This is a genomic window from Streptomyces sp. NPDC048392 (assembly GCF_043200575.1).
Lineage (GTDB): Bacteria > Actinomycetota > Actinomycetes > Streptomycetales > Streptomycetaceae > Streptomyces.
In genome coordinates this window covers 56,060-505,343 of sequence record NZ_JBICYB010000002.1, presented here as the reverse complement: position 1 = coordinate 505,343, position 449,284 = coordinate 56,060, and the positions used below count along the sequence as shown (strand labels likewise).

Sequence of the window (449,284 nt, the reverse complement as noted above, 5' to 3'; positions counted from 1 at the left end):
GGGCCGCAGGGGGTGGGGGGGGGTGGGTGTGGCCGGCCCCGGGCGGGGGCCACACGATGGTTGCCGCCGCCGCCGGGGGGGGGGCGGGGTGGGGGGGGGGGGGGCGGGGCGGCCCCCCCCCGCTTCACCGGGTTCTGTACCGTGCCGTCGCGGCTGGCGCGGTTACTCGGACCTGACCTTGATGGAGCCGTCGACGATGGCCGCCTTGGCCTTCTCCACGGCCTCCTTGGCGCCCGGGACCTCGGCGAACTTCGGGTTGCTGTCCGCCAGGCCCACCCCGTCGGACTTCAGGTCGAAGGTGTGGGTGCCGGTCAGCGGCTTGTCGTCCTCGACGGACTCGGCCAGGGCGAAGACCGCGCCGTTGATGTCCTTGAGGGCGGAGGTCAGGATGGAGTCCTTGTAGGCCGCGAGGGCCTCCTGCTTGTACTGGTCCGAGTCGACACCGATCGCCCAGACCTTCGCCTTGGCGGCGGCCTCGATGACGCCCTGACCGGAGAGACCGGCCGCCGCGTACACCACGTCGGCCTTCTTCTCGATCTGGCCCTCGGCGGCGGTCTTGCCCTTGTCGGGGCTGGAGAAGCCGCCCTCCTCCGCGGTCTGCGTGAGGTACTGCGAGATGACCTTGACCTTCGGGTCGGTGTCCTTGACGCCCTGCTGGAAACCGGCCTCGAACTTGTGGATCAGCGGGACGTCCACGCCGCCGACGAAACCGACGGTCCTGGTCTTGGTGGCCTTGGCGGCGGCGACACCGGCCAGGTAGGAGGCCTCGTTCTCGGCGAAGACGAGGGAGGCGACGTTCTTGCCCTCGACCACGGAGTCGACGATGCCGAAGGTGGTGTCCGGGTACTTGGCGGCGACGGCCTTCATCGCCGGGCCGTAGGCGAAGCCGACGCCGATGACGGGGTTGTAGCCCTGCTTGGCCAGGGAGGTCAGGCGCTGCTCCTTGTCGGCGTCCGTCTCCCCGTCGGTGGGCTCGATGTCGGCGGTCCGGTAGCCGAACTCCTTCTCGGCCCGCTGCAGACCGGCGTACGCGGCGTCGTTGAAGGACTGGTCGCCCTTGCCGCCCACGTCGTACGCGAGGGCGAGGCCCTTGTCGTCACCGCCGTCGCCGCCGTCGCCGCTTCCGCCGCTGGTGCCGCCACAGGCCGTGGCGGCGAGTGCGAGCGACGCGACCCCCACCGCGACGCGGGTCAGTCTCGATATCCGACGCATCTGAAGTTCCCCATTCTCCAAAGCCCCGCAGCGGGCGCTCGGTTCGGCGCACAGTAACGCGCGTAGAAACTCCTGGGAACGGGGTTCCGCGGGGCCGTTACCCATTCGTGCCGCCGGCCGGTTTCCGCCGTGTGAACGACTGGCCCGAACGGGGGTGAACGGGGTGCCCGCAAGCGGACCGGCCCTCGCGGCGCCGGCCCCGCGGTGTCACTACTGCACGGCGTCGATGAGCGCCGCCGCGGTGAACATCTCCACGCCGACCGTGATGGCGTGCTCGTCCACGTCGAAGTCGCCCTGGTGGAGGTCGCGGACCGTGTGTTCGCCCGGCGGGCGGACGCCGAGGCGGGCCATGGCGCCGGGCACGTGCTCCAGGTACCAGGAGAAGTCCTCGCCGCCGAGGCTCTGCTCGGTGCTTTCGACGGCGTCGGTGCCGCGCCGGGCGACCATGGCGGCCTGGAGGAGTTCGGTGCTGGTGACCTCGTTGACGACCGGGGGGACACCGCGGACGTAGGTGATCTCGGACTTGGCCCGGTACAGGTTGGCGATCTCGTCGATGGCGCCCATCACCAGGTCGGGCGCCTGCCGCCAGGCGTCGAGGTCGAGGCAGCGCACGGTGCCGGCGAGTTCGGCGTGCTGCGGGATGACGTTCGGGGCGTGGCCGGACTCGATCCGCCCCCAGGTCAGGGCGAGCCCGCTGCGGCTGTCCACGCGCCGGGCGACGAGCGAGGGCACGTCGGTGATCACACGGGCGGCGGCGGTGACCAGGTCGGTGGTGAGGTGCGGGCGGGCGGTGTGGCCCCCGGGGCCGTTCAGGGCGATTTCCATCCGGTCGCAGGCGGAGGTGATGGGACCGACCCTGAGTCCGATCTTCCCGGCGTCCACCCGGGGGTCGCAGTGCACGGCCAGGATGCGGCGCACCCCGTCGAGCGCGCCGCCCTCGATGGCGTCGGCGGCGCCGCCGGGCAGCACCTCCTCGGCCGGCTGGAAGACCAGCCGCACGGGCCGGGGCAGCAGGCCCTGCTCGTGCAGGGCGGCGAGCACGAGCCCGGTGCCGAGGACGACGGTGGTGTGCACGTCGTGCCCGCAGGCGTGCGCGCGGTCCGGCACCTGCGAACGGTACGCGCAGTCGGCCTTCGTGTCCGGGATGGGCAGGGCGTCGATGTCGGCCCGCAGGGCGAGCATGCGCGGCCCGCCGGACCACTGTCCCGCGTCGGTGCCGGTGCCGATGTCGCAGACGAGTCCGGTACCGATGGGCAGCACGCGCGGCCTGAGACCGGCCCGCTCCAGCCGTTCCTTGATCGCGGCGGTGGTGCGGAACTCCTGGTTTCCCAGCTCTGGGTGCATGTGCAGGTCGCGGCGGAAGGCCACGAGCTCCGCACGCAGCGCGTCCGGCAAGGTGCCCGGCAGCACGGATTCACCGGGAGTGCCGGCCTCGGACTCTGGGGACATCAACACGTTCACCCTTTGCAGCGTAGGGCGCCCGAGCGACCGGCGGACCCACGATCAACAAAAAATAGACCCGTTGGAGGGAAGAAAACTCGGCCGTCCTACGCATAGTCATCGTCTTGCTTGGGTAAAATCGGCCGCTTTTCCAGCAGGGCCGATCATGAGGGGTCCACCGGGAGGGGTACCGACCACCCCGTGGCGCCCGTTCGGGATACAGGTACCACGCGACGACTGCCCCACGCGCCCGCGCCGCCCTGCGCAGTGGACGGCCCGCGTTCCCGTGCGGGAGAAGTCGAGCGTGGCGGAGTCGAGCCACCGGCGACAACGCCGCCGGTGGCGCCTCCCACGCCCTTGGTGCCGAGGTTGTCAGGCCGCCCGCCATGAGCGCGAACCGCGTCATCGTGCGCCGCGAGCGGCCGCACCCCGAAATCGGGCCGGTGGTCCGGGCTCATGCGGTCGGCCGCAGCCGGGGAAGGGCGGCGGCGGCCTCGGCCGCCGCCAGGCTCGGGGCGGCGGCGTCCTTCGGGGACAGGACGTGGGGGACGTCCGTCGGCCAGGCGATGCCGAGATCCGGGTCGTAGGGATCGATGCCGTGTTCGTGCTCCGGAGCGTAGCCGCTCGAGCAGAGATATATCATGGTGGCGTCGTCGGTGAGCGCCAGGAACGCGTGGCCGAGTCCAGGGCCCGCGTACAGCGCGGTGTGCCGCTGCTCGCCGAGCCGGACCGCCTCCCAGCGACGGTAGGTGGGGGAGTCCACCCGCAGATCGACCAGCACGTCCAACACGGCGCCGCGCACGCAGGTCAGGTACTTCGCCTGGCCGGGCGGCACGTCCGAGTAATGGACGCCGCGGAGGGTCCCGCGTTGCGAGACCGAGCAGTTGGCCTGGCTCAGCGGCAGCGCCTCCCCGGTGGCCGCCGCGAACACGTCGGCGCGGAACCACTCGTGGAAGGAACCGCGGTGGTCGCGGTGCACGGTGGGCTCCAGAGCGAAGGCGCCGTCGATGCTCAGCGGACGCACGGGGCGCTCAACTCCTGCTGGCAGAACTCGGCGAGTGCTTCGGCCCAGGGCCGCAGGGGTGCGGCCCCCAACTCCCGCCACCGCTCGTGCCCCAGCACGCTGAACAGGGGCCGGGGAGCGGCCCCGCCCCGGGAGGCGGTGTCGACCGCCACCACCCGGTCCGGGTCGGCGCCGCTCAGCCGGAACACCTCACGGGCCAGGCCGTACCAGCTGGTGCTGCCGATACCGGTGGCGTGGAAGGCGCCGGTGGTGCGGGAGGGAGGAGCGGCGGCCAGGGTCAGCAGTGCCCGGACCACGTCGTCGGCCCGGGTGGGCTGCCCGTACTGATCGGCGACCACGGCGACCGGGCCGGTACCCGCCGCGCGGTCCAGCATGGTACGGACGAAGCTGCCCCCGCGCCGACCGTAGACCCAAGCGGTGCGGACCACGGTCCCCAGGTGTGGCAGCTCCTCCAGCACAGCCCGCTCGCCCGCCAGCTTGGTGCGACCGTAGGCGTTCAGCGCGGCCGGCGGGTCGCACTCGTGGTGCGGCCGGTGGGGGCCGGTGCCGACGGCAGAGGGCAGGGCCCCCGCCGGGGGGCGGCTGCCGGCCGCCGCGGAGAAGACGTAGTCGGTGGAGAGATGCAGCAACCGGCTGCCGACGGCGGCGCAGCCGCGGGCCAGGCGCCGGGGCGCGATGCCGTTCAGCAGCATCGCCTCCTCCTCGTGGTGCTCGGCCTCGTCGACGGCGGTCCAGGCGGCGCAGTTGGCCACGATTCCGGGGCGGTGCCGCCGCAGGAACCGGGTCACCGCGTCGTGGTCGGTCACGTCGAGCTCCCGGCGAGGTGGGGCCAGCAGCGGCCGGCCGGCCTCCCGCAGCGCCGAGCACAGCGCACCGCCGATCCGGCCTCCCGCCCCGAGGACGAGCCAACCGCCGTCGGCCGTCATACGCCGGCCTCGTTCCCGGCGCCGGAGCGGGCCCCGTCCAGGACGGGCGCCTCACCGTGCGGGCGCACCTCACCGTGCGGGCGCACCTCGCCGTGCGGGCGGTCGGGGCGGATCAGCGGCTCCCACCAGGCACGGTTCTCGCGGTACCAGGCCACCGTCTCGGCCAGCCCCTCGTCGAATCCGCGGCGCGGCCGCCAGCCCAGTTCGCTCCGGATTCGGGAGGCGTCGACCGCGTAGCGCCGGTCGTGCCCCTTGCGGTCGGCCACCGGGCGGATCCGGTCCGGCCCCGCCCCGCACTCCGCCAGCAGCCGCTCGGTGAGGGCGCGGTTGCTCAGCTCCGTACCCGCGCCGATGTTGTAGACCTCGCCGGCCCGGCCACGGGCCAGGACCAACAGCAGTGCGCGGCAGTGGTCCTCGACGTGCAGCCAGTCGCGGACGTTGCCGCCGTCTCCGTACAGCGGGACGGTCAGACCGTCCAGCAGCCGGGTGGTGAACAGCGGAATGATCTTTTCCGGGTACTGGTTCGGTCCGTAGTTGTTGGAGCAGCGGGTGACGCGGACGTCGAGGCCGTGGGTGCGGTGGTGGGCCAGTACGAGCAGGTCGGCCGCCGCCTTGGAGGCGGCATAGGGGGAACGGGGCTGCAGCGGGTGGTCCTCCGGCCAGCTGCCCTCCTCGATCGACCCGTAGACCTCGTCGGTGGAGACGTGCAGCATCGTGCGGTCCGCGCCGTCGCCGCTGTGGTGGAGCAGGGCGTCGAGCAGGGTCTGGGTGCCCTGGACGTTGGTGGAGACGAAGTCGGCCGCCCGGTCGAGGGAGTGGTCGACGTGGGACTCGGCGGCCTGGTGCACGACTGCGTCGTGCGTGCCGACCAGCTCCCGGACGGTCCCGCCGTCGCGGATGTCGCCGTGTACGAAGGCCAGTCGGGGGTCGTCCCGGCAGTCGGCCAGGTTGGCGGGATTGCCCGCGTAGGTCAGCGCGTCCAGGACGGTGACACGGGTCAGTCCGGGCGGGCCGTCCGGGCCCAGCAGCAGTCGGACGAAGTGGCTTCCGATGAAGCCGGCCCCTCCGGTGACGAGGATTCTCACGGCGTCGGCTCCCGGTCAGTCGGTGATGTGGACACTGCTGTGGTCGCCGAGTACCAGGCGGTGCGCCCGCGGTATGTGCTCCGCCCGGCGGACGCGCGCGTCGCGGCCGATCAGTGATGCCTCGATCCGGCCGACGCCCTCGATCCGCGAGCGGTTGAGCACGATGGAGAACTCCAGTTCGCTGCCGGTGATGCGGCAATCGTCGGCCACGGAGGTGGACGGCCCGATGTAGGAGTCGACCACGACCGTGCGCGCGCCGACCACGACCGGGCCGACGATCCGCGAGCGCTCCACCCGCGCACCGGCCTCGATCCGCACCCGGCCGACCAACTCGCTGGCCTCGTCCACGGTGCCGAGCACCTCGGGGACGAGGGTCTCCAGAAGCGAACGGTTGACCTCCAGCATGTCGGTGACGTTCCCGGTGTCCTTCCAGTAGCCGGTCACGACCGTCGGCCGGACGGCGTACCCGTGGTCCACCAGCCACTGGATCGCGTCGGTGATCTCCATCTCCCCTCGAGCGCTGGGCGCGACGGCCCGGACGGCCTCGTGGATCGCGGGAGTGAAGAGGTAGACGCCGACGAGCGCCAGGTCGCTCCGCGGGCGGGCGGGCTTCTCCTCCAGCCGCACCACCCGGCCCTCGGCATCCGTCTCGACCACGCCGAAGGCGGACGGGTCGGTCACCTTGGTCAGCAGGATGCCCGCGTCCGGCCGCTCCTCGCGGAACCCGCGGACGACGTCGGTGATCCCGCCGGTGAGGACGTTGTCCCCGAGGTACATCACGAAGTCGTCCTCGCCGAGGAACTCGCGGGAGATCAGTACCGCGTGGGCCAGGCCACGCGGCCGGTCCTGCGGAAGATAGGTGACCGTGGCCCCGAACCGGGAGCCGTCGCCGACGGCGTCTCGGATCTCGCGGTGCGTCTCACCGACGATCATGCCGATCTCGGTCGCGCCCGCGGCCACCAGCGACTCGATCGCGTAGAAGAGGATCGGCTTGTTGGCCACCGGGACCAGCTGCTTGGCGGCCGTGTGCGTGATGGGACGCATCCGGCTGCCGGTCCCGCCGGCGAGGATGAGCGCTTTCATGGAGTTCCCTATCGGTGCTCGTGAGAGACCGCGACGGGGCGGTCGCCGTCGCACCCTGCCGCGCGGCGGGGCCCGCCACCACGGACACGCGCGGGCCCGGCGGGGGTGCGGGCGTCGGACGGGCTGCCCGGAGATCGCCCTCGGCCCGACGGTCCCGCTACGTCCTGATCCGGACCTGCACTGCCCTGTCTCCGTTTCCTCACAAGTCTCACCAGAAACATACACGGTCCTGTGATCCAGGTCACATTTCTTTGATCTTGAAAAGTGGCGCGCCCCAGTGTTTGACTCCGGCTCACAGCAAAGCAAAACCAGGTCAAGAAATTTTGATCAAAATTCTGCAAGCTGAACGGGGGCTCAATGTCACGGGTACACGCATTTCAAGCTGCCACGAGCGGACGCCAGGGACCGCGCGGCCAAAAATGCTTCTTCAGTGGAACCCGCGTCGACTGAGCGGTGATTGCACCCGCTCCGTTCCTGCCCCATCCGCAGGTTCTCCGCCTGAAGAGCGGCACTCAGAAGAATCAGCTCCACGCTACCGGTAGAACGCTGCACCGGTTTCCTCACACACGGTGACGGGTTTCTTCTGTACGATTTCTCGCCGCACTCATCGGCCTGCACCAGTATTCATGCAAGAAATCGGGAGATGCATGTGGCTGCGCCGCAGAGGAAAGTAGTGCCCATCGACCTGGATGCCGTACCCGAAATAGACAAGCTCCTGTCCGAACTGAGTCTGGGCACCTTCGTGCGGGAGTCCGTCACCTCCCCCATCGGCCGCAACAGCGCCTGGGCCGGCGCCACCACCACGGGGCGGCAGGTCTTCGTCAAGCGTTTGACGGGTGGCGGCGGGGACACCACGGCCCGGATGGACCGGACCCTCGCCTTCGAGGCGTACGCGCGTACCGCCCATCTCCCCGAGGTCCGCAGTCCAGCACTTCTGGGCAGTGACCCCGAGCACCAGCTGGTCGTCTTCGAGCGCGTCACCGACGCGCAGACCGGGGGCGAGCTGATGGTCGAGGAGACCTTCACCGAAGAGCAGTCTCACCAGGTCGGACGCGCTATCGGTCAGCTGCACCGCACACCTCCGGTGGACGCGTCGGGGCTGGACTCCACCCCTCCGCCGTTCCCGCCACTCGGCTTTCTGCGTGGACTCCCGATGTCCACCTACGTCCAGGCCAGCGCCGGTGAGCTGGAGGCCTGGCGACTGCTCCAGGGCGACCAGGTGCTGATCGACGCGCTGCGGCGGCTCGGCGAGCTGGAGCGGACCGCGCCGCGCGGCCCCTCGCACTGCGACTTCCGGGTGGACCAGCTCCTGGTCCGCAAGGACACCCTTTTCATCACCGACTGGGAAGAATTCCGCCTCGCCGATCCGGCGCGCGACGTGGGCGCCTTCGCCGGTGAGTGGATTTTCCGGTCGGTGCTCGACCTGGTGACCGACCGGGGTGACGAGGTATTCACCGACCTGGAATTCACACACGAGCTGATCATGCAGCGGGGCGTAGAAAAAATGAAACGACTACTTCCCCTGGTGCGCCAATTCTGGTGCGGTTACCGCGAGGTCCGGGAAGAGGTCGACGAAGGAATGGCGGTCCGGGCGACGGCGTTTGCAGGCTGGCATCTCCTGGACCGGCTGATAGCCGGTGCGGTGTCTTCGACGCGGCTCTCGGGAATTCAGCGGGCTGCTGCGGGAGTCGGCCGGGCAGCGGTGGTGACCCCCGAAAAGTTCTCCCTCACACTCGGTTTCGGAGACGTGAAATGAGCACAGCAGCGACCACGGCGGACGATGTTCTCGCTCCTGTCATATGCGACATCATCCGAGAAATCCGAGTCTCTCCGGACGGGAAAAAAGCCGTTGCCGGCAATCGCGACATCACTGCGGACACTCCCCGCGAGATGCGCCGACTGCTCTCCGAATCGATCTACGACGTCCACCACGCCGGCCAGCCCGACGGGCAGGTCCCGTCCCGGCTGCGTGACCGGGAACTGGAGGCCCGGCTGGTCGAGGTGGTGCCCCACCGGGAGATCACCGTCCGGGCGGTACTCCGCTCCGGCCCGGAGCGGATGACGGACGACGGACCGGAGCGGTTCCTGGTGGAGCGCGAGGGCGTCCGCTTCTGGGCGCCGCGAAGCGCCCTGCCCGGCACCGTGGACGGCGGTCCGGGGGACCGCGTCGACCTGGTGATGCCCTCCGCACGGCCGGCTCTCTCGCCGGGCTTCTTCCTGGTGGACGGCTCCCGCCAGCGCCGGGGGGCGAAAGAGGTGCTCCGCGTCTACCTGCACGTGGCCGACGTCGAGCACGCCGTCGGCGTCTGGCAGGCGGCGCTGACCTTCCTCGAAGACCACGCGGTGCCCTACCGCGCCAAGATGCTGTCCGCGGCGGAGCTCTACCCGCGGCGCGACTCCATCGTGGTCTACCTCGACGGTGAACTGGCCGCGATCGCCCCCGAACTCGCCGAGGCCGTCGCGCAGGCACCCGGCCTGGAGCCGGCCGTCTCGTCGTTCGCGCAGGAGCTGCGCCCCGGGATAGCCACCGCCTGGGAGCCCGTGGACACCCAGCCCGGCATGCAGGGCCTGAGCTTCGGCCAGCACCGCGCCACGGTCCTCGCCGCCGCCCTCGTCGACAGCGCCGAGGACCCCTCGCAGACCGAGCGGAAGGTCGTCGAGCACTTCGTGGCCGCCGCGATCGACCCGGCGCGCCCGGCGCACAACCGAACCCCCTGAGCCCCTTACAGGGAGCGTCAGCGGCGCTCCCTGTACCGAGTTCAGTCGCTTGAAGAAGGAAGGGAAGAAACACCATGAGCCAGAACGACAACATCATGGAGCTCGTCGCGAGCTACGACACCTACATGGACGCGAGCGAACTCGACGTCAACGCGGTGACCGACGCCCCCGCCACCACCTGGTACTGCGCGGCCGTCAGCGTGAGCCTCCTCACCGGGGCCACCTACGAGGCCACCTGCTGACGAGGCACCCGCGCAGCACCTGCCCCGACCGCGAAAGCCATCCGCGCACCGGGGCCGGGCCGGGAGCACCATCCGCCGGCCACACCCGCACCACCCATCAGATCCCGATCGAGGAGGACCCATGGAGAAGGCCGATTCCATCATGGAGCTGCTGTCCGGCTACGAGGCCTACAGCAGTGTCGAGGAGATCAACCTGTCCGCCGCGTCGGACGCCCCGGCCACCACGGCGTACTGCGCCGCCGCCAGCCTCAGCTGGCTGACCGGCCAGGCGGTCTCCAAGACGATCGACGACGGCTGCTGAACACGGCGCCGCCGAAGGGCCGTTGAGCTGAGCGCACCGCCGCGCGGCCGACGATCCGCTGCAGCACCCAGGTGAGCCGTGGGGGGGGGGGGGGGGGCGGGCCCCCGCGCCCCGCCCCCCCCCCCCCACGGCCGCTTCCCACAGCGAGGGAAAGGCCCCGCGAGTGTCCTCGGGGCCCCTCGATGCGTATGCAATTGTCCCAGATCCCAGTAAGGCGTGAATCGGCGATGGTGAATCCCCGGCCCAGCGAGAAACTGCTCTCCCGGGCGGACCTGCTGACCCCTGCCGTCATCCGGGCTGCCGCCACCCTGTGCGTGGCGGACCACATCGCGGCCGGAGCCACCACCGCGGCCGCCGTCGCCGAGCGCGCCGGCGCGCGGTCCGACGTGATGGCCGCGCTGCTGCGCCGGATGGCGGAGCTGGAGCTGCTGACGGCCACGGACTCCGGGCCGGAGGGCGAGCCGCACGAACAGCACTTCGCGCTGACCGAGGCGGGCGACCCGCTGAGGTCCGACCACCCGATCAGTGTCCGGCAGGCGCTGCGCAACGACGGGATGGTGGGCAGCGGCGCTCTGTCCCTGCTGCGACTCGACCACACCGTCCGCACCGGTGAACCGGCGGTGGCCGCCGACGGCGGGAACTACTGGGAGCGGGTCAACGGTGAACCGGAGTACGTCGACGAGTGGGCCGAGCAGTCCCGGGCCCTCGACCAGGCCCAGGACCAGGCCCTGCACTGGGACGCCGACAGCATCGTCACCGCCTACGACTGGAGCCGCGTCGGCAGTGTCGTCGACGCCGGCGGGCACCTCGGCGTCATCCTGATGGCGCTGCTGCGCAAGCACCCGCACCTGCGTGGCACCCTCGTCGACCTCAAAAACGTCTCCGAGCAGGCGGGCAGGCGCTTCGCGGCCAGTGACGTCGCGGACCGCGCCGAGGCGGTCGTCGGCAGTTTCTTCGAACCGCTCCCGCGGGCCGACGTCTATCTGCTCTCGGCGATTCTCGCCGACTGGTCGGACGCGGACGCGGTGCGCATCCTCGCCAACTGCCGCTCCTCGGCGGGTGCGGACGGCCGCATCCTGCTCGCCGAGGTCGCGATGCCCACCGACAGCGCCGCCATGGAGCTGCGGATGCGCTCCATGATGCCCGCCCCCTCGCGCTCGCTGCCGGAGCTGGAGGCGCTCGGTGCCGCAGCCGGGCTGCGGGTCACCTGGCGGGGCCCCTCCACCGCCGTGCGGACCCTGCTGGAATTCGTCCCCGCGTGAGCTGCGCCTCTGCTGTGAAAGGAGTCCGACCTGTGACGGAGAAGGAGCCGAAGGGCGAGCTGAGCATTCTGCGGGAGCTCACGGCCGGCGACGGGAAGTGGCAACTGGCCGTTGTGGGCCTGCTGTCCCTTCTGGCCACCGCTTCGACGCTGGTGCTGCCGTGGCTTGTCGGCAAGCTGATCTCCTCGCTCGGCGACGGCGGGATGAACGGGTGGACCTGGCTGCTCGTTGCCCTGGGCATCGGGTCCGCGCTGGCGAACGCCGGTGCCACCTTCATGCTCTCCCGGCTCGGCCAGCAGATGATCTACCGCCTGCGGGTGCGCACCATGCGGCACTCGCTGGGGATGCGGCTGGCCGACATCCGCGGCGAGGGCGGCGGCAACCTGGTCGCCCGGATCACGTCGGACACCGCCAGGATCAAGCGGTTGATCGACGTCGGTCCGATCCAGCTCCCGATGGCCGCCGTCACCACCGCGGGCACCCTGGTGATCATGGGCTTCATCGACTGGGTCCTGCTGCTCGTCACCCTCGGCGCCTTCCTGGTGGCCGCAGCCCTGATCGTGCTCGTCGTCAAGGGCCTGCGCCGCAGCTACCTCGCCGTCCAGGAGACGACCAGCGGTCTCGCCCAGCGCTTCGTCTCCGCGGTGGAGGCCGTCAAGGTCATCAAGGCGTACCAGGCGGAGGAGCAGGTCGCGAAGGACCTCGCGGACAAGGCGCAGGACCTGGCGAAGCGGGAGATCGGCGCGGCCCGCATGGAAGCGCTGATGATGCCGTCCGTCAACCTCGGTCAGCAGATCGCCATGGTCGCCGTGATCGTCGGCGGCGGTGCCCGGATGATGGACGGCCGGATCGAACTGGCCGATTTCGTCGCCTTCCTCCTGTACCTGCTCCAGCTCACCGGCCCGCTGATGATGGCCTCGTCCGGTATCACCGCGCTGAAGATGGGCCTGGTCGCGAAGGACCGGTTCACCGGCCTGTTCGCCAAGGAACAGGAGGGTGAGGGGGACCCGGCACCGGCCGCGGTCACGGGTGGCGGCCCGGTGGCCGGCGCACCCGCGGTGCAGTTCGACAAGGTCGACTTCAGCTACGGAGCCAACCCCGTACTGCGCGCGGTGGACTTCCAGGTACCGGCCAAGGGCCTGACCGCGATGGTCGGGCTCTCCGGCTCCGGCAAGACCACCTCGCTGGAGCTGATCCAGCGGTTCTCCGACACGGCCGGCGGCAGCGTGCGCGTCTTCGGCCGCGAGGTCACCGAGTGGCCGCTGCGGCAGCTGCGCGCCCAGATGGCCTTCCTGGACCAGACGTCGACACTGGTGCAGGACTCGGTGCGGCGCAACCTCACCCTCGGCCGGGACCCCGACGCCCTCACCGACGAGCAGTTGATGCGGGCGCTGGAACGGGTCGGACTGGCCGAGGAGATCGGTCGTACCCCGGGCGGGCTCGACACCGTGCTGGCGGGGGAGACGGACCTGTCCGGTGGTCAGCGCCAACGCCTGGGCATTGCCCGGGCGATGCTCACCGAGGCGCCGCTGATCCTGCTGGACGAGCCCTCCTCGCAGCTGGACAGCGTCAACGAGCAGAAACTGCGCGACTCGGTGGACGCCCTGGCGGGGGACCGGGCCGTCCTGGTGGTCGCGCACCGAATCTCCACCGTGCAGCACGCCGACCACGTGGTCGTGTTCGAAGGAGGCGAGGTAGTCGGCAGAGGCACCCACGAGTCCCTCATGACGGACTGCCCGCAGTACGCGAAGCTGGTCGAGGGCCAGCGCCTGATCAGTGAGGCGGTGTCGGCGTGACCGACTACTCGTTCATGGTCCCCTTCGTGCCGCTCCGTCCGCAGCAGCTGCTGCCCTACGCGGCGCTCGCCCAGTGGAGCAGCACCCGCTGCATGTGGCAGGGCCAGGCCGCGGCCAGCGACCCGATGCAGACCTTCACCTACGCCGCTGCCCAGGGCTTCCAGACGCCGGTCGGCACCTCGGTGCAACTGATGCCGTTCTGCCACCCCTTCGACGCCACCCTGCGGGCCAGGAGCCTGGCCGCCGGCACCGGGCAACCGGTGGTCGCCGGGTTCGGACCGGGTGCGAAGGTGCTCCAGCGCAGCCTGCTCGGTGCTCCCTACCGCAGCCAGCTGGGCGCCGTCCGCGACTACCTCACCATCGTGCGCAGCCTGCTGGAGACGGGGAAGGCCGACTACGAGGGCGAGTTCTACTCGTGCCGCAACACGGTGCCGCCGATGCCGCTGCCGGCCATCGAGCTCGGCGTCGGCATCCTCCGGCCGCGGATGGCCGAACTGGCCGGTGAACTCTCCGACGTCGCCATCAGCTGGCTGACCCCGGCCGCGTATCTGCGCGACACCGTCATCCCGGCGCTGCGCCGCGGAGCCGAGAAGGCCGGCCGGCCGGCGCCCCGGGTGGCGGCGCTGGTACCCGTCGCCCTGAGCAAGCCCGAGCGTGACGTCATCCAGTTGGCGCTGACCAGCAACGCCGGCCATATGACCCTGCCGCACTACATCGACATGCTGCGCCGCTCCGGCATCGACGTGAACATGGAGGAGTCCCCGGAGAACAGCGCCAAGGCACTGCTGGCCGGTGGCGCCTTCCTCTACGGCGACCGGTCGGAACTCAAGGACAGACTGAAGGAGTTCGAGGATGCCGGGGTGGACGAGATCGTGCTGAACCTGACCGGCGTCGCCGGGCTGGAGGGCAAACAGGTCGCCCTGCGCGAGATCGAGACACTGCTGCGCGAGGTCGCCCCGTGACGGCCCCCGCACCGCAGCCCCAGCACGGTCCGCCGGGGCTCGGCGCGCCGGAGGTGCCCGTCTTCGGACTGTCCCGGCTGCTCGTCGTCGTGACCGGGTCCGCGGCTGCCGGCGCCATGCCGCAGTGGCTCACCTGGCTCCGGTCCGCCTATCCGGAGCTGGGCGTCAAGGTGGTGATGAGCCGGAGCGCCGAGCGGTTCGTCACCCCGATGTCCCTGCGGCTGAGGCTGGACGAGGACGTGCTCATCGACTCCTGGGACGACTGCGAGCGCGCCCGCCACGTGGAGCACGCCGAGTGGGCCGAGGCGGTCGTCGTCCATCCCGCCACTTTCCACTTCACCGCCCGGTTCGCACTCGGTCTCGCCGACACCCCGGCCCTGCTCACCCTCCAGTGCACCGACGCGCTGGTCGCCCTGGCCCCCGCGCTGCCGCCCGGCGGGCTGGAGAGCCGGGCCTTCCAACAGCACTGGGCGAGCCTCGCGGCCGATCCGCGCGTCGTGCTGGTTCCGCCGATCCAGGGCTACAGCCTGACGACCGGTCAGGAGGACAGCTGGGTGCCACCGCCGCTGCCCGAAGTGCTGCGGCGGATCGAGAACCGTCGGCTCGAACTCGGCAAGGAGACCGGACGTCCCGCACGCACCTCGGCGCGGGAGTACGCGGCGACACTCGCGGACGGAGCACGGTCGTGACCGCGGGAGGAGCCCGGACCGCGGACCGGGCGGAATCGCTCAGAAGGGAGTTCGGCACCGGGCTGCTCACCACGGTCGTCACGGGCCTGCCCGACGGCGGCTACCGGTGGCAGCGCCGCAACGGCCTCCAGTCCCCGGCCCCCTTCGCCCCCGTGCCGGACTCCCCCGCCGAAGCCGCCGGCGACGTCGGCGCTCTCGGGCCGGGGGACCCCGCGCCGCCCGAAGACGGTCCCGGGCCGAAGGCGGCCCGCACCGGCGACCGGATCCGGCAGCTGCGCCCGGACGGCGCGGTGCGCTGGGTGGTCGGCGAAGCCGAGGGCGCGGACCGCGTGTACCGGGTACGCGGCCCGGAGTCCGTCGCCGGTCGGCTGCTGCGCGAGGGCCCGGACGAGCAGCTGGCCACCACCCTGCACGGACTCGGCAGGGCCCTGCGCGCGCTGCACGCCCTGCCGGTACCGCAGGACGTCGGCTCCGGCGTCCGTCCGCGCGGCCTGGTCCGGCTCGACGACTGGCTGGCCGGCCGCTCGCCCAGCCCGCGGGCCGCCTACGCCGAGTCGTTCCTGCGGCCCCGGCTCGGGGACGCCCACCTGTCCGCGGTGCGGGAGCTGAGCGCGGAACTGACCGCGGGCCCCGGCAACGCGGACACCGTCCTGTGCCACGGGGCGCCCGGACTCGGCGCGCTGATCCCGGCCGCTGCCGGAACCGGCGCCCGGGGCGAGGCGGACATGCTGATCGGCGAGGACCTGTGCCCGGCCTCCTGGCAGTTCGACGTGGGCTGGACGCTCGGCGAACTCGTCGAGCTGAAGTGGTACCGCGGCGGCGACCGGCCCGAGCAGTGGTCGGCGTCGCTCCGGTCCTTCTTCCAGGGCTACGGTCGCGACCTCGGCGACGCCTGGGCCCGGCACGCCGCCCTGCGGGTGCTGCTGCACCTGCACGACTACACCTCCTACGTCGGCTGGGACCAGCACACCGTCGAGAAGTACACGGGCTTCGTGAAGTTCTTGCTGGACACCTGAGCTCGGAGAACCCACCGTGACCACCACCGCACCGCCCGCCGCACACCGCGCGGTCCCGGGCACGCCGCTCCGGCGCACGCTCGCCAACGGTCTGCGCGTCGTCCTCGCCCCGCACTGGCCGACACCGCGCACCGCGGTCAGTGTCCACGTCGGGGTCGGGTTCCGGTCGGAGCGCCCGGGGCAGGAGGGCCTGGCGCACCTCTTCGAGCACCTGATGTTCCGGGGCAGCGAGAGTCTGCCCCGCGGCACCTTCTTCGACGCCCTGCACGCGCAGGCCGGCACCGCGAACGGCACCACGCACCAGGACTACACGGACTACGTCCAGGTCGTGCCCGCCGCGGCGCTGGAGCAGGCCCTGTTCCGGGAGGCGGACCGGCTGCGTGCGCCGAGGTTCACCGAGGAGCAGCTGGCCGCCCAGCTCACCGGGGTCGGCCAGGAGATCGCCCACATGCGGGACGGCCGGCCGTTCGGCGGCTGCCCGTGGCCGCTGCTCCCCCGGCTGCTCTTCGACAACTTCGCCAACACCCACGACGGCTACGGCGGCATCGAGCAACTGCGGCGCACGGGGGTGGAGGACTGCGCACGCTTCTTCGACACCCACTACGCGCCGGGCAACACGGTGCTCACCGTGCTGGGCCCGCACTCGCCGGAAGAGGTGTGGCCGCTGGTGGAACGGCACTTCGGCGACATCCCGCCCCGACCGGTGCCCGCGCCGCCCGCGCTCGACGAGCCGCCGCTGACCGCGGACCGCTACGGGCACTGGCGGGAACCGGGCACCGAGCTGACCGCGGTCGCGGTGGGCCACCGGCTGCCCGACCCGGCCACGGCGCTCACCGACTACCTCGCGCACCAGGTACTCGTGGAGGTGCTCGGCCGGTCCGCCGCCGAGGGCGGCCTCCCCGGCGCCGCGCGGGTCAGCGCGTCCTGCGGCTTCTTCGGACCACTGGACACGGTGCGGCCGGACGCCCTCGTGCTCACCGCCCTGCTGCCGCCGGGCCGGACCGCCGAGGGCTTCACCGCAGGGCTCACCGAGTGGTGGCAGCGGCACGGGTCGCCGGCACACGTCGCCAAGGGCGCCCGTCGCGCGGCAGCGGCCCTGGCCGCCCGGCACGGCCGCGCCCACGGCGACCTTCAGGAGCGGTGCCGGGCCCTGGGGCGGCTCGAACTCCTCCAGGGCCGGCCGGAACTCGTCGACGAGATACCCCGATTGCTCGCGGACACCGCTCCCGAGCGGGTCGCGGCAGCGGCTGCGGGGCTCGCCCGTACCCCCCGGGCCGTACTGCTGCTGGAGCCGGGCCCGCGCCGCACCCGTCCCGCGCCCGTCGTGCCGCCCGCGGGCCGCGCAGACGGCACGGCCGACCCGTCCGGGCCCAGCGGCGCCGCGGGGCCGGTGCGCTCGGCCGCCGCACTGGGCAGCAGCCCGCTCGGCGTCCGGCCGCTGCCGCCGTTGGCCGAGCAGCCCGAAGCGGTCCTCGACCGCGCCCGGGAGACCCGGCTGCCCGGCGGACTGCGGCTGATAGCGGTGCGCGACCGGCGCTCGGCCCTCGTCGAGCTGCGGCTGCGCGTCTCGCTGGGTGCCGAGGGGTGGCGCGAGCCGCGCCGGGTGGCCCGGCTCCTGGGCACCGCGGACCTCACGGTGCGGGCCACGGCGCGCGCCGCGCTGCTGGGCGGCGGGCTGCGGCTGAGCACCGACGGCCAGTGGGCGGATCTCGCGGCCTGGTGCCCGGTGTCCGAGCGGACCGCCCTGCTGCGGATCCTGGCGGAGCTGCTCGACCCGGCCCGGCTGCCCGACGGCCTGCGGTCCGCCGGCGAGCGGTTGCTGGAGCAGTCACCGGAGCGGCGGATGGACGAGGTGCTCCGTCGGCACTGGGCCCCGGTCCGCGCGCCCGGCGGGGGCCTGCCGGATCCGGCGGAGCTGCACCGGAGGGTGCTGGGCCCGCACGGTGCGGTGCTGGTCTCGGTCGGCGACGTGGACCCGGAACGGACCGCGGCCGAGGTCGCCGAGGCGCTGTCGGGATGGACCGGGCGCGGTGCGCCGGCCGCCGCGGGGGCGGGGGGAGCGGGCGGCCCCGCGGGGGTGCTCGCGGTGGACGTCCCGGACGCGCCGGGCCTGCCCGCGGGCACCGGGGACTTCGTGCACGTGACCCTTTCCGGCGAGGAGCCCGGCGTCGGCGCCCACGACCCGGCCCGCTACCTGGTGACCGCGCTGTTCGGCGGCCACCCCGGCTCGCGGCTGTCGGCGTGGTGCCGGCGCGGAGGGCACACCGACCACCATCTCTCCGCCGGCCGCGACCGGCTCGCCGACCGGCCCCGGGCGCTCGTGCGCTTGACGGTGCCGCGCCACTCGCTGGCTCCCGCCGTGGCGGGGGTGACGGACGAGGTGCGCAGGCTCGCGGCCGTACCGGTGCCGGCGGCCGAGGTGGAGGAGGCCCGGCGGTACTGCGCCACGCAGTTGTTGTCCGCCTTCGACTCGCCGGGCCTGCTCGCGGACGCGCTGCGGTACACCTTCGCCGCCGGACGCGACCTGGACTGGGTGATCCGCCGCCCACGGCTGCTGGGCGCGGTCGGCCCGGAAGCGGTCTCGGCGGCGGCCGGGGCGCTCTACGGCTCGCTGACCGAATCCGCCGTGGTGCTCGGGCGTATCGACCGCCGGGAAGCCGTGCGCGAACTGGAGCGCGCGGGCGTACGGCGCGGGACACCGGCATGACACCCCGACCGCCTCTTGCCGTGATGGAAAGTCAACGTTACGCTTTCCGCAGTGGAAAGGAAGGGGAACATCATGGGGCCGATCAACCCGAAGGACGCCCGGGAGGCCATCTCCCGGGCCGAGGCAGCCCAGGCCGACGGCGCGGAGCGCGCCGTCCGGCCGACCTGGTACTACCCGGCGCTCGGCGGCGGCCTTCTCCTGGCCTTCGCCTCGTTCAGCCTCGACATGGCCACCTTCGGTGTGCCGATCGGGCTGGTGATCGTCCCGGTGGCCGTCGAGACACTGGCGAGGCAGGCCACCGGAGCATCGCCGTACCGCTCCTACACAGGTCCGGCCACCCGGGGGATCGCGGTCGCGTTCGTCCTGCTGACCGCGGCGCTGTTCGCCCTGGGACTCGCGCTGGAGAGCGCCGTCGGCCTCACCGGGGCCATGGCCGTCGCCGGACTGGCCGCCGCCGCGGTCACGGTCGTGACCGGTCGTCGGCTGGACCGGGCCCGCGCGGCGCAACTGGGCACGACCGGGGGGGAGGTGTGACCGCACCCGCCTTCGACGAGATCATCCATCCGTACAACCGGCTCCAGATCTGCGCGATGCTCTCCTCGGTCGAGTCGATGGCCTTCTCCGAGGTGCGCGACGCACTCGGGGTGAGCGACTCGGTGCTCAGCAAGCAGGTCAAGGTGCTCCAGGAGGCCGGCTACCTGCGGGTGGTCAAGGAGACGCAGAACTCCCGCCTCCGCGCCTGGCTCGAACTGGCCCCGGCGGGCCGCAGAGCCCTGGCCGGCCACCTCGCGCAACTGCGCAGCATCGCCGAGGCGGCCGGACCGCTCCCCGGCTGACTCCCTCATCCCGACCCCGTCCCGGAGCGGCGTCCGGGGCCGCCGCCGAAGACACCCCGAACGAGAGAGGCAGCCATGGCACACATAGCCCTGATGTCGGTGCCCCTGCACGGTCATGTCAATCCGCTGCTGGGGGTGGCCGCCGAACTCGTGGCCCACGGCCACCGTGTCACCTTCGCGACGGGCCGCGGCTTCACGACGCTGATCGAGGAGACCGGCGCCACCGCCGTCGGCTACGACTCGACCTTTCCCGTCCCGGGCGGCGAACGGCAGGACTGGCTCCCCGACGACGACGACGGAAGCCTCGCCGTCGAGGCGTTCACCCGCGAACGCGAGGCTGTGCTGCCGCAGGTCGCCGAGGCGTACGCGCGGGACCGGCCCGACCTCGTCGTCTACGACACCGTCACCGGACACGCGCCGGTGCTCGCCCGCTGGTGGGGCGTGCCCGAGGTGCAGTTCTCACCCAGCCACGTCTTCCCCGAGGGCACCGCAGGACCGGGTACCGGCTCCGGCCGGGGCGCCCTCACCGAGCTGGTGCCCTGCGTGGTGGCCCTGCCGAGGCCGCTGCAGTTCCAGGCGGAGAACACGGGGAGGAATCACGTGTTCGTCGGCCCGACCGGCTGGCGGCGTCCCGCGCACGGCGAGTGGACCCCGCCGGCCGACGACCGGCCGGTCGCGCTCGTTTCCCTGGGCACCACCTACAACACCAGGACCGAACTCTTCCGCTGGGCGGCCGAAGCGTTCGGCGCCCTCGACGGGCGGGACTGGCATGTGGTGGTGGCCATCGGACACAACACCGACCCCGGCGCACTCGGCGAGCTGCCGGCCGGCGTCGAGGTGCGCCCGTGGGTACCGCAGCAGGCCGTGCTGGCCCGTGCCGAGGTGTTCGTCACCGCGGGCGGCACCGGCAGCGTTCTCGAAGGTCTCTCCTGTGGGGTGCCGCTCGTCGTACTGCCCCAGGCGATCGAGCAGTTCGTCACCGCGAGCCGGGTGGCCGAGCTGGGCGTCGGCCGTACCGTGCTGCCGGCGGAGGCTTCCGCCGACTCCCTGCTGGCGGCGCTGCGCGCGGTGGTCTCCGACCCGGGGACCGCGCGCCGGCTCGCCGGGATGCGGGCCGAGATCGCGGCCTGCGGCGGAGCGCGGGAAGCGGCCGACGTCGTCTGCGCACGGCTTCCTGGGCGGACCCTCCCGGCAGCCGCGGGCACGGGGCCCGCGCGACGGAGTCCGGACCCGGGCCACGGCGCTCCGCCGGGCGGGCCGACCGCTCCGGCGGGCAGACCGAGCCGGACCGCAGCGAGAAGGGACCGCCCGTGACGGAGACGCGCACGGCCCAGGACGACGGGCTCGTCATCGAAGTCGGCGAGCTGCGGATGCGCTACGGCACGAAGGAAGTCCTGCGCGGCGTGGACTTCTCCGTGCGCAGAGGGGAGGTCGTCGCCCTGCTCGGTCCCAACGGAGCGGGCAAGAGCACCACGGTCGAGGTGCTGGAGGGCTTCCGGAACCGGTCCGCGGGCCGGGTGGAAGTGCTGGGTACGGACCCCGCCCACGGCGGCGAGCGCTGGCGGGCCCGGCTGGGCATCGTCCTCCAGTCCTGGCGGGACCACCAGAAGTGGCGGGTGAGGGAGCTGCTCGTGCATGTCGCTGCCCTCTACCGGCCCTACTCCACCCCCGAGGTGCCCCGCCCGTGGGACGTGGACGAGCTGCTCGCCGCCGTCGGCCTCACCGAGCAGGCGCGCCAGCGGGTCGGCAGCCTCTCCGGCGGCCAGCGCCGTCGGCTGGACATCGCCGTCGGCGTGGTCGGCCGCCCGGAACTGCTCTTCCTCGACGAGCCCACCACCGGCTTCGATCCGGAGGCCCGGCAGGAGTTCCACGCCCTCGTCCAGGCGCTCGCGGAGCAGCACCACACCATCCTGCTCACCACGCACGACCTCCAGGAGGCGGAACGGCTCGCCGACCGGGTGCTGATCCTCATCGACGGCCGGATCGTCGCCGGGGGCACGGTCGACGAACTCGCCCGGCAGACGGGTGCGAACGCCGAGGTGACCTGGACCGGCGACGGCGGACGGCACCGCGCCCAGACCCCCGACCCCACCGCGTTCGTCCGGCGGCTGCTCGCCGAGGACGGCGCCCGGGTGAGCGATCTGAACGTCCGCCGCGGCGGGCTGGAGGAGGTCTACCTGGCAGTCGTCCGGGAGGCCGAGGCGGGACGGGCCGACGAGGCGGCCCGCGCACTCGAGGAGGCTGTCCGATGAGCGCGACCCCCACCGGGACCCCGTCCGCGCGGACGGCCGTATCCGCCACGGCGGGTCCGCGGACGAACGCCGTACGGCAGGGCCTGCGCCGCGGCGGCACGGAGCTGTGGCAGATCGTCACCAACGGCCAGGACCTGCTGGGCAACGTCATCTGGCTGGCCGGCATGCTGGCACCGCTGTGGATACTCCGGGACAACGAGCTGGACCCGGGCGGCATGTCGGTGGCGAGCTTCATCCTGCCCAGCGTGATGAGCATGAGCCTGGCCTTCCACGGCCTGTTCAGCCTGGCCCAGCAGCTCGTCGTGGAACGGCAGGACGGCACCCTGCTGCGGCTCAAAGCGCTCCCGCACGGGATGCTCAGCTATCTGGTGGGGAAGATGCTGCTGGTCGCCGGGACGGTGATCACCGCCTGCACGGTGGTGACCGTCACCGGCGTGTTCATGCTGGACGAGGTCTCGGCCGCCGATGCCGGACTGTGGACCACCCTGGCCTGGCTGCTGCCGCTCAGCCTGCTGGCCGTGCTGCCGGTCGGAGCCGTCCTGGGGTCGCTGATAGAGACACCGCGGAACATGAGCCTGATCATGATCCCGCTCTTCGGCCTCGCCGCGCTCTCCGGACTCTTCTATCCGGCTTCCCGGCTGCCCGAAGCGCTCCAGCACTTCGCCGAAGTCTTCCCGCTGTACTGGATCGGGCTCGGCGCCCGCTCGGCACTGCTGCCGGACAGTGCGGCCGCTGCCGAGATCGGCCAGGCCTGGCGCCACTGGGAAACGGTGGGCGTGCTCGGCGCCTGGGCGCTGGTGGGCCTGCTGGCGGCACCGGCGGTGCTCCGTCGCACCGCCCGCCGGGAGTCCGGCTCGGCGGTGGCCTCGCGCCGGGAGCGCGCCCTGCGGAACCCGATGTGAGGAGCGACGCCGTGCACATCCCGAACCCGAGCCCCGACGGCGCCGCGACACCGGCTTCGGACGAGGGCCCCGGCCCGGCGGCAGCCGGCTCCGGCGCGCCGCCCGGAATCGTACTGATCGTCGACCACCAGTTGCCCACCCCCGACCAGGACTCCGGCTCGCTCCGCCTCAGCCGCCTCGTCGAGCAACTCGTCCGGCTCGGCCGGTCGGTCCTCTTCTTCCCGGTGAACGGCGAGGCCCCCGAGCACTACGCGGCCCGGCTCCGCGACCGGGGCGTCGCGATCGTCCGCCGGCCCGAGCAGCAGAGCCGCTTCCTGCGCGACCACGGGCACCGGATCGGTCTGGCCCTGCTGTGCCGCCCGCAGCCCGCCCTGCGGATGATCGGTGAGCTGCGGGACCTCGCCCCGCAGTGCGTCATCGCCTACGACACCGTGGACCTGCACTTCCGGCGGTTCGGCAGGCAGGCCGACCTCGCGGAGCGCGAGGGCCGCACGGACCGGTTCACGCTGCGGGCGCGGGCGGAGACCAGTCGTGCGCTGGAACTGCTGCTGCTTCGGGCCAGTGACGTCACACTGGTGGTCTCCGAGGAGGAGCGCGCCCTGCTCCGCGCGCTGGAGCCGGGGGCGGACGTACGGGTGCTGTCCAACGTGCACGCTCCGGGGCAGCCCGGCGGCGGGCGTCCGGCCGGGGCCCGGGTCCTCTTCATCGGCAACTACCTGCACGCCCCCAACGTCGACGCGGCCCACTGGCTCGCCCGGGAGATCATGCCGCGGGTGCGCCGGGAGGTCCCGGAAGCGGTGCTGGACCTGATCGGCCCGGCGGCGCCGGCGTCCGTCACCGCGCTCGCCGGTACGGGCGTGAGCGTGCACGGCTGGGTGGAGACCCCGGCGCCGCTCTACGCCTCCGCCCGGGCCGCCGTCGCTCCGCTGCGGTACGGCGCCGGTGTCAAGGGCAAGGTCGGCGAGGCGCTGGAGCACGGCGTGCCGGTCGTCGGGACCCGGATCGCCTTCGAGGGCATGGGGCTGCGCGACGGCCACCAGGTGCTGGTCGGGGAGACCGCCGGGGAGCTCGCGGCCCACCTCGTCCGCCTGCTGCGGGACGACGAACTGGGCGTCCGACTGGTACGCGCCGCGCAGCCCGCGCTCCTGGCGCGCTTCGGTCCGGACGCGGCGCTGTCGTCGCTGCGCGAACTGCTCGCCCTCCCGCCCCGACGGCGGGCGGGCACCACCGGGTCGGGGTGCGGCGCCCCGCCCTGAGTCCCGGCCCCATCACCGAGCCCGCCCGTCCTGCACCGTCTGCCGTTCCGTCCGGTGGCCGGCAGGCGGACCCCGAACCCGAGATCACCTTCCAGGAGTGCCCGTGTCGACATCGCCCACCGCGCCCGCCTGCCGCAGCTGCGGCGGAACCCTGCGGGAGTTCCTCGACCTCGGCGCCCAGCCGATGGCGAACGCCTACGTGCCGCCCGAGCAGGCGGACGAGGAGGCCTTCTCGTTCCGGCTTGCCATCGGCAGCTGCGTCGACTGCGCCATGGTGCAGCTGATCGACGAGGTGCCGCACGACCGGATGTTCCACGACGCCTACCCCTACCGGTCGTCCGGATCGACGGTGATGCAGAGCCACTTCGAGCAGCTGGCCAGTCGGTTCCTGGCCGGCGAACTGACCGGGGCCGACCCTTTCCTCGTGGAACTGGGCAGCAACGACGGCATCATGCTCCGGAAGATCGCCGAGGCCGGCGTGCGCCACCTCGGCGTGGAACCCTGCGGCGACGTCGCCGGGGCGGGGGAGGCCGGCGGCATCCGGGTATGCAGTGAGTTCTTCGAGGAGAAGCTCGCGGCCCGCATCAGGGCCGAGGACGGCCCCGCGGACGTGATCTTCGCCGCCAACACCTTCTCGCACATCTCCTTCATCGACTCGGTGTTCCGCGGCATCGACGAACTCCTCGCCCCCGAGGGCGTCTTCGTGTTCGAGGACCCGTACTTCGGCGACCTGGTCGCCAAGACCTCCTTCGACCAGATCTACGACGAGCACATCTTCTTCTTCACGGTGAGTTCGGTGCGCGCCATGGCCCGCCGGTACGGCTTCGAACTCGTCGACGTCGAACGGCTCCCCGTCCACGGCGGAGAGATCCGCTGCACTCTGGCCCGTCCGGGGACGCGCCCGGTCTCCCCGGCGGTGACCGGGCTGCTGGCCGAGGAGGAGGCGGCCGGACTCACCAGCCCCGAGGTGCTGGCCGGGTTCGCCGCCGGGGTCGACCGGGTGTGCCGGGAACTCGTGACCGTCCTGGAGGAGGCCAAGGCGCAAGGGCTGACCGTCGCCGGTTACGGAGCCACCGCCAAGAGCGCCACCCTGCTCAACCGCTGTGGCATCGGCCCCGGTCTGCTGCCGTACGTCTGCGACTCCACCCCGGCCAAGCAGGGCCGTCTGACGCCCGGTACGGGCATCCCGATCCGGACGCCCGAGGCCTTCCGCGCGGATCCGCCCGACCTCGCGCTGCTGCTGGCCTGGAACCACGCGGAGGAGATCAAGCGGAAGGAATCGGGGTTCACCGCGGGCGGCGGCCGCTGGATCGAGTACGTCCCGCGGGTGCGGATCCAAGGGACCTGAGACCGTCCCGGCCGCGCCCTCGCCGGGCCCCGGGAACCGGCTGGGGCCCGGGCCCCGGCCGGGGGCGGGACGGCACGCCGGGTCAGGGGCCGGCGGTTCCCGGCCCCGCCACCGCCGACAGCCGGTGCACGTTCCGTGCGGAGCCCGTGACGCCGCTCAGGAAACCGCGGGCCCGAGGGGAGGCCGACTCGGTGAGCCAGGCGGGGTCGATGTCGCAGACGGCGACGCGGACCTCGGTGCCGGCGAGGGCCGGCGGCAGGGTGTGGACGACGGTGGAGGGGAAGCTGAGGACGGTGCGGCCGATCGGTCCGCGGCGGGCGATCAGCTCCAGGGGGAGGTCGGGGCGGACGATCTCCAGGCCGGTCTCCACGGCCAGCCGGTGCAGCTTCTCGGCGCTCTCGCGGCGGTGGGCGAAGTAGCGGGCCGCCCCGTGGGTCTTCGCCAGAGCGCGTACGGCGGCCACGTAGCGGTCGGCGTCGACGACGCCGGTCTCCACCAGGGAGGTGCCGACCATGTCGGCGCCCTTGGTGATGCGGGGCGGGCCGAAGCGGGCCCGGGTCCAGGCGAAGTCGTTGGCGGCGACGGTGACGCCGTCCGGGATCTCCGCCATCGGCATGGCGGAGAAGACGGAGACGCGGCGGTCCGGGGCCGGGGTCAGGCGGTGGCGGGCGGATCTGGAGACGGGGGCGAAGAACAGGTCGCGCGGACCGGGGCGGCTGCCCTTGCGGTGCCAGCGCACCAGGCGCTCGCCGCGGGCGAGCTGGGTCACGAACTCCATCGTGGCCGTGCCGTCGTCGACGACGACGAGGTCGTGGGCGCGGGTGATGGTGAGGAGCAGTTGTACGTAGCGGGAGAACGGGTCGCCCATGACGATCCGTTCCGTCCGGCGCAGTTCGGCGGCCAGGCCGCCCACCGTGCGGAAGGGGGCCGCGGCACCGCCGCGCGCCTCCTCCCAGCGGATCTCGTGGCCCTCCTTGCGGGCCAGCTCCGCCATGCGGCGCAGCTGGCCGCGGGTCATCGGGTCGACGGGCGAGAGGACCACGAGGGTGAGCTCCGCGCCGGGGGCGCGGGTGTGCGCCCACTCCAGCACGTTCAGCAGTTGTACCGGGCTCTCGACGAAGGCGAGAGTGCGGGGGCCGGCGTTCCCGGCGCGGGGGCTCATCGGTGCGGACCGTCCCGTGGTGAGTGACTCGGTGGCCGGTGGTCAGACGCCGACGGGCTCGCCCGCGGCGGCGGCGATCTCCGCCTCGGCGACGACGCCGTTGACGCGGCGCAGCTTCTTCATGGGGCCCAGCTCGGAGTCGTAGACCTTCTTGACGCCGTCGCCGAGGGAGGCCTCGATGGTGCGGATGTCGCGCACCAGGCGGGTGAGGCCCTGCGGCTCGACGGAGGCGGCCTGGTCGGAGCCCCACATGGCGCGGTCGAGCGTGATGTGGCGTTCGACGAACGCCGCCCCCAGCGCCACGGCGGCGAGCGTGGTCTGCAGGCCCGTCTCGTGGCCGGAGTAACCGATCGGGACGTTCGGGTACTCCTGCTGGAGGGTGTTGATGACGCGGAGGTTGAGCTCCTCGGCCTGCGCCGGGTACGTCGACGTGGCGTGGCACATCAGGATGTTGTCGGAGCCGAGGACCTCGACCGCGTGGCGGATCTGGCGAGGGGTCGACATCCCGGTCGAGAGGATGACCGTGCGGCCCGTCGCGCGCAGGGCGCGCAGCAGCTCGTCGTCGGTCAGGGAGGCGGAGGCGACCTTGTGGGCCGGCACGTCGAACTTCTCCAGGAAGGCGACGGCCTCGGTGTCCCACGGGGAGGCGAACCAGGCGATGTCCCTGGTCCGGCAGTAGGCGTCGATCTGACGGTACTCGTCCTCGCCGAACTCCACGCGGTGGCGGTAGTCGATGTACGTCATCCGGCCCCAGGGGGTGTCCCGCTCGATGTCCCACTGGTCGCGCGGGGTGCAGATCTCGGGGGTGCGCTTCTGGAACTTGACGGCGTCGCAGCCGGCCTCGGCGGCGGCGTCGATCAGCTTGAAGGCGTTGTCCAGCTCGCCGTTGTGGTTGATGCCGATCTCGCCGGTGATGTAGACGGGGCGGCCGGGGCCGGCCTCGCGGGTGCCGAAGGCGCGGATGCGGGAGTTGGTGCTCATGACAGGGGTTCCTTACGTGGACTGGGTGAGCGTGGGGGAGCCGGGGGTGCCGGTGGGATGGAGGGAGTCGAGTGAGGGGCCCAGGAGCCAGGTGGCGATCTCCCGTACGGCGCCTTCGCCGCCGGGGACGGTGGTGACCGCGCGGGCCGCGCCGCGTACGGCGTCGTGGGCGCTCGCGACCGCCACGGGCCAGCCGACGAGGGCGAAGCACGGGAGGTCGTTGACGTCGTTGCCGACGTAGAGGACGCGTTCGGGCGCGATGCCCTGTTCCTCGCACCACTGTTCGAGGGCGAGGTCCTTGCGGTCGATGCCGTGCAGCACGGGGAGCTTGAGCTTGCGCGCGCGGGCGGCGACGACCGGGTTCACCTCCGTGGACAGGATCAGCATCGGCAGGCCGCTGCGGCGCAGGGCGGCGATGCCGAGTCCGTCGCCGCGGTGCACGGAGACGGACTCCCGTCCGTCGGAGTCGATCAGCACCCGGTCGTCGGTCTGGGTGCCGTCGAAGTCGAGGACGACCGCGTCGATGTCGTCGGCGGTCGGAAGCGCGCCGGGCCCGGCGGCGTCGAAGTGCGGTGCCAGGGCGCGGGCGCGGGCCAGGTCGTGCGGGTCGTCGATCTCCAGGACCCGGGCCGGGTCGGTGCGGACCAGTTCGGTGCGGCCGAAGAAGCGGTGCCGGTGCTTGCGGAAGCCGGGGGCGGCCATGGCGTAGGCGGCGCCGGTCTCCAGCAGGTCCTGGGGGCGGTCCTGGCGGCGGGGGCGGTAGGACTTGTCGTGGTTGACGCCGTGGCCGCCCTCCCCGCGGCCCGCTCCGTCGCGCCACACGAACCCGTGGAAGGGGGCCACGGTCACCGCGGTGTCGGCACCGTCGCCGGCGACCGCGCCGGCCACGCCGTCGACGTCCTCGCGGGCCAGGAAGGGGCTGGTGCACTGGACGAGCAGCACCACGTCGACGGCGGCGCCGTGCAGGGCCTCGTGGGTGTCCATCGCGTGCAGCACGGCGGCCTCGGAGGTGGCCGTGTCCCCGGCGATGGCGGCGGGCCGCAGCACGACCTCGGCGCCGGCCTCGCGGGCCGCGGCGGCGATGGCCTGGTCGTCGGTGGAGACGACGACGTCCGTCACCAGCCGGGCGGCCCGGCATTCGCGCACCGCGCGGACCACCAGGGGGACGCCGCCGACGGGGGCGAGGTTCTTCGCGGGCACGCCCTTGGAGCCGCCGCGCGCGGGGATCACCGCGAGCACCCGGCGCACCGAAGCACCCTGGCCCGCTTCCGGGTCGGACATGGGAACTGCTCCTTGCGCAGGGGTCCGCGAACACGCGGAGGTCTCGGGTATCGGGGCGGTCACAGCTCCCCCATCCGCCGGATCACCGGGGCGACCCGCTGGACGCCGTGCCGGTAGGCGCCGCGTGCCGCTCGGCGCACCACCTGCCGGACCGGGCCCGGGGACCTGTCGGCGGCCGGTGCGCCGGGCAGCGGGGTGCCGTCGGGGGCGAGGTGGTGGCGGGCGAGGATGCCGGGGAGGTATCCGGGGGCGGTGACGGGGGTGTAGTACGGGGCGAGCGGGGGCAGGCCGCCGGGCCCGCCGAGGAGACCGGCGATGCGTTCGCGGGCCTCGTCGAAGGCGGTCTCGTAGCCGCCGTCCGCCGCCACACCCTGCCGGGCGACCCACTCGGGGTCGGGCGCCGGCCGGTGCCCCGCGTCGAGCTGGTCCCAGGAGGCGAGGCAGCCGGAGCCCACGAAGTGGTGGTTGCCGAGCGCCTCGCGCACGCCCAGGTCGGTCAGGACGACCGTGGGGACGCGGCGGTGCAGGGATTCGAGGGCCGCCGTGGAGCTGACGGTGACCAGCAGGTCGGTGCGGTCGAGGACCTCGCCCATGTGGCCGTAGACCAGGCGGAAGTTGGGCGGCGGGTCGGCCCGCTGCACCAGCTTCTGGTAGGGCAGCTCCTCGATGTGCGTGGTGTGTTCGCCGGGCCTGGAGCGCAGCTTGAGCAGCACCTCGCGCCCGGGATGCAGGCGGGCGTGCCGGATCAGCCGTTCGAGGAGGTACGTACGGTCCTCGCGGCTGTCCGGCACGGAGGGCTGGGCGGCGAACACGACCGTGTGGGGGCGGTCCCCGTCGCCCGTCCCGTCGGGCTCACCGGCGTAGGCGGCTCCGCCGAGGAAGGGCAGGGCGACCTCGGTCACCGCGGCGGCGTCGGCGCCGACGCCCTCGTACACGGCTCGGAAACGGTCCGCGTCCTGGCGGGAGTTGGCGAGGACGAGGTCGGCGCCGTGGCGCAGCAGCAGGCCGTCGGCGAGCTTCTCGTAGACGACGCCGACGTAGCCGGTGACGACCACGGGCCGCTCGGCGCGGTCCCGCCAGACGCGGCCGAGGCCGTGCAGCATCGCCTGGACGCCGCCGCCGACCAGCGCGAGGACGAGGACGTCGTACGACTCCTCGCCCCTCGCCCCGTCCACGGCGCGCAGGAACTCGACGGCGGTCACCTCGCGGAGCGAGTCCGCGCTGACGCCGACTTCCCGCAGCTGGCGGGCGGTGGGGGTGGCTCGGCCGCGCAGGAGGTAGCCGTCGAGGTGGATCTCCGTGTCCTCGGGACAGACGCGGGTCGCGGTGAGCGCGCCCCATTTCCACCGGGTGTCGGAGTCCGCCAGGACGGCGACTCGCAGGGCCTTCGTTGCACTTGCTGGCACGCCGTAGACGCTAGGAAGCCATTTCTAGTAACCGCCCAACCGGAATCCAACAAATGGTGAACAGCACATCGCCGAATGGGGAATCGAGCCGCCCGAAGCCGGGGGAAATGCCCGCTTCACCGCTTCGCCACGCCGCGTTCATCCGGATTCAAGGAACCGGTAAAGCCGCGTGCCGGACCGCCGCATAACGTCGCTCGCATGCCCAAACTCTCCGTCATCGTGCCGTTCTACAACGTGCGGCAATACGCCCCGGACACTCTGCGGAGTCTGCGCGCCAACGCGCGGGACGACTTCGAGTTCATTCTCGTCGACGACTGCTCCACCGACGGGACCGTGGACCTCCTCGCGCGCGCCGAGCGCGAGCTGCCGGGGTCGGTGCTGGTCGTACACGAACGAAACGGTGGCCTGGCGACCGCCCGCAACACCGGCATCGACCGGGCGCGCGGCGAGTACGTCACCTTCCTGGACGGCGACGACTGGCTGGCGCCCGGCCACTTGGCCGCCCTGGTGGCCGCGATCGAGAAGCTGGACGTCGACTTCGTGCGCACCGACCACGTGCAGTGCGCGGGGCGCGACCGCACCCTGCACCGGGTCCCGCACGGCCGCCGCAACACGGCCCAGCGGCCGCGCGACGCGATCCTGCCCGCCCACCGCACCACCTCCGTCGACTACGCCTACGCGTGGGCGGGCGTCTACCACCGCCGGCTGGCCGAGCGCGGCCTGCTGCACTTCACCGACGGGCTGCGCACGGCCGAGGACCGGCCGTGGATCTGGAGACTGCACCGGGAGGCGGAGTCCTTCGCGGTGACCGGACTGCTCGGTGTCTTCTACCGGCGCGGGGTGGCGTCCTCGCTCACCCAGGTCGGTGACGTGCGCCAGCTCGACTTCGTCCGCGCCTTCGACGAGGTGCTCGCGGGGGCGGCCGGGGACGCGGACGCCGCGCGGCTGGTACCGAAGGCGGTCCGCACGTACTGCGCGGTCATCTCCCACCACCTCGGTTCCATCGAGCGGTTCGAGCCCGCCGTCGCGCGGACACTGAGGGCCGGGAGCGCGGCGGCGCTGCGGCGGATGCCGCAGGACGCCCTCGACGAGGCGCTCGACACGATGGACTCCGAGCGCGCCGTGCGGTTGCGCCGGCTGCGCCGGCGCGCGGCCTCGGGACAGCCGGACGAGGGGGCGGCCGCGTGACCGCGCAGATCTTCCTGGCGTCCACGCCGTACGGCACGGCCACGCTCGCGGCGGCCCTGGACAGCGGCTGCTTCGACGCGGCGGACCGGCGGATCCTGCTGGTCTCCAACAACGCGGCGACGCCCGAGACGACGCCGTCGCTGGAGTCGATGCCGGGATTCGAGCGGCTGCGGGCCCGGTTCGACGACGTGGTGTCGTGGAACGAGGCGGTCTTCCCCTTCCATCCCGGCGACTGGTCACCGCGCGCCGGGGACGTGCCGTTGTGGGAGCGGCACCTGCGGCTGGCCTGGGGACTCGGCGACGACGACGTGGCGCTGACCGTGGAGTCGGTCGACATACCGCCCGCCCTCGGCGTGGCGCAGATCTTCACCGACGCGCCCCTGACCGTCTACGCGGACGGCCTGATGAGCTACGGGCCCACCCGCGCCAAACTGGCCCCGCTGGTCGGCACCCGCGTGGAGCGGCTGCTCCACCTGGACCTGGTGCCGGGGCTCGCGCCGCTGCTGCTGACGGAGTTCGGCGTCGAGCCCGAGATCGTGCCGTCCGCGGCGTTCACCGAGGTGCTGGACGAACTGGCGGACACCGGCGCCGCCCTGCCGGACGGGGAGCGGCCCGTGGTGCTGCTCGGCCAGTACCTGTCGGCGCTGGGCGTCCTCTCCGCCGAGGAGGAGGAGACCCTGCACGTGCGGATGCTGACCGGCGCGGCCGGACTCGGGCACACACGCGTGGTGTTCAAGGCGCATCCCACGGCCCCCGCCCGCTTCACCCGCGGGCTGGAGCGGGAGGCCGCGAAGCTCGGGATCGACCTCACCGTGGTGGAGACGCCGGTCCTCGCCGAGGTGCTGTTCCGGCACACGCGTCCGGCGCTGGTCGTCGGCTGCTTCTCCACCGCCCTGCTCACCGCGTCCACGCTGTACGGCCTGCCGGTCGCCCGCGTGGGCACCGGGACGCTGCTGGACCGGCTGACGCCGTACGAGAACGGCAACCGCGTCCCCGCCACCCTCGTGGACGCGCTCCTGCCGGATCTGGCGGACGCGGCCGCCGTCGCCGAGGGCCGGCGGGGCATGTCCGCCGACGCCCTGTCCGCGCTGGTGCGGGCCGTCGGGTTCGCGATGCGGCCGAGGGTCCTGCCGGAGTTGCGGCCGGCGGCGGAGGAGTACCTGCGCACGCACCTGGACGCCCGCACCCGGCGGTACTTCAAGAAGCGCAGGCTCACCTCGCTCGGCCTGCCGGGCGGCATCCCGGCCCGGCTGGGATTCCTGCCGCACAGCTCCACGGCCCGCAGGGCCGTCCGCCGGGCACGGGCCGTCCGGCGGTCGATCGGGGGGTGAGGCGCCGCCCGGAGAGGGCTGTCCGTGCACGGCCGGGAGGGGGGATCCCGGCCGGCCGCGGTCGGCGCGGTGACGGCCGCGGTCGGCGCGGTGACGGCCGTGGTCGGCGCGGTCGTCATGCGGCACCGGGGGCGTCCGGGAATCCGCCCGGGACACCCAGGAATTCATCTCCCCTGCGAATGGAGTTCGCTTCTCCGTGCCTTTCAGGACACCGCCGAATCCGGCGGCGTCGTTAGCCTGTTCCCATCTCCAACCTTCGAGCGTGAGAGGCCCGCGTGCCGAAACTGTCCGTCGTCGTCCCCATGCACAATGTGGAAGGCTTCGCCGAGAGCACCCTGAGAAGTCTGGCCAACAACGCGGACCCCGACTTCGAGTTCCTGCTCGTCGACGACTGCTCCACGGATTCCACCCCATGGGCGATCGACCGCTGGGCCAAGCGGCGTACCGACACCCGGGTGATCCGGCACGAGGCGAACAGGGGCATAGCCCAGGCGCGCAACAGCGGTATCGACGCGGCCCGGGGCGAGTTCATCACGTTCCTCGACGGCGACGACTGGTACGGGCCGGGCCATCTCGCCGAACTGGTCTGCTTCGCGGAGGAGCTGGGCTGCGACTTCGCCCGCACCGACCACGTCCAGGCCACCGGTGCCGAACGGGTGATCAGGCGGCCCCCGGCCCGGCTGCGCAACACCGTCATGGACCCGCGCGACGGGATTGCGCCGCCCCACATGGAGACGATGGTCGACTACCCCTTCGTCTGGGCGGGGATCTACCGGCGGCACCTCTTCGAGGACGGCGGGATGCGCTTCGCGACCGAACTGCGCACGGCCGAGGACCGGCTGTGGATCTGGCGTCTGCACCTGAGGGCCGCGTCGTACGCGTCCGTCGGTCTGCACGGCGTGTTCTACCGGCGGGGCGTCGCCACCTCGCTCACCCAGATCAGGGACTCCCGCCAGCTGGACTTCATCCCGGCCTACGACATGCTCCTCGCGGACCTGTCGCGGGACCCGGAGGCCGAGCGCTTCCTCCCCAAGGCCGTACGGACGTACTGCGCCATGATCGCCTTCCACCTCGGCAAGGTGAACGAGTACGAGTCCTCGGCCGCCCAGCGGCTGCGGCGCGAGGCGCGGGACGCGCTGCACCGCATGCCCCAGCACGTGCTGGAGGAGACCCTCCGCACCATCGACAGCACCCGCGGCAGGCTGCTCGGCCGCCTGCGTGACGGGCGGAAGGCTGCCTGACCCATGCCTCACACGACCCAGCTCTTCCAGGTGTCCACCCTGTACGGAGCGGCCACCCTCGCCGCGGCGCTCGACGCCGGCCTGTTCGGCCCGCGTGACGGTGCCCGGCGCGTCCTGCTGGTCTCCAACAACGCGGCGATACCGGAGACCGCGCTGCGCCTGGACGAGATGCACGGGTACGAGCGCGTATCCGGCCGGTTCGACTCCGTCGTCTCCTGGAACGAGGCGATCCGCCCGCACCACCCCAGCGCCTGGGGTCCGCGGGGCAACGACGTGACCCTGTGGCAGAAGGCGTTCCGTCTCGCCTGGGGCATCGGGGAACGGGAACCGGTCGAGCTGGCCGTCGAGTCGATCCAGGTCAACCCGGCCCGCGCGCTGGCGGCGATCTTCTCCGAGAGCGCCCTGCACGTCTACGCCGACGGTCTGATGAGTTACGGCCCGACCCGCGAGAAACTGCCGCTGACCCTCGCGTGCCGCGTGCAACGGCTGCTCCACCTCGACCTGATACCGGGTCTGCGGCCGATGCTGCTGTCCGAGTACGGCGTCGAGCCCGTGATCGTGCCCGACGCGGCGTTCCGCGCGGTGCTCGACGAGGTCTCCCGGGACGCGGCCGGCGACCCCGGGCTGGCCCCCGTGCTGCGGGAGAAGCCGACGGCCGTGCTGCTCGGCCAGTACCTGGCGGCGATCAACATCCTGAGCGCCGGGGAGGAGGAGGACCTCCACGTCCGGATGCTCACCGGGGCCGCGCGGGCCGGGCACCGTTCCGTGGTCTTCAAGCCCCACCCGACGGCCCCGGCCGGGTACACGGCCGCGCTGAGCAAGGCCGCGGCGGACGCGGGCGTACGGCTGACCGTGCTGGACGCGCCCCTGCTGGCCGAGACGCTGTACCACCACTGCGCGCCGGACCTCGTCGTCGGCTGCTTCTCCACGGCGATGGTGACCGCCTCGGCCTACTACGACGTGCCCGTCGCCCGGGTGGGTACGGCGCTGGTGACGGAGCGGCTCAGGCCCTACCCGAACAGCAACCGCGTGCCCCTGACCGTCATCGACCACCTGGTCCCCGACCTGGAACGCGATCAGGCCCCGGCGCTCGTCGGCCCGGCTCCCGATTCGTTGTCACCGCTGGTGCGGGCGGTCGGTTTCTGCATGCAGCCCAAGACCTACGCGGAGCTGCGCGAGCCGACGGAGACCTGGCTGCGGGCCAACCTGGCCGCCGGTCCCGGCTACTACTTCCCCGAGCTGCGGCTGACCGAGCTGGGGCTGCCCGGCAGCCGCCCGCAGCTGCGCGCCAGGCTCCAGGTGCGGCGGGCCCGGCGGGTGGTGCGCAGGGCGGTGCGGCGCGGCACCGGGGGGAAGTGACCGGCCGGACCCGCGATGCCGTGTACCCCGGGGCCCTCGCCGAGCGGCGGGGCCCCGGCAGGCGCGCGCCGCCCGGCTCAGCCGAGCCAGCGGCCCAGCCGCAGCCGTGTCCACAGCAGCGCGGCGGCGAAGGACAGGACGACCGTGGCCAGGGTGAGCCCGAGGAGCCCGCCCACGGCGGCCGGCGGGCCCGCGTCCGCGGAGACCAGGCGCGGGGCGAGCGCCTCAAGGAAGAGCAGGTGGACCAGGTAGGCGCCGAAGGAGGCCCCGGCGAGCCTGCCGAGCAGCGGCCGGAACCGCTCGGGCACCCCGATCCGGTTGAGGCCCATCAGCAGGGTCCCGGCGAGCAGCGCCACCACGACCGACGCGTACGGGCTCGGGAAGTGCACCCGGTGCTCGTAGACGGCGACCGCGGCCCACGCGCAGAGCCCGCCGGCCAGCCACAGCAGGCGCCGTCGCCGTCCGGCGACCGCGGACCCCGGCAGCGACAGCAGGACGGCCCCGGCGACGGCGTACACGATCTGGTAGACGCCGGGCTGCCAGGCGAAGGGCGGAACGCGGACGCCGAGGAGTCGCCCGAGGTCGCCGAGGAGGGGCGGAGCGAGCGCGAGACCGAGCAGCGCGGCGCCCGCGCCCCAGGGCCGCTTGCCGTTCCGGACCAGGACGGCCACCGACAGCAGCAGGATCACGGGGACGTAGGCGTACAGGTACCAGAGGTGGAAGGCGGGCCGTACGGAGCCGAACAGGGCCTCCCACGCCAGCTTCCGGGTGGGGCCGGTACCGGCGTCGCGTGCCCGGTCCCACAGCAGGTAGACGGCGGTCCACACGGCCATGGGCACGACGATGCGGGTCAGCCGTCCGCGGAGCTGCCCGCCGTCCCGGGGCGGTGCCCCGCCGAGCACGACCCACCCGGCGATCGCGAAGAACAGCGGCACGGCGCACCGGCTCAGCGCGTCCCCGGCGAGCGCGGTCCAGTACACGGGACCGCCCTGCGAGGGGGTGCGGTCCACGGCCTTCATGAGTTCGCCCGCGGCGTGGCAGACGATGACCCCGACCGAGGCCAGGACGCGGACGAGGTCGATGTCGTACCGGTGCTCGCCCCGGGGGCGCGGGGCCGGTGCGCCCGTCCCGGTGGGGCCGGGCGTGGGCAGGGGCGTGGGGGCGGGCGTGCGCAGGGGCGTGGGGCCGGGCGTGCGCAGGGGCTCGGCGGTGGTCGAGGGTTCGGCGGCGATGGGGGGTCACTCCCGGACAGGACGCGCGGCCCGCCGGTGGTCCGGCCGGGCTCGGGGATCGGACGGCCCGCGCCCCGCGCACCCGCGGTGCCGCGCGGGCGGACATCGACGCAGGCTATGAGGGCGCCCCGCACGCCCGGAACCCGTTCCGGATGAACATCGGCGACAGTCGCGTGACCTTCCGGTGAACGCCGGGGGCCGCCGGTCGATCTTCACGGACAGGGCCGGGCCGGGCATATTGGGCGATCCGTGCGATTTTCCTCCCATCGGATCGCGCGCGCCGACGCCCTTTCGGGCGGCGAGGGGGCATCCTCCCCTCATGGCCACTGCGCAAGAGACGCACGAGTACCCCGGTGAGCTGAACGACGTCCCGGGCTGGTTCTGGCCGCTCGACCAGGTGCTGTTCTCCTGGTTCCTGGAGCGGCAGGAGCGGCTGGGCACCCGTGGCGACCTGCTCGAACTGGGCGCCTACCTGGGCAGGAGCGCGATCCTGCTCGGACACCGCCTGCGCGACGGCGAGACGCTCACCGTCTGCGACCTGTTCGGGGCGGAGCCGCCGGACGCGGCCAACCGGGCGGAGGCGGCGAAGTCCTACTCCTCCCTCACCCGGCAGGCCTTCGAACGCAACTACCTGTCCTTCCACGACACCCTGCCGACGATCATCCAGGCCCCCAGTTCCGCCATCCTCGACGAGGTCGCGCCCGGTACCTGCCGCTTCGTCCACATCGACGCCTCGCACCTGTACGAGCACGTGGAGGGCGACATCCGGGCGGCCCGGGAGCTGCTGGGGCCCGACGGCATCGTCGTCCTGGACGACTTCCGCAGCGAGCACACCCCGGGCGTCGCGGTCGCGGCCTGGGAGGCGGTGCTCAACCGCGGGCTGCGCCCGGTGTGCCTGAGCAGCCAGAAGCTGTACGGCACCTGGGGCGACCCGGAGCCCGTGCGGGAGGAGCTGATGGCGGCGCTGCGCGGGCGCGACGACATCGCCGTGACCGTCGAACGGGCCGCCGGGCACCGGCTGGTGCGGACCCGCGCCCGGAGCAAGCGGCTGCGGCCGCCCTCGCTGCCGTCCTCGCGGCACCCGGCGGCACCCGCCGCGGGCCGGCCGGATGCCGCGCCGGTGCCGGGGCAGACCGCGCAGACCCGTCCGGCGGACGGGGCGCCCCGTGCGGCCCGGCCGTCGGCGCCGCGCGACCGCACCCGGCGGCTCGCCCTCGACCTGCTGCCGCCGGTCGTCACGCGTGCGGTGCGCCGGTACCGGGCGGCGCGGCGGACGAAGGCGGACGGGGCGGCTCAGTCCAGGCCGTAGGCCGCCCCGATCCCCGTGATCACCAGGGCCAGCGACTCCTCGAAGTGGTCCTCGAAGTCCGTGAACATCTGCGCGCCCGCCGCCGCCGTCAGGGGGTGGCCGGCCATCATGCGGGCGCGCGCGTCCACGTCGAAGCCCTCCCGGCGCTCGCCCGGGAGGGGCTGGACGCCCTGCTCCTCGGTGACGAAGCCGAGGGTGAACAGGTACGCCGTCGTGGTGGCCCGCACCGCCTGGGCGAGGGTGAGGCCGGCACCGGTGAACAGGCGGAGGTTCTCCTCCATCTGCTCGGCGTGCTCCGCGCCGGTGAAGCGTGAGCCGCTGAACACCTTGGCGCCGTCGCGGTAACACAGCAGCGACGTCCGCAAGCCCCGGTTGACCTTGAGCAGCCGCTCCCGCCAGGTGTCGTCCGGGGCGAGCGGGGTCCCGGCGACCATGCGCCGGTACATCTCGGTGGCCATCTCGTCGAGCAGCGCCTGCTTGTCCTTGAAGTGCCAGTACAGGGCGGGCGCCTTGACGTCCAGCCGCCTGGCGACGGTGCGCAGGGTCAGGCCGTCGAGGCCGACGGCGGTCACGGAGGGTGCGCTGCGGGCCGGTGACCGCGCGCCCGACGGGACGGTGGACGGCGTACGGCTCTTCGACGCGTTCCGGGGGCCGCACTGGACGCTGCTGGCGCTGGGCACCGACGCGCCCGGCGGTGGAGCGGGGACGGCGGTGCGGGTGGTGCGCGGGGGTGCGCTCGGGGCGTACGGCGCGGGGCTGTTCCTGGTGCGGCCGGACGGGTACGTGGGGTGGGCCGGGGACACGCCGGACGGCCTCGGCGGCTACCTGGACCGGTTCGGGGTCATCGGCTGAGGCCCGAACCGGTGCCCGTCGGCCGTCGCCGCCGGGCAGCTCGTCCCGGAGACGGCCGGCGGCACCGGCAAGCGACGCCTCGTGCGTCACGACGGCCACGGCAAGCCGCCCGTTCGAGCCGTGGCCCGGCTCAGAAGGCGTCCGAGGGCACGTACGTCCCCCAGACCTCCCGCAGCGCGTTGCACACCTCGCCGACCGTGGCCCGGGCGCGCAGGGCGTCCTTCATCGGGTACAGGACGTTGTCCTCGCCCTCGGCCGCCTTCTTCAGGGCCGCCAGCGCCGAGTCCACCGCCCGCTGGTCGCGCTCCGCACGGAGCCGGGCCAGCCGTTCGGCCTGCTGGGCCTCGATGGCCGGGTCGACGCGCAGCGGCTCGTAGGGCTCCTCCGCGTCGAGCTGGAAGCGGTTGACGCCGACCACGACCCGCTCGCCGGAGTCGGTCTCCTGGGCGATGCGGTAGGCGGAGCGCTCGATCTCGCTCTTCTGGAAGCCGTGCTCGATGGCGTCGACCGCGCCGCCGAGGTCCTCGACCCTGCCCATCAGCTCCAGCGCCGCCGCCTCGACCTCGTCGGTCATCCGCTCGACGACGTAGGACCCGGCGAAGGGGTCGACGGTCGCCGTCACGTCCGTCTCGTAGGCGAGGACCTGCTGCGTGCGCAGCGCGAGGCGCGCGGACTTGTCGGTCGGCAGCGCGATGGCCTCGTCGAAGGAGTTGGTGTGCAGCGACTGCGTGCCGCCGAGGACCGCGCCCAGGCCCTGCACGGCGACGCGGACGAGGTTGACCTCGGGCTGCTGGGCGGTCAGCTGCACTCCGGCCGTCTGGGTGTGGAAGCGCAGCATCAGCGACTTGGGGTTCTCGGCGCCGAACTCCTCGCGCATCACCCGGGCCCAGATCCGGCGGGCGGCGCGGAACTTGGCGACCTCCTCCAGGATCGTCGTACGGGCCACGAAGAAGAAGGAGAGGCGGGGGGCGAAGTCGTCGACGTCCATACCGGCCGCGACCGCCGTGCGCACGTACTCGATGCCGTCCGCGAGCGTGAACGCGATCTCCTGCGCGGGAGACGCGCCCGCCTCGGCCATGTGGTAGCCGGAGATCGAGATGGTGTTCCACTTCGGGATCTCGGCCCGGCAGTACTTGAAGATGTCCGCGATCAGCCGCAGCGACGGCTTCGGCGGGAAGATGTACGTCCCGCGCGCGATGTACTCCTTCAGCACGTCGTTCTGGATCGTCCCGGTGAGCCGGTCTGCGCTCACGCCCTGCTCCTCGGCCACGAGTTGGTAGAGCAGGAGCAGCAGGGAGGCCGGGGCGTTGATCGTCATCGACGTGGAGACCTTGTCCAGCGGGATCCCGCCGAACAGCACCCGCATGTCGTCGATGGAGTCGATGGCGACGCCGACCTTGCCCACCTCGCCGCTCGCGATCGGGGCGTCGGAGTCGTGGCCCATCTGGGTGGGCAGGTCGAAGGCGACGGACAGGCCCATGGTGCCGTTGGCGATCAGCTGCTTGTAGCGGGCGTTGGACTCCGTCGCCGTGCCGAAACCGGCGTACTGGCGCATCGTCCAGGGCCGGCCGGTGTACATCGACGGGTACACGCCCCGGGTGAAGGGGTACTTCCCGGGCTCGCCCAGCCTCTCGGCCGGGTCCCAGTCCGCCAGGGCGTCGGGCCCGTAGACCGGTTCGATGGGCAGCCCGGACTCGGACTCGCGCGTCATGGTGTGATGCCTCCCGCTGAGCACATGTTCGAACTGCTCGAACTACCCGTCGCTTACTCGCCAGTACAGACCGACCTTTCGACGGACTGTATCCGCGTGCGTGCACCCGGTGGAGGGGCGCACGCTGGGACCTTCCTCACAACCTCGATGCGGTCCCGGTCACAACGATGCCGTGCCGTTCGCGGCGCGTCATCCGCGGGAACAACTCAGGAGACGTCGGTGCGAGGCCGTGAGACGACGGGGGGCCGTGATGCGTGGGGCGGGCAGGGGAAGGACGGGCCGGGCGGTCGCCGTCGCGCTGGGGGCCGTACTGGTGGCGGGCGGCTGCACCGTGCAGGGCACGGGGCCGGACGGCCGGAGGCACTCGCCGGTGCGCGTGGACGTCACCGGGGCGCCGCCGAAGGGCACGCCGAGGAGCGCTCCGTCCCGGGAGCGCCCGTCGAGTACGCCGCCGGCCGTCCGGACCGAGGCGGCCGAGGTGCTGTGGAAACGCGGCGACAGCGGCCGGGGCGTGCGCGAACTGCAGGCCCGGCTGCGCCAGGTCGAGTGGCTCGTGGACGGGCCGACCGGGACGTACGACGACCTGACCGAGCGCGCGGTCGGCGGCTTCCAGGGCAAGCGCGGGCTGCCGAGGACCGGCCGGACGGACACCGTGACCTGGCAGCGGCTGCTCGGAATGTCGCACGAGCCCGGCAAGTGGGAGCTGTACCTGATGGGCGGGCAGCCCGCTGCCGCGCCCGATCCGCGCTGCCGGACCGGCCGGGTGCTGTGCATCAGCAAGTCGAACCGGACGCTGCGCTGGATGGTCGACGGGCGGACCGTGTCGACGATGTCCGTGCGCTTCGGCTCGCGGCACACACCGACCCGGGAGGGCGTCTTCCAGGTCTACTGGAAGTCCCGCCACCACTGGTCGACGCTCTACGACTCGGCCATGCCCTACGCCATGTTCTTCAGCGGCGGCCAGGCCGTGCACTACTCGTACGACTTCGCGGCCCGCGGCTACACGGGCGCCTCGCACGGCTGCGTCAACGTGCGGGACGAGGCGGCGATCGCGGATCTGTACGCGCGGGTGAGGAACGGCGACAAGGTCGTCGTCCACCGGTGAGGCCGCGAGGCGGTGACACCGCGGTACGGCGAATGGGCGCGGGCGGGACCGGGGGAACGTGTCCCGCCCGCGCCGAGGTGCACGAGCCGTGGGTACGGGGGGAACCCCGGCTCGGTGCGAAAGCCGATGACCAGTCGGCTCACTCATTACTGCGCCACGGCGGCCGAAAGTGTCACACCCTCGCCGAGCGGATTCTCGGCGTCCGCGAAAGCGCAGGTCAGGCGGCGCTTGTGGCGTGGGTGGCGTGAGTGGCGTGAGTGGCGTGGGCGGGCGGCTGCTGCGGACGGGGGGCGAAGGCCGACGGAACGTGGGGGCGGTGGGGGCGGTGGGGGCGGTGGGGCCCGCGGGCGGGCGGGGCTATGTCGGCGTCGTCGTCAGCGCCGTCGTCACCGCCCTGGCTCCCCTGGCCGCTCCGGCCGTCGTCGCCCTCCTTTCCGTCCTCGCTCCTGTCGCTCTTGCCGTGGTTGCCCTTGTCGCCTTCGCCTTTGCCTTTGTCGCCGTTGTTGCCTTTGCCGTTGTTGCTGTTGCCGTTGTTGCTGTTGCTGTTGCTGTTGCCATTGCCCTTGTCGCCTTTGCCGTTCTTGTCGCCGCCCTGGCTGCCGGGCTCGCCCGCCCCGGCCGTCCCTCCCGAGTCGCCGGTGCGGTCCTGGGTGGCGGTGCCGCTGGTGGCGAGGAGGCCGCCGCAGTACGTGCCGACCCGGGACGCTCCCCCGGCCGCCTCCTTCAGCGCGTGCCTGTGGACGCCGTCGAGTCCCTTGCCGGCGCGCACCTTGCGGCAGGACGCGACGAGGTCCGACCGCCGACCGCCGGAGCCGCCGGTGTCCCCGCCCTCGGCGTCGCGGTCCCCTGCCTTGCCGCCCACCGTCGCGGTGCCCCCGCCGGGAGCCCCCGAGGTGGTGGCACCGGGGGCCGACCCGCCCCGCGTGCCGTCCAGCGGCGAGGGCGTCGGGAGCGAAGGGTCCGCGGACGTCGCGGGCGAGACGGTGGCGGCGGGTTCCGGTTCGCTGCCGTCGAAGGGCATCGGCAGCACTCCGCTTCCGGCCGCCACCGCCACGCCGCCGACCATGCCGACGGTCAGCACGGCGGCCAGCCCGAGACGCAGGGGACGGCTCCAGCGGGGACGCCGGGCGCCGTCGCCGCGCGGGCCGATGCGGATCAGTCCGGCGTCGCGGGGCCGCTGGGCGCCGCCGTGTCCGGGGGCGGCCGACGCCCCCGCCGACGCGTCCGCCCGTTCGGCGCGCACCTTGCGGAAGGCGGCCAACGCCGCTGCCTCGCCGGGGAGTTCCTCGCCGGCCGACGGGAGTGGGGCGGCGAGCGCGCCCAGGGCCACGACGAGTCGTGCGGCCCGGTCGCGGGCCGCCGGGTCGACACCCTCCAGCGACTCCCCACGCAGCAGGAGCTCCGCCGTTTCGCGGTCCAGCCACTTGTCCTGCTCGTCGGCCATCACATGTCCTTCTGCGTCCGCGCACGCGTATGCGTCACACTCGCGGACGTCACCGCACGACCGCGCGGTTCTCGCTGCGGCGGCAGGGCGCCGAGCCCGCCGCCGGATTCCGGATCGCCGCCGAGCAGTTCGGCCAGCCGCTTCAGGCCACGGTGTGCCGCCGTGCGCACGGCGCCGGGGCGCTTGCCCAGCGTCTCGGCGGCGCTCTTGGCGTCGAGGCCCACCACCACACGCAGGACGACCGCCTCGGCCTGGTCCTGGGGCAGCCGGGCGATGAGGGAGAGAGTGCCGTCGGTGGCCAGTGCCTCCATGGCCTCGCCCGCCGTGTCGGACTCCGCGGGCTTGCCGGTCAGCTCCGTCTCGTCGCCGCCGATCGCCGGCCGGCGGCCGCGCATGCGGATGTGGTCCAGCGCGCGGTTGCGGGCGATGCGGGCGGCCCATCCCCGGAACCGGTCGGCGTCGCCGTCGAACCGTTCCAGGTCGCGGGCGATCTGCAGCCAGGCCTCGGACGCCACGTCCTCGGCGTCGTGATCACCGACGAGTGTGCGCACGTATCCCAGCAGTCGCGGATGCACGGCGCGGTACACAGTCCGGAACGCGGTCTCGTCCCCGTCCTGTGCCGCACGCACCGCGGCGGTCAGCTCCGCGTCGTCCCCCAGCACCGAGCCTCTCTTTGCGCCTCAGCCGGCGCCGCTCTCGCGGGCCGGGTACTCGCCGTCGTGGTTCCTCAACCGGTGATCGCGGTGGCCTGTCGCGATCGTGACGCGGGGGAGGCCCCCGCTGGTCGGCGCGAATGGCACGTTACGTCTTGAAACAGCCGCTCGTCCATGTCCTCCTCACATTGCCGTACAAGATGCAACTAACCCGTGACGCGGTGAGGTGTGACAGAAATCGCAGTCGCGGCGCTGAAGTGAGTACGGGCCGCCGCGCGGCCCGTACCGCGCGACGGCCGGGGCCTCTCCTGTGGGGGGTGGCGGCCTCGGCCGTTGCCTGGGCCACCGCGATCGTCCCTGGTGACGGGGCTACCGATCCCGGCCGGGAGCCTGTCCCGCGGCGTTGCCGCCGGTGCCGTTCTCCCGGCCTGCGTTGCCCTTGGCGCTGTTCCCGTCGGAGCCGTTGCCGTCGCCGCTGCTCTCCTCGGCGCCGTTTCCTTGCGCGCCCGTCCCTTGGGCGCCGTTTCCTTGCGCGCCCGTCCCTTCGGCGCCGTTTCCTTCGGCGCCGTTCCCGGCGGCGTGCGACCGGCCGGGGGCGGGCCGCCCCGTGCCCTGCTCGGCGCAGTAGGCCGGGACGTTCTCCTCGCCGCCCGCCGCGGCGACCAGCCGCTGCCAGGCCGTGGCGTCCAGTGCCTTGCCGCGCCCCTCAAGCCGCTCGTAGGCGCGGCACCGGGCCTCGGCGTCCCGGGCGGTGGCCGGGCGGTCCGGCGGGGCGGAGGCGCCGGGTGGCGTGGTGACGGGGTCCGCGATGGCGGCGGGCGGGGTGGCGACCGGCCGGACCGAGGCGCCGTCGGTGGCGGCGGGCGGGCGCCTGCGGTCCTGCCCGCCGTCCTGCGCCGCGGTGCCGCCCCCGCCCATGGCCGCGTAGGCGACCCCGCCCAGGGTGAGGCTCGCCAGCAGTACGGACAGGGCGGTCTTCAGCGAGCGCCCGGCGTGTCGCCCGCCCCGCGGGCGCCAGTCGTCCCGGCGCCGGGTACGCGCGGCACGGCCCGGTTCCGCGGCCAGGGCGGCCCGGAACGCGGCCACGGCCCGCCGCTCGCCCTCGGGGTCGGCGCGCTCCCCGCGCAGCGCGGCGGCGAGCAGCGCCTCCGCGCCGGGGGCGTCGCCCCGGGCGGACCGGAAGCCGTCGTCGCGGCCGTCGCCCCTCCCGTGCCGTGCGCCCATCTCCGCTCCCGCCCGGTCCGCGGGGCCGCGGTCCTCGGGGCCCCTCATGTCGACTCCCCCAGCGTCCCCGGACCGTCATCCGTCACACCGTCGGCCCCCAGCTGCCGTGCCAGCCGCTTCAGTCCCCGGTACGTCGCCGTACGCACCGCGCCCGGCCGTTTGCCGAGCACGCGGGCGGCGGAGGGCCCGTCGAGACCGACGACGACCCGCAGCAGGACGGCCTCGGCCTGGTCGCGCGGCAGCTCCGCGACCAGGGTGAGGGCGGCTTCCGTGGAGAGCGCCTCCAGCGCCTGGCCGTCCGTGGAGTGCGGGCCGGGCAGGTCCAGGACGTCCTGCTCCAGCGCCGTGGACCGGGGCCGCACCTTCTGACGGCGCAGCAGGTCCAGGGCCCGGTGCCGGGCGATCGTCGCCGTCCAGCCCCGGAAACCGGCCCCGTCGCCCTTGAAGCGGCGCAGGTCACGGGCTATCTCCAGCCACGCGTCCGCCGCGACGTCCTCGGCGTCGTCCCCGACCAGCCCGCGCAGATAGCCCAGCAGGCCGGGCTGCACGAACCGGTAGGCGACCGCGAAGGCGGTCTCGTCACCTTCCTGGGCCCGCGCGACCGCCGCGCCCAGTTCCCCGTCGTACGCCTGTACGCGGCGGGGTTCCCCTCGCTGGCCCAAGAACCGTCCTCGTCCGTACCGAGTCCCGCGCGCGCTCGGGTGAGCCCGCCCCCAAGGTCATCAGCGTCGGCGCGCACAGAAGTGTCACAGGGGGCGTCCGATGCCGCGGCGGTCGCGTCCGGACGTCAGGGGGCCGCCGTCGCGTCCCGGCACAGCAGCCGGAGCGACCCGTTGCCCGCGAAGCAGCGACGGGCCTCGTCGACCGGGTCCCACAGCCGGCCGTCGGGGGTGCGGACCCAGTGGTCGCCACCGGCCGTCCACCACTCGCCGCCCGTCTGACGCGCGATCACCTCCCCGGCGTACGCGCCGAGTCCGCGCAGTGCCGTCTCCACCGCGGCGTACGGGGCTCCCTCGCGCCGGATTCCGTCGATCACCCGGTCGACGCGCCACAGGCTCTGGGCCGAGTAGTCCAGGCGCAGCCGGGCGCCCTCGCGCATCGTGGCCACCGCGTCCGCCGCCCACCGCACCGGCTTCGCGGCGGCCGACGGCCGGGTGTGCTGCTGGCTCGTCAATCCGCTGGTCACAGTAGTCACATGAGCTATAGCGCCGTGGGGCGGAGTCGCGTCACACCCGGACGCCGGTCGTTCCGCAACGGGCGCAGGACCGCCCCACCTCCCCCACGTCCACCGCACCGCCGTCGCGTGTTCCCCGCACGACGGTCACAGGCGGCCCGGCGGCGGGCCGGGCGGCTGCCCGGGGTTCAGCCGCGTCCGCGGGCCCGGCGGGAGACCACCGCGCGCAGCACCCGGCGCCCCTCCGTGGAGACCTCCAGGGCCGGACGCAGCCCGGCCGGACCGTGAGCGGCGAGCAGTTCCAGCACGGCGACCTGGCGGCGCAGTTCGGCGGCGACGAGCGGTGACAGCCCCTCCGTGCCGTCCTCGCGGGGGACGCCGGCCTCCGGGACCGCGTCCGCCGCGGGGTCGAGAAGCCGGTGGACGCGCAGCGAGGCGACGGAACAGCCGTCGGCCCACGTCCGCATCGCCGGGCCGGAGCACTCCTGCGGCGTGGCCGCGAGCATGCGGCGGGCCAGGACCGCGGCCTCGTCCTCTCCGGTGGCGTCGGGACCGGCGAGCTTGTCGCGCACCCGCGCCAGCCCGTGCGCCCAGTCGCCTCCGGCCTCGTCCCCGGTGCCGTCGGAGAGGGCCGTCCACAGGGGTCTGAGGGACGCGTCGTCACCGTCCAGCAGAGGGACGCAGCGATCCAAACAAGCCAGCCCGCTCGCGGCGAGTCCGCGCGTGTCGGCCTGCGCGATCAGTTCCACCAGGCTCATCGGGTGCCTCCCTGTTCCGGCCTCTTCGCCCCGCCCACCAGCACGGAGCCCGCACTGACCCGTACTGCGTGCGACGGCCCGGGAGTGTCACAGCGGCACGACGCCCAGCCGGTCGAGGAAGCGGAAGAAGAGTATTTCGGCCACCGGACGGGAGCCCACGTCCGCGGCCGGGGCGACGCCCCCGTCGGCACCCGGCTCGTCCGACAGCACCTCGGTCAGTCCACCGGCGCTCGCGGTGTGCCCCGCCTCGGCGGCCCAGGCGACGGCGCGCTCGGCGGCGTCGCGGGGTTCGAGGAAGTAGTCCTCCAGGGTGAGCCCGTCCCGCTCGGCGCCCAGGTACCCGGCCATGGCGGACCGCGCCAGACAGGTCGTCCACGCCCCGCTCAGGGGCGCCGCCGCCTCCACGGCCACGCAGTCGCTGTCCATCACGTATCCGAACAGCGCGGGCGCGCCGGTCTGCCCGGCCAGGTCGTTCATGTTCCCGACGTCTCCGTCGCCGCCCGGGAACTCCCACACCTGCCAGCCGGCCGGCGCGGCCAGGCGCAGGGTCATGTCCGCGGCGCCCGACAGCGCGTCCATCTCGGGAAGCGGCCGTTCGGCGCGGCCGACGACGAAGTACCCCCAGTAGCCCATGCCCCGGTTCCCCCCGGTGTGTCGGTTCGGCAGGCCCAAAGACCACCACAGCCGTGCGGGAGTTCGCAGCCGGATCAAGCAATCGGCGCGCCGGCACCGGGGGACGTCCCGGCGTCAGTCGAGGCGGTTCGCCAGCGACTTGAAGTCCGTCCAGGACAGCTCGGGTTTGTCCGGGTCCCACAGCTTCTGGACCGTCGCGGCAAGCGGCAGCCGGATGCCCTCGGCGACCTGCGCCTGGGTCTGCGCGTTGGGCAGGTCGCCCCAGACGGCGAAGCTGCCGCCGAGTATCCGGTCGTCGTACTTGGCGTCGACCGCCTGCGTGCCGCGCAGGACCCGCGGGGTCCACTGCTCGTAGATGCGCTCTCCGGTCGGGTAGACGAAGGTCTGCGGCTGGCCGAGCACGTAGTAGAGGAACTCGTCGTTGTAGTTGAGCACCTCGCGGCCCGCGCTCAGGTACTGCGTCGGCGGGCGGGCGCCGATCTCCTTGCCGGTCCAGTAGGCGGCCTTGATGTCCATGAGCGGCTCGACGGAGGTGTCCTTGAAGAAGCCGTCGTTCCAGGCGCGCGGGGTGCGGTCGTGGGCCATGACCGTCTTGGCGCGGCCGTTGAGCCAGCCGGTGGTGAGGTCGGCGACGGTGCCGCCGGAGCCGTAGGCCTCGCGGGCGGCGGCGGCCAGCGTCGGGTAGGACGCCTCGGGGTCCGGCACCGTCAGCGCCTGGTACTCGTCGGCGCCGAGGTGGAACTGGGAGCCGGGGAAGAGGTCGGCGTACTCGTTCAGCAGGTCGTCGACGATCTCGGCGGCCTCCGGCTTGGAGATGTCGATGGCGCCGCGGGTGGCCTCGCCCCGCGCGTTGCGCAGCCGCAGGTCGGGGTGCGCGGCGAGCACGGCGCCGAGGTGGCCGGGCGAGTCGATCTCGGGGACGACGGTGATGTGGCGCGAGGCGGCGAGATCGATGATCTCCTTCATCTGGGCCTTGGTCAGGTGCTGGTCCGAGACGATCTCGGGGTGCGAGTCGGACTCGACGCGGAAGGCCTGGTCGTCGGAGAAGTGCAGGCCCAGCTCGTTGAACTTCAGGTCGCCCAGCTCACGTATCCGGTCCTTGATCCAGTCGGCGTCGTAGTGCTTGCGGGCGATGTCGAGCGAGAAGCCGCGCTTCGGTTTGGCGGGCTCGTCCCGCACCACGCCCTCCGGCGCGGTGCCGCCGCCGTCCACGGTCTGCTTCAGGGTGCGGGTGCCGTAGTAGACACCGGCTTCGGCGGGCCCGGTGACGGTGACCCGGCCGTCGCGCACGGTCATGGTGTACGACTCCGGGTTCGCGCCCTCGTCGCCCTCGACGTCGAGCAGCAGGTCCCCGGCGCGCTCGTCGTCCTTCTCCCCCGCGTACGTCAGTCCCAGCTCGCCGGCGATCAGCTTCCCCTCGTCGGCGAGACCGGCGTCGGCGACGACGACGCGGTGCCCCTTCTCCGGCTGCCAGCCGGGGCCGCGGGCCGCGGTGTGCTCGCGTACGGCGGGTATGGTGCGCGGCTCCTTCGACAACGGATAGGAGCGGCTGGGGCTGGGCGCGGCCGCCTCGCCGGAGGACCGCGGAGCCGATCCTTGCGGCCGGCCTTCGCCGTCCCCGTCGGTGACCCACAGTCCGACACCCACGCCGAGCGCGGCGACCACCGCGCCGGCGATCACGGCCCGCTGTCTCACCTTGCGCGCCGGTATCCGGCTCCTGTGCTGGCTCACAGCGCCAACCTATGACCGCCGTCGCCGTCATGCGTCCACCACATGTTCTGAAACTCTCCCGTTCGGGTGAAATTCGGGCACTGGACGGACACGCGTTGCCGTCACTCGATACCGTGACGCCACATCTCCCGCACCATCCCCTGCCGACACACGTGACGCCCACGAGGACCCACGCTGCCTGCGCACCGTCTCCCAGACCTCCCCCGCCGAGTGGCCATACCGGTACCGGTGCAAACACGCGCCACGCCGGTCGCACCCACGCCGCTGGAGCGCTTCAACACGGCCCGCCCAGGCGATGCCGTCGAGACCCTCCTGGCCTGCCTGAACAGCCACGACTGGGCCCACCGCCTGACCGCCCACCGCCCCTACCCGGACCTCCCGGCCCTCCTGGCGGCGGCGGACGAGGCCGCGTACGACCTGGCCCCGGCCGACCTGATCCGGGCGCTGGCGACGGAGACCCTGCCCGATCTCCCCGAGGGCACGTACGCGGCGGCCCACACGGCGCTGAGCGCGGCCCACGCGGCATACCGGGCCCGCTTCGGGCACGTGTTCGTCATCTGCCTGGACGGCCTGAGCCCGGACGAGGCACTGGACCGCGTACTGGCGGCCATCCGGTCACGATTGGCGAACGATCCCGACGAGGAGCGCCTGGTGGCGGCGGAGGAGCTCCGCCGCCTGGCGGGAACACGGCTGACCAACGCCCTCCGAGGGACGCACTCCGGGGGGTGACCTCGGCGGCCGCGCCACGGGGTGCGACATGTCACCCACGGCCCGGCACCCGGCAATCAGGACAAAGCCCCACTCCGGCAGCCGGCTCACTGCTCCTTTGAGTGCAAGTTCGATCACAACGGCAGGCCCCCCGTAAGCGCCGCGGGCAACCGTCGCTACCATGCTGGGGGCCGGTGGACCGTACCCGGCCGGGCCCGACCGACAAGGAAAGCCGGCGCGGCCCCAATCCCCGCTCCCGGAGGAAATTTCCGTGCCGGCTGGAACGCTGTACCGCGGCCGGGAAGGAATGTGGTCCTGGGTGGCTCATCGAGTCACCGGCGTCCTCATCTTCTTCTTCCTGTTCGTTCACGTGCTGGACACCGCTCTCGTGCGCGTGTCCCCCGAGGCCTACGACACCGTCGTGGCCACGTACAAGACACCGATCGTCGCGCTGCTGGAGTACGGCCTCGTCGCCGCCATCCTCTTCCACGCGCTCAACGGCCTGCGTGTCATCGCCGTCGACTTCTGGGTCAAGGGCGCCCGCTACCAGAAGCAGATGCTCTGGACCGTCGTCGCCCTGTGGGTCGTGCTGATGCTCGGGGCGATCTACCCCGTCCTCGGCCACGCCGCTCGTGAACTGTTCGGGAGCTGACGCCAATGTCCACGACTGAATCCCCCGCTTCCGGGATCGGCCCCGTCGAGGGGGCCTCCCTGTACACGGTCGACAACCCGGCGCCGCTCATCGAAGCCCCCCGCGCGCGGACGAGGAAGACCCCGAAGTCCACCCGCGGCAACTTCGAGATGGCCGCCTGGCTCTTCATGCGCCTGTCGGGCGTGGTGCTGGTCGTCCTGGTCCTCGGACACCTGCTCATCCAGCTGGTGCTGGACGGCGGCGTGTCCAAGATCGGCTTCGCCTTCGTGGCGGGCCGCTGGGCCTCGCCGTTCTGGCAGGTCTGGGACCTTCTGATGCTCTGGCTCGCGATGCTGCACGGCGCGAACGGCCTGCGCACGATCATCAACGACTACGCGGAGCGCCCGAACACCCGCCTGTGGCTCAAGGGCCTGCTCTACACCGCCACGGTGTTCACCATCCTGCTGGGCACGCTGGTGATCTTCACCTTCGACCCGAACATCCGCTAGGCACGGGGCTGCGAAAATCATGAAGGTACACAAGTACGACACCGTCATCGTCGGCGCCGGTGGCGCCGGCATGCGCGCGGCCATCGAGTCGACCAAGCGCAGCCGCACCGCCGTGCTGACGAAGCTCTACCCCACCCGCTCCCACACGGGCGCCGCGCAGGGCGGCATGGCCGCCGCGCTCGCCAACGTGGAGGAGGACAACTGGGAGTGGCACACCTTCGACACGGTCAAGGGCGGTGACTACCTGGTCGACCAGGACGCCGCCGAGATCCTGGCGAAGGAGGCCATCGACTCGGTCCTCGACCTGGAGAAGATGGGCCTGCCGTTCAACCGGACGCCCGACGGGACGATCGACCAGCGCCGCTTCGGCGGTCACAGCCGCAACCACGGCGAGGCCCCGGTCCGCCGCTCCTGCTACGCGGCCGACCGCACCGGCCACATGATCCTCCAGACGCTGTACCAGAACTGCGTCAAGGAGGGCGTGGAGTTCTTCAACGAGTTCTACGTCCTGGACCAGCTGATCACCGAGGTCGACGGCGTCAAGCGCTCGGCCGGCGTGGTGGCGTACGAGCTGGCGACCGGCGAGATCCACGTCTTCCAGGCGAAGTCCGTGATCTACGCCTCCGGCGGTACCGGCAAGTTCTTCAAGGTGACGTCGAACGCGCACACGCTGACCGGTGACGGCCAGGCGGCCGTGTACCGGCGCGGGCTGCCGCTGGAGGACATGGAGTTCTTCCAGTTCCACCCGACCGGCATCTGGCGCATGGGCATCCTGCTGACGGAGGGCGCCCGCGGCGAGGGCGGCATCCTCCGCAACAAGGACGGCGAGCGCTTCATGGAGAAGTACGCGCCGGTCATGAAGGACCTGGCGTCCCGCGACGTCGTGTCCCGGTCCATCTACACGGAGATCCGCGAGGGCCGCGGCTGCGGTCCCGAGGGCGACCACGTCTACCTGGACCTGACCCACCTCCCGCCGGAGCAGCTGGACGCCAAGCTGCCCGACATCACCGAGTTCGCGCGCACCTACCTCGGCATCGAGCCGTACACGGACCCGATCCCGATCCAGCCGACCGCGCACTACGCCATGGGCGGCATCCCGACCAACGTCGAGGGTGAGGTCCTCAGGGACAACACCACCGTCGTCCCGGGCCTGTACGCGGCCGGCGAGGTCGCCTGCGTGTCGGTGCACGGCGCCAACCGCCTGGGCACCAACTCGCTGCTCGACATCAACGTCTTCGGCCGCCGCGCGGGCATCGCCGCCGCGGAGTACGCGCAGAAGGCGGACTTCGTCGAGCTGCCGGAGAACCCCGAGTCCCTGGTCGTCGAGCAGATCGAGCGGCTGCGCTCCTCCACCGGCACCGAGCGGGTGGCGACGCTCCGCCGCGAGCTGCAGGACTGCATGGACGCCAACGTCATGGTGTTCCGCACCGAGCAGACGATCAAGACGGCCGTCGAGAAGATCGCCGAACTGCGCGCCCGCTACAGGAACGTGGCGATCCAGGACAAGGGCCGGCGCTTCAACACCGACCTGCTGGAGGCCGTCGAGCTGGGCAACCTGCTGGACCTGGCCGAGGTGATGGCGGTGTCCGCCCTGGCCCGCAAGGAGTCGCGCGGCGGTCACTACCGCGAGGACTTCCCCAACCGCGACGACGTCAACTTCATGCGCCACACCATGGCGTACCGCGAGGTGGGCGACGACGGCGCCGAGTCCATCCGGCTCGACTACAAGCCGGTCGTCCAGACCCGCTACCAGCCGATGGAGCGTAAGTACTGATGGCTACCCCTGTCATGGAGAAGAACGACTCGACCCCCGAGCCGGGCTTCGCCGACTCCCCGTACATCACGGTCACCTTCCGCGTCCGGCGGTTCAACCCGGAGGTCGCGGCCGAGGCGGCCTGGGAAGACTTCCAGCTGGAGATCGACCCCAAGGAGCGTGTCCTCGACGCGCTGCACAAGATCAAGTGGGACCTGGACGGCAGCCTCACCTTCCGCCGGTCCTGCGCGCACGGCATCTGCGGGTCGGACGCCATGCGGATCAACGGCAAGAACCGCCTCGCCTGCAAGACGCTGATCAAGGACCTCAGCCCCGAGAAGCCGATCACGGTCGAGCCCATCAAGGGCCTGACGGTCCTCAAGGACCTGGTCGTCGACATGGAGCCGTTCTTCCAGGCGTACCGGGACGTGATGCCCTTCCTGATCACGAAGGACACCAACGAGCCGACGCGTGAGCGCTTCCAGACGGCCGAGGACCGCGAGCGCTTCGACGACACGACGAAGTGCATCCTGTGCGCCGCCTGCACGTCCTCGTGCCCGGTGTTCTGGAACGACGGGCAGTACTTCGGCCCGGCCGCGATCGTGAACGCCCACCGCTTCATCTTCGACTCGCGCGACGAGGCCGGCGAGCAGCGGCTGGAGATCCTCAACGACCGCGACGGCGTGTGGCGCTGCCGTACGACCTTCAACTGCACGGACGCCTGCCCGCGCGGCATCGAGGTCACCAAGGCCATCGCGGAGGTGAAGCGCGCGCTGATCACGCGCCGCTTCTGACGTCTTCCGGCGCCTTCTGACGCCTTCTGACGCCTTCTGGCGTCCGTCGGTGTACGCCGACCGCCGCAGGGCCCCGTTTCCCATGGAGACGGGGCCCTGCGGCGTTCCTGCGGCCGGACGGGGCAATCCCGCACCCGGACCGGGCCGGTAATCAGCCGTTCCGGGCGATGATCGCTCTAGCCTGACGCCATGTCAGATGACGAGTCGTACGAACTGCTCGGGTTCGACAACGTACTGCTGCCCGTCGGGGACCTCGCCGAGGCCGTCGGGTTCTACGAGCGGGCCGGCTTCCCGGTCGCCTACCGGCTCGACGAGGCCGGGATCGCACTGCTGAAGGTGGGCGTCGAGACGCCGGGGCTCCTGCTGCGGGTGGAGGAGGAGTTCGGGCGGCAGCCGCCGATGTGGCCCTCCGCGCGGGTGTGGCTGGAGGTGACCGACGCCCGGGTGGCGGCCCGTGCGCTGCGCGAGGCGGGCGTGCCGCCGCTCGACGAGCCGTTCCCCGTGGCCACCGGATGGACCGTCGAGTTCGCCGACCCGTGGGGCAACGTCATCGGCCTGACGGACTACTCCAAGCGCCCGGAGCTGGGCCGCCGCCCTTGAGCCGGAACCGGGCTTGAACGTGTTCAAAAACAGGTCTACAGTCAGTCCTGTCAGCGTTTTGAACGCGTTCAAGAAGGGGTGGGGCATGGACCGCACCGTCATCGCCTACGTCATCTACCTGGCCGTCAGCATCGGGCTGACCGTCTGGGTGGCCCGCACGCTCAGCCGCAACGGGCGGGTCTTCCTCGCCGACGTCCTGCACGGCAACGAGAAGCTCGCGGACGCCGTCAACCACCTCCTGGTGGTCGGCTTCTACCTCGTGAACCTCGGCTTCGTCGCCCTCTACCTGAGCGGCGACGACACCATCGCCGACACCCGCGGCATCTTCGAGGCGCTCTCGACCAAGCTCGGCGTCGTCCTGCTGGTGCTCGGCGTGATGCACCTGGGCAACGTGTACGTGCTCAACAGGATCCGGCGCCGCGGGATGATGGAACGGGAGCAGCTGCCGCCGGTCCCGCCGCAGGGCTGGGTGGCCCCGACGGCCGGGGCCTGAGCAGATGGGTCCCGCCACCGGGACGGCCGGCGCCCCCGTGCGCCGGCTCACCGTCCTCTACGACGCCGAGTGCCCCCTGTGCACCCACGTACGGGACTGGCTGCTGCGCCAGCCGCGACTGGTGCCGCTGGAGCTGGTCCCCGCCGCGTCGGACGACGCGCGCAGGCGCTTCCCCGGGCTCGACCACGCGGCCACCCTCGGCGAGGTCACCGTCGTCGGCGACGCAGGGCAGGTCTACCGGGGCGCCGCCGCCTGGGTCGTCGTCCTGTGGGCGCTGCGCGGGTACCGCCGGCTCGCCCACCGCCTCAGTACGCCCACCGGCGCCCTGCTGGCTCGCGGGGCCGTCCTGGCCGCCGCCAAGTGGCGCGCCTGGCAACGGCCGCCGGGCGGCGGCGCGCACCGCCGCGCCGACCTCGCCAGGGGCGGCGCGGAGCGCCTCGACGAGGGGCGGCGGTCGGGCGACGGCTGGGTGTACGAGCCGGGGCTCGGATGGATGTACACCGGACCCGGGTGCGACGACGGCACCTGCGGCACTGGATAGGCTCTGGACCCGTGCCTGCCACCAACGACGGCCCCGACGACGGTGCCCACCTCAGCAAGTCCGAGCAGACCCGCGCGCTGATCCTGGAGACGGCCATGCGGCTGTTCCAGGAACGCGGTTACGACCGGACCACGATGCGGGCCATCGCCCAGGAGGCCGGGGTCTCCGTCGGCAACGCGTACTACTACTTCGCCGGCAAGGAGCACCTGATCCAGGGCTTCTACGACCGGATCGCCGCCGAGCACCGGGCGGCGGTCCGGGAGGTCCTGGGCAAGGAGACCGACCTGGAGGCACGGCTGGCGGGCGTGCTGAAGGTCTGGCTGGACATCGCCACGCCCTACCACGAGTTCGCGGTGCAGTTCTTCAAGAACGCCGCCGACCCGGACAGCCCGCTCAGCCCCTTCTCCCCGGAGTCGGAGCACGCGCGCGTGGAGGCCATCGGCATCCACCGCGCGGTGCTGGCCGGGGCGAGGACCAAGGTGCCCGAGGATCTGCGGGACATCCTGCCCGAGCTGATGTGGCTCTCCCAGATGGGCCTCGTCCTGTACTGGATCTTCGACCGCACCCAGGGGCGCGAACGCAGCTACCGCCTCGCCGAGCGCGGCGCCCGGCTCACCGCGCGGGGCGTCGTGCTGGCCCGCTTCCGGGTGCTGCGCCCGCTGGTGCGCGAGGTGCACGAACTGTTCACGGACTTCCTGCCGGGGATGACGAAGGTGCTCGCGGACCCCGCGAAGAGGCCCGCCCCGAAAACCCGGCGGCCCACCGGTCAGGAGCCCCCCGGTCAGGAGCCCCCCGGTCAGGACTGACGGGACGCCAGCTCGATCACCGTGATGTCCGAGGGCGCCCCCACGCGCGTGGGCGGGCCCCAGGCGCCCGCGCCCCGGCTGACGTACAGCTGGGTGTCGCCGTAGCGCTCCAGGCCCGCCAGCGTCGGGTTGGCGGCGCCCGCGACGAGGTTGCCCGGCCAGAGCTGGCCGCCGTGCGTGTGGCCGGAGAGCTGGAGGTCGACGCCGTGGTCGACGGCGTGGTGGATCTGCACCGGCTGGTGGGCGAGCAGCACGCACGCGCGGGACCGGTCCCGGTCGCCCAGGGCCTTGGCGTAGTCGGGGCCCCGGCCCTCGTCCTCGCCCGCCACGTCGTTGACACCGGCGAGGTCGAAGTGGGGCAGCTCGGTGCGGGCGTTCTCCAGCGGGAGCAGTCCGAGCCGCCGTACCTCGGCGATCCACTGCTCGGCGCCGGAGAAGTACTCGTGGTTGCCGGTGACGAAGTACGCGCCGTGCCGCGCCTCGATCCGGGCCAGCGGGGCCGCCGCCGGCCCGAGGTCCTTCACGCTGCCGTCGACCAGGTCGCCCACGACGGCGACGAGGTCGGGCTGCGTGGAGTTGACGGTGTCGACGACCTTCTGCGCGAACCCCCGGCCGAGCACCGGGCCGAGGTGGATGTCGCTGACCACGGCGATGCGGAAACCGTGCGCCGCGCGCGGGAGCCTGGCCAGCGGCACGGTGACCCGCTTCACCCGCGGGCCCCTCAGCACGCCGTACGTGCCGTAGCCGACCGTTCCGACGGCCGCCGCGGTGGCGGCGCCGGCGACGACGCGGGAGACGAACAGGCGGCGGGAGGGAAGGGTGAGGGGGCTCGGGGGCGCGCCGCCGGAAGCCGCGGCGGTGGCGGGGGCCGGTACCCCGGGCGTCCCGGGTGCCTCGGTCGGAGCCGTTTGGGCCGGTACGCGCTCCGTGTCCCCGGCCCGGGACACGGACGGCTCCGCCTCCGTCCGCCGCGCGGCCGCCCCGCGCTCCAGGTACCGCCGCAGCAGCGGACGGACGATCTCGCCCGCCAGCACCGCGAGGAGCAGGTAGACCGTCAGGGCCAGCCACAGGAAGCCGGGCCAGGCCAGCACCCGCTGGAGCCAGAAGGGCGCGCCCGCGCGCTCGGCCACCAGCGCGCCGACCGCCAGCAGCCAGCCCCCGGCGATCACGGCCGCGCCGGTGCGGCGCACCGGACCGGGCCCCCGGGTCGTGTCACGGAACAGGCGCCGCCACAGGTACCGGCTGGACGCCACGAGGACGCCCACCACCAGCAGCGCGACCAGCACGAAGACGACCACCATGCCGCCGTATCCCCTCGGTTGTGACGTCCTCGACGCCTTATGACGTTCGGCGCAGCGCGCGCACCCCGCGCAACCCGATGACCCCGACGACCGTCCCCAATACGAAGGAGACGATCGCGAGCAGCAGGTGCACCCAGAAGTACGCCGTGGGGTCGCCGTCCTCGAAAGCGAGCCCGCTGCCGTCCTTGACCAGGTTCTTGACGAAAGTGATCCAGATGATCCAGCTCCACACCCCGAAAGCGAGCAGGAACCAGGAGACGGGGCGGCTGAGCTTCATGGTGTCAGTATCGCCGCACGCCGTCCGGATCCGTGCGCGGGGTGGGGAGGGGGGTGGGACGGGCCCGCTCGCGAGGGGTACGTTTCCGCTCGTGCCCGCACCCAAGAAGGCCCTCAGGCGATCCCTGACGGCCGCCTCCGCCGCCCTGACCGCTCTCGCCGTCCTCTCCCCCGCCGCGCTCGCCGCCCCGAGCCCGTCGGCGAGTCCGTCGGCGACTCCCCCGGCGTCGATGTCGACGGTGGGCGGCACCCGGCTCGGGAAGGCCGGGACGCAGGTGGATCTGGCGGGCGGGGCACCCGTTCTGCCGAAGGACCTCACCGCCCGTTCGTGGATCGTGGCGGACGCCGAGTCGGGCGACGTGCTGGCCGCCCACAACGCGCACTGGCGGCTGGCCCCGGCGAGCACCCTGAAGATGCTCTTCGCCGACACGCTGCTGCCGAAGTGGCCGAAGACCGCGAAGCACAGGGTGGAGATCTCCGATCTGGCGGGCATGGGGTCGGGATCCAGCCTGGTCGGCGTCAAGGAGGAGGAGACCTACACGGTCCACGATCTGTGGCTCGGGGTGTTCCTGCGTTCCGGCAACGACGCCGTGCACGTGCTGTCCGCGATGAACGGCGGCGTCAAGAAGACCGTCCAGGACATGAACGAGCACGCCGAGGAGCTGCAGGCCCTCGACACCACCGCCGTCAGCCCCGACGGGTACGACATGCCGGGGCAGGTCTCCTCCGCGTACGACCTGACGCTGTTCGCCCGTTCGGGGCTCCAGAAGGAGGACTTCCGCGAGTACGCCTCGACGGTCCGCGCGAAGTTCCCGGGCGAGACGAAGAAGGACAAGAAGGGGAAGACGGCCCGCAAGCCCTTCGAGATCCAGAACACCAACCGGCTCCTGGCCGGCGACACGGACGTGGAGGTCTACCCGGGCATCGCGGGCGTCAAGAACGGCTACACCACCAACGCGGGCAACACCTTCACGGGCGTCGCGGAGCAGGGCGGCAAGGTGCTGCTGGTCACGGTGATGAACCCGGCCAAGGACGAGCACAACGCGGTCTACAAGGAGGCCGCCCGGCTCTTCGACTGGGGCTTCGAGGCGGCCGGCGAGGTGCGGCCGGTGGGTGAGCTGGTGCGCCCGAAGAGCGCCGCCCAGGCGAGTCCCGCGCCCGAGGCCTCCGGTGAGGCGGGCGGTACCGGGAAGGGCGGCGCGGGCACGAAGCCGGTGGCGGGCGCCCAGGCCGTGGGCGGCTCCGGCGGGGTCGGGATCGCGGCCGGCATCACCGCGGGGGTGCTGGTGCTGCTCGCGGGGGGCGCGTTCCTGGTCAACCGGAAGTGGCCGCTGCCGGACCTGGTCCGCCGCCGGACCCGTCCGTGACACCCCGCCCGCCCCCGGAGCCCCCGGCACCGTCTTCCCCGGCGGCCTCGTCCCCGGCGGCCTCGTCCCCGGCCTCCTGCGCCTTGCTGCCCGTCGCCGTCCAGGAGGCGCAGAACAGCACCAGCTTCGAGGTGAAGTTGATCCACAGCAGCAGGGCGACGGGGACACCGAAGGCGCCGTACATGCTCTTCGCCGCGACGCCCTGCATATAGCCGCTGAGCAGCAGCTTGAGCAGTTCGAAGCCGACCGCTCCGATCAGCGCCGCCACCACCAGGCGGCGGCGCTCGGGCTGGACGCCGGGGAGCAGGGTCAGCACGTACAGCAACAGGAGGAAGTCGGCGAGCACGGCGACGGCGAAGGCCGCGATGTAGAGCAGGACGCCGCCGACACCGCCCTCGGCGAGGCCGATCGAGCGGATGATCCAGCCGACCAGGGCCGAGGCGACGGTGGAGATGCCGACGGTGACCAGCAGCGCGCCGCCGAGGCCGACGAGGACGCCCGCGTCCTTGGCCCGGTGCAGGATCGGGTTCTCCTCCTCGTCGGGCAGCTCCCAGACGGCCCGCAGACAGCCCCGGGTGGCCTCGGCCCAGCCCATGCCCGTGACCAGCAGCAGCAGACCGGCGATGATGCCGACGGTGCCGGCGTTGTCGACGAGCCCCTGGATGTTCAGCTGGTCGGAGATGCCGGGGATCTGCTCGGCGATCTTGTCCTGGAGCTGGTCCTGCTGCTTCTCGCTGAGCGTGGCGGCGGCGACGGCGGCGGCCAGGCTGAGCAGCGGGAAGAGCGCGACGAAGCTGGTGAAGGTCATGGCCGCGGCCAGCCGCGCCCACTTCACCCGGTCCAGCCGCTCGTACGAGCGCCACGCGTGCGTGATCATCAGGCGCGCGATCCAGGGCCCCACGACGGGGAGCTTCTTCAGCCAGTCCATGATCCGACCCTGCCCCCGCTCGTCCCGTTCCACGATCTCGTCCGGCCCCGGTGTCCCTCTCCGGATGCGTCGCCGATGCCGTCACCGGTTCCGTCGCCGGACCGGAAGACCAGTGTCCTTGTGCCCCAGAAGCGCAGGATCGTGCCCAGGAGCATGCCGATCCCCGCACCGGAGACCGTGTCGGCACGCTGTGAGGTGAGGCCGAGACCGTAGTGGCTGACGGCCAGGCAGAGGAGCTGCACGGCGGCGCCCGCGGCGTTCACGGCGAAGAACACGGCGCAGGGGCGCAGGCCTCGGGGGCGGGTGTGCCGGTAGGTGCCCAGCGCGTTGCCCGCGTAGGCGACCGAGCAGCCGGCGACGAAGGAGAGCGTCTTGGCGGTGAGCGGGCCGAGTCCGGCCGGACCGCGCAGGCAGGTGAAGAGGCCGAGGTCGACGGCGCAGGCGAGCAGGCCGACGGAGGCGAAGCCGAGCAGTTCGCGCCGGTCGGCTACCAATTGGCCACCGCCAGCCCGTACATCGCGATCCAGACCACGCCGATCAGCGCGAGGGCGCGGTCGCGCAGGACGACGTCCTCGGGTTCGCCGGCGGTGCCGCGGTCGGCGAAGACGGCGTAGCGCAGGACGGCCAGCACGAAGGCGACCATGGACAGCTGGCGCCAGGGCAGCACGCTGGTGTGCGGGACGCCGCCCTCCTCCATGGCCCACAGGCAGTAGCCGAGGACCGCGACACCGGCGGCGAGCTGCCAGACGAAGCGGAGGTAGCCGGTGGTGTACTCGGTGAGCAACGCGCGCGTGGCGCCCGCCTTCTCGGCCATCTGCACGGCTTCGGAGTAGCGCTTGGCGGCGACCATGAACAGCGCGCCGAAGCCGGTCGTGATGAGGAACCAGCGCGACAGGGGGATGCCGAGCGCGAGTCCGCCGATCATCGCCCGCATCAGGAAGCCGGTGGTGACGACGGCGAGGTCGACGACCAGGACGTGCTTGAGGCAGACGCAGTAGGCCAGTTGCATCACCAGGTAGGCGGTCAGCAGGGCCGCGACGGGCGGCGGGCACAGCCAGGCCGCGACGGCGGGCGCGAGGACGCCCAGAACGCCTCCGACGGCGTGGGCGAGCGGCACCGGAACCTGTCCGGCGGCGACCGGGCGGTGCCGTTTGACGGGGTGGGCGCGGTCGGCCTCGGCGTCGCGGGCGTCGTTGACGAGGTAGACGGCGGCGGCGCAGGCGGTGAACAGGACGAAGACCAGGGCGAGCCGGCCGAGGGCGTGCGCGGAGAACAGCTCACCGGCGGCGGCCGGGGCGGCGACGACCAGGACGTTCTTGACCCACTGGCGGGGGCGCGCGGTCCTGAGCAGGCCGCCCGGGATGTCCCTCTTGCGCGGCGGTGCGGGCTCCCGCTGCTGTTCCGGGGCGCGTTGGCGCAGGACGGCGGTGTCAGTCACGGGTGCCTCCGCGCATCCAGTCGGCGCCGAGGCGGGCCGTGAGCGCGCCCAGGGCGGCGCCCGCCGCGACGTCCGAGGGGTAGTGGACGCCTACGACCAGCCGGGAGGCGCACACCGCGGCGGCGAGCGGCCAGGCGGCACGCACGCCGAGGGCGCCGAAGACGACGGCGGCCGCCGTGGCCGAGGTGGCGTGGGAGCTGGGGAAGGAATGCCGGCCGGCGGTGTGGACCAGGGGCACGACGTGCGCGGGGCGGGGGCGGCGCACGACCCGCTTCACGCCCATGCTGACGAGGTGGGCGCCCGCGGTGAGCGCGGTGCCGCGCAGCCAGGCCGTGCGCCGGGGCGCGTCCGCGGCGGCTCCGGCGAGGCCGGCCGCGAGCCACAGCGCCCCGTGCTCCCCGGCCCAGGACAGGGCACGCGCGGCGCCGGCCACGCGCGGGTCCGTGCCGCAGGCTCTGAGCGCCGTGACGATCCGGTGGTCCATGTCGTCGAGGTCGTCCATGTGCACTCACTGTTCACGCCCGCGGCACGGGAAGTCGGGCACACCGGAGCGACATACCATTAATCACCCGTTTCAGGGACGGGCAGAATGTTCTGGAACCAATCATTCACTTAGGGGCGATACGGTCACCGCCATGTCTGCCGACACCGTTCCCGACACCGAGCGGGACCCCGACGCCGACTGGGGCACCGTCACCGGCTGGGGCCGCACCGCGCCCACCGCGGCGCTCCTCGTCCGTCCGCGGACGTACGAGGAGGCCGCCGTCGCCGTCCGGCAGTGCGGGGCCCGCGGCAGCATCGCGAGAGGGCTGGGGCGGGCGTACGGGGACGCCGCACAGAACGCGGGGGGTGCCGTGCTCGACATGACGGCCCTCGACCGGGTCCACGCCATCGACGTCGCAGGCGGCACCGTGCTCTGCGACGCGGGGGTCTCCCTGCACCGGCTGATGAAGGTACTGCTGCCGCTCGGCTGGTTCGTGCCGGTGACGCCAGGCACCCGTTACGTCACGGTCGGCGGGGCGATCGGCGCGGACATCCACGGCAAGAACCACCACGTGTCCGGGTCCTTCGCGCGGCACGTGGTCTCCCTGGAGCTGCTCACCGCCGACGGCCGGGTCCGCACCGTCACCCCGGGGACGCCCCTGTTCGACGCGACCGCGGGCGGCATGGGGCTGACGGGGGTGATCCTCACCGCGACCCTGCGGCTCCAGCCGGTCGAGACCGCGCTGATGTCGGTCGACACCGAGCGCGCCACCGACCTCGACGACCTGATGGACCGTCTGACGGCCACCGACCACCGCTACCGCTACTCGGTCGCCTGGATCGACCTCCTCGCGCGCGGCAGGGCGACCGGCCGCGCGGTGCTGACGCGCGGCGACCACGCGCCCCTCGACGCGCTGCCCGCCCGCTCACGCGCGCGGCGGGAGCCGCTGGCCTTCCGCACCTCCCGCCTGCCCGCCGCCCCCGACCTCCTCCCGGACGGGCTGCTCGGCCGGAGCACGGTCGGCCTGTTCAACGAACTCTGGTACCGCAAGGCCCCCCGCGCCTGCCGGGGCCGGATCCAGCGGATCTCCACCTTCTTCCACCCGCTGGACGGTGTCCCGCACTGGAACCGGGTCTACGGCCGCGGCGGCTTCGTGCAGTACCAGTTCGTCGTCGGACACGGCCGGGAGGAGGCCCTGCGCCGGATCGTGCGGCGCCTCTCCGCCCGCCGCTGCCCGTCCTTCCTGGCCGTCCTCAAACGCTTCGGCGAGGCCGACCCGGGCTGGCTCTCCTTCCCCCTGCCCGGCTGGACTCTCGCCCTGGACATCCCGGCGGGCCTGCCGGGCCTCGGCGCCTTCCTGGACGAGCTGGACGAGGAGGTCGCCGGGGCCGGCGGCCGGGTCTACCTCGCCAAGGACTCCCGGCTGCGGCCGGAACTGCTCGCCGCGATGTACCCGCGGCTGGACGACTTCCGCGCCCTGCGCGCGGAGCTGGACCCGCACGGGGTGTTCGTGTCCGACCTGGCCCGCCGCCTCGCCCTCTGAGCCCGCCCCGCCCCTCTCCCGCTGTCTCTGGAGCTGTCGTGAAGGACGCCTTCGGCCTCCCCCAGTCCCTCCTCGTCCTCGGCGGTACGTCCGAGATCGCGCTCGCCACCGTGCGCCGTCTGGTGGCCCGCCGCACCCGCACGGTGTGGCTGGCCGGACGCCCCTCCCCCGCCCTGGACGCCGCCGCCGAGGAGGTGCGCGGGCTCGGCGCCGAGGTGCGTACGGTCGCCTTCGACGCGCTGGACCCCGAGTCGCACGACGCGGTGCTCGGCAAGGTGTTCGCCGAGGGCGACATCGATCTGGTGCTGCTGGCCTTCGGCATCCTGGGCGACCAGGCGCACGACGAGCGTGAACCGCTGAACGCCGTGCGGGTCGCGCAGACCAACTACACCGGGGCGGTCTCGGCGGGCCTGGTCGCCGCGCGCGCCCTGCAGGCGCAGGGCCACGGCTCACTGGTGGTGCTCTCCTCCGTGGCCGGCGAGCGGGCCCGCCGCGCCAACTTCATCTACGGCTCAAGCAAGGCCGGCCTGGACGCCTTCGCGCAGGGCCTGGGTGACGCGCTGCATGGCACGGGCGTGCACGTCATGGTCGTGCGTCCCGGCTTCGTACGGTCGCGGATGACCGCGGGGATGGAGGAGGCGCCGCTCGCCACGACGCCCGAGGCGGTCGCCACGGCGATCGAGCTGGGGCTGCGGCGGCGCTCGGAGACGGTGTGGGTGCCGGGCGCGCTGCGGGCGGTGATGTCGGCGGTGCGGCACCTGCCGCGGGGGGTGTTCCGCCGACTGCCGGTGTAAGACGCCGGACCCGCCCCGGCCACCGGACGGACACGCCACCACTCCCGGTGCGGCACCTGCCGCGGGGGGTGTTCCGCCGACTGCCGGTGTAAGACGCCGGACCCGCCCCGGCCACCGGACGGACACGCCACCACTCCCGGTACGGCACCTGCCGCGAGAAGGTGTCCCGGCGACTACCGGTGCAAGACGCCGGACCCGCCCCGGCTACCGGGTGGGCAGGGTGCCGCTCTCCACGCGTCCCGCCTGCGGGGGCACCGTGGCGCTGCCGAAGGGGAACTCGCGCAGCTTGCGCCACACCCCGTCGGGACCCTGCTCGTACAGCGCGAAGCCGGTGCAGGGCCACTGGGCCTCGTAGTCGGACAGCTCCTCGTAGGCGCGGTCCATCGCCGCTTCCTCGATGCCGTGCGCCACGGTGACGTGCGGGTGGTACGGGAACTGCAGCTCGCGTGGAACGGGACCGGACGCGTCGCGCAACCGCTTCTGCAGCCAGGAGCAGGCCGCGGCGCCCTCGACCACCTGGACGAAGACGACCGGCGAGAGCGGGCGGAAGGTGCCGGTGCCGGACAGCCGCATCGGGAAGGGACGGCCGCGCGCCGCCACCTCCGCCAGGTGTGCCTCGATCGCGGGCAGCGCGGCGCCGTCGACCTCGGTCGGCGGCAGCAGGGTGACGTGCGTGGGGATGCCGTGAGCGGCGGCGTCGCCGAAGCCCGCGCGCAGCTGCTGGAGCTTGCTGCCGTGAGGCTCCGGGACCGCGATCGACACGCCGATCGTTACGGTCCCCACTTCGTCTCCTGTCGTTACGTGTCGTTCTGTCGGACACCCGGATACCGACTGTACGGCCACCACCGTGCCCCGGGCAGGCGCAAGCGGAGTGATGTGCGGCGCTACGGCGGCGTGCCGGGGCGCACGGGCGGTGCCGGGGTGCCTGTTCGCCGGCGGTGTCGCGGCCGTGCCGCCGGTCAGTGCTTGGCGGGGAGGAAGCCCACCATGTCGTACGCCCGGGCGAGGGTCTCCGCGGCGACGCTCCTGGCCTTCTCCGCGCCCTTGGCGAGGATCGCGTCGAGCGTCTCCGGGTCGTCGAGGTACTGCTGGGTGCGCTCCCGGAAGGGCGTGACGAACTCCACGACGACGTCGGCGAGGTCCGTCTTCAGCGCGCCGTAGCCCTTGCCCTCGTACTTCCGCTCCAGCTCCGGGATCTGCGCACCGGTGAGGGTGGAGTAGATCGTCAGCAGGTTGCTGACGCCCGGCTTGTGCTCGCGGTCGTAGCGGACCACGGTGTCGGTGTCCGTGACCGCGCTCCTGACCTTCTTGGCGGTGGCCTTCGGCTCGTCGAGCAGGCTGATCAGGCCCTTCGGGGTGGCCGCCGACTTGCTCATCTTGGCGGTCGGGTCCTGAAGGTCGTAGATCTTCGCCGTCTCCTTGAGGATGTGGGCGCTCGGGACGGTGAAGGCGTCGCCGTAGGTCTGGTTGAAGCGGTCCGCGAGGTCGCGGGTCAGCTCCAGGTGCTGGCGCTGGTCCTCGCCGACGGGGACCTGGTCGGCCCGGTAGAGCAGGATGTCGGCGACCATCAGCATCGGGTACGTGAAGAGGCCGACGGTGGTGCGGTCGTTGCCCTGCTTGGCGGACTTGTCCTTGAACTGGGTCATCCGGGAGGCCTCGCCGAACCCGGTGATGCAGTTCATCAGCCAGCCGAGCTGCGCGTGCTCGGGGACGTGGCTCTGCACGAACAGGGTGCAGCGGTCCGGGTCCAGGCCGGCGGCGAGGAGCTGGGCGGCGGCGACGCGGGTGTTCTCGCGCAGCTCCTTCGGGTCCTGCGGAACCGTGATCGCGTGCAGGTCGACGACCGTGTAGAACGCGTCATGGGTGTTCTGCATGTCGACCCACTGGCGGACGGCGCCGAGGTAGTTGCCGAGGTGGAACGAGCCGGAGGTCGGCTGGATACCGGAGAGCACGCGGGGGCGATCGTTGGCCATGTTCACCATTCTCTCAGGCCGCGCGGGGCGGCCGGGCACTGGTTCGGTACCGGAGGGCTCCCTTACGTCCGCAGGGGTGTAACAAGGGCGGGAAAGGGAGGGGTGCGGTGTGCGGTGGTGGGCGGGAGCGGCGATCGCCGCGGTGCTGTGGGCGGGGGTGCCGCAGCCCGCGGTGGCGGACGGTACGGCGCCCCTGGAGGAGCCGGACATGGCCGTGATCGTGTGGAACGGGACAGGGCGCACCGCGTCCTGGCACGCGGGTGAGCGGGACTTCGACCGGTTGCGGAGCCTGCTCGACCCGACGCGTTCGCGGACCGGGCCGGTTCCGGAGGACTCGACGCGGGACCACCGTCCCCCGGTGCGGTTCACGGTGCTGTGGGGGTTGACCGGCGTCGGGGGGTGGCCGCGGACGCGGCGGGCGCCGGGCGGGGACGTGGCGATGCTGCGTCAGGACCAGCTGTTTCTGGCCGAGGACGGCACGCCGTGGGTGCGCACCGATCCGGCGCCGGACGTGGCGGACGACGACATCCGCTGGCACCGGGTGCCGCGGGACACCTACGCGCGGCTGACCGAGGAGGGCTTCCCGGCGGCGGACGGGACCGGCGCCGGAGGGGACGAGGGCGGGCGGGACGGGGGGTGGTGGGCCGCCGCCGGGCTCGGGGCGGGCGTCACGGGGACGCTGCTGATACGCCGCGCGGCGGACCGGTACCGTGCCGGACCGCCGCGCGGGGAGCCGCGTCAGGAGCTGATCGACCTCTGGTAGGGCCCTGGCCGGCCTCAGCCGAGGTCGATCTCCGGGTACAGCGGGAAGCCGGCCACCAGGTCGGTCGCGCGGTGCGAGATCTCGTCGGCGATCTTGGCGTCGAGGACGTGGGAGGCCTTGGACCGGGCGCCGGACTTGGTGGTGCCGGGCTCCGCCGAGGTCAGGACGCGGTCGATCAGGCCCGCGACCTCGTCCATCTCCGCGGTGCCGAGGCCGCGCGTGGTCAGCGCCGGGGTGCCGATGCGGATGCCGGAGGTGTACCAGGCGCCGTTCGGGTCGGCCGGGATGGCGTTGCGGTTGGTGACGATGCCGGAGTCGAGGAGGGCGGCCTCGGCCTGGCGGCCGGTGAGGCCGTAGGAGGACGCCACGTCGATCAGGTTGAGGTGGTTGTCCGTGCCGCCGGTCACCAGGGTGGCGCCGCGCCGCACCAGGCCCTCGGCGAGGGCGCGGGCGTTGTCGACGATGCGCCGGGCGTAGTCCTGGAACGCGGGCTGCCTGGCCTCGGCGAGGGCGACGGCCTTGGCGGCCATGACGTGCGGGAGCGGACCGCCGAGGACCATCGGGCAGCCGCGGTCGACCTGGTCCTTGAGGGAGTCGTCGCACAGGACCATGCCGCCGCGCGGGCCGCGCAGCGACTTGTGCGTGGTCGTCGTGACGATCTGGGCGTGCGGGACCGGGTCGAAGTCGCCGGTGAGCACCTTGCCCGCGACGAGACCGGCGAAGTGCGCCATGTCGACCATGAGGGTCGCGCCGACCTCGTCGGCGATCTCGCGCATGATCCGGAAGTTCACCAGCCGGGGGTACGCGGAGTAGCCGGCGACGAGGATCAGCGGCTTGAACTCGCGGGCGGAGGCGCGCAGGGCCTCGTAGTCGATGAGGCCGGTGGCCGGGTCGGTGCCGTAGGAGCGCTGGTCGAACATCTTGCCGGAGATGTTCGGGCGGAAACCGTGGGTGAGGTGGCCGCCGGCGTCCAGGGACATGCCGAGCATCCGCTGGTTGCCGAAGGCCCGGCGCAGCTCGGCCCAGTCGGCGTCGGTGAGGTCGTTGACCTGGCGGACGCCGGTCTTCTCCAGGAAGGGCGCCTCGACGCGGGCGCCGAGCACCGCCCAGAAGGCGACCAGGTTGGCGTCGATGCCGGAGTGCGGCTGGACGTAGGCGTGGCGGGCGCCGAACAGCTCGCGCGCGTGCTCGGCGGCCAGGGACTCGACGGTGTCGACGTTGCGGCAGCCGGCGTAGAAGCGGCGGCCGATGGTGCCCTCGGCGTACTTGTCGCTGAACCAGTTGCCCATCGCCAGGAGGGTGGCCGGGGAGGCGTAGTTCTCCGACGCGATCAGTTTGAGCATCTCGCGCTGGTCGGCGACCTCCTGGCCGATGGCGTCCGCGACGCGGGGTTCGACGGCGCGGATGACGTCGAGGGCGGCGCGGTAGGCGGTGGACTCGGGGGTGGCTTCTGCGGACATGAGGGCCTCCGGACGTCGGAAATCAGCGTTCAGGTCGGCCCAGGCGCTCGGCACTCGTCGCTCGGACCGCTTCCCGATGGTTCGTCCCATCCTCGCGCGCCAGTCACGGCCCGGTGCCAGGCTACCGGGTGGGTTGCGGCGGTGCTGTCGGTGTCCGCGATGCGGGAGCGCCCGCGCGGTCGTCGTTCGTCGCGGGGCCGCGGGTCCCTCGTGGCCGGTCCCGCCCGCGCGGCCAAGCCGCACCCGGCGCGCCGCGCACCCTCTGCCGCGCACCCGCTACGGGGCGCTCACAGGATGACGTGGGGCAGGAAGCGGGCGTACTCGTCCGTCACCAGGCCCGAGGACTCCCGGATGCCCAGGCCCGCCGACTCGTCCTCCACGACCCAGGCGCCCAGGACGACGTGGTTGCCGTCGAAGGCGGGCAGGGGGGCCAGCTCCTGGTAGCAGCAGGGTTCGTCGCGGTGGGCGGTCGGTGTGCCGCGCTCGTGGATCGTCACGCCCGCTCCCTCGCGGCCCAGCAGGGGCTTGGCGGCCCAGCCCGTCGTGGCGGCCAGCTCACGCGGGCCGTCCAGGTAGGCCGGGAGGAGGTTGGGGTGGCCGGGGTACAGCTCCCAGAGGACCGCCAGCAGGGCCTTGTTGCTGAGCAGCATCTTCCAGGCGGGCTCGATCCACAGGGTGGTGCCGGTGCCGCCGCCGTTGTCGAGGGTGTCCAGGACGTGGCCGGCGAAGCGGTCGGTGGTGAGCCACTCCCACGGGTAGAGCTTGAAGAGGCTGCGGATGAAGCGGAGCCCGTTGTCGACGAAGCGGCCGGAGAGGCGGTCCCAGCCGATCTCCTCCATGGAGATCCAGCCGGTCTCCAGGCCGGCCTGCTCGGCGGTCTCCTTGAGGTAGGCGACCGTCATGAGGTCCTCGCCGAGTTCGTCGTCCGAGGAGTGCGCGAAGTACAGGGGGTTGCCGGGCGGGAGGAGGGCGGCCTGCTTCCTCCAGGCGTCGACGAGGCGCTCGTGGAGGCTGTTCCACTGGTCGGCGCCGGGGAAGCGGTCCTCCATCCAGAACCACTGCGCAGACGCGGCCTCGACGAGGGACGTCGGGGTGTCCGCGTTGTACTCCAGGAGCTTGGCGGGCCCCGTGCCGTCGTAGCGCAGGTCGAAGCGGGCGTACACGGAGGGGAGTTCGGCGCGGCGGTGCCAGGCCTCGGTGACCGCGCGGACGACGCGCGGGTCGGTGATGCCGAGATCGGTGAAGCGGTCCTCGGTGACGATGTGCCCGGCGGCCGCCAGGCACATGCGGTGGAGTTCCTCGACGACCTCCTCCAGAGCCTCGACCTCCGGCAGCGAGAAGACGTAGCAGGCGCTCTCGTCCCAGTAGGGGCGCAGGGAGTCGTCGGGGTAGCGGGTCAGCGGGTAGATCAGCCCCTGTTCCTCGACGGTCCGCTGCCAGTCGGGGCGCGGGGCGAGCGTGCGGCGTTCCACGGGCGGGCTCAGCCGCCGCCGCTGCCGGAGCCCGAGCAGCCGAAGCCGCCCCGGTCGACGGCCTCGGACCGGCTGAAGGTGCCGGAGTCGGCCCAGCCGTCGCCGACGTCGCCGTCGTAGTACCAGTCGGCGTCGCCCGCGGACTTCGACGCGCCCTTCTGCTTTCCGCCCTTGCCGTAGGAACCTCCGTACGAACCTCCGGACGGACCCGGCTTGCAGTTCTTGTCGGCGACGACCTTGTAGCCGTTGGGATACTCGTAGCTGTCACGGTCCACACAGCGGCGGTCGGGGTCCGAACCGCATGCGCTCAGGGCCGCCGCGAGCACGCCCATGCCGCCGAGCACCACGGTGCTCGACCTCAGCCGTCGCCGGGTCTCCGCCATGTCACTGTCTCCCCGTTGTCCGTCCGTTGCCCGTGCGGATGTACGGCAGTTGGGCCGGTCGAGTGCACGGCCCGCCGTCGCGGGTGGACTTTACGGCAGTGCCCGGCACAGGGCGTCCAGTGCCCCCGCCCAGGCATGGTCGGGCGGGGTGCCGTAGCCGACGACGAGGGCGTCCCGTGGGGCGACGGCCGTGTCCGGGTGCCGGAACATGGACAGGCCGTGGACCGCGAGTCCGTGCCAGGCGGCGGCCCGTACGGCCTGCTGCTCGGTGCCGGGCGGCAGTTGGAGCACGGCGTGCAGCCCGGCGGCGATGCCGGTGACGCGGACCCCGGGGGCACGCTCGGCGAGGGCGGCTACCAGGGCGTCGCGGCGGCGCCGGTAGCGCAGGCGGGCGGACCGGACGTGCCGGTCGTAGTCGCCGGAGTCGAGGAACCGCGCGAGGGTCAGCTGGTCGAGGACGCCCGGGGTACGGCTCGCCAGGCTGTCCGCGACGTCGCCGACGAAGGACGGCGGCAGCGCCATCCAGCCCAGGCGGAGGCCGGGTGCGAGGGACTTGCTGGCGGTGCCCAGGAAAACGACGTGCTCGGGGCCGAGGTCCTGGAGGGCGCCGACCGGCTGACGGTCGTAGCGGAACTCGCCGTCGTAGTCGTCCTCCAGGATCAGCCCGCCGGTGCGGTGCGCCCAGTCCAGGAGGGCCGCCCTGCGGTCGGGGTGCAGCGGGACGCCCGTCGGGAACTGGTGGGCGGGCGTCAGGAGCACCGCACCCACGCCGCCGAGCGTGCCCGGAACCGCTCCCCGGTCGTCGAGGGGCAGCGGTACGGTCCGCAGGCCGGCCGTCCTGAGCAGGTCGCGGTGGACGTGGAGACCGTACGACTCGACGGCCACGGTGTGCACGCCGCGCGCCCGCAGTACGCCGGCCAGCAGCGCGAGGCCGTGCGCGACCCCGCCGCAGACCAGCAGGGTCTCGGGGTCGGCGCGCACGCCGCGGGCCCGGGCGAGGTAGCCGGCCAGTGCGGTGCGCAGCTCGGGCCGGCCGCGGGGGTCGCCGTAGCCGAAGACTTCGTGGGGAGCGGCGGTGACCGCGCGGCGGGCGGCCCTGAGCCACTGGGCGCGGGGGAAGGAGGCGAGGTCGGGGGTGCCCGGGCGCAGGTCGTAGGCGGGGCGGGCGTGCTCCCGGGAGCGCCGGGCCGAGGCACCGGCCGGCGGGGCGACGACGCGCTCGGCGACGCGGGTGCCCGATCCCTGTCGCGCGGTGAGCCAGCCCTCGGCGACGAGGCCGGCGTAGGCGTCGGCGACGGTGTTGCGGGCGATGCCGAGGTCGGCGGCGAGCGTGCGGGACGAGGGCAGCCGGGTGCCGGGGGCCAGGCGGCCGGTGCGGACGGCCTCGCGCAGGGCGTCGGACAGGCCGCGGCGAATACCCGGTCCGGTGGGTTCCAGGTGCAGGTCGACGCCGAGAGTGGCCCATGATTCCGCCATGGAAGTGGACCATACCCCTGGGCTGCTTCGTTCCTAGTCTCAAGGCATGACCACGCACACCGATGACACCGACGCCGCCGGCACGAACACCACGGGCCACGCCTCCGAGCTGCCCGTCCGGCTGAACTGGCCCCAGCACGCGCCCGAGGTCTACAAGGCGATGATCCGGCTCGACACCGTCGCCAGTCGGGGGCTGGACCCCGCGCTGTACGAACTGGTGAAGATCCGCGCCTCGCAGATCAACCACTGCGCCTTCTGCCTGGACATGCACACCAAGGACGCCCTCGCGGCCGGTGAGAGCGTCGAGCGGATCGTGCAGCTGGCCGCCTGGGAGGAGTCGCGGCACTTCTACACGGAGAAGGAACTGGCGGCGTTCGAGCTGACCGAGGCGGTCACCGTACTGACCGACGGCTTCGTGCCGGACGAGGTGTACGAGAGGGCCGCCGGGCACTTCGACGAGCCGGAGCTGGCGCAGCTGATCGCGGCGATCACGGTGATCAACGCCTGGAACCGGTTCGGCGTGACCTGCCGGCTGACGCCGGGCCACTACACGCCCGGTCAGCACGCGTGACGGCACGTACCCGGCTGCTGGACCGGGAGGTCGGGCAGGCGCTGTCCGCGCTGAGCGCGGCGGCCAGAAAGGGGCTCGGCGACCCCGTGCTCGCCGAGCTGGTGATGGTCCGGGCCTCGCAGCTCAACCACTGCGCCTTCTGCCTGGACATGCACCACGCCCTGGCCCGCGGGAACGGGGAGGGCGAGCAGCGGCTCGGTCTGCTCGCCGCCTGGGAGGAGGCCGGGGACCTGTACGACGCGCGGGAGCGGGCCGCGCTCGCGCTGACCGAGGCGGTGACGGTCCTGACCGGGGGGTTCGTGCCCGACACGGTGTACGAGCGGGCCGCCGCACACTTCGGCGACGGCGAACTGGCCCACCTCGTAGGGCTGATCACCGTCATCAACAGCTGGAACCGGCTGATGGTCGGCCGCCGTGTCCCGCCGGGGGGTTGCACACCGTGAGTGATGCCGCAGCGTTTCGCGCCCTGCACCACTGCCGGGTTCCGGACGATCCCCTCGTCCTGCCGGGTCCCTGGGACGCGGCGAGCGCCCGGGTGTTCGCGGAGGCAGGGTTCCCCGCGCTCGCCACACCGAGCGCGGGGGTGGCGGCCTCGCTCGGGTACGAGGACGGGGCGACCCCGGCCGACGAGATGTTCGCGGCGGTCGCGCGGATCGTGCGCGCCGTGGACGTACCCGTGTCGGCGGACGTGGAGGCCGGGTACGGGCTGGCGCCCAAGGAGCTGGTGGAGCGGCTGCTGGAGGCGGGCGCCGTGGGCTGCAACCTGGAGGACTCCGCCGACGGGGTGCTCAAGGACCCGGCGGAGCACGCCGAGTGGCTGGCCGAGGTGCGGGCCGCGGCCGGTGACCGGCTCTTCCTGAACGCCCGGATCGACACGTTCATCAGGGGCGTGGACGACCCTGGGGCGGCGATCGAGCGGGCCGCGCTCTACGTCGCCGCCGGTGCCGACTGCGTGTACCCGATCAGTGCCCCCACCGGCGCGCTGCCGCTGCTGCGGGCCGGGACCCAGGGGCCCGTCAACGTGTTCGCCCCGTGGAACGGCGAGGGCCCCTCGCTCACCGCGCTCGGTGAACTCGGGGCCACTCGGATCACGTTCGGGCCGTGGCTGCAACGCCGCGCGACGGCCGCGCTGGGGGAGATCGCCGCGGCACTCAGGACGTGAGCCCGCCGTTTCGCGGCGAGGCTCGCTTCGGCCGAGGACCTACTTCGGCAGCCACGCCTTCCAGACGTCAGGGTTGGCCTTGACCCAGGCCGCGGCGGCCTTGTCCGAGCTCATCTTCTTGTCGGCGATCATCGCGGCGACCTCGTTCTGCTGGTCGGCCGACCAGTTGAAGTTCTTCAGGAACTGGGCCGCCTTCTCGTTGTTCTCGACGAAGTCGGCGCTGAAGTACTTCTTCAGCGGTGTCTTGGCGTAACCGCAGGCGATCTTGGCAGGGTCGGAGTCGCAGCCCTCCTTGTACTCGGGCAGCTTCACCTCGACGAGGTCGACCTGCGCGTTGAGCCACTGCGGCGTCCACCAGTAGCTGATGAACGGCTTCTTCGCCTTGTAGTCCTCCTTGATCTGGGTGATCTGCGCGGCCTCGGAACCGGCGTAGACCGTCTTGAAGTCCAGGTCGAGGTTCTTGATGAGCGCGTCGTCGTTGGTGGTGTACGACGGCGAGCCCTCCAACAGCTGCCCCTTGTCGCCGCTCTCCGCGGTCTTGAACAGGTTCTTGTTCTTGTTGAGGCCTTCCCAGGTCTTCAGCTCCGGGTGCTCGTCCACGAGGTACTTCGGCACGAACCAGCCGATGTGACCGACCACGCCGAGGTCGCCGCCCTCGACGACGGACTTCTTGCTGTCGACGTACAGCTTCACCTTCTTCGGCGCGCCGCCCCAGTCCTCCAGGATGGCGTCGGACTTGCCGCTGTTGAGCGCGTCGAACGCGACCGACTCGTCGAGCTGCGTCAGCTCGACCTTCGTGTCGAGTTCGTTCTCGAGGAGGTACTTGGCGACGGCCGCGTTGGCCTCGGCGCCGACCCAGGACGGTACGGCGATGTTGACCGTTTCGGAGCCGCCGCCCGACGAGGAGGACGAGGAGTCCGTCTTGGCGGCGCCGCAGGCGCTCAGGCCGGTGACGCCCAGGACGACGGCGGTCGCGGTGGCGGCACGCAGGAGGTGCTTTCTGTTCTTCATGGCGTTCATCACGGGGTTCTTCATGTGAGCGTGTCTCTCGTTTCGGACAGGCAGGATGTTCCTGCGGGAGGCTGGGCCGGGTTGGGGACGGGCGTGCGGGCAGGCCTAGCGGGTGCCGGTCTTCCCGCCCGGCCGCTGTGTCGTGCGGTCCAGGACGAGCCCCAGCAGCACGATCGCGACACCGGCGGAGAGGCCGACGCCGAGCTGGCTCTTCTGCAGGCCGTAGACGACGTCGTAACCGAGCGCGCCGGAGCCGACGAAGCCGCCGACGATGACCATGGCGAGCACCAGCACGACGCCCTGGTTGAGCGCGAGCATCAGCGCGGGCCGGGCCAGCGGCACCTGCACCTGGCGGATCTGCTGGAAGGCGGACGCGCCCATGGAGCGGGCCGCCTCCAGCGTCGCGGCGTCGACCTGCTTCAGGCCCTGCACGGTGATCCGGACGACGGCGGGCAGCGCGTACAGCACGGCCGCGGCGACGGCGGCGGAACGGCCCACGTTGAACAGGGCCACCACCGGGATCAGGTAGATGAACTGCGGCAGGGTCTGCATGGTGTCCAGGACGGGCCGCAGCATGCGTTCAAGGAGCGGTAGGCGGGCCGCCGCCACGCCGATCAGGAATCCGAGCACCAGCGTGACGACCACGCCCGCGATCGCCTGCGACAGGGTGTCCAGGGAGTTGGTCCATACGCCGATCACGCCGACACCGGCCATCGCCAGGGCCGCGGTCGTCATCGCGCCCCAGCCGCCGGCGAGCAGGGCGAGGACGGCGGCCAGCAGGACCAGCAGCCACCACGGCACGCCGGTCAGGCCGTCCCGGAGCGGGTCGAGGACCCAGATGGTGAAGTTGTCCGCCCAGGTCCGGGTGCCGCCCAGCACGGGCACACCCTCGGCCAGGTGGCCGGTGAACCAGCCGACCGCGTCGTTGACGGGCGGGGCGATGTTCACCTCCCAGGCCTCGGGCCATCTGGCGATCAGAAGCCGCCAGCCGACCACGCCCAGCACGGCGCCGGAGCCTGCCGCCACGGCCCAGGCGCGCCGGCCGTGCAGCCAGGAGGATCCGGCCGGGGCGGCTCCCTCGCTGAGCCGCTCACCGGCGACGGCGGTGCTGCGGTCCAGCCAGACGGCCAGCAGCACGATCGGGATGCCCGCGGCGAGCGCCCCGCCCACGTCGACGGTGGACAGCGCGCGGAACACCTCCTCGCCGAGGCCGCCCGCGCCGATCACGGCGGCGATGGTGACCATCGACAGCGCCATCATGATCGTCTGGTTCAGGCCCAGCAGGATCTCCTTGCGGGCCAGCGGCAGCCGCGCGGTCAGCAGCCGCTGCACCGGGCTGGTGCCCAGCGACTTGGCCGCCTCCATGACCGACGGGTCGGCGCCGCGCAGGCCGAGCGAGGTCAGGCGGGCCATCGGCGGCGCCGCGTAGATGATCGTCGCGATCAGCGCGGACGGTACGCCGATGCCGAACAGCAGCACCAGCGGCAGCAGGTACGCGAACGCCGGCATGATCTGCATGGTGTCAAGGACCGGCCGCAGGATCCGCCCGAAGCGGTCCGACAGGCCGCCGCCGAGTCCCAGCAGGGCGCCCAGCACGGCCGAGACGGCGACCGCGACCGCCATGAGGGCGAGGGTCTCCATGGTGGCTTCCCACATGCCGAGCAGGCCGCACACCGCGAACGCGGCGAACGTGACGCCCGCGAGCTTCAGCCCGCGCCGGTCGCGCAGACCGCCGATCCGCCAGGACAGCAGCACGGCGGCCGCGATCACCGGGAACCAGCCGGCGGTCTCCAGCAGGTCGGTCATCCAGGTGACCGAGCTGTCGGACCAGTTGCTCAGGTGCAGCAGGAAGTAGAGGAACACCGGGTTGGTCTCCCGGTTGGTCACGACCCAGGTGTAGGCGTGGTCCAGCGGCGTCCTGACGTCGACGGTCAGCTCGGACGGCCAGGTCCCGCTGCCCCACAGGACGGCCGCCAGCGGTATGAGGACGGCGGCGGCGATGCCCAGCGGCAGCAGCCGGCGCACCCAGGGTCGGTGCAGCACCGAACCCGGCTCGGCGGCATCGGGTTCCTTCGCCGGTTCCACCGGCGCCGGCGGCGGGGCGGGGGTGAGGACGGTACTCATGCGGCCCACCCCCGGCCTCGGGGGGCGGGCCCGCGTATGTGGCGTATCACGCGGCCACCTCCTCGCGGTCCAGTCCGGCCACGACCCGCAGCAGGGCCACGTGGTCGACCTGGCCCAGGCATTCGCCGTCCTGCACGACGCAGGCGGGCCGGCTGGTGCGGGCGACGGTTTCGATGGCGTCGACGACGACCGTGTCGGGTGTGAGGGCGCCGGGGTGGTCGGGGCTGCCGCAGCCGCCGGGGCGCATGGCCGTACGGACGGTGATGACCTGCTCGCGCGGCACGTCGCGCACGAAGTCGCGGACGTAGTCGTCGGCGGGCGAGCCGACGATCTCCTCGGGGGTGCCGAGCTGCACGATCTCGCCGTCCCGCATCAGGGCGATGCGGTCGCCGACCCGCAGGGCCTCGCTGAGGTCGTGGGTGATGAAGACCATGGTGCGGCCCTCCTCGTCGTGCAGGCGGATGACCTCCTCCTGCATGTCCCGCCGGATCAGCGGGTCGAGCGCGCTGAACGGCTCGTCGAAGAGCATCACCTCGGGGTCGGAGGCGAGCGCCCGGGCCAGGCCCACGCGCTGCTGCTGACCGCCGGAGAGCTGGACCGGCCGGCGCTGTTCCAGACCGTCCAGGCCGACCTTGGCGACCATCTCCATGGCCCGGGCGCGCCGCTGCTCCTTGGACATGCCCTGGATCTCCAGGCCGTAGGCGACGTTGTCCAGGACGGAGCGGTGCGGCAGCAGGCCGAAGTGCTGGAACACCATGGCGGCACGGTGCCGCCGCAGCTCGCGCAGCCGGCTCTTGTCCATGGCGACGACGTCCTCGCCGTCGATCTCCAGCGTGCCGGAGGTCGGCTCGATGAGCCGCGTCAGACAGCGTACGAGGGTGGACTTGCCCGAGCCGGACAGGCCCATGACGACGAAGACCTCGCCCTTGCGCACGTCGAAGGAGACGTCCCGGACGGCCGCGGTACAGCCGGTGCGGGTGCGCAGCTCGGTCTGGGAGAGCCCGGCGAACTCCGGGTTGCCGGGGACGCGCTCGGCCTTCGGGCCGAAGACCTTCCACAGGTTGCGCACGCCGAAGACGGGCGGCTGCCCCGCCGGGTCCACGGGCCCGGTGTCCGTCCCGGGTCCGGTCCCGGGTTCGGGCTCGGTCCCGGTCCCGGGTTTCTTGGTTGTGGGTGTGCCGCTCATCGGGTCTGGTTCCCTTCACTGGTGTCGGCCAGCAGTTCAGCTGCTTTCTCGCCGACCATCAGCACGCCGATCATCGGGTTCACGGAGGGCAGGGTCGGGAAGACGGACGCGTCGACGACTCGTACGCCCTCCAGGCCACGGACCCTGAGTTCGGGGTCCACGACGGCGAGCCGGTCGTCGGCGGCGCCCATCCGGCAGGTGCCCGCCGGGTGATAGACGGTGTGGTGCGCCTTGCGCAGCAGCTCGCTGAGCCGTTCGTCGTCGGTCACATCGGGCCCCGGGAACACTTCCCGCTTCAGCCAGCTCGCGAACGGTTCGGTCCCGGCGATCTCCCGGGCGATCCTCACACCGTCGACGAGCGTCCGGGCATCGTAGCCGTCCTCGTCGGTGAAGTAGCGGAAGTCGAGGGCGGGCTTCTCGTTCGGGTCGGCGCTCTTCAGGTACAGGCGGCCGCGGGCGCGGGACTTGGGGATGTTCGGCGTCATCGACACACCGTGCGGGGGCCGTTGGTAGCCGAGCCGCTCGGGGTTGTCGGTGAACGGGATCTGGTAGAAGTGGAACATCAGGTCGGGCAGGTCCTGCGCGGCGTCCCGGCGCACGAACAGCGCGGCGTCGGAGTCCATCGCGGAGTTCTCCGGCAACGGACGCTCCGTCTCCCACACGATGACCGACTCGGGATGGTCCTGGAGGTTCTCGCCGACGCCCGGCAGGTCGTGCACGACCGGGATGCCCAGCGCTTCGAGATCCTGGCGCGGCCCGATCCCGGACAGCATCAGCAGCCGCGGCGAGTCGACCGCGCCCGCGCAGACGACGACCTCGCGGCGGGCGGTGATCAGCTGCTCCCCGCCGTCCTCGGTGCGCACGCGGACTCCGGTGGCGCGCTTGCCGTCCAGCTCCAGCCGGTACGCCCAGGTCTCCAGCAGCAGCGTCAGGTTCGGCCGGTCGCCGGCCTCGATGTGGGGGTGGAGGTAGGCGACGGAGGCCGAGGAGCGCTTGTTGTCCTCCGGGTGGTAGGCGAGGTCGAGGAAGCCGACGCCCTCGTGGAAGGGCTTGTCGTTGAAGCCGACCACCTCGGGGACGTCGAGGGCGGTCCTGGCCGCCTCGATCCAGTCCTTGGCGATGGCGTTCTGGTCCTTGTCGGCGACCCGCACGATGTTGTTGCGCAGCCGCGCCCAGTAGGCCTCCATCTGCACCGTGCCCCAGCCGGTGGCGCCCGCGGCCTCCCACTCGTCCCAGTCGGAGGGGAGCGGCTTGAAGGCGATGAGCGTGTTGTGGGAGGAGCAGCCGCCCAGGACGCGGGCGCGGCTGTGCCGGATGTGGGAATTGCCGTGTGGCTGCTCGGTGGTGGGGTAGTCGTAGTCCAGCTCGCCGCCGAGCAGGCCCATCCAGCGGCGCAGGGTCAGCACGTCGTCACGGCCGACGTCGCTGGGACCGCCCTCGATGACGGCGACGGTGACGTCCGGGTTCTCGGTGAGGCGGGAGGCGATCACCGATCCCGCGGTGCCGCCGCCGATGACGACGTAGTCGTAGACGGAAGGGGTATCGGGCATGGAGGTACTCCAGGGGCGAGCGGATGGAAGCGGGGAGGGGGACCGGGTGGGTCAGCCGGCGAACCAGCGGACGGGCTTCGGCGCGAGGTTCTGGTAGACGTGCTTGCTCTCGCGGTACTCGGCCAGGCCCGCGGGGCCGAGTTCGCGGCCGACGCCGCTCTTGCCGAAGCCGCCCCACTCCGCCTGCGGCAGGTAGGGGTGGAAGTCGTTGATCCACACGGTGCCGTGCCGCAGCCGGCCCGCGACCCGGCGGGCCCGTCCCGCGTCGGCGGTCCAGACGGCACCGGCCAGACCGTACTCGGTGTCGTTGGCGAGGGCCACGGCCTCGTCCTCGGTGCGGAAGGTCTCGACGGTGAGGACCGGTCCGAAGACCTCCTCCCGTACGACCCTCATCTCCCGGTGGCAGTGGTCGAGGACGGTCGGCTCGTAGAAGAAGCCGCTCTCCGGGCGCTGGGGCGACGGCTCGGGGCGCTTGCCGCCGCAGCGCAGCTCGGCGCCCTCGGCCAGCGCGGAGGCGACGTAGTCCTCGGTCTTGGCGCGCTGCCGCTCGGAGACGAGCGGCCCGCACTCGACGCCCTCCTCGGTGCCGCGGCCGAGGCGGATCCTCGTCGCGCGGCGGGCGAGTTCGGCGACGAAGCGTTCGCGGACCGACTCCTCGACGATGAGGCGGCCGCCGGCGGAGCAGACCTGCCCGCTGTGGATGAAGGCGGCGTTGAGGGCCTGGTCGACCGCGGTGTCGAAGCCCTCCTCGGTCCCGCAGGCGTCGGCGAAGACGACGTTGGGGTTCTTGCCGCCGAGTTCGAGGGCCACCTTCTTGACGGTGACGGCGGCGGACTGGGCGACCTTGGTACCGCTGATCAGGCCGCCGGTGAAGGAGACCAGGTCGACGTCGGGGTGTTCGGCGAGCCGGGCGCCGACGGTGTGACCGGGACCGGTGACGATGTTCGCGACACCGGTGGGGAGCCCGGCCTCGGTCAGGAGGTCGATCAGGGCGATCGTGGTGAGCGGCGTGATCTCGCTGGGCTTGATCACGAAGGTGTCGCCGGCGGCGAGTGCCGGGGCGATCTTCCAGCTGGCCTGGAGGAGCGGGTAGTTCCAGGGCGTGATCATCGCGCAGACGCCGACCGGCTCGTGCACGACGACGCTGTGGACGTCGGGCGAGCCCGCGTCGACGACCCGGCCGGCCCCCTCGCCCGCGACCAGGTCGGCGAAGTAGCGGAAGGCGTCGGCGACGCAGTCGATGTCGACGCGGCCCTCCTCGACGGTCTTGCCCGCGTCGCGGCTCTCCAGCAGGCCGAGCTGCTCGCGGTCGCGCACGAGGAGGTCCGCGACGCGGCGCAGCAGGGCGGCTCGCTCGGCGACCGGGGTGTGCGGCCAGTCACCCGCGTCGAAGGCGCGGCGGGCGGCCGCCACCGCGAGATCGGTGTCCTTCTCGTCGCCCTCCGCGACCACGGCGAACGGCAGGGCGTCCGCGGGATCGAGGATCTCGCGCGTGGCGCCGGAGGACGCTTCCAGCCACTCGCCCCCCGCGTGAATGGTGCGGTGCGTCCGCTCTGCCGGTGTTTCCGTTCCGTTCGCCATGATCGATATTGCCTTCCGTTCCTGATCAACCCCCCTGTGTCACACACGTGTCACTCCTGGGGACCGTGGGCCCCTGCCCCACAGCGCCCCATGCATGCCAAATCGATGGCTGAAAGTGTGACGCATCACTGAGGAAAGGAAGAAAAGGGACGAAGTGCTTGTGGATCCGGCGAGAACCGGCCGCTCTCCGAGCTCGCGGACAGGGACGCCCCGCGGGCGCCGGAAGCGGAAACACGGAACGCGGGAACGCGGACGGGCCCCGTCCCGGCCTGAACCGGGGCGGGGCCCCTGCGAGGCCGTCGGCGGACGGCCCCGGAAGCGGGTGGGATCGGAGGTTCAGAGCAGGCCGAGACCGCGGACCGCCTCGCGCTCGTCCGACAGCTCCTTGACGGAGGCGTCGATGCGGGCGCGGGAGAACTCGTTGATGTCCAGGCCCTGGACGATCTCGTACGTGCCGTCCTTCGCGGTGACCGGGAAGGAGGAGATGATGCCCTCCGGGACGCCGTAGGAACCGTCCGACGGGATGCCCATGGAGGTCCAGTCGCCCTCGGCGGTGCCGTTGACCCACGTGTGCACGTGGTCGATGGCGGCGTTGGCGGCGGAGGCGGCCGACGAGGCACCGCGGGCCTCGATGATGGCGGCGCCGCGCTTGGCGACGGTCGGGATGAACTCGTCGGCCAGCCACTTCTCGTCGTTGACCGTCTCGGCGGCGTTCTTGCCGGCGACCGTGGCGTGGAAGATGTCCGGGTACTGGGTGGCGGAGTGGTTGCCCCAGATGGTCAGACGCTTGATGTCGGCGACCGTCGAGCCCGTCTTCTTCGCGAGCTGGGTCAGCGCGCGGTTGTGGTCCAGGCGCGTCATCGCGGTGAAGCGCTCGGCCGGTACGTCCGGAGCGGCGGCCTGGGCGATCAGGGCGTTGGTGTTGGCCGGGTTGCCGACGACGAGGACCTTGATGTCGTCCGCGGCGTGGTCGTTGATGGCCTTGCCCTGCGGCTTGAAGATGCCGCCGTTGGCCTCCAGGAGGTCACCGCGCTCCATGCCCTTGGTGCGGGGGCGGGCGCCGACGAGGAGGGCGACGTTGGCGCCGTCGAAGGCCACGTTCGGGTCGTCGGTGATCTCGATGCCCTGAAGGAGCGGGAACGCGCAGTCGTCCAGCTCCATCGCGGTGCCCTCGGCGGCCTTGAGTGCCGGAGTGATCTCCAGGAGGCGCAGCTTGACCGGCACGTCCGCGCCGAGCAGCTGGCCGGAGGCGATGCGGAAGAGCAGGGCGTAACCGATCTGGCCGGCCGCGCCGGTGACGGTGACGTTCACGGGAGTGCGGGTCATGGCGTTCTCCGTATGACAGCTGGCGGTGGGGCGTCCCTGCCCCGGGCGTTTGATCGATCTCTTGGCGTCAAGAGATCGATCCAGCGGTCAGGCTATCGCGCCCGTGGTGTCCGGCACGTCCGGGTCGGTGTGGCCCGGCCCACAGGACCGCCCCGGATCGCCCGCACGCCCGGCGGCGGGCACGTGCAAGCGGGACAGGCGAAAGAGGCGGCCGCCTGTCCGGGAGAGGGGGGACGAAGGCGACCGCCGTTCGGGGGTGCCGTTGCCGGACTCCCGTGGGGGGTACTTGTCGCGTTCCCGTGAGGCCGCGGGGCATGCCTGCCGCGGGCGGACTTTCCTCGTTCGCCCGCTCAGTCTCCGCGTCGGTCACCGCGTGCAGCCCTGGGCGCCCGCGGCCGGCGTCACGCAGGCCCTGGCGTCGGCCGCGGACTTCACCGCCACCATCGGGGTGTAGGCGCTGGTGTCGCCGGCCCCGGAGACCGTGCCCGTCTGCCGGTTCTCGCCGCCCGCGCGCACCTGGACCTCGTCGCCCTGGGCCGCCTGGGTGACCCGGGCCCACGCGGCGCCGCAGGTCTTGCTGTACCGGACCTCGACGGCGGCCGTGCCGACGGTGGCCGTCGCCGCGGTGGTCACCAGATCGCCGCCGCAGCCCATGACCTCCGGGTCCTTGCCGGTGCAGGCGTCGCCACTGCACTTCACGCCCGGCGGCAGCCGGGGCTTGCTGCTCACGGTGGGTGACGGGGAGGGTTTGGTGCCCTCGTCCTTCTTGTCACCGCCGTCGTTCAGGAGGAAGAAGGCGCCCGCGATCACCACGAGCACACCGACGGCACCCGCGACGAAGGTCGTCATCCGTTTGTCGCCGCCCCCGGAGGAGGGTCCGCCCCGACGGGAACCGCCGGGCGGGGGATCGCCGTAAGCGCCCGCGGGGACCGGGCCGTTCGGCGTGCCGAAACCGGGCATCGGCGCGGGTGCGGCCGGTCGCGCCGCCTCTCCGGGGCCGGCCGGGTTCCCGGAGCCCGCCGTGCGGTCGCCGGTCGGCGCGGGGCCCCGGTATCCGGCCAGGCCCCACGAGTTGCCGTCGGTCGCTCCGCCGGAGGAAGGGACGGACGGGGCGCCGGGGCCACCACCGCCCCGGACCGCGCCGAGCGCCGAGTCGGGGCTGTCGGCGGCCGTCGGCTGCGCCGGGACCGTCGGCGGCAGTGTGGGCGCCACACCGGCCGGCCCGGCGATCCCGGGCGCGACCGACGCACCGCCGCCGCGACGGCCGGTCCGGCTCCCCTTGCCGGTCCCGCCGCCGTCGCCCGTTCCGGTCCCGGAACCGCCCGACTTGGTGGCGGGCGTGCCCAGTTCGCCGAGCGCGGCGCGCGCCTGGGAGATCCGGATGGCCTCCATGGTCATGTCGTGGCGCATCTCCGAGCGGCTCCAGGCGCGCTCGGCCAGCTCCCACATGGTGGTCAGGTGGACGGGATTGGTCTCCGTCACCTCGGCCAGGGCCACGACGGCGCCCTTCGGCGCCAGCAGCCGGCCGTTCAGATAGCGCTCCCAGGACGTCTTGCTGTAGCCCGTGGCGTCGGCCACCGACGCGACGCTCAGGTCACTGCGGTCCACGAGTCGGCGCAGCTGACTGGCGAACTCCCTGATCTGCGGATCGAGTTCATCCGGCAAGGCCTTCCAACGAGGCACTGCTTCCCCCTCTTCCCCCCGGTGACGTGCTGGTCGTTCCCCCGCTGGTCCCCGCGTGCGGCGACCCGCGCGCGGTACCGGTTCTGGCTACCCACAGGGACGCGCCCGTTCTGGCTACCCACAGGGATGCGCCCGATCAATATCTCGGTTCCCGGGGTGAGGGCGCACAGGAGCACAGAGGCCGCGAGTGTGCACCGTCGCACGCCCACCGGCCCGTGGTCCAGTGTCCCACCGGCCTTCCCGGGCCCTGGACGGAACCCCCTACGCCGGCCGCGGTACCGGACGACCTGGCGGTGGGTCAGTGAACCAGCCGCCGCTTCCGCACACGGAACGCACCTGGCCGGTCGCGTACGGCACACCGGCGGACACCTGTCCCACGGCAGCGTAGCGGAGTAGCGGAACGGTCACTTCCGTGCCACAGCGCCCTGGCAGACGTTGAACAGGTCGTTCCACGTGCAGGAAGGTGGGGACCGGCGGCGGCCCGTCCTTCCACGGGGGTGAGGACGGGCCGTCGTTCGAGCGGTGCGACGGTCCTAGCCGCTTACGGTGAAGTGCAGCAGATCGTTCAGGAACGGGATCTTCAGTGGCGCGTCCGGCTGTGCCATCAGCGCCAGCATGGCGATCGCGGTGCCCAGCACGCCGTAGGTGACGATGTCCGTGAAGCGCGAACGCACCGCGAGCATGCCGACGTCCCGCACGAACCAGCGCAGCGCGGCGCCGAACAGCAGCGCGGCGCCGATGAGCACCAAGCCCCACCGGAAGACGCCGAGCCCGGTGATCAGCAGGCCGGTTCCGACCAGGACGACCACGGTGAGCACCGGCCACTGCCGGGCGGGCGCGGGGGCGTCACGGCCCGCGGCCCGGCCGCCGCCCTCGGGGCGGGCGGTGTCGCGGGTGAAGAGCGGGAACCGGCGCGTGACGCGCCGTGGCCGCCCCTGGGCGTCGGGCGCGCTGACGGGGTCGCGGACGGTGACGTCCTCCGGGTGCCCCGAATGTCCGGCGTGCGCCGAGACCCCCGGGTCCCTGACGCTCTCCGACGCGTCCGCGCCTCCCGGGGTCCGCGGGGTGTCCGAGGGCCCCGCCTCCCCCGCGGCGCCCGCCCGCTCGGCGTTGGTGCCCTCAGCCGGCACTGCGCTCCGCCGCCTCCACCACGTTGACGAGCAGCTGGGCCCGGGTCATGGGACCGACGCCGCCCGGGTTCGGGGAGATCCAGGCGGCCACCTCGGCGACGCCTGGATGGACGTCGCCCATGATCCTGCCCTCGGCGTTGCGGGAGACGCCGACGTCGAGGACGGCGGCGCCCGGCTTGACGTCCTCGGGGCGGACCAGGTGCGGGGAGCCGGCCGCGGCGATCACGATGTCCGCGCGCCGTAGGTGGGCGGCCAGGTCCCGGGTGCCGGTGTGGCACTGGGTCACGGTGGCGTTCTCGCTGCGCCGGGTGAGCAGCAGCGGCATCGGGCGGCCGATGGTGACACCGCGGCCGACGACCACGACCTCGGCGCCCTTGGTCTCGACGCCGTAGCGGCGCAGCAGGGTGAGGATGCCGTTGGGGGTGCAGGGCAGCGGTGCCGGCTCGTTCAGGACGAGGCGGCCCAGGTTCCTCGGGTGCAGGCCGTCCGCGTCCTTGTCCGGGTCCATCAGCTCCAGGACGCGGTTCTCGTCGATGCCCCTGGGCAGCGGGAGCTGGACGATGTACCCGGTGCAGGCGGGGTCCTCGTTCAGCTCGCGGACGACCGCCTCGATCTCCTCCTGCGTGGCCGTGGCCGGCAGCTCGCGCTGGATGGAGGCGATGCCGACCTGGGCGCAGTCGCGGTGCTTTCCGGCGACGTACTTCTGGCTGCCCGGATCGTCACCGACCAGGACGGTGCCGAGGCCGGGCGTGACACCCCTCTCCTTCAGCGCCGCCACACGGGCGGCCAGTTCGGACTTGATCGCGGCTGCGGTGGCCTTGCCATCGAGAATCTGGGCGGTCATACCCCCATCCTCGCGGATGACCGGCCCCCGGTTCCAATCAGGTCGGCACGCGGGCACCGCGCCGGAGGTTCCAGGGCGCCGCGGGACACGTCCCGCCGTATCCGTTCATGATCGACGTTGTTGCACTTGCGCAACGCCTCGCGGGCGGGCTGGACAAGTAAGAGTTCGGTCAAGAACGATTGGGTGACACAGTGCCGCGGGGCCGTACCGGGGGGACGAACCGCTACGAAGAACTCCTCCGAGTCGAGCCGCGCGTCGTCCCCGCACTTGACAGCGACGGAGGAACACCCGCCATGAGTTTCGGCGACCCGAACAACCCCTACGGCCCGCCCCAGGGCGGCCAGCAGCCGGACCACGGCTACCCCCAGCAGCAGCCCCAGGGCCAGCCCGGCTACGGCTACCCCCAGGCACCGCCCGTGCAGCAGCCGTACGGCGCCGCTCCCACGACCATGCCCGGCACGGTCAACACCGCCCGGGTGCTGCTCTGGGTGATGGTGGGCTTCCAGGTCATCGGCACGGTGCTGTTCGCCATCTCGGCCGCGGCCGTCGACCAGGCCAAGGACGACGCCGCGTTCGAGGAGTTCGCCGACTACCCGACCGGTGTCCTGTGGGGCTTCATGGTGCTGGCGCTGGTCTGGGGCGTCTGGGCGGCGTTCCTGGCCGCGAAGTTCAACTCCGGCGGCAACGGCCTGCGCGTGACCACCCTGGTCTTCGGCATCCTCACCGCGATCCTCGCCCTCTACCCGTTCACCATCGCGGGCATCGTCCACCTCGTGTTCGGCATTCTGATCGCCGTGTTCGTCGGCAACTCGAAGGGCTCGGCCTGGTTCAAGCGACCCCGCTACTGAGAAGCGCCGAGCGCTTTCTCGCCGATCACGTCCCAGGGCCGTGTCTCACCCGTACGAGGGGGGCACGGCCCTGACGCGTCGCCCTAGTCTGGTCCGGGTAGCCGTCAGGCACGGGGAGACGCACCTTGTACGGCATCATCGTGGTACCTCCGCCGCCCCCGGAGGCCGGACACACCCGCACCCAGCTCCGGCTCGCACCCGGCGAACGGCTCGTCTTCGGGCGGTCCGTGCCCGAGGGCGGCCTGCTGATCGGCCAAGCTGCACCGGGCTGGCTGGGTGCACGGCGACCTGAAACCGGCCAACGTGCTGCTGATGGCGGACGGTTCGGTACGGCTCGCCGACTTCAACATGGCCGCCGAGCTGGAGGGCACCCACGCCTGCACGCCCGCCTTCTCCACCCCGGACCACACCCCGCCCGAGCTGCTGTGGTCCGAGATCGGCGAACGGGGCCGCCGGACCCGCCCGTCCGCCGACGTGTGGGCTTTCGGCGTCCTGGCCCACCTGGTGCTCACCGGGTCCTTCCCGCTGCCCGGCGGCACCCCGGCGGCCCGCCGCGACGCCGCCGTGGCCTACGCCCGCGGCACCCACGAGCTGCGCCTGTCGCCCGAACCTCCCCCGCCCTGGCGGGAGATCGTGCGAGCGTGCCCGGCCCGTACGCACGCGGCCCGGATCGGCACCGACGCGCTGCTGCGGCGGGTGACGGGCGTGACGGAGAGCGCGAGCGGCCCGGCGAGGCTTTCGCTCCGGCCCCGCGCACGCCCCCGGCGGAGGGTCCTGGCCGCCTCGGCCGCGGGGCCGGCCGCCCTCGCCGCGCTCGGGTACGGCCTCGTCACCCGGACCGGCGACGGCCGGGAGTCCGCCGCGGGCCCGCACCACGGCGGCACCGCGAGCGTCTCCGCGGCCGCCTACGGCGCGGCCGAGCTGCGCACCGACCGGGACGTGCCGCCCGCCTACCGTCTGCTGATCGTGGAGACCGCGCACGACTGCGACCGCGAGGAGGTCAGCCCGGCGCTGGTCGCGGCCATGCTGAAGGTCGAGAGCGACTTCGATCCCGACCTGGCCGATCCGGCCAAGGACGAGTACGGCATCGCCCGCTGGACCCCGAGCGTGCTGCGCTGGTGGATGAACGAGGACGGCACACCGGGCGAGTCCGTCCCGGCCACCCCCGTTCCCGCCCGCCGAGTCCGTTCCGGCGATGGGCCGCTATCTGTGCTGGATCGCACCCCGCCTCGCCGCCGGGCTGCCGGGCGACCGCCGGGTACTGGTCGCCGTCGCCTACCGGACGTCGTACCGCAGGGTGAACGACGCGGGCGGGGTTCCCCCGAAGTACCACGACTACGCCGACCGCGTCGCTCACCACCTCAAGGAGTACACGCCAAGGCGGCGGAAGTGACCCTGTGACCTCCGAGGTGGACGGCGCCCCGCCGAGCGTCCCGGCGCCTGGGCCGCCCGCGAACGCCCGCCGTAGCCTGCCCGTCGTCGGACTGGGGGAGGTCGACCCCGAGCGATCGGGGGAGGGGACGAATCCGTGGGCAGTGGGACGAAGACGTGGGCAGTGTCATCGTCGAGCCCCGTCGTGCGGCGGCGTCACCGAACAGCTGAGGACCGGCACGGGTGATCGCGTCGGGTCCGGCAGGGCGGGATCCGGCGGCGGCCAACTCTCCATCGCGCACGAGGGGGTGCCGCGGGTCGCCGGGGAGATCGCGGCGCGGCCGGGCGCGATACGACGACAACGGCCCGCCGGTGGACCGGGGTGCAGCCGGGCGGGCCGCCCAACGCACCGGGGTGCAGCCGGGCGGGCCGCCCAACGCACCGGGGTGCAGCCGGGCGGGCCGCCCAACGCGTGCGGCTCAGTGGAAGAAGTGCCGCGTGCCCGTGAAGTACATCGTCACGCCGGCCTTCTTCGCGGCCTCGACGACCAGCTCGTCGCGGACCGAGCCGCCGGGCTGGACCACGGCCTTCACGCCCGCCCCGGTGAGGATCTCCAGGCCGTCCGGGAAGGGGAAGAAGGCGTCTGAGGCCGCGTACGCCCCCTGTGCGCGCTCGGTGCCGGCCCGCTCCACGGCGAGTTTCGCGGAGTCGACGCGGTTGACCTGGCCCATGCCGACGCCGACCGAGGCGCCGTCCTTGGCGAGGAGGATGGCGTTGGACTTGACGGCGCGGCAGGCCTTCCAGGCGAAGGACAGGTCGGCCAGCTCCGCCTCGGAGAGCGCCTCGCCGGTGGCGAGCGTCCAGGTGGCGGGGTCGTCGCCCTCGGCCTGGAGGCGGTCGGTGACCTGGAGGAGGGCGCCGCCGTCGATGGGCTTGACGTCGACGGGGTGCGCGGGGCTGTCGGGGCAGCGCAGGACGCGGATGTTCTTCTTCTTGGTGAGGGCTTCGAGGGCGCCGTCCTCGTAGTCCGGCGCGACGATGACCTCGGTGAAGATCTCGGCGACCTGCTCGGCCATCTCCTTGGACACCGGGCGGTTGACCGCGATCACGCCGCCGAACGCGGACAGCGGGTCGCAGGCGTGCGCCTTGCGGTGCGCCGCGGCGACGTCCGCGCCGACGGCGATGCCGCAGGGATTGGCGTGCTTGATGATCGCGACGCAGGGCTCGGCGTGGTCGTACGCGGCACGGCGGGCGGCGTCCGTGTCCGTGTAGTTGTTGTACGACATCTCCTTGCCGTGCAGCTGCTCGGCCGCCGCCAGGCCGCCCGTGCCGGCGGTGTAGAGGGCCGCGGGCTGGTGCGGGTTCTCGCCGTAGCGCAGGGTGTGGGAGCGCTCCAGGCTGGTGGCGAGGAACTCCGGGAACCGCGAGTCGTCGGCGGGCGCGTAGGACGAGGCGAACCAGGAGGAGACGGCGATGTCGTACTCCGCGGTGTGCCGGAAGGCCTCGGCGGCCAGGCGCTTGCGGGCGGCGAGGTCGAAGCCGCCGTCCTTGACGGCGGACAGCACGTCGGCGTACCGGGCGGGGCTGGTGACGACCGCGACGGAAGGGTGGTTCTTGGCGGCGGCGCGCACCATCGACGGTCCGCCGATGTCGATCTGCTCGACGCACTCGTCGTCGGTGGCGCCCGAGGCGACGGTCTCCCGGAACGGGTAGAGGTTGACCACGACCAGGTCGAACGGCGTCACGCCCAGCTCGTCGAGCTGCTGCCGGTGGCTCTCCAGGCGCAGGTCGGCGAGGATACCGGCGTGCACCTTGGGGTGCAGGGTCTTGACGCGCCCGTCCAGGCACTCGGGGAAGCCGGTCAGCTCCTCGACCTTGGTGACGGGGACGCCGGCGGCGGCGATCCGCCCGGCGGTGGACCCGGTCGAGACCAGTTCGACACCGGCCTCGTGCAGCCCGCGGGCGAGCTCCTCGAGACCTGTCTTGTCGTAGACGCTGACGAGCGCCCGTCGGATGGCCCGCTTGTTGCTCTCGGCGGTGGCGGTCACTGGATAACTACCTTTCGTCCCTCAATGCGATAGCCGTTGCGGGCGAGCCGCCCCACGACATCGACGAGCAGCCTTCGCTCGACTTCCTTGATGCGCTCGTGCAGAGCGGCACCTTCGTCCTCGTAGTCCTCGTCCCGGACCTCAACCACGCCCTGCGCGATGATCGGCCCGGTGTCGACACCGTCGTCGACGAAGTGGACGGTGCAGCCGGTGACCCTGGCCCCGTACGCGAGCGCGTCCCGCACACCGTGGGCTCCCGGGAAGCTGGGGAGGAGGGCCGGGTGGGTGTTGACGAACCGCCCGCCGAACCGCGCGAGGAACTCCTTCCCCACGATCTTCATGAACCCGGCCGAGACGACGAGGTCGGGCTCGTGGGCCGCGACGGCCTCGGCGAGCGCCGCGTCCCACTCCTCGCGGGTCCCGTGGTCCTTGACCTTTCGTACGAAGGTCGGCACCCCGGCACGCTCGGCGCGGGCGAGCCCCTCGATGCCGTCGCGGTCGGCGCCGACCGCCACGACCTCGGCCCCGTAGGCCTCGACGCCGGTGTCGGCGATCTCGTCGAGGAGCGCCTGGAGGTTGGTGCCGGATCCGGAGACCAGCACGACGAGGCGCCTGGCTCGCTGGGCCACGGGCTTGGCGGCCACGGTGGGGGCCTTTCTCGGGGAAGCGGGTTTTTTGTACGGTCGTACGAATGCATCGCGCCCCGGGATACGGGGAAGTCTACGAAGCGGCCGACCGTCAGCAACGATACCGGCACACCGGACGGCCCCCTCGGGACGGGGGCGTGGCCGGAAGGTAGCGTCTGCGTGGAGCCGGACGGGGAACGCCGCCCGTGTGTCACGCGTTCACCAGACGTAGCGACCGTTCGCCCGTACCACCGGTTCGCCCGCTCGACCAGCCGCCCGTTCATTGTCGCCAAGGGGAAGACGCTCACTTGATGCCGGACCGCAGCCTGCGACTGCTCACCCTCCCCCAGCAGTCGGCGCAGCCAGGGGAGCGCAGCACCGTGTTGCTGCGGGAGCGCCCCTCGTCACCGTCCGACAGGCCTTCGGACCGGAGGGACGACGGCGAGCGGGACGGCGCCACCGACAAGGACAATCCGTTCGCACCGCCCCCGGAGGGCACGCCGGACCGCCCCTGGCAGCCGCGGCATCCCTCGGGCGACGGTGACTCCCAGGGCTCCTCCGGCTCCCAGGACGGCGGCGGGCGTTCCCCGTGGGGCGGCCAGTGGAGCGACCGGCAGCCCGGCCGGTCCCCCGACGGCTTCGGCGAGCGGCCCGGCGGATCCGAATCCGGATCCGGATCCGAGGGATCGGGCAGCGGCCAGGGCCCGCGCTGGGACCCGACGGACCCCGCCCAGCGGCGCGCCCGCTACGCCCTGCTGAGCGGCATGTGGGCCCTCTTCTTCGCCCTCTTCACCTGGCCGTACGTGGCCCTGCTGCTCGGCGCCCTCGCCCTGTACTGGGGCATCAGCGCGCTGCGGGCCAAGCCCCGCGCCGCCTCCGACCCGGACACCCCGGCCCCGCCCGCCGAGCAGACGGGCCGCCCGCAGCGCACCGCCGCGATCAGCGGCCTGGTCACGTCGTCCCTGGCCGTCGTCCTGGTCGCGGTGTCCTTCGGCGCCCAGCTGGCCTACAGCGACTACTACACCTGCCGCGACGACGCCCTGACCAACGTGGCGAAGCAGTCCTGCGAAAGCCACCTGCCGGAGCAGCTGCGCCCCCTGCTGGGCTCGGAGGACTGACCCCCCGCTTCTCGACGCCGGACGGAGCCTCCCGGCCCGACCGGCGTTCGAGGACCGCACGGGAACGACGCCGCCCCGGGCCGAAGCGGTCCGGGCGGCAGTTCCCGCGGGCGGGAACGGGAAGGGAGGCGGGGGGCGAGACACTCCCGCGGGCCCCCCGGACGCCCCGCCCTCATCCCCCACGGGGCGGCTCCACAGGCGCGTCGACCGGCAGGAAGTCGTACACCGCACCGTCGCCCGCGCCACCCCCGGGGTCGTCGTACAACCCGAACGGCACCGCGTCCTCATCCCCCTCCCGCTCACCCGCCTCGCCTCCGCCCTTCGCGTCCCGCTTCCACCACCGCCCCACGGGGGGCAACGAAACCCGCGTCCACCGGCGCCCGCCTGCGTCGTCCGCCTCACCGGCCCCCGCCGCCGCGACGGTCTCCGCACCGGTCCCCGCCGGCACCCCCGCCGCCGCCTCCCGGGCGGCAGCCCCGCGGCACCGCCACGTCCGCGCCACCACCGCCACCGGCACCGCCACCGTCCCGATCCAGGCCAGCGTCGCGCTCCCGGCCTGCCACCACACCGGCCCGAACCGGGCGAGTGCGGCACTCCCGAGCGGCCCGCCCGCGAACGCGGCCAGCAGGCCGACGAGGAGCGCACACAGGAAGGCGGCCACGGCGGCGGCGGCAGCGGTCCGCCGCCACGACCACACCCCGGTGTCGTCAGCACGGCCCGGGGTCGCGCCCGAGGACGCGCGCGGGGTGCCGTCCGAGTCCGCCCCCGGCGCACCCGCCGTGGCCGTCCGCGCCGTGAACCACCCCACCACGGCCCCCGCCGCCAGCGGCACCGCTCCGGACGCCCAGTGCAGCGGCGTACCGGGCCCCGCGTCCGGCACCGCCGCCAGCAGCGGGAACGGCGGCAGCAGCGGTGCGGGCGCGGAGGAGTAGGGGGCCACGACATGCCCGGCGCCGAGCACGAAGCCGGGACCGAGGGCGTACACCGCCGCCCACACCGCCGCGTTCGGCACCAGCGCCAGGCAGAGCAGCAGCACGGCGAACCTGCCCGACCAGCCCTCGGTCAGCCGCAGGAACGCCTCGCCGGCGGCGGCTCCGTGCCACACCAGCGACACCGCGAGCAGCAGCGCCCCGCCCCCGGCGAGCACCGCCGCGCCGGCGCCCGCGGCGCGCGTCGCGGCGCCCAGGCGCGCGTCCGGCTCCACCAGCAGCTCCCTCAGCTTGCGGGGCAGCACGCGCAGTGCCCGCCCCACCGGCCCGCCCGGCCGGCCGAACGCCGTCCACACACCGGCGCCCGCGGCGCCCATGGTGACCAACGGCAGACACACCGCCGCCCACCCCCACGAGGGCCGCAGCGCGCCGCCCTGCGCGTACAGCACGACGGGCGCGGCGACGGCGAGGTAGCCGATGACGACCCCCGTCCAGGCCACGCGGGCCGAGACGGGCGGCGGCCCGGCATCCGGGACGCCCTCCATCCACGCCGGGCGCACCCCGGCCCCCGCCCTCGCTCCCGCCCCCACGGCCACGCCCACGCCGTCCCCGGGGTCCGTGGCGTCCCGGGCGGCGCGATGCAGCAGCCACACGGGCAGGAGGAGGAACAGCAACGGGGTGACGCCGACGGGCGCGGGGATGCCGGAGAGCGTGTCGAGACGCGTCAGTTCGGCCCCGTGCGCCAGCACCCACAGCGCCGCGGCGACGTGGAGGGTGCCGCCGGGTCCGCTGTCGGGGTACGGCGAACTGATCCACAGCAGTGTCACGAGCGCGGCGCACGCCGACATGCCCAGCACCGCCGCGACCACGCCGCCCAGCAGGCCGGCGGCCAGCCCGGGCGACCGGTCGCGCCACCGGGCGTGCAGCAGGGAGAGCGGGGCGGGACGAGCGGTCGTCTGGATCACGCCCGCCATGCTCCCAACGACACGCGCTTTCCGGGTGTAACGGGCTAAGTCCCGTTGTGTCGCTCAATATATGTTTATGTACTTTTTCGTACGAAGGGGCATCCTGTGACGCCCAGCCCCGCAACCCCGCTCCCACCCCCCAAGGCACGCCGACGCCTGCGTGAGTCCGCCGCGCTGACCCAGACTCAGCTCGCGACCCGAGTGGGTGTCGCCCGACAGACGGTCCGTGCGTGGGAGAGCGGCCGCACGACTCCGCGAGGCCGGAAACGGGAGGTGTACGCGAGGTTGCTGAAAACGCTGGCCGAGGAAGACGCGGCACGTCGGGCGGGGCGGACACCGGAACGGGAACGGGAACGGGAACGGGAAAAGAAGCGGGGGCTCCAACGGACGCCGGTACCGGTGGCCGTGACCGCCACCGCGGCCGCCACGGCCACCGACAGCCCGGCACCGGACGCCCGTACGAAGCCGGACCGGACCGAGGAGACGGGGCCGCAGCGGGAGCCTGAGTCGCAGCCGGACCCGGAACCGGCGACCAAGTCACCGCCCGAGCCCGCGCCCGCGCCCGTGTCCACGCCTACGCCCACGCCCGTGCCCGCGCCCGTCGCGCTGACGCCCGCTCAGGCGTTCGACGCGCTGTACGAGTTCAGCGCGCCCGCCCTCGTACGGCAGACCTTCCTGCTGACCGGCCGTCGCGAGCAGGCGCGCGAGTCGGTGGAGCGGGCCTTCCAGACCGCCTGGGAGCGCTGGCCCGAGGTGGCCCGCGACCGGGACCCGGTGGGCTGGGTACGGGCGACGGCGTACGAGTACGCGCTCTCGCCCTGGCAGCGCTTCCGTCCGCGGCACCGGAACCAGGAGCCGCCGCCCGCCGACCCCGGCGACCGCACCCTGCTGAACACTCTGCTCAGGCTCCCCCCGCGGCACCGCCGCACGCTCGTGCTGTACGACGGCGTGGGCCTGGACCTGCCCGAGACCGCGGCGGAGACGGAGGCGAGCACCCCGACGACGGCGAACCGGCTGCTGCGCGCCCGCGAGACCGTCGCCGGCCGGCTGCCCGCGCTGGCCGACCCGCAGGTGCTGCACCGGCGGCTCGCCGAGCTGGCGTCGAACGAGCGGCTGCGGGCGGCGCGACCGCCGACGGTGCGGCGGGCCGGCGAGCGCCGGACGCGGTTCTGGACCCGGGCCGCGATCGCCTTCACGGCCGCCCTCATCGGGACCACGGCCCTGACCGTGCGCACCGCGCCCACGCACTACGAGCCGCCCGTGTCCCGCGGCGAGGCGGTGCGGGGGGTGCCGCCCCGGGTGGCGCCGGGTGCCCTGTCGGACGAGGAACTCGAGCTGCGGCAGAAGCTGCGTGACCAGTTGCAGGACGGGCCCGAACGGCTGAGCCCGAAGCTCGAATGACGGGGTGCCGCGGCCCCCGGAACGCCGAGTGGCCCGCCCCCCTGTGGACAGGGGGCGGGCCACTCGGCGTGACAACGGCGCGCGACGCGCGGCGGTGCGGTGTCAGCCGGCCAGGATGGTGCGGGCGAGCTTCGCCGTCTCGGTCGGCGTCTTGCCGACCTTGACGCCGGCGGCCTCCAGGGCCTCCTTCTTCGCCTGGGCGGTGCCGGACGAACCGGAGACGATGGCGCCGGCGTGGCCCATGGTCTTGCCCTCGGGCGCGGTGAAGCCCGCGACGTAGCCGACGACCGGCTTGGTCACGTTCTTCGAGATGTACTCCGCCGCACGCTCCTCGGCGTCGCCGCCGATCTCGCCGATCATGACGATGAGGTCGGTGTCGGGGTCGGCCTCGAACGCGGCGAGCGCGTCGATGTGCGTGGTGCCGATGATCGGGTCGCCACCGATGCCGACGGCGGTCGAGAAGCCGATGTCACGCAGCTCGTACATCATCTGGTACGTCAGCGTGCCGGACTTCGAGACCAGGCCGATGCGGCCCGGCTTCGTGATGTCGCCCGGGATGATGCCGACGTTGGACTGGCCCGGCGTGATGATGCCGGGGCAGTTCGGGCCGATGATCCGGGTCTTGTCGCCCTTCTTGCCGGCGTACGACCAGAAGGAGGCCGAGTCGTGCACGGCGATGCCCTCGGTGATGACGACGGCCAGCGGGATCTCGGCGTCGATGGCCTCGACGACCGCGTCCTTGGTGAACTTCTCCGGCACGAAGATGACTGAGACGTTGGCGCCGGTCTTCTCGATGGCCTCCTTGACGGTGCCGAAGACCGGTACCTCGTTGCCGTCGAAGTCCACGGAGGTGCCCGCCTTGCGCGGGTTCACGCCGCCCACGACCTCGGTGCCGTCACCCAGCATGAGCTTGGTGTGCTTCATGCCGGTGGCGCCGGTCATGCCCTGGACGATGACCTTGCTGTCCTTGTTGAGCCAGATAGCCATGGTGTGTTGGTGTCCTCGTCCTGAGTGCTTACTTGGCAGCGGCGTGAGCCAGCTCGGCGGCCTTGTCGGCCGCGCCGTCCATGGTGTCGACGCGCTGCACCAGCGGGTGGTCGGCGTCGGTGAGGATCTTGCGGCCCAGCTCGGCGTTGTTGCCGTCGAGGCGGACGACGAGCGGCTTCTCGACCTTCTCGCCGCGGTCCTCCAGGAGCTTCAGCGCCTGGACGATGCCGTTGGCGACCTCGTCGCAGGCGGTGATGCCGCCGAAGACGTTGACGAACACGGAGCGGACGTCCGGGTCGCCCAGGATGATCTCCAGGCCGTTCGCCATGACCTGGGCGGAGGCACCGCCACCGATGTCCAGGAAGTTGGCGGGCTTCACGTTGCCGTGCTTCTCACCGGCGTACGCGACGACGTCCAGGGTGCTCATGACGAGACCCGCGCCGTTGCCGATGATGCCGACCTCGCCGTCGAGCTTGACGTAGTTGAGGTTCTTCTCCTTGGCGGCGGCCTCGAGCGGGTTGGCCGCGGCCTTGTCGTGGAGGGCCTCGAAGTCGGGGTGCCGGAACTCGGCGTTGTCGTCCAGCGACACCTTGCCGTCGAGGGCGATGACCTCCCCGGAGACGACCTTGGCCAGCGGGTTGACCTCGACCAGGAGGGCGTCCTCCTTGATGAAGGTGTCCCACAGCTTGACCAGGATGTCGGCGACCTTGTCGGCGACCTCGGCCGGGAACTTCGCGGCTTCGACGATCTCGCGCGCCTTCTCGGGCGTCACGCCGTCGATCGCGTCGATCGGGGTCTTGGCGACGGCCTCCGGACGGGTGGCCGCCACCTCCTCGATCTCCACGCCGCCCTCGACGGAGGCGATGGAGAGGAAGGTGCGGTTGGCACGGTCGAGGAGGAAGGAGACGTAGTACTCCTCGACGATCTCGGGCGCGGTCTCGGCGATCATCACCTTGTGGACCGTGTGGCCCTTGATGTCCATGCCGAGGATGTCCGTCGCGCGGGCGACGGCCTCGTCCGCGGAGGCGGCGAGCTTGACGCCACCGGCCTTGCCGCGGCCACCGACCTTCACCTGAGCCTTGACGACGGACTTGCCGCCCAGACGCTCGGTGATCGCGCGCGCCGCCTCAGGCGTGTCGATGACTTCACCGGCCAGCACCGGTACATCGTGCTTGGCGAAGAGGTCCCTCGCCTGGTACTCGAACAGGTCCACGCGCTTCCGTCCCTATCAGTGATCTCGCGGTTCGTTGGATGCGTGGGCGTGCCGCGAAGGGCAACGTGACGTCCGCTGTGAGTCACAAGGGGGGCGCACACGGTGTCCGAGCGCGCGGCATGTCCGTCTCGCAGGTTATCGCCGCATGCGGAGGGTCTCTAAATCGTGGGTCACACCTGAGCGGTGATGCCTGTCACATGATGCCGCGCTCACTGGCACGCGGTGCCGGTTGTGAGGGGCGGGCGGGACGCGAGGAGGGCGCCGGGCGCACCGGCGAAGGGCCTCACCGGGCTGGGGTTGACCCGGTGAGGCCCGGGCGCCCCCGGCGGGCCGCACGGGTGCGGTCCACCGGGGCGCGGGCCGACTGGTCCCCACCCCAATGGGGACCAGTCGGCCCGGACCGCGGGGTTTCGGCCGGACGGAGGCCGACGGCTTTCGGCCGTCCGGGGCCTGCCGCCCCGCGGAGTCCGTGTCTGCCGCAGTGCTCGCCGCGCGGCGCCGGGGCCCGGGGCGCCCGGGTCACGAGGCCCGGGTCACGAAGCCCGGGGCCCGGGGCGTCCGGGTCACGAGTCCCGGCCCACGAAGCCCGGGGCCCGGGGCCACGAGGCGGCGTGCGCCGGATGTCGGCTGGGGGCGTCCGGTACGCCGGGCGGGGCGTCCGGTACGCCGGAGCCCGGATGACCGGCGCGGGTCCCGTTGTCCGGATGCCGGGCGCGCGAGGCGGCCGGGCGCGGGAGGGCGGGCGCGGGGCGTCCGGACGGTGAGCCGGTCTCTCTGCCCGTGCGGCGAGTGTGCGGCGGGTGTGCGGCGGCGGCCGTCTAGGCGGGTGAGACGGGGATGTCCCGGTACGGCTCCCCGGCCCCGGCCGCGTCGGCGTGCTCCGGGGCGTCAGGCACGAGCCGGAACGGGATCCGGTGGTCCGGGGTGACCGCGCGCGCGTCGCCGTGGCGCGTCGCCCCCTGGTCGGCGCCGGACGCGGTACCGAGCTCCCCGTCGGGATCGCCTGAGGGCGCCCGGTGGGCGGGGGCGTACTCGGCGGGCACGGCTCGGCGGGTGTCGACGTGCGCGGCGGGCTCCGCGTCCCCGCCGGGCTCCGGGCCGTACCCGACGCGTGCCGGGCTTGCGGCCCCGTCGCGGACCCGGGAGCCGACGGCATCGGGCGGGCCGCCGGAACGGGAGACGTCCGGCACCACCGAGGAAGGATCGGGCCGCGACTCGGGGACGGCCGACCGCGAACGACCGGAAAGGTCGTCGGTCGAGTCGGTGGAACCGTTCGGATCGGACGAGTCGGCCAGGTCGGACGAGACGCTCCGGTCGGAAGAGTCGCTCCGGTCGGACGGGTCGGCCGGGTCCGGGAGCACCGGCAGCGGGGGCGCGGAAGGGAGCGGAAGCGTCGGCAGCGCCTCCAGCGGCGGCACCTCGGCCCGCGCGACCGCCCCGAGCTCCTCGGTCAGCGTCTCCACCGTGTCACCGACCGGCCGCACGACCCGGTCCTCCACGGCCCGGACGACGTCCCCGGAGACGGGACGGAGGTCCGTGAGAACCGCGCCGGGGCCCGAACCCGTGATGCTTCCGGCGTCCCCGGCCGATCCGACGCCCCGCGGGCTCTGCGCAGGGGTCGCGAGGACCCGGCCGACCGTCTCCGTCGGGGACGGCGCTCCGCCGGCCGCGTCCGCCCGCTGTCCGCAGACCACCCCGAGCACGAACAATCCGCCCACCAGCAGGCCCACGCGCAGCGCACGCCGCCCGGCCGCCGTACGCATGACGCGCAGAGCGGCACCGGGCAGGACTGCTGACCAGACCAAGAGGGGAGGTTCCTCCCGTACGACGGAACGGGCCGCGCGTCGAACAACGCGTCGACACGCCGCGCGATACTCGCACGGGGATCCGGAGGTTGCGCAACCCCGGCGTCACCGATCGTCGGTCATATCCGTTTTACCCGTTGGGGAACGGGCCGCCCCGGATCGACAAATCGTCACCCGGCATCCGGTATCGGCAGGGGCCGCTTCTCGATCGCCGCCGCCATCACCTCCGGGAAGAGATCGGGCGTGCAGGCGAAGGCCGGTGCGCCGAGCGCGGCGAGCGCCACCGCGTGTTCCCGGTCGTACGCGGGCGCCCCCTCGTCGGACAGGGCCAGCAGTGTCACGAACCGCACCCCCGCCGCCTTCATCGCCGCCACCCGCTTGAGCATCTCGTTCCGTATGCCTCCCTCGTACAGGTCGCTGATCAGTACGACCACCGTCTCCGCGGGCCGGGTGATCTGCGACTGGCAGTACGCCAGCGCGCGGTTGATGTCCGTACCGCCGCCGAGTCGCGTGCCGAAGAGCACGTCGACCGGGTCGTCGAGCCGGCCGGTGAGGTCGACGACCGCGGTGTCGAAGACGACGAGCCGGGTGTCGATCGAGCGCATGGACGCCAGCACCGCGCCGAACACGGACGCGTACACGACGGACGCCGCCATCGACCCGGACTGGTCGACGCAGAGGACGACCTCCTTCTTCACCGAGCGGGACGCCCGCCCGTGACCGACGAGCCGCTCCGGCACGATCGTGCGGTGCTCCGGCAGGTAGTGCTTGAGATTGGCCGCGATCGTGCGGTTCCAGTCGATGTCGTGGTGGCGGGGCCGGCTGGTGCGGGCGCCGCGGTCCAGCGCGCCGGTCAGGGCGGCACGGGTGCGGGTGGCGAGCCGCTTCTCCAGATCCTCGACGACCTTGCGCACGACTGCCCGCGCCGTCTCCTTCGTCGTCTCCGGCATCGCCTTGTTCAGGGACAGCAGGGTGCCGACGAGGTGCACGTCGGCCTCCACGGCCTGGAGCATCTCCGGCTCCAGCAGGAGTGTGGCGAGCCCGAGCCGGTCGATCGCGTCCCGCTGCATGACCTGCACGACCGAGGAGGGGAAGTAGGTCCGGATGTCCCCCAGCCAGCGCGCCACGGCGGGCGCGGACGCGCCGAGCCCCGCCGCGCGGTCCCGCCCCGCTCGTGGTGTGTCCCCCTTCCCGTAGAGCGCGGTGAGCGCGCCGTCCATCGCGGCGTCCCGTCCGGCAAGCGCGCGTCCGGTGCCGTCGGCCGGGTCACCGCCGAGTACGAGACGCCACCGCCGCAGCCGTTCCTGCGCCGCGCCGGCCTCCGGCTGGGTCGTCATGCGTCCACCCCCACCAGGTCGTTGTCACCGTCTCCCACCAGGTCCTTGTGGCCGGCTCTCGTCAGGTGGCCGGCGTCGGCCCCCGCCAGGTCCTTGTGGCCTGCCCCCGCCGGGTGGCCTGCGTCGGCCCCCGGCGGCCGGCCGCCCCTGCCGGGCCCGGTCCTCTCGTGGCCGGCGTCCGTCGTGTCCGCTCCGTGCGCGGTGTCCCGGCCCAGCAGCAGCCGGACCACCGGCAGCACCGCGTCGGCCCGCCCGGTGTCGAGGCCGGCCGCGAAGCCCGGGATGCCGGAACCGGCCGTCGTCACACTCCCCCGCGCCTCCGGTCCGAGCCTGACCAGCTCACCGAGGCTGCGGCGCACCCCCGGCTCGAAGACCGAGAAGGTGCGGCGCAGCAGGGGGAGCACGTCCGTGAACGCGTCCGCCGGCACACCGGTCAGCCAGGCGTCGATCAGGGCGAGCAGCCGCTCGTCGTGCAGGAGGAGCATGCCGCCGCCCGAGCCACCGCCGACGAAGCCCTCGATCCAGGCCGCCGCGTCCGCCGGTGGCGTCCCCGGGGACAGCACCAGGCCCATGAGCCGTGCCGCCGCGTCCGGCGCCAGCCCGCCGTCGTCCAGGAGGAGCCGTACGGCACGCCCTCGGACGACGCCGGGCACGGTGTCCCGCGCGGAGAGGGTCCGCAGCACGGACTGCCACCGGGACCGCAGGTCGCCGCGGGCCGGCGAGGGGGCCTCGCCCAGCAGGCCCACCGCCGCGTGCACGGCGTCCACGTGCCGGCGCATCTGCTCGGCCGCGTCCGCGTCCAGTGCGGCACAGGCCGCGGGCAGGCCGACGAAGACGCGCTCGGCGAGACCCGCGGCGACCTCGGCCAACGCGCCGGTGTCCGTGCCGCGCACGTCGCCGTAGCGCAGCGAGCGGACGAGGGCCGGCAGGGCCCGGGCGAGGTGGCCGACGTCCGTGTCGAGCGCCGCCCGGTCGGCGAGTGTCCGCATCACCGGCGAGAGCGCGTCCGGCAGTTCGGCCAGCAGGCAGCGCTCGGCGAGCGCGGTGACGTCGGCGAGGTCCCGGGCGGTGACGGCGTCCGCCTCGGCCCTGGCGGTCGCGGCGGAGAGCACGGTCGTGCCCCATACCCCGGCCTCGGCGATGCGCACCGACAGCTCCGGCTCCCACCGCAGCCGCCACGTCTCCCGGAACGTGCCCGTGCTGCCCCGGGAGGCGGCCGGCGCGCCCCAGTCGACGCCCAGCAGCCGCAGCCGGTGCAGCAGTCTGCTGCGCCCGGCGTCGGTCTCCTTGCGCAGGTCGAGCTCCAGCTCCCGCTCCGGTGCCTCGGGCCTGAGCCGCAGCCGCCGCTGGCTCCGGGCCAGGTCCCGCTGCAACGGCACCGCGGGCGCCCCCGCGGGGACCTCACCCAGCACGTCCCCCACCACCAGGCGGTCGTGGACCAACGCCAGCGGCACGTCCGAGCCGTCGCACATCACCGCCCGCACGGCGTCCGTCGTCTCGCTCAGCCCGGGCAACGGGCGCCCGCGCATCACCGCGAGCGTCCCGGCCAGCCGCACCGCCTCGATCACGTGCGCCGGGGAGACGGCCCGGTCCTCGTCCCGCAGCAGCCCGGCCACCTTCGTCAGCCATCGCTCGACGGGCCGGTCGACCGCGGCGAACAGATGCCCGTACCAGCCCGGTGACTCGATGCCCGCCCCGTACCCGCCGGCCCGGGACAGTCTGCGATGGGTCCAGGGCACCCAGGTCATGTCGACCTTGGTCCTGGGCAGCCCCTTCAACAGGGCCCGGTCGGCGGCGACGGTGGCCTTCCGCCGCAGCGCGGGCACGTGCCACGCCCCGCAGACCACGGCCACACCCTCACCGAACTCCCGCCGCGCCCCCCGGACCTGGAGCCGCATGTACGCCTCCCGCACGAGGTCCCGGTCCTGCCCGCCGCCGTCCTCCGTCTCCCGCAGCGCCCCCATCGCCTCCTCCAGCGCCGTGAACGGCGCGAGCGCGTCCCCGCCCCCCGCTCCCCGGTGCTCGACGGCGTCCTCCCACCAGCGCTCGGGGTCGTCGTGACCGGCGGCCTCGGCGAGGGCGGCGAGCGGATCGCCCCGGACACCGGCGGAGGCCGCACCGGACTCCGCCCCCGCGTCCCGGTCGTCCGCCTGATCGTCCGCCGCCCGCCACGCCAGCGTGTGTGTGGCCGGGAGGTCGATGAAGCGTGCCGGGACGCCGTGCTCCAGGGCCCAGCGGACGGCCACCCACTCGGGGGAGAACTCGGCCAGCGGCCAGAACGCCGAGCGGCCGGGCTCGTCCACGGCGTGGGCGAGGAGCGCGACCGGCGGTCGCATGTCCTCGTCGGCGGCCAGCGGGATCAGCGCGTCGGCCTCCGGCGGGCCCTCGATCAGCACGATGTCCGGCCTGGCCGCCTCCAGCGCGGCCCGCACCGCCCGGGCCGACCCCGGCCCGTGGTGGCGTACGCCCAGCAGCAGCGGCCCGCCACCGGGCTCCCCGGGACGGCCGGCCTGCCAGCCGGATCCGTCGCTCGCGGCCCGGTCAGTGCCCGGCACTCCGTCCCCCTCCCCCACGGCTCCAGCCGGAGTCCTCGCCGTCCCCCGCCGGGCCGGCCACCACTGCCGCCGCCCCCGCTCCGTGTCGCGCCCGCATCGCCGTACCGTTCACACGGTCACCTCCCGGCAGGCCCGGTAGAAGTCCTGCCAGCCGTCGCGCTCGCGCACGACGGTCTCGAGGTACTCCTGCCAGACGACGCGGTCGGTGCCCGGGTCGCGGACGACCGCGCCTAGGACGCCCGCGGCGACGTCGGCGGCACGCAGCACTCCGTCGCCGAAGTGGGCGGACAGCGCGAGGCCGCCGGTCACGACGGAGATGGCCTCGGCCGTGGACAGCGTGCCGCTGGGCGACTTGACCTTCGTACGTCCGTCGCTCGTCAGGCCGTCGCGCAGCTCGCGGAAGACGGTGACGACACGGCGGATCTCGTCGGTGCCGTCGGGCGCCGACGGCAGGTCGAGGGAGCGGCCGATCTGGCCGACGCGGCGCGTGACGATGTCGACCTCGGCCTCGGCACTCTCCGGCAAGGGCAGCACCACGGTGTTGAAACGGCGGCGCAGGGCGCTGGACAGTTCGTTGACCCCGCGGTCGCGGTCGTTGGCGGTGGCGATCAGGTTGAAGCCGCGGACCGCCTGCACCTCCTGGCCCAGCTCCGGTATCGGCAGGGTCTTCTCGGACAGGATCGTGATCAGCGAGTCCTGCACGTCGGCCGGGATCCGGGTCAGCTCCTCCACCCGGGCGGTCGTGCCCTCCGCCATGGCCCGCATGACGGGGCTGGGGACGAGCGCCTCCCGGCTGGGGCCGTGGGCGAGCAGCCGGGCGTAGTTCCAGCCGTAGCGGACCGCTTCCTCGGGAGTGCCGGCCGTACCCTGCACCAGCAGGGTCGAGTCGCCGCTGACGGCTGCGGCGAGGTGCTCGGACACCCAGGTCTTCGCGGTGCCGGGCACGCCGAGCAGAAGCAGGGCGCGGTCGGTGGCGAGCGTGGTCACGGCGACCTCGACGATGCGGCGCGGGCCCACGTACTTCGGGGTGATCACCGTGCCGTCGGGCAGGGCGCCGCCGAGCAGGTAGGTGGCGACGGCCCACGGCGACAGCTTCCAGCGGGCCGGACGCGGGCGGTCGTCCCGCGCGGCCAGCGCGGCCAGTTCGGCCCCGAACGCGTGCTCGGCGTGCGGCCGCAGGACCTCCGCCTCGGACGTCCGTTCCGGCAATGCGGGCATGGCTGCCTCCCCCTCCAGCTAGGCCGGTCCGATCTGTCATCCACGGTGCACCACACCACTGACAATCGCTCCGACCTGCACAAATACCTTCATTCGGGCCGTTGTTCCGCCCGGCCGGAGCCATGAGAACAGGCGCCGCGTGGCCGGACGGACCGACGGGGAGACAGCCCGGCAGGACGTCAGTCGGTGGGAGAACCACGACCACCGGAACCCGCCCAGCGATATCAATGTCAGTGGGGGGACCTACCTTCGATGGCATGACTCAGCAGGGGGTGCGCTGGACCGCGGACCGGGTGCTCGCACTGGCGCCTGACGCCGCGTCACGCGAGGCGGGCGGCAGGCTCGGTTCGGCCGGGCCGTGGTCCGAGGTGGGGAGCAGCGAGGAGGGGGCGGTATGGGGACTGTGCAAGGGCAGCGGCAGCCAGCCGTATCGGACGGTCGTCGACGTCACGGACGTGTCCGGGCCCGCGTACGAATGCGGTTGCCCGAGCCGCAAGTCCCCGTGCAAGCACGCGTTGGGCCTGTTGCTGCTCTGGGCGGGCGGAGACGGTGTGGTGCCGGGGGCCCGGGCGCCGGACTGGGCGGAGCGGTGGATCGCCGGACGGTGCGAACGCAAGGCGGAGCGGGCAGCCGGTCCGCCCGCCCCCGCGGCCGCGTCCGGTGACCCGGAGGCGGCGCGGCGTCGGGCGGAGCGGCGGGCCGAGCGGATCACCGCGGGTGCGACGGAGCTGGAGCAGCGGCTCGCGGACCTCCTGCGCGGCGGTCTGGCAGGCGTCGGACAGGCGGGATACGGGCTGTGGGAGGAGACGGCGGCCCGCATGGTCGACGCCCAGGCACCGGGGCTGGCCTCGCGCGTAAGGGAGCTGGGTGCCACACCGTCGTCGGGCCCCGGCTGGCCGGTGCGGCTGCTCGAGGCGTGTGCCCTCCTCCACCTGCTCGACCAGGGCTGGTTGCGCCGCGAGCGACTGCCGGAGGACCTGGCGGCGACGGTCCGTTCGCGCGTAGGTCTGCCCGCGTCCGCGGACGGTCCGCCCCTGCGGGACCACTGGCTGGTCCTCGCCCAGTACGACACCGCGGACGCCCGGCTGACGACCCGTCGCATCTGGTTGTACGGCGCGGAGTCGGACCGCACCGCGCTGCTCCTCTCCTACGGTGCCGCGGGCCGGGCACCGGAGCAGGCACTGCCCGTGGGCCTGACCCTGGACGCGGAGGTCTCGGCGTATCCGGGCGCGGGTCGGCAGCGAGCGGCCCTGGGCCGGCGGTTCGCGCCGCCCGAGCCCGCACGCATACGTCCGAGGGGGGTGACGACGTCCCGGGCGGCCGACCGTTACGGCGAGGCCCTCCGCGGCGACCCGTGGCTGGACTCGGTGCCGGTGGCCCTGGAGCACGTCGTGCCCGTCCCGGACGGGGACGGCTGGCAGCTGGCGGACGCCGACGGGGACACGGCGCTGCCGCTCGCCGGGGACACGGGAAACCGTCCGGGCCTGTGGCGCCTGGTCGCCCTGTCGGGCGGCGCACCCGTCACGGTCTTCGGCGAGTGCGGCCACCGGGGCTTCACGCCGCTGACGGCCTGGCCGGCCGGACCGGGCCCGGCGGTGCCGCTGGCCTGACCCGTACCGATCCGTCCAGGCAATGGAAAGAGGGGAACCACATGACCAGGACGCCCGCCCCCACGGACACGTCCGCACCGGCGTCGACCGCCGTGCCGGCGTCGTCCGCCGAACCCGCGGTCCGCACACCGGCGGTCCCGACCGCGGCCGCGACGGTGCCCGAGGCAGACACCGGCCCTCGGACCGGCACCGTCCCCAAGGCCTGCGCCGAGTCCGAGGGTGACACGGTGCCCAGGCCTGTCGTCCGGGCAAAGGCAACCAACGGTCCCGGACGCGATGTGACACCCGCCCCGACGACTGCCGCCGCGGCTGCGGCCTTCGCCGGGGCCGGGGTCGGGGCTGCCGTCCCGGCCCCGGCCGCCGGCCCTCCCCACCCCGCTGCCGCGCGGGGCACCGGCTCACTGCCAGGGGCTCACTCGGGGCCGGGGGCCGACTCCGTACCGGGGGCCGACTCCGTACCGGGGGCCGACTCCGTACCGGGGGCTTCGGCCTGCCCACCAGCGGCCTCCACCGCGTCGGCGGCGGCTTCCGGGCCGGGTGTCTGGGAGGAGCTGGTCACCTCGGCACTGCTGGGCACGGACCGGCGTACCCCGCCGGGCGGCGAGCCGGGGCCGGGGGCGGCGGCCGCGTTGCTGGACGCGGCGGCCGCGGAGACCGTGCGCCGCCGCGCCGGACTGCGCCCGGCCCGCGCGGCACGGCGCCCCGGCCCGGCCCCCGAGGACCCCCGCCCGCCGCTGCCGGCCGCGGCCGCACACCGGCTCACCATGCTGCTCGCCGACCGCCCCGGCACGGCGGGCGGCGGCCGCAGAGGCGGTGCGCCCGATCTCATGGAGTTGCTGCCCCAGTGGCTGGCGACGGCGAACGCCCGCGGTTTCGCGGCCCCGCCCCAGGTGCTTCCGGCGCTGCTGGACGCGGCGCGGGGGCGTACGGATCTGCGGCCGGCGGCGTTGACGTTCGCCGGACCCCGTGCCCTGTGGCTGGCCCGGCTGAATCCGGACTGGCGGTTCGCCCTGCGTGCGGCGCCCGGTGGAGGGACCGCGCCGCCCGGCCCCGATGCCACGGAGCGGGTGCGACGGCTCTGGGACGAGGGCCTCTTCGCCGAGCGGGTCACTCTCCTCGCTTCCCTGCGCGCCCACGACCCCGTCGGCGCACGCGAACTGCTGGCCTCGACCTGGGCGACGGAGCGGGCCGAGGACCGGCTGATGTTCCTCGACTCGCTGCGGACGGGGCTGGAACCGGCGGACGAGCCGTTCCTGGAACAGGCACTCGCCGACCGCAGCCGCAACGTACGGGCCACGGCGGCGGAGTTGCTGTCGGCGCTGCCGGACTCGGCACTGGCCGCGCGCATGGCGGCGCGAGCCGCGACGTGCGTGTCCCTCGACCGCGCCCTCGCGCCGCCGGCGATCGTCGTCGAGGCGCCCCACGAGTGCGACGCGGGCATGGAGCGGGACGGCGTGGTGGCCAAACCGCCCGCGGGACGGGGGGAACGCTCCTGGTGGTTCGGCCAGTTGGCGGAGGCGGCCCCGCTCGGGGTCTGGCCGGCCCGGTTCGCGGGACGTACGGCCGAGGAGATCGTCGCTCTGCCGGTGTCGGACGGCTGGCGGAGCGAGCTGCACGCCGCGTGGTGCCGGGCGGCCGTACGGCAGCGCGACGGGGTGTGGGCGAGGGCGCTGCTGGGAGCACCCACGGCACCCGAGGCCGGCGGTCCGGGCGGGGTGTCGCTGGCCGAGCGGGCCAAGCTGCTCGGCACGCTGGGCGCCGGCGAACGCGCCGATTGGGTTGCCGGGTTCATCGCGACGCACGGGCTCTCCGAGGCATTCCAGCTGCTCGGCATGTGCGGGGTGCCGTGGGCCACGCCGCTCGGCAGGGCAGTGGTCGACGCGCTCAACATCGCCCGGGACGCCGGGAGCTACCCGTGGAGCTTCAGCGGCGTCATGGGCCTGGCCGAACGCTGCCTCGACCCGGCGGAGGCGAGCCGCCTCGACGGCCTGCTGGCGATACCGGACGAGCCGGAGGACGCGTCGCCGGGAGCCGGGGGGTACTGGGCGGAGGCGTTCCAACGGCTCGTCACGACGTTGCGTCTGCGGGCGGCGATGGCCGAGGAACTCGGGGCGGGGACGGCGTAGACGGAGCGCCACGTCGACACGGAGCGGACCGCGACGCACACGGCCCGACGAGCACGGCCCAACGCACACGGGCCCGGACGCACACGGCCCGGAGGCAGACGACTCAACGGACAAGGCCCAACGCACACGGCCCGACGAGCACGGCCCCACCAGCACGGTCTGACGCACACGGCCCGGACGTACACGGTGCGACGCACACGGCCCGGACGCCCATCGCGGCGCGTGCCATGCCCGGGCCCCGGCCCCGGACCCCGCACCAGAGGGACGCCGCCCGCGGCCACGACTACCCACGACTACCCCCGGGTGCCGCGTCAGCACCAAGGCGCGCCCGCCTCGGCGCCGCCGCGCGACCCGCACCGGCAGAGCGGGCGGACGGCGGTTATGCCCCGGCCGGCTCCCGCACGTTGGTCCGGACCCAGTCCACGATCGACGCCGTGGTCGCGCCGGGGGTGAAGATCTCCGCGACGCCCTTCTCCTTCAGCGGGGCGATGTCCGCCTCGGGGATGATCCCGCCGCCGAAGACCAGGATGTCCGCCGAGTCCCGCTCCCGGAGCAGCTCGATCACGGCGGCGAAGAGCGTGTTGTGCGCACCGGAGAGGATGGACAGTCCGATCGCGTCGGCGTCCTCCTGGATCGCGGTGTCCACGATCTGCTCGGGAGTCTGGTGGAGCCCGGTGTAGATGACCTCCATACCGGCGTCGCGCAGGGCCCGCGCGATCACCTTGGCCCCGCGATCGTGGCCGTCGAGCCCCGGCTTGGCCACCACCACGCGGATCGGACCGGCTGCCACACCCATCACTGCCTCCATGAAGCGACTACATCCATCCGTACCGACAAGTACCGCACACTTCACCGATGCCGTACACAGGAGCACGGCACTCGAAGCCGCGCCTCATGCACGAAGCGCGCGAAGTGCGCACCCTCATGCACGAAGCGCGCGAAGTGCGCACCCTCGCGGCGCGGAGACCCCGCACCACAGCGTCCGGGAAGTGAACGAACGTTATCCCCAGCATCCCGCACCCGGCAGTTTCGCGGTGGATACAGAGGGGGAAATCACACGGTGGGACACGTTCGCCGCGCACCGCTCCAGGGCGCGGCGGCGACACGCGCACGGAGAGCCGCAGCGAGGGCAGGACAGGGCAGCAGCGGGGCCCGTCACCGTTTGGCCGTATCACCGGCACCACAGACCACCTGTGACCCGCATGACCCATCGGGCCCACAAGGCTCTGACACGGTACCGCGACACACACGCAGGAATAAACCTCGCGAACACCACCAATCACTGGTGTCACGGCGCTCCACGAGGGCACACGGGGGACAGAGGCGTCCCTGCGCGTGCCGACAGGAGGTCGGCCCATGAAGGTCACCACGGCAGCACTGCCCCTTCTCCCGCTCTTCCAGCGTCTTCTGCCCGGTTTGCCGGGACTGCCCGGCCTCCCGGGGGTACCGGACCTGGTGAGCCTTCCGGGCCGGCTGACCGGGCTTTCCCTGACCCTCCTGAAGGCAAGCGCCCTGGAGGCCGCGATCCTGGCCGGGCATCTCCTGCTCTATCCCTCGGGGATCATCCAGGAGCGCCATCCGGTCCGGGTCCTCCCGCCGACGGACTCCCCCGACCCCCTGCCCTCCCCTCCGGTCCCCCGGCTCCCGGCCCCCGTCAGCCCCCCGGTCGTCCTGCTGCACGGCTTCATCGACAACCGCTCGGTGTTCCTGCTGCTGCGCCGCAGCCTGGTCCAGCACGGCAGGCACGACATCGAGTCACTGAACTACTCCCCCCTGACCTGCGACATCCGTACCGCGGCCGAGCTGCTGGGCCGGCACATCGAGGGGATCTGCGAGCGGACGGGCAGTGAGCGCGTCGACGTCGTCGGGCACAGCCTCGGTGGTCTGATCGCGCGGTACTACGTGCAGCGCCTCGGCGGAGAGCGCCGCGTCAGGACACTCGTGACGCTCGGCACCCCGCACGCCGGCACCAGGGTGGTCCCGCTGGCGAACGCGCACCCGATCGTGCGCCAGATGCGCCCCGGGTCGGCGGTGCTCGACGAGCTGAGCCTGCCGACGCCCGGCTGCCGTACGCGGTTCGTCAGCTTCTGGAGCGACCTCGACCGCGTGATGGACCCGCTGGAGACGGCCTGCCTCGACCACCCGGACCTGACCGTGCGGAACGTACGCGTCAGCGGCATCGGCCATCTCGCGCTGCCCGTCCATCCCGCCGTGGCCACGGGGATTCGGGAGGCACTCGACACCATCGCACTCGAAACGGGCGCGGAGACAGACGCGCAAGCGGGTATGGGGACGGGCAAACGGGCGGGCGGACTGACGGTGGCCTGAGTCGGACACATCCGTTCAGCGTCGAACAAGCGTCGAACACAAAGCCAAGCTCGTGCACGCCGACCCCCAAAACACGGCCGATTGCCCGTTTCCCGCGCGCGCGAAACCTGGCGAAGATTGTCGTGCCCGCATACCGCCGGGTACAGTCACCGCACTGCTCTGGCAGCCCCTGTTGTCGAGGCGAAAGAGAAGTTGGTGAACGACCGTCACCCGTCGGGGACCGTACCCACCCCGGCTTCGGCTTCCGACGCCGCTTCGGCGCCATACGCGTCGTACGGCGCAGGGGAGGCCCCTTACGACGACCTCACCACGTACGGCGGCGGCTACGACACCACCGGTTTCTCCACCGGCGGTACCGTCTCCCCGACCTTCGACACGGACCCCCTCTTCGGCAGCCTGCCGGGCCACTACACCGGTGCCCACGAGGTCACGGGTTCCTACGACACCACCCAGTGGCCCTCGGGCGACGGGCAGGTTCCGCACTACGACGGGTACGCGGCCCAGCACCACGCCGCCTACGACACCGGCGCCTACGACACGACGACGTGGACGGCCGGTTACCAGCAGCCCGGCTCCGTGCCGCCGCAGGCCGAGAGCGCCGAGGCCACCGGCCAGTGGGACACCGGCGCCTGGAGCCGGCCGGACCAGTCCGGCGAGCCGGCCGACCCGACCCAGCAGTGGGACTGGGGCACGCAGACCTTCGAAACCGGCACCTTCGAAACCGGCACCTTCGAAACCGGCACCTTCGAAACCGGCACCTTCGAAACCGGCACCTTCGAGACCGGCACCTTCGACGCCACGCAGTGGAACCACGACGGGACGGCGACGGACGCGGCCCCGCCGGGAGCCGCCGGGCACCCCGCGCCGGACGACGCCGCGCCGGACATGCCGCCCGCCCCCGAGAGCGCTGAACCCTCTTCCTACGAGGGCGAGCCGGCCGCCACCGGCGAACTCCCCACGGTGACCGCCCTGCTGGACGACGAGGAAGAACTCACACCGGCCGCGCTGATCCCGTCCGCACGCACCGCCTCCCGCGGAGGGACGCGGTCCCGCCGCCGCCGGCCCGCCAAGCGCTCCGCACTGCTGACCGTCGCCGTGCCGTCGGCCTGCGTGATGAGCGTCGCCGGTATCGCGGCCGCCTCCGTCGGCGGCCTGACCGGCGACGAGGGGGCGGAGACCACGGCGTCCGCGCCGGACCCGGGCAACGCGAAGGCCGCGCCGGTGAAACCGTCCGCCGCCAACAACAAGCTGGACACCCAGCTCACGAGCCTCGCCGCCGGAGCCGACGACTTCGCCGACCGGGCCAGCCGGACGCAGGAGCGCATCGACCTCAAGGCCGAGCAGGCCGCCGAGAAGAGGCGGGCGGCTGAGGAAGCGGCCCGCAAGGAGCGGCTGCGCCCCAAGTTCGCGCTCCCGGTGGCGCAGCACGGCCTCAGCGCGTATTACGGCCAGGCCGGCATCAACTGGATGTCCGTGCACACGGGCATCGACTTCCCCGTGTCGTACGGGACGTCCGTGATGGCCGCGACCGACGGGACGGTCCGTACGCAATACAACAGCGCGTACGGCAACATGATGATCGTGACCGCCAAGGACGGCACGGAGACGTGGTACTGCCACCTCTCCAGTTACCAGGTTCCCTCCGGTACGACCGTCAAAGCCGGCGACGCGATCGCGTTCTCCGGGAATTCCGGCAACTCGACCGGTCCCCACCTGCACTTCGAGGTGCGTCCCGCCGGCGGCTCGTCGATCGACCCGCTCCCGTGGCTGCGCAGCCACGGCATCAACCCGACGTGACCCCGTAACGTCTCAGCAGACCGCACCTCCCGGGTCCGGACCGGGCCGCCGCCCGGGACCGCACCGCCCTCGTCACACCCTCAGAGCTTCTCCACCGGCGCGTACCGCAGCAGCAGCCGCTTCGGCTTGGGGTCCCCGAAGTCGATTGTCGCCTCTGCGTTCGACCCGGTGCCCTTGACCCCGACCACCGTCCCGAGCCCGAACTGGTCGTGCGTGACACGGTCGCCGACCGCGAGCGAGACCGTCGGCTGCTCGGCGGAGGCGGACCGTCGCGTGGCGAAGCCGGACGCGCCCGACGCCGAGGAGCGTGAGCGGGACGACGACAGCGAGGCCGCCACGCCCGAGACGGGCGCGGAGGGCGCAGGACCGTTCGCCCCGGTCCGCTTCCACTCCAGGTGGGGGGCCGGGATCTCCTCCAGGAACCGCGAGGGCGGGTTGTACGACGGCTGACCCCAGGCGCTGCGCAGCGTCGACCGGGTCAGGTACAGCCGCTCGCGGGCGCGTGTGATGCCGACGTAGGCCAGGCGCCGCTCCTCCTCCAGCTCCTTGGCCTGGCCGAGGGCGCGCAGGTGCGGGAACACGCCGTCCTCCATGCCGGTGAGGAAGACGACCGGGAACTCCAGGCCCTTCGCGGTGTGCAGGGTCATCAGGGTGACGACGCCGTCACCGTCCTCCTCGTCGGGGATCTGGTCGGAGTCCGCGACGAGTGCGACCTTCTCCAGGAACTCGGCGAGGGTGCCGGCCTCCTCGCTCTCGGCCCGCTCCTGCTCGAACTCCAGGGCGACGGCCGCGAGTTCCTGGAGGTTCTCGATGCGGGTCTCGTCCTGCGGGTCGGTGGAGGCCTGCAACTCGGCGAGGTAGCCGGTGCGTTCGAGGATCGCCTCAAGGACGGTCGCCGGTCCGGCGCCGGACTCGACGATCGTACGGAGGTCCTCCATGAGCGTGTTGAACCGCTTGACGGCGTTCGCGGAGCGCGCGGCCATACCGTACGCCTCGTCGACGCGCCGGAGCGCCTGCGGGAAGCCGATCTTCTCGCGCTGGGCCAGGGCGTCGATCATCGCCTCGGCGCGGTCGCCGATGCCCCGCTTGGGGACGTTGAGGATGCGGCGCAGCGGCACCGAGTCCTCCGGGTTGGCCAGCACCCGCAGGTAGGCCAGGACGTCCCGGACCTCCTTGCGCTCGTAGAAGCGGACGCCGCCGACGACCTTGTAGGGCAGGCCGGTGCGGATGAAGACCTCTTCGAAGACACGGGACTGTGCGTTGGTCCGGTAGAAGACGGCGACGTCGCCGGCCTTCGCCTCGCCCGCGTCGGTGAGGCGGTCTATCTCGTCGGCGACGAACTGGGCCTCGTCGTGCTCGGTGTCGGCGACGTAGCCGGTGATCTGCGCGCCGCTGCCCTGGTTGGTCCAGAGGTTCTTGGGGCGGCGGGACTCGTTGCGCTCGATGACCGCGTTGGCGGCGCTGAGGATGGTCTGCGTGGAGCGGTAGTTCTGCTCCAGCAGGATCGTCGTCGCGTCCGGGTAGTCCTCCTCGAACTGGAGGATGTTGCGAATGGTGGCGCCGCGGAAGGCGTAGATCGACTGGTCGGCGTCGCCCACCACGCACAGCTCGGCGGGCGGGACCTCGGCCTCGGGCGGCACGTCGAAGGGGTGGTCCGAGGGAGCGCCGACCAGTTCACGGACCAGGGCGTACTGGGCGTGGTTGGTGTCCTGGTACTCGTCGACCAGGACGTGCCGGAAGCGGCGGCGGTAGTGCTCGGCGACGTCCGGGAAGGCGCGCAGCAGGTTGACCGTCGTCATGATCAGGTCGTCGAAGTCGAGCGCGTTCGCCTCGCGCAGCCGCGACTGGTAGAGGGCGTAGGCCTGGGCGACGGTCTTCTCGAAGCCGTCGGCGGCCTGTGCGGCGAAGTCCTCCTCGTCGATCAGCTCGTTCTTCAGGTTGCTGATCTTGGCGCTGAAGGACTTCGGCGGGAAGCGCTTCGGGTCCAGGTCGAGATCCCGGCACACCAGCGCCATCAAGCGCTTGGAGTCGGCCGCGTCGTAGATCGAGAAGGACGAGGTGAAGCCGAGCCTCTTGGACTCGCGGCGCAGGATGCGGACGCAGGCGCTGTGGAAGGTCATCACCCACATCGCGTTCGCGCGCGGGCCGACGAGCTGTTCCACGCGCTCCTTCATCTCGCCCGCGGCCTTGTTGGTGAAGGTGATCGCGAGGATCTGGCCCGGGTGGACGTTCCGATCGGCCAGCAGGTGGGCGATGCGGTGGGTGAGCATGCGGGTCTTGCCGGAGCCGGCACCGGCCACGATGAGCAGCGGGGAGCCGGAGTGGACGACGGCCGCCCGCTGGTTGTCGTTCAGCCCTTCCAGGAGCGCGGCGGCGTCCAGAGCGGGGCGCGGGGCACCGTCCCGGTAGTGGGTGTCCCGGTCCGGCGGCGCGTCGAACCTCCCGCCGAACAGATCGTGCGGAACCGGCTCCGTTCCGTGATCGTCCTCGGGTGGCGGCGGGTGTTCCTCCTCGTGGCCCCGGGGGGTCTGGAGGTTCGCCAGGAAGCTGTCGTCAAAGAGGCTGCTCATCGCTCTCCGAGTCTAGGGCGCCCCACCGACAACCCGGTGCCACCCCGGAAAACGGCCCGCATCCCGGCCGGGCACACCCTGCGACGCTACGGGCGACGATGAGTGACGCCCGCGGCCGGACGGGAGCGCCCGCACAGAAGGTAACGAAAATGTATCGGGCATATCACCCACCAACCTTCACAGCGGCCACACGAGTTGGCTACGGTGCGGGCAGGCCGCTCGACCCCCTCCGGCGAACCTCGCCGGGCCGTGCGGCCTCCGCCGAGTCCGGCGTGCCCGCACGGCGCCCGGAGCCGGGGACCCAACCGAGACTTTGGGGTGAATCGGCCGACCGCCCTCGACGAGGGGGGCCGCCGTAGGGCAAACCTTCCGAACCGCCGCCCGAACCCGACAGCTAACCCGGTAGGCGGAGCACTGGAAGGAGTCGCCTCCCTTGGCGTCGCACCGCAAGTCGCGTCCCACCGGTACGCGCGTCGCAGGCATACGGACCCCGGCCCTCGCCACGGCCGCCCTCACCTCCGTCGCCCTGCTGTCCCAGACGGCCAACGCCGCGCCGTCGGACGACCGGCCGAGCCTCGAAGAGGTCGAGAAGAAGGTCGACGACCTGTACCGCCAGGCCGGGTCGGCGACCGAGAAGTACAACGCGGCCAAGGAGAAGACCTCCAAGCAGCGCAAACGCGCCGACACCCTCCTCGACGACGTCGCCGAGCGCACCCAGAAGCTCAACGACGCGCGCGAGGAGCTGGGCTCCTTCGCCTCCGCCCAGTACCGCACGGGGGCGTCGGTCCCCGAGACCGCGACGCTGCTGCTCGCGGACTCGCCGCAGGACTACTTCGACCAGAACCAGCTGATGAGCCGGCTCACCGGCCGCCAGAAGAGCGCCGTCGACGACTACGTCACCCAGCAGTCCGAGACCATGCGGAAGCGTCGGGAGGCCACCGCGAGCCTCGAAACGCTCACGGACTCGCAGGACGACCTGAGGACGGCCAAGTCGACCGTCCAGAAGAAGCTCGCCACGGCGCGCGAGCTGCTGTCGGAGCTGACCGCCGAGGAGAAGGCCCGGCTCGCGGCGATCGAGAAGAAGAAGCGGCAGGAGGCCGCCCGCAAGGCCGCCGAGCTGGCGAAGCAGCAGGCCGAGGAGCGCAGGCGGCAGGAGGAGGCCGCCCAGCGGCAGGAGGACGACGCCCGCTCCGGTGCGTCCGGCACCCCGGAGCCCTCCGGCGGCACCGGTGCTTCGGGACCGACGACGCCGGACTCCCCGACCGGGACCAAGGCCGACAAGGCGCTCGCCTTCGCCCGCGCCCAGATCGGCAAGCCGTACGTCTGGGGCGCCACGGGCCCCGGCTCCTACGACTGCTCCGGCCTCACCCAGGCCGCCTGGAAGGCCGCGGGCGTGACGCTGCCGCGCACCACCTACGACCAGGTCGAGGCCGGCACGACCGTCTCCGTCTCCCAGGCGCAACCCGGTGACCTGGTGTTCTTCTACGACGACATCAGCCACGTCGGCCTCTACATCGGCAACGGCATGATGATCCACGCCCCGAAGCCGGGCGCGTACGTCCGCGAGGAGTCGGTCTTCTACGACGGCGAGTCCGCGATCCACAGCGTGGTGCGCCCGGCCTGACCGGCGCGGCTCTCTAGCATCGGGGCATGTCGTCCGGCACTCCTCGCTCTCCCTTGCGCGCCTGGTGGGCGCAGCGCCCACCGGCGGCCGGGGCCGCGGTGATGGCGACCGGCATCGTGTCGGTCGCCCTGCATCTGACGGGCCGCGAGGCCCTGTCCCGGATCAGCCTGGTGCTGGCCTGTGCCGCCTGGCTGCCGCTGGCGGCGAACTTCGGCTACCTGCTGCTGGCCGAGCGCGCGCGGTGGATGAAGCGGGCGGGGACGCCGGGCGCGCTCACCGCCGTCGCCGCGACGACCGTGCTCGGCACCCGTTTCTCCCTGCTGGGCTGGTCGCTCCTGGCGGCGGTGCTGCTGGCGCTGGCGGCCCTGCTGTGGCCGTGGCTGCTGGTCCTGGTGGTGCGGCGCTGGGGACGGAGGATGCCGGGGACGGTGTTCCTGGGCTGCGTGGCCACGGAGGGGCTCGCCGTCCTGGGCGCCACGCTGGCCGCGGCCACCTCGACGGCCTGGCTGGCACACGCGGCCCTGGTGCCGTTCTGGCTGGGGATCGTGCTCTATCTGATCGCGCTGTTCCGCTTCGATCTGCGGCAGGTGGCCAGGGGCGCCGGGGACCACTGGGTGGCGGGCGGCGCGCTCGCCATCTCGGCCCTCGCCGGCGCCAAGCTGCTGGCGGCGGCCGGGACGGGCATGTACCTGTGGAACGCCGACGACAACGCCGTTCTGCACGACCTGACCGTCTTCCTGCTCGCCCTCGACCTCGCCTGGTACGCCGTACTCGTGGCCGCCGAGATCGTCTGGCCCCGCGTCCGCTACGACGCGCGCCGCTGGTCGACCGCCTTCCCGCTCGGCATGACGGCGGCGGCGACGCTGTCCGTGGCCGCCGTCGTCGGCGTCCCGTGGCTGGACGGGCCCGGCCGGGCGCTGCTGTGGATCGCGGTGGCCGGGTGGCTGGCGGTCGCGGCGGGGGCGGTCGTCCGGGCCCGGGCCACGCTGCGGTCCGCGGGGGCGGGCACCGGGGCGGTCAGGTCCACAGCACCGCGATGAAGACGTTCACCAGGGTCAGCGCGCCCACCAGACCGAACAGCGTCTTGTCCGCCTTCTCCTCGTCGCGCTTCACGTAGACCAGGCCGAGGATCACGATCAGTACGGCGAGCTTCACGCCCATCTTGACGTTGTCGACGGAGTGGTCCTGGGCCTGGTTGAGGCCGATCAGGACGGCGCCGGTGACCAGCATCGTCAGCGCGCCGTGCAGCATCGCGGGGGTGAAGCGGGCCGTGCCCCGGCCCATCGCCTTCAGCTGGGTCAGGAAGCCGCCGAGGAGCGCGGCGATGCCGATGATGTGCAGACCGACGAAGATGTGGAGGAGTACGTCCATGGAGCCGGAGCCTAATGAGGGGCCGGACGCGCCCGGACACCGGCCCGTCGCGTGTCCCATAACAGCTCACGTCCCCCACCCGCCCCCTGACCGGCAGATCGGTCATCACCCTGTGTGAAGACAACGCCCGCCGGGCGGCGTTGCGGTCACATACGGTCTCCGTCCGATCCACTGGCGCCACTTCCGCACATCCCGTCACCGGGCCGTTACCGGCACGCCTAGCGTCCTTCCTCAGGCAGCCGGAGCGGACCGGAGCCGACCCGGCGCGGGCCGGAGTCGAGTCGTACGGAAGGACGTGGATCGCAGGTGGGAGCGCACCGCAGGCCGCGACAGCGCGCGACGGGCGGCGGCAGAGCCCGTACGGCGGCCACGATCACCCTCGCGGGGGCGGCCACCGCGGCGGGCCTGGGCGGGACCGGACACGCCGATCCGCAGCCGACGGCGGCACAGGTCAGGGCCAGGGTGGACAAGCTCTACCAGGAGGCGGAGGTCGCCACCGAGAAGTACAACGGCGCGAAGGAGAAGGCGGACGCCGCCGAACACCGCCTGGAGGAACTGCGGGACGAGGCCGCCCGCAAGGAGGACCGGCTGAACTCGGCACGGGAGGCGCTGGGTTCGGCCGCGGCGGCGCAGTACCGCAGCGGCGGCCTCGACCCCGCCCTGCAACTCGTGCTCTCCGCCGACCCCGACCGCTACCTCGACGGCGCCGCGTTCGTCGAGCGCGCGGGCAGCCGGCAGACGGCCACCCTGGGCCGCGTGCGCGAGGAACTCCGCGACATCGGGCAACTGCGCGGCGCCGCCCGCGTCGAGGTGACCTCGCTGAAGTCACGCCGGGCCGAGCTGAAACGCCACCGCGAGACCGTCACCGGCAAGCTGGCGGCGGCCCGCCGCCTGCTGTCCAGGCTGACCGCCGAGGAACGCGGCCGCCCGGGCCGGGGCACCGGCGACCGCGTCTCCCGCTCCGCACCGGGCCCCCGGGACGGCCTGACCGCCTCCGCCCAGGCGCCCAACTCCCGTGCCGCGGCGGCCGTCGCCTACGCCTACCAGAAGCTCGGCAGCCCCTACGTATGGGGCGCGACCGGCCCGAACGCCTTCGACTGCTCCGGCCTCACCCAGGCCGCCTACCGCGCCGCCGGCGTCTCCCTCCCCCGTACGACCTACGCCCAGATCGACGCGGGCCGCCGTGTCCCACGGTCCGGACTCCTCCCCGGAGACCTGGTCTTCTTCTACTCGGGCATCAGCCACGTCGGCATCTACGTCGGCAACGGGCAGATGATCCACGCCCCGAACCCGTCGGCACCGGTGCGGGTCGCCCCCGTCGACGCGATGCCGTTCGCGGGGGCGGCGCGGGTCGTGTGACCGTGGGGCGGCAGGTGGCCTGTTGTCAACGGCTACGGCTACGGGCGGCGAGCGCGGCCTCGCGTGCGAGGGCGCCGGGATTCGGTAGGGCCGCCTCGCGTGGGGGGGGCCTTGCCCGCTGGGGCTCGATCCGGCGGTACGGCAGCCTCGGCACAGGCCGCCAACGAAGGCAGCGGGGCGGCCCGGGACGCCGCACTCGGTGCACTCCGGCATAAGGCGGCCGAGGAGGCGGGGTTCGCGGGCGTCGGCTCGCGCGTCCGGGACCGCGAAGGGCGATGGGGCATGGGCGTGGGCATGGACGGCAGCTTGTCCCGCAGTCGACGGGCGACGAACCCACGGGGAGCGTGGACGGCGTCGGGCAGGCCGGCTGTGAGGGCCTGCGTCAGGTGCGTGACGGGCAGGTGGTGAATCGTCCGGTCTACGTGGCCTTGTTCGTGCTCCCGAGCGTGATCGAGAACGCGGGCTGAACCTCACAGGTCAGTCAGGGCTGCTGGTAGGGAGGGGGTGGCTCGTTGGGAGTGTGCTGGGCGGGCGGGCAGCCAGTATGCGGCGGCTGCGGCAGTGAGGAAGGTGACCAGTCCGGCGAGGAGGGCGGTGTGTGTGAGTCCTTCGGTGAAGGACTCACGGGCTGTAGTGAGGAGGTGCTCGCGTGCGGGACTCGCCAGGTGGGGTGCGAGGGTCAGCGGGGCGAGGACGTTTTCGGTGGCGGCTTGGGCGAGGTGCGCGGGCACATCAGTACCGGTGAGCCGGTTACTCAGCCGGTCGCTGTAGAGGGTGGCCAGGAGGGATCCCTGTACGGCCACACCGAGGGCGGAGCCGACTTGGCGTGTGGCGTCGTTGATGGCTGAGCCGAGGCCGGCCTTTTCGCCGGGGGTGGCGCCCATGACCGTTTCCGTTGCCGCTGCGACGGTCAGTCCGGCTCCTGCGCCGGCGACGGCCTGGAAGACGATCAGGTGATCGTAGCCGGAGGTGGCGTTTGTGGTCGCCAGAACGGCGAACGAGGCTGTGGTGACGAGTAGGCCCGTGACGATCGGGAGGCGGTTTCCCCATCGGGTCGCGAGCGGCAGGGCGGCAGCCGCTCCCAGCACGAGCCCGGCGGGGAGCGGCAGCGTCCGTACCCCGGCCTGCCAGGGGGTGTAGCCCAGTACGCCCTGGAGGTAGAGGGTGACGACGAACAGCGCTCCGAAGCAGGCGAAGGACATCAGTGCCAGTGCTGCGGCGCCCATGCTGATCGATGGGATACGCAGCAGGGAGATGGGAAGCATCGGGAACCGGGCGTGGTGCTGGCGTGCGATGAATCCTGTGAGCAGGAGGGCCGCCGTGCCGAAGGCGGTCAGGACGGGCGTGCTGGTCCAGCCGTGCGTGGGGCTTTCGATGAACGCCCAGACGAGTGCGAGGAGGCCGGCGGCGGACAAGACGATGCTGGGCCAGTCGACGGGGGTGTGCGGTGCGCGCGACTCCGGGACGAGGATCAGGGCGAGCGTGATGGCGATGGCCGCGACGGGCAGGTTGATCCAGAACGCGGCGCGCCACGAGAAGTGTTCGACGAGCCAGCCGCCGAGTACCGGTCCGGTCAGTCCCCCGACGCCGATCACTGCCGTCCACAGGGCGATCGCACGGCGCCGTAGTTCGGGCTCGGGGAAGAGCTGGTGGATGATGGACAGCGTGGCGGGCATCAGCAGGGCGGCACCGGCGCCCATGGCTCCGCGGGCCGCGATGACTTGCTCCGGTTCCTGTGCGAGGGCTCCGAGGAGTGAGGCCGTGGCGCACAGCAGGAGGCCGGTGGTGAAGGCCCGGCGGCGTCCGATGCGGTCGGTCAGGGACCCGCTTGCCAGCACACTGCCGCCAAGGACGAGGGCGTAGCCGTCGATGATCCATTGGATCTGCGACATCGAGGGCCGGAGATCGGTGTGGAGGTCGGGGACGGCGACGTTCAGGACTGTCAGGTCGATGGCGAGGAGGAACAGGCCCAGGCACACGGTGAGCGTCGCGGACCAGCGGCGAGACTCGTTCGTGCGTGTCACTTGATCGTTCACGGTGCCGTCAGCGGGTAGCGGGTGGCGGCGTGGAGGTCCTTGCACAGCCGGCCGGTCAGGGCGCTGATCTGTCGGTCGGGGTAGTTGTGCGTGCCTGGGAAGACCCGTGGGGATACGGGCTGGGTGGTGAGGTCGCCCCAGGTGCGCAGTCGTTCCATGGGGGCGATCGGGTCGTCCTGGCCGCCGTATACGGCGACGGGGAGGTCCAGCAGTGGTTCGGGCTGGTGTCGGTACTGCAGGGCGAGGAGCAGGTCCGCGAGGATCGGGGTGTAGGCGGCGGCGAGGATCCGGGGGTCGTCCAGGAGTTCGTCGGGGATGGGGCCGAGGAGCCTGGCGGCGCCTTGTCTTCCGTCCAGCAGGACTGCGGACAGTGCGGTGACGAAGGCGTCCAGGTGGGGTGCGGGCAGGGCGGAGAGTGCGAGCAGCACGGGCGGGCGGTGGCGGGCGCGGACCAGGGCACGTGTGGTCTCGTAGGCGAGCAGGGAGCCGAGACTGTGGCCGAACAGTGCGTACGGCCGGTCGTCGTCGCTCTGGTGGATCAGGTTTGCCAGGGCCGTGGTGGTGTAGTGGGGGTCCGTGAGAGAGGCATGGTCGGCGAGAGCGCCGCGGCCGGGCAGCCGGACGGCCCACAGGTCTACGGATTCGGGCAGATGCTCTGCCCAGGGACGGTAGAAGCTGGGGCCGCCGCCTGCGGGCGGCAGGCACAGTAGTCGCAGTTCAGCGGCGGGCCGGTCGGTGAGCGAGGCCAGGGAAGGCTCCCCGGTATGGGGAAGGCGCGGTGTCACGGTTCTGTGTCCGTTCGGAAGGCGAGGGGCCCGGGGCCGCGCCGGCTTGGCACAGCCCGGGGGAGTTCAGTTGCCGGTGCGGGCGGGGTTGCCCAGGCGGGCCAGGACACGGAGTGCGAGGTCGGTCAGATGGGCGGCCCCGGTCAGCTCCACCACGGGCAGGTCGCACCCGATGCTCTTGCCGATTGCGCCGGAAAGCTCGACGGCCATCAGGGAGTCGACGCCGAGCAGGTCCAGTCGACGGGAGCGGTCGATGCGCTCGGGGGTCGTCTGCAGGATGGCGGCCAGGAGTTGGGCGAGCTTGTCTTCGACCACCCGTACGGTCCCGGCGGCGCTGGTGGCGGCCAGCGTGTCCCGCCACTGATCCGCGGTGTCACTGTCACGGCGGCCTTGGAGGAGAGGGGCCGTGCGGGGGGCGGTCAGGGTGGGCATCACGTGTTGCTGGAGCCTGTCCCAGTCGAAGAAGCCGACGGCCGCAGTGGCGGCGGGGTGGCTCAGCAACTCGTCCAGGCGGGTGAGGGCGTCGGCGGCGGTGAGGTGGCCGAGGCCGATTGCCGTCATCTCCTCGGAGCGGCCGTTGCGGTGTACGTATCCGCTGTCGGTGATGGCTCCCCACTGGACGGCAAAGGCCGGAAGACCCGCGTTTCGGCGGTCCCGGACCAGTCCTTCCAGGACGAGGTTGCCCGCGACGTAGGCCGCCTGCCCGATGTTGCCTGCCAGGGCGGCCGCCGAGCTGTAGACGACGAAGAAGTCCAGTGAGCGCTCGCGGGTGAGGGTGTCCAGGAGCAGGCCGCCGGTCATCTTGGGGGCGAGGACGGCGCGCAGGCGGTCGTCGTTCAGCTCGGCCAGGGGTGCGTCATCGAGGACCATGGCGGCGTGGATGACGCCCGCCAGCCGTCGCCCGGAGGTGTCGATGTCGTCCAGGACGCGGCGCAGCGCGGCTTCGTCACTGATGTCCGCCGCATGGACGGCGGTGTGGGTGCCGCAGCCGCGCAGGTGGGCCAGGAGCTGGGCGGCTTCCGGTGCGTTCTCGCCGCGGCGGCTGATCAGGGTGAGGTGGCGTGCCCCGCGGGCGGCCAGGTGGCGTGCGGTCGCGGCGCCGAAGCCGCCGAGGCCGCCGCTGACGAGATAGGTGGCGTCAGGGTCCAGTACCGGCCGGTCGGCTGGGTGGTGTAGGGGTACGTCCCCGTCGAAGGTGACCACGATCTTGCCGGTGTGCCGGGAGTGCTGGAGGTTGGTGAACGCCTCGTCGATGCGGTGGGCGGGGTAGCTGCGGTAGGGCAGCGCCGTGTAGTCGCCGGCGTGAACGGCCTTGGTGAGGGTGCTCAGGTGCTGGTCCATCAGGGGCGAGGGCCCGCTCATCATGGGGGAGAGATCAACCCCGAAGAAGGTCAGGTTGTGCAGGAAGGGGGCCAGTGGCAGCGAACTGTCCAGGAGGAAGTCCCGCTTGCCGAGTTCGAGGAACCTGCCGTGGGGCTTGAGCAGGCCCACACTGCGCACCAGGGCTTCCCCGGCGAGCGAGTTGAGGACCACATCGACTCCCGCTCCGCCGGTGAGGTCTTTGACCTGCTCGGCGAAGTCGAGCCGACGCGAGTCCAGCACGTGTTCGACGCCCAGCAGACGCAGCAGGTCTCGTTTGGCCGGTGTGCCGGCGGTCGCGATGACCTGGGCTCCGATGCGGCGCGCGTACTGCAGGGCGGCCAGCCCCACTCCGCCGGCAGCTCCATGGATCAGCAGCGTCTCGCCGGGCGTCAGGCGGGCCAAGTGGTTCAGACTGTGGTGCACCGTGGCGAATGCCACGGGCAGTGTGCTGGCGGCTGCGAAGCTCATCTCCGTCGGCAGCGCCATGACGCGGTCGGCACGTGCGAGCGCGTGGGTACCGAAGCAGCCTTGCGCCAGCCCCGCCACGCGGTCGCCGACGGCGACGTGGGTAACGCCGGGCCCCACGGAACTGACCACTCCGGCGCATTCGAGGCCGACGTCCGCGGTGTGCGGCATCCGGCTGGACGCGACGGCCGGGACACGGCCTGTGGCGATCATGATGTCGCGATAGTTCAGGGCAGCCGCAGCGACAGCGATCACGATCTCGCCGGCCTGGGGTGTGGGCACTTCGGCGAGCCGCCAGGTCAGCCGGTAATGGAGGCCGGGGTCGTCCAGGGTGAGGGTGTAGCTGCTGGAACCGCTCCCGGTCACCGGCGGGGACAGGGGGCGCACGACCGTGGCGAACCGGCCGGCGGGGGTGAGCAGTACCTCGTCTTCTTCCGGCCGGGCCAGCAACTCCTCCACCACACGGTCAGCGAGCTCCTTGTGCTGCCCCTCTCTGCGCGCTCCCGTGAGGGCGATCCTGCGGACCTTCAGTTCCGGGTGCTCGTTCGCCAGCGTGCGCGCGCCTCCCCATGCACCGCCGTACTCCGCCGCAGGCGGCGCGGATACGGCGGCCCGGGAGCTGGTGGCGATCAGCCACACGTTCAGGTCGCGGGCAGGGGTGTGCTGTTTGCAGGCGGCGCTCAGAGCCCGGAAGACCGCTAGGTGGCGTACCGCTGCGTCGGTCGCTTCGGCCGGTGACGCGGCATTGCCTTCCTCAGAGAACAGAACCAGGTCGGTCGGTGGCTGCTCCGAGCACAGCAGACCCTGCCACGACGCGGTGGTGTCGTCGACAGACGTCGCCTGGACGGCCTCGGCGGCCGCGCGGCCGCGCAGGGCGGTCACCACCGAGCTCTGTGCCGGGCCCGGGCCCTGCCGGTAACCCGGCAGGGCGCCCACGAGCCACCGGCGGGCGGGGAGCGCTTCGATGCGGGGAGCTGGGGCAGGGGGGTGGGAGCGGGGCCGTCGGGCGGTGAGGAGGACGGAGTGGTCGCTCAGCGCGAACGACGCGGGGTCTCCCGTCTGGGCGGTGCCGGTGAACCCGGACGCGTGCAGGATGTCCTTCCAGCGGTCGTGTGCCAGCAGCGGCCCGTCGGGCCGCAGGTCACGGTCGGTCGCTGACCAGAACGTGTCCAGCAGCCCGAAGACCGGTGCGAGAGCCTCGTGACTGTGGCTCTCAACTGCCAGCAGGTGTCCGCCGTCGGCCAGCAGGTTCGCGACTCGGCGCAGCGTGGCAGCGAGGTCGGTCGTGGCGTGCAGGACGTTGGAGGCCACCACGATGTCGAAGGAGGAAGGGGCGAAACCCTGTTCAACGGGCTCTGATTCGAGGTCCAGGACCCGGTAGTCGACGAAGTCGTACGCGGCGAAGCGGCTCTTGGGCTGAGGGAAGAAGGCGGAGGAGACGTCGGTGAAGGTGTAGTGGGCGCGCTCGCGCGGCAGGTGAGGCAGCAGGGCGGCTGTGGTGGCGCCGGTGCCCGCGCCGACTTCCAGGATGCGCAGGGGGCGGTCCTGCGGCCAGCGGGCGATGGCGCTCGCCATCAGCGTCGCTGCGAGCCGACCGTGGTAGGCGAGAATGGGCGCGCCGTCGTAGAAGCGGTCCGCCATGGAATCCGTCTCGGAGAAAAGCAGTTCGAGAGGGTCGCTCTGCCCCCGCAGGACGCGCGCGAGATGCTGTCCGCATGCCCCGTAGGCCAGCGCCGTTGCGGCCTCACCCGGGAAATCACCGAGCAGCGCGGCGAACAGCGGCTCCGGGGCGGGCTCCTTCGCCAGACGCCAGCGGCCCGGTCCCTCACGTCGCAGCACCCCGTGCTCGGCGGCCGTGTCGAGAAGCGTGCGCAGGAGCAGGGTGTACTTGGCGTCCGCGCCAGAGGCGATGAGTGCTTCGACCGTTACTGCCCGGGCGCCGGGGAGCAATTCGCGTACTGCGGCGCCGGTGAAGTGCCCGGCCACCTCCATGACCCTCGTGCGGAACTGGTCGTAGGGACTCGCCGTCCACGCCGCGGTGAGCGTGGCCATCTCCTGCACGCAGGCGGCGAAGACATCCGCCGGCGCGGGCAGAGGCGCCGGCCGCGCGGCCTCTCCCGGCAGGGGGGCGGCGCGCAGGACTTCGGTCAGTTGCTGGGGCTGGCGCCTGCCGCCCGCCTCGAAGCGGCGCAGATGACAGCCCAGCAGTTCCAGGGCGACCGTTCCGTCGAGGTTGCTGACGGTGATGTCCCAGACGGCTTCCTGCCTGCTGCCCGACCGGGCCCGCACATGAATGAGCCCCTGTGCAGGCATCGGGCGCCAGCAGCGCACCGTCTCGATTCCGGAGGGCAGGTAGGGGCAGGAGTCGTCGTTGACGGCGGCGAGCAGGGGCATACCCGCCTGCAAGGCACCGTCGAGAACAGTCGGGTGGGCTTGGTGGCCGGGGGCCGCCTCCATCGTGGCCGCGTACTCCGCGAGAATCTCCCCCTCTCCGGTGTGCAAGGCGGTAAGCGGTCGGAAGGCGGGGCCGTAGGGCAGACCGGCGCGGGCACAGGCGCCGTAGTGCTCCGCCGGGGACAGCAGCCTCGTCAAGCGGGAACGGATGTCGCCGACGGCAAGGGCTTGCGGCTGGTCGCGCAGCAGACGCCGCACGCGTCCGCGTGCGTGTTCGCTCCAGTCCTGGTGCTCGCCACTGCGGCTGCTCACCGCGAAGGCACCATCAGAGCCCAGGCTTGTCGAAAGGTGAACGTCCATGTCCGGGTCGTCGAACGGCAGCACCAGGGCTCTGTCGAAGGTCAGGCCGGTGATCTCGGCGGGTGCTTCAAACACCTCGAAGCCGGCGGCCAGTGCCATGTCGGTGTAGGCCGCCGCCGGCCACACGACAGTTCCTTGGACGGTATGGTCGGCCATCCACGCCAAGGCATCCGGATCGACCTGCTGGCGCCACGCGGGGTTCGCGACCGATTGGCGAGTGCCCAGGAGCGGCTGTCGCACCGGGGTGGACGGCTGCTGCCCGGACTCTTCGAGCCACCAGTCCGGATGGCCGTTCCAGTGCCGTTCGCGCTGCCACGGGTAGACTGGCAGGTCGACCACCGCGCCCCGCTGCGGGAAGAAGACCTTCCAGTCGACCTGCGCGCCGACCGCCAGCAGACGAGTGAGCGCCGCGTCGAGGGCTGCCGGGCCGGGCTGGACGCGAGACATCGTCGAGGCGACGGCGACGTCTTGCGCGTTGTTCGCCGCCACACGACGCAGGTATCCGCTGAGTACAGGGTGCGGGCCGACCTCCACCAGGACGTCGCACCGCAGTTCTTGGTCGACCAGCACACCGACGGCTTCGGCGAAGCGGACCGGCTCGCGCACATTGCGCCACCAGTACGCCGCATTCAGCTCCGTACCCTTCACCGAGCGCCCCGTCACGGTGGAGATGAGCGGAATACGGCACTTCGCCGGACGCAGGTCGGCCAGTGCCTCGGCCAGCGGCTCCTGGATCCTGTCCATCGCGGGGGTGTGGAAGGCGTAGTCCAGGCCCAGGTCACGGAAGAAGACGCCCTCGGCATCCAACTGGGCACCGAGCGCTTCCAACGCTGCCGCCTCGCCCGCGATCGTCACATCCTGATCCGAGTTGACGGCGGCGACCACCAAGCGCGCGGCGTACCCCTCGTCAGCAAGCAGCTTCCGCGCCGCCTCCCCGCCGAGACCCACCGCTGCCATCCGGCCCGCGCCCACCGTCGCCGCCTGGGCGCGGCAGCGTTCGGCAACCACCCGGCACGCCTGCGATCGGGTCAGTGCCCCCGCGCAATAGGCTGCCGCGACCTCGCCCACGCTGTGCCCCATGACCGCTACAGGCTCGATTCCGCGCGCGGCGAGCGCTGCCACCACACCAGCCTGCACGGCGAACAGCAACGGCTGCGTCACCTCGGTCCGCTCCCAGCGTCCCGGATCCGCCGACGTCGCGAGCTCCGCCTCCACCGACCAACCCAGCAAAGGCGCCAACTCGCGATCCACAGCCGCCACCTCGGCGGCGAACGCCGCGTCCCCGCTCAGCAACTCGGCTCCCATGCCCACCCACTGGGCACCGTTGCCGTTGAAGACGAACGCCACGCGACCGCGCACGACCGCCTCTTCCACGGCGACTGCCGCAGCCGGCCTGCCCGAAGCGACCGAGCGCAACGCGGCCGCCGCCCCGATGGGGTCCTCGGCGAGGACGGCGATGCGTTGCTCCCGCCCAGCCCTACGGCGGCCGGCGGTGAACGCGGCATCGTAGAAGCGCTGACCGGTGCTCTCGGGGTGTTGCCGCGCCTGGTCGTCGAAGTGAGCGGCCCAGTCCTGCGCGGCGTCCCGAAGCGCCTGCGCGGTGCGGGCGGAGACCACCACCGGCAGACGGGTGCCCTGCGCGACGGACTTCCGGCCCGACGGCCGCGCGGGTGCGGGGGGCGCGGCCAGGACGACATGGGCGTTGGCGCCGCCGAAGCCGAAGGAGTTGACGCCCACCACCCCCATACCGGTCCTGGGCAGCGACCGCGCTTCCACGACGGGTTCCAGCCCCAGAGCGGCGAAGTCGATCGCGGGGTTCTGCGGCACACCGTGCAGCGTCGGCGGGATCCTGCCCTCCCGCAGCACCAGCAACCCCTTGAGCAGGCCCGCGACACCTGCGGCGGATTCCATGTGTCCGATGTTGGATTTCACAGATCCCACCAGCAGCGGACCGCCGGTCCGACCAGCGCCCAGTGCCCGCCCCAGGGCATCACACTCGACCGGGTCACCCGCTTGAGTCCCCGTGCCGTGAGCCTCCACATACGCCACATCACTGGGTTTGATGCCCGCGCCTGCGTACACCCGCTGCAGCAACGCCGTTTGTGAACGGGCGCTGGGCAATGCCAGACCAGCAGTCCGTCCATCGGCGTTGATGCCGCTCGCGAGGATCAGCGCATGCACCCGGTCCCCGTCCGCGAGCGCCGCGGACAACGGCTTCAGGAGCAGCACCCCCGCGCCTTCCGAGCGCACGTACCCGTCCGCCGACGCCGAGAACGGCCGGCACCGGCCTGTCGGCGACAGCATCGAGGCGCCTGAGAAACCCGCGAAACCCGCAGGGCTCAACAACACGTTCACCCCACCGGCGATCGCCAGCGGGCTTCGACCCGTGCGCAGCGCCTCGCACGCATGGTGCACCGCGGTCAGAGCCGAAGAGCAGGCGGTGTCCACCGCGTTCGAGGGCCCCTGGAAGTCGAAGACGTACGAGAGACGGTTGGCGGTATTGCAGGCTGCCGAACCCCCCATGGTGTAGGGGTTGTACGTGCGCAGCCGCCGCGCCTGCAGATCGGAGTAGTCGTGGGAGGAGACCCCGATCACCACGGCTGTATCACTGCCGGCCAGCGCAGCGGGGTCGATCGCGGCGTCGTCGAACGCCTCGACCGCGCACTCCATCAGGAGCCGCTGCTGGGGGTCGATGCGGGCGGCCTCCTTGGGAGCGATACCGAAGTAGCCGGCGTCGAACGACGCCACATCGTCGAGAAACCCGCCCGCGGCTGTGTAGGACTTCCCCGCCCGCCCGGCGCCGGTCACGACGAAGGCTCCGGTGTCGAACCGGTCGGCGGGAACCTCCCCCACCAGATCCCGTTCCCCTTCAAGGGCCGCCCACAGACCGTTCAAGGACCGAATCCGGCCGGGAAGGCGTAGGCCGACGCCCACCACAGCCACCGCGTCTCCGGGCAGACCATCAGCCGCCGAGCAGGGAAGCGGCTCGGTAGCGTGAAGTTCCACAGTCATGGCAAAGCTCCAGAAGATACGCAACAGGGGATTCGCTACCAAACAGGCAGGCGGTCGTCCGTATAACGACCAAAAGCTGCACGAGTCGCGTTCGATCGGGAATCGCGTGTCATCGTCCGCCGTGAGCCAGCCACCAAGCGGAGGTCTTGACGCGCTGAGCGTCGACGATGCAGGCCGTCGGCTCGGTGCTGCGGCCTTCGAGGGGGCGGATCAACTTCCGCTTGCCGGCCACTGAGTCGTCCGAGAGTGTCCCGTCCTTCTGCCAGCGGGCGAAGTAGGCGCGACCCGTCTCCCAGGGCGATCTGCGGATCAAAGCCGTCAAGTCACACTCGGGGTCGTCATCGGTAGCTGTTGTCCCTCCGCTCCTGAGGGTTCTGCGTCGAACGGGAACCTCGATCGGGTGATCGCTACTGGCCGTGGACATGAAGGCAGGGCCTCTTGGTAGCTCGGGGTCGCGGAGCCAACCGAGATCCGGAGACCCTGTTGCCGCGGTTGTACGCACTCGCGCCGGTGGAGTTCAACTCGGCCGCACCGACGTGTGATGGTGGCGCTCACCGGTTCGGGAATGCGGCTGATCACCCGGAACGTGTTCGGCGGCATCCCTCGGACATGACAGAGGTGGAGTGGGCTGCTGTCTGATGACGAGCGCGTACCGCCACGCGAAGGCCCCGGCCGGCCGTGAGATCCGGACCGCTGCGTCCTCAGTGCCGATCGCCTCCGCAGCACGGTCACGGACGCCGATACCACCCTCCCGGAACGGCCACCGCTTGCCCGGGCGACGAGTCGGGCCGTGGTCTCGCGCTGGTGGCAGCGTTGGCGGCCGACCGGGGCGCACAGACGAGGGAACACGGCGTCGGCAAAGAGGTGTGGTCCGAGGCGGCACTCACGTCATAGCTCATCGTTCCGCCGTGAACCCTCCCATCTTGCGCGTGGAACCCGGCGGACAGGAACCTCGAAGACGACTTCGCGACCGTCCTCCTCGTCCCACTGCTCTCCGACCTCGACGAAGCCGAAGCCCGAGATCGTCGCTAGGGACGCCACGTTGTCGGGGCCTATCGTCGCCCGCACGGTCGTGACCGGGGTTTCGGCCGCTGCCCGGCGGAGCAACTCGATCAGCGCGGACCGGGCATATCCCCGGCGACGGAAGGCGGGAGCAATGGAGTAGCCGATCTCGACCATGCCGACCTCATCAGGTGGTCCGTGGAACCCGGCATGTCCGACGACGAGACCCTCGTCGCCGATGACCGCTTGTCGCACCATCCACCGCGCCTGGCCGGGATCGGCGGCCATCTGGGCGAGCCGGAACCGCCATAGCCACCGTGCTCTGTCGGTCACGAAGTACTCGGTCAGCGAAACCCCGGCAACCCTACCGGCTTCGGACAGGTCAGCATCGAGCAAAGCGGACATCGCCCCGCCGGATAGCTCGACAAAACGGACACGCTTCGGGCTCCGCGTGGACGGGCCCCGGTAGTCGAATTCATCTGTCACCTGCGGATGCTCGCCGACTCGCTCAAAGGGCGTCCACCGAATTCGAAGCAGCCTCGCACCCGCCCGGCGGCGTCATCCGGCACCTGTCCTCGCCGTCACACCAGTCGCCGTGCCGTCGCCCACCGCGTCAGCTCGTGCCGGTTGGACAGCTGGAGTTTGCGCAGGACCGCCGAGACGTGGGACTCGACCGTCTTCACCGAGATGTAGAGCTGCTTGGCGATCTCCTTGTACGCGTAGCCGCGCGCGATCAGGCGCAGCACCTCGCGCTCGCGCTGGGTGAGCCGGTCGAGGTCCTCGTCGACCGGCGGGGCGTCGGTGGAGGCGAAGGCGTCGAGGACGAAGCCCGCCAGGCGCGGGGAGAAGACTGCGTCGCCCTCCTGGACGCGGAAGACGGAGTTGACCAGGTCCGTGCCGGTGATGGTCTTGGTCACGTAACCCCGGGCGCCGCCGCGGATCACACCGATCACGTCCTCCGCCGCGTCCGAGACGGACAGGGCGAGGAAGCGTACGGGCCGTTCGGTGTCCCCCATCAGGGGCGCACAGCGGCGCAGCACCTCGACCCCGCCGCCACCGGGGAGGTGGACGTCGAGGAGCACCACTTCGGGGCGGGTCGCGGTGATGACCGTGACGGCCTGGTCGACGTCGGCGGCCTCGCCGACGACCTCGACCCCGGTCTCGGCGGTCTGGCCGATCTCGGCCTGCACTCCGGTGCGGAACATGCGGTGGTCGTCGACGAGCACCACCCGCACGTGGCGCTCCCCCGCGCCGCCGTTCGCCGGCTGCCGGGGCCGGGACCCCTCGCCCACTCCCGCCGTTCCGTTCGCCTCGGTCGGGTCGCTCATGACGTCTTCTCCGCCCTCTCCATTTCCAGTTCGACCTCCGTGCCGCCGTCCGGCACCGCGCGCAGCCGCGCCGTGCCGCCGTTGCGTTCCATGCGGCCGATGATCGATTCTCTGACGCCCATGCGGTCGGCGGGTATCGAGTCGAGGTCGAAGCCGGGGCCGCGGTCCCGGACGGACACGAAGACAGTCCTGCCCTCGACTTCGGCGAAGACCTGCACGGCGCCGCCCTCGCCACCGTACTTGGCCGCGTTGACCATCGCCTCGCGCGCGGCCTGCATCTGTGCGCTGGTCCTCTCGTCGAGCGGGCAGTCGCCGACGACGACCACCTCGATGGGAACGCCGTGCTTGTCCTCCACCTCCGCGGCATTGCGCTTCACGGCCTCGGCGAGGGTGGTGGGCTCGTCGTCCTCGTCCTTGCCGTTGCCCTCGGGTCTGTAGAGCCAGGAGCGCAGGTCGCGCTCCTGGGCCCGGGCCAGGCGGCGCACCTCGCCCGCGTTCTCCGCGTTGCGCTGGATCAGGGTCAGGGTGTGCAGCACGGAGTCGTGGACGTGGGCGGCGACCTCGGCACGCTCCTGCGCGCGGATGCGCATCAGCCGCTCCTCGGAGAGGTCCTGCGTCATCCGCACCAGGTAGGGGCCGGCGAGAAGCGTGATGCCGACGAGGACGGCGAGGGCCGCCTGGAGAACGGAGCCCAGGTGGGCGGCGGACCCCTGGAGGACGAAGATGCCGGTGACACCGGCCGTCACCAGCAGGACGCCGGCCACCGAGCGCAGCAGGGTGACCGTGCGCCGCTGGCGTCCCACCTCGGCCCAGCGGGCCCGGCGCGCGTTGTCCGCCTGGCGCCAGACGAGGGCGACGCCGGCGCCGACGAGCACGGTCGGCCAGAGGTAGGCCCTGGCGCCGCCGCCGAGGTCGACATTGCCCACGAAGACCAGGGCCACGACGACCATGAGGAGCAGGGCGACCATCTGCCCCTTGTCCGGTCTGCGGGCGACGAGTCTGCGGCGGCCGTCCGGCGAGGTCTCGGAGGTGACGAGGGACGGCGGTTTCTGCGCCTCGACGCCACCGACACCCAGCGGCACGAAGAACCAGAAGGCCGCGTACAGCAGCGCGCCCAGGCCGTCGGCCATGAACAGGCCGACGAAGGCGAACCGTACCCAGACGACGGGCAGCCCGAGGTGCCCGGCGAGCCCCCGCGCCACACCACCGAGCCAGCGTCCGTCGCTGCTTCGGTAGAGCTTGCGCGGCGGCCGCGGTTCGACGACGGGTGCTGCTGCGGCTTCCGGCATGACACCGATATTCACACGGGTCCGGAAGCCGGAGCATCAGGGTCGTTCCCCCAATCACCCCTGATCTTCGGGCCGCGGAGGTCTCGAACACTCCCCGGCCACGGGGTCAGGGCCGATATCAGGGTCCGACCAGGGTCGAACCGACTGCCGTCACGGCGCCGCGCCCGTCACCATGGACTCATGACAGATCACGAGCACGCCGCGACGGGCCCGCAGGACGCCGCGGGTGCCGCGGCGGGCTCGGGCGCGGCCGGTGGCACGGACGCCCCCGGGCCGCCGCACCGGTTCCGGCGCGACCGGCGGCACAAGTCGCTCGCCGGGGTGTGCGCCGGCCTCGGGCGGCAGTGCGACCTGGACCCGGTGATCTTCCGGATCACCCTCGCCGTGCTCTCCGCGACCGGCGGCATCGGCCTCATCTTCTACGGCTTCGCCTGGCTCCTCGTCCCCTACGAGGACGAGGAGGAGAACGAGGTGCGCAAGCTGCTGACCGGCCGGGTGGACGGCCAGGCACTGGCGGCCGTGCTCTTCGCCCTGGTCGGCTGCGGGATCTTCCTCACCATGCTGAACAACGGCGGCGTGCTGACCTTCGCCGTCGTCCTCTCCCTCCTCCTCGCGGGCGCCGGGTACTGGTCGCGGCAGCGCAGGACCCCCGAGCCCGACCCGCTCTCCGCGCAGGCCGCCGCCGACGCGCCGCCGGAGGCCCAGGCGCCCCCGATCATGTACACCTGGCCGTCCTGGTGGCGCGGTCCCATAGTCAAGGACGGCACCCACGACGGCGGGACGGGGTACATGTGGGGCCCGCCGGACTCCAGGGACCGTGACATCGCGGCGGCCGTCGCTATCGGCCGCGGGATACCGGGGCGCCGCGACCACACCGCTGCGGGCGACCGGCGCTCCCGGCCGCCGCAGACGCGCGGGCCCCGCGGCATCGGCGGCTGGGTGTTCCTCCTCGCCCTGCTCGCAGGCTTCCTCGGGACCCGGCTGACCTGGGACGAGCACCCGCTCGGCACCAGTCTGCAGACCGGTCTGGCGTGCGCGCTCGCCGTCTTCGGTCTCGGCATCGCGGTCAGCGCGTTCCTGGGGCACACGGGCGCCGGCTCGGTCTTCCTGGCGGTCGTCACGGCGGGCCTGCTGGCCGCAGCGGCCGCGCTTCCGGCGAACGTCGGCACCGAGTGGGTCCGGACCACCTGGGAGCCCGCGGTGGCTGCCGACGTGCGCGACCAGTACGACATCGGCGCGGGCAGCGGCACCCTGGACCTGTCCGGGCTGGACGTGGCCGAGGGGCGGACGGTGACGACCCGGGCCGATGTGGGCGTGGGCCGAATCCGGGTCGTCGTGCCGCGGGACGTGACCGTGCGGCTGAGCGTCGAGGTGGGTGTGGGCGACATCCAGCTGCCCGGCGACGACGGGAAGGACGTGGACGTGGCACCGGGCAGGCACGAGGAGATCACCCTGTCCCCCACGACGGGCGGCGAGGACGCAGGCACGCTCGACCTCGACCTCCAGGTCGGCGTCGGTCAGGCGGAGGTGGCCCGTGCTGCGTCATAGGTTCCAGCCCGGACGACTGGTGGCCGGTGTCTTCCTGATCCTGGCCGGCGTGATCCACGCGGGCGACGCGGGCGGGCTGTGGGAGGCACCGTGGTTCGTGGTGATCCCCGTCGTCGTGGGCGGGCTCTGCCTCGCGGGCGCGGTCGGGGGCGTGGCCCGGACCGTCCGCCGTCGCCGCGGAGCGCCCCGCTCGACGGCACCGGACGAGCCCCGGGCGGACCTCCCCCGCTGACGACGGTGCCCGGGGGCCCGGGGGCCGGCCCGCGCGCCAACAGCGCCCGCGCGGTACGGCCCGGCCCGGGTCTCCCGGGCTACCGGTACCCGCCCGTCCGTCGCCGGCGCCGGGAGCGCAGCGCGGCGTCCAGTGAGAGCAGCGGGGCGCCCGCGAGGACGAGGGGCAGCCAGGCCACGAGGTAGGCGAGATCGTTGCCGTAGTAGTAGGGGTCGGAGGCCCAGCTGACGGTCAGCCACAGGCTGAGCGAGATCAGCGCTCCGCCGAGCGCCGCGAGGCGGGCGAGCAGACCGAGCAGGGTGCCGATGCCGACGGCCAGCTCGCCCAGGGCGATGGCGTAGCCGAAGCCCGGCGGGTTCTTCAGTGCCAGGTCGACCAGGGCCGGGACGGCCGAGGAGTCGCGGACCGCGCGCATCATGTCGCCGACGGAACCGGCGCCCGCGTCCTTCATGAAGGCGCTGTCGGTCAGCTTGTCCAGGCCCGCGTAGACGAAGGTGACACCGAGGAAGATCCGTAGGGGAAGGAGGGCGTACCGGGTGGCGTTGTCCCGCCAGTCTCCGCCGCCCCGGGACGAGGTGTGGACATCCGTCCGCATACCGTGAGTCATCACTGCCAGCCGCCTCTCACCGCGCATGCCGAGACCCCACCAGACCATACGTACGGCACGGGGGCCCCGCTCAACCCTCCGGCGGCCGGTTTCTTGCTGTCGGTTCCGACAGGTCGCCGACCGTCGCGGGCGAGGAGCGGAAGGCAGACGCGCGGGCGGACCGGAGCCCTGTAGTGCCGGGGCGGACCGGAGACTTGTAGTCCCGGGGCGGAGGTGCCGGGGACGGACCGGAGCCCTGTAGTCCCGGGGCGGAGGTGCCGGGGGCGGACCGGAGCCCTGTAGTCCCGGGGGCGGACCGGGCCGGTGATGCCGGGCCGGTGTCAGTCCGTCACGTCGATCGCGTACCGGTTGGTCTCCGCACCCGCGCCGGTGACCACCTGGACGTCCACCCGGCCCGGTTCCACGTCCGCCGGTACCGGGACCGTCAGCAGGTCGTCCGCGGGGTTGCTGAAGCCGCCCGTCACCGGGACCAGGGGGACGTGGACGTTGACCGGTCCGATGCGGACGACCATCCGGGACAGGCGGTCCGCCCGCTGGGCGCCCGGCGGCACGAAGCCCGCGCCGCGGATCTCGATGTCGTCGCCCGTGCGGATCGGCGCGTCCAGGTCGCCGGCCTCCCGTGCCCGGACCACGGAGAGGATCACCGGCCGGCCGCCCTCCGCGTACTTCCCGGCCACGTAGGTCGCCGCCGACACCAGCACCACCACCGCGAGTCCCCACGGCAGGTCGGGCAGTTGTTCCGGGCGCCGGGCCAGCCGTACCGCCGCGAAGACCAGGGCGACGGCGCTGATCACGACGTACTGGATGTCGGCGAAGGTCCCGCGGCCCGCGTCGTCCGTCAGCAGGTCGGACGCGCGCGGCCGGTCGGCCCGCACCTTCTGCAGCCGCTGGCCCAGCACCCGCAGTCCGACCACCCGCCGTACCAGGACCGCGATCCCGCAGACCACCGCGAGCACGGTCACCGCACCGGTGCCGCGGCCGAGTTCGAGACCCGAGATCAGCGCGTCCCGCCGGTCGTGGCCCGAGGCCACCGCCAGCTGTCCGGCCAGCACGAGCACCGCGTAGGCGACGAAGAGGACCCAGGCGGCCGCCACGGCACGGGAGGTGGACAGGCGGTTGTCCTCGCCGATGACCGGCGCCAGCGCCCCGCCCCGGGTCCGGTGGAACCACGACGCCGCCGTCAGCGCGCCGGCCACCACCAGCGCCGCCGCGAGCCCGGCGGTGCGCGCCGCCGTCCAGCCCGCGCCGACCGCGGTGAGCGACTGCCCGAGCAGCAGCAGGACGACCGCCGCCCACACGGCGGCCGCCGTGCGACGGCCCAGCCCCGCGAGCCAGGCGCCGCCCTCGGCACGACCGCGTTCGGCGACGATCTCCGCGGACTGGGCCAGCTCCTCCGAGACCCACTGGCGGGAGGCGGAGGCCGAGTGGGCCACCGCGGCCGGCAGCCCCTGTCCGGCCGCGAACTCGTCGCGCCGCAACAGGAACGCGGCGACCGCCCTGCGGTGCCCCGCACGGGCACCGTGCGGGCAGTCCCCACAGGTGCAGCCCCCGCCGTGCGCCGCCTCGTACGCGCCCTTGTCCGAGCCGCTCCCGCGTCTCGCCTCCTGCACCGCCACGCCCGACGCCCGCCTTCCCGCATCCTGCGAAAGAAACCGTGAGACAAACCGAAAAGAAACTGTGGAAGATACTGTGGACAAGAAACCGTGAGAGCTTCTAAGTCCCATGGGACGACAGCGAATTGTGCCGTACCCGGACCCTTGCGCGCCCGGCGCCCCCGGTTACCTCTGCTCAGCGCGGGTGAGGCGCGGAGCGCGGTGTTGACCCGGCCGCGAGAGGCCCGGGACAACGCGCCACGACCGGCGTGGTCGCGGTGAGCGGAACGGTCAGTCGAGCAGGTCCGGTTCGCGGCGGCTGACCTCCTGCCACAGGGGCTGGTAGTTGATCCACGCCACCAGGTCGCCGCCGAGCTGCTCCCGGGTCGCCACGGCCTGCCGGTGGTCGATCAGCACCGGCCGGCCCGCCGCCTTCGCCGTCAACTGCACCTGGCAGGACCGCTCCAGCGACAGGAACCACCAGGCCGCCGCGTCGACCGAGTCGCCGACCGTCAGCAGCCCGTGGTTGCGCAGCACCAGTGCCTTGCCGGAGCCGAGCACCCGGGCGATGCGCCGGCCCTCCTCGGCGTCGACGGCGACGCCCGAGTAGGTGTCGTACAGGGCGTGGTCCTCGTAGAAGGCGCAGCTCTCCTGTGTGATCGGGTCGAGCAGGTCGCCGAGGGCCGAGAGCGCGCGCCCGTGCACCGAGTGGCAGTGGGCGACCGCGACGACGTCCGGGCGGGCGGCGTGGACCTGGGAGTGCACCGTGAAGGCGGCCTGGTTCACATGGTGGCCGCCCTCCACGACCTGCCCCTCGGAGTTGGCCAGCACGAGGTCGCTGACCTTGATGTGGGCGAAGGGCATGCCGAACGGATTGACCCAGAAGCAGTCGCTGTACTCGGGGTCGCGGGCCGTGATGTGCCCGGAGACCCCGTCCTCGAACCCGTACCGCCCGAAGACGCGCAGTGCGCCCGCGAGCCGTTCCTTGCGGTGCCGGCGTTCGTCCTCGACCGAGTCGTGCCTCGGCGGCATCGCGAACCGCAGCCGGTCGGTGGGCAGCGGCGGGGGCGGAGTGGCCCCGGGCGTCCCGTGCATGTGTCCTCTGTCCTGCCTGTGTCCTACGGGAACCGGTACTGCGTGTGTCTTACGGGCCGGAAGCTACCCGCGGTGCGGCCGGGAGGACAGTACCGGAGCCAATAGACGACAGAGGGTGTCGGTTTTCGGGTTCACACTCGGCGTATGACCTCAGGCACCCCTGTGAACTGGGCCGGTTTCGCCACCGCCGTACCCGCCCCGGCCGACACGGTCGGGGCGCGCTTCGGCGCGTACACGCACCACGTCCTCGCCACCCTCCGCAAGGACGGCTCGCCCCGCACCACCGGCCTGGAGGTGCGTTTCCTCGGCGGCGAGCTGTGGCTCGGCATGATGCCGGGTTCACTGAAGGCGCTCGACCTGCACCGCGACCCGCGCTTCGCCCTGCAGGCGAACCCGGGGGACGGCGCCGGCATGGGCGGCGGGGACGTACGGATCGGCGGCCGGGCGGTGGAGGTCGAGGACGCCGGGGCACGGGCCGGATACGCGGAGGAGGTGAAACCGCCGGAGCCGTTCCACCTCTTCCGTACCGAGCTGACGGAGGTCGTGCGGACCCGCGTCGAGGACGACAGGTACCTCGTCGTCGAGATCTGGCGACCCGGGGAGCCCCTGCGCACCGTCAGGCGCTAGGAGTCACTCCCACTCGATCGTCCCCGGCGGCTTCGAGGTCACGTCGAGGACGACCCGGTTGACGTCCTTGACCTCGTTGGTGATCCGGGTCGAGATCCTGGAGAGCACCTCGTAGGGCAGCCGGGACCAGTCGGCGGTCATGGCGTCCTCGGAGGAGACGGGCCGCAGCACGATCGGGTGGCCGTAGGTGCGGCCGTCGCCCTGGACGCCGACGGAGCGGACGTCCGCGAGCAGCACCACGGGGCACTGCCAGATGTCGCGGTCGAGACCGGCCGCGGTCAGCTCCTCGCGGGCGATGGCGTCGGCCTCGCGGAGCAGGTCGAGCCGCTCCTCGGTGACCTCGCCGACGATCCGGATGCCGAGGCCGGGGCCCGGGAAGGGCTGGCGCTGGACGATCTCCTCGGGCAGGCCCAGCTCGGCGCCGACCATCCGGACCTCGTCCTTGAACAGCTGACGCAACGGCTCGACCAGCTCGAACTCGATGTCGTCGGGGAGCCCGCCCACGTTGTGGTGGGACTTGATGTTGGCGGTGCCGGAGCCGCCGCCGGACTCGACGACGTCCGGGTAGAGCGTGCCCTGCACGAGGAAGGCGACCTCGGGGCCGTCCTCCTGGAGGATCTCCAGCTGCGCCTGCTCGAAGACGCGGATGAACTCACGCCCGATGATCTTCCGCTTCTCCTCGGGGTCGGAGACCCCGGCCAGAGCCTTCAGGAACCGCTCGCTGGCGTCCACGACCTTCAGCTGCACGCCGGTCGCGGCCACGAAGTCCTTCTCGACCTGCTCGGTCTCGCCCTTGCGCATCAGGCCGTGGTCGACGTAGACGCAGGTGAGCTGGGAGCCGACGGCCTTCTGGACCAGGGCGGCGGCGACGGCGGAGTCCACGCCGCCGGACAGGCCGCAGATGGCGCGCTTGTCGCCGACCTGCTCGCGGATGGCCGCGACCTGCTCCTCGATGACGTTGCCCGTGGTCCAGTCGGGGGCCAGGCCCGCGCCCCGGTACAGGAAGTGCTCCAGCACCTGCTGCCCGTGCGTGGAGTGCATGACCTCGGGGTGGTACTGGACGCCGTAGAGCTTCTTCTCGTCGTTCTCGAAGGCGGCGACCGGGACGACGTCCGTGGAACCGGTGACGGTGAAGCCCTCGGGGGCGGCGGAGCAGGCGTCGCCGTGCGACATCCACACGGCCTGCTCGGCCGGAGTGCCCTCGAAGAGGGTGGAGGACGGCTTGGAGACCGACAGGTCGGTACGGCCGTACTCGCGGGCGCCGGAGTTGTCGACCGTGCCGCCGAGGATCTGCGCCATCAGCTGGAAGCCGTAGCACATGCCGAAGACGGGGACGCCCGCCTCGAACAGCGAGCGGTCGAGGGTCGGGGCGCCCGGCTCGTACACCGACGAGGGGCCGCCCGAGAGGATGATGGCCGCCGGATTCCTGGCGAGGATCTCCTCGACCGGCATGGAGCTCGGCACGATCTCGCTGTAGACCCGCGCCTCGCGGACACGACGGGCGATGAGCTGGGCGTACTGCGCGCCGAAGTCGACGACCAGGACGGTGTCGGGGGCGGCGGCAGCGGGAGTCGCTGATGACACGGGGTGCCTTCCGGCGGTCGGGCGGGGAGCTTGTGCTCCCGATTCTACCGAGCTGGGCAGGTGACCCGGCCCCGCGCCCACCGTCCCGCTTACCGTCCCGCCCGCGGTTCCTCCCGTGGTCCGTCCTGCGGCCCTCCCGCGGCCCCTCCCGCGGCCCCTCCCGCGGCCCTCCCGCGCCCCTCCCGCGGCCCGTCCCGCGGCCCCTCCCGCGGCCCGTCCCGCGGCCCCTCCCGCGGGCCGTCCGCGGTGTCGCCGTCACCCGCCCACCCGGGCCCCCACGCGTCTCACCATGCGAACCCGCTTGGACACCGACCGTCGCCGGGGCATACTGGCCCCATGCTCAAGCACCAGGCGTTCCTGTTTACCTATGGCAACCGGCCCACCGGCTGCCATGGTCGTGCTGCTTGAGCAACTGACGAGCGACTTCCCAGGCGCCCCGGGCCGACAAGGTCCGGGGCGCCTGGCGTGTGCGGACCGTGCCGGTCCGAGGTGCCGCCACCCTTTCGGCGAGGAGCCACCGACATGACCGTCACCGCAGCAGACAAGACCGGCGCCCACACCACCGAGGCCGCCGACGTGATCACGGGCGCCCGGGAGCGCATCGACGCCCTGGACGACCGGATCATCGGGCTGATCCAGGAACGGGTGGCCGTCTCCGCCGTCATCCAGGAGGCACGGATCACCTCCGGCGGCCGGCGCGTGAACCTCTCCCGCGAGATGGAGGTGCTCGACCACTACCGGCAGGCGCTGGGCAAGCCGGGCACGGCGCTGGCGATGACGGTGCTGGAGCTGTGCCGGGGGCGCGTCTGAGGGCGGCCCCCACGCGGCCGCATGCTCGTATCCGAGTTCGGGCGTCTTCTCACCCGTACGGCGCGTGACCGGTGCGCGAGCGGCCTCGTTGGTCCCGGTGTCCGTGTCAGCCAGGGGCGGGCCCGAAAGAACCACGCGTGGCTCGCTGGAGCGATGAGACGTGCGGATCGTGCCGTACGTCGTGGGACCTCGCTCCAGGAAGTGACCGGACGGCAGGGGACAGCAGCCCGGTCACCCAAGAGAACGGCCGGCTCCGGGGACGCCCGGGGCCGGCCGACGGAACGGGTCCGCATCAGGACCGAACGGTTGCGAAGGCCCTCCCCGTCCAGCACGGTGCGGTACGGGCGGGACAAGGGCCTTGTCCTCTGCGCAGCCCACTCGACCGCACTGCCATTCGAGGCGAGCGACGCAACCCCCCGGCGTCGCTTGCGAGGCACCGGCGCCTCCCTGACGCCTGTGCCGGCCGAGGAAGGGCCCCGTGGCTCCGGCTCCGCGGGGCTCTTCGTCACGCCACCTCCGTGACGCAGGCCACATGAGGATTCCGTGAACACGGGGACAACCCCGCACGGGTTCCACTGATCAAACAGGCATGAAGCCTCGCCGCGCCCTGGCCGCGGCCGCCGCCACGGCAGCGATCGCCCCCGCCGCACTGCTCACGGCCCCGAGAGCCTGTGCCGGCGGCGGCACGACGCCGTCCCCGTCCGCCTCGTCGGACGGCTCCCCGAGCGGGACGGACCCGGCCCCGTCCGCAGGACAGCCGCCGTCCCGGGCCGAGTCGACGAGCGAGACCACGCCCGCTCCCAGCGGCTCGACGAGCACCTCCACCAGCTCGCCGGAGTCCCCGGAGCCCCCGGAGTCCCCGGGCGAAACGGACGACGCGGGCACCCCCGCTCCCGGCGTGACACAGGCTGGGTGAGAGGGGCCCGCACTCGGAGGGGGGTGCGGGCCCCTCTCACCTCTTCCACCGCTACTGCTGGTCCGCCTGCCGCTCCTTCTTCGGCGGCACAGCGGGCACGTCCAGGAACGGAAGCCGCAGCGCGCCGAAGGCCTTCTCCGGGACGGCCGGGAACCTGGGCGCGACGGCGGCCAGGCGTTCGTACGCGGTGCCCTGCGCGGGACGCGGGTCGCTCTCGCCCTTGTTCGGCCAGTACGACATCGCCCGCTCGGCCTGCGCCGTGATGGTCAGGGACGGATTGACCCCCAGGTTGGCCGAGACGGCGGCGCCGTCGACGACGGAGATGCCGGGGTGGCCGTAGAGCCGGTGGTACGGGTCGATGACGCCGGTCTCGCGGGAGGCGCCGATCGGGCAGCCGCCGAGGAAGTGGGCGGTGAGCGGTGTGCCCATCAGCTCGCCGACGTTGGAACCGGCGAAGCCGTTGATCTCCGCGGCGAGTGCGGAGGCGCCCTCGGTCGCGGCCTTGATCTGCCTGGGGTTGGGCGAGCCGTGGCCCTGGCGGGCGGTGAGCAGGCCCTTGCCGACGCCCGTCGGTTTCAGGTGCGTGGCCAGGGAGTTGTCCAGGGACTGCATGACCAGGCCGATGATGGTCCGCTCCGACCACTTGCGGTTGGACAGGGAACGCAGGACCAGCAGGGGATGCCTGGCGGCGTGGCCCAGGAAGCCCAGGACGCGCGACGCGCCCGAGGCGGCCTGCCCGGCGTAGGGGACCTGGAGGATCGACAGGCCGCCCATCGAGTTGGAACCCTTGCCGTAACGCACCGGCTCGATGTGGGTGTTGGCGTCCGGGTGGATCGAGGACGTGATGGCGACGCCGCGCGTGAAGTCGGCGCGTGGGGCGCCGGTGGCGTGGCGGTAGCGCCGGTCGTCGGTCTGGGCGCCGACCAGGGCCTCCGAGTTGGTGCGGGTCAGCTCGCCGAGCCTGTCGGACAGGTGGGGGAGCCGGCCGCCCGCCTTCATGCGGTGCAGCAGGGTCTGGGTGCCGTAGGTGCCGGCGGCGATGACGACCCGGCGGGCGGTGAACGTGCGGCCCGCGGCCTTCTTCCGCCGGTGCGTGGGGAGCGTGGCGATGGCGAAGCCGCCGCGCGAGTCGTCCGTGACGGAGACGACCGTCGTCATCGGGTGGACGACGGCACCGGCCTTCTCGGCGAGGTACAGGTAGTTCTCGTTGAGGGTGTTCTTCGCGCCGTGCCGGCAGCCCGTCATGCACTCCCCGCACTCGTTGCAGGCCTTGCGGTCGGGGCCGGCGCCGCCGAAGTAGGGGTCGGGCACCTGTCGGCCCGGCTCGGCCTTCGCCGTGCCGTCGGCGTCCTCGCCGTCGCCGAAGAAGACGCCGACCGGCGCCATGTGGAAGGTGTCGCCGCAGCCCATCCGCTCGGCGGCGGCCTTCAGGTGCACGTCGGAAGGGGTCATCGTCGGGTTGAGACGGACCCCGAGCATGCGCCGGGCCTGGTCGTAGTACGGAGAAAGTTCCTCCTGCCAGTCGGTGATGTCCCGCCACTGGGGATCGTCGAAGAAGGGCTTCGGCGGCACGTAGAGGGTGTTGGCGTAGTTGAGGGAGCCGCCGCCGACTCCGGCGCCTGCCAGGACCATGACATTGCCGAGCAGGTGGATGCGCTGGATGCCGAACATGCCGAGCCCGGGGGCCCAGAGGTAGTTCTTCAGGTCCCAGGAGTTCTTCGGCAGCGACTCGCGGGTGAAGCGGCGGCCGGCCTCCAGGACGCCGACGCGATAGCCCTTCTCGGTGAGGCGGAGGGCGGACACGGAGCCGCCGAAGCCGGAGCCGACTATGAGGACGTCGTAGTCGTACCCGTTCTCGTCCCGGGTCTTGACGGTCTTCTCCTGCGACACGTGCTCTCCTCGTCGAGAACGGGGTTTCGGGATCGGATCGGGCGGCGGCCGCTCAGCGGAAGCGGAACGCCTTCATCAGACGCAGGCTGCGACTCATGAAGGCCGCGTACTTCTCGTCGTCCATCCCCAGCGACGGCGCCATCGGCAGCAGCCGCTGGTGGGCGACCGTCTGGGCCTCGGTGTACTTGAGGATGCCCTCGGAGCCGTGCCTGCGGCCGAGCCCGGAGTCCTTCATGCCGCCCATCGGGGACTGGACGCTGCCGTAGGCGGAGGCGTAGCCCTCGTTGATGTTGACGGTGCCGGTGCGCAGCCGGGCGGCGAGGGCGCGGCCGCGCCGGGCGTCCTTCGTCCAGACGGAGGAGTTCAGGCCGTACGGCGTGGAGTTGGCGCGCTCGACCGCCTCGTCCTCGGTCCTGAAGCGGTAGACGGAGACGACCGGGCCGAAGGTCTCCTCGGCGCACACGGCCATGGGGGCCGCGACGCCGTCGAGGATGGTCGGCTCGTAGAAGTACGGGCCGATGTCGGGGCGGGCGACCCCGCCGGCGACGAGTTCGGCGCCGCGCTCGACGGCGTCCGCGACGTGCCGCTCGACGGTCTCCAGCTGCCGCTCACCCACCAGGGAGCCCATGTCGGCGCCGTAGGCGAGGGAGGTGCCGAGCCGCATGGCCCGGGTGCGGGCGGCGAAGCGCTCCAGGAAGGCGTCGGCGACGGACTCGTGGACGTAGAGCCGCTCGATGGAGATGCAGAGCTGGCCGGCCGAGGAGAAGCAGCCGCGCACGGCGCCCGCCGCGGCCTTGTCGATGTCGGCGTCCCGCAGGACCAGCATGGCGTTCTTGCCGCCGAGTTCGAGGGAGACGCCGACCAGGCGGTCGGCCGCGCCCCGGGCGACCTCGCGGCCGGTGCGGGTGGAGCCGGTGAAGGAGACGTAGTCGGCGTGCCTGACGACCTCGGGCCCGACGACCGGCCCTTCGCCGAGGACGACCTGGAAGACCTCGGCGGGCAGCCCGGCCTCGATCAGCAGGTCACGGGCCCACAGTGCGGTCAGGCAGGTCTCGGTGTCGGGCTTCATGACGACCGCGTTGCCCGCGACGAAGGCGGGGAGCGCGTCGCCGACGGACAGCTCCAGCGGGTAGTTCCAGGGGGCGATCTGGCCGACGACGCCGCGCGGGTGGCGCAGTTCGGTGACCTTCGTGAGGGTGGGCACGGCGCCGGTGTGCCGCTTGGGCCGCAGGTAGGCGGGCGCCTTGCGGCCGTAGTGCCGGGCGGCGACGGCCACGGCCTGGACCTCCTCGTGGGCGTGCAGCCGGGCCTTGCCGGTCTCCAGCTGGATGAGGTCGAGGATCTCGGCCTGGCGCTCGAGGACCAGGTCGTGGAAGCGCAGCAGGACGGCGGCGCGCTGCCGCACCGGTGTGCGCGCCCACACGGCCTGCGCGGCTCGGGCCCGCTCGAAGGCGCCCGCCACGTCCTCGGGCGTCGACTCGGGCAGGTCGGCCAGCTTCTCGCCGGTGAACGGGGTGTGGTTGGCGGTGCGGCCGGAGCCTGCCACGCCCTTGGTGAGCTGGGCCACCAGCTCGGGCGTGACCACGTCGGCAGCGGTGCGGGCGCCCTCCGGGCTGGGGGCGAGAGGGTTCGTGCCGGTGAGTTCCGGGGCCTGCGCGTCCGTCATGAGCCGCAGGGTATGACGCCGCGAGGGCTTTGTGTACCCGTCGGTAATGGGGATTCACGGTGATTCACCGAGTGCACACATGACGCCAGTGATCGCTGGCAACAAACCCGCTGATCAGGGCGTTACGCGGAAGGGTTTGGCCCAAGTACTTCTTTTCGGCCGGGAGCCGGCCGAAGGTCCCGCGCCTGCCCCTCCACCGCCTCCGGCTGCCCGGCGACCGCCTCCGGCTGCCCGGCGACCGCTTCCAGGTGCCGCGCGACCTCCTCCGCGTCCGGCCGCGCCCCGGCGTCCGGCGCCCGCAGCCGGTCGATCAGCGGGTCCAGCGGCCCGGCAGGCCCGGCCGCGACGGCGCCGTGCAGCAGGACGCCCAGAGACCGCAGGTCGGCCCCGGGCCCGGCGCCCCGGAGGGCCTGTTCGTCCGGCGGGCGGGCGGTGCCGAAGTCGGTGAGGACGACCCGGCCGTGCGGGCCGAGCAGCACGTTGGCGGGCCTGACCGCGCGGTGGACGATGCCGACGGCGTGCGCGGCCCGCAGGGCGCCGAGGACGGCGAGGCCGACGCGGGCGGCCTCGGGCGCGGCCACCGGACCGCGCAGGAGCACGTCGTGCAGGGACTCGCCGGGGACCCACTCCATGACGATCCAGGGCAGTCCGTCGAGTGCGGCCTCCTCGACGACCACGTCGTGGATGCGGACGGCGGCGGGGTGGTCGACGCGGGCGGCGGCCCGGGCCTCGCGGTAGAGGCGGTGGGCGGCCCGGCGGTGGGTCTCGTCCGCCGGGTCACCGGGCAGCCGCGGCCGCTTGACGGCGACTTCGCGCTCCCCGGTCTCGTCGAAACCGCGCCAGACGGTGCCCGACGCGCCCGACCCGACGCGCCGCAGCAGCCGGTAGCGCTCGCCGACCAGCCGGCCCCGGTCTCCCATCAGAGCTCGCCGACCTCCCAGTTGGAGACCACCGTCCGGGCGATCTCCCGTCCCTCGTCGGCGAAGTAGCCCTCGCGGGGGTAGTCGACCGACACCTTGTACATGTCACCGTTGCCGGCCCGGTAGTACAGGATGCGGAACTCACGGGCACGGGGGTTCCGCGGGTCCGCGGTCGTGTACTGGATGGTGTTCTCGGCGGCCTTCCTCCCCTTGTACGTGGTCTCGCCCGGCTCGCCCTCGGGGGCGGGCCTGTCGGCGAAGTTCCAGGAGTACTCGCCGTCCTTGAGCATCTCCCAGTCGGCCCAGGCGTTGGCGCCGGCGGTGTCCGGGATCTCGTTGCCCTTGTCGTCGGCCTTGATGTCCCGGTCCACGACGACGGTGACCGCCCCGCTCGGGTCGGCGAACGTCTCGCTGGTGCCGTCCCAGTCGTCCGGGTGCTTCGCCTTCACGAACTCCGCGGGCACACCCACGCTCATGCCGATCCCGGGGTCGAGCCTCTGCTGCTTCCAGCCCTCCGGCAGGGTGCCCGCGAAGGGGTCCGCGACGACCAGGTACGACGCCACCGCCGCCGCGACGACCACCGCGCCGAGGGTGATCCACGCGTTGCGGCCCAGCCGGACGCCCCAGCGGGACCCCGCACCGGACGGCGCGGAGGCCCCGCCCTGACGGTCCTGCCCGTCCGGCCCCGCGAAACGGACCACCTGGGTGGGCGGCGGCGCGGGCGGGTTCGCGGCGGCGTCCAGCAGGGAGCGGACCCGGGCGGCGTCCGGGCGGCGCGCCGGGTCCTTGTCCAGGAGGCCCGTGATCACCTCGGCCAGCGGGCCCTGCGCGGAGGCGGGCGGCGCGGGCACGGCGTTGAGCACCGACTGGAGGGTGGCGGGGGTGTTGCTGCGGCGGAACGGCGAGACGCCCTCCGTCGCCGCGTACAGCACCACGCCCAGCGACCACAGGTCGCTCGCCGGTCCGGGGCGCTGGCCCAGCACCCGCTCCGGGGCGATGTACTCGGGCGAGCCGACGAAGCCGCCGGTGTCCGTGAGGTTGGTCTCGCCCTCGATCTGCGCGATGCCGAAGTCGGTGAGGACGACCCGGTCGTGCCGGCCGAGCAGTACGTTGTCCGGCTTCACGTCCCGGTGCAGGATGCCGGCGGCGTGCGCGGCCTCCAGCGCGCCGAGCACCTCCAGGCCGATCCTGGCCGCCTCGCGCGCGCCGAGCGTGCCCTCCTGCAGGGCGTCGCCCAGCGAGCGCCCGCGCACGAGTTCCATCACGATCCACGGCTGCCCGTCCACGACCGCCACGTCGTGCACGCCGACCACCGCGGGGTGGTCGAGCCGGGCCGCGGCGCGCGCCTCGCGGCGCATCCGCTCGAACGCGTTGTCCCGTTCGCGTTCGGGAAGGTGATCGGGTAGGCGGGGCTCCTTTACGGCGACCTCGCGGTCCACGGTCTCGTCCTTCGCCCGCCACACCGTGCCCATGCCGCCGTGCCCGAGCCTGGCGAGCAGCCGGTAACGGCCTGCGACGAGCCGCCCGGCACCCGGGTCCGGCGCCGCCGCCGAGGGAGCGGACGACGGGGCGCCCGAAGGAGTCGACGGGGACGCGGGCGACCGCGGCGGCACGACCTGGGCGGGTGCCGCGTACGGGTGGCCCGGATGCGGCACCGCGGCGGGCTGACGCGGCGGTTGCAGCGCGAAACTCGTCGGCTCGTCCGCCTCGCTGAGTGGTCCCCCGTTGCTGCTCATGGCTCCATCAATATCGCGCCGGGCGCGTCCGTTTCCACCGCCGGTGCGCGGTGGTCACAGACCCGTGACGCGGGGTGCCGCTTATCTCCTGTTTGGGTCGCCCGCGGGGGACTGGGCGACGGGTGGCGAGGCCGTCCCGGAAGCGGACGCAGGCGCGGACGCGGACGCAGGCGCGGACGCGGACGGCGGCGTCCGCTCCGTCGTCGGCGTCGCGGGCACCGAGCTCGTCGGCGTACCGCCCCCGTCGCCGCCTCCGTCCGCCAGCAGTGCGGCCGCGGAGATGCCCGCGCCCGCCGCCACGACGACCAGCAGCACCGCCGTGAACACGCTCCGCTTCACGCTCCGTCTCGCGCGCCGTGGCCCGCCGGACCCGGGCGCCGTGGGCGTCGCGGGCGTACGGCCAGTGCCGAGGTACGCGCGCAGCATCCCCTCCGCGGACGCCGCGTCCAGCCGCCGTCGCGGATCGCGTTCCAGCAGCCCCCGTACGACCGGGAGGAGCGGCCCGGCCTGCGCGGGCGGGCGGATCTCCTCGGTGACCACGGCGTGCAGGACACCACCCAGCGAGTCGCGGTGGAAAGGGGACGCGCCGCTGAGGATCGCGCACAGCAGCACACCCAGCGACCACAGGTCGGACTCCGGCCCGGTCCCGGCACCGGACATCCGCTCCGGGGCGGTGTACTCGGGGGAACCGACGAAGGAGCCGCTCTCGGTGAGCGTGGTGGCGCCCGCGACCTGGGCGACGCCGAAGTCGGTGAGGACGACCCTGCCGTCCTCGGCGATCAGCACGTTCGACGGCTTGACGTCCCGGTGCAGGATGCCGGCCGTGTGGGCCGTGCGCAGGGCGTCGAGCAGGGCGATGCCGATGCGCGCGGCCTCGGCGGCGTCGACCGGGCCGCGGCTGAGGACCCGGTCGGCGAGCGAGCCGCCGTCGACCAGTTCCATGACCATGTACGCCCGTTCGTCGTCCTCGACGACGTCGTGCACGACGATGACGTGCGGGTGCCGCAACTGCGCGACCGCGCGGGCCTCGCGCAGGGTGCGCCCGCGGCGGCGCCGGGCCTCGGCCGCGGAGAGGCTCTCGTCGAGGGGGAGCGCCTTCACGGCCACTTCCCGGGCGAGCAGCTGGTCGGTGGCCCGCCACACGATGCCCATGCCGCCGTGGCCGATCCGCTCATGGAGCCGGTAACGGCCCGCGATGACGCGCCCGCCCGCCCCCTCGGTCACCATGCGCCCCATCATGCCCCACCGGACGCACCGGCTCCGGGCCGCTGTCACCCGGGTGGCCGACAACCGACGGGCGGGCGGGCGCCGTTGTGCAGGCCGCCGGCCGTCGTGCGGCACGGGTCAGCCGGTCTTCTCCCGCCAGCTCTGGAGCACCGCATTGAACTGCCGTTGCGTGGCCGGCCACTCACTCGCCGGTCCCGACATGTTGAGGGCGTACTCGACGCCGTCCCGGGACATGTACGTCTGCGACACGGCACGACGCGGGCCCGGGAAGGCGGTGTCCTTCGCCAGCGCGGTCCAGGTGTACGACCACCGGGAGCTGTCGCGGTCGCGGTAGCCGGCGCGTTCCAGGGTGACGCGCCTGTAGTCGACCAGCCGCTGGAGGAGCTGCGCGTCCAGGTCCCGCTGGTGCGCGTACGGGTCGTCGTAGTCGGGCGCGGTGTCGACGGATATGCGCAGGACGTGCTCGCCGCCGTCGGGGGTGTAGTCGATCTGCCGGAGTTCGCCGCTGTCGCCGTCGAAGTCCGTCCGCTGCCAGTCCTTGGGCAGGTAGAGGCTGAAACCCAACGGGTCTTCGCGGCGCACCCAGCCGGCCGGAACGGAGCCGCCCGGGCCCTCGCCGGTCGTGGCCGAGGCGGAGGCGGAGGCGGACGGCGAGCGGGTGGGGTCCGGGCCCGCCGACGAGCCGTCCCCGTCGCGTTGTTGCAGCACAACGGCGGTACCGGCACCGATGAGCGCGGCGAGGGCGACGACTGCGGCGAAGGTGCGCAGGCGGCCGCGCCGGGGGCGTCCGGCAACGCCCGCGTACGGCGGTCCGGCGGGCCCGTGCCCCGTCGCCGTGGGACCGGTCGGGAAGGGGCCGGCCCCGGTGTGCCCGGGCGCCGGGTGGCCCCCCGCCGCGTGACCCGTGGTGTGACCGGCGGCCGTCGGGCCGACCGCCGCCGGGCCGGTCACCGGCGGGTAGGGCGTCCCGCTGGCCGTGCCCGCCGGGCCGTGGTGGAGGGTGTCGCCCTGGCGCGGCGGGCCCGCGTGCCGGGTGGTCGGCACATATGCCTGGGCCGCGTCCGGGCGCCGTCCCTCGGCCGCCTGGGCGAGCAGGTGCTCGGCCTCGGTCGCATCCGGCCGCGCGGCCGGGTCCTTGCGCAGCAGGGCGCTGATGACGGGCGCGAGCGCACCGGCGTACCGGGCCTCGCCCGCCTCCTCCTCGACGACCGCCTGCATGGTGGTCAGCGGCGAGGTGCGGCGGAACGGCGACCTGCCCTCCACCGCCGTGTAAAGGGTCGCGCCGAGCGCCCACAGGTCGGACGCGGGGCCGGGATCGTGGCCGCGGACGCGCTCGGGCGCGAGGTAGTCGACGGAACCGACGACCTCTCCGGTCCGGGTGATGGTGGAGTCGCCCTCGATCTGCGCGATGCCGAAGTCGGTGAGCAGCACCCGGCCGTCGTCGGCGAGCAGCACGTTGCCGGGCTTGACGTCGCGGTGCAGGACACCGGCGGTGTGCGCGGCGCGCAGGGCCCGCAGCACCCACAGGCCGACACGGGCCGCCTCCCGCGGGTCGACCCGCTCCTCCGCCCCGACCGCGTCGGCCAGCGAGCGGCCCTCGACCAGCTCCATCACGATCCACGGCCGACCGTCGTGTTCGAGTACGTCGTGCACGGTGACGACGGCCGAGTGGTTGATCCGCGCCGCCGCGCGCGCCTCGCCCCGGGTGCGCGCCAGGAGTATCGCCTGGTCGCTCTCCGAGACGTAGAGCGCGGCGGTCAACTCCTTGATGGCGACGCTCCGGTGCAGCACCTCGTCGTGTGCGCGCCACACCCGGCCCATGCCGCCGCTGCCGATGGCTTCCCCGAGCCGGTAGCGTCCCGCGACGAGCCGGCCCTGCATCTGATTCACGTTGCCCCGCAATGGTCTTGTCAGGGTCAGACTAGGGACCGGCTCCCGTCCGGGGAACGGGTGGGGTGGTATGGAAACCCCTCTGTGACGGTTGTCGCTTTCCGTGACGGCAGGCAACCATCGGGCCGAACTGCCGTCAGCCTGTGTACTGGTAGGTGGCCGAGGCCTGTTCGAACAGCCGGGTCACCTCGTCACGCTCCGCCTCCGGGCCGCGTACCTGCACCACGTGGTAGCGGCCGTCGATCAGGATGGCGACGTTGCGCACGTACAACTCGCCGCCGTCGGCTCCGGTCCAGGTGAACTGCCCCTCCGCCATGGCCCGTCCGCCGACCTCGATGGTCTTCAGGCCGCTGGAGGTGGCCCAGCTGGAGGCACGGTACGACGCCAACTCCGGCTCGCTGTCGCGCTGGTAGGTCATCGGGTCGTCGCCGAACTCGGAGGCGCGGTCACGGCCCGGGACGACGACGAGCTCGAAGTCGCCCTTGCCGTAGACGACCTGGCCGCTGCCGTTGCGGGGCGTGCGCTTCCAGTTCTCGGCCACGGCGACGCCGAAGCCCTCCGGGTCCTTGCGCAGGGTGAACCCGTCGGCGACGTTGGACTGCGTCTCGGTGGAGCCGCCCGCCGTCCGCGAGGCGCCGGGGCCGGGCTCCGGCGACGTCCGGTCCGGCCGGGGCTCGCTGCCGGCGTCCGGTGACGTCGCGGGCGGTGCCTGGCTCGCCTCACCGGCCGCGCCGGTCCGGTCGGCGGTGCCCGAGCCGTTCGTGTCGCCCTTCGGCATGAAGAACATGGCGTACGCGACCGCGCCGGCCATCGCCAGCAGTATCAGCAGGAGCAGTGTCCGTCCGAGGCCGCGCGGGGAGCGGTCGGGCTCCGGCCTGCCCCGCTTGTGGCGTCCGTGGTGCGCGGGCAGCCCGGCTCGCCGCCTGCGCACCAGCTCGCCGCGGCGGCGCACGATGGGCAGGCGGCCGGTCTCGGCGGGCGGCGCGGCGATGACGTGCAGGCCCGCCTCCGGCTCGGGCGCGGAGCGCACCAGTGAGCGCAGCCAGCCACTCAGTTCCTCGAAGTCGATGCGCTCGGTGGGGTCCTGGCGCAGCAGCGACTCCACGACCGGCCGCAGCGGCCCGCACTCCTCCGCGAACGCCGGTGGCTCCGCGCACACGAGCTGCACCAGCTCGGCGGTCGACTCCTCCGGGTAGGGCGCGTGTCCCTGTACGGCGCGAAAGAGCAGCGCGCCCAGGGCCCACAGGTCGGTGGCGGGGCCGATGGGCGCGGCCAGCTGCCAGTTCTCGTGCACCGGACCGGCCTGTTCCGGCGCCCAGCGCTCGGTCACCGGCCCGACCACGGCCATCCGTGTCTGCCGGGCCCGCTCGGCGTCGAGCGCGGTGGCCGGACCGCGCGGCGCGGGGGCGCGGGCGACCAGGTCGTCCCAGCGCGCGGCGGTCCCGCGCTCCCGCGGCGGTCCCGCGGGGTCGGCCGCTTCCTCCTGCCACGCGCCGGGCCGGGCCCGCCCGGCCACCGGGCCCGTCGCGTCGGCCGCCGGACCACCGGCGAGGCGGGGGGTGGGAAGCGCCCGGTCGCCGAGGGCACGGGGCGTGGAAGACGCCGGATCGCCTGAGGTACGGGGCGTGGCGTCGTACCAGGAGGCCGTGCCCACGCCGTAGGGGTCGGTGATCTGCCCGGGTGGGAGGGCGGCGCCGGGCAGCGCGGCGTGACCGAGTCCGTCGCCGAACTCCGGGGCGCCGGACACGACGTCGGGCACGGCGTCCCGCGCGGTCCCTTCCGCCTCGACGCCGTGGCCGGGACGACGTGCCCCACCGGAGGCGGAGCCGTGCGGCGCCGGGCCGGGACCCTCACCGTACGGACCGTGCGATGCCGCACCGGAACCCCCACCGTACGCAGCGCCCGATGCCGCACCGGAACCCTCACCGTACGCAGCGCCGGCTGCCTCGCCGGGGTCACCGGCCCGTGACGCGTCGTCGGGGGCGGGGCGGGCGCCCGGCAGGGCCGCACGGCCGTTCTGGGCCTCCTGGATGCGGGCGGCGGCCCGGGAACCGGCACGGTACGCGGCGATCGCACCGGCACGGGCGGCGCGGGCGTCACCGCCGGCGTCCAGCGACGCGGGCGCGAGTCCGGCGGGGGCTCCGCCCGGCTCCCGGCCTCCGGGCCCCGGGAGCCCGCCGACGTCGCGCGCCTCGATGGCGGCCCGCCGGGCGGCCTCGGGGTCGGCGTCGCCGGGAGCGAAGACGCCGGTCCGGGCCCCACCACCGCCCGGCGCCCCGGCGCCGCCGCCGGGACCGCGCGTTTCGGTCCCGGCGCCGCCGCCGGGGCCGGAGGTTCGGTCCGGACCGGCCGCGGTGTCGGGTTCCTCGTCGGGCGGGGGCACCGGGTCGTACCCGCACAGCGCCTCCTCCGCCGCGCCGACCGCCAGGCCGGTCAGCATCACCCGTCCGTCGTCGCAGACGAGCACGGTGCGCGCGGTGATGTTGCGGTGCACCCACCCGTACATGTGCAGCACCCGCAGCGCCAGCAGGACGTCGGAGGCCACCTCGGCCGCCCGGTACGGCGTCAGGGCCTGCTCGGCGAGCAGCGCGGCCAGCGGCCTCGCGGCGACCAGCTCGCTGACGATCCACAGCGAACCGCCCTCGGCGAAGACGTCGAAGACCTGGTCGAGGCGCGGATGGTCGGGCACGGCCGCCGCGGCCTGCGCCGCCTCGACGGCACGCCGTACCACCGGATCGGCCGGCCGCCTGGGTCCACCGCCCGCCGCCGGTGACCGCCTGCCCGGGCGCCGGACGCCGCCCTCGCGGGCCGTGAAGCCGTCGGGCAGGCCGTCCGCGTCGAGCACCTCGGCCTCGACGACCTCCGGCAACGGCACCTGGCGGACCAGGACTTCCTGCCCGCTGTAGGTGTCGAAGGCCCGGGTCTCGGTGAGTTCGTACTCGTCGGAGGGCGGCAGGGGCAGGCGGTAGCGGTCGGCGAGTACCCGTCCCGCGTAGTCGTCCACGTCGCCACCCCCGGCAGCCGTCGGTCAATTCCGTTCGTCCGGCGGGCCGTTCCGGCTGCGTACGGTCCGCAACCACTCACGATACGTGCCGCGGGCAACCCGCAAAGAGCTGATGCCGGATATCGGGCGGCACAAACCCGGACCCCGCCCGCTCAGGACTTGGGTTCGAAGGTCTTCGACAGCGTCCGCCAGGTGTCCCGGCGCAGGTCGCTGCCCCAGTCGTCGGCCTTCGCGGTGTACATGAGCGCGTAACCCTGGTGGCCGTTGACGACGAACCCGCGGTCCACGGTGCGGTACTTGGTGCCGCCGTCGGTGTAGGTGAACTCCCAGTCGGCCGCGTTCCAGCCCCGGTAGCCCACCTTCTCTATGCGGATCTTCCGGTAGTTCGAGCGGACCATGTACCGCTCCTGGTTCTTCCAGTCGGCGACCGGGTCGCCCTTGGGCGTGGAGGTCCAGGCGACCAGCAGCTTCTGACCGCGGGGCCCGGTGAAGCGGTCGCCCGAGGAGCCCGTGGAGGCGTACTTCCAGCCCTCGGGCAGCCCGATGCGGTAGCCCTGGTCGCCCCGGTGGGTGGCGGCCACGTCCTCGTCGTCGGACTTCCCGGCGTCCTCCGACCCGCTCCCGGCCCCGCCGGACGCGCTCGCTCCGGCGTCCGGGGCGCCGGACGCGTCCCCGTCCGCCGCCGACTCGGAGGCGGAGCCGTCGGTACCGGTGCCGCCCCCCTCGTCCTGCCTGGTGTCGCCGCTGGGTCCGGCGGAGGCGACGGCCTTGCCGCCGCTGCCGCCCTCGGCGCCCTTGTCGTCGTCGCCACCGCCGAGCGTGAGGGCCAGTACGGTGCCGAGCACGGCGAGCGCCACGATCACCGCGATGATGATCAGCGTCCGGCGCGGCACCACGTCGGTGAGCGGCGCCCGGGGCGCGGACCGGGCCGGCAGGTCCGGCGGCGGTACGACGGGCCAGCCCGAACTCTGCGGACTGCCGGTGGTTTTCGGCCCACCGGCCCCAGGGACGGCACCAGTGGCTGCGCCGGCGCGCGTACCCGGTGGCGATCCCGCCCGTTGCTGCGGCGGCACGGGGGAGGCCGTCCCGGCGGCCCCGTGGACGGCGGTCGCACCCGCCGCTTCCGACGCCGCCCTGTCACCGTCGCCCGCCCGGGTCCGCGCGGCGTCTGCCGCACCGGCCCCGACGGCGGGCCTGCGCACGGAACGCAGCGCTCCGCGCAGCCGCTCGCCGACCTCCTCGGTCCGCTTGCCGCCGGTGCCCCGGGAGCCGTCGCGGCGCCTGCGCTCGTCCGGCTGCGGGGGCAGCGGCACGACCTTGGTGGCGTCGACCGGTTCGGTCCCGGCCTCCTTCTCCGGGGCGTGGACGACCTTGCTGAGCATCGCCCGGGCACCCGCGTCGTCGAGCCGCTGGGCGGGGTCCTTGGTGAGCAGGCCGTAGATGACGTCCCGCAGCGGGCCGGCGTTCTTCGGCTCCTCCAGGTTCTCCGTCATCACCGCGGTGAGCGTGGCGATCGCCGAGCCGCGGTCGTAGGGCGGGGTGCCCTCGACGGCGGCGTACAGCAGTCCGCCCAGCGACCACAGGTCGGCGGCCGGGCCCGGCTTGTGGCCGCGGGCGCGCTCCGGGGAGATGTAGGAGGGGGCGCCGACGAGCATGCCGGTGGAGGTGATCGAGGGGTCGCCCTCGACCTGGGCGATGCCGAAGTCGGTGAGCACGACCCGGCCGTCCTCGGCGATCAGTACGTTCGACGGCTTCACGTCGCGGTGCAGGATGCCCTGGCGGTGCGCGGAGCGCAGCACGTCCAGGACGGCGAGGCCGACCTCGGCGGCGCGCCTGGGCTCCAGCAGGCCGTCCTCACGGATGTGCTCGGCGAGCGACTTGCCCTCCACCAGCTCCATCACGATCCACGGCCGGTCGTCCTCCTCGACCACGTCGTAGACCGTGACGGCGCCGTTGTTGCGGATCCGCGCGATCGCCTTGGCCTCGCGCAGCGTGCGCGTGATCAGGCGCCGCTTCTCCTCCTCGTCGATGTTCCCCGGGAACCGCAGCTCCTTGACGGCGACCGTGCGTCCCAGGGTCTCGTCCTCGGCCCGCCACACCGTCCCCATGCCGCCGCGGCCGAGCACGTCTCCCAGCCGGTACCGCCCGGCGAGGAGACGTGCGCTCTTGTCCGTACGGGATGTCCCCGCCCGCTCCGCCTCCGACATGCGTCCCCTCATGCAACCCGCCCTGACAGAGCCTTCATTGTCCCTCACCCGACAAGTGCTCGACGCCCAGGGTGCCACGGGGGCCCACCGGACCCGGGTGCGGGCGGCGGGGCGGCCGGACCTCCCGTCACACCCGCCCCGAGGGCCCCTACCGCGCCGCGGTGTCCGGCGCTCCCAGCCGGGCCGCGTCGGCCGTCAGGTCGTCCGGCTGACGCTGCGACTCCCGCTCGGCCTCGACCCTCTTCTCGTAGTGCTCGACCTCCCGTTCGACCTGGCCCTTGTCCCAGCCGAGCACCGGCGCCATCAACTCGGCGGCCTCCCGGGCGCTGCGCGTTCCCCGGTCGAAGGTCTCGATGGAGATGCGGGTGCGCCGGGTCAGTACGTCGTCCAGGTGCCGCGCGCCCTCGTGCGAGGCGGCGTAGACGACCTCGGCGCGCAGGTAGTCGTCGGCGCCGCCGAGGGGATCGCCCAGCGAGGGGTCGGCGGCGACGAGTTCGAGCAGCTCCTCCGCGAGCGCGCCGTACCGGTTCAGCAGGTGCTCCACGCGCACCACGTGCAGTCCGGTGCGCGCGGCGATCCGCGCCCGCGCGTTCCACAGCGCGTGGTAGCCCTCGGCGCCGAGCAGCGGCGTCTCCTCGGTGACGCAGTCGGCGACCCGCAGGTCGAGCCCGTGCACCGCCTCGTCCACGGCGTCCTTGGCCATCACCCGGTACGTCGTGTACTTGCCGCCCGCCACGACGACGAGGCCGGGCACCGGGTGCGCGACGGTGTGCTCGCGCGACAGCTTGCTGGTGGCGTCCGACTCGCCGGCCAGCAGCGGGCGCAGGCCCGCGTACACGCCCTCGACGTCGTCGCGCGTGAGCGGCACCGACAGCACCGAGTTGACGTGCTCGAGCAGGTAGTCGATGTCGGCGCTGGAGGCGGCCGGGTGGGCCTTGTCGAGGTCCCAGTCGGTGTCCGTGGTGCCGATGATCCAGTGCCGGCCCCAGGGGATGACGAACAGCACCGACTTCTCGGTGCGCAGGATCAGACCGGTGCCGGAGTGGATGCGGTCCTTGGGCACGACCAGGTGGATGCCCTTGGACGCCCGGACGTGGAACTGGCCGCGCTCGCCCACCAGCGCCTGGGTGTCGTCGGTCCACACTCCGGTCGCGTTCACGACCTGCTTGGCGCGGACCTCGTACTCCCCGCCCGCCTCGACGTCCCGCACCCGCGCGCCGACCACTCGTTCACCCTCGCGCAGGAAGGAGGTGACCCGTGCGCGGTTGGCGGCCTGGGCGCCGTACGCCGCCGCGGTGCGCACCAGCGTCGCCACGAACCGGGCGTCGTCCATCTGGGCGTCGTAGTACTGCAGCGCGCCGACGAGCGCGTCCTTCTTGAGCGCGGGTGCGACGCGCAGGGCGTGACGGCGGCTCAGGTGCCGGTGCATGGGCAGGCCCCGGCCGTGGCCGCGGGCCATGGACATGGCGTCGTAGAGCGCGACGCCCGAGCCCGCGTACAGCCGCTCCCAGCCCTTGTGCTGCAGCGGGTACAGGAACGGCACCGGCTTCACGAGATGCGGTGCGAGCCGTTCCAGGAGCAGCCCGCGCTCCTTCAGCGCCTCCCGTACGAGCACGAAGTCGAGCATCTCCAGATAGCGCAGGCCGCCGTGGATCAGCTTGCTGGACCTGCTGGAAGTGCCCGACGCCCAGTCCCGTGCCTCGACCAGGCCGGTCGACAGGCCGCGCGTCACGGCGTCGAGCGCGGTGCCCGCGCCGACCACGCCGGCGCCCACCACCAGTACGTCGAGCTCGCGCTCGGCCATGGCCGCGAGCGACTCGGCGCGCTGCGCCGGCCCCAGGGTCGCTGTCCTCACTGCTGCCTCCCGCTGTCGGTAGCGTCGGCCGCACCCGTCGGGCGAGCCCGTCTCCTGGTACCCACCATGCCCAGATTCCGACCGGCCCGCCCGCCGTCGGCCGCCGCGCGGGCCGGCCTGTGAACCCCTTCTCCGCGACTTGCCCGCGGCCGCCCGGCAGCCGGCCGCCGGCATTCGACACTCACCGAGACTCGGCGGATCAATCCCGCATATCGGTCATATTTACTCCTAGTCTGACGTTGTGCTCGCCCATCCTGTCCACCGGGTTTGCACACCTGCCCCGCTTCGGTTACTGGGAAGGACGGCCCACGCCATGCCCGCAGATCTCGGCGTCATCGGACTCGGCCCGTACGGCCTGCCCCTGGCCCAGGCCGCCGTCGCCGCAGGCATCCCCACCCTCGGCTACCGCACCGGCCCGGAGGCCGATCCGCTCACCCCCGCCGAGGTGCGCCGGATGCTCGCGACGGGCTTCCGCACCCCGGCGGGACCGGCCGAGCTGGGGCGCGTGCGCACCGCCGTCATCTGCGCCCCGACCCCGCCGGGCGCGGACGGCGGCCTCGACCTCACCCAGGTGGAGGCGGCGGCCCGCACCCTGGCCGCCCACATGCGCCCGCACACCACCGTCATCCTGGAGTCGCCGGTGCGGCCCGGGACGACGGAGCGGTTCCTGTGCCCGATCCTGGAGCAGGGCTCCGGGCTGCGCGCCGGCCGCGACTTCCACCTCGCCTACTCCCCCAGTCGCGTCGACCCCGGCAACCGCGACCACACCCCGGCCAACACCCCCAAGGTCATCGGCGGCCTCACCCCGGCCTGCACCGAGTCGGCCGCCGCCTTCTACAGCCGCCTCACCGACAAGGTGGTCCGCGCGCGCGGCCCCCGCGAGGCGGAGACGGTGCAGCTCCTGGAGACCAACTTCCGGCACGTCAACATCGCCCTCGTCAACGAGATGGCCGTCCTCTGCGACGACCTCGGCGTCGACCTGTGGGACGTCCTGCGCTGTGCGGAGACCAAGCCGTTCGGCTTCCAGGCCTTCCGCCCGGGACCCGGCGTGGGCGGCCACTCCGTCCCCCAGGACCTGACCGGCCAGGCCCCGCACAGCCTGCGCATGGTGGAGCTGGCCCAGCAGGTCAACTCCCAGATGCCCCGTTACGTCGTCCAGCGCGCCGCCGCCCTCCTCAACGAGCACGGCAAGTCCGCGCGCGGCGCCCGCGTCCTCCTCCTCGGCGTCACCTACAAGGCCGACCTCGCCGACCAGCAGGCCAGCCCGGCCGAGGAGATCGCGACCCGCCTGATGTCGATGGGCGCCGCCGTCAGCTACCACGACCCCCACGTCCCGTCCTGGAACGTCGCCGACCGCCCCGTCCCCCGCGCCGACTCCCTCTACGAGACCGCCGCCGACGCCGACCTCACGATCCTCCTCCAGCAGCACCGCACGTACGACCTCCAGGGCCTGTCGGTCAAGGCCCAGCTGCTCCTGGACACGCGCGGGGCCACGCCCACGGGGGCGGCGCACCGGCTCTGAGCGGGACGGGGCCGGGCACGCGAAGGGCCCGGAGCGCAGTGGACGCTGTTGACCCACAGCGTCCGGAGTGCTCCGGGCCCTTCGGTACGCCGGCCGAGGGGTTACCGCCGGTGCTGCGAGTCCGCCACCGTCACCTCGACGCGCTGGAACTCCTTCAGCTCGCTGTACCCGGTCGTGGCCATCGCCCGGCGCAGCGCCCCGAAGAAGTTCATCGAGCCGTCGGGGATGCGGGCCGGGCCGGTCAGGACCTCCTCGATGGTGCCGACCGTGCCGAGGTCGACCTTCTTGCCGCGCGGCAGCTCCTCGTTGACGGCCTCCATGCCCCAGTGGTTGCCCTTGCCGGGCGCGTCGGTCGCGCGGGCCAGCGGGGAGCCCATCATCACGGAGTCCGCGCCGCAGGCGATCGCCTTGGGCAGGTCGCCGGACCAGCCGACGCCGCCGTCGGCGATGACGTGCACGTACCGGCCGCCGGACTCGTCCATGTAGTCCCGGCGGGCCGCCGCCACGTCGGCCACCGCCGTCGCCATGGGCACCTGGATGCCCAGCACGTTGCGCGTGGTGTGGGCGGCGCCGCCGCCGAAGCCGACGAGGACGCCCGCGGCGCCGGTCCGCATCAGGTGCAGGGCGGCGGTGTAGGTGGCACAGCCGCCGACGATCACCGGGACGTCGAGCTCGTAGATGAACTGCTTCAGGTTCAGCGGCTCGTGCGAGCCGGAGACGTGCTCCGCCGAGACCGTGGTGCCGCGGATGACGAAGATGTCGACGCCCGCGTCCACGACGGCCTTGGAGAACTGGGCGGTGCGCTGCGGGGAGAGCGCGGCGGCGGTGACCACGCCGGAGTCGCGCACCTCCTTGATGCGCTGCCCGATCAGCTCCTCCCTGACGGGGGCCGCGTAGATCTCCTGGAGGCGGCGGGTCGCGTTGTCCGTGTCCAGCCCGGCGATCTCGTCGAGCAGCGGCTGCGGGTCCTCGTGCCGGGTCCAGAGCCCTTCCAGGTTCAGGACGCCGAGGCCGCCCAGCTCGCCGATGCGGATCGCGGTGGCCGGGGAGACGACCGAGTCCATGGGAGCGGCCAGGAACGGCAGCTCGAAGCGGTAGGCGTCGATCTGCCAGGCGATCGAGACCTCCTTCGGGTCCCGCGTACGGCGGCTGGGGACGACGGCGATGTCGTCGAAGGCGTACGCCCGGCGGCCGCGCTTGCCGCGCCCGATCTCGATCTCAGTCACGTCTGTGGCCTTTCCCTGATGCGTTGCAGCGCCTTCCAGTATCCCCGACGGAGGGGCGGGGCACTGCTGAGGGCGGCCCCGGACGGTCCGGGGCCGCCCTCGGGAGGCTGCTGCCCGCTTGCTTACTTGCTGCGGCTGTAGTTCGGCGCCTCGACCGTCATCTGGATGTCGTGCGGGTGGCTCTCCTTGAGACCCGCGGAGGTGATCCGCACGAAGCGGCCCTTGGACTCCATCTCCTCGATGGTGGCGGCGCCCACGTACCCCATGGTCTGCCGCAGACCGCCGACGAGCTGGTGCAGGACGTTGGCCAGTGGGCCCCGGTAGGGGACCTGTCCCTCGATGCCCTCGGGCACGAGCTTGTCGTCGGAGGTGACCTCGGCCTGGAAGTAGCGGTCCTTGGAGTACGACCTGCCCTGGCCGCGGGACTGCATGGCGCCCAGCGAACCCATGCCGCGGTACGACTTGAACTGCTTGCCGTTGATGAACTGCAGCTCACCCGGCGACTCCTCGCAGCCCGCGAGCAGGCTGCCCAGCATCACGGTGTCGGCGCCGGCGGCCAGCGCCTTGCCGATGTCACCGGAGTACTGCAGTCCGCCGTCGCCGATCAGGGGCACACCGGCGGCCCGGGCGGCGAGGGAGGCCTCGTAGATCGCGGTGACCTGCGGGACGCCGATGCCGGCGACCACGCGGGTGGTGCAGATGGAGCCGGGGCCCACCCCCACCTTGATCCCGTCGACACCGGCGTCGACCAGGGCCTGGGCACCGTCACGGGTGGCGACGTTGCCGCCGACGACGTCGACGCCGACGCTGGACTTGATCTTCGACATCCAGCTGAGGGCGTTGCTGTTGTGGCCGTGCGAGGTGTCGACGACCAGGAAGTCCACTCCGGCCTCGGCGAGGGCCTGGGCGCGGTCGAGCGCCTCGGGGCTGGCCCCCACGGCGGCACCGACGAGCAGGCGGCCCCTCGCGTCCTTCGCGGCGTGGGGGTACTGCTCGGCCTTCACGAAGTCCTTGACCGTGATCAGGCCCTTGAGGACGCCGTCGCCGTCGACCAGCGGCAGCTTCTCGATCTTGTGGCGGCGCAGCAGCTCCATGGCCTCCACACCGGAGATGCCGACCTGGCCGGTGACCAGCGGCATCGGCGTCATGACCTCGCGCACCCGCCGGGAACGCTCGGTCTCGAAGGCCATGTCGCGGTTGGTGACGATGCCCAGCAGCCTGCCCGCGCCGTCGGTGACCGGGACACCGCTGATGCGGAACTTGGCGCACAGCGCGTCGGCGTCGGCGAGGGTGGCGTCCGGGTGGATGGTGATGGGGTTGGCCACCATGCCGGACTCGGAACGCTTCACCAGGTCGACCTGGTTGGCCTGGTCCTCGATGGACAGATTGCGGTGCAGGACGCCGACGCCGCCCTGCCGGGCCATGGAGATGGCCATCCGGGACTCGGTCACCTTGTCCATCGCCGCGGAGAGCAGCGGGATGTTGACCCGCACGTTGCGGGAGATGCGGGACGAGGTGTCGACCGCGTTCGGAAGCACCGCGGAGGCGCCCGGCAGCAGCAGCACGTCGTCGTAGGTCAGCCCGAGTGTCGCGAATTTCTCGGGCACTCCGTCGACGTTTGCAGTCATGACACCTTCCCCAAATGGCCTTGATCGGTGCGGATGTCCATGCTAACGGGAAGTGGACGTGGGTCATTCCACGATCAGGAGCGCGTGCGACGTTCGTAGTTTCGTACGAGGTATTGCGGAAAGCGGTCGCGCCGCCCGTCCACCGCGCGGACTACTGCTCCGCCAGCGCCCGCAGCCGGCTCAGCGCCCGGTGCTGTGCGACCCGCACGGCTCCTGGTGACATTCCCAACATCTGCCCGGTCTCCTCGGCCGTCAGCCCGACCGCGATACGCAGCAGGAGCAGCTCGCGCTGGTTCTCGGGCAGGTTGGCCAGCAGTTTCTTGGCCCAGGCTGCGTCGCTGTTGAGCAGCGCGCGCTCCTCCGGGCCCAGCGAGTCGTCGGGCCGCTCGGGCATCTCGTCGGACGGGACGGCCGTCGAACCGGGGTGCCGCATCGCCGAGCGCTGCAGGTCGGCGACCTTGTGGGCGGCGATGGCGAAGACGAACGCCTCGAAGGGACGCCCGGTGTCCTTGTAGCGGGGCAGCGCGAGCAGTACCGCGACGCAGACCTCCTGGGCGAGGTCCTCGACGAAGTGCCGGGCGTCGCCGGGCAGGCGGGACAGCCGCGTGCGGCAGTAGCGCAGCGCCAGAGGGTGGACATGGGCGAGCAGGTCGTGCGTGGCCTGCTCGTCCCCGTCGACGGCGCGGTGGACGAGCCCACCGACCGTCCCCTGGTTCGGGGGCGCCTCGTCGTCACGCATCGGTCCATGGTGCCTTGCGGCCGTCCGATCCGTGGCTCCGTGCCCCTTGTTGTGCACCGAAGCGTTATGAGCAGGTGCGCCGGAACTCATCCCCTGCGCCCTCCCCTTCCGCTCGACCGACTCGTCCCCGAGGAACTCCACACCTCAAGGATGCGTCATCCGCGGCGAAACGAGCAGCGGGCACCCGGCGGGTCGCCTTGTCACCCCCGCTCACCTCGCGATAAGCGGGGATCAGCGCGTCCCCGACGGGCCCTTCGGGCCTCCACCGCACGGGGTGCTCCTAGCGGACCAGGCCCCACCGGAAGCCGAGCGCCACCGCGTGCGCCCGGTCCGAGGCGCCGAGCTTCTTGAAGAGCCGACGGGCGTGGGTCTTGACGGTGTCCTCGGAGAGGAACAGCTCGCGGCCGATCTCCGCGTTGGAGCGGCCGTGGCTCATGCCTTCCAGGACCTGGATCTCCCGCGCGGTGAGCGTGGGCGCGGCGCCCATCTCGGCCGATCGCAGCCGGCGCGGGGCGAGCCGCCAGGTCGGGTCGGCGAGGGCCTGCGTCACGGTGGCGCGCAGCTCGGCGCGCGAGGCGTCCTTGTGCAGATAGCCACGGGCGCCGGCGGCGACCGCGAGGGCCACGCCGTCCAGGTCCTCGGCGACGGTGAGCATGATGATGCGCGCGCCGGGGTCGGCGGACAGCAGCCGCCGGACGGTCTCGACGCCGCCCAGACCGGGCATGCGCACGTCCATCAGAATCAGATCCGAGCGGTCGGCGCCCCAGCGGCGGAGGACTTCCTCGCCGTTGGCGGCCGTCGTCACGCGCTCGACGCCGGGCACGGTCGCGACGGCGCGGCGGAGCGCCTCTCGGGCAAGCGGGGAGTCGTCGCAGACGAGAACGGAAGTCATGGCCGTCCTCCGCAGCTGATGCGCGTCACGTTGAGCCTCCAGGCTGGTACGAAATCGTCACCTGTGCGGTCGACCGTCCCGGACGCCCGCCCGAGCACTTGTTCCTTCAACCGCCTCCGCACTCTCAACGATGGTCACTCGAAAGAGTTACGGGGCTGTGTGTCGTCTTCGGCACTCTACGTGAGGGGGCGGCCACGCAGCAGACATGCGCGTCGGACCCGCCCCGTTTCCTCACACGCGGTGCCCCATTCAGCCGCTTTTCTTCCACTTCGCTGGTGTCTGCGACTAGATTCGCAATGAGTCATATTTTCATCTCCTTAGATCGTAGTTGTACGGTCGGGGATGCTGGAGGTCCCCACATCTACCCATATCGGCATCAAGGGGTCACGCAATGGCAGATTTCTCCCGCCTTCCCGGACCGAACGCGGACCTGTGGGACTGGCAGCTCCTGGCTGCGTGCCGTGGGGTGGACAGCTCGCTCTTCTTCCATCCGGAGGGCGAACGCGGTGCGGCGCGGAGCGCTCGTGAGAACTCGGCCAAGGAGGTCTGCATGAGGTGCCCGGTCCGCGCCGAATGCGCGGCGCACGCACTGGCGGTGCGTGAGCCGTACGGCGTGTGGGGCGGGCTGACCGAGGACGAGCGCGAGGAGCTCATGGGACGGGCCCGCAACCGCCTGGTGGCGGCGACGGCATCGGCGCCGGTCGGCGGAGAGGCGGCGGCGCCTCACTGAAGGAACGTTTCTCTGGAGGACCTTGCCGGGTGGACCACCGCACACGGACGGCCGCTCACGCCGCCACGGTGTGCGCCCTCAGCGCGCCGCCGACTGTCGCCCGCCCGCCCGGGCCAGCTCGTTCAGGGTCGCCGTCACCGCAGGCACCTGGGCCAGGTCGGGCAGGGTGAGCGCGACGATCTCCCGCCGCACGGCCGGCTCCAGCGTGACCGTGCGCACGCCCCGGGGCCGTACGGAGTCGAGGGCGAGCTGGGGCAGGACGGCCACGCCCAGGCCGGCTCCGACCAGGCCGGCCACCGCCGGGTAGTCGTCGGTCGCGAAGTCGATGCGGGGCTTGAATCCGGCGCCCTCGCAGACCTCGACCAGCTGGCCGCGGCAGCGCGGGCAGCCCGCGATCCAGGACTCGCGGGCCAGCTCCCCGATGCCCACCGGACCGGCGGCCTCCGTGCGGGCGAGCCGGTGGCCCTCGGGGACCAGCGCCACGAGCCGGTCGGTCAGCAGCGGCCGTACGACCAGGTCGTCCCACTCCTCCGCGCCGGCCGCGCCCTCGTAGCGGAAGGCGAGCGCCACGTCGCAGTCGCCCTCGCGCAGCAGCTCCACGGATCTCGGCGGCTCCGCCTCCTCCAGGGAGACCCGGGTGCCGGGGTGCGCGGCGCGCAGCGCGGCCAGCGCGGTCGGTACGAGGGTGGAGCTGCCGCTGGGGAAGGAGACCAGCCGGACCCGCCCGGCGCGCAGCCCGGCGATCGCGGCGACCTCCTCCTCGGCCGCCGTGAGCCCGGCGATGATCCCGGCGGCGTGCCGCACCAGCGCCTCACCGGCCTGGGTCAGCCGCATCTCGCGTCCGGTGCGCACCAGCAGGGGTGTGCCGACGGAGGACTCCAGAGCTTTCATCTGCTGGCTGACGGCGGGCTGGGTGCAGCCCAGCTCGCGCCCCGCGGCGGAGAAGGAACCGGTCGATGCCACGGCGCGCAGCACGCGGAGATGACGAGCCTCGATCACACCGCCGAGGATAAGCGACTCTTTGGCCGGACGCCGAATACCGCGTCGACGCTTTGACAATCGGTGTCCTACGGTTCCTCCATGAACCTTTCCGCCATGAGGCTCCTGTCCGTCAACCTGGGCCGCGCGAAGGCGGTGCCTTACACGGACCAGCCCGAGGGCGTCACCGGCATCGACAAGCGGCCGGCCGACGGACCCGTGCGGGTGGCGGCGCCCGGGGCCAAGGGGTCCGGGGCGAGCGGACTGGCCGGCGACACCGTCTGCGACACCCGCCACCACGGCGGCGACGACCAGGCGGTGTACGCGATGGCGCGCGAGGACATGGACGACTGGGAACGCGAACTGGGCCGTCCGCTGCCGAACGGCTCGTTCGGCGAGAACCTCACCACCACGGGCCTGGACCTCTCCGGCGCCCTCATCGGCGAACGCTGGCGGGTCGGTCCCGGGCCGCTGCTCGAGGTGACGTCCGGGCGCATCCCCTGCCGCACCTTCCAGGGCCACCTGGGTGAGCAGCGCTGGATGAAGCGCTTCATGGAGAAGGGCGCGCCGGGCGCGTACTTCCGCGTGCTGGAGCCCGGGGAGATACGGGCGGGCGACGCGGTGCGGATCGTGCACCGGCCCGACCACGAGGTGACGGTGGCCCTGCAGTTCCGCGCGGTGACGACCCAGCGCGAGCTGCTCCCCCGGCTGCTCGCGGCGGGCGGGGCGCTGCACCCGGAGGCGTTGGCGTCCGCGCGGAAGTACGTGGCGCAGTACGGCGGCTGAGCCAAGCGGACCTACTTGCTCCGGACCCATAACCTTGCGCCATGACAACGGCATTGATTACGGGATCGACGGCGGGCCTCGGGGCCGCGTTCGCGCGCCGGCTGGCGGCCGACGGCCATGACCTGGTGCTGGTGGCCCGCGACACCGAGCGGCTGCGCGAACAGGCCACCGAACTGCACGACCGGCACGGCATCGAGGCGGAGGTGCTGACGGCGGACCTGTCGACGGACGCCGGCATCGACGCGGTGGCCGCCCGGCTGGGTGCGCGCAGGAACCCCGTCGACCTGCTGGTCAACAACGCCGGGTTCGGCAGCAAGGGCCGTTTCCTCGAGGTCCCCATGGCCGACGAGCTGACCATGCTCAAGGTGCACTGCGAGGCGGTGCTCCGGCTGACCTCGGCCGGGGTGGAGGCGATGCGGGAGCGGGGCCGCGGCGGCGTCGTCAACGTGGCCTCGGTCGCCGCCTTCGTCCCGCGCGGCACCTACGGCGCCTCCAAGGCGTGGGTCGTGCAGTTCACCCAGGGTGTGGCGAGGGATCTGGCGGGCAGCGGCGTACGCCTGATGGCCCTGGCCCCCGGCTTCGTGCGCACGGAGTTCCACGAGCGGGCCGGCATGGGCACGGACAGCATCCCGAACTGGATGTGGCTCGACGCGGACAACGTCGTCGCGGCGGCCCTCGCCGACCTGTCCCGGGGCAAGTCCCTGTCGATCCCCGACCCGCGCTACAAGACGCTGATGGGCGCGGCGAAGCTGGTGCCGCGGGGACTGCTGGGCGGGATCACTTCGCGGACGGGGCGGAAGTACGGGCCGCGGTAGGGGGGCACGCGCCGCATCCCTTCCCGCATCGCGGTGGCGGACTCGCTGCCGCGTCCGCTCCGGCTCCGGCTCCGGCTCCGGCTCCGGCTCCGGCTCCGGCCAAGGATCGTCACCCGAACGTGTGGTCTACCCCCGTCCGTGCCTCACGTCGTGTGCGGGGGCGACGTAGCGTCAGGTGGCTGCGCCCGCAGCGTTGCGGGAGGTCGCAGGTCGGCAAGGGAGAGGGCGGCATCGGGTGAGTGCGGGCACGGGTGACCGGGGCGAGCTGTTCGTCGACGGCACCGACCGGAGGAGGCGTACGGACAGGGTGACGGAGGACGGGACGCGGCACGCGGTTGCCGTCGGGGCGGACCGGAGGCCCGCGGGCGGCGGCGCGGCGCCGATGTTCTCCGACGGCGGCCCAACGCCCTCCCCCTGCCCCGCCCCCTCTTCTTCTCCCTCCGCCGCGTCCGGCACCCCGTCTCCCGGCACCGGTCCCACACGGTTGCCCCAGGCCCGCAGCGCCGCGCCGCGTGGAGCGTCGTCCCGGCGCGAGAAGAAGCCGTGGGGGAAGATCGCGCAGCGGATCGTGCCGTACGACCTGCGGCCCGATGTCCTGCGGCTGGAGCTCATCGACCTCGGAGACGCGTTCCGCGCGTATCAGCGGCGGCCCGAACCCGACCTCGCAGTCCTCGCCGAACTCCACGACCGCAAGGCCCGCGCCTTCGCCGTGTGGGCCACCGTCACCGGCGACGCGTCCCTGCGCGAGGAGGCGGAGCGGGCGGAGGCGGCCGCGCGGACCACCCGCGAGATGAACGCGAACCGTCTCGGCGTCGCGGTGGACGGAAGCGGGCCGGTGGTCCAGCGGTTGCTGACCCGGACTCAGGCCGCCCAGGCGCGTGGCGTGCTGGACCACGTCCGGGTCCACGCCCCGCTCCCCGGGGCCGAGGCGCGGCTGGCGGTGCTCATGCTCACCCTGCGGGCCGCGCGGGCCGGCACCGGGAACGTCACCGGGCAGGATCTCAACGGCTGGCTGCCGGGCGACGCCGAGCGGGTGCTTGAGCAACTCGTCGACGTCGGCTGGCTGCGGCTGCCGGAGACGGTCACCGTCGCGGAGGCGCTGGCCTCCCGGCCCGAGGAGCCCACCCAGGTCACCGTCCCCTCTCTGCTGGCCTTGGGGCCCCGCCCGTTCTCCTTCGGCAAGGTCACCCGTGCGAGGCTCTCGGGGTGGGCGCAGAAGGCGGTGGGCGACCGGAAGCTCCGCAAGAGGAAGTCGGCCGCCGCCACCCGGCTCCTCGCCGTGTACACCGCCGCCCACAGCCGTCCGGACGGCCGTCTCGCGAGCGCCTCGGACGACGGTCTCGACCTGGACGCGGCCGCATCGTTCTGCGCCCTGCGGCCCGAGGACGTGACCGGGCACGCCGGATCGCTGGTCACCGCCGACTGGCTCGCGGAGGGCGACACCGCCGGGGGAAGGCTGCGCGGGCGGCTCGCCGAGCGTGTCCTGCCGCTGAGCGGGCTGCTGTGACACCGGGTGCTGTGGCACCGGATGCTGTGACACCGGGTGCGCAGACGCGCACCGCAGGAGACGCGGGGCCGTAGCGACGGGCGGCTCCGCGAGCGGGCGCGGGCGCGGGCGGGCCTCCACAACGGTGCCGTACCCGGCAGTGGACCCGGCGGGGCGGACGCGGACCCGGTGCCCGGAGACGCCCGGTGCCCGGCACCCCCGAGGGGGTACCGGGCACCGTTCAGCTCAGCGCAGCGCTCAGTGGGAGTGGCCGTGGCTGTGGCCACCGGCGGCCGGCTCCTCCTCTTCCTTCTTCTCGACGACCAGGGTCTCGGTCGTCAGGAGGAGGGAGGCGATGGAGGCGGCGTTCTCCAGGGCGGAGCGGGTGACCTTCACCGGGTCGATGACGCCGGCCTTGACCAGGTCGCCGTACTCGCCGGTGGCGGCGTTGAAGCCCTGGCCCTTGTCCAGCTCGGCGACCTTGGAGGTGATGACGTAACCCTCCAGGCCGGCGTTCTCGGCGATCCAGCGCAGCGGCTCGACGGCGGCACGGCGGACGACCGCGACACCGGTGGCCTCGTCGCCGGTCTTGCCGAGGTTGCCCTCGAGGACCTTGACGGCGTGGACCAGCGCGGAGCCACCACCGGAGACGATGCCCTCCTCGACCGCGGCGCGGGTCGCGGAGATGGCGTCCTCCAGACGGTGCTTGCGCTCCTTCAGCTCCACCTCGGTGGCGGCGCCGACCTTGATCACGCACACGCCGCCGGCCAGCTTCGCGAGGCGCTCCTGGAGCTTCTCGCGGTCCCAGTCGGAGTCCGTGCTCTCGATCTCGGCCTTGATCTGGGCGATGCGGCCCTGGACCTCGTCACGCTTGCCGGCACCGTCGACGATCGTGGTGTCGTCCTTGGTGACGGTGATGCGGCGGGCGGTGCCGAGCACGTCGAGACCGACCTGGTCGAGCTTGAGGCCGACCTCCTCGGAGATGACCGTGGCGCCGGTGAGGACGGCCATGTCCTGCAGCATCGCCTTGCGGCGGTCGCCGAAGCCGGGGGCCTTGACGGCCACCGCGTTGAAGGTGCCGCGGATCTTGTTGACGACGAGGGTGGAGAGCGCCTCGCCCTCCAGGTCCTCGGCGATGATCAGCAGCGGCTTGGAGGCGTTGGCCTGGATGACCTTCTCCAGCAGCGGCAGCAGGTCCGCGATGGAGGAGATCTTGCCCTGGTTGATCAGGACGTACGGGTCGTCGAGGACGGCCTCCATGCGCTCCTGGTCCGTCACGAAGTACGGCGACAGGTAGCCCTTGTCGAAGGCCATGCCCTCGGTGAAGTCCAGCTCCAGACCGAAGGTGTTGGACTCCTCGACGGTGATGACACCGTCCTTGCCGACCTTGTCCATCGCCTCGGCGATCAGCTCGCCGACCTGCTGGTCCTGGGCGGACAGACCGGCGACGGCGGCGATGTCGGACTTCTCGTCGATCGGGCGGGCGGTGGCGAGGAGTTCCTCGGACACGGCCGCGACGGCCGCGTCGATGCCCTTCTTCAGCAGCGCCGGGGAGGCACCGGCGGCGACGTTCTTCAGGCCCTCGCGGACGAGTGCCTGGGCGAGCACGGTGGCGGTGGTGGTGCCGTCACCCGCGATGTCGTTGGTCTTGGTCGCCACCTCCTTCACCAGCTGGGCGCCGAGGTTCTCGTACGGGTCCTCGACCTCGACCTCGCGGGCGATGGTGACGCCGTCGTTGGTGATGGTGGGGGCGCCGAACTTCTTGTCGATGACGACGTTGCGGCCCTTGGGGCCGATCGTCACCTTCACGGTGTCTGCGAGCTTGTTGACGCCGCGCTCGAGGGCGCGACGGGCGTCCTCGTCGAACTTCAGGATCTTCGCCATGGGAGCGTGAGCCCTCTTCCGGAAATCTTGGGGTTATACGGCACTGCGCCCCCGGCGCCCGGCTTCTTGGTGGTAGCGGGAGTCAGGGGCGCAGCAGAAAAGCAAGGTGCTTCGGTGAAGTGAGGTGCTACTTCTACTTCTCGACGATCGCGAGCACGTCGCGGGCCGAGAGGACGAGGTACTCCTCGCCGTTGTACTTCACTTCGGTGCCGCCGTACTTGCTGTAGAGCACGACGTCGCCGACGCTGACGTCGAGCGGAAGACGGTTGCCGTCCTCGAACCGGCCCGGGCCCACGGCCAGGACGACGCCCTCCTGGGGCTTCTCCTTGGCGGTGTCCGGAATGACCAGGCCTGAGGCCGTGGTCTGCTCGGCGTCGAGCGGCTGGACCACGATGCGGTCCTCGAGCGGCTTGATGGCAACCTTGGAGCTGGTGGTCGTCACGATCCGACCTCCCCCTTCGGAGATCTCACGGGGTTAACTGTCTGAGGTGGCGACCAGGTCGATCCGTCGTCGCGGGTGCCGGACCTGCCCGTCGCGTTGTTGGCACTCTCCGGTGGGGAGTGCCAGAGCCGAGACTATGACTGCGATTAGCACTCGGTCAAGCTGAGTGCCAATGCCGACGGCGCGTCGGCGGGATTTCCCGTGCTCACGCCTCCTCGAAACGCACTCGCCGCGGGTGCGCGCGTCGCGGGAACCGCCGCCCCCGGGCCCCGCTTCCGGCCTGAGCGGCCTCGCCCTCAGACGCCGGGCGGCCGAGGTACCCGCCGACGCCGAGAGGTCAGACCCACCAGCGGCGTCACCGCGAGCATCATCGCTGTCAGAGGTAGTCCTCCAGGCGGGCCGCCCTCAGCCCCTGCTCCTCGATCGTCCTCAGCAAACGTTTTGTGCGGGACCGCAGGTGCGCGGCCGTCGGGTGGTCCGGGCCGACGGCCACGATGTCGCCGGGGTGGAGGCGGTGGTCGCCGCGGCTGAAGGTGAGGGTGCCGCCGGTGTCGAGGGTGGCGCGCCACAGGACGAGGGCGGTGATGCCGCAGTCGGCGGCGGCACGCAGGGTGGTGGTGTCGTACGTGCCGTGCGGCGGCCGGAAGAGGCGGGGGCGGACACCGAAGCGGGACCTGAGCTTGGCCTGCTGACCGCAGATCTCGGCGCGCTGGCCGGGGTAGGGCAGGCCGCGCAGGGTGCGGTGGTCGAGGGTGTGGTTCTGCAGGCTCGCGCCGACCGACCGCAGCCGGGCGAAGTCGCCGTACGCCGGTCCGGCGACGGTGTCGGTGAGGAACAGGGTGACCGGGAGCCGCCGTTCGCGGATCAGGTCGGCGAGGCCGGGGTCGCGCTCGGCGCTGTCGTCGTAGGTGAGGAAGACGACCCGGTCGGTGGTGCGGACGTGGTCCACGACGGGCGGCAGGGCCCTCCCCTGGTCGCTGCGCCCGTCGCCGCCCCGGGCGGGGTCCCCGGCGACCGCCGCGTGTTCGGCGGGGGCGGCGAACTCGGCGCAGCCGGCGAGCAGGAGGGCGGCCAGGGCGGCCAGGGCGGTGCCGGCCGGACGGAACCGCCCTCGCCTCACAGGTAGTCCTCCAGGCGGGCCACCGCGTACCCCTCGGCGGTGATCCGGTTCAGGAAGCGGCGGACCATGTCGGTCATCGTGCCGTCCCAGTCGTCCGTGCCCCGGAAGTGGGTGAGGACGATGTCGCCGGGGTGCAGGTCCTGGTCCCACTCGCGGTACTCCCAGTGGTCGACGTACACCTCCTCGCTCCAGATCGGCGCGTACTCGATACCGCAGGACTTCGCGGCGCGCAGGGTGTCGCGGTTGTAGTTGCCGAAGGGCGGGCGGAAGAGGACGGGGCGCTTGCCGTAGTGCTTCTCCATCACGTCCTGCATGCCGCAGATCTCCCGCTTCTGCTCCTCGTAGGAGAGCGCCGGGAGGTAGGGGTGGCTCAGGGTGTGGTTGTTGAGGGTGATCCCGCGGGCCTGCATCCTCTCGAAGTAGCCGTAGTCGTCCTTGATCTCCTTGTCGGTGAGGAAGACCGTGTAGGGGACCTTCAGCTCACTCATCATCCTCAGGAAGGCCGGGTCCTTCTCGGCGCCGTCGTCGATGGTGAGGAAGACGATCTTCTCCTTGGTGGGGACCGTGGTGAAGACCGGCGGGAGGCCCTCCTGCTCCTGGCCGTCCACCTCGAAGCCCTCGCGGGCCTTGATCTCCGGCTTCTTCGCGGGGGGCGCGGGCGCCGCCAGCGGGACCTTCCTGAGGTTCCAGCGCTTGGCGGCGGCGGCCCGGGCGGCCTGGGCTGCGCGCAGCTTGGACGCGTAGCCGTCGAGGGCGCGGGCCGGGGGCGCCTGGAGGGGCTGCCGGCCGGAGGCGCCCCGCGCTTCGCCGGCGTCGTCGTGCGCACAGCCGGCGGCGAGGCCGGCGACGGCGAGGACGGCGGTGGCGATCGCTCCGCGCCTGCGGAGAACGGGACGAGAGGCCCGGGACACGCGCGACGCCCGACTTTTGTCATTTTGTACGACTTCTCGCATGGTGCCGGATCCTCGCAGTCCCCGGCCGCCGGAACCGGCCCGACACCGCGCCGGAGGCACAGCGTCCACCGACTGGCCCACAATGAGGCGGTGAACGACCTGGACTCCCTCCTCGCCCTGCTCACCGACGAAGGCCGCGCGCTCCTCGACGAGGTGCGCGACACCGACCCGGAGCGGGAGTTGGCGGTCGCCACCCGGCTGCGGCGCACGCACCCCGTCGAGCTGGTGTCGGCGGCGCTCGGGCAGGCGCGGCTGCGGCAGCGGGCGGTGGCGAAGTTCGGGGCCGAGGACGCCGGGCGGATGTTCTTCACACCCGACGGGGTCGAGCAGTCGACGCGGGCGAGCGTGGCGGCGTACCGGGCCGGGCGGTTCGCGGCGCTGGGCGTCACCTCCGTCGCCGACCTGTGCTGCGGGATCGGGGGCGACGCGATCGCGCTGGCCCGCGCCGGGATCCGGGTGCTGGCCGTCGACCGCGACCCGGCGACGGCCGCGGCCGCCCGCGCCAACGCCGACGCGCTGGGGCTCGGTGACCTGGTCGAGGTGCGCGAGGCGGATGTCACGGAGGTGGACACGGACGGGTACGACGCCGTGTTCGTCGATCCCGCGCGGCGGGGCGGGCGCGGCAGGATCTTCGACCCCGAGGCGTACTCGCCGCCGCTGTCCTGGGCCGTCCGGGCGGCCCGTGCGGCGTCCCGCGCCGCCGCGCTGAAGGTCGCGCCGGGCATTCCGCACGAGGCGGTGCCCGAGGACGCCGGGGCCGAGTGGATCTCCGACGGCGGGGACGTGAAGGAGGCCGTGCTGTGGTTCGGCACCGGTGCCGCGCCGGGGGCGGTGCGGGCCACGCTGCTGCCCGGCCCCCGCACCCTGCCCGGCACCGGCCTGCCCGACCCGGAGGTCCGCACGCCCGGCCGGTACCTGTACGAGCCGGACGGCGCCGTCATCCGGGCCCACCTGGTCGCCGAGGTCGCCGGACAGGTCGGCGGCGGGCTGCTCGACGCGACCATCGCGTACGTCACCGCGGACGAGCTGCTGCCGACGCCGTACGCCACGGCGTACGAGATCACCGACCGGATGCCCTTCAACGTCAAGAAGCTGAGGGCGCTGCTGCGGGAGCGCGGGGTCGGCACGCTGACGGTGAAGAAGCGGGGCTCGGCGGTCGGGCCGGAGGAACTGCGCGGGAAGGTCAGGCCGCAGGGGCCGCACGCGGCCACCGTCTTCCTGACCCGGGTCGCGGGGGCGCCGACGATGCTGATCGGGCACCCGGCGCGTTAGGGGGTGCCGTCCGGATCAGGCCGGTTCCGGGCCACGGTGCCTCGCGGCCGGCCCGCGCGGGGTCCGCCGCGTGCCCGGCACCGCGGTCCCGGCGGCGTCCGGACGAGACCTCCTAACCGGCCGCCTCCTCGGCGCGGCGGGTCAGCAGGGCGCGTTCGCGTGCGTTGCGGGTCAGACACGCCGCCCGTTCGAACTCCGCGCGCGCCTCGGCCGTGCGGCCCAGGCGGAGCAGGAGGTCGCCGCGGACGCTGGGGAGCAGGTGGTAGCCGCGCAGGGCGGGTTCGGCGGCGAGGGCGTCGACGAGAACCAGGGCGGGGGCCGGTCCTTCGGCCATGGAGACGGCCACCGCGCGGTTGAGTTCGACGACCGGGGACGGAGTGCGCGCCGCGAGCAGGCCGTAGAGCGTGGCGATGCGCGGCCAGTCGGTGTCCTCGTAGGTCCCGGCCGTCGCGTGGCAGGCGGCGATCGCGGCCTGGAGGACGTACGGGCCCGGGGCGGCGGAGCCGGTGGTGGTGTGGGCGTGGTCGAGGGCGGTGATGCCGCGGGCGATGAGCATGCGGTTCCAGCGGTGGCGGTTCTGGTCCTTCAGGAGGACCGGCTCGCCGTCGGGCCCGGTGCGGGCGGCGGTGCGGGAGGCCTGGAACTCCAGCAGGGCGGCCAGGCCGTGGACCTCGGGTTCCTTCGGCATCAGGGCGCTGAGCACGCGGGCCAGGCGCAGGGCGTCCTCGCACAGGCCGGGGCGGAGCCAGTCGTCGCCCGCGGTGGCCGCGTAACCCTCGTTGAAGATCAGGTAGATGACCTCAAGGACCGAGCCGAGGCGGGCCGCGCGATCCGGGCCGTAGGGCACCTCGAAGGCGACGTTCTTCGTGGCCAGGGTGCGTTTGGCGCGCACGATGCGCTGCGCGACCGTGGCTTCGGGGACGAGTCGGGCGCGGGCGATCTCGGAGGTGGTCAGGCCGCCGAGCAGGCGAAGGGTGAGGGCGATGCGGGACTCGGCGGACAGCACCGGGTGGCAGGCGGTGAAGACCAGCCGCAGCAGGTCGTCGTCGATGTCCTCGGGGTCGGCGGGCTCCTCGGGCGCGGGCGCCGAGGCGGGCAGGTCCCGGCCGATCTCCGCCAGCTTGCGGGCGTAGTTCTCCCGGCGCCGGATCAGGTCGACGGCGCGGCGGCGGGCGGTGGCCATGAGCCAGGCGCCCGGGTTGTCGGGCACGCCGTCCCCGGGCCACTGCCGCACGGCGGCGACCAGGGCGTCCTGGGTGAGTTCCTCCGCGATGCCGACGTCCCCCACGAGCCGGGTGACGGCGGCGATGACGCGCGGCGACTCCAGCCGGAAGACGGTCTCGAGGGCCTCGGTGGGCTGCGGTTCCACAGCCCACCATGCAACACCCTCAGGGCCTCGTGGCCAAACGGGGCTCAGCCCTCCATCAGTTCCCGCACCTCGCAGGTCACCGTCCAGTGCTCCTCGTGCACCTTGAGGAACCGCTTGGTCCACTCGACCGCCTCGGCCCGGTCCTTGGCCTGGAGCAGGGCGTAGCCGCCGACGACCTCCTTGGACTCGGTGAAGGGCCCGTCGGTGACGGACAGCTGCCCGCCCTCGTAGTGGACGCGGGTGCCCTGGGCGGTCGGGGTCAGCCCGGCCGTGTCGAGCAGGACGCCGGCCTTGGTCATCTCCTCCATCAGCTTCTCCATGCGCTGCACCAGCTCGGGGCTGGGGCCGCCGGCGGGGGCGTCGTTCTCCTCGATGCGGATCAGGGACAGGTAGCGGGGCATGGTGGCTCCTCGGGTCCGGCGGCCGGGGCTCCTCCCCGGCCTCTCACCCCTTGCGTCGAACGAACCGCCGGTGGATCGACATCCGCCGCGGGATTTCCCGCTCGTCTTTTCCCTCTTCACCGCTTTCTCAGCGCAGTGTCTTCCACAGGTCAGTGGCGTCCGGCTCGTCGGCCACCACCCGGTTGGGGTCCGAGGGCGCCGGCAGCACGGGCATCGTCAGCGTGCGTACGTCCTGGGCCGTGAGGCCGCCGAGGCTGCGGCCCAGGCGGGTCAGCTCGCCCAGGGAGTCAAGTCCGGTGTCGGTGGTGAGGCTGCCGGTGAGCGCGTCGGCGACCTGGTACAGCCGCGCGGGGTCGGTGAGCAGGTCGGTGGCGGAGATCCGCTCCAGCAGGGCCTTGACCAGTTTCTGCTGGAGTTCTATCCGGGCGAGGTCGCTGCCGCTCTCCAGCCCGTACCGGGTGCGGGCCAGGCCGAGGGCCTGGGTGCCGTCGAGGTGATGGGTGCCGGCGTCCAGGTGCAGGTGGCTCCTGTCGTCGTCGATGTCCACATCCGTGGTGACCGTGACCCCGCCGAGCGCGTCGACCAGCTCGGCGAAGCCGGAGAAGTCGATCTCGATGTAGTGGTCCATGCGCACGCCGGTGAGCGACTCGACGGTCTTGACCGCGCAGACCGGTCCGCCCAGCTCGTAGGCGGTGTTGAACATCGCTCCGCTCGCCTCCCGGGTCGCACCGCCCGACGGCAGCGGGCAGGCGGGCCGGTGGACGAGCGTGTCGCGCGGGATGCTGACCACGGTGGCGGCGGTACGGCCCGCGTCCAGGTGGACGACCATCGCCGTGTCGGAGCGGGCGCCTCCGCTGTCGCCGCCGCCGAGTTCCCGGTTCTCCTCGCCGCTGCGCGAGTCCGAGCCGAGGACGAGGAGGTTCAGGGCGCCGGTGGGCACGGGGGACGTGGCGGGCGAGGCGGAGGGGGCGGTGACCGGGCGGGCGGGGCGGTCGTCACCGAGCGCGCTGTCGATGTCGACGCTCTTGATGTTGCCGGTCAGGTGCCAGTAGGCCCAGCCCGCCGCCGCGGCGCCGAGCAGCAGGGCGCCGACCAGTGCGAGACCGACGGCTTTCAGCCCCTTCGAACGGCCGCTCCGCTCCTCCTGCCCCTCCCGCGCCACCATGCGTCAGCCCCCGCCCGTGTCGTCCCGTTCGGTCCCCGTCCGAATGCCCCGCAGGAAGGAACATAAGTCCGAATTGTTTAATCAGGAACATGCGGGGCGGGCTTCTGCGGAAATTCTCAGAATTCGGAAACGGCCGCCGAACGTTTCGGGCGGGGAGCGGCGACAGTGGCGGTCTAAGCCTCCCGAAGCGCCCGGGGCGGCGCCGTGCTGCTGCGCACCTCCAGGCTGGTGGCCAGCTCCACCCGGGTCGCCGAGGCGGACCCGTCGTCCCGGGCGAGGTCCAGGACCAGTCGCGCCGCCGCCTCGGCCATCTCCATCAGCGGCTGGCGTACGGTCGTCAGCGGCGGCCCCACCCAGCGGGCCACCGGCAGGTCGTCGAACCCGACCACGCTCAGGTCCTCCGGAATCCGCAGACCCAGCTCCCGGGCGGCCTCGTACAGCCCGAGCGCCTGGAGGTCGTTGCCGGCGAAGACGGCGGTCGGCCGGTCCGGGCGGCGCAGCAGTTCCAGGCCCTGCCGGTAGCCGGCCTCGTGGTGGAAGTCACCAGTCGCGATCAGGTCGGGGTCGACCGGCAGCCCGGCCGTCTCCAGGGCGGCCCGGTAGCCGTCGACGCGGGCGCGGCTGCACATCATGCGGGTGGGCCCGCTGATCGCGCCGATGCGGGTGTGGCCGAGGTCGACCAGATGCCGGGTGGCGGCGAGTCCGCCCTGCCAGTTGGTGGCGCCGATGGACGGCACGTCGGCGCCCGGGTCGCCGGCCGGGTCCATCACCACGAACGGGATGGAACGGCTGGTGAGCAGCGCCCGCTGGGCCTCGTCGAGGCCGGACAGGACGAGGATCACGCCGTGCGGACGGCGGGCGGCGACCTGGTCGGCCCAGGTCCGGCCGGGCGTGAGGCGGCCCGCGCTCTCGGAGAGCACGACGCTGAGCCCGGCGTCCCGGGCCACGTTCTCCACCCCCCGGATGACCTCCATCGCCCAGGCGCTCTCCAGCTCGTGGAAGACCAGGTCGATCAGCGGCGAGCGGGTCGACTCGGCCCGCCTGCGCCGGTAGCCGTGGGCGCGCAGCAGCTCCTCCACACGGGCCCTGGTCGCCGGGGCGACGTCGGCGCGGCCGTTGAGCACCTTCGAAACAGTCGGTGCCGACACACCGGCCTCGCGCGCGATCTCGGCGAGGGTCGCGGTCTGCGCGGACCGCTTTTGCGTCCGGGTTTCAGCGGGCTGCGGGGATGTCATGGCGGCGATCGTATCCCCACCTGCCCGTCTGACGAAGGGTCCGGACACCCGCAGCCCTTCGGAACATTCGGTTCGAGTGTCGAACCATTCGCCCTGGCCTCTCCCGGCCGGAAGGCGACGCGTCAGCCGCGCCGGCCGCCGCCGTCGCTTCGGCCACTCCAGGTGTTCCGGGTCGCTCTCGTCGCTTCGGTCGCTCTCGTCGCTTCGGTCGCTTCCGTCGCTTCGGTCGCTCTCGTCGCTCCAGTTACTCCCGTCGCCTCAGTCGCTGCCGTCGCTCCTGTCACCCACGTCACGGCCGTCACTCCCGTCGCTCGGGTCGCTCCCGTCGCTCCCGGCCGACTCGAACCGCCACCGGTGCACCGCCCTGGTGACCAGGCCCCCGTCCGGTTCGGGCAGCTCCGGCAGCTCGGCGTCGTACGGCGCGTCCCACCAGGTGATGACCAGGACGCGGTCCTGCGGGGCCCGCAGGGTCTCCCGGCGCAGGGGCGGGACGGGGAGCTTCTGGCGACGGGCCCAGGCCAGCAGCTCCCCGCCCCCGCCGGGCACGGCCCGCGCCTCCCACATCAGGGCGACGGTCACGAGTACAGGTTCTCCTTGCTGACCTCGTGCACGTGGTCGTGGCCGCGACCGTGCGGGTGGCCGCGTCCCGGCACGTGCGGGTCGGTCACCGGGAGGGAGGAGTCGGCCGACAGGTCCCAGTCGGAGGCCGACCGGTTACGGGCGACCATCTCGGCGCCGAGCGCCGCCACCATCGCGCCGTTGTCCGTGCACAGCTTGGGGCGGGGCACGCGCAGCCGGATGCCGGCCGCCTCGCAGCGCTCCTGGGCCAGGGCCCGCAGCCGGGAGTTGGCGGCCACGCCGCCGCCGATCATCAGGTGGTCGACGCCCTCTTCCTTGCAGGCCCGCACCGCCTTGCGGGTCAGCACGTCCACGACCGCCTCCTGGAAGGAGGCCGACACGTCGCGCACCGGCACCTCCTCCCCCGCCGCCCGCTTCGCCTCGATCCAGCGGGCCACGGCCGTCTTCAGCCCGGAGAAGGAGAAGTCGTACGCCGCGTCGCGCGGACCGGTCAGCCCGCGTGGGAAGGCGATCGCGTCCGGGTCGCCCTCGCGCGCGTACCGGTCGATGACCGGGCCGCCGGGGAAGCCCAGGTTCAGCACGCGGGCGATCTTGTCGAAGGCCTCGCCGGCCGCGTCGTCGATGGTGGCGCCCAGCGGGCGGACGTCGGAGGTGATGTCCGAGGACAGCAGGAGGGAGGAGTGACCGCCGGAGACCAGCAGCGCCATCGTCGGCTCGGGCAGCGGGCCGTGCTCCAGCTGGTCGACGCAGATGTGCGAGGCGAGGTGGTTGACGCCGTACAGGGGCTTGCCCAGCGCGTAGGCGTACGCCTTCGCCGCCGAGACGCCGACCAGCAGGGCACCCGCGAGTCCGGGCCCGGCGGTGACGGCGATGCCGTCGAGGTCGCGGGCGCCGACGCCCGCCTCCTTCAGGGCGCGCTCGATGGTGGGGACCATCGCCTCCAGGTGGGCGCGGCTCGCCACCTCGGGCACGACCCCGCCGAAGCGCGCGTGCTCGTCGACGCTGGACGCGACGGCGTCGGCCAGCAGGGTGGTGCCGCGTACGACACCGACGCCGGTCTCGTCACAGGAGGTCTCGATCCCCAGCACGAGAGGCTCGTCGCGTGAGTCAGCCATGGTTGTCGGTTCCTCGTTCGGTTCCCGGTACGGGGGTGGAAGGGTCGGTCAGGCGCATCACCAGGGCGTCCACGTTGCCCGGCTGGTAGTAGCCGCGCCTGAAGCCGATGGGCTCGAAGCCGAAGCGCTCGTACAGCCGCTGGGCGCGGGTGTTGTCCACCCGGCACTCCAGCAGCACCTCGGTGCACTCGAAGGCGGTCGCCGCCCGCAGCAGCTCGGTCAGCAGCCGCGCGCCGAGGCCGGTGCCCCAGTGGTCGCGGGCGACGGCGATGGTCTGCACGTCGGCCTGCTCCCCCGAGGTGACCAGGCCCGCGTAGCCGACGACCCGGCCGTCCTCCTCGGCGACCAGGTACCGCCGGGTCGCCCCGGGCCCGCGCGCATGCGCCAGCTCGGCCCAGAACATGCCCCGCGACCAGGCGTCCTCCGGGAACAGCTCCCGCTCCAGCCGGAGCACGGGGCCGATGTCCCACCAGCGCATCTCGCGCAGCCCGGCGCGCGCGGGCGGGGTCACGGGCTCGGTCGCTCCGGTCACTTGGGGGTGACCACCTTGTAGTTCTTGGGGACCTGGGCGTCGGGCCGGCGCAGGTACAGCGGCCGGGGCGCGGGCAGCTCCTCCCCCGCCGCGAGCCGCTCGGCGGCCAGCCGGGCCAGGGCGGCGGCGGACACGTGCTCGGGCTCGTGCGCCCGGGGGAAGGTGTCCGGGTACAGCAGCGCGCCCGCACCGACGGCGGGGAGTCCGGCCACCTGCTCGGCGATGTCGGCGGGACGGTCGACGGCCGGGTCGGTGAGGCGGGTCCGGGAGTCGGCGTACCGCGCCCAGTAGACCTCCTTGCGGCGGGCGTCGGTCGCCACCACGAAGGGGCCCGCGAGGTCGGCGGCGCGGGCGAGGCCGTCCAGCGTGCACACGCCGTACACGGGCACGCCGAGGGCGAGTCCGAAGGCGTCAGCGGTCATCAGGCCGACGCGCAGCCCCGTGTACGGGCCGGGGCCGGTACCGGCGACGATGCCGGTGACGGCGTCGAGCCGCAGGCCGGCCTCGGTGAGCACCCGGTCGACGGCGGGCAGCAGCAGCTCGCCGTGCCGGCGTGCGTCCACCTGGCTCGACGAGGCGATGACGTCCGTACCGTCGTGCAGCGCGACGGTCACGGCGGGCGTGGCGGTATCCAGAGCGAGCAAGAGCACGCAAACAGCCTACGGCGCCGCGAGACCCGTGTCGGACGCCCTGTGGACGACCCCGGCGCGCTCGGCCCTTTCCGGTCCTGCCGCCCCGCCGCCACCCCGTGTCGCGCACCGCGTCCACCCGCTCACGTACTGCTACCGTCACCCGGAGCGGAAGCGCGAGGCTCCACGCCCGCACAGGACGCCGGGCGCGCGACACAGGACGCCGGGCGCGCGACACAGGACACAGGCACAGCACGCACCACGCAGAAGCAGCACGCAAGCACAGCACGCAGCACGCACCACGCAGCACGCAGAAGCAGCACGCAGCACGCAGCACGCACGAGTACGACGCACGAGGTGGTCGCCAGTGATCAGCAGCAGCGCCGGTCTCGTCACCGGTCTCACCACGGCGGCCCTCGTGACGATCGGCGTCCTCGCCCACCAGGCGTCCGTCGGCGCCCCGGCCGACCTCGACCGGACCGGCGCGAGCAGTTCCCCCGCCCCGGGCGCCCCGAAGGCACCGCGCGACCGGCGGCACCCCGGCGCCCTGCCCGCGGGGTCGGGAAGGGGTGAGCGGGTGGTGTACTCGGTGGACGACGACCGCGTGTGGCTGGTCGGCGCCGGTGACAGGGTGCGGCGCACCTTCGAGGTCACGCCCAGTACGGTCGACCCCTCACCGGGCGGCTATACGGTCACGTCCCGGTCCAACCGGATCACCGGGTCCGACGGCGTCCCGGTCGAGCACGTGGTGCGCTTCACCAGTACCGGGGGCGTGGTCATCGGGTTCAGCGCGGCGGTCGACGGCTCGACGGCGAAGCCCGACCCGGGCGAACGCACCGGCGGCATCCGCGAGTCGCGCGCGGACGGCGAAGCGATGTGGGAGTTCGCGACGATCGGACAGCAGATCGTCGTCGTCCGCTGACGGCCCCCGGCGGCGGGCGGGGTCAGGCGGCCTCGCGATGGTCCCGGACGGGCCGGCACGTCGCGGACCCGGGTGCGCGCGGCGGCGTCGAGACCGCCGTCGCGGCGGCGCAGGACGCGAGCAGATCACGCATCGGCACCCCGGTGGGCGCGGGTGACTGGGGCCTCGGGCCGGCCTGCGGCTGGAGCTGAGACATGGACGCCTCCTGAAGGTCGGGGGCGAGCGCAGTAAGGCATGCCTAACTACGGACCGGGTACCATGTGACCACGCACAAGACCCCCAGCGCAACATCTTGCCGACATCGTGTCGGAACATCCCCGGGGCCTCCCCCGGGGAAGGGCGCCACGGGGTCGTCAGACCGCGAGGACGCTCAGGCCGGTCGTGGCCCAGCGCGCGCCGAAGCCGGTCAGTGTCACGTGCCGCACCTCGTCGGTGGTGTCGCCGACGGCCCGGTGGATCCCGACCCGCAACCGGTCCTCGGTCAGTTCCTCGACCTTGCCCTCGCCCCACTCGACCACGATCACCGAGTCGGACAGGGAGACGTCGAGGTCGAGGTCCTCCATCTCGTCCAGCCCGCCGGACAGCCGGTAGGCGTCCACGTGGACGAGCGGCGGACCGTCACCGAGCGGGGGGTGCACGCGGGCGATCACGAAGGTCGGGGAGGTGACGGCGCCCCGCACGCCGAGGCCCTCGCCGAGCCCCCGGGTCAGCGTCGTCTTGCCCGCGCCCAGCTCCCCGTCGAGCATCACCAGGTCACCGGCGCGCAGCAGATCGGCGAGCCTGCGGCCCAGTTCCCGCATCTGCTCGGGGGAGGTGACGGTGATCTCGACGCCGGGGGCGCCCGCCGGGGACCCGGAGGGCTCAGCCGGGTCCTGCGCTGCTGCTGGTGCTTCCATAGCCCTCCACGGTAGCCGCTGCCGGCACGGCGCCCGCGCGGGCGAGCAGGTCGGCGAGGCGGTCCGTGACCAGCTCCGGGTGCTCCAGCATCACCAGGTGCCCCGCGTCGGGGACGAGCACCAGCTCGGCGTCCGGGAGCAGGTCGGCGATCGCCTCGCTGTGCTCGCTCGGGGTGACCAGGTCCCGCACCCCGGCCAGTACGAGCACCGGCAGACCCGCGAAGTGGGCGAGTGCCTCGGTCTTGTCGTGGTCGTTGAAGGCCGGGTAGTACTCGGCGACCACGTCGATCGGCGTCGACTCGATCATCCGCTCGGCGAACCGGGCCACGGCCGGGTCGATGTCCCGGGACGCGAACGAGTACCGCTTGATGACCCCGGCGAACAGGTCGGCCGTCGCCCGCCGTCCCTTTTCCACCAGTTCGGCCCGCTGCCCCAGCGCCTTCAGCACGCCCGGCAGCACCCGCCGGACCGCGTTGACACCGGCCACGGGGAGCCCGAAGTTGACCTCGCCGAGCTGCCCGGAGGACGTGCCGACCAGGGCTGCGCCGACGACGCGCTCGCGGATCAGGTCGGGGCAGGCGTCGGCCAGGGCCATCACGGTCATGCCGCCCATGGAGTGGCCGGCCAGCACGATCGGGCCGTCGGGCGCCGCCGCGTCGATGACGGCCTTCAGGTCGCGGCCCAGTTCCTCGATGGTGACCGGCCTGTCGTCCCGCGTCTGGGACACGCCCCGCCCGGACCTGCCGTGGCTGCGCTGGTCCCAGTACACGGTGCGGACGACGCCTCTGAGGGCCGCCCGCTGGAAGTGCCAGGAGTCCTGGTTGAGGCAGTAGCCGTGGCTGAAGACGACGGTGACGGGCGCGGGCGCCTTGCGGCCGAACAGCCGTCTGCGGCGCCGGGCGCCGGCGGGTTCGGCCTCCGGGTCGATGTCGTCGACCTCGTAGTACAGCTCGGTGCCGTCATCGGCGTACGCCTTGCCGGGAGTGCCGCGCAGTCCGCCGTATGGGCCCGCCGAGTCGAGGGCGAGCCGGGCCTTCTGGCGCATCCCGCGGCCGACGGTGAGCCGTTCTATCGCCACGCCGGCCGCGGCGCCCGCCGCGACCACGCCTACCGCGACCCCGGCGATGCCGGTCGCCCGGCGCCAGCCGCCGGCGGCGGCCTCGGTGGCGGAGGCGACGGCCGCCGCGACGGCCTCCCCGTTGCTCTCGCTCACGTACACCGCTCCTCTTCGCCGGGCCGCCGTGCGGATACCCGCCGGCCGCTGTTTCACCCGGACGCGCGTCACTGGCCCGACCGGCGCACGCACGTCACTTCTTCGCGTCACACGTTCGCGTCACACGTTCGCGTCACTCGCTCGCATCACACGCTGACGTCCCTCGCTCGCGTCACACGGTCGCGTCACTCGTTCACATAGACGCGCGGAACGCGGGTTCCGATGCGCGTGACGATCTCGTACGCGATGGTGCCCGCCGCCTGCGCCCAGTCCTCGGCGGTGGGTTCGCCGCGGTCGCCGGGCCCGAACAGCACCGCCTCGGCGCCCGGCTCGGGCCGGTCCCCTCCCAGGTCGACGACGAACTGGTCCATCGCGATCCGCCCCGCGACCGTGCGCCACTTGCCGTCGACGAGGACGGGGCCGGTGGAGGAGGCGTGGCGCGGGACGCCGTCGGCGTAGCCGAGCGGGACGAGGCCGAGGGTGGTGTCGCCGGGAGTGGTGTAGTGGTGCCCGTAGCTGACGCCGTGACCGCCGGGGACCTGCTTGACCAGGGCCAGCGAGGCCGCCAGCGTCATCACCGGGCGCAGTCCGAAGTCGGCCGGGGTGCCGATCTCGGGGCTGGGCGAGACGCCGTACATCGCGATGCCCGGCCGTACCAGGTCGAAGTGGGTCTCGGGGAGGGTGAGCGTGGCCGGCGAGTTGGCGATGTGCCGCACCTCGGGGCGCAGGCCCCGCTCCTCGGCGTACGCCGTCATCTCCAGGAAGCGGCTGAGCTGCGCGGCGATGGAGGGGTGGCCCGGCTCGTCGGCGCAGGCGAAGTGGGACCAGAGCCCGGTGACGCGCAGCAGTCCTTCGTCCTCGGCCCGCAGGGCGGCCGCGACCAGCTCCTCCCAGTCCGGGCCGGGCGGGCAGCCGCCTCGCCCGAGTCCGGTGTCGGCCTTGAGCTGCACCCGCGCGGGAAGCCCCGCCGCCCGTGCCGCCGCGACGGCCTCCTCAAGGGCCCACATGCCGCTGACGGACACGTCGAGACGGGCCTCGACCGCCTCCCTCCAGGGGCCGCCGGGCGTCCACAGCCAGCACATGATCCGCAGGTCGTCCGGCAGCCCGGCCTCCGCGCGCAGTGCGAGGGCCTCCTGCGGGGTGGCGGTGCCGAGCCAGGTCGCGCCCGCCTCGACGGCGGCGCGGGCGCAGGGGATCGCGCCGTGGCCGTAGGCGTCGGCCTTGACGACGGCCATGAGAGCCGCCCCGGGGGCCCGTTCGCGCAGCGCGCGTACGTTGTCCCGCAGGGCGGCCAGGTCGATCTCGGCCCGGGCCCGCAGCACCGCGGCCCGCCGAGCAGCTGTCTCACTCATCGTGCCCCCAGTCTCTCAGAGCCCCCGCCCGGCGCGGCGTGCCCGGACGTCACCCGTTCGACGCGGGGCGGGCAGTGGTTAGGGTGCCCGGCATGAGCATCATCGGGGTCGGGATCGACGTGGCCGAGGTCGAGCGGTTCGGGGCGTCGCTGGAACGCACACCGGCCCTGGCGGGGCGGCTCTTCCTGGAGAGCGAGTTGCTGCTGCCGAGCGGCGGGCGGCGGGGTGTCGCCTCGCTCGCCGCCCGCTTCGCGGCGAAGGAGGCGCTGGCCAAGGCGCTGGGCGCGCCGGCGGGGCTGCTGTGGACGGACGCCGAGGTGTACGTCGAGGACAGCGGGCGCCCGCGGCTCCGGGTCTCGGGGACGGTGGCGGCGCGGGCTGCGGAGCTGGGCGTGGCGTCGTGGCACGTGTCGCTGAGCCACGACGCGGGGATCGCGTCGGCGGTGGTGATCGCGGAGGGGTAGGGGGCGCCCGTCCGCTCACGTCCTGCGCTCAGTCCGCCGTCGGCCGGACCCGGATGTGCATGCGCTCGCCCTGCGCGCCGTACAGGGCGATCCACTCGACGGGCCGGTCCCCGGCGTTGGCGACGCCGTGCGGGACGCGGGTGTCGAACTCCGCCGTCTCACCGGCCGTCAGGACGAGGTCGTGCTCGCCCAGAGCGAGGAGCAGCCGGCCGGAGAGGACGTAGAGCCACTCGTGGCCCTCGTGCGATCCCTGTTCGGGGCGGGGCGTCCACGCGGTCCGCGGGGTGGCCGGCGCGGAGAGGATCTGCTTGTAGGCGTGCAGTCCGTCGTTGGGGTTCCGGGTGAGCGGGACCCAGGTCTGGCCGTGCCGGGTGAAGGGCCGCGGATGGATGCGGGGGTCGCCGGTCCGCGAGCCGACGAGTTCGTCCAGGGGCAGCCGGTGCGCCCGGGCCAGCGGCAGCAGGTGCCGCAGCCCCGGTTCCCGCTGCCCCGACTCCAGCCGGGAGAGCGTGCTCACGGAGATGCCGGTGGCGGCGGTGAGCTGGGCCAGGGTGAGCCCGCGGGCCTGCCGGATGGCGCGCAGGCGGGCTCCGAGCGAGGTCACCACCTGTGCCGTCTCGTCGTCGCCGCCGCTCATGGGACAACTGTCCCCCATCGCGTCATGGGACAACTGTCCCCCATCGCGGAGGACCGGCGGCCCCGGGCCGTGCGTGTTCCCGGCGTACGGGGAAGACTCGACGGCATGCGGACTGCGTACAGGGTGGAGACGGTCAGGAACGCCGAACGGGAGCTGATGGCGCGGCTCCCGGAGGGGGCGCTGATGCAACGGGCCGCGGCCGGGCTGGCCGCCGCCTGTGCGGAGGTGCTGGGGCGGGTGGCCGGGCGGGTCTACGGCAGCCGGGTGGTGCTGCTCGTCGGCAGCGGCGACAACGGCGGCGACGCCCTGTACGCGGGGGCGCGGCTGGCCCGGCGGGGCGCGGGCGTGACGGCGGTGCTGCTCGCGCCGGACCGGGCGCACGGGGGAGGGCTGGCGGCGCTGCGGCGTGCGGGCGGCCGGACGATGGGGGGTGACTCGTCCTCGGCGTCGGAACGGATCGCACGGGCCGATCTGGTCCTCGACGGCATCGTCGGGATCGGCGGCAGGGGCGGGCTGCGGCAGGAGGCGGTGCCGGCGGCGGACGCGGCCGCGCGGTCCCGGGCCGCCGTCGTCGCCGTCGATCTGCCGAGCGGGGTCGACGCGGACACGGGGCAGGTGCGCGGGGACGCGGTCCGCGCCGATCTGACGGTGACGTTCGGGACGCACAAGCCGGGGCTGCTGATCGATCCGGCGCGGGAGTACGCCGGGTCGGTACGGCTGGTGGACATCGGGCTGCCGCTGCCCGCCGAGGCGGCTGAACTGGAGGCGTTGCAGCACGCCGACGTGGCGCGGCTGCTGCCGGTGCCGGGGGCGGAGAGTGACAAGTACCGGCGCGGGGTCGTGGGCATCGCCGCCGGGTCGGCCCGCTATCCGGGCGCGGCCGTGCTCGCCGTCGCGGGCGCGCTGCGGGGCGGGGCGGGGGCGGTGCGGTACGCCGGTCCGGCGGGGGACGCGGTGGTCGCCCGTTTCCCGGAGACGCTCGTGTCCGGCCAGGGCCCGGAGCGGGCGGGGCGGGTGCAGGCGTGGGTCGTCGGACCGGGGGCCGGTGACGACGCCGGGACCGTGGCGGAGGTGCTGGCGGCGGAGGTGCCGGTACTGATCGACGCGGACGGGCTGCGGCTCGCCGACGTGGACGCCGTGCGGGCGCGTACGGCACCGACGCTGATGACCCCGCACGCCGGGGAGGCGGCGGCGCTGCTCGGGGCGAGCCGCGAGGAGGTCGAGGGTTCACGCCTGGCCTCGGCACGGGAGCTGGCGGCGCGGTACGGGGCGACGGTGCTGCTGAAGGGCTCGACGACGGTGGTGGCCGGCGCGGAGGGCGGGCCGGTGCGGGTCAACTCGACGGGGACGTCCTGGCTCGCCACGGCCGGAAGCGGGGATGTGCTGTCCGGCCTGGCGGGTTCCCTCCTCGCCGCGGGCCTGTCGACGGTGGACGCGGGGAGCGCGGGCGCGTATCTCCACGGCCTGGCGGGCCGGTTCGCGTCGGCGGGGGCACCGGCGGGCGCGCACGACGTGGCGGGGGCGATCCCCCTTGCGTGGCGGGACGTGCGGGGGCATTGAGCGGAGGGCGGAGTGTGCTCCTCGCCAGTAGCCTGATCGGATGGCCCCCGAACCGACCCCGGCCCCCACAGACCTCGACTCGCTGCCCAAGGCCGAGTTCGCCTTCCCCGGCCCCCTGCGCGACCGGCTCGTCGCGGCGGTCCTCGACGGTTCGAAGACCTCCACGACCGGCCTGGTCGCCGACTACGAGTACGAGGGAGAGCCGCTGCCGGAGGTCGGGAGCCGCTCAGTGGTCGTCGACTCCGGTGAACTCCCCGTCGCCGTCGTCGAGGTGACGGAGGTGCGCGTCGTCCCGCTGGCCGAGGTGGACCTCGCCCACGCGGTCGACGAGGGCGAGGGGTACACGAGCGTGGCCGGGTGGCGTGCGGGACATGAGCGGTTCTGGCACAGCGAGGAGATGCGCACGGCCCTGGGAGACCCGGAGTTCACGGTGGACGACTCGACGCCCGCGGTGCTGGAACGCTTCCGGCTCGTCACCGTGCTCCGGCCCACGGACCGCTGACTCACTCCGGGTCGAGCGGGTCGAGTTCCTTCCGCGTCGAGGGGGTCCAGGTCCGTGCACTCACTGATGCGGGTGCGTACGTCGTCGGAGACGGCGACGCCCCGCACTTCCAGAACGCGCAGGACGCCCTCGGCCTTGCCCGCAGCCAGACCCGCAGCCATGCCCGCAGCCTTGCCTTTGGCCTCCCCGTCGTAGTACGCCTCCTCGAAGACCGTCCCACGGCCCGGGAAGTAAGAGATAACCACCTTTTCCAGCTCCCTCCACGTGTCTCGGGCCGGAGTGTTCTCCAAGCCCACTTCCAGCATTTCCGACCAGCGCCGGGTGATCGGGATGCGTTCACCCTTTCGAGTGGCGGAGAAACGTTCACGCCACCGATCCCGCAGAACCTAGTTCGCACCAGATGTATTTGCCTCGGTTGCCCTCCCGGGCCAGCGGCTGCCAGCCCCATACGTCGGCGCAGGCCCGCACCAGGGCCAGACCCCGCCCCTCCTCCGCGTCCAGCCCCCGGTCGAACGGCAGCGGCGGTTCGGGCGGGGACGGGTCCGCGTCCCACGCCCCGATGCGCAGTACGCCGTTCCCCGCCCAGCGCACACGCAGGGCGGCCGGCCCCTTGGTGTGCCGTACGGCGTTCGACACCAGCTCCGTCGCGAGCAGTTCCGCCAGGTCGACCATGCCGATGAGGCCGTGCACCGTGAGGATGAGGCGGAGAGTGCGACGGCTGACGGTGACGGCGCGGACGTCGTTCGGAATGTAGAGGGAGTACTCCCACGGGTCGGTTTCAGGCATACGGCGACTCCCGGTCGGCGGTGAGTGGTTGGGTGCGGGGGCCGGTGGCAGTGCCGCGCCCGTCACGGCAGGACGGAGCGGTGCGCTTCCGGTGACCCGGCATTCCGCAGAGTGTGCGGCGCGTCACCGACGGTAGGTCTAACGAATTAAGTACCGCAAGCCACTCGCGTAATCTGACTCCGAACGAGTCGCGCTCATGGGGGCGTTGGAAGGAGCAGCACATGGCACTGCGTCGTCAGCCAACGGCACGGCAGATGCGGCTGGCGATCGAACTGCGCAGGCTCCGCGACGCCGCAGGGCTCGCGACCCGGGAGGCAGCAGCGCTGCTCGGCGTCAGTTCGGCACAGATCAGCCAGATCGAGATGGGCCTCGCAGGAGTCAGCGAGAAGCGGCTGCGCCGCCTTGCCGGTCACTACGCCTGCACGGACCAGGCACTCGTCGACGCCTTGGTCGCCATGGCGACCGATCGGACGCGCGGCTGGTGGGAGGAGTACCGGGGGTTGTTGCCCACAGCGTTCCTCGATCTCGCCGAACTGGAGCACCACGCCACGTCCCTCAAAGAGGTCCAGTTCCTGTACATCCCTGGCCCCCTTCAGACGGAGGACTACGCCCGCGCCATCTACGCCGACAGGATCCCTGAGCTTTCCAGTGAGGATCTGGAGTTGCGTGTACGGCATCGCATGCAACGCAAAGTGTTCCTTGACGGCGCCGAACCCACGCCGTACGAAGCGGTCATCCATGAGGCGGCGCTGCGCATCCGGGTCGGCGACAGCACCACGCTACGTGCTCAACTCGCCGACCTCCTCGAACGCTCCGAAGGGGAGCGCATCAGCGTGCGGGTCATCCCCTTCGACCTGGAGGGCTTCGGCGGCTCCTGGGCGCCCATGATGCTGGCGGGTGGCGCCGTGCCCAGGCTGGACACCGCCGTCGACGACGCACCTCACACCGCGGCCCTCATTGATTCCGAAGCCCAACTGCGGGTCCTCCGAACACTCCTACGTAAGCTGGAAGCCGCGTCTCTGGACCCCGCGCGTTCGCGTGACTTCATCCACCGCCTGGCCAAGGAAGCGTGAGCACCTCGTGATCACCCCTGACAACTGGCGCAAGTCCTCCTACTCGGGTGCCGGCGACGGCAACTCCTGCGTGGAGATAGCGCACTCACCCACGCGCGTCGCCGTCCGCGACTCCAAGACCCCGGCGACGGCGACGCTCACCTTCCCGTCCGCCGCCTTCGCCACCTTCGTCGACGCTCTGAAGCCCGCTCACTCCACCGTCACCGACTTCGCCAGGTTCCGCGGCTGATCCACCTCGTTGCCCCGGGCCGTCGCCAGTTCGCAGGCGAGGACCTGCAACGGCACCGTGGCCACCAGCGGTTGGAGGAGGGTCGGGGTGGCCGGGATGCGGACGAGGTGGTCGGCGTAGGGGACGACCGCCTCGTCGCCCTCCTCGGCGATGACGATGGTGCGGGCGCCGCGGGCGCGGATCTCCTGGATGTTGGACACGATCTTGTCGTGTAGGACCGACCGCCCGCGCGGGGACGGGACGACCACGACGACCGGCAGGCCCTCCTCGATGAGCGCGATCGGACCGTGCTTCAGCTCCCCCGCCGCGAAGCCCTCGGCGTGCATGTACGCCAGCTCCTTCAGCTTGAGGGCGCCTTCGAGGGCGACGGGGTGGCCGACGTGCCGGCCGAGGAACAGCACCGTGTCCGTGTGGGCGAGGGAGCGGGCCAGTTCCCGTACGGGCTCCATCGTCTCCAGGACCTGCCCGACCGCGCCGGAGATCCGGGAGAGGTCGCGGACGACCTCGCGGATCTCGTCGCCGTACTTCGTGCCGCGCACCTGGCCCAGGTACAGGGCGACCAGGTAGCAGGCCACGAGCTGGGTGAGGAAGGCCTTGGTGGAGGCGACGGCGACCTCGGGACCCGCGTGGGTGTAGAGCACGGCGTCGGACTCGCGGGGGATCGTCGAGCCGTTGGTGTTGCAGATGGCCAGGACCCTGGAGCCCTGTTCCCGGGCGTGGCGCAGGGCCATCAGGGTGTCCATGGTCTCGCCGGACTGGGAGATCGCGACGACCAGGGTCCGCTGGTCCAGGATCGGGTCGCGGTAGCGGAACTCGCTGGCCAGCTCCACCTCGCAGGGGATCCGCGTCCAGTGCTCGATGGCGTACTTGGCGATCAGCCCGGCGTGGAAGGCCGTACCGCAGGCGACGACGACGACCTTGTCGACCTCCCGGAGCACCCCGGGCGGGATGCGCACCTCGTCCAGGCTCAGCGTGCCGGAGCCGTCGATGCGGCCGAGGAGGGTGTCGGCGACGGCCTTCGGCTGCTCGGCGATCTCCTTGAGCATGAAGGAGGCGTAGCCCGCCTTCTCGGCGGCCGAGGCGTCCCAGTCGACGTGGTAGGCGCGCACGTCCGCCGGGGTGCCGTCGAATCCGGTGACGGTCACGCCGTCGCGGCGCAGTTCGACGACCTGGTCCTGGCCCAGCTCGACGGCGTCCCGGGTGTGGGCGATGAAGGCCGCGACGTCCGAGGCGAGGAAGTACTCGCCCTCCCCCACGCCCACCACGAGCGGCGAGTTGCGGCGCGCGCCCACGACCACGTCCGGTGCGTCCGCGTGCACCGCGACCAGCGTGAACGCGCCCTCCAGCCGCCGGCACACCAGCCGCATCGACTCGGCGAGGTCGGCACAGGCGGAGAACTCCTCGGCGAGCAGATGGGCGACGACCTCGGTGTCGGTCTCGGAGGGCAGTTCGTGGCCGCGTTCCGCCAGTTCGGCGCGCAGCAGGGCGAAGTTCTCGATGATGCCGTTGTGGACCACGGCCACCCGGCCCGCGTTGTCGAGGTGCGGGTGGGCGTTGGCGTCGGTGGGACCGCCGTGGGTGGCCCAGCGGGTGTGGCCGATGCCGGTCGCGGAGGACGGCAGCGGGTGTTCGGACAGTTCCTTGTCGAGGTTGACGAGCTTGCCCGCGCGCCTGGCGGTGGCGAGGCCGCCGTCCGCCAGCACGGCGACACCCGCCGAGTCGTAGCCCCGGTATTCGAGCCGCTTCAGTCCGGCCATCACGACGTCGAGCGCCGACTGAGACCCTACATATCCCACGATTCCGCACATAGGCGGCAGCCTACGAGCAGTCTCGGCCCGGAAGCGGTCACCAAGCGGGCTCTCCCTGCCCGAAATCGGAAATTCCCACCGGGGTACGAACGCCGTCCACGACTCCCGGCGTCAGCCCAGCTCGTCGAGCCGGGCGTCGCTCGTGCGACCGTGACGCCCATGTGATCTCCCCCACCGGCGCCGGGCGACGTGACACAGCCCACCTGCCGCACCGTACGAACTCCGTTAACAATGGACTGTGATCTCTCCGGTCCCCTCGATTCCCCGGAGCGCCCACCGGTCCCGGCCGGAGGCGACTCCCTACCTCGACCTCACCCGCCCCGAGTGGAGCGCGCTGCGCGAGAAGACGCCGCTGCCGCTGACCGCCGAGGAGGTGGAGAAGCTGCGCGGCCTCGGCGATGTCATCGACCTCGACGAGGTGCGGGACATCTACCTCCCGCTCTCCCGGCTCCTCAACCTCTACGTCGGCGCCACCGACGGCCTGCGCGGTGCCCTGAACACCTTCCTCGGCGAGCAGGGCTCCCAGTCCGGCACCCCCTTCGTCATAGGGGTCGCCGGCTCGGTCGCGGTCGGCAAGTCCACCGTCGCCCGCCTGCTCCAGGCCCTGCTGTCCCGCTGGCCCGAGCACCCGCGCGTCGAGCTGGTCACGACCGACGGCTTCCTGCTGCCGACGCGGGAGCTGGAGGCGCGTGGCCTGATGTCGCGGAAGGGTTTCCCCGAGTCGTACGACCGCCGGGCCCTGACCCGCTTCGTCGCCGACATCAAGGCGGGCAAGGCGGAGGTCACCGCGCCCGTCTACTCCCACCTCATCTACGACATCGTCCCGGACCGGCGGCTCGTCGTCCGCCGCCCCGACATCCTGATCGTCGAGGGCCTCAACGTGCTCCAGCCCGCGCTGCCAGGCAAGGACGGCCGTACCAGGGTCGGCCTCGCCGACTACTTCGACTTCAGCGTCTACGTCGACGCGCGCACCGAGGACATCGAGCGCTGGTACCTGAGCCGCTTCCGCAAGCTGCGCGAGACCGCCTTCCAGGACCCTTCCTCGTACTTCCGCAAGTACACCCAGGTCTCGGAGGAGGAGGCCCTGGACTACGCCCGCACCACCTGGCGGACCATCAACAAGCCCAACCTGGTGGAGAACGTGGCCCCCACCCGGGGCCGGGCCGCCCTGGTGCTGCGCAAGGGCCCCGACCACAAGGTGCAGCGGCTCAGCCTGCGCAAGCTGTGAGGCGGGCGGTGCGGTAGGAATGCCGGATGCTGCATCTGCGCCTGATCACTCCGGCCGACCGCACCGACGAGGTGGTCCGCCTGATCGACCGTACGGTCGGCACCACCCACCTCGTCGTCCTGCCCGGCGTCGCCCGCGAACCCGAGGGCGACGTCGTCATGTGCGACGTGGCCCGCGAGGCAGGCGACGAACTCATCAACCGCCTCAGGGCGTTGGGCATCGACAGCTGCGGCGCCATCACCGCCGAGAACATCGACCTGTCGCTGTCCGAGCGGGCCGACCAGGCGGAGAGGGAGGCGCCGGGCGAGCCCGCCGACGCGGTGCTGTGGGAGCAGCTGGAGGAGGCGACACACGAGGAGTCGACGCTCTCCGTCACCTACGTCGCCTTCATCACCCTCGCCACGATAATCGCGGCCTGCGGTGTGGTGCTCGACAACGCGATCCTGATCGTGGGCGCGATGGCGGTAGGACCGGAGTTCGGCCCGCTGGCCGGCGTGTGCACCGCGATCGTGCAGCGGGCGCCACGACTGGCGCTGCGCTCACTGATCGCCCTGCTGGTGGGGTTCGCGGTGGCGATGGCGGTGACGGTGGGCTTCAGCTGGGTCATGACCGCGTTCGGCCGGTTCAGTGAGGGCAGGCTGGAGGGCGACCGGCCCAACACCGGTTTCGTCTACGCCCCCGACGCCTTCTCCTTCGTGGTGGCGATCCTCGCCGGCATCGCGGGCACGCTGTCCCTCACCTCGGCGAAGTCCGGCGCCCTGGTGGGCGTCGCCATCTCCGTCACCACGGTCCCGGCCGCCGCCAACGCGGCCGTGGCCCTCAGCTTCGGCGACACGAGGCAGACGGTGGGCTCCACCGAACAACTCCTGCTCAACCTCGCGGGCATCGTCGTGGCCGGAACCCTGACCCTGCTGACCCAGAAGGCCCTGTGGTCGACTCAACGCTCACGACTGACGAAGCCGCAGAGCTCCTGACGAACGGCCGCCTCCGAACGCCGGGCTGGACCCGTGCCCCAAGAGGCGCGGGGAGCTGCGCGAACAAGCCGCGACGGCACCGCGGCCCGCCACGCACAGCACCCCCACCGCGAACCCGGCCCCGCAGAACTACCCCAGCGCCGACTTCACCGCGTCGGCCAACCGCCCCGCGACAGACCGGGCCTGCTCGATGTCCGCCGCCTCGACCATCACCCGAACGAGCGGCTCGGTCCCGGAGGGACGCAACAGCACCCGCCCGGTGCTCCCGAGTTCGCGCTCGGCCTCGGCGACCGCCGTACTCAACTCGGCGGAGGTGCTCACCCGCGACCTGTCCACGTCCGGCACATTGATCAGGACCTGCGGCAGCCGCTCCATCACTGACGCGAGGTCCCGCAGCGTGCGGCCGGTCTGCGCGACCCGGGCCGCCAGCATCAGGCCGGTCAGCGTGCCGTCGCCGGTGGTGGCGTGGTCGAGGATGATGACGTGGCCGGACTGCTCGCCGCCCAGGGCGTAGCCGTGCTCCTTCATCTCCTCCAGGACGTACCGGTCGCCGACGCCGGTCTGCGCGAACCGGATGCCCTCGCGCTCCATGGCGAGCTTGAAGCCCAGGTTGGACATGACGGTCGCGACGACGGTGTCCGAGCGGAGCGCCTCGCGCTCCCGCATCGCCAGGGCGAGTACGGCGAGGATCTGGTCGCCGTCCACCTCCGCGCCGGTGTGGTCCACGGCCAGACAGCGGTCGGCGTCGCCGTCGTGGGCGATGCCCAGATCGGCACCGTGCTCGACGACGGCGGCCTTGAGCGGGTCGAGGTGGGTGGAGCCGCAGCCGTCGTTGATGTTGAGGCCGTCGGGCACCGCGCCGATGGTGACCAGCTCGGCACCGGCCCGCGCGAACGCCTCGGGCGAGACCCGGGAGGCCGCGCCGTGCGCCTCGTCCAGGACGATCTTCAGTCCGTCGAGGCGGTTCGGAAGGACGCCGACGAGGTGGGCGACGTACTGGTCGAGCCCCTGGTCGTAGTCCCGGACGCGGCCGACACCGGCGCCGGTCGGGCGCTCCCAGGGGGCGTCGGCGCGGTGCTCGGCGTAGACGGACTCGATGCGGTCCTCCAGCTCGTCGGCGAGCTTGTGGCCGCCGCGGGCGAAGAACTTGATGCCGTTGTCGGGCATGGGGTTGTGGCTCGCCGACAGCATCACGCCGAGGTCGGCGCCGAGCGCGCCGGTGAGGTGGGCCACCGCGGGCGTCGGCAGCACGCCGACCCGCAGCACGTCCACGCCTGCGCTGGCCAGGCCCGCGACCACCGCGGCCTCCAGGAACTCCCCGGAGGCGCGCGGGTCCCGTCCGACCACCGCGGTCGCCCGGTGCCCGGCGAAGGTGCCCGCCTCGGCCAGTACGTGCGCCGCGGCGACGGAGAGGCCCAGCGCCAGCTCGGCCGTCAGATCCGCGTTGGCGACGCCGCGCACGCCGTCCGTGCCGAAGAGTCGTCCCACTTGTCCTCCTGAGGAAACGTCAATTCCGGAAGCGGCTGCCGGTGCGGCCCACGCAGTCGGCTCCCGTGGTCACGGACGCGCGTCGCAACGCAGCGCCCGGCCATCCGATCACACAAGCTTTCTAGCTTCTGAACCTCTGAGCTTCTTAACCACTGAACGTCTGAACGTCTTGTGCCGTTATACGCCCAACGGCGGGGATACACGAACGCCCCGGCAGCACAGTGGCGTGCCGCCGGGGCGTTCGGAGTACAGGCAGGCGCGGCTTAGCGCTTGCTGTACTGCGGAGCCTTGCGGGCCTTCTTCAGACCGGCCTTCTTCCGCTCGACCGCGCGGTCGTCGCGGCGCAGGAAGCCGGCCTTCTTGAGCGCGCCGCGGTTGTTGTCGACGTCGGCCTCGTTCAGGGCGCGGGCGACACCGAGACGGAGCGCGCCGGCCTGACCGGAGACACCGCCACCGGCGATGCGGGCGATGACGTCGTAACGGTCGTCGAGCTCGAGCACCTTGAAGGGCTCGTTGACTTCCTGCTGGTGCACCTTGTTCGGGAAGTAGTCCTCGAGGGTGCGGCCGTTGATCTTCCACTTGCCGGTGCCCGGGACGATCCGGACACGGGCGATGGCGTTCTTGCGACGGCCCAGGCCGGCGGCCGGCTGGGGCTCGCCGAACGCGGAGGCCATGGACTCCGAGGTGTACTCGCCCTCGACGGGGGCCTCGGACTCGGTGGTGTAGCTGTCGATGTCGATCTCTTCGAGCGGCTGCTCGGGAGTGGTCTCGGCCACGATGCTCCTCAGATTCTCTTCAGTCTTAAAGGGTGGCCGGAACTACTGCGCGACCTGGGTGATCTCGAACGGCTGCGGCTGCTGCGCGCCGTGCGGGTGCTGGTCACCCTTGTAGACCTTCAGCTTCGAGAGCATCTGACGGCCAAGGGAGTTCTTCGGGAGCATGCCCTTGATGGCCTTCTCGACGGCCTTCTCCGGGTTCTTGTCCAGCAGCTCGTCGTAGCGCACGGAGCGCAGGCCGCCCGGGTACCCGGAGTGGCGGTACGCCATCTTCTGGGTCCGCTTGTTGCCGGAGAGGTGCACCTTGTCGGCGTTGATGATGATGACGAAGTCACCGGTGTCGACGTGGGGCGCGTAGATCGGCTTGTGCTTGCCGCGCAGGATGGAGGCCGCAGTGGTGGCCAGACGACCCAGGACGACGTCCTGAGCGTCGATGACGTGCCACTGACGCGTCACATCGCCGGGCTTGGGGCTGTACGTACGCACGGTTCGTAGCCTTCGCTTCTTCAGTGAGTGGTCCTGACATTGGTCACCGAAGACGATCACGACAGCCCTGACCGCACTGCGGTGACGCATACCGCGTGCAGATCGCTGGTCATCGGTCCCGGTGGACCGGTGTAAGGGCCCCTCACGTGAGAATGAGCAAGCCAATACACATACGACTGTGCAGAATACCCGGGCCCCGGCTGCCGGGTCAAAACGGAGCCGCGGGGGCCCTCTCGGATTCCGGCGCGCGCTCCGAGGGCACCCGGCCACCGGCGCCGGTCGGACCGGTCAGGCCCTGCCGGGCGACCGCCACCGCCAGCACGCACAGCGTGAACGCGTCCCGGAAGGCCCGCCGCCGCTCCGACTCCAGCCAGGGCCAGGTCAGCCCCGGCACCTGGGGCACGAGGGCGATCCAGAACCACACCCCGCGGGCCACCGATCCGGCGTACGGCAGTCCGGCGAGCAGCAGTGGCAGGGCGACCAGGAGGTAGTGGTCGTAGGACGGCCGGGAGACGAGGAACGCGGAGAGCATCAGGCCCGCGCCGGTCTCCGCGAGACGCAGCGGGCCGGGGTCGGCTCGGCGCCAGCGCCGGTACGCGCAGAGCACCCCGGCGCAGGCCGCCGCCACCGCGAGCCCATGCGCCGGCGCCGACGGCACCCCGAGCCGGGGCAGTACGGCCGCCGGGGAGGCCTCGTAGAGCCGTACGAAGCCGTCGTCGCCGTGCAGCAGGAAGGGCAGGGTGCGGGTGAAGAAGCCGGCCGGGTCGGGCATCGCCAGCGCCGCCGCGCCGGAGGCCAGCGCGGGCACCAGGACGGCCACCGCCAGCCCCCGCCACCGCCCGGCGAAGAGGAGGAGCAGGACGACGGGCGCGAGCAGCGGCTTGAGCGCCACGGCCGCGCCGATGACCGCCCCCGCCCCCGTCCACCGCCCCCGGCTCGCCAGCAGCAGGGCCAGCGGGAGCGCCACCGTCGCCGTCACCGTCCAGTTGCCCAGGCGCACCAGGTGACCGAACGGCGCGAAGCCGACCGCGAGCCCGGTCAGCCCGAGGACCGCGAGCCGGCTGCCCAGCGCGACCCGGTGCAGACGCAGCGCGCAGGCCCAGGCCAGCGTCAGCAGGCCCGTCACCGCGCACGGCACCAGCACCCGCAGTACGGCCCCGGGCAGCAGCGCCTGCGGGACGGCGGCCAGGACGGCGCTCGGGAGGTAGAGGAAGTGCGGATCGTCGTACGGGGAGCCGCCGGCCAGCCAGGTGCGGGCGGCCCGCACGACGATCGCGTTGTCCATCCCGCCGTCCGGGGTCACCCGCGCCGCGTGCAGGGCACAGGCCGCCAGCACGGTCACGAGCACCGCCCACAGGTGCCCTCCCGCCGGCCGCACCAACCACCCGGAGATGTCGCTTTTGCCCATCCGCATGAACGGAACGCTAGGCCCTGAAGCCCTCAAGCAGGCGCACCAGCACGCCCCTCGGCCCGTCTAAGATGCCGCCCATGAGCTTTGGGCAGGGGGGACCTCAGTCGCAGTGGGATCCCTGGAAACCGCAATCACAGCAGCCACAGCCGCAGCCACAGCCGCAGCAGCCCTGGAACAGCGGCGACAGTGACAACACGCCGGACTGGGCCGCCCTCGCCGAGGCCTCCGAGGCCCGCGCCAAGCGGCGCCGGCTGTTCTTCATCGGCGGCGGCGCGCTGGCGACCGTGGCGATAGCCAGTGCCGTCGCCGTGGCCGTGGTCTCGGCGAACGGTTCCGGCCAGGCGTCCGGCGGCCCCTCCTCGCAGCTCCCCCCGACGGCGGACATTCCCAGCTCGACGGCGACCGAGCCGTCCTTCGCCCCGACCAGCGCCCCGCCCCCGCTCGACCCGAAGGACTTCGTCTCCAGCGCCAAGAAGGACAAGGCCCCGCTCAGCCCGGACCTGCTCTTCCCCGGGACCCAGCTGACCATGGGCGAGACGGTCTACAAGAAGGGCCCGACGGCCGACACCCGCACCTGCGGCTCCGCCGTCCAGGGCACCCTGCCGAAGGTCCTCGACGCCAATGACTGCACACGGCTGATCCGCGTCACCTATACCAAGGGCGACACCGCCGTGACGGTCGGCGTTGCCGTCTTCGACACCGAGGCGCAGGCCGCGAAGGCCAAGAAGCAGGCCGACAGGAAGAGCATCGTGCGCTCCCTGTCCGGCGGCGGCGTCACGTCCTTCTGCACCGGAGCCGTCTGCCGCTCCACCACCAACTCCTACGGCCGCTACGCCTACTTCACCGTGGCCGGATTCACCAACGGCAAGGACGTCAAGGAGAAGTCCACCGGGGTGTTCCGGGCCGGTGACGACCTGGCGGAGTTCGCCTTCCGGCAGATCCGCCGACGCGGCGAGGCCCAGGCATCGGCGGCGGCGGAGAGCTGATCGGCAACACCCCCGCCGCACGGCTGCCTCTGACACAGCGCAGCCTCTGCCGCAGCACACTCCCTCTGCCACAGCGCAGCCTCTGCCGCGGCGCTGCCCCCGCTCCCCCCGCTGTCCCCGCCCGTCGTCAGAGCCGCTTGGCGCTGCGCAGCGTCTTCGCGTAATAGCCGTTGCCGTCCAGGCGGGAGACGCCGCCCATGTCGCCGATGGTCGGTCCGTTGACCTCCTCCCGGCTGGAGACGAAGATCAGGTGCCCCTCGGTGTCGTAGCCGAGCACCATGCCCACGTGGTCCAGCCGCTCCTTGGTGCGCGTGTCGAGCTTGAAGAAGACGAGGTCGCCGGGCTGGAGCTGGTCGATGGCGGACGGCCGGTCGTCCGGCGACACCCCGGACAGCGGGAGCACGTCGACGCCCTCCTCGGAGCGGGCCATGCCGTTGGCGGTGCGCGGCAGGCCGTCGCCCGAGGTGTCGGAGGACATCAGCGGGTAGCGGGCGCGGTAGCCGAGCACCATACGGATGAAGCCGGAGCAGTCCAGGGCCTTGGCGCGCATGGCCTCCGGCGTACCGGTGGAGCCGTCGCGGAAGGGGTACGGCACACCGAGGTAGTCGTAGAAGTCGGACTGCTCCAGGCGGAGGTCGCCGCCCTCGGCGCCGGTGGTGTTCAGCGGGCCGAACTCCGCGTCACCGGCGTAGACGGTGCCCTGCTCGTCCTTCTTCTGCGGGGCGCCCGCCACGTACTGGAAGGCGAAGGCGAACACGTCGTCCTCCTTGCTGTCCTTGTACTCGGCGTACCACTCCTTGAACCACTTCTTCTTCTCGGCGCCCTTCTCCCAGGGCTCGGGCATGAGCCGGACCCAGTCCGTGGTGGAGACCTTGGAGGAGGTGGAGGCGGGCTCCTCGAAGGTGCGTGCCGGTCCGGTCAGGGTGGCGGAGCGCGCCCCGTCCGTGAGCACGGCCTTGATCCGGCCGTCCGCGGTACGCAGTACGGAACGCGCCGGGTTCTCCAGCCGGGACCAGCTCTCCCCGCCCTCGTCCTTCGAGGCGCCGCCACCGCCGGAGCCGCGGGCCCCGTCCAGGACGCCGACGTTCCTGACCTCCGTGACTCCCGTGTCCTCCTGCTTGCGCAGCTCCAGGGTGAGGTAGCCGGACGTGCCGACGAGCGCCAGCACCACCAGGCCCGAGACGACCGGACGCGACTTCTTCTTGGCTTTCGCTGCCATGGTTTGCTCCTCCTCGGTTTCTCAGACGGTGGGCATGACGCCGAGCAGCAGGCCGGCGGCGACGACGATGTAGGCCATCAGGGAGACCGTGCCGGTGGCCAGCAGGGTGGCGCCCTTGGGCTGGCGCACCATCTGGTAGGCGACGAGGCCGGGCACGATGAAGCCGAGGGTCTGGTTGCCGTACAGGAGCGGGAACTCGATCGAGAGCACGATCATCACCGTGGCCTGGAGCAGCACGCCCAGCAGCACCACCGCGGCGAACAGCCGCTTGCCGTAGAGGATCACCAGCCGCTGCATGATCTTGGTGCCCGCGTAGGTCAGCGCGGTGACGCCCACCATCATGGCCGCGCGCTGGAGGTCCTCGATGAGGGTCAGCGCGATCCAGCCCGGCGTGATCATGCCGCCGGGGGACAGATTGGTGGTCAGGTAGCACAGCAGCGAGAAGAACAGGCCTATGGCGATGCCGAGGGCGGCCATCTCGGGGGTGAGTGCGGCGGTGGTCAACGGGGTCTCCGGGCAGATGGGCGGGGGGTGTCGCCGTAGGGGTCGTCGTGTGCTTCGTCGTGGGGCGGCCAGTTCTGCGGAGCGGGGGCGTACTGCTCGTGCGGCTGCCGCTCGTGCGGCTGCCGCTCGTGCGGCTGCTGCTCGTACTGCTGCTGCTCGTGCGGCTGCGCCTCGTACTGCTGCCGCTCGTACCGCTGCTGCTCGTGCGGCTGCGCCTCGTACTGCTGCCGCTCGTGCGGCCGGCCGTACTGCTCCTGCCCGTACTCCTGGTCGTACCGCTGCTGCCCGTACGGTCCCGTCGGCTGGGCCGGGATGCGGACCACCGGGATCTCCTGGGTCTGCGAGGCCTGGTAACGCTCCTCGTACGCCGTCGGGTACGAGGCGAACGGGTCCATGCGCGGCACCTGGGCGGGGGCCTCGGCGGCCGGACCCGGCGCGGCGCCGGTGTCGCCGTCGTCCGCCGGGAGCTCGGCGAGGTACTCCAGAAGTTCCTCGCCCTGGCCGTGGATGTTGCCGATGGCGACCAGCGAGGAACCGTCGGACATGCGGCCGAGCAGGGCCGGCATGAACTCGTCGGCCGACCGCCGCTCACCGCCCAGGTCGACCGCCTTCTCGCGCCACGGGGCGGGGATGGCGTCGATGGCGCTCTTGGACGGGTGCCCGATCACGAAGACGTTGTCGGGCTGGAGGTCGGGGATGATCTCGCCCATCTGCCCGTTGCGCTCGACGCGGTCCGGACGGCAGTTGATCACCACGTTGAGCGGACGGCGTACGGCGCCGAGGTCGAGCAGCTGGTTGATGTTCATCAGCGTCGACTCGGGGTCGTTGGCCGCGAAGACGTTGGCGAAGGCGAGCCGCTTGTCCTCGGGTGCCACGTAGCGCTCCACGGAGAGCACGCCGGGGTCCGGCGGGGCGTCGTACATGCCCTGGAGGGCGACCTTCCGCTTCACGCCGACCAACTCGGCGACGACCAGGGCGATCGCGACGTTCTCCTTGAAGGTGAACCAGCTGAAGCCGCGCAGCTCCTCGTCGGTGACCATCTCCGGGTCCGCGTAGACCAACTGGCAGTTCCGGGCGTCCGCCTCCTCCTGGAGGATATGGAAGCGCTCCTTCTCGGCGGTGACGCAGATGCCGTTCTCGGGCATCGAGCGGCACAGCGAGCGGGCCACGTCGTCCAGAGTGGGGCCCATCTCCGCGAGGTGGTCCTCGCGGACGTTGCACAGCACGCCGATCGTGGAGCGGATCAGCTTGCTCTGGTTGACCTCCTGGAGCGCCGGCATGACGGCCATGCACTCGATGACCAGCGCGTCCGGGCGGTAGGTGGCGGCCCGGCGGACGATGCCGATCTGCTCGACGACGTTGGCGATGCCGAACTTGCGGTAGACCGGCTCCTCGGTGGCGTCCGGGTGGATGAAGCGCGCGGCCGTACCGGTCGTCTTGGCCACGGTGACCAGGTCACCGCCGCGCAGCGCGCCCGCGCACAGCCGGGTGATGGAGGACTTGCCGCGAATGCCGTTGACCAGGACGCGGGAGGGGATGGAGTGCAGGGCCGTGTAGTGCCGGCGCTGCTCCAGGATGCCGGCGGCGAGCAGGAACAGGCTGCCGGCCAGCAGGACGAAGTACAGATAGAGCACGTGGGGTCACCTTCCTCCGGCGCCGGGCCGGGACTCGGCGGGCCGACGTGTCTGGTTCTGGCGGCCGGCCTGCAACTGCTGGCGGAGCAGTTCGAGGCTGCGGACGACGGCCCCGACCTCGTCCTGGTAGCGGGGATAGTGCACGGTCTTGAGGTCTCCGTCGGCGAGCTTCTCGGCACTGGTCGCCAGGGCCCGCAGCGGTCGTGCGACGACCAGGTACACCCAGCCCAGGCAGACGACGATCGCGGCGAGGCCGAGCATCCCGGCGAGCACGCTGCGGTCCTCGCGCTCGTAGGCGGCGATCTCGAAGTGGTCGGCGTCCTGGCTGCTGACCACGCTCCAGCCGATGTCGGAGGCGATGCCGCCGCCGGAGAAGGGTGCCGCTGCGGCCACGGTGACGTCACCGCCGTCCCTCAGGAGCAGGCCGTTCTCGACGGGCCCGGCACCGACCGGCACGCTGCCCGCGCGGACCAGGTCGGTCAGTGCGTCGCCGGGCAGCCTCTCGAAGGCCTGGAAGCCGTCGCTGGCGGCGACGGTCCGCGCCTCGGCGTCCACCACCCGGACCTCGCCGAGGCCGGGCCGGTTCAGCAGCGAGTTGAGGAACTCCACCCGAACCTCGCCGACCAGGGTGGTGCCCTTGTGCTCCGGCACGGGGGCGCCGGCCTGGATCACCGGCTTCTTGTCCCCCCTGCCGGAGACGCGGACCAGCGACAGGTCCTCGTCGTCGCTCCAGTCGTGCGGGTCTCCCCCCGCGCGGGCGACGACCTCGCCGTCGGCGTCCACAACGTACAGGGCCTGGTAGCGGGTGTGCTCCTCCAGGGCGTCCGACAGCAGTTTCCCGGCGGCGCCGGGCTCCTCCGCGTCGATCAGCCGGGAGGTGGAGACGAGGTCGGCCTGGGCCTCGTTGAGCGCGCGGCGGACGCGGTCGGCGATCAGGTCGGTGCGGTCGCGCTGGTCGTTGACGATCGTGGCGGGCACGCTGACCGAGCCGTCGGTGCGGTTCAGCAGCAGGCCGACCGGTACACACCACAGCAGCAGGACGACGGCGGTCAACGCGAGCGGCACGCGCACGCCGAAGCGGACCTTGCCGCTCCCCGCGCCGGGTCCTTCGTCAGCGCCGCCGAGCTGTGCCCGCAGGCGTTCCAGCGCGGCACCGATCCGGGCCGTCTCGCCCCAGCGGGGCACCGTGACGGGCCGGGTCAGATCGCCGCGGGCGAGCCGGCGGGACTCCAGGAACATCCGCAGCAGCGGGCGCTGCACGGCCGCCCACAGAACGGCCGCCGCCAGCAGGCCGAGCACCACCAGCGCCCCGGCCGCGACCAGCCCGTACAGCTCCCGGCCCGTCTCGGCGGCGTCCTGCTGCTGGACCACGGGCAGCATGGCCACCACGGTGAGCCCGAGACCCGCGGCAACGCTGTCCTTCTCCTCCGGGTCGGAGGAGGCGAGGGAGGCGTAGCCGGCGGTGGTGACCCGGCCCGCGTAGTCGTCGCCCAGCAGGGTCCCGCTGACGCCGGGGTAGCCCCGGGAGCCGGGCTCCCTGGCGCTCACCGGGTGTTCCTCGGTCCGTTCGGCGGCCTGGTCGGAGAGGCGGGACATCTGTTTCTGGAGGAAGGCCAGTTCCTCGCGCTGCTTGTCCGAGTTGAGCGCCTCGGACTCCTCGAACCCGGCCGTGGCGAGGACTTCGCCGTCGCGGGCCACGACCGACATGGTGCGGAACGGGCCCATGTTGATGGCGGGCACGGACAGGCTGTTGGACGCGATCAGCAGTTGCTGCGGGCCGTCCTTCCAGTCGAGGAGCACCATCGTCATCAGGCGGACGTCGCCGGTCTCCAGCCGCACCATGCGCGGGGTGAGGGCGTGCTCGCCGGTGAGGACGTCCTCGTCGAGCCAGGCGAGAGGAATCCTTTCTCCTCGCGCGGCGAGGACCTCCCCGCTCTCCAGGCCCAGCACGGTGGTGCCGGTCCACTTCTGATAGGTCTTACCGAGGTCGGACAGCACGCGCTCCGGCTCGACCCGCGGCCCCGCGTTCAGCGCGGCGGCGGTGCGCTGAAGGTCGGTGACCCGCTCGTCGATCGAGGCGCGCAGCGCGATGGCGCCGTCCTCCGCGAAGTACTGCTGCGACGTCAGCACCGCCTTGGGTACCACCGCGGCGCCGCCGGGGCCGAGGACTTTGGCCGTGCCACCGGCCAGGGCCAGGATCAGCAGACACAGCACCGCGATGGGGGGACGGATACCGCCGAGGAGCGGCATGTCCGCACGCCTGCGGCTGCGTCGCCGCCCTTTCCGCCCGGGGTTCGCGGCAGGACTCGATGTCACCGGTTTACTTCCTTGGTTGCTACGGGGTGCCCAGCGCGCTGGACGCACCGCTGCCGCGGACGTGCGGCACCGTCACTCTGGAGACTCATAAGTGCTGACAGGGTTGTACTCCGGGCCACGAGGTGGACTGTGTGGCTCGTCACTTCTTCAGGGACAGCGCCTTCAGGCCGTCGCCACCCGGAGCACCGCGGTTGTAGAGGAAGCCGCTGGTGCGGTCGGCCGCGAGCCGGAACCGGGCGAGCCGCTCCTCGGAGAGGTCACCCGGCTCGTCCAGCACGCTCTGGACGTCCCTCACCCGGTGGTCCTCGACCGCCCCGTCCGGCAGCTCCTCACCGGGCTGCACCTCGGGCGGGATCTCCACGAGCGTGGTGCGGTAGCGGGCGGTGACGTCCCAACCCTGCGTCGTCTCCCGGAACTCGAACCAGCCGATGACCCCCTCCTCGGTGATCCCGCTGGGCGAGGAGTGCCGCGCGGCCTGGTTGCCGAGGCTGTAGGCGACCCAGGTTCCGCCGACCTTCTGGATCGGCTGCACCACATGGGAGTGGTGTCCGATCACGAGGTCGATCCCCGTCTCCTCACTGATCCACTGCGCCAGCCGGATCTGCGAGGTGCTGGGTTCGTTGTAGTACTCGGCACCCCAGTGCACGGACAGGATGACCACCTCGGCCCCCTTGGCGCGGGCCCGGCTCTCGGCCTTCTTGATCCCCGCCCAGTCCGTGCTGTTGAGCGCCCAGTCCTTGTCCTTGGGCGTGGGGTGGACGAAGGACTCCCAGGAGTAGGAGAGATGCGCGACCTTGACGCCGTTGACGTCCCGGATGTTGATCCGTTCTGCTTCCTCGGGCGTACGCGCCGAGCCCGTGTGGCCCAGTCCCACCTCGTCCATGGCGTCGAGCGTGTTCCGTACGCCCGTCATCCCGTGGTCGAAGGTGTGGTTGGAGCCCGTGGAGCAGGTGTCGTACCCCACATCCTTCAGGGTCGTCAGGATCTGTGGTGGCACCAGGAACTCGGGGTACCCCTGGAAGGGACCCTTGGGCTTCCCGACGGGCGTCTCCATGTGACAGATCGCCAGGTCCGCATCGCCGATGACCGGCTTCACCCCGGCGAGCAGCGGACCGAAGTCCAACCCGGCCTCGCCCTCGCCGGTCTCCTCGGCGTCCTTGGCCGCCTGCTCGACCAGTTCGGGGTGGATGAGTACGTCACCCGCGGCGGCCACGGTGAACGAGCGTCCACCCGGCTTCGCCTGCGGCTGCGCGGACTCGGAGCCGCACGCAGTGGCCGCGAAGGCGGCTGCCGCCAGGATGGCCACGGAACGACTCATACGGAGAGACTTACGGAATGTCACCGAAACATGTTCACATGGGCCTCACAACTCACCCTGTCATTAGCATTACAAGACAGTCACGCTTTGTGTGCGTTCTCGGTCTGATCGGCACCATCCTGGCGCTGACCGGGTGTCAGACGTCTTCCGAGCCCTCCGTGAAGGACTCGCAGCCCAAGGCCCGGGAGCTGGTCGACCTGCGCACCCGGATCCTGTCGTACACGCGGGACCTGGACCCCGACGGCCCCTACTCGCCGCCCGACGAGGAGCAGCGGGCCCGGCTGGCCCGCGGCGTCGGAAGCCTGCTGGACGGGGACGCACGCGAGGCCGAGCGGCTGCTCGCCCCGGTCGGTCTCGGCGTCACACGGATCACCGACACCGAGTCCGGCCGGCGCTACGACGAGGTCGCGGCCACCGGCTCGGGCGAGAGCACCCGGTGGGGCCGGCTGTACCTGAACGCCGACTCCCGCGTCCGCTGGAGCGCCCAGGTGCCGCACCCCGTCGCCGACCGGGACACCGAGGAGCTGGGCGTGCGTTTGCTGGAGGACACTCCGGGCGGCGCACTCGTCCTGGCCGGCGCCCACCGCCGGGCCGGCCGCGGCGACGCCGCTGACGTGGCCCACCGCGAGGACAGCGCCTTCCACGGCATGGTCATGGAGCTGCAGGAACGCGGCGTGCCCGGCATCCAGCTGCACGGTTTCGCCGAGTCCACCACGGACCGCCACGACGCAGTGCTGTCCACCGGCGCCACCGAGAGCGCACCCGGCGAGGTCTCCGCCCTGGCCGACCGGATGGAGGCGGAGGGGCTGCGGGTCTGCCGCGGCTGGTCGGCGCGCTGCCCGCTGGAGGGCACGACCAACGTCCAGGGCCAGGCTGCCCAGCGGCAGCACGCGACCTTCGTCCACCTGGAACTTGCCCCCGACGCCCGCGGCGACGGCCGGGACGCCGACGAGGCCGCGGACGCCCTGACCGGCCTGCTGAGCACCTGGGCGAACGACTGACCGGCGCCTGTGGGGGCGAGCCCGGTCAGCAGCAGCCGGCTCCCGGCAGTGACCGCTTGTTGCGGGCCTCCTTGTTCCGGGCCGCCAGCAGCTCGTCGGCCGGGTAGCCGACCTCCTCCAGCGTCAGCCCGTGCGGCCGTACGACGTGCACGGCCGAGTCCCGGACGCCCGCGGCCAGCACCTTCGCCGGCCAGTCGGGCGTACGGTGCCCGTCGCCGACGAACAGCAGCGCACCGATGAGGGAGCGCACCATGTTGTGGCAGAAGGCGTCGGCCCGCACGGTGGCGGTGACGATCCCGTCGTCGCCCCGCACCAGGCTCAGCTCCCGCAGCGTCCGGATGGTGGTGGCCCCCTCCCGCTTCTTGCAGTACGCCGCGAAGTCGTGCTCCCCCAGCAGCCCCCGGGCGGCCTCGTTCATGGCGTCCACGTCGAGCGGCCAGTCGTGCCACAGCACGTGTCCGCGCAGCAGCGGGTCGACGCCGCCGGGGTTGTCGGTGACCCGGTAGGCATAGCGCCGCCAGACGGCGGAGAACCGGGCGTTGAAGCCGCTGGGCGCCTCGCGCAGGGCCCAGACCCGCACGTCCCTCGGCAGCCGCCCGGCGAGCCGCTTGAGCAGCTTCACGTGGTGCTCGGCCCACACCTCACGCGGCAGATCGACGTGCGCGACCTGCCCCCGGGCGTGCACCCCGGCGTCGGTCCGCCCCGCCACCGTCAGCTCGTACGTCTCCCCCGACCGCGTGACCGTCCGCAGCGCGTCCTCGACCTCCCCCTGCACGGTCCGCCGCCCACCGGCCTGCTTGGCCCACCCGGAGAACCCGGCCCCGTCGTACGACAGGTCCAGCCGCACCCGCACGAACCCGGGCTCTGCTTCGTCACTCACCCAGCGATCCTCTCAGCAACACGAAAGCGGGCCCGCCCCTCGAAAGGAACGGGCCCGCAAGACGCCCTCAGGGGCGCGAAACCGTGCTCGGCACGGCGCCCTGCCGCGCGGACGCGACCGGCCACGACGAAGCCGCAGCCGCCGGCCCGCGGTCCCCGGCGGAACGCTTACGCGTCCTTGGACTCCTCGGACTCCTCGGCGCCCTCGGCCTTGGTCGTGTCGACCTTGGTCTCGGCGGCCTCGGTGGTCTCGGTGGCCTCGGTGTCCTTGGCGGCGCGCTTCGTCGCGGCCTCGGCCTCGCCGGTGGCCTGCTGGGCCACGGTCAGCGCCTCGACCAGCTCGATGACGGCCATGGGCGCGTTGTCGCCACGACGGTTACCGATCTTGGTGATGCGGGTGTAGCCACCGGGACGGTTCTCGTAGCGCGGGCCGATCTCGGTGAAGAGCGTGTGGACGATGCTCTTGTCCGTGATCACCTGGAGCACCTGACGGCGGTTGTGAAGGTCGCCCTTCTTCGCCTTGGTGACCAGACGCTCGGCGTACGGACGCAGCTTGCGCGCCTTCGCCTCGGTGGTGGTGATGCGACCGTGCTCGAACAGCGACTTCGCGAGGTTCGCGAGGAGCAGCTTCTCGTGCGCGGCGCTGCCGCCCATACGGGCACCCTTGGTGGGCTTCGGCATGGTGTTTCTCCTAGGTGTCTGCCCCGGCCGTATCAGGTACCGGAGTCAGTATCCGAGCAGACGGTTGTCCATCGGAGATCCAGGCCCCCGAAGGGGCCTGGAAGGGGCGCGGGGAACACCGCGGCCGGTCACGACCGGCCGCGGACGCAGTACGGCCTCCCCGCGGGGCACTCAGTACTGCTCGGTCTCCACGAACCCGGCGTCCGCGTCGTCGTCGGCGCCGAAGGCGTCGGCGGCGGCGGTCGGGTCGAAGCCGGGAGGCGAGTCCTTCAGCGCAAGCCCCATACCCGCGAGCTTGGCCTTGACCTCGTCGATCGACTTCGCACCGAAGTTGCGGATGTCGAGCAGGTCGGCCTCGGAACGAGCCACGAGCTCACCCACGGAGTGGATGCCCTCGCGCTTGAGGCAGTTGTACGACCGAACGGTGAGCTCCAGCTCCTCGATCGGCAGCGCCAGATCGGCGGCGAGCGCGGCGTCCGTCGGGGACGGACCCATGTCGATGCCCTCGGCGTCGATGTTCAGCTCGCGGGCGAGACCGAACAGCTCGACCAGGGTCTTGCCGGCCGACGCCATGGCGTCGCGCGGACGCATGGCCTGCTTGGTCTCGACGTCGACGATCAGCTTGTCGAAGTCGGTGCGCTGCTCGACACGCGTGGCCTCGACCTTGTACGTGACCTTGAGGACGGGCGAGTAGATCGAGTCGACCGGGATGCGGCCGATCTCCTGGCCCAGCTGCTTGTTCTGCACGGCGGAGACGTAGCCGCGACCGCGCTCGACGGTCAGCTCCATCTCCAGCTTGCCCTTGCCGTTGAGCGTGGCGAGGACGAGGTCGGGGTTGTGCACCTCCACACCGGCCGGGGGCGCGATGTCGGCGGCGGTGACCAGACCCGGGCCCTGCTTGCGCAGGTACATCACGACGGGCTCGTCGTGCTCCGAGGAGACGACCAGCTGCTTGATGTTGAGGATCAGGTCGGTGACGTCCTCCTTGACGCCCGGCACGGTGGTGAACTCGTGCAGGACACCGTCGATGCGGATGGACGTGACCGCCGCACCCGGGATCGAGGAGAGGAGCGTACGGCGCAGGGAGTTGCCGAGGGTGTATCCGAAGCCCGGCTCCAGCGGCTCGATGACGAACCGGGAGCGGAACTCGTCGACGACCTCTTCGGTCAACGAGGGACGCTGAGCGATCAGCATGTGGTGATCCTTCAGTCAGGGGCGCCCGCTATTTGACGCCCGACCAGTACTGCAAGGGTACGGGCGATACGACCCGAAGGAGCCGTACCGCCCGGAGACCCCGGTGGAGCGAGATCAGACGCGACGGCGCTTCGGCGGACGGCACCCGTTGTGCGGGGTGGGCGTGACGTCCTGGATGGAGCCGACCTCGAGGCCGGTCGCCTGCAGGGAGCGGATGGCGGTCTCACGACCGGAACCCGGGCCCTTGACGAAGACGTCGACCTTGCGCATGCCGTGCTCCTGGGCGCGGCGGGCAGCCGACTCGGCGGCCATCTGCGCGGCGAACGGCGTGGACTTCCGGGAGCCCTTGAAGCCGACGTGGCCGGCGGAGGCCCAGGAGATCACGTTGCCGGTCGGGTCCGTGATGGACACGATCGTGTTGTTGAACGTGCTCTTGATGTGCGCGTGGCCGTGAGCGACGTTCTTCTTTTCCTTGCGGCGCACCTTCTTGGCAGCGCCCTGACGTCCCTTGGGGGGCATGTCGTTCTCCTACGGGAGGTGGTCGGTCCTACAGCGAAGACCGCTGGACGGCGAAGTCCGCTGCGGACTACTTCTTGCCCGGCTTCTTCTTGCCGGCGATGGCGCGACGCGGGCCCTTGCGGGTGCGGGCGTTGGTGCTGGTGCGCTGACCGCGGACGGGCAGGCCACGACGGTGACGCAGACCCTGGTAGGCGCCGATCTCGACCTTGCGGCGGATGTCGGCCTGCACCTCGCGACGGAGGTCACCCTCGGTCTTGATGTTGTTGTCGACGTACTCGCGGATCGCGACGAGCTGCTCCTCGGAGAGGTCCCGAACACGGGTGTTCGGGTCCACGCCGGTGGCGGCGAGCGTCTGCTGCGAGGTAGTCCGGCCGATGCCGAACACGTAGGTGAGGGCGATCTCGACGCGCTTTTCACGCGGGATGTCAACACCGGAAACGCGTGCCATTCAATGGCTCCAGTTGATTGTCGGAGGTCTTCCACAGAACCGGTCCCCGGCCGCCGTATGAGGTACGGATCGGGTCCCCGGCCTCCGAACCGGGGGTGTCGGACGCCTGGGCGTCCGGGTCCTGCGTATGAACATGTTCAGCTCGCGTCGCGCGAAGTCCTGCGAATCGCGGAGGGAACGGTCGTGCTTCAGCCCTGGCGCTGCTTGTGGCGCGGGTTGTCGCAGATGACCATGACCCGACCGTGACGGCGGATCACCCTGCACTTGTCGCAGATCTTCTTGACGCTCGGCTTGACCTTCATGGGTGTGAGGTTCTCCGGGTCAGTTGCCGGCGGGCCCGCGTGGGACACACACGGGACGTGGGCAAGATCTACTTGTACCGGTAGACGATCCGGCCACGCGTCAGGTCGTACGGAGACAGCTCCACCACGACCCGGTCGTCAGGGAGGATGCGGATGTAGTGCATGCGCATCTTGCCGCTGATGTGTGCCAGGACCTGGTGGCCGTTCTGGAGCTCGACCTTGAACATGGCGTTCGGAAGAGACTCGACGACAGTGCCCTCGATCTCGATGGCACCTTGCTTCTTGGCCACGCTTCGCCCTTCGAATCGACTACCTTGATCGACACCTCGTGCGCCGTGGGTCGCATACCAGCTTTGCAAGCAGACATGCGGGTGCACGGGAGTCGACGAGTCAGTCTACGTCAGCAAACCCGGAAAGGCGAAACGAGGAAGCCTGCCCCGGATGCTAGATCGTTATGCGGTGAGGTCTGGAGCCGCCGTGGCACCCGGCCGGGCGTCACGCCGACGGGTCCGGCGCCGCCGTGATGCCCAGCTCCGCCAGCTTCGCCCTGCCGCCGTCCGGGGCGGTCAGGACCAGGGGGCCCTGCTCCGTCAGGGCCACCGAGTGCTCCCAGTGGGAGGACCAGGTGCCGTCCGTGGTGATGACGGTCCACTCGTCCGGCAGGACCTCCGTGCGCGGGGTGCCCAGGGAGACCATCGGCTCGATGGCGAGGCAGAAGCCGGGGACCAGCTTCGGGCCCTTGCCGCGGCGGCGGTCGACGTAGTTCAGCAGGTGCGGGTCCATGTGCATCTCGGTGCCGATGCCGTGGCCGCCGTAGTCCTCGATGATCCCGTACTTGCCGCCGCCGGGCTTGGGCTGGCGGCGGATGTAGGTCTCGATGGCGCGGGAGACGTCCACCAGGCGGTTGCCCTGCTTCATGGCCGCGATGCCCGCCCACATCGACTCCTCGGTCACCCGGGAGAGCTCCACCAGCTCCGGCGGGTGGCCGGAGCCGACGAAGGCCGTGTAGGCGGCGTCCCCGTGCCAGCCGTCGATGATCGCGCCGCAGTCGATGGAGATGACGTCGCCGTCCTTGAGGACCACGTCGTCGGACGGGATGCCGTGGACGACGACCTCGTTGACGGAGGTGCAGATGGTGGCGGGGAAGCCCCCGTACCCGAGGAAGTTCGGCTTGGCGTCGTGCTCCGCGAGGACCTTGCGGGCGACCTGGTCCAGGTCCCTGGTCGTGGCGCCGGGTACGGCGGCCTCGCGCGTGGCCGCGTGGATGGCGGCCACGACCAGCCCCGCCTCGCGCATCCTGGCGATCTGCTCGGGGCTCTTGATCTGCACCATGGGAACTGCGGCCTTTCTGGACTGGACGGAACCGGAGAGGAGGGGCCGGGAACGCCTCCCACGATACGGGGCGGAGCCACCCACCCCACAGCACAGCCGCGGCTCCCTGAGCGGGGAACCGCGGCTGCAGCCGGCGAAGAACTACTGGTCGCGCCTGAGCGCCTCCAGCGCGCGGCGGGTGACCTCGTCCACGGGGCCCATCGCCGAGATGGTGGCGACCAGGCCCTGCGACTTGTAGTAGTCGATGATCGGCTCGGTCTGCGTGTGGTAGACCTCCAGCCGCTTGCGGACCGTCTCCTCGGAGTCGTCGTCCCGCTGGTACAGCTCGCCGCCGCAGACGTCGCAGACGCCTTCCTTCTTCGACGGTGTGTACGTCACGTGGAAGACGTGGGCCGAGTCGTTGCGGCAGACGCGCCGGCCGGCGATCCGCTTGACGACCTCCTCCTCCGGGGCCTCCAGGTCCAGCACCGCGTCGAGCTTCATGTCCTCGGTCTCGAGCAGCTCGTCCAGCGCCTCGGCCTGGGAGACGTTGCGCGGGAAGCCGTCCAGCAGGAAGCCGCCCTCGGCGTCGGGCTGCTCCATGCGGTCCTTCGCCATGGCGATGGTGACCTCGTCCGGCACGAGGTTGCCGGCGTCCATGTAGGACCTCGCGAGCTTGCCCAGTTCGGTCTGCCGACTGATGTTCGCGCGGAACAGGTCGCCCGTGGAGATGTGCGGAATGTGCAGCGTCTCGGCAAGGCGGGTGGCCTGCGTTCCCTTTCCGGCACCCGGAGGCCCGACGAGGACGATTCGCATCAGCGGAGGAACCCTTCGTAATTGCGCTGCTGGAGCTGGCTCTCGATCTGCTTCACCGTCTCGAGACCGACACCCACGATGATCAGGATGCTGGTGCCACCGAACGGGAAGTTCTGGTTTGCCCCGAAACCAGCCAACGCCATTGTCGGGACGAGAGCGATCAGGCCCAGGTACAGCGAACCCGGCCAGGTGATCCGGTTGAGTACGTAGCTCAGATACTCAGCGGTCGGTCGGCCAGCCCGGATGCCCGGGATGAAGCCACCATACTTCTTCATGTTGTCCGCGACTTCCTCGGGGTTGAACGAGATGGCCACGTAGAAGAAGGCGAAGAAGACGATCAGGAAGAAGTACAGAATGATGTGCGGCGTCGCCGCGGTGTCCGCGAGGTTCTTCGTGATCCAGGTGGCCCAGCCCGCCGTCGAGTTCGAGAACTGGACGATCAGCGCCGGGATGTAGAGCAGCGACGAGGCGAAGATGACGGGGATGACACCCGCCTGGTTCACCTTGAGCGGGATGTACGTCGACGTACCACCGTAGGAACGACGGCCGATCATGCGCTTCGCGTACTGGACCGGGATGCGGCGCTGGGCCTGCTCCACGAAGACCACGAGACCGACCATGACCAGGCCGACGACGATGACGGTGCCGAACTCGATCCAGCCGCCCGCCAGGTCGCCCTGCTTCTTGATGGCCCACAGCGCCGACGGGAAGGTCGCGGCGATCGAGATGAACATCAGGATCGACATGCCGTTGCCGATGCCGCGGTCGGTGATCAGCTCGCCGAGCCACATGACGACGCACGTGCCGGCGGTCATGCAGACCACCATGACGACGGTGGTGAAGATCGCCTGGTCGGGGACGATCTGGCCGGCGACGGTGCAGCCGGAGAAGAGGGCGCCGCTGCGGGCGGTGGCCACCAGGCCGGTGCCCTGCAGGATGGCGAGCGCGACGGTCAGGTAGCGGGTGTACTGCGTGATCTTGGCCGTACCCGCCTGGCCCTCCTTCTTGAGGGCTTCCAGACGCGGGATCACGACGGTGAGCAGCTGCAGAATGATGCTCGCCGTGATGTACGGCATGATGCCGAGCGCGAAGACCGTGATCTGCAGCAGGGCGCCACCGCTGAACATGTTGACCAGGCCGAAGAGGCCCTGGTTACCGGACGCCTGGTCCACGCACTCCTGGACGTTCTTGTAGTTGACGCCTGGAATGGGAATGTGGGTACCGAGCCGGTACACCACGATGATGCCGAGCGTGAAGAGCAGCTTCTTGCGCAGGTCGGGCGTCTTGAACGCCCGGGCGAACGCGGTGAGCACGGTGCCTCCTGCGACCCCCGCGCTACCGCGTCAAGGGTGACGGTCTTGAGGTTCGACTGACGACTAAGTAAGTAACGGTGAACTGCCGCTCAGAGTGCCTCATGTGACGCACTCGGGAAAGAGGGCAGCGCAGGCCACCTTACCGGCGGGAGCACTTACCTTGGAACGACCAACCGGGGATACCCCTTTTGTGGGTATCCCCGGTCGGGATCGTTCAGGTCATCGAGACGCCTGAGGGGCTCAGACGAGCTCGGTGACGGTACCGCCGGCGGCGGTGATCTTCTCCTTGGCGGAGCCGGAGACGGCGTCGACCGTCACCTGCAGCGCCACGGAGATCTCGCCCTGGCCGAGGACCTTGACGAGGCTGTTCTTGCGAACGGCACCCTTGGCCACGAGGCCCTCGACGGTGACCTCGCCACCCTCGGGGTACAGCGCGGCCAGCTTGTCGAGGTTCACGACCTGGAACTCGGTCTTGAACGGGTTCTTGAAGCCCTTCAGCTTCGGAAGACGCATGTGGAGGGGCATCTGGCCACCCTCGAAGCGCTCCGGAACCTGGTAACGGGCCTTCGTGCCCTTGGTACCACGACCGGCCGTCTTACCCTTCGACGCCTCACCACGACCGACACGGGTCTTGGCGGTCTTGGCGCCCGGGGCGGGACGGAGGTTGTGGATCTTGAGCGGGTTGTTCTCCGCCATGATCAGTCGACCTCCTCGACCGACACGAGGTGGCGGACGGTGTGCACCATGCCGCGGAACTCGGGGCGGTCCTCCTTGACGACCTGCGTGTTGATCCCCTTGAGACCAAGGGAACGCAGGGTGTCACGGTGGTTCTGCTTGCTGCCGATGTAGGACTTGACCTGCGTAATCTTGAGCTGCGCCATGATTACGCACCCGCCCCGGCACGTGCGCGGAGAAGAGCCGCGGGGGCGACGTCCTCGAGCGGCAGACCGCGGCGGGCCGCGACCTCCTCGGGACGCTGCAGGCCCTTGAGGGCCGCCACGGTCGCGTGCACGATGTTGATCTGGTTGTCGGAGCCGAGCGACTTCGACAGGATGTCGTGGATGCCGGCGCACTCGAGCACGGCGCGCACCGGACCACCGGCGATAACACCGGTACCGGGGGACGCGGGCTTGAGCAGCACGACGCCGGCAGCCTTCTCACCCTGGATGGGGTGAGGGATGGTGCCCTGGATGCGGGGGACCTTGAAGAAGTGCTTCTTGGCCTCCTCAACACCCTTGGCGATGGCGGCCGGCACCTCCTTGGCCTTGCCGTATCCGACACCCACGGTGCCGTCACCGTCGCCCACCACGACCAGCGCGGTGAAGCTGAAGCGACGACCACCCTTCACAACCTTGGCGACGCGGTTGATCGCGACGACGCGCTCAACGTAAGCGGTCTTCTCGGCGGCACCTGCGCCACCGTCACGGCCCTTCCGGTCCCGCCGCTCGCCGCCACCGGCACCGCTACCGCGGCGCTGGGGTCCAGCCATTGGAATTACCTCTCTCTGTTTCCGCTAGCGATACGGAACCGGCTCAGAACTTCAGTCCGGCTTCGCGGGCGGCGTCCGCCAGAGCGGCGATGCGCCCGGCGTACTGGTTGCCGCCACGGTCGAACACGACGGCCTCGACACCGGCGGCCTTGGCGCGCTCGGCGACCAGGGCGCCGACCTGCTTGGCCTGCGCGGACTTGTCGGCCTCGCCGCCACGGATCGAGGTGTCCAGGGTGGACGCCGACACAAGGGTGTGGCCCTTGAGGTCGTCGATCACCTGGGCCACGATGTGGCGGTTCGAGCGGGTAACGACCAGACGGGGACGCTCCGCCGTACCGGCGATCCGCTTGCGGATCCGGATGTGACGGCGCTTGATCGCGGCGCGCTTGTAGGCGTCGCCCTTGAGGATCTTCTGTCCGTATGCCATGGCTTACTTACCAGCCTTTCCGACCTTGCGCCGGATGACTTCGCCCTCGTACCTGACGCCCTTGGCCTTGTACGGGTCGGGCTTGCGCAGCTTGCGGATGTTGGCCGCAACCTCGCCGACCTTCTGCTTGTCGATGCCCTCGACCGAGAAGCGGGTCGGGTTCTCCACCTTGAAGGTGATTCCCTCGGGGGCCTCGACCAGGATCGGGTGGCTGTAGCCGAGGGAGAACTCCAGGTTCGAACCCTTGGCGAGCACGCGGTAACCGACACCGCTGATCTCGAGCTTCTTCACGTAACCCTGGGTCACGCCGGTGATCATGTTCGCCACCAGCGTGCGGGACAGGCCGTGCAGGGCCTTGCTCTGACGCTCGTCGTTGGGGCGGGTGACGTTCAGAACGCCGTCCTCACCCTTGGCGATGTCGATCGGCGCCACGACGGTGTGGGTCAGCGAGCCCTTGGGGCCCTTGACCGAAACCGTACGGCCGTCGATGGTGACGTCCACGCCGGCGGGAACCGCGATGGGGAGCTTGCCGATGCGCGACATAGCTGTTTCCTCCGTTCCCTTCCGTTACCAGACGTAGGCGAGGACTTCTCCGCCTACGCCCTTCTTGCCGGCCTGCTTGTCGGTGAGGAGCCCGTGCGACGTGGAGATGATCGCCACGCCGAGGCCACCCAGCACCTTGGGCAGGTTGGTGGACTTCGCGTACACCCGGAGGCCGGGCTTGGAGATCCGCTTGATCCCCGCGATGGAGCGCTCACGGTTCGGGCCGAACTTCAGCTCGAGAACGAGGTTCTTGCCGACCTCGGCGTCCTCGGTCTTCCAGCCCGTGATGAAGCCCTCCTGCTGGAGGATCTCCGCGATGTGAGACTTGATCTTGGACGCCGGCATCGTCACGGAGTCGTGGTACGCCGAGTTCGCGTTCCGCAGACGCGTAAGCATGTCTGCGATCGGATCAGTCATGGTCATGAATTGGCCTTCGGCCTCTCTCGCCGGGGTTTCCTGGTGCGCCATCCCTCTCCCCGATCCGAGACGGGACGGGTGCGGCGCGGTGGACCTACGGCGTAGTAAGCAGTCATTTGCGGGCTGAGCCCGCGGGCGTACGGGTGGCAGACGCCCAACCCCACAAGCCTAAGGCATGCGGAGCCGGGCCTCTGCCGACCCAGATGCTTACCGAGAGCCTGAATAACCCGGAATTACCGGATTACCAGGAGCTCTTGGTCACGCCCGGCAGCTCGCCACGGTGAGCCATCTCACGAAGGCACACGCGGCACAGGCCGAACTTGCGGTAGACGGAGTGCGGGCGGCCGCAGCGCTGGCAGCGCGTGTAGCCACGTACACCGAACTTGGGCTTGCGAGCAGCCTTGGCAATCAGGGCCTTCTTCGCCATCTCGCTCACGCCTCCTTGAAGGGGAAGCCGAGGTGACGAAGGAGCGCGCGGCCCTCAGCGTCGTTGGTCGCCGTGGTCACCACGGTGATGTCCATACCCCGGGTGCGGTCGATCTTGTCCTGGTCGATCTCGTGGAACATGACCTGCTCGGTGAGACCGAAGGTGTAGTTGCCACGGCCGTCGAACTGCTTGGGAGACAGACCGCGGAAGTCGCGGATGCGCGGCAGCGCGAGCGACAGGGTGCGGTCCAGGAACTCCCACATGCGGTCGCCACGGAGCGTGACGTGGGCACCGATCGGCTGGCCCTCGCGCAGCTTGAACTGCGCGATGGACTTGCGGGCCTTGGTGACGGCCGGCTTCTGACCGGTGATGGTGGTCAGGTCGCGGATCGCGCCCTCGATCAGCTTCGAGTCACGGGCGGCGTCGCCGACACCCATGTTGACCACGATCTTCACGAGGCCGGGGATCTGCATGACGTTCTCGTAGGAGAACTCCTCACGCAGCTTGCCCGCGATCTCCTCGCGGTACTTCGTCTTGAGACGCGGAGTGGTGGTGGTAGTCATCAGATGTCCTCACCCGTCCGCTTGGCAACGCGAACCTTGTTGCCCTCGTCGTCGAAGCGGTAACCGACGCGCGTGACGACCTTGTTTCCGTCCTTCTCCACGACCAGCTGGACGTTGGAGACGTGGATCGGGGCCTCGGTGGTCACGATGCCGCCGGCCTGCGAACCGCGAGCGGTCGGCCCGGCCTTGGTGTGCTTCTTGACCCGGTTGACACCCTCGACCAGGACACGGTCCTCACGGGGGAAGGCCGCGATGACCTTGCCCTGCTTGCCCTTGTCCTTACCGGTGATGACCTGGACCAGGTCGCCCTTCTTGATCTTCATGCTCACAGCACCTCCGGCGCGAGGGAGATGATCTTCATGAACTTCTTCTCGCGCAGCTCACGGCCGACAGGGCCGAAGATACGGGTGCCACGAGGGTCGCCGTCGTTCTTCAGAATGACGGCGGCGTTCTCGTCGAAGCGGATGTACGAGCCGTCCGGACGGCGGCGCTCCTTGACGGTGCGAACGATGACCGCCTTGACGACGTCACCCTTCTTCACGTTGCCACCGGGGATCGCGTCCTTGACGGTGGCGACGATGACGTCACCGATACCCGCGTAGCGGCGGCCCGAGCCACCGAGCACACGGATGCAGAGGACTTCCTTAGCACCCGTGTTGTCGGCGACACGCAGCCGCGACTCCTGCTGGATCACGTCTATCTCCTGTTTGTCTGCCGGTTCCCCGGGGGCCGTTCAACCGCTTGGCCGAACGGCTCCCGGAGCCTGGCGGAACTGTCCTGCGAGGAATGCCTCGCAGAAGATTTACTTGGCCTTCTCGAGGACCTCTACGACGCGCCAGCGCTTCGTCGCGGACAGCGGCCGGGTCTCCATGAGGAGGACACGGTCGCCGACGCCCGCGGCGTTCTGCTCGTCGTGGGCCTTGAGCTTCTCGGTACGGCGGATGACCTTGCCGTACAGCGCGTGGGTCACGCGGTCCTCGACGGCGACGACGACGGTCTTGTCCATCTTGTCGCTGACGACCAGACCCTGACGGGTCTTGCGGAAGCCGCGCGCGGCCTTCGTCTCTTCAGTCACGTTGCTCTCGCTCATCAGGCGCTCTCCACCGTCTCGATGCCCAGCTCGCGCTCACGCATCAGGGTGTAGATCCGCGCGATGTCCTTACGGACGGCCTTGAGCCGACCGTGGTTCTCGAGCTGACCCGTCGCCGCCTGGAAGCGGAGGTTGAACAGCTCTTCCTTGGCTTCGCGGAGCTTCGCCAGAAGCTCCTCGTCACCCAGTTCGCGCAGCTCGGACGCCTTGGTACCGGCCGACATCACGCTTCACCTGCCTCGCGCTTGACGATCCGGCACTTCATCGGCAGCTTGTGGGCCGCACGAGTCAGCGCCTCACGGGCGATCTTCTCGTTGGGGTAGGACAGCTCGAACATGACCCGGCCCGGGTGCACGTTCGCGATCCACCACTCGGGGGAACCCTTACCGGAACCCATGCGGGTCTCGGCGGGCTTCTTCGTGAGCGGGCGGTCCGGGTAGATGTTGATCCAGACCTTGCCGCCACGCTTGATGTGGCGGGTCATCGCGATACGGGCCGCCTCGATCTGGCGGTTGGTCACGTACGCCGGCGTGAGGGCCTGGATGCCGTACTCGCCGAACGCAACCGTCGTACCACCCTTGGCCTGACCACGGCGCTTCGGGTGGTGCTGCTTGCGGTGCTTGACCCTGCGGGGGATCAGCATTTCGGTCAGGCCTCCGTTCCGGTGCTCTCAGCCGGAGCGGCAGCGGCGGGCGCGTCGGCCTTGGGAGCCTCGGCGGCCGGAGCCGACTGCTGCTGCGGCTTGCGCCCACGACGCTCGCCACCGCGGCCGCCACGGGCCGGGCGGTCGTTGCCACCACGGGCCGGGCGGTTGCCGGCACGGGCGGCGGCGTTCTCGGCGCGGACCTCGGCGATGTTCTTGACGTCGCCCTTGTAGATCCAGACCTTCACACCGATGCGGCCGAAGGTCGTCTTGGCCTCGAAGAAGCCGTAGTCCACGTTCGCGCGGAGCGTGTGCAGGGGCACACGGCCCTCGCGGTAGAACTCCGAGCGGGACATCTCGGCACCGCCGAGGCGGCCACCGCACTGGATCTTGATGCCCTTGGCGCCGGCCTTCATCGTGCCCTGCATGCTCTTGCGCATGGCACGACGGAAGGAGACGCGGGAGGACAGCTGCTCGGCGACGGCCTGGGCCACCAGCTGAGCGTCCGTCTCCGGGCTCTTGACCTCGAGGATGTTCAGCTGGACCTGCTTGCCGGTCAGCTTCTCCAGGTCGCCGCGGATACGGTCGGCCTCGGCGCCGCGGCGGCCGATGACGATGCCGGGACGGGCGGTGTGGATGTCCACACGCACGCGGTCACGGGTGCGCTCGATCTCCACCTTCGAGATGCCGGCGCGCTCCATGCCGGACGTCATCATCCGACGGATGGCGACGTCTTCCTTGACGTAGTCCTTGTACAGCTTGTCGGCGTACCAACGCGACTTGAAGTCGGTGGTGATGCCGAGCCGGAACCCGTGCGGGTTTACCTTCTGGCCCATTACCGGGTTCCTTCCTTGCTGCTGACGACCACGGTGATGTGGCTGGTCCGCTTGCGGATCCGGTAGGCACGGCCCTGGGCGCGCGGCCGGAACCGCTTCAGGGTCGGGCCCTCGTCGACGTACGCCTCGGAAATGACGAGGCTGCCGGCGTCGGTGTGGTCGTAGTTGTGCGCGGCGTTGGCGATGGCGCTGTCCAGCACCTTGCCGACCGGCACGCTCGCGGCCTGCGGGGCGAAACGCAGGACCGCCTGAGCCTCCGTGGCATCCATGCCACGGATGAGGTCCACCACGCGGCGGGCCTTCATGGGCGTGACGCGGATGTACCGCGCCTGGGCCCTGGCTTCCATGGTTGTCCCTTCAGTGTTTGTCATGATCATTCCACCCCGCTGTTAGCGGCGCTTCGACTTCCGGTCGTCCTTGACGTGACCCCGGAAGGTGCGCGTCGGCGAGAACTCGCCGAGCTTGTGGCCGACCATGGACTCGGTGACAAACACCGGGATGTGGGTCTTGCCGTTGTGCACCGCGATCGTGTGGCCGAGCATCGCCGGGACGATCATCGAGCGACGGGACCAGGTCTTGATGACGTTCTTGGAACCGGCTTCGTTCTGCGTGTCCACCTTCTTGATCAGGTGGTCGTCGACGAAGGGTCCCTTCTTCAAGCTACGAGGCATCTCAACCCGTCCTTAGCGCTTCTTGTTCGTCTTGCGGCGGCGGACGATGTACTTGTTCGACGCCTTCTTGGGCGAACGAGTACGGCCTTCCTTCTTGCCCCACGGGGACACGGGGTGGCGTCCACCGGAGGTCCGGCCCTCACCACCACCGTGCGGGTGGTCCACCGGGTTCATGACCACACCACGGACGGTCGGGCGAACGCCCAGCCACCGCTTGCGGCCCGCCTTGCCCCAGTTGATGTTGCTCTGCTCGGCGTTGCCGACCTCGCCGACCGTGGCGCGGCAGCGCTGGTCGACCAGGCGGATCTCTCCGGACGGCATGCGCAGGTGGGCCATCGAGCCCTCCTTCGCGAGCAGCTGCACGGAGGCACCGGCGGAGCGGGCGAACTTGGCGCCGCCACCGGGACGGAGCTCGATCGCGTGGATCGTGGTACCGACCGGGATGTTGCGGAGCGCCAGGTTGTTGCCCGGCTTGATGTCGGCCCCGGGACCGTTCTCGACGCGGTCGCCCTGCTGCAGGTTGCGCGGGGCGAGGATGTAGCGCTTCTCGCCGTCGGCGTAGTGCAGCAGCGCGATGCGCGCGGTGCGGTTGGGGTCGTACTCGATGTGCGCGACCTTCGCCGGCACGCCGTCCTTGTCGTGCCGACGGAAGTCGATGACACGGTAGGCGCGCTTGTGTCCGCCACCCTGGTGGCGAACGGTCACACGACCGGCGTTGTTACGGCCGCCCTTGCTGTGCAGCGGGCGGACCAGCGACTTCTCCGGCGTGGACCGCGTGACCTCGACGAAGTCGGCGACGCTGGAGCCACGACGGCCCGGCGTAGTCGGCTTGTACTTGCGGATTCCCATTTCTCAGTCCTCGTCCGATTCCGGACGATCCGGACCTCCGTCAGGAGGTCGGACCGCCGAAGATGTCGATACGGTCGCCCTCGGCGAGGGTCACGATCGCGCGCTTGCTGTCGGCACGCTTGCCGAAGCCCGTGCGGGTCCGCTTCCGCTTGCCCTGGCGGTTGATCGTGTTGACCCCGGTGACCTTGACCGAGAAGACCGCCTGGACGGCTTCCTTGATCTGGGTCTTGTTGGAGCCCGGCGCGACGACGAACGTGTACTTGTTCTCGTCGAGGAGCGCGTAGCTCTTCTCGGACACGACCGGCTTCAGCAGCACGTCACGGGGGTCCGTGAACGCCTTGCTGACCGGGGTGACGACGGTGTTCTTGCCCTCGGCCTCGTGGCGGCGCGCCTTGGCGACGCGCGCGGCCTTGGCGGCCTTGGCCGCCTTGGAGGCGATGCTCGGGTGACGCGTAGCCATCAGGCTTCGCTCCCTTCGGTGTCAGCGGCCTTGTTGGGGCCAGACACGAAGGACTCGAAAGCGGCCTGGGTGAAGACCACGTCGTCCGAGACGAGAACGTCGTACGTGTTCAGCTGGCCCGGCTCCAGGATGTGGATCTGGGGCAGGTTGCGGGCGGACAGCCACGCGGCCTCGTCGGCGCGGTCGACGACCAGGAGCAGGTTCTTGCGCTCCGAGATCTTGCCGAACAGCGTCCGGGCGGCCTTCGTGGACGGGTCGTCGCCCTCGATGACGCCGGTGACGACGTGGATGCGGTTGTGGCGGGCCCGGTCGGTGAGGGCGTGGCGCAGGGCCGCGGCCTTCATCTTCTTCGGGGTCCGCTGCGAGTAGTCACGCGGCTGCGGGCCGTGGACCACGCCACCGCCGGCGAACTGCGGCGCGCGGGTCGAACCCTGGCGGGCGCGGCCGGTGCCCTTCTGGCGGTACGGCTTCTTGCCGCCACCACGGACCTCGCCGCGACGCTTGGTCTTGTGCGTGCCCTGGCGGGCAGCCGCGTTCTGCGCGACGACGACCTGGTGGATCAGCGGAATGCTGATCTTCTCCACGCCGAAGATCTCCGCGGGGAGCTCGACGCTTCCGGTCTTCTCGCCGGCAGGCGAAAGGATGTCAACAGTGCTCATCGGTACCTCAGGCCCCCTTGGCCGCGGTGCGGACCAGGACGAGGCCGCCGTTCGGACCGGGAACCGCGCCCTTGATGAGCAGCAGACCCTTCTCCGCGTCAACGGCGTGGACGGTCAGGTTCTGGGTGGTGACCCGCTCGTTGCCCATGCGACCCGCCATACGGAGGCCCTTGAACACGCGGCCCGGGGTGGCGCAGCCACCGATGGAGCCCGGCGAGCGGTGCTTGCGCTGGGTGCCGTGTCCGGCGCCGAGGCCCTTGAAGTTGTGACGCTTCATGACACCGGCGAAGCCCTTGCCCTTGCTCTTGCCGGTGACGTCGACCTTCACGCCGGACTCGAAGACCTCGGCGGTGACTTCCTGACCGAGCGTGTACTCGGCGGCGTCGGCCGTGCGGATCTCGACGAGGTGGCGGCGGGGGGTGACGTCGGCCTTGGAGAAGTGGCCCTTGAGGGGCTTGTTCACCTTGCGCGGGTCGATCTCGCCGAACGCGATCTGGACGGACTCGTAGCCGTCGACGTCGTTCGTGCGGACCTGGGTGACGACATTGGGGCCGGCCTTGACGACGGTGACCGGAACAACACGGTTGTTCGCGTCCCACACCTGCGTCATGCCGAGCTTCTCGCCCAGGATGCCCTTGATCTGCTTAGCCATTCTCAGATCACCGGCCTTCAGAGCTTGATCTCGATGTCGACACCGGCCGGGAGGTCGAGTCGCATCAGAGAGTCAACGGTCTTGGGGGTCGGGTCGAGGATGTCGATCAGGCGCTTGTGCGTGCGCATCTCGAAGTGCTCGCGTGCGTCCTTGTACTTGTGCGGCGACTTGATGACGCAGTACACGTTCTTCTCAGTGGGCAGCGGCACCGGGCCCGCGACCGACGCACCAGTGCGAGTCACCGTCTCGACGATCTTCTTCGCCGAAGAGTCGATGACCTCGTGGTCGTAGGCCTTGAGCCGGATGCGGATCTTCTGTCCCGCCATGGCTACTCAGTAGTCCTGTCTCTCGTAACGCTCTGGACCCGGTGGTCCCTGTCCATTCCGCTCCCCCTCCGACCCACGCGGTCGGGCGTGTCGCACTCTCGCTGGCACGGATGTCCCTCTTCGGGACTTCCCTGCATGGGGAGTGCGGGCCCTTCCGGAACCGCGGACCGGGGGCGAGAGGCCCACCGGGTGCCTGGCCTGCACCCCGCTGACACTTCCCGGAAGATTCCCGTACGTCCGCCCCTGATCAGGGGCGACGAGTACTGTGGGACTCGCTTCCGGTCCCCCCGGCGGGAGGCGCGCAGCATCGGCACTCGACCGAGCAACCCCGCTAGTCTGCCATACGGGGCGCGGGGCTGGCCAATCGAAGCGGATGACTGTACCCCACGTCACCGGTCGGCACACGTGGGACAGCGCTCTGGGCAGCACCTCAGAGTCTCCCGCCCCTCTGCTCAGCCTCTCGGGACCAGGGCGGCGGCGTCACGAGTCACGCTCTTCTTCCCTCGCCTCGGTGTACGCCGGGCGTCCGGAACGGTGAGCCGTCCGCCGGGGCAGGTGTGACCGGCGGACGGGAGACGCCGCGTCGCCCGTCAACCGGTGAACCGGAACGTCGACGTGATCGCGTCGAAGATGTCGAGGAATGGAGTCGGCGAGGCCGAGGACCTGGCTGCTGCCCGCGACCAGGGCGACCTTGCCCTCCCGGCCGGGGACCGGGATGTAGGTCTGCATCAGGACCGCGCGGACCGTGCGGTCGAGGGCGTCGCCGGGGACCGGGATGTCCTCCACGCCCCGGGTGCGGGCCGCGGGGCCCACGCCGGGGATGTCGACCGTCGTCACCTTGCGCCAGGAGTCGCCGGGCTTCTTCGCCTCCTCGACGGCGAGCCGGCCGGCGATGGCGGCCGGGCCGGTGGGCAGGGGATCGCCGGAGGAGGTGCGGCCGCCGACCAGGGAGACCGTCACCGAGCCCGTGACCGGGGTGTCTCCGCCGAAGCTCTCCGCCGTGCAACCGCAGTACAGCGCGCCCGACTTCCACGCGTCGGACGCCGCCTTCCGCAGGAAGGTGACGTAGGCGGCCCCGGACGGCTCCAGCTCCGGGTACCGGCGATCCGGTCGTCGACCGTGCGGCGGATCGAGTCGTCACGCGACTCCGGGCGTACGTCGAACTCCCACCACGTCTCCGGCACCCTGATCCGGAACCCGCCCCGCTCGACGGTCAGTGCCTCGGTGCAACGGGCCATGACGTACCAGGCCTCCCCGTTCGTCACTCGATCAGTTGTGCCGACATCGTCCCACCGGTGGGACGGCCGGGTGCGGCCCGAACGCCCTCGGTACAGAAAACCGTTCACCCGTTCGGAGTGAAATCTGTTGTTGCCGATGTAGACATGCGGCTGTCGTTGTGGTTAGTCTTTTCCTGTAGCCAAGAAGTCAGTGAGGCGTGGCAGAGACGAACTGCCCGCATGCAGAAGAGCACGCAAGATCCGCAACACCGACAGGTACGACAGAGAAGGAGGAGGACGCCATCAGGATCGCCCGGGCGAGAGGGTTCTCACCGGGTACCGCAGGCCCCGGAACGGAAGGTGGTCCCACGGTCACGCATTCGCGATCCCTCAACTGCCCGCCCCCCGTCGGGGGCCGGCGCGGAAACAGAACGCCGGCAGTGCAGTAGGCCGGCAGATGGTGTTACAAATCCCTCGGGGCCTTGGTGCCGTACGGCACCAAGGCCCCTCGACGCATTCCGCAAGCAGAGGTGCAGATGACCGCAGACACACCGCTCGACCGAATCGACGACGACGACTACCCCGCGTACACCATGGGGCGGGCGGCCGAGATGCTGGGCACCACACCCGCGTTCCTGCGGGCCCTCGGTGAGGCCCGGCTGATCACGCCCCTGCGCTCGGAGGGCGGCCATCGTCGCTACTCCCGCTACCAGCTGCGTATCGCCGCTCGCGCCCGCGAGATGGTTGACCAGGGAACCTCCATCGAGGCGGCCTGCCGCATCATCATCCTGGAGGACCAGCTCGAAGAGGCCCAGCGCATCAACGAGGAGCTGCGCAGCGGCACTGCCGGGGTCTCCGGCGGCAGGACGGGGAGTGACCATCCTGCCCGGTAGTGCCACCGACCCGTCCGCCCGGGCGGACGGGTGGATAAAATCCGTTCTCATGCCGAAGCCTGACGAGCTGATCATTGACATCGCTGCCCTCGTGGAGTCCGGGCAGAGCAGTCGGATGCCCCTGACCGTGGTGACCGACGGTGCCGTCATCACCGGTCGCCTGGCTCCTGAAGCCGTGTGGCGGCGCAGGGTGTCCGAGGTGCTGACGGACTCCGCCGACCTGGGCGACTTCTCCGCCGTCTTCGACACCCCGCCGGAGAAGAACGGACCACCCACGCATCTGCACTTCCATGTCGCCCGGATCCTCCAGGGCACCATGGGGATCCCGGAGACGGGCGGGATGTACCGCGTGGCGATCGAGGACGTGAGCGCCTGGACCGTGGGCGACTTCAGCTACTCCGACCACTGACCAGGGCGCCCGCGGGGCCGCTCAGCGGGACAGGGCGAGGACACCCAGGGCGTTGCCGTGTTCGTCGACCACGGGCAGGGCCCCGAGCCGCCGGTCGCGCATCGCGTGCTCGGCTTCCGCCACCGTGGTCAGCGGCGAGGCGAAGGGCCCGTCGGCGTCGGCGATGTCGCGCAGGCGCACCCGGTCCGTGTACGCCGGGCCGTTCCGCACGGCGGCCAGCCGGGCCCGGGTGACCAGGTCGGTGTACTGGCCGTCCTGGTCGCAGACGACGAGGTGGCCCGTGCGCGCGGCGGCCATGACCGACAGCGCCACCTCGACGGTCATGTCGTCCCACACCTGCGGTCCCGCCGCCTCCATGGCGTCGGCGGCCGTCCTGTGCACGGGGCTGGTGTTCGTCGGACGGGGATGCGTCTGGAGCAGCGTCAAGGAGTGCCTCCTGCAGAGATGGGCCGACTTTCCGATCGGGACGGTTCCAGGTCCTGTCGTCAAAGTCGCGTCGTCGCCCGGAAGACGGCCCCGCGGCGTCGGGTGCGTGCTCTCGGCGTGCCGGGTCCCGGGTCTCGTACGGGATGCACCCGGGTCAGGGCCCGGTACGGCGAGAGCGCGTGCATGACCTCGCCGGGCAGACGGGAGTTCGACGACAGGGCCTAGGCGGCCGCGCCGGCGACGGGCCGCCGGGCGGGCGCGCGCCGGGCCGCCGTGGCCGGGCGGCGCCGGCCGCGCGAGGTGGCGCCGCGCTCGCGGCGTTCGGCGGCGGGTGCGGTGATGACGACCGGGATGCCGGAAGGCGCCTGGGCGCCGGTGATGCGGTGCAGGTCCTCCGCGCCCGCGCGGACCCGGGTGGTCTGCGGGACGATGCCGGCCGTCGCCATGAGGCGGGTCATGGCGCGGCGCTGGTTCGGGGTGACCAGGGTGACGACGCTGCCGGACTCCCCGGCCCGGGCGGTGCGGCCGCCGCGGTGGAGGTAGTCCTTGTGGTCGCTCGGCGGGTCGACGTTGACGACGAGGTCGAGGCTGTCGACGTGGATTCCGCGCGCCGCGACGTTGGTCGCCACCAGTACGGTGACGTGCCCGCTCTTGAACTGCGTCAGCGTACGGGTGCGCTGCGGCTGCGACTTGCCGCCGTGCAGGGCGGCGGCCCGAACCCCGCTGTTCAGCAGGTGCTCGGTGAGGCGGTCGACGGCGTGCTTGGTGTCCAGGAACATGAGCACCCGGCCCTCGCGTGCGGCGATCTCGGTGGTGGCCGCGTGCTTGTCGGCGCCGTGGACCTGGAGCACGTGGTGCTCCATCGTGGAGACCGCCCCGGCCGACGGGTCGACGGAGTGCACGACGGGGTCGCTCAGGTAGCGGCGTACGAGCAGATCGACGTTGCGGTCGAGAGTGGCCGAGAACAGCATGCGCTGGCCGTCGGGGCGCACCTGGTCGAGCAGCTCGGTGACCTGGGGCATGAAGCCCATGTCGGTCATCTGGTCGGCCTCGTCGAGGACGGTGACGGAGACCCGGTCCAGTCGGCAGTCGCCGCGCTCGACGAGGTCCTTGAGGCGTCCGGGGGTGGCGACGACGATCTCGACGCCACCGCGCAGCGCGCCGGCCTGCCTGCCGATCGGCATCCCACCCACCACCGTGGCCAGTCGCAGCCTCACCGACCTGGCGTACGGCGTGAGCGCCTCGGTGACCTGCTGCGCCAGTTCGCGCGTCGGGACGAGGACCAGCCCCAGCGGCTGCCGGGGCTCGGCACGCCGTCCGGCCGTGCGGGCCAGCAGGGCCAGCCCGAAGGCGAGGGTCTTGCCGGAACCGGTGCGGCCCCGGCCGAGTACGTCGCGGCCGGCCAGGGAGTTCGGCAGGGTCGCGGCCTGGATGGGGAACGGTACGGTCACGCCCTGCGTGCCGAGCGCGGCCAGCAGCTCCGCCGGCATGGCGAGATCGGCGAACCTCGCCGCGGCGGGCAGCGCCGGGGTGACCGTCTCCGGCGGGGCGAACTCGCCCTGGGGCGCGGAACCGTACCGGTTGCCGTTCCTGCCCGGGGCGCCGCCGTTGTTCCGGGCGCGGGGGAAACGGCTGTTGGTGCGGGTGCGGTTCATCGTGCCTGTGGGACTCATGGGTGCCTTCCTTGACGCGGTGCGGCACTTATCAAGGAATTCCCGTAGCGCAGGCGCATGGAGAATCGCAAGAACAGGCCGAATGGAACGGAAATCCGCATTCGTGAATCCGCGGATTCCTCGCGGTCGTGACGCAGGGGGAAATCCCTGCGGAAATACATGCAGCTGGGGCCCGCACCCCGAGGGATGCGGGCCCCAGCTACGAAGTGCGTGCCCGGAGGCGCGCAGGCGTCAGGCGAGGACGATGTTCTCGGCCGTCGGGCCCTTCTGGCCCTGCGCGATGTCGAAGTTCACCTTCTGGCCTTCGAGCAGCTCGCGGAAGCCCTGGGCGGCGATGTTCGAGTAGTGGGCGAACACGTCCGCGCCGCCACCGTCCTGCTCGATGAAGCCGAATCCCTTTTCCGCGTTGAACCACTTCACGGTGCCAGTAGTCATGTCTTGTTCTCCTTCGGGGGGGGGCAGTGCGTCGGCGCCCGAACTGTACGGACGCCGCGTCGCCGCGATGATCACCCCGATCGGAAAAGACCTGAATTCGGGAACCACAACTGCAACTGATCACGACAGTAGCACGTCGCGGCGGCCCGTGCGGGTTGAGCAATTCCGCTCTGTTCGCTGCGGCAAGGAAACTGCCCGCCCGTTCCGTGGAACCCTCATCCCGCGCATACAGATATAGGGGCGCCCATTTCGCAGGGATTAGATGACGCCCTGGGCCAGCATCGCGTCGGCCACCCGCTCGAAGCCGGCGATGTTCGCGCCGGTGACGTAGTCGCCGGGGGCGTCGTAGCGCTCGGCGGTTTCGTGGCAGGTGGTGTGGATGCCGTTCATGATGTGGGTCAGCTCCTCCTCGACCCGCGCCGAAGTCCACGACGTACGGGCGTGGTTCTGCGCCATCTCCAGGGCGCTGACCGCGACGCCGCCGGCGTTGGCCGCCTTGCCGGGGCCGAAGGCGACGCCCGCCCGCTGGAGCAGGTGCACGGCCTCGGGGGTCGTCGGCATGTTGGCGCCCTCGGAGACCGCCTTCACACCGTTGCGGACCAGGGAGGCGGCGTCGCTCTCGTCCAGCTCGTTCTGCGTGGCCGACGGGAGGGCGAGGTCGGCCGGGACCTCCCAGACGCGGCCGCCGGGCACGAAGCGGGCCGAGGAGCCGCGGCGCTCGGCGTACGTGTCGACGCGGCCGCGCTCGACCTCCTTGATCTGCTTCAGCAGGCCGAGGTCGATGCCCTTCTCGTCGACGACGTAGCCGGAGGAGTCCGAGCAGGTGACGGCGTTCGCGCCGAGCGCGGTCAGCTTCTCGATGGTGTAGATCGCCACGTTGCCGGAGCCCGAGACGACCGCGGTCTGGCCCTCCAGGTCCTCGCCGCGCTCGCGCAGCATCGCCGCCGCGAAGAGCACGTTGCCGTAGCCCGTCGCCTCCGGGCGGATCAGCGAGCCGCCCCAGCCCGCGCCCTTGCCGGTGAGGACGCCGGCCTCCCAGCGGTTGGTGATCCGGCGGTACTGGCCGAAGAGGTAGCCGATCTCCCGGCCGCCGACGCCGATGTCCCCGGCCGGGACGTCCGTGTGCTCGCCGATGTGCCGGTACAGCTCCGTCATGAAGGACTGGCAGAACCGCATGACCTCCGCGTCGCTGCGCCCGTGCGGGTCGAAGTCGCTGCCGCCCTTGCCGCCGCCGATGCCGAGGCCGGTCAGCGCGTTCTTGAAGATCTGTTCGAAGCCCAGGAACTTGATGACGCCCAGGTTGACGGAGGGGTGGAAGCGCAGGCCGCCCTTGTACGGGCCCAGCGCGCTGTTGAACTCGACGCGGAAGCCCCGGTTGACGTGGACGCGGCCCCGGTCGTCCTGCCACGGCACCCGGAAGAGGACCTGCCGCTCCGGCTCGACCAACCGCTCGACGAGGCCCGGCTCGGCGTACTCGGGGCGGGCCGCGAGGACCGGTGCGAGCGTTTCCAGGACCTCGCGGGCCGCCTGGTGGAACTCGGGCTGGGCCGGATTGCGGTGCTCGATCTCGGTGAGCAGGTGGTCGAGCGCGGTCCTGGTCTCGCTTCGCGTCGTCACGTGGGCCCTTTCTCGCACGGCGGGCACCGGTCGCTTGCACCGACCGGTGGGGAGCGCTCGGCGCCGTTGCCGCGCGCGGGACACCCAAGTGTTACGCGCGGGTAAACGGCGTGGCCAGCACCCGATCAATGGATGAGACGAAAGCCTCCCGGCGCAGGCTACGCGTCGCCGTTGAGCATCGCCGCCGTGAGGACGTTCCCCGCGACCCCCCAGCCGCCGTCGGGGACCTCGTCGACGAGGACGACGGTCGTGGGGCGGGCCCGTTCTCCGTAGATCTCCGCGTACAGGTCGGTGGTGCGCTCGACGATCTTCCTCTTGTCCTCGGCGGAGAGGGTGCCGGAGGGGACCTTGAAGTGGGCGAAGGGCATCAGACCAGACCTCCGTTGGCGCGCAGGATCTGGCCGTTCACCCAGTGCCCGGCGGGGCTGCCGAGGAAGGCGACCACGGCGGCGATGTCGTCCGGGGTGCCCAGCCGCTCCAGGGGCGGGGTCTTCGCGAGCCGCTCGATCTGCTCGGGGGTCTTGCCGTCGAGGAACAGGTCCGTCGCCGTCGGCCCGGGCGCGACCGTGTTCACGGTGATGTCCCGGCCGCGCAGCTCCCGCGCCAGGATCAGCGTCATCGCCTCCACCGCGCCCTTGCTCGCCGCGTACGCGCCGTACGTGGGGAACTGCGCGCCGACGACGGACGTCGAGAACCCCACGAACGAGCCCCCCGCGCGCAGTCGCCGAGCCGCCTGCCGGGCGACGACGAAGGTGCCGCGGATGTTGGTGCGGTGCATGGCGTCGAGCGCCGCCAGGTCCAGGTCGGCGATCGGCGCCAGGGTCATCCGCCCGGCGGCGTTGACGACCACGTCGACGCCGCCGAACTCCTCCTCCGCCCGGTCGAACAGCGCGGCGATCTCCTCCTCCTCCGCCACGTCCGCCCGTACGGCGACGGCCCGCCCGCCGGCCTCGGTGATCGCCGCCACCGTCTCGTCGGCGGCCGAGGCGTCGCGGGCGTAGTTCACGACGACGGCCAGGCCGTCCCCGGCGAGCCGCTGCGAGACCGCCCGGCCGATGCCGCGGGACCCGCCGGTGACGATGGCGACCCGGGGTCCGGCCGCCGGTGCGGGAGTCCGCTGGTCCATGTGGTGTGTGTGCGTGGTCATGTCTCCACGATGCGCCCGGTCGGCCGGCGCAGCCAGGGGATGCCATCCCCTGGGTCACCGTCCCCGCCGGGCGCAGAATGGACGGCATGAGCGCTGTGAAGTACGCCGAGCTGGGGACGTTCCTGCGTTCGCGGCGCGAGCGCGTCCGCCCCGCCGACGTCGGGCTCCCGGCCGGACCGCGCCGCCGGGTGCCGGGGCTGCGCCGCGAGGAGGTCGCCCAGCTCGCCGGGGCGTCGGTGGACTACTACAACGAGCTGGAGCGCGGCGCCGGGTCCCAGCCGTCCGAGCAGATGATCGCCGCGCTGGCCAGGGCGCTGCGGCTGTCCGGCGACGAGCGGGACTACCTCTACCGGCTCGCCGACCGGCCGGTGCCCGTGCAGGGCGGGGCGGCCTCGCACGTGCACCCCGGCATGCTGGACCTGCTCGGCCGGATGACGTCGACCCCGGCGCAGGTGATCACCGACCTGCACGTCACCCTCGTACAGAATCCGCTGGCGGTGGCGCTGCTCGGGGACCAGTCCGGCTACCGGGGGTACCGGGCCAGCTTCGTCCACCGGTGGTTCACCGAACCCGACGCCCGGCGCCTGTATCCGGAGGCCGATCACGCGGGCAGGTCCCGCTCCTTCGTCGCGGATCTGCGGGCCGCCGCCGCACGCAGGGACTCGAAGGACGCGGAAGTCGGCTCGATGATCCGTACGCTGCTGGAGGTCTCCCCCGAGTTCGCCGCGCTGTGGGCCCAACACGACGTGGCCTTCCGGCGGGAGGACCGCAAACGCCTCAACCATCCCGTGCTCGGCGTGATCGAGGTCAACTGCCTCAACCTCATCAGCGAGGACGGCCGTCAGCGGCTGCTCTGGTTCACCCCGGCCGTGGGGACGGACAGCGCGGGGCTGCTGGAGCTGCTGGCGGTGGTGGGGACGCAGGAGGTCGTGGAACCGGCCGCCGTCACCTCTCCGACGCGTACGGCAGGAAGGTCGCCCAAGCGGAAGGGGTGAGCGCCAGGCGGGGGCCGTCGGTGTGCTTCGAGTCCCGGACGTGGACGGTGCCGGGGGTGAGGGCCAGCTCAACACAGGACTCGCCGTTGGTACCGCCGCTGTAGCTGCTCTTGTACCACGCCAGTTCGGAGGCATCCCCGGCGGAGGCCTTGCGCATCATGTCTCTCCCAGCAGTTTCTCGATGAATGCCAGCGACTCCCGAGGTGGGAGAGCCTGAGCCCGGATGGTTCCGTACTGCAACTCCAGAATGCGAAGTTGCCTCGGGTCACAGATGGGCCGTCCGTTGAACAAGCCGTCGGCGCGCCCCACAGCCGTACCGTCCGGGAACTTCAGCAACTCGATCCTGCCATCCAAGCCTGGGTGAGCTTCTGTGTTCGTCGGCATGACCTGAAGTGTGACGCAGTTCAATCGCCCCACCTCCAACAGGCGTTCGAGCTGCTGCTGCCACACCATTGTGCCCCCAATCTGTCGGCGCAGTGGGGCCTCTTCCACCACGAAGTGGATGGACGGAGCGGGGTCGCGTTCGAACACCGACTGCCGGGCCAGCCGAGCGGCCGCCATACGTTCCACGTCATCCGGTGAGTACGGCGGTTGTGCTGCGCCGATCAAGATCCGCACGTGCTCTGACGTCTGCAACAGCCCCGGGATGATGTTGCACTCGTACAGGCCGATCTCGACCGCCTGCCCCTCCAGCTTCCCCAGCTGCCGCACCTTCTTCGGGTACCGGACCTTCTTCACGTCCTCCCAGGCCGCCGAGATGAGCCCACCGGCCTCCAACACCTCGTCCGCCCTGTCCAGGTACTCCTGCCGCGGAATCCGCTTGCCGCCCTCGACCTTGTAGACGAGGTCCTCCCCGTACCCGACCGCCACTCCGAAGTCGCCGGCCCGCATCCCCGCCGCCTCGCGCCGGAGCTTCAACTGCCGCCCCACCGTGGTGATGACCGCGACGCCCCACTCGTCGTCCGGATCGACCTCCCACCCCGGCTCGTCCTCCTCGCCCCTGAGCCGACCCGCCTCCGCCTCGACCGTCATCCCGCGCCCCTTCGTCGTACTCGCCGTATCGCTCCCAGCGCCCTACCCGCACACACCGCCCCGACAGCACCGACAGCACCGGACAACCACCGGACAGTGACCGTGTGTACCCGCTGGGTCACTTCTCACGGTACGCACATCCCGCCACGCTGAGTGACGTGAACCAGAATTCCGCCGAACTCACGACGTCCGTCCGCAACTTCAGCGTGCAGCTCTCCCCCACGCCGCGCGGCGCCCGTCTGGCCCGTCTGCTCGCAACCGAGCAGCTCCGCTCCTGGGGCCTGCCCCAGGACCCCGCACGTCACCTCGTCGCCGAGCTGGCCAACAACGCGGCGGACCACGGACGCGTACCCGGCCGCGACTTCCGGCTCACCCTCTACGTGGTCGGCGAAACCCTCCGCATCGAAGTCACCGACACCCGCGGCCAGGAGCTCCCCCGCCCCCGAACGCCCGCCCCCGACGCCGAATCCGGCCGTGGCCTGCTGCTCATCGAGGCGCTGGCGGACCGCCGGCGCGACGGAAAGTACCTGATGCCCACTCTCTCGCTCACCAAGGCCCACGGCTCCCGGAACGACATCTTCGTCGTCGACGGCGCCCCCCTCGATCACTTCGCCACGGCGGACGAGCTCACCCGGGCCGTCAGGCTGCTGTGCGACCGAAAGCGGGGGCTGGGCAGTGACGGCGCGTACTTCGTGGCCGATCACGGTGACGGTACGGCGCGCGCCTGGTTCTACAACCCGGACGGGTCCGAGGCACTGCTGTGCGGAAACGGTATGCGGTGCGCGGGCAGGATACTGCTGGACCGGCACCAGGCGGACTCGGTCGTCGTGGAGCAGGGGCCGTACACGTTCACCGTGCGCGACCGGGGCCGCACGTCCCATGGCGTACGGGAGGTCTCGGTGGAGCTGCCGGCCGTCGATTTCGCGCCGGGCGTGCCGATCGTGGCCGAGGCGGGACCGCACGGGGAGTACGTGGACCGGCTGCTGCCCGCCTTCCACCCGTCGCGCCACGTGACGGCGGTCGCCGTGCCGAACTCCCACCTGATCACCGTGGTCGACGCCTACGACGAGGCGGAACTGATCGAGACCGGGCAGCGCGTCGCCGGTTCGCCGGACGTCTTCCCGATCGGCGCCAACCTCTCCTTCGTGCGTCCGTTGTCGGACGACGAGGTGTTCGTACACACCTTCGAACGCGGGGCCGGGCTGACACCGTCGTGCGGTTCGGGCATCGCGGCCTCCCGCGCCACCCTGTCCCGCCTCGGCCGGGTGGACCCGGAGCGGCCGGTGACCGTCCGCAACCCCGGAGGTGTCGCCCGCAGCTTCCTCCAGTCCGTCGGTGACGTGTGGCAGCCCGTGCTGGAAGGCAACGCGACCCTCGTGTACGAGGCGGAACTCGACCCGGCCGTGCTGCTCGGTGACGGTCCGGTGGAGTACGCGAGTTCCGCGCACATGGCGGAAATCAGCGCGTTCGCGGAACTCAGCCGGGAAAACCTGAAGGTGTTGCACGAGGCCGGTATCCACCCCACCGAGGTCTGACGTCCGCCCCGGTCCCGGCAGCGGCTGCGGCCTGGTCGGGACTACGGGGAGGGACGGCGTTGGGGGCACTGTCGACGGGCCTGGCGGTCATCGCCGCGGGAATCGCGCTGCGGCAGGCGGACCGGTGGTGGTTCGGTCCGGCACGGGGACGACGCACGCCCGACTCGCTCCGGTCGGTCATGAGGCTTCAGCGTGAGCGGCTGAACGACGTCACGCCGGTACTTCTGCTGCTGGGCCACTGGATTGAGCTCGCCGGATGGTCCGCCCTGGCCGTGCACGGGGGCCCCTGGTGCTGTGCGGTCGCCGCGCTCGCGGGGGCGGTGAAGTTCCGCCATCTCCAGGAGGTCAGCCACTTCGCCGTACACGGCGTGCTGGCACGCGGCGGTCGGCTGAACACGCTGCTCGCCGAGGTGACCGTGCACATCCCGCTCGGTTTCGTCCCCGTCGCCGTGCGCCGCCGTCGGCACGTACGCGAGCACCATCCGAACGCCACGGTCGCCGGAGCCGACCCCAACCTCGCCGAGCTGGATCGCGCGGGGTTGCGTGCGGGGGCCACGACGACGCGGTGTGTGCTCGGCATGGTCCGTCCGCTGACACCGGCCGGTCTGTACGACACCGTGCGCGGCCTGTTTGTGCCGTGGCGGGAGCCGGGCGGCTGCGGGCGGCCGGTCCGGTGGTGGCCGCGCTCGCGGCGGCCACCGTCTTCGGCTGGGAAGCCGCCGTGTTCGTCTTCGCGTTGCCCCGGTTGCTGCTGTATCCGCAGCTTGCCTGGATGTCCCTGCTCGTCGAGCACCGCTGGTTCGACCCGGAACCGGTCACCGGGCCGCCGGCCGCCGTCGAGGCCGGCCGCTGCCTCCGGCTGTACCCGCACAACACCGTGCTCGCCCTGCTGGCACGCGGCACCTGGCTGCCCTACGGCGACCTCTACCACTTCGCGCACTCCGCCCACCCCGCCGTGCGCTGGAACTACCTCCCCGCGCTGGAGCGCTCGCTGGGCGGCCCCGCCTACCGGCCCCGCGCACTCCTGCTGGGCGAGTCCGCGGTGCTCCGACGCCACCGCCGGGCCCTGGCGCCGCCCCTCGGGGTCGCCACCGGTCCGACGTCTCCCGCGCGACTCCGAGGCGAGCCCCGGCGCACATGACCGGGCCCCCGGCACCTGCGTCCGCCTGCGTCTGCCCCGCGTCACCAGGACGCCCGGCGTGACGGCGTTGTCGGTGCCCTGCGGCACAATGGCCGCAGTTTCTCGCTACCACCGCGCGTCGCCGTCCCGCGCTCGCGGTCTCGTCAAGGGGGAGTGGATGACCACAGCGCCGCAGACCAGCCTGGAGAAGCTGGTGGCACGGCTCGTCGACCGCAAGCCCATGCGTTCGGAGGCGACCCTCCAGGCGGATGTCCGGCAGTTGCTGCTCGAAGGCGGCCTCAACCTCGACGAGAACGACCTGAGCGTCGACCTGGAGACGCAGGTCGGCGACGGCCGCCGCATCGACGTGGAGATCGGTTTCACCGCCATAGAGTGCAAGCGGGACCTGCGCAGCACGAAGATCCTCAAGGACGCCGAGAAGCAGCTCGAAGGGTACGTCCGCACCCGCGCCGAGCAGGTCGGCCAGCGTTACGTCGGCATCCTCACCGACGGCGCCGACTGGCGGGCGTACGCGCTCTCCGGCTCGGCGTTCGTCCAGGCGGGCCACTTCGAGGCCAAGCCGCGCACCACGCCGCTGGAGCTGCTGGTCTGGCTCGAAGGCGTCCTCGCCACCGCCGAGGGCATCAAGCCGACCCCCGACGTGATCAGGGGCCGGCTGGGCGCGGGCAGCGTCTCCCACGGCATCGACTACACCACCCTGTCCGCGCTCTACAGGGAGCACAAGGACCTGCCCACGGTTCAGCTCAAGCGGGAGCTGTGGGCCCGTCTGCTGCGCAGTGCGCTGGGCGCCCAGTTCGACGACAGCGACGAGTTGTTCATCGAGCACACCCTCCTGGTCAACACCGCGGGGATCATCGCACACTCGGTGCTCGGCTACGACGTCCGTCAGATTCCCCCGGCCACGCTCATCCTGGGCCAGCTGTTCGAGCAGGCGGGGATCCACGGTGTCGTCGAGTCCGACTTCTTCGGCTGGGTGATCGAGGTCGAGGGCGGCGAGGAGTTCGTCCGCACCACCGCCCGCCGCCTGTCCCGTTACGACTGGGCGAGCGTCGAACACGACGTGCTCAAGGTGCTCTACGAGTCGGTGATCGCGCCCGAGACACGCAAGAAGCAGGGCGAGTACTACACGCCCGACTGGCTCGCCGAGAAGATGGTCTCCGACGTCCTGACCGACCCGCTGGACCAGCGTGCCCTGGACCCGTCCTGCGGCTCCGGTACGTTCCTGTTCCACGCGGTACGCCGTTATCTGGCGGCCGCCGAGGCCGCAGGCCGTCCCATGGCGGAGGCTCTCGACGGGGTGAGCGACCACGTCGCCGGCATCGACCTCCACCCGGTCGCCGTCGCGCTGGCCCGCGTCACCTACCTGCTGGCCATCGGCCGCGAGCGTCTGACCTCCGACGAACGCGGCTCGATAAGGGTGCCCGTCTACCTCGGCGACAGTGTCCAGTGGCAGCAGCGGACCGACCTCATCGACCACGGCTACCTGGTGATCCGTACGGAGACCGGCGGGCTGCTCAACTACCAGAACGAGCTCCGGTTCTCCGAACACCTTCTTGAGGACGCCGGAGCTTTCGACCGGCTCGTCAACGAGCTTGCCGACCGGGCCGCCGCGCCCAGCCGCAAGAAGGGGACCAGGCCGTCCCTGACCAGTATGTTCAACGTCCTCGCCCTCCACGATCCGGACGATCAGGACGAGATCACCGCGGCGTTCCGGATCCTGTGCGAGCTGGTCGACGAGGAACGCAACCACATCTGGTCGTACTACGTGCGCAACCTCGCCCGGCCCATGTGGCTCTCCATGGCGGACAACCGCGTGGACGTGCTGATCGGCAACCCGCCCTGGCTGTCCTACCGGCACATGCCGAAGGACATGCAGAAGCGGTTCAAGGAGATGTGCCAGTCACGCGAGCTGTGGCGGGGCGACGAGGTCGCGACCCACCAGGATCTGTCCGGACTCTTCATCGCCAGGGCGGTGCAGCAGTACCTCGCGGACGACGGCGTCTTCGCGTTCGTGGTACCCAACCCGGTCCTCGACCGGCCGTACTGGTCCGGCTTCCGCGCGGGCGACTACCCGGACCCCAACGAGCCCGTACGCGTCGAGTTCACCGGCTCCTGGGACCTGCGCCGCCTGCGCCCGCACTTCTTCCCCCGCGGCAGCGCGGTGGTCTTCGGTCGCCGGAAGGCGGCGGGGGTGGGCGCGGCGGCTCAGGGCAACGACCCGGTGCCTCTGCCCAAGGCCACGGAGCGGTGGACCGGGAAGATCTCGACCGCGGCTCACGACTGGGCCCATGTCCAGGGGTGGGTCACGCGCGAACCGGCCGAGCTGAAGTACGTGGGCGAGGATCTGATCTCGTCGCCGTATCGTTCACGGTTCTGGCAGGGCGCGACCGTCGTGCCGCGCGTCCTGTTCTTCGTGGAGCAGCAGGAAGCCGGGCCGCTGGGCCTCGGAAGCGGACGGGTCCGGGTGCGGTCGGCTCGCAGCAGCGCGGAGAAGAAGCCCTGGAGGGACCTGCCCGACCAGGAGGGCGTGGTCGAGAAGCAGTTCGTCCGTCCGGTCCTGCTCGGAGAGAGTGTGCTGCCGTACCGGCTCGTCCCTCCGCGTAAGGCGGTCCTGCCCGTCGAGGGCAGCAACACGCTGATGGACGGCGGACACGACCACATCGACCGGTATCCGGACCTGGCGAAGTGGTGGCGCAACGCCGAGGAGTTGTGGCTGGAGCATAGGAGCAGTGAGCGGTTGACGCTGCTCGACCAGCTTGAGTTCCGGCGGAAGCTCTCCATGCAGCTTCCGGGGACGCCGTTGCGGGTGGTATACGGCAAGGCCGGAATGCACGTGTCGGCCGCTCTCGTGAGCGATCCAACCGCCGTCATCGACCACACCCTGTACTGGGGCACGGTGACGACTCGTGATGAGGGCATGTATCTCTGTGCCGTTCTCAACGCTCCCGCGCTGACAGAGATCGTCCGTCCTCTCATGTCCTACGGCAAGGATGAGCGGCATATCGACAAGGCTGTATGGCAGCTCCCCATCCCGGACTTCGCCCCGGCGAATCCCGGCCACCAACGGCTCGCTGCACTCGGTGCCGCTGAAGCGGCACGCATCGCGGCTCTGGAACTCGACGAGACCAAAAACTTCGTCAAGCTGCGTCAGGTGGTCCGCTCCGTCATCGCGACCTCCCCGGACGCCGAGGAGCTGGACGAGCTGGTCCGCCTGCTGCTGGAGTAGGCGGAGCGGACCAGGTCGCGCGATCAGGCCTCGGGCACGTACGGGACGAAGGCCGCCCACGTGTCCGGGGTGAAGGTGATGCAGGGGCCTTCTGTGCTCTTGGAGTCGCGGACGTGGACAGTGCTGGGGGTTACGGCAAGCTCAACGCAGGAGTTGCCGTCGTTTCCGCCGCTGTAGCTGCTCTTGAACCACGCCAGCTCGGAGGCGTCTCCGGCAGTGGTCTTGCGGATCATGTTTCTCCCAGCAGTTGCTCGATGAAGGCCAGCGACTCCCGCGGCGAGAGCGCCTGAGCCCGGATGGTGCCATACCGCAGCTCAAGGATGCGCAGGTGTTTGAGTTCGGCGGTAGGACGCCCGGTGAACGCGCCGTCGGAGCGACCCACCGCCGTACCGTCCGGGAACTTCAACAGCTCGATTCGGCCGTCCAGGCCGGAATGCGTGTCGCTGTCCATCGGCATCACCTGAAGCACGACGTTGTGCAATCGCCCCACCTCCAGCAGGCGTTCAAGCTGCTGTCGCCAGACCATTGTGCCCCCGATGGGACGACGGAGTACCCCCTCTTCCATGACGAAGCTGAGCGCCGGAACAGGTGAGCGCTCGAAGACCGACTGCCGGGCCAGACGAGCTGCCACCATGCGTTCCACGTCGTCCGGCGAGTACGGCGGCTGTGCTGCCGCGATCACAGCACGTGCGTGCTCCCGCGTCTGCAACAGCCCGGGGACGATGTGGCACTCGTACAGGCCGATCTCGACCGCCTGCCCCTCCAGCTTCCCCAGCTGCCGCACCTTCTTCGGGTACCGGACCTTCTTCACGTCCTCCCAGGCCGCCGAGAGCAGCCCGCCCGCGTCCAGCACCTCGTCCGCCCTGTCCAGGTACTCCTGCCGCGGAATCCGCTTGCCGCCCTCGACCTTGTAGACGAGGTCCTCCCCGTACCCGACCGCCACTCCGAAGTCACCGGCCCGCATCCCCGCCGCCTCGCGCCGGAGCTTCAACTGCCGCCCCACCGTGGTGATGACCGCGACGCCCCACTCGTCGTCCGGATCGACCTCCCACCCCGGCTCGTCCTCCTCGCCCCTGAGCCGACCCGCCTCCGCCTCGACCGTCATCCCGCGCCCCTTCGTCGTACTCGCCGTATCGCTCCCAGCGCCCTACCCGCACACACCGCCCCGACAGCACCGACAGCACCGGACAACCACCGGACAGTGACCGTGTGTACCCGCTGGGTCACTTCTCACGGTACGCACATCCCGCCACGCTGAGTGACGTGAACCAGAATTCCGCCGAACTCACGACGTCCGTCCGCAACTTCAGCGTGCAGCTCTCTCCCACGCCGCGCGGCGCCCGTCTGGCCCGTCTGCTCGCGACCGAGCAGCTCCGCTCCTGGGGCCTGCCCCAGGACCCCGCACGTCACCTCGTCGCAGAGCTGGCCAACAACGCGGCAGACCACGGACGCGTACCCGGCCGCGACTTCCAGCTCACCCTCTACGTGGTCGGCGAAACCCTCCGCATCGAAGTCACCGACACCCGCGGCCAGGAGCTTCCCCGCCCCCGAACGCCCGCCCCCGACGCCGAATCCGGTCGCGGCCTGCTGCTCATCGAGGCGCTGGCGGACCGCTGGGGAGTAGTCGAGGGCCGCTTCCCGCGCAAGACCGTCTGGGCGGAACTGAGCTTTGCGCCACCGCAACCCACGTTCTGAGGTTTCGGTGCCGTCGGTGCCTTACCAATAGCAAGAACTCGGGGAGAAGAACCCCACCAAGCCCCACCCCTCCCGCCCGAGGCACGTCGTCACTCGGGCGGGTGAACATCACCGGCTCAGCTGGATTTTCGGGCCCCCAACTCCCGCATGCCACTTGAACAGGAGAAACCTATGTCGATGTTCGCGCCCCGATACCCCAGCGGCCCCGGGCGACTAACCTGGCCAGTGCACTCCCGGGAGGACTTCATGAGCACACAGGCCGACCATGGACGTGAGCTGGTTCCCCGGCCGGAGCAGACGCCCGAGGCCCTGCGTTCCGCGCTCGCCGTCGTGGCCCCCGGGCGCCTGCCCGAGATGCAGCGCACGAAGGACGAGGCATTCGCCCAAAAGGCTTTGCGAGAGCTCAGCGCCGTCCTGGACGAGGCCATGCAGACGGTACGCACTTGAGCTGGGCCTGGGAGTACGCCTTCGCTGCCGAGGAGGCGTCCCGCGATGCTCCGCCCTCCTTCGTCGCTGAGGTGTAACACGGAGTCGCAGAGGTGGTCAGGGCCGCAGAAGCCTTGTACCTGCACGGTCGGGGCCACGAAGGACACGATCCCGGGGGAGGAGATGTCATCGTGCCCAGTGGCATGTTCACGTACCAAATCATCGTGCGCAGCGAACGCGTGTACATCATCCAGCTCGTCTGCCTGGACTCGTGAGCCCGCGGCTCACGCCACCGTAGACACGCAGAACGGATGCCCCGCCGGGTCCAGCAGCACGCGCCAGCGGTCCGGTGACGGCTGGAAGTCGGGCTTCGTGGCGCCCAGGGCGATCAGGCGGGCCTCCCCCGCGTCGAGGTCGTCGACGCCGATGTCGATGTGGGCCTGCTTCTCCTGGGTGGTGCCCGGCCAGGTGGGCGGGCGGTAGTCGGGCAGGCGGCAGAAGCCGAGGCCGGCCGCGCCGTCCTTGCCGCCGAGGAGGTAGAAGTCGTCGGTGCTGAAGGCGACGGGGAGGCCGAGTGCCTCGCCGTAGAAGCGGGCCGTCTCCGCGGGGTCGGCGCAGTCGAAGGTGACGGCCGAGTAGCGGAAGACGGGTGCTGGGGTGTTCTCCGGTGTCGTCATGGGGAGACCGTAGGACGTGACCAGGACAGGTCCGGTCCTGGTCGTGGGCCGGGTGCGTGGCAGACTCCCGATCGTGCTCAGTACATCCGCCCGGCTGCTGCGTCTGGTCTCCCTGCTCGCCGTCCGTCCCGCCTGGACCTGCGGTGAGCTGGCCGAGCGGATGGAGGTCACGGAGCGGACGGTGCGGCGGGACGTCGCCCGGCTGCGCGAGCTGGGGTACGCCGTCGACTCCGATCCGGGGCCCTGGGACGGGTACCGGCTGCGGCCGGGCACGCGCACGCCGCCGTTGATCCTGGACGACGAGGAGGCCCTCGCCGTGGCCGTAGGGCTGCGGGAGGCCGCGCTGAGCGGGGCACTCGGCGGGGACCAGGCCGCGCTGTCGGCGTTGCTGAAGCTGCGGCAGGTGCTGCCCCGGCGGGTCGGAGAGCGGCTCGGGGACATGGACGCCGCGTTCGTGCAGACGCCGAGGGCCGGGGAGCCGCAGGTCGCGGCGGGGATGCTGCTGGAGCTGGCGACCGGGTGCCGGCGGGGCGAGCGGGCGCGGATGGCGTACCGGGACTGGGAGGGGCGGGCCAGTGTGCGGGACGTGGATCCGTACCGGCTCGTACACACGGGGCGCCGTTGGTACTTCGTGGCGCGGGACGTCGAGCGGGGCGAGTGGCGGACCTTCCGGGCCGACCGCGTCGAGCGGCTGCGGCCGACCGGGCGGGCCGTCGAGTTCACCGATCCGCCGCCCGATCCGGCGCTCCTCGTGTCCCGCGCGAGCGCGACCGGACCGTACGCGCTGCTGGCCACCGTCCGCCTGCCGGTGCCCATGGAGCAGGCCCTGCGGCTGATTCCCGCCACGGTCGGGCTGCACCGGGCCGACGGACCGGATGCCACCGTCGTCGAGGTGGGCGGGCCGAACGCGGAGGGGCTGGCCGGGTATCTGCTGGGGCTCGGCACGCCGCTGCGCGTACTGGCGCCGGACTCCGTGCGGGAGGCGCTGCTGCGCCGGACGCGGGAGCTGCTCGCCGAGAACCTGGACGGGGCGGCGGAGCCGGAGCGGACCTGAGCCCCGCCGGGAGACGGTACTTGAACTTTCCTCCATAGGTCCGTACCAACCCCTTGCCCCCGTTCTCCCCGCGTCGCAAGCTCCCCTCATGGAGCTGGAGTTGCGGCATCTCAAGACGGTCCGGGCCATCGCCGACGCCGGCAGTCTCACCAGGGCGGCGACGGCTCTCGGGCTCGCCCAGCCCGCGCTGAGCGCACAGCTCAAGCGGATCGAACGGGCCCTGGGAGGCGCCCTGTTCGTCCGGGGACGGCACGGCGTGCGGGCCACCGCGCTGGGCGAACTGGTGCTGGAACGAAGCCGGATCGTGCTGCCCGCGGTGACCGAGTTGCAGCAGGAGGCGGCCCGCTTCGCCCGGGCGCCGCACACGACGGAGCGGCTGCGGATCGGCGGCACCCACGGGCCCTTGCTGGGCGCCCTCCTCGACCGGCTCGCCGGTGTGGCGCCAGACGCCCGGATGACGACCTGCACCTCCTGGTCCGAGCGGGAGCTGGCCGGTCAACTCGCCGAGGGACGCCTGGACTTCGCGCTCGCCGGGACCTGTGGCACCGCGTCGCCGCCCGAAGGCGAGGGGCTGGTGTGGCGGGAGGTCGCCGTGGACCCGGTGTTCGTCATGATGCCCGCAGGCCACCCGCTCGCCGACCGCGCCGAGGTGGACCTGACCGGGCTGGTGGCCGAGGAGTGGGCCTGCGTACCCGGCGACGGCTGCTTCGGCCTGGTACGTCGACGCGCGCACCAACACCGTCGTCGTCGAGGCGATACGCCCGGCCGCGGCGCGATCGCTGCTGGCGGCGGCCGGTGTCGACCGTTCCCTCGCCCGTGTCGGGTCCCGCACCGAACGGCCCCGCACCTTCTACGACCTGCGCGGCGGCGAGGCGTACTACATCAACAACAGCAGCCGCTGCTCGATCGGCTTCCCGATCACCAAGGGCGCCCAGCAGGGCTTCGCCACCGCGGGCCACTGCGGCCGGGCGGGTTCAAGCACCACGGGCTCCAACCAGGTGGCCCAGGGCACCTTCCAGGGCTCGGTCTTCCCCGGCCGCGACATGGCCTGGGTGGCCACCAACTCCAGCTGGACGGCGACCCCCTACGTCAACGGGGCCGGCGGGCAGAACGTCCAGGTCACCGGTTCCACGGCGGCTCCGGTCGGCGCGTCCGTGTGCCGCTCCGGCTCGACGACCGGCTGGCACTGCGGCACCATCACGCAGCTGAACACCAGCGTCACCTACCAGGAAGGCACCATCTCCCCGGTCACCAGGACCACGGTGTGCGCCGAGCCCGGCGACTCCGGCGGCTCCTACATCTCCGGCAGCCAGGCACAGGGGGTCACCTCGGGCGGCTCCGGCGACTGCCGGTCCGGCGGCGAGACCTTCTTCCAGCCGATCAACGCCCTGCTCCAGAACTACGGGCTCACCCTCAAGACGACCGGCGGGGACGACGGCGGTGGTGACGACGGCGGCGAGGAGCCCGGCGGCACGTGGGCGGCCGGCACCGTCTACCAGGCGGGCGACACCGTGACGTACGGCGGCGCCACCTACCGCTGTCTGCAGGGCCACCAGGCCCAGCCGGGCTGGCAGCCGCCGAACGTGCCCGCGTTGTGGCAGCGGCTGTGACGCCGCGCTGATCCCCACAGGGGACGACGGGGGCCGGGTCCGGGCGCGTGGGGGGAGCGCCCGGACCCGGCACGTCGTGGCGCGGGGCCCGAGGCGTCATCAGGGGGTCAGGTGCGGGTGGCCGTGCCGCACCCCGTCCCCGGCGCCGCCGCGATCCCTCGCTGCGGTCGTACGGGTCGGCGGCGGGTCCCGTGGGCCGCGTCCGGTCCTCGGGGAAGACGGGGTGCAGACAGCCGTCGTACGTCTCGCACGCGCTGTTGGGTGAGGGCGGCTCCTCGGGCGAGCGGCCTCCTCGGGACTGTCGATCACCGGCAGGCTGTCCGGCCCCAGGACGCGAGGACGCACCGCGAACGAGTGACACCGCACCGAAGGCGGTTGACGCCCCTCGCGTCCGCCCCGTGCGAAAGGGCCCGTACGACCGAAGTCGTACGGGCCCTTTCAGGCATCAGCCCATGTCGGGTCAGGTCGACCGACAAGCAAGCGGAGCTTACTTGTTGATCTTGGTGACCTGGCCGGCGCCCACGGTCCGGCCACCCTCGCGGATGGCGAACTTCAGGCCCTCTTCCATGGCGACGGGCTGGATGAGCTCCACCTTCATCTCGGTGTTGTCACCCGGCATGACCATCTCGGTGCCCTCGGGGAGGGTCACGACGCCGGTCACGTCCGTCGTACGGAAGTAGAACTGCGGACGGTAGTTGTTGAAGAAGGGGGTGTGACGGCCACCCTCGTCCTTCGACAGGATGTAGGCCTGGGCCTCGAACTCGGTGTGCGGGGTGACCGAGCCCGGCTTGATGATGACCTGGCCGCGCTCGACGTCCTCGCGCTTGATGCCGCGGAGCAGCAGACCGACGTTCTCACCGGCCTGGCCCTCGTCGAGCAGCTTGCGGAACATCTCGATGCCGGTGACCGTGGTGGTGGTCTTCTCGGTCTTGATGCCGATGATGTCGACGGTCTCGTTGACCTTGAGGATGCCGCGCTCGATACGACCGGTGACGACGGTGCCACGACCGGTGATCGTGAAGACGTCCTCGATCGGCATCAGGAACGGCTTGTCGACGTCGCGCTCGGGCTCCGGGATGGACTCGTCCACGGCCTTCATGAGCTCGAGGACCGAGTTGCCCCACTCCTTGTCGCCCTCGAGGGCCTTCAGAGCCGAGACCTTGACGACCGGAAGCTCGTCGCCCGGGAACTCGTACTCGGAGAGGAGCTCGCGCACCTCGAGCTCGACGAGCTCCAGGATCTCCTCGTCGTCCACCATGTCGGCCTTGTTCAGCGCGACGACGATGTACGGAACGCCGACCTGGCGGGCCAGGAGCACGTGCTCCTTGGTCTGCGGCATCGGGCCGTCGGTGGCCGCGACCACGAGGATGGCGCCGTCCATCTGCGCCGCACCCGTGATCATGTTCTTGATGTAGTCCGCGTGACCGGGGCAGTCGACGTGGGCGTAGTGACGGGTCTCCGTCTGGTACTCGACGTGCGCGATGGAGATGGTGATACCGCGCTGGCGCTCCTCGGGAGCCTTGTCGATCTGGTCGAAGGCCGAGGCCTCGTTCAGCTCGGGGTACGCGTCATGCAGCACCTTGGTAATGGCGGCCGTGAGGGTCGTCTTACCGTGGTCGATGTGACCGATGGTGCCGATGTTGACGTGCGGCTTAGTCCGCTCGAACTTCGCCTTCGCCACTGGGGTCCTCCTGTGGAGTGGTTCTGTACGCCTTACTCATCGGCGCCAGGTGATCTTTGCTGGAAAGCCCGGGGTGCCGGGGGCATTCCGCCGGGTTCGCGGCGGAATGCCCCTTGCAGGCTCCGGGGTCAAGCCTAAAGCGTGTGAACGGGGTCCGTTGAACGGAGTCCGCTACTCGCCCTTGGCCTTCGCGATGATCTCCTCGGCGACGTTCCGGGGAACCTCGGCGTAGGAGTCGAACTGCATCGAGTAGCTTGCGCGACCCGACGTCTTGCTGCGGAGGTCTCCGACGTAGCCGAACATCTCCGACAGGGGCACGAGGCCCTTGACGACGCGGGCACCCGCACGCTCCTCCATGGCCTGGATCTGGCCACGGCGGGAGTTGATGTCGCCGATGACCTCACCCATGTAGTCCTCGGGCGTGGTGACCTCGACGGCCATCATCGGCTCCAGGAGCACGGGCGAAGCCTTGCGCGCGGCCTCCTTGAAGGCCTGCGAACCGGCGATCTTGAAGGCGAGCTCGGAGGAGTCGACCTCGTGGTAGCCGCCGTCGATGAGCGTGACGCGGACGCCCGTCATCTCGTAGCCGGCCAGGATGCCGAACTGCATGGCCTCCTGCGCACCGGCGTCGACCGAAGGGATGTACTCCTTCGGGATGCGGCCACCGGTCACCTTGTTCACGAACTCGTACGAGGCGTCGCCGCCCTCGATCGGCTCGATCGCGATCTGCACCTTGGCGAACTGACCGGTACCACCGGTCTGCTTCTTGTGGGTGTAGTCCACGCGCTCGACGGTCTTGCGGATCGTCTCACGGTACGCGACCTGCGGCTTGCCGACGTTGGCCTCGACCTTGAACTCGCGCTTCATCCGGTCGACCAGCACCTCGAGGTGAAGCTCGCCCATACCGCCGATGACGGTCTGGCCGGTCTCCTCGTTGGTGTGCACCTGGAAGGAGGGGTCCTCCTCCGCGAGACGCTGGATGGCGACACCCAGCTTCTCCTGGTCGCCCTTGGACTTGGGCTCGATCGCGACCTCGATGACCGGCGCCGGGAAGTCCATGGACTCCAGGATCACCGGGTTCTTGTCGTCGGCCAGCGTCTCACCGGTGGTGGTCTGCTTCAGGCCCATGACGGCGACGATGTCGCCGGCGCCCACCGACTCGATCTCCTCACGCTTGTTGGCGTGCATGCGGTAGATCTTGCCGATGCGCTCCTTCTTGCCCTTGACGGAGTTCAGCACCGCGGTGCCGGACACCAGGCGGCCCGAGTAGACCCGGACGAAGGTGAGCTTGCCGAGGTGCGGGTCGCTCATGATCTTGAAGGCGAGCGCGGCGAGCGGCTCCTCCTCCGACGGCTTGCGCTTGACGACGACCTCGGGGTCCTTGACGTCGTGGCCCTCGATGGCCTCGACGTCGAGCGGGGTCGGCAGGTAGCGCACGACCGCGTCGAGCAGGGGCTGGACGCCCTTGTTCTTGAACGCGGTGCCGCAGAACACCGGGGTGACCGTGGTGTCCTCGGACTTGCCGGAGGCGATGGTGATGCGACGGATCGCGGCGTACAGCTGCTCCTCGGTGGGCTCCTGGCCCTCAAGGAACAGCTCCATGATCTCTTCGTCGTTCTCCGCGACGGCCTCGACCAGCTTGCCGCGCCACTCCTCGGCGGCCTCGGTGTGCGTGGCCGGGATGTCGACGGTGTCGTACATCTCGCCCTTGGCGGCCTCGGCGGACCACACGAGCGCCTTCATGCGGACCAGGTCCACGACGCCCTTGAAGTCGGCCTCGGCGCCGATCGGGAGCTGCATGACGAGCGGCTGGGCGCCCAGGCGGTCCGAGATCATCTCCACGCAGCGGTGGAACTCGGCGCCGGTACGGTCCAGCTTGTTCACGAAGCAGATGCGGGGCACGCCGTAACGGTCGGCCTGACGCCACACCGTCTCGGACTGCGGCTCGACACCGGCGACACCGTCGAACACGGTCACGGCACCGTCGAGCACACGCAGGGAACGCTCCACCTCGACGGTGAAGTCGACGTGCCCCGGGGTGTCGATGATGTTGATCGTGTAGTCGTTGTCCTCGAGCGGCCAGTGACAGGTGGTCGCAGCAGACGTGATCGTGATGCCACGCTCCTGCTCCTGCTCCATCCAGTCCATGGTGGCGGCGCCGTCGTGGACCTCACCGATCTTGTACGAAACGCCGGTGTAGAACAGGATCCGCTCGGTGGTGGTCGTCTTGCCCGCGTCGATGTGGGCCATGATCCCGATGTTGCGGACCTTGGCCAGGTCAAGTGAAGTGGTAGCCATAAGGCTTCAGTCTTCTCTCGGTCTCGATGTGGGTAGCGACTACCAGCGGTAGTGCGCGAAGGCCTTGTTGGACTCGGCCATCTTGTGCGTGTCCTCGCGCTTCTTCACAGCGGCACCCAGGCCGTTGGAGGCGTCGAGGAGCTCGTTGAGCAGACGCTCGGTCATGGTCTTCTCGCGACGGGCGCGGGAGTAACCGACGAGCCAGCGCAGCGCGAGGGTGTTGGCGCGACCGGGCTTGACCTCGATCGGCACCTGGTACGTCGCACCACCGACACGGCGGGACTTGACCTCGAGGGTCGGCTTGATGTTCTCGAGAGCGCGCTTGAGCGTGATGACCGGGTCGTTGCCGGTCTTCTCGCGCAGGCCCTCCATGGCGCCGTAGACGATGCGCTCGGCGGTGGAGCGCTTGCCGTTCAGCAGCACCTTGTTGATCAGGGAGGTCACCAGAGGAGAACCGTAGACCGGGTCGATGATGACCGGGCGCTTCGGGGCGGGGCCCTTACGAGGCATTCTTACTTCTCCTTCTTGGCGCCGTAGCGGCTGCGGGCCTGCTTGCGGTTCTTCACACCCTGGGTGTCAAGCGAACCGCGGATGATCTTGTAGCGAACACCCGGCAGGTCCTTCACACGGCCGCCGCGCACGAGCACGATGGAGTGCTCCTGCAGGTTGTGCCCCTCACCCGGAATGTAAGCAGTGACCTCGATCCCGCTGGTCAGACGCACACGCGCGACCTTACGCAGGGCCGAGTTCGGCTTCTTCGGGGTGGTCGTGAACACACGCGTGCAGACGCCACGGCGCTGAGGGGAACCCTCGAGTGCGGGCGTCTTGTTCTTCTCGACCTTGTCCTGCCGGCCCTTCCGGACCAGCTGCTGGATCGTAGGCACTACTTCTCCGGTTTCTGTGTGCCGAATGGTGAAGCTAACCTGGAACATCGCCGACCCACGCGGTCGGGTGTGTCGAAGCCGCGAACTCCCGCCGCGAGACGGGAGGAGACGCGAGTTGCGGTGGCCACTCACGGCCCCGGTGCGGTCGTAGGCACGCACGAGGGCCAGGGCACACCCCAGGCACAAGGTCTGAGCGTACCTACCGCATTCGCTGCGGTCAAAACAAATGGGCGACACCGCCGTCCGCACCCGTTTTATCCCGCCCTGTCCCGATCAGCAGAAGGCGTCTCAGGCCCGCGGCACCGGGACGCGCGGCTCCTCAGGGCCGGCGGCGCCCGTCCCGCTGCCGGGCGCGGTCGCCGCCGTGTCGTGGCGGACGAAGTAGGTGGGGCGGTTCTGCACGGCCGTGTAGATGCGGCCGACGTATTCGCCGAGCAGGCCGACGCAGATCAGCTGCACGCCGCCGATGAAGACGATGCCGGTGAAGAGTGAGGTCCAGCCGGGGACCGTACGGCCCAGGGCGAAGGCGGTCAGCGTGTAGACCAGCAGCCCCACGCAGACCACGAAGGCACCGGCGCCCAGCCAGGTGGCGATGCGCAGCGGTGCCGCGGAGAATCCGGTGACGCTGTCGACCGCCAGGCGGATCATGCGACCCAGCGGATACTTGGTGCGGCCCGCCGTGCGCGGCGCGCGCTCGTACGCCACCTGCCCGCTCGGGAAGCCCAGCCACGGCACCAGCAGGCGGTACACCCGCTGCTGGTCGGGCAGGGCCTTCAGGGCGTCCACGGCGGCCCGGCTGAGCAGCCGGAAGTCCCCCGCCTGCGCGGTGACCGAGGGCCCCGCCAGGCGCCGCATCAGCCGGTAGTACACGCCCGCCGACCACCGCTTGAACCCGGAGTCGCTGCTGCGGTCGGCGCGCACGCCGTAGACGATGTCGAGGCCCTCCGCGCGGGCCAGGGCCAGCATGTCGGGGATCTTCTCCGGCGGGTCCTGGAGGTCGGCGTCCAGGCTCACCACGTACGCGCCGCGCGACCGGTCGAGCCCCGCCGTGAGGGCCGCCTGATGGCCGGAGTTGCGCCGCAGCGCGACCACGCGCAGTTCCGGCCAGCCGAGCCGGAAGGCGGCGAGCAGCTCCGCCGTACGGTCGTCGCTGCCGTCGTCCACCGCGACGACCTCGTGCGGGACGCCCAGCTCCGTCAGGACCGGGCGCAGCCTGCTGACCAGCGCGGGCAGGACCTCCTCCTCGTTGAACATCGGAACGACGACCGACAGTACGACCGGTTCCCGCTGCTCCGCGTCCCTCTCCTCGGGCACCCGCGCCTCCCCTCCCCCTGACCTTGAGCACAGATGTGCGACTCTTGTGCGATCTTATGGCAGCAATGGACGGTTGAGGGTGGCCCGAGGGGGATGACAGCCATGGACACGGCTGCCGACGACACGATGACCGACGGGCCGGCCGGCGCGGCGGAGGAGGGGCCCGCCGACCGCCGCGCGCGCTCCTGGAGGACCTGGCCCCGGGCCCTGCCGTCCGGCGCCCGGCCCTACCTGGCCCCCCTGCTCCTCTACGGCGTCGCCAAGCTCGTCGGCCTCGGCGTCTTCGCCTCCCTGCTGACCTACGCCGGGGACTTCCGGGGGAAGAACCCGCGCTTCGGCGGCGGCGCCCACTGGTGGGACGTGCTGGCCACCTGGGACGGCTGGTGGTACCTCCAGGTCGCCGAGCACGGCTACCAGCCCGCGCTGGTACGGCTCGACTCGGACGGCCTGTTCACGGTCCAGCAGAACTCGGTCGCGTTCTTCCCGCTCTACCCGGCCCTGATCCGCATGGTCTCGGAGTCCACCGGCCTCGGCCTGTACGGCTCCGGCATCCTGGTCTCCGTCCTGTCGTCGTTCGTCGCCGCGGCCGGTGTCTACGCCGTGATCTCGCTGGCCGCGGGAGCGCGGGCGGGGACCATCGCGGCCGGCCTGTGGGCGGTCGCCCCCGGCGCCGGCGTCGAGTGGGCCGTCTACTCCGAGTCCCTGTTCGTCGCCATCGCCGCCTGGGCCTGCTACGCCGTGATGACCCGGCGCTGGGTGGCGGCCGGCCTGCTCGCGTTCACCGCCGGCCTGAACCGCCCCACGTCCGCCGTCCTCATCGGCGCCGTGGGACTCGCCGCGCTGGTGACCCTGGCCCGCCCCGCATCCCGGCGCGAGCACGGCGTACGCGGCCCGGTGTACGCCATGCTCGTCGCGCCGCTCGGCCTGCTCTCCTACATCGCCTGGGTCGGTTACAGCACCGGCGAGGCCACGGCGTACTTCACGCTCCAGCGCGAGGGCTGGGCACACTTCTTCGACTACGGCGCCTACACCTGGGACGTGCTGCGCAACCTCGCGGTGGGCCGCGGCGACTACCACTTCGCCTTCTCCACCCCGGACCTGCTCTCCCTCCAGCTGGTCCTGGCGCTGCCCTTCCTGATCGCGCTGATGCTGCGCAAGAGGCCCCCGCTGGTCCTCGTCGCCTACACCCTGGCGACGATCGTGACGGTCCTGGGCACCCAGCAGATGTTCGGCAACACCATGCGCTACCTGCTCCCCGCCTTCCCCCTCCTCCTCGCCCCGGCCGCGGCCCTGAGCCGCCTGAGGCTCCCGGGCCTGGCGGTCTTCTTCACCACGGCCGCGATCGCCTCCGGCTGGTACGCCCACTACGTCATCTTCGAACTGGGCGTGCCGTAACGGGCCGGTGGTCGGACCGGAGCAGGACCGCCGGGGCAGCCGGGCGCCGGGCGCCGGGCGCTCCCGCGACCGCCGCGGCGGTCCTGCTGCGGGAGTCGTCGGCGAGGAACACGGCGGGCCACAGGGACGTGGCGAAGCCGCTCGCCCCGCCCCGGATCAGCAGGTGCGCAACGAGTACGACGGCTCCGGTGACGAGCAGGTGGTCCGGCGCGGTCTCGTGGTCAGGCGCGTTCCCCCAGGTGCGCCGCACCCCGGCACCCGGGAGGCGGCACGCCGAAGGGCGGCCACCCACCCGGGGTGACCGCCCTTCGTTCAACCTGCCCGCTTACTGGTTGTACGGACCGTAGTCGTAGTCCTCCAGCGGAACGGCCTGGCCGGAGCCGGTGCCGAACGGCGAGTAGTCGATGTCGTCGTAACCGACGGCCGAGTACATCGCGGCCTTGGCCTCCTCGGTCGGCTCGACCCGGATGTTGCGGTAGCGGGACAGGCCCGTACCGGCCGGGATGAGCTTACCGATGATGACGTTCTCCTTGAGGCCGATGAGGCTGTCGGACTTGGCGTTGATCGCCGCGTCCGTCAGCACTCGGGTCGTCTCCTGGAAGGAGGCGGCCGACAGCCAGGACTCCGTCGCCAGCGAGGCCTTGGTGATACCCATCAGCTGCGGACGACCGGAGGCCGGGTGACCGCCCTCCTGGACCACACGACGGTTCTCGGTCTCGAACTTCGTGCGCTCGACCAGCTCGCCGGGCAGCAGCTCCGCGTCGCCGGACTCGATGATCGTCACACGGCGCAGCATCTGCCGGATGATGATCTCGATGTGCTTGTCGTGGATCGACACGCCCTGCGAGTTGTAGACCTTCTGGACCTCGCCGACCAGGTGGACCTGGACGGCACGCTGACCCAGGATGCGCAGCACGTCGTGCGGGTTGGTGGCACCCACGGTGAGCTTCTGGCCCACCTCGACGTGGTCGCCCTCGCCGACCAGGAGACGCGCACGCTTCGAGATCGGGAACGCCGTCTCCTCGCTGCCGTCGTCCGGGGTGACGACGAGCTTCTTCGTCTTCTCGGTCTCCTCGATCCGGACGCGGCCGGAGGCCTCGGAGATCGGGGCGACACCCTTCGGGGTACGGGCCTCGAAGAGCTCGACGACACGCGGCAGACCCTGGGTGATGTCGTCACCGGCCACACCACCGGTGTGGAAGGTACGCATCGTCAGCTGGGTACCGGGCTCACCGATGGACTGGGCGGCGATGATGCCGACCGCCTCACCGATGTCGACCAGCTTGCCGGTGGCCAGCGAGCGGCCGTAGCACATGGCGCAGGTGCCGACCTGGGACTCACAGGTCAGGATCGAGCGGGTCTTGACCTCCTCGACGCCGTGGGCGACCAGGGCGTCGATCAGGACGTCACCGAGGTCGACGTTGGCCGGCGCGATCACCTTGCCGTCGATGACGACGTCCTCGGCGAGCATGCGGGCGTACACGCTGGTCTCGACGTCCTCCGCCTTGCGCAGCGTCCCGTCCGCGTCACGCGTGGCGATCGGCAGCTTGAGACCGCGCTCGGTGCCGCAGTCCTCCTCGCGAATGATGACGTCCTGGGAGACGTCGACCAGACGACGCGTGAGGTAACCCGAGTCGGCGGTCCGCAGAGCGGTGTCCGCCAGACCCTTACGGGCACCGTGCGTGGAGATGAAGTACTCCAGCACGGACAGGCCCTCACGGAAGGAGGCCTTGATCGGACGCGGGATCGTCTCGTTCTTGGCGTTCGACACCAGACCACGCATACCCGCGATCTGACGCATCTGCATCATGTTTCCGCGAGCACCCGAGTTCACCATCATGGAGACCGGGTTGGTCTTCGGGAAGTTCGCGTTCATCGCCTCGGCGACCTCGTTGGTCGCCTTGGTCCAGATCGCGATGAGCTCCTGTGTGCGCTCTTCCTTGGTGATCAGACCGCGCTCGTACTGCTTCTGGACCTTCTCGTCCTGCGCCTCGTAACCCTTGACGATCTCCTTCTTCGCGTCGGGAACGACGATGTCGGAGATGGCGACGGTGACACCGGAACGGGTGGCCCAGAAGAAGCCGGCCGCCTTCAGGTTGTCGAGCGTCGCCGCCACGATGACCTTCGGGTAGCGCTCGGCGAGGTCGTTGACGATCTCGGAGAGCTGCTTCTTGCCGACCTCGTAGTCGACGAACGGGTAGTCCTCGGGCAGCAGCTCGTTGAAGAGCGCACGGCCCAGCGTGGTCTTCAGGGTGAAGGTGTCACCCTGCTGCCACTCCGGCTCACCCTCCTCGCGGGCCGGGGGTTCCCAGCCGCGGGGCGGGATGGTGCCCACCGGGAAGCGGATGTCGACCTTCGCCTGAAGCGTCAGGTCTCCGGCGTCGAACGCCATGATCGCCTCGGCGGCGGAGCCGAAGGCACGGCCCTCGCCCTTGGGGCCACGCCCCTCGGAGTCGGTGGTGAGGAAGAACAGACCGAGGACCATGTCCTGGGTCGGCATCGTCACCGGACGGCCGTCGGCCGGCTTGAGGATGTTGTTCGAGGACAGCATCAGGATGCGGGCCTCGGCCTGCGCCTCCGCGGACAGCGGCAGGTGCACGGCCATCTGGTCGCCGTCGAAGTCCGCGTTGAACGCGGTGCAGACGAGCGGGTGGATCTGGATGGCCTTGCCCTCGACCAGCTGCGGCTCGAAGGCCTGGATGCCGAGGCGGTGCAGGGTGGGAGCACGGTTCAGCAGAACCGGGTGCTCCGCGATGACCTCTTCGAGCACGTCGTACACGACCGTGCGGCCGCGCTCGACCATGCGCTTGGCGCTCTTGATGTTCTGCGCGTGGTTGAGGTCGACCAGGCGCTTCATCACGAACGGCTTGAAGAGCTCCAGCGCCATGGCCTTGGGCAGACCGCACTGGTGCAGCTTCAGCTGCGGGCCGACGACGATGACGGAACGCGCCGAGTAGTCGACTCGCTTGCCGAGCAGGTTCTGACGGAAGCGGCCCTGCTTGCCCTTGAGCATGTCGGACAGCGACTTCAGCGGACGGTTGCCGGGGCCCGTCACCGGGCGGCCGCGGCGGCCGTTGTCGAAGAGCGCGTCGACGGCCTCCTGGAGCATGCGCTTCTCGTTGTTCACGATGATCTCGGGCGCGCCGAGGTCGAGAAGCCGCTTCAGGCGGTTGTTGCGGTTGATCACGCGGCGGTACAGGTCGTTCAGGTCGGAGGTCGCGAAGCGGCCACCGTCCAGCTGCACCATCGGACGCAGGTCCGGCGGGATGACCGGCACGCAGTCCAGCACCATGCCCTTGGGGCTGTTGCTGGTCTGCAAAAACGCGGAGACGACCTTCAGGCGCTTGAGCGCGCGGGTCTTCTTCTGGCCCTTGCCGGTGCGGATGATCTCGCGGAGGCGCTCGGCCTCCTCGTTGAGGTCGAAGGACTCAAGGCGCTTCTGCAGCGCCGCGGCACCCATCGAACCGTCGAAGTAGGTGCCGAAGCGGTCGCGCAGCTCGCGGTAGAGCAGCTCGTCGCCCTCCAGGTCCTGGACCTTGAGGTTCTTGAACCGGCTCCACACCTCGTCGAGGCGGTCGATCTCGCGCTGCGCGCGGTCGCGCAGCTGCTTCATCTCACGCTCGGCACCCTCGCGCACCTTGCGGCGCACGTCCGCCTTGGCGCCCTCGGCCTCCAGCTCGGCCAGGTCGGTCTCGAGCTTCTTGGCGCGGGCCTCCAGGTCGGAGTCGCGGCGCTGCTCGATCTGCTGGCGCTCGACGGAGACGTGGGCCTCCAGCGAGGGCAGGTCGCGGGTGCGGCGGTCCTCGTCCACGAACGTGATCATGTACGCGGCGAAGTAGATGACCTTCTCGAGGTCCTTCGGCGCCAGGTCCAGCAGGTAGCCCAGGCGCGACGGGACGCCCTTGAAGTACCAGATGTGGGTGACGGGAGCGGCCAGCTCGATGTGGCCCATCCGCTCACGGCGCACCTTGGCGCGAGTGACCTCGACGCCGCAGCGCTCACAGATGATGCCCTTGAAGCGGACACGCTTGTACTTGCCGCAGTAGCACTCCCAGTCCCGGGTCGGACCGAAGATCTTCTCGCAGAAGAGTCCGTCCTTTTCGGGCTTGAGCGTGCGGTAGTTGATCGTCTCGGGCTTCTTGACCTCGCCGTGGCTCCACTGACGGATGTCGTCAGCGGTGGCCAGACCGATCCGGAGCTCGTCGAAGAAGTTGACGTCGAGCACTATGCGTCAATCCCTCTCAGGGTTGTAAGTCTGTGGTCTGAAACGGGGGTCGCGGGATCGGCGGGGCCTCTGCGTGAGAGGCCCCGCCTGACTCCCGTCAGACCTCTTCGACGCTGCTCGGCTCGCGCCGCGACAGGTCGATGCCGAGCTCCTCCGCTGCGCGGAAGACGTCCTCGTCGGTGTCACGCATCTCGATGGACATGCCGTCCGAGGACAGCACCTCCACGTTGAGGCACAGGGACTGCATCTCCTTGATGAGCACCTTGAAGGACTCGGGGATGCCGGGCTCAGGGATGTTCTCGCCCTTGACGATGGCCTCGTAGACCTTCACGCGGCCGGTCACGTCGTCGGACTTGATGGTCAGCAGCTCCTGGAGGGCGTACGCGGCGCCGTAAGCCTCCAGCGCCCACACCTCCATCTCACCGAAGCGCTGGCCACCGAACTGGGCCTTACCACCCAGCGGCTGCTGAGTAATCATCGAGTACGGGCCGGTCGAGCGGGCGTGCAGCTTGTCGTCGACCAGGTGGTGGAGCTTGAGGATGTACATGAAGCCGACCGAGATCGGCTCCGGGAACGGCTCGCCGGAGCGGCCGTCGAACAGCCTCGCCTTGCCGGACGGAAGCACCATGCGCTCGCCGTCGCGGTTCGGGATGGTGTGCTGGAGCAGACCGGCCAGCTCGTCCTCACGCGCACCGTCGAAGACCGGGGTGGCGACGTTGGTGCCGGGCTCGACCTTGTCGGCGCCGATGACCTGCAGACGCTGGGCCCACTCCTCCGCGAGGCCGGAGACGTCCCAGCCGCGGCTGGCGAGCCAGCCGAGGTGGATCTCCAGGACCTGCCCCGGGTTCATCCGGGACGGGACACCCAGCGGGTTCAGGATGATGTCGACCGGGGTGCCGTCCTCCAGGAACGGCATGTCCTCGATCGGGTTGATCTTGGAGATGACGCCCTTGTTGCCGTGGCGGCCGGCGAGCTTGTCACCGTCGGTGATCTTGCGCTTCTGCGCGACGTACACGCGCACCAGCTGGTTGACACCGGGGGGAAGCTCGTCGCCCTCCTCGCGGTCGAAGACGCGGACGCCGATGACCTTGCCGATCTCGCCGTGCGGCACCTTCAGGGAGGTGTCGCGCACCTCGCGCGCCTTCTCACCGAAGATCGCACGGAGCAGGCGCTCCTCCGGCGTCAGCTCGGTCTCGCCCTTGGGCGTGACCTTGCCGACGAGGATGTCGCCGGCGACGACCTCGGCACCGATGCGGATGATGCCGCGCTCGTCGAGGTCGGCGAGGACCTCCTCGGAGACGTTCGGGATGTCCCGGGTGATCTCCTCCGGGCCGAGCTTGGTGTCACGGGCGTCGACCTCGTGCTCCTCGATGTGGATCGAGGAGAGGACGTCGTCCTGCACGAGGCGCTGCGACAGGATGATCGCGTCCTCGTAGTTGTGACCCTCCCACGGCATGAACGCGACCAGCAGGTTCTTGCCGAGCGCCATCTCGCCGTTCTCGGTGGCCGGACCGTCGGCGAGGACCTGGCCCTCGATGACCCGGTCGCCCTCGGCGACGACGACCTTCTGGTTGACCGAGGTTCCCTGGTTGGACCGGGAGAACTTGGCCAGGCGGTACGTGATGTACGTGCCGTCGTCGTTGGTCGTGGTGATGTAGTCCGCGGAGACCTCCTGGACCACACCCGCCTTCTCGGCCTTGACCACGTCGCCGGCGTCGGCGGCGGAGCGGTACTCCATGCCGGTGCCGACCAGCGGGGACTCGCTCTTGATGAGCGGCACCGCCTGACGCATCATGTTCGCGCCCATGAGGGCACGGTTGGCGTCGTCGTGCTCGAGGAACGGGATCATGGCGGTCGCGACCGACACCATCTGGCGCGGCGAGACGTCCATGTAGTCGACGTCGTCACCGGGGACGTAGTCGACCTCGCCGCCACGGCGGCGGACCAGGACGCGGGCCTCGGCGAACCGCATGTCGTCGTTGAGCGTGGCGTTGGCCTGCGCGATGACGAAGCGGTCCTCCTCGTCGGCGGTCAGGTAGTCCACGTCGTCCGTGACCTGGCCGTCGACGACCTTGCGGTACGGCGTCTCGATGAAGCCGAACGGGTTGATCCGGCCGTACGAGGCGAGCGAGCCGATCAGGCCGATGTTCGGGCCTTCCGGCGTCTCGATCGGGCACATGCGGCCGTAGTGCGAGGGGTGAACGTCGCGCACCTCGAAGCCGGCCCGCTCACGGGAGAGACCACCCGGGCCGAGCGCGTTGAGACGACGCTTGTGCGTCAGACCCGACAGCGGGTTGTTCTGGTCCATGAACTGGGACAGCTGGCTGGTGCCGAAGAACTCCTTGATGGAGGCGACGACCGGCCGGATGTTGATCAGGGTCTGCGGCGTGATCGCCTCGACGTCCTGGGTGGTCATGCGCTCGCGCACGACGCGCTCCATACGGGCGAGACCCGTACGGACCTGGTTCTGGATCAGCTCGCCGACGTTGCGGATGCGGCGGTTGCCGAAGTGGTCGATGTCGTCGGTCTCGACGACGATCTCCCGGCCCGACTCGCCGGTCGTCTCGGTCTCACCGGCGTGCAGCTTCACCAGGTACTTGATCGTGGCGATGACGTCGTCGGTGGTGAGGACGCCTGCGTCCAGGGGCTCCTCGGCGCCGAGCTTCTTGTTCACCTTGTAGCGGCCGACCTTGGCGAGGTCGTAGCGCTTCGGGTTGAAGTAGAGGTTCTCCAGCAGCGTCTGCGCGGCCTCGCGCGTGGGGGGCTCGCCCGGACGCAGCTTGCGGTAGATGTCGAGCAGCGCGTCGTCCTGGCCCTGGGTGTGGTCCTTCTCCAGGGTGGCGCGCATGGACTCGTACTCGCCGAACTCCTCGAGGATCTGCTCGGTCGTCCAACCGAGAGCCTTGAGCAGGACGGTCACGGACTGCTTGCGCTTGCGGTCGATGCGCACACCGACCATGTCGCGCTTGTCGATCTCCATCTCCAGCCAGGCACCCCGGGACGGGATGATCTTGGCGGAGAAGATGTCCTTGTCGGACGTCTTGTCGATGGAGGAGTCGAAGTAGACACCCGGCGAACGGACCAGCTGCGACACCACGACACGCTCGGTGCCGTTGATGACGAAGGTGCCCTTGTTGGTCATGAGCGGGAAGTCGCCCATGAAGACCGTCTGGGACTTGATCTCGCCGGTCTCGTTGTTGGTGAACTCCGCGGTGACGAAGAGCGGGGCCGCGTAGGTGAAGTCGCGGTCCTTGCACTCGTCGATGCTGTTCTTCGGGGGCTCGAAACGGTGGTCGCGGAAGGTCAGCGACATCGACCCGGAGAAGTCCTCGATCGGGGAGATCTCCTCGAAGATCTCCTCCAGACCGGACTTGGTGGGGACGTCCCGACCGGACTCCAGAGCCGACTCGACGCGAGCCTTCCACGCGTCGTTGCCGAGCAGCCAGTCAAAGCTCTCGGTTTGCAGCGCGAGGAGGTTCGGAACCTCGAGGGGCTCCTTGATCTTTGCAAAGGAGATGCGCAGCGGGGCGGTGCTGGCAGCGTTGTTCGTATTCGCGGTCGAGGCATTGCGCGAGGCGGCCAAGAGGGGGTCCTTCCGAGGGCTCGGACTCACTACGCGCGTACCGGCCCCTCTTCCGTACACGAAGACAGGGGGTGCCTGATGTGGCTGAAGAGCCAGGTCAGGCATGCTCTGGTCATCGGTGCTCGGGCGAGGGCAGACCCCTGGTGACGGGCAGGGGGCAACTAACAGGCAGCGCAAAGGGTCAGTGTAGCCACATGGCACACTGATGTCCAGTGCGGGTCTCGATGACCGTGTTCGCTCCTCGTTGTTCTCACCACCTGCGGCAAGGCCTCGCCCTCAACGCACCGTGATACTGCCCTCTTCGCCGTCGATCCATGCCTCGGATTCGGATCCTTGTGACGACGCCCTGAGAATTGCGCGCTGCGTGCGGTTCGTCAAGGCCCCCCTTGCCCAAACCGGTTGTCGCCAGGGGGCTCTCAGGGCCCCGGCGACGGCACGACGAAGATCACCCTACTCTTCACCGTCACTCGTGCAAGGCAGCCGCCGCCGGACCCCGGATACGCCGAAGAGCGACCACCCGGATGGATGATCGCTCTTCGGTGCTACGGCGTTACAGACCCTGACGGATCCGTGGTGCCGGTGCGGTCCTACTTGACCTCGACGGAGGCGCCGGCGCCCTCGAGGGACTCCTTGGCCTTCTCGGCGGCGTCCTTGGCGACCTTCTCGAGGACGGGCTTCGGGGCGCCGTCCACGAGGTCCTTGGCCTCCTTCAGACCCAGGGAGGTCAGCTCACGCACGACCTTGATGACCTGGATCTTCTTGTCGCCGGCACCGGTGAGGACGACGTCGAACTCGTCCTTCTCCTCCTCGACCGGAGCGGCCGGGCCGCCCTGGGCCGGGCCCGCGACGGCGACCGCGGCGGCGGCGGTGACGTCGAACTTCTCCTCGAAGGCCTTCACGAACTCGGAGAGCTCGATGAGGGTCATCTCCTCGAACTGGGCGAGCAGGTCGTCCTGGCTGAGCTTCGCCATGATGGCGGTCCTTCCACTAAATCGGCAGGTGCCGGATGTACGGGGTGAGGCGGGCGTACGTCGGGCCCGCGTCGACCCTCACCTCGTGCGGTTCACGCGGCGAGGATCGGAAAGCGAGCCGAATTACTCGGCACCGCCCTGCTCGTCCTGCTTGGCACGGAGCGCGTCCACGGTGCGGACGAGCTTCGAGGGAAGCGCCTGGAAGAGCTGAGCAGTCTGGGACTGCTTGCCCTTGAAGGCACCCGCCAGCTTGGAGAGCAGAACCTCGCGGGACTCGAGGTCCGCAAGCTTCTTGATCTCGTCGGCGGACATCACCTTGCCGTCAAGGACGCCGCCCTTGATGACGAGATTCGGGTTGTCCTTGGAGAAGTCGCGCAGACCCTTCGCCGACTCCACCGGGTCACCGGTGACGAAGGCGACGGCCGTCGGACCAGCGAAGAGCTGGTCGTCGAGCGTGATCCCGGCCTCGTCGGCCGCAATCTTGGTCAGCGTGTTCTTCACCACGGCGTACTGGGCGTTCTCACCGAGCGACCGGCGCAGCGTCTTGAGCTGCGCCACGGTGAGACCGCGGTACTCGGTCAGCACAGCGGCGTTGGAGCTGCGGAACTTGTCCGTCAGCTCGGCAACCGCGGCAGCCTTTTCGGGCGTTGCCATAGAGCCTCGGCCTCCTTCCGGGTGATTCGGACCGCGCGGACCCGAAGGAGGACTGGGGAAAACGAAACGCCCCGGCGCAGGCGCACGGGGCGTGGCTCGACCGTTCCCCACGCACGAGGCGCGGACTCCGGGAGCTCATCCACAGTCACCTGCGCGGGTCGTCCGCAGTTCAGCGGATCCTTCGGCCACCGTGCCCTCTCGCGAGCACACGGCAACGACCAGCGGTCTTTGGCTTCTGTCGAAGCGTACGTGAACGGGGCAGTGTCAAGCAAATCCGCCCCTGCGGCGACCCGACGGGACGGGCCCGGCGGCCTCAGCCCTGCTGGGCCCCCTTCATCATCTCGGCCAGGTCGGCGGTCTCCGCGGCCGGCGGCGCGGTGACCTTCACGGGCTCGTTGACGCCGAGGAAGGTGATGGTCATGTCCAGCGGGCCCTTGTCGGCGTCGCCGCGCATCCGGAACTGCTTGGTCTGGTCGCCGCCGTCGACCCACATGTCCATCGTGAGCTTGTCGAGGCCCATCTTCTCGTACTGATCGATGCTCTTCTGGCGCTTGTCCCGGGTGGCCTTGTCCTCGTCCCCGATGGACTTCTCCAGGTCGGCGAGGGTGACCGTGCCCTTGTAGTGGGTGGTCTTCACGCCGTCGACGGTCTCGGTGCCGACCTTCTCGACGTCCTTGGCCCCGGTGAGGAAGGTGGACTCGGTCGCCGGGTTCTTGTCGGCCTGGGAGGCGCCGCCCAGCTGGTTCAGTTCCTCGTCGGCGCCCATCGCGGACAGGTCGAACTTGATCCAGCGCTTGCCGTCCATCTCCTTGGCGGCCTCGGGGCCGCCACCGATGTACATGGCCTTGTCGACGAGCCGGATCTCCGCGGTCCCTTCGGCGCCCTGGTCCAGCGCCGTCATCTTCATGCTCATCGCGAGCGTGGGCTTGATCCGCATCCGGGCCTCGGCCTTGACCCGCCCCTCCTCGGGGACCTCACCGGTCATGCGGTAGTGGAGTGAGTCGATCGTCTGCGTCTTCTTCGCCGCCTTGGCGACGGCGGCCGCCGGCGTCATCTCCGGGGACTCGCCCGCCGAGTCCTCCTTGGAACAGCCCACCGCCCCTGCGGCGAGCAGCAGCGCGGCCAGTCCGGCACCCACGGGCATACGTACGGAAGTTTTCATCGGATTCCCCCCACGGGACTCAAGGAACACAGGAGACGCACCGCTGCTCCACAGCAGTTCTCCAGACAAGGACACGAGCCTATCCGAATCGGTTCGCACGATCTTGTGATTTCTCTGCAGGGGCCGGTTCGACGACAGGGCCTAACGCTGGCCTAACGCCCTTGCGACGCCAGCAGTTCCTTGAAGTCCGCCGTGTCCGCGGCCGGCGGGCGTTCGGCGGAGACCGTGACGCCGTAGTCGCTGTAGTACGCGGTCTGGGTCAGCTCCCCGGTCTCCGTCCGCCCGCGCTCGACCTTCTTGACGAGCAGGTCCCGGTCGTCGACCCAGATGTCGACGCTCTGGGGGGTGGGCCCGTCCACCGTGCCGGACCAGTGCGCGGTGCGCCGGCCGCGCGTCGTCTCCTCGCCCACCTTGCGTACGTCCCCGGCCGTCAGCAGCAGCTTCACCGCCTGGTTGGGCGTGGTGCTGCGCATCTGGTCGGCGAATCCGGCGCCCGCGCCGCCGCCGAGGTCCTCCAGGTCGGCGTAGACGTACTTGATCCAGTGCCGGCCGCCCATCCGGTCGGCGAACTCGTCGCCCACCTCGGCGTAGTAGGCGTCGGGCAGGTACCGGGCCTCCATCGCGGTGGTGCCCAGGCGGCGCATGGTCTCGGCGGTCGTACCGCCCGTGTACGTGATCGTCAGGGTGCCGGTGAGGCCGTCGCGCCAGCCGAGGGCGCCCTCGGCCTCCAGGGACAGCTCACGGCCCATCACGGTCGTGGACTCCACCCGCGCCGAACCCGCCCGCCCGGTGGCCCGCTCGACGGCCCGCAGGCAGTCGGCCGAGGGGCCGGTGAGGGCGGGGGGACGGGAGGACGGCGCCGTCGGGCGTGGTGGGGCGGAGCCGGGCGGCGCGGTGGGGCCGCCCGAGCCGGCGGCATCGGTGGACTCCCCGGAGGCGGTGCACCCGGTGGCACACGCCAGCGCGGCCGACACCGCGATCGAGACGACCGTACGGCGTGCCGTCGTGCCCCTCATCCGCCCACCCCCCGCGCCCCGTACGGCCCCTGCGCCCCGTGCGCGAGTCCGCTGTTCGCACGCTAACCCAGGGCGGCGGGAAAAGGGACGGGCCCCGCACCTCGGAAGGTGCGGGGCCCGTGAGCCGGTGGGGCGAGCTGCTCGCTCAGACCGCGGCCGGGTCCTCCTCGACGAGGAGGTTGCGGGTGCGGTTGGAGTCGAGCGGAACGCCGGGGCCGATCGTGGTGCTGATGGCGGCCTTCCGGATGTAGCGGCCCTTGGCGGCGGACGGCTTCAGACGGAGGATCTCCTCCAGCGCCGCACCGTAGTTCTCCACCAGCTTGGTGTCGTCGAACGACGTCTTGCCGATGATGAAGTGCAGGTTCGAGTGCTTGTCGACGCGGAACTCGATCTTGCCGCCCTTGATCTCGGTGACGGCCTTGGTCACGTCCGGGGTCACGGTGCCGGTCTTGGGGTTCGGCATGAGACCACGGGGACCGAGCACGCGGCCGAGGCGGCCGACCTTGCCCATGAGGTCCGGGGTGGCGACGACGGCGTCGAAGTCCAGCCTGCCCTTCGCCACCTCGTCGATCAGCTCGTCGGAGCCGACGATGTCGGCGCCCGCGGCACGCGCGGCCTCGGCACGGTCACCGGTCGCGAAGACCAGGACCCGGGCGGTCTTACCGGTGCCGTGCGGGAGGTTCACGGTGCCACGGACCATCTGGTCGGCCTTGCGCGGGTCGACACCCAGACGGAAGGCGACCTCGACGGTGCCGTCGAACTTGGACGTGGAGGTCTCCTTGGCGAGACGGACGGCCTCGAGCGGGGCGTAGAGCTTCTCCCGGTCGATCTTGGCGTCCGCAGCGCGGAGAGACTTGCTGCGCTTGCTCACTACTGCTCCTGTGGTTTCTTAGGAGTCGTGGTCCGGGCCGAGCAGGCCCCGCCACTTCTGCTGCTGGAAGGTGGGGTTCAGCCCTCGACCGTGACGCCCATGGAACGGGCGGTACCGGCGATGATCTTCTCCGCCTGGTCCAGGTCGTTGGCGTTGAGGTCGGGCATCTTGGTGGTGGCGATCTCACGGACCTGGTCACGCGTGATCTTCGCGACCTTGGTCTTGTGCGGCTCGCCGGAGCCCTTCTCCACGCCCGCGGCCTTGAGGATCATCTTGGCGGCCGGCGGCGTCTTGGTGATGAAGGTGAAGGAGCGGTCCTCGTAGACCGTGATCTCCACCGGGATGACCCAACCGCGCTGCGACTCGGTCGCGGCGTTGTAGGCCTTGCAGAACTCCATGATGTTGACGCCGTGCTGACCCAGCGCGGGGCCGACCGGCGGGGCCGGGTTCGCGGCACCGGCCTGGATCTGGAGCTTGATGAGCCCCGTGACCTTCTTCTTCTTGGGAGGCATAGCTCTCCGGGTCCTTTCGATTCGGGTCCTGCCCGCGTTCGGGAGCTACCCGGACACAGGCATACCGCACAACGATAGCGGGTATGGATGTGCGGCCAAAAACCGAGCAGGTCAGACCGGCTGCGAGAGCCGGTCTGACCTGCTCGGAAGCAGTACGTCCAGAAGTGCTAGTTCTTCTGGATCTGGTCGAAGCTCAGCTCGACCGGGGTCTCGCGGCCGAAGATCTCGACGAGGCCCTTGACCTTCTTCGAGTCGGCGTTGATCTCGTTGATGGTCGCCTGCAGCGTCGCGAACGGTCCGTCGGTGACGGTGACCGAGTCGCCGACCTCGAAGTCCAGGACCTGGACCTCGACCTTGCGCTGCGGAGCCGGCTTGCCCTCGGCCTCGGCGGCCTCGCGGGCGGCCTTCTCCTCGGCCTCGGGGGCGAGCATCTTGACGATCTCGTCCAGCGTCAGCGGGTACGGGTCGTAGGCGTTGCCGACGAAGCCGGTGACGCCGGGGGTGTTGCGGACGACACCCCAGGACTCGTTGGTCAGGTCCATGCGGACCAGGACATAACCCGGCAGCTTGTTCTGGCGGATCGTCTTGCGGTCGCCGTTCTTGATCTGGACGACCTCTTCCTGCGGCACCTCGGCCTGGAAGATGTAGTCCTCGACGTTGAGCGAGACGGCGCGCTGCTCGAGGTTGGTCTTCACGCGGTTCTCGTAACCGGCGTAGGTGTGGATGACGTACCACTCGCCGGGGAGGACGCGCAGCTCCTGGCGGAGCTTCTCGATCGGGTCGAGCTCGGGCTCCTCGGCCTCGGGCTCCGCTGCCCCGGCTTCGGCCTCGTCGGCCTCCGCGTCGGCCGCCTCGGCGGTCTCGTCGACGTCGACGACGGCTTCCGCGTCGGCATCGGCTTCCGCGTCGGCTTCCGCGTTCGCTTCCACGACGACGGTGTCGTCGGCAGCCTCGGCCTCGGCGGAGGCCTCGGTGTCCTCGTTGTCGGCGCCCTCGACGGTGCCGGGTTCGTCCTCGACGGACTCGACCGGCTCGATGGCGTCGTTCACGTTCGGGTCAGACACTGTGGCTGCTTCTTCCTGGATACATAGGGGTGGAACACGCGAAAGGGGCGCCGGGTACCTCGGCGCCCTTCGCTCTCGACTCAGCCGAAGACGTACTTGGCGGCGTGAGAGAAGCCATAGTCAATCAGAGTCACCAGGCCGATCATGATGACCACGAAGATGATCACCACGGTGGTGTACGTCGACAGCTGGTTGCGGCTCGGCCAGACAACCTTGCGCAGTTCCGCGACGATCTGGCGGTAGAAGAGGGCGAGCCGCTTCAGCGGGCCCTTCTTGCCTCGCTTGCCGCCTTTGCGCGTCCTCTTGGAGTCCGGCGCCTCGTCCTGGGCATCAGGCATGTCGATGGAGCCCACGGCGTCCGTCACTCGTCCTCACCTGATTCCGGGTCGTGGCCGTGCCGCGCCCGGTTGGAGCCGCACGGCGGTGCATTGCTGTACGTACATGCGCACACATCCTGGCGAAGGTGTGTGTAGCAGGGCCGGAGGGACTTGAACCCCCAACCGCTGGTTTTGGAGACCAGTGCTCTACCAATTGAGCTACGACCCTTTGTGTGTCCCCCAACGTACCGCATCCGCCCGGATGCCTGGTGGGCACCGGGTGATCGCGGACCGCTGAAGGCCAACGAGGTGAGAGTGTACGTGTTCACGGGCCGGGCGTCGAACAGAAAGCACGTCCGGACTGATGTTCAGGGCGTGGTCCGGTCCTGTTCAGTCCGTGAAACCCCGATGCCCGGGAAGTTTCCGGTCTGGAACGATGGGGTCATGAGCGCTGCAACCCCTCCCACCGAGCGCCGGGTCTCCGCCCGAGTCGGCGCGATCTCCGAGTCCGCGACCCTCGCCGTGGATGCCAAGGCCAAGGCCCTCAAGGCCGCCGGACGTCCCGTGATCGGCTTCGGCGCGGGTGAGCCCGACTTCCCGACGCCGGACTACATCGTCGAGGCCGCCGTCGAGGCGTGCAAGAACCCGAAGTTCCACCGCTACACGCCCGCCGGCGGGCTGCCCGAGCTGAAGGCCGCCATCGCCGCGAAGACGCTGCGCGACTCCGGCTACGAGGTCGACCCGTCGCAGATCCTCGTCACCAACGGTGGCAAGCAGGCCATCTACGAGGCGTTCGCCGCGATCCTCGACGCGGGCGACGAGGTCATCGTCCCGGCTCCGTACTGGACGACGTACCCCGAGTCGATCCGGCTGGCCGGCGGTGTGCCCGTCGACGTCGTCGCCGACGAGACGACCGGCTACCGGGTGACGGTCGAGCAGCTGGAGGCCGCGCGCACCAAGAAGACCAAGGTCGTCCTCTTCGTGTCGCCGTCGAACCCGACGGGGGCCGTGTACAGCGAGGCCGAGACCGAGGCGATCGGCAAGTGGGCCGTCGAGCACGGCCTGTGGGTGATGACCGACGAGATCTACGAGCACCTCGTCTACGGCGACGCCTTCTCCGTCTCCATGCCGGCGCTGCTGCCCGAGCTGCGCGACAAGTGCATCGTGGTCAACGGCGTGGCGAAGACGTACGCGATGACCGGCTGGCGGGTCGGATGGGTCATCGGCCCGAAGGACGTCGTCAAGGCCGCGACGAACCTCCAGTCGCACGCCACGTCCAACGTGTCCAACGTGTCCCAGGCGGCGGCGCTGGCCGCGGTCTCCGGTGACCTCGACGCCGTGGCGAAGATGCGGGAGGCCTTCGACCGGCGCCGCCAGACCATCGTGCGGATGCTGAACGAGATCGACGGCGTGCTGTGCCCGGAGCCCAAGGGCGCGTTCTACGCCTACCCGTCGGTGAAGGCGCTGCTCGGCAAGGAGATCCGCGGGAAGCGCCCGCAGGACACGGTCGAGCTGGCCGCGCTGATCCTGGAGGAGGCCGAGGTCGCGGTGGTGCCCGGTGAGGCGTTCGGCACACCCGGGTACCTGCGCCTGTCGTACGCGCTCGGGGACGAGGACCTCGTCGAGGGCGTGAGCCGGATCCAGAAGCTGCTGGCGGAGGCCAGGGACTGACCGTCTCGCGCCCGGCAGGGGCCACACCTCGACGTCGAGGTGTGGCCCCTGTTTGTTTGTGCGAGCAAGACCACGTACGGGGAAAGTGCTGTCCGGCCGGGCGTGTCGTACGGCAGGATCACGGAATGGAGCGTGTACGTGATGTCTCTGAACTGCCCAAGGCCCATCTCCACCTGCACTTCACCGGGTCGATGCGGCCCACCACCCTGCTGGAACTGGCCGACAAGCACGGCGTGCGTCTGCCCGAGGCGCTGACCGAGGCGCTGGGCCGCGGGGAGTCGCCGAAGCTGCGGGCGACGGACGAGCGGGGCTGGTTCCGCTTCCAGCGGCTCTACGACGCGGCGCGGTCCTGCCTCCAGGAGCCGGAGGACATCCAGCGGCTGGTGCGTGAAGCCGCGGAGGAGGATCGGCGGGACGGCTCGGGATGGCTGGAGATCCAGGTCGATCCGACGTCGTACGCGCCGCGGCTGGGTGGACTGATCCCGGCCCTGGAGATCATCTTGGACGCGGTCGAGACGACCGTGCGGGACACCGGGATCGGGATGCGGGTGCTGGTGGCCGCCAACCGGATGAAGCATCCGCTGGACGCGCGGACGCTGGCGCGGCTGGCGGTGCGGTTCGCGGAGCGCGGCGTGGTCGGCTTCGGGCTGTCGAACGACGAGCGGCGAGGGATGGCCCGGGACTTCGACCGGGCGTTCGCGATCGCGCGGGACGGCGGCCTGCTGTCCGCGCCGCACGGGGGCGAGCTGACCGGTCCGTCGTCGGTGCGGGACTGTCTGGACGATCTCGATGCCGACCGGATCGGGCACGGGGTGCGGGCGGCGGAGGACCCCCGGCTGCTGAAGCGGCTGGCGGACCGGCAGGTGACGTGCGAGGTGTGTCCGGCCTCGAACGTCGCCCTGGGTGTGTACGAGAAGCCGGGGGACGTGCCGCTGCGGACGCTGTTCGAGGCGGGGGTGCCGATGGCGCTGGGCGCGGACGACCCGCTGCTGTTCGGGGCGCGGCTGGCCGCCCAGTACGAGATCGCCCGGGAGCATCACGGGTTCACCGACGCGGAGCTGGCGGAACTGGCGCGTCAGTCGGTGCGGGGGTCGGCGGCGCCGGAGGACGTGAAGGGCAGGCTGCTGGCCGGCGTGGACGACTGGCTGGCGGCCTAGCTGTGTTGCCCTGTGAGGTCGGGCGCCGACCGGGACCGCGTCCCGGTCGGCGGAGCCCCCGGGCAGCGCCCGGGACAGGCGCCGCGCGAACGCGTCGACCGGCGGGCGTGCCCGCCACGGCCGAGCAAGAGGGGGGCCGTGAAGCAGGGCGTGGGGGCGGCCTGTGACAGGACCTGGAGCCGGGGAAAGCGGCCCGGGTTGGCGGAGGCGGCCCGGGCCGCGGTCTCAGGTCTCAGGTCTCAGGTCACAGGTCACAGGTCACAGGCTCACGCCGACCGTCACCGGTTCGTTGACCAGCGTGACGCCGAAGGCCTCGTGGACCCCGGCGACGACCTCACGGGCCAGTGCGAGCAGGTCCTCCGTGGTCGCCTCGCCGCGGTTGGTGAGGGCGAGGGTGTGCTTCGTGGAGATGCGGGCGGGGCCGGTGCCGTAGCCCTTGGTGAAGCCGGCCTTGTCGATCAGCCAGGCCGCGGAGGTCTTGACGTGGCCCTCCCCGGCCGGGAAGGCGGGCGGTTCCACGGCATCGCCGAGACGTTCGGCGACGCGCGAGCGGAACGCGGCGAACTCCTCGTCCGAGAGGATCGGGTTGGTGAAGAACGACCCGGCCGACCAGGTGTCGTGGTCCTCGGGATCCAGCACCATGCCCTTCCCCGCACGCAGCTTCAGCACCGTCTCCCGGGCAGTCGTCAGCGGCACGCGATCGCCCGCCCCGACACCGAGGGCGCGGGCCGTCTCGGCGTAGCGCAGCGGCGCGGAGAGGCCGTCGGCGTCCTCCAGCTCGAAGCGGACACGCAGGACGACGTACCGCTCGGGCTCCGCCTTGAAGCGGCTGTGGCGGTAGGAGAAGGCGCAGTCGGCGTTGGCGAGGGTGACCGTCTCGCGGCTCCTGCGGTCGTACGCGGTGACCCCGGTGATCGTGGCGGACACTTCCTGGCCGTACGCGCCGACGTTCTGGATGGGCGTCGCGCCCGCCGAGCCGGGGATGCCGGCCAGGCATTCGACGCCCGCCAGTCCGGCCTCGACGGTGCGGGCGACGGCGTCGGTCCAGATCTCGCCGGCCGCGAGCTCCAGCGTGGTGCCGTCGAGACGGAGGCCGCGGGTGGCGATGTGCAGGGCGGTGCCGTCGAAGCCCTTGTCGCCGACGAGCAGGTTGGAGCCGCCGCCGATGACCAGCAGGGGGGTGCCGGCGTCGTCGGCCGCGCGGACGGCGGCGATCAGCTCGGCATCGGTCGTGGCCGTGACCAACCGGGTCGCGGGCCCTCCCAGTCGGAAGGTGGTCAGCGGGGCGAGGGGGGCGTCGTGGAGTTCCTGCACGCGCTCAAGACTACGAGACGGCACTGACAACCCCGGCCCTCGGGAAACGCCCCGGCCGGCCGGGGCGTTCTCGGTTGCGTCCTCGCGTCAGACGCCTGCGTACCTCCGCCCAGCTCACCGGGAGTTCGTCGCTGGACGCCGACCAGGAGGCGTACTTCGAGTCCCGCATCCGGACCGACAGCCCGCGTGAGGTCGGCGCGTGGGTGCCGGAGTGGGCGAAGTCCTTGAGGGCCTCGGGCGACTCCCAGGCGGAGAGCGTCCAGAAGGTCCGCTTCAAGGGCTCCGCCTTCAGGGAGGCGCCGTACGCTCCGGGCGCGCTCCCGACCTGCCGCCACACGCCCGGCGTGCGCGCCAGGAACTTCAGCGCTTCCCACAGGGTGCGGGTCTCGAAGCGGGAGGCGAAGACGTGCACCTCGGTGGCCCGAGGGGGCTGGTTCGGCACGGTCCAGGGCAAGGTGGGCATGTCGTGCTCCTTAGGTGTGCGTGCGTTCCGTGTGGGGGTGGTGCTCGCTCCTGCGTCTGCTGCGCTGCTGTGCTGCTGCCTCTGGGGCGTTGTTGCTTCTGGTGCGTTGTTGCTTCTGCTGCGCTGTTGCTTTTGTGGCTTCGTTACCTCTGGGGCTTCATGGCTTCTGCGGCTGCTGCGGCTTCTGTGGCTTCTGTTGCTTCCGCTGCTTCCGTGCGCGGTTCAGAGAGGGGTCGGCGGCGCCGTCGTGGCGAGCGCAGGTTCCGCGGCCGGTTCCGTCGCCGGTGCGGTCGAGGGGCCTCCGTCACCGGTCCGTCGGCGGGACGGGATCACCAGCGCGGCGACGCCGCCGAGGGCCACCACTCCGGCGCCCGCGGCGACCGCGGGCCGCAGTCCGTCGACGAAGGACTGCGCGGACTCGTAGCCGCCCTGCGCCGCGAAGATCGACGCCATGACGGCGATGCCGAGCGCACCGCCCACCTCGCGCAGGGCGTTGTTGGCGCCGGAGGCGATTCCCTGCTCCTTGGCGGCCACGCTGGACATCACCAGCGCGGAGGCGGGGGCGAAGTACAGAGCCATGCCGATCCCGCTGATGATCAGGCCGGGCAGCTGGATGCCGTAGGAGGCGTCGGCCGTGATCACGGCGGCGAGGTAGCCGAGGCCGGCCGCCTGGAGGAAGAGACCGGCCGCGACGACCGGCCGCCCTCCGATCCGGTCCGAGAGGATGCCGGCGACCGGTGCGACCAGCATCGGCATGCCGGTCCAGGGCAGCATGCGCAGGCCCGCCCCGGTGGGCGTGTAGCCGAGCACGCCCTGCATGTACTGGCTGAGCAGGAAGATCGAGCCGAACATCCCCAGGAACATCAGCAGGCTCGCCGCGTTGACGCCGGAGAAGGCACGGGAGCGGAACAGCCGCATGGGAAGCATGGGGTTCCTGGCGCGGGTGCTGTAGAGGACGAAGCCGACGAGCAGGGCGGTACCGGCGGACAGAGCCGCCAGCACCGCGGCGTCGGTCCAGCCGTCGGCGGGTCCGCGGACCAGGCCGTAGACGATGCCGAAGAGTCCGCCGCTGGCGAGCAGGGTGCCGGGTATGTCGAGCGGGGCACCGGTGCCGTGCGACTCCGCGAGGCGGAGGCGGGCGAGGGGTAGCAGGGCCACGCCCAGCGGAACGTTCAGCCAGAAGATCCACTGCCAGGAGATGTGCTCGGTGAGGCTGCCGCCGACCAGCGGCCCGGAGGCCACGGCGAGCCCGTTGACCGCGCCCCAGATGCCGTACGCCATCCCGCGGCGCTCGGCGGGCACGGCGGCCGTCAGCAGGGTGAGCGTCAGCGGCATCATGATCGCCGCACCCACGCCCTGCGCCGCGCGGGCGGCTATGAGCGAGTCGATACCGGGCGCCATGGCCGCGGCGGCCGATGCGCCGGTGAAGACGGTGATGCCGACGAGGAAGAGCCTGCGGCGTCCGAAGCGGTCACCCAGAGCCGCTCCGGTCATCAGGAGGACGGCGAAGGTGAGCGTGTAGGCGCTCACTGTCCACTCAAGGTCGTGCAGCCCCCCGCCCAGGTCCTCGCGGATGGAGGGCAGGGCCGTGGTGACGACGAGATTGTCCAGGGCCGCCATGAAACCGGCGACGCTGGTGATGACGAGGGCCCAGACTGTGCCCCCGCGACGTGCCTTCTGCTGTGACATCTCTCCCCCAGAGGGCGTGCAGTGCTTGCGATCAAGCGGTTAGTAATTGATGACTAACTTTCAGGGCCTTACGGCCACGCAAGCCCGGGCACGCACTGCGCGTCCGGGTCACCCCCACCTGCTCACGTGTCTTCCTCCGCGGACCGGACGGACCGGGCGTGCTTGATCCGCGCCGAGTCGTAGAGTCCGTCCCAGACCCGATGCTCGGGCGGGAACCCCATGCCGGCCAGGGTGTTGATGAGCATGCCGGACGCCATGAAGGCCGTCGTCCCGGCGACGTCGCCACCCAGGGGCAGATGTACGGCGTCCCAGAGTTCCAGCCAGCCCCTGCGGACCATCTCGCCGAACTCGTGTTCCCCCGCCGCCTCCGCCGCCGCGACCGCGACGTACACCTGCAACTGCATCTGGAGCTTCTCGGGCTGCTCGGAGATCAGTCGCGCATAGGCGTCGGCCATGGCGTGCAGGGCCTCTTCGCCGTGCAGACCCTCGGACGCCGCCTCGAACACCTTGCGCGTGTCCTGCAGGCAGCGCTCCGCCACCGCGAGGAAGATCGCTTTCTTGCCCGGGAAGAGCCGGAAGAGGTACGGCTGAGACACACCCACCCGCTTGGCGATGTCTTCCGTGGACGTGCCGTAGTAGCCGCCCCGGGCGAACTCGCTCGTCGCCGCCCGGATGACACTCTCGCGCCGCTCTTCCGCGCTCATCCTGACCATGAGGCAAAAGTTAGTACTCAATCACTTACTTCGTCAAGGTGTCTTCTGAAGTGCGGTGGCGAGACGGCGGCGGCGCAGCGGTAAGGGGTGTTCTCCAGGGAGGACGCCCCTTACCGCCATCTCTTTCCGAGAGGACCCCGCGCGGGCCGAATCGGTCAGTCCGGTCGGCGGGACGGGTCAGGCCAGTCGGCAGGACCGGTCAGTCCGGTCGCAGGACCGGTCAGGCCAGTCGGCAAGACCGGTCAGGCCAGTAGCAGGACCGGTCAGGCCAGTAGCAGGACCGGTCAGGCCAGTCGCACGACGGCCCGGGACATGCCGAGGACCTTCTGGCCTGCGCTGGTGGCCGTGAGGTCGACGCGGACGGTGCGGTCGTCGAGCTTGGCCGCCACCTTGCCCCTGACCTCGATCACGGCCCCCTGGTCGTCGTTCGGAACGACGACGGGCCTGGTGAAGCGGACTCCGTACTCCACGACCGCGCCCGGATCACCGACCCAGTCGGTGACCACGCGGATCGCCTCGGCCATGGTGAACATGCCGTGCGCGATGACGTCCGGCAGGCCCACCTCCTTGGCGAACTTCTCGTTCCAGTGGATCGGGTTGAAGTCACCGGAGGCGCCCGCGTACCGCACGAGCCGGGCCCGGTCCACCGGGAAGCTCCGCGCGGGCAGCTCGGTGCCCACCTCGACGTCGTCGTACGCGACCTTCGCCTTCACGGGCTGCGTCATGGAATGCTCACGCCTCCTCGGCCGCACGGGCCACAAGCTTGGTCCAGGCGGTCACGACGTGCTCGCCCGCCTCGTCATGGACCTCACCACGGATGTCCAGGATGTCGTTGCCCGCCATCGACTTGACCGCCTCGATCGTCGAGGTGACCGTGAGCCGGTCGCCGGCCCGCACCGGACGGACGTAGGCGAACTTCTGGTCGCCGTGCACCACCCGGCCGTAGTCCAGCCCGAGCTGCGGATCCTCGATGACCCGACCCGCCGCCCTGAAAGTGATCGAGAACACGAACGTCGGCGGCGCGATCACGTCCGGATGGCCGAGCGTCTTCGCCGCCTCCGCATCGGTGTACGCCGGGTTGGTGTCCCCCACCGCCTCCGCGAACTCACGGATCTTCTCCCGGCCCACCTCATAGGGCTCGGTGGGCGGATAGGTCCGCCCCACGAACGACTGGTCGAGCGCCATGGGCTCGCAACCTCCTGCTACTGCTCTTCGTGGCTGTGGCGACTAGCTCTTGTGACGACGAGTTCCTGCGACAACGAGGGCTTGCGCCGGCATGAGCCTGCGCCGGCAAGGGCCGGTGACGGCAAGGGCCGGTGACAACGACACGAGGCCGCCCCCAAGCTTCGGGGACGGCCTCGTGTACGAGCCTGTTCTATCGCGTCTCGCGGTGCGCGGTGTGCGCGTTGCAACGCGGGCAGTGCTTCTTCATCTCCATTCGGTCCGGGTTGTTACGCCGGTTCTTCTTGGTGATGTAGTTCCGCTCCTTGCACTCCACGCAGGCCAGCGTGATCTTCGGGCGGACGTCGGTGGCAGCCACGTGAGTGCTCCTTGACGAACGGATTGATGGTATTAACGCAGGAAGAGTAGCCGATCGAAGGACCGACCCCGCAATCGGCTACTGAAAGTAGCGGTGACCGGACTTGAACCGGTGACACAGCGATTATGAGCCGCTTGCTCTACCGACTGAGCTACACCGCTGTGATGCGATCGGCCCCGCCTCGCGACGGGAACCTCTCACACCAGAGCCCCAAAACGGAATCGAACCGTTGACCTTCTCCTTACCATGGAGACGCTCTGCCGACTGAGCTATTGGGGCGAGCGATGAAGACATTACACGGTCGCCCGCCGTTCGCCCAAATCCGTTTCGCCGCCCCTGTCCCGTACCGTCCCGACCGCTGTGGGAAGGGCGGACGGCACCGGTACGACTATTGCGCTCCTCCGCGCCACGGGCTGATCACCGTCCTAGGCTCGACTCACTCTGCGTGATCTTGCGTCCCCCACTGCGCAGCCCCGAGCCCAGAGGAGCGCGATGCCCGACAGTCAGCCGCAGCCGCCCCACTCGCCCTCCCCCTCGGACCCCGCCGGCCGCGGTTCGCTTCTGCTCTCCGGGGCGCGGCTCACCGACGGCCGGACCGTGGACGTACGGCTCTGCGGCGGGCGCATCGAGGCGGTCGGCACGGCCGGAAGCCTGACCCCGGGCCGCCCGCTCCGCAGCCTGACCCCGGGCCGGACACCCGACCCCGGTACCCGCCTGGACCTCGGCGGATACCTGCTCCTCCCCGCTCCCGCCGATCCTCACGTCCACGCCGACACGGCACTCACGGCCGACGTCCCGGGGCCCGTCTCCTACGACCCCGAGGACATCCGGCGACGGGCCACCGAGGCCGCCCTGCTCCAGTTGGGACACGGCGCCACCGCGCTGCGGGCGCACGTGCGGGTGGGTGACGTACCGGGACTGGGTGCGCTGACCGCCGTACTGCGGGCCCGGCGCTCGCTGCGCGGGCTCACCGAACTGACCGCGGTGGCGATGCCGAGGGTACTGACCGGGGTGGCCGGTGCCGACGGGCTGGCAATGCTGCGGGACGCGGTCAAGATGGGCGCGGACGTGGTGGGCGGGTGCCCGGACCTGGACCCCGATCCGACGGGCTACGTGGAGGCGGTCCTGGAGGTCGCCGCGGAGCACGGCTGCCCGGTCGACCTGCACACGGACGCCGCCGATCCGGCGCGGCTGGCCCGTCTGGCGGCGATGGCGGGCGGGCTGCGCCCCGGGGTGGCACTCGGTCCCTGCGACGGCCTGGCCCGGCTGCCCGCCGAGGTGGTCTCCCGGGCCGCGGACCAGCTCGCGGCGGCCGGAGTGACGGTGGTCTGCCTGCCACAGGGCGCCTGCGGGGCGGTGGACCACCCCGACGGCACGGTTCCGGTACGGCTGTTGCGGGCGGCCGGGGTGCGGGTCGCGGCTGGGAGCGGTGCGCTGCGGGACGTGTCCAACCCGGTGGGGCGCGGCGACCCCTTGGAGGCGGCGTATCTGCTGGCCTCGCGCCACGGGCTGCGTCCCGAGGACGCGTTCGACGCGGTGAGCGCGGCGGCACGGGCGGCCCTCGGCCTGCCCGAGGTACGGGTGGAGGCGGGCTTCCCGGCCGAGCTCGTCGCCGTACGCGGGGACCGGCTGGCGGGCGCGCTGTCGCTGGCGTACAGCCGGATCGTGGTGCACCGAGGGCGCGTGGTGGCACGGACCAGTGCGGTACGGGAGTACGGCGACTCGACCGCCGCGACGGACCTGGGGCTGCCCCGGCAGGGGCGCGGCGGGCGAGAACGCCGCGACGGGCGCGGCAGCTGCGGGGACATGGCCTGAGGCAGCGGCTGGCCTGGTCGGTCCGGGCCGTCCGGCCGGCCTGCCTGCTTCATCTGGTCCGGCCTGTCCGGCCCAGCTTGGTCTGGTCTGGTCTGGTTTCTTTGGGCAGCGTGGGCCGCCCGCAGCGGGGCGGGCTCGGGGCGGGCCGGGACGGCCCGGGACTTACGCAGCGTGCTCGCACGGACCGTCTCCCTGATCCGGGCCGGCGGCGAGCGGTGAAGCGGCGTGGTGCGGGCGGTCGAAGTCGGGCGGCGCGGGCGTCGAAGTCGTGCGGCGCGGGCCGCCGTCGGGGCGTACGGTCGAAGACATGCGCATTGTCATCGCTGGTGGTCATGGTCAGATCGCGCTGCGGCTGGAGCGGTTGCTCGCCGCGCGCGATGACGAGGTGGCGGGCATCATCCGCAAGGCCGAGCAGGCCGACGACCTGCGTGCGGCCGGCGCCGAACCGGTCGTGCTGGACCTGGAGTCGGCCTCGGTCGAGGAGGTGGCGGAGCGGCTGCGGGGCGCGGACGCGGCGGTCTTCGCGGCGGGGTCCGGCCCCGGGAGCGGGGCGGCCCGCAAGGACACGGTGGACAAGGCGGCCGCGGTCCTCTTCGCGGACGCGGCGGTCCGGGCCGGTGTACGGCGGTTCCTGATCGTGTCGTCCATGGGCGCCGACCCACGGCACCAGGGGGACGACGTCTTCGACGTCTACCTGCGCGCCAAGGGCGAGGCCGACGCCTACGTCAGCTCGCTGAACGCCCTCGCCTGGACGATCCTGCGCCCGGGCGCCCTGACGGACGACGCGGGCACGGGCCTCGTACGCCTGGAGGCGCACACCGGCCGTGGCCCCGTTCCGCGCGACGACGTCGCCGCCGTCCTGGCGGAACTGGTCGACACGCCGGCCGCGAGCGGCCTGGCGCTGGAGCTGATCAGCGGTTCGACGCCTGCCTCGGTGGCGGTGAAGTCGGTGGCCGGGAACTGAGGGCGGCGCGGGACGCGAACCGTCGGGGCAGACGGTCAGAACAAGGGCAGCTGTCCGGGGAAATCAGGGACCACGTATCCGTCCAGGGACGGCTGCGCCGCGCCGAGTTGCGCCGGCCGACGCGAACCCGGACAGGACACGAGCTCACCGCTCCCCCGTGCACCGGGCGGGTCATGGCGCGCGTACCGACCCGCGACGACGGCGATCTCGCGACGGCACTCGGGGCAGGTTCTGCGACGGGAGGACGAGGCCATGGCTCCAGTCTGCCGCCCTAGGCGCGACCCCGAAGCCGGGACCCACGGGGCGTCCTCTTCCGGGATGCCACATGCCGACATACGACGGCATAGGACGAAGACCCCCGTGGCCTGCTGTTTACGCAGGTCACGGGGGTCTTCGTTCCCGTGTGGCGGCGCCAGGATTCGAACCTGGGAAGGCTGAGCCGGCAGATTTACAGTCTGCTCCCTTTGGCCGCTCGGGCACACCGCCGGGGTTCGCTGCCCGTCGAACCGCTTTTCGGCGGCGCTCCGGGGCAACGACGTAAACAATACCTGATGTGGAGGGGTGCTTCGCCACCCGATTGATCGCCGCCCGGGGCTCGGCGGGTGGCTAGGCTTGTCCGGATGCGGCCGTGGACCCTGCCGGGCTCGGCGGCCGCCCATGTATGCCGGTACGGACCCGATACGCGGCCCGACACGCACCCAGATGCAAGGAGCCACAGGACATGGCCGACTCCAGTTTCGACATCGTCTCGAAGGTCGAGCGGCAGGAGGTCGACAACGCCCTCAACCAGGCCGCCAAGGAGATCTCGCAGCGCTACGACTTCAAGGGCGTGGGCGCCTCGATCTCGTGGTCCGGGGAGAAGATCCTCATGGAGGCCAACTCCGAGGACCGGGTGAGCGCAGTCCTCGACGTCTTCCAGTCCAAGCTGATCAAGCGTGGCATCTCGCTCAAGGCTCTGGACGCGGGCGAGCCCCAGCTCTCCGGCAAGGAGTACAAGATCTTCGCGTCGATCGAGGAGGGCATTTCCCAGGAGAACGCGAAGAAGGTGGCCAAGCTCATCCGCGACGAGGGCCCCAAGGGCGTGAAGGCGCAGGTACAGGGCGAGGAGCTGCGGGTCTCCTCGAAGAGCCGCGACGATCTGCAGACCGTGATCGCCCTGCTGAAGGGCCAGGACTTCGACTTCGCGCTGCAGTTCGTGAACTACCGGTGACCTGCTGAGCCGGCGGCGAAAGGGGGTGGGCACCCGACGGTGCCCGCCCTTCCTCGATCGTGGTCCGCGCGTGGTCAGTCGCGCGAGTTGCCGAACAGGAGCCGGTAGGCGACCAGGAGCACCAGGGAACCGCCGATCGCGGCCGCCCAGGTGGCGCCGTCGTAGAAATCCTTGCTGATCGGGTGGTCCAGCCAGCGGGCCGATATCCAGCCGCCGATGAACGCACCCGCGATGCCGATGAGGGTGGTTCCGATGAACCCTCCGGGGTCGCGGCCCGGCAGCAGGAACTTGGCGATGGCTCCGGCCAACAGTCCGAGGATGATCCAGCTGATGACGGTCATGCCGTGACCCTGCCCTTTCTCGCTGTGCCCGCACTGTCCCAGTGCTGTGGGCTCGTTCCTCGGCGGTGTTCATGTCCTCTTGGTGGAGAGGACGTTCCGACCACGCCCGATGGTTGCGGTGATCAGTATGGTGCGACCCATGACACCTGCGGAATCGGAGCTGCGGCGCACTTTGGGTCTGGGCGACGCCGTCGTCGTGGGACTCGGCTCCATGATCGGCGCCGGGGTCTTCGCCGCGCTGGCACCTGCGGCGCGTGCCGCAGGGTCGGGGCTGCTCCTCGCCCTCGCCGTGGCAGCCGCCGTCGCCTACTGCAACGCCATGTCGTCGGCCCGGCTGGCCGCCCGGTACCCGGCCTCGGGCGGTACGTACGTCTATGGACGTGAGCGGCTCGGGGAGTTCTGGGGATATCTCGCGGGCTGGTCGTTCGTCGTCGGGAAGACGGCCTCCTGTGCTGCCATGGCGCTCACCGTGGGCGCGTACGTCTGGCCGGAGCAGGCGCACGTCGTGGCGGTGGCGGCCGTGGTGGCACTGACCGCGGTGAACTACGGCGGGATACAGAAGTCGGCCTGGCTGACGCGGGTGATCGTGGCGGTGGTCCTCGCTGTCCTCGCTTCCGTGGTGGTGGTGTGTCTGGGGTCGGCACGGGCCGGCACCGAGCGGTTGGACGTCGGCCTGTCGGGCGGTCCCGGCGGGATTCTGCAGGCTGCCGGCCTGCTGTTCTTCGCGTTCGCGGGGTACGCGCGCGTGGCGACCCTCGGTGAGGAGGTGCGGGACCCGCGGCGCACGATTCCACGCGCTGTCCCGCTGGCTCTGGGCTTCACGCTGGCGGTGTACGGGTGTGTGGCGGTGGCTGTCCTTTCCGTGCTGGGCCCGAGCGGTCTGGGGCAGGCGACGGCGCCACTGGCCGACGCGGTGCGGGCGGCCGGTCTGCCGGGGCTGGCGCCGGTCGTGCGGGTGGGTGCCGCCGTGGCCGCGCTGGGCTCCCTGCTGGCGCTGATCCTGGGGGTTTCACGGACGACGCTGGCCATGGCCCGGGACCGTCATCTGCCCCGGGTGCTGGCGGCGGTGCATCCGCGTTCCCGGGTGCCGCACCGGGCGGAGCTGGCCGTGGGCGCGGTGGTCGCGGTCCTGGCGGCGACGGTGGACGTACGCGGGGCGATCGGTTTCTCCTCCTTCGGTGTGCTGGCGTACTACGCCGTGGCCAACGCCTCGGCCTGGACGCTCGATCCGTCGAGGGCATCGCTGGTCGTGCCGACGCTGGGGCTGGTCGGTTGTGTGGTGCTCGCGTTCTCGCTTCCGGCGGTCTCGGTCGTCGTGGGCGTGGGTGTCCTGGCGGTGGGTGTGGTGGCTTACGGGGTGCGGGGGCAGCAGGTCCCGCGGTAGGCGGCGGGGGGCCGCGCGGCGACGCCCGGCCGCTCGCCGGCGCCTCTCGTCCCCGGACGGGAGTGGTTCGGTCCGGTTTGCCTCAGGACGCCCGTGCGGACGGCGTATCCGTCTTACGGGGCCGTCTACCGGTGCGCGGGGGGAAGTCGGCCCACGCGGTCGGCTCCGGGCCCTCGTTGGCTTCCTCGTACCAGTCCGTGCCGTCGCCCCGGACGCGCAGCCAGTCGGGGAGGCTCGGGGCGTCGACGTACCAGACGTGGTCGGCGTCGCCGGCGTTGGGCTCGAAGAGGAGGACGGTGGCTTGCGGGGAGCGGCAGTCGACGCACGCGTACATCGCGCGCAGCCCCAGTGGGATATCGGCAGGACGCCCTCGGGCCAGGGCCGGTCGGAGGACTTCACGCCGCTCTCGCGGTTGGCGAGGTACTGGGTGACGGCGGCGGGCTCGCTGGACGGTGGGCTGTCGAGCAGGGACAACAGCCCGTACTCCGGACCGAGTCTGCCGTCTCCTCCGCGCAGGTACAGCTCGGCGAGCAGCGAGGGGAAGGAGAAGCCGAGGGCCTCCGCCTCCGCGCGGGCAGGCGTGGCCACGGGCTCGGGCTCGGGCTCGGGCTCGGGCTCGGGCTCGGGCTCGGGCTCGGGCTCGGGCTCGGGCTCGGGCTCGGGCTCGGGCTGGGAAGCCCAGCCCCATGGGCGGGTGTTCCGCGCTTTGACGGCCACCCGGTCCAGCAACTGCTCGATCTCGGACATGGCTTCATGATGCAGGCCCCCACTGACACCCGGCCGGGCCTGTGGACAACCTGGAAGTTGTGGACAACGAGAGTCCTTGAGGGCTCCTACCAGCCGGTGCGCTGCGTCGTTCCGGCCGTGAACGGCTGGTCCGTGCGCACGATCTCGCGCCCCAGGGGGAGCAGTGAGACGGGGATCAGCTTGAAGTTGGCGATGCCGAGCGGGATGCCGATGATCGTGACGCACAGCGCGATGCCGGTCACGATGTGGCCGAGGGCCAGCCACCAGCCCGCGAGGAGGAGCCACAGCACGTTTCCGATGCAGGAGGGGGCTCCGGCGTCGCGGCGCTCGACCGCCGTGTACCCGAAGGGCCACAGGGCGTAGACACCGATGCGGAAGGCCGCGATGCCGAACGGGATGCCGATAATCGTGATGCACAGCAGCGCGCCGGCGAACAGGTAGCCGAGGAACAGCCAGAAGCCGCTGAGCACGAGCCAAATGACGTTGAGGATGGTCTTCACTGCTGACGACCTGCCATCTTTTCGAGTCGGGCGATTCGCTCCGCCATCGGCGGGTGGGTGGAGAACATCTTCGAGAGCCCCCGCTCAGGACGGAAGGGATTGGCGATCATCATGTGGCTGGCGGTCTCGATCCTGGGCTCCTGGGGGAGCGGAAGCCGCTTGGTGCCCAGTTCCAGTTTGCGCAGAGCGCCGGCCAGCGCGAGCGGGTCACCGGTGAGCTGGGCGCCGGCAGCGTCGGCCTCGTACTCCCTGGAGCGGCTGATCGCCAGTTGGATGACCGTGGCCGCGAGCGGTCCGAGAAGCATGATGAGGAGCAGGCCCAGCAGACCGGGTCCGTCATCGTCGCTGGACCGTCCGAAGGGGATCAGCCAGGCGAAGTTGACCAGGAACATGATCACGGAGGCGAGGGCGCCGGCGACGGAGGAGATCAGGATGTCGCGGTTGTAGACGTGGCTGAGTTCGTGCCCGATGACCCCGCGCAGCTCGCGCTCGTCGAGCAGGCGCATGATGCCTTCGGTGCAGCACACGGCCGCGTTGCGCGGGTTGCGGCCGGTCGCGAAGGCGTTGGGCGCCTCCGTCGGTGAGATGTACAGGCGCGGCATCGGCTGGCGGGCCTGGGTGGAGAGCTCGCGGATCATGCGGTACAACGCCGGGGCCTCGAACTCGCTGACCGGGCGGGCGCGCATCGCACGCAGGGCGAGCTTGTCGCTGTTCCAGTACGCGTACGCGTTGGTGCCCAGGGCGACGAGGACGGCGACGACGAGCCCCGCTCGGCCGAAGAAGCTGCCGATGACGATGATGAGTGCGGACAGTCCCCCGAGGAGTACTGCGGTCCTGAGCCCGTTGTGCCGGCGGTGCACGGTACGCCCTCCAAGTGGTGCAGCAGGGGAACCCTTCGCTTGCTTGGTCTCGCTCGCTGTGGTTGCTTCCTGGTCTCCGGTGCCACCGGTGCCGTGGCGGCACGTCCAGTGGACCCTTCCCTACTGGTCAACGCCAGGCGAGGGCCGCCAGTTCCCCGACGCCCAGCAGGGCGCGCGTGGTCGGTACGGATGACGGCCGCAGCGGGTGGCACGCGCGCGGGGGGGCCGGGGGCCGCCCGCACGTGTGCCTGCGCGGGGTGCTTCAGAAGAGCCCGGTGTCGGTGAAGCGCAGGATCAGCTGGGGCGCTCCGGAGAGGGCGACGGCGAGGACGGCGGTCACGGCGAGCGCGGCCGTGAGGGGGGCGGGAACGCGGTGTCCGACGGCCGCGTCCTCGGGCGACCGGAACAGCAGAGCCGTCCATTGGAGGTAGTAGTAGAGCGCGATCACGACGTTGACGGTCATGACGACGGCCAGCCAGCCGAGTCCGGCGTCGACGGCCGCGGAGAACACCGTGACCTTGGCGAAGAGGCCGATGATGCCGGGCGGCAGCCCGGCGAGGCAGAGCAGGAAGAACGCCAGGAGGAGAGCGGTGAGGGGATTGGCGGCGTACAGGCCGCGGTAGTCGGCCACGCGGTTCAGGGACCGCCTGCGGCCCACGAGTGCGGCCACCGCGAAGGCGCCGAGGTTCACCGCGCCGTACATGAGCGCGTAGGCGACGGTGGAGCCGATCGAGCGTTCGGGGTCGTCGGAGTACGCTGCGGCGGCGATCGGCACCAGGAGGTAGCCCGCCTGGCCGACGGACGACCAGGCGAGCAGGCGTACCGCGCTGTACGCGCGCGTGGCCCGCTGCCGGAGGGCACCTACGTTGCCGACGGTCATGGTGAGCGCGGCCAGCACCGCGAGGGCGGGGCCCCAGACGTCGGCGTAGGACGGGAGCGCCACGACGGTGACGAGGATGAGGCCGGAGAAGCCGACCGCTTTGCCGACCACGGACAGATAGGCCGCGATCGGCAGGGGTGCGCCCACGTAGGTGTCGGGCACCCAGAAGTGGAAGGGCACGGCGGCCGTCTTGAAGGCGAAGCCGACGAGGGTGAGGACGACGCCGGTCTGGGCGAGGGTGGTGAGCTGCCCGTCGACGTACTGGATGCGGTCGGCCACCTGGGTGAGGTGGAGAGTGCCGGTGGTGGCGTACACGAAGCTGATGCCCATGAGACCGACTGCGGTCGCGGTGACCGAGGACAGGAAGAACTTGAGCGCCGCTTCCGAGGATCTGCGGTCGCCCTGCCGGAGGCCGACGAGGGCGAAGGCGGGCAGGGAAGCGACCTCCAGGGCGACGATGAGCGTGGCGAGGTCGCGGGAGGCGGGCAGGAGCGCTGCGCCGGCCGCGGAGGAGAGCAGCAGGAACCAGTACTCGCCCTCGGGCAGTCCCCGGTCGGCGTCCTTCACGGCGGTGACGGACAGGAGGGCGGTGAGGAGGGCGCCGCCGAGCACCAGGAACTGGATGGCAAGGGTGAAGGTGTCGGCGGTGTAGCTGCAGGTGCCGGGCTCGCCGGTCAGGCAGAACGTCGAGCGGCCGTCATTCACCAGGGGCAGCAGCATGAGGGCGGAGGCGGCGAGTCCGGCGACCGAGATCCAGCCGAGCAGGGACGTGCGGGCGTCCTTGACGAACAGGTCCGTGACGAGGACGACGAGTCCGACGACCGCCGTGATGGTGGGCGGCGCGATGGCGAGCCAGTCGACGGACTGGACGAGGTTCTGGGCCAGTGGCTGCACCGGGCTCTGGGCCAGTGGCTGAGACAGGGCCTCGGCGAGAGGCTGGGCCGGGAAGCTCATCGGGTGCCTCCTGAGAGGAGCTGCTGCACGGCCGGATCGGTCAGTCCGAGGAGGGTTCTGGGCCACAGCCCGGCGAGGACGGTGAGGGCGACGAGCGGGGTCCAGGCGGCGAACTCGTACGTGCGCACGTCGGCGAGTTTCGGCGCTTCGTGCGGTACGGCGCCCATGCAGACGCGGCGGACCACGATCAGCATGTACGCGGCGGTCAGCAGGGTGCCGAGGGCGGCGATCGCCATGAAGGTGAGGAACGCGGGGCGGCTGAGGTCGTCGTGCGGGTCGAAGGCGCCGAACAGGGCGAGCATCTCGCCCCAGAACCCGGCCAGGCCCGGCAGGCCCAGAGAGGCGACCGCGGCGAAGGCGAGCAGGCCCCCGAGGTGCGGCGCCTTGCCGTACAGGGCCGCTCCGGTCTCCCTGGCGAGGGTGTCGAGGTCGGTGGTTCCGGTGCGGTCCTTGAGCGCGCCGACCACGAAGAAGAGCAGACCGGTGATGAGGCCGTGGGCGATGTTGGCGAACAGGGCGCCGTTCACGCCGGTCGGGGTCATGGTCGCGACGCCGAGCAGGACGAAGCCCATGTGGCCGACGGAGGAGTAGGCGATGAGGCGCTTGAGGTCGCCCTTCGCGCCTCTTCTGGCGAGGGCCAGGCAGGCCAGCGAGCCGTAGATGATGCCGACCACGGCGAAGGCCGCGAGGTACGGCGCGAAGACGCGGAAGCCGTCCGGCGCGGCCGGAAGCAGAATGCGGACCATCCCGTACGTACCCATCTTCAGCAGGACGCCGGCCAGCAGGACCGAGCCGACGGTCGGCGCGGCGGTGTGGGCGTCGGGCAGCCAGCTGTGCAGCGGCCACATCGGAGTCTTGACCGCGAGCCCGATCCCGATCGCCAGAACTGCGGTGACCTGCACGGATGTGGTCAGCGACCGACCGTTGTCAGTGGCGAGTGCCACCATGTCGAATGTGCCCGCCGTGATTCCGATCAGGAGCAGGCCGAGCAGCATGACGACGGAGCCGAGGAGCGTGAAGAGGATGAACTTCCAGGCGGCCGCGGTCCGTTCCTCGCCGTCCCAGCGGGCGATGAGGAAGTACATCGGGATGAGGACCATCTCGAAGGCGAGGAAGAACAGGATCAGATCGAGGACGGCGAAGGTCGCGAGGGTGCCGGACTCCAGCACGAGCAGCAGCGCGACGAAGGCCTTCGGGCCGGCGCCCGTGGCCCGCGGCGTCGGTCGCTCGTGGTGCCGCTTGAAGTACGTGTAGAGCGCGCAGAGGAAGGTCAGCAGCGCGGTCAGGACCAGGAGGGGGAGGGAGATGCCGTCGATGCCGAGGTGGATGCGCACGTCGAGTGCCGGGATCCAGCTGATGTCCGTGCTGGCCTGCATCTTCGACGGATGGTCGTGGTCGAAGCCGAGCACGAGGACGACCGCCGCGACGAGGACGGCGCCGGTGACGGTGACGCCGTGCCGGAGTACGGCCTGCTCGGGGGAGTTTCCCTTCAGCCCGGGCGGGGCCGGCAGAAGAGCGGCGGCGGCGCCTACGAGCGGACCTACGACGAGGAACGCGAGAAGGAACTGCATCACGGACTCGTTGATATCGATCACGCCTGCTCACGCTCCCGTGGCGACGAGGACGGCGGCGACCGCGAGGACGACGGTGCCGGCGAGCAGCGCGCTCACATAGGTCTGCACATTGCCGGTCTGGGCACGACGCACGGCGGCCCCGAGCAAGCGGGGCAGGGCGCCCGCCCCGCGTACGTAGGTGTCGACGACCTCGCGGTCGAGGAACCGGACGAGACTCGCTCCGGCCTGGACCGGGCGGACGAAGAGGGTCGTGTACACCGCGTCCAGATGGAAACCGGCGGCCGCGTGCCGGTGCACCGGGCCCAGGAGAAGCCGTCCCGGGTCCGACGGGTCGGGCGCGGAGGCGATGTTTCCGTAGGCGGGCCGGTGACTGGCGATGGCCTCGGCCTCCACCAGGGCGGCGTCGCCCTCGGGGTGGGCCGCGACCGCGCCCAGCGGGGCGCGGGCCGGGATCGCCGTGGTGTGTCGCCAGGCGGCGTAGGTGACGATGCCGCCGACCAGGGCCACGCCCGTACCGAGCACCGAGGTGGTGGGGGTCGGGGCGAGGTCGTGGCCGTCGAACCAGTCGGGCAGCAGGCGGAAGGCGAGCCCGCCGAGGGCGAGGGAGGGGATGGCGAGCACCCAGAGCACGGCGTTCATGACCACCGGCTGCCTGCCGTGGTCGGGGGCTTGGGCGCCCCGTCCGCGGAAGGCCAGTAGCCACAGTCGCGTCGCGTAGGCGGCGGTGAGCAGGGCCGTGATCAGACCGGCGACGAGGACGGTCCAGCCGGCGGCGCCGGGTGCGTGCTCGGTGTGGCCGGTGGCGACGTGCTCCGCGACGCCGAGGACGGACTCCTTGGAGAAGAAGCCGCTGAAGGGCGGGATCGCGGCGAGTGCGAGCAGCGCCACGGTCGTCGTCCAGTAGGCGTCCGGGACGCGTTCGCGCAGGTCCCGCATGCGGGACATGGCGGCCAGCGAGTTGGTGCCGGCGGCGTGGATGACCACTCCGGCGGCGAGGAACAGCAGCGCCTTGAAGGCGCCGTGCGCAAGGAGGTGGAAGACGGCGGCACCGCGGTCGCCCGCGGCGAGGGCGCCGGTCATGTAGCCGAGCTGCCCGATCGTCGAGTAGGCGAGGACGCGCTTGATGTCGTCCTGGGCGAGGGCGGCGAGCGCGGAGCCGACCATCGTGACGGCGGCCATGACGGCGAGGACGACCATCGCGGCGCGTGAGGCCTCGAAGAGCGGAAGGAGCCGGGCGACGAAGTACACACCGGCGGCGACCATCGTCGCGGCGTGGATCAGCGCGGAGACGGGTGTCGGGCCCGCCATCGCGTCGGGGAGCCAGGTGTGCAGCGGGAACTGCGCCGACTTGCCCGCCACACCGGCCAGGAGCAGCAGGGCGATCAGCGTCGGGTGGCCGAGCGATCCGTCGGCCACCGCACCGAGGACCCGGGTGATGCGGAAGGAGCCGGCCTCGGTGGCCAGGGCCAGCAGACCGATCAGGAAGGGGACGTCACCGAGCTTGGTCACCAGGAATGCCTTGAGGGAGGCGGCGCGCGCCTCCGGGGTCTCCCAGTAGTGGCCGACCAGGAAGTACGAGCAGATGCCCATGATCTCCCAGCCGACCAGCAGCACCATCAGGTCGCCGGAGTAGACGACGAGGAACATGGCGGAGGTGAACAGGGAGACGAGGGCCGCGTACGAGGCGTAGCGCGGATCGTCGCGGAGGTAGCCCGTCGAGTAGATCTGCACGCAGGTGGCGACGCAGCCGACCAGGACGGCGACGAGGGCGGCGAAGCCGTCGATGTGCAGGGCGAGTTCGACGGGGACCGAGCCGGTGGGTGTCAGCTCCGTGACGGCGTCGACGGCGCGGTCACCGCCCTGGCGGGCCGCGACGAGGGCGGCGAGGACGAGGGCAGCCAGCGTCGGCAGTACGGCGAGGGGGCGGACGAATCCGGGCCCCGATCGGCCGAGCAGGAATCCGGCGGCTGCCCCGAGGAAGGGAAGGAGGGGGACGAGGACGGCGAGGTTGGTGGTGGTCACGCGGTGGCCTCAGCCTTCTCGGCGGCCGTCCCGGTCGCGGGGGTGTCGGTGTCGGGGCCGTCCGATTCGTGGCCCTCGGCGGTGTCGCGGAGTTGGTCGATGTCCGAGGTGCCGCGGTTGCGGTGGACGGCGAGGACGATCGCCAGGCCGATACCGATCTCGGCGGCCGCGATGGCGATCGTGAAGAGGGTCAGGGCCTGGCCGGAGTGCAGGGTCTCCTCGGCGGCCTTGCTGAGCCAGACGTCGAAGGCGACCAGGTTGAGGTTGACGGCGTTGAGCATCAGCTCGACCGACATCAGGACCAGGATCGCGTTGCGGCGGGCGAGGACGCCGTAGAGGCCCGTGCAGAAAAGCAGGGCGGCGAGGACGGCCGGATAGGCGAGGTGCATCAGCGGACACCATCCTTGCCGGGACCGTCAGGGGTGCTCGTGTCGGTCCGGGGCGGGCCGGTCCGTGGCGTGCCGGTCCGTGCGGCCTCGGGCTTGGGAGCCTCCGGCTGGGGGGCTTCGGGCTGGGGTGCCTCCGGCTGGGGTGCCGCGCTCGGGCGGTCGGCCTCGGCCTTGCGGGACAGGACGATGGCGCCGACCAGGGCGGCCAGGAGGAGGACGGAGAGGGCCTCGAAGGGGAGGACCCAGTGCTGGAAGAGGCTCGCTCCGGTGACGGCGGTGGAGCCGGCGGCCGGACCTTCCAGGTCGATCCACGTGGTGCGGAAGGCGTCGACGACCACCCACACCAGGGCCGCGGCGGAGGCCACGGCCACGGTGAGGGCGGCCCAGCGGTTGCCTGAGTCCGCGTCCGGAGACCGGCCGATCGGCGCCCTGGTGAGCATCAGGCCGAACAGGATGAGGACGACGACGGCGCCGACATAGATGAGGACTTGGACCCAGGCGATGAACTCGGCTGTGAGCAGGAGGTACTCGACGGCGAGACCACCGAGGGCCACCACCAGACACAGCGCGGCGTGCACGAGCTGGCGGGTGGTGACGGTGGCGACGGCGGCCCCCAGGGCGACCAGGCCGACGAGGAGGAAGGCGATCTCGACGCCGGTCGGGGAGAGGAAACCGTGGGTTCCGGCGGCGGTCGTCGTGGGGTGCGCGTACGCGGTGAGGTGGCCGGCGGTCGATGCGAAGGTCATTCCCGGCCCCCCTGCCCGGGCTGGTCCGTCTGCTGCTGCGCGGCCAGTTTGTCGGCGGCCTTACGGGCTGCGGCGAGCTCCTTGGGTTCCTCCGCGCCGGGGTCGAGGGCGGGCGGGGCCGGGACGGTCCACATCCACTCGCGGAGCTTGTCGCGCTCGTGGGTGAGGTCGCGGATGTCGGTCTCGGCGTACTCGAACTCGGGGGACCAGAACAGGGCGTCGAAAGGACAGACCTCGATGCAGATACCGCAGTACATGCACAGGGCGAAGTCGATGGCGAAACGGTCGAGGACGTTGCGGCTGCGGTCACGCCCGCCGGGGGTCGCCGCCGGGACCGTCTCCTTGTGGGAGTCGATGTAGATGCACCAGTCCGGGCACTCGCGGGCGCACAGCATGCAGACCGTGCAGTTCTCCTCGAACAGACCGATCACACCGCGGGTGCGGGGAGGGAGTTCGGGCTGGGCGTCCGGGTACTGCTCGGTGACGGTCTTCCTCGTCATCGTGCGCAGGGTGACGGCCAGGCCCTTGGCCAGACCCGAGCCGGGGATGGGGGGCATGGTTACTGGATCACCACCTTGACGATGCCGGTGAGGGCGATCTGGGCGAGGGAGAGGGGGACGAGAAGCGTCCAGGACAGTTTCTGGAGCTGGTCCTCGCGCAGGCGCGGGTAGGTCACGCGCAGCCAGATCACGACGAAGGCGAGAACGGCCGCCTTCAGCAGGGTCCAGACCCAGCCGAGGCCGTCGGCACCCCAGGGGCCGTGCCAGCCGCCCAGGAAGAGGACGGTGGTCAGACCGCACAGGACGACGATTCCGGCGTACTCGGCGAGGAGGAACAGAGCGAAGCGCAGGCCGGTGTACTCGGTGTAGGCACCGAAGATGATCTCCGAGTCGGCGACCGGCATGTCGAACGGGGGCCGCTGCAGTTCGGCCAGCCCGGCGACGAAGAAGACGATGGCGCCGACGATCTGCCAGGGCAGCCACCACCACTCGAAGGCGTCGAGGATGCCGACGAGGGAGACCGTGCCGGCCGCCATGGCCACGGAGGCGGCGGTCAGCAGCATCGGCAGTTCGTACGCGAGGAGCTGGGCGGCGGTGCGCAGGCCGCCGAGGAGGGAGAACTTGTTGGCGGAGGACCAGCCCGCCATGAGCGAGCCGAGAACGCCCACGCCCATGACGGCGAGGGCGAAGAAGACGCCCGCGTCGACGGCCTGACCCACCGCGCCCTCTCCCGGCCCGACGGGGATGACCAGGAGGACCAGGAGGTACGGCAGCAGGGCCACGGCGGGGGCGAGCTGGAAGATGCGGCGGTCCGCGTCGGCGGGGACCACGTCCTCCTTCTGCGCGAACTTCACGCCGTCCGCGACGAGCTGGGCCCAGCCGTGGAAGCCGCCCGCGTACATCGGGCCCAGGCGGCCCTGCATGTGCGCCATCACCTTGTGCTCGGTCTGGCCCACGATCAGAGGGAAGGCGAGGAAGACGACGAAGACGACCAGGAGGCGCAGGGTGACGTCGAGTACGTCGTTCACCGCGGGCCTCCGGGCGAGTTCGGGGGATGCGGGCGGTTGCGGGGAGTGTCGGTGTCGGTGTCGGTGTCGGTGTCGATGGGAGTGCCGGTGTCGGTGGGAGTGTCGGGCTTCTGGGGGGTGTCCCGCCCCTCGGGAGCATCCAGTTCCTCGGCAGCGTCCGGCTCCGCGGGCTCGGAGGTGCCGGGTCCGCTTCGGGGCGCGGCCTCGGCCGGCTCGTCGAACGCCGGGCGGGCGTGGTGCCACGGGGCGTCCTGGCCGTGCGGTGCCGAGGGCGCGGGCTTCGGGGCCGGTTCCTCGGTGGGCGAGGGGGCGGCGGTGTCGTCGCCGCCCCGGGGAGCGGGACCGGAGCCCGCAGCGTCCGGCCGGCGGCCGGTGTCGGAAGCATCCCGTCGGCTCGCGGAGCCCTGCGCCGCCCTCGGGGTACGCCGGAGGCCGACGGTGCCGTCCCGTCGCCCCTGCCGGTCAGGGCGGTCAGGGTGGTCAGAGCGGTCCCGCTGTGGGTCCGATCCGCCGTCGGTGCCGGGTGACTGTCCAGTCGCCGGGACACCGGGATCGGCGCCGTCCTGCGGTCCGGCGGCCGTCTCGGCGGTGGGCTCGTCCGCCGGACCGGCCGCTCGCTGGGACGCGGAGCCCTGGCTCGCGCTGCGCGACCGCCGCGGCGCCGGTGCGGCCGCGGGCTCCCCGGCCGGGGATGCCTGGCCGACCGAGCCCTCGGCCGCCGTACGGGAGCGGCGCGGAGTGACGGCCGGGGTTCCGGCGTCGGACGCCGTCCGGCCGACGGAGCCCTCGGAGGCCGTACGGGTCGGGCGGGCCGGGCGTTCGCCTGCCGTGCGGGCCGGGCGCTCCACCGCTCCGCCCCGCCCCGCACCGCGTGCCGGGCGGGCCGGAGCGGGGGGCAGCTGGCCCTTCAGCGGGCCCCACTCGTTGGGGTCGGGGACGCCCGGCGGCAGCATCTGGCGGCGACGCGGACCGCCGTGTTCGGACTCGCCGGGCTCCTTGGCTCCCGGCCAGGCCTTGGCGACGCGTGCGGCGAGGACGAAGTCCTTCCGCAGCGGGTGGCCCTCGAAGCCCTCCGGCAGGAGCAGGTGGTCCAGCGCGGGGTGGTCCTCGAACACGACGCCGAACATCTCGTGGGTCTCGCGCTCGTGCCAGGCCGCGCCCGCGTACACCGCGACGGCGGTGGGCAGGACCGGAGCCCCGTGCGGGACCGTCGTACGCAGCAGCAGCCGGCGTACCGGTCCCAGCGCCACGACATGCGCCGCGACGCGGAATCCGGCGCCCGGTTCGTCGACCGCGCTCAGCCAGTCGAAGTACGTGCAGCCCAGCCGATCACGCGCCGTCTCCAGGGCGGTGATCCAGGAAGTGGCCGGCACGTCCACGGTCAGGAGGCCGTAGGACTCCTCCGCCGTGGCCTCCGCGCCGAAGAGTTCGTCGGCGCCGGCGGGCAGCCAGCCGACCGCGGTCATCGGCCCTCCTCCGGATCCGAGCCCGCGTCCCGGTCCAAGCCCGCGTCCCCGTCCGAGCCCGCGTCGGAAGCCACAGCCGGGCCCGAACCCGAGGCCGAGGCCACAGCCGGGCCCGAACCCGAGGCCGGGGCCACAGCCGGGCCCGGACCCGAGGCCGAGGCCGGGACCGGGGGACGCACCAGGCCGCTCTGCAGCGCGGCCGTCGACGGCCGGGGCGAGGTGCCGTACCGCTCCCCCAGGGACTCCCGCGCGATCTTCTCCTGGAGCTTGAGGATTCCCTGGAGCAGCGCCTCGGGACGCGGCGGGCAGCCGGGCACGTAGACGTCGACGGGGATGATCTGGTCGACGCCCTTGGTCACGGAGTAGGAGTCCCAGTAGGGGCCGCCGCAGTTGGAGCAGGCGCCGAAGGAGATGACGTACTTCGGCTCGGGCATCTGCTCGTACAGGCGCTTCACGGCCGGCGCCATCTTGTCGGTCACCGTGCCCGAGACGACCATCAGGTCGGCCTGGCGGGGGCCCGGCGCGAACGGGATGACGCCGAGCCGGATGAAGTCGTGGCGGGCCATCGACGCGGCGATGAACTCGATCGCGCAGCAGGCGAGGCCGAAGTTGAAGACCCAGAGGGAGTAGCGGCGGCCCCAGTTCAGGACGACCTTCATCGGCTCCGGGGCGAGGCGTGCCAGCGTGCCCAGCCTCTTGGGCTCGGGGAGCGGCACGGGTCCGGAGGGGTTCACGTCCATGACAGGACGCCCTTCCTGTATGCGTACAACAGACCCACGGCGAGGAAGCCGAGGAAGATGAACATCTCCACGAGGGTCGTGGCTCCGTAACCAGGGTCGGCGAAGACGGTCGCCCAGGGGAAGAGGAAGATCGAGTCGACCGCGAAGACGACGTAGAGGAACGCGTAGACGTAGTAGCGGACCTGGGTGTGCGCCCAGCCCTCGCCGACGGGGTCGACGCCGCACTCGTACGTCAGCAGCTTCTCGGGCGTCGGGACCACCGGCCGCAGCAGGCGCCCGGCGCCGAAGGCCACGGCCACGAAGAGCACCCCCACGACGGCGAGCAGGCCGACGACCGAGTAGGACTGGAAGTAGTCCGCGGCGAGCCCGACGGGCGCATCGGCGGGGGTCACAGCACCGGCGGTCACATCGCCGACGGTCGTTTCCGGCACGTGCGTCCCTCGCTCCCTGTCGTCAGCGCTGCTGTTCGACGATCTGTACGCACGGGAGTCTAGAGCCTGATAAGGACACGGTAAGCGGCCCGTCGTCCCTTGAGGCGCGGGGGTGGGGTTTTCCTCAGTGGATCCCGGCGGTCCACCTCATGGCGCGGTGCCGCGCCGCACGGCACGCTGACGTGTATGACCGAACGCCTCTCGACATCGAGCCCCGCCGTGACCACCGGCGCAGCGGCCGGCGACCGCCTGCCGCCGGCCCGTGTCGCCTACGACCGGCACACCTGGAAGGAGATCGCCCACCTGCTGGCGAATCTCCCCGCGGCACTGCTCGGATTCACCTACGTCGTGACGATGCTGTCCGTCGGCGCCGGGTTGACGGTCACGGTGGTCGGGTTCCCGCTGCTGGCGGCCGGGCTGCTGGGCGCGCGGCAGTTGGGCAAGCTGGAGCGGGCGCGGGCCCGGGCGCTGCTCGGGGTGCGGGTGGACGAGCCGAGCCCGCTGCCGTTGCGGGGCAAGCGCGGCTTCTTCGCACAGTTGTGGATGTCCTTGAAGGACCCGGTGGGCTGGCGCACGGTCCTGTACGACGTGATCCGGTTCCCCTGGGGCGTTCTCACCTTCGTCGTCACGCTGGCGTCGTTGTTCGTGCTGTGGCCGGTGCTGCCGTTCATCGCGCGGGGTCTGACCAACGTCGACCGGGCCATGGTCCGCGGGCTGCTGTCCCCCTCCGACGAACTGGAGCGGCGGATCGCCGAGCTGGAGTCGGACCGGGGGGTCGTGGTCGACACGGCCGCCGCCGACCTGCGGCGCATCGAACGCGACCTGCACGACGGCGCGCAGGCCCGCCTGGTCAACCTCGCCATGGGCCTGGGCCTGGCGAAGGAGAAGCTTCTGGAGGACCCCGATGAGGCGGCGGCCATGGTCGACGAGGCGCACGGCGAGGTGAAGCTGGCCCTGCAGGAGTTGCGGGACCTGGCCCGCGGCATCCATCCGGCCGTTCTGACCGACCGCGGCCTGGACGCGGCGCTCTCCTCGGTCGCCTCCCGCTGCACCGTGCCGGTCAGCGTGGCCGTCGACCTGCCGGGGCGCCCCGCGGCCGCCATCGAGGGCATCGCGTACTTCACCGTCTCGGAGCTGCTCCAGAACGTCAGCAAGCACAGTGGGGCCAGGTCGGCCTCGGTGGAAGTGTGGCGCTCCTCCGACCGACTGCTCATTCAGGTGGGGGACGACGGCCGCGGGGGCGCGCGTCTCGACGGCGGTACGGGGATGAAGGGCCTCGCCGACCGGCTGTCCGCCGTCGACGGCCTCTTCGTCGTCGACTCGCCCGAGGGCGGCCCGACGACGATCACGGCCGAGCTGCCGTGGCGCGACCGCACCGAAACCGACGGGGCCTCGGGCGGCTCCCGCACCACCGCCGGCGCGCAGCAGCTGAAGTAACCGAAGTAGCCGAACCACCGGGTCGTCCCAACCACCTCGATCAGCCGAGTCAGCCCAGGCACCCGCCTCGGCCGGCTCGGCTGACACCGCTGACAGCTGACACCGCTGAGACACCGCTGACTCTGCTGACACGGCTGACTCCGCAGCCTCGGCTGCCGACGCAGCCGACGCAGCCGAGGCCGCGGCACCCGCGGCGCTCCCGGGGTGGGGAAAACCCCCCTCTCCGGACGCCGACGAGCTCCATTGGCCGTGACGGTGCGGTCGACGAGGGTGGAGTCACGACAGCACACAGCCGTACGACGAGGACAAGGACGGCACCGATGGCCACGGAATACGGACAGGGTTACGGGCTCGGGAGCGGGTCCGGCCTCCCCGGGAACACCGGTGCGCGACGCCACCGGCTGCCGGCGGGGCTGCGGGCACCGTTCGAGGCGCGCAGCTGGCGAGAGTTCGGCTATGTCCTGGTGGGACTGCCGGTCGGCGTCCTGCTCTTCACGTACGCCGTCACGATGCTGTCGCTGGGAGCCGGCCTGCTGGTGACGTTCCTTGGTGTGCCGGTGCTGGCGGCCGCGCTGGCCGGGTGCCGGGGCTTCGGGGCGATGGAGCGGGCGCGGGCCCGGGCCCTGCTGGGGCTCCGGGTGTCCGACCCGGAGCCGCTGCGGCTGAGGAAGCAGGGCGCGATGGGCTGGATGGGGGCCGTACTCAGGAGCGGCACCTCCTGGCGGAGCCTGCTGTACGCACTGCTGCAGTTCCCGTGGGCGGTGTTCTCGTTCGTCGTCGCCGTGAACGTCTGGGCGATCGGGTGGGCCATGCTGACGTACCCGCTGTGGTTCTGGGTGTTTCCGACGTACGCCGGCCAGGACGGGCTCCAGCTGTACGGCGACGAGACGCACCGCATCTACCTGGACAACCCCTTCGAGATCACCGTCACCGCGCTGGTCGGGCTGCTGTTCACGCTGGCGACGCCGTGGCTGGTGCGGGCGCTGACGACGGTGGACCGGGTCATGGTGCACGGGCTGCTCGGACCGTCACGGCTGGCGACGCGCGTCGTGGAGCTGGAGTCGGACCGGGGGGTCGTGGTCGACACGGCCGCCGCCGACCTGCGGCGCATCGAACGCGACCTGCACGACGGGGCGCAGGCCCGCCTGGTCAGCCTCGCCATGGATCTGGGTCTCGCCAAGGAGAAGCTGAGGGAGGACCCCCGGGCGGCGGCCGTCATGGTGGACGAGGCACACGGTGAGGTGAAGACGGCACTCCAGGAACTGCGGGACCTGGCCCGGGGCATCCACCCCGCGGTCCTGACCGACCGCGGTCTGGACGCGGCGCTGTCGGCGGTCGCCTCGCGCTGTGCCGTGCCGGTGCGGGTGGAGGTCGACCTGGCGGAGCGGCCGGCGTCGGCGATCGAGGGCATCGCCTACTTCACCGTCTCTGAGCTGCTCCAGAACATCAGCAAGCACGCGCGGGCCACGGCGGCCGCCGTGGAGGTGTGGCGGGTGGATAACCGGCTGCTGCTCCAGGTCGTGGACAACGGCGTGGGCGGCGCGAACGCGTCGGCCGGGTCCGGCCTGGCCGGACTGGCGGAGCGGCTCGACGCGGTGGACGGAATCCTCGTGGTGGACTCGCCGGCCGGAGGGCCGACGCGGGTCACGGCGGAGCTGCCGTGGCGGAACGAGCCGGCCACCAGGTAGGCCGGCCCGGACCCGGCGCACGCCCCGCCGATCGCACTCGGGCCGGGCGCACGCCCGCCGAACACACTCGGGTCCGGCACACACCCGCCGAACACACTCGGGTCCGGCACACACCCGCCGAACACACTCGGGTCCGGCACACACCCGCCGGGAACGCTCGGGCCGGGCTCTCACCGCCGGAGCCTGTGCCGGGCCCGGTCCGGCCATGGTGATCGAAAACCGGCCACCAGGCGGCCGGACCCGGCCTGTGGCCCCGGACTTCCCGTTCTCTTCCCGTCGACCGAAGGGGCATCCGGCCTCCGATGCTGGGATGCTGGCCCTGTCGCACGGACGGTTCGTGGACGCGGCGTGGGCCGCGCGGGCCGTGAGGTGCACGGGCTGTGGGGGGCCGAGGATCGTGGAGGACAGGGTGCGGGTGGTCATCGCCGAGGATTCAGTGCTGCTCAGAGAAGGGCTGACCCGGTTGCTGACCGACCGCGGGCACGAGGTCGTGGCCGGTGTCGGCGACGGCGAGGCACTGATCAGGACCATCACCGAGCTGGACGCGCGGGGCGAGCTGCCGGACGTCGTCGTGGCGGACGTACGGATGCCGCCGACGCACACCGACGAAGGGGTGCGGGCCTCGATCCGGCTGCGCAAGGCGCACCCCGGTCTCGGCGTGCTGGTGCTGTCCCAGTACGTGGAGGAGCGCTACGCCACGGAGCTGCTGGCCGGTTCCAGCAGGGGAGTCGGTTATCTGCTCAAGGACCGGGTGGCCGAGGTGCGGGAGTTCGTGGACGCGGTGGTGCGCGTGGCACAGGGCGGTACGGCGCTGGATCCGGAGGTGGTCGCGCAGTTGCTCGGGCGCAGCCGCAAGCAGGACGTGCTCGCGGGGCTCACCCCGCGCGAGCGGGAGGTGCTGGGGCTCATGGCCGAGGGCCGGACGAACTCGGCGGTCGCCCGGCAGCTCGTCGTGAGCGACGGTGCCGTCGAGAAGCACGTCAGCAACATCTTCATGAAGCTGGGGCTGTCCCCGAGCGACGGTGACCACCGGAGGGTGCTCGCCGTGCTCACGTATCTCAATTCCTGACACCGGCGGCCCACTCCTCTGAAGCCACAGCGGGGCCGGGCGGTGCGCACGCTCATCCGGACGAATGAGAACCCGAGGACGGGCGGGTGCGTCCCACCGGTGCCGGGGAGCGGGAAATCCGTGGGATTCAGGGGCCGCGGGCCGTTTCGATGTCGTGTCCATCATGCGAATGTCCACCGGAAGTCAGCACATGCGGACGTAGGGTTGATCCTGGGACGGTCGGTGGGAGACCAGTCCCCGGACAGCCGTCCCGAGGGAGGTCCAGTCAAGTGACCAGCCAGGTCAGCAGCCCAGCGGAGCAGGCCGACGGAACCGTCGTGGGAGAGCAGCGCAAACCGGTCGGGGCGAAGGACGTCCGCCGGCTGGACCGGGTGATCATCAGGTTCGCGGGGGACTCCGGCGACGGGATGCAGCTCACCGGCGACCGTTTCACCTCGGAGACGGCGTCGTTCGGCAACGACCTGTCGACGCTGCCGAACTTCCCGGCCGAGATCCGGGCGCCCGCCGGCACCCTGCCGGGTGTCTCGTCCTTCCAGCTGCACTTCGCCGACCACGACATCCTGACGCCGGGAGACGCCCCGAACGTGCTGGTGGCGATGAACCCGGCGGCGCTGAAGGCGAACGTCGGCGACCTGCCGCGCGGCGCGGAGATCATCGTCAACACGGACGAGTTCACCCGGCGGGCGATGCAGAAGGTCGGCTACGACACCTCTCCGCTGGAGGACGGCTCCCTCGACGGCTACCACCTGCATCCGGTGCCGTTGACCACGCTGACCGTCGAGGCGCTCAAGGAGTTCGACCTCAGCCGCAAGGAGGCCGAGCGCAGCAAGAACATGTTCGCGCTCGGGCTGCTCAGCTGGATGTACCACCGGCCCACCGAGGGCACGGAGAAGTTCCTGACGTCGAAGTTCGCGAAGAAGCCCGACATCGCCGCCGCCAACATCGCGGCCTACCGCGCGGGCTGGAACTTCGGTGAGACCACGGAGGACTTCGCGGTCTCCTACGAGGTGGCACCGGCGGCGACGGCCTTCCCGCCCGGCACCTACCGCAACATCTCCGGGAACCTGGCCCTGGCCTACGGCCTGATCGCCGCGTCCCGCCAGGCGGACCTGCCGCTCTTCCTGGGCTCGTACCCGATCACCCCGGCCTCGGACATCCTGCACGAGCTGAGCCGGCACAAGAACTTCGGGGTACGGACCTTCCAGGCCGAGGACGAGATCGCCGGTATCGGCGCGGCACTCGGCGCGGCCTTCGGCGGCTCGCTGGCGGTCACCACCACGTCGGGCCCGGGTGTGGCGCTCAAGAGCGAGACGATCGGCCTCGCGGTGAGCCTGGAGCTGCCGCTGCTGGTGGTGGACATCCAGCGCGGCGGGCCGTCCACCGGTCTGCCCACCAAGACGGAGCAGGCCGACCTGCTGCAGGCGATGTACGGGCGCAACGGCGAGGCGCCGGTCCCCGTCGTCGCCCCGCGCACCCCGGCGGACTGCTTCCACGCCGCGCTGGAGGCGGCACGGATCGCGCTGGTGTACCGGACGCCGGTCTTCCTGCTCTCCGACGGCTACCTGGCCAACGGCTCGGAACCGTGGCGGATCCCCGAGCCGGACGAGCTGCCGGATCTCACGGTGCGGTTCGCGCGGGGCCCCAACCACACCCTGGACGACGGCACCGAGGTGTTCTGGCCCTACAAGCGCGACCCGCACACCCTCGCCCGTCCGTGGGCGGTGCCGGGCACCCCGGGGCTGGAGCACCGGATCGGCGGCATCGAGAAGCAGGACGGCTCCGGCAACATCTCGTACGACCCGGCCAACCACGACTTCATGGTGCGCACCCGTCAGGCCAAGATCGACGGCATCGACGTCCCCGGCGTGGAGGTCGACGACCCGGACGGCGCGAGGACGCTGGTGCTGGGCTGGGGATCGACGTACGGCCCCATCACCGCCGCCGTGCGCCGGCTGCGCGCCGCCGGGGAGCCGGTCGCCCAGGCCCACCTGCGGCATCTCAACCCCTTCCCGCCCAATCTCGGTGCGGTGCTCGAGCAGTACGACAGGGTGGTGATCCCCGAGATGAACCTCGGACAGCTCGCCACTCTGATCCGGGCGGAGTACCTGGTCGACGCCCGGTCGTACAACCAGGTCAACGGCATGCCGTTCAAGGCGGAACAGCTCGCCACGGTCCTGAAGGAGGCCATCGATGGCTGAGACGTCCACGGATGCGAAGCCGACGGACACCGGCACCGGCACCGGCACGACGATCGAGGCGCTGTCCCTCGTGCCCAGGGCCGAGGGCAGGCAGTCGATGAAGGACTTCAAGTCCGACCAGGAGGTGCGCTGGTGCCCCGGCTGCGGCGACTACGCCATCCTGGCCGCCGTGCAGGGCTTCATGCCCCAGCTCGGCCTGGCGAAGGAGAACGTCGTCTTCGTCTCCGGAATCGGCTGCTCCTCCCGCTTCCCGTACTACATGAACACCTACGGGATGCACTCCATCCACGGCCGGGCCCCCGCCATCGCCACCGGACTCGCCGCCTCCCGCCGCGACCTGTCGGTCTGGGTCGTCACCGGTGACGGCGACGCGCTCTCCATCGGCGGCAACCACCTCATCCACGCCCTGCGCCGCAACGTCAACCTCAAGATCCTGCTGTTCAACAACCGGATCTACGGTCTGACGAAGGGCCAGTACTCCCCGACCTCCGAGGTCGGGAAGATCACCAAGTCGACCCCGATGGGGTCGCTGGACGCGCCCTTCAACCCGGTGTCGCTGGCCCTCGGCGCGGAGGCGTCCTTCGTCGCCCGGACCGTCGACTCCGACCGCAAGCACCTCACCGAGGTGCTGCGCCAGGCCGCCGAGCACCCGGGCACGGCCCTGATCGAGATCTACCAGAACTGCAACATCTTCAACGACGGCGCCTTCGACGCCCTCAAGGACAAGCAGCAGGCCGAGGAGGCCGTGATCCGCCTGGAGCACGGGCAGCCGGTCCGTTTCGGCGCCGACGGCGCCAAGGGCGTCGTACGGGACCCGCGGACCGGTGACCTCCAGGTCGTCGCCGTCACCGCGGACAACGAGGCGGACATCCTGGTCCACGACGCCCACGCCGCGTCCCCGACCACCGCCTTCGCCCTCTCCCGCCTCGCCGACCCGGACACCCTGCACCACACCCCGATCGGCGTCCTGCGCTCCGTCGACCGGCCCGTCTACGACACGCTCATGTCCGAGCAGCTCGACACCGCCGTCGAACAGAACGGCAAGGGCGACCTCGCCGCGCTGCTCGCCGGCCACGACACCTGGACGGTCGTCGGCTGAGACCGGCGGCACTTCGTCACTCGCGGAGGCCCGGACGGGAACGTCCGGGCCTCTCCGTATGCCGGCGGGCAGCGGTCTTCATCCGCGCTGCACTTACTGCTGCACTTACTTTGAAGTGCGTACCGCACTTCAAAGTAGGCACTGTCACCTAGTTAGCGCAGCGCCTACGGTTAGTGGCAACGCACACCCCACAAGGAGCACTGAAGCCATGAGCATCGTTGTCACCGGAGCCACCGGACACCTCGGCCGCCACGTCGTGCGGCAGTTGCTGGAGAAGGTGCCGGCCGACCAGGTCACCGCCGTCGTCCGGGACCGCGACAGGGCCGCCGGCCTCGCCGCCCGCGGTGTACGGCTCGCGGTCGCCGACTACAACTCCCCCGAGACCTTCGACGGCCTGTTCGCGGCCGGCGACCGGGTGCTGCTGATCTCCGGCAACGAGTTCGACAAGGGCCGCGTGCGGCAGCACACGATCGTGATCGACGCGGCGAAGAAGGCCGGAGTCGCCCTGCTCGCCTACACCAGCGCCCCCAGCAGCCTCAAGGCCACGCTCGCCGACGACCACCGCGCCACCGAGGAGGTGCTGGTCGGCTCGGGCGTGCCGTACGCGCTGCTGCGCAACGGCTGGTACCACGAGAACTACACCGAGCAGCTCGCCCCGGTCCTGGAGCACGGCGCCGTCGTGCAGGCGGCGGGCGAGGGCCGGGTCTCCTCCGCCTCCCGCGCCGACTACGCGGCCGCCGCCGTCGCCGTACTGACCGGCGAGGGCCACGAGAACACGGCGTACGAGCTGGGCGGCGACGAGGCGTGGAGCTTCGCCGAGTACGCCGCCGAACTGAGCCGGCAGACCGGCAGGGAGATCGTCTACAACCCCGTCTCCCCCGAGGTCTACACCGGCATCCTGACCGGCGCCGGGGTGCCCGGGCCGCTGGCGGACGTCTTCGCGGGCGTGGACGCCGCCATCGAGAAGGGTGAGCTGGTCGTCACCAGCGGCGACCTGTCCCGCCTGGCCGGCCGCCCGACCACGCCGCTCGCCGAGGCCGTCACGGCCGCGCTCAAGGGCTGACGGCCACGCCGGTCCGTACGGCACCCGGCCCCCTGTCATGACCGTATTCCGATACGGGCATGACAGGGGGCCGGGTGCGGCGTTACCTTCGTCCTGGCATGCATCCCCGTCCCGGCATGCCGTGTGCGAGAAGGAGGTGCCCGTGGCCGGGTCGTCCAGGAGTGAGCAGCGCATAGGCCTGCTGAACGGCTTCGCGGCGTACGGGATGTGGGGGCTCGTCCCACTGTTCTGGCCGCTGCTCAAGCCCGCGGGGGCCGGTGAGATCCTCGCCCACCGGATGGTGTGGTCCCTCGTCTTCGTCGCCGTCGCCCTGCTTTTCGTGCGGCGCTGGGCCTGGGCCCGTGAGCTGCTGCGGCAGCCGCGCAGACTCGCCCTGGTCACGGTGGCCGCCGCTGTCATCACCGTCAACTGGGGCGTCTACATCTGGGCCGTGAACAGCGGCCATGTCGTCGAGGCCTCGCTCGGGTACTTCATCAACCCGCTGGTCACCATCGCGATGGGCGTGCTGCTCCTCAAGGAGCGGTTGCGGGCCGCGCAGTGGGCGGCGGTGGGGACCGGCTTCGCCGCCGTGCTCGTCCTCACCATCGGCTACGGCCAGCCGCCGTGGATCTCGCTCTGCCTCGCCTTCTCCTTCGCCACGTACGGTCTGGTGAAGAAGAAGGTGAACCTGGGCGGCGTCGAGTCGCTGACCGCCGAGACGGCGATCCAGTTCCTGCCGGCGCTCGGCTATCTGCTGTGGCTGGGCTCGCGGGGCGAGTCGACCTTCACCACGGAGGGTCTCGACCACTCGGCCCTGCTCGCCGCGACCGGCGTCGTCACCGCGATCCCCCTCGTCTGCTTCGGCGCGGCGGCGATCCGCGTGCCGCTTTCCACGCTGGGACTGCTGCAGTACCTGGCACCGGTCTTCCAGTTCGTGCTCGGCGTCCTCTACTTCGGCGAGGCCATGCCGCCCGAGCGCTGGGCCGGATTCGCCCTGGTCTGGCTGGCGCTCACGATGCTCACCTGGGACGCGCTGCGCACGGCCCGCCGGACCGCGCGGGCACTGAGGGAGCAGCTGGAGCGGGCGGGCACGGGCGTACCACCGGTCAAGGGGGACGCCATCGCCCGGGAGCCGGGGGTCGTGGCCTCCGGGACGCCCGCGACCGGTCCCGCCGAGACGCCCCGGCAGCAGGACATCGGGGCGGCGAAGCCGTAGCCCCCTGCGGGTAGGCGGATCAGCGCTGCTCCGGCGTCCGCCGCGCGCGGTGCGCCCGGACCTTCTCCCGGTTGCCGCAGTGCTCCATCGAGCACCAGCGGCGGCGGCCGGGGCGCGAGGTGTCGACGAAGAGCAGACGGCAGTTGTGGGCACCGCACTCGCGGACTCGGCCCGCGTACGGGCCGGTGAACAGCTCGATCGCGTCGCGCGCCACCGTCGACAGCAGGCGGGGACCCGTGGCGCCCGGGGCCCAGCCGCGGGTGCCGTCCGGTTCGATACGGGTGACGAGCGGGGGCTGCGCGGCCGCGGCGTTGACGACGTCCAGGCGGGCGGGGAGCAGCGGGCGTCCGTGCGCTTGGTCGGCGGTGAGTGGGAAGAGGGCGTCGCGCAGGGCCCTGGCCCGTTCCACGTCCGTCCGGTCCACCGTCAGGGCCAGCCCGTCCGGCAGTCGGCTGCGGCCGGCCCAGGCCGTCAGGTCGGCGGGCTCGTGCAGCACCTCCCAGCGCGCGAACGCGCCCGGCCCGCCCGTCGTCAGCAGTTCGAGACAGAGCGCGCCCGGGTCGAAGCGGTACGGCCTGCCCTCGTGCGACACCAGCGTCAGTCCGGGGGGACGGCCCGGGGACGCCTTCGGCGATTCCATTGCCCGCTCGCTCATGAAACCAGTATGAGTGGTTACATGACCTCGACCTCAGGGCTCGCTCCCCTGCATTTCAAGATCGTCATCGATGCGGCCGCCCCGCACACGCAGGCGGACTTCTGGGCCGCGGCCCTCCACTACGAAGTGGAGGACAACAGCGCGCTCATCGAGAAGCTGCTGGGTTTCGGGGCGGTGACGGCCGAGTCGACCGTCGAGTCCCACGGCCGCCGCGCCTGGCGGGACCTGGCGGCCGTGCGGCACCCCGACGACCCCGTCCAGGAGGAGAGCGGCACCGGTCTGGGGCGGCGGCTGCAGTTCCAGCGTGTGCCGGACGGTAGATGCTCGGAATCAACAACCGACAAAGGGCGGCCCCGGTCGGAGCTACCACCCTCCGGCCGGGGCCTTGGCCCACTTCTGAGCAACCAGGAGCGGACCCATGCAGGACCGTACCCCCAAACCCGTTCCCGAGCGCCCGGATGAGCCGCTGCGCGGCTTGCTCGAGGCTCTCCGTGAAGCCCTGGACGTCCCCCACCCGGCCACCCTCGGTGACGCCAAGCGTCGCGACCAGATCCTTGTCGAGCGCGCCGCGCACGCGATGATCGCCCTGGACAGCATCCTCATCGATGACGCCCCGCTGGGCATCGAGTGGACGACGCGATACCTGCGCGAGCGGCTCGCCGAACACCCCGCCACCGGCTACACCACGTGGGACCAGGCGCGCGCCGCGCGCGGCCCGCTGGCGGGCGGTGAGGGACGATGAGCGCCTCCCGTACCGTCACGATCCGCACGGCCGACCACGGGCCCGTCACGATCCCCGAGCCGTCCTGGTGTCTCGGGCAGCATCCGGACGGCGGGGCCCGGATCGACATCACCCACGCCGGCCCCGACGTGGAACTGACACTCCCCACCCGACAGGGCCCGGTCGTCTACCTGGCGACCTCGCTGGAGTCCCGCCCGTTCGTCCCGGACGCCTTCCTGCGCGGCCCGTTCATGGGCGTAGGGATCGGCGGCGACTGGCACGAGACCGGACTGCCCGGCCTGGAAGCCATGGCCGACATGCTCAGCGCGCACGCCGACGCGCTGCGCGAGCGCGCTCGGGTCCTGGCCGCCGCCCTCGAGGAAGGGGGCCGGTCGTGAGCACCCCGCCGAAGCCGGGCAAGGCGCTGTCGGTGAAGGTCGATCCGCAGCTGTACGACGACCTGGCGACGCTGATGCGTACCGGTATGACGCTGTCCGACGCAGTGCGCCAGGCGGCGGCGATCGTGGCGAGCGCCTACCGCAACGCATGGGAGGACGGACGCATCCCCGACGGGATGTCACCGCAGATCACACACGTGATGGTGCGCCCGTATGACGGTCTGCGCGCCACCGGTCCGACGGCTGGCGCGCCGGTCACACCGGCCGGGGGTGAGCCGCGATGACGCCGACCGAAGCCGAGCGCCTGGCCGCCGTCGAGGAGCATCTGGCCGACGTCTTCCGGCAGCTGCGCGCCACCCGCGCGCACCTGTCCGTCCTACGCGCTCTGCTCGCCGACAACGTCGCGGAGACGGAGGACGACGGCGAGAACGCGGCGGTGGTCGACGTGTCGAGTGTGCGAGCCACGGCGCAGGCCGATCAGGTGGCGCCCTGGGGTCGCCACAGCCAGCGGGCGGGAGGGCCGGCCCGTCGGGGGCTCGCGCGGGACCGGCACGGGCTCCACGCCCTCTGACCGCTCCGCACGGGCATGGGAAGGCCCCGCCCGTCTGCCACGGTGCAGACGGGCGGGGCCGTTCGTTCAGGGGGTTGTCAGCGGGCCAGGCCGCGGTGTTCGGTGAGCGTGCGCAGTGCCGGGCTCAGCACGGGCAGCCGGCCGGGACAGTGCGGCTCGCGGGACTGCGTCCAGGCGTGCCAGCACGCCAGGCACCACAGCACCCCGGAGCGCTCCGGGTCCGGCGTTCCCTGGCCGCTGCACTGCGGGCACTGGCCCATGACGACTCCCTACGCCGTGACGTCGAACTCCCCCAGCTTGGCACCGGCCAGGAAGTCGGTCCACTCGCCGGTCGTGAACTCCACCGTGCGGCCGGTCCCCGAGCTGCGCACCGCCACGGTGCCGGGGACGTTGGTGGCGACCTCCACACAGCGGGGGTTGTTGTTGTCGTACGTGCACGCCGCCGCCGTGCGGAACTCGAAGTCGGGCTGGTTGGGCATGGTGTGTCCCTTCGTCGTCTTCGGTTGTACGGGACCCGGCCCGCCGGCGGCTTGCGGTCCGCCGACGGGCCGGGCGTTCTGGGGGGGGTGCGTCACCCGGGCGCCCGCTCGAGCACGAGCGCGAGCACGGGCGCCGTCACGGCCGCCACGTACGCGGCCAGGCCGGCCAGCGCCCTCATGACCGCAGCGCCCGCGTGATCAGGACCCGGGCCAGGATGCGGGTGGAAGCGGGGTCCGGCTCGATGAGGTCGGCGTGCGCGCGGTGAGCCCACACGTTCCAGCCGGGGCCGGAGTTGCCGCCCTCGTGAACGACCAGGACGGCGTCGTCGGGGTCCGGAATCGGCTCGTCGCAGTACCGGCACACGTGCACCTCGGCGGTCACCGCGGTCCCCCGACCAAGGTCAGGTAGTGGTCGCACAGGGCGTTGACCGAGCGGGCGAGGCGCTCTGCGTGGGCGATGCCGGCGGGCAGGCTGCTGTTCCGGGGCTCCAGGCGCAGCCGCATGCGGGCCTCGCCGATACAGGCGAGCGCGCAGGCGCGGGGGATGTCGTCCTCGGGCAGCTGCTGCGCGGCCGTCTCGACTACGGGGACGGCGAGCATCATGTGCCCGCGCAGCATCAGCGTGAGCGTGTCCAGGTCCTCGGGCGAGGGCGGTTCGGCATCGTCGGCGAGCAGGCGGCGCGCGTCGGCGCGCATCGTCTTAGTGTCAAGCGGGGGCTGTGCTGACGCGGTCGGCGAGTCGGCGGTAGCTTTCATCTGTCGGCGCTCCTCAGAAGCGTTGGCCACGCCCCCGGGCCGGTCGCACGGTCGCGGGGGTCTTCATCGGGCCAGCCTGTGCGCGAGGCGGTTTCGTTTCGATCCCCCACCGGTAATCTCACCGTGAGATGGATTTCTATCCCGTTCGTGGATACCGGGGGTCGGGTCATGGGAACCGCACTGGAACCAATCGAGCTGCACGACTCGGCTTGGGAGCGCGCCGAGATGCGCCAGGCGCTGAGGGCGCGGGACATAGGCGCGGTGTTCCGGCAGGTACAGCAGTTCGCCGGCGCCAGCCAGGCCAGGATCGCAACGGCGGCCGGCATGACACAGGCCCGGGTGAACGAGATCATCAACGGTCGCCGGGAGGTGTCCCGGCTTGACGTGTACGAACGGATCGCTGACGGCTTGCGCATGCCCGACGATGCCCGGCATCTCCTCGGTCTGGCCGCTAGCCGGGAAAAGCGCTCTGGGGGTGCGGCCTTCGACCTGGCGGCGTTTCCGGAAGTCGTCCGCGTCTACGCAGCGCAGAACTCTGCATCTGCGGAGATTCAGCAGCAGGCCCGAGAGGCGCAGGAGCTTGACGTCCTGGCGGTGCGCGGCCTCGGGCTGATCGGGCTGAACGACAGTCTGTTGCGGGCCTGTCTGCCCCGAGACGAAGGCGGCCGGGGGCTGCGGGTGCGCGTGGCGCTCCTTGACCCGGACTCATCCGCGCTCGCTCGCCGGGCCGCAGAGATCGGCGAGTCCTCGGAGTCACTCGCCAGCGGTGTCCGCCTGGCGGAGGCGCGGCTGCGAGAGCTCGCGGGCACGTGTGACATTGGCGTCTGGCGATACCGCATGCTGCCTACTTGGCGAGTCATCAGGACGGACGCCACGATGTTCGTCGGCGCCTTCGATGCCGGGTGGGAAGGTCACGAGTCGGCCACCTACAAGGTGATGGAGACGCCCCACGGGCCCCTGTTCCGGGGATTCCGGCGCATGTTCGACGCGGTCATCGATGGGGCTGAACGCACAGTCTGAGGGAAGGGAAAGGCTCGTGATCGAGGCGGAGTTGAAGGCGCGCGTGCACGCCCCGGAAGTGCTCATGCGCCAGCTGGACGAACGTGCAACGGCCCGGGTGGAGGTCTACCGGGACACGTACTACGACCGGCCCGACGGCTCGCTGGACGCGGCAGACCAGGAGCTGCGGGTGCGGACGGTCCACGGCGCGGACAGCACCCGCACCGTCCTCACCTTCAAGGACGCCGCCGTAGACGCCGTGTCTGGATCGAAACCGGAACACGAGACGGTCGTGGAGGACGCCGACCAGGCGCACGCCATCCTGCGCGGCCTCGGACACGTCCCGGTCATCGCCTTCGAGAAACGGTGCCGCAACTACGACTTCGTGGCCCGCGGTCGGCGGATGCTGGCCACCCTCGTGCGCGTCCCCGAGATCGACGGCACGTTCCTCGAGGTGGAGTCCATCGTTGAGGAGCGCGAGGTGAGTGCGGCCCTGGACGACATCCGCGCGGTACTCGCCGAACTCAGCATCGGCCCCGAGGACCTGACCCGGGACACGTACACCGCAGCCGTGACAGCACAAAGAGGCTGACGCGCTCTGCGCCCGCCCCCCAGCCGTTCCGCTCGCCGACGACGCATCTCCCCCGCTAGCGCTGCTGAGCGGCCGCCAGCGGCCAGCGGAGGGCGGTCGCGGCGCACACTGTGGGGCATGGGTCCCGCTACGCAGACCGGCCGCGACGGCCGACCCCTCGTTCCGACCGAGCTGGCCGCGTACAGCCTCGGTATCAAGCCGGGGGCGTTCCGCTCGTGGGCGCGCCGGCGCGGCGTAGTCCCGGCGGCGTACGGGCGCCCGGCCGGCCGCCGCGGGCAGGCCAGCGCGTTCTGGGACCTGGCCGACATCGCCGCTGCCGTCGCAGCCGACGAAGTCCGGGCCGGCTGAGCGGTCAGGCCTCGGTCGGCTCGCGCCGGGCGGACCGGCAGGAGCGGCAGGTGCGCTTGCCGGGCGGCAGGGACGTAGGGCTGCCGTAGAGCATGCGCCCGCAGCCGCCGGCGCACAGTGCCGAGCTGGCCCGGCCCTCCGGCCGGTACGTCCGTACGCGCACGCGCTGCTTCTCGCGCTCCCGCTCGCGCGCGGCCCGGCAGCCGGGGCAGCGCTTCGGCAGCGGCCCCCCGTACTCCCGCTCGCCGGTGGCGCCGCAGTCCTGGCAGTCGTAGGACCGTGCCATGTCGCCTCATTTCTCAAGTTCTCGCGAAAATAGTTGAGTTGTGGGGGTTGACGCGGTCCGGGCCGCGCGAGATGGTGTTCGTGCAAGGCCGCACCGCCCCCGGCGAGCGAGACGCACCGGACGTGAGCGAACGGCCCCGAAGTCCCCCGAGAAGCACCGGGGGGACACCGAAGAACTCCGCGATTCCCCCCGAGGGCGACCCCTGGCCGCTCCTTCCGGGGGGATATCTAGTTGAGGGTGCGGCGGGGTCAGCCGGGCCGCACACAAAAAGATCAACTTTGCGGCTGCGGGCCACCTGTCGCCAGAACGGCGTCGTGGTTCGCACCTCAGCGCCTGCCCACCTTGGCGCGGTGCGCGGCCTTGTCCTGTGCGTTCTGGATCATCGGCCTGACCGTGCCCTGGATGACTCCGAGGAGCTCGCCGGAGTCGAGTACGAGCTGGCCGGTGAACTGTCCGCCTGTGCTCATGCCTCCTTGCGCCACCAGGTCGACCAGCCGGTCAAAGGATGCGGTCTGCCGGGGCGAGAGGACGCGTTCCGGCTTGGGCGTGTTCTTCGGCAGGAAGCCCACGCCGCGGGCCAGGCCACCGGAGTCGTAGCCGCCTGCGCGGTTGTAGGCGCTAGGCAGGCTGCCGTACGCACCGAGCGCGTACCTCATGCTGGCGTAGATGTTCGCGAGTGGTGCGGTGCTCACGCCGTACATGAACGGGCCGGTGTTCCGGTAGGGGCCGGCGTGGCGCTGGAACGTGGGCCGGATCACCTGCATGAGGCCGACGCTCGGGTGTCCGAGTTTGGCGTTGATGTCCCAGAGGTTGACGGCCCTAGGGTTACCGCCGCTCTCCTGGTTCATCCGGCGCAGGGTCATGCTGGTGTAGGAGAGCGGTTGGCCGGTCAGGCGTAGGGCTTGCTGCACGACAGACGTCCAGCGTTTGACGCCGCTGCCGCTGGGGATCGAGCCGCCCAGGTAGCCCTCCGTAACGTTCGCGGCGTCGGCGAGCTTCTGCGCGTTGTTCTTGAGGAAGGTCGACCAGTCCCGCCAGTGGGCGTCTGCCATAGCTTCGCGGGACGGTCGGGTCATCCGGGGCAGGATCGCGCCGCCGCTGGAGAAGCCCATGAGCTTTCCTTCGCGGGCGAGCTCGCGCAGTCGCTCGACTGCGCCGTGACCGCCTGCGCCGCGGACTTCGCGTGCGCTCCACATGTGCTCGTTGCGGGAAGCCATGATCGGGACGGAGTCGGATGTCTCGGTTCCGGGGCCGAAGACTGGCCCGCCGGTGGCCATGCGGCCGGCGCTCACGCCGGTCAGCTTCAGGCCGGATGCGGTGGTGAACTCCACCTTGGTCTGGACGGCCTTGTCCTTGATCCCTCCGAGCGCTGCGTTCACGTCGTCGCGGAATCCGCGGAATTCTTTGGCGGCGCCCTTGAGTTTCTTGCCCACCCCGGGCACCCAGCCGAACAGCTTCGCCGCCCCGTCGATGATGTTGCCGAAGGCGTCCAGGACCTTCAGCGCGAGCCAACGAATCGCGCCGACCACGGCGTCACGCGCACTGCGTGCGGCACCGGCCAGGGTCTTGGTGAAGAAGTCACTGACCGGGGTGATGACCTTCTCAGAGATGGCGTTCTTGAATCCGACGAGCCGGTCACGCAGGGAACCGAACGCGCCCACCACTTGATCTCGGAGTGTCCCGGCAGCCGTGGGCAGCCACTGCGTGAAGGCCCAGACGATCGGTGCGGTAACCGGTGTCACGATCGTGTTGACGGCCCAGGTGCCGATGCCCGACACCAGGGCGCCGACCCCGTTCTTCAGGCCCTTGATCAGGTCGGAGCCGATGGAGGCGAACACGGTCGAGGGCGAGTTGATCCCGAACCAGCCCTTGACGGAACTCACGACTGGGTCGATGACCCGTCGCTTCAGCCATGAGCCGATGCCCTTAACACCGCTGACGACGCCGTCCTTGAGGCCACTGAGCAGGTATTTCCCGAGCCCGAGTGCCTTCTCGGTGACCCAGGACACGCCGCGCTCGATGCCCGTGCCGATGCCGCGGGCCGCTTTCTTGCCGAGATCGAGGAGCTTCAGTCCCCACAGGCCGAGACGCGTGCTGATCTGCCCGGCCTCGCGCTCAATCGCGGCAGCGGCGGCGGGGAAGGCCTTCTTGAAGCCGGAGACGATGCCGCGCTTGATGGGCGCGAAGATCTTGCCGAGGCCCTTTTCGATGAGCCCCCCGAGTTTCCCGATCCCGGAGAACAGCGGCTCGAAGATCCGTAGGAAGGGGATCTTCCCGAAGAGCTTGCCGAGCACGCCGAAGATCCGGCCGATCGGGATGACGGACAGGACCGCGATGATCGCGTCGAGCCAGTGCTCTTTCCAGAAGTCGAGGGAGAACAGCGGCTCGAACAGGTTGACGATGAACCCGATGGCGAACGGGATGGCCTGGCCGCCGACCGCCTTGCCGACGTCGACCCAGTCGATCCCGGCGAGGATGCTCCCGAACTTCTTCGTCAGCTCCGCAGTGTTCTTGCCGACCCAGCCGATCGCGGTGGACAGGCCCTTGCCCAGACCGGAGCCGAGCTTGCCCCAGTCGAGGTTCTCGATGCCGCCGGTGACGGCCTTGCGGATCGACTCGCCGATCTTCTGAGCCGTGCTCTTGGGCGGCTTCACCTCCGGCATGGTCAGCGGTGCGGCCGCCCCCGATCCGCCGTGCGGCGAGGCACCGAGGGCGGGTCCCTGCACGCCGGTGATGGGAGCGACCTGCCCGGTTCCGTAGTGCGGCAGCGTGCCCAGGGCGGGCCCCTTGGCGCCGCCGCCTGCCTTGCCGGACCCCAGGTGCGGCGTGTTGTCGAACAGGCCCGACAGGAGGCCCTTGGCCGTGCTCTTCGTTCCGGCCAGGCCGCTGACGAAGTCCCCGACGACGCTCTTGGCCTGACCGAACTTCGTCTTGATCGCGTCGACAGGGACCAGGTCCGACATCTGCTCGCGGAAGGTCTTGATCGCGGGCTTGCCGTACTGGTCGACGAAGCCCGTGAAGCCCCGCATGGACGTCGTGACGCCCTCTACGGCGCCGGTGGCGAGATGGAGGACCCCCAGGTCACCGATCTCGATCATGAGGCCTTCCCAGGCACTCTTGAGTGAGGTCAGCTGGCCCTTCAGACCCTCCATCTGAATCTTGGCGATCTTGTCGGCGGCGCCGCCGGAGTTCTCCAGCTCCTTGGTGAGCTTCACCAGCGCGCCGGAGCCCTGATCGACCAGCGCGAGCAGCGCCGGGCCCGCCCGCTGCCCGAAGATCGTCATCATGTCGCCGGTGCTCGCGCCGGACTTCTCCAACTGCCGGACGATGTCGTTGAGCGGCAGCAGCTTCCCCGAGGAGTCGGTGGCGCTGACTCCGAGCTTGTCGAGGGTCTTGGCGACCTTCGCGGTCGGCGACAGCAGCCGGGTCACCGCGCCCCGCAGCGCGGTGCCGGCCATGGACGCCTGGATTCCGGCGTTGCCCATGAGGCCGATCGCTGCCGCGGTCTCCTCGAACTTGACGCCGGCAGCGTGGGTGACGGGCCCGGCGTACTTGAAGGCCTCCCCGAGCTGCTCCAAATTCGTGTTCGTGGACGTGAAGGTCTTCGCCATCACATCGACGACACGGGACGTCTGCTGGGTCTTGAAGCCGTACCCGGTCAGGATGTTCGACGCGATGTCCGCCGACATCGCGAGGTCCATGTTGCCCGCCGACGCCAGCGACAGGACGCCGGGCATCGCGGACATGATGTCCTTGGCCTTGAAGCCGGCCATCGCCAGGAAGCCCATGCCGTCGGCTGCCTCGGAGGCGCTGAACTTCGTGGTGGCCCCAAGCTCCTTGGCCTGGTTCCGCAGATCCTGGAAGTCCTTGCCGGTCGCGCCGGACACGGCCCGCACCTGGTTCATGGACTTCTCGAACTGGCCGGACGCGGACAGCGCAGCCCAGCCCAGCCCGGCGGCGGCGACCGTGCCGACCTTGAAGCCGGTCGCGAGGGCCGACCCCACCCCGGCGCCCTGCTTGCCCAGTCGGGTGGCCGCGCCGCCGACCCGGCCGAACGTGCGGGACGCGTTGTCGCGGGCGACGAGGTCGTAGAGGACCCTGGTGGTACGCGTGGGCACGGCTTCACCTCCTACCGAGATGCGTGCGCGCGGGGGCGCTCAGATCGCGTGTGGGGGCCGGCCGGAGGTTGGCTGACCTCGAGAACCTCCGGCCGGCGTGGACCACGGGGAAAGGCACCCGCGGTCCGGCGGGGCGGGCGCTGCGGCCGGTCCCGGCACAGGGCCAGGTGGCACTCCAGCTGCAGCGGGGGATCCACTCCCGCACGCCCGCGCCCGCAGCTCAGAAGGTCGGCGCGGCCAGGCCTGCGCCGCCGATCTCCACGACGCTCTTCGGGTACCGGCCGGCGGTGAACGCCAGGTAGCCGTACACCTGGAGACGCACCGTGAGGGTGCCGGATCCGACTTCCGGCATCGCCCGGGAGCGGATGCCCGACTCGTACAGCAGCAGGTCCGAGGCGCGCACCACGTGGATGACGTCCTCGTTGGTGCCTGTGCCCAGCGAGGTGGGCATGTTCGGGTCGGTGACGACCGGCAGGCCGTGCATCTGCCCGACTACCTGTTCCGCGCCCACGACGCCCAGCGTGGCGATCGCGTTCTGGGGGTTGCCCGCGTTGGGCACGATCAGGGGGCGGTCGTTGCTGTCCAGGGCGGCGAGGAACCAGGCCCACCGGCGCGGGTGCATGACGATGACCGTGGGCGGCATGAAGCGGCCGGTGTGGACGCGCTGCACCGCGTCGGCGATCTTCGCGTACAGGGAGGCGACGGTCGCGGTGGCCGCGGCGATCGTCACGATGTCGGACGTCGACCGGATACCGGTGACCTGCCCGGAGCTGCCGGACCCGGAGATGACCTGAAGGTCCAGCTTCGTCGCGTAGTCGGCGACCAGGTCCCGGAAGATGACCTGGTCGAAGCTGACCGGGGACTGGTCCAGGAGCTGGATGGCCACGTCCTGCTGGCCGGCGATCGTCCGGACCGGAGCGGTCACGAAGTCGTCTTCCAGGTCCTGCTCTTCCACCGGGGCGTTGTCCGCGGTCTGCGCCCCGGTCGCCGTCCCCGACGACACCTTCGGGATGTTGATCGAGTCGGTGCCCGCAGGAAGCGGCAGCCGCTCACAGAGGTTCGCGTACGCCCGGCCGGCGCGAGCCAGCTCGACGAACTGGCTCATCGCCCACAGCGGCGGCACGGCGTAGCCGCCGTTGCCGTCGGTACGGTCCAAGTCGCGCCGCTCCACGGCTTCGGCGACGTCCTGTGCGTGGCGCTGGAGACGCTCGCGGGCTGCGCCGTCACCGTCCATGTTCACGGAGACGCGAGCCAAGTCCTGGAAGAAGCTGGAGCCGTTGCCGCGCTCGTACGTGCGGCCCTCGTTGACGGAGTACCGGGCACGGCGGGCGATCTCGGCCCCCTCCGTGGGGGCGGCGTGGCGAGCCTCGGCCTCGAGTTCGTCCAGGCGGTCGTCCATCTGCGCGATCTGCTCGCAGACACGCGTGAATTCGCGCGCCTCGGCATCGCTGAGGTAGACGTCGCCGCGGGCGTCCGCGCCATTGGTGATGGCGCGGCGGCGGTCGACCAGGGCTGTTCGACGGTCGCGGAGGCGGGTCAGGCGGGAATCGGTGGTCGTGGGCACGTGGCGCTCCCAGGGAGGGATGCGCGTCGTCGGCGTTCCAGTGCCAGGACATGCGGGCGGACGCTGGGTTTACGGGACGTCGACCAGTGCCAGGTCTGCGGCTCAACGCTCGGGGCCAATGCCAGTGCCAGGCGGGGCCCGTCAGGGGCCCGTGACGGGCCACCGAGCGGAGCTGATGCGATCAGAGTACTCCAAGTGACCTGCGGGGCGGTAGAAGCCGCCAGACGGGCACACAGCCGCCCCGAGGACGGCAGGAACGCGGTGGCCTCACTCCTGCCGGGGACGATCCTCGATCACCCCGAGTTCAGCGAGAACGCCCGCCACGCCCTCGTACGCGACCATCCGGCGGTCGCGTTCGGCCGCCAGCCGCTGGTAGGCCACGCTGAGTTTCTCGATGAGGTCCTCGAGGCCGCGCAACGCCTGGACCAAGTCATCATCCGACCAGTGGTCCGGCGCATGACGGAACACCACAGCGCCGGTGGCGGGGTCGATCCTCCAGAGGGGGTCGGCGGGGTTCATGTCGGTGCGTCTCCTTCGGGTGGTGGGCCGGCCAGTTCGTCCAGGACGTGGAGCGCGGCCGTTCGAATCTCTGGGGGCAGGCGGCGCCGGGCGAGGACTCGGCGGGCGCCGGCCGTGGTGAGGCCGCGGCCCAGGAGCGCGACAACCAGGCCCGCGGCCTTGCGCCGGGTGCTGCCGACGGCCGCCAGGCGCTGTGCCTCACGGGCCCGTTCAGCGGGCGTCGGGTCCGGCGGCTTCCTGGTCATCCGCGCCGCCGGCGTGCGCTGCGCATCCTCGAGGAGCGACGGCCACCAAACCAGTTGCCGCGGGCGGCCTCCTCGGCCTGGCGGCGCTGGTCGGCCTCCTGCTGCCACTGATGGCGGGCGAGGCGCTCGCCGTCGCGCTGGGCATCGAGGGCGGCGGCCTGGCGCAGCAGGGCGGGCAGCAGCTCGAACGGTTCGGCGGCCGGGATGCTCGGGTGGTCGGTCATCGGTCCTCCGGGGGATGCAGGAGTCGGCACTGCCCGGCGTGTACGTCGGTACAGCGCGGGCGGTGGGGCGCGCGGCACAGGGACGCCTCGCAGCCGCGCACGCAGACACGGAAGCGGCCGGCCTTCAACGGGCGGTCGCAGGCCGCGCAGCGACGGCGGGCGGTCACCGTGCCGTCCGGGCGTCACGGTGACGGGGGCAGGCGTCGCAGTGGGCGGGGATCCGTGCGGCGGTCAGGTCCGTGACGTCCGGCGCGCCATCCGCAGTGCGACGCCATCCGCAGGCGCAGCGGTAGGCGGCCGTCGGCGTACGTAGCCAGCGACCGACGCGCGTGTCGTACGCGCCGAAGTCGACGTGCAGGCCGTGGCGGTCCCCCAGCGGCCAGGGGTCGGGAAGGTCCACGCTCACTGTGGTGCTCATGACGGCTCGCAGGTGGGGTGAGTGGTCTGCTCGGGCTCCAGCACTTCCATCGCCTCCTTGCACACGGAGCACCGCGGCGCTCGACGGTTAGTCGCCGTCTCCGGCGGTGCAGCAGGCGGATCGGCGGTGGATTCACTCGCTGGTGCGGCAGAGCGGGCCGCGGGTGGCCAGGGCTCGGTGACGCGGGCTGCAGGGGGTGCCTCGGTAGTGGGTTCTTCTGTAAGTGCGTTCCTGTCCTGTCCTGTCCTGGTGTTACGCGTAACTGCTGGTGTAACGGGAGGCGTAACGGGCGCCTGAGGGCAGCTCTTCAGCAGGCACAAGGTGTGGTCGCCTCGATCGTGGGCGCGCTTCCGCCGCATGCGGATCTTCGAGTCGTTGGCGTTGTTCCGGATGCTCTTGGGCGGGATGTGGTCCTCGATGCGCACGATGACGACTTCGCCGTCGATCACGTAGACCAGACCAGCTCTCACCAGCTCGCCTACGCACTCGCTCGGGTCATCCACGTCCGACACGCGCCGGGCGCGCGTCTCGGGCAGACGCCCATCCCAGCGTTGCGCGCGAGAGCACGCCTGAACCAGGCAGAGGTAGTGCCACCGCGCGGCGTAGGACACTCCGTCCCAGGCGGGCCACTCGACCAGGAGATCGTCGAGCCGCGTCCAGCTCACCAGCCACCCCCCGCACGGTGACCCGTCACGCCCTGCGTAACGTGACGGGTCCTGTTACGCGTAACAGGCGTCGCCTCGCTGCCGCGTTGGGCATCATCGTTGCCAGACCGGGAGTGACGGTACCGCGGGTCAGGCCACCGCATCCCGGTCGCCTCCGTCCTGGCCGACGTCACGCAGAACGGGGAAGATGCTCCCGTTACTGCGTCGCTGACGCTCCAGGGCGGCCTGCAGGATCCTGGCGGCGCGGGCGAGTACCGCAGGATCATCGAGCGCCCGACGCGGCGCAGCGACCGCACAGGCGTCCACGACCGTTGTGCAAGCGGGCGCGCTTCCGGCGCCGTCGACTCGGCTATCAGCGGGCACTGGAACCACCTGCCTGCGGGCACTGGTCAGATGCCGGGCCAATGAGGAGCGCAGCAAGATGCCGGCAATGCTCAGCGGAGAGTGGCGGTGATGCTTCCAGGGCCGCCCGGATTTGTCGCTCGAGCCGGTGGGCGCACAGGCGGGAACGCAGCTCGTCTATTTCCTGCTGAATTTCAACGGGTCGCGGATTGACGCCCCGGTGCGTACGTTCCAGGACACCGAGCCTGGCCCGCCACTGCTGCCACGAATCCATCTAAGTCACCTCGCGGTATGTGCGACCACCTGGGGTTGCAGCACGAACGCGCGTGCGGCTCCCGGTGCGATGACTTGATGTTAAGTGGCTCGAGGTCGGGAAATCCAATGACCGACAGCAGAATTCAGCGTGACCACCGAATTCCCCGAACTTTCTCGAATCTACTCGAACTTTCCCGTATTAATTTGTACTTCCATAAGGAGGCCCGGCCGCCTTAGCGCCACTCGACCTGTACGCGATTCTCGTCGAATCTCCCCTTCCCAAGCTTGGCTGGCACGATCACGACGGACTTGATGAACATGCGGAGGAACTCGCGCTTCTCATCGAGCGTCATCCCGGGCCACGCCCACCGCGCAGCAGAGATGTCCACCTTCATGGAAGGCGGCGGCAGCATCGCCAACTCGTCACGCAGGCGACGCTCCCGCTCGTCCAGCCCCTGGCGGGCCGCTCGCCACTCAGCAGCCTTCAACTCGCCGCGGCCCCACTGCGCTGCCAGCTCGGCGCGATCCCCTTCGTCCAGTCCAGTGAGGGCAGATGTGATCTCGGCACGCCGACGCTCGTGATCATCGGCCCCCAAGCGCTCCAGGAACTCTGGCTTGTCCAGTTCCTTGAAGAGCCGGTCCACGACGTTGTCTTCGGTTGGCTCCAGCAGGATGCCGATACAGCCCCGGCCTGGCCCGTTGGGGCCGGACCGGTTCGGGTGGCACAGCAGGTAGGGCTTCCGCTTGTGGTTCCTCATGGTCTTGATGGCACCGATCAGCGGAGCCTCGCAGACACCGCAGACGGCCAGGCCGCCCGTCAGCGTGTACTTTCGCCCCACGGAGTTGCCGGTGTGCGCAGCCGAGACGTCATACCCGAAGCCGCTCCGGGTGCGCACCGTGCGGGTGCCGGTCAGCTTGGCCCGGCACGCCTGCCAAGTGCCCTCGTCGAGGATGGCGGGCCAGTTTCCGCGGCCAATGATCTCACCCCTGTGTACCCGGAATCCTGCGATCGTCGGCTTGGTGACCATGTTCCTCACGGACCGCGCCGTGAGCACGCCCGGCCGAGTGACAGGCTTCCCCGCCTCGTCGGTGATCACTTCGCCGTTGGCGTCCTTGACCTTCACCCGGTGCGGTCCGTGTAGGCCCTGCTCACGCAGCCCGCGCGCGATGTTCTCCAGCGCCCAGCCGTCCAGGACCCGTCCCGCAGCCCAGCGGATGGCTTCCGCCTCGCGCGGCACGACCGCGTAGGTCTTCTCACCCGTTTTCGTCAGCCCGTGCTCGTACCCGAACGGCTTCGAACCTGGCGGCCGGCCCTGCGCTGCCCGCTCTCGTAGCGTGTCGTTGACCCGCTTCTTCAGCTTCCGCACCTCGCCTGCGTTGAGTACCGCTCGGATGCCTGCTACCTCATCTCGCGGTCGCACGACGCCGTCACGGTTTGTGTGGACCTCCTTGATCCCAGCAGCGTCCAACTCGGCAGCGAGCGTGAACCACTCGACTTCCCGACGCTCAAGGCGGCTCTGTTCGACGCACCATAGGTGTCTCACCTCACCGCGGGCGATGCACTCGCGCAGCCGTTCGTACTCCGGTCGGCGGTCGCCGTTGGCGGCGGAGATACCGCTGTCGGCGAACACCTCGATCGGTTCCCCCGGCCACTTGGCGGCTGCGTAGCTCCGGCCCCATGTCTCTTGTTCGCCGACGCCTTCGTAGCTTCCATCGGGACGTGGCGACAACCGGCAGTACAGCGCGATGTATTGGGTCACAGGCACAGGATGCCGAGGGTTACTGCTTGACGGCAAGTCCCGGAGGCCAAGACCGTCAAGAACAGGATCCACCTCGACGTGCACGCGCGGGACGGCCGGCGCGAGGAGGAGATCGCCCGGCTCCGGACCCTGGGGGCGAACGTGCTGCGGCGGGTGAAGGAGCAGGGCGGGGAGTGGGTGACGATGGCGGACCCCGAAGGGAACGAGTTCTGCGTGCACTAGCTTGGCCTTTGACCCGTGCGGCGCGACCGGAGAGCCTCCGGAATGTGTGATGCCATGGCCGAATAGCGGTCTTGACGGTGGGTCAGTCCCGCCCGCACCATCCAGGCACCTCATTCAGTGCGGAGTCCCCTCCCCAGGGACTTCCTAGGAATCCGGAGCCCCCCACATGAAGCTCCCCCTTTCCCGGCGCGCGCTGACGGCCGGCGCCGTCGCCGTCGCCACCCTGGTCGCCGGCGGTTCCGCGGCCGGTGCGGCGTCCGCGCGTCCCGCGTCCGGGCCCGCCGTCGCCTCCGGCCCCGCAGCCGTCGCCGCCGCGCCCGACATACCGATAGCCAACGTCAAGGCCCACCTGTCGCAGTTGCAGTCGATCGCCACGGCGAATGGCGGCAACCGCGCCCATGGCCGCGCCGGCTACCAGGCCTCCCTCAACTACGTGAAGGCCAGGCTGGACGCGGCCGGGTTCACCACCCGCGTCCAGCGGTTCACCGCCTCGGGGCGCACCGGCTACAACCTGATAGCCGACTGGCCCGGCGGCGACGCCAATCATGTTGTCATGTCTGGGTCACATCTGGACAGCGTCACCTCCGGGCCCGGCATCAACGACAACGGCTCGGGCTCCTCGGCCGTCCTGGAGACAGCGCTCGCCGTCGCCCGGTCCGGCTACCAGCCCGCCAAGCACCTGCGCTTCGCCTGGTGGGGCGCGGAGGAACTGGGACTCGTCGGCTCCCGCTACTACGTCAACAGCCTCGGCTCCGCCGACCGCGCGAAGATCAGCGGATACCTGAACTTCGACATGATCGGCTCGCCCAACCCCGGCTATTTCGTCTACGACGACGATCCCACGATCGAGAGGACGTTCAAGACCTACTTCGCCGGTCTCGGCATCTCCACGGAGATCGAGACCGAGGGCGACGGCCGCTCCGACCACGCACCCTTCAAGAACGCGGGCGTCCCCGTGGGCGGACTCTTCAGCGGAGCCGACTACCGCAAGACGTCCGCGCAGGCGGCCAAGTGGGGCGGCACCGTGGGCCAGCCGTTCGACCGCTGCTACCACTCGTCCTGCGACACGACCGCCAACATCAACGACACGGCCCTGGACCGCAACGGCGACGCCATCGCGTACGCGGTCTGGGAACTGTCACGGTAGGGCGGGCGACGCCCCGCCCCGGGCGCCGTCCCGTCGGCGTCAGGCGACCGGCGTCAGGCGGCCGGCGTCAGGCGGTCTGGGACCGGGCGCGTTCGGTGAGGCGGCCCATACGGGCGCGAGCGGACTCCAGTTGGTCGGCGTCCTCGGCGGCCGGGCCCTCCTCGGCGGCCAGTTCGCTCCACAGGCCGACCAGGTCGCGCCCCAGGTCCAGGCCCCGCGCGGGGTCGCGTACGGCACGCCAGGCGGTCGCCGCACTCTGGACGTTGCCGTACGCGGCCTCGGCGTCGCCCGAGCGTCGGTGTATGCGGGCCAGGTCGAGCGAGAGCCGGAGGGCCCGGTCCGCGTCGCCCGACAAGTAGGCGATGTACGCGGTGAGTTCACGGAGCCGGAGCACCTCGGGGTGCTCCGGCCCCAGTGTCCGCGAGGCCTCCGCCACCGCCTGCTCCGCCAGCCGCGCCGCTGCGTCCGTACGTCCCTCCTTGACGGCCTCGTTGATACGGGCCGTCGGCTCCGCGAGGAGTGCGGGGGCGGTGGCGTCGCCGGGTGCCGTGAGCGGCTCGTCCCCGAGCACCGCCTCTGCCACGGCGTCGAAGCCGCGGGCGGGGGTGGGGGTGGGCTTGGGCTCGGGACGGAGGCCGGGGCCCGAGACGGGGTCGGCTCGCGGTTCGGGGGCGGGGGGCGGCCCTGGTGCGTGAAGCGGCTCCGGCGCGTGCACCGGCCGCTGCGCGTGCACCGGCCGCGGCACGTGCACCGACTGCGCGGCGACGTCGGACTCGGGTGCCGCGACCGGCCCGGGTGCGTGAAGCGGCTCCGGCGCGTGGACCGGCCGCGGCACGTGCACCGACTGCGCGGCGACGTCGGATTCGGGTGCCGCGACCGGCCGGGGGGCGGCGACCGGCTCCGGTGCGGGGGCCCGCTCCGACGTGGTGGCCCGCTCCGACGCGGTGACCGGCTGCCGGGCGGCGGGCGGGCCGGGCGTGGGGCGCGGCTCCGCGCCCTTCGAGGCGCCGGTCGCCGTCGGGCCGTCCATGCGCGGCGGCGGCCCGAACTCCCCCGTCGGCGGCGCCACCGTGCCTGGCGGCGTGCCCCCGGCCGCCGTGCCCCCGGCCGGTTCCGGCAGGGCGCGCAGCGTGAACGTCGGCGCGGACTCGCCGTCGGACCGCGTCCGCTGCGCCTCGGACACCGCCGGCAGCGGGAACGTCGGGGCGCCGGCCCGGCCCGGTTCCACCGAGCCCAGGACGCGCGTGGGCCGGTCCTGCCGTACCGGCGCTTCCTCCGCTTCCTCCGGTGCCTCCGGTGCCGGTTCCGCGGCGAGGTGGCTCGAACCGTCCGGGTCGACCCGGACGGTGACGGAGTAGCCGATGCGCCGGTCGTGGACCGTGGCGAGGACGGGGTGGCCCGCGGCGAGGGCGAGGCGGTGGAGGCGGTTAAGGACGGCGTTCTGGATCTCCTCGCCCGGGGCCGCGACGACCAGCGCACCGTCGACCGAAGCGCCGCGTGCGGCGGAGTCGGCCTCCGGCACGCGGACCTCGATCGGCGTCGCCGCGGGATCGGGCGGGCGCTCGCCGCGCTCGTGCTCCCGTTGCTTGTCGCGGCCGAGTCGAGCCATCGCTCCCCCACTCATCGGCGGCTTCCGTCGGCGGATTCCGTTCCCTGCCGTCCAGAGCCTGTCATGCCTGTCGTACACCTGTTGTCGAGTCTCTCCGCTCGCTCTCGATTCTCACGTCACCGGGGTGTCACAGGCTCGTTCCAGGAGCTCACGCCCTTTTCGCGGGCCGGTGCCGGGTGGGTGCGCGGGGTGAGTGACGCGGGACGGGAGCGGGCAGACGGGCAGTCACGCGACAGGGACCCGGGATACGGCTACGCGGTGATGTCCTTCGTCGTGAACCGGGCCCAGGCGGCCGACCCGAAGACCGCCGCGTAGAGGGCCTGCAGGCCCAGGTTCCGCACCAGGTCGTCCCAGTAGACCGGTTCGCGCATCACGTCGGCGAAGGAGAGCCAGTAGTGGGAGAAGAAGTACGGCCGGAGGGCGTCGAGCTGGGGGATCTGGTCGAGGATCTGGACGGTGATCAGCAGTCCGACCGTCGTCGCCATCGCCGCGATGCCGCTGCCCGTCAGAGTGGAGACGAACAGGCCGAGGGCCGCGACGCCGACGAGTGAGGCGGCCACGACCAGCGCGATCAGCAGCGCCCTCCCCAGGCCCTCGGTGTAGGTGATCCGGGTGCCGGAGATGGTGATCAGGTCACCGACCGGGAACAGCAGCGCGCCGACCGCGAGCGCCGAGACCGCGACCACCAGGGTGGCGGCGAGGCAGAAGGCGAGCACCGTGGCGTACTTGGTGAGCAGCAGCCGGGAGCGGCCGGACGGGGCGACCAGGAGGTAGCGGAGCGTACCCGCGCTCGACTCGCCCGCGATCGCGTCGCCCGCGACGACGCCGATGGCCATCGGCAGGAAGAACGGAAGGGTCGCGGCGAGCGCGGTGAAGACCAGGAACAGCCCGTTGTTGCTGATCTGCGCGATGAACGCCGGTCCCCCGCCGCCTCCTCCCCCGCCACCGAGCGAGGACCCGTCGCTCGTCTCGATCTTCACGGCGATGCCCACCAGGACCGGCACGGCGGCCAGGACCGCCAGCAGGGCGAGGGTGCGCCAGCGCCGGAACGTGGTCAGCAGTTCGCTGCGGAGGAGGCCCAAGGACCACAGCGGGCTCGGGTCCCGCGCCGCACCCGGGTCCCGTACCGCACCCGACGCCGCCACCCGGGGCGTCGGCTCCTCAGGCGCTTCAGCCCGCGACATCGAAACCCTCCCCGGTCAGCGCCACGAACGCGTCCTCCAGGGAGGCCCGTTCCAGGACGAAGCCCCGGACCCGGACACCGGCCGCGACCAGTGCGGCGTTCACCTCGGCGAGGTCGCGCTCCGGCGGCTCCGACGTCACCCGGTCCTCGGCGACGACCACGTCGGCTGCCCCCTGCTCCTTCAGCACCCGGGCGGCCTCGCCCGCGTCCGGCGTGGTGACCACCAGCCGGCCGCGCGCCCCGGCCGCCAGGTCGGCGACCGCGCCCTGGGTGATCAGCCGCCCCCGAGCCATCACCGCGGCGTGGGTGCAGACCTGCTCGATCTCGTCCAGCAGGTGGGAGGAGAGGAAGACGGTGGTGCCGTCGGAGGCCAGTTCACGTACGAGGGCGCGGATCTCGCGCATGCCCTGGGGGTCGAGACCGTTGGTCGGTTCGTCCAGGACGAGGAGACGGCGCGGCTGGAGCAGCGCGGCGGCCAGGCCCAGCCGCTGCTTCATGCCGAGCGAGTACGCCTTCGCCCTCTTGCCGCCCGCGGCCGCGAGCCCCACCCGCTCCAGCGCCGCCGACACCCGTGCGCGCCGGGTGCGCGGGTCGGCGGTCGGGTCGGCGGCGTCGTAGCGCAGCAGGTTGTCGCGCCCGGAGAGGAAGCCGTACAGGGCCGGGCCCTCGATGAGGGCGCCGACCCGGGGCAGTACGGTGCGGGCCGCGCGCGGCATGGGCCTGCCCAGGACCCGGGCGCTGCCCGAGGTGGGTTCGATCAGGCCCATCAGCATGCGGATGGTGGTGGTCTTGCCCGAGCCGTTGGGGCCGAGGAAGCCGAAGACGCTGCCCGCCGGGACGGTCAGGTCCAGACCGTCGACGGCGAGTTGTCCGCCGCGGTAGCGCTTGGTGAGCGCGCGGGTGGCGATGACGGCGTCATCCGCGCGCTCCGTGTCCGGGCGCTCCGGCTCCGCGGCGGGCGGTCCGGCCATCGGCTCCCTCGTTTCGTCCTCTTCGCCGAACGGCGGGTACTGCGCACTTCCCACTGCTTACCGCGTACCGCTTCCCACTGCTCGCCGCCTACCGCGCGGCGTCGGCCGCCTTCACCAGCGCGTCCTTGGTGACCGCGCCGGCGTAGACCTTGCCGTCGTCCGTGATCAGGGCGTTGACCAGGCGGGTCTTGAAGACCGTGCCCGAGCCGAAGTCGCCCTTGACCTGGTCGCCGAAGGAGCCGAGGAAGCCGCCGAGGTCGCCGCCCGCGGTGGCCATGGGCAGGCCGCCCCGGGCGCCGGTGTCGAAGGTGGCGATCGCGTTCCAGCCCTCGCCGACGACCTTCAGGCCGTCCGTCGCCTTCAGACCGTCCATCTCCTCGGCGAGGTCGCCCTCGGCCTTGCGCCCGTGCTCCGTGGCCTGGTCGGTCCCGTCGCCCTCGGTGACCTTCGCGCCCTTGGGCGGGGTGAAGTCGAACGTCGACGCGTCCGGCTTCGCGAAGCTGACCTTGGTGAAGCCCGCGTCCACGACGGCGGCGCCGCCGCTCGCCGGGGTCAGCGTGAACTTCAGCGGCGTGCCGGTCTCGGCGTCCACGGCCACGGTGATCGCGCCGACCGTGGAACCGTCCTGCCTGGGCTCGACGACCAGCCGGTACGCGTCCCGGCCGGCCACCTGTGCGGTGCCGCCCACGGTCACGGACGTGGTGTCGTCGATCGCCTCGAGTGCCTGGTCGGCGAAGTCCTTCGGAGTGGCCGGCACGTCCTTCTCCGGCCGTTCGGCGCCGGCGGAGGCGGAGGAGTGGTAGACCTCGTTGGACTTGCTGTCGTAGCCCCAGACGTCCTTGCCGTTGTGGATCAGGCTGTACTCGGCGGCGTTCTCCAGCAGGGACAGCTTCTGCCGGTCGGGGCCGTCGGCCGCGACGCGCAGCGTGTGGCTGCCGGACACCAGCTCGGTGAGCTTGGCCGACGGGTCCGCGGCGGAGCCCTCGCCGTCCCCACCGAAGCCCGGACCGCCGGACATTCCGGACATCAGGCCGCTCTCCAGCCCGCCGAGGTCCGGGAGGCCCAGGTCCGTGCTGATCCGCACCGTGCCGGACATCTGCTGGACGTCCGACTCGGCGATCTTCTCGATGAGCTGCTCCGCCGTGATCTTCGGCAGGTCGGGGTCCCCGGAGTCGGCCAGCGCGGGGACGAGCCCGATCGTCGCGGCCGCCACTCCCATCACCGCGACCGGGACGACGTACCGCGCGGCCCTGCGGCGTCCGGCCCGCAGCTCCTCGCCCTCCCCGGCGCCCGTGTTGTCGTCGTTGTCGATCGGTGTCATGTGTGCCCTACCTCCGTCGTCGGCGGCGGCTGTCTCGCGACCTCGCACTCGTTACCCGTGAGCCGCCATTCTCACCCGAATCGGTGAGGACTGGTGTTTTTCCGTGGTGTCCATCTGACCAAATCACCGGAGCGGAAGCGTCAGACCGGGGGCTCAACTCCGCCTACTCCTGCGGGATGACACGGAGGGTCGACGCCTCCCCCGGCCCGTAGGGGCTGCCGTACGCCACTCGGCGGCGGACGGCCGCCACCCGTGACGCGCACCACCGGCAGCACGCCACCGGCGGGGCACCGGCGGTACGGCACGTCAACGGGACGGCACGCACGCCACAGTCGGGCGGGCCGACGGCACGGTCCGGCAGGCCGACGTCCGCGTGCTCAGCCGGCCCGGTGCACCACCGCGTCGCACAGCTCCACCAGCGCGGCCTTCGCGTCGCACTCCCGCAGCGGGGCCAGCGCCGCGCGGGCCTCTCTGGCATACCGGACGGTGTCGCGCCGGGCCTGCTCCAGTGCGGGATGGGCGCGCAGCAGGCGCAGCGCCTCGGCGTGCCGCGTGTCGTCGCCGAGGTCGGAGTCGAGCAGCTCGCACAGCGCGATGTCCTCCGCGAGCCCCAGCCGGGCCGCCCGCTCGCGCAGCCGCAGTACGGGCAGGGTGGGGATGCCCTCGCGCAGGTCCGTCCCGGGAGTCTTGCCGGACTCGTCGGAGTCGGAGGCGATGTCCAGGACGTCGTCCGCGAGCTGGAAGGCGACCCCGAGCCGCTCGCCGTACTGGGTCAGCACGTCCACCACCGTCTCGTCGGCGCCGGACATCATCGCGCCGAACCGGCAGGAGACCGCCACCAGCGAGCCCGTCTTGCCGCCCAGCACGTCCAGGTAGTGGTCGACCGGGTCCCGGCCGTCCTGCGGGCCTGCCGTCTCGAGGATCTGTCCGGTGACCAGCCGCTCGAACGCGAGAGCCTGGACCCGGACCGCCTCGGGGCCGAGGTCGGCGAGGATCTGCGAGGCGCGGGCGAACAGGAAGTCGCCGGTGAGGACCGCGACCGAGTTGTCCCAGCGGGTGTTCGCGCTGGGCACCCCACGCCGCACGGCGGCCTCGTCCATCACGTCGTCGTGGTACAGCGTGGCGAGGTGGGTCAGCTCCACGACGACGGCCGAGGGCACGATCCCGGGCGCGTAGCGGTCGCCGAACTGGGCGGAGAGCATCACCAGCAGCGGACGAAAGCGTTTCCCGCCGGCTCGCACCAGGTGCTGGGCGGCCTCCGTGATGAACGGCACCTCGCTTTTGGTTGCCTCAAGCAACCCTTCCTCGACAGCAGCCAATCCGGCCTGGACATCGGCTTCCAGAGCCTGGTCCCGCACGCTCAGCCCGAACGGCCCGACGACGGTCACGAGGGGTCTCCTGTCTGCTGGTGTCTATTGCCGGTTACCTGGTTTGTCGATAGGTCGCTGCCACCACTCAAGTCAGCGTATCCGGTCACGTTTCGATCACCGCTAGCGCCCACCGTTACAGGCCGGTCGGTATCAGATCATGAACGGTATGTTTTTGATCAGGTGATATGAGCAGATTTTGATTGATATCACCAAGGGGTGACCCGGACCCCGGGGTGCGGGCGGGCGGGAAGCCGCCACCGAAGATCCCATTACTCCCCCCAACGGCCCGCACGCCGGGAACGTCACCCGCCCGGCACCCGCGCACACCCGGCAGGCGCGCCGCGCGACTCCTCCCCGACCACCGCCCCACCCGCTTCCCGGCCTCTCTTTCCCACCCCACTCCTCACGCCGCTTCCCCCTCTTCTCCGCCCGACACCCGAAGCCGACCTCACCCATGGCCGGTTGGCGCGGAGTTGGACCTAATGCCCGTTTTGCCGTGCTTATTGAAGCCAGTGAGTTGGCTCACTCCGGGTCAGCCACGGGCAACCCTGCCGGAACCTGTGCCCTCCCTTTGCCCCGCAAGCGAGTTGGGACTTGGCAACAGCAAAGGATCAAGAGCTTCAAACGCCTCAGACCAAGGTCAACAGGCACGTTGGGTGATTCCTGCACTTGTTCCGGACATGTGCTCTCGCATACGTTCCCGGCCTGTCGGGCGGACGCCGAATCCTGCCACCGCCCGGACGCACAGTCATCCACCCAACAAACTCGCAGGCAGGAGCGGGGGACCCAGGTTAGTCGCCGCACCGGTCACCACCGGAGCGGCTCGGGGTGAAGCCGTACCCGTCAGGGCACGGCCGGGCACCTCCCCGCCCGAACCCGACAGCTCACCTCGCAGGCGTAAGGAGAGGGACACCGCATGTCTGCCAACGGTCAGAACCGTCACGCCCGCACCAGCCGCCTCGCCCGCAAGCTCGCCGTGGCCGGCACCGGTGCCGCGGTGCTCGCGCTGCCGCTCATCGGCGCCACCACCGCCTCCGCGGCCACCCCGGCCGCCGCCACGACCGCCACGACCGTCACCACGGCGGCGACGACGTACCCGGACAACCTCGACGGCTGGATCCGCGAGTCGCTCGACATCATGGCGCAGCACGGCATCCCCGGGAGCTACGACGGCATTTACCGCAACATCATGCGGGAGTCCTCGGGCAACCCGTTCGCCATCAACAACTGGGACATCAACGCCATCAACGGCACCCCGTCCAAGGGGCTGCTCCAGGTGATCGACCCGACCTTCCAGGCGTACCACGTGCCCGGCACCTCCTGGGACCCGTACGACCCGGTCGCCAACATCACCGCCGCCTGCAACTACGCGGCCGACCGCTACGGCTCGATGGACAACGTCTTCAGCGCGTACTGAGTCCTCGGCGCGTACTGAGCCGACGGCCGCGGCGGCCGCACCGGAAGGACCGCCGCAGCGGCCGCACTAAGAGGTACCGAAGATCCGATCGAGGACGACGGCCACGCCGTCGTCCTCGTTCGCGAGGGTGACCTCGTCGGCCACCGCCTTGAGTTCGGGGTGGGCGCCGGCCATCGCGACGCCGTGGGCCGCCCAGTGGAACATGGGGATGTCGTTGGGCATGTCGCCGAAGGCGATCGTCCCCTCCCGCTCCAGGCCGAGCCGCTCGGCGGCCAGCGCCAGGCCGGTCGCCTTCGTGATGCCGCACGGCTGGAGCTCCACCGTGCCGGGCCCCGACATGGTGACCGTCGCGAGGGAACCGACCACCGCGCGCGCCGTCGCCGCCAACTCGTCGTCACCCAGTTCGGGATGGCGCAGCAGCACCTTGCTGATCGGGGTGCTCCACAGCTCGTCGCGCCGCTCGACGCGCACCGCGGGCAGTGTCGGGTGGGGCATCAGGTAGCCCGGCTCGATGAGCGTCAGCCCGTCGACGCCGTCCTGGTCGACCGCGGCGTGCACCTGGCCCACCTCGGCCTCGATCTTGCCGAGCGCGGTCTCGGCCAGCTCCCGGTCCAGAGTGACCGACCACAGCATCCGGTGCGCGCCGGCGTCGTACACCTGCGCGCCCTGCCCGCACACCGCGAGCCCCGTGCAGCCGAGACGGTCGAGCAGATTCCGCGCCCGGGGTGCGGGCCGGCCCGTCACCACCAGATGCCGCGCACCGGCCCCGGTCACCCGCGCCAGCGCGGCCAGCGACCGGTCGGAGACGGTGTCGTCGCCGCGGAGCAGCGTGCCGTCCAGGTCGGTGGCGACGAGTGAATATGCGGTGCGGTCCATGATCAGAGAATACGGACACCGCACCCGTCCAACTCACCCGCGACCGCTTCCGAACGAGGAGGTAGCGAGTGCGTTCGGACCCGCACGAGGATGCACGGAGACGCCCGATCATGTCCGAAACCTGACACATCATCGGCTAAAGCCGGTTAAAGGCCTGTGCACCGGTTGGCAACAACATGGACCGCTACCTACCCCTCCGGGCGGCCCGGGGGTACCTTCCTGTTGTTCAGGGGGACTTGATCGGGGGGTCGGGTTGAACAGCGGACGCGTACGTGTGCTCCGGCCACAGGAGCTGGGCGAGGGGGAGCGGGAGCACTGGCGCGAGCTGCGTGCCGAATCGACGGCACCGCGCAACCCCTTCATGGAACCGGAGTTCACCGACGTCGTGGGCCGGGTACGGCCGCGGGCGCGGGTGGCGGTGGTGTACGACGGCGGTGAGGCGGCCGGTTTCCTGCCGCACGAACGGGGTCCGCTGGGCCAGGGCCGGGCCATCGGGCTGGGGGTGTCGGACTGCCAGGGCGCGGTACTGCGCCAGGGCCTCGCCCCGGACCTGCGCGAACTGCTGCGGGCCTGCTCCCTGTCGAGCTTCGCCTTCGACAACCTGGAGGCGGAGCAGGAGTTGTTCGTGCCGGCCGCCGCCGACGAGCACACCACCTACGTCATCGACGTCGAGAAGGGCTACGAGGCGTACGAGAACGTCCTGCGCGCCCAGTCCCCGAAGTTCCTGAAGTCCACCCTCGCCAAGGAGCGCAGGCTCGGCCGTCAGGCCGGGAACGTCCGCTTCGTGTTCGACGAGCGGGACCCGGCGGCGCTGCGCACGCTCATGGAGTGGAAGTCGGCCCAGTACCGCAGGACGGGCCGCCGGGACCGGTTCGCACAGGAGTGGATCGCCCGGCTCGTGGCTCGGCTCGCCGGGACCCGGGCGCCGGAGTGCACCGGCACGCTGTCCGTGCTCCACGCGGGCGGCCGGCCGGTCGCCGCGCACTTCGGACTGCGTTCGGCGACGGTGCTGGCCTGCTGGTTCCCGGCGTACGACCCGGAGTTCGCGAGGTACTCGCCGGGGCTCGTGCTGCATCTGCGCATGGCCGAGGCCGCGGCCGCCGAGGGCATCGGCCTGCTCGACCTGGGGCGGGGACCTGCGGAGTACAAGGACGCGCTGAAGACCGGTGAACTGCCCGTGTACGAGGGGGCGGCGACGCGTGCGGGGACGGGCGCCGCGCTGCACTGGCTCGGCCGGGAACCGGCCCGGCGCGCGCACGGCTTCGTACGCGACCGGCCCCGGCTGGCGTCGCTGGCGGCACGGACGCTGAAGGGCGCGGCCCGGCTGCGCCGGTCCTGACGGAGGGCAACCACGAGGGGGTGGGCGCATGGCCGGTACCGGACGTGCGCGGCGAAGGGCTCGGTGGGAGACACGGCGGGAGGTGGCGGGGTTCCTCGGCATCGGGCCGGTGCAGGTCGCCGAGCTGGACCTCGACGGTGACGACGCGGGTGAGGCCGAGGAGGCGGTGCTCAGACCGGGCCCGGGGAGTCCTCCGGTCACGTCCGGTGCGGTGTTCTTGCTGGTCAGACGGGCGGGCCGGCCCGTCGGCACCCTGGTCGGGCAGGTACCCGGGGGAGCGCACCCGACGCGGGTGCTGGCCGGGCTCGCCCGCGAGCTGCAGGGCGGGGAACCGCCCGGGCCGCAGGGCCAGGAGCCTCAGGACCGGGAACCGCCCAGGCCGCAGGACGGGGAGCCGCAGGACCGGGAGCCGCAGGGCGGGGAGCCGCTGGGGCCGTCGGTCTCGCGGTCCGCCGCGCGGGCCGTCGCGCGGGCCGTCGCGCCACCGGCCTCGCGGTCCGCCGCGCCGTCGGCCGCTCCGCCGTCCACCAGTGTCGTGGTCGCCACCCGGGAGCGTGCTGACCGGCTCGCCCGCGCCCTGGACTCGCTGCTCGCGCAGGACCACCCGGACTTCGACGTCGTCGTCGTCGACAACGCGCCCCTGACCGGCGAGACCCGGGAACTGGTCGAGCGGAAGTACGGCGAACGGGTCCGGTACGTGTGCGAACCGGTGCCCGGCCTCGCCGTCGCGCACAACCGGGGTCTGGCGCTGGTGCGGGGGCAGGTGGTCGCCTTCACCGACGACGACGTGGTGGCCGACCCACGCTGGCTCAGCGAACTGACCGCGCCCTTCGCCGCCGACCCGCGTTTGGGGTGTGCCACGGGGCTGATCCTGCCTGCGCGGCTGCGTACCCCCGCCCAGGTGCTGCTGGAGAGCCACGGCGGCTTCGCCAAGGGCTTCACCCCGCGGACGTACGACCCGGAGCGGCCGCCCGCCGACGAGCCGCTGTTCCCCTTCACCGCCGGCCGGTTCGGCTCCGGCGCCAACATGGCCTTCCGGACGGCGGTGCTGCGGGCGGTCGGCGGCTTCGACCCGGCGACCGGCGCGGGCACGCACGCGCGGGGCGGCGACGACCTCTACGGCTTCGTCCGCGTCCTCGCCCAGGGGTGGCGGCTGCACTACACGCCCTCGGCACTGGTCTGGCACCACCACCGGGAGACCTGGCGGGACCTGGAGGCCCAGGCCTTCGGCTACGGCGCGGGCCTCACCGCGTATCTCACCGCGCTCCTGGTGAACCGGCCCGCACTGCTGCCGGCCCTCCTCGTCCGACTACCGGGCGGGCTGGTGTACGCGCGGGGCCTCACCGCCGTACGGGAGGCAGGGGGCGACGGCTCGCCCGGCGCCCACGACGACCGGACCCACCCCTGGCCGAGGCGCCTGTCCCGGTTGCAGCGCCGGGGCATGCTGTACGGGCCCGCCGGCTACCTGCGCGCCCGCCGCGCCCTGCGCACGGTCCGGCCGGGGGCGCGATGAACTGGGCGGGGGTCCCGGACGCCTACGGACCGGGGATTCCGGGCGCGGACGCGGCACTGGGAAGGGACGGGACGCGGGGAGCGGACGCAGAGCGGGGAAGGGGCGGGGCACGGGGAACGGACGCGAGGGAAGGCGGGGCGGGCGAGGCCGGGGGCCATGTCCCGGTCCTTCTCTACCACGCGGTGATGGACGATCCGCCTGCCTGGATCGCCGAGTTCAGCGTCACCCCGAAGGAGTTCGCCGCGCACCTGGACGCGGTCGTCGGCAGCGGCATGACGCCGGTCACGATCAGCGCGCTCGCCGACCACCTGGCCGGGCGGGCACCGCTGCCGCCCCGGCCGGTACTGCTCACCTTCGACGACGGCTTCGCCGACCTGCCCGGCCCCACCGCCGAGGCGCTGGCCGAGCGCGCGCTGCCCGCCACCGCCTACCTCACCACCGGGGCCATCACTCCGGGCGGCCGCAGTCTGCTGCAGCCCGCCCCGATGATGACCCTGGGCGCGGTGGCCGGGCTGGAACGTTCGGGCATCGAGATCGGCAGCCACACCGTCACCCACGCCCAGCTCGACACCCTGTCCACCGAAGACCTGATGGACGAACTGCGCACCTCCAGGGCGGTCCTGGAGGACGCCCTCGGCCGTCCGGTCCGCCACCTCGCCTACCCGCACGGCTACAACAGCGCGAAGGTGCGGGCGTCGTCGGCCCGTGCCGGGTACGAGACGGCGACCGCCGTGCGGCACGCGCTCAGTTCGGGCCGCGACGAGCGTTACCGCATCGCCCGGCTCATCGTGCGGCACGGCCACACGGTCGCCGACGTCGAGGGCTGGCTGGCGGGGGGCGGCGCCCGCACCGCCCCTTTCCGCGACGGTCCGAAGACGGCCGGCTGGCGGTGGTACCGCCGGGCCCGCACCGTCCTGAAGGGCCCCGTGTTCGCCGGGTGAAACGCGACGAAGCTGACGATTCGGGTGTGAGAAGCGGCGTGCGTTCCTAGACTCGTCCCCAGGGGAGGGGAGCCTCAGCGTGCAGCACCAGGTGCCCGTACCGAACGCCGAGAGCGGTATGCCGCCACCCCCCGCCACCGGCCCGGGACGGCCCGCCGGCGGTGACCCCGGCCCCTGGCGGGCCGTCCTTCGCCGCCCCCGCGCCCCCGGCCCGCTGACGCTGCTGCTCGCCACCGCGCTCTGGCTGTACGCCCTCCCCCGCATCGGCTTCCGGAAGATGGGCGACTACGGCCTGCTGGACCGCCTGCCCGTCACCTATCACCTCTCGCTGCTGGTCCTCACCGCGGGCTTCGTCCTCAGCCTGCGGCGCGCGGCCACCGCACCCTGGTGGCCGGCCGCACACTGTGCCGCGATGCTGTTCGCCCTCAAGGCACCACCGGCGGTCCTCTACGACGCGGTGCGCTACCCGTGGGCCTCCAAGCACGACGCCGTCGTCGACACCCTGCTCGCCAACGGCGGACTCCGGCCGGACGCCGCGCTGTCGGGCAACATGTCGGCGTACGACCAGTGGCCGGGGTTCTTCACGCTCAACGGCGGCCTGGTGCGCGCCTTCGGTGTGGACGGTGCCGCCGTGTACGCCAACTGGGCACCGATCGTCCTCGGGCTGCTCATGATGCCGGTGCTGGTGCTGATCTACCGCACCTTCTGCCGGGACCGGCGCCTGGTGTGGACCGCCGTCTGGATCTTCCAGCTCGCCAACTGGGTGGGCCAGGACTACTTCGCCCCGCAGGCACTCGCCTACCTGCTGCACCTGACGGTCATCGCGGTGGTGCTGCGGCACTTCGTGCGCCCGGGCTCCGCCGGACGCCTGCGCGACCGCGCCTTCCTCGACCCGGCGGCGGCCGTCGTGCCGCCCCCGACCGGAACCGGACAGCGCGCGATCTGCGTGCTGGCCCTCGCCCCGCTGATCGCCGCCGTCAACGCCACGCACCAGCTCACTCCGGTGATGCTCTGCGTCTGCCTGCTCGCGCTCAACCTCACCCGCCGCCACCGCAACGTCGGTCTGCTGGCCGTCGCCGCACTGCTGATGCTGGCCTGGGACCTGACCATGGGACGGCCGCTGTTTCTGGAGACGCTCTCCACGCTGAAGGAGTCCCTCGGCGAACTGACCCGGAACTCCCGCGCCGGCTACGCGGGTCAGCTCACCGGCCCCGGCCCCGAACTCGCCGGCACGGCCAACGTGGTGATGGTGCTGGCGATCACCGCCCTCGCCGGGGCCGCCGTCGTGCTGCGGCGCCGGCTGACCCGCAGCGCGCTGCCACTGCTGCTGGTCTCGTTCGCCCCGGTGCCGCTGTTCGTCGTCAACGACTACGGCGGCGAAATGCTTTTCCGGGTCTACCTGTTCGCACTGCCCGGCGGGGCCTTCTTCGCAGCCGCCGCACTCGTGCCGGCCTTCGCGGGCGGCCGACGCGACCGGGTCGGGGCCGCGAGGACAGCGCGGCACAGGGCCGCGGCCATCGCCCTGCCGACGGTGCTGTCGGCGCTGCTGGCCGGCTTCCTGCCGTCGTACTACGGCAAGGAGAGGATGTACTACACGCCGCCCGCGGAGACCGCCCTGGTCACCCGGACCCTCGACAACGCTCCCGAGGGCGCGCTGATCCTCGCCACCACCGGCTCCTTCCCGCAGGCCCTCCACCGTTACGACAGCCTCGAGCACTGGTACTTCGCCGAGCAGGAGCTCCCCGAGAACGAGAGGATGCTGAGGGACCCGGCCGGCTACCTCGCCGACGGAATACCGCCGGGCGTCACGGCGTACGTCCTCCTCACCCGCACCCAGGACGTCTACACCGCCGGAGAGGGACTGCTGCCGGCCGACGGCTTCGCCGGACTCCGCGCGGAGCTGTCCGCCTCGCCGCTCTTCAGGACCCTCGAAAGCCACCCCTACGGCGTCGTCCTGGAGTACCGCCCGGCGCCCGGGTGACGCCGGCCACGCCGAAAGACGAAGGGCAGTCAGGTCACTCCATGAACACCACGGATTCCCAGGCGACCGGTCCCCGCGAAGCGGCCCGGGCCACCGGAGCGGCCCCGAGGCGGCTCAAAGTCCTCGTCGCGGTCTCCGGCTGGGCGGCGCTGGCCGCCACCGCCGTACCCGGCCCCTCACCACTGCGCTGGACACCGGTGCTGCTCTTCGTCCTGTTCGGCCCGGGCTGCGCGGTGCTGTATCCGCAGCCGGCCGGCTTGGCCTCCGGTGCCCGGCTGGAGGCCGCCGCGCTCGCCGCACCCGTCAGCCTCTCGCTCGGGGTGCTCACCGCCACCTCGCTGTTCCTGGCGGAGGCCTTCTCGGCGACCGCCTTCCTCGTCCCGCTGGCCGCCTTCACCACGGTCACCGCGGCCCTGCCGGGGCTGCCGCTGCCCGCCGCCCGGCGCGGCGCGGCCGAACACGCCACCCGCGGGCCCGCCGTCGGCGGCGGCACATGACGGCCCGGCGCCGGGGACACGCCCCGTCCGCGTCCCGTGAGGCGACGGGCACGGGCACGGGCACGGCGAGACGCGCCCACACGGCCGTCGTACTGGTGGCGGTGGCCGCGCTGATCGCCGGGCTCGGCCTCTGGGCCGGCCGCACCGAGGACCCGGACGCACCCGGGGACGCCCTGCCCGGCAACGCCGCCTCCGGCAAGGTGCCGTCCGGTCCGTGCGCCCCCGGCGACACGCTGGTCCCCGCCTGCGGTGCCTGGTGGGGCGCCTACGTGCCGTACGCCGCGAACGGATCGCTCAGGGACGCCGTGCTCGGCTTCGAGAGGCGGATCGGCCGCAGGCTGGACCTCGTCTACAACTACCACGACATGTCCGGCACCGACCTGGACGGCCGCCTGCTCACCCGGGACGAACAGGAGCTGGGCAGGGACAGGCTGCTCATGCTGGCCTGGGAGTCCACGGTCTGGACCGAGCCGCACCACGAGAACTGGACGGAAACCCAGCTCGGCTGGAAGAACATCGCCTCGGGGAAGTACGACGAGGAAGTACTCGATCCGCAGATCCGGCGCATCAGGGCCTACGGCAAACGGGCCTTCGTCTCCTTCGACCAGGAGACCGACGCCCGCGTCGGGGAAGGCGCCGGCACGCCGGCGGAGTTCGTCGCGGCGTACCGGCACCTGCACGAGCGGTTCCGTGAGCTGGGCGCCGACAACGTCGTGTGGGTGTGGACCGTCTCCGGCTACCTCGGCAGCGCGGACGAGATGAAGGCGCTCTACCCCGGGGACGAGTACGTCGACTGGATCGCCATGGACCAGTACAACTACTACCAGTGCCACGACACCACCGACTGGAAGGACTTCCTGCGCAGCCAGCAGCCCGGCTACGCATGGCTGCGCGAGAACATCACCGACGAGAAGCCTGTGATGCTCGCGGAGTTCGCGACCGCGCCCGACCCCGACGACCCGAAGCGCCAGCGCGACTGGTACACCCGGATTCCCGCCGACGTGAGGAAGCTCCCGGAGGTGAAGGCGCTGGTGCACTGGAACCGGCCCCCGTCCGAGGAGCCGGCCTGCGACCTGACCGTCAACGACGGCCCGGGACTCGACGGTTACCGGGAGGCGGGGAGGAACGGCTACTTCCACCAGCCCGTGCCGCCCCGCTGACCGGCGGGACGACGATGAGGGCCAGCGCGACGAGTACGCCGAGCAGGACGAGCGCGCCGAGCAGCGGCAGGGCCGCGGGTGCGAGGGCCCGGCGCCACACCCAGCCGCCCACCGCGACGAGATACAGCACTCCCCAGCACCCGGGCCAGGTCAGCCGTCCGACCGCGCGCACGAGCAGCAGGCCGAGCGGAACGAGGCACAGGAGCAGGGCGAGCTGCGGGACCCACCGCAGCAACGGCTCGGGGCCGCTCAGCCCCACCGTGTCCGCCAGAGCGCCGGCCGTCCTCGAGTGCCACGCCCCGCCGACCGCGCGGGGTTCCCGCCCGAGGGCGACGGGCGCGGTGTGCAGGGCGAGCAGAGCGGACCCGAGAGCCGTCCCGGGCAGCCACGCGTCACGCGCCGTACACAGCGTCACCGACGCGGCGAACACGACCAGCAGCAGGCCGCCCGCGACGAGAGCGGGAAACGGCAGCTCCTCCAGCAGCCTGCGTCCCGTCAGCTGTGCGGTCCCGAAATCCCCTGCCACACCGGGCACCCCGGCCCCACCCGACGCGCCGACCGCACCGGACGTCCCGCCGAGCCATGGCAGGCCGCGCAGGGCCGCCCAGTAGACCGCGGTGGCGACGGCGAGCAGGCACCACAGGACGCCTCTCAGCCACCGCTCCCCAGCGTCGGTCACGCTGCCGGTCTGGACGGCGGCTCCGGTCCGCCGCGGCCGGACGGCCAGTACCAGGGTGTCCGCCCGCAGCGCCTCGCGCTCGTACCCGGGACGGCCGGTGAACAGGTCGGCCGTGCCAGCCGTGCCTGCCGTGCCAGCCGTCCCTGCCGTGCCAGCCGTGCCAGCCGTGCCAGCCGTCCCTGCCGTGCCTGCCGTGCCAGCCGTCCCTGCCGTGCCAGCCGTGCGTGCCGTGCCAGCCGTCCCTGCCGTGCCAGCCGTGCGTGCCGTGCGTGCCGTGCGTGCCGTGTCAGCCGTCCCTGCCGCGCCTGCCGTGCCAGCCGTGCGTGCCGTGCGTGCCGTGCGTGCCGTGCGTGCCGTGTCCACGTCGGTGCCCTCGCGCCCACGGTGCGCATCGCGCGCCCAGTCGGTGCCGTAGCCGGCGGTCGCGTTCAGCCGTGCCCGCCGGGTGCCGTACTCCGGGCCGGGGGCGGCCGGGCGCCTGCCCCGGCGCCGTCTCCCACCGGCACGCGCCCCCCTGCCGCCGGGGGCGCCCGTGCCGCGCAGCGCCGCGCGCAGGCCGGGTGCGCAGCCGACGGCGACCACCGTCATGCTCACCAGCACCGCCCAGCCGGCGCCCGCGATCCCGGCCGGTGTGAACAGCAGCGCCGCGCTGCCCAGCACCAGGACGCACATGGCGCCCTGCACGGCGGCGAGCACCCCGGTCCGCGCCTGGACCCGCAGCACACCGATGTACAGCTCGACCACGACTCTCGGCAGCGCCCCGACGGCCAGCAGCCGCAGCACCGTGGAGCCGTGCTCGGCGTATTCCTCGTCGAAGGGCGCGAGGATCTGCGGGGCGAAGACGACCAGGAAGAGGACGACCGGCACCAGCAGCAGCGTCATGCGGCGCAGCGCTCCCCGGACGCCGTCGGCGAGGCGGCGCGGGTCGTGCGAGGCGTGCGCGGTGAGGGAGGAGGCCATGTTGACGGCCATGAACTCCATGGTGCCGCCGACGGTGTACGCCACGTAGAAGTAGCCGTTCTCCGCGGCGCTGAAGTTGACCGCGACCATCACCGGCAGCAGGTTGATCATCGCCAGGCTGAACAGCGCGCCCAGCGAGTCCCCGGCCAGGAAGCGGCCCATCTCGCGGGCGGGGGGCGGCGCCACGTCGCGGTCGGCGGCGGCCTGGCGCGGGATGAGTCTGCGGAAGATCAGCCAGCCGAGCGGCACGGTGGAGAAGGCGATGGCCACCGCCCAGGACACGAAGATGCCCAGTACCGGCAGCGTGGTGGCGAAAAGGGCCAGCAGGATCAGCTTCCCGACCGAGAACACCGCGTTCCCGGCGGGCACCCACTCCGCCTTGCGCAGCCCGGTCAGCACCCCGTCCTGGAGGGTGAGCAGCGCCCAGGCCACACAAGCGGCGACGAACAGCGTCCCCGCCCCGGGCGTGCCGAGCGGGGCGTAGGAGGCGCCCCACAGGTCGAGGGTGAGCAGGAATACCGCGGCGGCCACGGCGACGACCGCCGAACTCGCCGCGTACGCACGCCACACCAGCGGGCCGGTGGCACGTCCCGCGCGCGGCACGAAACGGACCACGGCGCCGATCATCGTGGTCGCCGTGATGCTGGCTAGCAGCCGCATGGCGGCGATGGCCGCGGAGCCCTGCCCCACGGCCTCCTCCGAGTAGCGGCGGGCTGCCACGAGCCAGAAGCCCAGGCCGAGGACGGCGGAGACGCCGGTGCTGAGCATCAGGAAGTAGGCGTTCTTGAAGAGCGAGTCGCCGTCGTGGCCGCCGGGGACCGGCGTCGATCCGTCGCCCGTGGGTGCCGCGGCGGCCTCGTGCACCCGGGTATCAGCCACCGGACGGAACCAGCCCTTCCGGCGCCTCGGCCGGTCGTGCCGCGGACTCCTCCAGCGCGGCGACGACCGCGCGGGCCCGCAGCGGATCCACGGGCAGCGCGTGCCGCGCGAACCAGCGCGCCCCCTCGGGGGAGGGCGACGGGTCGGTGAAGGCCGCGCCCGCGTAGTCGTCCAGGGGCGGGTCGTAGAGATAGCCGACGACGATGCCGCGCCGGGCCAGCGCGCGGACGGCCGCGTCCCGGTCCGCGACGAGCAACGGCACCCGGAACAACGGCTGCGCCACCCCACCCGTGCCCCCGCCCGTCCCCCCGCCGGTACCCATGCCCGTGCCGGTACCCGTGCCCGTGCCGATACCCGTGCCGGTGCCCGCCTCCGCGTCCGCTTCCGCCGCCGACCGGCCGGCCGGGCCTCTCAGGACGGCCGGTCTCGCCCAGCGCGTGGACAGCAGCAGCTCCGTCCCCGCCCGGCAGCCCGCGAGCACGTCGTCCAGCCGGTCGAGCCCGCGCCGGACGCGCCGGAGCCGGAACCGGCCCGCCCGCAGCCGGTAGTCGTGCATGTCGACGCGGACCCAGGGGTCGTGAGCGTCCAGGCCGGGTGCCGAAGCGGCCGCACGTGCCAACTCCCGGGCACGCAGCGGCATCCGGATCCCCTCCCGCTCCATCAGCCCCAGCAGCCGCATCGTCGCCCGGGCCGTCCGCCGCAGCCGCAGCCCGCGTACCGCTGCCTCCGCGTAGGGCCGTACGGCGTACGCGACTTCGGCCGTCATACGGCGCGGCAGCAGCAGGTCGTCGCAGGTCTTCTCCAAAGTGTCGCGCAGGCCCGGGTCGGCGACCGCGAGGATGCCACCCGCCTTGGCGCCGACGTGCTTGGACAGGCTGAAGACGGAGGCGTCTCCCCAGGCGCCGACCGGCCGGCCGCCCACCTCGCTGCCGATGGCGTGCGCCGCGTCCTCGAACAGCGGGATGCCCAGCGCGTCGCAGCGGGCCCGCAGCCGGGGCGCCGGGTCCGGGTTCCCGTACAGGTTCGTCGTCAGTACGGCGGTCAGCGAGCCCCACACCTCCGCGGGCACGGCATCGATGTCGATGGACCCGTCCGCCGGGTCGAGCGGCGCCTGCACCGGCCGCAGACCGGCGGCGAGGACGACGAAGAAGATGACGTCGTCGTTGACCGGCGACATCAGCACACGGCCGCCGGGCGGGCACCAGTGACGCAGTGCCGCGTACAGCCCGAAACGGCATGACGGTACATACACGCATTCCCGGCCGAGTCGGCCGCGCATGGTCGCTTCCAGCCGTCTCCTCGGCTGCGCGCCATCCCGCACCGACCCCGGACCGGCCTCCCCAACGGCCATCCGCTCCCCCTGTTGTGCCGTCGAGGACCCCCTCCCCGAGGCCTTCCGGCACCCGCCCAGAGTCACCCCGTTCGCACCACTCCGTCAAGATTGCGTCCAGGGCTGTGGACAACCTTGTGTACACGACCGGAAGCGGAGCGCCACAACCGCGGCCGCGTGCCCGGCCGTTCACCGCCGCTCCCCCGCCCGACGCCCTGGCCCTCACCCCCCCGCTCCCCCGTCCGCCGTCCTGGCCGTTCACCCGCCGCTTCGCCGCCCGACGCCCTGGCCGTTCACCCGCCGCTTCGCCGCCCGACGCCCTGGCCGTTCGCCCGCCGCTTCGCCGCCCGTTTCGCCGGGACCCCCCGCGGGCCTGCGCCGACCGCGCACGGGCTCTTCCACCCGTCGTTCTCCTCGTCGGGCGCCCCACGGCGCCCGAGGCACTCCCGCACGTCAGCCTGCCTGCGCGCGCCCTCCCCCGCCACGCGGCGCCACGATCCGCCGCACTGCCCAAGATTGGTAGGTCACCCGTAACGTGTGGCCCGACCACGCGTCACGTGGCGCACCGATCACGTGGCGCACACGGCGCGCACGGCGCACATGGCGAGCACGAAAGCGAGGCAGCACCCGATGCCCCCCTTCGATGTCCCCGAGGGCGATCCCTTCGGCCCGCACAACCTTCCGTACGGCGTGTTCTCGATCCCCGGCTCGCGGGAGCGGGCGGACCGGACGGTGGGTGTCCGGCTCGGCGACCACGTCCTGGACGCGGGCGCGGCGGCCCACGCGCTCGGCTCGCCGTACGCCTCCCTGCTCGCGCGGCCCACCCTGAACCCGCTGCTGGCGGCCGGGCGCACCGCGTGGTCGGACGTGCGGCGCGCGCTGACCGCGTGGGTGACGGTCCCCTCCCACCGCGAGATCCTGGAGCCCTTCTTCCACCCGCTGTCGTCGGTGACCCTGCACCTGCCCTTCGAGGTCGCCGACTACGTCGACTTCTACGCCTCCGAGAACCACGCCCGGAACGTCGGCCGGATCTTCCGTCCCGACACCGCCGACTCCCTCACCCCGAACTGGAAGCACCTCCCGATCGGCTACCACGGCCGCTCCGGCACGGTCGTCGTGTCCGGCACGGACGTCGTACGCCCGTCGGGGCAGCGCAAGGCTCCGGCCGACGCCGCTCCCGTCTTCGGCCCGTCCGTACGCCTCGACATCGAGGCCGAGGTCGGGTTCGTGGTGGGCGTGCCCTCCGAGCCGGGCAGTCCGGTGGCGCTCTCCGGCTTCCGCGAGCACGTCTTCGGGCTCTGCCTGCTCAACGACTGGTCCGCGCGGGACGTCCAGGCCTGGGAGTACGTCCCCCTCGGCCCGTTCCTCGGCAAGTCCTTCGCCACGTCGGTGTCGGCGTGGATCACACCGCTGGACGCCTTGGAGGAGGCTCGGGTGGCACCGCCCGAGCGCACGCACCAGCTGCTGCCCTACCTGGACGACACGCAGGACGACCGTGACGAACCCGGCGGCTACGACCTGCGGATCTCCGTCGCCGTCAACGGCCATGTCGTCTCCGAGCCGCCGTTCGCCACCATGTACTGGACGGCCGCCCAGCAGCTGGCCCACATGACGGTCAACGGTGCCTCGCTGCGCACCGGCGACCTGTACGGCTCGGGCACGGTGAGCGGAGCCGCCGAGCGGGAGCGCGGGTCACTCCTCGAACTGACCTGGAACGGCCGCGACCCGCTGGAACTCCCCGACGGCAAGCGGACGTTCCTGGAGGACGGGGACGTGGTCACCCTGTCGGCCTGGGCCCCCGGGCCCGGCGGCACCCGGGTGGGGCTGGGCGAGGTCACCGGACGGGTGGTCGGACGGGGCGCCTGACCGGCTTCGGCGGAACCTCCGGCGGGGCGCCCGGCCGGGGAGGGGTTCCCGTACTCCCCGCATCGGATGCGGAACCGGTGCCTGCCGACACCTGACTCACACCGCCCGGCCCCGTCATACTGGCGTCGGGCGGTGTGCGCGCCCAGCCGGGCACGGCACAGCCCGGAACGGCACAACGCGCGGCACAGCCTCACCAACGCAGCCCCGTCAGCACAGCACAGTCCCTGTACAGCCAGAGCCGCCCATCCTCGACCAGGATCCGGAGCCAGTGGCATGACCGTCTGCCTGCTCCTGCTGTTCGTCGTCGCCGTGACCGCCGCGGTGCCGGTGCCGCGCGCGCTGACCCGTTCCACGTGGCCCGATCGGGACCCCGTGGTGGCGCTGTGGGTGTGGCAGTGTCTGGTCGCCACCGTGCTGCTGTGTTGTCTGACGGCTCTCGTCCTCGGTGCCACCGCCGTCTTCGGCACCGTCCGCGCCCAGCTCTTCGCGCCGGCGCCGCCCGCGGTGACCGCCGCGTACAACCTCTCCGCCGGGCCGGCCTGGGCCGCCGTCCTCACCCTGCTGCTGGCGGGCGGGGCCGCCTGGACCAGTGCGATGCTCGGCCGCGAGCTGGTCGAGGCCCGCAGGCGGCGCGCCCGGTCACGCGCCCACCTGCGCGAACGCGCCCCCGACCTGCCCGCCGGACTCCCCGCCGCCCGCGGCCCCCTCCTGGTCCTGGAGGACGAGTACCCGGACGCCTGGTGGATGCCGGGCAGTCCGCCCCAGCTGATCGTCACCACCGGCGCCCTGCACCGCCTCACCGACCATCAGCTGGACGCCGTCCTCACCCACGAGCGCGGCCACGCCCGGGCCCGCCACGACTGGCTGCTGCACCTGTCCAGCGCCCTGGCCACGGGGTTCCCGCGGGTCCCGCTCTTCGCCCACTTCTGCGACCAGACCCATCGGCTGGTCGAGCTCTCGGCCGACGACACCGCCTCCCGCCGCTGCGGCCACCTGACCACCGCCCTGGCCCTGATCGAACTGAACCAGCACCGCGGCGTCCTGTCCTGCTCCTCCAGCCACCGCCTCCTCGGCGAACGGGTCGACCGCCTCCTGGAACCCCAGCCCCGCCTGACCCGCCGCCACCGCGCCCTCACCACGGCGACGGCCGCTCTCGTCCCCCTCATCCCCCTTCTCATCACCTTCGCCCCGGGTCTGACGGCGCTGGCGTAGTCCCACCCAGTCCCACGCGGGCCCACGCGGTCCCTCCGGACGGGCGAAACCGGCGGTGCGGGAAACGGCCGGGCATCGCGGAGTCACCCCGCCGGGCCGGGCGACGCACCCACCCCCGTACTGCTCCGCTCCCGTGCTGCCCAGGCGCACCGCGACCCGCCCGTGCTGCCCAGGCGCACCGCGGCCCGCCGGACGCCGTTTCCGGTGAGTCCCCTCTACACCCAGTCGTCGGGCTCGGGCTCGGGCTCGGGCCCCGGCTCCTGCTCGGGCCAGTCGTCCGCGCCGGACCGCGAACCGGCGCCGCTGTCCGAGCCGGCCGACGGGGCCGGCGCGGACGCCGTGGCGGTGGCCGGTCCGTCCAGCCCGGCCAGCACCTCGACCACGCCCTCCCCGTACGTCACCAGCTTCTTCTCGCCGACCCCGCTGATGCCCCCGAGCTCCCCGACCGAGGTGGGCCACGCGGTGACGATCTCCCGGAGGGTGGCGTCGTGGAAGATGACGTACGCCGGGACGCCCTGCTCGCGGGCCTGTTCCGCACGCCAGGCGCGCAGTGCCTCGAAGGCGGGTGCCAGCTCCGCGGGCAGTTCGGCCGCAACCGTCTTCGCCTTGCGCTCGCCGCGTCCGCCGCCCGCCGCCTTGGCCGCGGCGGGCTTCTTGGGCTCCTTGCGGAGCGGCACCTCCCTCTCCCGCCGCAGGACTTCGCCACTGGACTCGGTCAGCACCAGCGTGCCGTACTCTCCCTCGACCGCGAGCAGCCCCTGGGCCAGCAACTGCCGGGCGACACCCCGCCACTCGCCCTCGGTCAGCTCCTCGCCGACGCCGAACACGGAGAGCTGGTCGTGGTCGAACTGGATCACCTTGGCGGTGCGCTTGCCCAGCAGGATGTCGATGATCTGTCCGGCGCCGAACTTCTGCCCGCGCTCCCGCTTCAGCCGCACCACCGTCGAGAGCACCTTCTGGGCCGCGACCGTGCCGTCCCAGGTCTGCGGCGGGGTGAGGCAGGTGTCGCAGTTCTCACAGCCGGTCTGGTCGGGGTCCTGTCCGAAGTAGGCGAGGAGCTGGCCCCGGCGGCACTGGGCGGTCTCGCACAGGGCGAGCATCGCGTCCAGGTGGGACTGGGCCCGGCGGCGGAACGCCTCGTCGCCCTCGCCGGACTGGATCATCTTGCGCTGCTGTATGACGTCGTTGAGTCCGTACGCCATCCAGGCCGTCGACGGCAGCCCGTCCCGGCCGGCGCGGCCGGTCTCCTGGTAGTAGCCCTCGACCGACTTGGGCAGGTCCAGGTGGGCGACGAACCGCACGTCCGGCTTGTCGATGCCCATGCCGAAGGCGATGGTCGCCACGACCACCAGGCCCTCCTCGCGCAGGAACCTCGACTGGTGTGCCGCGCGGGTGCCCGCGTCCAGGCCCGCGTGGTACGGCACCGCCTCGACGCCGTTGCGCGACAGGAACTCGGCGGTCTTGTCGACGGAGTTGCGCGAGAGGCAGTACACGATGCCCGCGTCCCCGGGGTGCTCCTCGCGCAGGAAGCTCAGCAGCTGCTTCCTGGGGTCGGACTTCGGCACGATCCGGTACTGGATGTTGGGCCGGTCGAAGCTGGCCACGAAGTGCCGCGCCGCCGGCATGTTCAGCCGCTCGGTGATCTCGCGGTGGGTGGCGTGTGTCGCCGTCGCCGTGAGTGCGAGGCGGGGGACGTCCGGCCAGCGCTCGCCGAGCAGCGACAGGGCCAGGTAGTCGGGCCGGAAATCGTGGCCCCACTGGGAGACGCAGTGCGCCTCGTCGATGGCGAAGAGGGAGATCTTGCCGCGGGAGAGCAGGTCGAGGGTGCCCCCCAGGCGCAGCCGCTCGGGTGCCAGGTACAGCAGGTCCAGCTCGCCGGCGAGGAACTCGGCCTCCACCACGCGCCGCTCGTCGAAGTCCTGCGTGGAGTTCATGAACCCGGCCCGCACACCGAGCGCCCGCAGCGCGTCCACCTGGTCCTGCATCAGCGCGATCAGCGGCGAGACCACGATGCCCGTGCCGGGCCTGACCAGGGCCGGAATCTGGTAGCACAGGGATTTCCCGCCGCCGGTCGGCATGAGCACGACGGCATCGCCGCCCGCCACCACGTGGTCGACGACCGCTTCCTGCTCGCCGCGGAACGCCTCGTACCCGAAGACCCGGTGCAGCGTGGCCAGCGTCTCGCTGTCCGACCGCCGCTCCCCTGCCTCCGCTGTCTCAGCTGTCGCCTCTGCCATCTCGCCGATCACGCCCGTCCCGCCCATCGTCCCGTCCCCCGTACGTCCTGCCTCGCCCGTCTGGTCTGTCAGGTCTTTCTGGCCCGTCCTGTCCCGACCACTGCCTCAACGATAGGGGCCCACGCCGACAGCCCCGGAGTTATCCACAGGTTGTCCGACACGACCGCGTCAAGGACACGACGATCGTTCACACGTTCGCAGGAGACCCGCCCGTTTCCGGCGGATAGTCTGATTGCACCCGCGAGACTCCGTCCCATGGGAGCACTGATGAGCGTCGCACCGAAGGCGTCCACGCCCGACTGGCCGATCCCGCCGGAGGGCGGCTGGACGGCGGACGACCTGGACCGGCTTCCGAACCTGCCGCCGCATACGGAGCTGATCGACGGGAGCCTCGTCTTCGTGAGTCCGCAGACCCTTTTCCACTCACGCGCCGTGAGCTTCTTCGAATGGCAGCTTCAGTCCCTCGCCCCGGCGGAGTTCGAGGTCGTCCGCGAGTTCACCATCGACATCGACCGGCAGAACCGGCCCGAACCGGACGTGATCGTCGTGCGCGGCGACGTGGTCGACGACCCGGAGCAGACCCGCTACCCCGCCGAGGCCGTCACCCTGGCCGTCGAGGTCGTCTCCGCGGAGTCCGTCTCCCGTGACCGCGAGACCAAGCCCCTGAAGTACGCCCGGGCCGGCATCGCCCACTACTGGCGGGTGGAGAACGAGAAGGGCCTCGCCGTCGTCCACGCCTTCGAGCTGGAGCCCACCACCGGCACCTACACCAGCGTCGGCATCTTCCGCGAACGCATGAAGGTGAGCGCGCCCTTCCCGACGGACCTGGACCTGACCGCCGTCAAGCCGCGCCGCGGCGGCGAGTAGCCCAGCTCACACGGCTGTGGTGCCGCCCCCCCCCGCCGGGGGGGCCGCCCCCCCGGGGCCCCCCCCCCGCCCCCCCCCCCCCCCCCCCAACCCCCCCCCCCCCCCCCCCCGGCCCGGCCGCCCCCGCGTCCGGGCGCCGGCGGGGGGGCGCGCCCCCCCGCCCCGGGGGTGGGGGCCCGCCCCCCCCGCGGGGGGGCCCCCCACCACAGGTGTCACGCCGCGGGCCCCGCGTCAGCGCACGAACACCCCCGCCTGTCCCGCCAGGTCCAGGAAGTACTGCGGTGCCACACCGAGCACCACCGTGACCGCCACGCCCACGGCGATCGCCGTCATCGTCAGGGGTGAGGGCACCGCGACGGTCGGGCCCTCCGGGCGCGGCTCGCTGAAGAACATCAGCACGATCACCCGGATGTAGAAGAACGCCGCGATCGCCGACGAGATCACACCGATCACGACCAGCGGGGCCGCACCGCCCTCCGCCGCCGCCTTGAACACGGCGAACTTGCCCGAGAACCCGGAGGTCAGCGGGATGCCGGCGAAGGCCAGCAGGAACACCGCGAACACCGCCGCGACCAGCGGCGACCTGCGGCCCAGCCCGGCCCACTTCGACAGGTGCGTCGCCTCGCCCCCCGCGTCGCGCACCAGGGTGACGACCGCGAAGGCTCCGATCGTGACGAAGGAGTACGCCGCGAGGTAGAAGAGGACCGACGAGATGCCCTCCGGTGTGGTCGCGATGACACCGGCGAGGATGAAGCCCGCGTGTGCGATCGACGAGTACGCCAGCAGTCGCTTGATGTCCGTCTGCGTGATCGCGACGATCGCGCCGGCCAGCATCGTGATGATCGCCACGCCCCACATCACCGGCCGCCAGTCCCAGCGCAGGCCGGGCAGGACGACGTAGAGGACGCGGAGCAGGGCGCCGAAGGCGGCCACCTTGGTCGCCGCCGCCATGAAGCCGGTCACGGGCGTCGGCGCCCCCTGGTACACGTCCGGTGTCCACATGTGGAACGGCACCGCGCCCACCTTGAACAGCAACCCCATGACGATCAGCGCGGAGCCGACGAGCAGCAGCGCGTCGTTGCCCATGGTGTCGGCGAGCGCCGGGGTGACGTTCTGGACGGTGCCGTCGACGACCTGGGCGATCGTGCCGTACGACATGGAGCCCGCGTAGCCGTAGAGCAGCGCGATGCCGAACAGGGTGAACGCGGAGGCGAAGGCGCCGAGCAGGAAGTACTTGACCGCCGCCTCCTGCGACATCAGCCGCTTGCGGCGGGCCAGCGCGCACAGCAGGTACAGCGGGAGGGAGAAGACCTCCAGGGCCACGAAGAGCGTCAGCAGGTCGTTGGCCGCCGGGAAGACCAGCATGCCGACGACGGCGAAGAGCAGCAGCGGGAACACCTCGGTCGTGGTGAACCCGGCCTTCACCGCCTTCTGTTCGCTCTCGCTGCCCGGTACGGCCGCCGCCTGCGCGGCGAAGGAGTCGACGCGGTTGCCGTGCGCCTCCGGATCGAGCCGCCGCTCGGCGAAGGTGAACAGGCCGACCAGGCTCGTCAGCAGGATGGTGCCCTGCAGGAACAGGGCCGGTCCGTCGACCGCGACGGCGCCCATCGCCGTGATGCCGGCCTTGGTCGTGCCGTACCCGTCCGCCGCGAGGGCGACGACCGCCGCGAACGCCGCGACCAGGGCGACGACGGATACGAACAGCTGTGCGTAGTAGCGGGACCTGCGTGGCACGAAGGCCTCGACCAGGATTCCGATGATCGCCGCGCCGAGGACGATGAGGACGGGCGACAGCTGCCCGTACTCGATCTTCGGCGCGTCGATCTTGGCGATCGGTTCGGCCGCCGTCGCCGCCGTTGTCCACAGGCTGTGGACGGCTGTTGCGCTCACTTGGCCGCCTCCACCTCAGGCTGGGGGTCCTTCTTGTGTACGTCGGACATGGTCTGCTCCACCGCCGGGTTGACGATGTCCGTCACGGGCTTGGGGAAGACGCCCAGGAAGATCAGCAGCGCCACCAGCGGTGCCACGACCACCAGCTCACGCACCCGCAGGTCGGGCATGGCGGACACCTCCGGCTTCACCGGGCCCGTCATCGTCCGCTGGTAGAGGACGAGGGTGTAGAGCGCGGCGAGGACGATGCCGAGGGTGGCGATGATGCCGATCACCGGATAGCGGGTGAACGTGCCGACCAGGACCAGGAACTCACTGACGAAGGGCGCCAGGCCCGGCAGCGACAGGGTCGCCAGGCCGCCGATCAGGAAGGTCCCGGCCAGGATCGGGGCGACCTTCTGCACACCGCCGAAGTCGGCGATGAGCCGCGAGCCGCGCCGCGAGATCAGGAATCCGGCGATGAGCACCAGCACCGCGGTCGAGATGCCGTGGTTGACCATGTACAGCGTCGCGCCGGACTGGCCCTGGCTGGTCATCGCGAAGATGCCCATGATGATGAAACCGAAGTGCGAGATCGACGCGTAGGCGATCAGCCGCTTGATGTCGCGCTGCCCGACCGCGAGCAGCGCCCCGTAGATGATGCTGACGACCGCCAGGACCAGGATCACCGGCGTCGCCCACTTGCTCGCCTCCGGGAAGAGCTGGAGGCAGAAGCGGAGCATCGCGAAGGTGCCGACCTTGTCGACCACCGCCGTGATGAGCACGGCGACCGGGGCGGCGGACTCCTGCATGGCGTTGGGCAGCCAGGTGTGCAGCGGCCACAGCGGCGCCTTCACCGCGAAGGCGAAGAAGAAGCCGAGGAAGAGCCAGCGCTCGGTGCTGGTCGCCATGTCCAGCGAGCCGTTGGCCCGGGCCTCGGCGATCTCCGCGAGCGAGAAGTTCCCGGCGACCACGTAGAGCCCGATCACCGCGGCCAGCATGATCAGACCGCCGGCCAGGTTGTAGAGGAGGAACTTCACCGCCGCGTACGACCGCTGGGTCGCCGCCGTCTTCTCACCGTGCTCGTGCGCCCGGTCCCCGAAGCCGCCGATCAGGAAGTACAGCGGGATCAGCATGGCTTCGAAGAAGATGTAGAACAGGAAGACGTCGGTGGCCTCGAAAGAGATGATCACCATCGCCTCGACGGCGAGGATCAGGGCGAAGAAGCCCTGAGTCGGCCGCCACCGGCTGCTGCCGGTCTCCAGCGGGTCGGCGTCGTGCCAGCCCGCCAGGATGATGAAGGGGATCAGCAGCGCGGTCAGCGCGATCAGCGCTACCGCGATGCCGTCCACGCCCAGCTCGTACCGGACGCCGAAGTCCGCGATCCACGAGTGGGACTCGGTGAGCTGGTAGCGGTCGCCGTCGGGGTCGAAGCGGACCAGGACCGCGATCGCCAGCGCGAGCGTGGCCAGCGAGACCAGCAGCGCCAGCCACTTGGCCGCGGTGCGTTTCGCGGCCGGCACGGCTGCCGTGGCGATCGCCCCGACGGCCGGGAGGGCCGCCGTGACTGTCAGCAGGGGAAAGGACATCGGTATCAGACCGCCCTCATCAGCAGGGTCGCGGCGACGAGGAGTGCCGCACCGCCGAACATCGAGACCGCGTACGAGCGCGCGAAGCCGTTCTGCAGCCTGCGCATCCGCCCGGACAGGCCGCCGACCGAGGCCGCCGTGCCGTTGACGACCCCGTCGACCAGGGTGTGGTCGACGTAGACCAGGGAGCGCGTGAGGTGCTCGCCGCCGCGGACCAGGACTACGTGGTTGAAGTCGTCCTGGAGCAGGTCGCGCCGGGCGGCCCGGGTGAGCAGCGACCCGCGCGGGGCGACGGCCGGGACCGGACGGCGCCCGTACTGCGCCCAGGCGACGGCGACGCCGATGACCATGCAGGCCACCGTCGCCCCGGTGACCACCCCGGCGCTGATCGGCGCGTCGCCGTGGCTGTGCCCGGTGACGGGCTCCAGCCAGTGCAGGAAACGGTCGCCGATGCTGAAGAAGGCACCGGCCCCGACCGATCCGACGGCCAGCACGATCATCGGGATCGTCATGGTCTTCGGCGACTCGTGCGGGTGCGGGGGCTCGTACGCGCCGCGGGTCTCGGCCGCGGGCTCGACATCGGGCTCGGCCGGCGACGGCGTCGGGGCCTTGCGCCAGCGCTCCTCGCCGAAGAACGTCATCAGCATCACGCGCGTCATGTAGTACGCGGTGATGGCCGCGCCCAGCAGGGCGCAGGCGCCGAGGATCCAGCCCTCGGTGCCGCCCTTGGCGAACGCCGCCTCGATGATCTTGTCCTTGGAGAAGAAGCCGGACAGCCCGGGGAAGCCGATGATGGCGAGATATCCGAGGCCGAAGGTGACGAAGGTGACCGGCATGTACGTGCGCAGTCCGCCGTAGCGGCGCATGTCGACCTCGTCGTTCATGCCGTGCATGACGGAGCCGGCGCCGAGGAAGAGCCCGGCCTTGAAGAAGCCGTGCGTGACCAGGTGCATGATCGCGAAGACGTAGCCGATGGGGCCGAGGCCCGCGGCCAGCACCATGTAGCCGATCTGCGACATGGTCGAGCCGGCCAGCGCCTTCTTGATGTCGTCCTTGGCACAACCGACGATCGCACCGAACAGCAGCGTGACCGCACCGACGATGGCCACCACCAGTTGCGCGTCGGGCGCGCCGTTGAAGACGGCTCCGGAGCGGACGATCAGGTACACGCCCGCCGTCACCATGGTCGCGGCGTGGATGAGGGCGGAGACCGGGGTCGGGCCCTCCATCGCGTCACCCAGCCAGGACTGCAGCGGCACCTGGGCGGACTTGCCGCAGGCGGCGAGCAGCAGCATCAGGGCGATCGCGGTGAGCTTGCCCTCGTCCGCCCCGCCCGCGAGCCCGGCCTCCCCGTGGCCGCCGAGCACCGGCCCGAAGGCGAAGGTGCCGAACCACAGGAACATCAGCATGATCGCGATGGACAGGCCCATGTCGCCGACCCGGTTGACCAGGAAGGCCTTCTTCGCGGCCGTGGCGGCGCTGGGCTTGTGCTGCCAGAAGCCGATCAGCAGGTAGGAGGCGAGACCGACGCCCTCCCAGCCGACGTACAGCAGCAGGTAGTTGTCGGCGAGGACGAGCAGCAGCATCGCCGCGAGGAACAGGTTCAGGTAGCCGAAGAAGCGGCGGCGCCGCTCGTCGTGCTCCATGTATGCGACCGAGTACAGGTGGATGAGCGAGCCGACGCCGGTGATCAGCAGGACGAACGTCATCGACAACTGGTCGAGGCGGAAGGCGACGTCGGCCTGGAAGCCCTCCACGGGGATCCAGCTGAACAGGTGCTGCGTCAGGGTGCGGTCCTCGGCGCCGCTGCCGAGCAGGTCGGCGAAGAGGACGACGCCGATCACGAAGGACACGGCGGCCAGCAGCGTGCCGATCCAGTGGCCGACGGCGTCCAGCCGCCGTCCGCCGCACAGCAGGACCGCCGCTCCGAGCAGGGGCGCCGCCACCAGCAGCGCAATCAGGTTCTCCACTTCAGCCCCTCACAGCTTCATCAGGCTGGCGTCGTCGACCGAGGCCGAGTGGCGGGAACGGAACAGGGACACGATGATCGCGAGCCCGACCACGACCTCCGCGGCGGCGACGACCATCGTGAAGAAGGCGATGATCTGGCCGTCGAGGTTGCCATGGATGCGCGAGAAGGCGACGAACGCGAGGTTGCAGGCGTTGAGCATCAGCTCGACGCACATGAAGACCACGATCGCGTTGCGTCGGATCAGCACTCCGGTGGCGCCGATCGTGAACAGCAGGGCCGCGAGGTAGAGGTAGTTGACGGGGTTCACTTCGACGCCTCCTCGGACCGCTTGGAGCCCGCCGGGCCGACCGCCTTGCGTCCCAGACGGTCCTCGGCCCGCTGCTCCAGCGCCTTCAGGTCGTTGAGCGCCTCCGTCGACACGTCGCGGATCTGACCCCGCTCCCGCAGCGTCTTGCTGACGGTCAGCTCGGAGGGGGTGCCGTCGGGCAGCAGGCCCGCGATGTCGACCGCGTTGTGGCGGGCGTACACGCCGGGCGCCGGCAGCGGCGGCAGGTGCTTGCCGTCGCGGATGCGCTGCTCGGACAGCTCGCGCTGGGTCCTGGCGCGCTCGGTGCGCTCGCGGTGGGTGAGCACCATGGCGCCGACGGCGGCCGTGATGAGCAGCGCGCCGGTGATCTCGAAGGCGAAGACGTACTTGGTGAAGATGAGGGACGCGATGCCCTCCACGTTGCCGTTCGCGTTGGCCTGGCCGAGGCCGGTGAACTCCGAGACGGACGCGTTGCCGATGCCGGCGATCAGCAGGATGCCGAAGCCCAGCCCGGACAGCAGGGCCAGCCAGCGCTGGCCCTTGATGGTCTCCTTCAGCGAGTCCGCCGCGGTGACACCGACGAGCATCACCACGAACAGGAACAGCATCATGATCGCGCCGGTGTAGACGACGATCTGCACGATGCCCAGGAAGTAGGCGCCGTTGGCGAGGTAGAAGACCGCCAGGACGATCATGGTCCCGGCCAGGCACAGCGCACTGTGCACGGCCTTCTTCATGAAGACGGTGCACAGGGCACCGAGCACCGCGACCGTGGCGAGGATCCAGAACTGGACGGCCTCGCCGGTGGAGGTGCCGGCAGCGAGAGTCGCTGCGGCGGCGAGCTGCGCGCTCATCGGCGGATCACCTCCTCCGACGCCGGTTCCTCCGGGCCGAAGGTGGAGGCGGCCTCCTGGACCACCTCTCCCTCGGAGTGGACGGCCTGCCGCTCGGTGCCCGGCGCCGCCTCGGTCACCAGGCCCCGGTAGTAGTCCTGCTCGTCCGTGCCCGGGTAGATGGCGTGGGGCGAGTCGACCATGCCCTCCTCCAGACCGGCGAGCAGCTGGTCCTTGGTGAAGATGAGGTTGGCGCGGCTGGAGTCGGCCAGCTCGAACTCGTTGGTCATCGTCAGCGCGCGCGTGGGGCACGCCTCGATGCACAGGCCGCACAGGATGCAGCGGGCGTAGTTGATCTGGTAGACGCGGCCGTACCGCTCGCCCGGCGAGTAGCGCTCCTCGTCGGTGTTGTCCGCGCCCTCCACGTAGATGGCGTCGGCGGGACAGGCCCAGGCGCACAGCTCGCAGCCGACGCACTTCTCCAGGCCGTCCGGATGGCGGTTGAGCTGGTGCCGTCCGTGGAAGCGCGGAGCGGTGGTCTTCTGCTGCTCCGGGTACTGCTCGGTCAGCCGCTTTCTGAACATGGCCTTGAAGGTCACGCCGAAGCCGGCCACGGGGTTCAGGAAACCGGGGTCGGTCTCCTTGGGTTCCTCAGCCATCGGACGCCTCCTTTCCATCCGTAGATCCGCCCAGAGAGTCGTCACTCCGAGTATCGGGCCCGCCACTGACAATCAGCTCCCGCTCCCGGCGGGGACGGCGCCTGGGCACCGGCGGCACCTCCTGTCCGGGCATCGGCGGCACGGGGAACCCGCCGGCCATCGGGTCGAAGGCGGCCTCGCCCTCGGCAGGCTGGTCGGCGTCCTCACCGCCCTTGTCGCGGAACATGTCGACGACGAAGGTCAGGACCAGCAGGGCCAGGACGCCGCCGCCGATGTAGAGGGCGATGTCGGTGAATCCGTAGTTCTCGTTCTTGAGGGCCCGCACGGTCGCGACCAGCATCAGCCAGACCAGGGAGACCGGGATGAGGACCTTCCAGCCGAGCTTCATCAACTGGTCGTAGCGGACCCGGGGAAGGGTGCCGCGCAGCCAGATGAAGAAGAACAGCAGCAACTGGACCTTGACCACGAACCAGAGCAGCGGCCACCAGCCGTGGTTGGCGCCCTCCCAGAAGGTGCTGATCGGCCAGGGGGCCCGCCAGCCGCCGAGGAACAGCGTGGTGGCGACCGCCGAGACGGTCACCATGTTCACGTACTCGGCGAGCATGAACATCGCGAACTTGATCGACGAGTACTCGGTGTTGAAGCCGCCCACCAGGTCGCCCTCGGACTCGGGCATGTCGAAGGGGGCGCGGTTGGTCTCGCCGACCATGGTGACGATGTAGAGGATGAAGGAGACCGGCAGCAGCACGATGTACCAGCGGTCGTTCTGCTGGGCGACGATCTCCGAGGTGGACATCGACCCGGAGTAGAGGAAGACCGAGGCGAAGGCGGCGCCCATCGCGATCTCGTAGGAGATCATCTGCGCGCAGGACCGCAGCCCGCCGAGCAGCGGATACGTCGATCCGGAGCTCCAGCCGGCGAGCACGATGCCGTAGATGCCGACCGAGGCGACCGCCAGGATGAACAGCATGGCGATCGGCAGGTCGGTGAGCTGCATGGCGGTGCGGTGGCCGAAGACCGAGACCTCGTTGCCGGCCGGCCCGAAGGGGATCACCGCGATCGCCATGAAGGCCGGGATGGCCGCGACGACCGGCGCGAGGACGTACACCGCCTTGTCGGCGCGCTTGACGACGACGTCTTCCTTGAGCATCAGTTTCATGCCGTCGGCGAGCGACTGGAGCATGCCCCAGGGGCCGTGCCGGTTCGGGCCGATGCGCAGCTGCATCCAGGCGACGACCTTGCGCTCCCACACGATGGAGAACAGCACGGTCACCATCAGGAAGGCGAAGCAGAACACCGCCTTGACGACGACCAGCCACCAGGGGTCGGTGCCGAACATCGAGAGGTCTTCAGCGGCGAGGTACGGGCTCATGCCTCCACCTCCTTGGGGGCGGCGCCCGCGGGCGTCGCCGGACCGATGCGGACGAGGGTTCCGGGCAGCACCCCGGCGTCGGAGGCGACGCCGGTGCCGGCCGAGTTCAGCGGAAGCCAGACCACCCGGTCGGGCATCTCGGTGACCTGGAGCGGGAATTCGACGACTCCGGCGGGACCGGACACGGCGAGGAGGCCGCCGTCCCTGACGCCCGCCTCGGCGGCCGTGGCCGCCGACAGGCGCGCGCGTGCGGCGTGCCGGGTGCCGGCGAGCGCCTCGTCGCCCCGCTGCAGCAGGCCCTGGTCGAGCAGCAGCCGGTGCCCGGCCAGTACGGCCTCTCCGGCGGCCGGCCGCGGCAGCGCGCTCGCGGTCTGCAGCGGCTCGCCCGCCCGCGGCCCGTCCCAGGCACCGAGCCGGTCGATCTCCGCGCGGGTGGTGCGCAGGTCGGGCAGGCCGAGGTGTACGTCCATGGCGTCGGCCAGCATCTGCAGGACGCGGGCGTCGGCGGGCGCGAGACGGCGGGTCATCTGGTCGGGCTTGAGCGCGGCCTCGAAGAAGCGCGCCCTGCCCTCCCAGTTCAGGAAGGTGCCGGGCTTCTCGGCGACCGCTGCGACGGGCAGGACCACGTCGGCGCGTTCGGTGACCTCACTGGGCCGAAGCTCCAGCGACACCACGAAACCGGCCTCGTCGAGTGCCGCACGCGCGCGTGCCGGGTCGGGCAGGTCGGCGACCTCCACGCCCGCCACCAGCAGCGCCTGGAGCTCGCCCCGGGCCGCCGCCTCGACGATCTCGCCGGTGTCGCGGCCGTAGCGGTGCGGAAGGTCGGCCACACCCCACAGCGCGGCGACCTCCTCACGCGCGCGCGGGTCGGTCGCCGGACGCCCGCCGGGCAGCAGCGAGGGCAGCGCACCCGCCTCGATCGCGCCGCGCTCCCCGGCCCGGCGCGGAATCCACACCAGCCGGGCGCCGGTCGCCGCGGAGGTCCGTACGGCGGAGGTGAGACCGCCGGCCACGGACGCCAGCCGCTCGCCGACGACGATCACGGCGCCCTCGGCCCGCAGCGCCTCGGCCGCCTGGGCCCCACCGGTCTCCAGACCGACGCCGCTCGCGAGCGCGTCCAGCCACTCGGTCTCGGTGCCGGGAGCGGCGGGGAGCAGGGTGCCGCCCGCCTTCTCCAGACCCCGCGTGGCGTGCGTGGCCAGGGAGAAGACCTGCTGTCCGTGCCCTCGCCAGGCCTTGCGCAGCCGCAGGAAGACGCCGGGCGCCTCCTCCTCGGCCTCGAAGCCGACCAGCAGCACGGCGGGCGCCTTCTCCAGCGCGGTGTAGGTGACGCCCGTGCCGTCGAGGTCGCGACCGCGGCCGGCGATCCGGGCGGCCAGGAAGTCGGCCTCCTCGGCGCTGTGCACGCGCGCGCGGAAGTCGATGTCGTTGGTGTCGAGTGCCACGCGGGCGAACTTGCTGTACGCGTAGGCGTCCTCGACGGTGAGCCGCCCGCCGGTCAGGACGCCGGTGCGGCCCCGCGAGGCGAGCAGCCCCTGCGCGGCGATCTGCAGGGCCTCCGGCCAGGAGGCCGGCTCCAGGTCGCCCTCCGCGTTGCGCACCAGGGGCGTGGTGAGCCGGTCCCGCTGCTGCGCGTACCGGAACCCGAAGCGCCCCTTGTCGCAGATCCATTCCTCGTTGACCTCGGGCTCGTTGGCCGCGAGGCGCCGCATGACCTTGCCGCGCCGGTGGTCGGTGCGGGTCGCGCAGCCGCCGGAGCAGTGCTCGCACACGGACGGCGAGGAGATCAGGTCGAAGGGACGGGAGCGGAACCGGTACGCCGCCGAGGTGAGCGCGCCGACCGGGCAGATCTGGATGGTGTTGCCGGAGAAGTACGACTCGAAGGGGTCGCCCTCGCCGGTACCGACCTGCTGGAGCGCGCCCCGCTCGATCAGCTCGATCATCGGGTCGCCCGCGACCTGGTTGGAGAACCGGGTGCAGCGGGCACACAGCACGCAGCGCTCGCGGTCGAGCAGTACCTGCGTGGAGATCGGCACGGGCTTCTCGTAGGTCCGCTTCCTGCCCTCGAAGCGGGAGTCGGCCTGGCCGTGCGACATGGCCTGGTTCTGCAGCGGGCACTCGCCGCCCTTGTCGCAGACCGGGCAGTCCAGCGGATGGTTGATGAGCAGCAGCTCCATCACACCGTGCTGGGCCTTCTCGGCGACGGGCGAGGTGAGCTGGGTCTTCACCACCATTCCGTCGGTGCAGGTGATGGTGCAGGACGCCATGGGCTTGCGCTGGCCCTCGACCTCGACGATGCACTGGCGGCAGGCGCCGGCCGGGTCGAGGAGGGGGTGGTCGCAGAACCGGGGGATCTCGATGCCGAGCTGCTCGGCGGCCCGGATGACCAGGGTGCCCTTGGGCACGCTGATCTCGGCGCCGTCGATCGTCAGCGATACGAGGTCCTCCGGCGGGACCGCCGCCTCTCCCCCTCCCGAGGGAGCATTGGTGGTCACGGTCATGCCTTCACCTCCGTGCGGTCGGCCCAGGCCGTCGACTTGGCCGGGTCGAAGGGGCATCCGCGGCCCGTGATGTGCTGCTCGTATTCGTCGCGGAAGTACTTGAGCGAGGAGAAGATCGGCGAGGCGGCGCCGTCGCCGAGGGCGCAGAAGGACTTGCCGTTGATGTTGTCGGCGATGTCGTTCAGCTTGTCGAGGTCGGACATCTGTCCCTTGCCCGCCTCGATGTCGCGCAGCAACTGGACGAGCCAGTAAGTGCCTTCGCGGCAGGGTGTGCACTTGCCGCAGGACTCGTGGGCGTAGAACTCGGTCCAGCGGGTGACGGCGCGCACGACGCAGGTCGTCTCGTCGAAGCACTGGAGCGCCTTCGTGCCGAGCATGGAACCCGCGGCGCCCACTCCCTCGTAGTCGAGAGGGACGTCGAGGTGCTCGTCGGTGAACATCGGCGTCGAGGAGCCGCCCGGCGTCCAGAACTTGAGGCGGTGGCCGGGGCGCATGCCGCCGCTCATGTCGAGGAGCTGGCGCAGCGTGATGCCGAGCGGGGCCTCGTACTGGCCGGGCCCCGCGACGTGGCCGCTGAGCGAGTAGAGCGTGAAACCCGGGGACTTCTCGCTGCCCATGGACCTGAACCAGTCCTTGCCCTTGTTCAGGATCGCGGGAACCGACGCGATCGACTCGACGTTGTTCACCACAGTCGGGCACGCGTAGAGGCCCGCGACGGCAGGAAAGGGGGGACGGAGCCGCGGTTGACCCCGGCGGCCTTCGAGCGAGTCGAGCAGTGCGGTCTCCTCACCGCAGATGTACGCGCCCGCGCCCGCGTGCACGGTGAGGGTGAGGTCGAGTCCGCTGCCCAGGATGTTCTCGCCGAGGAAGCCTGCCGCGTGGGCCTCGCGCACGGCCTCGTGCAACCGCCGCAGCACGGGGACGACCTCACCACGCAGATAGATGAAGGCATGCGAAGACCTGATGGCGTAACACGCGATGACGATGCCCTCGATGAGGCTGTGCGGGTTCGCGAAGAGGAGCGGGATGTCCTTGCAGGTCCCCGGCTCCGACTCGTCGGCGTTGACCACCAGATAGTGCGGCTTGCCGTCCCCCTGGGGGATGAACTGCCACTTCATCCCCGTCGGGAACCCGGCGCCGCCGCGTCCGCGCAGACCGGACTCCTTGACGTACGCGATCAGGTCGTCCGGCGCCATCGCCAGCGCCTTGCGCAGCCCCTCGTACCCCTCGTGCCTCCGGTAGACGTCGAGAGTCCAGGACTCGTCCTCGTCCCAGAAGGCCGACAGCACGGGTGCGAGCAGCTTCTCCGGGTTGCTGCCCTTGATCTCGGCTGCCACGGTCATCACTCCCCCTCCTCGGCGGTAGGCCCTGCCGGGTGGGAAGGGTCGGATGCCGATGTGTCCTGCGGCGCGTCGTGCGAGCTGAGGTGTTCCGTCGTGGACGGGTCGTGCGCGGGCCGGTCCTGCGGTGCGTCGTGCGGTCCGCCGTCCCGCGGGTGCACCACGCGCGCGGCGGCCGTCTCGCCCTTCGCCAGCCTGAGGCCGGCCAGGGAGGCGGGGCCCGCGCTGCCGCCGGCCGCGACGGCGCCCTCCCGCTCGTCGGGGAAGCCCGCCAGGATCCGGGCGGTCTCCTTGAAGGTGCACATCGGCGCGCCGCGGGTGGGCGTCACCGGTCGTCCGGCGCGCAGGTCGTCGACGAGGCCGCGGACGCTCGCCGGGGTCTGGTTGTCGAAGAACTCCCAGTTGACCATCACTACGGGGGCGAAGTCGCAGGCCGCGTTGCACTCGATGTGCTCCAGCGTGACCTTGCCGTCCTCGGTGGTCTCGCCGTTGCCGACGCCGAGGTGCTCCTGGAGGGACTCGAAGATGGCGTCGCCGCCCATGACCGCGCACAGCGTGTTGGTGCAGACGCCGACCTGGTAGTCGCCGCTCGGCCCGCGCCGGTACATGGTGTAGAAGGTGGCGACCGCGGTGACCTCGGCGGTGGTGAGGTCCAGCATGTCCGCGCAGAACCGCATCCCGGTGCGCGTGACGTGTCCCTCCTCCGACTGCACGAGGTGCAGCAGCGGCAGGAGGGCGGACCGGGAGTCCGGGTAGCGGGCGATGATCTCGCGCGCGTCGGTCTCCAGCCGGGCCCGGACGTCGTCCGGGTAGGCGGGCGCGGGCAGTTCCGGCATGCCCAGGCTGACGCCCCGCTCCGAAGAAGAGGTGGTCACCGGTCGACGCCTCCCATCACGGGGTCGATGGATGCCACGGCGACGATGACGTCGGCGACCTGGCCGCCCTCGCACATCGCCGCCATGGCCTGCAGGTTGGTGAAGGACGGGTCGCGGAAGTGGACCCGGAAGGGGCGGGTGCCGCCGTCGGAGACGACGTGCACCCCGAGTTCGCCCTTGGGCGACTCCACCGCCGTGTACACCTGTCCCGGCGGCACGCGGAAGCCCTCGGTGACCAGCTTGAAGTGGTGGATCAGGGCCTCCATGGAGGTGCCCATGATCTTCTTGATGTGGTCGAGGGAGTTGCCCAGTCCGTCCGGTCCCAGGGCGAGCTGGGCGGGCCAGGCGATCTTCTTGTCGGCGACCATGACCGGTCCCGGCTGGAGCCGGTCCAGGCACTGCTCGACGATCCTGAGCGACTGGCGCATCTCCTCCAGCCGGATCAGGAAGCGGCCGTAGGAGTCGCAGGTGTCGGCGGTCGGGACGTCGAAGTCGTACGTCTCGTAGCCGCAGTACGGCTGGGTCTTGCGCAGGTCGTGCGGGAGGCCGGTGGACCTGAGGACCGGGCCGGTGGCGCCGAGGGCCATGCAGCCGGCCAGGTCGAGGTAGCCGACGTCCTGCATGCGGGCCTTGAAGATGGGGTTCCCGGTGGCGAGCTTGTCGTACTCCGGGAGGTTCTTCTTCATCTTCTTCACGAACTCGCGGATCTGGTCCACCGCGCCCGGCGGCAGGTTCTGGGCGAGTCCGCCCGGGCGGATGTACGCGTGGTTCATCCGCAGGCCGGTGATCAGCTCGTAGATGTCGAGAATCAGTTCACGGTCGCGGAAGCCGTAGATCATGATCGTGGTGGCGCCGAGTTCCATGCCGCCGGTGGCGATGGCCACCAGGTGCGAGGAGAGCCGGTTCAGCTCCATCAGCAGGACCCGGATGATCGTGGCCCGGTCCGGGATCTCGTCCTCGATGCCGAGGAGTTTCTCGACGCCCAGGCAGTACGCCGCCTCGTTGAAGAACGGCGTCAGGTAGTCCATGCGCGTCACGAACGTGGTGCCCTGCGTCCAGTTCCGGTACTCGAGGTTCTTCTCGATGCCGGTGTGCAGGTAGCCGATGCCGCAGCGGGCCTCGGTGACCGTCTCGCCGTCGATCTCCAGGATGAGGCGGAGCACGCCGTGCGTGGACGGGTGCTGCGGCCCCATGTTGACGACGACGCGCTCGTCGTCGGCGCGGGCCGCGGCCTGGACGACCTCGTCCCAGTCGCCGCCGGTGACCGTGTAGACGGTGCCTTCGGTGGTCTCCCTGGGGGAGGCGTGGGAAGTGCTCACGAGTACGACCTCCGCTGGTCCGGAGCCGGGATCTGGGCGCCCTTGTACTCGACGGGGATGCCGCCGAGGGGGTAGTCCTTGCGCTGCGGAAAGCCCTGCCAGTCGTCCGGCATCATGATCCGCGTCAGGGCCGGGTGGTCGTCGAAGACGATGCCGAAGAAGTCGTACGTCTCGCGCTCGTGCCAGTCGTTCGTCGGATAGACGGCGACCAGTGACGGGATGTGCGGGTCGCTGTCGGGGGCGCTGACTTCGAGGCGGATCAGCCGGTTGTGGGTGATCGAGCGCAGGTGGTAGACGGCGTGCAGTTCGCGGCCCTTGTCGTGCGGGTAGTGGACGCCGCTGACGCCGGTGCACAGTTCGAAGCGCAGGGCCGGGTCGTCGCGCAGGGTGCGGGCGACGCGGGCCAGGTGGTCGCGCTCGATGTGGAAGGTCAGCTCGCCGCGGTCGACGACCGTCTTCCCGATGGCGTTGTCGGGCAGGACCCCCTGCTCCTCCAGCGCGCCCTCGAGCTCGTCGGCGACCTCGTCGAACCAGCCGCCGTAGGGCCGGCTCGCCGGTCCGGGCAGCCGGACGGAGCGGACCAGGCCGCCGTAGCCGGAGGTGTCGCCGCCGTTGTCGGCGCCGAACATGCCCCGCTGGACGCGGATCTCCTCGCCGCCCCGGCCGCGCTGGCCGGGGAGGTTCTCCGCGGACAGGTCCCTTTCGGGGTTGACCCCGTTCGCGTCACCCGCGGTGTTGTTCGCGTCGCTCACCGCAGCAGCCCCTTCATCTCGATCGTGGGCAGGGCCTTGAGCGCCGCTTCCTCCGCCTCGCGGGCCGCCTCCTCGGCGTTCACTCCGAGCTTGGAGCTCTGGATCTTCTGGTGGAGCTTGAGGATGGCGTCCAGGAGCATCTCGGGCCGCGGCGGGCAGCCGGGGAGATAGATGTCGACCGGGACGATGTGGTCGACGCCCTGGACGATGGCGTAGTTGTTGAACATGCCGCCCGAGGAGGCGCAGACCCCCATGGAGATCACCCACTTCGGGTTCGGCATCTGGTCGTAGACCTGCCGCAGCACCGGCGCCATCTTCTGGCTGACCCGGCCCGCGACGATCATCAGGTCCGCCTGCCGCGGTGAGCCGCGGAAGACCTCCATGCCGAAGCGCGCCAGGTCGTAGCGGCCGGCGCCGGTGGTCATCATCTCGATGGCACAGCAGGCGAGGCCGAACGTGGCCGGGAAGACGGACGACTTGCGCACCCAGCCCGCGGCCTGCTCGACGGTGGTCAGCAGGAAGCCGCTCGGCAGTTTTTCTTCGAGTCCCATGTCAAAGGCCCCTCAGTCCCATTCCAGGCCGCCGCGCCGCCATACGTACGCGTACGCGACGAAGACGGTGAGCACGAAGAGCAGCATCTCCACGAGCCCGAAAATCCCCAGGGAGTCGAAGGTGACGGCCCAGGGGTAGAGGAAGACGATCTCGATATCGAAGATGATGAAGAGCATCGCCGTCAGGTAGTACTTGATGGGGAAGCGCCCGCCGCCGGCCGGCGTGGGGGTCGGCTCGATGCCGCACTCGTAGGCCTCGAGCTTCGCCCGGTTGTACCGCTTCGGACCGATCAGCGTGGCCATCACCACGGAGAAGATCGCAAAGCCTGCTCCGAGGGCTCCCAGTACGAGGATGGGCGCATACGCGTTCACCGCTCCTCGCTCCTCTCAGTCGGCACTGACTGCTGGCGGGTCGGACTCACAGCCGCCCCAACAGCCCCACGAGCCCCGCTCGTCCCGGCGAAGATCGCGAACATGTGAAGCAGGTCACAAGCCCAACTGCCTCGCATCCTATGCCCGCCGCTCTGTGATCTGCGACACGGGGTATTGCACAAGCTTTGTGATCTCCACCACCTGACGAACGATCATGAAATCGGATGGAGGGTGATCTTCGCACAGGAAGCGTTCACCTGATCACCAGAGGTGACATTTTCGCTCGTCACCGCTGGCCAGGGGGTGTGAGCCAGGGGCGTCTCCATATCAAGATGCTTCCCTTGCATGCAAATTGGCGCTGGACGCCCTCCCTTGGTAGAGGCCGCGTTCACACATGAGAGGGAGAGTCGGGGGCGATGTGGACACGTGCACGCGTTCACGAGCGTTCAACCCACGCCGCCGACCCGGCCGGCGACCCCCGCCACCGCATCGGCCGCCGCGCCGGCCGGCACACCGACCGCGCCGCCTCGCACGCGGCGGACGCCTGTGCCGCGGCAACCGTTCCGTGACCTGCGCCACATTCATGAGAGGTGTCTGAGAACCGGGCTTGGCCAAGTGCCCCAACAAGTGGTAAGCGCGGGGCAATTCGGGCGTAACGATCAAAGACCGTGATCACAGGCCGATTACGGCCCGTCCGCAATGTCCGTTACGGCGTCAATAAAGAGCGACACGCCCGGGATTCGACGGTCCGATTGAACAACTGTGGCGCAGCACACGTTTCTTGAAGGTATGGAGGAGCTACTGATACCGGTTGTCCCTATGTCCCACACCGCTCACATACGCAGCCACCGGAAGCCCCGCCGCAGCGCGTCGACGATCGCGATGCGGGCCGGAGTTGCCGGTGGCGTCCTCAGCACCCTGGCAGTGGCCGGTGCGTCGGGGTCGGCCCACGCGGCCGAACCGGTGACCCAGACCCTCGAACTGCCCACCCTGACGGCCGACCTGGCCGCTCAGGTCGCCCAGTCCGCGGACGTCACGCAGCAGGCGGCCGCGAGCTACCAGCTGCAGGCCGAGCGTGACGCGGCGGCCGCCAAGGCCGCGAAGCAGGCCAAGGCGGACCTCGCCGAGGCCAAGAAGAAGGCCGCGGAAGCCAAGAAGAAGGCCGAGGAGGCCGCGCGCAAGGAGGCCGCCGAGCGCGCCTCGCGCACCGCCGAGCGCGCCACCCTGAGCGCCTCCGCGGACACCGGCTCCTCGACCGGCACGGGCAGCAGTGCCGGCACCGTCACGTCCACGGCCACCGGTTCGGCCGCCGCCGTCGTCGCCTTCGCGCAGGCCCAGGTCGGCAAGGCGTACGTCTCCGGCGCCACCGGTCCGTCCGCCTACGACTGCTCCGGTCTCGTGCAGGCCGCCTTCAAGCAGGTCGGCATCAGCCTGCCCCGCGTCTCCCAGGCGCAGTCGACGGCCGGCACCCAGGTCGGGCTGGGCAACCTCCAGCCGGGCGACATCCTCTACTGGGGCGGCGCGGGCAGCGCGTACCACGTGGGCGTCTACGTCGGCGACGGCATGTTCGTCGGCGCGCAGAACTCCTCCACCGGCGTCGTCCAGAGGCCGCTGTCGTACGACCCGCCGAGCGGCGCGGTGCGCGTGCTGTAGGGCGCGGGCACACCCGTACGGAGGGCCGCAGCCGCTCGGGGGCTGCGGCCCTCCGGCGCCTCGCGGCCCTCCGGCGTCTCGCAGCCCTCCGGCGTTCCGCGGCGCCTCGGCGTCTCGCGGCCCTCCGGCATTCCGCGGCCCTCCGGCATTCCGCGGCGCTTCGGCGTCTCGGCTGTCCGGGATCCCGGCTCTCCGGCGTCTTCTCCTGGCATGCTCGGGCGCGGGCCGGTTCCCGCCGGTCCGTCCACGAGCCGAAGGAGAGAACGTCATGCCGAGTGTGTTCGTCCAGGGGCGGCCCACCGCCCCGTACCCCCCGCTCGCGCCCGAGGCCCGGCGCGGGTCGGTGCGGCGCGTCACCGAGGTGGGCGAGGAGGTGCTGCACAGGCCGTGCCGGGACGTCACGGAGTTCGGGCCCGACCTCGCCGCGCTCATCGACGACATGTTCCGCACGATGTACGTCGCCGAGGGAGCCGGGCTGGCGGCCAATCAGGTGGGCGTCGGCCTGCGGCTGTTCGTGTACGACTGCCTCGACGACGACGGTGTCCGACATGTCGGGCACATCGTCAATCCGGTGCCGGAGACCCTCGACCCGGCCGAGCGGCGGCTGCTGGACGAGGGCGAGGGGTGCCTGTCGGTACCGGGCGCCGTCGTGGCCGTACCGCGTCCCGACCGGGCCGTCGTGCGGGGCCTGGACAAGGACGGTGCGCCGCTCCTCGTCGAGGGCACCGGCTACTTCGCGCGCTGCCTCGCCCACGAGACCGACCACGTCAACGGGCACGTCTACCTGGACCGGCTCTCCGGCCGGGAACGGAAGGCGGCGCTGCGGCAGTCGGCGGACCGACGCGAGGAGGTCTTCGCGCGCCGGGCCGCCAAGGCCGCGGCCTTCGCCTGATCAGGCCTTCGGCGCGACCTTGCTCAGTCCGTTGATGATGCGGTCCATCGCGTCGCCACCGGTCGGGTCGGTCAGGTTGGCGAGCATCTTGAGGGTGAACTTCATCAGGACGGGGTGGGTGAGGCCGCGCTGGGCCGCGATCTGCATGACCTTCGCGTTGCCGATGAGCTTCACGAAGGCGCGGCCCAGCGTGTAGTAGCCGCCATAGGTGTCCTTCAGCACGCGCGGGTAACGCTGCAGGGCGATTTCACGCTGGGCCGGCGTGGCCCGCGCGTGGGCCTGGACGATGACGTCGGCGGCGATCTGGCCGGACTCCATGGCGTAGGCGATGCCCTCGCCGTTGAAGGGGTTGACCAGGCCGCCGGCGTCGCCGACGAGGAGCAGGCCCTTGGTGTAGTGGGGCTGGCGGTTGAAGGCCATGGGCAGAGCGGCGCCGCGGATCGGGCCGGTCATGTTGTCGGGGGTGTAGCCCCAGTCCTCCGGCATGGAGGCGCACCAGGCCTTGAGGACCTCGCGCCAGTCGAGTTCCTTGAAGGCGGCGGAGGTGTTCAGGACGCCCAGGCCGACGTTCGAGGTGCCGTCGCCCATGCCGAAGATCCAGCCGTATCCCGGCAGCAGCCGGTCCTGCCGGCCGCGCCGGTCCCAGAGTTCCAGCCAGGACTCCAGGTAGTCGTCGTCGTGGCGGGGCGACGTGAAGTACGTGCGGACCGCGACGCCCATGGGCCGGTCCTCGCGGCGGTGCAGGCCCATCGCCAGGGACAGCCGCGTGGAGTTGCCGTCGGCGGCCACGACCAGCGGCGCGTGGAAGGTGACCTCGCGCTTGTCCTCGCCCAGCTTGGCGTGCACGCCGGTGATGCGTCCGGTGCGGTCGTCGACGATCGGGGCGCCGACGTTGCAGCGCTCGTGGAGGCGCGCGCCCGCCTTCTGGGCCTGCCGGGCGAGCTGCTCGTCGAAGTCGTCGCGCTTGCGGACGAGTCCGTAGTCGGGGAAGGAGGCCAGATCCGGCCAGTCCAGCTGGAGGCGGGAGCCGCCGCCGATGATGCGCAGGCCCTTGTTGCGCAGCCAGCCCGCCTCCTCGGAGATGTCGATGCCCATGGCGACGAGCTGCTTGACCGCGCGCGGGGTGAGGCCGTCGCCGCAGACCTTCTCCCTGGGGAACGCGGTCTTCTCCAGCAGCAGGACGTCGAGTCCCGACCTGGCCAGGTGGTACGCGGTCGTGGAGCCGGCCGGCCCCGCGCCCACGACGATCACGTCGGCGGTGTTCTCGGAGAGCGGCTCGGTCTCGACGGTCACGGCGGGATCTCCCCAAGTTCGAAATCTGCGTGCCGACCGGCACTGGTCATGGGCAGTCTATTCAGCGTCACCGATCACCCGGCTGAAGGGCTGCCCAGTGAAGCGACCTCTCCCCGTTGTACGGTTGCGCGTCCCCACCGACGAGGACGCCGTCGCCTGGCACCGGATCTTCGCCGACCCGGAGGTCATGGAGTTCCACGGCGGGAGGCCCGCGGAGCTGTCCGTCTACGAGGAGCTGACCGCCCGCCAGCGCCGCCACGACGCCGAGCACGGTTTCTGTCTGTGGACCATGGTGGACGAGGCCGGGCAGGTCATGGGGTTCACCGGCGCCCAGCCGTGGCCCGGTGACTGGGGGCCCAAGGGCGAGATCGAGATCGGCTGGCGGCTCGGACGGGCGCACTGGGGCAAGGGGTACGTCACGGCGGCGGCCCGGCAGACCCTGGAGCGGGTGGGTGCCACGGGCGTGGCCGAGGTGGTCGCGATGGTCGACGCGCGCAACGCCCGGTCCATCGCGGTCACGGAGCGGCTGGGCATGCGGCTCGCCGAGGTCTTCACGATCCCGTCCTCCGAGCAGCGGGGTCACTGCTACCGTCTCCTGCTCCACCCGTCATGACACAGAGTAACCTGACGTCACAGCATGCCACTTGGCGCTTCCCGGGCGGTGCGCGGCGGGGCTGCTCTGCCGGGTGCCGCTGGGGGTGACGTCCGTGCGCCTCGACGGTGTACGTGCGGTTCGGCTTCGCGGAGGGCGAGGGCTGCGGGCTGCGGGCTGCGGGCTGCGGGCTGCGGGCTGCGGGCTGCGGGAGCGTCCGCGAGTCGCGCGTGCCGAGGCCGCCGCCGGGCGGGCCGGAGCGCGAGCCGACGGAGCCGGGCGGGCCACCACACCGCCGCACCGCTCTCGGCCTGCCCTGAGCCCGCCTCCGGATGTGCCCCGCCGAGCCGTCCTCAGCCCGCCTTGAACCCGCGGTGCAGCGTCACCACGCCACCCGTCAGGTTGCGCCACGCCACCCTGGACCAGCCGGCCCCGCCCAGCCGCTCCGCGAGGGCCTGCTGGTCGGGCCAGGCGCGGATGGACTCGGCGAGGTAGACGTACGCGTCGGGGTTGGACGACACCGCGCGGGCGACCGGCGGCAGGGCGCGCATCAGGTACTCGGTGTAGACGGTGCGGAACGGCGCCCAGGCCGGGTGCGAGAACTCGCAGATGACGATCCGCCCGCCGGGCCGTGTGACCCGGTACATCTCGCGCAGCGCGGCGTCCGTGTCCTGCACGTTGCGCAGCCCGAAGGAGATGGTGACGGCGTCGAAGACGTCGTCCTTGAACGGCAGCCGCGTCGCGTCGCCCGCGGTGAACGGCAGCCAGGAGTGCCGCTCCTTGCCGACCTGGAGCATGCCCTGGGAGAAGTCGCACGGGACGACGTAGGCGCCGGTGCGGGCGAAGGGCAGGGAGGAGGTCGCCGTGCCGGCCGCGAGGTCCAGGACCTTCTGCGCCGGGCGGGCGTCGACGGCTCTGGCGACCGCCTTGCGCCACGCCCGGTCCTGGCCGAGCGAGAGCACGGCGTTCGTCAGGTCGTACCGTTGCGCGACGTGGTCGAACATCGAGGCGACTTCATGCGGCTGCTTGTTCAGGGAGGCGCGGGTCACGGGCCCATTGTGGCAGCACCGTGTCGTAACCCCGTGCCGCAGCCCCGCCCTCACGGCAGCAGACGCGGTCTCTTCCGCCCGGCGACGTCCTCCACCCACCCGAACAGCAGGACGAACACCGTGATCAGAACGCAGCCCACCCCCAGCAGGAACCACTGACTCCCCAGCGGCAGATACGCCTCGAAGGCGGGCACGTCCCAGAACCGGTCGATCAGCGGCACGGCCAGGATCAGGGCCGGCTCGTGCCAGAGGTAGATCGTCACCGCGCGGGCGTTGAACACGGTCACCAGCCGATCCAGCCGTCGCAGTCGCGGCCTGGAGGTCTCCTTCACGCTCCCGGTCATGCCCTCGGGTCCGGACGCCGACGGTCCGGCGCTGCCGGCGTCCGCCCACGACCACGGCGTACGAATCCCCGCGGTCGGCCTCATGACCATGACCTACGGCGAGTCGTACACCGACGACACGGGTGCCGACGGCTGACCCCGCCTCAGCGCCTGCGGTGCACCAGGCGCCCCGCGCACACGGTGGCGACGCACGCGCCGCTGTCGTCGAGGACGGCCAGGTCGGCCCGGCCGAGGCCGACGAGGGCGGCGGGGCGGGTCCGGTCGAGCACCAGGACGTCGTTGCGCCGGGCCGCGGCCCGCAGCGCGGGCGAGCCGGCGTGCTCCGCCAGGACCGCCACCGCGCCCAGCTTCAGCACGGCGTGCACCTGCTCGCGCGGTGTGGGCGCGTCCGGCAGCGGGCCCTCGTGGACGCGCGCCGGGCCGAGGACCCCGGACCAGCGGCGCACCCGCGCCGACGGGAACCGCTCCGCCAGTTCGGCGTACGGCCCCACGGCGGCGATCCGGATGCCGTCGACGGCGACGGCACCGCCCTCGACGGGTGTGGAGTCCCAGGTGTGCCGCACCTGGTCGGCCGCGTGAATCGTCAGCACGGCGACATCAGTTGGCAGCGAGCAGCTTCAGCTCGGGATGGGCGGTGCCGCCCTCGATCGCCGTGGACGAGATGTGGGAGACGACCCGCTCGTCGACGGGGTCGTTCGCCGGGTCGTCGTGCACGACGAGGTGCTCGTACGTCGTGGCCCGCTGTGCGGGGACGCGCCCCGCCTTGCGGATCAGATCGATGATCTCCAGCCGGTTGGACCGGTGCTTGGCGCCCGCGGAGGAGACGACGTTCTCCTCCAGCATGATCGAGCCGAGGTCGTCGGCGCCGTAGTGCAGGGAGAGCTGGCCGACCTCCTTGCCGGTGGTCAGCCACGAGCCCTGGATGTGGGCGACGTTGTCGAGAAACAGGCGGGCGATGGCGATCATCCGCAGGTACTCGAAGAGCGTGGCCTGGGTGCGGCCCTTCAGGTGGTTGTTCTCCGGCTGGTAGGTGTACGGGATGAAGGCGCGGAAGCCGCCGGTGCGGTCCTGCACGTCCCGGATCATCCGCAGGTGCTCGATGCGCTCGGCGTTGGTCTCGCCGGTGCCCATCAGCATGGTGGACGTCGACTCGACGCCCAGCCCGTGGGCGATCTCCATGATCTCCAGCCAGCGCTCGCCGGACTCCTTCAGCGGCGCGATCGCCTTGCGGGGCCGCTCGGGCAGCAGCTCCGCACCGGCACCGGCGAAGGAGTCGAGCCCGGCCGCGTGGATACGGGTGATGGCCTCCTCGACCGACACCTTCGAGATCCGCGCCATGTGCTCGACCTCGCTCGCCCCCAGGCTGTGGATGACGAGCTGCGGGAACTCCTTCTTGATGGCGGCGAAGTGCTTCTCGTAGTACTCGACGCCGTAGTCCGGGTGGTGGCCCCCCTGGAACATGATCTGGGTGCCGCCCAGCTCGACCGTCTCCGCACAGCGGCGCAGGATGTCGTCGAGATCCCGGGTCCAGCCCTTGGCGGTGTCCTTGGGCGCGGCGTAGAAGGCGCAGAACCGGCACGCCGTGACGCACACGTTCGTGTAGTTGATGTTGCGCTCGACGATGTACGTGGCGATGTGCTCCGTACCGGCGTACCGGCGCCTGCGTACGGCGTCGGCGGCGGCGCCCAGCGCGTGCAGCGGGGCGTCGCGGTAGAGGTCGAGCGCCTCTTGTGGGGTGATCCGCCCACCGGCGGCGGCGCGGTCGAGGATGGGCTGAAGGTCGGCCTTCTCGGTCACCGGCGTCCCTTTCGCAAGGTTCGTAAGGGTTGTGGACGGACCCGCCCAGCGTACGCCAGGCCTCTTGCGGGCCGGTGCTCAGGCCGCGTACGCCCCGGCCAGGACACCGAGGAAGGCGCCCGCGATCAGGAACGGCCCGAAGGGGATGGCCGTCCTGCGGTTCGCGCGGCGGGCGACGAGGAGGGCACCGCCGTACAACGCCCCGAGCAGGAACCCGGCGAAGGTGCCCAGCATCAGCGTGGGCCAGCCGTACCAGCCGAGGACGGCACCGGCCGTGACGGCGAGCTTGACGTCGCCGAAGCCCATGCCGGCCGGGTTGAGGAGGAACAGCACGAGGTAGCCGGCGCCGAGGGCGAGGGCGCCCAGCAGGGCGGTGGTCCACCGCCCCGCGTGCTCGGGGACGAGGGCGGCGAGACCGAGGAGGACGAGCGCGGCGCCCGCGAGCGGCAGGGTGAGCGGGTCGGGCAGCCGCCGTACCTTCAGGTCGACGACGGCCAGCAGCACACCGGCCGGCGCGAGCAGCAGCCAGACGGCGATCTCGGGCCGGGTCCCGGTGGCGGCGGCGAGGGCGGCGCAGACGAGGGAGGTGGCGAGGGCGAGGGAGGCGGTGCCGGGACCGTACGCCGCTTCGTCGGGCGCGCACCGCCCGCACCGGGCCCGCCCGAGCCAGCCGCGCACCGGATGCTCCCGGGGACACCGCTCGTGCCAGGCCTGCCCCGAAGGGGCGGAGAACCGGTAGGCCGCGCGGGGCAGCAGCGCGCCCGTCGCCGCACCCCAGAGCGCGGCGACGAGGACGACCGGAAGGGCGGGGCTCATCCCGCCGCCGCGACGCCGTCGCGCCAGGTCGGCAGCAACTCGTCGAGCAGCGCCTCGGTACGCGGCGGCAGACCGCGCGCACCGCTGCGGCCGATGAGGTCGGCGGCGAGGGCGCACAGCCGGTCGGTGTCGTCGGTTGCGTGCGTGGCGCGCAGCAGTTCGTGCCACAGGCGCTCGTCGGCGGGGGCGGTGCGCAGGGCCGCGTTCAGCGCCTCGATGGCCTTCTCCGCGCGGTTCTTCTCCAGGTGGAACTCGGAGAGCGCCAGGCCGGTGTCCGCGACGAGCAGCGGGAGCTGGGCGTCGATGATCTCGTGGGTGAGCCAGCGGTAGCGGCCCTCGGGCCGGTCGGCGAGCAGCGGTCCGCGCACCAGCACCAGCGCGTCGGTGAGCAGCCGGCCGCGCACCTGGCGGCTGCCGACACCCCGGCCCTGCGTGGCCTCGTAGTAGAGGGAGCGCAGTACGTCCAGGTCGGAGACGACGGACTCGGCGAGGGTGAGCCGCCCGGTGGCGTCGGTGCCGAGCCTCGGCGTGCCGTCCGGGTCGGTGCCAAGCCAGGCCCGCAGCCGCTCGAGCAGCGCGTCGCGCACGTCCCCCGTCACGCCGCGCGGCCACAGCGCGGAGGACAGCACGCGCGGGTGGACGCCCTCGCGGTGCAGCAGGAGCAGCGCCAGCGCCTCGTGCAGCTGGGCGCTGCGTTCGCCGTCGGGCGCCTCCAGGCCGATGATCTCGTACGACCCGACGAGGCGGGCGTACACCGCGGGCCGCCCCTGCTCGCTGATGTCGACCAGGAACGGCGGGGTGTTGGCCGGTCCGCCGGGTCCGCGCCCGGGGTCGGTGCCGGTGAACAGCTCGACGACGGCCCGCTGCTGGGCGGCGGGCAGCAGTTGGGCGTCCAGTTCGAGGCCGAGGAGCGGCGCGAGCAGCCTGCCCTCGCCGGTGATCTCCATCTCCCAGGCGGCGCCGGGCAGGTCGGTGCCCTCGGTGCCGACGAGGTAGCCGATACCGAGGCGGCCGGCGTCGGCGGCGAGTTCGGCGAGCCGCAGCGCGTCCTCGTCGGAGGGCCGGGCGGCGAGCAGGACGAGGTGCGGGGCCCAACGCGTGTGCTGGGCGGGCCCGGTGCGGCCGGTGAGCACGGAGTCGTGCCCGGCGGCACCGAGCGCGCCGCGCCGCTGCCGGGTCTCGGCGGACATGGTCTCGAAGAGGTCCTCGAACCCGTCGAGGTGGCGGATCCGGTTGGGCGCGAGGGACGTGAGGTCGTCGCCGAACCCCACCAGGGTGATGGTCATACGGTCGGACCAGCCGTTGGTGGCCAGTTCGGCGGCGACCGACGCGAACACGGCGGCCCGGTCGGCCTCCCTGCCGCTCAGCGAGACGATGCCGGGCACGGCCTCCAGGTTGAGCAGCAGCCGGGAGTCGTCCATGGTGCCGAGGCTGACGAGCCCGGGGTACGGCGCGGCGGTCTCCGCTGTCTCATACCCCTCGGCGTCGGCGCGGGGCAGCATCCAGAAGGTCTGGTCCTGCCCCTGCCGCCAGGGCGAGGGCGGCTTTCCGGCCGGCTGGGCGAGCTGGAGGTGCAGGTCGCCGTTGCCGCTCATCCAGGCCGCGTAGACGACCGGCAGCGGGCGGGACTCGGCGGTGAGGGACGTGGCCAGGCCGCGCAGGGACCGGTCGAGCAGCCGTACGCCCTCGGGATCGGCGCCGACGAGCAGCGCGTCGTGCACGTCCTGGGCGTCGCCGGTCGGCGTGGGCGGCTCCATACCGCGCCGCCCGCCGACCGCGCCGAGCGCCGACTGCCACATCGCCTGCCGGCGCCGGCGCCCGAGGGCGCCGAGGAGACCGGCCGCGAGCAGGGGCGCGGCGAGGAGCGCCTCGGGCAGCCCGAGGGAGTCCGCGGCCTCCCCGGCGGGGCCGGCGTGCTCGTGGCCGGCGCTGGGCGCGTGGGCCGGATCGGCGGGCGTCGCGGGCGTGGCGGGCGTCGCGGGCGTCGCGGGGGTGGCGGGCGTCGCGGGGGTGGGCGCCGGCCGCTGCTCGGGCAGGGAGGCCTGGGCGTCGCCGCTCCCCTGCGCTTCCCCTCCGCCCTGCGCGTGGTCGCCCGTCTGGGCGTAGTCGCTGATGTGCTGCTGCACCTGCTCGGAGACGTTCGGTGCCTCGTCGGGCATCTCGACCAGCTCGCCGCCGCGGGCGTCGCCGGGCATCTCCATGATCCACCCGGGCCGGATGAGGCTGGCCTCGGACAGCCGGGACCCGTCCGGCTGCACCCGGTCCTTGTTGAGCTGGAAGATCTCCTTGTACCGGCGCCCGTCACCGAGGTGCCGCTCGGCGACCTCCCAGAGGGAGTCGTGGTGACGCCCCTCGGGCGGCCGGATCCGGTAGTACTTCGTGTCGCCGTGCGCGGCGGAGGACCCACCGTCGGCCCGGGCCGCGGCCTGCCCGGCCTGTCCGGCCTGCTCGGCGAGGGCGTGGGCAGTGGCGGTGGCCTGCTCCTGCTGCTGGGCGAAGAGTCCCGGCGACTGCTGGGCGGCGGCGACGGCCGGCTTCTGGTTCCCCTCCAGGCTGTGCCCGAGCTGCGACAGCCCCGGCGTGAGGCTCGCCGCGGTGGCGCCGACGAGGAGCAGGGCGGCGACCAGCTGCCGGGCCAGCAGCTGACTCGGTCCGGACCCGGGTACCCGCCCCGGCACCCCGACACCGGACAGCGCGGCCTTGACCTCGACGAGCACACAGGCGGTGAACTGCGCCCACGCGAACCAGACGATGACGGTGAGGATGTGCAGGAAGGTCTGCACGGTGATCTCACGCTGGAGCCAGTCGAGGCTCGGCGCGCCGCCCGGGAACGGCCACCCGGCGATCACGGCCAGCGCGAGGGGCACCCCGACGACCAGCCCCGCCAGCACGACGAAGGCGAGGAACGCCTTGACGAAGTCCCCGAACGACCGCCGCCGCACCCGCACCGGCTGCGGTGTGCGGTTCCTCGGAGCCGAGGGCGCCGGGGGAGCCGTCGAGCTTGAGGAGCTTGAGGTGCGGCGTCGCGGCATGGGCGGAGTCCTGGGTCGTGGTCGTGGCGGAGGAGGCCGCGGGGGCGTCCGGTATGAGGGGTGTGCTGAGCCTACAGAGATCTTATGGACTCCCACCGACGGCGGCGAAGGGGCGAGGAAGGCCCACCTCGCAACTCCCGCCCGCCTCGCACCCTTTGCCCGACTCTGCCGCTCGCCCCTTCACATCCCGCACACAATCCCCGAAAACCGGCCAGAGCGCGCGCACGGCCCCCTGATAGCTTCGTTCCCTGTCGCACACGCCATATCCGGGGGGACCACCAGTGGCCCGCAGCGCCCTCACCATGACCGCCGCCACCTTGACCGCGACGGCGGCCCTGCTCCTGACCGCCTGCGGCGGAGACGGCGACGACTCGTCGCCGGACGACATCAAGGGGGCGGGGGAGAGCAGTTCCACGCCGTCGGCGTCGGCGTCGGCGTCGGCGTCGGGAGCGGCCGACGCGGACCGGCCGGACGTGAGCCTGCCCGAGGATCTGAAGCTGGTCTTCGACTTCGAGAGGCCGTCGGACACGGACCAGGCCGCAGCACTTGAGGACGCCGCGAACTACATCAGAGCCCTGAACCACGGCATCACCGAGCAGGACGTCAAGGACCCCGCGTACAGCTTCTACTCGGCGGCCGGTGCCTCCCGGTACGCCGAGTCGCAGATTCAGGAGTACGTGAACGGCGGCTGGACCCTGACGGGTGAGGACCGGTACTACCAGGCCGAAACCAGCCCTGTGGGCGAGGGCGAGAAGGCCAAGTCGATCCTTGTCACGTTCTGCGAGGACCAGTCCAAGGCCTACGGCAAAGAAGTGAAGACCGGAAAGGTTCACCGCACCGAGGAGAGCCTGGCCAGTTACCAGAGGTTCAATCTCCTCATGGCACCCCAGCAGGACTCGCCGGTGTGGCGGGCTCAGCAGATCACCGTCGAGGGAAGGGCCACGGAGTGCCGAGGCTGATCGCTCCCGGCCGTGCGAAGTGGACCATGGCGCTTGCTGCGGGTTCCGTGTTGTGGGCGGCGGGAGTGGCTCACGCCGACAAGCCGGTGGGTGGCACCACCCCGACGCCGGGAGGCAGCGACGAGCAACAGGGCGACGCGAACGGCCGCACCCTGCTGGCATCGGTATCCCAGTCCCGGATTCGCGTCACCTATCCCGACGGCCGAACCGGCAGCAGCTCCATGGAGGACCTGACCTCGGTCGATCCCAACTGGGAGCCGCCCGTGTGCTGGTACGAGCCGGTGTTCACCCCCGAACAGCTCAAGTCCGCAGTCGCGGATCTGAAGGAGAACGGTGGCCTGGGCGCCGTGAACGCCCATGAGTTCTGGACCTCGGGAATCTTCGTGGATCACTACGAGGAGGGTGAGGGCCAGGACAACTTCGACGTCGACTCGTCCAAGAGCACTACGGCCAAGGGTTACAAGGACTACAACGTCGGCGAGGACGGGATGTTCTGGCGCAGCGCGGTCCGCAAGGGACACGAGCACGACACCAAGGCCTGGGACTGCGGTCGCGTCATGTTCTGGCAGGACGCCGGCACGATCCCGGACGACGAGCACGCTCCCACTCCCGAGACGCTCGCCGCCTACGCGTACGACCAGATCGACGTGCCCAAGACCGAGGTCGAGCTGAAGCCCCGGACGAAGTCCACGGTGAACCTGCCCACCTGGGTATGGCTGGACAAGGGCACCTTCAAGGACGTCGAGGTCCGCGCCGAGCTGCCCCACACCGGCCTGTGGGCGGAGACGACCGCGAGGCCCGTCGCCCTCCACCTGGAACCGGGCACGGACGACGCCGAGACCTTCCCCGCCTCCGGCGACTGCGAGATCAACGCCGACGGTTCCATCGGTACGCCGTACACGCAGGGCAAGGCCGACCAGACCCCACCCTGCGGCATCCGCTACCTGCGCGCCTCGAACGGCGAGCCCTACCAGCTGAAGGCCTCGATCACCTGGGAAATCTCCTGGGAGGGCACGGGCGGCGCCCAGGGCGACCTGCCGGACGGAACCTTCGAGACGACCCGGGACATGGATGTCCAGGAGATCCAGTCCATCAACCGCTGAACAGATCCTCGGCCCGCTCCACGGTCATCGCCCGCCGCGCCCAGACTTCGAGCTGCTCCAGGTCCGAGCAGGCGAGCACCCGCTCCCGCACGGCATCGGACACCGGGACGGCCCTCCACTCCAGAATCAAGAGGGTCATCCCGGCCCGGTCCTCCACCCGGCCCTCCACCCGGCCTTCCTCACGGACCTTTTCGGCCACCGGGTTGTTGAAGAAGTAGCGGATCTCCGACATCAGGTCCCTCCAGATCTCCTTGGCCCCGGGGTCACCCAGGCATGATTCGATGAGCTGTCCGAACACCGCCGCGCTCTCGGCGTCGACGGTCCGCAGAGCGAAAGCCAGTGGCTCCAGTATGGCGGCGGCCTTGGCGCCCCGCCCGTGTGTCATGGCCGACAGAACGGCAAGCGGGACGTCCCGCTCGGCCTCCCGCTCACTCGCGATCACCGGCACGTTGTCCGGGCCGATCACGAGCGGCCGCACCGTCATCGAGTCCCAGCCGGGCAGCCCTCGCCGGATGGGCTGCGAAGCCCATCGTGCCGTCGCACTGTTCTGCGTGATCACGACGAGCACCGGCTCACACCGGTACTTCTCGTACAGGTACGAGAGGTAGTACGGCCAACTGCCGCGCTTCCGCTCGTCCTTCTTCCCCTGCACCTCGACGACGGGGAGGTACGCCCCTTCGTCCGTGCATCCGCGTGGGCGACCGCGAGGTAACGCGAGCGCAGCTCCGCAGGCTCCTGGACGAGTCGGAAAGGGAACACGTCACAGTGCGGGTCGTGCCGTTCGACACCGACCACTTCGCCGGCGCGAGCGCCGCCATGATGCACGTGAGCGGTCCCCTACCCCAGTTGGACACCGTGCTCCGCGACTCGCCCAGTGGCACGGCGTTCCTGGATGCCCAGTCCCAACTGGAGCGCTTCCGATCTCTGTTTCGTAAGGCGGAGAAGGCGTCACTGGACCCCGGCCGGACGCGTGACTTCATCCATCACTTGGCGAAGGAACTGTGAGGTACGAGGTGTGACCAGACGCATCCACTGGCGGAAGTCCTCCTACTCCGAGGGTGGCGACGGCAACACCTGCGTGGAGATCGCAGCCCTGCACGCGCGCGTGGCGATACGCGACTCCAAGGCTCCCTCCCAGGGCACACTCACCGTCCCGGTCGGCTCCTTCACCGCGCTGGTCCGGAGCCTCAAGGCGACCACCACCTGACCCTGCCCGTCCGCCACGCGGCGTGGCAGGTCGTGCGATAACTTCATACGCACGTTCTATCGACAGGCATCGCACGTGTACGGGGGAGAACACGGTGTCGCACAGGCCGGCGGACTGGCACGTACTGGACCTGGACAAGGACCCGACGCCTGGCGACCCGGACCGCATTCGCAAACTCGCCGGTACCCTGCACGACTTCGCCGACGACGTGTCCGACGTCCTGCGCGACCTCAAGGGCATCGCCAAGGAGGACGAGATCCTCTCCTGGGCGGGCAGGACGGCGGAGGTGTTCGCCGAGGAGTTCGAGGACGCACCGAAGAAGCTGCGCAAGCTGAAGAAGTCGTACAACCTGGCGGGCGACGCGTTGACCGCCTTCTGGCCCGACCTCCAGGACGCCCAGGAGAAGGCCGACAAGGCGCTGCGCGACGGACGCAAGGCCCGCGAGGAACTGACCACGGCCCAGACCGCTCTGACCGGGGCCGACGACTGGGTCCGCAGGGCGACCGAGAAGACCGACTCGTACGACCCCGCCAAGAACGGCGGCAAGGACGTCCCCAAGCCCGACGAGGCCGACGTCCGCCGCGCCACCCGCGACGCCCAGCACGCGAAGGCCCGTCAAGCCGCAGCCGAGCGGGTTGTGGAGGGCGCGCAGAGCGCCCTGGAGGCGGCCAAGAAGCTTGCCGGTCAGGCGAAGGGCCTGCGCGAGGAGGCTGCCCACCGGACGGTGGCCAAGCTCCGGGAAGCCTCCGACGCCGGGATTCCGAACCGGCACTGGTGGGAGGAGATCGGCGACTGGGTTTCCGACCACTGGGACGAGATCGTCACCGTATGCAAGTGGGTCGTGACCATCGTCGGCATCATCGTGATGATCGTGGGCGGCCCGCTGGGCTGGCTGGTGTTCGCGGCGGCACTCGTCGTGATGGCCGACACGATAAGAAAAGTCATCGAAGGTGAAGCCGGCTGGGGCGATCTCCTATGGGCCGCCTTGGACTGCATACCCGCCACCAAGGGCTTCACCAGCCTCGCCAAGCTCGGCAAACTGTGGAAGGCGGGCGGGCTCAAGGCTCTCGGCGCCGGGGCCCTGCGTGGCATCGGTGGCGGTCTGAAGAACCTCGCGGCCGGCATCAGAAGCGGACGATCGGGGCTCAAGACCCTGCTCCTCCGCACCATGGGCAAGGGCCATCCCGAGCGAACGGGATCCAAGATCGCCGCTCCTCCGAAGCATCCCGGCGATGACGCCCTCGCCTCAGGGATGCCCATCTACCACGGTGATCGCATACTCGCCATCGGGTACGACAGCTCGACGCTACGCAACTTCCAAGTAGCAGAGCGCCTCACAGGACATCAGGACGCAGTGATCCACGGTCTGCGCGACGGAACTTTCCTGGCCGGCGCCGACAACCTCTCCGGATTCCGGGCTGCCGGAGAGACCGTCAACCCTCACCAGGTCGCGGACGCAATCCGCCGATCACCTGACTACGACGGCGGACCGGTTCGCTTGCTATCGTGCCACAGCGGCGCAATACCGACCGGCGGAATCGCGCCCGCACAGGAGATGGCCAATATTCTTGGCACCACAGTAAAAGCGCCCACCAACGCGGTTGGTGTACCACCCATCGGTGACGGACCATTCGCACCCGCCATCATGGACAACGGAAGCTGGAGAACTTTCCTACCTCTCCTGTGACTAGCCAACAGCAAGGAAATATGGATGATCAGAACCGTCGGATTCTTCCGAGAGCAACCCTCCAGTTGGGGAATTGAAAGAGAATTTTCGATCCACGACCTTGTACGCCCGGCCGGCGAAGCAGATGAAGCAGAAATCGTCAGTTACCTGGTCACCGGTGCCGATATTTTCAGCGTGATGGGCGCAGAACTGGATGTCCTGTCTGCCGACAACTTCCCCATCGCAGGCGGCGCATCTCTGAAGACCGATGGCGACTGGGTGTGGCGCCTCGATCTGCCTCACTATGTGGATGCCTACCATGTGGCTCTACCGGAAGAGTTTCTTCAGACCATCAGAGCGCGCGACTACGTTGTGCCACAGCTCGACCAGGACACGTTGTTCTCCATCCTGGAAGAGGTGACAGGAATTGACTACCGAAGGAAATGACGAGCCGAGGGAAGGTGCCGCGGGTGCCCCTGCGTTCTCCGGTGGTCTCTCACTCTCCGTCCCGGACACTTGGTGGGAGTTCGACGTCCGCCCCGAAGGCCGGGACGCGACGATCCGCGCCCTGGTGAATGAACGTCTCGCGGAGACGCCCGAACTCGCGCCGTACCGCGCAGACCTGACCGCCATGCTCCGCAAGATGGCGAAGGACGCCCATGACTCCGGTGCTCTCTACCTGGGCTGCATGGCCGAGAACTTCGACGGTGTCCCGCTCTCCGCGACCGTCACCGTGTCCGTTCTCGGTGCCAAGAACAAGCAGGGGGCCACCCTGTCCACCGACCCCCGGGCCATCGCCGACAGCCTGCGTACCGTCACCGCACGCCGTGAAGGTGACGCCTGGCGCAAGGTCACGACCGTCGACATTCCCGAAGTGGGCCCGGCCGCGCGGACGTACGGTGTCGAAGACGTGCCCGTCGCGCAGGGCGACAGCCGTACCCTTCGTATGGTGCTGACGCAGACGTACATCCCCGTCCCGGGAACCACCGACCAGGTGGTCCTCGTCTCCGGAGCCAGCCCGGTGCTGGACCTCGCCGAGGCGTTCCACGACATCTTCGACGCTGTGACCGGCACGTTCCGATTCGTCTGACCTGCAGAGAGGACTTCGGGCCATGGGCAAGAGCGACCTCGCACTGCCGTTGACCGAGCTGGAGGACTACGGGCGGCGGCTGCGGTCGCTCAAGACGCGGCTGAACCACACCAAGAGGCTTTTCGAGTCCTACAAGGACGACATCGGCGACGGCAGCGTCAACGACGCCCTCGGCGACTTCGAGTCCAACTGGGAGGACGGGCGCGAGGACATCACCCAGCAGCTCGACGCCCTCGCCGGCATGTCGGACGCGGTCGTCCGCGAGTTCAGGAAGCTCGACGACGAACTCACCAAGCAGGTCAACGACGCCGTGAGGACGGAGGACAGGCGGGGCGGGAAGGGCGGCCGCAAGAAGTAGCGCCGCAGATGCCCCGCTGTCCCGCTGCCTCAGGCGGAGCCGGTGACGGCCGGCACCCGGCACCCGCCACCCGGCACCCGGCACCCGGCACCCGCCACCCGGCACCCGGCACCCGGCACCTACAAGTGCGGCGTCCCCGCGATAGCGTCCACGATGACCTCCAGCGGCTCGTCCAGGACCGGCTCCGTCCAGGAGGCCAGCAAGGTGACGGCCACGTCCGTCGCCGGTGGGCGGACGGCGTAGAAGAGGGTGTGGATCACCCGACGCGGGCCGAGAAGGCCCTTCTTCTCCTCGATCAGGTTCTGGCGGATGCGGACCGCGTCCCCCAGGGGCAGCCGGACCTCGCGGACGTCCGGTTCGCCGAAGTCCCTCGACGCCATGTGCTCGGTGACGAGAGGGAGAGTGACCTCGGGGAACGTGGCGTCCGGTGAATCGCGTCGAGTTCGAGGACGGCCGCGACCGTCTGGTGGCCGCTGACGTACCAGCCGAAGGCGCCGAGGGGTTCGCGCGTACGGCTGTCGGCCGCGGCGCGTTCGAGGTCGCGGGCCAGGGTGCGAGCGTTGCCCTTCTCTCCGTCGCGCTCGTACCGTTCGACCAGTTCTTCGGCCTGGTGCTTGGCCCAGTAGCCGAGGTCGAGCGTCCCGGCGACGGGGAACGGCACCCAGTCCTCCGAGCACTCCAGGCCGAGGTTCGACAAAGTCGTCGGCGGTCATGTCCGTAGTCACTCCGTCCAGGTCAGCGAGCCGGCGATGGCGTCGAACAGGCCGGCCATCGCGTCGGCGATCGGTTCCAGAGGCGTCGAGAAGGCCAGCAGCAGGTACGCCGTCGTGCCGGGAACGGGCAGGTGGTACTCCACCGAGACGGAGGCGTGGTTCCCGTCGGGCCCGTTCTCACCGGGCTGTCGCGTACGTCTGCGGATCCGTACGGCCGTTCCCGCCGCGAGTTCTGCGACACCGATCTCCACCGCCGCACGGTCGCCCCTGGCGTCCGCGTCCTCGGCAAGGACCCGTGCCAGATCCTCGGGCGGCAGCTGCTCGGCGTGGCGCAAGGGTGGCCAGGAGAGAAGCAGGGATGGTGAAGGGCCCCACCGCCTGGAGGCTGAGGTACAGCTCGATCCCGCCGCTGCGGTGCGCCTTGGCGGCGCGGCGGCGCAGGTCCGCACGCAGCTCCTCCTTGAGGTGCGGAGCATTGTCGATGCCGCGGAACTGTCGTTCTACCAGTGCGTCGATGGACCTGGTCCGGTGGTCGGGGTCCAGCAGGATCCGGAACCAGCCGTCGGGCAGCAGCAGACGGTAGTCGGCGGGGGGTGTGGGGCTTCCGGTGGGCGTCATGCGGCGTCTTTCCTGAGGGGCCTCCCCTTCGGGGCCGGCCGGTCGAGCCGCAGGAGGCTGCGCAGTTGGTGGGCCGCGTAGGGCATGCCTTGCAGGACCAGGCCGACCGCTCCCAGGAGTACGGCAGCGAGCGCAGGACCGGGGTGGTCTTCCGTGATCCGCAGTCCCTGGATCACGGAGAACACGGATCCGATGGCCATGACCGCGGTGGAGGACACCCCGGCGATGGTGCTGGGAAAGCGCGACATGCGCCGGGCCGCCCTGCCCGACTCGGGCAGCACGCGCAGGCCCGGAACCGGTCCTCTGGGCCAAGCCGCCTTGCCGTTCATACGGCGTTCGGACACGGTCAGCCCGGTGGCGCGCCGCAGCCGTGCCCATCCGTCGGCGCCGGTCTCGCCCGCGAACCAGAGGTCCCACGGGAAGACGGCCCGCATCTGCTCGCCCGGGCCCCGGAGTTCCACCCCGAACACGGCTCCCGTACGGTCGCTCACCCGGACAAGCGACGTCACCGCGTGCGCGCCGGTCAGGGGGAACCAGTACTCCTGCCCGCCCAGGTCCCGCAGGACGAGGTCACGGTCCTGCACCCGCACCTCGGTGTCCCGACAGAATCTGACCGTGGCGCCGACGCCCGGCGCGGGAGAAGGGCCGACACGCTCGCGGACGTCCGGGGCGTGCCGACCCAGGCGTACCCGCGTCCAAGCGCGCAGCGCCAACCTGGCCACGGGCGCGACAAAGGCGGTGGCCGCCAGCAGCAGGATCAGCCAGGGCGCCGTCGTGTCGGAGAAGAGGACGGCCGTGAACGCGGCGAACCACGTGCTGCCGGCGGCGGCACGGACCCCCCAGTACCAGTACGGGAAGACGTTGCCCGGCCCCATTACGGCTCCCGAGCCGCCCGAAGCGACCAGCGGATCGTTTCTGTCCCGCACCGTGTGCAGGGGGATCCCCGCCGTCTTGAGCAGGTAGGACACACCCGAGCGGCTGAGGAGCTGCTCGCCCCGGACGGAGCGCTTGGGCAGCGTGGACGATTCGGGCAGCCAGTCCTCGACGTCGAACCGACCGATCAGCGCCCCGTTCCGGTCCTGCAGCTGCAGCTCTCCCCAGGATCCGGGCAGGGTCGGCCCCACGCGCTCCCTGTCCTCGCCGGGAGCGTCGACGAACACGGCCCGCGCGATACCGGTTCCTCCTACCGGGAACCGGTCGGTACGGCGGCTGGTGCGCAGGACCAGGGCACCGTCCTGCGGGAAGAGCCGGGAGGAGTGGCACCGTTCGAGGCCGGGACCGCGCGAGGCGGCCGGTCTGAGGGCCGGCTCGGGGGGCAGTGTCATCCCGTGACTCCGTCGTACAAGGACGTAACCGCCCCGTAGGCCCCTTCGGAGCCGGCGGCCACGCCGGTGGCCGTAGCTCCCGCCCATACATTGGTCTGACCGGAGAAGTTGCCCAACGCGTTACTGACCGCGGGCATCTGCGTCGCGGTCGGCGCGATGCCGTCAAGGTCCGCGGCGGCCCTTGCCAGGTCGGGGTCGAGGGTGCCCGCCGAACGGGGCGCCGTCATCCCCTTGAGACCGTCCCGCCAACCCTGCTTGGAGAACGCGCTGCTGGTGGACTTCACTCCGTCGACGCTATCGCGGTAGACGGAGGAGGGGGCTGAACCCCTCCCTCAGGTTGCTCCAGGTGGGCAGCTTTCCCTTGGGCATCCCGGCCATCGCCCGCGCCGCGTTCTTGCCCCGGACGGCGCCCTGCGCGCCCCGGTTGGCGAGGTTCCACGCCTTGTTGGTCTTCATGCCGGACGCGACGGCGTTCTTGTAGAGAGTGCTCCTGGCCAGCGCCTTGGTGCCGGCGGCCACTCCCTTGGCGCCCGCCATCGCCGCCCGCCCGAGACCGAAGGTTGCCACTCCGACGGCGTCCAGGAACACCGACTTCCAGCTGCCCTCGCCTCCGAGTGCCAATACCAGGTCTGTGGCGAGCGCGACGACACTCGCCACCAGAGCGACCGCGTTGGCGACGGCGGCGATGGCCTGCCCGATGACGGGGATCCAGCCCAGGGCCAGCGCCGCGACGCCCGCCCACAGGGCGACACGTCCCGCCCAGTACGAGATTTGGGTGAGCCGCCCGCGTTCTCGTGGACCCAGTCTTTGAACTTGTCCTTCCAGCCGTCCTTGAGACCGTCGTTCTCAATGACGTCGTGGATGGCGTCGGCCGCCCGGCGCGCAGCGGCGTCGCGGACTTCCTTCGCGGTCTGGAGCGCGTCCTTGGCCGATGACAGAGCCGACGACGCGTTTTCCTTCTGTTCCTTGTACTTCTTGGTGTCCGGGTCGTCCTTCGGGGTGTCGTCGGGCTGCCCGTCCAACGATCGCTGGGCGGCGCCTCGCTCGTCGTCCGCGGCCTCCGCGTCGCGCAGCGCCTTGTCGGCCATCTGCTGCGCCCGGTGCAGCTCTGAGGCGAACTCCGTGCTGCATACGCCGTCCACAACCCGTGTCCCGAGCGCCTCGGCCGCTTCGTCGTACCGCTTGAACGCCTTGCGGAGTTTGTCACCGGCGCCTTCGGCGGCCGACCGGAACTCGGTGGCAGTCTTGCCCTTCCAGTTCTCGACAGAGGCCAGCTCCTTGATCTCGCGGGCCTCCTTCTCGATGGCCTCGGCGGTCTTGCGCAACTGCCGGCCGAGCTTCGGGATCACCGGGCACCGGGTCCGAGCTCTCGTCGAGCACTGCCCAACGATGGTTCGCGGGACGCGTCATCTCCCGCTCCCCTTCTTCCCGGACTTCCCCTTCTCGTCCGCGCGTCTGAGTGCTTCGGCGAGTTCGTGATCGATCTTGTCGTACGAGTCCGCTGCAGCCTTGGTGATCCCGTGCAGCTTCTCCAACTCGTCCGTCAGCTGCCTGCGGTGAATCTTCCAGTTGCTGCCGAACGTGTCGAAGGCGTCGAGGATCTTCTGTGACCCGATCTCACCGACTCCGTATCCGTCGGCGGGGTTGGCCCGCTCGGCGAAGGTGCCCCGGATGCGCTTCAGTGCCCGGGCGCTCTCCCGTATCCGGTCTGTGTCCGCTTCCTGGTCACCCATGGCCGCGTCCTCCTCCTCACCCTTACTGCTCTGCTCTCGCCGGCTCCCGCTCTCGCCCGCTTCGCCGACGACGGGCTCACCCCACCTCGTTCTCCGCCACCGCCTGCCCGTGGACGGCCACGTCGCCGCCGTAGAACATGCCCGTGAAGACGGGGGCGTACGTGAGCTGGACCTCGACCCGCACCCGGGCGGCGTCGGCCGTGACGCAGTGGGTCGCGGCGATGTCCGCGCCGGTCATGTCCATCTCGGCGGCGAAGGCCTTGACCCGGGCGTCGCAGTTCTCGTAGTTGATGGGGGCGGGGCCGCCCACGTCGTCGTAGAGGGCTTCGCGGTCGATGTCCTGGGCGGCGTAGCGGGCGGCCTGTTCGGCGATGTCCGCGGCGCGTTCCCGCTTGGAGATGGACATGCCGCCGTCGATGACGAACGCCGCGAGGGAGAGGAAGACCAGGGCGAAGATGATGACCGCGCCGGCGCCCGAGCCGCGGTCGTCCAGCCGGGTACGCCGGTCCGCGAGCCACTCGCGTACGGGAGATCTCACGCCGTCCTCCGGTACGGGTCCAGCGGGGAACTGAAGGTCGCCGTCAGGGTGGTGGGGATGTTCAGGCCGATCGAGGCCAGGCCGCGTACCTCGCAGCTCACCTCGACTGTGAAGAGGGTGTCCGGTTCGAAGCCCGCGCTCTTCTGGACGACCGAGACGGGGCCGGAGCAGACGTCCGTGAGGTCTGCCTCGGCGGCCCTCTTCGCTTCCGCGATCGCCGTACCGTGGTCCTTCTGGATCGAGCCCGCGCGGGCCGCGTCCCTGGCCGCGCCGTCGAGTGCGCCGCGGCCGTCGACCAGCTGGCCGAAGGCCACGAGCACGAGGATGAAGAGGATCATCACGGGGGCCAGGATGACGACCTCGATGGTGGACAGGCCGCGGTCGTCGCCCTCCCCCCGCGACCGGACTTCCCTGGAGCGGGAGACGTCCATCTAGTTCTCCCCCTCCCGCACGAACCGCTCCACCGGGCCCATCGACTGCGCGTGCACCGTCAGGTCCAGGCCCGGGAAGACGGTGGGGATGCGGGCCGTGATCTCCACGCCGACCGTGTTCTGTTCCGGCTGGAGGGTCTTCACGTCGGGTGACAGGACCAGCTGCGGGCCGAGTTGGCGGATGTAGCTGTCGACCACGTCCCGGGCCTCGCCCCGCCACGCGCCGGGCTGGGCGTCGGCCGTCGCGCGGGCCTTGCGCGCGCCCGCCTGGGCCGCGGCCTGCGCCACGTGGTCGGCGAAGAAGTACAGCCCGAACTGCACCGTCGCGAAGATCATGAAGAACAGGACCGGCGTGAGCAGCACGAACTCGATCGCGGTCATGCCCGAGTCGTCGCCCCGGGTGGCCGCGGCCTCCCGCGCGGAGGCCACTTTGCGGCGCACCCGTCCGAGGACGCCGCGCACACCGGCCGGCACCCTCGTCGTCCCCGTCAGTCCCGTCACGTCGTCCCCGTCAGCGCCGTACGTCGGCCGGTCAGCAGGTCTTGCCCGCGTCCGCACCCTTGATGCAGTCGCCGACCTTGTTGGCGCCCTCGCTGAGCGCGGCGTTGATGATGGCGGCCACCACGCCGACGATCGCGACGACGACCGCGGAGATGATCACCCACTCCACGGCGGAGGCGCCGCGGTCCAGTTCGCCGGAGCGGGCGCGCTCCACGCGGGCCCGCAGGAAGGTGATCAGGAAGTCCACGGGCACGATGCCCGTGGTACCGGTGCGGAAGTTCCGTCCGTTCATGGCAAGTTCTGTCCTCTCGTGTCAGTTCTGGGAGCGAAGCGGCTCGGAGCCCGCGACAAGACGTCGCTCTCCCGGAGCCGAGAAGGCCGCGTCATACGTCGCGTCACACCTGAAACACCCGCATCGCCGCCGGATAGATCAGGAACACCAGGAACCCGGCGCACAGCAGGAGCTGGGCCACGAGCATCGACTGGGACTTCTCACCCGCGCTGCCCTCGATCTCGGACAGTTCGCGGTGGCGCATGGTCTCCGCGCGGGAGGCGAGGGACTCACGGACCTTGGCCCCGTCGTCCGCCACCAGGGCGAGCGAGGCGGAGAGGTCCTTGAGTTCCTCGACGCCCAGGTCCTCACCCAGCTGGCCCAGCGCCTGCCACTGGCTGATGCCCGTGATGCGCGCGTCGGCCAGGGCGCTGCGGATGCGGTGGGTCGCCCAGCCGTCCGACACCTCCGCCGCCGCCATCAGCGCCTCCGGCAGACCGCGGCCCCCGGCCAGGCTCATGGACACCAGGTCCAGGTAGGCGCCGATCACGCGCCGCAGGTCACGGCGTTTGTCGGCGGCGTCCCGGCGTACCTCCAGGTCGGGGAGGAAGAAGAAGACCGCCGCGCAGAGCAGGGCCAGCCAGACCGGGATGACCGGACTGCTGCCGAAGCCCAGCTGCCAGACGATGGCGAACAGGAACGGCCCGAAGAACAGCCCGCCCGCGGCCAGCAGCGCCTTCGTCGCCAGGAACTTCTCCCAGCTGCGGTCGAGCACCGCCAGGTCCGCGCGCAGCGAGCGCTGCTCCCAGCCCTGTTGCAGGTACAGCTCGGCGACACGGGCACCGATTTGGGCCCGCAGCGAGCCGAGGCGGCTGGTGTCCTTCGCGGCGCGGGCCGACTCGTACGCCGCCCCGCGCGCCCGCATCGCGTCGATCCGGGCGACCTGCTGGACCGGGCTGCGTCTGCTCGGCATCAGGGCGCGGACCAGAGCGTAGACGCCCAGGCCCATGACGGCACCGACCAGGACCGGCATGGTCAGGTTCATCGTCGCACCCCCTCGTCCCCAGACGCCGGCGACGGCTGGGACGGTTGCGGCAGGCGCTGTACGGGCTGTCCCGGCCGGCCGGAGGGGCCCGGCCGGCCCGGCGTGCGGGGGCGCACGAACTGGACGTCGGAGCCGTCCCGGACCAGGAAGCGTTCCGGCGTCTCGATGGTCGACAGCTTGCGCAGCCACCAGAAGCCCAGCGCGAACAGGCCGCACACGCAGGCCAGGACGAGCTGGCCGACGGGCGAACCGTAGGGCTCGACGAAGTCCCGGTTGAAGATGGACAGGCCGAGGACGAACAACACCGACACCGCCACGACGATCTGGACCGAGCGGCGGGTCGAGGCGCGCTGCGCCATCACGCGCTGGCGCATGTCGACCTCCTCGCGCGCCGACTTGGCGAGCGCGCCGAGGACCTGGCGCAGACCGGGGCCGCGCAGCCGAGCGTTGAGGATCAGCGCCGCGACGATGATGTCGGCGGACGCGTCGTCGATCTCGTCGGCGAGATGCTGGAGCGCGTCGGGCAGCGGGGTGCGCGAGCGCAGCCGGTCGACCAGGGAGTCCAGGTGCGGGCGCAGGACCGGGGCGGCGGCGCGGGCCGAGGCCGGGATGGCCTGCTCCAGGCCGACCGCGCCCGCGATGGTGTCCCGCAGCGACTCGGTCCAGGAGGCGAGGGCCTCGACCCGTTTCATGGCGGCGCGCTCCTCGGAGGCGCCGCCGAAGAGGCGGTCCCAGAAGAAGACGAGGACACCGGCCGCGATGCCCAGCACCGCCCAGCGGGTGAGGAGCAGGACGACGATGCCGACGAGGGCCGCCGCGGAGCCGCGCCGGCCCGCCCAGCGGATCAGCTCGTTGACGCGCTCGCTGGCCTGCCGCTTCTCGTGCTCGGGCTTGGCGGGCAGCCCGCGTACGGCGACGAGGAGCAGGGCGAGGCCGCCGCCGACGGCGACGCCGCAGCCGAGCGCGTACACGACCGTGGTGGAGAACAGGCCGCCCATGGACCCGATCGAGTCCAGTGCCGCGAGTGTGGTGGTCATCTCCATGCCCGTCTCACCCCCATGTTCCGTTGGGCCGGTAGCCGTAGGCGATGAGTTCCTCCAGGCAGGCGATGGGGGCGTGCGGTACGACCTGGCCGTCGGGCGTCTCGGCGAACACCTCGCTGGACAGCACGCGGCCGTCGACGCCGTTGACCTCGCGGACCGAGGTGACCACGCGCTGGAGACGGCCGCCGCTCTGGAACTCGTTGCGCCGCTGTACGAAGACGACGAAGTTGACGGCGCCGGCCACCAGCATCTGGCTGGCCTCGATCGGCAGTCGCTCCGTGGCCTGGAGGGCGTACGTCGAGATGCGGTTGAAGACCTCGTGCGAGCTGTTGGCGTGGATCGTGGAGAGCGAGCCGTCGTTGCCCTGCGACATCGCGTTGAGCATCGTCACGATCTCGTCGCCGAGCACCTCACCGACGATGACGCGGGAGGGGTTCATACGCAGGGAACGGCGGACCAGTTCCGCCATGCTGATGGAGCCCTGGCCCTCGGAGTTGGGCAGCCGCTCCTCGAACGCCACGACGTTGGGGTGGAGTTCGGGGAATGTGTCGAGCCCCAGCTCGAGCGCCCGCTCGACCGTGATCAGCCGCTCGTGCGGCGGGATCTCGTTGGCGAGGGCGCGCAGCAGCGTGGTCTTTCCTGCGTTGGTGGCCCCCGCGATCATGATGTTCTTGCGGGCCCGGACCGCGCAGGCCAGGAAGTGGCCCAGCTCGGGGGTGAGGGTGCCGTTGCCCACCAGGTCGGAGATGAAGACCTTGCCCATGCGGGCGCGACGGATGGACAGCGCCGGGCGCCGGGCGACGTCCATGACCGCCGACAGACGCGAACCGTCCGGCAGCCTGAGGTCCAGCTGCGGGTTGGCGGAGTCGAAGGGGCGGGACGACAGACCCGAGTAGGCGCCGAGGATCTGGATCAGCTCGATGAGTTCCTCGTCGGTCTCGGCGACCGGCTCGCCGCGCGCCTCGCGCCCGTCGGAGTAGCCGACGAAGACGTGGTCGCAGCCGTTGATGTCGATGTTCTCGACCTCGGGGTCGTCGAGGAGCGGCTGGAGCCGCCCGACGCCGAACAGCGCGGCGTGCACGGCGGCGGCGTACTGCTCCTCCGTCTCCGCGTCCAGCGGCGTACGCCCGGCGTTGATCTCGGCGCGGGCGTACTCCTCCAGTATCTGCGCGATGACGGCGCGCGCGTAGTGCCGTTCGTCCTCGGTGGACATCGGCGTGACGCCGCTGACCTGGTCCTGGCGGCGCTGCTCGGCGATGCGGTCGCCGGCGTCCTGCCGGAACCGCTTGACCAACGAGTGGTCGACAGCGGTCATCGGCCGGCCCCCGCGTGGCCGGACATGCCGGTAGCGGCGGGTCCGGGGCCGGTGGGCATCGACCAGGCGGCGCCGAACTGCTGGTACAGGTCCGAGCTGACCTTGCGGGCGGAGCGGATGAGCAGCGACTTCTCCAGCCGTCCGCGCCTGCGCCCGGCCAGCTGGTCGGCGCCGGCCGGGTCGTCGGCGATCGTGCCGACCACGCGGGCGCCGGTCTGGGCGTGCACCAGCATGTCGTTGACCTGGCCGGAGAGTCTGGCGGCGTTGTTCGTGTCGGCCACGAGGACGACGCCGATCAGCGGCGTGCCGAGGCTACCGGCACCGCGCGGTCCGCCGTGCAGCTTGTTGGACAGGGCGGCGGCGCGGTCCCGGACGCGGGCGATGGCCTCGGGCTCGGTGCGGGAGAGGAGGAGGACGAGGGCCGCGTGCGGGAACAGCTCCGCCGCCGGGGAGTCCCCGCTGACGCGGCCGCAGTCGGCGATGACGTCGGCGGGCGCGTTCGGGGAGTCGGCGAGGGCGGCGAAGGCCCGGCCGAGGGTGGGCCACAGGCCCGTGAGCCCGGCGGCCTGCTCGGAGACGCCGAGTCCGACGAGGACTTCCAGGCCACCGCTGAGCGGCTGTACGTGGTCCCAGAGCTGGTCGGGTACGAGGCCGCGGCGGGCGGTGGCGGCGATCGACAGCATGCCGGTGTTCGGGTTCAGCGGACCGCCGTGCGCGGCGGCGGAGCGGTACACCAGGTCGCCGCCCGCCGGGTCGGTCTCGGCGAGCAGGACACGGCGCGGCCAGACCGCCGCGAGCGCGACGGCCGCGGTGGTGACGCCGGGGGACCCCTTGTCGGCGGCGAGGGCGATGAGGGCCATGGCTTCTTCGGTCGCCTTCTAGTTGCCGGGGATGCGTACGAGGGCGACCTCACCGGCGGACGCCGCCGAGGCGACGACAGCCGCGTCCTCCTCGTCGACGAGGAGGGTGACGGTCTTGTTGCCGGTGCTGACGGTGGCGTCGCTGTCCCTCTTGACGTTTTCCACGATGGCCTTCGTGATGAGGGCATCGGTCGAGGCACTCGACGAGGAGTCCTTGTCGGAGGAGTCGGCACCGCTGGAGCCGCCGGAGCCGACTCGGTAGGCGGCGACCGTGTCCCCACCCTTGATGTCCGCGTAGAACTGGCCCTCCTTGAGGGCGAGACCGACGGATGCCTTGCCGGCGGGGGCCTTGGGCTCCTTGGCGAACATCTGGCCCACGGCGAGAGAGCCGTGGGGAATCATGGTCACGGTCTTGTACGTCCGAATCGTGTCGAACTGAGACCACTCGACGTAGTCGATACCCGTGCCGGCCGCGACGGTCACGCGTGCCGAGTTGTTCTTCGTGATGGAACCGCCCGCCGGAATGTCCTGCGTCACCTTGACGACGTCGATCCGGTCCCCGACCCGCAGCACGAGCATCGTCGCGCCGAGCGCGCCCAGCAGGATCAGCAGCACCGCCAGCGCGGCAAGCGCCGGTTTGCGCTCGCGAGGAGGGCTGGGAAGCCGGTCGCCGACCGACGGCTGAGCCGGAGCCGCGGCACGCCCTGCGCCCGCCCCCGTACGCTCCTGGATCTTCACGCAACCGCTCCCCGTTACACCCAAGAAAAATGTCTGCCACGCGCCGACTCGGACGCAGAGCGCCCAAGTAAGCGGATTCGTCCGCGAATTCGGACACTTCACCCGTGCTCGCCCGACCGGTGGCGACCAGGGACAAGCCCTGACGCACCCACCCGACCTGGGCGAATAACCAGCAGTAAGGCGAGTGTCAAGCCATCGCACCGTATCAGCCGCACATAGGCCCCTCAAGGCGTATCGCCCCCTGCCCCCACACCTCGCCCAGCGGTACTCAACTGCAACTTCACGTCAGTGCAGCCCCCTTGAGCACCGTCTCGCAAACGGCCGGTTCAACTGTGCGCCTGCGAATCAACGAGGACGAGAACCGGGCACCTTCCGCGTGCCCTTCGTCACGGTGCGGCCATGAGGCCCGCACGATTCACTCACGAGGGAGCGGGGGCGTAGGAGGGCCGGTCGGCGGGCGGGATGGCGGAACCCGCGACCCCGCCGATACCGTCTGTAGCCTCGACCGCACTTCTGTCTCACGGGGAGTCCACTGTGAAGCGCCGCTCTTTGCCCGTTGCTGCCGCGCTCGTCGCCTCAACCGCCCTGCTGCTGACGGCCTGCGGGGGCGGGGACGAGAAGTCCAGCGACAACGACAAGATCGCGGGGGCCGACCAGGGGACGGCGACGCCGAAGGGGTCGGCGACGCCCTCGGGGGCACCAACGGAAGACGAGCCGGACGGCGTGGACCTGTCCCTCCCCGAGGACATGAACCTGGTCTTCGACTGGGACAGGCCGAAGGACAAGAACGAGGCGGCGGCGATGGACGACGCCGCGAACTACCTCCGGGCCATCTACCGGGGCGTAGACAACCGCACACCCAAGGACGCCGCCTTGGCCGCCTACGCGACCGGTGACGGACTCCACTACGCCGAAACACAGATCAACGAATGGATCAAGGGCGGCTGGACCGGCACGGGCACACGTCGGCACTACGACGCCACCACACGATCCGCCCCGAACGGCAATTCCGTGGAGATCGCATTCTGTGCGGACACCGGCAAGTTCTACGGGAAAGAGGTCAAGACGGGGAAGGTACTGAAGTCCGAGCCCAGCCTCAAGGACTTCGACTATTACAAGATCATCATGATCAAGTACCCCACGGGTGAGCGCCTGTGGCAGGCATCCAAGGTCTTCGTCGAGACGGAGGCCAAGAGGTGCCAGTGAGCGGGCCGCGGCGTCGTTCTTTCAGCAGCGCCGCCGCCCTGGCCCTCGCGACCAGCGTGATCATCCTCGATACACCGAACGCCGCTGCGGAACCGGTGGATACCGGCAAGGGCGGCAGCACGGAGCAGACAGGCGGCGCCGACACATCCGGCATCCACGCCGCCGCACGCATCGAGTACTCCGGATCCGTGGCCCCGAACGGCAGCACTGGAAACGTGACGTCCGCCAACGTCGACTGGTCCCCGCCACCCTGCTGGTACGCCCCCTACCTCGGTGCGAAGGACTTCAAGAAGAAGATGTCCGCCGACATCGAGGGGGCCGCGAGCGCACCCGGTATGACGGGGACTCCCGCCGCGGCGATCGGCCAGACGAAGTCCCACTACGAGGACGAGTTCGGCTGGGAGGACACTCCCGGCTACAAGGACTACAACGTCGCCAAGGACGGCGAGGGTATGTTCTGGGCCGGCGTCGAGAATCCCAACGAGCCCGACTTCCTCAAGCGGAACTCCTGTACCGACCTCCCTTTCTGGGTCGACAACGGCGAGGCCCCGCCACCTCAGTACGAGGAGGCCATCACTCCGGAGATACTCGCCGCCTTGGCCTACCAGCACATGGAACTGCCCGGCACCGAGGTCACCCTCGCCCCCGCGCAGACCACGAAGGTGAACCTGCCGACCTGGGCCTGGCTCGACGAGGCCGACTTCCACGAGGTCCAGGCCACGGCGGCCGTCGCCGTCCCCGGCTTCGCCCTCACGGCCACGACAACCGCCAAGCCGGTGTCACTCAAGCTGGAGCCGGGCACGAAGGACGCCGAGACCTACCCGGCATCCGGCGAGTGCACGATCAACGCCGACGGTTCCATCGGGGAGCCCTACGCCAGGGGCAAGGCCGACCGGACCCCGCCCTGCGGCATCAGGTACCTCCGTTCCTCCGGAGACGGCGCCTTCGACCTCCAGGCCACCATCACCTGGGAGATCGCCTGGACGGGCACGGGCGGCGCGGGCGGCGACCTGCCCGACGGCACCTTCGAGGACGCACGGGCCGTCACCGTCCAGGAAATCCAGTCGATCAACCGCTGACCACCTTACGGAGCATGTGCACATGTCGTTCCTGAAGTTTTTCTCCGACGATGTCAAGGGGATGGCGAAAACCCTCGAGAACAGCGGGGGTCGCATGAAGGAGGCGTCGCAGGAAATGAAGCGGGCCGACTCCAGCCAGGTCGGCCACTCCGAACTTCAGTCGGCTTGCGATGACTTCGCCGACTCCTGGGACTACGGATTCGGACAGTTGTCCAAGCTGACGAAGGGTGTCTCCAAGTTCGCCAACAAGGCGTCCGACGAATTCCTCAAGATGGATCAGGCACTCTACGACGAGCTGAGGAAGTCCGCGGCGAAGGCCAAGAAATGACTGCTCATGCCTCGACCCGTGGCGGCCACTCCACGCCCGCGGCGGACAGACGAGTGAGGTGCTTACGCCTCCGCTGTAGCGTCACGCCGAGGCCGATAAGGTAGAAGGCGAAGAAGGCGACCCAGATTCCGGCCGCGATGAGAACGTTCTTCACCGTGTACCCGGGAAAGATGAGGAAGATCGCCATGACGATCGGCAGAATGAGGATGTTACTCAGGACACGCGGGTTGTACCGGCCACTCGCGTCAACGACCATCTGCGAGTAGAGAATTTCCACCTGGGGCCGGACTTCCGGGACCGGAGTGAGACCGAGACCCGGCCGCATACCCGGCAGCAGTTTCCTGACCGGGGCCTCCCGATGGGCCGCCTGGAGAGCGGCGGCCCGCTCACGAGCGTCACGCATGCGGACAAACAGAAAAAAGGGATTGTTCAGGGCCGCGTTACCCGGAGCGTGCCCGACGTAGCGGTATCCGAATCTCTCGGCGACAAACGCGAAGGCCGCGAATTTCTTCAGGCCGGGAAAGTGCGGTCTGACCGCGAACTCGCGCGCCTCTTCCGTGACAGCCTTCATCAGCTCGTTCAGAAGATGCCGTTCGTCCATGACCGCCTCCTCCTTCGGCTCGTACGGGGGCGACCTCATCGTGACATGCGCGCGCCGCTGGTAACTTACCGGCTCAGTCGACACAAGACCACGGGGAGAAGTCCGATGAGTTCCGAAAAATACCCGAATCTGGGTTTCGACCCAGCTCCGGGCGATCTTGAGGCTGTCCGGGATCTGGTGAAAGCGGTGGGCCGTGTCACCAGCGGCAGCGACACGGCTCAGACGGAGCTGGGCAAGATGGGAACCGCGGACGGCATTTGGGCGGGCAAGGCCGCCACGGCGTTCCAGGACACCTACGCGCCCGTCCCCCCGTACCTGAAGAAGGCACTGGGATCGATGGACACCGCTCACCGGGCCCTCGGCAGTTGGGTAACACAACTGGACGTGTTCCAGTCGAGGGCACGAAAGCTGGAGGAAGAGGCGGCGGAAGCGGTCCGGAAGGTCAACTCCGCCCAGAGCGCGGTGGAATCCATGCCCTCCTCCACCGCGGGTCTGTCGGACGAGGACGAGAAGAAGCACGAGAAGGAATCCAAGGAGAAGAAGGAATCCCTGGAGACCGCCACCGGCGAACTGTCCGCGATCCGCAGCCGGGCGCACTCGCTGCGGAGCGAGCACGGGCAGGCAGCGGCGGACGTCACGCGTCTGGTCAAAGGTGCCGCCGACGACGCACCTCCCGAGCCGGGGTGGTTCGAGGAAGCGCTGGACGCGGTGGGCGACCTGCTCGCGGACGCCTGGGACACCATCACGGACCCGAACTTCTGGAAGCTGATCGGCGACATACTGGCGGACATAGCCATGGTGGTCGGCGTTCTCGCGATCTTCTTCTCCGGCCTCGGTGTGGCCGCCTTCATCATCGCCGGGCTCGCGCTCGCCTTCCACCTGGCCGCCAAGGCCGGTGGGGCCGACGTGACGTGGGAGACCATCGCGTGGGACGCCGTCGGTGTGTTCGCCGGTGGTCTCAGCCTGGCCGGCTCCCGGCTCGCCCAGTCCGGTCGCGCCCTGGTCACCGCCGGCCGGGAACTGCGGTTGTCCTCAGGCTTCATGAAGGCACTCGGCAACGTCCGGTTCGGCAACATCCTCAACGGCCTGCGCGGACTGCCCAGCGGTGTCGCCAACTCCGCACGGGGACTGAGTATGGCGGGCAAGGGCTGGTCGTTCGTCGCCGCCGGTACCGCCGTCGACAAGGCGGCGACGTGGACCGGTGCGGCGCTGGCGGTCGGCTCCAACATGCACAACGGCACGTGGGACCAGGGCCGGTGGACGGACGGCGAGTCCAAGACCGGCGACATTCCCGTCGTCGGACCGTTCATGGACTACTTCGGCCCCAGCGACGACGGCGAGGTCGTGGCACCCGGGCCGGCGTCCCCCACCTTCGACGCTCAGACCGCCCTCAGCTCGTCGGGCGGCACCTTCACCAAGCACCTCGCTCCCTCGCAGATGGGTGTGGCCGCATGAGCGCGGTGTCCCACGGCCCGACCGGTGACATCGAGCGCAGCACGACCGCTCCCTTTCACTACGCCTTCCACCACGACGTCCCGGACGAGTTCGTCCGGCTTCCGGAACCGACGGCGTCCGACGGCTGGCGGCAGGCCATGGCAGAACTGTTGCCGGGAGCGGACGCGGAGGCACAGGACGCCGCCAGTGAGGGCCTTCGCCGCCAGCTGCCACTGCTGAGCGCCAGGGAGAACGTGCTCCTCACCGCCATGTGCGTCGGCACGGAGGAGGTGGACGGCGGTGAGCGCCTGTCCATGGGCCTGCTCGCCGTCACCGTCCGGCCGAGCGAGCACAGCCCCGCCCAACGCCTCTTCACCGCCGAGGGCATATACCAGGCGACCGTCAAAAAGTTCTTCTCCAACGTCGCCGAGGACCGTCTGGAAGAGATCAGTTTCCCGCTGGGGGAAGGCCTGCAAGGCCCGCAGGACATGGTGCTCGCCACACGGCTTCCGTGCGGTCCTGGCGTGATGTCGACGTCCCTGCGCACGCTCCGGCTGCCCGCCATCGAGGCGGGGATCGCCGTACCGCCTCTTCCGATGGCAGCCCTGCAGTTGATCGTCCCCGCGCCTCACAGCTACTGCGTGTACGTCACCATCTCCAGTCCGTCCGTCTTCCTGCTGGATTCCTACAGCGCGCGCCTGGCCCACATCGGCCGCACGCTCAGGTTCGGCGAGCCGTCCGGGGACTCCGAATGAGCACACAGCCATCCCGGTACCACTCTCCCGACACCGCGCGAGGCTCGCACCCGGGACGGTCGAGGTGTTGAAAGCGCAGCTCAAAGCGTTGTTGAGGGACAGCTCGCAGAGCCTGGAACGGCATGATGCCCGCAATCTCCAACGGTCGTGGCGCAGATTCGCGGCCTTCGCCTATGTCGCCGAGCAGTACGGCTACCGGTACGCCGGACTCTCCTCCGTGTCCCCCAAAGGGAGCCCCAACCCGTACTTCGTCTTCCGCCGTCTGCCCGACGCGGGGGAACGAGCGGCATGGGTCGCCCAGCATCATCCCACCGTGCTGCAAGGGGGTCGGCTCCCCGGTATGCGTCCCGGCCGAAACCGTCTTCGCCCTCTGGACGAGACACAACTCGAGGTCGATCTGCTGCACGCGCGCATCGCCGTCGACTACAGCCGCACCCACAGGCGACGAGGGTTGACCGCCCTCCTGATCATGCCGGTGGCCATGCTCGTCCCTTTGTCCCAGGCAGGCTTCAGTCCACAGGCACTCCTCGTGTGCGCGGCTGTCTGGCTGGCCTTCGCCGCACTCTGGACGACCGGCCTCTACTTCGCACGGCGACGGTGCGCGAAATACCACCGCGTGCTGCGGGACGCGGGCGTCGCCTGGCCGCCGGATCGTCCATTCTGAACGATCCGGACGTTCGAGGACGGCAGACCGGTCCTGATCCACGACGTCCACGCGGGTATAGGGCCCGGCTACAACGTCCATGCGTGCCCGTAGTGCGCCCCCAGGCCGCTCACGGACGGCAGACCGCCGCCGTCTGCGCAAGCACCGGACATTCGGCCACCTCAGCCCGCCGGGGCCGTGCAGCGGTGTCAACGCCCCCTGCACACAGCGGTCACGTGCCCGGCATAACGGGGACCTTCACCCGCTCGAATGCTTCATGTACCGGCTGTATAGCGTTGGTCACACGAGCGAAGCAGTAGTGACAGCAGTGACGGGGGATTCATGGGTGACCTGTACATCGACTTCGAGATGCTGGAGAAGACGCAGAAGGACATCCGTGACATTCACGAGGTGATGGCGGCGCCGTGCCGTGAGATGGAAGAGGTCGACGGCGCCGCGATGGGAGTCTTCGAGCTCGCGAAACGGATGGACGACTTCGGCGAAGAGTGGTCGTACGGCATCAAGCAGATGTCGAAGTTCTCGAAGTCCGCGGCGAAGGCGCTGGGGCAGATCAAGAAGACCTTCGAGGAGACGGACGAGGAGTTCGCGCGGGAGCTGGAAAAGGCCCGGTCCGGGAAGGGCGGGAAGCGGTGACGGACTACTCGCAGCCCGGCTGGCTGCGTCCGGACCCCGCCGCCGACGCCCGCTTCCCCGCGATCGGATTCTGTCCATGCCCCGGCGACCAGGCGGACGCCGCACACGTTGCGGAGATCGTGGTCAGGACGGGAAAGACGCTGCGCGACATCGCCCAGGTCCTCAACGGCACCGGCTGCGGGGGCTGGAAGGGCAAGGCCGCCGAAGCGTTCCGTGAGCAGTTCCACGACGACTTCCGGCCCAAGGTCAACGACGCACGCGACTCGTTCACCGATGCCGGGCGGGCCCTGGACGACTGGGCGCGGTACATGCGGGAGCGTCAGGCGTACGCGGAGAAGCTGGAGAGTGAGGCGCAGGACGCCAAGAACAAGGCAGCCGGGCTCCAGCGCGAGCTGGGCCGCATGCCGCCCGAGCCCGGCTTCGCCGAGCGGCTGCGCGACCGGACGCACGAGGAGAAGGCGAAGCGGGAGCGGCAGGAGGAGAAGCGCAGCGGCAAGGAGAAGTCGCTGCACGCGGCCAACGCCGACCTGGAGGAGATACGCGGCCGGGCCGAACGGCTGCGGGAACGTTACATCGAGGAAGGCGGAGCGATCGCCGACCGGCTCAAGCACGCGATGGACATCGCGCCCAACGAGCCGGGTATCTGGGACAAGATCGGCGAGGCCATTGCGGACTTCGCGAAGATGGCCGCCGAACTGGGTGAGGCGATCCTGGACGAACTCAAGGACTTCCTCGAGGAGTACGCCTGGGTCTTCGAGATCATCGGCAACATCGCCGGTTTCGCCAGCACCGTGCTCGGGTTGCTGGCGCTCGTCCCCGGACTGCAGTTCCTGGCCGCACCGGCACTCATCCTCGGCGCCGTCGCCCTCGGATCCCACTACCTGCAGAAAGTCGGGGAGTCGGGAAGCTTCGTCGACGCGCTGACGGACCCTACGGTGATAGCCGACGCCGCCGCGCTGGCCTTCGGCTTCGGTGCGTACAAGGTCGGCAGCCAACTGGGCAAAATGGCCAGAGCCTCGCCCTACGGCTTCTTCCGCGGGGTCCTCACACAGCCCGGCCACGTCCTGGAGGGGGCCGAGTTCGGATTGAAGGTCGCCCAGTTCGGCGCCAACTGGGGAGCCAACACCGCCGCTCTCGGGCCCGGCGGAGGCGCTCAGCTGATGTGGGACCTCGGGAAATACGTCGTCCCGGGTGACCAGACGAAGGGGTCGGACGAAGACGTATGGCCCGACGCCCTCGCACCTGCGCCGTACAGGGACAAGAAGTGACCTCGCATATGGCCGACCGGTGGTCTGGACGCAGGCGCCCGTCGACGGCACGTTTAGAAGGGCCTGACATGACTGCCTCCCCGCCCCTCGACATATCCGCGCTGCGGCACCCGCTCGGTTCCGTCCTGCTGTACGCGCCGACCGACTGGTTCGACCTGCTCGCCGACGGCGACGACGAGGAGGCCGCGGGGGCACGCTGTGCCGACGTGATCAACCGGAGCTACCCGCACAAGGCCGCCGGGCCGCGTCGCGCGTACACCGACGCGCTGATGGCTTGGCGGCGCGTCCTCCTTTCCCAAGGTGTGATCACCCACGGCGTCGTCGCGGTGCCGGAAGGCGAGTACGGCAGGGCCGTGTGGCAGATCAGCGCGGGTGTCGTCGAGGTGACCACGGTCAACCAGGACGTCGACCTCGGCGAGGTGCTCGCGCGGCACTTCGGACAGGAACTGCGGGGGCGGCAGGTGTACACCGAGTCCTTCTCCACCGAGATGGGCATCGGCATGGGGATCATCTCCCAGCCCGAACTGTTCTCCGCCGACAGGACGGAACTCTTCCCGGAGCCCGCGACGGCCGGGGCGACCCGCCCCCTGGCGAAACTGGGACTCGCCGTCTGCCTGGCCTGCCCTCCCGGGGGCGGACGCGGGCTCATGGTCGTGGGCACCTGCCTGGACGCCGAGCAGGTGCTGTCCATGGCGAGCATCGTGGCCCTCATCGCCGGAAAGTCGACCTTTCTCGAAGAACCGGAGCCAGTCGAGGACGGTGCGTCGTCGTGAACCCCGGGACTTTGCAGAACCTCCCCCCGGACCCGCGGACACTGATCTGGCACGACCGCGCCGCGCTCCTGACCGCACGGTCCGCGGCGACGGACGTTCTGTCCCGGCGCAGTATGGCGCTGCGGAACATGCTGTGGGCCTGGCTGGCCACGATGGTGATCGCGGGCGGCTGGCTCTTCGCGTGGCTGGGGCTCGGCCGGTATTTCGACCTGGACGATCCCGAAGGCGCGGACCTGCTCGTGACCGCCGTGCTCGTGGTCGTCCCGCTCCTGGCAGCGGGAGTGGCCACCGCGGGGTTCGGGCGCGTGGTGCGGCGGGGCCGCGTCGCGCATCGGTTGCTGGAGGGGTGGACGGCGCTCGACCGCCTGCCCCCGGCCCGCGCGCTGCCTCCCGGTGACGTCCCGCAGCCCCTCGCCTCGACGTGGGACCTGATGCGCGCGGGGCGGCCCTGGAAGAACACGGTTCCGCTGGACGGGCGCCGGTATCTGGTGTTCCTGTCCGGCAAGTCGCTCACGTGGATGACGGCGTCCGTCGCGCCGCTCCTGGCCGGAACCGTCCTGGTCCTCGTCGCCCTGCTGGGGGACCTCGGTCAGAAGGACGGCGGTGCGTACACCCAGGTGGCTGTGGCGGGCGCGGGCGCCACGATCGCCGCCGTCGGCCTCTGGGGCATGGGCAAGGGGCTGCGGCACTACACGTGGGCCCTGCGAGAAGCCCGGGCGAGAATCGCGGAGGAGAAGACCTGGCCCGTCGTCACCACCCGGTGATGGCGGGTCCCGCATGGCTCGACCACCTCGAACGGCGTCACTCAGCCCCGCGCTTCTACGCGGGCGTGGGCGTCCTGGCCACCCTAGACGGCGCCATGCTCTCCGGGCTCGTCGGCCGCTGGCTCGTCCTTCCCGGCCTGGCGGTGGCGATCGCACTGCTGTGGCTCGTCGTGGTCCACACCGGTCAGCGAATGGTCCTGGCGCTGATGTTCCTCGTCTCCGCCGCGGCCCTCTTCGTCCTCGGACTGTTCCTGATCCAGGACCGGGTCCTGCAACAGCGGGGCGCGTGGACCGACGCCGTCGTGACGTCCAGGGAGCAGACCAGAGTCAACTCGACCTGTGAACTGCGCGAAGGCGACGGCGCCGTCCTCACGGGTCCGGCCGGTGGCTGCCGTGGCGCGCGGCCCGGAGACCGGGTTCGGCTCTTCCACGATCCCGAAGGGGAAGTACCGCCCAGCCGGAGCGCGCCGCGTGTCGCCAGGTGGGTCTGGGCGGCGGCCGGCGTGAACGTCGCCTTCACCGCGTGTGTGCTCCGCGCTGCCGTCCTCGGCGTACGCAGGATCCGGTACGCCGGCGCGCAACGGCCCGGCGCACCGGGTGGTCGGCCCGTTCCGCCGCCACCGCAGGACCCTCCCGCCCGTCGGTGACCAGTCGGGACGGCTCCCGGCTGCGCCTCCGCACGGAGGCGCCTCGCAACCGCCTCCACACCTATCTGCTCCGCCAGCCCCTGCCCGACGACTGACTTTCCCCTCCGGCGCCGTTCCGTCCCGACGGGCGCCCGGCGCGCGGGCCTGCGCCGGTGCGCCGGGCGTCCGTGGCGCTACTTGCTCCGTGCCTGCTTCGCCAGTTCCTCGTCGATCTGCTCGAACTTGTCGGCGGCCGTGGTGAGGTAGTCGCCCATGCCGTCGAGGCCGTCGAGGGTGTCCTTGGCGCCGCGGGTGAACTCGTCGAAGTTGTCGTCGAAGGCCTTGGAGGAGGACTTCGTGACGTAGCCCGACTCGACCAGGTTCGCGATGTACTTGCGGAGGCCGTCGAGCTTCTCGTGAAGCTTTTCCTTCTCCTTCACGACATGCTTGGCCGCGTCCCGCATGTCCTGATAGGTGATGTCAAGGTCTTTGGCCATGAAGCCGCTTCCTCTCACAACGCCGCAGGGCCAACCCCCGTGGCTCCTTGTTTGCGGATCGAACCGGCGCACCGGTCAGACCGGTCGCATGTCACGACCGGTGTGATCGTCCGCTCTTGATGCAGCAGCTTACGGGGGAGGCCACTGGTGTCACATCCCTGCGTTGCCTTCGGGAACGTCCGGTCACCTCCCTGTTGCCGGACCGCGACTCCCAGCGGATATCGTCGCCTGGACTGTGAGCCGTGGTGTGGAAGCGGCCGCGGGGGCTCGCCTGGGGAGGACAAGCGTGCGACTGACCCTGACCGTCGTCGACCCGTACGGCGGGGGCGCCGCCGACGTCGTACTCGACGCCGATCCCGAGTCCACCGTGGGGGACGTCGCCGGAGAGCTGGCCAGGCAGGTCGGTGTCGCGGGCGCGCAGGTCATTCCCATCGGTGCCGGTGGGCATCAGCGCCCGGGGGGCACCGGGAGCGCGCCGCTCGTCTACGTCGACGGGTACGCCGTCGACCCGTCCGCCACGGTCATCGGGTCGCCGTTGCGCGAGGGTGCGGTCGTCAGTCTTCAGGACCCGTCCGGGTGTCTGCCCGGAGAGCCCACCGGGCTCGTGGAGTTGCGGGTCGTCGGCGGACCGGGCGCCGGGTTCGTGCACCGGCTCGGCGTCGGGAAGTACGACATCGGCAGCGGGGCCGCGGCGTATGTCCGTATCGAGGATCCCGAAGTCGACGCGCGTGCCCTCACCCTCTCCGTCGCCACCGACGGCACCTGCAGGGTCGCCGTGCACGGTGACAAGGAGGGTGTCACCCTCGACGGCAAGCCCGTGAAGGACCGGGAGGGCGACGACTGGCCCCTCGGGGCGCAGATCGGGGTCGGGAACTCGCTCGTGGAGCTGGCCCGGTACTCGCCTCCCGACGCGGCCCTGAAGTGGTCCGAGGACGGCGTCGGGCTGGACTACAACCGGCCGCCGCGGCTGCGTCCGCCCGAGCGGCAGACCAGCTTCCGGCTGCCGTCGCCGCCTCGCGAGTACGAGGCCAGGCCGCTGCCCTGGCTGATGGCGCTGACGCCGCTCGTCGGCGCGGTCGTCGCAGTGGCGGTCTTCGGGCGCTGGTACTACCTGATCATGGCGGGACTCAGTCCGATCCTGCTCTTCGCCAACTACTTCAACGACAAGAAGCACGGGCGCAAGTCCCACGCCAAGCAGGTCAAGGAGTACGAGGAGCAGAAGAAGCGGATCGAGAAGGACGCGCGGGACGCGCTGGTCGCCGAGCGCGACGACCGGCGGCACGCCATACCCGACCCGGCGGTCGTCCTGTCCGTGGGGACCGGACCGCGCACACGGCTCTGGGAACGGCGGCGGACTGACCCTGATCACCTGCTGCTGCGCGTCGGCACCGGGCGGCTGCCGTCCGAGGTCGTGCTCGACGACCCCGAGCAGGACGACCACCGGCGGCAGGTCACCTGGAGGATCGAGGACGCTCCCGTCGCGCTGTCGCTGCGCGGCCTGGGGGTCGTCGGCATCGCGGGGCCCGGGGACTCCGCACGGTCACTGGGGCGCTGGGCCGTGGCGCAGACCGCCGCGCTGCACAGTCCCATGGACGTGCAGTTCTACGTGCTGAGCGAGAACTCCGCGCGGCCCGAGTGGGACTGGGTGCGCTGGCTGCCGCACTCCCGGCCCTCCGGCGGTCAGGACGTCAACGTCCTCATCGGCACCGACGCCGAGACCGTCGGCGCCCGCATCGGTGAGCTGACGCAGATCCTCGACGCCCGCAAGAAGGCCGCCGAGCAGAAGGGCAACAGCGCGCAGGGGTCCAGCTTCAGCGATCCGGACATCGTGGTGGTGTGGGACGGGTCGCGGCGGCTGCGGTCGTTGCCGGGTGTCGTACGGCTGCTGCGCGAGGGACCGGCCGTGTCGGTGTTCGCCGTCTGCCTCGACTCCGAGGAGCGGTTCCTGCCCGGCGAGTGCCAGGCCTTCGTCGTCGCCGAGCCCATGGCCGAGGAGTCCGGGCAGCGGGACGAACCGCGCCGGCAGTCGGCACAGCAGGTCGCGGGCGGGTTCCCGTCCTTCCAGGCGTGGCACACCAACGCCCCGGCCCAGCCCGAACAGCGGGCCCGCGCCGAGAAGTTGCGGCTGCGGGTCGAGGAGGCCGGGATCGAGCGGATCACGGACGTGCGGCCCGACTTCGTCACGCCCGCCTGGTGTCTGCGGCTGGCCCGTTCCCTGTCCGCGCTGCGCGACATCAGCGGCGAGAGCGAGGACTCCGCGCTGCCCGGTTCGAGCCGGCTCCTCGACGTGCTCCAGCTGGAGCCGCCGACGGCCGACGCGATCGGCGCACGGTGGCGGATGGGCGGCCAGTCGACGACGGCCGTCATCGGCGAGTCGTACGACGGCCCCTTCGGCATCGACATGCGCAAGGACGGGCCGCACGGCCTCATCGCCGGTACGACCGGCTCGGGCAAGTCCGAGCTGCTGCAGACCATCGTGGCGGCGCTGGCCGTGGCGAACACGCCCGAGAACATGACCTTCGTCCTCGTCGACTACAAGGGCGGGTCCGCGTTCAAGGACTGTGTCAAGCTGCCGCACACCGTCGGCATGGTCACCGACCTCGACGCGCACCTCGTCGAGCGGGCCCTGGAGTCGCTGGGTGCCGAGCTGAAGCGGCGCGAGCACATCCTCGCAGCCGCCGACGCCAAGGACATCGAGGACTATCAGGATCTGGTCAAGAGGGACCCCTCGCATGCTCCGGTGCCCCGGTTGCTCATCGTCATCGACGAGTTCGCCTCCATGGTGCGGGACCTGCCCGACTTCGTGACCGGCCTGGTCAACATCGCCCAGCGCGGGCGGTCCCTCGGCATCCACCTGCTGCTCGCCACGCAGCGGCCCAGCGGTGTCGTCTCGCCCGAGATCCGCGCCAACACCAACCTGCGGATCGCGCTGCGCGTGACCGACGGCGGCGAGTCGTCCGACGTCATCGACTCGCCCGAGGCCGGGCACATCTCCAAGAACACCCCGGGCCGCGCCTACGTCCGCCTCGGTCACTCCTCCCTCGTCCCCTTCCAGTCGGGGCGGGTCGGAGGCCGTCGGCCCGGCGCCGCCGACCCCGCGGCGCTCGCGCCCTGGGTGGGACCGCTGGGCTGGGAGGACCTGGGCCGGGCGGCGCTGACCAAGCCCAGGACGGAATCCCGCGAGGACGACGAGATCACCGACCTCAAGGTGCTGGTCGACGCCGTGCGCGACGCCAACCGGTCGATGGGCATCCCCGCCCAGCACAGCCCCTGGCTGCCGGCGCTGGACGAGACGCTGCTGCTGGACGAGATCGAGGCCCCGGTCCTCGCCGGTGCCGGGCCGGGCAAGCTGCCGCCCGCCCCCTACGGCATCGAGGACCTGCCCGCCGACCAGGCCCGCCGCCCGGTCGTCGTCGACTTCGCGAGCTTCGGCCACCTGATGATCGGCGGCGCCCCGCGCAGCGGCCGCTCCCAGGTGCTGCGCACCATCGCGGGCTCGCTGGCCCGCACCCACTCCACCGCCGACGTCCACCTGTACGGCATCGACTGCGGCAACGGCGCCCTCAACGCCCTGACCCGGCTGCCGCACTGCGGCGCGGTCGTCGGCCGCAACCAGACCGAACGGGTCGTACGGCTCGTCAACCGGCTCAAGAGCGAGCTGTCGCGTCGTCAGGACCTGCTGGCCGACGCGGGGTTCGCGGACATCGGTGAGCAGCGGGCCGCGGTGGCGGAGGACGAGCGGCTGCCGCACATCGTCGTGCTCCTCGACCGCTGGGAGGGCTGGGTCCCCACCCTCGGCGAGGTGGACCACGGTTCGCTGACCGAAGAGCTGCAGACGATGATGCGCGAGGGCGCCAGCGTCGGCATCCACCTGGTCCTGACGGGTGACCGCACGCTGCTCGTGGGCCGTATCTCGACCCTCACCGAGGACAAGTACGGCCTGCGCCTGGCCGATCGCAGCGACTTCGCCTCCCTCGGTATTCCGGCCCGCAAGGTGTCCGAGGAGATACCGCCGGGCCGCGCCTTCCGCAACGAGGCCGGTACGGAGACGCAGTTCGCACTGCTCTCCGAGGACACCACCGGGCAGGGCCAGGCGGCCGCGATCACGGCGATCGGCGAGGCCGCCGCGGCCCGTGACGCCGAAGTCCCCCGCGGACGGCGTCCGTTCCGCGTCGACAGCCTGCCCAGCCGGATCTCCTTCCCCGAGGCCTGGGAGCTGCGCGACCCGGAGGCGTCCCGCTCCAGGCTGTGGGCGCTGATCGGCATCGGCGGCGACGAGATCGTCGGCTTCGGGCCCGACCTCGCCGACGGCGTACCGTCCTTCGTCATCGCGGGGCCGGCCAAGTCGGGCCGGTCCACGGTGCTGATGAACGTCGCACAGTCACTCCTCGCCCAGGGCACCCGCCTGGTCGTCGCGGCGCCCCGCCCGTCGCCGCTGCGTCGGCTGGACGGCACGGAGGGCGTGCTGAGGGTCTTCACCGGGGACGACATCGACGAGGACGAGTTCGAGGAGCTGATCGACGGGGCGAGCCCGGAGGAACCCGTCGCCGTTCTCGTCGACGACGGCGAGATCCTGGAGGACTGCGACGCCGAGAGCCAGCTGAAGAAAATCGTCTCCCGGGGCGCCGAACGCGGCCTCGCCCTCGTCATCGCCGGTGACGAGGAGGACGTGTGCAGCGGCTTCTCCGGCTGGCAGGTCGACGCCAAGAAGGCCCGCCGCGGCATCCTGCTCTCTCCGCAGGAGTCCTCCAGCGGCGACCTCATCGGCCTGCGCGTCTCGCGCCAGATGGTCGGCGGCCAGGTCACGCCGGGCAAGGGCATGCTGCACCTCGGCGACGGGGAGCTGCGCACCGTCGTGGTCCCGGGCTGAGCCGACGGGTGGCGGACCGGCACGACCGCCGGGCGGTGGCTCGGCACGACCGACAGGGAGCGGCTCGGCACGGCGGATGGGCGGCGTACCGGCGAGCCCCGGCCGCCATGGCCGCCGCACTGGTCGTGCTGCTCGTGCGCGCCGGCATGCGCCACAGCACGCACGGCGAGTCCGCGTCCGCCGAATCCGCTACTGCTTGATGTTCGACAGCCGTGCCTCCGGCCGACCCGACTCCTCGCTCTCCGAGGCGTAGTCGAGGTCGTCGCCGACGGGAGTGAAGGTGACGGTGGTGGGTGCGGGGTTGCAGCCGTCGTGGTTGCCCTCGGCGCCGACGGACCCGGCGACGATCTGCTTCTCCGTCACCTTCCTGAGCATGATCACGTCGACGCAGACGCCGCCCAGCGGGTCGGTCTGGCGGAGACGGCCCGGTTCCTCCCCGGCGTCCACCTGCTCGATGGTGATGCGGAAGGTGCCCAGCGGAAGCTTGCCGTCCAAGGCGGTGACCTGTCCTTCCCAGGTGCCGACGTAGCGCTCGGGCAGGCTGCCGGAGGCGGAGGCGGAGGCGGACGGCGTGTGGGAGGTGGCGGCGTCGCTGCCGCCGGGAGTGTTCGCGCCCCTGCCCTCGCCGCCGCCCGGCCGCAGGTCCAGGACGAACACCGACCCGACCGTCACCGCCGCCAGGGCCCCCGCGACCGCCAGTGCCACGGTGCAGCTGAGCCGCCGGCCGCGTCCCCCGGCGCCCTGCGTCGAGGTCGCCGCGACGGAGAGCGCGAGCCTGCCGGGCGAGGGTGCGGCGCCCGGCCCGCCACCCGGCCCGGCGTCCCTCGGGCCGGGGACGGAGGCAGGGGCAGAGGCAGAGGCAGAGGCAGAGGCAGAGGCAGAGGCAGAGGCAGACCAGGGTGAGGGCGAGGACGGGGACGAGGACGGGGACGAGGGCGAGGGTGAGGACGAGGCGGATGACGGCATCACCGGTGGAGGCCCGAAGGAACCGGCCATCGGCGTCGCCCCGCACTCCCCTCCCGCCGCGGCGTCCGTTCCCGCCGCGACCGACGGCCGACTGAACCCCACCGGACCCGACCCCGACCGCGGACCCGACCCCGACCGCGGACCCGGCTCCGGCCCCGCGCCCTCTCCCGACCGCCCCGCCTCCGCCGCCCCGGCGCTGCGGCTCAGGTAGACCCGGCCCATGCCGCCCGAGCCCAGTCTGCCGAGCAGCCGGTAGGGCCCCACGACGGTGGGCTCGTCGACTTCGAGCGGCCGCATGGCGTCCACCCCTCCCCCGTGAGCCGATACCTGCCGGCAGGTATGTCGGCCGACCGCGCGCGGTCCCGGCGCGGACCGGGGCCCCGCGGCTCAGGGCTGGAGCAGCTCCACCTTCACGTCCGCCGGGAAGCCCGTGGTGGGGCCGACCCGGCGGGCGAACTCGCCGACCGCCTCAAGCTGCGGGGCGCCGAAGCGGAAGTCGAGGGTGGTGAAGTACCTGGCGAGGGTCTTCTCGTCGAAGGCCTCCCAGCGGGCCGCCTGCTCGGCGACCTTCTCCACCTCCTCAAGGGAGAGGTTGCGGGAGGCGAGGAAGGCCTCGTGCACCTTGCGGGTGATGAGCGGCTCGCGCTTCGCGTAGTCGCGCCTGGCCGCCCAGACCGCGAAGACGAACGGCAGGCCCGTCCACTCCTTCCACAGCGCGCCCAGGTCGTGCACCTCAAGGCCGAAGCGCGGACCGTCGATCATGTTGGCGCGCAGGGCGGCGTCGCCGATGAGGACGGCGGCGTCGGCCTCCTGCATCATCAGGCTCAGGTCCGGCGGGCAGGTGTAGTAGTCCGGCTGGACGCCGAAGCGCTCGGCGAGCAGCAGCTGGGCGAGCCGGACGGAGGTGCGCGAGGTGGAGCCGAGGGCGACGCGGGCGCCGTCCAGCCGCTCCAGCGGCACCTGCGAGACGATCACGCACGACATCACCGGGCCGTCGCAGCCGACGGCGATGTCGGGGAAGGCGACCAGGTCCTCGGCGTTCCTCAGGAATTCGACGAGGGTGACGGGACCGATGTCGAGATCGCCGCGCACCAGCTGCTCGCTGAGCTTCTCCGGGGTGTCCTTCGTCAGCTCGAAGTCGAGGAGCGTGCCTGTTCTCGCGAGCCCCCAGTACAGGGGCAGGCAGTTCAGGAACTGGATGTGGCCGACGCGCGGCCGGGTGCGAGAATTGTCCACATCGTGAGGCTAGCCCTCCCCCGGCGGCCGCCCGTTGCCGACCCCCGGCGTCGGCCGAACGGCGCAGGTGTTCAAACGTCCGGGTGAAGTGATCTTGACCTCTGTTGCGCTCGGGGGCCTGCGTGCTAGGCTCACAGCAAGTTGCAGTTTGGTTTCCCTTGCAGTACAGAGCCTGCGGAGCATGTGACCGCGGGCTCTCGTCGTTCTCAGACGTATGCAGTTGTGCAGCATTCAAGTCTTCACACTTGCTGGTTCTGGAGCAGGGCAACCCTTTGGGCCCAAGGAGGGCTTATGGCTACCGGAACCGTGAAGTGGTTCAACGCCGAAAAGGGCTTTGGTTTCATCGCCCAGGAAGGCGGCGGCCCGGACGTCTTCGTCCACTACTCCGCGATCAACGCTCAGGGATTCCGTTCCCTCGAGGAGAACCAGCAGGTGTCCTTCGACGTCACGCAGGGTCCGAAGGGCCCGCAGGCGGAGAATGTCACTCCTGTCTGATTGACAGCAGTACCCAAGGAGCCCCGCGCCGGTTTCGGCGACGGGGCTCCTGCCCTTTTCGTCCGGGTTTCCCGAATGCTCGGCGCGTTTCCCCTCCGGTCCGGCTGTCAGTGCCCGCCACTAGGGTCCCGCCATGACCGACGAGACCCGCACCACCGACCGCGCGACCGACCGCACCGCCGACCGCGCGACCGGCCACACGACCGGCGGTGCGGTCGACAGCACCGCCGACCGCCCCGCCGACCGCACGGTCGGCCACCCCGACGCCCGTCCCGGTCCCGCGTTCGTGGCCACCACCCGGGCCTTCTACGACGCCATCGCCGAGGACTACTCCGACCGCTTCCGCACGGTGCTCGACGACGCCCCGCTCGACCGGGCGCTGATGGCCGCCTTCGCCGAGCTGGTGGGACCGGAGGGGCGGGTGGCCGACCTCGGCTGCGGGCCCGGCCGGGTCACCGCGCACCTCGCCTCGCTGGGCCTGCGGGTCTTCGGCCTCGACCTGTCCGCCTCGATGCTCGCGGTCGCGCGCCGCGAGAACCCGCAACTGCGGTTCGAGCAGGGCTCCATGCTGGAGCTGGACCTGCCCGACGGCGCGCTCGCCGGGGCCGTCTCCTGGTACTCGTCGATCCACACGCCCTGGGAGCGGCTGCCGGACCTCTTCGGGGAGGTGTGGCGGGTGCTGGCCCCGGGTGGGCATCTGCTCCTCGGCTTCCAGGTCGGCGACGAGCCTCGCCGCCACGATCGCCCGTGGGGCCATCCGGTCGCGCTCGACTTCGAACGGCGGCGGCCTGAGCCGATGGCGGAGCTGCTGGAACGGGCCGGGTTCACGGTGCTGTCCCGGACGGTGCGGATCACCGAGGAGACCACCGTCGCCCAGGTCCCGCAGGCGTTCCTCATCGCCCGCCGCTGAGCACCCGCCCGCTACGTCTCGTACAGCCCCTCCACCGCCCCCGCGAAGTCCCGCGTGATCACCTCGCGCCGCAGCTTCATCGAGGGGGTCAGATGGCCCTCCCACTCGGTGAAGTCCCTGGGCAGGACGGCGAAGCGACGGATGGACTCGGGGCGGGAGACCAGCTTGTTGGCCTCGTCGACCGCGCGCTGGAGCACCGCGAGGACCTCCTCGTCGTCGGTCAGCAGCTCCGGCGGCACCGGGTGCTTGCCGTTCATCCGGCGCCAGTGGGTGACGCCGTCGGGGTCGAGGGTGAACAGGGCGGAGACGTAGGGGCGGCGGTCGCCGAGGACGATGCACTGGGAGATGAGGGGGTGGGAGCGCAGCCAGTTCTCCAGCGGGGCCGGGGCGACGCTCTTGCCGCCCGCGGTGATCAGCAGCTCCTTCTTGCGGCCGGTGATCGTCAGATAGCCCTCGTCGTCCAGGCTGCCGATGTCGCCGGTGGCGAACCAGCCGTCGGGGGCCGCCTGGACGACGCCGCCCGCCTGGGGGTCCCAGTAACCGTGCAGGACCTGGTCGCCGGCGACGAGGATCTCACCGTCGGCGGCGATCCGGACGCGGGTGCCGGGCAGCGGCCAGCCGACGGTGCCCAGGCGCGGCCTGAGCGGGGGTGTGACGGTGGCCGCGGCCGTGGTCTCGGTGAGGCCGTAGCCCTCGAAGATCTCGATGCCGGCGCCGGCGTAGAAGGCGGCCAGGCGGCGGCCCAGCGGCGAGCCGCCGCAGATGGCGTACCTGACCCGGCCGCCCATGGCGCTGCGGATCTTGCGGTAGACGAGGGGGTCGTAGAAGGAGCGGGCGGTCCTCAGACCGCGGCCGGGGCCGGCGCCCGTGCCGGTCTGGCGGGCCTCCCTGGCCTCTCCGTAGCGCACCGCCACCGAGACCGCGCGGTCGAAGACCGGGGCCCGGCCGCCGGACTCGGCCTTGGCGCGGGCGCTGTTGAAGACCTTCTCCAGCATGTACGGGATGGTCAGGAGGCAGGTCGGGCGGAAGGCGGCCAGGTCGGGCAGCAGGTCTTGCGGCTTCAGGCTCGGGGCGTGGCCCAGGCGGACCCGGGCGCGGACGCAGGCCACGGCGACCATGCGGCCGAAGACGTGGGACATCGGGAGGAAGAGCAGGATCGAGGGCTCCTCGCCGGTCTCCGCCTTGAAGACGGGGTAGAGCAGCTCGATCGCGTTGTCGACCTCGGCGAAGAAGTTGCCGTGGGTCAGCACGCAGCCCTTGGGGCGGCCGGTCGTTCCCGAGGTGTAGATCAGGGTGGCGAGGGTGCCAGGGCCGAGCATGCCGCGGCGCACCTCCACCTCCGCGTCGGGCAGCCGCGCGCCCAGCTCGGCCAGCCGCTCCACGTGCCCCTTCTCCATGACCCACACATGCTTGAGGTCGGGGACGCGGTCCAGCTCGGGGCCGAGGGCCGCGGCCTGCGCGGTGGTCTCGGTGACCAGGGTGACCGCGCCGGAGTCCTGGAGGATCCAGCGGGTCTGGAAGAGGGAGGAGGTGGGGTAGACCGGGACGGTGACCAGTCCGGCCGCCCACGCGGCGAAGTCGAGCAGCGTCCACTCGTACGTCGTCCGCGCCATGATCGCGATGCGGTCGCCCGGCATCAGACCCTCCGCGATCATGCCCTTGGCGACCGCCAGCACCTGCTCGGCGAACTCGCCCGCCGTCACCTCGGACCAGTCCCCGTCCGGGGAGCGGCGGCTGAGGACCACCTGCCCCGGGACCGCCGCCGCGTTGTCGAAGGGCAGGTCGGCGAGGGAGCCGCGGCGCACCGGCGGCGCGAACGGCGGTACGTACGCCTCCCGTACGGCCCCGTCCAGCCGCCGCGTCTCGGGTGCCACCAGAGTGGGGCCCGGCGAGTCGGCGTAGGCGGCGGAAGCGGCGAAGGAGGGAAGCGGGGTGGACACGGGCGGCTCCTGGGACGTGCGGCAAAGACACTGCTTCTGCTGTCGCTGCTCTGCTGCATGACGTACGTGCCTCGCACGCCGAGGCGTTCACCACCGGGTCCCGCGGACATGGGTTACCGGCGGTCAGTCCCGGGATCGTACGGGGCTCGCGTGGGGAGTTGGTGCGTGTTCGGGGATGGTCCCGCGCCGGGCGTGTGCAGTCCTGGGGGATACCTGAGGGTAGGTCACGTTCGTTCCAGAATGGCCGTGACGCCCTGACCGCCCGCCGCGCAGACGGAGATCAGTCCGCGCCCCGGCCCCTCCCGCTCGGCGAGCAGGGTGGCCAGCGTGGCCACGATCCGGGCGCCGGTCGCGGCGAAGGGGTGGCCGGTGGCGAGGGAGGAGCCGGCCACGTTCAGGCGGGCCCGGTCCACCGGGGCCAGGCCCCGCTTCTCCCAGGCCGCCAGCGTGGCCAGCACCTGGGACGCGAACGCCTCGTGGATCTCGACGAGGTCGAAGTCCCCGATGCCGAGCCCGGCCCGCTCCAGCATGCGCGGAACCGCGTGCGCCGGGGCCATCAGCAGCCCGTCCTCGCCGCCCGCGACGTCACCGCCGGCGAAGTCCACGGCCGCCGTCTCGTACGCCGTCAGGTAGGCGAGCGGCTCCAGTCCCCTGGCCCCGGCCCACTCCTCGCTCGCGAGCAGCACCGTCGCCGCGCCGTCCGTCAGGGGCGTGGAGTTGCCCGCCGTCATGGTGGGGTCCGGGGCGTCGAGCCCGAACACCGGCTTCAGCGCGGCCAGTTTCTCCACCGTGGAGCCGGGGCGGAGGTTCTGGTCGCGGGCCAGGCCACGGAAGGGGACCACCAGGTCCTTGAAGAGGCCGCGTTCGTACGCCGCCGCCAGCCGCTGGTGGCTCGTGGCGGCCAGCGCGTCCTGCTCGGCGCGGCCGATGCCCCAGGCGCGGGCGGTGACCGCGGCGTGCTCGCCCATCGACAGGCCGGTGCGCGGCTCGGCGTTGCGCGGAATGTCGGGGACCAGGTGCCCCGGGCGGATCCTGGCCAGGGCCTTCAGTCTGCCGCCGGTGGACTTCGCCCGGCGGGCCTCCAACAGGATGCGGCGCAGGCGGTCGTTGACGCCGAGCGGCGCGTCGCTCGCCGTGTCGGCGCCGCCCGCGACCGCCGACTCGGTCTGGCCGAGGGCGATCTTGTTGGCGGCGGCGATCACGGCCTGCAGGCCGGTCCCGCAGGCCTGCTGGACGTCGTACGCGGGTGTGCGCGGGTCGAGTGCCGAGCCGAGGACGGTCTCGCGGGCCAGGTTGAAGTCGCGGCTGTGCTTGAGGACCGCGCCGGCCACGAACTCGCCGACCGCGCCGGGCTCCCGGAGACCGTGCCGCTCGACCAGTGCGTCGAGGGCCGCGGTGAGCATCTCCTGGTTGGAGGCGGTGGCGTACGGCCCGTCGGAGCGGGCGAACGGGACGCGCGTGCCGCCGAGGACCGCGACGCGGCGCGTGGGCTGCGGTGCCAGAGGACTCATCTCGACCTGCTCCTCACCCGTGACATAGGCTTACCTCCGGTAACCTTACTTCAGAGTAAGCACTTGTGGCACAACAGCTCGGGGACACGACAGCTCGTGGACACAAACCGCTCGCGGGCAGGACAGCTCGTGGACACAAACCGCTCGCGGGCAGGACAGCTCGTGGACACGACAGCTCGCGGGCACGGCAGACGACCCGCAGACACGTCAGCGCCATTGGGGAGACAGGACATGGCCGACCGCTATCTCAGCTTCACCGGCACCGCACCCGGCCGTTTCCTCACCCGCCGGCTGGGGCTGCCGCAGCCCGCGGAACTCCGGCGCGACGCACTCGACGGCGGCCTGCTGCACCTCACGGCCGGCAAGACGGACCTCGGCCTCGACCCCGTTCTGGCCCGCGCGGGCCTGGCCCCGGACGAGGACGGCCGCCCCGCCGCCGTCGTCCTCGACGCCACCGGGGTACGGGACATCGACTCGCTCGCCGAGGTGCACGCCGCGCTGCACCCCGTCGTACGGTCCGTCACCGCGAGCGGCCGCGTGGTGGTGCTCGGCGCCCCGCTCGACCCGGACGACCACCACCAGGCCGCCGTCCAGCAGGCGTTGGAGGGGTTCACCCGCTCGCTGGGCAAGGAGATCGGACGGGGCAGGACGGTCAACCTCGTACGGCTCACCGACGCGACCGCCGCCGAGTCCACCCTGCGCTTCCTCCTCTCCCCCGCCTCCGCCTACGTCAGCGGCCAGGTGATCGAGGTCGGGGCGCCGGACGGGGGCCGCGTCCCCGACGACTGGACGCTGCCGCTCGCCGGGCGCACCGCCCTGGTCACCGGGGCCGCGCGGGGCATCGGCGCGGCGGTCGCCGAGACGCTGGCCGGGCAGGGGGCCCAGGTCGTCGTCCTCGACGTGCCGCAGGCCGAGGACGAGGCGCGCCGGGCCGCCGAACGCCTCGGCGGCACCGCCCTCGCGCTCGACGTCACGGCCGCGGACGCGGGCGAGCGCATCGCCGCCGCCCTGCCCGGCGGACTCGACGTACTGATCCACAACGCCGGCGTCACCCGCGACCGGCGTCTGGTCAACATGCCCGCCGAGCGCTGGAGTTCCGTCCTCGACGTCAATCTCGCGAGCGTCCTGCGGACCACGGACGCGCTGCTCGCGGCGGGGGCGGTCAACCGGGGCGGCAGGATCGTGGCGACTGCCTCGATCGCCGGGCTCGCGGGCAACGCGGGCCAGACCAACTACGGCGCGAGCAAGGCGGGGATCGTCGGCCTGGTCCGCTCCCTCGCGCCGCGCGCGCTCGCCGGGCACGGGGTGACGGTGAACGCGGTGGCGCCCGGGTTCATCGAGACGAGGATGACGGCGGCGGTCCCGCTCTTCCTCCGCGAGGCAGGCCGGCGCATGAACTCCCTCGCGCAGGGCGGCCTGCCCGCCGACGTCGCCGAGACCACCGCCTGGCTCGCGCACCCGGCCTCCGGCGCGGTCAACGGCCAGGTCGTACGGGTCTGCGGCCAGAGCCTGCTGGGGGCCTGATGACCACCGCGACCCCCTCCACCCCGCCCACCCCGCCCTCCCCCGCGACCACCACGCTGTCCGGCGTCCCCGCCCTCGCGCCGCTCCTCGCCCGCGGCGCCCTGCTGTCGCCCCTGAAGCGCCCCCGCCCCGACGCGGACTTCCCCCGCACCCGGCTGGTACTGGCCGGCCTGCGCGTGGACCTCGCGCGGCTGGCGGCGTACGAGCGGGCGTGCGGGTTCCCGACCGGCGCGGACGCGCTGCCGCTGACGTATCCGCACGTGCTGGGATTCCCGATGGCCATGCGCCTGATGAGCGGCCGGGGCTTCCCGCTGCCCCTGCTCGGGCTCGTCCACACGTCGATCGGCGTCACCCGGCGGGCCGTCATGCCCACGACCGCCGCCTACGAACTCACCGTGTACGTCCGGGGGCTGGCCCCGCACCGGCGCGGCACCGAGGCGTCGGTGGTGACCGAGGCGCGGACCGGCGGAAGCCTCGTGTGGGAGTCCCGCAGCACGTACCTGGCCCGGCACCGCGCCACCGCCCGGCCTGCCGACGGCGCCCCCTCCGAAGACCCCGGGCCCCTCCCCGCCACCGCCGAGTGGCGCCTCGCCGGTGACGTCGGACGCCGCTACGCCGCGACCTCCGGGGACCGCAACCCGATCCACCTGCACCCGCTCACCGCCCGCCTCTTCGGCTTCCCGCGGGCCGTCGCGCACGGCATGTGGACCGTGGCGCGGTGTCTCGCCGAGCACGGGACGCCGGACGCGGCCGTGCTGCGGGCGGATTTCCGGGCCCCGGTACTGCTGCCCGGGACGGTGACGTACGGGGCGGCGGGCGGGCGGTTCGAGCTGCGCGGCGGTGCGCGGCGGCGGCTGCACCTGTCCGGCGAGGTCGGGCCCTACCCCGCGCCCTGAGCCACCTGCGCGGGCCCGGCGGCCGGGTCGGCGTCCTCCGGCGGTGACCACGGCCGCCCCGTCATCAGGTCGCCGAGGCCGGCCCAGGCGAAGTTCATCAGCGTCGCCGCCGCCTGCTTCGCGGTGACGCCCTCGGTGGCGCCCGCCCAGTCGGCGAGCGACTCGGCGGCGCCGACCAGCGCCTCGGCCAGCCCGGCGACCTCGCCCTCGGGCAGATGCGGGTCCCGGTGCGCGTCCCGCGCCGCGGCGGCGATCAGCTGCGTCACGAACGCCACGATCTCCTCGCGCATCGCCGCCACCTCGGCCGCGAACCGCTCGCCGTGCGTACGGGCGTGCACGTGCAGCACCCGCCAGGCGTCCGGATGCCGCGCGGTGTGACTGAAGAACGCCCGCAGCCCCGACCAGAGTTGCCCGTCGGCGGACAGCCCCGGACGCACGCCGGCCCGCACCGCCTCGGTGAGGGCGCGGGCCTCGCGCCGGACGCAGGCGCTGAAGAGATCGTCCTTCGAGTTGAGGTACAGGTACACCAGCGGCTTGGACACGCCCGCCAGTTCGGCGATCTCGTCCATCGACGCCGCCATGTACCCGCGCTGCCCGAAGATGCGCACGGCGGCGTCCAGCATCTGCTGCTCACGGACCGCACGCGGCATCCGCTTGGTCTTCCCGGCACCCATGCGAATCAGCGTACGGTCCGTGGCCCGTGATCAGGACGTCAGCGCAGCGCCGGACGTCCTGGAGACGGCGCCCAGGCGGCGCCCAGGCGGCGCTCAGGCGGCGACCGGGACCGGCTGGGACGCCTGGTCGTCGCGCTCCGGCTCGTCGATCGGCGAGGCGTGTGCCTCGTCGTACGCCTTGCGGTCGAGCAGTCCCTCGCGGGCGGAGACGATCACCGGGACGAGAGCCTGGCCTGCGACATTCGTCGCGGTCCGCATCATGTCCAGGATCGGGTCGATCGCGAGGAGGAGGCCGACGCCCTCCATCGGCAGGCCCAGGGTGGACAGGGTCAGGGTGAGCATGACCGTGGCGCCGGTGAGGCCGGCCGTGGCGGCGGAGCCGACCACCGAGACGAAGGCGATCAGCAGGTAGTCGCCGATGCCGAGCTGGATGTCGAAGATCTGCGCGACGAAGATCGCGGCGATCGCCGGGTAGATCGCGGCGCAGCCGTCCATCTTGGTCGTCGCGCCGAACGGCACGGCGAAGGACGCGTACTCCTTCGGGACGCCGAGGCGCTCGGTGACCTTCTGGGTCAGCGGCATGGTGCCGACGGAGGAGCGGGAGACGAAGGCCAGCTGGATGGCGGGCCAGGCGCCCTTGAAGAACTGCAGCGGGCCGGCCTTGGCGACGGTGGCGAGCAGCGTCGGATAGACCACGAACATCACCAGGGCGCAGCCGACGTAGATGTCGGCGGTGAAGGTGGCGTACTTGCCGATGAGGTCCCAGCCGTAGGTGGCGATGGCCTTGCCGATGAGGCCGACGGTGCCGAGCGGGGCCAGGCGGATGACCCACCACAGGGCCTTCTGGAGGAGTTCGAGGACGGACTCGCTCAGGTTCAGGATCGGCTGGGCCCGCTCGCCGAGCTTGAGGGCGGCGATACCGGCGACGGCGGCCATGAAGACGATCTGGAGGACGTTCAGCTCGGTGAACGGCGTGATGACGTCGGTCGGCACGATGCCGGTCAGGAAGTCGATCCAGGAACCGGTGTGCTCGGGCTTGGCGCCGTCGGCCGGGGTCAGGCCGGTGCCGGCACCGGGGTTGGTGAGCAGGCCGATGGCGAGGCCGATGGCCACCGCGATCAGCGACGTGATCATGAACCAGAGGAGGGTGCGGGTCGCCAGGCGGGCCGCGTTGTTGACCTTCCTCAGGTTGGTGATCGAGACGAGGATCGCGAAGAAGACGAGCGGCGCGACGGCCAGCTTCAGCAGGCCGATGAAGGTGTCACCGACCTTCTCCAGGGTGGTGACCAGCCAGGATACGTCCTGACTGCGGGCCAGCCAGCCCAGCAGGACACCGAGGACGAGGCCGGCGAGTATCTGGGCCCAGAAGGGCGCCTTGAGGTACTTCCTGACGGAAGACGCTGAGGACTCTGAGGACACGGACATGCTCCGTAGGGGGACGGGACGCGGGAAGGGACGCGCTGAGCTGACGTGGGAACGACCGGGTGAGGGGGGGGGACGTCAGGGGCGACAGTTCGCGGAGGCGCACCGGCAGAGGTCCACGTGCAGGCGCGCCACGAGCGCGAGGCGCTGTGGTGGGGTGGGCGCGGCTGCTTGCTTCATGCACACGACTTTAACACCCATGCTTTGAGGCTCTCAAAGCCATACTTTGAGAGGCGGGAGCGCGCTACCGCCCACATAACGCAAAGCGCCCCGGTTTCCGGTGATTTCGGAAGCCGGGGCGTGCGGGTATGTGACGGACGCGACGAGGTCGGTCCTGACGAGGTCTGACGTGACGAGGTCCGGCCTGACGAGGTCCGGTGTTACACGGCCCGGTGTCACACGGTCCGGCGTTACAAGGCCCGGCGTTACAAGGCCCGGTGTTGCGAGGTCCGGTGTTACGAGGCCCGGCCCTGCGCACGCGCCGCGTCGTCGGCGGTGTCCTCCTGGCCGCGGTTGGCCTCCAGGTCGGCCTTCATGCGGTCCACGCGGCCCACGACCTGCTCGGAGGCCCGGTCCCGCTCCTTGCGCAGCGCGACGTAGCTGATGGGGGCGGAGATCAGCAGGGAGAGCAGGACGATCCACATGCCGTTGGAGTCGCCGAGGCCGCGCGGGAACACTCCGGCGTAGACGAGCCCCCAGACGGCCACGAGGCAGCCTGCGAAGATCCCGAGGCGCATCAGTGTGTAGCGGAGCATCTCAATTCACTCTTCCGTTTCTGGCACAAAGAGGCACTGCCCAGTGAAACACGGCAGCCCGCCGGGCTCGCAGGGGGGTCGCGTCCCGCGGCGGGCCGGTTCGCGGCCCCGGTGCGTCAGCCCAGCGGCAGCAGCATGAAGACGTCGTCCCGGTCGTCGCCCGGGGCGACCCGGATCGCGCCGGGCACCCGGCCGACCTCCTTGTAGCCGCAGGACTCGTAGAACCGCTCGAGACCGAGCCCGCCCCGGCAGGTGAGCCGGACCGCCTCGATGCCGTCGCACGCGCGGGCGGCGTCCGCGGCGGCGGCCATCAGGTCCCGCCCGTAGCCCCGGCCCTGGTGGCGCGGGTGGACCATGACCGTGTAGAGCCACAGCCAGTGCTTCATCAGCCGGTGCGCGTTGCGGGCGAGGAAGGCGGTGGCGGCCACCCGTCCCGCCGCGTCGTGGCCGACGAGCAGGCGGGTACGGCCCTCGGCCATGCCCGCCAGGTGCTTGAGCAGCTCGGGCCGGACGTCCTCCCGCGTCACCGGCGGCACGAAGCCCACGGAGCCGCCCGCGTTGGAGACGTCGGTCCACAGGTCGAGCACGCCGTCGCGGAGGTCGGGGGTGACGGCAGGATCGAAAGTGAAAGTAAGGGACACGGACCCATGCTAACCATTACGGGACGGTCCGAGTGCCCGTGCGGCCGCCTTCAGGTCCGAGACCAGTCCCCGGCAGGCCGCGTCCCGGTCCCCGGCCCGCAGCACCGCCGACGGGTGCACGGTCGGCAACAGCCGCTCCGGGCGCCCGTGCGCCTCCTCCTCCAGCAGCGTGCCGCGCACCCGGGTGACCCGGAACGACGATCCGAGCAGCGCCTTGCCCGCGGTGGCGCCCAGCACCACGATCAGCTCGGGCTCCACGCGGGCCGGCTCCGCGGCCGCCAGGGGCCGCAGACGGTCGTCTCGCGCAGGGTGGGCGCCTTGTGGATACGGCGCTTGCGGGGCTCGGTCGAGGGGCGCGGGTCTTTATCGACCCGGCGGCTCCGTCCCATGGGCGCGACCAACGGCGGGTCACCCGCGCCCGAGGGGCGACCCGGGACTCAGACCCGCATCGGCTGCGGCGACTCCCGGCGCGCCGGGTCGGGCCCCTCGTGCTCCCGGAGGATCTCGTACCGCGTGTTCCGCTCGACCGGCCGGAAACCCGCGTCGCGGATCAGGTCCAGCAGGTCCTCACGGGTCAGCTTGCTCGGCGTGCCGAAGTCGTCCGCGTCGTGCGTGATCTTGTACTCGACGACCGAACCGTCCATGTCGTCGGCGCCGTGCTGCAGGGCCAGCTGGGCCGTCTGGACGCCGTGCATGACCCAGAAGACCTTGACGTGCGGGACGTTGTCGAACAGCAGCCGCGACACCGCGAAGGTCTTGAGTGCCTCCGCGCCGGTCGCCATCCGCGTCCGCGCCTGGAGCCGGTTGCGGACCTTGCCGTCCTTCATGTCCACGAAGTCGTGCTGGTAGCGCAGCGGGATGAAGACCTGGAAGCCGCCCGTCTCGTCCTGGAGTTCACGCAGGCGCAGCACATGGTCCACGCGGTGGCGCGGCTCCTCGATGTGGCCGTACAGCATCGTGCACGGGGTCTTCAGACCCTTCTCGTGCGCCAGGCGGTGGATGCGGGACCAGTCCTCCCAGTGGGTGCGGTGGTCGACGATGTGCTGCCGCACCTCCCAGTCGAAGATCTCCGCGCCGCCGCCGGTCAGGGACTCCAGACCCGCGTCGATCAGCTCGTCCAGGATGTCGCTCGCGCTCATCCCGGAGATCGTCTCGAAGTGGTGGATCTCGGTGGCCGTGAACGCCTTGAGCGACACCTCGGGCAGCGCGGCCTTCAGTTCCCTGAGCGAGCGCGGGTAGTAGCGCCACGGCAGGTTGGGGTGCAGGCCGTTGACGATGTGCAGCTCGGTGAGGTTCTCGCCCTCCATCGCCCTGGCGAGCTTCACCGCCTCCTCGATGCGCATCGTGTACGCGTCCTTCTCCCCCGGCTTGCGCTGGAAGGAGCAGTACGCGCAGGAGGCGGTGCACACGTTGGTCATGTTGAGGTGGCGGTTGACGTTGAAGTGGACGACGTCGCCGTTCTTCCGCGTCCGCACCTCGTGCGCGAGGCCGCCGAGCCAGGCGAGATCGTCCGACTCGTACAGCGCGATGCCGTCCTCGCGGGTCAGCCGCTCACCGGAGCGGACCTTCTCCTCCAGCTCGCGCTTGAGCCCGGCGTCCATGCGATACCTCTTTCTGAGACAGACTCGGTACACCGTACGCCGCAGGTGCTAGCCCTCTTCGGGCAGCTCGCCCACCCGGTTCTCCCACTTGGTGGAGAGCACGATGGTGGTACGGGTCCTGGAGACGCCCTTCGTGCCCGACAGCCGCCGGATGATGCTCTCCAGGCCGTCCACGTCGGCGGCACGGACCTTGAGCATGTAGGAGTCGTCGCCGGCGATGAACCAGCAGTCCTCGATCTCCCGCAGGTCCCGCAGCCGCTGCGCGACGTCCTCGTGGTCGGCGGCGTCGGAGAGCGAGACGCCGACCAGGGCGGTGACGCCGAGGCCGAGCGAGGCGGCGTCGACGGTGGCCCGGTAACCGGTGATGACGCCGGCCGCCTCCAGCCGGTTGATGCGGTCGGTGACGCTGGGCCCCGAGAGCCCGACCAGGCGTCCCAGCTCCGCGTAGGAGGCCCGGCCGTTCTCTCTCAGGGCCTGGATGAGCTGCCTGTCCACCGCGTCCATGCGATCGAAGCCTTCCACTGAGGAGTTCTGAGGATGTGGGGTAACAAACGTGTGGGGGGAGGTCCGGGAGTACCGCTCGGGTACCGCTCCCGTGGTTGCTCAGCCGGTGGGGCGTGCCCCGCCGAGGTCGCCGCGCCAGCGGCGGTACAGATCGTGCCCGACACCCGCCGCGTCGAGGACGCGTCCGGCGACGAAGTCCACCAGGTCCTGGATGTGCGTCGCCCCCGCGTAGAAGGCCGGGGAGGCGGGCACCACACTCGCCCCCGCGTCGTCCAGGGCCACCAGGTGGCGCAGGGTCCGGCCGTCCAGCGGGGTCTCCCGCACGGCCACGACCAGCCTGCGCCGCTCCTTCAGGGTCACGCTCGCCGACCGCTGGAGCAGGTCCTTCGACAGCCCGAGCGCGACGCCCGCGACGCAGGCCGTCGACGCGGGCACGATCAGCATGCCCTTCGTCGGGTACGACCCCGAGGACGGCCCGGCCGCGAGGTCGCCCGCGCTCCAGTGCCGTACCCGGTCCCCGGCGAGGTCGACGTCGAAGGTGCCGGGCTTGCCGTCGGCTCCGCTGGCCAGCCATTCGCGCAGGTCGTGGCGCCAGTGGGCGTCGCGGAAGGAGATGCCGGTCTCGTCGAGCAGGGTGAGCCGCGAGGCCCGGCTGACCACCAGGTCCACGCTCTCGCCGACGGCGAGCAACGCGCGCAGCACGGCGGCGGCGTACGGGGTACCGGATGCTCCGGACACCCCCACGATCCAAGGCACGCGCTGCGTCTGTCCTGGCTTCATGATGTCGAGCGTAGTCGCAGGCTCAGGCTTTTCAGACCGTGAGGCCCCGCACCAGCAGATCCAGCAGCGCGCACACGAACAGGGCGATGCCGATGAAGCCGTTGACGCTGAAGAACGCCCTGTTGAGGCGGGTCAGGTCGGTGGGGCGCACGAGGGTGTGCTCGTAGAGGAACGCGCCCGCGACGATCACCAGGCCGAGCCAGAAGAAGGCACCGGCGTCGGTGGCGAGGGCGTACCAGACGAACAGGGCGGTGGTGACGGTGTGGCAGACCCGCGCGCCCCAGATCGCGGCGGGGACGCCGAAGCGGGCCGGGACCGACTTCACGCCGACCCGCCGGTCGGTCTCGACGTCCTGGCAGGCGTAGATCAGGTCGAAGCCGCCGATCCAGATGCCGACCGCGAGGCCCAGGATCACGGCCTCCCAGGACCAGCTGCCCGAGACCGCCAGCCAGCCGCCGATCGGGCCCATCGCCTGCGCGAGACCCAGGATGGCCTGCGGGAAGTTCGTGAACCTCTTGCCGTAGGGATAGACCACCATCGGAATCACCGCGACGGGGGCGAGGGCCAGGCACAGCGGGTTGAGCAGGGCCGCCGCGCCCAGGAAGACCACCAGGGCGACGAGCGCGCCGGTCCAGGCGTGCCTGACCGACATGGCGCCGGTGACCAGTTCGCGGTGGGCGGTGCGCGGGTTGCGGGCGTCGATCTCGCGGTCGATGATCCGGTTGACCGCCATGGCGAAGGTGCGCAGACCGACCATGGCGACGGTGACCAGGAGCAGCCGGCCCCAGTGGATGTTCCCGTCCCAGTCGTACATCGCGGTCAGCGCCGCGATGTAGGCGAAGGGCAGCGCGAAGACCGAGTGCTCGATCATCACCAGGCGCAGGAACGCCTTGGTGCGCCCCGGCTGCTGCGGCAGGGCGGCGGAAGCCGACGTCACAGTCCGTACTCCTTCCAGCGGCGGTCGACCTTCGCCGCCGTATCCGGGTCGGACAGCACCATGTCCGGCCAGCCCCCGTCGCGCGTGTACCCCTCCTCGGGCAGCTTCCTCGTGGCGTCGATGCCCGCCTTGCCGCCCCAGAACTGCTGGTAGGAGGCGTGGTCGAGGTGGTCGACCGGGCCTTCGACGACGGTGAGGTCGCGGGCGTAGTCGGTGTTGCCGAGCGCCCGCCAGGCGACCTCGTGCAGGTCGTGGACGTCGCAGTCGGAGTCGACGACCACGATCAGCTTGGTCAGGGACATCATGTGCGCGCCCCAGACGGCGTGCATGACCTTCTGGGCGTGTTTGGGGTACTTCTTGTCGATCGAGACGATCGCGCAGTTGTGGAAGCCGCCGGCCTCGGGGAGGTGGTAGTCCACGATGTCCGGCACGATGATCTTGAGGAGCGGGAGGAAGAAGCGCTCCGTGGCCCGGCCCAGCGGGCCGTCCTCCGTCGGCGGGCGGCCGACCACGATCGACTGGAGCAGCGGACGCTTCCGCATCGTCACACAGTCGATCGTCAGGGCGGGGAAGGGCTCCTGCGGGGTGTAGAAGCCGGTGTGGTCGCCGAACGGGCCCTCGGGGAGCATCTCACCGGGCTCCAGCCAGCCCTCGACGACGACCTCCGCCCGCGCCGGGACCTGGAGCGGGACCGTCTTGCAGTCGACCATCTCGATCCGCCTGCCCTGCACGAACCCGGCGAACAGGTACTCGTCGATGTCGCCGGGCAGTGGAGCGGTGGAGGCGTACGTCACGGCGGGCGGGCAGCCGAAGGCGATGGCGACCGGCAGCCGCTCACCGCGCCGGGCGGCGACCTGGTAGTGGTTGCGGCTGTCCTTGTGGATCTGCCAGTGCATGCCGATGGTGCGCCTGTCGTGGCGCTGCAACCGGTAGAGGCCGAGATTGCGGATGCCCGTCTCCGGGTCCTTGGTGTGGGTGAGGCCCAGGTTGAAGAAGGAACCGCCGTCGTCCGGCCAGGTGAAGAGCGCGGGGAACCGGTCCAGGTCCACGTCGTCGCCGTGGAGCACGACCTCCTGGACGGGCGCGCTGTCGCCCTTGACCTTCTTCGGAGGTACGTGCGTCATCGCGCCGAGCTTGCCGAAGGCCTCGCGCATGCCGACGAAGCCCTGCGGCAGCTCGGGGCGCAGCAGCCCGCCGATCCTGTCGGAGATGTCGGAGTACGACTTGAGGCCGAGGGCCTTGAGCAGGCGGCGGTCGGTGCCGAAGACGTTCATCGCGAGGGGCATGGCGGAGCCCTTCACGTTCTCGAAGAGCAGGGCGGGACCCCCGGCCTTGTTCACCCGGTCGACGATCTCCCCGACCTCCAGGTACGGGTCCACCTCGGCCTTGATGCGCTTGAGGTCGCCCTCGCGCTCCAGCGCCCTGAGCAGAGAGCGAAGATCGTCGTAAGCCATGCCGTCCAGTATCCCCGAGCGGCTACCCTGGCCCTGTACCTGGGGGCCGTGACGCGTCCCCACCCCTCGCTTGAGCTGGAGAGGCCCCATGCTCCGGGTGCTGATGTTCCTCGTGCCCCTGGCGTTGAGCGTCTACGCGTTCATCGACTGCATCAGCACCAAGGACGCGGACATCCGCCACATGCCCAAGCCGCTGTGGGCGATCCTCGTGCTGCTCTTCCCGCTGGTCGGCTCGATCTCCTGGATCATCGCCGGCAAGAAGCGGCAGCCGGCCGGCACCTCGCCCGCGCAGGGCGGCGGGCGGCGGCAGTGGGTGGCGCCGGACGACAACCCCGACTTCCTGAAGTCCCTGGAGAAGGACGGGGACGAGGACAAGGACAAGGGCAAGGACTAGCTAGGACGGCCGGGGGAGGAAGCCTCGGGGCTGCCCGTCGCAGGGGGCGCGGCCCGGTCATGAAGACGCCGGTGGCCGGGAGGGGGCCGGTGTCCTCGACGGCCGCCTCCTGACGCCGGTGACGTACGGACGCGGTGGGCTGGCCGGGCCGTCGCAGACGCCGGTCAGCCGGGCCGGGCCGGGCCGTCGGTCACGATCCGGCTGCCGGTCCCGTCGACGGCGGCACCTCCCCCGTCGGCCCGCCGGGCGACACCGGTCGCGGTGCCGTCGTGCCCTGCGGCGTGTCCCGCGCGTCCCGGCCCGCGGCCTCGTCGAGGGACCGGCGTCCGAGGGGGCCGGGGGGCGGCAAGGCCGCTTCGGCGAACTTCTCGATGGCGGCCGGGGTGACCGGGGTGAAGAAGTTCACCAGGTTTCCGTCGGGGTCGCGGAACAGGAGCGCGCGGTTGCCCCACGGCATGGTCGTCGGTTCCCTGACGAAGTCCGCGGCGAAGCCGGTCAGGTTCCGGAGGTTCCGGTGCACGGCGTCCACGTCGTCGACGAGGAACTCGATGATCACGCTGCGGTTGTCGGCCGGGTGGGCGCAGCCGGGGGCGAAGAGCGGCACGGTGCGGGTGCCGCCGATCGCGAGGGTGCCGGCGGCGGTGCGCAGTTCCGCGAAGTCCTCGGTGGCCCAGGTGGCGCGGACTCCGGTGGCGCGCTCGTAGAAGTCGACGAGGCGGGGGACGTCGCCCGTGATGACGCGGAGAGAGACGAGGTTCATGGGTTCGCTCCTGTTCGGTCGCTGCTGTCCTCGCACGTTACGAGCGATACCGGTCACTTTCCGACCGGTATCAGCGGCAGACTTGAGGCATGTCCCGTCCCGTGTCCCGCGTGCTCACCCTGCTCGAACTGCTCCAGGCGGGCGGTGTGCGGACCGTGGCCGAACTCGCCGACCGGCTCGGCGTCGGCGAGCGCACGGTGCGCCGCTACGTCGACCACCTCGTCGACCTGGACGTCCCGGTGGAGTCGGTCCGCGGCCGTCACGGCGGCTACCGGCTCGCCCCCGGCCACCGCATGCCCCCGCTCATGCTGACCGACGACGAGGCACTGGCCGTACTGCTGGGCCTGGTCGCCGGGCGGCGGACCGGTCTGACCACGGCGGCGGGTGGGACAGCGGGCGAGACGGCCGCGGCGAAGGTCAGGCGGGTGCTGCCGGAGCGCATGCGCCGCCGCCTGGACGCGGTGCTCGGCGCCGTGGCCTTCACGGCCCCGCCGGCCGAGCCGGCCGTCCCCGAGGCCGCCGTCCTGCTCCCGGTCGCCGACGCGGTGCGCCATCACCGGCCGGTGTCGATCCGGTACACCGGCGGCAGCGGCGGGGAGGGCGAACGCACCGTCTACCCCTACGGGCTCGTCGCGCACGCGGGCAGGTGGTACGTGACGGGCCGGGACCTCTCGGCCGGTGCGGAGCGGACGTTCCGGCTGGACCGCATCACCGGGGCGCGGGTCCTGCCCGGCACCTTCGGACCCCCGCCCGGACCCGGTCCGGCGGAGCGCGTACTGACGGCGCTGGCCACCGCCCCGTACCGGCACGCGGTGACCGTGCGGGTCCAGGGGGCGGCCGAGGAGATCCGCGCCCTGCTGCCGGGCAGCGTGGCGATCGTGTCCGCGGAGCCGACCGGAACCGGCGGCGCCACGGAGGCCGGGGGCGCTGCGGGGGCCGGGGCCGCTCCGGAGACCGGGGCCACTCCGGGGGCCGGGGCCACTCCGGGGGCCGGGACCGCTCCGGACAGCGGGGCTCCTCCGGGGACCGCTCCGGGGACCGGGAGCGCCACGGAGGCCGGGGCCACTCCGGGGACCGGGGCCACTCCGGACACGGGAACAGCTCCGGATGCCGGGACCCCTGCTGGGGCCGGGACCGCTGCGCGGACCGGGACCGCTGCGGGGACCGGGGGTGAGCCCTGGTGCCGGGTCGAGATCCGTGCCGAACGGCTGGACTGGCTGCCGGGCGTACTCGCCTCGCTGGACCGCCCGTTCGTCGTCGAGCGGCCGGACGAGCTGCGCGGTCTCGTCGCGGATCTCGCGGACCGGCTCATGGACGCGGCCCGGCGCACCCTGCCGCGCGACTGACGGGCGCCCGCCGAACCACCGGTGCTCACCCGCGTCGGGTCACAGCCAGGTCGTGGCGAAGGCCAGGGGGACGGTGGCGGCGGCGATGGCCAGGAGGGTGAGGTTGAGGGCGACCACCCTGCGGTCCCCGAGGCGCGGGTGGATCCCGGTCGCGCTGGTCTGCATGACGGCAAACCCGACGGCCGCCGCCGGGGCCAGCGGCACCACATCCACACCGACCGCCCCGACCTCGCCCCGAAGGCCATCCAGAAGGTCACCCACCGCGCCGCGAACGCCTGCTAGCGGCCCGCCCCACAGACCGGTCCCGGGCCGCGGCTTCCCCCGCCGCGGCCCAGGGCCTCTGTCGTGGTTCCGGCAGCCGACGCGGTGGTGCGACTGCCGGTTCCCGTCCTTGTCGACGTGGCGGGGCGCGGACACACTTGACCGGCGGCACGAGCCGCGCCGCACGGTGGTCAGGGGGACCGGGATGACGCACGTACCCTTCTTCCGGTGGGTCGTCGCACTGGACTTGGTCCTGATCGGCTGTTCGGTGGGCGTATACCTGGCGACGCCGGATTACCCCGAGTTGAAGCAGGTCGGCCTGACCGTCCTGCGTGAGGATCCCGACGGGACGTGCACGGTCCGGTGGGCCGATCCGTTCGGTGCCGGCGAGCGCGCGGGGCCGTACCGGTGCGATCCGGAGCGGGATCCCGCACTGAAGGCACCGGACTACGAACCGGGTACCAACCTCGGTTGGGAGTCGGGTTTCGTCCTCGCCGAGGGCCCCCGCAAGGGCGAGTTGCACTCACTGGACGAGGACGAGGGCACCGGCGAGTCGATCAACGTGTCCGACCAACTGCTGGCGGTCGGCCTGCTCCTGACGATCGTCGGCCTCATCGGCGGGAACATCCGCTCGCTGTCCCGGCTGAGCGGCATGAACCCGGCCGTCCTCCGCAGGGCGGAGCGGCTGAGGGAGACCGCGGCCCGAACGGCGAAGGACCACGCGCGAGCCGTGGACGCGGTGCGGAAGGCGTGGGCACCGTTGCACGAGGAGCTGGTGAGCGAACGACTCGGCCGGATGCCGGTCGCCGGGCTGCCGGTGGCCGCGAAAGATCGCCGGGCCGTGAGGGGACTGGAGCGCAAGGGCCTCCGCAGCGTCCAGGATGTACGCGAAGCGGGATCGTGGGGTGTGGCGCACGCCTCCGGCTTGGGACGGCGCGAGGCCGAGAGGGTGTGGGCGGCCGCGGGACGGGTGGCCCACGAGGTGCGCCAGGACACGACGGTACGGCTGGACGCGGACCGGCCGGACGCGCGCACCGTGGCGCTGCTCCACGCACTGCGGGTACTGGTGGATGCCGGACAGGCGGCGCGGATCGCGGCGGAGACGGGCGACCGGCTGGCCGCGACGCTGGAGGAAGGACTGGCCGACGCCGCACCCGCGGCCGGATGGAGGCAGATGCTGCTCGCGGGACGTGAGCAACGCCGATGGGTGCCGATGGCCGTGGCCGAGCTGCGCAAGCTGCTGGACGAGGCCGAGCGGGACGGCGTGGCCGAGCAGTTGACGCAGGCATCGGTCGAGCTGCTGAGAGCGGCGGACGGCGATCCGGAAGGGCTTTCCGCGCGGGTCGACTTCGCGTCCAGGCCCGCGGAGTACTACCGCCTCCTCGCGGACGTGGCGGACACCGCCCTTCGTGGGGCGGCCGACCCCGGGTGCGACCGCGTCCGCTGACCCCGCATCGCGGCCCCGCACGGGCTGCCGCCCGATGATGAGCGACCCGATGAGAAACGACCGCGGGAAGCACGACCCCAGGAAGCACGACCCGATGAGGGACGACCCGAGGAAGCACGACCCGATGAGGGACGACGAGCGCCGTTTCCGTACCGTCGATCTGGCCCGCGCGGTCGGGCTCTCGACGCAGCAGGTCCGTAACTACGAGGACGCGGGTGTCCTGCCCCCGGCCCGGCGGACCGAGGCCGGGTACCGGGTGTTCGGCGAGCGGCACCGGGACGCGCTGCTGACGTACCGGGCGCTGCGGCCGGGGTACGGGCCGGTGACGGCGACGCGGGTCATGCGGGCCGTGCACGACGGGGACGTGGCCGGTGCCCTGGCGCTCGTCGACGCCGCGCACGCCGCGCTGCACGAGGAGCGCGTCTCGCTGCGGGCCGCGGGCGAGGCGCTCGGGGCGCTGGCCGGACGGGACGCCGTCGCGGCACCGGCCCGTGCCGGTGACGGACTGCGCATCGGCGAGGTGGCCGCGCTGATCGGCGTACGGACGTCCGCGCTGCGGGTGTGGGAGGCGGCGGGGCTGCTCACCCCGGGGCGGGAACGCGGGACCGGGTACCGCCTGTACGGTCCCGCCGACGTGCGGGACGCGCGGGTGGTGCACACGTTGCGCCGCGGTCACCACCTCTTCGACCGCATCCGGCCCGTACTCGACGACCTGCGGCGCGAGGGCAGCGGCGAGGCGTCGCGGGCCGCGGTCGAGGCACGCGGACACGTCCTGACCGCACGGACGCGGGCGATGCTGGCGGGGGCCGGTGCCCTGCACACGTATCTGGCGTGAAGGGTGCGGAGGAAAAGGGTGAAGAGGGGCCGGGCCGGGAGATCGTATCGGCGTTCGAGGAGCCATCCGTTCCGTTGAACAGTGTCGACACAGCGGGTGCGCGGTCACGGAGACGGCATTCTCTTGGTCGGGTCTGTACATCTGCGAACGGAGACCCCTCGTGCGAATGACCGATATCCAACGCTGCGAGATCCGGCCCGGGCGCCTCGTCGAGTGGACGCTCAGTCCCAGGACGCTCGACATCGCGGCGGCGCTGCCCGAGGACACGCGACCGCCGGCGTACATCCAGGAGTCGCACATCCGGACGGCCCGGTCGGTGCGCGAGGACGGCCTCTTCGTACCGACCTGGCTCGGCGCGGCCTTCGACATCCCCGGCCCGGTCGACCTCGACGTCCTCCAGGAGGCCCTGCGCGCCTGGACCCTGCGGCACGAGACGCTGCGCAGCGGCTTCCGGTGGGGAGGGGCGGACGGGGATGCCATGCGGCGGTTCACCCTCGACGCGGACGCCGTGTCCCTGCACCGCGAGGACGTCGGTGACTTCCCGGACGCCACGGCCCTCGCCCGGCATCTCCAGGACCGTTTCGACCGGGGCGCGGACGCGCTGCGCTGGCCCAACCTCATCTACACGGCGGTCGTCCGCGACGACGGGGTCGGCGTCTACATGGCCTTCGACCACAGCAACGTCGACGCCTACTCCATCTACCGCATCCCGGCCGAGGTCCACGAGTTGTACGCCGCCGGTGCGGCGGGGCGGACCGTGCCGCACCCGCGGGTCGGTTCCTACGTCGACTTCTGCCAGGCCGAGCGGGCGGACGCGGACCGGATCGACGGCGACCACGACATCGTCGCCCGCTGGCGGGAGTTCATCCGGCGCTGCGACGGCCGGCTGCCGTCCTTCCCGGTCGACCTCGGGGTGGAGCCGGGCGGCGCGCTGCCCGAACAGCGGCTGCTGCGCGAGCCCCTGGTGGACGCGGCCGACGCCGCCGCCTTCGAGGCGTACTGCCGCCCCTTCGGCGGCAGCCTGGTCGGCGTGCTGGCCGCGACCGCGCTGATCGTCCACGAGATCGGGGGCGAGCCCGTGTACCGCACGGTCGTGCCCTTCCACACCCGTTCGCGGTCCCAGTGGTCGGAGTCCGTCGGCTGGTACGTGGGCGGCGCCCCGATCGAGGTCCCGGTGGACCGGGCCCGCGACTTCCGCGGTGCCCTCGGCACCGTCCGCGCCGAACTCCAGGCCAACCGGCGGCTGTCCCGCATGCCGATCGACCGCGTGCTGCGCCTGCTCGGCACGGACTTCCGGCCGACCTCGCCCGACCTGTACTCGATCGTGTCGTACGTCGACGCCCGCGACGTCCCCGGCGCCGGCCACTGGCCGGACCAGGCGGCGTACGCGCTGCTCCGGGTCTCGTACGGCGACCAGGTGTGCGCGTGGGTCACCCGGCTCCCGGAGGGCCTGTGGTTCGCGAGCCGGTATCCGGACACCGACGTCGCGCACAAGAACCTGCGGCTGTACGTCGAGCGGCTGCGGGACATCGTCACGGACGTCGCCCGTTCCCACGCGGCGGCGACCCGGCCCGGCCGCCCGTAGCGGACCGCCGCGCTGCCGGAGCGGCGCAGGGAGGCCGGGGTGTGGCCGCTCGTACAGGGCCGTCCCCGACCCGCCGGTTGAGGGCGGGCGGTTGCAGGGCCGGGGTTCTTCGGTCCGCGCGGTGCCCCGCGCTCCGGAGCGGTCCCGGCCCACCCGGCGGACGCCGCCGTGGCCGCCCGCCTGTGGGCCGTCTGTGGGCCGCCTCCCGCGCCCCGGCAGGCGTGGAACCCCGCCCGGGGCTTCCGTCGCCGGATCAGAACCGCCGGATCAGAAGCCGACGGACCGGAGGGCGCCGAGGCCGACGTCCGCGTAGGAGTGCTTGCCGGAGACGAAGATGTTGACGCCGTAGTAGTTGAACAGCCAGCAGCCGAAGGCGACCAGGGCGAGGTAGGCGGCCTTGCGGCCCTTCCAGCCGGCCGTGGCGCGGGCGTGCAGGTAGCAGGCGTAGGCGACCCAGGTGATGAAGGACCAGGTCTCCTTGGGGTCCCAGCCCCAGTAGCGGCCCCAGGCGTCGCCCGCCCAGATGGCGCCCGCGATGATCGTGAACGTCCACAGCGGGAAGACGGCGGCGTTGACGCGGTAGGCGAACTTGTCGAGGGACGCGGCGGCGGGCAGCCGGTCCAGGACGGAGTTGGCGAAGCGGCCGGGCTTGCCGCCGGTGGCGAGCTTGTTCTCAAAGCTGTCCTTGAAGAGGTACAGGATCGTGGCGACCGCGCCGACGTAGAAGACCGCCCCGCAGAAGATCGCCGTGGAGACGTGGATGTACAGCCAGTACGAGTGCAGGGCCGGGACGAGCTGGTCACTGGCGGTGTAGAGGACCGTGACGGCGAGACCGAGGTCGAGCAGGACCGTGATGACCAGGGGCAGGCCCAGCCAGCGGACGTTCTTCTTCGCGACGAGCAGCGCGAGGTACACGCCGACGGCGACCGTCGTGAACGTGATGTTGAACTCGTACATGTTGCCCCACGGCGCCCGCTCCACCGAGAGGGCGCGGGCGAGGACGCCGCCCGCCTCGACGGCGAAGGCGAGGAGGGTCAGCGAGATGGCGATCCGCCCGTACAGGTCGCCCTGCTCGGTGCCGCCGTGCGCGCCGGGCCCGTCGGGCACGTCGCGGGAGCCGGACGCGGCACGCACGACGACAGCGGGACGTTCCAGTACGGCGGTGCCGCCTGCCTTGTTCACGGTGACGGCCGGGCCGGTCTTCGCCTCGGCCTCCTTCGTCCCGCTCGTGGCGGTGAGCGCGGCGGCGGTACGGCCGACCTTGCTGCGGCTGCCGAAGAGCCACTCGGCGATGTACGCGAAGAAGGCCAGCGTGTAGACGGCCATCGAGGAGTAGATCAGCGTGTTGCTGACGTTCGCGAGATGCTCGTTGGTCGCGGTGGCCAGCTCGGTTGCGGCGGCGAGAGTCACTTCTCAGCCCCTTCGGCAGGTACGACGTGGGTGGTGTCGGGGGAATCGGGGGTTGCGTCGTCGTTCTTCGGCGCGTCGGGCTTCGGTGCGTCTGGGGTGTCGGGCGCGTCAGGGGTGTCGGGCGTTTCGGGGGCCTGCTCGTAGAGGATCCCGGCGAGGTCGCCGAGCTCCTCCGGGACCTTCGCGGACTCGCTGCGGCCGAGGCCGGCCATCTCGACGACGGTGACGCCGTCGGTGCCGCGCACGGCCCGCACCCAGACACGGCGGCGCTGGATGAACAGGGAGCCGGCCAGGCCGAGGACGGCCACGACGGCGCCGCCGAGCGCCCAGCCGCTGGCGGGCTGCTGGGTGACCTGGAAGCCGGCCCACTCCTGGATGCCGTCGAAGGTGACCGAGCCGGCGCCGTTCGGGAGGGGCATGGTCTCGCCGACCTTGAGCTGCTTCTTGAACAGCTTGCCGTCGGAGTCCTTGAACTCCTTCAGGTTGGTCTTGTCGAGCTGGTAGATGCTCTGCGGGAAGCCCGCGTCGACGCCGAGGTCCCCGTGATAGGCGGAGAGTGCCAGCATCGGGTTCATCAGTGCCGGGAAGGTGGAGAGCATCGTGCTGCCCTTGCCGCCGTAGGTCGGCAGGAAGAACGCGTTGAAGCCGAGCTGCTCCTTCTCGCCCTTGGCGTTGCGGTAGCCGTCCATGACCTTGACGGCGCCGGAGGAGGTGACGTTGGAGTCCAGCGGCAGCAGGGCCACGGCCTCCTTGTCCATCACGACGTCGCCCTTGGCGTCCTTGACGGTGAGGACGGGCGCGTAACCGTGGCTGACGAGGTAGACCTTGGAACCGTCGACCTCCAGCGGCTGGTTGACCTCGATGGTCTTCGTCTTCTCGGCGCCGTAGGCGCCCTCGCTGTAGCTGACCCGGGCCTCGTAGACGCGGGGGGTGCCGCGGTTGGGACCGGTCGGCTCGTAGGTGCCGCGGAAGTCCTTCAGGGAGAAGCTGAACGGGTCGAGCTGGTCCTGGTCGAAGAGGTTCCCGGACTTGAAGTCGTCGTACTGGGTGAGCGTGTTGGAGAAGCCGTCGCCCTCCAGGATCAGCTTGTTGCCCTCGTACTTGAACAGCTGGCCCCAGGCGAAGGCGACCAGCATCACGATCAGCGCGATGTGGAAGGCGAGGTTGCCGGCCTCCCTGAGGTAGCCCTTCTCGGCGGCGACGGCGTCACCGACGGTGTGGGCGCGGAAGTGGCGCTTTTTCAGCAGCGCCCGCGCGGCCTCGCGGATCTCCTCGGGCTCGGCCCCGGTGCGCCAGGTGGTGTAGGCGGGCAGCCGGTTCAGGCGGCGGGGCGCGCCGGGCGGGCGGCCGCGGAGCTGGCCGACGAACTGCCAGGTGCGCGGGACGATGCAGCCGATGAGGGAGACGAACAGCAGGATGTAGATCGCGGAGAACCACACCGAGCTGTAGACGTGGAAGAGACCGAGCTTGTCGTAGACCGGCGCGAGGATGTCGTGGCTCTGGCGGAACTCCTCGGCCTTCGCCGCGTCGATGCCGTCCTGCGGGATCAAAGACCCCGGGATCGCGCCCAGTGACAGCAGCAGGAGGAGGAGCAGTGCGACGCGCATCGAGGTGAGCTGGCGCCAGAACCAGCGGACCCAGCCGATCGCGCCGAGCGAGGGCAGCCCCGGGGCCTCCTCCTGGGGGGCGGTGGACAGCTGGGAGCCCGCGGCGCCGAGGTCCTGGTCGTCGCCGTCGGCCCTCGGGGGCCGGCCGGAGGTGGTTCTCGAAGTGGTGCTCATCGGTCAGATCCCCACAATGAAGCCGTTGGACCAGGTCTGCATGTCCTGCACGATGCTGTCCCACACGCCGGTCACGAGCAGCAGGCCGGTCGCGATCATCATGACGCCGCCGACGCGCATCACCCAGACATAGTGCCGCTTGACCCAGCCGAAGGCGCCGAGCGCCTTGCGGAAGGCGACAGCGGCGAGGACGAAGGGGACGCCGAGGCCGAGGCAGTAGGCGACGGTCAGTACGGCACCGCGTCCGGCGGTGCCCTGCTGGGAGGAGAGGATCAGTACGGAGGAGAGGGTCGGGCCGATGCAGGGCGTCCAGCCGATGCCGAACAGGGCGCCGAGTACCGGCGCGCCGACCAGGCCGTTCACCGGCTTCTTGTGGAAACGGAACTCGCGCTGGGTGAGCCAGGGCATCAGGCCCATGAAGAAGACGCCCATGAGGATCATGAACGCGCCCAGGATGTCGGTCAGCACGCCCCGGTTCTCCTGGAGCGTCTGGCCGAAGTAGCCGAAGAGCGCGCCGCTGGAGACGAAGACGGCGGTGAAGCCGAGGACGAAGAGGGAGGCACCGGCGACCATGCGCCCGCGCCGGGCCTCGCCGAGGTCGCTGCCGGTGACCCCGGTCACGTAGGAGAGGTAGCCGGGAACGAGCGGCAGGACGCAGGGGGAGAAGAAGGAGACGAGACCGCCGAGCAGGGCGATGGGGAGGGCTACCAGCAGGGCGCCGTTGAGCACCGTGCCGTTGTTGCCCGCCGTCTCGGCGAGGGTGATCGCGGCGGACACGTCACTTCTCCGACGTGCCGGAGTCGTCCGCGAGGTACGGGGCGAGCATCTTGCGCAGCTTCTCCTCGCTGAGTGCCTGGAGGGTGCGCGCGGCGATCTTGCCGTCCCGGTCGATGACGAGCGTCGAGGGGATGGCCTGCGGGTTCAGGGTGCCCTTCTCGAAGCGCAGCATCAGCTTTCCGGCCGGGTCGTACAGACTCGGGTAGGTGATCCCGTAGTCCTCCTCGAAGGAGCGGGCCGGGCCGGTGGAGGTGTCGCGGGTGTTGATGCCGACGAACTGGACGCCCTGGTCCTTGGTGTCCTTGTAGACCTTCTCCAGGTTCTTGGCCTCGGCGCGGCAGGGCCCGCACCAGGAGCCCCACACGTTCAGAACGACGATCTTGCCCCGGTAGTCGGCGACGTCGACCTGTCCGCCGTCGACGGTCTTGCCGGACAGTTCGGGGGCGTCGGCGCGCTCGCCCTTCTCGGCGGTGGCGATGCCGTCCGCGCCGGTGACGAAGCCCGTCTGCCCGCCGCCGCCCGAGGTGCCGCCGGAGCCGCACGCGGACACGAGGAGCGCCGCGGCGGCCGCGCCGGCGGCGAGGGCGGCACGACCACGGACGCGGGCGGCGGTGCGGTTCGAGCGGTTCGAGCGCAGGGGGGCGCGGCTGGCGGCACTCATGTGAAAAGTTTCGCATGCCCGTTCCGGGGATCTTGCGCGCCCCCCTCACGGGCGGAAACCCGCATTTCAGGCGGCATTTCAGACAGGGTTCGCGGGTGCTCCCGAGGAGGCCGGGGATCCCTTCAGGAAGGCGTTCCAGCCACCGGCCGGCCGCTGCCCCACCTCGACGGTCCGCAGCCTGTCGAGCACCTCCGGCTTCTGCACGTCCAGCCAGTCGGTGAACTGGCGGAAGGAGACGAGCCGGATGTCCTCGCCCTTCTCCTTCTCCCGGGCGATGTGCTTGAGGGCACTCTCCACGGCGTCCATGTAGATGCCGCCGTTCCACTCCTCGAAGTGGTTGCCGACGAAGAAGGGCGCCCGGTTCGTCTCGTATGCACGCTTGAAGCCGGATATGTACGACTGTGTGGCCTGTTCGCGCCAGCCCGGGTAGTTGTGCGCGGGGGCCTTGGTCGAGTTGACCGACTGGTTGGCGAGGATGTTGTAGTCCATCGAGAGCACCTCGAAGGAGTGGCCGGGGAACGGTATCTGCTGCAGCGGCAGGTCCCAGATCCCGTCCTTCTTCCCCGGCCACACCTGACGGCCGCCGGGCGAGGAGGCGTCGTAGCGCCAGCCCAGCTCGCGGGCGGTGGGCAGCAGCTTGTCCTGGCCGAGCAGGCAGGGCGTGCGTCCGCCGGCGAGTTCCTTGTCGTAGTCGAAGGGCAGGGACGGCAGGTCGGTCCAGCCGCTGTTGGTCCGCCACTCCTTCACGAAGGACTTCGCCTGGTCGATCTCGCTGCGCCACTGCGCGGGCGTCCAGTTGCCGACCGAGCCGCCGCCGGCGCAGAAGTGGCCGTTGAAGTGGGTGCCTATCTCGTGGCCGTCCAGCCAGGCCCGGCGGACGTTCTTCAGCGTCGCCTTGATGTGCTCGTCGGTGAGGTAGCCGATGTCGGAGGCGCCGCGCGGGTTGTTCGGGGGGTCGTAGAGCCGCTTCTTCGACTCGGGCAGCAGGTACAGGCCCGAGAGGAAGAACGTCATGTGCGCGCCGTGCTCCCGCGCGAGGTCCAGGAAGCGCGGGAAGAGGCCGTTGCCGACCTCGCCCGCGCCGTCCCAGGAGAAGACGACGAACTGCGGCGGCGTCTGGCCGGGTTCCAACGGCACGGGGGCGTCCGGCTGGTGCGGCTGCTTGCCGGTGTACGACGTGGAACCGTCGCCTATGGGCTTCGCGGGGGCCCTGCCGCTCGCGGAGGGCGAGGGCTTCGTGGAGTCGCCGGCCTGGTGCGAGCCGTCCGACGACGGATGGGAACCGGTGCCGCAGCCCGCGATCCCGGCCGCCGCGGCCCCCGCGCCGAGCCCGAGTATCCCCCTGCGGGTGAGAGTGCGGTTGGAAGTGCGCATCGCAACCTCGTTCGTCGCGTCCTTGGGTGGTCACTAGGTGAGAGGACGCGACGAACGAGCGGGTTCCGGAAATCTGTGCGGATTCGGTAACGGGCGGAACGGGCCGCCGAGCCGTACGCCCGTCAGGCCCCGTACACCCGTCAGGCCCCGTACGCCTTCCCCTGGCCCTTCACGGGCTTGGCCCCCGCGAGGAGGTGGGCCGGGACGAGGTCGCGGGCGGGCTCGGTGTAGCCGACGGAGACGATCCGGTCGCCGCGGTACGTGAACGTCGTCAGGGAGGCCAGCGTGCACTGCCGCTTGCGCGGGTCGTGCCACAGCCGCCGCCGCTCGACGTACGAGCGCAGGATCCAGATCGGCAGCTGATGACTGACGATCACGGCCTCGTGCCCGCGTGCCCGGTCCCGGGCGGCGTCCAGCGCGCCCTTCATCCGCACGACCTGGTCGACGTAAGGCTCCCCCCAGGACGGCTTGAAGGGGTTGACGACGTACTTCCAGTTGGCGGGGCGGCGCAGCGCGCCGTCGCCGATGCCGAAGGTCTTGCCCTGGAAGACGTTCTCCGCCTCGATGAGGCGGGCGTCGGTGTCGAGGTCGAGCCCGTGCGTCTTGGCGATCGGCGTCGCCGTCTCCTGCGCCCTCTCCAGCGGGGAGGCCACGACGTACGTCACGTCCCGGGGGGCGAGGTGCTCGGCGACCCGGTCGGCCATGCGCCGGCCCAGGTCGGAGAGGTGGTAGCCGGGCAGCCGGCCGTAGAGGACGCCGGTGGGGTTCTCGACCTCGCCGTGCCGCATGACGTGGACGACGGTCAGGTCCTGGTCGGTGTCGTGGCTCATGCCGTCGCCTCCGCCGCCGCGCGGGCCGCCGCCGGGAGGGCGTCGGCGATGCGCTGGACGGCCCGCTCGTCGTGGGCGGTGGACACGAACCAGGACTCGAAGGAGGAGGGCGGCAGATACACGCCGTTCGCGAGGAGGGAGTGGAAGAAGGCGGTGAACCGGAAGGACTCCTGCGCCCGGGCGCCCTCGTAATCGACGACCGGCCGGTCGGTGAAGAACACGGAGAACATGTTGGAGGCGTTCTGCACCGTGTGCGCGACGCCCTCCTTGGTGAGCGCCTCGGTGACGAGCCCCCGGATCCGCGCGGACACCGCGTCGACGGTCTCGTACGCGGCGTCGTCGAGGAGCCGCAGCTGGGCGAGACCGGCGGCGGTGGCGACCGGGTTCCCGGAGAGGGTGCCGGCCTGGTAGACCGGCCCGGCCGGAGCGAGGTGCGCCATGACGTCGGCGCGCCCGCCGAACGCGGCGGCGGGGAACCCACCACCCATGACCTTGCCGAAGGTCATCAGGTCGGGGACGACGCCCTCGACGCCGTACCATCCGGCGCGGCTGGTGCGGAACCCGGTCATGACCTCGTCGGACACGAACAGGGCGCCGTTCGCGGCACAGGCGTCCTTGAGCCCCTGGTTGAAGCCGGGCAGCGGCGGCACGACGCCCATGTTGCCGGGCGACGCCTCCGTGATCACGCAGGCGATCTCGCCGGGGTGGGCGGCGAAGGCGGCGTGCACGGCCTCCAGGTCGTTGTACGGCAGCACGATCGTGTCGCTCGCCTGGGCGCCGGTGACGCCGGGGGTGTCGGGCAGCGCGAAGGTGGCGACGCCGGAGCCGGCGGCGGCGAGGAGCGAGTCGACGTGGCCGTGGTAGCACCCGGCGAACTTGATCACCTTGGTGCGCCGCGTGAAGCCTCGGGCGAGCCGGATGGCCGACATGGTGGCCTCGGTCCCGCTCGACACGAGCCGCACCTCCTCCAGCGGCGCGACCCGCTCGACCATCGCCTCGGCGAGGGCGACCTCACCCTCGGCGGGCGTGCCGAACGACGTACCGCGCGCGACCGCCTCCTGCACGGCGGCGACCACCTCGGGGTGCGCGTGCCCGAGGATCATCGGCCCCCAGGAACAGACGAGGTCGACGTACTCGCGCCCGTCGGCGTCGGTCAGGTACGGCCCGGTGCCGGACACCATGAACCGGGGCGTGCCGCCGACGGCCCCGAAGGCGCGCACCGGGGAGTTGACGCCGCCGGGCGTGACGGCCGCCGCGCGGTCGAACAGAGCCTGCGAGGCCGGTGCTTCGTATGGATATGCCAGTTCACTCATGACCTGCGACTTCTCCGACCTTCTCGACCTTCTCCGATGTATCGGACCCTGCTCGCCCCCGGCTCGGCCCGCGCTCGGCCTTCGGTTGCCCAGGGTGACCTCATAAGCGTAGACAACCGCCCCGACCGCCGCGCCGTCTGCCAGACTGGAACCCATCCACGCAGCTCACCAGGGCGGCGCGGACAGCGGCAACCGGCGTCCTGCGGACATATGTTTCGCCGCACGTTTCGTCGAGCGGCCGTGGGGGAGGTCACTGACACGATGATCGGGTTGCGCGGCGGGGGCCACGCGTCCTAGAAAAGCAGTCGGGTGGAGATATGCATCGCGGTGGCGGACTGGGCGAGGGGACCGACGACCTGGGTCCTCGACGTGCCCGGCGGGGAAGGCACCGACGCGAGGCGGAGGAAGCGTCCGAAGCACGTCAGGCACACGGCACACCGAGCGAGCCCGACCGGGCCGAGCGGCGGACCGACCGGCTGGGGGCGGGGAGCAGGAATGGTGGTCGGGTGGGGGTGACCTACAAGTACTTCGGCGCACCCGACGGTGCGACCGCGGCCCGCGTCCCGATCTCGATGCGCCCCGAGGAGCTGGGCGGCGACGAGCTCGGGATGAACGGCATGTTCACCAAGATCAAGCCGGAGACCATGGCCGCGATGGTCCTCACCGGCATCGAGGGCGTCCCCCTGCACAAGGTCCCGCCGCTTGAACTCGTCGTCCTGCACCCCGACTACGCCGTCGTGAAGCTCCCGATGACCGCCGTCGACCCCCTGCGCGGCATCGGCGAGGAGGCGGTCGGCGCGGCGGCCTTCATCTGGTCGACGGTCCCGGACCGGGGCGGCCCGCGGGACGCGTTCAACGTGTACCAGCTGCTGCACGAGTGGCAGGATTTCTCGCACCGGCTGCACGAGGCGGGGCATCAGCCGTACTGCCTGGTGTGGCCCTGAGCTGGGATTTCGTGGGGGTCGGGCGGGGTCTTCGGGCCTCGCCCTTTTTCGTGCCGGGGAGGGGCCGTCGGGCGGCCGGGGCACATTGGTTTTGCTGAGGGTGCCGAGGTGCCCAGGGTGGTGCGGGTCCTGCTGGATCATCGGCTGGCCTCACTCCGGCGACGTCGGCGCGCTTCGGGTGGCGATGAGTATCTGTTCCGCCCGGGTGCTGTTGTCGCTCCGGACGGCCTGAGCCATCGCGGCGCGAGCGGCCTCGGGAGCCGTCTCCGGCGGAACCACCAGCAGCGAGAAGATGTCCCGGTCGCCTCGGGTGATGAGAACGGTGTCATCGCCCACCGCAAAGGAGTCGATGTGTACCACCCGGCCGTCCACGACGATCCGCGTCGTGAGCCCGTCCCAGGCAGCCGCGTCCAGTCCGACACCCGTGATCGGGCCGACATGGCCGGTGAGGGCGTCCACCAGCGCGGGCAGCTCGGCACGGACGTCGCGCGACCGTGGCCACCACGCACCGTCGAGCACACCTTCTCGCGACTCCGTGGTCCGCGGCCGGAGCAGCGCGTATCCGGGCCGTACGTCCTCGTGAACGCCACCCGGCAGGTGCCGGGCAGCCGAAGGGGGGTCGGAGCCGGTCATGAGAATCACCTGTTTCCCGACGTACCGATCCCGCTCGCTCCCTCCCGACCGCGCGCCTTCCGCGGAGCGGGTGATCCCGGTCTCGGAACAGCCGGGCCGGGGTGGCCGTAGTGGAAGGCGGCGATGCGTTCATCGTGCTGGGCATTGAGCAGGTGGATGACGAGCGCGCCCAGGGCGATCGCCGCCAAGAGCACGATCACGGTGACGAGGATTCCCATGATGGTCACATCCCCTTCGCCTGGTTCGGTACGCCGGCGGTGGCTCCGGGGATCCGTGGACGCGGGGCAGGACCGGCCACGTGCCCACCTTCGGAGTTCCAGACCGCTTCCGAGACACGGTCGTCCTTCGCGGCGGTCCGCAGGTTTTCCGCCTCCGCCACGAGCCGGCTCGCGGTCGACGTGCCCAGGGGGTCGCTCCCGGCGGCCATCAGCCACGCGGCCGAGGCAGACGGCGTCGACGGCGGAATCACCAGCAGGTTCCAGCGACCCACGCGGTAGGAAAGCAGCAACAGCTCGTGCGGGTCCTGCTCGGCCAGGAACCAGCCGACCTTCACCACATGCCCGGCCACGGGCACGTTGCGCGGAATGACGGGCCAGTGAACCGGATTCACGGTGACCCGGGTGATCCGCCCCCACAACGGATCGAGCAAGGCCAGCAATGAGGGGAGTTCCGCCGCGAGATCACGGGAGCGGGGCCACCAGGCGCCGTCCAGCAAAGCGGGTGCGGAACCTGCGGGAGCCAGCGACAGACGCGGAGACGAGGTCGTGTACCGGTCTTCGGATGTCGGCGGGAGGGAAACGGTCGCAGTCATGGTGCGAGCCCTGCCCCCGGGCCGATTGCCACCGGCCCGGTGTCATCAACCACCGAAAACGACACGAGCGTGGAAGCCGGTGTACGGAATGCCCTCGGTAACTTGAGCCTACTCCTAGGGCCATCCGCACAGGACCGTGGAGCCCGCACGGGTTCTCCTCCGGACTCTGGCCCAACAGGCGGCCCAGGCAAACTGACCAGCTGCGGAGCCGTTCTCAGCTGCGCCGTTTCCGGGGGCGTCAGGCGTAGGAGTTCCTCATGCAGCAATCGGCCGACCAGCGCACCGCCGAGGACGACGACACCCACGCCGACCAGCCAGGATTGAATGACCGCGACGGTGCCGACGAGACCGTAGCTGACGGCGTTGGACGCGATCAACGGCGAGAAGACGACGCTGGAGAAAACCCGGCTTTCCGCCTCGACTACTGGACGCGCTGCCCCTCTTCCTGCTCCTCTTCCTCCTCCTCATCAGGCAGTTTCACGTCGCTCACCGTGATGTTGACTTCGACGACTTCCCGACCCGCCATCCGCTCCACCGCCGAGACCACGTTCTCGCGCACCTCACCGGCCACGTCCGTGATCGGGACGCCGTAGTCGACGACGATCTCCAGATCAACGGCCGCCTGCAGCTCTCCGACCTCGACACTGACTCCGCGGGTGGCGGACCGGCCGCTTCCAGCACCAGGCATCCGTTCCCGCATGGACCCCATCGCGCGGGCGGATCCGCTGCCCAGGGCATGGACGCCGCGCACGTCCCTCGCCGCCATTCCGGCGATCTTCGCCACCACTACATCCGCGATGGTCGTCCGGCCGCGAGACCCGGGCGCTCCACCACGCTTGACGCCGGTGTTCTCAGTCATCGGGACAGTCCTCCCTCACGAGGGCCACACGGCACTCTCATCCAAATGTACGCCTTTCATATCTTTTGCTTCAACTGGCGATCGAATCTCCATCCACCCCTCGACACGGACCGCATCGCGCCGCGAAATATCAAATCCCGCCCTTCCCATCACCCAACCCCGCCGACGTAAATGTTAATTAAGGAATAGTTGCGCGCATTTGGGTTCTGAATCTTCAACCGGGCACGACTCGCCTGCAATCAATCCCACTCGGGCACATCTCTGCGTAATATGCCACCAATTCTCAAGCTTCCCGGCAGAAAAAAAGCCCGGTAGCTCACGGCCCCTCCACAGGAAATGGCCTCTCAAATGAAGCTGAAGATCCCGCAGGCGGCCAGGCGCCGCTCTTTGACCGGATGGCTGACCACAGGACTCGCTGCGACGGTTGCCGCCGTGATGGTCGCCGTCGTACCGACGCCTGCCGAGGCGATCGCCACGCCCGTACCCCTCGGCACGGCTGCCAGTTTCTCGGTTCTGGCAGGTTCTGAGGTCACCAACACCGGGCCGTCACTCCTCAGTCAGGATCTCGGCGTGAGTCCGGGGACGGCCATCTCGGGGTTCCCGCCGGGCCAGGTACTCGGTGCCGTGCACGCGGCGGACCAGGTAGCCAACGACGCCAAGAGCGACCTCGTCACGGCATACAACAACGCCGCGAGCCAGGCCACCGACTTCGCCCTCGCGGCGGGAATCGGTGCCGGTCAGACCCTGCTCCCCGGCGTCTACACCGCTTCGTCCGGTGTGGGCCTCACCGGTGACCTGATCCTGGACGCCGGCGGGAACCCGAACGCCGTCTGGGTCTTCCAGATCCCCGAGGCGCTGACGACGGCCTCCTCCAGCCGGGTGCTGCTCACGAACGGCGCCTCGGCGTGCAACGTGTACTGGCAGATCGGAAGTTCGGCCACGCTCGGCACCAACTCGACGTTCGTCGGCACCCTCATGGCTCTCACCTCGATCAGTGTGACCACGGGGACGAACATCGAAGGTCGGGCTCTCGCCCGCAACGGCGCCGTGACGCTCGACAACAACAGGATCTTCCCGGGCAGCTGCTCGACCACGACCTCCGGCACCACGTCCGGGACCACCACCGGCACCACGTCCGGGACCACCACCGGCACGACGACCGGGACCACAACGGGCACGACGACCGGGGCCACAACCGGGACTACGACCGGTACGACCACCGGCACCACCGTCGGCCTGATCGGTGGCGGCCTCCTGGGCGGGCCGCTCGTCACCGGCGGGGGCACCGTGGGGTCCACCTCCGGAAACACCGCCGGCAACACGGCAGGCAACACCGCCGGGAACACCGGTGGGAACAACGTCACCGCCGGAAACACCGGCGGCCACGACGGCAAGCCCGGTGGGCCCGGCCACGGGGACGACCATGGCGGTAAGCCCGGTGGTGGCCACGGAGAGGGTCACGACGAGGGCGGCAAGCCCGGCAAGGAGAACGGAGGGATGCCCAGCAAGCCGGACCACGGCTACGGCATGGGACCTGACGAGTTCCCCGGCAGCTACGGCTACGGCGACGCCCCGAAGACCGAGGAACACGAGGACGCCAAGGGCTAGACAGCCCATCGAGCTGCGATGAGTTCCTTCACCGGATGACGGCGCGCTGCGGAATCACATCGATTCCGCAGCGCGCCTCCGGTGCGTCTCCAGATGCATACCGATCGCGGGCAGAAGACATGAAGGCAAGGTGGGCGGTGTCCAGCCGAATCGAACCAGCGGACGTGCAGGACCTCGAGCAGTGCGACTCCGATCCGCCGCGAGAACGCCACGGCGAACCGGGCGCTTCCGGACCACGTCCCGTGGGCGTGCGCCTACTCAACGCGGTCCTGCATACGACCGTGTTCCTCTGCCTGGCCGTGACTCTGGTCCACGTCGTCCTCGTCTTCTTCCACGTCGCACCGCCCAACCCCGTCTCTCGGCGCTACAGCCAGCAGATCGACGCATGGGTCTACCCCCTCTTCGAACAGAACTGGCGTCTTTTCGCACCCAATCCCGATTCTGTCAACCGACAGGTCCTGGCGAGAACCGCGCACGTCGGCCCCGATGGATCGATGCAGGTCAGTCCTTGGTTCGATCTGTCGGCCGTGGACAGTGAGGCCATCGAACACCAGGCGTTTCCCAGCCACACGGCGCAGAATCTGCTGCGCCGCGCCTGGGCCGCTTACGCCGAAACGCACGGGAAGGACGACACGGCACGCTCGGAGCGGGCCGTGATGCTCCAGAAATACATGAACAACATCGCCTCGGACCGCATCGCCGAACACCGCGGCGACAGCGGCCGCGACATCGACTTCGTTCAGCTCCGGGTCATCACGCTCCCCGTCGCGGCGCCCGGCTCCAACGCGGCGGACAGCCCACCGAAACCTGTCGAGAACCGACTCCTGCCCTGGTGGAAGGTGACCTCTCATGGGAAGTGAACAGCTGCGCAAGCTCTCCGCTGCGGCAGTCACACTCGTCACCGGCCGACCGGTGTCCCTGTACGCCACGTCGGTACTGCGCATCGGCTACGGACTGCTCTACCTGGTCTTCCTGCTCCGCGAGTTCCCGCACCGCCACGAGATCTGGGGTCCGGACTCCCCGTGGACACCCGCGCTGGCCGCGCAGCTCTTCGACCAGACCGGGTGGTACAGCTTCCTGCTCCTGTCGGACAACCGGGCCTACTTCGAGCTGTGCTACGGGGTGGCTCTCGTGGCGTCCGCGCTGTTCATGCTCGGCTGGCGGACCCGGGCCACGTCCATGGTGTTCGC

General features: G+C 71.5%; 417 protein-coding genes, 4 tRNA genes, 20 pseudogenes and 3 riboswitches (1 of these 444 only partly in view). Of the genes and pseudogenes, 157 read left to right on the top strand and 284 right to left on the bottom strand.

The genetic code is table 11. The features are described from left to right. Positions 1-162: 162 nt before the first annotated feature. The 6 genes from ACGFYH_RS06230 to ACGFYH_RS06205 form a co-directional block, all read right to left on the bottom strand. A complete protein-coding gene (locus tag ACGFYH_RS06230) occupies positions 163-1,212 on the bottom strand; it encodes a BMP family protein (protein WP_393801933.1) in 1,050 nt (349 codons plus the stop codon). Between the two features lie 210 nt (positions 1,213-1,422). Then, the gene (locus tag ACGFYH_RS06225) at positions 1,423-2,661 is read right to left on the bottom strand and encodes a M20 family metallopeptidase (protein WP_393801932.1); all 1,239 of its coding nucleotides are present in this window, start codon (positions 2,659-2,661) and stop codon (positions 1,423-1,425) included. Positions 2,662-3,106: 445 nt separating this feature from the next. Further along, positions 3,107-3,676 carry a dTDP-4-dehydrorhamnose 3,5-epimerase family protein gene (locus ACGFYH_RS06220; protein WP_393801931.1) on the bottom strand — a complete coding sequence of 190 codons (570 nt, stop codon included), beginning with the start codon at positions 3,674-3,676 and terminating at the stop codon, positions 3,107-3,109. Further along, a complete protein-coding gene (gene rfbD, locus ACGFYH_RS06215; RefSeq protein ID WP_393801930.1) occupies positions 3,664-4,602 on the bottom strand; it encodes a dTDP-4-dehydrorhamnose reductase in 939 nt (312 codons plus the stop codon). The genes ACGFYH_RS06220 and rfbD overlap by 13 nt, the downstream gene beginning before the upstream one ends. After that, positions 4,599-5,687, bottom strand: coding sequence for a dTDP-glucose 4,6-dehydratase (gene rfbB, locus ACGFYH_RS06210; protein WP_393801929.1), 1,089 nt, complete (start codon positions 5,685-5,687; stop codon positions 4,599-4,601). Before rfbB ends, rfbD begins: the two co-directional genes overlap by 4 nt. A gap of 15 nt (positions 5,688-5,702) precedes the next feature. Further along, positions 5,703-6,770, bottom strand: a complete 1,068-nt coding sequence (locus ACGFYH_RS06205; protein WP_393801928.1) for a glucose-1-phosphate thymidylyltransferase — start codon at positions 6,768-6,770, stop codon at positions 5,703-5,705. A 673-nt stretch (positions 6,771-7,443) separates the two neighbouring features. On the opposite strand from ACGFYH_RS06205, the gene lxmK reads away from it, so the two are divergent. The 17 genes from lxmK to ACGFYH_RS06120 all read left to right on the top strand — a co-directional run bounded on the left by lxmK (position 7,444) and on the right by ACGFYH_RS06120 (position 25,057). Then, the gene (gene lxmK / locus ACGFYH_RS06200; protein ID WP_393801927.1) at positions 7,444-8,526 is read left to right on the top strand and encodes a class V lanthionine synthetase subunit LxmK; all 1,083 of its coding nucleotides are present in this window, start codon (positions 7,444-7,446) and stop codon (positions 8,524-8,526) included. A gap of 134 nt (positions 8,527-8,660) precedes the next feature. Beyond that, positions 8,661-9,488 (top strand): T3SS effector HopA1 family protein, encoded by an 828-nt coding sequence (locus ACGFYH_RS06195; RefSeq protein ID WP_393801926.1) that lies wholly within the window; start codon positions 8,661-8,663, stop codon positions 9,486-9,488. Between the two features lie 74 nt (positions 9,489-9,562). After that, complete coding sequence (locus ACGFYH_RS06190; RefSeq protein ID WP_393801925.1) at positions 9,563-9,730, top strand: hypothetical protein; 168 nt, start codon at positions 9,563-9,565, stop codon at positions 9,728-9,730. Positions 9,731-9,851: 121 nt separating this feature from the next. Next, on the top strand, positions 9,852-10,031 hold the full coding sequence (locus ACGFYH_RS06185; protein WP_393801924.1) for an LxmA leader domain family RiPP: 180 nt from the start codon (positions 9,852-9,854) through the stop codon (positions 10,029-10,031). A gap of 227 nt (positions 10,032-10,258) precedes the next feature. After that, positions 10,259-11,293 (top strand): methyltransferase, encoded by a 1,035-nt coding sequence (locus tag ACGFYH_RS06180; RefSeq protein ID WP_393801923.1) that lies wholly within the window; start codon positions 10,259-10,261, stop codon positions 11,291-11,293. A 32-nt stretch (positions 11,294-11,325) separates the two neighbouring features. Beyond that, positions 11,326-13,089: an ABC transporter ATP-binding protein gene (locus ACGFYH_RS06175; RefSeq protein WP_393801922.1), complete on the top strand. Its 1,764-nt coding sequence runs from the start codon at positions 11,326-11,328 to the stop codon at positions 13,087-13,089. Beyond that, positions 13,086-14,051, top strand: coding sequence for an LLM class flavin-dependent oxidoreductase (locus tag ACGFYH_RS06170; RefSeq protein ID WP_393801921.1), 966 nt, complete (start codon positions 13,086-13,088; stop codon positions 14,049-14,051). Before ACGFYH_RS06175 ends, ACGFYH_RS06170 begins: the two co-directional genes overlap by 4 nt. Beyond that, complete coding sequence (locus ACGFYH_RS06165) at positions 14,048-14,740, top strand: flavoprotein (protein WP_393801920.1); 693 nt, start codon at positions 14,048-14,050, stop codon at positions 14,738-14,740. The genes ACGFYH_RS06170 and ACGFYH_RS06165 overlap by 4 nt, the downstream gene beginning before the upstream one ends. Next, positions 14,737-15,756 carry a hypothetical protein gene (locus ACGFYH_RS06160; RefSeq protein ID WP_393801919.1) on the top strand — a complete coding sequence of 340 codons (1,020 nt, stop codon included), beginning with the start codon at positions 14,737-14,739 and terminating at the stop codon, positions 15,754-15,756. Before ACGFYH_RS06165 ends, ACGFYH_RS06160 begins: the two co-directional genes overlap by 4 nt. Before the next feature lie 16 nt (positions 15,757-15,772). Further along, positions 15,773-18,463, top strand: a complete 2,691-nt coding sequence (locus tag ACGFYH_RS06155; protein WP_393801918.1) for a M16 family metallopeptidase — start codon at positions 15,773-15,775, stop codon at positions 18,461-18,463. A 51-nt stretch (positions 18,464-18,514) separates the two neighbouring features. Next, complete coding sequence (locus ACGFYH_RS06150) at positions 18,515-18,997, top strand: hypothetical protein (RefSeq protein ID WP_393801917.1); 483 nt, start codon at positions 18,515-18,517, stop codon at positions 18,995-18,997. Continuing rightward, on the top strand, positions 18,994-19,299 hold the full coding sequence (locus tag ACGFYH_RS06145) for a transcriptional regulator (protein ID WP_393801916.1): 306 nt from the start codon (positions 18,994-18,996) through the stop codon (positions 19,297-19,299). Before ACGFYH_RS06150 ends, ACGFYH_RS06145 begins: the two co-directional genes overlap by 4 nt. Positions 19,300-19,374: 75 nt before the next feature. Then, complete coding sequence (locus ACGFYH_RS06140; RefSeq protein ID WP_393801915.1) at positions 19,375-20,613, top strand: nucleotide disphospho-sugar-binding domain-containing protein; 1,239 nt, start codon at positions 19,375-19,377, stop codon at positions 20,611-20,613. Between the two features lie 56 nt (positions 20,614-20,669). Continuing rightward, on the top strand, positions 20,670-21,551 hold the full coding sequence (locus tag ACGFYH_RS06135; protein ID WP_393801958.1) for an ABC transporter ATP-binding protein: 882 nt from the start codon (positions 20,670-20,672) through the stop codon (positions 21,549-21,551). After that, the gene (locus ACGFYH_RS06130; RefSeq protein ID WP_393801914.1) at positions 21,548-22,453 is read left to right on the top strand and encodes an ABC transporter permease; all 906 of its coding nucleotides are present in this window, start codon (positions 21,548-21,550) and stop codon (positions 22,451-22,453) included. The genes ACGFYH_RS06135 and ACGFYH_RS06130 overlap by 4 nt, the downstream gene beginning before the upstream one ends. 11 nt (positions 22,454-22,464) lie before the next feature. Further along, a complete protein-coding gene (locus tag ACGFYH_RS06125) occupies positions 22,465-23,709 on the top strand; it encodes a glycosyltransferase (protein WP_393801913.1) in 1,245 nt (414 codons plus the stop codon). Positions 23,710-23,812: 103 nt separating this feature from the next. Then, the gene (locus ACGFYH_RS06120; RefSeq protein WP_393801912.1) at positions 23,813-25,057 is read left to right on the top strand and encodes a methyltransferase domain-containing protein; all 1,245 of its coding nucleotides are present in this window, start codon (positions 23,813-23,815) and stop codon (positions 25,055-25,057) included. 82 nt (positions 25,058-25,139) lie between these two features. On the opposite strand, the gene ACGFYH_RS06115 is transcribed toward ACGFYH_RS06120, so the two are convergent. Genes ACGFYH_RS06115 through ACGFYH_RS06100 form a run of 4 tightly spaced genes read right to left on the bottom strand, consistent with a single transcriptional unit; the run spans position 25,140 to position 29,887 of the window. After that, positions 25,140-26,219 carry a hypothetical protein gene (locus ACGFYH_RS06115; protein WP_393801911.1) on the bottom strand — a complete coding sequence of 360 codons (1,080 nt, stop codon included), beginning with the start codon at positions 26,217-26,219 and terminating at the stop codon, positions 25,140-25,142. Positions 26,220-26,261: 42 nt separating this feature from the next. Further along, positions 26,262-27,200, bottom strand: coding sequence for an N-acetylneuraminate synthase family protein (locus tag ACGFYH_RS06110; protein ID WP_393801910.1), 939 nt, complete (start codon positions 27,198-27,200; stop codon positions 26,262-26,264). Between the two features lie 12 nt (positions 27,201-27,212). Next, complete coding sequence (locus tag ACGFYH_RS06105; RefSeq protein WP_393801909.1) at positions 27,213-28,481, bottom strand: cytidylyltransferase domain-containing protein; 1,269 nt, start codon at positions 28,479-28,481, stop codon at positions 27,213-27,215. Between the two features lie 59 nt (positions 28,482-28,540). Further along, positions 28,541-29,887: a DUF6716 putative glycosyltransferase gene (locus ACGFYH_RS06100; protein ID WP_393801908.1), complete on the bottom strand. Its 1,347-nt coding sequence runs from the start codon at positions 29,885-29,887 to the stop codon at positions 28,541-28,543. Between the two features lie 198 nt (positions 29,888-30,085). Here ACGFYH_RS06100 and ACGFYH_RS06095 point away from each other — a divergent pair, with 198 nt between their 5' ends. From ACGFYH_RS06095 to ACGFYH_RS06080, 4 genes are all read left to right on the top strand, one after another. After that, on the top strand, positions 30,086-31,075 hold the full coding sequence (locus ACGFYH_RS06095) for a glycosyltransferase family 2 protein (RefSeq protein ID WP_393801907.1): 990 nt from the start codon (positions 30,086-30,088) through the stop codon (positions 31,073-31,075). Continuing rightward, positions 31,072-32,406: a polysialyltransferase family glycosyltransferase gene (locus ACGFYH_RS06090; RefSeq protein ID WP_393801906.1), complete on the top strand. Its 1,335-nt coding sequence runs from the start codon at positions 31,072-31,074 to the stop codon at positions 32,404-32,406. Before ACGFYH_RS06095 ends, ACGFYH_RS06090 begins: the two co-directional genes overlap by 4 nt. A gap of 275 nt (positions 32,407-32,681) precedes the next feature. After that, on the top strand, positions 32,682-33,647 hold the full coding sequence (locus ACGFYH_RS06085; protein ID WP_393801905.1) for a glycosyltransferase family 2 protein: 966 nt from the start codon (positions 32,682-32,684) through the stop codon (positions 33,645-33,647). A gap of 3 nt (positions 33,648-33,650) precedes the next feature. Next, a complete protein-coding gene (locus tag ACGFYH_RS06080) occupies positions 33,651-35,006 on the top strand; it encodes a polysialyltransferase family glycosyltransferase (RefSeq protein WP_393801904.1) in 1,356 nt (451 codons plus the stop codon). A 77-nt stretch (positions 35,007-35,083) separates the two neighbouring features. Here the strand turns inward: ACGFYH_RS06080 and ACGFYH_RS06075 are convergent, their stop codons facing one another. Beyond that, positions 35,084-36,157 (bottom strand): acyltransferase, encoded by a 1,074-nt coding sequence (locus ACGFYH_RS06075; protein ID WP_393801957.1) that lies wholly within the window; start codon positions 36,155-36,157, stop codon positions 35,084-35,086. Positions 36,158-36,557: 400 nt separating this feature from the next. Here ACGFYH_RS06075 and ACGFYH_RS06070 point away from each other — a divergent pair, with 400 nt between their 5' ends. After that, on the top strand, positions 36,558-37,547 hold the full coding sequence (locus ACGFYH_RS06070; RefSeq protein WP_393801903.1) for a class I SAM-dependent methyltransferase: 990 nt from the start codon (positions 36,558-36,560) through the stop codon (positions 37,545-37,547). On the opposite strand, the gene ACGFYH_RS06065 is transcribed toward ACGFYH_RS06070, so the two are convergent. Continuing rightward, a complete protein-coding gene (locus ACGFYH_RS06065) occupies positions 37,532-38,119 on the bottom strand; it encodes a TetR/AcrR family transcriptional regulator (protein ID WP_393801902.1) in 588 nt (195 codons plus the stop codon). The two genes, ACGFYH_RS06070 and ACGFYH_RS06065, sit on opposite strands and share 16 nt — an antisense overlap. Here ACGFYH_RS06065 and ACGFYH_RS06060 point away from each other — a divergent pair. Beyond that, positions 38,112-38,399, top strand: a pseudogene (locus ACGFYH_RS06060) (pentachlorophenol monooxygenase); the annotation flags it as partial. The gene ACGFYH_RS06065 and the pseudogene ACGFYH_RS06060 overlap by 8 nt on opposite strands. 130 nt (positions 38,400-38,529) lie before the next feature. Here ACGFYH_RS06060 and ACGFYH_RS06055 read toward each other — a convergent pair. Then, complete coding sequence (locus tag ACGFYH_RS06055; protein ID WP_393801901.1) at positions 38,530-40,110, bottom strand: methylmalonyl-CoA mutase; 1,581 nt, start codon at positions 40,108-40,110, stop codon at positions 38,530-38,532. 250 nt (positions 40,111-40,360) lie between these two features. Here ACGFYH_RS06055 and ACGFYH_RS06050 point away from each other — a divergent pair, with 250 nt between their 5' ends. Next, positions 40,361-41,215, top strand: a complete 855-nt coding sequence (locus tag ACGFYH_RS06050; RefSeq protein ID WP_393801956.1) for a L,D-transpeptidase family protein — start codon at positions 40,361-40,363, stop codon at positions 41,213-41,215. A gap of 217 nt (positions 41,216-41,432) precedes the next feature. Here the strand turns inward: ACGFYH_RS06050 and ACGFYH_RS06045 are convergent, their stop codons facing one another. From ACGFYH_RS06045 to ACGFYH_RS06010, 8 genes are all read right to left on the bottom strand, one after another. Beyond that, positions 41,433-42,659, bottom strand: coding sequence for a hypothetical protein (locus ACGFYH_RS06045; RefSeq protein ID WP_393801900.1), 1,227 nt, complete (start codon positions 42,657-42,659; stop codon positions 41,433-41,435). Next, a complete protein-coding gene (locus ACGFYH_RS06040) occupies positions 42,659-43,321 on the bottom strand; it encodes an RNA polymerase sigma factor (RefSeq protein ID WP_393801899.1) in 663 nt (220 codons plus the stop codon). Before ACGFYH_RS06040 ends, ACGFYH_RS06045 begins: the two co-directional genes overlap by 1 nt. Positions 43,322-43,681: 360 nt before the next feature. Continuing rightward, positions 43,682-44,584, bottom strand: a complete 903-nt coding sequence (locus ACGFYH_RS06035) for a hypothetical protein (RefSeq protein WP_393801898.1) — start codon at positions 44,582-44,584, stop codon at positions 43,682-43,684. Beyond that, a complete protein-coding gene (locus ACGFYH_RS06030; protein WP_393801897.1) occupies positions 44,581-45,198 on the bottom strand; it encodes an RNA polymerase sigma factor in 618 nt (205 codons plus the stop codon). The genes ACGFYH_RS06035 and ACGFYH_RS06030 overlap by 4 nt, the downstream gene beginning before the upstream one ends. A 125-nt stretch (positions 45,199-45,323) precedes the next feature. After that, positions 45,324-45,722, bottom strand: a complete 399-nt coding sequence (locus tag ACGFYH_RS06025) for a hypothetical protein (RefSeq protein ID WP_393801896.1) — start codon at positions 45,720-45,722, stop codon at positions 45,324-45,326. A gap of 176 nt (positions 45,723-45,898) precedes the next feature. Continuing rightward, on the bottom strand, positions 45,899-46,468 hold the full coding sequence (locus ACGFYH_RS06020; RefSeq protein ID WP_393801895.1) for a hypothetical protein: 570 nt from the start codon (positions 46,466-46,468) through the stop codon (positions 45,899-45,901). Positions 46,469-46,555: 87 nt separating this feature from the next. Next, positions 46,556-47,101: a hypothetical protein gene (locus ACGFYH_RS06015; RefSeq protein ID WP_393801894.1), complete on the bottom strand. Its 546-nt coding sequence runs from the start codon at positions 47,099-47,101 to the stop codon at positions 46,556-46,558. A 114-nt stretch (positions 47,102-47,215) separates the two neighbouring features. Then, positions 47,216-48,832, bottom strand: a complete 1,617-nt coding sequence (locus tag ACGFYH_RS06010) for a glycoside hydrolase family 20 protein (protein ID WP_393801893.1) — start codon at positions 48,830-48,832, stop codon at positions 47,216-47,218. A 228-nt stretch (positions 48,833-49,060) separates the two neighbouring features. Here ACGFYH_RS06010 and ACGFYH_RS06005 point away from each other — a divergent pair, with 228 nt between their 5' ends. The 9 genes from ACGFYH_RS06005 to ACGFYH_RS05965 all read left to right on the top strand — a co-directional run bounded on the left by ACGFYH_RS06005 (position 49,061) and on the right by ACGFYH_RS05965 (position 55,667). Further along, on the top strand, positions 49,061-49,561 hold the full coding sequence (locus tag ACGFYH_RS06005; RefSeq protein ID WP_393801892.1) for a 2-oxo-4-hydroxy-4-carboxy-5-ureidoimidazoline decarboxylase: 501 nt from the start codon (positions 49,061-49,063) through the stop codon (positions 49,559-49,561). 250 nt (positions 49,562-49,811) lie between these two features. After that, complete coding sequence (gene sdhC / locus ACGFYH_RS06000; RefSeq protein WP_003974113.1) at positions 49,812-50,192, top strand: succinate dehydrogenase, cytochrome b556 subunit; 381 nt, start codon at positions 49,812-49,814, stop codon at positions 50,190-50,192. A gap of 5 nt (positions 50,193-50,197) precedes the next feature. Next, positions 50,198-50,680, top strand: a complete 483-nt coding sequence (locus ACGFYH_RS05995) for a succinate dehydrogenase hydrophobic membrane anchor subunit (protein ID WP_393801891.1) — start codon at positions 50,198-50,200, stop codon at positions 50,678-50,680. Positions 50,681-50,699: 19 nt separating this feature from the next. Further along, positions 50,700-52,454, top strand: a complete 1,755-nt coding sequence (gene sdhA / locus ACGFYH_RS05990) for a succinate dehydrogenase flavoprotein subunit (RefSeq protein ID WP_393801890.1) — start codon at positions 50,700-50,702, stop codon at positions 52,452-52,454. Beyond that, on the top strand, positions 52,454-53,227 hold the full coding sequence (locus ACGFYH_RS05985; protein ID WP_393801889.1) for a succinate dehydrogenase iron-sulfur subunit: 774 nt from the start codon (positions 52,454-52,456) through the stop codon (positions 53,225-53,227). The genes sdhA and ACGFYH_RS05985 overlap by 1 nt, the downstream gene beginning before the upstream one ends. 189 nt (positions 53,228-53,416) lie before the next feature. Next, a complete protein-coding gene (locus ACGFYH_RS05980) occupies positions 53,417-53,827 on the top strand; it encodes a VOC family protein (protein WP_393801888.1) in 411 nt (136 codons plus the stop codon). Positions 53,828-53,912: 85 nt separating this feature from the next. Further along, a complete protein-coding gene (locus ACGFYH_RS05975; protein WP_393801887.1) occupies positions 53,913-54,320 on the top strand; it encodes a hypothetical protein in 408 nt (135 codons plus the stop codon). A 4-nt stretch (positions 54,321-54,324) separates the two neighbouring features. Beyond that, positions 54,325-54,861, top strand: coding sequence for a thiol-disulfide oxidoreductase DCC family protein (locus ACGFYH_RS05970; protein WP_393801886.1), 537 nt, complete (start codon positions 54,325-54,327; stop codon positions 54,859-54,861). 11 nt (positions 54,862-54,872) lie between these two features. Then, positions 54,873-55,667, top strand: a complete 795-nt coding sequence (locus ACGFYH_RS05965) for a TetR family transcriptional regulator (RefSeq protein WP_393801885.1) — start codon at positions 54,873-54,875, stop codon at positions 55,665-55,667. Here ACGFYH_RS05965 and ACGFYH_RS05960 read toward each other — a convergent pair. Both ACGFYH_RS05960 and ACGFYH_RS05955 read right to left on the bottom strand, forming a co-directional pair. Beyond that, positions 55,658-56,968, bottom strand: a complete 1,311-nt coding sequence (locus tag ACGFYH_RS05960; RefSeq protein WP_393801884.1) for a metallophosphoesterase — start codon at positions 56,966-56,968, stop codon at positions 55,658-55,660. The two genes, ACGFYH_RS05965 and ACGFYH_RS05960, sit on opposite strands and share 10 nt — an antisense overlap. Positions 56,969-57,005: 37 nt before the next feature. Beyond that, positions 57,006-57,245, bottom strand: coding sequence for an SCO4848 family membrane protein (locus ACGFYH_RS05955; RefSeq protein ID WP_003974124.1), 240 nt, complete (start codon positions 57,243-57,245; stop codon positions 57,006-57,008). Between the two features lie 91 nt (positions 57,246-57,336). Between ACGFYH_RS05955 and ACGFYH_RS05950 the strand changes: the two genes are divergently transcribed. Further along, positions 57,337-58,611 carry a D-alanyl-D-alanine carboxypeptidase family protein gene (locus ACGFYH_RS05950; protein ID WP_393801883.1) on the top strand — a complete coding sequence of 425 codons (1,275 nt, stop codon included), beginning with the start codon at positions 57,337-57,339 and terminating at the stop codon, positions 58,609-58,611. Here ACGFYH_RS05950 and ACGFYH_RS05945 read toward each other — a convergent pair. From ACGFYH_RS05945 to ACGFYH_RS05930, 4 genes are read right to left on the bottom strand one after another with little or no spacing between them, the layout of a single operon-like run. After that, positions 58,559-59,539: a YihY/virulence factor BrkB family protein gene (locus tag ACGFYH_RS05945; RefSeq protein WP_393801882.1), complete on the bottom strand. Its 981-nt coding sequence runs from the start codon at positions 59,537-59,539 to the stop codon at positions 58,559-58,561. The two genes, ACGFYH_RS05950 and ACGFYH_RS05945, sit on opposite strands and share 53 nt — an antisense overlap. Further along, positions 59,527-60,066: a GtrA family protein gene (locus tag ACGFYH_RS05940; RefSeq protein WP_393801955.1), complete on the bottom strand. Its 540-nt coding sequence runs from the start codon at positions 60,064-60,066 to the stop codon at positions 59,527-59,529. Before ACGFYH_RS05940 ends, ACGFYH_RS05945 begins: the two co-directional genes overlap by 13 nt. Next, positions 60,027-60,977 carry a decaprenyl-phosphate phosphoribosyltransferase gene (locus ACGFYH_RS05935; RefSeq protein WP_393801881.1) on the bottom strand — a complete coding sequence of 317 codons (951 nt, stop codon included), beginning with the start codon at positions 60,975-60,977 and terminating at the stop codon, positions 60,027-60,029. The genes ACGFYH_RS05940 and ACGFYH_RS05935 overlap by 40 nt, the downstream gene beginning before the upstream one ends. Next, entirely contained in the window at positions 60,970-61,479 is a 510-nt protein-coding gene (locus tag ACGFYH_RS05930) for a phosphatase PAP2 family protein (RefSeq protein ID WP_393801880.1), read from the bottom strand. The genes ACGFYH_RS05935 and ACGFYH_RS05930 overlap by 8 nt, the downstream gene beginning before the upstream one ends. 133 nt (positions 61,480-61,612) lie before the next feature. On the opposite strand from ACGFYH_RS05930, the gene ACGFYH_RS05925 reads away from it, so the two are divergent. Both ACGFYH_RS05925 and ACGFYH_RS05920 read left to right on the top strand, forming a co-directional pair. Continuing rightward, complete coding sequence (locus tag ACGFYH_RS05925; protein ID WP_393801879.1) at positions 61,613-63,004, top strand: FAD-binding protein; 1,392 nt, start codon at positions 61,613-61,615, stop codon at positions 63,002-63,004. Between the two features lie 38 nt (positions 63,005-63,042). Next, positions 63,043-63,798 carry a decaprenylphospho-beta-D-erythro-pentofuranosid-2-ulose 2-reductase gene (locus tag ACGFYH_RS05920; RefSeq protein ID WP_393801878.1) on the top strand — a complete coding sequence of 252 codons (756 nt, stop codon included), beginning with the start codon at positions 63,043-63,045 and terminating at the stop codon, positions 63,796-63,798. A gap of 204 nt (positions 63,799-64,002) precedes the next feature. Here ACGFYH_RS05920 and ACGFYH_RS05915 read toward each other — a convergent pair whose 3' ends face one another. Both ACGFYH_RS05915 and trpS read right to left on the bottom strand, forming a co-directional pair. Continuing rightward, positions 64,003-64,581, bottom strand: a complete 579-nt coding sequence (locus tag ACGFYH_RS05915) for a 2'-5' RNA ligase family protein (protein ID WP_393801877.1) — start codon at positions 64,579-64,581, stop codon at positions 64,003-64,005. A 176-nt stretch (positions 64,582-64,757) separates the two neighbouring features. Beyond that, positions 64,758-65,771, bottom strand: a complete 1,014-nt coding sequence (gene trpS / locus ACGFYH_RS05910) for a tryptophan--tRNA ligase (protein ID WP_393801876.1) — start codon at positions 65,769-65,771, stop codon at positions 64,758-64,760. A gap of 109 nt (positions 65,772-65,880) precedes the next feature. Between trpS and ACGFYH_RS05905 the strand changes: the two genes are divergently transcribed. Further along, entirely contained in the window at positions 65,881-66,534 is a 654-nt protein-coding gene (locus tag ACGFYH_RS05905) for a hypothetical protein (protein WP_393801875.1), read from the top strand. Positions 66,535-66,548: 14 nt separating this feature from the next. On the opposite strand, the gene ACGFYH_RS05900 is transcribed toward ACGFYH_RS05905, so the two are convergent. From ACGFYH_RS05900 to ACGFYH_RS05885, 4 genes are all read right to left on the bottom strand, one after another. Continuing rightward, positions 66,549-67,994, bottom strand: a complete 1,446-nt coding sequence (locus tag ACGFYH_RS05900; protein WP_393801874.1) for a glycine hydroxymethyltransferase — start codon at positions 67,992-67,994, stop codon at positions 66,549-66,551. A gap of 30 nt (positions 67,995-68,024) precedes the next feature. After that, positions 68,025-68,111, bottom strand: a riboswitch (ZMP/ZTP riboswitch). Positions 68,112-68,281: 170 nt separating this feature from the next. Further along, a complete protein-coding gene (locus ACGFYH_RS05895; RefSeq protein ID WP_393801873.1) occupies positions 68,282-69,466 on the bottom strand; it encodes a glutathionylspermidine synthase family protein in 1,185 nt (394 codons plus the stop codon). 8 nt (positions 69,467-69,474) lie between these two features. Next, positions 69,475-69,849: a hypothetical protein gene (locus ACGFYH_RS05890; RefSeq protein ID WP_393801872.1), complete on the bottom strand. Its 375-nt coding sequence runs from the start codon at positions 69,847-69,849 to the stop codon at positions 69,475-69,477. 90 nt (positions 69,850-69,939) lie between these two features. Next, positions 69,940-71,325, bottom strand: a complete 1,386-nt coding sequence (locus ACGFYH_RS05885) for a PLP-dependent aminotransferase family protein (RefSeq protein WP_393801871.1) — start codon at positions 71,323-71,325, stop codon at positions 69,940-69,942. A 46-nt stretch (positions 71,326-71,371) separates the two neighbouring features. Between ACGFYH_RS05885 and ACGFYH_RS05880 the strand changes: the two genes are divergently transcribed. Genes ACGFYH_RS05880 through ACGFYH_RS05870 form a run of 3 tightly spaced genes read left to right on the top strand, consistent with a single transcriptional unit; the run spans position 71,372 to position 73,058 of the window. Then, a complete protein-coding gene (locus ACGFYH_RS05880; protein WP_393801870.1) occupies positions 71,372-71,896 on the top strand; it encodes a carboxymuconolactone decarboxylase family protein in 525 nt (174 codons plus the stop codon). Beyond that, positions 71,893-72,339 (top strand): carboxymuconolactone decarboxylase family protein, encoded by a 447-nt coding sequence (locus ACGFYH_RS05875; protein ID WP_393801869.1) that lies wholly within the window; start codon positions 71,893-71,895, stop codon positions 72,337-72,339. The genes ACGFYH_RS05880 and ACGFYH_RS05875 overlap by 4 nt, the downstream gene beginning before the upstream one ends. Continuing rightward, the gene (locus ACGFYH_RS05870) at positions 72,336-73,058 is read left to right on the top strand and encodes an isocitrate lyase/phosphoenolpyruvate mutase family protein (RefSeq protein ID WP_393801868.1); all 723 of its coding nucleotides are present in this window, start codon (positions 72,336-72,338) and stop codon (positions 73,056-73,058) included. Before ACGFYH_RS05875 ends, ACGFYH_RS05870 begins: the two co-directional genes overlap by 4 nt. 39 nt (positions 73,059-73,097) lie before the next feature. Here the strand turns inward: ACGFYH_RS05870 and ACGFYH_RS05865 are convergent, their stop codons facing one another. From ACGFYH_RS05865 to ACGFYH_RS05825, 9 genes are all read right to left on the bottom strand, one after another. After that, positions 73,098-74,093 (bottom strand): ABC transporter substrate-binding protein, encoded by a 996-nt coding sequence (locus ACGFYH_RS05865; RefSeq protein ID WP_393801867.1) that lies wholly within the window; start codon positions 74,091-74,093, stop codon positions 73,098-73,100. Between the two features lie 81 nt (positions 74,094-74,174). After that, positions 74,175-76,193: an ABC transporter permease gene (locus ACGFYH_RS05860; protein ID WP_393801866.1), complete on the bottom strand. Its 2,019-nt coding sequence runs from the start codon at positions 76,191-76,193 to the stop codon at positions 74,175-74,177. Positions 76,194-76,239: 46 nt separating this feature from the next. Continuing rightward, the gene (locus ACGFYH_RS05855; protein ID WP_393801865.1) at positions 76,240-77,379 is read right to left on the bottom strand and encodes a glycine betaine/L-proline ABC transporter ATP-binding protein; all 1,140 of its coding nucleotides are present in this window, start codon (positions 77,377-77,379) and stop codon (positions 76,240-76,242) included. After that, a complete protein-coding gene (locus ACGFYH_RS05850; RefSeq protein ID WP_393801864.1) occupies positions 77,376-78,929 on the bottom strand; it encodes a GMC family oxidoreductase in 1,554 nt (517 codons plus the stop codon). Before ACGFYH_RS05850 ends, ACGFYH_RS05855 begins: the two co-directional genes overlap by 4 nt. A 51-nt stretch (positions 78,930-78,980) precedes the next feature. Next, on the bottom strand, positions 78,981-80,510 hold the full coding sequence (locus tag ACGFYH_RS05845) for an aldehyde dehydrogenase family protein (protein ID WP_393801863.1): 1,530 nt from the start codon (positions 80,508-80,510) through the stop codon (positions 78,981-78,983). A gap of 336 nt (positions 80,511-80,846) precedes the next feature. Beyond that, positions 80,847-81,836, bottom strand: a complete 990-nt coding sequence (locus ACGFYH_RS05840; protein WP_393801862.1) for a malate dehydrogenase — start codon at positions 81,834-81,836, stop codon at positions 80,847-80,849. 366 nt (positions 81,837-82,202) lie between these two features. Beyond that, entirely contained in the window at positions 82,203-83,501 is a 1,299-nt protein-coding gene (locus ACGFYH_RS05835) for a DUF2690 domain-containing protein (protein ID WP_393801861.1), read from the bottom strand. Positions 83,502-84,052: 551 nt separating this feature from the next. Next, the gene (locus ACGFYH_RS05830; RefSeq protein ID WP_393801860.1) at positions 84,053-84,649 is read right to left on the bottom strand and encodes a DUF3017 domain-containing protein; all 597 of its coding nucleotides are present in this window, start codon (positions 84,647-84,649) and stop codon (positions 84,053-84,055) included. Further along, on the bottom strand, positions 84,639-85,493 hold the full coding sequence (locus tag ACGFYH_RS05825) for a bifunctional methylenetetrahydrofolate dehydrogenase/methenyltetrahydrofolate cyclohydrolase (protein ID WP_393801859.1): 855 nt from the start codon (positions 85,491-85,493) through the stop codon (positions 84,639-84,641). The genes ACGFYH_RS05830 and ACGFYH_RS05825 overlap by 11 nt, the downstream gene beginning before the upstream one ends. 293 nt (positions 85,494-85,786) lie before the next feature. On the opposite strand from ACGFYH_RS05825, the gene ACGFYH_RS05820 reads away from it, so the two are divergent. The 4 genes and pseudogenes from ACGFYH_RS05820 to ACGFYH_RS05805 all read left to right on the top strand — a co-directional run. Next, positions 85,787-86,341, top strand: a complete 555-nt coding sequence (locus ACGFYH_RS05820; protein WP_393801858.1) for a hypothetical protein — start codon at positions 85,787-85,789, stop codon at positions 86,339-86,341. Between the two features lie 125 nt (positions 86,342-86,466). Beyond that, positions 86,467-86,595: pseudogene (locus ACGFYH_RS05815) on the top strand (FHA domain-containing protein); the annotation flags it as partial. Further along, positions 86,594-87,734 (top strand): annotated as a pseudogene (locus ACGFYH_RS05810) (protein kinase); the annotation flags it as partial. The pseudogenes ACGFYH_RS05815 and ACGFYH_RS05810, both read left to right, overlap by 2 nt. 205 nt (positions 87,735-87,939) lie before the next feature. After that, positions 87,940-88,050 (top strand): annotated as a pseudogene (locus ACGFYH_RS05805) (FHA domain-containing protein); the annotation flags it as partial. Positions 88,051-88,191: 141 nt separating this feature from the next. Here ACGFYH_RS05805 and purH read toward each other — a convergent pair. Both purH and purN read right to left on the bottom strand, forming a co-directional pair. After that, positions 88,192-89,760, bottom strand: a complete 1,569-nt coding sequence (purH, locus tag ACGFYH_RS05800) for a bifunctional phosphoribosylaminoimidazolecarboxamide formyltransferase/IMP cyclohydrolase (protein ID WP_393801857.1) — start codon at positions 89,758-89,760, stop codon at positions 88,192-88,194. After that, positions 89,757-90,404 (bottom strand): phosphoribosylglycinamide formyltransferase, encoded by a 648-nt coding sequence (gene purN / locus ACGFYH_RS05795; protein ID WP_393801856.1) that lies wholly within the window; start codon positions 90,402-90,404, stop codon positions 89,757-89,759. The genes purH and purN overlap by 4 nt, the downstream gene beginning before the upstream one ends. A 293-nt stretch (positions 90,405-90,697) precedes the next feature. Between purN and ACGFYH_RS05790 the strand changes: the two genes are divergently transcribed. Beyond that, complete coding sequence (locus ACGFYH_RS05790) at positions 90,698-91,504, top strand: hypothetical protein (RefSeq protein WP_393801855.1); 807 nt, start codon at positions 90,698-90,700, stop codon at positions 91,502-91,504. A gap of 172 nt (positions 91,505-91,676) precedes the next feature. On the opposite strand, the gene ACGFYH_RS05785 is transcribed toward ACGFYH_RS05790, so the two are convergent. After that, on the bottom strand, positions 91,677-93,407 hold the full coding sequence (locus ACGFYH_RS05785) for a DUF6350 family protein (RefSeq protein ID WP_393801854.1): 1,731 nt from the start codon (positions 93,405-93,407) through the stop codon (positions 91,677-91,679). Positions 93,408-93,503: 96 nt separating this feature from the next. Between ACGFYH_RS05785 and ACGFYH_RS05780 the strand changes: the two genes are divergently transcribed. Beyond that, entirely contained in the window at positions 93,504-94,799 is a 1,296-nt protein-coding gene (locus ACGFYH_RS05780; protein ID WP_393801853.1) for a helix-turn-helix domain-containing protein, read from the top strand. Positions 94,800-94,901: 102 nt separating this feature from the next. Here ACGFYH_RS05780 and sucD read toward each other — a convergent pair whose 3' ends face one another. From sucD to ACGFYH_RS05750, 6 genes are all read right to left on the bottom strand, one after another. After that, entirely contained in the window at positions 94,902-95,786 is an 885-nt protein-coding gene (sucD, locus tag ACGFYH_RS05775; RefSeq protein WP_393801852.1) for a succinate--CoA ligase subunit alpha, read from the bottom strand. A gap of 28 nt (positions 95,787-95,814) precedes the next feature. Then, a complete protein-coding gene (gene sucC, locus ACGFYH_RS05770; RefSeq protein WP_393801851.1) occupies positions 95,815-96,999 on the bottom strand; it encodes an ADP-forming succinate--CoA ligase subunit beta in 1,185 nt (394 codons plus the stop codon). Between the two features lie 818 nt (positions 97,000-97,817). After that, entirely contained in the window at positions 97,818-98,804 is a 987-nt protein-coding gene (locus tag ACGFYH_RS05765) for a hypothetical protein (protein WP_393801850.1), read from the bottom strand. 170 nt (positions 98,805-98,974) lie between these two features. After that, complete coding sequence (locus ACGFYH_RS05760; protein WP_393801849.1) at positions 98,975-100,141, bottom strand: vWA domain-containing protein; 1,167 nt, start codon at positions 100,139-100,141, stop codon at positions 98,975-98,977. Then, on the bottom strand, positions 100,138-102,696 hold the full coding sequence (locus tag ACGFYH_RS05755) for a DUF5682 family protein (protein WP_393801848.1): 2,559 nt from the start codon (positions 102,694-102,696) through the stop codon (positions 100,138-100,140). Before ACGFYH_RS05755 ends, ACGFYH_RS05760 begins: the two co-directional genes overlap by 4 nt. A 108-nt stretch (positions 102,697-102,804) precedes the next feature. Continuing rightward, positions 102,805-103,914 (bottom strand): AAA family ATPase, encoded by a 1,110-nt coding sequence (locus ACGFYH_RS05750; protein WP_393801847.1) that lies wholly within the window; start codon positions 103,912-103,914, stop codon positions 102,805-102,807. A 257-nt stretch (positions 103,915-104,171) separates the two neighbouring features. Between ACGFYH_RS05750 and ACGFYH_RS05745 the strand changes: the two genes are divergently transcribed. Together ACGFYH_RS05745 and ACGFYH_RS05740 are read left to right on the top strand one after the other, a co-directional pair. After that, a complete protein-coding gene (locus ACGFYH_RS05745) occupies positions 104,172-105,524 on the top strand; it encodes an SWIM zinc finger family protein (RefSeq protein ID WP_393801846.1) in 1,353 nt (450 codons plus the stop codon). Between the two features lie 551 nt (positions 105,525-106,075). After that, positions 106,076-107,650 carry a DUF5691 domain-containing protein gene (locus tag ACGFYH_RS05740; protein ID WP_393801954.1) on the top strand — a complete coding sequence of 525 codons (1,575 nt, stop codon included), beginning with the start codon at positions 106,076-106,078 and terminating at the stop codon, positions 107,648-107,650. 379 nt (positions 107,651-108,029) lie between these two features. On the opposite strand, the gene ACGFYH_RS05735 is transcribed toward ACGFYH_RS05740, so the two are convergent. Then, positions 108,030-108,446 (bottom strand): cobalamin B12-binding domain-containing protein, encoded by a 417-nt coding sequence (locus tag ACGFYH_RS05735; protein WP_393801845.1) that lies wholly within the window; start codon positions 108,444-108,446, stop codon positions 108,030-108,032. A gap of 560 nt (positions 108,447-109,006) precedes the next feature. Here ACGFYH_RS05735 and ACGFYH_RS05730 point away from each other — a divergent pair. Further along, the gene (locus ACGFYH_RS05730) at positions 109,007-109,978 is read left to right on the top strand and encodes an esterase/lipase family protein (protein WP_393801844.1); all 972 of its coding nucleotides are present in this window, start codon (positions 109,007-109,009) and stop codon (positions 109,976-109,978) included. A gap of 427 nt (positions 109,979-110,405) precedes the next feature. Here ACGFYH_RS05730 and ACGFYH_RS05725 read toward each other — a convergent pair. After that, a pseudogene (locus tag ACGFYH_RS05725) lies at positions 110,406-110,717 on the bottom strand (hypothetical protein); the annotation flags it as partial. A 146-nt stretch (positions 110,718-110,863) separates the two neighbouring features. Here ACGFYH_RS05725 and ACGFYH_RS05720 point away from each other — a divergent pair. Further along, complete coding sequence (locus ACGFYH_RS05720; protein WP_393801953.1) at positions 110,864-111,775, top strand: M23 family metallopeptidase; 912 nt, start codon at positions 110,864-110,866, stop codon at positions 111,773-111,775. 80 nt (positions 111,776-111,855) lie between these two features. Here the strand turns inward: ACGFYH_RS05720 and pcrA are convergent, their stop codons facing one another. Beyond that, complete coding sequence (gene pcrA, locus ACGFYH_RS05715) at positions 111,856-114,345, bottom strand: DNA helicase PcrA (RefSeq protein WP_393801843.1); 2,490 nt, start codon at positions 114,343-114,345, stop codon at positions 111,856-111,858. 249 nt (positions 114,346-114,594) lie between these two features. Next, positions 114,595-114,771, top strand: a riboswitch (cyclic di-AMP (ydaO/yuaA leader). A 7-nt stretch (positions 114,772-114,778) separates the two neighbouring features. On the opposite strand from pcrA, the gene ACGFYH_RS05710 reads away from it, so the two are divergent. Next, positions 114,779-115,969, top strand: a complete 1,191-nt coding sequence (locus tag ACGFYH_RS05710; protein WP_393801842.1) for an NlpC/P60 family protein — start codon at positions 114,779-114,781, stop codon at positions 115,967-115,969. Between the two features lie 26 nt (positions 115,970-115,995). Further along, the gene (locus tag ACGFYH_RS05705) at positions 115,996-117,009 is read left to right on the top strand and encodes a tellurite resistance/C4-dicarboxylate transporter family protein (protein WP_393801841.1); all 1,014 of its coding nucleotides are present in this window, start codon (positions 115,996-115,998) and stop codon (positions 117,007-117,009) included. Here ACGFYH_RS05705 and ACGFYH_RS05700 read toward each other — a convergent pair. Beyond that, positions 116,987-117,340: a hypothetical protein gene (locus ACGFYH_RS05700; protein WP_393801840.1), complete on the bottom strand. Its 354-nt coding sequence runs from the start codon at positions 117,338-117,340 to the stop codon at positions 116,987-116,989. The genes ACGFYH_RS05705 and ACGFYH_RS05700 overlap by 23 nt on opposite strands. 306 nt (positions 117,341-117,646) lie before the next feature. Between ACGFYH_RS05700 and ACGFYH_RS05695 the strand changes: the two genes are divergently transcribed. Continuing rightward, the gene (locus ACGFYH_RS05695; protein WP_393801839.1) at positions 117,647-118,699 is read left to right on the top strand and encodes an NlpC/P60 family protein; all 1,053 of its coding nucleotides are present in this window, start codon (positions 117,647-117,649) and stop codon (positions 118,697-118,699) included. A 470-nt stretch (positions 118,700-119,169) separates the two neighbouring features. Here ACGFYH_RS05695 and ACGFYH_RS05690 read toward each other — a convergent pair whose 3' ends face one another. The 7 genes from ACGFYH_RS05690 to ACGFYH_RS05660 all read right to left on the bottom strand — a co-directional run bounded on the left by ACGFYH_RS05690 (position 119,170) and on the right by ACGFYH_RS05660 (position 132,732). Further along, on the bottom strand, positions 119,170-120,723 hold the full coding sequence (locus tag ACGFYH_RS05690) for an MFS transporter (RefSeq protein ID WP_393801838.1): 1,554 nt from the start codon (positions 120,721-120,723) through the stop codon (positions 119,170-119,172). 8 nt (positions 120,724-120,731) lie between these two features. Further along, the gene (locus tag ACGFYH_RS05685; protein ID WP_393801837.1) at positions 120,732-121,520 is read right to left on the bottom strand and encodes a thioesterase II family protein; all 789 of its coding nucleotides are present in this window, start codon (positions 121,518-121,520) and stop codon (positions 120,732-120,734) included. A 66-nt stretch (positions 121,521-121,586) separates the two neighbouring features. Then, positions 121,587-129,113: an SDR family NAD(P)-dependent oxidoreductase gene (locus ACGFYH_RS05680; RefSeq protein WP_393801836.1), complete on the bottom strand. Its 7,527-nt coding sequence runs from the start codon at positions 129,111-129,113 to the stop codon at positions 121,587-121,589. Positions 129,114-129,222: 109 nt separating this feature from the next. Next, a complete protein-coding gene (locus tag ACGFYH_RS05675; protein WP_393801835.1) occupies positions 129,223-129,426 on the bottom strand; it encodes a hypothetical protein in 204 nt (67 codons plus the stop codon). A 575-nt stretch (positions 129,427-130,001) separates the two neighbouring features. Beyond that, positions 130,002-130,520, bottom strand: a complete 519-nt coding sequence (locus ACGFYH_RS05670; protein ID WP_393801952.1) for a GNAT family N-acetyltransferase — start codon at positions 130,518-130,520, stop codon at positions 130,002-130,004. Between the two features lie 176 nt (positions 130,521-130,696). Beyond that, positions 130,697-131,443 (bottom strand): LuxR C-terminal-related transcriptional regulator, encoded by a 747-nt coding sequence (locus ACGFYH_RS05665; protein WP_393801834.1) that lies wholly within the window; start codon positions 131,441-131,443, stop codon positions 130,697-130,699. Continuing rightward, positions 131,440-132,732 (bottom strand): PspC domain-containing protein, encoded by a 1,293-nt coding sequence (locus ACGFYH_RS05660; RefSeq protein ID WP_393801833.1) that lies wholly within the window; start codon positions 132,730-132,732, stop codon positions 131,440-131,442. The genes ACGFYH_RS05665 and ACGFYH_RS05660 overlap by 4 nt, the downstream gene beginning before the upstream one ends. 180 nt (positions 132,733-132,912) lie before the next feature. On the opposite strand from ACGFYH_RS05660, the gene ACGFYH_RS05655 reads away from it, so the two are divergent. After that, positions 132,913-134,280, top strand: a complete 1,368-nt coding sequence (locus ACGFYH_RS05655) for a PspC domain-containing protein (RefSeq protein WP_393801832.1) — start codon at positions 132,913-132,915, stop codon at positions 134,278-134,280. Beyond that, positions 134,267-134,512: a hypothetical protein gene (locus ACGFYH_RS05650; RefSeq protein WP_393801831.1), complete on the top strand. Its 246-nt coding sequence runs from the start codon at positions 134,267-134,269 to the stop codon at positions 134,510-134,512. The genes ACGFYH_RS05655 and ACGFYH_RS05650 overlap by 14 nt, the downstream gene beginning before the upstream one ends. 79 nt (positions 134,513-134,591) lie before the next feature. Here the strand turns inward: ACGFYH_RS05650 and ACGFYH_RS05645 are convergent, their stop codons facing one another. The 3 genes from ACGFYH_RS05645 to ACGFYH_RS05635 form a co-directional block, all read right to left on the bottom strand. Further along, on the bottom strand, positions 134,592-135,107 hold the full coding sequence (locus tag ACGFYH_RS05645; RefSeq protein WP_393801830.1) for a DoxX family membrane protein: 516 nt from the start codon (positions 135,105-135,107) through the stop codon (positions 134,592-134,594). A 332-nt stretch (positions 135,108-135,439) separates the two neighbouring features. After that, the gene (locus ACGFYH_RS05640) at positions 135,440-136,735 is read right to left on the bottom strand and encodes a hypothetical protein (RefSeq protein WP_393801829.1); all 1,296 of its coding nucleotides are present in this window, start codon (positions 136,733-136,735) and stop codon (positions 135,440-135,442) included. A 267-nt stretch (positions 136,736-137,002) separates the two neighbouring features. Next, positions 137,003-137,806, bottom strand: a complete 804-nt coding sequence (locus ACGFYH_RS05635; protein WP_393801828.1) for a class II aldolase/adducin family protein — start codon at positions 137,804-137,806, stop codon at positions 137,003-137,005. Between the two features lie 144 nt (positions 137,807-137,950). On the opposite strand from ACGFYH_RS05635, the gene ACGFYH_RS05630 reads away from it, so the two are divergent. Further along, entirely contained in the window at positions 137,951-138,433 is a 483-nt protein-coding gene (locus ACGFYH_RS05630) for a pyridoxamine 5'-phosphate oxidase family protein (protein WP_393801827.1), read from the top strand. A 3-nt stretch (positions 138,434-138,436) separates the two neighbouring features. Here the strand turns inward: ACGFYH_RS05630 and guaA are convergent, their stop codons facing one another. Beyond that, positions 138,437-140,017 (bottom strand): glutamine-hydrolyzing GMP synthase, encoded by a 1,581-nt coding sequence (guaA, locus tag ACGFYH_RS05625; RefSeq protein WP_393801826.1) that lies wholly within the window; start codon positions 140,015-140,017, stop codon positions 138,437-138,439. A gap of 522 nt (positions 140,018-140,539) precedes the next feature. On the opposite strand from guaA, the gene ACGFYH_RS05620 reads away from it, so the two are divergent. Beyond that, complete coding sequence (locus ACGFYH_RS05620) at positions 140,540-140,827, top strand: chorismate mutase (protein WP_393801825.1); 288 nt, start codon at positions 140,540-140,542, stop codon at positions 140,825-140,827. 579 nt (positions 140,828-141,406) lie between these two features. On the opposite strand, the gene ACGFYH_RS05615 is transcribed toward ACGFYH_RS05620, so the two are convergent. From ACGFYH_RS05615 to ACGFYH_RS05570, 10 genes and pseudogenes are all read right to left on the bottom strand, one after another. Continuing rightward, the gene (locus ACGFYH_RS05615; RefSeq protein WP_393801824.1) at positions 141,407-141,712 is read right to left on the bottom strand and encodes a hypothetical protein; all 306 of its coding nucleotides are present in this window, start codon (positions 141,710-141,712) and stop codon (positions 141,407-141,409) included. A gap of 82 nt (positions 141,713-141,794) precedes the next feature. After that, entirely contained in the window at positions 141,795-143,633 is a 1,839-nt protein-coding gene (locus ACGFYH_RS05610; protein ID WP_393801823.1) for a GMC oxidoreductase, read from the bottom strand. A 52-nt stretch (positions 143,634-143,685) separates the two neighbouring features. Then, positions 143,686-145,299: a succinic semialdehyde dehydrogenase gene (locus ACGFYH_RS05605; protein ID WP_393801822.1), complete on the bottom strand. Its 1,614-nt coding sequence runs from the start codon at positions 145,297-145,299 to the stop codon at positions 143,686-143,688. A gap of 206 nt (positions 145,300-145,505) precedes the next feature. Continuing rightward, positions 145,506-146,219 (bottom strand): annotated as a pseudogene (locus ACGFYH_RS05600) (serine/threonine-protein kinase); the annotation flags it as partial. After that, positions 146,219-147,955: a serine/threonine-protein kinase gene (locus ACGFYH_RS05595; RefSeq protein WP_393801821.1), complete on the bottom strand. Its 1,737-nt coding sequence runs from the start codon at positions 147,953-147,955 to the stop codon at positions 146,219-146,221. The gene ACGFYH_RS05595 and the pseudogene ACGFYH_RS05600, both read right to left, overlap by 1 nt. An 81-nt stretch (positions 147,956-148,036) precedes the next feature. After that, complete coding sequence (locus ACGFYH_RS05590) at positions 148,037-149,191, bottom strand: serine/threonine-protein kinase (protein WP_393801951.1); 1,155 nt, start codon at positions 149,189-149,191, stop codon at positions 148,037-148,039. Between the two features lie 108 nt (positions 149,192-149,299). Further along, positions 149,300-151,063, bottom strand: coding sequence for a protein kinase (locus tag ACGFYH_RS05585; protein ID WP_393801820.1), 1,764 nt, complete (start codon positions 151,061-151,063; stop codon positions 149,300-149,302). A gap of 145 nt (positions 151,064-151,208) precedes the next feature. Further along, positions 151,209-154,076 carry a protein kinase gene (locus ACGFYH_RS05580; protein ID WP_393801819.1) on the bottom strand — a complete coding sequence of 956 codons (2,868 nt, stop codon included), beginning with the start codon at positions 154,074-154,076 and terminating at the stop codon, positions 151,209-151,211. Positions 154,077-154,228: 152 nt separating this feature from the next. Continuing rightward, complete coding sequence (locus ACGFYH_RS05575; protein WP_393801818.1) at positions 154,229-156,283, bottom strand: protein kinase; 2,055 nt, start codon at positions 156,281-156,283, stop codon at positions 154,229-154,231. A 148-nt stretch (positions 156,284-156,431) separates the two neighbouring features. Next, positions 156,432-158,138 (bottom strand): glycerol-3-phosphate dehydrogenase/oxidase, encoded by a 1,707-nt coding sequence (locus tag ACGFYH_RS05570; protein ID WP_393801817.1) that lies wholly within the window; start codon positions 158,136-158,138, stop codon positions 156,432-156,434. A 313-nt stretch (positions 158,139-158,451) separates the two neighbouring features. Here ACGFYH_RS05570 and ACGFYH_RS05565 point away from each other — a divergent pair, with 313 nt between their 5' ends. After that, positions 158,452-159,660 (top strand): nucleotide sugar dehydrogenase, encoded by a 1,209-nt coding sequence (locus ACGFYH_RS05565; protein WP_393801816.1) that lies wholly within the window; start codon positions 158,452-158,454, stop codon positions 159,658-159,660. A 101-nt stretch (positions 159,661-159,761) separates the two neighbouring features. Here the strand turns inward: ACGFYH_RS05565 and ACGFYH_RS05560 are convergent, their stop codons facing one another. From ACGFYH_RS05560 to ACGFYH_RS05545, 4 genes are all read right to left on the bottom strand, one after another. Continuing rightward, positions 159,762-160,886, bottom strand: coding sequence for a GuaB3 family IMP dehydrogenase-related protein (locus ACGFYH_RS05560; RefSeq protein ID WP_393801815.1), 1,125 nt, complete (start codon positions 160,884-160,886; stop codon positions 159,762-159,764). Positions 160,887-161,008: 122 nt separating this feature from the next. Beyond that, positions 161,009-162,514, bottom strand: coding sequence for an IMP dehydrogenase (gene guaB, locus ACGFYH_RS05555; RefSeq protein WP_393801814.1), 1,506 nt, complete (start codon positions 162,512-162,514; stop codon positions 161,009-161,011). 151 nt (positions 162,515-162,665) lie between these two features. After that, positions 162,666-163,253, bottom strand: coding sequence for a sigma-70 family RNA polymerase sigma factor (locus tag ACGFYH_RS05550; RefSeq protein WP_393801813.1), 588 nt, complete (start codon positions 163,251-163,253; stop codon positions 162,666-162,668). A 280-nt stretch (positions 163,254-163,533) separates the two neighbouring features. Beyond that, positions 163,534-164,145 carry a response regulator transcription factor gene (locus ACGFYH_RS05545; RefSeq protein ID WP_003948568.1) on the bottom strand — a complete coding sequence of 204 codons (612 nt, stop codon included), beginning with the start codon at positions 164,143-164,145 and terminating at the stop codon, positions 163,534-163,536. 391 nt (positions 164,146-164,536) lie between these two features. On the opposite strand from ACGFYH_RS05545, the gene ACGFYH_RS05540 reads away from it, so the two are divergent. Beyond that, positions 164,537-164,875, top strand: a complete 339-nt coding sequence (locus tag ACGFYH_RS05540) for a WhiB family transcriptional regulator (protein WP_393801812.1) — start codon at positions 164,537-164,539, stop codon at positions 164,873-164,875. Between the two features lie 78 nt (positions 164,876-164,953). On the opposite strand, the gene ACGFYH_RS05535 is transcribed toward ACGFYH_RS05540, so the two are convergent. Further along, complete coding sequence (locus ACGFYH_RS05535; RefSeq protein WP_393801811.1) at positions 164,954-165,874, bottom strand: LysR family transcriptional regulator; 921 nt, start codon at positions 165,872-165,874, stop codon at positions 164,954-164,956. A gap of 96 nt (positions 165,875-165,970) precedes the next feature. Between ACGFYH_RS05535 and ACGFYH_RS05530 the strand changes: the two genes are divergently transcribed. The 3 genes from ACGFYH_RS05530 (at position 165,971) to ACGFYH_RS05520 (ending at position 168,961) form a co-directional block, all read left to right on the top strand. Then, positions 165,971-166,639 carry an MOSC domain-containing protein gene (locus ACGFYH_RS05530; protein WP_393801950.1) on the top strand — a complete coding sequence of 223 codons (669 nt, stop codon included), beginning with the start codon at positions 165,971-165,973 and terminating at the stop codon, positions 166,637-166,639. Positions 166,640-166,680: 41 nt separating this feature from the next. Continuing rightward, positions 166,681-167,454 carry an SDR family NAD(P)-dependent oxidoreductase gene (locus tag ACGFYH_RS05525; RefSeq protein WP_393801810.1) on the top strand — a complete coding sequence of 258 codons (774 nt, stop codon included), beginning with the start codon at positions 166,681-166,683 and terminating at the stop codon, positions 167,452-167,454. A 235-nt stretch (positions 167,455-167,689) separates the two neighbouring features. Beyond that, a complete protein-coding gene (locus ACGFYH_RS05520) occupies positions 167,690-168,961 on the top strand; it encodes a hypothetical protein (RefSeq protein WP_393801809.1) in 1,272 nt (423 codons plus the stop codon). A 237-nt stretch (positions 168,962-169,198) separates the two neighbouring features. Here ACGFYH_RS05520 and groL read toward each other — a convergent pair whose 3' ends face one another. The 4 genes from groL to ACGFYH_RS05500 form a co-directional block, all read right to left on the bottom strand. Continuing rightward, positions 169,199-170,824, bottom strand: coding sequence for a chaperonin GroEL (gene groL, locus ACGFYH_RS05515; RefSeq protein ID WP_393801808.1), 1,626 nt, complete (start codon positions 170,822-170,824; stop codon positions 169,199-169,201). A gap of 133 nt (positions 170,825-170,957) precedes the next feature. Further along, the gene (gene groES / locus ACGFYH_RS05510; RefSeq protein ID WP_003974211.1) at positions 170,958-171,266 is read right to left on the bottom strand and encodes a co-chaperone GroES; all 309 of its coding nucleotides are present in this window, start codon (positions 171,264-171,266) and stop codon (positions 170,958-170,960) included. Positions 171,267-171,642: 376 nt separating this feature from the next. Further along, positions 171,643-172,386, bottom strand: a complete 744-nt coding sequence (locus ACGFYH_RS05505) for a polysaccharide deacetylase family protein (RefSeq protein ID WP_393801807.1) — start codon at positions 172,384-172,386, stop codon at positions 171,643-171,645. After that, the gene (locus tag ACGFYH_RS05500; RefSeq protein ID WP_393801806.1) at positions 172,383-173,339 is read right to left on the bottom strand and encodes a polysaccharide deacetylase family protein; all 957 of its coding nucleotides are present in this window, start codon (positions 173,337-173,339) and stop codon (positions 172,383-172,385) included. The genes ACGFYH_RS05505 and ACGFYH_RS05500 overlap by 4 nt, the downstream gene beginning before the upstream one ends. Between ACGFYH_RS05500 and ACGFYH_RS05495 the strand changes: the two genes are divergently transcribed. Continuing rightward, positions 173,322-174,611 carry a methyltransferase domain-containing protein gene (locus tag ACGFYH_RS05495; protein WP_393801805.1) on the top strand — a complete coding sequence of 430 codons (1,290 nt, stop codon included), beginning with the start codon at positions 173,322-173,324 and terminating at the stop codon, positions 174,609-174,611. The genes ACGFYH_RS05500 and ACGFYH_RS05495 overlap by 18 nt on opposite strands. Positions 174,612-174,723: 112 nt before the next feature. On the opposite strand, the gene ACGFYH_RS05490 is transcribed toward ACGFYH_RS05495, so the two are convergent. The 8 genes from ACGFYH_RS05490 to tsaB all read right to left on the bottom strand — a co-directional run bounded on the left by ACGFYH_RS05490 (position 174,724) and on the right by tsaB (position 181,657). Beyond that, positions 174,724-175,980, bottom strand: coding sequence for an RNA polymerase sigma factor (locus ACGFYH_RS05490; protein ID WP_393801804.1), 1,257 nt, complete (start codon positions 175,978-175,980; stop codon positions 174,724-174,726). 44 nt (positions 175,981-176,024) lie between these two features. Next, the gene (locus ACGFYH_RS05485) at positions 176,025-176,381 is read right to left on the bottom strand and encodes a YciI family protein (RefSeq protein ID WP_393801803.1); all 357 of its coding nucleotides are present in this window, start codon (positions 176,379-176,381) and stop codon (positions 176,025-176,027) included. 127 nt (positions 176,382-176,508) lie between these two features. Beyond that, positions 176,509-177,546 carry an LCP family protein gene (locus tag ACGFYH_RS05480; protein WP_393801802.1) on the bottom strand — a complete coding sequence of 346 codons (1,038 nt, stop codon included), beginning with the start codon at positions 177,544-177,546 and terminating at the stop codon, positions 176,509-176,511. Between the two features lie 173 nt (positions 177,547-177,719). Then, the gene (locus ACGFYH_RS05475) at positions 177,720-178,781 is read right to left on the bottom strand and encodes a LacI family DNA-binding transcriptional regulator (RefSeq protein WP_393801801.1); all 1,062 of its coding nucleotides are present in this window, start codon (positions 178,779-178,781) and stop codon (positions 177,720-177,722) included. Positions 178,782-179,039: 258 nt separating this feature from the next. Next, positions 179,040-179,360 (bottom strand): hypothetical protein, encoded by a 321-nt coding sequence (locus tag ACGFYH_RS05470; RefSeq protein ID WP_393801800.1) that lies wholly within the window; start codon positions 179,358-179,360, stop codon positions 179,040-179,042. Continuing rightward, entirely contained in the window at positions 179,357-180,475 is a 1,119-nt protein-coding gene (gene tsaD, locus ACGFYH_RS05465; protein WP_393801799.1) for a tRNA (adenosine(37)-N6)-threonylcarbamoyltransferase complex transferase subunit TsaD, read from the bottom strand. Before tsaD ends, ACGFYH_RS05470 begins: the two co-directional genes overlap by 4 nt. Next, positions 180,468-180,953: a ribosomal protein S18-alanine N-acetyltransferase gene (gene rimI, locus ACGFYH_RS05460; protein WP_393801949.1), complete on the bottom strand. Its 486-nt coding sequence runs from the start codon at positions 180,951-180,953 to the stop codon at positions 180,468-180,470. The genes tsaD and rimI overlap by 8 nt, the downstream gene beginning before the upstream one ends. A gap of 50 nt (positions 180,954-181,003) precedes the next feature. Beyond that, positions 181,004-181,657, bottom strand: a complete 654-nt coding sequence (gene tsaB / locus ACGFYH_RS05455) for a tRNA (adenosine(37)-N6)-threonylcarbamoyltransferase complex dimerization subunit type 1 TsaB (RefSeq protein ID WP_393801798.1) — start codon at positions 181,655-181,657, stop codon at positions 181,004-181,006. Positions 181,658-182,003: 346 nt separating this feature from the next. Between tsaB and ACGFYH_RS05450 the strand changes: the two genes are divergently transcribed. Next, entirely contained in the window at positions 182,004-182,558 is a 555-nt protein-coding gene (locus tag ACGFYH_RS05450; RefSeq protein WP_393801797.1) for a hypothetical protein, read from the top strand. Between the two features lie 353 nt (positions 182,559-182,911). Here ACGFYH_RS05450 and tsaE read toward each other — a convergent pair whose 3' ends face one another. From tsaE to alr, 3 genes are all read right to left on the bottom strand, one after another. Further along, positions 182,912-183,454, bottom strand: coding sequence for a tRNA (adenosine(37)-N6)-threonylcarbamoyltransferase complex ATPase subunit type 1 TsaE (tsaE, locus tag ACGFYH_RS05445; protein ID WP_393801796.1), 543 nt, complete (start codon positions 183,452-183,454; stop codon positions 182,912-182,914). Then, positions 183,420-184,667, bottom strand: coding sequence for an alpha/beta fold hydrolase (locus tag ACGFYH_RS05440; protein WP_393801795.1), 1,248 nt, complete (start codon positions 184,665-184,667; stop codon positions 183,420-183,422). The genes tsaE and ACGFYH_RS05440 overlap by 35 nt, the downstream gene beginning before the upstream one ends. Before the next feature lie 185 nt (positions 184,668-184,852). After that, entirely contained in the window at positions 184,853-186,019 is a 1,167-nt protein-coding gene (gene alr / locus ACGFYH_RS05435; RefSeq protein WP_393801794.1) for an alanine racemase, read from the bottom strand. Between the two features lie 92 nt (positions 186,020-186,111). Here alr and ACGFYH_RS05430 point away from each other — a divergent pair, with 92 nt between their 5' ends. Continuing rightward, the gene (locus tag ACGFYH_RS05430; protein ID WP_393801793.1) at positions 186,112-186,483 is read left to right on the top strand and encodes a holo-ACP synthase; all 372 of its coding nucleotides are present in this window, start codon (positions 186,112-186,114) and stop codon (positions 186,481-186,483) included. 28 nt (positions 186,484-186,511) lie between these two features. Here the strand turns inward: ACGFYH_RS05430 and ACGFYH_RS05425 are convergent, their stop codons facing one another. After that, the gene (locus ACGFYH_RS05425) at positions 186,512-187,120 is read right to left on the bottom strand and encodes a helix-turn-helix domain-containing protein (RefSeq protein ID WP_393801792.1); all 609 of its coding nucleotides are present in this window, start codon (positions 187,118-187,120) and stop codon (positions 186,512-186,514) included. A gap of 105 nt (positions 187,121-187,225) precedes the next feature. On the opposite strand from ACGFYH_RS05425, the gene ACGFYH_RS05420 reads away from it, so the two are divergent. After that, positions 187,226-188,680 (top strand): NAD(P)H-hydrate dehydratase, encoded by a 1,455-nt coding sequence (locus tag ACGFYH_RS05420; RefSeq protein WP_393801791.1) that lies wholly within the window; start codon positions 187,226-187,228, stop codon positions 188,678-188,680. Between the two features lie 40 nt (positions 188,681-188,720). Next, positions 188,721-189,182 (top strand): ASCH domain-containing protein, encoded by a 462-nt coding sequence (locus ACGFYH_RS05415; protein ID WP_393801790.1) that lies wholly within the window; start codon positions 188,721-188,723, stop codon positions 189,180-189,182. Positions 189,183-189,545: 363 nt separating this feature from the next. Here ACGFYH_RS05415 and ACGFYH_RS05410 read toward each other — a convergent pair whose 3' ends face one another. Beyond that, on the bottom strand, positions 189,546-189,968 hold the full coding sequence (locus tag ACGFYH_RS05410) for an ATP-binding protein (RefSeq protein ID WP_393801789.1): 423 nt from the start codon (positions 189,966-189,968) through the stop codon (positions 189,546-189,548). Positions 189,969-190,189: 221 nt separating this feature from the next. Between ACGFYH_RS05410 and ACGFYH_RS05405 the strand changes: the two genes are divergently transcribed. After that, positions 190,190-191,041, top strand: a complete 852-nt coding sequence (locus tag ACGFYH_RS05405; protein WP_393801788.1) for a helix-turn-helix domain-containing protein — start codon at positions 190,190-190,192, stop codon at positions 191,039-191,041. Positions 191,042-191,048: 7 nt separating this feature from the next. Beyond that, positions 191,049-191,270, top strand: a complete 222-nt coding sequence (locus ACGFYH_RS05400) for a DUF397 domain-containing protein (protein WP_393801787.1) — start codon at positions 191,049-191,051, stop codon at positions 191,268-191,270. Here ACGFYH_RS05400 and glmS read toward each other — a convergent pair. Beyond that, positions 191,231-193,078 carry a glutamine--fructose-6-phosphate transaminase (isomerizing) gene (gene glmS, locus ACGFYH_RS05395; protein ID WP_393801786.1) on the bottom strand — a complete coding sequence of 616 codons (1,848 nt, stop codon included), beginning with the start codon at positions 193,076-193,078 and terminating at the stop codon, positions 191,231-191,233. The two genes, ACGFYH_RS05400 and glmS, sit on opposite strands and share 40 nt — an antisense overlap. A 238-nt stretch (positions 193,079-193,316) precedes the next feature. Here glmS and coaA point away from each other — a divergent pair, with 238 nt between their 5' ends. Together coaA and ACGFYH_RS05385 are read left to right on the top strand one after the other, a co-directional pair. Further along, positions 193,317-194,306, top strand: a complete 990-nt coding sequence (coaA, locus tag ACGFYH_RS05390) for a type I pantothenate kinase (RefSeq protein WP_393801785.1) — start codon at positions 193,317-193,319, stop codon at positions 194,304-194,306. 26 nt (positions 194,307-194,332) lie between these two features. Further along, the gene (locus ACGFYH_RS05385; RefSeq protein WP_393801784.1) at positions 194,333-195,280 is read left to right on the top strand and encodes a DUF389 domain-containing protein; all 948 of its coding nucleotides are present in this window, start codon (positions 194,333-194,335) and stop codon (positions 195,278-195,280) included. 129 nt (positions 195,281-195,409) lie between these two features. Here the strand turns inward: ACGFYH_RS05385 and glmM are convergent, their stop codons facing one another. The 4 genes from glmM to ACGFYH_RS05365 form a co-directional block, all read right to left on the bottom strand. After that, complete coding sequence (glmM, locus tag ACGFYH_RS05380; protein ID WP_393801783.1) at positions 195,410-196,768, bottom strand: phosphoglucosamine mutase; 1,359 nt, start codon at positions 196,766-196,768, stop codon at positions 195,410-195,412. Between the two features lie 263 nt (positions 196,769-197,031). Beyond that, positions 197,032-197,544: a 30S ribosomal protein S9 gene (rpsI, locus tag ACGFYH_RS05375; RefSeq protein ID WP_393801782.1), complete on the bottom strand. Its 513-nt coding sequence runs from the start codon at positions 197,542-197,544 to the stop codon at positions 197,032-197,034. A gap of 42 nt (positions 197,545-197,586) precedes the next feature. Then, complete coding sequence (gene rplM / locus ACGFYH_RS05370; protein WP_003974239.1) at positions 197,587-198,030, bottom strand: 50S ribosomal protein L13; 444 nt, start codon at positions 198,028-198,030, stop codon at positions 197,587-197,589. A gap of 208 nt (positions 198,031-198,238) precedes the next feature. Further along, a complete protein-coding gene (locus ACGFYH_RS05365; RefSeq protein ID WP_393801781.1) occupies positions 198,239-199,444 on the bottom strand; it encodes a glycosyltransferase 87 family protein in 1,206 nt (401 codons plus the stop codon). Positions 199,445-199,518: 74 nt separating this feature from the next. On the opposite strand from ACGFYH_RS05365, the gene ACGFYH_RS05360 reads away from it, so the two are divergent. Beyond that, entirely contained in the window at positions 199,519-200,427 is a 909-nt protein-coding gene (locus ACGFYH_RS05360; protein WP_393801780.1) for a hypothetical protein, read from the top strand. Between the two features lie 127 nt (positions 200,428-200,554). On the opposite strand, the gene ACGFYH_RS05355 is transcribed toward ACGFYH_RS05360, so the two are convergent. The 5 genes from ACGFYH_RS05355 to ACGFYH_RS05335 all read right to left on the bottom strand — a co-directional run bounded on the left by ACGFYH_RS05355 (position 200,555) and on the right by ACGFYH_RS05335 (position 207,418). Continuing rightward, complete coding sequence (locus tag ACGFYH_RS05355) at positions 200,555-201,646, bottom strand: C40 family peptidase (protein WP_393801779.1); 1,092 nt, start codon at positions 201,644-201,646, stop codon at positions 200,555-200,557. A gap of 21 nt (positions 201,647-201,667) precedes the next feature. Next, positions 201,668-202,150, bottom strand: coding sequence for a poly-gamma-glutamate biosynthesis protein PgsC/CapC (locus ACGFYH_RS05350; protein ID WP_184761006.1), 483 nt, complete (start codon positions 202,148-202,150; stop codon positions 201,668-201,670). Beyond that, positions 202,147-203,784 carry a poly-gamma-glutamate synthase PgsB gene (pgsB, locus tag ACGFYH_RS05345; protein ID WP_393801778.1) on the bottom strand — a complete coding sequence of 546 codons (1,638 nt, stop codon included), beginning with the start codon at positions 203,782-203,784 and terminating at the stop codon, positions 202,147-202,149. The genes ACGFYH_RS05350 and pgsB overlap by 4 nt, the downstream gene beginning before the upstream one ends. Positions 203,785-203,790: 6 nt before the next feature. After that, a complete protein-coding gene (locus ACGFYH_RS05340; RefSeq protein WP_393801777.1) occupies positions 203,791-206,034 on the bottom strand; it encodes a HAMP domain-containing protein in 2,244 nt (747 codons plus the stop codon). Positions 206,035-206,239: 205 nt separating this feature from the next. Further along, positions 206,240-207,418, bottom strand: coding sequence for a CapA family protein (locus tag ACGFYH_RS05335; protein WP_393801776.1), 1,179 nt, complete (start codon positions 207,416-207,418; stop codon positions 206,240-206,242). 17 nt (positions 207,419-207,435) lie between these two features. Here ACGFYH_RS05335 and ACGFYH_RS05330 point away from each other — a divergent pair, with 17 nt between their 5' ends. Further along, a complete protein-coding gene (locus ACGFYH_RS05330) occupies positions 207,436-208,419 on the top strand; it encodes a hypothetical protein (RefSeq protein ID WP_393801775.1) in 984 nt (327 codons plus the stop codon). A 25-nt stretch (positions 208,420-208,444) separates the two neighbouring features. Here ACGFYH_RS05330 and truA read toward each other — a convergent pair whose 3' ends face one another. The 32 genes and pseudogenes from truA to ACGFYH_RS05170 form a co-directional block, all read right to left on the bottom strand. Continuing rightward, a complete protein-coding gene (gene truA / locus ACGFYH_RS05325) occupies positions 208,445-209,299 on the bottom strand; it encodes a tRNA pseudouridine(38-40) synthase TruA (protein ID WP_393801774.1) in 855 nt (284 codons plus the stop codon). Between the two features lie 167 nt (positions 209,300-209,466). After that, positions 209,467-209,979, bottom strand: a complete 513-nt coding sequence (gene rplQ, locus ACGFYH_RS05320) for a 50S ribosomal protein L17 (RefSeq protein ID WP_393801773.1) — start codon at positions 209,977-209,979, stop codon at positions 209,467-209,469. Positions 209,980-210,150: 171 nt separating this feature from the next. Continuing rightward, the gene (locus ACGFYH_RS05315; protein ID WP_069171149.1) at positions 210,151-211,173 is read right to left on the bottom strand and encodes a DNA-directed RNA polymerase subunit alpha; all 1,023 of its coding nucleotides are present in this window, start codon (positions 211,171-211,173) and stop codon (positions 210,151-210,153) included. 114 nt (positions 211,174-211,287) lie between these two features. Next, positions 211,288-211,692: a 30S ribosomal protein S11 gene (rpsK, locus tag ACGFYH_RS05310; RefSeq protein WP_003948617.1), complete on the bottom strand. Its 405-nt coding sequence runs from the start codon at positions 211,690-211,692 to the stop codon at positions 211,288-211,290. A gap of 67 nt (positions 211,693-211,759) precedes the next feature. After that, positions 211,760-212,140, bottom strand: coding sequence for a 30S ribosomal protein S13 (gene rpsM / locus ACGFYH_RS05305; protein ID WP_393801772.1), 381 nt, complete (start codon positions 212,138-212,140; stop codon positions 211,760-211,762). Between the two features lie 188 nt (positions 212,141-212,328). Beyond that, positions 212,329-212,442 (bottom strand): 50S ribosomal protein L36, encoded by a 114-nt coding sequence (gene rpmJ, locus ACGFYH_RS05300; RefSeq protein ID WP_003974245.1) that lies wholly within the window; start codon positions 212,440-212,442, stop codon positions 212,329-212,331. 68 nt (positions 212,443-212,510) lie between these two features. After that, positions 212,511-212,732, bottom strand: coding sequence for a translation initiation factor IF-1 (gene infA / locus ACGFYH_RS05295; protein WP_003948620.1), 222 nt, complete (start codon positions 212,730-212,732; stop codon positions 212,511-212,513). Between the two features lie 205 nt (positions 212,733-212,937). Beyond that, the gene (gene map, locus ACGFYH_RS05290; RefSeq protein ID WP_393801771.1) at positions 212,938-213,774 is read right to left on the bottom strand and encodes a type I methionyl aminopeptidase; all 837 of its coding nucleotides are present in this window, start codon (positions 213,772-213,774) and stop codon (positions 212,938-212,940) included. Positions 213,775-213,915: 141 nt separating this feature from the next. Beyond that, complete coding sequence (locus tag ACGFYH_RS05285) at positions 213,916-214,569, bottom strand: adenylate kinase (RefSeq protein ID WP_393801770.1); 654 nt, start codon at positions 214,567-214,569, stop codon at positions 213,916-213,918. Further along, positions 214,569-215,882, bottom strand: a complete 1,314-nt coding sequence (secY, locus tag ACGFYH_RS05280) for a preprotein translocase subunit SecY (RefSeq protein ID WP_393801769.1) — start codon at positions 215,880-215,882, stop codon at positions 214,569-214,571. The genes ACGFYH_RS05285 and secY overlap by 1 nt, the downstream gene beginning before the upstream one ends. Positions 215,883-216,122: 240 nt before the next feature. After that, positions 216,123-216,578 (bottom strand): 50S ribosomal protein L15, encoded by a 456-nt coding sequence (gene rplO / locus ACGFYH_RS05275; protein WP_003974249.1) that lies wholly within the window; start codon positions 216,576-216,578, stop codon positions 216,123-216,125. Between the two features lie 2 nt (positions 216,579-216,580). Then, positions 216,581-216,763, bottom strand: a complete 183-nt coding sequence (gene rpmD / locus ACGFYH_RS05270; protein ID WP_006140898.1) for a 50S ribosomal protein L30 — start codon at positions 216,761-216,763, stop codon at positions 216,581-216,583. Between the two features lie 2 nt (positions 216,764-216,765). After that, positions 216,766-217,371 (bottom strand): 30S ribosomal protein S5, encoded by a 606-nt coding sequence (gene rpsE / locus ACGFYH_RS05265; protein WP_393801768.1) that lies wholly within the window; start codon positions 217,369-217,371, stop codon positions 216,766-216,768. Between the two features lie 43 nt (positions 217,372-217,414). After that, on the bottom strand, positions 217,415-217,798 hold the full coding sequence (gene rplR, locus ACGFYH_RS05260; RefSeq protein ID WP_393801767.1) for a 50S ribosomal protein L18: 384 nt from the start codon (positions 217,796-217,798) through the stop codon (positions 217,415-217,417). A 3-nt stretch (positions 217,799-217,801) separates the two neighbouring features. After that, positions 217,802-218,341 (bottom strand): 50S ribosomal protein L6, encoded by a 540-nt coding sequence (gene rplF / locus ACGFYH_RS05255; RefSeq protein WP_393801766.1) that lies wholly within the window; start codon positions 218,339-218,341, stop codon positions 217,802-217,804. A 24-nt stretch (positions 218,342-218,365) separates the two neighbouring features. Next, positions 218,366-218,764 (bottom strand): 30S ribosomal protein S8, encoded by a 399-nt coding sequence (rpsH, locus tag ACGFYH_RS05250; protein ID WP_026248232.1) that lies wholly within the window; start codon positions 218,762-218,764, stop codon positions 218,366-218,368. Positions 218,765-218,999: 235 nt separating this feature from the next. Then, complete coding sequence (locus ACGFYH_RS05245; protein WP_003948630.1) at positions 219,000-219,185, bottom strand: type Z 30S ribosomal protein S14; 186 nt, start codon at positions 219,183-219,185, stop codon at positions 219,000-219,002. Between the two features lie 5 nt (positions 219,186-219,190). Continuing rightward, complete coding sequence (rplE, locus tag ACGFYH_RS05240) at positions 219,191-219,748, bottom strand: 50S ribosomal protein L5 (RefSeq protein WP_235475502.1); 558 nt, start codon at positions 219,746-219,748, stop codon at positions 219,191-219,193. Then, positions 219,748-220,071 carry a 50S ribosomal protein L24 gene (gene rplX, locus ACGFYH_RS05235; protein ID WP_003974256.1) on the bottom strand — a complete coding sequence of 108 codons (324 nt, stop codon included), beginning with the start codon at positions 220,069-220,071 and terminating at the stop codon, positions 219,748-219,750. The genes rplE and rplX overlap by 1 nt, the downstream gene beginning before the upstream one ends. Positions 220,072-220,073: 2 nt before the next feature. Further along, positions 220,074-220,442, bottom strand: coding sequence for a 50S ribosomal protein L14 (rplN, locus tag ACGFYH_RS05230; RefSeq protein WP_030831680.1), 369 nt, complete (start codon positions 220,440-220,442; stop codon positions 220,074-220,076). Between the two features lie 108 nt (positions 220,443-220,550). After that, positions 220,551-220,838 (bottom strand): 30S ribosomal protein S17, encoded by a 288-nt coding sequence (gene rpsQ, locus ACGFYH_RS05225; RefSeq protein WP_003974258.1) that lies wholly within the window; start codon positions 220,836-220,838, stop codon positions 220,551-220,553. Further along, on the bottom strand, positions 220,838-221,062 hold the full coding sequence (rpmC, locus tag ACGFYH_RS05220) for a 50S ribosomal protein L29 (protein ID WP_003998824.1): 225 nt from the start codon (positions 221,060-221,062) through the stop codon (positions 220,838-220,840). Before rpmC ends, rpsQ begins: the two co-directional genes overlap by 1 nt. Beyond that, complete coding sequence (rplP, locus tag ACGFYH_RS05215) at positions 221,062-221,481, bottom strand: 50S ribosomal protein L16 (protein ID WP_004927269.1); 420 nt, start codon at positions 221,479-221,481, stop codon at positions 221,062-221,064. Before rplP ends, rpmC begins: the two co-directional genes overlap by 1 nt. A 5-nt stretch (positions 221,482-221,486) precedes the next feature. Continuing rightward, entirely contained in the window at positions 221,487-222,317 is an 831-nt protein-coding gene (gene rpsC, locus ACGFYH_RS05210) for a 30S ribosomal protein S3 (RefSeq protein WP_393801765.1), read from the bottom strand. Further along, positions 222,317-222,664 carry a 50S ribosomal protein L22 gene (gene rplV, locus ACGFYH_RS05205; protein WP_006604878.1) on the bottom strand — a complete coding sequence of 116 codons (348 nt, stop codon included), beginning with the start codon at positions 222,662-222,664 and terminating at the stop codon, positions 222,317-222,319. The genes rpsC and rplV overlap by 1 nt, the downstream gene beginning before the upstream one ends. Before the next feature lie 42 nt (positions 222,665-222,706). Then, a complete protein-coding gene (rpsS, locus tag ACGFYH_RS05200; protein ID WP_055418366.1) occupies positions 222,707-222,988 on the bottom strand; it encodes a 30S ribosomal protein S19 in 282 nt (93 codons plus the stop codon). 12 nt (positions 222,989-223,000) lie between these two features. Further along, positions 223,001-223,837: a 50S ribosomal protein L2 gene (rplB, locus tag ACGFYH_RS05195; RefSeq protein WP_030400225.1), complete on the bottom strand. Its 837-nt coding sequence runs from the start codon at positions 223,835-223,837 to the stop codon at positions 223,001-223,003. Positions 223,838-223,877: 40 nt separating this feature from the next. After that, on the bottom strand, positions 223,878-224,297 hold the full coding sequence (gene rplW, locus ACGFYH_RS05190) for a 50S ribosomal protein L23 (protein WP_393801764.1): 420 nt from the start codon (positions 224,295-224,297) through the stop codon (positions 223,878-223,880). Then, positions 224,297-224,956: a 50S ribosomal protein L4 gene (gene rplD, locus ACGFYH_RS05185; RefSeq protein WP_393801763.1), complete on the bottom strand. Its 660-nt coding sequence runs from the start codon at positions 224,954-224,956 to the stop codon at positions 224,297-224,299. Before rplD ends, rplW begins: the two co-directional genes overlap by 1 nt. Positions 224,957-224,963: 7 nt before the next feature. Further along, a complete protein-coding gene (gene rplC / locus ACGFYH_RS05180) occupies positions 224,964-225,608 on the bottom strand; it encodes a 50S ribosomal protein L3 (RefSeq protein ID WP_393801762.1) in 645 nt (214 codons plus the stop codon). Positions 225,609-225,625: 17 nt separating this feature from the next. Next, positions 225,626-225,934: a 30S ribosomal protein S10 gene (rpsJ, locus tag ACGFYH_RS05175; RefSeq protein WP_014054162.1), complete on the bottom strand. Its 309-nt coding sequence runs from the start codon at positions 225,932-225,934 to the stop codon at positions 225,626-225,628. Between the two features lie 590 nt (positions 225,935-226,524). After that, positions 226,525-227,172, bottom strand: a pseudogene (locus ACGFYH_RS05170) (hypothetical protein). A gap of 515 nt (positions 227,173-227,687) precedes the next feature. On the opposite strand from ACGFYH_RS05170, the gene ACGFYH_RS05165 reads away from it, so the two are divergent. Both ACGFYH_RS05165 and ACGFYH_RS05160 read left to right on the top strand, forming a co-directional pair. Further along, positions 227,688-228,044, top strand: a complete 357-nt coding sequence (locus ACGFYH_RS05165) for a MerR family transcriptional regulator (protein WP_393801761.1) — start codon at positions 227,688-227,690, stop codon at positions 228,042-228,044. A gap of 49 nt (positions 228,045-228,093) precedes the next feature. Next, positions 228,094-228,453: a hypothetical protein gene (locus ACGFYH_RS05160; protein WP_393801760.1), complete on the top strand. Its 360-nt coding sequence runs from the start codon at positions 228,094-228,096 to the stop codon at positions 228,451-228,453. Positions 228,454-228,474: 21 nt separating this feature from the next. On the opposite strand, the gene ACGFYH_RS05155 is transcribed toward ACGFYH_RS05160, so the two are convergent. The 6 genes from ACGFYH_RS05155 to ACGFYH_RS05130 all read right to left on the bottom strand — a co-directional run bounded on the left by ACGFYH_RS05155 (position 228,475) and on the right by ACGFYH_RS05130 (position 233,751). After that, positions 228,475-228,879 carry a CBS domain-containing protein gene (locus ACGFYH_RS05155; protein WP_393801759.1) on the bottom strand — a complete coding sequence of 135 codons (405 nt, stop codon included), beginning with the start codon at positions 228,877-228,879 and terminating at the stop codon, positions 228,475-228,477. A 221-nt stretch (positions 228,880-229,100) separates the two neighbouring features. Continuing rightward, entirely contained in the window at positions 229,101-230,534 is a 1,434-nt protein-coding gene (locus ACGFYH_RS05150) for a DEAD/DEAH box helicase (protein ID WP_393801948.1), read from the bottom strand. Positions 230,535-230,783: 249 nt separating this feature from the next. Further along, positions 230,784-230,987, bottom strand: coding sequence for a cold-shock protein (locus ACGFYH_RS05145; protein ID WP_393801758.1), 204 nt, complete (start codon positions 230,985-230,987; stop codon positions 230,784-230,786). A gap of 258 nt (positions 230,988-231,245) precedes the next feature. Then, positions 231,246-232,604, bottom strand: a complete 1,359-nt coding sequence (gene gdhA, locus ACGFYH_RS05140) for an NADP-specific glutamate dehydrogenase (protein ID WP_393801757.1) — start codon at positions 232,602-232,604, stop codon at positions 231,246-231,248. A 158-nt stretch (positions 232,605-232,762) separates the two neighbouring features. Continuing rightward, entirely contained in the window at positions 232,763-232,972 is a 210-nt protein-coding gene (locus tag ACGFYH_RS05135; protein ID WP_393801756.1) for a 4-oxalocrotonate tautomerase family protein, read from the bottom strand. Next, positions 232,972-233,751, bottom strand: a complete 780-nt coding sequence (locus ACGFYH_RS05130; protein WP_393801755.1) for an SDR family oxidoreductase — start codon at positions 233,749-233,751, stop codon at positions 232,972-232,974. Before ACGFYH_RS05130 ends, ACGFYH_RS05135 begins: the two co-directional genes overlap by 1 nt. 77 nt (positions 233,752-233,828) lie before the next feature. Between ACGFYH_RS05130 and ACGFYH_RS05125 the strand changes: the two genes are divergently transcribed. After that, positions 233,829-234,746: a helix-turn-helix transcriptional regulator gene (locus ACGFYH_RS05125; protein WP_393801754.1), complete on the top strand. Its 918-nt coding sequence runs from the start codon at positions 233,829-233,831 to the stop codon at positions 234,744-234,746. On the opposite strand, the gene ACGFYH_RS05120 is transcribed toward ACGFYH_RS05125, so the two are convergent. Beyond that, on the bottom strand, positions 234,697-234,906 hold the full coding sequence (locus ACGFYH_RS05120; protein WP_393801753.1) for a DUF397 domain-containing protein: 210 nt from the start codon (positions 234,904-234,906) through the stop codon (positions 234,697-234,699). The genes ACGFYH_RS05125 and ACGFYH_RS05120 overlap by 50 nt on opposite strands. Then, positions 234,903-235,778, bottom strand: coding sequence for a helix-turn-helix domain-containing protein (locus tag ACGFYH_RS05115; protein ID WP_393801752.1), 876 nt, complete (start codon positions 235,776-235,778; stop codon positions 234,903-234,905). Before ACGFYH_RS05115 ends, ACGFYH_RS05120 begins: the two co-directional genes overlap by 4 nt. 158 nt (positions 235,779-235,936) lie before the next feature. Here ACGFYH_RS05115 and ACGFYH_RS05110 point away from each other — a divergent pair. The 4 genes and pseudogenes from ACGFYH_RS05110 to ACGFYH_RS05095 form a co-directional block, all read left to right on the top strand. Beyond that, positions 235,937-236,287, top strand: a pseudogene (locus tag ACGFYH_RS05110) (ATP-binding protein); the annotation flags it as partial. A 21-nt stretch (positions 236,288-236,308) separates the two neighbouring features. Next, entirely contained in the window at positions 236,309-237,313 is a 1,005-nt protein-coding gene (dapF, locus tag ACGFYH_RS05105; protein WP_393801947.1) for a diaminopimelate epimerase, read from the top strand. 637 nt (positions 237,314-237,950) lie between these two features. After that, positions 237,951-238,454 (top strand): hypothetical protein, encoded by a 504-nt coding sequence (locus ACGFYH_RS05100; RefSeq protein WP_393801751.1) that lies wholly within the window; start codon positions 237,951-237,953, stop codon positions 238,452-238,454. Between the two features lie 157 nt (positions 238,455-238,611). Next, entirely contained in the window at positions 238,612-241,680 is a 3,069-nt protein-coding gene (locus ACGFYH_RS05095) for an N-6 DNA methylase (protein WP_393801750.1), read from the top strand. A 23-nt stretch (positions 241,681-241,703) separates the two neighbouring features. Here ACGFYH_RS05095 and ACGFYH_RS05090 read toward each other — a convergent pair whose 3' ends face one another. Then, the gene (locus ACGFYH_RS05090; RefSeq protein ID WP_393801749.1) at positions 241,704-241,913 is read right to left on the bottom strand and encodes a DUF397 domain-containing protein; all 210 of its coding nucleotides are present in this window, start codon (positions 241,911-241,913) and stop codon (positions 241,704-241,706) included. After that, entirely contained in the window at positions 241,910-242,785 is an 876-nt protein-coding gene (locus ACGFYH_RS05085) for a helix-turn-helix domain-containing protein (protein WP_393801748.1), read from the bottom strand. Before ACGFYH_RS05085 ends, ACGFYH_RS05090 begins: the two co-directional genes overlap by 4 nt. A gap of 158 nt (positions 242,786-242,943) precedes the next feature. Between ACGFYH_RS05085 and ACGFYH_RS05080 the strand changes: the two genes are divergently transcribed. Next, positions 242,944-243,375 carry an ATP-binding protein gene (locus tag ACGFYH_RS05080; RefSeq protein WP_393801747.1) on the top strand — a complete coding sequence of 144 codons (432 nt, stop codon included), beginning with the start codon at positions 242,944-242,946 and terminating at the stop codon, positions 243,373-243,375. Between the two features lie 246 nt (positions 243,376-243,621). Continuing rightward, positions 243,622-243,822 carry a hypothetical protein gene (locus tag ACGFYH_RS05075; RefSeq protein WP_393801746.1) on the top strand — a complete coding sequence of 67 codons (201 nt, stop codon included), beginning with the start codon at positions 243,622-243,624 and terminating at the stop codon, positions 243,820-243,822. Positions 243,823-244,085: 263 nt separating this feature from the next. Here the strand turns inward: ACGFYH_RS05075 and ACGFYH_RS05070 are convergent, their stop codons facing one another. Next, complete coding sequence (locus ACGFYH_RS05070) at positions 244,086-244,478, bottom strand: VOC family protein (protein WP_393801745.1); 393 nt, start codon at positions 244,476-244,478, stop codon at positions 244,086-244,088. A gap of 73 nt (positions 244,479-244,551) precedes the next feature. Here ACGFYH_RS05070 and ACGFYH_RS05065 point away from each other — a divergent pair, with 73 nt between their 5' ends. The 3 genes and pseudogenes from ACGFYH_RS05065 to ACGFYH_RS05055 form a co-directional block, all read left to right on the top strand. Then, positions 244,552-245,532 (top strand): helix-turn-helix transcriptional regulator, encoded by a 981-nt coding sequence (locus ACGFYH_RS05065; RefSeq protein WP_393801744.1) that lies wholly within the window; start codon positions 244,552-244,554, stop codon positions 245,530-245,532. Between the two features lie 88 nt (positions 245,533-245,620). Next, positions 245,621-246,244, top strand: a pseudogene (locus ACGFYH_RS05060) (LysR family transcriptional regulator); the annotation flags it as partial. Beyond that, positions 246,237-247,142: pseudogene (locus tag ACGFYH_RS05055) on the top strand (carbohydrate-binding protein); the annotation flags it as partial. The pseudogenes ACGFYH_RS05060 and ACGFYH_RS05055, both read left to right, overlap by 8 nt. Before the next feature lie 487 nt (positions 247,143-247,629). Here the strand turns inward: ACGFYH_RS05055 and tuf are convergent. From tuf to ACGFYH_RS05030, 5 genes are all read right to left on the bottom strand, one after another. Beyond that, positions 247,630-248,823 carry an elongation factor Tu gene (gene tuf, locus ACGFYH_RS05050; protein ID WP_393801743.1) on the bottom strand — a complete coding sequence of 398 codons (1,194 nt, stop codon included), beginning with the start codon at positions 248,821-248,823 and terminating at the stop codon, positions 247,630-247,632. Positions 248,824-248,994: 171 nt separating this feature from the next. Further along, positions 248,995-251,121 carry an elongation factor G gene (gene fusA, locus ACGFYH_RS05045; RefSeq protein WP_393801742.1) on the bottom strand — a complete coding sequence of 709 codons (2,127 nt, stop codon included), beginning with the start codon at positions 251,119-251,121 and terminating at the stop codon, positions 248,995-248,997. A 39-nt stretch (positions 251,122-251,160) separates the two neighbouring features. Next, the gene (gene rpsG, locus ACGFYH_RS05040; RefSeq protein WP_003974303.1) at positions 251,161-251,631 is read right to left on the bottom strand and encodes a 30S ribosomal protein S7; all 471 of its coding nucleotides are present in this window, start codon (positions 251,629-251,631) and stop codon (positions 251,161-251,163) included. A 2-nt stretch (positions 251,632-251,633) separates the two neighbouring features. After that, positions 251,634-252,005, bottom strand: coding sequence for a 30S ribosomal protein S12 (gene rpsL / locus ACGFYH_RS05035; protein ID WP_003948652.1), 372 nt, complete (start codon positions 252,003-252,005; stop codon positions 251,634-251,636). Positions 252,006-252,293: 288 nt separating this feature from the next. Next, positions 252,294-253,319 carry a glycosyltransferase family 2 protein gene (locus tag ACGFYH_RS05030; RefSeq protein WP_393801741.1) on the bottom strand — a complete coding sequence of 342 codons (1,026 nt, stop codon included), beginning with the start codon at positions 253,317-253,319 and terminating at the stop codon, positions 252,294-252,296. A 102-nt stretch (positions 253,320-253,421) separates the two neighbouring features. Here ACGFYH_RS05030 and ACGFYH_RS05025 point away from each other — a divergent pair, with 102 nt between their 5' ends. Continuing rightward, positions 253,422-254,714 (top strand): hypothetical protein, encoded by a 1,293-nt coding sequence (locus ACGFYH_RS05025; RefSeq protein WP_393801740.1) that lies wholly within the window; start codon positions 253,422-253,424, stop codon positions 254,712-254,714. On the opposite strand, the gene ACGFYH_RS05020 is transcribed toward ACGFYH_RS05025, so the two are convergent. The 12 genes from ACGFYH_RS05020 to ACGFYH_RS04965 form a co-directional block, all read right to left on the bottom strand. Then, on the bottom strand, positions 254,689-254,964 hold the full coding sequence (locus ACGFYH_RS05020; RefSeq protein ID WP_393801739.1) for a hypothetical protein: 276 nt from the start codon (positions 254,962-254,964) through the stop codon (positions 254,689-254,691). The two genes, ACGFYH_RS05025 and ACGFYH_RS05020, sit on opposite strands and share 26 nt — an antisense overlap. Before the next feature lie 75 nt (positions 254,965-255,039). Then, positions 255,040-258,939, bottom strand: coding sequence for a DNA-directed RNA polymerase subunit beta' (locus ACGFYH_RS05015; protein WP_393801738.1), 3,900 nt, complete (start codon positions 258,937-258,939; stop codon positions 255,040-255,042). A gap of 97 nt (positions 258,940-259,036) precedes the next feature. Further along, positions 259,037-262,522 (bottom strand): DNA-directed RNA polymerase subunit beta, encoded by a 3,486-nt coding sequence (rpoB, locus tag ACGFYH_RS05010; protein WP_393801737.1) that lies wholly within the window; start codon positions 262,520-262,522, stop codon positions 259,037-259,039. 587 nt (positions 262,523-263,109) lie between these two features. Then, positions 263,110-263,493, bottom strand: a complete 384-nt coding sequence (gene rplL, locus ACGFYH_RS05005) for a 50S ribosomal protein L7/L12 (RefSeq protein ID WP_393801736.1) — start codon at positions 263,491-263,493, stop codon at positions 263,110-263,112. 123 nt (positions 263,494-263,616) lie between these two features. Continuing rightward, a complete protein-coding gene (gene rplJ, locus ACGFYH_RS05000) occupies positions 263,617-264,147 on the bottom strand; it encodes a 50S ribosomal protein L10 (RefSeq protein WP_393801735.1) in 531 nt (176 codons plus the stop codon). A gap of 313 nt (positions 264,148-264,460) precedes the next feature. Continuing rightward, complete coding sequence (locus ACGFYH_RS04995) at positions 264,461-265,309, bottom strand: DUF1396 domain-containing protein (protein ID WP_393801734.1); 849 nt, start codon at positions 265,307-265,309, stop codon at positions 264,461-264,463. Between the two features lie 152 nt (positions 265,310-265,461). Then, on the bottom strand, positions 265,462-266,325 hold the full coding sequence (locus ACGFYH_RS04990) for a hypothetical protein (RefSeq protein WP_393801733.1): 864 nt from the start codon (positions 266,323-266,325) through the stop codon (positions 265,462-265,464). A 145-nt stretch (positions 266,326-266,470) separates the two neighbouring features. Further along, entirely contained in the window at positions 266,471-267,196 is a 726-nt protein-coding gene (gene rplA / locus ACGFYH_RS04985; RefSeq protein ID WP_393801732.1) for a 50S ribosomal protein L1, read from the bottom strand. A gap of 77 nt (positions 267,197-267,273) precedes the next feature. Further along, a complete protein-coding gene (rplK, locus tag ACGFYH_RS04980; RefSeq protein WP_003974315.1) occupies positions 267,274-267,708 on the bottom strand; it encodes a 50S ribosomal protein L11 in 435 nt (144 codons plus the stop codon). Between the two features lie 167 nt (positions 267,709-267,875). Then, positions 267,876-268,772, bottom strand: a complete 897-nt coding sequence (gene nusG, locus ACGFYH_RS04975) for a transcription termination/antitermination protein NusG (RefSeq protein WP_393801731.1) — start codon at positions 268,770-268,772, stop codon at positions 267,876-267,878. Between the two features lie 80 nt (positions 268,773-268,852). Beyond that, positions 268,853-269,137, bottom strand: coding sequence for a preprotein translocase subunit SecE (gene secE, locus ACGFYH_RS04970; protein ID WP_393801730.1), 285 nt, complete (start codon positions 269,135-269,137; stop codon positions 268,853-268,855). Positions 269,138-269,245: 108 nt separating this feature from the next. Then, positions 269,246-269,318: transfer RNA gene (locus ACGFYH_RS04965), tRNA-Trp, on the bottom strand. A gap of 215 nt (positions 269,319-269,533) precedes the next feature. Between ACGFYH_RS04965 and ACGFYH_RS04960 the strand changes: the two genes are divergently transcribed. Both ACGFYH_RS04960 and ACGFYH_RS04955 read left to right on the top strand, forming a co-directional pair. Continuing rightward, positions 269,534-270,760 carry a pyridoxal phosphate-dependent aminotransferase gene (locus ACGFYH_RS04960; RefSeq protein WP_393801729.1) on the top strand — a complete coding sequence of 409 codons (1,227 nt, stop codon included), beginning with the start codon at positions 269,534-269,536 and terminating at the stop codon, positions 270,758-270,760. A 125-nt stretch (positions 270,761-270,885) separates the two neighbouring features. Further along, on the top strand, positions 270,886-271,917 hold the full coding sequence (locus ACGFYH_RS04955) for an adenosine deaminase (RefSeq protein ID WP_393801728.1): 1,032 nt from the start codon (positions 270,886-270,888) through the stop codon (positions 271,915-271,917). Between the two features lie 258 nt (positions 271,918-272,175). Here ACGFYH_RS04955 and ACGFYH_RS04950 read toward each other — a convergent pair whose 3' ends face one another. The 9 genes and pseudogenes from ACGFYH_RS04950 to ACGFYH_RS04910 all read right to left on the bottom strand — a co-directional run bounded on the left by ACGFYH_RS04950 (position 272,176) and on the right by ACGFYH_RS04910 (position 277,915). After that, positions 272,176-273,231: a UDP-N-acetylmuramate dehydrogenase gene (locus tag ACGFYH_RS04950; protein ID WP_393801727.1), complete on the bottom strand. Its 1,056-nt coding sequence runs from the start codon at positions 273,229-273,231 to the stop codon at positions 272,176-272,178. Positions 273,232-273,316: 85 nt separating this feature from the next. After that, a pseudogene (locus ACGFYH_RS04945) lies at positions 273,317-273,694 on the bottom strand (hypothetical protein); the annotation flags it as partial. Positions 273,695-273,916: 222 nt separating this feature from the next. After that, a complete protein-coding gene (locus ACGFYH_RS04940) occupies positions 273,917-275,383 on the bottom strand; it encodes an MFS transporter (protein WP_393801726.1) in 1,467 nt (488 codons plus the stop codon). Positions 275,384-275,505: 122 nt separating this feature from the next. After that, positions 275,506-276,096, bottom strand: a complete 591-nt coding sequence (locus tag ACGFYH_RS04935; protein WP_393801725.1) for a TetR/AcrR family transcriptional regulator — start codon at positions 276,094-276,096, stop codon at positions 275,506-275,508. Positions 276,097-276,380: 284 nt separating this feature from the next. After that, positions 276,381-276,809 (bottom strand): MaoC family dehydratase, encoded by a 429-nt coding sequence (locus ACGFYH_RS04930; protein ID WP_393801946.1) that lies wholly within the window; start codon positions 276,807-276,809, stop codon positions 276,381-276,383. A gap of 19 nt (positions 276,810-276,828) precedes the next feature. Beyond that, positions 276,829-277,281, bottom strand: coding sequence for a MaoC family dehydratase N-terminal domain-containing protein (locus ACGFYH_RS04925; protein ID WP_393801724.1), 453 nt, complete (start codon positions 277,279-277,281; stop codon positions 276,829-276,831). A gap of 190 nt (positions 277,282-277,471) precedes the next feature. Beyond that, complete coding sequence (rpmG, locus tag ACGFYH_RS04920) at positions 277,472-277,636, bottom strand: 50S ribosomal protein L33 (RefSeq protein WP_018834916.1); 165 nt, start codon at positions 277,634-277,636, stop codon at positions 277,472-277,474. Between the two features lie 88 nt (positions 277,637-277,724). Further along, a tRNA-Met gene (locus tag ACGFYH_RS04915) sits at positions 277,725-277,797 on the bottom strand. A 45-nt stretch (positions 277,798-277,842) separates the two neighbouring features. Further along, positions 277,843-277,915: transfer RNA gene (locus tag ACGFYH_RS04910), tRNA-Thr, on the bottom strand. Between the two features lie 213 nt (positions 277,916-278,128). Between ACGFYH_RS04910 and ACGFYH_RS04905 the strand changes: the two genes are divergently transcribed. Both ACGFYH_RS04905 and ACGFYH_RS04900 read left to right on the top strand, forming a co-directional pair. Further along, the gene (locus ACGFYH_RS04905; protein WP_393801723.1) at positions 278,129-279,451 is read left to right on the top strand and encodes a hydrolase; all 1,323 of its coding nucleotides are present in this window, start codon (positions 278,129-278,131) and stop codon (positions 279,449-279,451) included. 307 nt (positions 279,452-279,758) lie between these two features. Continuing rightward, positions 279,759-280,415, top strand: a complete 657-nt coding sequence (locus tag ACGFYH_RS04900; RefSeq protein WP_393801722.1) for an SDR family oxidoreductase — start codon at positions 279,759-279,761, stop codon at positions 280,413-280,415. A gap of 35 nt (positions 280,416-280,450) precedes the next feature. On the opposite strand, the gene ACGFYH_RS04895 is transcribed toward ACGFYH_RS04900, so the two are convergent. Next, on the bottom strand, positions 280,451-280,669 hold the full coding sequence (locus ACGFYH_RS04895; protein ID WP_031034672.1) for a hypothetical protein: 219 nt from the start codon (positions 280,667-280,669) through the stop codon (positions 280,451-280,453). Between the two features lie 150 nt (positions 280,670-280,819). Continuing rightward, positions 280,820-280,901, bottom strand: a tRNA-Tyr gene (locus ACGFYH_RS04890). A gap of 235 nt (positions 280,902-281,136) precedes the next feature. On the opposite strand from ACGFYH_RS04890, the gene ACGFYH_RS04885 reads away from it, so the two are divergent. Then, positions 281,137-281,625: a YajQ family cyclic di-GMP-binding protein gene (locus tag ACGFYH_RS04885; RefSeq protein WP_127892003.1), complete on the top strand. Its 489-nt coding sequence runs from the start codon at positions 281,137-281,139 to the stop codon at positions 281,623-281,625. Between the two features lie 74 nt (positions 281,626-281,699). On the opposite strand, the gene ACGFYH_RS04880 is transcribed toward ACGFYH_RS04885, so the two are convergent. Next, complete coding sequence (locus ACGFYH_RS04880) at positions 281,700-281,966, bottom strand: GlsB/YeaQ/YmgE family stress response membrane protein (RefSeq protein WP_393801721.1); 267 nt, start codon at positions 281,964-281,966, stop codon at positions 281,700-281,702. Positions 281,967-282,105: 139 nt separating this feature from the next. On the opposite strand from ACGFYH_RS04880, the gene ACGFYH_RS04875 reads away from it, so the two are divergent. After that, entirely contained in the window at positions 282,106-283,350 is a 1,245-nt protein-coding gene (locus ACGFYH_RS04875) for an APC family permease (RefSeq protein WP_393801720.1), read from the top strand. Positions 283,351-283,432: 82 nt separating this feature from the next. Here the strand turns inward: ACGFYH_RS04875 and ACGFYH_RS04870 are convergent. From ACGFYH_RS04870 to ACGFYH_RS04810, 13 genes and pseudogenes are all read right to left on the bottom strand, one after another. Continuing rightward, a pseudogene (locus tag ACGFYH_RS04870) lies at positions 283,433-284,097 on the bottom strand (SMI1/KNR4 family protein). A gap of 86 nt (positions 284,098-284,183) precedes the next feature. Next, positions 284,184-284,597 (bottom strand): YccF domain-containing protein, encoded by a 414-nt coding sequence (locus ACGFYH_RS04865; RefSeq protein ID WP_393801719.1) that lies wholly within the window; start codon positions 284,595-284,597, stop codon positions 284,184-284,186. Beyond that, complete coding sequence (gene htpX, locus ACGFYH_RS04860) at positions 284,594-285,457, bottom strand: zinc metalloprotease HtpX (RefSeq protein WP_393801718.1); 864 nt, start codon at positions 285,455-285,457, stop codon at positions 284,594-284,596. The genes ACGFYH_RS04865 and htpX overlap by 4 nt, the downstream gene beginning before the upstream one ends. 262 nt (positions 285,458-285,719) lie before the next feature. Further along, a complete protein-coding gene (locus ACGFYH_RS04855) occupies positions 285,720-287,291 on the bottom strand; it encodes an NADH-quinone oxidoreductase subunit N (protein WP_393801717.1) in 1,572 nt (523 codons plus the stop codon). Then, positions 287,288-288,886 (bottom strand): NADH-quinone oxidoreductase subunit M, encoded by a 1,599-nt coding sequence (locus ACGFYH_RS04850; protein WP_393801716.1) that lies wholly within the window; start codon positions 288,884-288,886, stop codon positions 287,288-287,290. The genes ACGFYH_RS04855 and ACGFYH_RS04850 overlap by 4 nt, the downstream gene beginning before the upstream one ends. A gap of 6 nt (positions 288,887-288,892) precedes the next feature. Next, complete coding sequence (locus ACGFYH_RS04845) at positions 288,893-290,887, bottom strand: NADH-quinone oxidoreductase subunit L (protein ID WP_393801715.1); 1,995 nt, start codon at positions 290,885-290,887, stop codon at positions 288,893-288,895. Further along, positions 290,884-291,276 carry an NADH-quinone oxidoreductase subunit NuoK gene (nuoK, locus tag ACGFYH_RS04840; RefSeq protein ID WP_393801714.1) on the bottom strand — a complete coding sequence of 131 codons (393 nt, stop codon included), beginning with the start codon at positions 291,274-291,276 and terminating at the stop codon, positions 290,884-290,886. Before nuoK (ACGFYH_RS04840) ends, ACGFYH_RS04845 begins: the two co-directional genes overlap by 4 nt. After that, positions 291,276-292,022 (bottom strand): NADH-quinone oxidoreductase subunit J, encoded by a 747-nt coding sequence (locus ACGFYH_RS04835; protein ID WP_393801713.1) that lies wholly within the window; start codon positions 292,020-292,022, stop codon positions 291,276-291,278. Before ACGFYH_RS04835 ends, nuoK (ACGFYH_RS04840) begins: the two co-directional genes overlap by 1 nt. After that, the gene (locus ACGFYH_RS04830; protein WP_393801712.1) at positions 292,019-292,579 is read right to left on the bottom strand and encodes a NuoI/complex I 23 kDa subunit family protein; all 561 of its coding nucleotides are present in this window, start codon (positions 292,577-292,579) and stop codon (positions 292,019-292,021) included. The genes ACGFYH_RS04835 and ACGFYH_RS04830 overlap by 4 nt, the downstream gene beginning before the upstream one ends. Before the next feature lie 2 nt (positions 292,580-292,581). Continuing rightward, entirely contained in the window at positions 292,582-293,550 is a 969-nt protein-coding gene (locus ACGFYH_RS04825) for an NADH-quinone oxidoreductase subunit H (protein ID WP_393801711.1), read from the bottom strand. Beyond that, a complete protein-coding gene (locus ACGFYH_RS04820) occupies positions 293,547-295,016 on the bottom strand; it encodes an NADH-quinone oxidoreductase subunit C (RefSeq protein ID WP_393801710.1) in 1,470 nt (489 codons plus the stop codon). Before ACGFYH_RS04820 ends, ACGFYH_RS04825 begins: the two co-directional genes overlap by 4 nt. Beyond that, positions 295,013-295,756 (bottom strand): NADH-quinone oxidoreductase subunit B, encoded by a 744-nt coding sequence (locus ACGFYH_RS04815; protein ID WP_393801709.1) that lies wholly within the window; start codon positions 295,754-295,756, stop codon positions 295,013-295,015. Before ACGFYH_RS04815 ends, ACGFYH_RS04820 begins: the two co-directional genes overlap by 4 nt. Further along, a complete protein-coding gene (locus ACGFYH_RS04810; RefSeq protein ID WP_393801708.1) occupies positions 295,747-296,187 on the bottom strand; it encodes an NADH-quinone oxidoreductase subunit A in 441 nt (146 codons plus the stop codon). The genes ACGFYH_RS04815 and ACGFYH_RS04810 overlap by 10 nt, the downstream gene beginning before the upstream one ends. A gap of 186 nt (positions 296,188-296,373) precedes the next feature. On the opposite strand from ACGFYH_RS04810, the gene ACGFYH_RS04805 reads away from it, so the two are divergent. From ACGFYH_RS04805 to rarD, 7 genes are all read left to right on the top strand, one after another. Beyond that, positions 296,374-297,624 (top strand): sensor histidine kinase, encoded by a 1,251-nt coding sequence (locus tag ACGFYH_RS04805; RefSeq protein ID WP_393801707.1) that lies wholly within the window; start codon positions 296,374-296,376, stop codon positions 297,622-297,624. A gap of 320 nt (positions 297,625-297,944) precedes the next feature. Then, the gene (locus tag ACGFYH_RS04800) at positions 297,945-299,312 is read left to right on the top strand and encodes a sensor histidine kinase (protein ID WP_393801706.1); all 1,368 of its coding nucleotides are present in this window, start codon (positions 297,945-297,947) and stop codon (positions 299,310-299,312) included. A 409-nt stretch (positions 299,313-299,721) separates the two neighbouring features. Beyond that, positions 299,722-300,381 (top strand): LuxR C-terminal-related transcriptional regulator, encoded by a 660-nt coding sequence (locus ACGFYH_RS04795; RefSeq protein ID WP_393801945.1) that lies wholly within the window; start codon positions 299,722-299,724, stop codon positions 300,379-300,381. A 269-nt stretch (positions 300,382-300,650) separates the two neighbouring features. Next, positions 300,651-302,579 (top strand): 2-oxoacid:acceptor oxidoreductase subunit alpha, encoded by a 1,929-nt coding sequence (locus tag ACGFYH_RS04790; RefSeq protein WP_393801705.1) that lies wholly within the window; start codon positions 300,651-300,653, stop codon positions 302,577-302,579. After that, positions 302,572-303,678 (top strand): 2-oxoacid:ferredoxin oxidoreductase subunit beta, encoded by a 1,107-nt coding sequence (locus ACGFYH_RS04785; protein ID WP_393801704.1) that lies wholly within the window; start codon positions 302,572-302,574, stop codon positions 303,676-303,678. Before ACGFYH_RS04790 ends, ACGFYH_RS04785 begins: the two co-directional genes overlap by 8 nt. A 208-nt stretch (positions 303,679-303,886) precedes the next feature. Then, positions 303,887-304,741: an SDR family oxidoreductase gene (locus ACGFYH_RS04780; protein ID WP_393801703.1), complete on the top strand. Its 855-nt coding sequence runs from the start codon at positions 303,887-303,889 to the stop codon at positions 304,739-304,741. Between the two features lie 142 nt (positions 304,742-304,883). After that, the gene (gene rarD / locus ACGFYH_RS04775) at positions 304,884-305,936 is read left to right on the top strand and encodes an EamA family transporter RarD (protein ID WP_393801702.1); all 1,053 of its coding nucleotides are present in this window, start codon (positions 304,884-304,886) and stop codon (positions 305,934-305,936) included. A 19-nt stretch (positions 305,937-305,955) separates the two neighbouring features. On the opposite strand, the gene ACGFYH_RS04770 is transcribed toward rarD, so the two are convergent. After that, the gene (locus tag ACGFYH_RS04770) at positions 305,956-306,591 is read right to left on the bottom strand and encodes a CGNR zinc finger domain-containing protein (RefSeq protein WP_393801701.1); all 636 of its coding nucleotides are present in this window, start codon (positions 306,589-306,591) and stop codon (positions 305,956-305,958) included. 21 nt (positions 306,592-306,612) lie between these two features. Here ACGFYH_RS04770 and ACGFYH_RS04765 point away from each other — a divergent pair, with 21 nt between their 5' ends. The 5 genes from ACGFYH_RS04765 to ACGFYH_RS04745 are packed head-to-tail and all read left to right on the top strand — an operon-like array spanning position 306,613 to position 308,281. Next, on the top strand, positions 306,613-307,053 hold the full coding sequence (locus ACGFYH_RS04765) for a VOC family protein (protein ID WP_393801700.1): 441 nt from the start codon (positions 306,613-306,615) through the stop codon (positions 307,051-307,053). After that, the gene (locus ACGFYH_RS04760; protein ID WP_393801699.1) at positions 307,010-307,333 is read left to right on the top strand and encodes a hypothetical protein; all 324 of its coding nucleotides are present in this window, start codon (positions 307,010-307,012) and stop codon (positions 307,331-307,333) included. The genes ACGFYH_RS04765 and ACGFYH_RS04760 overlap by 44 nt, the downstream gene beginning before the upstream one ends. Further along, positions 307,330-307,710, top strand: a complete 381-nt coding sequence (locus ACGFYH_RS04755) for a DUF6907 domain-containing protein (RefSeq protein ID WP_393801698.1) — start codon at positions 307,330-307,332, stop codon at positions 307,708-307,710. The genes ACGFYH_RS04760 and ACGFYH_RS04755 overlap by 4 nt, the downstream gene beginning before the upstream one ends. Next, positions 307,707-307,994 (top strand): hypothetical protein, encoded by a 288-nt coding sequence (locus tag ACGFYH_RS04750; protein ID WP_393801697.1) that lies wholly within the window; start codon positions 307,707-307,709, stop codon positions 307,992-307,994. Before ACGFYH_RS04755 ends, ACGFYH_RS04750 begins: the two co-directional genes overlap by 4 nt. After that, a complete protein-coding gene (locus ACGFYH_RS04745; RefSeq protein WP_393801696.1) occupies positions 307,991-308,281 on the top strand; it encodes a hypothetical protein in 291 nt (96 codons plus the stop codon). Before ACGFYH_RS04750 ends, ACGFYH_RS04745 begins: the two co-directional genes overlap by 4 nt. Positions 308,282-308,358: 77 nt before the next feature. On the opposite strand, the gene ACGFYH_RS04740 is transcribed toward ACGFYH_RS04745, so the two are convergent. The 4 genes from ACGFYH_RS04740 to ACGFYH_RS04725 form a co-directional block, all read right to left on the bottom strand. Then, positions 308,359-308,541: a hypothetical protein gene (locus ACGFYH_RS04740; RefSeq protein ID WP_393801695.1), complete on the bottom strand. Its 183-nt coding sequence runs from the start codon at positions 308,539-308,541 to the stop codon at positions 308,359-308,361. Between the two features lie 9 nt (positions 308,542-308,550). After that, the gene (locus ACGFYH_RS04735; protein WP_393801694.1) at positions 308,551-308,760 is read right to left on the bottom strand and encodes a DUF397 domain-containing protein; all 210 of its coding nucleotides are present in this window, start codon (positions 308,758-308,760) and stop codon (positions 308,551-308,553) included. Between the two features lie 175 nt (positions 308,761-308,935). After that, positions 308,936-309,142, bottom strand: coding sequence for a hypothetical protein (locus ACGFYH_RS04730; RefSeq protein WP_393801693.1), 207 nt, complete (start codon positions 309,140-309,142; stop codon positions 308,936-308,938). Then, on the bottom strand, positions 309,139-309,456 hold the full coding sequence (locus ACGFYH_RS04725) for a DUF6415 family natural product biosynthesis protein (protein ID WP_393801692.1): 318 nt from the start codon (positions 309,454-309,456) through the stop codon (positions 309,139-309,141). The genes ACGFYH_RS04730 and ACGFYH_RS04725 overlap by 4 nt, the downstream gene beginning before the upstream one ends. Positions 309,457-309,684: 228 nt before the next feature. Between ACGFYH_RS04725 and ACGFYH_RS04720 the strand changes: the two genes are divergently transcribed. From ACGFYH_RS04720 to ACGFYH_RS04710, 3 genes are all read left to right on the top strand, one after another. Then, complete coding sequence (locus ACGFYH_RS04720; RefSeq protein ID WP_393801691.1) at positions 309,685-310,536, top strand: helix-turn-helix domain-containing protein; 852 nt, start codon at positions 309,685-309,687, stop codon at positions 310,534-310,536. Between the two features lie 16 nt (positions 310,537-310,552). Then, a complete protein-coding gene (gene cyaB / locus ACGFYH_RS04715; RefSeq protein ID WP_393801690.1) occupies positions 310,553-311,107 on the top strand; it encodes a class IV adenylate cyclase in 555 nt (184 codons plus the stop codon). A 117-nt stretch (positions 311,108-311,224) separates the two neighbouring features. After that, positions 311,225-311,455: a hypothetical protein gene (locus ACGFYH_RS04710; protein ID WP_393801689.1), complete on the top strand. Its 231-nt coding sequence runs from the start codon at positions 311,225-311,227 to the stop codon at positions 311,453-311,455. Positions 311,456-311,459: 4 nt separating this feature from the next. Here the strand turns inward: ACGFYH_RS04710 and ACGFYH_RS04705 are convergent, their stop codons facing one another. From ACGFYH_RS04705 to ACGFYH_RS04670, 8 genes are all read right to left on the bottom strand, one after another. After that, the gene (locus ACGFYH_RS04705) at positions 311,460-311,741 is read right to left on the bottom strand and encodes a hypothetical protein (RefSeq protein WP_393801688.1); all 282 of its coding nucleotides are present in this window, start codon (positions 311,739-311,741) and stop codon (positions 311,460-311,462) included. A 326-nt stretch (positions 311,742-312,067) separates the two neighbouring features. Beyond that, a complete protein-coding gene (locus ACGFYH_RS04700) occupies positions 312,068-315,859 on the bottom strand; it encodes a phage tail tape measure protein (RefSeq protein WP_393801687.1) in 3,792 nt (1,263 codons plus the stop codon). A gap of 220 nt (positions 315,860-316,079) precedes the next feature. Beyond that, positions 316,080-317,423 carry a phage major capsid protein gene (locus ACGFYH_RS04695; protein ID WP_393801686.1) on the bottom strand — a complete coding sequence of 448 codons (1,344 nt, stop codon included), beginning with the start codon at positions 317,421-317,423 and terminating at the stop codon, positions 316,080-316,082. A 267-nt stretch (positions 317,424-317,690) separates the two neighbouring features. Beyond that, entirely contained in the window at positions 317,691-317,942 is a 252-nt protein-coding gene (locus ACGFYH_RS04690; RefSeq protein WP_393801685.1) for a hypothetical protein, read from the bottom strand. After that, on the bottom strand, positions 317,939-318,187 hold the full coding sequence (locus ACGFYH_RS04685) for a hypothetical protein (protein WP_393801684.1): 249 nt from the start codon (positions 318,185-318,187) through the stop codon (positions 317,939-317,941). The genes ACGFYH_RS04690 and ACGFYH_RS04685 overlap by 4 nt, the downstream gene beginning before the upstream one ends. After that, the gene (locus tag ACGFYH_RS04680) at positions 318,184-318,411 is read right to left on the bottom strand and encodes a hypothetical protein (RefSeq protein WP_393801683.1); all 228 of its coding nucleotides are present in this window, start codon (positions 318,409-318,411) and stop codon (positions 318,184-318,186) included. The genes ACGFYH_RS04685 and ACGFYH_RS04680 overlap by 4 nt, the downstream gene beginning before the upstream one ends. 163 nt (positions 318,412-318,574) lie before the next feature. Further along, positions 318,575-318,829 carry a hypothetical protein gene (locus ACGFYH_RS04675; protein WP_393801682.1) on the bottom strand — a complete coding sequence of 85 codons (255 nt, stop codon included), beginning with the start codon at positions 318,827-318,829 and terminating at the stop codon, positions 318,575-318,577. A gap of 1,495 nt (positions 318,830-320,324) precedes the next feature. Then, positions 320,325-321,851: a recombinase family protein gene (locus ACGFYH_RS04670; protein ID WP_393801681.1), complete on the bottom strand. Its 1,527-nt coding sequence runs from the start codon at positions 321,849-321,851 to the stop codon at positions 320,325-320,327. 30 nt (positions 321,852-321,881) lie between these two features. On the opposite strand from ACGFYH_RS04670, the pseudogene ACGFYH_RS04665 reads away from it, so the two are divergent. After that, positions 321,882-322,073, top strand: a pseudogene (locus ACGFYH_RS04665) (VOC family protein); the annotation flags it as partial. Positions 322,074-322,239: 166 nt separating this feature from the next. Beyond that, positions 322,240-323,220: a M28 family metallopeptidase gene (locus ACGFYH_RS04660; protein ID WP_393801680.1), complete on the top strand. Its 981-nt coding sequence runs from the start codon at positions 322,240-322,242 to the stop codon at positions 323,218-323,220. A gap of 67 nt (positions 323,221-323,287) precedes the next feature. Here ACGFYH_RS04660 and ACGFYH_RS04655 read toward each other — a convergent pair whose 3' ends face one another. The 5 genes from ACGFYH_RS04655 to ACGFYH_RS04635 form a co-directional block, all read right to left on the bottom strand. Continuing rightward, positions 323,288-324,829: a tetratricopeptide repeat protein gene (locus tag ACGFYH_RS04655; RefSeq protein ID WP_393801679.1), complete on the bottom strand. Its 1,542-nt coding sequence runs from the start codon at positions 324,827-324,829 to the stop codon at positions 323,288-323,290. Between the two features lie 251 nt (positions 324,830-325,080). Further along, positions 325,081-326,013, bottom strand: coding sequence for an ABC transporter permease (locus ACGFYH_RS04650; protein WP_393801678.1), 933 nt, complete (start codon positions 326,011-326,013; stop codon positions 325,081-325,083). Then, on the bottom strand, positions 326,000-326,983 hold the full coding sequence (locus ACGFYH_RS04645; protein WP_393801677.1) for an ABC transporter ATP-binding protein: 984 nt from the start codon (positions 326,981-326,983) through the stop codon (positions 326,000-326,002). Before ACGFYH_RS04645 ends, ACGFYH_RS04650 begins: the two co-directional genes overlap by 14 nt. A gap of 88 nt (positions 326,984-327,071) precedes the next feature. Beyond that, complete coding sequence (locus ACGFYH_RS04640; protein WP_393801676.1) at positions 327,072-328,304, bottom strand: outer membrane lipoprotein carrier protein LolA; 1,233 nt, start codon at positions 328,302-328,304, stop codon at positions 327,072-327,074. Positions 328,305-328,681: 377 nt separating this feature from the next. After that, entirely contained in the window at positions 328,682-329,692 is a 1,011-nt protein-coding gene (locus tag ACGFYH_RS04635) for a polyprenyl synthetase family protein (protein WP_393801675.1), read from the bottom strand. Between the two features lie 725 nt (positions 329,693-330,417). Beyond that, positions 330,418-330,586: riboswitch (cyclic di-AMP (ydaO/yuaA leader) on the top strand. A gap of 4 nt (positions 330,587-330,590) precedes the next feature. Here ACGFYH_RS04635 and ACGFYH_RS04630 point away from each other — a divergent pair. Next, a complete protein-coding gene (locus ACGFYH_RS04630) occupies positions 330,591-331,091 on the top strand; it encodes a transglycosylase SLT domain-containing protein (protein WP_393801674.1) in 501 nt (166 codons plus the stop codon). Between the two features lie 66 nt (positions 331,092-331,157). Here ACGFYH_RS04630 and ACGFYH_RS04625 read toward each other — a convergent pair whose 3' ends face one another. Beyond that, on the bottom strand, positions 331,158-331,967 hold the full coding sequence (locus ACGFYH_RS04625; protein WP_393801673.1) for an HAD family hydrolase: 810 nt from the start codon (positions 331,965-331,967) through the stop codon (positions 331,158-331,160). Between the two features lie 274 nt (positions 331,968-332,241). Between ACGFYH_RS04625 and ACGFYH_RS04620 the strand changes: the two genes are divergently transcribed. The 6 genes from ACGFYH_RS04620 to ACGFYH_RS04595 all read left to right on the top strand — a co-directional run bounded on the left by ACGFYH_RS04620 (position 332,242) and on the right by ACGFYH_RS04595 (position 339,398). Next, positions 332,242-333,306: a GNAT family N-acetyltransferase gene (locus tag ACGFYH_RS04620; protein ID WP_393801672.1), complete on the top strand. Its 1,065-nt coding sequence runs from the start codon at positions 332,242-332,244 to the stop codon at positions 333,304-333,306. Between the two features lie 28 nt (positions 333,307-333,334). Next, positions 333,335-334,819, top strand: a complete 1,485-nt coding sequence (locus ACGFYH_RS04615; protein WP_393801671.1) for a glycosyltransferase — start codon at positions 333,335-333,337, stop codon at positions 334,817-334,819. A gap of 185 nt (positions 334,820-335,004) precedes the next feature. Further along, positions 335,005-335,760, top strand: a complete 756-nt coding sequence (locus tag ACGFYH_RS04610) for a polysaccharide deacetylase family protein (protein ID WP_393801670.1) — start codon at positions 335,005-335,007, stop codon at positions 335,758-335,760. 79 nt (positions 335,761-335,839) lie between these two features. Then, the gene (locus tag ACGFYH_RS04605; protein WP_393801669.1) at positions 335,840-337,741 is read left to right on the top strand and encodes a hypothetical protein; all 1,902 of its coding nucleotides are present in this window, start codon (positions 335,840-335,842) and stop codon (positions 337,739-337,741) included. Between the two features lie 41 nt (positions 337,742-337,782). Continuing rightward, a complete protein-coding gene (locus ACGFYH_RS04600) occupies positions 337,783-338,238 on the top strand; it encodes a hypothetical protein (RefSeq protein ID WP_393801668.1) in 456 nt (151 codons plus the stop codon). Next, the gene (locus ACGFYH_RS04595; protein ID WP_393801667.1) at positions 338,235-339,398 is read left to right on the top strand and encodes a glycoside hydrolase family 26 protein; all 1,164 of its coding nucleotides are present in this window, start codon (positions 338,235-338,237) and stop codon (positions 339,396-339,398) included. The genes ACGFYH_RS04600 and ACGFYH_RS04595 overlap by 4 nt, the downstream gene beginning before the upstream one ends. Here the strand turns inward: ACGFYH_RS04595 and ACGFYH_RS04590 are convergent. Then, a complete protein-coding gene (locus ACGFYH_RS04590) occupies positions 339,319-341,916 on the bottom strand; it encodes a lipopolysaccharide biosynthesis protein (protein WP_393801666.1) in 2,598 nt (865 codons plus the stop codon). The genes ACGFYH_RS04595 and ACGFYH_RS04590 overlap by 80 nt on opposite strands. Further along, a complete protein-coding gene (locus ACGFYH_RS04585) occupies positions 341,909-343,195 on the bottom strand; it encodes a DegT/DnrJ/EryC1/StrS family aminotransferase (RefSeq protein ID WP_393801665.1) in 1,287 nt (428 codons plus the stop codon). Before ACGFYH_RS04585 ends, ACGFYH_RS04590 begins: the two co-directional genes overlap by 8 nt. Positions 343,196-343,876: 681 nt before the next feature. Between ACGFYH_RS04585 and fahA the strand changes: the two genes are divergently transcribed. Beyond that, positions 343,877-345,112 (top strand): fumarylacetoacetase, encoded by a 1,236-nt coding sequence (fahA, locus tag ACGFYH_RS04580; protein ID WP_393801664.1) that lies wholly within the window; start codon positions 343,877-343,879, stop codon positions 345,110-345,112. Between the two features lie 273 nt (positions 345,113-345,385). Further along, the gene (locus tag ACGFYH_RS04575; RefSeq protein ID WP_393801663.1) at positions 345,386-346,324 is read left to right on the top strand and encodes a M56 family metallopeptidase; all 939 of its coding nucleotides are present in this window, start codon (positions 345,386-345,388) and stop codon (positions 346,322-346,324) included. Positions 346,325-346,539: 215 nt separating this feature from the next. Here ACGFYH_RS04575 and recQ read toward each other — a convergent pair whose 3' ends face one another. Further along, on the bottom strand, positions 346,540-348,588 hold the full coding sequence (gene recQ / locus ACGFYH_RS04570; protein WP_393801662.1) for a DNA helicase RecQ: 2,049 nt from the start codon (positions 348,586-348,588) through the stop codon (positions 346,540-346,542). 240 nt (positions 348,589-348,828) lie between these two features. On the opposite strand from recQ, the gene ACGFYH_RS04565 reads away from it, so the two are divergent. Further along, positions 348,829-349,428 carry a Uma2 family endonuclease gene (locus ACGFYH_RS04565; RefSeq protein WP_393801661.1) on the top strand — a complete coding sequence of 200 codons (600 nt, stop codon included), beginning with the start codon at positions 348,829-348,831 and terminating at the stop codon, positions 349,426-349,428. Positions 349,429-349,659: 231 nt separating this feature from the next. Here the strand turns inward: ACGFYH_RS04565 and nuoN are convergent, their stop codons facing one another. From nuoN to ACGFYH_RS04495, 14 genes are read right to left on the bottom strand one after another with little or no spacing between them, the layout of a single operon-like run. Next, positions 349,660-351,318, bottom strand: coding sequence for an NADH-quinone oxidoreductase subunit NuoN (nuoN, locus tag ACGFYH_RS04560; RefSeq protein ID WP_393801660.1), 1,659 nt, complete (start codon positions 351,316-351,318; stop codon positions 349,660-349,662). Further along, positions 351,315-352,886: an NADH-quinone oxidoreductase subunit M gene (locus ACGFYH_RS04555; RefSeq protein WP_393801659.1), complete on the bottom strand. Its 1,572-nt coding sequence runs from the start codon at positions 352,884-352,886 to the stop codon at positions 351,315-351,317. The genes nuoN and ACGFYH_RS04555 overlap by 4 nt, the downstream gene beginning before the upstream one ends. Positions 352,887-352,891: 5 nt before the next feature. Continuing rightward, a complete protein-coding gene (nuoL, locus tag ACGFYH_RS04550) occupies positions 352,892-354,856 on the bottom strand; it encodes an NADH-quinone oxidoreductase subunit L (protein WP_393801658.1) in 1,965 nt (654 codons plus the stop codon). 9 nt (positions 354,857-354,865) lie between these two features. Then, the gene (gene nuoK, locus ACGFYH_RS04545; RefSeq protein WP_393801657.1) at positions 354,866-355,165 is read right to left on the bottom strand and encodes an NADH-quinone oxidoreductase subunit NuoK; all 300 of its coding nucleotides are present in this window, start codon (positions 355,163-355,165) and stop codon (positions 354,866-354,868) included. Then, positions 355,162-356,019, bottom strand: a complete 858-nt coding sequence (locus tag ACGFYH_RS04540; protein ID WP_393801656.1) for an NADH-quinone oxidoreductase subunit J — start codon at positions 356,017-356,019, stop codon at positions 355,162-355,164. Before ACGFYH_RS04540 ends, nuoK (ACGFYH_RS04545) begins: the two co-directional genes overlap by 4 nt. Next, positions 356,016-356,657 (bottom strand): NADH-quinone oxidoreductase subunit NuoI, encoded by a 642-nt coding sequence (gene nuoI, locus ACGFYH_RS04535; protein WP_393801655.1) that lies wholly within the window; start codon positions 356,655-356,657, stop codon positions 356,016-356,018. The genes ACGFYH_RS04540 and nuoI overlap by 4 nt, the downstream gene beginning before the upstream one ends. Continuing rightward, positions 356,650-358,029, bottom strand: coding sequence for an NADH-quinone oxidoreductase subunit NuoH (gene nuoH, locus ACGFYH_RS04530; protein ID WP_393801654.1), 1,380 nt, complete (start codon positions 358,027-358,029; stop codon positions 356,650-356,652). The genes nuoI and nuoH overlap by 8 nt, the downstream gene beginning before the upstream one ends. Further along, the gene (locus tag ACGFYH_RS04525; protein ID WP_393801653.1) at positions 358,026-360,530 is read right to left on the bottom strand and encodes an NADH-quinone oxidoreductase subunit G; all 2,505 of its coding nucleotides are present in this window, start codon (positions 360,528-360,530) and stop codon (positions 358,026-358,028) included. Before ACGFYH_RS04525 ends, nuoH begins: the two co-directional genes overlap by 4 nt. Continuing rightward, complete coding sequence (nuoF, locus tag ACGFYH_RS04520) at positions 360,527-361,876, bottom strand: NADH-quinone oxidoreductase subunit NuoF (protein ID WP_393801652.1); 1,350 nt, start codon at positions 361,874-361,876, stop codon at positions 360,527-360,529. Before nuoF ends, ACGFYH_RS04525 begins: the two co-directional genes overlap by 4 nt. After that, positions 361,873-362,745, bottom strand: a complete 873-nt coding sequence (nuoE, locus tag ACGFYH_RS04515; protein WP_393801651.1) for an NADH-quinone oxidoreductase subunit NuoE — start codon at positions 362,743-362,745, stop codon at positions 361,873-361,875. The genes nuoF and nuoE overlap by 4 nt, the downstream gene beginning before the upstream one ends. Continuing rightward, on the bottom strand, positions 362,742-364,064 hold the full coding sequence (locus ACGFYH_RS04510; protein WP_393801650.1) for an NADH-quinone oxidoreductase subunit D: 1,323 nt from the start codon (positions 364,062-364,064) through the stop codon (positions 362,742-362,744). The genes nuoE and ACGFYH_RS04510 overlap by 4 nt, the downstream gene beginning before the upstream one ends. Next, positions 364,061-364,816 carry an NADH-quinone oxidoreductase subunit C gene (locus ACGFYH_RS04505; RefSeq protein ID WP_393801649.1) on the bottom strand — a complete coding sequence of 252 codons (756 nt, stop codon included), beginning with the start codon at positions 364,814-364,816 and terminating at the stop codon, positions 364,061-364,063. The genes ACGFYH_RS04510 and ACGFYH_RS04505 overlap by 4 nt, the downstream gene beginning before the upstream one ends. Next, positions 364,813-365,367: an NADH-quinone oxidoreductase subunit B family protein gene (locus ACGFYH_RS04500; protein ID WP_031141109.1), complete on the bottom strand. Its 555-nt coding sequence runs from the start codon at positions 365,365-365,367 to the stop codon at positions 364,813-364,815. The genes ACGFYH_RS04505 and ACGFYH_RS04500 overlap by 4 nt, the downstream gene beginning before the upstream one ends. Positions 365,368-365,379: 12 nt before the next feature. Next, positions 365,380-365,739, bottom strand: a complete 360-nt coding sequence (locus tag ACGFYH_RS04495) for an NADH-quinone oxidoreductase subunit A (protein ID WP_030950624.1) — start codon at positions 365,737-365,739, stop codon at positions 365,380-365,382. An 819-nt stretch (positions 365,740-366,558) separates the two neighbouring features. Here ACGFYH_RS04495 and ACGFYH_RS04490 point away from each other — a divergent pair. Then, positions 366,559-367,392 (top strand): C40 family peptidase, encoded by an 834-nt coding sequence (locus tag ACGFYH_RS04490; protein ID WP_393801648.1) that lies wholly within the window; start codon positions 366,559-366,561, stop codon positions 367,390-367,392. A 268-nt stretch (positions 367,393-367,660) separates the two neighbouring features. Continuing rightward, a complete protein-coding gene (def, locus tag ACGFYH_RS04485; RefSeq protein ID WP_393801647.1) occupies positions 367,661-368,284 on the top strand; it encodes a peptide deformylase in 624 nt (207 codons plus the stop codon). On the opposite strand, the gene ACGFYH_RS04480 is transcribed toward def, so the two are convergent. Further along, positions 368,285-369,577, bottom strand: coding sequence for a geranylgeranyl reductase family protein (locus ACGFYH_RS04480; protein WP_393801646.1), 1,293 nt, complete (start codon positions 369,575-369,577; stop codon positions 368,285-368,287). 97 nt (positions 369,578-369,674) lie between these two features. Between ACGFYH_RS04480 and ACGFYH_RS04475 the strand changes: the two genes are divergently transcribed. Further along, a complete protein-coding gene (locus tag ACGFYH_RS04475) occupies positions 369,675-370,190 on the top strand; it encodes a GNAT family N-acetyltransferase (RefSeq protein WP_393801645.1) in 516 nt (171 codons plus the stop codon). Between the two features lie 332 nt (positions 370,191-370,522). Here ACGFYH_RS04475 and ACGFYH_RS04470 read toward each other — a convergent pair whose 3' ends face one another. Together ACGFYH_RS04470 and ACGFYH_RS04465 are read right to left on the bottom strand one after the other, a co-directional pair. Then, entirely contained in the window at positions 370,523-371,218 is a 696-nt protein-coding gene (locus ACGFYH_RS04470) for a demethylmenaquinone methyltransferase (protein ID WP_393801644.1), read from the bottom strand. A gap of 50 nt (positions 371,219-371,268) precedes the next feature. Further along, positions 371,269-371,529: pseudogene (locus tag ACGFYH_RS04465) on the bottom strand (acyltransferase); the annotation flags it as partial. Between the two features lies 1 nt (position 371,530). On the opposite strand from ACGFYH_RS04465, the pseudogene ACGFYH_RS04460 reads away from it, so the two are divergent. After that, positions 371,531-371,686 (top strand): annotated as a pseudogene (locus ACGFYH_RS04460) (hydrolase); the annotation flags it as partial. Positions 371,687-371,705: 19 nt separating this feature from the next. Here the strand turns inward: ACGFYH_RS04460 and ACGFYH_RS04455 are convergent. The 4 genes from ACGFYH_RS04455 to ACGFYH_RS04440 all read right to left on the bottom strand — a co-directional run bounded on the left by ACGFYH_RS04455 (position 371,706) and on the right by ACGFYH_RS04440 (position 377,207). Further along, complete coding sequence (locus ACGFYH_RS04455) at positions 371,706-372,152, bottom strand: hypothetical protein (protein ID WP_393801643.1); 447 nt, start codon at positions 372,150-372,152, stop codon at positions 371,706-371,708. Between the two features lie 7 nt (positions 372,153-372,159). Further along, the gene (mqnC, locus tag ACGFYH_RS04450; RefSeq protein ID WP_393801642.1) at positions 372,160-373,359 is read right to left on the bottom strand and encodes a cyclic dehypoxanthinyl futalosine synthase; all 1,200 of its coding nucleotides are present in this window, start codon (positions 373,357-373,359) and stop codon (positions 372,160-372,162) included. 78 nt (positions 373,360-373,437) lie between these two features. After that, positions 373,438-374,175: a prepilin peptidase gene (locus ACGFYH_RS04445; protein WP_393801641.1), complete on the bottom strand. Its 738-nt coding sequence runs from the start codon at positions 374,173-374,175 to the stop codon at positions 373,438-373,440. Next, positions 374,172-377,207, bottom strand: coding sequence for a BTAD domain-containing putative transcriptional regulator (locus ACGFYH_RS04440; RefSeq protein WP_393801640.1), 3,036 nt, complete (start codon positions 377,205-377,207; stop codon positions 374,172-374,174). Before ACGFYH_RS04440 ends, ACGFYH_RS04445 begins: the two co-directional genes overlap by 4 nt. A gap of 302 nt (positions 377,208-377,509) precedes the next feature. On the opposite strand from ACGFYH_RS04440, the gene ACGFYH_RS04435 reads away from it, so the two are divergent. Together ACGFYH_RS04435 and ACGFYH_RS04430 are read left to right on the top strand one after the other, a co-directional pair. Beyond that, positions 377,510-378,166 carry a hypothetical protein gene (locus ACGFYH_RS04435; RefSeq protein ID WP_393801639.1) on the top strand — a complete coding sequence of 219 codons (657 nt, stop codon included), beginning with the start codon at positions 377,510-377,512 and terminating at the stop codon, positions 378,164-378,166. Between the two features lie 26 nt (positions 378,167-378,192). Beyond that, positions 378,193-379,269: a hypothetical protein gene (locus ACGFYH_RS04430; protein ID WP_393801638.1), complete on the top strand. Its 1,077-nt coding sequence runs from the start codon at positions 378,193-378,195 to the stop codon at positions 379,267-379,269. On the opposite strand, the pseudogene ACGFYH_RS04425 reads toward ACGFYH_RS04430, so the two are convergent. Beyond that, a pseudogene (locus ACGFYH_RS04425) lies at positions 379,259-379,963 on the bottom strand (hypothetical protein); the annotation flags it as partial. The gene ACGFYH_RS04430 and the pseudogene ACGFYH_RS04425 sit on opposite strands and share 11 nt — an antisense overlap. Between ACGFYH_RS04425 and ACGFYH_RS04420 the strand changes: the two are divergent. The 6 genes and pseudogenes from ACGFYH_RS04420 to ACGFYH_RS04395 all read left to right on the top strand — a co-directional run. Then, positions 379,957-380,274: pseudogene (locus tag ACGFYH_RS04420) on the top strand (Scr1 family TA system antitoxin-like transcriptional regulator); the annotation flags it as partial. The pseudogenes ACGFYH_RS04425 and ACGFYH_RS04420 overlap by 7 nt on opposite strands. Before the next feature lie 10 nt (positions 380,275-380,284). Further along, positions 380,285-380,476 (top strand): DUF397 domain-containing protein, encoded by a 192-nt coding sequence (locus ACGFYH_RS04415; protein WP_393801637.1) that lies wholly within the window; start codon positions 380,285-380,287, stop codon positions 380,474-380,476. 94 nt (positions 380,477-380,570) lie between these two features. Further along, a complete protein-coding gene (locus ACGFYH_RS04410) occupies positions 380,571-382,163 on the top strand; it encodes a putative T7SS-secreted protein (protein ID WP_393801636.1) in 1,593 nt (530 codons plus the stop codon). Positions 382,164-382,187: 24 nt separating this feature from the next. Beyond that, positions 382,188-382,589: a hypothetical protein gene (locus tag ACGFYH_RS04405; protein ID WP_393801635.1), complete on the top strand. Its 402-nt coding sequence runs from the start codon at positions 382,188-382,190 to the stop codon at positions 382,587-382,589. A 124-nt stretch (positions 382,590-382,713) separates the two neighbouring features. Continuing rightward, entirely contained in the window at positions 382,714-383,232 is a 519-nt protein-coding gene (locus ACGFYH_RS04400; RefSeq protein WP_393801944.1) for a hypothetical protein, read from the top strand. A gap of 22 nt (positions 383,233-383,254) precedes the next feature. Next, entirely contained in the window at positions 383,255-383,590 is a 336-nt protein-coding gene (locus ACGFYH_RS04395; protein WP_393801634.1) for a hypothetical protein, read from the top strand. 119 nt (positions 383,591-383,709) lie between these two features. Here the strand turns inward: ACGFYH_RS04395 and ACGFYH_RS04390 are convergent, their stop codons facing one another. From ACGFYH_RS04390 to ACGFYH_RS04315, 16 genes are all read right to left on the bottom strand, one after another. Continuing rightward, the gene (locus tag ACGFYH_RS04390) at positions 383,710-383,970 is read right to left on the bottom strand and encodes a hypothetical protein (protein WP_393801633.1); all 261 of its coding nucleotides are present in this window, start codon (positions 383,968-383,970) and stop codon (positions 383,710-383,712) included. Between the two features lie 341 nt (positions 383,971-384,311). Beyond that, positions 384,312-384,638: a hypothetical protein gene (locus tag ACGFYH_RS04385; RefSeq protein ID WP_393801632.1), complete on the bottom strand. Its 327-nt coding sequence runs from the start codon at positions 384,636-384,638 to the stop codon at positions 384,312-384,314. 279 nt (positions 384,639-384,917) lie between these two features. Further along, on the bottom strand, positions 384,918-386,246 hold the full coding sequence (locus ACGFYH_RS04380; RefSeq protein ID WP_393801631.1) for a hypothetical protein: 1,329 nt from the start codon (positions 386,244-386,246) through the stop codon (positions 384,918-384,920). Beyond that, entirely contained in the window at positions 386,243-386,530 is a 288-nt protein-coding gene (locus ACGFYH_RS04375; protein WP_393801630.1) for a hypothetical protein, read from the bottom strand. Before ACGFYH_RS04375 ends, ACGFYH_RS04380 begins: the two co-directional genes overlap by 4 nt. 10 nt (positions 386,531-386,540) lie before the next feature. Further along, positions 386,541-386,702 (bottom strand): hypothetical protein, encoded by a 162-nt coding sequence (locus ACGFYH_RS04370; RefSeq protein ID WP_393801629.1) that lies wholly within the window; start codon positions 386,700-386,702, stop codon positions 386,541-386,543. Then, positions 386,699-387,595, bottom strand: coding sequence for a putative T7SS-secreted protein (locus ACGFYH_RS04365; protein WP_393801628.1), 897 nt, complete (start codon positions 387,593-387,595; stop codon positions 386,699-386,701). The genes ACGFYH_RS04370 and ACGFYH_RS04365 overlap by 4 nt, the downstream gene beginning before the upstream one ends. A gap of 57 nt (positions 387,596-387,652) precedes the next feature. After that, positions 387,653-387,979: a hypothetical protein gene (locus ACGFYH_RS04360; protein WP_393801627.1), complete on the bottom strand. Its 327-nt coding sequence runs from the start codon at positions 387,977-387,979 to the stop codon at positions 387,653-387,655. A 76-nt stretch (positions 387,980-388,055) separates the two neighbouring features. After that, positions 388,056-388,517: a TadE/TadG family type IV pilus assembly protein gene (locus ACGFYH_RS04355; protein WP_393801626.1), complete on the bottom strand. Its 462-nt coding sequence runs from the start codon at positions 388,515-388,517 to the stop codon at positions 388,056-388,058. Beyond that, the gene (locus ACGFYH_RS04350; RefSeq protein ID WP_393801625.1) at positions 388,514-388,948 is read right to left on the bottom strand and encodes a TadE/TadG family type IV pilus assembly protein; all 435 of its coding nucleotides are present in this window, start codon (positions 388,946-388,948) and stop codon (positions 388,514-388,516) included. Before ACGFYH_RS04350 ends, ACGFYH_RS04355 begins: the two co-directional genes overlap by 4 nt. Next, positions 388,949-389,329, bottom strand: coding sequence for a TadE family protein (locus tag ACGFYH_RS04345; RefSeq protein ID WP_393801943.1), 381 nt, complete (start codon positions 389,327-389,329; stop codon positions 388,949-388,951). Between the two features lie 151 nt (positions 389,330-389,480). Next, positions 389,481-389,741, bottom strand: coding sequence for a hypothetical protein (locus ACGFYH_RS04340; RefSeq protein ID WP_393801624.1), 261 nt, complete (start codon positions 389,739-389,741; stop codon positions 389,481-389,483). A gap of 103 nt (positions 389,742-389,844) precedes the next feature. After that, positions 389,845-390,765, bottom strand: coding sequence for a type II secretion system F family protein (locus ACGFYH_RS04335; RefSeq protein ID WP_393801623.1), 921 nt, complete (start codon positions 390,763-390,765; stop codon positions 389,845-389,847). Then, positions 390,762-391,763, bottom strand: a complete 1,002-nt coding sequence (locus ACGFYH_RS04330; RefSeq protein ID WP_393801942.1) for a type II secretion system F family protein — start codon at positions 391,761-391,763, stop codon at positions 390,762-390,764. Before ACGFYH_RS04330 ends, ACGFYH_RS04335 begins: the two co-directional genes overlap by 4 nt. Positions 391,764-391,815: 52 nt before the next feature. Then, the gene (locus ACGFYH_RS04325; RefSeq protein ID WP_393801622.1) at positions 391,816-393,123 is read right to left on the bottom strand and encodes a CpaF family protein; all 1,308 of its coding nucleotides are present in this window, start codon (positions 393,121-393,123) and stop codon (positions 391,816-391,818) included. After that, positions 393,120-393,983 carry a hypothetical protein gene (locus ACGFYH_RS04320; RefSeq protein WP_393801621.1) on the bottom strand — a complete coding sequence of 288 codons (864 nt, stop codon included), beginning with the start codon at positions 393,981-393,983 and terminating at the stop codon, positions 393,120-393,122. Before ACGFYH_RS04320 ends, ACGFYH_RS04325 begins: the two co-directional genes overlap by 4 nt. Positions 393,984-394,001: 18 nt before the next feature. After that, positions 394,002-394,721: a hypothetical protein gene (locus tag ACGFYH_RS04315; RefSeq protein ID WP_393801620.1), complete on the bottom strand. Its 720-nt coding sequence runs from the start codon at positions 394,719-394,721 to the stop codon at positions 394,002-394,004. Between the two features lie 534 nt (positions 394,722-395,255). Between ACGFYH_RS04315 and ACGFYH_RS04310 the strand changes: the two genes are divergently transcribed. Genes ACGFYH_RS04310 through ACGFYH_RS04300 form a run of 3 tightly spaced genes read left to right on the top strand, consistent with a single transcriptional unit; the run spans position 395,256 to position 397,334 of the window. Beyond that, complete coding sequence (locus ACGFYH_RS04310; protein WP_393801619.1) at positions 395,256-395,927, top strand: hypothetical protein; 672 nt, start codon at positions 395,256-395,258, stop codon at positions 395,925-395,927. After that, positions 395,924-397,006, top strand: coding sequence for a hypothetical protein (locus tag ACGFYH_RS04305; RefSeq protein ID WP_393801618.1), 1,083 nt, complete (start codon positions 395,924-395,926; stop codon positions 397,004-397,006). Before ACGFYH_RS04310 ends, ACGFYH_RS04305 begins: the two co-directional genes overlap by 4 nt. A gap of 22 nt (positions 397,007-397,028) precedes the next feature. Next, positions 397,029-397,334, top strand: coding sequence for a hypothetical protein (locus ACGFYH_RS04300; protein WP_393801617.1), 306 nt, complete (start codon positions 397,029-397,031; stop codon positions 397,332-397,334). 4 nt (positions 397,335-397,338) lie between these two features. Here ACGFYH_RS04300 and ACGFYH_RS04295 read toward each other — a convergent pair whose 3' ends face one another. Then, positions 397,339-397,935: a hypothetical protein gene (locus tag ACGFYH_RS04295; RefSeq protein WP_393801616.1), complete on the bottom strand. Its 597-nt coding sequence runs from the start codon at positions 397,933-397,935 to the stop codon at positions 397,339-397,341. 105 nt (positions 397,936-398,040) lie between these two features. On the opposite strand from ACGFYH_RS04295, the gene ACGFYH_RS04290 reads away from it, so the two are divergent. From ACGFYH_RS04290 to ACGFYH_RS04255, 8 genes are all read left to right on the top strand, one after another. Beyond that, complete coding sequence (locus ACGFYH_RS04290; RefSeq protein WP_393801615.1) at positions 398,041-399,390, top strand: putative T7SS-secreted protein; 1,350 nt, start codon at positions 398,041-398,043, stop codon at positions 399,388-399,390. After that, positions 399,387-400,124 (top strand): hypothetical protein, encoded by a 738-nt coding sequence (locus tag ACGFYH_RS04285; protein ID WP_393801614.1) that lies wholly within the window; start codon positions 399,387-399,389, stop codon positions 400,122-400,124. The genes ACGFYH_RS04290 and ACGFYH_RS04285 overlap by 4 nt, the downstream gene beginning before the upstream one ends. A gap of 64 nt (positions 400,125-400,188) precedes the next feature. Then, entirely contained in the window at positions 400,189-400,788 is a 600-nt protein-coding gene (locus ACGFYH_RS04280; RefSeq protein ID WP_393801613.1) for a hypothetical protein, read from the top strand. A gap of 321 nt (positions 400,789-401,109) precedes the next feature. Continuing rightward, the gene (locus ACGFYH_RS04275; protein ID WP_393801612.1) at positions 401,110-401,421 is read left to right on the top strand and encodes a hypothetical protein; all 312 of its coding nucleotides are present in this window, start codon (positions 401,110-401,112) and stop codon (positions 401,419-401,421) included. Next, a complete protein-coding gene (locus ACGFYH_RS04270) occupies positions 401,418-402,689 on the top strand; it encodes a putative T7SS-secreted protein (RefSeq protein ID WP_393801611.1) in 1,272 nt (423 codons plus the stop codon). Before ACGFYH_RS04275 ends, ACGFYH_RS04270 begins: the two co-directional genes overlap by 4 nt. A gap of 68 nt (positions 402,690-402,757) precedes the next feature. Further along, positions 402,758-403,462, top strand: a complete 705-nt coding sequence (locus ACGFYH_RS04265) for a hypothetical protein (protein ID WP_393801610.1) — start codon at positions 402,758-402,760, stop codon at positions 403,460-403,462. Further along, positions 403,459-404,226 carry a hypothetical protein gene (locus ACGFYH_RS04260; RefSeq protein WP_393801609.1) on the top strand — a complete coding sequence of 256 codons (768 nt, stop codon included), beginning with the start codon at positions 403,459-403,461 and terminating at the stop codon, positions 404,224-404,226. Before ACGFYH_RS04265 ends, ACGFYH_RS04260 begins: the two co-directional genes overlap by 4 nt. Beyond that, entirely contained in the window at positions 404,226-404,873 is a 648-nt protein-coding gene (locus ACGFYH_RS04255; RefSeq protein ID WP_393801608.1) for a hypothetical protein, read from the top strand. Before ACGFYH_RS04260 ends, ACGFYH_RS04255 begins: the two co-directional genes overlap by 1 nt. 173 nt (positions 404,874-405,046) lie before the next feature. On the opposite strand, the gene ACGFYH_RS04250 is transcribed toward ACGFYH_RS04255, so the two are convergent. Continuing rightward, positions 405,047-405,349 (bottom strand): WXG100 family type VII secretion target, encoded by a 303-nt coding sequence (locus ACGFYH_RS04250; RefSeq protein ID WP_393801607.1) that lies wholly within the window; start codon positions 405,347-405,349, stop codon positions 405,047-405,049. 286 nt (positions 405,350-405,635) lie between these two features. Between ACGFYH_RS04250 and ACGFYH_RS04245 the strand changes: the two genes are divergently transcribed. Continuing rightward, positions 405,636-410,219 carry an FtsK/SpoIIIE domain-containing protein gene (locus ACGFYH_RS04245; protein WP_393801606.1) on the top strand — a complete coding sequence of 1,528 codons (4,584 nt, stop codon included), beginning with the start codon at positions 405,636-405,638 and terminating at the stop codon, positions 410,217-410,219. A gap of 189 nt (positions 410,220-410,408) precedes the next feature. Here the strand turns inward: ACGFYH_RS04245 and ACGFYH_RS04240 are convergent, their stop codons facing one another. Next, positions 410,409-410,924: a hypothetical protein gene (locus ACGFYH_RS04240; RefSeq protein WP_393801605.1), complete on the bottom strand. Its 516-nt coding sequence runs from the start codon at positions 410,922-410,924 to the stop codon at positions 410,409-410,411. 1 nt (position 410,925) lies between these two features. On the opposite strand from ACGFYH_RS04240, the gene ACGFYH_RS04235 reads away from it, so the two are divergent. Continuing rightward, entirely contained in the window at positions 410,926-411,396 is a 471-nt protein-coding gene (locus ACGFYH_RS04235; RefSeq protein ID WP_393801604.1) for a hypothetical protein, read from the top strand. A gap of 176 nt (positions 411,397-411,572) precedes the next feature. Here ACGFYH_RS04235 and ACGFYH_RS04230 read toward each other — a convergent pair whose 3' ends face one another. Beyond that, positions 411,573-412,421, bottom strand: coding sequence for a menaquinone biosynthetic enzyme MqnA/MqnD family protein (locus tag ACGFYH_RS04230; RefSeq protein ID WP_393801603.1), 849 nt, complete (start codon positions 412,419-412,421; stop codon positions 411,573-411,575). A gap of 291 nt (positions 412,422-412,712) precedes the next feature. Between ACGFYH_RS04230 and ACGFYH_RS04225 the strand changes: the two genes are divergently transcribed. Further along, on the top strand, positions 412,713-412,916 hold the full coding sequence (locus tag ACGFYH_RS04225; RefSeq protein ID WP_003974443.1) for a cold-shock protein: 204 nt from the start codon (positions 412,713-412,715) through the stop codon (positions 412,914-412,916). A 133-nt stretch (positions 412,917-413,049) separates the two neighbouring features. Next, positions 413,050-413,826, top strand: a complete 777-nt coding sequence (locus ACGFYH_RS04220; RefSeq protein ID WP_393801602.1) for a class I SAM-dependent DNA methyltransferase — start codon at positions 413,050-413,052, stop codon at positions 413,824-413,826. Positions 413,827-413,837: 11 nt separating this feature from the next. On the opposite strand, the gene ACGFYH_RS04215 is transcribed toward ACGFYH_RS04220, so the two are convergent. Together ACGFYH_RS04215 and ACGFYH_RS04210 are read right to left on the bottom strand one after the other, a co-directional pair. Next, positions 413,838-415,766: an AMP-dependent synthetase/ligase gene (locus ACGFYH_RS04215; protein WP_393801601.1), complete on the bottom strand. Its 1,929-nt coding sequence runs from the start codon at positions 415,764-415,766 to the stop codon at positions 413,838-413,840. 224 nt (positions 415,767-415,990) lie between these two features. Further along, the gene (locus ACGFYH_RS04210; RefSeq protein ID WP_393801600.1) at positions 415,991-417,277 is read right to left on the bottom strand and encodes an acetyl-CoA C-acetyltransferase; all 1,287 of its coding nucleotides are present in this window, start codon (positions 417,275-417,277) and stop codon (positions 415,991-415,993) included. A gap of 231 nt (positions 417,278-417,508) precedes the next feature. Here ACGFYH_RS04210 and ACGFYH_RS04205 point away from each other — a divergent pair, with 231 nt between their 5' ends. Together ACGFYH_RS04205 and ACGFYH_RS04200 are read left to right on the top strand one after the other, a co-directional pair. Next, complete coding sequence (locus tag ACGFYH_RS04205; RefSeq protein WP_393801599.1) at positions 417,509-418,801, top strand: 3-oxoacyl-ACP reductase; 1,293 nt, start codon at positions 417,509-417,511, stop codon at positions 418,799-418,801. Continuing rightward, positions 418,801-419,697, top strand: a complete 897-nt coding sequence (locus tag ACGFYH_RS04200; protein ID WP_393801598.1) for a MaoC family dehydratase — start codon at positions 418,801-418,803, stop codon at positions 419,695-419,697. The genes ACGFYH_RS04205 and ACGFYH_RS04200 overlap by 1 nt, the downstream gene beginning before the upstream one ends. On the opposite strand, the gene ACGFYH_RS04195 is transcribed toward ACGFYH_RS04200, so the two are convergent. From ACGFYH_RS04195 to ACGFYH_RS04145, 11 genes and pseudogenes are all read right to left on the bottom strand, one after another. Then, positions 419,682-420,371 carry a TetR/AcrR family transcriptional regulator gene (locus ACGFYH_RS04195; protein WP_393801597.1) on the bottom strand — a complete coding sequence of 230 codons (690 nt, stop codon included), beginning with the start codon at positions 420,369-420,371 and terminating at the stop codon, positions 419,682-419,684. The genes ACGFYH_RS04200 and ACGFYH_RS04195 overlap by 16 nt on opposite strands. Positions 420,372-420,464: 93 nt before the next feature. Further along, the gene (locus ACGFYH_RS04190) at positions 420,465-421,796 is read right to left on the bottom strand and encodes a dicarboxylate/amino acid:cation symporter (protein WP_393801596.1); all 1,332 of its coding nucleotides are present in this window, start codon (positions 421,794-421,796) and stop codon (positions 420,465-420,467) included. Positions 421,797-421,871: 75 nt separating this feature from the next. After that, complete coding sequence (locus ACGFYH_RS04185) at positions 421,872-421,973, bottom strand: putative leader peptide (protein WP_393801595.1); 102 nt, start codon at positions 421,971-421,973, stop codon at positions 421,872-421,874. Between the two features lie 275 nt (positions 421,974-422,248). Further along, complete coding sequence (locus ACGFYH_RS04180) at positions 422,249-422,548, bottom strand: DUF4229 domain-containing protein (protein WP_393801594.1); 300 nt, start codon at positions 422,546-422,548, stop codon at positions 422,249-422,251. Between the two features lie 116 nt (positions 422,549-422,664). Then, positions 422,665-423,189, bottom strand: a complete 525-nt coding sequence (locus tag ACGFYH_RS04175) for a GNAT family N-acetyltransferase (protein ID WP_393801593.1) — start codon at positions 423,187-423,189, stop codon at positions 422,665-422,667. 9 nt (positions 423,190-423,198) lie between these two features. Continuing rightward, positions 423,199-423,533: pseudogene (locus tag ACGFYH_RS04170) on the bottom strand (uracil-DNA glycosylase family protein); the annotation flags it as partial. A gap of 93 nt (positions 423,534-423,626) precedes the next feature. Beyond that, on the bottom strand, positions 423,627-424,790 hold the full coding sequence (gene mqnE / locus ACGFYH_RS04165; protein WP_393801592.1) for an aminofutalosine synthase MqnE: 1,164 nt from the start codon (positions 424,788-424,790) through the stop codon (positions 423,627-423,629). Between the two features lie 48 nt (positions 424,791-424,838). Continuing rightward, a complete protein-coding gene (locus ACGFYH_RS04160; RefSeq protein WP_393801941.1) occupies positions 424,839-425,294 on the bottom strand; it encodes an Lrp/AsnC family transcriptional regulator in 456 nt (151 codons plus the stop codon). 99 nt (positions 425,295-425,393) lie between these two features. After that, positions 425,394-426,050: a UbiX family flavin prenyltransferase gene (locus tag ACGFYH_RS04155; protein WP_393801940.1), complete on the bottom strand. Its 657-nt coding sequence runs from the start codon at positions 426,048-426,050 to the stop codon at positions 425,394-425,396. 55 nt (positions 426,051-426,105) lie between these two features. After that, positions 426,106-427,011 carry a menaquinone biosynthesis prenyltransferase MqnP gene (gene mqnP, locus ACGFYH_RS04150; protein ID WP_393801591.1) on the bottom strand — a complete coding sequence of 302 codons (906 nt, stop codon included), beginning with the start codon at positions 427,009-427,011 and terminating at the stop codon, positions 426,106-426,108. Next, complete coding sequence (locus ACGFYH_RS04145; RefSeq protein ID WP_393801590.1) at positions 427,008-428,465, bottom strand: menaquinone biosynthesis decarboxylase; 1,458 nt, start codon at positions 428,463-428,465, stop codon at positions 427,008-427,010. Before ACGFYH_RS04145 ends, mqnP begins: the two co-directional genes overlap by 4 nt. Before the next feature lie 88 nt (positions 428,466-428,553). On the opposite strand from ACGFYH_RS04145, the gene ACGFYH_RS04140 reads away from it, so the two are divergent. Next, positions 428,554-428,859, top strand: a complete 306-nt coding sequence (locus ACGFYH_RS04140; RefSeq protein WP_393801589.1) for a PLD nuclease N-terminal domain-containing protein — start codon at positions 428,554-428,556, stop codon at positions 428,857-428,859. A gap of 358 nt (positions 428,860-429,217) precedes the next feature. On the opposite strand, the pseudogene ACGFYH_RS04135 reads toward ACGFYH_RS04140, so the two are convergent. After that, positions 429,218-429,619: pseudogene (locus tag ACGFYH_RS04135) on the bottom strand (VOC family protein); the annotation flags it as partial. Between the two features lie 89 nt (positions 429,620-429,708). Between ACGFYH_RS04135 and ACGFYH_RS04130 the strand changes: the two are divergent. Further along, positions 429,709-430,965, top strand: a complete 1,257-nt coding sequence (locus ACGFYH_RS04130; protein ID WP_393801588.1) for a helix-turn-helix transcriptional regulator — start codon at positions 429,709-429,711, stop codon at positions 430,963-430,965. 39 nt (positions 430,966-431,004) lie between these two features. On the opposite strand, the gene ACGFYH_RS04125 is transcribed toward ACGFYH_RS04130, so the two are convergent. Continuing rightward, positions 431,005-431,226 (bottom strand): DoxX family protein, encoded by a 222-nt coding sequence (locus tag ACGFYH_RS04125; RefSeq protein ID WP_393801587.1) that lies wholly within the window; start codon positions 431,224-431,226, stop codon positions 431,005-431,007. Positions 431,227-431,431: 205 nt separating this feature from the next. On the opposite strand from ACGFYH_RS04125, the gene ACGFYH_RS04120 reads away from it, so the two are divergent. From ACGFYH_RS04120 to ACGFYH_RS04110, 3 genes are all read left to right on the top strand, one after another. Continuing rightward, positions 431,432-432,673 carry a hypothetical protein gene (locus tag ACGFYH_RS04120; RefSeq protein ID WP_393801586.1) on the top strand — a complete coding sequence of 414 codons (1,242 nt, stop codon included), beginning with the start codon at positions 431,432-431,434 and terminating at the stop codon, positions 432,671-432,673. Positions 432,674-432,797: 124 nt separating this feature from the next. Next, positions 432,798-433,508, top strand: coding sequence for a MerR family transcriptional regulator (locus tag ACGFYH_RS04115; protein ID WP_393801939.1), 711 nt, complete (start codon positions 432,798-432,800; stop codon positions 433,506-433,508). A 160-nt stretch (positions 433,509-433,668) separates the two neighbouring features. Further along, positions 433,669-435,093: a condensation domain-containing protein gene (locus ACGFYH_RS04110; protein WP_393801585.1), complete on the top strand. Its 1,425-nt coding sequence runs from the start codon at positions 433,669-433,671 to the stop codon at positions 435,091-435,093. Positions 435,094-435,360: 267 nt separating this feature from the next. On the opposite strand, the gene ccsB is transcribed toward ACGFYH_RS04110, so the two are convergent. The 7 genes from ccsB to hemL form a co-directional block, all read right to left on the bottom strand. Then, positions 435,361-436,503 carry a c-type cytochrome biogenesis protein CcsB gene (gene ccsB / locus ACGFYH_RS04105; RefSeq protein ID WP_393801584.1) on the bottom strand — a complete coding sequence of 381 codons (1,143 nt, stop codon included), beginning with the start codon at positions 436,501-436,503 and terminating at the stop codon, positions 435,361-435,363. Beyond that, positions 436,500-438,284 carry a cytochrome c biogenesis protein ResB gene (locus ACGFYH_RS04100; protein ID WP_393801583.1) on the bottom strand — a complete coding sequence of 595 codons (1,785 nt, stop codon included), beginning with the start codon at positions 438,282-438,284 and terminating at the stop codon, positions 436,500-436,502. The genes ccsB and ACGFYH_RS04100 overlap by 4 nt, the downstream gene beginning before the upstream one ends. Before the next feature lie 3 nt (positions 438,285-438,287). Beyond that, a complete protein-coding gene (locus ACGFYH_RS04095; protein WP_393801582.1) occupies positions 438,288-439,061 on the bottom strand; it encodes a cytochrome c biogenesis CcdA family protein in 774 nt (257 codons plus the stop codon). A 1-nt stretch (position 439,062) separates the two neighbouring features. Further along, positions 439,063-439,722, bottom strand: coding sequence for a TlpA family protein disulfide reductase (locus ACGFYH_RS04090; RefSeq protein WP_393801581.1), 660 nt, complete (start codon positions 439,720-439,722; stop codon positions 439,063-439,065). 78 nt (positions 439,723-439,800) lie between these two features. Further along, positions 439,801-441,096 (bottom strand): hypothetical protein, encoded by a 1,296-nt coding sequence (locus ACGFYH_RS04085; RefSeq protein WP_393801580.1) that lies wholly within the window; start codon positions 441,094-441,096, stop codon positions 439,801-439,803. 140 nt (positions 441,097-441,236) lie between these two features. Further along, complete coding sequence (locus ACGFYH_RS04080; protein ID WP_393801579.1) at positions 441,237-441,926, bottom strand: histidine phosphatase family protein; 690 nt, start codon at positions 441,924-441,926, stop codon at positions 441,237-441,239. Beyond that, a complete protein-coding gene (gene hemL / locus ACGFYH_RS04075; RefSeq protein WP_393801578.1) occupies positions 441,923-443,239 on the bottom strand; it encodes a glutamate-1-semialdehyde 2,1-aminomutase in 1,317 nt (438 codons plus the stop codon). Before hemL ends, ACGFYH_RS04080 begins: the two co-directional genes overlap by 4 nt. 317 nt (positions 443,240-443,556) lie before the next feature. On the opposite strand from hemL, the gene ACGFYH_RS04070 reads away from it, so the two are divergent. Next, entirely contained in the window at positions 443,557-444,183 is a 627-nt protein-coding gene (locus tag ACGFYH_RS04070) for a hypothetical protein (RefSeq protein WP_393801577.1), read from the top strand. Between the two features lie 150 nt (positions 444,184-444,333). Here the strand turns inward: ACGFYH_RS04070 and ACGFYH_RS04065 are convergent, their stop codons facing one another. The 5 genes and pseudogenes from ACGFYH_RS04065 to ACGFYH_RS04045 form a co-directional block, all read right to left on the bottom strand. Beyond that, on the bottom strand, positions 444,334-444,816 hold the full coding sequence (locus tag ACGFYH_RS04065) for a DUF5994 family protein (protein ID WP_393801576.1): 483 nt from the start codon (positions 444,814-444,816) through the stop codon (positions 444,334-444,336). A 5-nt stretch (positions 444,817-444,821) separates the two neighbouring features. Then, complete coding sequence (locus ACGFYH_RS04060; RefSeq protein ID WP_393801575.1) at positions 444,822-445,034, bottom strand: hypothetical protein; 213 nt, start codon at positions 445,032-445,034, stop codon at positions 444,822-444,824. Positions 445,035-445,039: 5 nt separating this feature from the next. After that, on the bottom strand, positions 445,040-445,627 hold the full coding sequence (locus tag ACGFYH_RS04055; RefSeq protein WP_393801574.1) for a DUF5994 family protein: 588 nt from the start codon (positions 445,625-445,627) through the stop codon (positions 445,040-445,042). Positions 445,628-445,841: 214 nt separating this feature from the next. Next, a pseudogene (locus tag ACGFYH_RS04050) lies at positions 445,842-446,034 on the bottom strand (ribonuclease BN); the annotation flags it as partial. 14 nt (positions 446,035-446,048) lie between these two features. Beyond that, positions 446,049-446,486, bottom strand: a complete 438-nt coding sequence (locus ACGFYH_RS04045; RefSeq protein WP_393801573.1) for an Asp23/Gls24 family envelope stress response protein — start codon at positions 446,484-446,486, stop codon at positions 446,049-446,051. 348 nt (positions 446,487-446,834) lie between these two features. Here ACGFYH_RS04045 and ACGFYH_RS04040 point away from each other — a divergent pair, with 348 nt between their 5' ends. The 3 genes from ACGFYH_RS04040 to ACGFYH_RS04030 form a co-directional block, all read left to right on the top strand. Continuing rightward, a complete protein-coding gene (locus ACGFYH_RS04040) occupies positions 446,835-448,094 on the top strand; it encodes an ice-binding family protein (RefSeq protein WP_393801572.1) in 1,260 nt (419 codons plus the stop codon). 242 nt (positions 448,095-448,336) lie between these two features. Further along, a complete protein-coding gene (locus tag ACGFYH_RS04035) occupies positions 448,337-448,954 on the top strand; it encodes a DUF5819 family protein (RefSeq protein ID WP_393801938.1) in 618 nt (205 codons plus the stop codon). Further along, positions 448,944-449,284: the 5' end (the start) of an HTTM domain-containing protein gene (locus ACGFYH_RS04030; RefSeq protein WP_393801571.1), read on the top strand. It continues 754 nt past the right edge of the window; 341 of the gene's 1,095 nt are visible here — the first part of the coding sequence; its start codon is at positions 448,944-448,946; its stop codon lies beyond the right edge, outside the window. The genes ACGFYH_RS04035 and ACGFYH_RS04030 overlap by 11 nt, the downstream gene beginning before the upstream one ends.

Coding starts and splice junctions, on each gene's coding strand:
- rplP (WP_004927269.1), bottom strand. CDS start 221,481: ATGCTGATCCCCCGCAGGGTCAAGCACCGCAAGCAGCACCACCCGAAG.
- ACGFYH_RS05405 (WP_393801788.1), top strand. CDS start 190,190: ATGGCACTGCGTCGTCAGCCAACGGCACGGCAGATGCGGCTGGCGATC.
- ACGFYH_RS04780 (WP_393801703.1), top strand. CDS start 303,887: ATGAGCATCGTTGTCACCGGAGCCACCGGACACCTCGGCCGCCACGTC.
- ACGFYH_RS04895 (WP_031034672.1), bottom strand. CDS start 280,669: ATGGCCTCGTCCTCCCGTCGCAGAACCTGCCCCGAGTGCCGTCGCGAG.
- ACGFYH_RS04925 (WP_393801724.1), bottom strand. CDS start 277,281: ATGGCGCTCGACCAGTCGTTCGTGGGGCGGACCTATCCGCCCACCGAG.
- alr (WP_393801794.1), bottom strand. CDS start 186,019: ATGAGTGAGACAGCTGCTCGGCGGGCCGCGGTGCTGCGGGCCCGGGCC.
- sucD (WP_393801852.1), bottom strand. CDS start 95,786: ATGGCTATCTGGCTCAACAAGGACAGCAAGGTCATCGTCCAGGGCATG.
- ACGFYH_RS05665 (WP_393801834.1), bottom strand. CDS start 131,443: ATGAGCGACCCGACCGAGGCGAACGGAACGGCGGGAGTGGGCGAGGGG.
- ACGFYH_RS05095 (WP_393801750.1), top strand. CDS start 238,612: ATGACCACAGCGCCGCAGACCAGCCTGGAGAAGCTGGTGGCACGGCTC.
- rimI (WP_393801949.1), bottom strand. CDS start 180,953: ATGCGCTGGTGGGACATCGGCCCCGTGCTCCGGCTGGAGCGGGAGCTG.
- ACGFYH_RS04300 (WP_393801617.1), top strand. CDS start 397,029: ATGTCGTTCCTGAAGTTTTTCTCCGACGATGTCAAGGGGATGGCGAAA.
- groL (WP_393801808.1), bottom strand. CDS start 170,824: ATGGCGAAGATCCTGAAGTTCGACGAGGACGCCCGTCGCGCCCTCGAG.
- ACGFYH_RS04490 (WP_393801648.1), top strand. CDS start 366,559: ATGTCCCACACCGCTCACATACGCAGCCACCGGAAGCCCCGCCGCAGC.
- ACGFYH_RS04210 (WP_393801600.1), bottom strand. CDS start 417,277: ATGAGTCCTCTGGCACCGCAGCCCACGCGCCGCGTCGCGGTCCTCGGC.
- mqnE (WP_393801592.1), bottom strand. CDS start 424,790: ATGGACGCCGGGCTCAAGCGCGAGCTGGAGGAGAAGGTCCGCTCCGGT.
- nuoI (WP_393801655.1), bottom strand. CDS start 356,657: ATGGCTGAGGAACCCAAGGAGACCGACCCCGGTTTCCTGAACCCCGTG.
- ACGFYH_RS04745 (WP_393801696.1), top strand. CDS start 307,991: ATGACGCCGACCGAAGCCGAGCGCCTGGCCGCCGTCGAGGAGCATCTG.
- ACGFYH_RS04760 (WP_393801699.1), top strand. CDS start 307,010: ATGCAGGACCGTACCCCCAAACCCGTTCCCGAGCGCCCGGATGAGCCG.
- ACGFYH_RS05420 (WP_393801791.1), top strand. CDS start 187,226: ATGCGGACTGCGTACAGGGTGGAGACGGTCAGGAACGCCGAACGGGAG.
- ACGFYH_RS05750 (WP_393801847.1), bottom strand. CDS start 103,914: ATGCCCGCATTGCCGGAACGGACGTCCGAGGCGGAGGTCCTGCGGCCG.
- recQ (WP_393801662.1), bottom strand. CDS start 348,588: ATGGGCGGGACGGGCGTGATCGGCGAGATGGCAGAGGCGACAGCTGAG.
- rplQ (WP_393801773.1), bottom strand. CDS start 209,979: ATGCCGAAGCCCACCAAGGGTGCCCGTATGGGCGGCAGCGCCGCGCAC.
- ACGFYH_RS06080 (WP_393801904.1), top strand. CDS start 33,651: ATGCCTCACACGACCCAGCTCTTCCAGGTGTCCACCCTGTACGGAGCG.
- rpsH (WP_026248232.1), bottom strand. CDS start 218,764: ATGACCATGACTGATCCGATCGCAGACATGCTTACGCGTCTGCGGAAC.
- ACGFYH_RS05700 (WP_393801840.1), bottom strand. CDS start 117,340: ATGGACGTACTCCTCCACATCTTCGTCGGTCTGCACATCATCGGCATC.
- ACGFYH_RS05145 (WP_393801758.1), bottom strand. CDS start 230,987: ATGACTACTGGCACCGTGAAGTGGTTCAACGCGGAAAAGGGATTCGGC.
- ACGFYH_RS04390 (WP_393801633.1), bottom strand. CDS start 383,970: ATGGCGTCGAGGGACTTCGGCGAACCGGACGTCCGCGAGGTCCGGCTG.
- ACGFYH_RS04380 (WP_393801631.1), bottom strand. CDS start 386,246: ATGACACTGCCCCCCGAGCCGGCCCTCAGACCGGCCGCCTCGCGCGGT.
- ACGFYH_RS04765 (WP_393801700.1), top strand. CDS start 306,613: ATGACCTCGACCTCAGGGCTCGCTCCCCTGCATTTCAAGATCGTCATC.
- ACGFYH_RS06045 (WP_393801900.1), bottom strand. CDS start 42,659: ATGGCCGACGAGCAGGACAAGTGGCTGGACCGCGAAACGGCGGAGCTC.
- ACGFYH_RS05525 (WP_393801810.1), top strand. CDS start 166,681: ATGACAACGGCATTGATTACGGGATCGACGGCGGGCCTCGGGGCCGCG.
- ACGFYH_RS05790 (WP_393801855.1), top strand. CDS start 90,698: ATGCCGGACCGCAGCCTGCGACTGCTCACCCTCCCCCAGCAGTCGGCG.
- pcrA (WP_393801843.1), bottom strand. CDS start 114,345: ATGAGCAGCCTCTTTGACGACAGCTTCCTGGCGAACCTCCAGACCCCC.
- ACGFYH_RS04735 (WP_393801694.1), bottom strand. CDS start 308,760: ATGCCCAACCAGCCCGACTTCGAGTTCCGCACGGCGGCGGCGTGCACG.
- rpsM (WP_393801772.1), bottom strand. CDS start 212,140: ATGGCACGCGTTTCCGGTGTTGACATCCCGCGTGAAAAGCGCGTCGAG.
- rpmJ (WP_003974245.1), bottom strand. CDS start 212,442: ATGAAGGTCAAGCCGAGCGTCAAGAAGATCTGCGACAAGTGCAGGGTG.
- ACGFYH_RS04640 (WP_393801676.1), bottom strand. CDS start 328,304: ATGACACCGATCGACAACGACGACAACACGGGCGCCGGGGAGGGCGAG.
- ACGFYH_RS04065 (WP_393801576.1), bottom strand. CDS start 444,816: ATGACCGGCTCCGACCCCCCTTCGGCTGCCCGGCACCTGCCGGGTGGC.
- ACGFYH_RS04540 (WP_393801656.1), bottom strand. CDS start 356,019: ATGAGCGCGCAGCTCGCCGCCGCAGCGACTCTCGCTGCCGGCACCTCC.
- ACGFYH_RS05620 (WP_393801825.1), top strand. CDS start 140,540: ATGACCGTCACCGCAGCAGACAAGACCGGCGCCCACACCACCGAGGCC.
- ACGFYH_RS04195 (WP_393801597.1), bottom strand. CDS start 420,371: ATGGGTGCCGGGAAGACCAAGCGGATGCCGCGTGCGGTCCGTGAGCAG.
- rpsQ (WP_003974258.1), bottom strand. CDS start 220,838: ATGAGCGAGAGCAACGTGACTGAAGAGACGAAGGCCGCGCGCGGCTTC.
- rplJ (WP_393801735.1), bottom strand. CDS start 264,147: ATGGCAACGCCCGAAAAGGCTGCCGCGGTTGCCGAGCTGACGGACAAG.
- ACGFYH_RS04565 (WP_393801661.1), top strand. CDS start 348,829: ATGAGCGTCGCACCGAAGGCGTCCACGCCCGACTGGCCGATCCCGCCG.
- ACGFYH_RS05925 (WP_393801879.1), top strand. CDS start 61,613: ATGTCTGCCGACACCGTTCCCGACACCGAGCGGGACCCCGACGCCGAC.
- ACGFYH_RS05500 (WP_393801806.1), bottom strand. CDS start 173,339: ATGCGAGAAGTCGTACAAAATGACAAAAGTCGGGCGTCGCGCGTGTCC.
- ACGFYH_RS04345 (WP_393801943.1), bottom strand. CDS start 389,329: ATGACCGCGATCGAGTTCGTGCTGCTCACGCCGGTCCTGTTCTTCATG.
- ACGFYH_RS05720 (WP_393801953.1), top strand. CDS start 110,864: ATGCCGCCCGCCCCCGAGAGCGCTGAACCCTCTTCCTACGAGGGCGAG.
- ACGFYH_RS04350 (WP_393801625.1), bottom strand. CDS start 388,948: ATGGACGTCTCCCGCTCCAGGGAAGTCCGGTCGCGGGGGGAGGGCGAC.
- ACGFYH_RS04685 (WP_393801684.1), bottom strand. CDS start 318,187: ATGACCAGGAAGCCGCCGGACCCGACGCCCGCTGAACGGGCCCGTGAG.
- ACGFYH_RS06110 (WP_393801910.1), bottom strand. CDS start 27,200: ATGAGCACCAACTCCCGCATCCGCGCCTTCGGCACCCGCGAGGCCGGC.
- ACGFYH_RS05425 (WP_393801792.1), bottom strand. CDS start 187,120: ATGAGCGGCGGCGACGACGAGACGGCACAGGTGGTGACCTCGCTCGGA.
- ACGFYH_RS05545 (WP_003948568.1), bottom strand. CDS start 164,145: ATGACTTCCGTTCTCGTCTGCGACGACTCCCCGCTTGCCCGAGAGGCG.
- ACGFYH_RS05385 (WP_393801784.1), top strand. CDS start 194,333: ATGCTGCATCTGCGCCTGATCACTCCGGCCGACCGCACCGACGAGGTG.
- ACGFYH_RS06070 (WP_393801903.1), top strand. CDS start 36,558: ATGGCCACTGCGCAAGAGACGCACGAGTACCCCGGTGAGCTGAACGAC.
- ACGFYH_RS05410 (WP_393801789.1), bottom strand. CDS start 189,968: ATGCCTGAAACCGACCCGTGGGAGTACTCCCTCTACATTCCGAACGAC.
- rpsC (WP_393801765.1), bottom strand. CDS start 222,317: ATGGGCCAGAAGGTAAACCCGCACGGGTTCCGGCTCGGCATCACCACC.
- ACGFYH_RS04800 (WP_393801706.1), top strand. CDS start 297,945: ATGGCCACGGAATACGGACAGGGTTACGGGCTCGGGAGCGGGTCCGGC.
- rplL (WP_393801736.1), bottom strand. CDS start 263,493: ATGGCGAAGCTCAGCCAGGACGACCTGCTCGCCCAGTTCGAGGAGATG.
- ACGFYH_RS04285 (WP_393801614.1), top strand. CDS start 399,387: ATGAGCGCGGTGTCCCACGGCCCGACCGGTGACATCGAGCGCAGCACG.
- ACGFYH_RS05360 (WP_393801780.1), top strand. CDS start 199,519: ATGAGCTTTGGGCAGGGGGGACCTCAGTCGCAGTGGGATCCCTGGAAA.
- ACGFYH_RS04160 (WP_393801941.1), bottom strand. CDS start 425,294: ATGGACGCGGTGGACAGGCAGCTCATCCAGGCCCTGAGAGAGAACGGC.
- ACGFYH_RS05165 (WP_393801761.1), top strand. CDS start 227,688: ATGACCGCAGACACACCGCTCGACCGAATCGACGACGACGACTACCCC.
- ACGFYH_RS05550 (WP_393801813.1), bottom strand. CDS start 163,253: ATGCGTGACGACGAGGCGCCCCCGAACCAGGGGACGGTCGGTGGGCTC.
- ACGFYH_RS06230 (WP_393801933.1), bottom strand. CDS start 1,212: ATGCGTCGGATATCGAGACTGACCCGCGTCGCGGTGGGGGTCGCGTCG.
- ACGFYH_RS05595 (WP_393801821.1), bottom strand. CDS start 147,955: ATGAGCAGCAACGGGGGACCACTCAGCGAGGCGGACGAGCCGACGAGT.
- tsaD (WP_393801799.1), bottom strand. CDS start 180,475: ATGGCTGACTCACGCGACGAGCCTCTCGTGCTGGGGATCGAGACCTCC.
- ACGFYH_RS04335 (WP_393801623.1), bottom strand. CDS start 390,765: ATGAACCTGACCATGCCGGTCCTGGTCGGTGCCGTCATGGGCCTGGGC.
- ACGFYH_RS04045 (WP_393801573.1), bottom strand. CDS start 446,486: ATGACTGAGAACACCGGCGTCAAGCGTGGTGGAGCGCCCGGGTCTCGC.
- rfbD (WP_393801930.1), bottom strand. CDS start 4,602: ATGACGGCCGACGGCGGTTGGCTCGTCCTCGGGGCGGGAGGCCGGATC.
- ACGFYH_RS04705 (WP_393801688.1), bottom strand. CDS start 311,741: ATGGCACGGTCCTACGACTGCCAGGACTGCGGCGCCACCGGCGAGCGG.
- ACGFYH_RS05540 (WP_393801812.1), top strand. CDS start 164,537: ATGGCAGATTTCTCCCGCCTTCCCGGACCGAACGCGGACCTGTGGGAC.
- ACGFYH_RS04805 (WP_393801707.1), top strand. CDS start 296,374: ATGACCGAACGCCTCTCGACATCGAGCCCCGCCGTGACCACCGGCGCA.
- ACGFYH_RS06135 (WP_393801958.1), top strand. CDS start 20,670: ATGCGCTACGGCACGAAGGAAGTCCTGCGCGGCGTGGACTTCTCCGTG.
- ACGFYH_RS05630 (WP_393801827.1), top strand. CDS start 137,951: ATGACCTCAGGCACCCCTGTGAACTGGGCCGGTTTCGCCACCGCCGTA.
- ACGFYH_RS05855 (WP_393801865.1), bottom strand. CDS start 77,379: ATGAGCGGCACACCCACAACCAAGAAACCCGGGACCGGGACCGAGCCC.
- ACGFYH_RS05885 (WP_393801871.1), bottom strand. CDS start 71,325: ATGGCGGAATCATGGGCCACTCTCGGCGTCGACCTGCACCTGGAACCC.
- ACGFYH_RS04295 (WP_393801616.1), bottom strand. CDS start 397,935: ATGGACGAACGGCATCTTCTGAACGAGCTGATGAAGGCTGTCACGGAA.
- fusA (WP_393801742.1), bottom strand. CDS start 251,121: ATGGCTACCACTTCACTTGACCTGGCCAAGGTCCGCAACATCGGGATC.
- ACGFYH_RS04655 (WP_393801679.1), bottom strand. CDS start 324,829: ATGGCTCGACTCGGCCGCGACAAGCAACGGGAGCACGAGCGCGGCGAG.
- rpsG (WP_003974303.1), bottom strand. CDS start 251,631: ATGCCTCGTAAGGGCCCCGCCCCGAAGCGCCCGGTCATCATCGACCCG.
- ACGFYH_RS04500 (WP_031141109.1), bottom strand. CDS start 365,367: ATGGGACTCGAAGAAAAACTGCCGAGCGGCTTCCTGCTGACCACCGTC.
- ACGFYH_RS05125 (WP_393801754.1), top strand. CDS start 233,829: ATGGACGGCATGAGCGCTGTGAAGTACGCCGAGCTGGGGACGTTCCTG.
- ACGFYH_RS05860 (WP_393801866.1), bottom strand. CDS start 76,193: ATGAGTACCGTCCTCACCCCCGCCCCGCCGCCGGCGCCGGTGGAACCG.
- ACGFYH_RS04830 (WP_393801712.1), bottom strand. CDS start 292,579: ATGCCCCCCATCCCCGGCTCGGGTCTGGCCAAGGGCCTGGCCGTCACC.
- ACGFYH_RS05865 (WP_393801867.1), bottom strand. CDS start 74,093: ATGAAGAACCCCGTGATGAACGCCATGAAGAACAGAAAGCACCTCCTG.
- ACGFYH_RS06130 (WP_393801914.1), top strand. CDS start 21,548: ATGAGCGCGACCCCCACCGGGACCCCGTCCGCGCGGACGGCCGTATCC.
- ACGFYH_RS04660 (WP_393801680.1), top strand. CDS start 322,240: ATGAAGCTCCCCCTTTCCCGGCGCGCGCTGACGGCCGGCGCCGTCGCC.
- ACGFYH_RS04905 (WP_393801723.1), top strand. CDS start 278,129: ATGCCCGACAGTCAGCCGCAGCCGCCCCACTCGCCCTCCCCCTCGGAC.
- ACGFYH_RS05480 (WP_393801802.1), bottom strand. CDS start 177,546: ATGGTGGCGCGGGAGGGGCAGGAGGAGCGGAGCGGCCGTTCGAAGGGG.
- ACGFYH_RS04445 (WP_393801641.1), bottom strand. CDS start 374,175: ATGAGCCCCGCCCTTCCGGTCGTCCTCGTCGCCGCGCTCTGGGGTGCG.
- ACGFYH_RS04265 (WP_393801610.1), top strand. CDS start 402,758: ATGACTGCCTCCCCGCCCCTCGACATATCCGCGCTGCGGCACCCGCTC.
- ACGFYH_RS05645 (WP_393801830.1), bottom strand. CDS start 135,107: ATGCGGACGGATGTCCACACCTCGTCCCGGGGCGGCGGAGACTGGCGG.
- ACGFYH_RS04185 (WP_393801595.1), bottom strand. CDS start 421,973: ATGAAGCAAGCAGCCGCGCCCACCCCACCACAGCGCCTCGCGCTCGTG.
- rpsK (WP_003948617.1), bottom strand. CDS start 211,692: ATGCCCCCCAAGGGACGTCAGGGCGCTGCCAAGAAGGTGCGCCGCAAG.
- ACGFYH_RS05025 (WP_393801740.1), top strand. CDS start 253,422: ATGGACACGGCTGCCGACGACACGATGACCGACGGGCCGGCCGGCGCG.
- ACGFYH_RS04340 (WP_393801624.1), bottom strand. CDS start 389,741: ATGAACGGACGGAACTTCCGCACCGGTACCACGGGCATCGTGCCCGTG.
- ACGFYH_RS04710 (WP_393801689.1), top strand. CDS start 311,225: ATGGGTCCCGCTACGCAGACCGGCCGCGACGGCCGACCCCTCGTTCCG.
- hemL (WP_393801578.1), bottom strand. CDS start 443,239: ATGAGTGAACTGGCATATCCATACGAAGCACCGGCCTCGCAGGCTCTG.
- fahA (WP_393801664.1), top strand. CDS start 343,877: ATGCCCCCCTTCGATGTCCCCGAGGGCGATCCCTTCGGCCCGCACAAC.
- ACGFYH_RS04885 (WP_127892003.1), top strand. CDS start 281,137: ATGGCCGACTCCAGTTTCGACATCGTCTCGAAGGTCGAGCGGCAGGAG.
- ACGFYH_RS05850 (WP_393801864.1), bottom strand. CDS start 78,929: ATGCCCGATACCCCTTCCGTCTACGACTACGTCGTCATCGGCGGCGGC.
- ACGFYH_RS04755 (WP_393801698.1), top strand. CDS start 307,330: ATGAGCGCCTCCCGTACCGTCACGATCCGCACGGCCGACCACGGGCCC.
- ACGFYH_RS04205 (WP_393801599.1), top strand. CDS start 417,509: ATGGCCGACCGCTATCTCAGCTTCACCGGCACCGCACCCGGCCGTTTC.
- ACGFYH_RS04680 (WP_393801683.1), bottom strand. CDS start 318,411: ATGACCGACCACCCGAGCATCCCGGCCGCCGAACCGTTCGAGCTGCTG.
- ACGFYH_RS06015 (WP_393801894.1), bottom strand. CDS start 47,101: ATGGGCTACTGGGGGTACTTCGTCGTCGGCCGCGCCGAACGGCCGCTT.
- ACGFYH_RS04190 (WP_393801596.1), bottom strand. CDS start 421,796: ATGTCCGTGTCCTCAGAGTCCTCAGCGTCTTCCGTCAGGAAGTACCTC.
- ACGFYH_RS04720 (WP_393801691.1), top strand. CDS start 309,685: ATGGGAACCGCACTGGAACCAATCGAGCTGCACGACTCGGCTTGGGAG.
- ACGFYH_RS05670 (WP_393801952.1), bottom strand. CDS start 130,520: ATGTCCGCTTTGCTCGATGCTGACCTGTCCGAAGCCGGTAGGGTTGCC.
- ACGFYH_RS05485 (WP_393801803.1), bottom strand. CDS start 176,381: ATGCCCCGCTACCTGTCCCTGATCCGCATCGAGGAGAACGACGCCCCC.
- ACGFYH_RS05565 (WP_393801816.1), top strand. CDS start 158,452: ATGCCCGCAGATCTCGGCGTCATCGGACTCGGCCCGTACGGCCTGCCC.
- ACGFYH_RS05530 (WP_393801950.1), top strand. CDS start 165,971: ATGAGGCTCCTGTCCGTCAACCTGGGCCGCGCGAAGGCGGTGCCTTAC.
- ACGFYH_RS06185 (WP_393801924.1), top strand. CDS start 9,852: ATGGAGAAGGCCGATTCCATCATGGAGCTGCTGTCCGGCTACGAGGCC.
- ACGFYH_RS05090 (WP_393801749.1), bottom strand. CDS start 241,913: ATGATCCGCAAGACCACTGCCGGAGACGCCTCCGAGCTGGCGTGGTTC.
- ACGFYH_RS05880 (WP_393801870.1), top strand. CDS start 71,372: ATGACCACGCACACCGATGACACCGACGCCGCCGGCACGAACACCACG.
- ACGFYH_RS05745 (WP_393801846.1), top strand. CDS start 104,172: ATGACTCAGCAGGGGGTGCGCTGGACCGCGGACCGGGTGCTCGCACTG.
- ACGFYH_RS04255 (WP_393801608.1), top strand. CDS start 404,226: ATGGCGGGTCCCGCATGGCTCGACCACCTCGAACGGCGTCACTCAGCC.
- ACGFYH_RS04405 (WP_393801635.1), top strand. CDS start 382,188: ATGATCAGAACCGTCGGATTCTTCCGAGAGCAACCCTCCAGTTGGGGA.
- ACGFYH_RS04585 (WP_393801665.1), bottom strand. CDS start 343,195: ATGCGCGGCCGACTCGGCCGGGAATGCGTGTATGTACCGTCATGCCGT.
- ACGFYH_RS06180 (WP_393801923.1), top strand. CDS start 10,259: ATGGTGAATCCCCGGCCCAGCGAGAAACTGCTCTCCCGGGCGGACCTG.
- ACGFYH_RS04080 (WP_393801579.1), bottom strand. CDS start 441,926: ATGAGCCACGACACCGACCAGGACCTGACCGTCGTCCACGTCATGCGG.
- ACGFYH_RS05475 (WP_393801801.1), bottom strand. CDS start 178,781: ATGACATCCCCGCAGCCCGCTGAAACCCGGACGCAAAAGCGGTCCGCG.
- ACGFYH_RS05845 (WP_393801863.1), bottom strand. CDS start 80,510: ATGGCGAACGGAACGGAAACACCGGCAGAGCGGACGCACCGCACCATT.
- ACGFYH_RS04525 (WP_393801653.1), bottom strand. CDS start 360,530: ATGACCGTGACCACCAATGCTCCCTCGGGAGGGGGAGAGGCGGCGGTC.
- ACGFYH_RS04990 (WP_393801733.1), bottom strand. CDS start 266,325: ATGAGGGGCACGACGGCACGCCGTACGGTCGTCTCGATCGCGGTGTCG.
- ACGFYH_RS04595 (WP_393801667.1), top strand. CDS start 338,235: ATGACGGCCCGGCGCCGGGGACACGCCCCGTCCGCGTCCCGTGAGGCG.
- trpS (WP_393801876.1), bottom strand. CDS start 65,771: ATGGCCAACGATCGCCCCCGCGTGCTCTCCGGTATCCAGCCGACCTCC.
- ACGFYH_RS04370 (WP_393801629.1), bottom strand. CDS start 386,702: ATGAAGACCAACAAGGCGTGGAACCTCGCCAACCGGGGCGCGCAGGGC.
- ACGFYH_RS04085 (WP_393801580.1), bottom strand. CDS start 441,096: ATGCGCACTTCCAACCGCACTCTCACCCGCAGGGGGATACTCGGGCTC.
- ACGFYH_RS04645 (WP_393801677.1), bottom strand. CDS start 326,983: ATGGCCGGACCGCCCGCCGCGGAGCCGGAGCGCCCGGACACGGAGCGC.
- ACGFYH_RS04060 (WP_393801575.1), bottom strand. CDS start 445,034: ATGGGAATCCTCGTCACCGTGATCGTGCTCTTGGCGGCGATCGCCCTG.
- ACGFYH_RS05605 (WP_393801822.1), bottom strand. CDS start 145,299: ATGACGGACGCGCAGGCCCCGGAACTCACCGGCACGAACCCTCTCGCC.
- ACGFYH_RS05820 (WP_393801858.1), top strand. CDS start 85,787: ATGAGTTTCGGCGACCCGAACAACCCCTACGGCCCGCCCCAGGGCGGC.
- ACGFYH_RS05955 (WP_003974124.1), bottom strand. CDS start 57,245: ATGAAGCTCAGCCGCCCCGTCTCCTGGTTCCTGCTCGCTTTCGGGGTG.
- ACGFYH_RS04555 (WP_393801659.1), bottom strand. CDS start 352,886: ATGTCCTTTCCCCTGCTGACAGTCACGGCGGCCCTCCCGGCCGTCGGG.
- ACGFYH_RS04040 (WP_393801572.1), top strand. CDS start 446,835: ATGAAGCTGAAGATCCCGCAGGCGGCCAGGCGCCGCTCTTTGACCGGA.
- ACGFYH_RS05120 (WP_393801753.1), bottom strand. CDS start 234,906: ATGATGCGCAAGGCCTCCGCCGGGGATGCCTCCGAACTGGCGTGGTAC.
- ACGFYH_RS04250 (WP_393801607.1), bottom strand. CDS start 405,349: ATGGCCAAAGACCTTGACATCACCTATCAGGACATGCGGGACGCGGCC.
- ACGFYH_RS05660 (WP_393801833.1), bottom strand. CDS start 132,732: ATGCCGGAAGCCGCAGCAGCACCCGTCGTCGAACCGCGGCCGCCGCGC.
- def (WP_393801647.1), top strand. CDS start 367,661: ATGCCGAGTGTGTTCGTCCAGGGGCGGCCCACCGCCCCGTACCCCCCG.
- ACGFYH_RS05945 (WP_393801882.1), bottom strand. CDS start 59,539: ATGGACTGGCTGAAGAAGCTCCCCGTCGTGGGGCCCTGGATCGCGCGC.
- ACGFYH_RS04615 (WP_393801671.1), top strand. CDS start 333,335: ATGGCCGGTACCGGACGTGCGCGGCGAAGGGCTCGGTGGGAGACACGG.
- ACGFYH_RS05315 (WP_069171149.1), bottom strand. CDS start 211,173: ATGCTGATCGCTCAGCGTCCCTCGTTGACCGAAGAGGTCGTCGACGAG.
- ACGFYH_RS04690 (WP_393801685.1), bottom strand. CDS start 317,942: ATGAACCCCGCCGACCCCCTCTGGAGGATCGACCCCGCCACCGGCGCT.
- ACGFYH_RS06105 (WP_393801909.1), bottom strand. CDS start 28,481: ATGTCCGACCCGGAAGCGGGCCAGGGTGCTTCGGTGCGCCGGGTGCTC.
- ACGFYH_RS05115 (WP_393801752.1), bottom strand. CDS start 235,778: ATGACGGTCGAGGCGGAGGCGGGTCGGCTCAGGGGCGAGGAGGACGAG.
- ACGFYH_RS05130 (WP_393801755.1), bottom strand. CDS start 233,751: ATGACCACGCACACACACCACATGGACCAGCGGACTCCCGCACCGGCG.
- ACGFYH_RS04130 (WP_393801588.1), top strand. CDS start 429,709: ATGTCCCGTCCCGTGTCCCGCGTGCTCACCCTGCTCGAACTGCTCCAG.
- ACGFYH_RS04875 (WP_393801720.1), top strand. CDS start 282,106: ATGACACCTGCGGAATCGGAGCTGCGGCGCACTTTGGGTCTGGGCGAC.
- rplW (WP_393801764.1), bottom strand. CDS start 224,297: ATGGCTACGCGTCACCCGAGCATCGCCTCCAAGGCGGCCAAGGCCGCC.
- ACGFYH_RS05160 (WP_393801760.1), top strand. CDS start 228,094: ATGCCGAAGCCTGACGAGCTGATCATTGACATCGCTGCCCTCGTGGAG.
- ACGFYH_RS04785 (WP_393801704.1), top strand. CDS start 302,572: ATGGCTGAGACGTCCACGGATGCGAAGCCGACGGACACCGGCACCGGC.
- ACGFYH_RS04600 (WP_393801668.1), top strand. CDS start 337,783: ATGAACACCACGGATTCCCAGGCGACCGGTCCCCGCGAAGCGGCCCGG.
- ACGFYH_RS05135 (WP_393801756.1), bottom strand. CDS start 232,972: ATGCCCTTCGCCCACTTCAAGGTCCCCTCCGGCACCCTCTCCGCCGAG.
- ACGFYH_RS04815 (WP_393801709.1), bottom strand. CDS start 295,756: ATGGACGTGAACCCCTCCGGACCCGTGCCGCTCCCCGAGCCCAAGAGG.
- ACGFYH_RS06035 (WP_393801898.1), bottom strand. CDS start 44,584: ATGAGGGGCCCCGAGGACCGCGGCCCCGCGGACCGGGCGGGAGCGGAG.
- ACGFYH_RS04330 (WP_393801942.1), bottom strand. CDS start 391,763: ATGGGCGGCCTGTTCTCCACCACGGTCGTGTACGCGCTCGGCTGCGGC.
- ACGFYH_RS04115 (WP_393801939.1), top strand. CDS start 432,798: ATGAGGGACGACGAGCGCCGTTTCCGTACCGTCGATCTGGCCCGCGCG.
- ACGFYH_RS04955 (WP_393801728.1), top strand. CDS start 270,886: ATGGAGCGTGTACGTGATGTCTCTGAACTGCCCAAGGCCCATCTCCAC.
- ACGFYH_RS04055 (WP_393801574.1), bottom strand. CDS start 445,627: ATGACTGCGACCGTTTCCCTCCCGCCGACATCCGAAGACCGGTACACG.
- ACGFYH_RS04880 (WP_393801721.1), bottom strand. CDS start 281,966: ATGACCGTCATCAGCTGGATCATCCTCGGACTGTTGGCCGGAGCCATC.
- ACGFYH_RS05970 (WP_393801886.1), top strand. CDS start 54,325: ATGGGTCCCGCCACCGGGACGGCCGGCGCCCCCGTGCGCCGGCTCACC.
- ACGFYH_RS04140 (WP_393801589.1), top strand. CDS start 428,554: ATGCTCCGGGTGCTGATGTTCCTCGTGCCCCTGGCGTTGAGCGTCTAC.
- guaB (WP_393801814.1), bottom strand. CDS start 162,514: ATGACTGCAAACGTCGACGGAGTGCCCGAGAAATTCGCGACACTCGGG.
- ACGFYH_RS04440 (WP_393801640.1), bottom strand. CDS start 377,207: ATGCCGCGACGCCGCACCTCAAGCTCCTCAAGCTCGACGGCTCCCCCG.
- ACGFYH_RS04625 (WP_393801673.1), bottom strand. CDS start 331,967: ATGGACCGCACCGCATATTCACTCGTCGCCACCGACCTGGACGGCACG.
- rpsS (WP_055418366.1), bottom strand. CDS start 222,988: ATGCCTCGTAGCTTGAAGAAGGGACCCTTCGTCGACGACCACCTGATC.
- ACGFYH_RS06050 (WP_393801956.1), top strand. CDS start 40,361: ATGCGTGGGGCGGGCAGGGGAAGGACGGGCCGGGCGGTCGCCGTCGCG.
- ACGFYH_RS05980 (WP_393801888.1), top strand. CDS start 53,417: ATGTCAGATGACGAGTCGTACGAACTGCTCGGGTTCGACAACGTACTG.
- ACGFYH_RS04325 (WP_393801622.1), bottom strand. CDS start 393,123: ATGACCGCTGTCGACCACTCGTTGGTCAAGCGGTTCCGGCAGGACGCC.
- ACGFYH_RS04220 (WP_393801602.1), top strand. CDS start 413,050: ATGACCGACGAGACCCGCACCACCGACCGCGCGACCGACCGCACCGCC.
- ACGFYH_RS05900 (WP_393801874.1), bottom strand. CDS start 67,994: ATGTCCGCAGAAGCCACCCCCGAGTCCACCGCCTACCGCGCCGCCCTC.
- ACGFYH_RS05995 (WP_393801891.1), top strand. CDS start 50,198: ATGTCCACGACTGAATCCCCCGCTTCCGGGATCGGCCCCGTCGAGGGG.
- ACGFYH_RS05705 (WP_393801841.1), top strand. CDS start 115,996: ATGTCGTCCGGCACTCCTCGCTCTCCCTTGCGCGCCTGGTGGGCGCAG.
- rplF (WP_393801766.1), bottom strand. CDS start 218,341: ATGTCGCGCATCGGCAAGCTCCCCATCGCGGTTCCCGCCGGCGTGGAC.
- ACGFYH_RS05760 (WP_393801849.1), bottom strand. CDS start 100,141: ATGACGACCCAGCCGGAGGCCGGCGCGGCGCAGGAACGGCTGCGGCGG.
- ACGFYH_RS06055 (WP_393801901.1), bottom strand. CDS start 40,110: ATGACGCGCGAGTCCGAGTCCGGGCTGCCCATCGAACCGGTCTACGGG.
- ACGFYH_RS04630 (WP_393801674.1), top strand. CDS start 330,591: ATGTCTGCCAACGGTCAGAACCGTCACGCCCGCACCAGCCGCCTCGCC.
- ACGFYH_RS05575 (WP_393801818.1), bottom strand. CDS start 156,283: ATGTCGGAGGCGGAGCGGGCGGGGACATCCCGTACGGACAAGAGCGCA.
- ACGFYH_RS06140 (WP_393801915.1), top strand. CDS start 19,375: ATGGCACACATAGCCCTGATGTCGGTGCCCCTGCACGGTCATGTCAAT.
- ACGFYH_RS05330 (WP_393801775.1), top strand. CDS start 207,436: ATGTCACCGAAACATGTTCACATGGGCCTCACAACTCACCCTGTCATT.
- ACGFYH_RS06190 (WP_393801925.1), top strand. CDS start 9,563: ATGAGCCAGAACGACAACATCATGGAGCTCGTCGCGAGCTACGACACC.
- ACGFYH_RS06195 (WP_393801926.1), top strand. CDS start 8,661: ATGCGCCGACTGCTCTCCGAATCGATCTACGACGTCCACCACGCCGGC.
- ACGFYH_RS04855 (WP_393801717.1), bottom strand. CDS start 287,291: ATGAGCTTCCCGGCCCAGCCTCTCGCCGAGGCCCTGTCTCAGCCACTG.
- ACGFYH_RS05355 (WP_393801779.1), bottom strand. CDS start 201,646: ATGGCAGCGAAAGCCAAGAAGAAGTCGCGTCCGGTCGTCTCGGGCCTG.
- ACGFYH_RS04430 (WP_393801638.1), top strand. CDS start 378,193: ATGGCGCTTGCTGCGGGTTCCGTGTTGTGGGCGGCGGGAGTGGCTCAC.
- ACGFYH_RS05730 (WP_393801844.1), top strand. CDS start 109,007: ATGAAGGTCACCACGGCAGCACTGCCCCTTCTCCCGCTCTTCCAGCGT.
- glmS (WP_393801786.1), bottom strand. CDS start 193,078: ATGTGCGGAATCGTGGGATATGTAGGGTCTCAGTCGGCGCTCGACGTC.
- rplC (WP_393801762.1), bottom strand. CDS start 225,608: ATGGCTAAGCAGATCAAGGGCATCCTGGGCGAGAAGCTCGGCATGACG.
- sdhA (WP_393801890.1), top strand. CDS start 50,700: ATGAAGGTACACAAGTACGACACCGTCATCGTCGGCGCCGGTGGCGCC.
- ACGFYH_RS05070 (WP_393801745.1), bottom strand. CDS start 244,478: ATGACGACACCGGAGAACACCCCAGCACCCGTCTTCCGCTACTCGGCC.
- rplX (WP_003974256.1), bottom strand. CDS start 220,071: ATGAAGATCAAGAAGGGCGACCTGGTCCAGGTCATCACCGGTAAGGAC.
- ACGFYH_RS05285 (WP_393801770.1), bottom strand. CDS start 214,569: ATGCGAATCGTCCTCGTCGGGCCTCCGGGTGCCGGAAAGGGAACGCAG.
- rplB (WP_030400225.1), bottom strand. CDS start 223,837: ATGGGAATCCGCAAGTACAAGCCGACTACGCCGGGCCGTCGTGGCTCC.
- ACGFYH_RS04320 (WP_393801621.1), bottom strand. CDS start 393,983: ATGGCCCTCATCGCCCTCGCCGCCGACAAGGGGTCCCCCGGCGTCACC.
- ACGFYH_RS04395 (WP_393801634.1), top strand. CDS start 383,255: ATGGGCAAGAGCGACCTCGCACTGCCGTTGACCGAGCTGGAGGACTAC.
- ACGFYH_RS04575 (WP_393801663.1), top strand. CDS start 345,386: ATGACCGTCTGCCTGCTCCTGCTGTTCGTCGTCGCCGTGACCGCCGCG.
- ACGFYH_RS05930 (WP_393801880.1), bottom strand. CDS start 61,479: ATGGACGACCTCGACGACATGGACCACCGGATCGTCACGGCGCTCAGA.
- ACGFYH_RS05655 (WP_393801832.1), top strand. CDS start 132,913: ATGACAGATCACGAGCACGCCGCGACGGGCCCGCAGGACGCCGCGGGT.
- rpmD (WP_006140898.1), bottom strand. CDS start 216,763: ATGGCGCAGCTCAAGATTACGCAGGTCAAGTCCTACATCGGCAGCAAG.
- ACGFYH_RS06225 (WP_393801932.1), bottom strand. CDS start 2,661: ATGTCCCCAGAGTCCGAGGCCGGCACTCCCGGTGAATCCGTGCTGCCG.
- map (WP_393801771.1), bottom strand. CDS start 213,774: ATGGTGCAGATCAAGAGCCCCGAGCAGATCGCCAGGATGCGCGAGGCG.
- ACGFYH_RS04275 (WP_393801612.1), top strand. CDS start 401,110: ATGGGTGACCTGTACATCGACTTCGAGATGCTGGAGAAGACGCAGAAG.
- ACGFYH_RS04995 (WP_393801734.1), bottom strand. CDS start 265,309: ATGAAAACTTCCGTACGTATGCCCGTGGGTGCCGGACTGGCCGCGCTG.
- ACGFYH_RS04940 (WP_393801726.1), bottom strand. CDS start 275,383: ATGTCACAGCAGAAGGCACGTCGCGGGGGCACAGTCTGGGCCCTCGTC.
- ACGFYH_RS04820 (WP_393801710.1), bottom strand. CDS start 295,016: ATGACCGCGGTCGGCTGGCTGCCCGCCGGCGCCGACGAACTCTTCGGC.
- ACGFYH_RS04145 (WP_393801590.1), bottom strand. CDS start 428,465: ATGGCTTACGACGATCTTCGCTCTCTGCTCAGGGCGCTGGAGCGCGAG.
- rplR (WP_393801767.1), bottom strand. CDS start 217,798: ATGGCATACGGACAGAAGATCCTCAAGGGCGACGCCTACAAGCGCGCC.
- ACGFYH_RS04180 (WP_393801594.1), bottom strand. CDS start 422,548: ATGCTCCGCTACACACTGATGCGCCTCGGGATCTTCGCAGGCTGCCTC.
- ACGFYH_RS05340 (WP_393801777.1), bottom strand. CDS start 206,034: ATGCCGCTCCTCGGCGGTATCCGTCCCCCCATCGCGGTGCTGTGTCTG.
- ACGFYH_RS04770 (WP_393801701.1), bottom strand. CDS start 306,591: ATGAGCGAGCGGGCAATGGAATCGCCGAAGGCGTCCCCGGGCCGTCCC.
- ACGFYH_RS04070 (WP_393801577.1), top strand. CDS start 443,557: ATGCATCGCGGTGGCGGACTGGGCGAGGGGACCGACGACCTGGGTCCT.
- nuoH (WP_393801654.1), bottom strand. CDS start 358,029: ATGAGCCCGTACCTCGCCGCTGAAGACCTCTCGATGTTCGGCACCGAC.
- ACGFYH_RS05335 (WP_393801776.1), bottom strand. CDS start 207,418: ATGAGTCGTTCCGTGGCCATCCTGGCGGCAGCCGCCTTCGCGGCCACT.
- ACGFYH_RS04120 (WP_393801586.1), top strand. CDS start 431,432: ATGACGCACGTACCCTTCTTCCGGTGGGTCGTCGCACTGGACTTGGTC.
- ACGFYH_RS05785 (WP_393801854.1), bottom strand. CDS start 93,407: ATGGCGGGCGTGATCCAGACGACCGCTCGTCCCGCCCCGCTCTCCCTG.
- ACGFYH_RS06205 (WP_393801928.1), bottom strand. CDS start 6,770: ATGAAAGCGCTCATCCTCGCCGGCGGGACCGGCAGCCGGATGCGTCCC.
- ACGFYH_RS05635 (WP_393801828.1), bottom strand. CDS start 137,806: ATGCACGGGACGCCCGGGGCCACTCCGCCCCCGCCGCTGCCCACCGAC.
- ACGFYH_RS04090 (WP_393801581.1), bottom strand. CDS start 439,722: ATGAGTGCCGCCAGCCGCGCCCCCCTGCGCTCGAACCGCTCGAACCGC.
- ACGFYH_RS06115 (WP_393801911.1), bottom strand. CDS start 26,219: ATGAGCCCCCGCGCCGGGAACGCCGGCCCCCGCACTCTCGCCTTCGTC.
- ACGFYH_RS05680 (WP_393801836.1), bottom strand. CDS start 129,113: ATGACTGTGGAACTTCACGCTACCGAGCCGCTTCCCTGCTCGGCGGCT.
- dapF (WP_393801947.1), top strand. CDS start 236,309: ATGCCCACTCTCTCGCTCACCAAGGCCCACGGCTCCCGGAACGACATC.
- ACGFYH_RS05960 (WP_393801884.1), bottom strand. CDS start 56,968: ATGGTGGTCGTCTTCGTGCTGGTCGCGCTGCTGGTGGTGGGCGTCCTC.
- ACGFYH_RS04100 (WP_393801583.1), bottom strand. CDS start 438,284: ATGAGCACCACTTCGAGAACCACCTCCGGCCGGCCCCCGAGGGCCGAC.
- rpsE (WP_393801768.1), bottom strand. CDS start 217,371: ATGGCTGGACCCCAGCGCCGCGGTAGCGGTGCCGGTGGCGGCGAGCGG.
- ACGFYH_RS04225 (WP_003974443.1), top strand. CDS start 412,713: ATGGCTACCGGAACCGTGAAGTGGTTCAACGCCGAAAAGGGCTTTGGT.
- ACGFYH_RS04360 (WP_393801627.1), bottom strand. CDS start 387,979: ATGGGTGACCAGGAAGCGGACACAGACCGGATACGGGAGAGCGCCCGG.
- ACGFYH_RS04960 (WP_393801729.1), top strand. CDS start 269,534: ATGAGCGCTGCAACCCCTCCCACCGAGCGCCGGGTCTCCGCCCGAGTC.
- rplE (WP_235475502.1), bottom strand. CDS start 219,748: ATGACTACCACCACCACTCCGCGTCTCAAGACGAAGTACCGCGAGGAG.
- ACGFYH_RS05075 (WP_393801746.1), top strand. CDS start 243,622: ATGAGCACACAGGCCGACCATGGACGTGAGCTGGTTCCCCGGCCGGAG.
- rplO (WP_003974249.1), bottom strand. CDS start 216,578: ATGGCGGAGAACAACCCGCTCAAGATCCACAACCTCCGTCCCGCCCCG.
- ACGFYH_RS05365 (WP_393801781.1), bottom strand. CDS start 199,444: ATGCGGATGGGCAAAAGCGACATCTCCGGGTGGTTGGTGCGGCCGGCG.
- ACGFYH_RS04740 (WP_393801695.1), bottom strand. CDS start 308,541: ATGGGCCAGTGCCCGCAGTGCAGCGGCCAGGGAACGCCGGACCCGGAG.
- ACGFYH_RS04835 (WP_393801713.1), bottom strand. CDS start 292,022: ATGACCTTCGCATCGACCGCCGGCCACCTCACCGCGTACGCGCACCCC.
- rplV (WP_006604878.1), bottom strand. CDS start 222,664: ATGGAAGCCAGGGCCCAGGCGCGGTACATCCGCGTCACGCCCATGAAG.
- ACGFYH_RS04675 (WP_393801682.1), bottom strand. CDS start 318,829: ATGAGCACCACAGTGAGCGTGGACCTTCCCGACCCCTGGCCGCTGGGG.
- ACGFYH_RS05975 (WP_393801887.1), top strand. CDS start 53,913: ATGGACCGCACCGTCATCGCCTACGTCATCTACCTGGCCGTCAGCATC.
- ACGFYH_RS06095 (WP_393801907.1), top strand. CDS start 30,086: ATGCCCAAACTCTCCGTCATCGTGCCGTTCTACAACGTGCGGCAATAC.
- rplD (WP_393801763.1), bottom strand. CDS start 224,956: ATGAGCACTGTTGACATCCTTTCGCCTGCCGGCGAGAAGACCGGAAGC.
- tsaE (WP_393801796.1), bottom strand. CDS start 183,454: ATGGAAGCACCAGCAGCAGCGCAGGACCCGGCTGAGCCCTCCGGGTCC.
- ACGFYH_RS05430 (WP_393801793.1), top strand. CDS start 186,112: ATGAGCATCATCGGGGTCGGGATCGACGTGGCCGAGGTCGAGCGGTTC.
- ACGFYH_RS05415 (WP_393801790.1), top strand. CDS start 188,721: ATGGCCCCCGAACCGACCCCGGCCCCCACAGACCTCGACTCGCTGCCC.
- ACGFYH_RS05085 (WP_393801748.1), bottom strand. CDS start 242,785: ATGACGGTCGAGGCGGAGGCGGGTCGGCTCAGGGGCGAGGAGGACGAG.
- ACGFYH_RS05735 (WP_393801845.1), bottom strand. CDS start 108,446: ATGGGTGTGGCAGCCGGTCCGATCCGCGTGGTGGTGGCCAAGCCGGGG.
- ACGFYH_RS04900 (WP_393801722.1), top strand. CDS start 279,759: ATGCGCATTGTCATCGCTGGTGGTCATGGTCAGATCGCGCTGCGGCTG.
- ACGFYH_RS04725 (WP_393801692.1), bottom strand. CDS start 309,456: ATGCGCGCCGACGCGCGCCGCCTGCTCGCCGACGATGCCGAACCGCCC.
- ACGFYH_RS04610 (WP_393801670.1), top strand. CDS start 335,005: ATGGACGATCCGCCTGCCTGGATCGCCGAGTTCAGCGTCACCCCGAAG.
- rplK (WP_003974315.1), bottom strand. CDS start 267,708: ATGCCTCCCAAGAAGAAGAAGGTCACGGGGCTCATCAAGCTCCAGATC.
- ACGFYH_RS04435 (WP_393801639.1), top strand. CDS start 377,510: ATGACCGCCGCCACCTTGACCGCGACGGCGGCCCTGCTCCTGACCGCC.
- ACGFYH_RS05245 (WP_003948630.1), bottom strand. CDS start 219,185: ATGGCGAAGAAGGCCCTGATTGCCAAGGCTGCTCGCAAGCCCAAGTTC.
- rpsJ (WP_014054162.1), bottom strand. CDS start 225,934: ATGGCGGGACAGAAGATCCGCATCCGGCTCAAGGCCTACGACCACGAG.
- ACGFYH_RS06020 (WP_393801895.1), bottom strand. CDS start 46,468: ATGAGCCTGGTGGAACTGATCGCGCAGGCCGACACGCGCGGACTCGCC.
- ACGFYH_RS04290 (WP_393801615.1), top strand. CDS start 398,041: ATGAGTTCCGAAAAATACCCGAATCTGGGTTTCGACCCAGCTCCGGGC.
- rpmC (WP_003998824.1), bottom strand. CDS start 221,062: ATGTCGGCCGGTACCAAGGCGTCCGAGCTGCGCGAACTGGGTGACGAG.
- ACGFYH_RS04935 (WP_393801725.1), bottom strand. CDS start 276,096: ATGGTCAGGATGAGCGCGGAAGAGCGGCGCGAGAGTGTCATCCGGGCG.
- ACGFYH_RS05590 (WP_393801951.1), bottom strand. CDS start 149,191: ATGGGGCGCATGGTGACCGAGGGGGCGGGCGGGCGCGTCATCGCGGGC.
- ACGFYH_RS05890 (WP_393801872.1), bottom strand. CDS start 69,849: ATGGCGGAGACCCGGCGACGGCTGAGGTCGAGCACCGTGGTGCTCGGC.
- ACGFYH_RS05825 (WP_393801859.1), bottom strand. CDS start 85,493: ATGACCGCCCAGATTCTCGATGGCAAGGCCACCGCAGCCGCGATCAAG.
- nuoK (WP_393801714.1), bottom strand. CDS start 291,276: ATGCACCTCGCCTATCCGGCCGTCCTCGCCGCCCTGCTTTTCTGCACG.
- ACGFYH_RS05150 (WP_393801948.1), bottom strand. CDS start 230,534: ATGAACCGCACCCGCACCAACAGCCGTTTCCCCCGCGCCCGGAACAAC.
- ACGFYH_RS04650 (WP_393801678.1), bottom strand. CDS start 326,013: ATGTCGCGGGCTGAAGCGCCTGAGGAGCCGACGCCCCGGGTGGCGGCG.
- ACGFYH_RS05985 (WP_393801889.1), top strand. CDS start 52,454: ATGGCTACCCCTGTCATGGAGAAGAACGACTCGACCCCCGAGCCGGGC.
- ACGFYH_RS05840 (WP_393801862.1), bottom strand. CDS start 81,836: ATGACCCGCACTCCCGTGAACGTCACCGTCACCGGCGCGGCCGGCCAG.
- ACGFYH_RS04200 (WP_393801598.1), top strand. CDS start 418,801: ATGACCACCGCGACCCCCTCCACCCCGCCCACCCCGCCCTCCCCCGCG.
- ACGFYH_RS05585 (WP_393801820.1), bottom strand. CDS start 151,063: ATGCAGGGCCGGCTCGTCGCGGGACGCTACCGGCTCGGGGAAGCCATC.